The organism is Stenotrophomonas sp. 57, assembly GCF_030291075.1.
In the GTDB taxonomy this organism is placed as follows: Bacteria; Pseudomonadota; Gammaproteobacteria; order Xanthomonadales; family Xanthomonadaceae; genus Stenotrophomonas.
This window is the reverse complement of the sequence record NZ_CP127407.1, coordinates 1,340,013-1,788,842: the sequence shown is the minus strand read 5'-3', so window position 1 is coordinate 1,788,842 and position 448,830 is coordinate 1,340,013. Positions and strand designations below refer to the sequence as shown.

At 66.9% G+C, this 448,830-nt stretch carries 419 protein-coding genes, 17 tRNA genes, 1 other RNA gene, 3 pseudogenes and 1 riboswitch (1 of these 441 cut by a window edge); of the genes and pseudogenes, 202 read left to right on the top strand and 238 right to left on the bottom strand.

Features of this window, described 5'->3' with window-relative positions; all coding sequences use genetic code 11:
- The first annotated feature begins 53 nt into the window (after positions 1 to 53).
- Positions 54 to 851 (top strand): helix-turn-helix transcriptional regulator, encoded by a 798-nt coding sequence (locus QP512_RS08340; RefSeq protein WP_286071684.1) that lies wholly within the window; start codon positions 54 to 56, stop codon positions 849 to 851.
- A 100-nt stretch (positions 852 to 951) separates the two neighbouring features.
- Here the strand turns inward: QP512_RS08340 and dnaJ are convergent, their stop codons facing one another.
- The 4 genes from dnaJ to hrcA all read right to left on the bottom strand — a co-directional run bounded on the left by dnaJ (position 952) and on the right by hrcA (position 5,981).
- Positions 952 to 2,079, bottom strand: a complete 1,128-nt coding sequence (dnaJ, locus tag QP512_RS08335) for a molecular chaperone DnaJ (RefSeq protein ID WP_286071683.1) — start codon at positions 2,077 to 2,079, stop codon at positions 952 to 954.
- 154 nt (positions 2,080 to 2,233) lie between these two features.
- The gene (dnaK, locus tag QP512_RS08330; protein WP_286071682.1) at positions 2,234 to 4,156 is read right to left on the bottom strand and encodes a molecular chaperone DnaK; all 1,923 of its coding nucleotides are present in this window, start codon (positions 4,154 to 4,156) and stop codon (positions 2,234 to 2,236) included.
- A gap of 181 nt (positions 4,157 to 4,337) precedes the next feature.
- A complete protein-coding gene (grpE, locus tag QP512_RS08325) occupies positions 4,338 to 4,853 on the bottom strand; it encodes a nucleotide exchange factor GrpE (protein WP_286071681.1) in 516 nt (171 codons plus the stop codon).
- 63 nt (positions 4,854 to 4,916) lie between these two features.
- Positions 4,917 to 5,981, bottom strand: a complete 1,065-nt coding sequence (gene hrcA, locus QP512_RS08320) for a heat-inducible transcriptional repressor HrcA (protein WP_286071680.1) — start codon at positions 5,979 to 5,981, stop codon at positions 4,917 to 4,919.
- 115 nt (positions 5,982 to 6,096) lie between these two features.
- On the opposite strand from hrcA, the gene recN reads away from it, so the two are divergent.
- Complete coding sequence (gene recN / locus QP512_RS08315; RefSeq protein WP_286071679.1) at positions 6,097 to 7,758, top strand: DNA repair protein RecN; 1,662 nt, start codon at positions 6,097 to 6,099, stop codon at positions 7,756 to 7,758.
- 100 nt (positions 7,759 to 7,858) lie between these two features.
- On the opposite strand, the gene QP512_RS08310 is transcribed toward recN, so the two are convergent.
- Positions 7,859 to 8,776, bottom strand: coding sequence for a LysR family transcriptional regulator (locus QP512_RS08310; RefSeq protein ID WP_286071678.1), 918 nt, complete (start codon positions 8,774 to 8,776; stop codon positions 7,859 to 7,861).
- 97 nt (positions 8,777 to 8,873) lie between these two features.
- On the opposite strand from QP512_RS08310, the gene QP512_RS08305 reads away from it, so the two are divergent.
- Complete coding sequence (locus QP512_RS08305; protein WP_286071677.1) at positions 8,874 to 10,139, top strand: SGNH/GDSL hydrolase family protein; 1,266 nt, start codon at positions 8,874 to 8,876, stop codon at positions 10,137 to 10,139.
- A gap of 74 nt (positions 10,140 to 10,213) precedes the next feature.
- Here the strand turns inward: QP512_RS08305 and fur are convergent, their stop codons facing one another.
- On the bottom strand, positions 10,214 to 10,621 hold the full coding sequence (fur, locus tag QP512_RS08300; RefSeq protein WP_005409235.1) for a ferric iron uptake transcriptional regulator: 408 nt from the start codon (positions 10,619 to 10,621) through the stop codon (positions 10,214 to 10,216).
- Between the two features lie 103 nt (positions 10,622 to 10,724).
- On the opposite strand from fur, the gene bamE reads away from it, so the two are divergent.
- Positions 10,725 to 11,117 carry an outer membrane protein assembly factor BamE gene (gene bamE / locus QP512_RS08295; RefSeq protein WP_014036847.1) on the top strand — a complete coding sequence of 131 codons (393 nt, stop codon included), beginning with the start codon at positions 10,725 to 10,727 and terminating at the stop codon, positions 11,115 to 11,117.
- Positions 11,118 to 11,152: 35 nt separating this feature from the next.
- Here bamE and QP512_RS08290 read toward each other — a convergent pair whose 3' ends face one another.
- Both QP512_RS08290 and QP512_RS08285 read right to left on the bottom strand, forming a co-directional pair.
- Complete coding sequence (locus QP512_RS08290; protein WP_075674726.1) at positions 11,153 to 11,410, bottom strand: RnfH family protein; 258 nt, start codon at positions 11,408 to 11,410, stop codon at positions 11,153 to 11,155.
- A gap of 3 nt (positions 11,411 to 11,413) precedes the next feature.
- Positions 11,414 to 11,839 carry a type II toxin-antitoxin system RatA family toxin gene (locus QP512_RS08285; protein WP_286071676.1) on the bottom strand — a complete coding sequence of 142 codons (426 nt, stop codon included), beginning with the start codon at positions 11,837 to 11,839 and terminating at the stop codon, positions 11,414 to 11,416.
- Positions 11,840 to 11,896: 57 nt separating this feature from the next.
- Between QP512_RS08285 and smpB the strand changes: the two genes are divergently transcribed.
- Positions 11,897 to 12,400 (top strand): SsrA-binding protein SmpB, encoded by a 504-nt coding sequence (smpB, locus tag QP512_RS08280; protein WP_286071675.1) that lies wholly within the window; start codon positions 11,897 to 11,899, stop codon positions 12,398 to 12,400.
- Positions 12,401 to 12,475: 75 nt separating this feature from the next.
- On the opposite strand, the gene QP512_RS08275 is transcribed toward smpB, so the two are convergent.
- Entirely contained in the window at positions 12,476 to 13,048 is a 573-nt protein-coding gene (locus QP512_RS08275; RefSeq protein ID WP_286071674.1) for a hypothetical protein, read from the bottom strand.
- A 218-nt stretch (positions 13,049 to 13,266) separates the two neighbouring features.
- Between QP512_RS08275 and ssrA the strand changes: the two genes are divergently transcribed.
- Positions 13,267 to 13,620: a transfer-messenger RNA gene (ssrA, locus tag QP512_RS08270) on the top strand.
- Positions 13,621 to 14,056: 436 nt separating this feature from the next.
- Positions 14,057 to 14,539, top strand: coding sequence for a hypothetical protein (locus QP512_RS08265; RefSeq protein ID WP_286071673.1), 483 nt, complete (start codon positions 14,057 to 14,059; stop codon positions 14,537 to 14,539).
- 14 nt (positions 14,540 to 14,553) lie between these two features.
- On the opposite strand, the gene QP512_RS08260 is transcribed toward QP512_RS08265, so the two are convergent.
- Complete coding sequence (locus tag QP512_RS08260) at positions 14,554 to 15,015, bottom strand: isoprenylcysteine carboxylmethyltransferase family protein (protein WP_286071671.1); 462 nt, start codon at positions 15,013 to 15,015, stop codon at positions 14,554 to 14,556.
- A 153-nt stretch (positions 15,016 to 15,168) separates the two neighbouring features.
- Between QP512_RS08260 and QP512_RS08255 the strand changes: the two genes are divergently transcribed.
- Entirely contained in the window at positions 15,169 to 17,178 is a 2,010-nt protein-coding gene (locus QP512_RS08255) for an alpha/beta fold hydrolase (RefSeq protein WP_286071670.1), read from the top strand.
- Positions 17,179 to 17,195: 17 nt separating this feature from the next.
- Here the strand turns inward: QP512_RS08255 and QP512_RS08250 are convergent, their stop codons facing one another.
- The gene (locus tag QP512_RS08250; RefSeq protein WP_286071669.1) at positions 17,196 to 18,419 is read right to left on the bottom strand and encodes a cytochrome P450; all 1,224 of its coding nucleotides are present in this window, start codon (positions 18,417 to 18,419) and stop codon (positions 17,196 to 17,198) included.
- A 378-nt stretch (positions 18,420 to 18,797) separates the two neighbouring features.
- Here QP512_RS08250 and hchA point away from each other — a divergent pair, with 378 nt between their 5' ends.
- From hchA to QP512_RS08225, 5 genes are all read left to right on the top strand, one after another.
- Positions 18,798 to 19,670, top strand: a complete 873-nt coding sequence (hchA, locus tag QP512_RS08245; protein WP_286071668.1) for a glyoxalase III HchA — start codon at positions 18,798 to 18,800, stop codon at positions 19,668 to 19,670.
- A 5-nt stretch (positions 19,671 to 19,675) separates the two neighbouring features.
- Positions 19,676 to 20,380, top strand: coding sequence for a PA1136 family autoinducer-binding transcriptional regulator (locus QP512_RS08240; protein WP_286071667.1), 705 nt, complete (start codon positions 19,676 to 19,678; stop codon positions 20,378 to 20,380).
- Between the two features lie 86 nt (positions 20,381 to 20,466).
- Positions 20,467 to 20,697, top strand: coding sequence for a hypothetical protein (locus tag QP512_RS08235; RefSeq protein ID WP_286071666.1), 231 nt, complete (start codon positions 20,467 to 20,469; stop codon positions 20,695 to 20,697).
- Positions 20,698 to 20,723: 26 nt separating this feature from the next.
- Entirely contained in the window at positions 20,724 to 20,969 is a 246-nt protein-coding gene (locus QP512_RS08230; RefSeq protein WP_286071665.1) for a hypothetical protein, read from the top strand.
- 137 nt (positions 20,970 to 21,106) lie between these two features.
- On the top strand, positions 21,107 to 21,961 hold the full coding sequence (locus QP512_RS08225; RefSeq protein WP_286071664.1) for an endonuclease/exonuclease/phosphatase family protein: 855 nt from the start codon (positions 21,107 to 21,109) through the stop codon (positions 21,959 to 21,961).
- A gap of 19 nt (positions 21,962 to 21,980) precedes the next feature.
- Here QP512_RS08225 and QP512_RS08220 read toward each other — a convergent pair whose 3' ends face one another.
- From QP512_RS08220 to QP512_RS08190, 7 genes are all read right to left on the bottom strand, one after another.
- Positions 21,981 to 22,244 carry a hypothetical protein gene (locus QP512_RS08220; RefSeq protein WP_286071663.1) on the bottom strand — a complete coding sequence of 88 codons (264 nt, stop codon included), beginning with the start codon at positions 22,242 to 22,244 and terminating at the stop codon, positions 21,981 to 21,983.
- Positions 22,245 to 22,475: 231 nt separating this feature from the next.
- The gene (locus QP512_RS08215) at positions 22,476 to 23,897 is read right to left on the bottom strand and encodes an efflux transporter outer membrane subunit (protein ID WP_286071662.1); all 1,422 of its coding nucleotides are present in this window, start codon (positions 23,895 to 23,897) and stop codon (positions 22,476 to 22,478) included.
- Positions 23,891 to 24,628 (bottom strand): SDR family oxidoreductase, encoded by a 738-nt coding sequence (locus tag QP512_RS08210; RefSeq protein ID WP_286071661.1) that lies wholly within the window; start codon positions 24,626 to 24,628, stop codon positions 23,891 to 23,893. Before QP512_RS08210 ends, QP512_RS08215 begins: the two co-directional genes overlap by 7 nt.
- A 64-nt stretch (positions 24,629 to 24,692) precedes the next feature.
- The gene (locus QP512_RS08205; protein ID WP_286071660.1) at positions 24,693 to 27,863 is read right to left on the bottom strand and encodes a multidrug efflux RND transporter permease subunit; all 3,171 of its coding nucleotides are present in this window, start codon (positions 27,861 to 27,863) and stop codon (positions 24,693 to 24,695) included.
- Positions 27,864 to 27,990: 127 nt separating this feature from the next.
- Complete coding sequence (locus QP512_RS08200) at positions 27,991 to 29,214, bottom strand: efflux RND transporter periplasmic adaptor subunit (RefSeq protein WP_071305809.1); 1,224 nt, start codon at positions 29,212 to 29,214, stop codon at positions 27,991 to 27,993.
- A gap of 91 nt (positions 29,215 to 29,305) precedes the next feature.
- A complete protein-coding gene (locus QP512_RS08195; RefSeq protein ID WP_286071659.1) occupies positions 29,306 to 30,076 on the bottom strand; it encodes an SDR family NAD(P)-dependent oxidoreductase in 771 nt (256 codons plus the stop codon).
- The gene (locus tag QP512_RS08190) at positions 30,073 to 30,300 is read right to left on the bottom strand and encodes a hypothetical protein (protein ID WP_286071658.1); all 228 of its coding nucleotides are present in this window, start codon (positions 30,298 to 30,300) and stop codon (positions 30,073 to 30,075) included. Before QP512_RS08190 ends, QP512_RS08195 begins: the two co-directional genes overlap by 4 nt.
- 147 nt (positions 30,301 to 30,447) lie before the next feature.
- On the opposite strand from QP512_RS08190, the gene QP512_RS08185 reads away from it, so the two are divergent.
- Positions 30,448 to 31,479: a LysR family transcriptional regulator gene (locus QP512_RS08185; RefSeq protein ID WP_005416157.1), complete on the top strand. Its 1,032-nt coding sequence runs from the start codon at positions 30,448 to 30,450 to the stop codon at positions 31,477 to 31,479.
- Positions 31,480 to 31,506: 27 nt separating this feature from the next.
- Here the strand turns inward: QP512_RS08185 and QP512_RS08180 are convergent, their stop codons facing one another.
- On the bottom strand, positions 31,507 to 32,403 hold the full coding sequence (locus tag QP512_RS08180) for a LysR family transcriptional regulator (protein WP_286071657.1): 897 nt from the start codon (positions 32,401 to 32,403) through the stop codon (positions 31,507 to 31,509).
- A 119-nt stretch (positions 32,404 to 32,522) separates the two neighbouring features.
- Here QP512_RS08180 and QP512_RS08175 point away from each other — a divergent pair, with 119 nt between their 5' ends.
- Positions 32,523 to 33,248 carry an SDR family oxidoreductase gene (locus QP512_RS08175; RefSeq protein WP_286071656.1) on the top strand — a complete coding sequence of 242 codons (726 nt, stop codon included), beginning with the start codon at positions 32,523 to 32,525 and terminating at the stop codon, positions 33,246 to 33,248.
- A gap of 258 nt (positions 33,249 to 33,506) precedes the next feature.
- On the opposite strand, the gene QP512_RS08170 is transcribed toward QP512_RS08175, so the two are convergent.
- Together QP512_RS08170 and QP512_RS08165 are read right to left on the bottom strand one after the other, a co-directional pair.
- On the bottom strand, positions 33,507 to 34,202 hold the full coding sequence (locus QP512_RS08170) for an OmpA family lipoprotein (RefSeq protein ID WP_005416156.1): 696 nt from the start codon (positions 34,200 to 34,202) through the stop codon (positions 33,507 to 33,509).
- A gap of 111 nt (positions 34,203 to 34,313) precedes the next feature.
- Positions 34,314 to 35,759 carry a deoxyribodipyrimidine photo-lyase gene (locus tag QP512_RS08165; protein WP_286072013.1) on the bottom strand — a complete coding sequence of 482 codons (1,446 nt, stop codon included), beginning with the start codon at positions 35,757 to 35,759 and terminating at the stop codon, positions 34,314 to 34,316.
- 110 nt (positions 35,760 to 35,869) lie between these two features.
- Between QP512_RS08165 and QP512_RS08160 the strand changes: the two genes are divergently transcribed.
- Positions 35,870 to 36,454: a hypothetical protein gene (locus QP512_RS08160; RefSeq protein WP_286071655.1), complete on the top strand. Its 585-nt coding sequence runs from the start codon at positions 35,870 to 35,872 to the stop codon at positions 36,452 to 36,454.
- Positions 36,455 to 36,473: 19 nt separating this feature from the next.
- Here QP512_RS08160 and QP512_RS08155 read toward each other — a convergent pair whose 3' ends face one another.
- From QP512_RS08155 to QP512_RS08140, 4 genes are read right to left on the bottom strand one after another with little or no spacing between them, the layout of a single operon-like run.
- The gene (locus QP512_RS08155) at positions 36,474 to 37,088 is read right to left on the bottom strand and encodes an inorganic diphosphatase (protein WP_286071654.1); all 615 of its coding nucleotides are present in this window, start codon (positions 37,086 to 37,088) and stop codon (positions 36,474 to 36,476) included.
- A gap of 10 nt (positions 37,089 to 37,098) precedes the next feature.
- Positions 37,099 to 38,448 carry a metallophosphoesterase family protein gene (locus tag QP512_RS08150; protein ID WP_286072012.1) on the bottom strand — a complete coding sequence of 450 codons (1,350 nt, stop codon included), beginning with the start codon at positions 38,446 to 38,448 and terminating at the stop codon, positions 37,099 to 37,101.
- Between the two features lie 14 nt (positions 38,449 to 38,462).
- Positions 38,463 to 39,557, bottom strand: coding sequence for a phytase (locus QP512_RS08145; protein ID WP_286072011.1), 1,095 nt, complete (start codon positions 39,555 to 39,557; stop codon positions 38,463 to 38,465).
- 20 nt (positions 39,558 to 39,577) lie between these two features.
- On the bottom strand, positions 39,578 to 42,139 hold the full coding sequence (locus tag QP512_RS08140) for a TonB-dependent receptor (protein ID WP_286071653.1): 2,562 nt from the start codon (positions 42,137 to 42,139) through the stop codon (positions 39,578 to 39,580).
- Positions 42,140 to 42,307: 168 nt separating this feature from the next.
- Here QP512_RS08140 and upp point away from each other — a divergent pair, with 168 nt between their 5' ends.
- Positions 42,308 to 42,940, top strand: a complete 633-nt coding sequence (gene upp / locus QP512_RS08135; RefSeq protein WP_005409099.1) for a uracil phosphoribosyltransferase — start codon at positions 42,308 to 42,310, stop codon at positions 42,938 to 42,940.
- A 171-nt stretch (positions 42,941 to 43,111) separates the two neighbouring features.
- On the top strand, positions 43,112 to 43,405 hold the full coding sequence (locus QP512_RS08130; protein ID WP_012479780.1) for a PsiF family protein: 294 nt from the start codon (positions 43,112 to 43,114) through the stop codon (positions 43,403 to 43,405).
- A gap of 120 nt (positions 43,406 to 43,525) precedes the next feature.
- Here QP512_RS08130 and QP512_RS08125 read toward each other — a convergent pair whose 3' ends face one another.
- The 6 genes and pseudogenes from QP512_RS08125 to rsmD form a co-directional block, all read right to left on the bottom strand.
- Positions 43,526 to 44,413 carry an MBL fold metallo-hydrolase gene (locus QP512_RS08125; protein ID WP_286071652.1) on the bottom strand — a complete coding sequence of 296 codons (888 nt, stop codon included), beginning with the start codon at positions 44,411 to 44,413 and terminating at the stop codon, positions 43,526 to 43,528.
- 116 nt (positions 44,414 to 44,529) lie between these two features.
- Positions 44,530 to 46,164, bottom strand: a pseudogene (ggt, locus tag QP512_RS08120) (gamma-glutamyltransferase); the annotation flags it as partial.
- Between the two features lie 92 nt (positions 46,165 to 46,256).
- Positions 46,257 to 46,538: a YfhL family 4Fe-4S dicluster ferredoxin gene (locus QP512_RS08115; RefSeq protein ID WP_010484376.1), complete on the bottom strand. Its 282-nt coding sequence runs from the start codon at positions 46,536 to 46,538 to the stop codon at positions 46,257 to 46,259.
- A gap of 131 nt (positions 46,539 to 46,669) precedes the next feature.
- Positions 46,670 to 47,161 carry a hypothetical protein gene (locus QP512_RS08110; protein WP_286071651.1) on the bottom strand — a complete coding sequence of 164 codons (492 nt, stop codon included), beginning with the start codon at positions 47,159 to 47,161 and terminating at the stop codon, positions 46,670 to 46,672.
- Positions 47,162 to 47,221: 60 nt separating this feature from the next.
- Entirely contained in the window at positions 47,222 to 47,731 is a 510-nt protein-coding gene (gene coaD / locus QP512_RS08105; protein WP_010484372.1) for a pantetheine-phosphate adenylyltransferase, read from the bottom strand.
- A 26-nt stretch (positions 47,732 to 47,757) separates the two neighbouring features.
- Positions 47,758 to 48,423 (bottom strand): 16S rRNA (guanine(966)-N(2))-methyltransferase RsmD, encoded by a 666-nt coding sequence (gene rsmD / locus QP512_RS08100; RefSeq protein ID WP_345783111.1) that lies wholly within the window; start codon positions 48,421 to 48,423, stop codon positions 47,758 to 47,760.
- 504 nt (positions 48,424 to 48,927) lie between these two features.
- On the opposite strand from rsmD, the gene htpG reads away from it, so the two are divergent.
- A complete protein-coding gene (htpG, locus tag QP512_RS08095; RefSeq protein ID WP_286071649.1) occupies positions 48,928 to 50,820 on the top strand; it encodes a molecular chaperone HtpG in 1,893 nt (630 codons plus the stop codon).
- A 168-nt stretch (positions 50,821 to 50,988) separates the two neighbouring features.
- Here htpG and QP512_RS08090 read toward each other — a convergent pair whose 3' ends face one another.
- Positions 50,989 to 51,288, bottom strand: coding sequence for a hypothetical protein (locus tag QP512_RS08090; RefSeq protein ID WP_286071648.1), 300 nt, complete (start codon positions 51,286 to 51,288; stop codon positions 50,989 to 50,991).
- A gap of 129 nt (positions 51,289 to 51,417) precedes the next feature.
- Here QP512_RS08090 and ftsY point away from each other — a divergent pair, with 129 nt between their 5' ends.
- The 3 genes from ftsY (at position 51,418) to QP512_RS08075 (ending at position 54,210) form a co-directional block, all read left to right on the top strand.
- Entirely contained in the window at positions 51,418 to 52,719 is a 1,302-nt protein-coding gene (ftsY, locus tag QP512_RS08085; protein ID WP_286071647.1) for a signal recognition particle-docking protein FtsY, read from the top strand.
- 91 nt (positions 52,720 to 52,810) lie between these two features.
- A complete protein-coding gene (gene mutY, locus QP512_RS08080; protein WP_286071646.1) occupies positions 52,811 to 53,935 on the top strand; it encodes an A/G-specific adenine glycosylase in 1,125 nt (374 codons plus the stop codon).
- Between the two features lie 5 nt (positions 53,936 to 53,940).
- On the top strand, positions 53,941 to 54,210 hold the full coding sequence (locus QP512_RS08075) for an oxidative damage protection protein (protein ID WP_286071645.1): 270 nt from the start codon (positions 53,941 to 53,943) through the stop codon (positions 54,208 to 54,210).
- Between the two features lie 74 nt (positions 54,211 to 54,284).
- Here QP512_RS08075 and QP512_RS08070 read toward each other — a convergent pair whose 3' ends face one another.
- The 10 genes from QP512_RS08070 to QP512_RS08025 all read right to left on the bottom strand — a co-directional run bounded on the left by QP512_RS08070 (position 54,285) and on the right by QP512_RS08025 (position 61,269).
- Positions 54,285 to 54,734, bottom strand: a complete 450-nt coding sequence (locus tag QP512_RS08070) for a DUF6491 family protein (protein ID WP_286071644.1) — start codon at positions 54,732 to 54,734, stop codon at positions 54,285 to 54,287.
- 140 nt (positions 54,735 to 54,874) lie between these two features.
- On the bottom strand, positions 54,875 to 55,588 hold the full coding sequence (lolD, locus tag QP512_RS08065; RefSeq protein WP_014036806.1) for a lipoprotein-releasing ABC transporter ATP-binding protein LolD: 714 nt from the start codon (positions 55,586 to 55,588) through the stop codon (positions 54,875 to 54,877).
- A complete protein-coding gene (locus tag QP512_RS08060; protein ID WP_286071643.1) occupies positions 55,581 to 56,822 on the bottom strand; it encodes a lipoprotein-releasing ABC transporter permease subunit in 1,242 nt (413 codons plus the stop codon). Before QP512_RS08060 ends, lolD begins: the two co-directional genes overlap by 8 nt.
- Positions 56,823 to 56,845: 23 nt before the next feature.
- On the bottom strand, positions 56,846 to 57,295 hold the full coding sequence (locus QP512_RS08055) for a hypothetical protein (protein ID WP_343229512.1): 450 nt from the start codon (positions 57,293 to 57,295) through the stop codon (positions 56,846 to 56,848).
- Positions 57,246 to 57,494: a succinate dehydrogenase assembly factor 2 gene (locus QP512_RS08050; RefSeq protein WP_005409080.1), complete on the bottom strand. Its 249-nt coding sequence runs from the start codon at positions 57,492 to 57,494 to the stop codon at positions 57,246 to 57,248. Before QP512_RS08050 ends, QP512_RS08055 begins: the two co-directional genes overlap by 50 nt.
- A 98-nt stretch (positions 57,495 to 57,592) precedes the next feature.
- Complete coding sequence (locus QP512_RS08045; RefSeq protein ID WP_005409079.1) at positions 57,593 to 58,378, bottom strand: succinate dehydrogenase iron-sulfur subunit; 786 nt, start codon at positions 58,376 to 58,378, stop codon at positions 57,593 to 57,595.
- Positions 58,379 to 58,444: 66 nt separating this feature from the next.
- Positions 58,445 to 60,235 carry a succinate dehydrogenase flavoprotein subunit gene (gene sdhA / locus QP512_RS08040; protein ID WP_286071642.1) on the bottom strand — a complete coding sequence of 597 codons (1,791 nt, stop codon included), beginning with the start codon at positions 60,233 to 60,235 and terminating at the stop codon, positions 58,445 to 58,447.
- A 31-nt stretch (positions 60,236 to 60,266) separates the two neighbouring features.
- A complete protein-coding gene (sdhD, locus tag QP512_RS08035) occupies positions 60,267 to 60,653 on the bottom strand; it encodes a succinate dehydrogenase, hydrophobic membrane anchor protein (protein ID WP_005409077.1) in 387 nt (128 codons plus the stop codon).
- Complete coding sequence (gene sdhC / locus QP512_RS08030; protein ID WP_005409076.1) at positions 60,650 to 61,042, bottom strand: succinate dehydrogenase, cytochrome b556 subunit; 393 nt, start codon at positions 61,040 to 61,042, stop codon at positions 60,650 to 60,652. The genes sdhD and sdhC overlap by 4 nt, the downstream gene beginning before the upstream one ends.
- A 56-nt stretch (positions 61,043 to 61,098) precedes the next feature.
- A complete protein-coding gene (locus QP512_RS08025) occupies positions 61,099 to 61,269 on the bottom strand; it encodes a DUF1674 domain-containing protein (RefSeq protein WP_005409075.1) in 171 nt (56 codons plus the stop codon).
- 39 nt (positions 61,270 to 61,308) lie between these two features.
- Between QP512_RS08025 and QP512_RS08020 the strand changes: the two genes are divergently transcribed.
- Complete coding sequence (locus tag QP512_RS08020; protein ID WP_286071641.1) at positions 61,309 to 62,184, top strand: folate-binding protein; 876 nt, start codon at positions 61,309 to 61,311, stop codon at positions 62,182 to 62,184.
- Between the two features lie 138 nt (positions 62,185 to 62,322).
- Here the strand turns inward: QP512_RS08020 and ugpC are convergent, their stop codons facing one another.
- Entirely contained in the window at positions 62,323 to 63,405 is a 1,083-nt protein-coding gene (gene ugpC, locus QP512_RS08015) for a sn-glycerol-3-phosphate ABC transporter ATP-binding protein UgpC (RefSeq protein ID WP_286071640.1), read from the bottom strand.
- Positions 63,406 to 63,757: 352 nt separating this feature from the next.
- Here ugpC and zwf point away from each other — a divergent pair, with 352 nt between their 5' ends.
- The 5 genes from zwf to eda all read left to right on the top strand — a co-directional run bounded on the left by zwf (position 63,758) and on the right by eda (position 69,756).
- Positions 63,758 to 65,194 carry a glucose-6-phosphate dehydrogenase gene (gene zwf, locus QP512_RS08010; RefSeq protein WP_345783110.1) on the top strand — a complete coding sequence of 479 codons (1,437 nt, stop codon included), beginning with the start codon at positions 63,758 to 63,760 and terminating at the stop codon, positions 65,192 to 65,194.
- Positions 65,191 to 66,198 carry a glucokinase gene (glk, locus tag QP512_RS08005; protein WP_286071638.1) on the top strand — a complete coding sequence of 336 codons (1,008 nt, stop codon included), beginning with the start codon at positions 65,191 to 65,193 and terminating at the stop codon, positions 66,196 to 66,198. The genes zwf and glk overlap by 4 nt, the downstream gene beginning before the upstream one ends.
- Positions 66,195 to 66,917: a 6-phosphogluconolactonase gene (gene pgl / locus QP512_RS08000; protein WP_286071637.1), complete on the top strand. Its 723-nt coding sequence runs from the start codon at positions 66,195 to 66,197 to the stop codon at positions 66,915 to 66,917. Before glk ends, pgl begins: the two co-directional genes overlap by 4 nt.
- Before the next feature lie 57 nt (positions 66,918 to 66,974).
- Positions 66,975 to 68,891 (top strand): phosphogluconate dehydratase, encoded by a 1,917-nt coding sequence (gene edd, locus QP512_RS07995; protein ID WP_286071636.1) that lies wholly within the window; start codon positions 66,975 to 66,977, stop codon positions 68,889 to 68,891.
- Between the two features lie 205 nt (positions 68,892 to 69,096).
- Positions 69,097 to 69,756, top strand: a complete 660-nt coding sequence (gene eda / locus QP512_RS07990) for a bifunctional 4-hydroxy-2-oxoglutarate aldolase/2-dehydro-3-deoxy-phosphogluconate aldolase (protein WP_286071635.1) — start codon at positions 69,097 to 69,099, stop codon at positions 69,754 to 69,756.
- A 257-nt stretch (positions 69,757 to 70,013) separates the two neighbouring features.
- Here the strand turns inward: eda and QP512_RS07985 are convergent, their stop codons facing one another.
- The 3 genes from QP512_RS07985 to ispG all read right to left on the bottom strand — a co-directional run bounded on the left by QP512_RS07985 (position 70,014) and on the right by ispG (position 72,857).
- Positions 70,014 to 70,661, bottom strand: coding sequence for a response regulator (locus QP512_RS07985; RefSeq protein ID WP_054171469.1), 648 nt, complete (start codon positions 70,659 to 70,661; stop codon positions 70,014 to 70,016).
- A 200-nt stretch (positions 70,662 to 70,861) separates the two neighbouring features.
- Complete coding sequence (locus QP512_RS07980; protein ID WP_286071634.1) at positions 70,862 to 71,611, bottom strand: phosphatase PAP2 family protein; 750 nt, start codon at positions 71,609 to 71,611, stop codon at positions 70,862 to 70,864.
- Positions 71,592 to 72,857 (bottom strand): flavodoxin-dependent (E)-4-hydroxy-3-methylbut-2-enyl-diphosphate synthase, encoded by a 1,266-nt coding sequence (gene ispG, locus QP512_RS07975; RefSeq protein ID WP_286071633.1) that lies wholly within the window; start codon positions 72,855 to 72,857, stop codon positions 71,592 to 71,594. Before ispG ends, QP512_RS07980 begins: the two co-directional genes overlap by 20 nt.
- Positions 72,858 to 72,971: 114 nt before the next feature.
- Between ispG and QP512_RS07970 the strand changes: the two genes are divergently transcribed.
- Both QP512_RS07970 and QP512_RS07965 read left to right on the top strand, forming a co-directional pair.
- Positions 72,972 to 74,198 carry an ATP-binding protein gene (locus QP512_RS07970; protein ID WP_286071632.1) on the top strand — a complete coding sequence of 409 codons (1,227 nt, stop codon included), beginning with the start codon at positions 72,972 to 72,974 and terminating at the stop codon, positions 74,196 to 74,198.
- Entirely contained in the window at positions 74,195 to 74,758 is a 564-nt protein-coding gene (locus QP512_RS07965; RefSeq protein ID WP_005409063.1) for a response regulator transcription factor, read from the top strand. Before QP512_RS07970 ends, QP512_RS07965 begins: the two co-directional genes overlap by 4 nt.
- A gap of 21 nt (positions 74,759 to 74,779) precedes the next feature.
- On the opposite strand, the gene QP512_RS07960 is transcribed toward QP512_RS07965, so the two are convergent.
- From QP512_RS07960 to pcnB, 9 genes are all read right to left on the bottom strand, one after another.
- Entirely contained in the window at positions 74,780 to 77,677 is a 2,898-nt protein-coding gene (locus tag QP512_RS07960) for a type 2 lanthipeptide synthetase LanM family protein (RefSeq protein WP_286071631.1), read from the bottom strand.
- Positions 77,678 to 77,757: 80 nt separating this feature from the next.
- Positions 77,758 to 77,964 carry a DUF6229 family protein gene (locus QP512_RS07955; RefSeq protein WP_049483047.1) on the bottom strand — a complete coding sequence of 69 codons (207 nt, stop codon included), beginning with the start codon at positions 77,962 to 77,964 and terminating at the stop codon, positions 77,758 to 77,760.
- 316 nt (positions 77,965 to 78,280) lie between these two features.
- Complete coding sequence (gene pgi / locus QP512_RS07950) at positions 78,281 to 79,795, bottom strand: glucose-6-phosphate isomerase (RefSeq protein WP_286071630.1); 1,515 nt, start codon at positions 79,793 to 79,795, stop codon at positions 78,281 to 78,283.
- Positions 79,792 to 80,172, bottom strand: coding sequence for an aspartate 1-decarboxylase (gene panD / locus QP512_RS07945; protein WP_005409061.1), 381 nt, complete (start codon positions 80,170 to 80,172; stop codon positions 79,792 to 79,794). The genes pgi and panD overlap by 4 nt, the downstream gene beginning before the upstream one ends.
- Positions 80,173 to 80,259: 87 nt before the next feature.
- The gene (locus tag QP512_RS07940; RefSeq protein ID WP_345783109.1) at positions 80,260 to 80,757 is read right to left on the bottom strand and encodes a hypothetical protein; all 498 of its coding nucleotides are present in this window, start codon (positions 80,755 to 80,757) and stop codon (positions 80,260 to 80,262) included.
- A 66-nt stretch (positions 80,758 to 80,823) separates the two neighbouring features.
- Complete coding sequence (gene panC, locus QP512_RS07935; protein ID WP_286071628.1) at positions 80,824 to 81,663, bottom strand: pantoate--beta-alanine ligase; 840 nt, start codon at positions 81,661 to 81,663, stop codon at positions 80,824 to 80,826.
- Positions 81,660 to 82,475 (bottom strand): 3-methyl-2-oxobutanoate hydroxymethyltransferase, encoded by an 816-nt coding sequence (gene panB / locus QP512_RS07930; protein WP_286071627.1) that lies wholly within the window; start codon positions 82,473 to 82,475, stop codon positions 81,660 to 81,662. The genes panC and panB overlap by 4 nt, the downstream gene beginning before the upstream one ends.
- A 34-nt stretch (positions 82,476 to 82,509) precedes the next feature.
- Entirely contained in the window at positions 82,510 to 82,995 is a 486-nt protein-coding gene (folK, locus tag QP512_RS07925; RefSeq protein ID WP_286071626.1) for a 2-amino-4-hydroxy-6-hydroxymethyldihydropteridine diphosphokinase, read from the bottom strand.
- Positions 82,996 to 82,998: 3 nt separating this feature from the next.
- Positions 82,999 to 84,378, bottom strand: coding sequence for a polynucleotide adenylyltransferase PcnB (pcnB, locus tag QP512_RS07920; protein ID WP_286071625.1), 1,380 nt, complete (start codon positions 84,376 to 84,378; stop codon positions 82,999 to 83,001).
- Positions 84,379 to 84,430: 52 nt separating this feature from the next.
- On the opposite strand from pcnB, the gene QP512_RS07915 reads away from it, so the two are divergent.
- A tRNA-Glu gene (locus QP512_RS07915) sits at positions 84,431 to 84,505 on the top strand.
- 365 nt (positions 84,506 to 84,870) lie between these two features.
- Here the strand turns inward: QP512_RS07915 and QP512_RS07910 are convergent.
- A complete protein-coding gene (locus QP512_RS07910) occupies positions 84,871 to 86,295 on the bottom strand; it encodes a sugar porter family MFS transporter (RefSeq protein WP_286071624.1) in 1,425 nt (474 codons plus the stop codon).
- 193 nt (positions 86,296 to 86,488) lie between these two features.
- On the opposite strand from QP512_RS07910, the gene fdxA reads away from it, so the two are divergent.
- Positions 86,489 to 86,812: a ferredoxin FdxA gene (fdxA, locus tag QP512_RS07905; RefSeq protein WP_005409054.1), complete on the top strand. Its 324-nt coding sequence runs from the start codon at positions 86,489 to 86,491 to the stop codon at positions 86,810 to 86,812.
- 149 nt (positions 86,813 to 86,961) lie between these two features.
- Here fdxA and QP512_RS07900 read toward each other — a convergent pair whose 3' ends face one another.
- Both QP512_RS07900 and dapA read right to left on the bottom strand, forming a co-directional pair.
- Positions 86,962 to 87,477: a hypothetical protein gene (locus QP512_RS07900; protein ID WP_286071623.1), complete on the bottom strand. Its 516-nt coding sequence runs from the start codon at positions 87,475 to 87,477 to the stop codon at positions 86,962 to 86,964.
- A gap of 32 nt (positions 87,478 to 87,509) precedes the next feature.
- On the bottom strand, positions 87,510 to 88,403 hold the full coding sequence (gene dapA, locus QP512_RS07895) for a 4-hydroxy-tetrahydrodipicolinate synthase (RefSeq protein ID WP_286071622.1): 894 nt from the start codon (positions 88,401 to 88,403) through the stop codon (positions 87,510 to 87,512).
- Between the two features lie 164 nt (positions 88,404 to 88,567).
- On the opposite strand from dapA, the gene QP512_RS07890 reads away from it, so the two are divergent.
- From QP512_RS07890 to QP512_RS07845, 10 genes are all read left to right on the top strand, one after another.
- On the top strand, positions 88,568 to 89,128 hold the full coding sequence (locus QP512_RS07890; RefSeq protein ID WP_005409051.1) for a glycine cleavage system protein R: 561 nt from the start codon (positions 88,568 to 88,570) through the stop codon (positions 89,126 to 89,128).
- A gap of 91 nt (positions 89,129 to 89,219) precedes the next feature.
- Positions 89,220 to 89,699: a peroxiredoxin gene (locus tag QP512_RS07885; protein ID WP_286071621.1), complete on the top strand. Its 480-nt coding sequence runs from the start codon at positions 89,220 to 89,222 to the stop codon at positions 89,697 to 89,699.
- Between the two features lie 84 nt (positions 89,700 to 89,783).
- The gene (locus QP512_RS07880; protein ID WP_286071620.1) at positions 89,784 to 91,184 is read left to right on the top strand and encodes a PhoH family protein; all 1,401 of its coding nucleotides are present in this window, start codon (positions 89,784 to 89,786) and stop codon (positions 91,182 to 91,184) included.
- Entirely contained in the window at positions 91,181 to 91,687 is a 507-nt protein-coding gene (locus tag QP512_RS07875) for a hypothetical protein (protein WP_286071619.1), read from the top strand. The genes QP512_RS07880 and QP512_RS07875 overlap by 4 nt, the downstream gene beginning before the upstream one ends.
- 12 nt (positions 91,688 to 91,699) lie before the next feature.
- A complete protein-coding gene (locus QP512_RS07870) occupies positions 91,700 to 92,368 on the top strand; it encodes a YoaK family protein (RefSeq protein ID WP_286071618.1) in 669 nt (222 codons plus the stop codon).
- 135 nt (positions 92,369 to 92,503) lie between these two features.
- Positions 92,504 to 93,313 (top strand): bifunctional hydroxymethylpyrimidine kinase/phosphomethylpyrimidine kinase, encoded by an 810-nt coding sequence (gene thiD / locus QP512_RS07865; protein ID WP_286071617.1) that lies wholly within the window; start codon positions 92,504 to 92,506, stop codon positions 93,311 to 93,313.
- Positions 93,310 to 94,236, top strand: a complete 927-nt coding sequence (locus tag QP512_RS07860; RefSeq protein ID WP_286071616.1) for an alpha/beta fold hydrolase — start codon at positions 93,310 to 93,312, stop codon at positions 94,234 to 94,236. Before thiD ends, QP512_RS07860 begins: the two co-directional genes overlap by 4 nt.
- Positions 94,227 to 94,303, top strand: a tRNA-Arg gene (locus QP512_RS07855). The genes QP512_RS07860 and QP512_RS07855 overlap by 10 nt, the downstream gene beginning before the upstream one ends.
- A gap of 58 nt (positions 94,304 to 94,361) precedes the next feature.
- A tRNA-Arg gene (locus QP512_RS07850) sits at positions 94,362 to 94,438 on the top strand.
- 32 nt (positions 94,439 to 94,470) lie between these two features.
- Positions 94,471 to 94,547 (top strand) — tRNA-Arg (locus QP512_RS07845).
- 622 nt (positions 94,548 to 95,169) lie between these two features.
- On the opposite strand, the gene QP512_RS07840 is transcribed toward QP512_RS07845, so the two are convergent.
- On the bottom strand, positions 95,170 to 96,090 hold the full coding sequence (locus QP512_RS07840) for a LysR family transcriptional regulator (RefSeq protein ID WP_286071615.1): 921 nt from the start codon (positions 96,088 to 96,090) through the stop codon (positions 95,170 to 95,172).
- A gap of 141 nt (positions 96,091 to 96,231) precedes the next feature.
- Between QP512_RS07840 and QP512_RS07835 the strand changes: the two genes are divergently transcribed.
- Positions 96,232 to 96,933 carry a pirin family protein gene (locus QP512_RS07835; RefSeq protein WP_286071614.1) on the top strand — a complete coding sequence of 234 codons (702 nt, stop codon included), beginning with the start codon at positions 96,232 to 96,234 and terminating at the stop codon, positions 96,931 to 96,933.
- Positions 96,934 to 97,124: 191 nt separating this feature from the next.
- On the opposite strand, the pseudogene QP512_RS20340 reads toward QP512_RS07835, so the two are convergent.
- Positions 97,125 to 97,247, bottom strand: a pseudogene (locus tag QP512_RS20340) (alpha/beta hydrolase); the annotation flags it as partial.
- A gap of 185 nt (positions 97,248 to 97,432) precedes the next feature.
- On the opposite strand from QP512_RS20340, the gene QP512_RS07825 reads away from it, so the two are divergent.
- On the top strand, positions 97,433 to 98,572 hold the full coding sequence (locus QP512_RS07825; RefSeq protein ID WP_286071612.1) for an MFS transporter: 1,140 nt from the start codon (positions 97,433 to 97,435) through the stop codon (positions 98,570 to 98,572).
- An 81-nt stretch (positions 98,573 to 98,653) separates the two neighbouring features.
- Here the strand turns inward: QP512_RS07825 and QP512_RS07820 are convergent, their stop codons facing one another.
- Complete coding sequence (locus tag QP512_RS07820) at positions 98,654 to 99,772, bottom strand: alpha/beta fold hydrolase (RefSeq protein WP_286071611.1); 1,119 nt, start codon at positions 99,770 to 99,772, stop codon at positions 98,654 to 98,656.
- A 183-nt stretch (positions 99,773 to 99,955) separates the two neighbouring features.
- Here QP512_RS07820 and QP512_RS07815 point away from each other — a divergent pair, with 183 nt between their 5' ends.
- Together QP512_RS07815 and QP512_RS07810 are read left to right on the top strand one after the other, a co-directional pair.
- Positions 99,956 to 101,302 (top strand): cytochrome c, encoded by a 1,347-nt coding sequence (locus tag QP512_RS07815; protein WP_286071610.1) that lies wholly within the window; start codon positions 99,956 to 99,958, stop codon positions 101,300 to 101,302.
- Positions 101,299 to 102,225, top strand: a complete 927-nt coding sequence (locus QP512_RS07810) for a c-type cytochrome (RefSeq protein WP_286071609.1) — start codon at positions 101,299 to 101,301, stop codon at positions 102,223 to 102,225. The genes QP512_RS07815 and QP512_RS07810 overlap by 4 nt, the downstream gene beginning before the upstream one ends.
- A gap of 12 nt (positions 102,226 to 102,237) precedes the next feature.
- Here the strand turns inward: QP512_RS07810 and QP512_RS07805 are convergent, their stop codons facing one another.
- Positions 102,238 to 103,767, bottom strand: a complete 1,530-nt coding sequence (locus tag QP512_RS07805) for an OmpA family protein (RefSeq protein WP_286071608.1) — start codon at positions 103,765 to 103,767, stop codon at positions 102,238 to 102,240.
- A 150-nt stretch (positions 103,768 to 103,917) separates the two neighbouring features.
- Here QP512_RS07805 and QP512_RS07800 point away from each other — a divergent pair, with 150 nt between their 5' ends.
- From QP512_RS07800 to aceE, 3 genes are all read left to right on the top strand, one after another.
- The gene (locus QP512_RS07800; protein WP_286071607.1) at positions 103,918 to 106,296 is read left to right on the top strand and encodes a TonB-dependent receptor; all 2,379 of its coding nucleotides are present in this window, start codon (positions 103,918 to 103,920) and stop codon (positions 106,294 to 106,296) included.
- 8 nt (positions 106,297 to 106,304) lie between these two features.
- Positions 106,305 to 108,413, top strand: a complete 2,109-nt coding sequence (locus QP512_RS07795) for a phospholipase C, phosphocholine-specific (RefSeq protein ID WP_286071606.1) — start codon at positions 106,305 to 106,307, stop codon at positions 108,411 to 108,413.
- A gap of 248 nt (positions 108,414 to 108,661) precedes the next feature.
- Positions 108,662 to 111,334 (top strand): pyruvate dehydrogenase (acetyl-transferring), homodimeric type, encoded by a 2,673-nt coding sequence (gene aceE, locus QP512_RS07790; protein WP_286071605.1) that lies wholly within the window; start codon positions 108,662 to 108,664, stop codon positions 111,332 to 111,334.
- A 48-nt stretch (positions 111,335 to 111,382) separates the two neighbouring features.
- Here the strand turns inward: aceE and QP512_RS07785 are convergent, their stop codons facing one another.
- The gene (locus tag QP512_RS07785) at positions 111,383 to 111,865 is read right to left on the bottom strand and encodes a LuxR family transcriptional regulator (protein WP_286071604.1); all 483 of its coding nucleotides are present in this window, start codon (positions 111,863 to 111,865) and stop codon (positions 111,383 to 111,385) included.
- A gap of 221 nt (positions 111,866 to 112,086) precedes the next feature.
- Here QP512_RS07785 and QP512_RS07780 point away from each other — a divergent pair, with 221 nt between their 5' ends.
- Both QP512_RS07780 and QP512_RS07775 read left to right on the top strand, forming a co-directional pair.
- Positions 112,087 to 114,417, top strand: a complete 2,331-nt coding sequence (locus tag QP512_RS07780; protein WP_286071603.1) for a TonB-dependent receptor — start codon at positions 112,087 to 112,089, stop codon at positions 114,415 to 114,417.
- A gap of 60 nt (positions 114,418 to 114,477) precedes the next feature.
- On the top strand, positions 114,478 to 114,987 hold the full coding sequence (locus tag QP512_RS07775; protein WP_286071602.1) for a DUF4189 domain-containing protein: 510 nt from the start codon (positions 114,478 to 114,480) through the stop codon (positions 114,985 to 114,987).
- An 83-nt stretch (positions 114,988 to 115,070) separates the two neighbouring features.
- Here QP512_RS07775 and QP512_RS07770 read toward each other — a convergent pair.
- From QP512_RS07770 to rlmE, 15 genes are all read right to left on the bottom strand, one after another.
- Positions 115,071 to 115,163: transfer RNA gene (locus QP512_RS07770), tRNA-Ser, on the bottom strand.
- A gap of 78 nt (positions 115,164 to 115,241) precedes the next feature.
- Positions 115,242 to 115,445, bottom strand: coding sequence for a carbon storage regulator CsrA (csrA, locus tag QP512_RS07765; RefSeq protein ID WP_004152909.1), 204 nt, complete (start codon positions 115,443 to 115,445; stop codon positions 115,242 to 115,244).
- A gap of 148 nt (positions 115,446 to 115,593) precedes the next feature.
- Entirely contained in the window at positions 115,594 to 118,242 is a 2,649-nt protein-coding gene (gene alaS, locus QP512_RS07760; RefSeq protein WP_286071601.1) for an alanine--tRNA ligase, read from the bottom strand.
- 109 nt (positions 118,243 to 118,351) lie between these two features.
- Positions 118,352 to 118,843 (bottom strand): recombination regulator RecX, encoded by a 492-nt coding sequence (recX, locus tag QP512_RS07755; protein ID WP_286071600.1) that lies wholly within the window; start codon positions 118,841 to 118,843, stop codon positions 118,352 to 118,354.
- 110 nt (positions 118,844 to 118,953) lie between these two features.
- Entirely contained in the window at positions 118,954 to 119,991 is a 1,038-nt protein-coding gene (gene recA / locus QP512_RS07750) for a recombinase RecA (protein ID WP_049420399.1), read from the bottom strand.
- Between the two features lie 204 nt (positions 119,992 to 120,195).
- Entirely contained in the window at positions 120,196 to 120,831 is a 636-nt protein-coding gene (lexA, locus tag QP512_RS07745) for a transcriptional repressor LexA (protein ID WP_286071599.1), read from the bottom strand.
- Between the two features lie 218 nt (positions 120,832 to 121,049).
- Positions 121,050 to 122,732 carry a 2-polyprenylphenol 6-hydroxylase gene (ubiB, locus tag QP512_RS07740; RefSeq protein ID WP_286072008.1) on the bottom strand — a complete coding sequence of 561 codons (1,683 nt, stop codon included), beginning with the start codon at positions 122,730 to 122,732 and terminating at the stop codon, positions 121,050 to 121,052.
- Positions 122,733 to 122,766: 34 nt separating this feature from the next.
- Complete coding sequence (locus QP512_RS07735; RefSeq protein ID WP_010484249.1) at positions 122,767 to 123,261, bottom strand: nicotinamide-nucleotide amidohydrolase family protein; 495 nt, start codon at positions 123,259 to 123,261, stop codon at positions 122,767 to 122,769.
- A gap of 103 nt (positions 123,262 to 123,364) precedes the next feature.
- A complete protein-coding gene (hflX, locus tag QP512_RS07730; protein ID WP_049439898.1) occupies positions 123,365 to 124,675 on the bottom strand; it encodes a ribosome rescue GTPase HflX in 1,311 nt (436 codons plus the stop codon).
- 14 nt (positions 124,676 to 124,689) lie between these two features.
- Positions 124,690 to 124,965, bottom strand: a complete 276-nt coding sequence (gene hfq, locus QP512_RS07725) for an RNA chaperone Hfq (protein ID WP_004152891.1) — start codon at positions 124,963 to 124,965, stop codon at positions 124,690 to 124,692.
- A gap of 96 nt (positions 124,966 to 125,061) precedes the next feature.
- Complete coding sequence (gene miaA, locus QP512_RS07720) at positions 125,062 to 126,015, bottom strand: tRNA (adenosine(37)-N6)-dimethylallyltransferase MiaA (RefSeq protein ID WP_286071598.1); 954 nt, start codon at positions 126,013 to 126,015, stop codon at positions 125,062 to 125,064.
- Positions 126,015 to 126,911 carry a dihydropteroate synthase gene (gene folP, locus QP512_RS07715; RefSeq protein WP_286071597.1) on the bottom strand — a complete coding sequence of 299 codons (897 nt, stop codon included), beginning with the start codon at positions 126,909 to 126,911 and terminating at the stop codon, positions 126,015 to 126,017. Before folP ends, miaA begins: the two co-directional genes overlap by 1 nt.
- Positions 126,912 to 127,464: 553 nt before the next feature.
- Positions 127,465 to 127,650 (bottom strand): hypothetical protein, encoded by a 186-nt coding sequence (locus tag QP512_RS07710; RefSeq protein ID WP_014036752.1) that lies wholly within the window; start codon positions 127,648 to 127,650, stop codon positions 127,465 to 127,467.
- Between the two features lie 102 nt (positions 127,651 to 127,752).
- Positions 127,753 to 129,687, bottom strand: coding sequence for an ATP-dependent zinc metalloprotease FtsH (gene ftsH / locus QP512_RS07705; protein WP_286071596.1), 1,935 nt, complete (start codon positions 129,685 to 129,687; stop codon positions 127,753 to 127,755).
- Positions 129,688 to 129,756: 69 nt separating this feature from the next.
- Positions 129,757 to 130,389, bottom strand: a complete 633-nt coding sequence (gene rlmE / locus QP512_RS07700) for a 23S rRNA (uridine(2552)-2'-O)-methyltransferase RlmE (protein WP_005409014.1) — start codon at positions 130,387 to 130,389, stop codon at positions 129,757 to 129,759.
- A 65-nt stretch (positions 130,390 to 130,454) separates the two neighbouring features.
- Here rlmE and yhbY point away from each other — a divergent pair, with 65 nt between their 5' ends.
- Positions 130,455 to 130,760 carry a ribosome assembly RNA-binding protein YhbY gene (gene yhbY, locus QP512_RS07695; RefSeq protein ID WP_286071595.1) on the top strand — a complete coding sequence of 102 codons (306 nt, stop codon included), beginning with the start codon at positions 130,455 to 130,457 and terminating at the stop codon, positions 130,758 to 130,760.
- 13 nt (positions 130,761 to 130,773) lie between these two features.
- The gene (locus QP512_RS07690; RefSeq protein ID WP_286071594.1) at positions 130,774 to 131,148 is read left to right on the top strand and encodes an Mth938-like domain-containing protein; all 375 of its coding nucleotides are present in this window, start codon (positions 130,774 to 130,776) and stop codon (positions 131,146 to 131,148) included.
- A gap of 138 nt (positions 131,149 to 131,286) precedes the next feature.
- Here the strand turns inward: QP512_RS07690 and QP512_RS07685 are convergent, their stop codons facing one another.
- The 4 genes from QP512_RS07685 to surE are packed head-to-tail and all read right to left on the bottom strand — an operon-like array spanning position 131,287 to position 134,159.
- Entirely contained in the window at positions 131,287 to 132,075 is a 789-nt protein-coding gene (locus tag QP512_RS07685; protein WP_286071593.1) for a peptidoglycan DD-metalloendopeptidase family protein, read from the bottom strand.
- Positions 132,072 to 132,686: a YqaA family protein gene (locus QP512_RS07680; protein WP_286071592.1), complete on the bottom strand. Its 615-nt coding sequence runs from the start codon at positions 132,684 to 132,686 to the stop codon at positions 132,072 to 132,074. Before QP512_RS07680 ends, QP512_RS07685 begins: the two co-directional genes overlap by 4 nt.
- A gap of 19 nt (positions 132,687 to 132,705) precedes the next feature.
- Positions 132,706 to 133,383 (bottom strand): protein-L-isoaspartate(D-aspartate) O-methyltransferase, encoded by a 678-nt coding sequence (locus QP512_RS07675; RefSeq protein ID WP_049429575.1) that lies wholly within the window; start codon positions 133,381 to 133,383, stop codon positions 132,706 to 132,708.
- The gene (surE, locus tag QP512_RS07670; protein ID WP_286071591.1) at positions 133,380 to 134,159 is read right to left on the bottom strand and encodes a 5'/3'-nucleotidase SurE; all 780 of its coding nucleotides are present in this window, start codon (positions 134,157 to 134,159) and stop codon (positions 133,380 to 133,382) included. The genes QP512_RS07675 and surE overlap by 4 nt, the downstream gene beginning before the upstream one ends.
- 208 nt (positions 134,160 to 134,367) lie before the next feature.
- On the opposite strand from surE, the gene QP512_RS07665 reads away from it, so the two are divergent.
- Positions 134,368 to 134,907, top strand: a complete 540-nt coding sequence (locus QP512_RS07665; RefSeq protein ID WP_286071590.1) for a Smr/MutS family protein — start codon at positions 134,368 to 134,370, stop codon at positions 134,905 to 134,907.
- An 82-nt stretch (positions 134,908 to 134,989) separates the two neighbouring features.
- Here QP512_RS07665 and truD read toward each other — a convergent pair whose 3' ends face one another.
- From truD to QP512_RS07615, 10 genes are all read right to left on the bottom strand, one after another.
- Positions 134,990 to 136,021 carry a tRNA pseudouridine(13) synthase TruD gene (gene truD, locus QP512_RS07660; protein ID WP_286071589.1) on the bottom strand — a complete coding sequence of 344 codons (1,032 nt, stop codon included), beginning with the start codon at positions 136,019 to 136,021 and terminating at the stop codon, positions 134,990 to 134,992.
- Positions 136,018 to 136,515 carry a 2-C-methyl-D-erythritol 2,4-cyclodiphosphate synthase gene (ispF, locus tag QP512_RS07655; protein WP_286071587.1) on the bottom strand — a complete coding sequence of 166 codons (498 nt, stop codon included), beginning with the start codon at positions 136,513 to 136,515 and terminating at the stop codon, positions 136,018 to 136,020. The genes truD and ispF overlap by 4 nt, the downstream gene beginning before the upstream one ends.
- Before the next feature lie 34 nt (positions 136,516 to 136,549).
- Positions 136,550 to 137,248, bottom strand: a complete 699-nt coding sequence (gene ispD, locus QP512_RS07650) for a 2-C-methyl-D-erythritol 4-phosphate cytidylyltransferase (RefSeq protein WP_286071585.1) — start codon at positions 137,246 to 137,248, stop codon at positions 136,550 to 136,552.
- Complete coding sequence (gene ftsB, locus QP512_RS07645; RefSeq protein ID WP_019338191.1) at positions 137,245 to 137,598, bottom strand: cell division protein FtsB; 354 nt, start codon at positions 137,596 to 137,598, stop codon at positions 137,245 to 137,247. Before ftsB ends, ispD begins: the two co-directional genes overlap by 4 nt.
- 4 nt (positions 137,599 to 137,602) lie before the next feature.
- A complete protein-coding gene (gene eno, locus QP512_RS07640) occupies positions 137,603 to 138,895 on the bottom strand; it encodes a phosphopyruvate hydratase (protein WP_286071583.1) in 1,293 nt (430 codons plus the stop codon).
- A 96-nt stretch (positions 138,896 to 138,991) separates the two neighbouring features.
- Positions 138,992 to 139,321 carry a hypothetical protein gene (locus QP512_RS07635; protein WP_286071582.1) on the bottom strand — a complete coding sequence of 110 codons (330 nt, stop codon included), beginning with the start codon at positions 139,319 to 139,321 and terminating at the stop codon, positions 138,992 to 138,994.
- Positions 139,321 to 139,668: a hypothetical protein gene (locus tag QP512_RS07630; protein ID WP_286071581.1), complete on the bottom strand. Its 348-nt coding sequence runs from the start codon at positions 139,666 to 139,668 to the stop codon at positions 139,321 to 139,323. The genes QP512_RS07635 and QP512_RS07630 overlap by 1 nt, the downstream gene beginning before the upstream one ends.
- Positions 139,665 to 140,495 (bottom strand): 3-deoxy-8-phosphooctulonate synthase, encoded by an 831-nt coding sequence (kdsA, locus tag QP512_RS07625; protein ID WP_010485995.1) that lies wholly within the window; start codon positions 140,493 to 140,495, stop codon positions 139,665 to 139,667. Before kdsA ends, QP512_RS07630 begins: the two co-directional genes overlap by 4 nt.
- An 89-nt stretch (positions 140,496 to 140,584) precedes the next feature.
- Positions 140,585 to 142,249 (bottom strand): CTP synthase, encoded by a 1,665-nt coding sequence (locus QP512_RS07620; RefSeq protein WP_005408998.1) that lies wholly within the window; start codon positions 142,247 to 142,249, stop codon positions 140,585 to 140,587.
- Positions 142,250 to 142,649: 400 nt separating this feature from the next.
- A complete protein-coding gene (locus QP512_RS07615; RefSeq protein ID WP_286071580.1) occupies positions 142,650 to 142,883 on the bottom strand; it encodes a hypothetical protein in 234 nt (77 codons plus the stop codon).
- A gap of 172 nt (positions 142,884 to 143,055) precedes the next feature.
- On the opposite strand from QP512_RS07615, the gene parE reads away from it, so the two are divergent.
- The 3 genes from parE (at position 143,056) to QP512_RS07600 (ending at position 147,283) form a co-directional block, all read left to right on the top strand.
- On the top strand, positions 143,056 to 144,945 hold the full coding sequence (gene parE / locus QP512_RS07610; protein WP_286071579.1) for a DNA topoisomerase IV subunit B: 1,890 nt from the start codon (positions 143,056 to 143,058) through the stop codon (positions 144,943 to 144,945).
- A gap of 153 nt (positions 144,946 to 145,098) precedes the next feature.
- Positions 145,099 to 145,677, top strand: coding sequence for a GNAT family protein (locus QP512_RS07605; protein WP_286071578.1), 579 nt, complete (start codon positions 145,099 to 145,101; stop codon positions 145,675 to 145,677).
- Positions 145,678 to 145,786: 109 nt separating this feature from the next.
- Positions 145,787 to 147,283, top strand: coding sequence for a S10 family peptidase (locus tag QP512_RS07600; protein WP_286071577.1), 1,497 nt, complete (start codon positions 145,787 to 145,789; stop codon positions 147,281 to 147,283).
- 372 nt (positions 147,284 to 147,655) lie between these two features.
- Here QP512_RS07600 and QP512_RS07595 read toward each other — a convergent pair whose 3' ends face one another.
- Together QP512_RS07595 and QP512_RS07590 are read right to left on the bottom strand one after the other, a co-directional pair.
- Positions 147,656 to 148,777: an inorganic phosphate transporter gene (locus tag QP512_RS07595; protein WP_006431323.1), complete on the bottom strand. Its 1,122-nt coding sequence runs from the start codon at positions 148,775 to 148,777 to the stop codon at positions 147,656 to 147,658.
- 13 nt (positions 148,778 to 148,790) lie between these two features.
- Positions 148,791 to 149,417, bottom strand: a complete 627-nt coding sequence (locus QP512_RS07590; RefSeq protein ID WP_004152833.1) for a DUF47 family protein — start codon at positions 149,415 to 149,417, stop codon at positions 148,791 to 148,793.
- A gap of 292 nt (positions 149,418 to 149,709) precedes the next feature.
- Here QP512_RS07590 and QP512_RS07585 point away from each other — a divergent pair, with 292 nt between their 5' ends.
- Positions 149,710 to 151,014: a hemolysin family protein gene (locus QP512_RS07585; RefSeq protein ID WP_286071576.1), complete on the top strand. Its 1,305-nt coding sequence runs from the start codon at positions 149,710 to 149,712 to the stop codon at positions 151,012 to 151,014.
- A complete protein-coding gene (locus QP512_RS07580) occupies positions 150,998 to 151,657 on the top strand; it encodes an exopolysaccharide biosynthesis protein (RefSeq protein ID WP_049428963.1) in 660 nt (219 codons plus the stop codon). Before QP512_RS07585 ends, QP512_RS07580 begins: the two co-directional genes overlap by 17 nt.
- Before the next feature lie 92 nt (positions 151,658 to 151,749).
- Here QP512_RS07580 and QP512_RS07575 read toward each other — a convergent pair whose 3' ends face one another.
- From QP512_RS07575 to QP512_RS07560, 4 genes are all read right to left on the bottom strand, one after another.
- On the bottom strand, positions 151,750 to 152,247 hold the full coding sequence (locus tag QP512_RS07575; RefSeq protein ID WP_286071575.1) for a pyridoxamine 5'-phosphate oxidase family protein: 498 nt from the start codon (positions 152,245 to 152,247) through the stop codon (positions 151,750 to 151,752).
- Positions 152,248 to 152,316: 69 nt separating this feature from the next.
- Positions 152,317 to 153,312 (bottom strand): LLM class flavin-dependent oxidoreductase, encoded by a 996-nt coding sequence (locus QP512_RS07570; protein ID WP_106548961.1) that lies wholly within the window; start codon positions 153,310 to 153,312, stop codon positions 152,317 to 152,319.
- A gap of 204 nt (positions 153,313 to 153,516) precedes the next feature.
- Positions 153,517 to 154,284 carry a sulfurtransferase gene (locus QP512_RS07565; protein WP_286071574.1) on the bottom strand — a complete coding sequence of 256 codons (768 nt, stop codon included), beginning with the start codon at positions 154,282 to 154,284 and terminating at the stop codon, positions 153,517 to 153,519.
- Positions 154,285 to 154,532: 248 nt separating this feature from the next.
- A complete protein-coding gene (locus tag QP512_RS07560) occupies positions 154,533 to 154,898 on the bottom strand; it encodes a DUF6164 family protein (RefSeq protein WP_286071573.1) in 366 nt (121 codons plus the stop codon).
- A gap of 70 nt (positions 154,899 to 154,968) precedes the next feature.
- Between QP512_RS07560 and QP512_RS07555 the strand changes: the two genes are divergently transcribed.
- Together QP512_RS07555 and QP512_RS07550 are read left to right on the top strand one after the other, a co-directional pair.
- Complete coding sequence (locus QP512_RS07555) at positions 154,969 to 155,403, top strand: FKBP-type peptidyl-prolyl cis-trans isomerase (protein WP_286071572.1); 435 nt, start codon at positions 154,969 to 154,971, stop codon at positions 155,401 to 155,403.
- Positions 155,390 to 156,637: a TIGR03862 family flavoprotein gene (locus QP512_RS07550; RefSeq protein WP_286071571.1), complete on the top strand. Its 1,248-nt coding sequence runs from the start codon at positions 155,390 to 155,392 to the stop codon at positions 156,635 to 156,637. The genes QP512_RS07555 and QP512_RS07550 overlap by 14 nt, the downstream gene beginning before the upstream one ends.
- Before the next feature lie 98 nt (positions 156,638 to 156,735).
- Here QP512_RS07550 and QP512_RS07545 read toward each other — a convergent pair whose 3' ends face one another.
- The 4 genes from QP512_RS07545 to QP512_RS07530 all read right to left on the bottom strand — a co-directional run bounded on the left by QP512_RS07545 (position 156,736) and on the right by QP512_RS07530 (position 160,839).
- Positions 156,736 to 157,197 (bottom strand): GNAT family N-acetyltransferase, encoded by a 462-nt coding sequence (locus tag QP512_RS07545; protein WP_286071570.1) that lies wholly within the window; start codon positions 157,195 to 157,197, stop codon positions 156,736 to 156,738.
- A gap of 100 nt (positions 157,198 to 157,297) precedes the next feature.
- A complete protein-coding gene (locus tag QP512_RS07540) occupies positions 157,298 to 158,920 on the bottom strand; it encodes an FMN-binding glutamate synthase family protein (RefSeq protein WP_286071569.1) in 1,623 nt (540 codons plus the stop codon).
- Between the two features lie 55 nt (positions 158,921 to 158,975).
- Complete coding sequence (locus QP512_RS07535; protein ID WP_286071568.1) at positions 158,976 to 160,262, bottom strand: nucleotide sugar dehydrogenase; 1,287 nt, start codon at positions 160,260 to 160,262, stop codon at positions 158,976 to 158,978.
- A 142-nt stretch (positions 160,263 to 160,404) separates the two neighbouring features.
- Entirely contained in the window at positions 160,405 to 160,839 is a 435-nt protein-coding gene (locus tag QP512_RS07530; protein WP_286071567.1) for a BLUF domain-containing protein, read from the bottom strand.
- A 131-nt stretch (positions 160,840 to 160,970) separates the two neighbouring features.
- On the opposite strand from QP512_RS07530, the gene QP512_RS07525 reads away from it, so the two are divergent.
- Positions 160,971 to 161,057 (top strand) — tRNA-Leu (locus QP512_RS07525).
- A 23-nt stretch (positions 161,058 to 161,080) separates the two neighbouring features.
- Here QP512_RS07525 and hemN read toward each other — a convergent pair.
- Both hemN and QP512_RS07515 read right to left on the bottom strand, forming a co-directional pair.
- Entirely contained in the window at positions 161,081 to 162,490 is a 1,410-nt protein-coding gene (hemN, locus tag QP512_RS07520; RefSeq protein ID WP_286071566.1) for an oxygen-independent coproporphyrinogen III oxidase, read from the bottom strand.
- A 44-nt stretch (positions 162,491 to 162,534) separates the two neighbouring features.
- On the bottom strand, positions 162,535 to 162,975 hold the full coding sequence (locus QP512_RS07515) for a group III truncated hemoglobin (RefSeq protein ID WP_286071565.1): 441 nt from the start codon (positions 162,973 to 162,975) through the stop codon (positions 162,535 to 162,537).
- A gap of 179 nt (positions 162,976 to 163,154) precedes the next feature.
- On the opposite strand from QP512_RS07515, the gene QP512_RS07510 reads away from it, so the two are divergent.
- On the top strand, positions 163,155 to 163,442 hold the full coding sequence (locus QP512_RS07510; protein WP_286071564.1) for a hypothetical protein: 288 nt from the start codon (positions 163,155 to 163,157) through the stop codon (positions 163,440 to 163,442).
- Positions 163,439 to 164,488 carry a 4Fe-4S dicluster domain-containing protein gene (locus QP512_RS07505; protein WP_286071563.1) on the top strand — a complete coding sequence of 350 codons (1,050 nt, stop codon included), beginning with the start codon at positions 163,439 to 163,441 and terminating at the stop codon, positions 164,486 to 164,488. Before QP512_RS07510 ends, QP512_RS07505 begins: the two co-directional genes overlap by 4 nt.
- 1 nt (position 164,489) lies before the next feature.
- Here QP512_RS07505 and QP512_RS07500 read toward each other — a convergent pair whose 3' ends face one another.
- The gene (locus QP512_RS07500) at positions 164,490 to 164,726 is read right to left on the bottom strand and encodes a hypothetical protein (protein ID WP_008267971.1); all 237 of its coding nucleotides are present in this window, start codon (positions 164,724 to 164,726) and stop codon (positions 164,490 to 164,492) included.
- A gap of 352 nt (positions 164,727 to 165,078) precedes the next feature.
- Positions 165,079 to 165,288 (bottom strand): hypothetical protein, encoded by a 210-nt coding sequence (locus QP512_RS07495; protein ID WP_286071562.1) that lies wholly within the window; start codon positions 165,286 to 165,288, stop codon positions 165,079 to 165,081.
- Positions 165,289 to 165,399: 111 nt separating this feature from the next.
- Between QP512_RS07495 and QP512_RS07490 the strand changes: the two genes are divergently transcribed.
- Both QP512_RS07490 and crcB read left to right on the top strand, forming a co-directional pair.
- Positions 165,400 to 165,801 carry a transcriptional regulator gene (locus QP512_RS07490; RefSeq protein ID WP_106548973.1) on the top strand — a complete coding sequence of 134 codons (402 nt, stop codon included), beginning with the start codon at positions 165,400 to 165,402 and terminating at the stop codon, positions 165,799 to 165,801.
- A 22-nt stretch (positions 165,802 to 165,823) separates the two neighbouring features.
- Positions 165,824 to 165,887, top strand: a riboswitch (Fluoride riboswitch).
- 82 nt (positions 165,888 to 165,969) lie between these two features.
- Positions 165,970 to 166,362 carry a fluoride efflux transporter CrcB gene (crcB, locus tag QP512_RS07485; RefSeq protein WP_286071561.1) on the top strand — a complete coding sequence of 131 codons (393 nt, stop codon included), beginning with the start codon at positions 165,970 to 165,972 and terminating at the stop codon, positions 166,360 to 166,362.
- Between the two features lie 3 nt (positions 166,363 to 166,365).
- Here the strand turns inward: crcB and QP512_RS07480 are convergent, their stop codons facing one another.
- Complete coding sequence (locus tag QP512_RS07480) at positions 166,366 to 167,199, bottom strand: AraC family transcriptional regulator (protein ID WP_286071560.1); 834 nt, start codon at positions 167,197 to 167,199, stop codon at positions 166,366 to 166,368.
- A 133-nt stretch (positions 167,200 to 167,332) separates the two neighbouring features.
- Between QP512_RS07480 and QP512_RS07475 the strand changes: the two genes are divergently transcribed.
- On the top strand, positions 167,333 to 167,827 hold the full coding sequence (locus QP512_RS07475; RefSeq protein ID WP_286071559.1) for a DUF6265 family protein: 495 nt from the start codon (positions 167,333 to 167,335) through the stop codon (positions 167,825 to 167,827).
- Between the two features lie 18 nt (positions 167,828 to 167,845).
- Here QP512_RS07475 and QP512_RS07470 read toward each other — a convergent pair whose 3' ends face one another.
- Positions 167,846 to 168,352 carry an ATP-binding protein gene (locus QP512_RS07470; protein ID WP_286072007.1) on the bottom strand — a complete coding sequence of 169 codons (507 nt, stop codon included), beginning with the start codon at positions 168,350 to 168,352 and terminating at the stop codon, positions 167,846 to 167,848.
- A 261-nt stretch (positions 168,353 to 168,613) separates the two neighbouring features.
- Between QP512_RS07470 and QP512_RS07465 the strand changes: the two genes are divergently transcribed.
- Together QP512_RS07465 and QP512_RS07460 are read left to right on the top strand one after the other, a co-directional pair.
- Positions 168,614 to 169,690, top strand: a complete 1,077-nt coding sequence (locus QP512_RS07465; RefSeq protein WP_286071558.1) for a hypothetical protein — start codon at positions 168,614 to 168,616, stop codon at positions 169,688 to 169,690.
- Positions 169,691 to 169,780: 90 nt separating this feature from the next.
- Positions 169,781 to 169,981, top strand: coding sequence for a hypothetical protein (locus QP512_RS07460; protein WP_286071557.1), 201 nt, complete (start codon positions 169,781 to 169,783; stop codon positions 169,979 to 169,981).
- A 219-nt stretch (positions 169,982 to 170,200) separates the two neighbouring features.
- Here the strand turns inward: QP512_RS07460 and QP512_RS07455 are convergent, their stop codons facing one another.
- Positions 170,201 to 170,470: a hypothetical protein gene (locus tag QP512_RS07455; RefSeq protein ID WP_286071556.1), complete on the bottom strand. Its 270-nt coding sequence runs from the start codon at positions 170,468 to 170,470 to the stop codon at positions 170,201 to 170,203.
- Positions 170,471 to 170,594: 124 nt separating this feature from the next.
- On the bottom strand, positions 170,595 to 171,299 hold the full coding sequence (locus QP512_RS07450) for a winged helix-turn-helix domain-containing protein (RefSeq protein ID WP_286071555.1): 705 nt from the start codon (positions 171,297 to 171,299) through the stop codon (positions 170,595 to 170,597).
- A 176-nt stretch (positions 171,300 to 171,475) separates the two neighbouring features.
- Here QP512_RS07450 and QP512_RS07445 point away from each other — a divergent pair, with 176 nt between their 5' ends.
- Complete coding sequence (locus QP512_RS07445) at positions 171,476 to 172,045, top strand: flavin reductase (RefSeq protein WP_286072005.1); 570 nt, start codon at positions 171,476 to 171,478, stop codon at positions 172,043 to 172,045.
- Between the two features lie 319 nt (positions 172,046 to 172,364).
- Here QP512_RS07445 and QP512_RS07440 read toward each other — a convergent pair.
- The 3 genes from QP512_RS07440 to QP512_RS07430 form a co-directional block, all read right to left on the bottom strand.
- A tRNA-Cys gene (locus QP512_RS07440) sits at positions 172,365 to 172,438 on the bottom strand.
- 66 nt (positions 172,439 to 172,504) lie between these two features.
- A tRNA-Gly gene (locus QP512_RS07435) sits at positions 172,505 to 172,580 on the bottom strand.
- Positions 172,581 to 172,722: 142 nt separating this feature from the next.
- A tRNA-Gly gene (locus tag QP512_RS07430) sits at positions 172,723 to 172,798 on the bottom strand.
- A 130-nt stretch (positions 172,799 to 172,928) separates the two neighbouring features.
- Between QP512_RS07430 and QP512_RS07425 the strand changes: the two genes are divergently transcribed.
- Positions 172,929 to 173,330 (top strand): hypothetical protein, encoded by a 402-nt coding sequence (locus QP512_RS07425; protein ID WP_286071554.1) that lies wholly within the window; start codon positions 172,929 to 172,931, stop codon positions 173,328 to 173,330.
- A complete protein-coding gene (locus tag QP512_RS07420; protein WP_286071553.1) occupies positions 173,323 to 173,772 on the top strand; it encodes a hypothetical protein in 450 nt (149 codons plus the stop codon). Before QP512_RS07425 ends, QP512_RS07420 begins: the two co-directional genes overlap by 8 nt.
- A 4-nt stretch (positions 173,773 to 173,776) precedes the next feature.
- On the opposite strand, the gene QP512_RS07415 is transcribed toward QP512_RS07420, so the two are convergent.
- Genes QP512_RS07415 through QP512_RS07400 form a run of 4 tightly spaced genes read right to left on the bottom strand, consistent with a single transcriptional unit; the run spans position 173,777 to position 178,032 of the window.
- The gene (locus tag QP512_RS07415; RefSeq protein ID WP_286071552.1) at positions 173,777 to 174,697 is read right to left on the bottom strand and encodes an HlyD family efflux transporter periplasmic adaptor subunit; all 921 of its coding nucleotides are present in this window, start codon (positions 174,695 to 174,697) and stop codon (positions 173,777 to 173,779) included.
- Positions 174,694 to 175,422 carry an ABC transporter ATP-binding protein gene (locus tag QP512_RS07410; RefSeq protein WP_142807664.1) on the bottom strand — a complete coding sequence of 243 codons (729 nt, stop codon included), beginning with the start codon at positions 175,420 to 175,422 and terminating at the stop codon, positions 174,694 to 174,696. The genes QP512_RS07415 and QP512_RS07410 overlap by 4 nt, the downstream gene beginning before the upstream one ends.
- Positions 175,423 to 175,432: 10 nt before the next feature.
- On the bottom strand, positions 175,433 to 176,572 hold the full coding sequence (locus tag QP512_RS07405) for an ABC transporter permease (RefSeq protein WP_286071551.1): 1,140 nt from the start codon (positions 176,570 to 176,572) through the stop codon (positions 175,433 to 175,435).
- Complete coding sequence (locus tag QP512_RS07400; RefSeq protein WP_286071550.1) at positions 176,569 to 178,032, bottom strand: efflux transporter outer membrane subunit; 1,464 nt, start codon at positions 178,030 to 178,032, stop codon at positions 176,569 to 176,571. The genes QP512_RS07405 and QP512_RS07400 overlap by 4 nt, the downstream gene beginning before the upstream one ends.
- A gap of 192 nt (positions 178,033 to 178,224) precedes the next feature.
- Between QP512_RS07400 and QP512_RS07395 the strand changes: the two genes are divergently transcribed.
- Entirely contained in the window at positions 178,225 to 178,395 is a 171-nt protein-coding gene (locus QP512_RS07395) for a hypothetical protein (protein WP_286071549.1), read from the top strand.
- 3 nt (positions 178,396 to 178,398) lie between these two features.
- Here the strand turns inward: QP512_RS07395 and QP512_RS07390 are convergent.
- From QP512_RS07390 to QP512_RS07325, 14 genes are all read right to left on the bottom strand, one after another.
- Positions 178,399 to 178,474 (bottom strand) — tRNA-Gly (locus tag QP512_RS07390).
- A 138-nt stretch (positions 178,475 to 178,612) separates the two neighbouring features.
- A tRNA-Gly gene (locus QP512_RS07385) sits at positions 178,613 to 178,688 on the bottom strand.
- Positions 178,689 to 178,814: 126 nt separating this feature from the next.
- The gene (pgsA, locus tag QP512_RS07380) at positions 178,815 to 179,441 is read right to left on the bottom strand and encodes a CDP-diacylglycerol--glycerol-3-phosphate 3-phosphatidyltransferase (protein ID WP_005412825.1); all 627 of its coding nucleotides are present in this window, start codon (positions 179,439 to 179,441) and stop codon (positions 178,815 to 178,817) included.
- An 18-nt stretch (positions 179,442 to 179,459) separates the two neighbouring features.
- Positions 179,460 to 181,304 (bottom strand): excinuclease ABC subunit UvrC, encoded by a 1,845-nt coding sequence (gene uvrC, locus QP512_RS07375; protein WP_286071548.1) that lies wholly within the window; start codon positions 181,302 to 181,304, stop codon positions 179,460 to 179,462.
- Complete coding sequence (locus QP512_RS07370) at positions 181,301 to 182,713, bottom strand: hypothetical protein (RefSeq protein WP_286071547.1); 1,413 nt, start codon at positions 182,711 to 182,713, stop codon at positions 181,301 to 181,303. Before QP512_RS07370 ends, uvrC begins: the two co-directional genes overlap by 4 nt.
- Positions 182,710 to 183,198 (bottom strand): low molecular weight protein-tyrosine-phosphatase, encoded by a 489-nt coding sequence (locus tag QP512_RS07365; RefSeq protein WP_286071546.1) that lies wholly within the window; start codon positions 183,196 to 183,198, stop codon positions 182,710 to 182,712. The genes QP512_RS07370 and QP512_RS07365 overlap by 4 nt, the downstream gene beginning before the upstream one ends.
- Positions 183,195 to 183,968: a 3-deoxy-manno-octulosonate cytidylyltransferase gene (gene kdsB / locus QP512_RS07360; protein WP_286071545.1), complete on the bottom strand. Its 774-nt coding sequence runs from the start codon at positions 183,966 to 183,968 to the stop codon at positions 183,195 to 183,197. Before kdsB ends, QP512_RS07365 begins: the two co-directional genes overlap by 4 nt.
- A gap of 74 nt (positions 183,969 to 184,042) precedes the next feature.
- Positions 184,043 to 185,062: a tetraacyldisaccharide 4'-kinase gene (gene lpxK / locus QP512_RS07355; protein ID WP_286071544.1), complete on the bottom strand. Its 1,020-nt coding sequence runs from the start codon at positions 185,060 to 185,062 to the stop codon at positions 184,043 to 184,045.
- Complete coding sequence (gene msbA, locus QP512_RS07350; protein ID WP_286071543.1) at positions 185,062 to 186,810, bottom strand: lipid A export permease/ATP-binding protein MsbA; 1,749 nt, start codon at positions 186,808 to 186,810, stop codon at positions 185,062 to 185,064. The genes lpxK and msbA overlap by 1 nt, the downstream gene beginning before the upstream one ends.
- The gene (locus QP512_RS07345) at positions 186,807 to 187,229 is read right to left on the bottom strand and encodes a biopolymer transporter ExbD (protein ID WP_286071542.1); all 423 of its coding nucleotides are present in this window, start codon (positions 187,227 to 187,229) and stop codon (positions 186,807 to 186,809) included. The genes msbA and QP512_RS07345 overlap by 4 nt, the downstream gene beginning before the upstream one ends.
- A gap of 3 nt (positions 187,230 to 187,232) precedes the next feature.
- The gene (locus tag QP512_RS07340; protein WP_286071541.1) at positions 187,233 to 187,895 is read right to left on the bottom strand and encodes a MotA/TolQ/ExbB proton channel family protein; all 663 of its coding nucleotides are present in this window, start codon (positions 187,893 to 187,895) and stop codon (positions 187,233 to 187,235) included.
- A 3-nt stretch (positions 187,896 to 187,898) separates the two neighbouring features.
- The gene (locus tag QP512_RS07335; protein WP_286071540.1) at positions 187,899 to 190,298 is read right to left on the bottom strand and encodes a DNA internalization-related competence protein ComEC/Rec2; all 2,400 of its coding nucleotides are present in this window, start codon (positions 190,296 to 190,298) and stop codon (positions 187,899 to 187,901) included.
- A gap of 59 nt (positions 190,299 to 190,357) precedes the next feature.
- The gene (locus QP512_RS07330; RefSeq protein ID WP_286071539.1) at positions 190,358 to 191,701 is read right to left on the bottom strand and encodes a HAMP domain-containing sensor histidine kinase; all 1,344 of its coding nucleotides are present in this window, start codon (positions 191,699 to 191,701) and stop codon (positions 190,358 to 190,360) included.
- Position 191,702: 1 nt separating this feature from the next.
- Positions 191,703 to 192,374, bottom strand: coding sequence for a response regulator transcription factor (locus tag QP512_RS07325; protein ID WP_286071538.1), 672 nt, complete (start codon positions 192,372 to 192,374; stop codon positions 191,703 to 191,705).
- A 146-nt stretch (positions 192,375 to 192,520) separates the two neighbouring features.
- Between QP512_RS07325 and QP512_RS07320 the strand changes: the two genes are divergently transcribed.
- Together QP512_RS07320 and QP512_RS07315 are read left to right on the top strand one after the other, a co-directional pair.
- Positions 192,521 to 193,288: a MipA/OmpV family protein gene (locus QP512_RS07320; RefSeq protein ID WP_286071537.1), complete on the top strand. Its 768-nt coding sequence runs from the start codon at positions 192,521 to 192,523 to the stop codon at positions 193,286 to 193,288.
- Positions 193,289 to 193,317: 29 nt separating this feature from the next.
- Positions 193,318 to 193,602, top strand: coding sequence for a hypothetical protein (locus QP512_RS07315; RefSeq protein ID WP_286071536.1), 285 nt, complete (start codon positions 193,318 to 193,320; stop codon positions 193,600 to 193,602).
- A gap of 51 nt (positions 193,603 to 193,653) precedes the next feature.
- Here the strand turns inward: QP512_RS07315 and QP512_RS07310 are convergent, their stop codons facing one another.
- Entirely contained in the window at positions 193,654 to 193,827 is a 174-nt protein-coding gene (locus QP512_RS07310) for a hypothetical protein (RefSeq protein ID WP_286071535.1), read from the bottom strand.
- A 129-nt stretch (positions 193,828 to 193,956) separates the two neighbouring features.
- Between QP512_RS07310 and QP512_RS07305 the strand changes: the two genes are divergently transcribed.
- The 3 genes from QP512_RS07305 (at position 193,957) to QP512_RS07295 (ending at position 195,396) form a co-directional block, all read left to right on the top strand.
- Positions 193,957 to 194,526: a TlpA disulfide reductase family protein gene (locus QP512_RS07305; protein WP_286071534.1), complete on the top strand. Its 570-nt coding sequence runs from the start codon at positions 193,957 to 193,959 to the stop codon at positions 194,524 to 194,526.
- A gap of 113 nt (positions 194,527 to 194,639) precedes the next feature.
- A complete protein-coding gene (locus QP512_RS07300; RefSeq protein WP_049444507.1) occupies positions 194,640 to 194,828 on the top strand; it encodes a hypothetical protein in 189 nt (62 codons plus the stop codon).
- Positions 194,829 to 195,087: 259 nt separating this feature from the next.
- On the top strand, positions 195,088 to 195,396 hold the full coding sequence (locus QP512_RS07295) for a hypothetical protein (protein ID WP_286071533.1): 309 nt from the start codon (positions 195,088 to 195,090) through the stop codon (positions 195,394 to 195,396).
- Positions 195,397 to 195,492: 96 nt separating this feature from the next.
- Here the strand turns inward: QP512_RS07295 and QP512_RS07290 are convergent.
- From QP512_RS07290 to uvrB, 3 genes are all read right to left on the bottom strand, one after another.
- Positions 195,493 to 195,567 (bottom strand) — tRNA-Val (locus QP512_RS07290).
- Between the two features lie 98 nt (positions 195,568 to 195,665).
- Positions 195,666 to 195,740: transfer RNA gene (locus QP512_RS07285), tRNA-Val, on the bottom strand.
- A 106-nt stretch (positions 195,741 to 195,846) separates the two neighbouring features.
- On the bottom strand, positions 195,847 to 197,871 hold the full coding sequence (uvrB, locus tag QP512_RS07280; RefSeq protein ID WP_286071532.1) for an excinuclease ABC subunit UvrB: 2,025 nt from the start codon (positions 197,869 to 197,871) through the stop codon (positions 195,847 to 195,849).
- Between the two features lie 171 nt (positions 197,872 to 198,042).
- On the opposite strand from uvrB, the gene QP512_RS07275 reads away from it, so the two are divergent.
- Positions 198,043 to 198,537: a GspH/FimT family pseudopilin gene (locus QP512_RS07275; protein ID WP_286071531.1), complete on the top strand. Its 495-nt coding sequence runs from the start codon at positions 198,043 to 198,045 to the stop codon at positions 198,535 to 198,537.
- A gap of 48 nt (positions 198,538 to 198,585) precedes the next feature.
- Here the strand turns inward: QP512_RS07275 and QP512_RS07270 are convergent.
- From QP512_RS07270 to grxD, 11 genes are all read right to left on the bottom strand, one after another.
- Positions 198,586 to 198,662 (bottom strand) — tRNA-Asn (locus QP512_RS07270).
- A 46-nt stretch (positions 198,663 to 198,708) separates the two neighbouring features.
- A complete protein-coding gene (locus tag QP512_RS07265; RefSeq protein ID WP_286071530.1) occupies positions 198,709 to 199,116 on the bottom strand; it encodes a type IV pilin protein in 408 nt (135 codons plus the stop codon).
- 23 nt (positions 199,117 to 199,139) lie between these two features.
- The gene (locus tag QP512_RS07260; protein WP_286071529.1) at positions 199,140 to 202,910 is read right to left on the bottom strand and encodes a PilC/PilY family type IV pilus protein; all 3,771 of its coding nucleotides are present in this window, start codon (positions 202,908 to 202,910) and stop codon (positions 199,140 to 199,142) included.
- Between the two features lie 13 nt (positions 202,911 to 202,923).
- Complete coding sequence (locus tag QP512_RS07255; RefSeq protein ID WP_286071528.1) at positions 202,924 to 203,445, bottom strand: PilX N-terminal domain-containing pilus assembly protein; 522 nt, start codon at positions 203,443 to 203,445, stop codon at positions 202,924 to 202,926.
- A 5-nt stretch (positions 203,446 to 203,450) separates the two neighbouring features.
- On the bottom strand, positions 203,451 to 204,608 hold the full coding sequence (locus QP512_RS07250; protein WP_286071527.1) for a PilW family protein: 1,158 nt from the start codon (positions 204,606 to 204,608) through the stop codon (positions 203,451 to 203,453).
- An 8-nt stretch (positions 204,609 to 204,616) separates the two neighbouring features.
- Positions 204,617 to 205,114, bottom strand: a complete 498-nt coding sequence (pilV, locus tag QP512_RS07245) for a type IV pilus modification protein PilV (protein WP_286071526.1) — start codon at positions 205,112 to 205,114, stop codon at positions 204,617 to 204,619.
- Positions 205,111 to 205,626, bottom strand: coding sequence for a GspH/FimT family pseudopilin (locus QP512_RS07240; RefSeq protein ID WP_286071525.1), 516 nt, complete (start codon positions 205,624 to 205,626; stop codon positions 205,111 to 205,113). The genes pilV and QP512_RS07240 overlap by 4 nt, the downstream gene beginning before the upstream one ends.
- A gap of 172 nt (positions 205,627 to 205,798) precedes the next feature.
- The gene (gene ppnN, locus QP512_RS07235) at positions 205,799 to 207,187 is read right to left on the bottom strand and encodes a nucleotide 5'-monophosphate nucleosidase PpnN (protein ID WP_286071524.1); all 1,389 of its coding nucleotides are present in this window, start codon (positions 207,185 to 207,187) and stop codon (positions 205,799 to 205,801) included.
- A 252-nt stretch (positions 207,188 to 207,439) separates the two neighbouring features.
- Positions 207,440 to 210,661, bottom strand: coding sequence for a carboxypeptidase regulatory-like domain-containing protein (locus QP512_RS07230; protein WP_286071523.1), 3,222 nt, complete (start codon positions 210,659 to 210,661; stop codon positions 207,440 to 207,442).
- A 232-nt stretch (positions 210,662 to 210,893) separates the two neighbouring features.
- Positions 210,894 to 211,670 carry an SDR family NAD(P)-dependent oxidoreductase gene (locus QP512_RS07225; protein ID WP_286071522.1) on the bottom strand — a complete coding sequence of 259 codons (777 nt, stop codon included), beginning with the start codon at positions 211,668 to 211,670 and terminating at the stop codon, positions 210,894 to 210,896.
- Positions 211,667 to 211,987, bottom strand: coding sequence for a Grx4 family monothiol glutaredoxin (grxD, locus tag QP512_RS07220; RefSeq protein WP_005408852.1), 321 nt, complete (start codon positions 211,985 to 211,987; stop codon positions 211,667 to 211,669). The genes QP512_RS07225 and grxD overlap by 4 nt, the downstream gene beginning before the upstream one ends.
- 121 nt (positions 211,988 to 212,108) lie before the next feature.
- Between grxD and QP512_RS07215 the strand changes: the two genes are divergently transcribed.
- Positions 212,109 to 212,687, top strand: a complete 579-nt coding sequence (locus tag QP512_RS07215) for a superoxide dismutase (RefSeq protein ID WP_286071521.1) — start codon at positions 212,109 to 212,111, stop codon at positions 212,685 to 212,687.
- A 75-nt stretch (positions 212,688 to 212,762) separates the two neighbouring features.
- On the opposite strand, the gene QP512_RS07210 is transcribed toward QP512_RS07215, so the two are convergent.
- From QP512_RS07210 to purE, 3 genes are all read right to left on the bottom strand, one after another.
- Positions 212,763 to 213,104, bottom strand: coding sequence for a carboxymuconolactone decarboxylase family protein (locus QP512_RS07210; RefSeq protein WP_008268125.1), 342 nt, complete (start codon positions 213,102 to 213,104; stop codon positions 212,763 to 212,765).
- Between the two features lie 124 nt (positions 213,105 to 213,228).
- On the bottom strand, positions 213,229 to 214,377 hold the full coding sequence (locus QP512_RS07205; protein WP_286071520.1) for a 5-(carboxyamino)imidazole ribonucleotide synthase: 1,149 nt from the start codon (positions 214,375 to 214,377) through the stop codon (positions 213,229 to 213,231).
- The gene (purE, locus tag QP512_RS07200) at positions 214,374 to 214,877 is read right to left on the bottom strand and encodes a 5-(carboxyamino)imidazole ribonucleotide mutase (RefSeq protein ID WP_005412808.1); all 504 of its coding nucleotides are present in this window, start codon (positions 214,875 to 214,877) and stop codon (positions 214,374 to 214,376) included. The genes QP512_RS07205 and purE overlap by 4 nt, the downstream gene beginning before the upstream one ends.
- Before the next feature lie 58 nt (positions 214,878 to 214,935).
- Between purE and QP512_RS07195 the strand changes: the two genes are divergently transcribed.
- The 4 genes from QP512_RS07195 (at position 214,936) to QP512_RS07180 (ending at position 217,653) form a co-directional block, all read left to right on the top strand.
- Positions 214,936 to 215,205 carry a Trm112 family protein gene (locus tag QP512_RS07195; RefSeq protein ID WP_005408847.1) on the top strand — a complete coding sequence of 90 codons (270 nt, stop codon included), beginning with the start codon at positions 214,936 to 214,938 and terminating at the stop codon, positions 215,203 to 215,205.
- Positions 215,202 to 216,053 carry a carboxylating nicotinate-nucleotide diphosphorylase gene (gene nadC, locus QP512_RS07190; protein ID WP_286071519.1) on the top strand — a complete coding sequence of 284 codons (852 nt, stop codon included), beginning with the start codon at positions 215,202 to 215,204 and terminating at the stop codon, positions 216,051 to 216,053. Before QP512_RS07195 ends, nadC begins: the two co-directional genes overlap by 4 nt.
- Positions 216,054 to 216,233: 180 nt before the next feature.
- Complete coding sequence (locus tag QP512_RS07185; RefSeq protein ID WP_286071518.1) at positions 216,234 to 217,235, top strand: DUF2272 domain-containing protein; 1,002 nt, start codon at positions 216,234 to 216,236, stop codon at positions 217,233 to 217,235.
- Positions 217,236 to 217,302: 67 nt separating this feature from the next.
- Positions 217,303 to 217,653 carry a DUF3301 domain-containing protein gene (locus QP512_RS07180; protein ID WP_286071517.1) on the top strand — a complete coding sequence of 117 codons (351 nt, stop codon included), beginning with the start codon at positions 217,303 to 217,305 and terminating at the stop codon, positions 217,651 to 217,653.
- Between the two features lie 102 nt (positions 217,654 to 217,755).
- Here the strand turns inward: QP512_RS07180 and QP512_RS07175 are convergent, their stop codons facing one another.
- From QP512_RS07175 to QP512_RS07145, 7 genes are all read right to left on the bottom strand, one after another.
- Positions 217,756 to 218,208 carry a ClpXP protease specificity-enhancing factor gene (locus tag QP512_RS07175; protein WP_014646584.1) on the bottom strand — a complete coding sequence of 151 codons (453 nt, stop codon included), beginning with the start codon at positions 218,206 to 218,208 and terminating at the stop codon, positions 217,756 to 217,758.
- An 84-nt stretch (positions 218,209 to 218,292) separates the two neighbouring features.
- Positions 218,293 to 218,928, bottom strand: a complete 636-nt coding sequence (locus tag QP512_RS07170; RefSeq protein ID WP_005408842.1) for a glutathione S-transferase N-terminal domain-containing protein — start codon at positions 218,926 to 218,928, stop codon at positions 218,293 to 218,295.
- A gap of 134 nt (positions 218,929 to 219,062) precedes the next feature.
- Complete coding sequence (locus QP512_RS07165) at positions 219,063 to 219,812, bottom strand: cytochrome c1 (RefSeq protein WP_286071516.1); 750 nt, start codon at positions 219,810 to 219,812, stop codon at positions 219,063 to 219,065.
- Positions 219,805 to 221,064, bottom strand: a complete 1,260-nt coding sequence (locus QP512_RS07160) for a cytochrome bc complex cytochrome b subunit (protein ID WP_286071515.1) — start codon at positions 221,062 to 221,064, stop codon at positions 219,805 to 219,807. Before QP512_RS07160 ends, QP512_RS07165 begins: the two co-directional genes overlap by 8 nt.
- Positions 221,064 to 221,684, bottom strand: coding sequence for a ubiquinol-cytochrome c reductase iron-sulfur subunit (gene petA / locus QP512_RS07155; protein WP_004151998.1), 621 nt, complete (start codon positions 221,682 to 221,684; stop codon positions 221,064 to 221,066). Before petA ends, QP512_RS07160 begins: the two co-directional genes overlap by 1 nt.
- Before the next feature lie 191 nt (positions 221,685 to 221,875).
- Positions 221,876 to 222,796: a lytic transglycosylase domain-containing protein gene (locus QP512_RS07150; protein ID WP_286071514.1), complete on the bottom strand. Its 921-nt coding sequence runs from the start codon at positions 222,794 to 222,796 to the stop codon at positions 221,876 to 221,878.
- A 46-nt stretch (positions 222,797 to 222,842) separates the two neighbouring features.
- A complete protein-coding gene (locus QP512_RS07145) occupies positions 222,843 to 223,811 on the bottom strand; it encodes a WYL domain-containing protein (protein WP_286071513.1) in 969 nt (322 codons plus the stop codon).
- Positions 223,812 to 223,891: 80 nt separating this feature from the next.
- On the opposite strand from QP512_RS07145, the gene QP512_RS07140 reads away from it, so the two are divergent.
- Both QP512_RS07140 and miaB read left to right on the top strand, forming a co-directional pair.
- Complete coding sequence (locus QP512_RS07140; RefSeq protein ID WP_286071512.1) at positions 223,892 to 224,512, top strand: glutathione S-transferase family protein; 621 nt, start codon at positions 223,892 to 223,894, stop codon at positions 224,510 to 224,512.
- A gap of 197 nt (positions 224,513 to 224,709) precedes the next feature.
- On the top strand, positions 224,710 to 226,125 hold the full coding sequence (miaB, locus tag QP512_RS07135) for a tRNA (N6-isopentenyl adenosine(37)-C2)-methylthiotransferase MiaB (RefSeq protein WP_286071511.1): 1,416 nt from the start codon (positions 224,710 to 224,712) through the stop codon (positions 226,123 to 226,125).
- Positions 226,126 to 226,213: 88 nt separating this feature from the next.
- On the opposite strand, the gene QP512_RS07130 is transcribed toward miaB, so the two are convergent.
- Genes QP512_RS07130 through QP512_RS07120 form a run of 3 tightly spaced genes read right to left on the bottom strand, consistent with a single transcriptional unit; the run spans position 226,214 to position 229,223 of the window.
- The gene (locus tag QP512_RS07130; RefSeq protein WP_286071510.1) at positions 226,214 to 227,326 is read right to left on the bottom strand and encodes an ABC transporter permease; all 1,113 of its coding nucleotides are present in this window, start codon (positions 227,324 to 227,326) and stop codon (positions 226,214 to 226,216) included.
- Positions 227,323 to 228,246 carry an ABC transporter ATP-binding protein gene (locus tag QP512_RS07125; RefSeq protein WP_286071509.1) on the bottom strand — a complete coding sequence of 308 codons (924 nt, stop codon included), beginning with the start codon at positions 228,244 to 228,246 and terminating at the stop codon, positions 227,323 to 227,325. The genes QP512_RS07130 and QP512_RS07125 overlap by 4 nt, the downstream gene beginning before the upstream one ends.
- A gap of 20 nt (positions 228,247 to 228,266) precedes the next feature.
- Positions 228,267 to 229,223 (bottom strand): HlyD family efflux transporter periplasmic adaptor subunit, encoded by a 957-nt coding sequence (locus QP512_RS07120; RefSeq protein WP_286071508.1) that lies wholly within the window; start codon positions 229,221 to 229,223, stop codon positions 228,267 to 228,269.
- Between the two features lie 441 nt (positions 229,224 to 229,664).
- Between QP512_RS07120 and QP512_RS07115 the strand changes: the two genes are divergently transcribed.
- The 8 genes from QP512_RS07115 to QP512_RS07080 all read left to right on the top strand — a co-directional run bounded on the left by QP512_RS07115 (position 229,665) and on the right by QP512_RS07080 (position 236,287).
- Positions 229,665 to 230,651, top strand: a complete 987-nt coding sequence (locus tag QP512_RS07115) for a PhoH family protein (RefSeq protein WP_286071507.1) — start codon at positions 229,665 to 229,667, stop codon at positions 230,649 to 230,651.
- Positions 230,648 to 231,133: an rRNA maturation RNase YbeY gene (gene ybeY / locus QP512_RS07110; RefSeq protein WP_286071506.1), complete on the top strand. Its 486-nt coding sequence runs from the start codon at positions 230,648 to 230,650 to the stop codon at positions 231,131 to 231,133. Before QP512_RS07115 ends, ybeY begins: the two co-directional genes overlap by 4 nt.
- A 48-nt stretch (positions 231,134 to 231,181) precedes the next feature.
- Positions 231,182 to 231,790 (top strand): hypothetical protein, encoded by a 609-nt coding sequence (locus QP512_RS07105; protein ID WP_286071505.1) that lies wholly within the window; start codon positions 231,182 to 231,184, stop codon positions 231,788 to 231,790.
- A gap of 39 nt (positions 231,791 to 231,829) precedes the next feature.
- Positions 231,830 to 232,480 carry a hypothetical protein gene (locus QP512_RS07100; protein ID WP_286071504.1) on the top strand — a complete coding sequence of 217 codons (651 nt, stop codon included), beginning with the start codon at positions 231,830 to 231,832 and terminating at the stop codon, positions 232,478 to 232,480.
- 27 nt (positions 232,481 to 232,507) lie between these two features.
- Positions 232,508 to 233,065: a hypothetical protein gene (locus QP512_RS07095; protein ID WP_286071503.1), complete on the top strand. Its 558-nt coding sequence runs from the start codon at positions 232,508 to 232,510 to the stop codon at positions 233,063 to 233,065.
- A 64-nt stretch (positions 233,066 to 233,129) separates the two neighbouring features.
- A complete protein-coding gene (locus tag QP512_RS07090) occupies positions 233,130 to 234,011 on the top strand; it encodes a transporter associated domain-containing protein (RefSeq protein ID WP_005408827.1) in 882 nt (293 codons plus the stop codon).
- Positions 234,008 to 235,258: a DUF4105 domain-containing protein gene (locus QP512_RS07085; RefSeq protein WP_286071502.1), complete on the top strand. Its 1,251-nt coding sequence runs from the start codon at positions 234,008 to 234,010 to the stop codon at positions 235,256 to 235,258. Before QP512_RS07090 ends, QP512_RS07085 begins: the two co-directional genes overlap by 4 nt.
- 6 nt (positions 235,259 to 235,264) lie before the next feature.
- Positions 235,265 to 236,287, top strand: a complete 1,023-nt coding sequence (locus tag QP512_RS07080; RefSeq protein WP_286071501.1) for a magnesium and cobalt transport protein CorA — start codon at positions 235,265 to 235,267, stop codon at positions 236,285 to 236,287.
- A gap of 173 nt (positions 236,288 to 236,460) precedes the next feature.
- Here QP512_RS07080 and QP512_RS07075 read toward each other — a convergent pair whose 3' ends face one another.
- The 10 genes from QP512_RS07075 to QP512_RS07030 all read right to left on the bottom strand — a co-directional run bounded on the left by QP512_RS07075 (position 236,461) and on the right by QP512_RS07030 (position 248,732).
- Positions 236,461 to 237,825, bottom strand: a complete 1,365-nt coding sequence (locus QP512_RS07075; protein ID WP_286071500.1) for an NAD-dependent succinate-semialdehyde dehydrogenase — start codon at positions 237,823 to 237,825, stop codon at positions 236,461 to 236,463.
- A 66-nt stretch (positions 237,826 to 237,891) separates the two neighbouring features.
- Complete coding sequence (locus tag QP512_RS07070) at positions 237,892 to 238,734, bottom strand: ABC transporter permease subunit (protein ID WP_286071499.1); 843 nt, start codon at positions 238,732 to 238,734, stop codon at positions 237,892 to 237,894.
- A complete protein-coding gene (locus tag QP512_RS07065) occupies positions 238,731 to 239,663 on the bottom strand; it encodes an ABC transporter permease subunit (RefSeq protein ID WP_010486161.1) in 933 nt (310 codons plus the stop codon). The genes QP512_RS07070 and QP512_RS07065 overlap by 4 nt, the downstream gene beginning before the upstream one ends.
- On the bottom strand, positions 239,660 to 240,796 hold the full coding sequence (potA, locus tag QP512_RS07060; RefSeq protein ID WP_053505166.1) for a polyamine ABC transporter ATP-binding protein: 1,137 nt from the start codon (positions 240,794 to 240,796) through the stop codon (positions 239,660 to 239,662). The genes QP512_RS07065 and potA overlap by 4 nt, the downstream gene beginning before the upstream one ends.
- 169 nt (positions 240,797 to 240,965) lie before the next feature.
- Positions 240,966 to 242,498, bottom strand: coding sequence for an efflux transporter outer membrane subunit (locus QP512_RS07055; RefSeq protein ID WP_286072004.1), 1,533 nt, complete (start codon positions 242,496 to 242,498; stop codon positions 240,966 to 240,968).
- Positions 242,499 to 242,506: 8 nt separating this feature from the next.
- A complete protein-coding gene (locus QP512_RS07050) occupies positions 242,507 to 244,063 on the bottom strand; it encodes a DHA2 family efflux MFS transporter permease subunit (RefSeq protein WP_286071498.1) in 1,557 nt (518 codons plus the stop codon).
- Positions 244,060 to 245,226 carry an HlyD family secretion protein gene (locus tag QP512_RS07045; RefSeq protein WP_286071497.1) on the bottom strand — a complete coding sequence of 389 codons (1,167 nt, stop codon included), beginning with the start codon at positions 245,224 to 245,226 and terminating at the stop codon, positions 244,060 to 244,062. The genes QP512_RS07050 and QP512_RS07045 overlap by 4 nt, the downstream gene beginning before the upstream one ends.
- Before the next feature lie 149 nt (positions 245,227 to 245,375).
- On the bottom strand, positions 245,376 to 246,485 hold the full coding sequence (locus QP512_RS07040) for a polyamine ABC transporter substrate-binding protein (protein ID WP_286071496.1): 1,110 nt from the start codon (positions 246,483 to 246,485) through the stop codon (positions 245,376 to 245,378).
- 91 nt (positions 246,486 to 246,576) lie between these two features.
- On the bottom strand, positions 246,577 to 247,974 hold the full coding sequence (locus QP512_RS07035) for a glutamine synthetase family protein (RefSeq protein ID WP_286071495.1): 1,398 nt from the start codon (positions 247,972 to 247,974) through the stop codon (positions 246,577 to 246,579).
- Complete coding sequence (locus tag QP512_RS07030) at positions 247,971 to 248,732, bottom strand: gamma-glutamyl-gamma-aminobutyrate hydrolase family protein (protein ID WP_286071494.1); 762 nt, start codon at positions 248,730 to 248,732, stop codon at positions 247,971 to 247,973. The genes QP512_RS07035 and QP512_RS07030 overlap by 4 nt, the downstream gene beginning before the upstream one ends.
- 199 nt (positions 248,733 to 248,931) lie before the next feature.
- Between QP512_RS07030 and QP512_RS07025 the strand changes: the two genes are divergently transcribed.
- Both QP512_RS07025 and QP512_RS07020 read left to right on the top strand, forming a co-directional pair.
- Positions 248,932 to 250,170 (top strand): FAD-binding oxidoreductase, encoded by a 1,239-nt coding sequence (locus QP512_RS07025; RefSeq protein WP_286072003.1) that lies wholly within the window; start codon positions 248,932 to 248,934, stop codon positions 250,168 to 250,170.
- 213 nt (positions 250,171 to 250,383) lie between these two features.
- Positions 250,384 to 251,994, top strand: a complete 1,611-nt coding sequence (locus tag QP512_RS07020; RefSeq protein ID WP_286071493.1) for an MASE1 domain-containing protein — start codon at positions 250,384 to 250,386, stop codon at positions 251,992 to 251,994.
- A 111-nt stretch (positions 251,995 to 252,105) separates the two neighbouring features.
- Here QP512_RS07020 and QP512_RS07015 read toward each other — a convergent pair whose 3' ends face one another.
- The gene (locus QP512_RS07015; protein WP_224329155.1) at positions 252,106 to 252,492 is read right to left on the bottom strand and encodes a hypothetical protein; all 387 of its coding nucleotides are present in this window, start codon (positions 252,490 to 252,492) and stop codon (positions 252,106 to 252,108) included.
- A 202-nt stretch (positions 252,493 to 252,694) separates the two neighbouring features.
- On the opposite strand from QP512_RS07015, the gene QP512_RS07010 reads away from it, so the two are divergent.
- Entirely contained in the window at positions 252,695 to 254,038 is a 1,344-nt protein-coding gene (locus QP512_RS07010) for a diguanylate cyclase (RefSeq protein WP_286071492.1), read from the top strand.
- An 85-nt stretch (positions 254,039 to 254,123) separates the two neighbouring features.
- On the top strand, positions 254,124 to 254,585 hold the full coding sequence (locus QP512_RS07005; protein WP_004151683.1) for a bacteriohemerythrin: 462 nt from the start codon (positions 254,124 to 254,126) through the stop codon (positions 254,583 to 254,585).
- Here the strand turns inward: QP512_RS07005 and QP512_RS07000 are convergent.
- Positions 254,566 to 255,858 carry an MFS transporter gene (locus QP512_RS07000; RefSeq protein ID WP_286072002.1) on the bottom strand — a complete coding sequence of 431 codons (1,293 nt, stop codon included), beginning with the start codon at positions 255,856 to 255,858 and terminating at the stop codon, positions 254,566 to 254,568. The two genes, QP512_RS07005 and QP512_RS07000, sit on opposite strands and share 20 nt — an antisense overlap.
- Before the next feature lie 156 nt (positions 255,859 to 256,014).
- Here QP512_RS07000 and QP512_RS06995 point away from each other — a divergent pair, with 156 nt between their 5' ends.
- Complete coding sequence (locus tag QP512_RS06995; RefSeq protein ID WP_286071491.1) at positions 256,015 to 256,656, top strand: hypothetical protein; 642 nt, start codon at positions 256,015 to 256,017, stop codon at positions 256,654 to 256,656.
- A 115-nt stretch (positions 256,657 to 256,771) separates the two neighbouring features.
- On the opposite strand, the gene QP512_RS06990 is transcribed toward QP512_RS06995, so the two are convergent.
- The gene (locus QP512_RS06990; protein WP_286071489.1) at positions 256,772 to 258,268 is read right to left on the bottom strand and encodes an aldehyde dehydrogenase; all 1,497 of its coding nucleotides are present in this window, start codon (positions 258,266 to 258,268) and stop codon (positions 256,772 to 256,774) included.
- 103 nt (positions 258,269 to 258,371) lie between these two features.
- Between QP512_RS06990 and QP512_RS06985 the strand changes: the two genes are divergently transcribed.
- From QP512_RS06985 to QP512_RS06950, 8 genes are all read left to right on the top strand, one after another.
- Positions 258,372 to 259,724 carry an aspartate aminotransferase family protein gene (locus QP512_RS06985; protein WP_286071488.1) on the top strand — a complete coding sequence of 451 codons (1,353 nt, stop codon included), beginning with the start codon at positions 258,372 to 258,374 and terminating at the stop codon, positions 259,722 to 259,724.
- Positions 259,725 to 259,787: 63 nt separating this feature from the next.
- The gene (locus QP512_RS06980) at positions 259,788 to 260,666 is read left to right on the top strand and encodes a plasmid replication/partition related protein (RefSeq protein WP_286071487.1); all 879 of its coding nucleotides are present in this window, start codon (positions 259,788 to 259,790) and stop codon (positions 260,664 to 260,666) included.
- A gap of 123 nt (positions 260,667 to 260,789) precedes the next feature.
- The gene (locus QP512_RS06975) at positions 260,790 to 262,076 is read left to right on the top strand and encodes a DUF445 family protein (RefSeq protein ID WP_286071486.1); all 1,287 of its coding nucleotides are present in this window, start codon (positions 260,790 to 260,792) and stop codon (positions 262,074 to 262,076) included.
- A 285-nt stretch (positions 262,077 to 262,361) separates the two neighbouring features.
- Positions 262,362 to 264,560 carry a TonB-dependent siderophore receptor gene (locus QP512_RS06970; RefSeq protein ID WP_286071485.1) on the top strand — a complete coding sequence of 733 codons (2,199 nt, stop codon included), beginning with the start codon at positions 262,362 to 262,364 and terminating at the stop codon, positions 264,558 to 264,560.
- A 106-nt stretch (positions 264,561 to 264,666) separates the two neighbouring features.
- Positions 264,667 to 264,981 (top strand): DUF3649 domain-containing protein, encoded by a 315-nt coding sequence (locus QP512_RS06965; RefSeq protein ID WP_286071483.1) that lies wholly within the window; start codon positions 264,667 to 264,669, stop codon positions 264,979 to 264,981.
- Entirely contained in the window at positions 264,978 to 266,615 is a 1,638-nt protein-coding gene (locus QP512_RS06960) for a PepSY-associated TM helix domain-containing protein (RefSeq protein WP_286071482.1), read from the top strand. The genes QP512_RS06965 and QP512_RS06960 overlap by 4 nt, the downstream gene beginning before the upstream one ends.
- Positions 266,612 to 266,941 (top strand): DUF3325 domain-containing protein, encoded by a 330-nt coding sequence (locus QP512_RS06955; protein ID WP_286071481.1) that lies wholly within the window; start codon positions 266,612 to 266,614, stop codon positions 266,939 to 266,941. Before QP512_RS06960 ends, QP512_RS06955 begins: the two co-directional genes overlap by 4 nt.
- Positions 266,942 to 266,970: 29 nt before the next feature.
- A complete protein-coding gene (locus QP512_RS06950) occupies positions 266,971 to 267,444 on the top strand; it encodes a hypothetical protein (protein WP_286071480.1) in 474 nt (157 codons plus the stop codon).
- A 120-nt stretch (positions 267,445 to 267,564) separates the two neighbouring features.
- Here the strand turns inward: QP512_RS06950 and rlmKL are convergent, their stop codons facing one another.
- Entirely contained in the window at positions 267,565 to 269,703 is a 2,139-nt protein-coding gene (rlmKL, locus tag QP512_RS06945) for a bifunctional 23S rRNA (guanine(2069)-N(7))-methyltransferase RlmK/23S rRNA (guanine(2445)-N(2))-methyltransferase RlmL (RefSeq protein ID WP_286071478.1), read from the bottom strand.
- A 145-nt stretch (positions 269,704 to 269,848) separates the two neighbouring features.
- Entirely contained in the window at positions 269,849 to 270,376 is a 528-nt protein-coding gene (locus QP512_RS06940; protein WP_286071477.1) for a hypothetical protein, read from the bottom strand.
- 72 nt (positions 270,377 to 270,448) lie between these two features.
- On the opposite strand from QP512_RS06940, the gene QP512_RS06935 reads away from it, so the two are divergent.
- Positions 270,449 to 271,015 (top strand): N-acetylmuramoyl-L-alanine amidase, encoded by a 567-nt coding sequence (locus QP512_RS06935; RefSeq protein ID WP_286071476.1) that lies wholly within the window; start codon positions 270,449 to 270,451, stop codon positions 271,013 to 271,015.
- Between the two features lie 406 nt (positions 271,016 to 271,421).
- On the opposite strand, the gene QP512_RS06930 is transcribed toward QP512_RS06935, so the two are convergent.
- The 3 genes from QP512_RS06930 to QP512_RS06920 form a co-directional block, all read right to left on the bottom strand.
- Entirely contained in the window at positions 271,422 to 272,324 is a 903-nt protein-coding gene (locus QP512_RS06930) for a sulfurtransferase (protein ID WP_286071475.1), read from the bottom strand.
- Positions 272,321 to 273,124, bottom strand: a complete 804-nt coding sequence (locus QP512_RS06925; protein ID WP_286071474.1) for a CoA pyrophosphatase — start codon at positions 273,122 to 273,124, stop codon at positions 272,321 to 272,323. Before QP512_RS06925 ends, QP512_RS06930 begins: the two co-directional genes overlap by 4 nt.
- Positions 273,125 to 273,341: 217 nt before the next feature.
- Positions 273,342 to 274,043: an FKBP-type peptidyl-prolyl cis-trans isomerase N-terminal domain-containing protein gene (locus QP512_RS06920; RefSeq protein ID WP_005408797.1), complete on the bottom strand. Its 702-nt coding sequence runs from the start codon at positions 274,041 to 274,043 to the stop codon at positions 273,342 to 273,344.
- Positions 274,044 to 274,210: 167 nt separating this feature from the next.
- Here QP512_RS06920 and QP512_RS06915 point away from each other — a divergent pair, with 167 nt between their 5' ends.
- The 3 genes from QP512_RS06915 to nth are packed head-to-tail and all read left to right on the top strand — an operon-like array spanning position 274,211 to position 276,043.
- Positions 274,211 to 274,993 carry an enoyl-CoA hydratase-related protein gene (locus tag QP512_RS06915; protein WP_286071473.1) on the top strand — a complete coding sequence of 261 codons (783 nt, stop codon included), beginning with the start codon at positions 274,211 to 274,213 and terminating at the stop codon, positions 274,991 to 274,993.
- Positions 274,994 to 274,997: 4 nt separating this feature from the next.
- A complete protein-coding gene (locus QP512_RS06910; RefSeq protein ID WP_286071472.1) occupies positions 274,998 to 275,351 on the top strand; it encodes a hypothetical protein in 354 nt (117 codons plus the stop codon).
- Entirely contained in the window at positions 275,351 to 276,043 is a 693-nt protein-coding gene (nth, locus tag QP512_RS06905) for an endonuclease III (protein WP_286071471.1), read from the top strand. Before QP512_RS06910 ends, nth begins: the two co-directional genes overlap by 1 nt.
- An 81-nt stretch (positions 276,044 to 276,124) precedes the next feature.
- Here the strand turns inward: nth and QP512_RS06900 are convergent, their stop codons facing one another.
- On the bottom strand, positions 276,125 to 277,357 hold the full coding sequence (locus QP512_RS06900; protein ID WP_014036551.1) for a porin: 1,233 nt from the start codon (positions 277,355 to 277,357) through the stop codon (positions 276,125 to 276,127).
- A gap of 506 nt (positions 277,358 to 277,863) precedes the next feature.
- On the opposite strand from QP512_RS06900, the gene pstS (QP512_RS06895) reads away from it, so the two are divergent.
- The 11 genes from pstS (QP512_RS06895) to rnt all read left to right on the top strand — a co-directional run bounded on the left by pstS (QP512_RS06895) (position 277,864) and on the right by rnt (position 287,473).
- Complete coding sequence (gene pstS / locus QP512_RS06895) at positions 277,864 to 278,880, top strand: phosphate ABC transporter substrate-binding protein PstS (protein ID WP_286071470.1); 1,017 nt, start codon at positions 277,864 to 277,866, stop codon at positions 278,878 to 278,880.
- A 451-nt stretch (positions 278,881 to 279,331) separates the two neighbouring features.
- On the top strand, positions 279,332 to 280,420 hold the full coding sequence (gene pstS / locus QP512_RS06890) for a phosphate ABC transporter substrate-binding protein PstS (protein WP_286071469.1): 1,089 nt from the start codon (positions 279,332 to 279,334) through the stop codon (positions 280,418 to 280,420).
- An 82-nt stretch (positions 280,421 to 280,502) separates the two neighbouring features.
- Positions 280,503 to 281,471, top strand: coding sequence for a phosphate ABC transporter permease subunit PstC (pstC, locus tag QP512_RS06885; protein ID WP_111112559.1), 969 nt, complete (start codon positions 280,503 to 280,505; stop codon positions 281,469 to 281,471).
- Positions 281,471 to 282,334: a phosphate ABC transporter permease PstA gene (gene pstA / locus QP512_RS06880; protein WP_286071468.1), complete on the top strand. Its 864-nt coding sequence runs from the start codon at positions 281,471 to 281,473 to the stop codon at positions 282,332 to 282,334. Before pstC ends, pstA begins: the two co-directional genes overlap by 1 nt.
- A 19-nt stretch (positions 282,335 to 282,353) precedes the next feature.
- Positions 282,354 to 283,184, top strand: coding sequence for a phosphate ABC transporter ATP-binding protein PstB (gene pstB, locus QP512_RS06875; protein ID WP_286071467.1), 831 nt, complete (start codon positions 282,354 to 282,356; stop codon positions 283,182 to 283,184).
- A 65-nt stretch (positions 283,185 to 283,249) separates the two neighbouring features.
- Complete coding sequence (gene phoU, locus QP512_RS06870) at positions 283,250 to 283,957, top strand: phosphate signaling complex protein PhoU (protein ID WP_049444209.1); 708 nt, start codon at positions 283,250 to 283,252, stop codon at positions 283,955 to 283,957.
- 257 nt (positions 283,958 to 284,214) lie between these two features.
- A complete protein-coding gene (locus tag QP512_RS06865; protein WP_286071466.1) occupies positions 284,215 to 284,571 on the top strand; it encodes a hypothetical protein in 357 nt (118 codons plus the stop codon).
- Entirely contained in the window at positions 284,558 to 285,433 is an 876-nt protein-coding gene (locus QP512_RS06860; protein ID WP_286071465.1) for a DUF692 domain-containing protein, read from the top strand. The genes QP512_RS06865 and QP512_RS06860 overlap by 14 nt, the downstream gene beginning before the upstream one ends.
- The gene (locus QP512_RS06855) at positions 285,426 to 286,181 is read left to right on the top strand and encodes a putative DNA-binding domain-containing protein (protein WP_286071464.1); all 756 of its coding nucleotides are present in this window, start codon (positions 285,426 to 285,428) and stop codon (positions 286,179 to 286,181) included. Before QP512_RS06860 ends, QP512_RS06855 begins: the two co-directional genes overlap by 8 nt.
- A 29-nt stretch (positions 286,182 to 286,210) precedes the next feature.
- The gene (locus QP512_RS06850; protein ID WP_286071463.1) at positions 286,211 to 286,732 is read left to right on the top strand and encodes a DoxX family protein; all 522 of its coding nucleotides are present in this window, start codon (positions 286,211 to 286,213) and stop codon (positions 286,730 to 286,732) included.
- 156 nt (positions 286,733 to 286,888) lie between these two features.
- Positions 286,889 to 287,473, top strand: a complete 585-nt coding sequence (rnt, locus tag QP512_RS06845) for a ribonuclease T (RefSeq protein ID WP_005408782.1) — start codon at positions 286,889 to 286,891, stop codon at positions 287,471 to 287,473.
- 335 nt (positions 287,474 to 287,808) lie between these two features.
- Here rnt and QP512_RS06840 read toward each other — a convergent pair whose 3' ends face one another.
- From QP512_RS06840 to QP512_RS06830, 3 genes are all read right to left on the bottom strand, one after another.
- Complete coding sequence (locus QP512_RS06840; protein ID WP_286071462.1) at positions 287,809 to 290,835, bottom strand: ligand-binding sensor domain-containing diguanylate cyclase; 3,027 nt, start codon at positions 290,833 to 290,835, stop codon at positions 287,809 to 287,811.
- A 177-nt stretch (positions 290,836 to 291,012) separates the two neighbouring features.
- On the bottom strand, positions 291,013 to 292,422 hold the full coding sequence (locus QP512_RS06835; protein ID WP_286071461.1) for an ATP-binding protein: 1,410 nt from the start codon (positions 292,420 to 292,422) through the stop codon (positions 291,013 to 291,015).
- 6 nt (positions 292,423 to 292,428) lie between these two features.
- Positions 292,429 to 293,157 carry a response regulator gene (locus QP512_RS06830; RefSeq protein ID WP_005408779.1) on the bottom strand — a complete coding sequence of 243 codons (729 nt, stop codon included), beginning with the start codon at positions 293,155 to 293,157 and terminating at the stop codon, positions 292,429 to 292,431.
- A 204-nt stretch (positions 293,158 to 293,361) separates the two neighbouring features.
- Here QP512_RS06830 and QP512_RS06825 point away from each other — a divergent pair, with 204 nt between their 5' ends.
- Genes QP512_RS06825 through QP512_RS06815 form a run of 3 tightly spaced genes read left to right on the top strand, consistent with a single transcriptional unit; the run spans position 293,362 to position 297,997 of the window.
- Positions 293,362 to 294,606, top strand: a complete 1,245-nt coding sequence (locus QP512_RS06825; RefSeq protein ID WP_286071460.1) for an efflux RND transporter periplasmic adaptor subunit — start codon at positions 293,362 to 293,364, stop codon at positions 294,604 to 294,606.
- On the top strand, positions 294,603 to 296,561 hold the full coding sequence (locus tag QP512_RS06820) for a MacB family efflux pump subunit (RefSeq protein WP_286071459.1): 1,959 nt from the start codon (positions 294,603 to 294,605) through the stop codon (positions 296,559 to 296,561). Before QP512_RS06825 ends, QP512_RS06820 begins: the two co-directional genes overlap by 4 nt.
- Positions 296,558 to 297,997: a TolC family protein gene (locus QP512_RS06815; RefSeq protein WP_286071458.1), complete on the top strand. Its 1,440-nt coding sequence runs from the start codon at positions 296,558 to 296,560 to the stop codon at positions 297,995 to 297,997. Before QP512_RS06820 ends, QP512_RS06815 begins: the two co-directional genes overlap by 4 nt.
- 66 nt (positions 297,998 to 298,063) lie before the next feature.
- Here QP512_RS06815 and rlmB read toward each other — a convergent pair whose 3' ends face one another.
- The 3 genes from rlmB to rnr form a co-directional block, all read right to left on the bottom strand.
- Positions 298,064 to 298,807, bottom strand: a complete 744-nt coding sequence (gene rlmB, locus QP512_RS06810) for a 23S rRNA (guanosine(2251)-2'-O)-methyltransferase RlmB (protein ID WP_005408775.1) — start codon at positions 298,805 to 298,807, stop codon at positions 298,064 to 298,066.
- 155 nt (positions 298,808 to 298,962) lie between these two features.
- The gene (locus tag QP512_RS06805; protein ID WP_286071457.1) at positions 298,963 to 299,445 is read right to left on the bottom strand and encodes a GFA family protein; all 483 of its coding nucleotides are present in this window, start codon (positions 299,443 to 299,445) and stop codon (positions 298,963 to 298,965) included.
- 132 nt (positions 299,446 to 299,577) lie between these two features.
- Positions 299,578 to 302,037, bottom strand: coding sequence for a ribonuclease R (gene rnr / locus QP512_RS06800; RefSeq protein WP_286071456.1), 2,460 nt, complete (start codon positions 302,035 to 302,037; stop codon positions 299,578 to 299,580).
- Positions 302,038 to 302,165: 128 nt separating this feature from the next.
- Between rnr and QP512_RS06795 the strand changes: the two genes are divergently transcribed.
- Positions 302,166 to 302,250 (top strand) — tRNA-Leu (locus QP512_RS06795).
- Positions 302,251 to 302,381: 131 nt separating this feature from the next.
- On the opposite strand, the gene QP512_RS06790 is transcribed toward QP512_RS06795, so the two are convergent.
- Genes QP512_RS06790 through QP512_RS06780 form a run of 3 tightly spaced genes read right to left on the bottom strand, consistent with a single transcriptional unit; the run spans position 302,382 to position 304,509 of the window.
- Positions 302,382 to 303,488 carry an SPFH domain-containing protein gene (locus tag QP512_RS06790; RefSeq protein ID WP_286071455.1) on the bottom strand — a complete coding sequence of 369 codons (1,107 nt, stop codon included), beginning with the start codon at positions 303,486 to 303,488 and terminating at the stop codon, positions 302,382 to 302,384.
- A 4-nt stretch (positions 303,489 to 303,492) separates the two neighbouring features.
- Positions 303,493 to 304,332: a CFI-box-CTERM domain-containing protein gene (locus QP512_RS06785; protein WP_286071454.1), complete on the bottom strand. Its 840-nt coding sequence runs from the start codon at positions 304,330 to 304,332 to the stop codon at positions 303,493 to 303,495.
- Positions 304,333 to 304,509, bottom strand: a complete 177-nt coding sequence (locus QP512_RS06780; protein ID WP_286071453.1) for a hypothetical protein — start codon at positions 304,507 to 304,509, stop codon at positions 304,333 to 304,335. It abuts the gene before it with no gap.
- Positions 304,510 to 304,841: 332 nt separating this feature from the next.
- Here QP512_RS06780 and QP512_RS06775 point away from each other — a divergent pair.
- Positions 304,842 to 304,926 (top strand) — tRNA-Leu (locus QP512_RS06775).
- A 56-nt stretch (positions 304,927 to 304,982) separates the two neighbouring features.
- On the opposite strand, the gene QP512_RS06770 is transcribed toward QP512_RS06775, so the two are convergent.
- Positions 304,983 to 305,729, bottom strand: a complete 747-nt coding sequence (locus QP512_RS06770) for a sulfite exporter TauE/SafE family protein (RefSeq protein ID WP_286071452.1) — start codon at positions 305,727 to 305,729, stop codon at positions 304,983 to 304,985.
- Positions 305,730 to 305,828: 99 nt separating this feature from the next.
- Between QP512_RS06770 and QP512_RS06765 the strand changes: the two genes are divergently transcribed.
- The 3 genes from QP512_RS06765 (at position 305,829) to QP512_RS06755 (ending at position 307,466) form a co-directional block, all read left to right on the top strand.
- Positions 305,829 to 306,728, top strand: a complete 900-nt coding sequence (locus QP512_RS06765) for a LysR family transcriptional regulator (RefSeq protein WP_286071451.1) — start codon at positions 305,829 to 305,831, stop codon at positions 306,726 to 306,728.
- A 50-nt stretch (positions 306,729 to 306,778) separates the two neighbouring features.
- A tRNA-Leu gene (locus QP512_RS06760) sits at positions 306,779 to 306,863 on the top strand.
- A gap of 324 nt (positions 306,864 to 307,187) precedes the next feature.
- Positions 307,188 to 307,466: a hypothetical protein gene (locus QP512_RS06755; protein WP_286071450.1), complete on the top strand. Its 279-nt coding sequence runs from the start codon at positions 307,188 to 307,190 to the stop codon at positions 307,464 to 307,466.
- A gap of 109 nt (positions 307,467 to 307,575) precedes the next feature.
- On the opposite strand, the gene emrB is transcribed toward QP512_RS06755, so the two are convergent.
- From emrB to emrR, 4 genes are read right to left on the bottom strand one after another with little or no spacing between them, the layout of a single operon-like run.
- Entirely contained in the window at positions 307,576 to 309,162 is a 1,587-nt protein-coding gene (emrB, locus tag QP512_RS06750; protein WP_286071449.1) for a multidrug efflux MFS transporter permease subunit EmrB, read from the bottom strand.
- 7 nt (positions 309,163 to 309,169) lie between these two features.
- Positions 309,170 to 310,351, bottom strand: a complete 1,182-nt coding sequence (emrA, locus tag QP512_RS06745; RefSeq protein ID WP_286071448.1) for a multidrug efflux MFS transporter periplasmic adaptor subunit EmrA — start codon at positions 310,349 to 310,351, stop codon at positions 309,170 to 309,172.
- Between the two features lie 11 nt (positions 310,352 to 310,362).
- The gene (emrC, locus tag QP512_RS06740) at positions 310,363 to 311,856 is read right to left on the bottom strand and encodes a multidrug efflux transporter outer membrane subunit EmrC (RefSeq protein ID WP_286071447.1); all 1,494 of its coding nucleotides are present in this window, start codon (positions 311,854 to 311,856) and stop codon (positions 310,363 to 310,365) included.
- Positions 311,853 to 312,296, bottom strand: coding sequence for a multidrug efflux system transcriptional regulator EmrR (emrR, locus tag QP512_RS06735; RefSeq protein ID WP_049429561.1), 444 nt, complete (start codon positions 312,294 to 312,296; stop codon positions 311,853 to 311,855). Before emrR ends, emrC begins: the two co-directional genes overlap by 4 nt.
- 172 nt (positions 312,297 to 312,468) lie before the next feature.
- Here emrR and QP512_RS06730 point away from each other — a divergent pair, with 172 nt between their 5' ends.
- Together QP512_RS06730 and parC are read left to right on the top strand one after the other, a co-directional pair.
- Entirely contained in the window at positions 312,469 to 313,350 is an 882-nt protein-coding gene (locus QP512_RS06730; RefSeq protein ID WP_049399506.1) for a helix-turn-helix transcriptional regulator, read from the top strand.
- Positions 313,351 to 313,410: 60 nt separating this feature from the next.
- Positions 313,411 to 315,654, top strand: a complete 2,244-nt coding sequence (parC, locus tag QP512_RS06725) for a DNA topoisomerase IV subunit A (RefSeq protein ID WP_286071446.1) — start codon at positions 313,411 to 313,413, stop codon at positions 315,652 to 315,654.
- Between the two features lie 331 nt (positions 315,655 to 315,985).
- Here the strand turns inward: parC and bfr are convergent, their stop codons facing one another.
- Positions 315,986 to 316,474 (bottom strand): bacterioferritin, encoded by a 489-nt coding sequence (bfr, locus tag QP512_RS06720; protein ID WP_005415872.1) that lies wholly within the window; start codon positions 316,472 to 316,474, stop codon positions 315,986 to 315,988.
- A gap of 124 nt (positions 316,475 to 316,598) precedes the next feature.
- Between bfr and QP512_RS06715 the strand changes: the two genes are divergently transcribed.
- Both QP512_RS06715 and QP512_RS06710 read left to right on the top strand, forming a co-directional pair.
- The gene (locus QP512_RS06715) at positions 316,599 to 318,938 is read left to right on the top strand and encodes a penicillin acylase family protein (protein WP_286071445.1); all 2,340 of its coding nucleotides are present in this window, start codon (positions 316,599 to 316,601) and stop codon (positions 318,936 to 318,938) included.
- Positions 318,939 to 319,037: 99 nt separating this feature from the next.
- On the top strand, positions 319,038 to 320,129 hold the full coding sequence (locus tag QP512_RS06710) for a hypothetical protein (protein ID WP_286071444.1): 1,092 nt from the start codon (positions 319,038 to 319,040) through the stop codon (positions 320,127 to 320,129).
- A 54-nt stretch (positions 320,130 to 320,183) separates the two neighbouring features.
- On the opposite strand, the gene asnB is transcribed toward QP512_RS06710, so the two are convergent.
- Positions 320,184 to 321,875, bottom strand: a complete 1,692-nt coding sequence (asnB, locus tag QP512_RS06705) for an asparagine synthase B (RefSeq protein WP_286071443.1) — start codon at positions 321,873 to 321,875, stop codon at positions 320,184 to 320,186.
- Between the two features lie 335 nt (positions 321,876 to 322,210).
- Between asnB and QP512_RS06700 the strand changes: the two genes are divergently transcribed.
- Positions 322,211 to 323,089: a sel1 repeat family protein gene (locus QP512_RS06700; RefSeq protein ID WP_286071442.1), complete on the top strand. Its 879-nt coding sequence runs from the start codon at positions 322,211 to 322,213 to the stop codon at positions 323,087 to 323,089.
- Positions 323,090 to 323,223: 134 nt separating this feature from the next.
- On the opposite strand, the gene dapE is transcribed toward QP512_RS06700, so the two are convergent.
- The 6 genes from dapE to map (QP512_RS06670) are packed head-to-tail and all read right to left on the bottom strand — an operon-like array spanning position 323,224 to position 330,096.
- Positions 323,224 to 324,351, bottom strand: coding sequence for a succinyl-diaminopimelate desuccinylase (gene dapE / locus QP512_RS06695; RefSeq protein ID WP_286071441.1), 1,128 nt, complete (start codon positions 324,349 to 324,351; stop codon positions 323,224 to 323,226).
- On the bottom strand, positions 324,348 to 324,719 hold the full coding sequence (locus QP512_RS06690) for an arsenate reductase (protein ID WP_286071440.1): 372 nt from the start codon (positions 324,717 to 324,719) through the stop codon (positions 324,348 to 324,350). Before QP512_RS06690 ends, dapE begins: the two co-directional genes overlap by 4 nt.
- Positions 324,720 to 324,750: 31 nt before the next feature.
- Entirely contained in the window at positions 324,751 to 325,617 is an 867-nt protein-coding gene (locus tag QP512_RS06685) for a hypothetical protein (protein WP_286071439.1), read from the bottom strand.
- Between the two features lie 2 nt (positions 325,618 to 325,619).
- Entirely contained in the window at positions 325,620 to 326,681 is a 1,062-nt protein-coding gene (dapD, locus tag QP512_RS06680; protein WP_286071438.1) for a 2,3,4,5-tetrahydropyridine-2,6-dicarboxylate N-succinyltransferase, read from the bottom strand.
- Positions 326,681 to 329,308 carry a [protein-PII] uridylyltransferase gene (locus tag QP512_RS06675; protein ID WP_286071437.1) on the bottom strand — a complete coding sequence of 876 codons (2,628 nt, stop codon included), beginning with the start codon at positions 329,306 to 329,308 and terminating at the stop codon, positions 326,681 to 326,683. Before QP512_RS06675 ends, dapD begins: the two co-directional genes overlap by 1 nt.
- Before the next feature lie 2 nt (positions 329,309 to 329,310).
- Positions 329,311 to 330,096, bottom strand: coding sequence for a type I methionyl aminopeptidase (map, locus tag QP512_RS06670; RefSeq protein ID WP_005412748.1), 786 nt, complete (start codon positions 330,094 to 330,096; stop codon positions 329,311 to 329,313).
- Positions 330,097 to 330,327: 231 nt separating this feature from the next.
- On the opposite strand from map (QP512_RS06670), the gene QP512_RS06665 reads away from it, so the two are divergent.
- The 23 genes and pseudogenes from QP512_RS06665 to QP512_RS06555 all read left to right on the top strand — a co-directional run bounded on the left by QP512_RS06665 (position 330,328) and on the right by QP512_RS06555 (position 358,589).
- Positions 330,328 to 330,858 carry a spore coat U domain-containing protein gene (locus QP512_RS06665; protein ID WP_286071436.1) on the top strand — a complete coding sequence of 177 codons (531 nt, stop codon included), beginning with the start codon at positions 330,328 to 330,330 and terminating at the stop codon, positions 330,856 to 330,858.
- Positions 330,858 to 331,607: a molecular chaperone gene (locus QP512_RS06660; protein WP_286071435.1), complete on the top strand. Its 750-nt coding sequence runs from the start codon at positions 330,858 to 330,860 to the stop codon at positions 331,605 to 331,607. The genes QP512_RS06665 and QP512_RS06660 overlap by 1 nt, the downstream gene beginning before the upstream one ends.
- 7 nt (positions 331,608 to 331,614) lie before the next feature.
- Positions 331,615 to 333,993 (top strand): fimbria/pilus outer membrane usher protein, encoded by a 2,379-nt coding sequence (locus QP512_RS06655; protein ID WP_286071434.1) that lies wholly within the window; start codon positions 331,615 to 331,617, stop codon positions 333,991 to 333,993.
- The gene (locus QP512_RS06650) at positions 333,990 to 335,024 is read left to right on the top strand and encodes a spore coat U domain-containing protein (RefSeq protein WP_286071433.1); all 1,035 of its coding nucleotides are present in this window, start codon (positions 333,990 to 333,992) and stop codon (positions 335,022 to 335,024) included. The genes QP512_RS06655 and QP512_RS06650 overlap by 4 nt, the downstream gene beginning before the upstream one ends.
- A 418-nt stretch (positions 335,025 to 335,442) precedes the next feature.
- On the top strand, positions 335,443 to 336,141 hold the full coding sequence (locus QP512_RS06645) for a molecular chaperone (RefSeq protein WP_286071432.1): 699 nt from the start codon (positions 335,443 to 335,445) through the stop codon (positions 336,139 to 336,141).
- A gap of 218 nt (positions 336,142 to 336,359) precedes the next feature.
- A complete protein-coding gene (gene rpsB, locus QP512_RS06640; RefSeq protein WP_005408748.1) occupies positions 336,360 to 337,166 on the top strand; it encodes a 30S ribosomal protein S2 in 807 nt (268 codons plus the stop codon).
- A 126-nt stretch (positions 337,167 to 337,292) separates the two neighbouring features.
- Positions 337,293 to 338,168 (top strand): translation elongation factor Ts, encoded by an 876-nt coding sequence (tsf, locus tag QP512_RS06635; protein ID WP_099551341.1) that lies wholly within the window; start codon positions 337,293 to 337,295, stop codon positions 338,166 to 338,168.
- Positions 338,169 to 338,443: 275 nt separating this feature from the next.
- Positions 338,444 to 339,982 (top strand): GGDEF domain-containing protein, encoded by a 1,539-nt coding sequence (locus QP512_RS06630; RefSeq protein WP_286071431.1) that lies wholly within the window; start codon positions 338,444 to 338,446, stop codon positions 339,980 to 339,982.
- A 121-nt stretch (positions 339,983 to 340,103) separates the two neighbouring features.
- On the top strand, positions 340,104 to 340,832 hold the full coding sequence (pyrH, locus tag QP512_RS06625; protein ID WP_010486325.1) for a UMP kinase: 729 nt from the start codon (positions 340,104 to 340,106) through the stop codon (positions 340,830 to 340,832).
- Between the two features lie 96 nt (positions 340,833 to 340,928).
- Positions 340,929 to 341,483 (top strand): ribosome recycling factor, encoded by a 555-nt coding sequence (frr, locus tag QP512_RS06620; RefSeq protein WP_057497699.1) that lies wholly within the window; start codon positions 340,929 to 340,931, stop codon positions 341,481 to 341,483.
- A 5-nt stretch (positions 341,484 to 341,488) separates the two neighbouring features.
- Complete coding sequence (gene uppS, locus QP512_RS06615; RefSeq protein WP_286071430.1) at positions 341,489 to 342,256, top strand: polyprenyl diphosphate synthase; 768 nt, start codon at positions 341,489 to 341,491, stop codon at positions 342,254 to 342,256.
- A complete protein-coding gene (locus QP512_RS06610; protein ID WP_286071429.1) occupies positions 342,253 to 343,089 on the top strand; it encodes a phosphatidate cytidylyltransferase in 837 nt (278 codons plus the stop codon). Before uppS ends, QP512_RS06610 begins: the two co-directional genes overlap by 4 nt.
- A 2-nt stretch (positions 343,090 to 343,091) precedes the next feature.
- Positions 343,092 to 344,282 carry a 1-deoxy-D-xylulose-5-phosphate reductoisomerase gene (locus QP512_RS06605; protein WP_286071428.1) on the top strand — a complete coding sequence of 397 codons (1,191 nt, stop codon included), beginning with the start codon at positions 343,092 to 343,094 and terminating at the stop codon, positions 344,280 to 344,282.
- 56 nt (positions 344,283 to 344,338) lie between these two features.
- The gene (rseP, locus tag QP512_RS06600; RefSeq protein ID WP_286071427.1) at positions 344,339 to 345,697 is read left to right on the top strand and encodes an RIP metalloprotease RseP; all 1,359 of its coding nucleotides are present in this window, start codon (positions 344,339 to 344,341) and stop codon (positions 345,695 to 345,697) included.
- A gap of 74 nt (positions 345,698 to 345,771) precedes the next feature.
- The gene (gene bamA / locus QP512_RS06595; RefSeq protein ID WP_286071426.1) at positions 345,772 to 348,135 is read left to right on the top strand and encodes an outer membrane protein assembly factor BamA; all 2,364 of its coding nucleotides are present in this window, start codon (positions 345,772 to 345,774) and stop codon (positions 348,133 to 348,135) included.
- 419 nt (positions 348,136 to 348,554) lie between these two features.
- On the top strand, positions 348,555 to 349,577 hold the full coding sequence (gene lpxD / locus QP512_RS06590; RefSeq protein WP_286071425.1) for a UDP-3-O-(3-hydroxymyristoyl)glucosamine N-acyltransferase: 1,023 nt from the start codon (positions 348,555 to 348,557) through the stop codon (positions 349,575 to 349,577).
- Positions 349,574 to 350,032 (top strand): 3-hydroxyacyl-ACP dehydratase FabZ, encoded by a 459-nt coding sequence (fabZ, locus tag QP512_RS06585; protein WP_032128326.1) that lies wholly within the window; start codon positions 349,574 to 349,576, stop codon positions 350,030 to 350,032. Before lpxD ends, fabZ begins: the two co-directional genes overlap by 4 nt.
- A 15-nt stretch (positions 350,033 to 350,047) precedes the next feature.
- Positions 350,048 to 350,839 (top strand): acyl-ACP--UDP-N-acetylglucosamine O-acyltransferase, encoded by a 792-nt coding sequence (gene lpxA, locus QP512_RS06580; protein WP_286071424.1) that lies wholly within the window; start codon positions 350,048 to 350,050, stop codon positions 350,837 to 350,839.
- A gap of 92 nt (positions 350,840 to 350,931) precedes the next feature.
- Positions 350,932 to 352,095: pseudogene (gene lpxB, locus QP512_RS06575) on the top strand (lipid-A-disaccharide synthase); the annotation flags it as partial.
- Positions 352,092 to 352,754, top strand: a complete 663-nt coding sequence (locus tag QP512_RS06570; RefSeq protein ID WP_286071423.1) for a ribonuclease HII — start codon at positions 352,092 to 352,094, stop codon at positions 352,752 to 352,754. The pseudogene lpxB and the gene QP512_RS06570, both read left to right, overlap by 4 nt.
- A 238-nt stretch (positions 352,755 to 352,992) precedes the next feature.
- The gene (gene dnaE / locus QP512_RS06565; protein ID WP_286071422.1) at positions 352,993 to 356,583 is read left to right on the top strand and encodes a DNA polymerase III subunit alpha; all 3,591 of its coding nucleotides are present in this window, start codon (positions 352,993 to 352,995) and stop codon (positions 356,581 to 356,583) included.
- Between the two features lie 63 nt (positions 356,584 to 356,646).
- Positions 356,647 to 357,516 carry a hypothetical protein gene (locus QP512_RS06560; RefSeq protein WP_286071421.1) on the top strand — a complete coding sequence of 290 codons (870 nt, stop codon included), beginning with the start codon at positions 356,647 to 356,649 and terminating at the stop codon, positions 357,514 to 357,516.
- A gap of 113 nt (positions 357,517 to 357,629) precedes the next feature.
- Entirely contained in the window at positions 357,630 to 358,589 is a 960-nt protein-coding gene (locus QP512_RS06555) for an acetyl-CoA carboxylase carboxyltransferase subunit alpha (protein WP_286071420.1), read from the top strand.
- Positions 358,590 to 358,902: 313 nt separating this feature from the next.
- On the opposite strand, the gene QP512_RS06550 is transcribed toward QP512_RS06555, so the two are convergent.
- The gene (locus tag QP512_RS06550) at positions 358,903 to 359,358 is read right to left on the bottom strand and encodes a CopD family protein (RefSeq protein ID WP_286072000.1); all 456 of its coding nucleotides are present in this window, start codon (positions 359,356 to 359,358) and stop codon (positions 358,903 to 358,905) included.
- A 148-nt stretch (positions 359,359 to 359,506) separates the two neighbouring features.
- Between QP512_RS06550 and QP512_RS06545 the strand changes: the two genes are divergently transcribed.
- Complete coding sequence (locus QP512_RS06545; protein ID WP_286071419.1) at positions 359,507 to 360,097, top strand: class I SAM-dependent methyltransferase; 591 nt, start codon at positions 359,507 to 359,509, stop codon at positions 360,095 to 360,097.
- Positions 360,098 to 360,190: 93 nt separating this feature from the next.
- Entirely contained in the window at positions 360,191 to 361,498 is a 1,308-nt protein-coding gene (phaZ, locus tag QP512_RS06540; protein WP_286071418.1) for a polyhydroxyalkanoate depolymerase, read from the top strand.
- 80 nt (positions 361,499 to 361,578) lie between these two features.
- On the opposite strand, the gene QP512_RS06535 is transcribed toward phaZ, so the two are convergent.
- Positions 361,579 to 362,568, bottom strand: coding sequence for a sensor domain-containing protein (locus QP512_RS06535; protein ID WP_286071417.1), 990 nt, complete (start codon positions 362,566 to 362,568; stop codon positions 361,579 to 361,581).
- Entirely contained in the window at positions 362,565 to 362,930 is a 366-nt protein-coding gene (locus QP512_RS06530) for a PadR family transcriptional regulator (RefSeq protein WP_021203665.1), read from the bottom strand. The genes QP512_RS06535 and QP512_RS06530 overlap by 4 nt, the downstream gene beginning before the upstream one ends.
- A 136-nt stretch (positions 362,931 to 363,066) precedes the next feature.
- On the opposite strand from QP512_RS06530, the gene QP512_RS06525 reads away from it, so the two are divergent.
- Positions 363,067 to 363,969 carry a peptidylprolyl isomerase gene (locus QP512_RS06525; protein ID WP_286071416.1) on the top strand — a complete coding sequence of 301 codons (903 nt, stop codon included), beginning with the start codon at positions 363,067 to 363,069 and terminating at the stop codon, positions 363,967 to 363,969.
- A 571-nt stretch (positions 363,970 to 364,540) separates the two neighbouring features.
- Here the strand turns inward: QP512_RS06525 and QP512_RS06520 are convergent.
- Positions 364,541 to 365,413, bottom strand: coding sequence for a DMT family transporter (locus QP512_RS06520; protein WP_286071415.1), 873 nt, complete (start codon positions 365,411 to 365,413; stop codon positions 364,541 to 364,543).
- A gap of 115 nt (positions 365,414 to 365,528) precedes the next feature.
- Between QP512_RS06520 and QP512_RS06515 the strand changes: the two genes are divergently transcribed.
- On the top strand, positions 365,529 to 366,473 hold the full coding sequence (locus tag QP512_RS06515; protein WP_286071414.1) for a LysR substrate-binding domain-containing protein: 945 nt from the start codon (positions 365,529 to 365,531) through the stop codon (positions 366,471 to 366,473).
- Between the two features lie 68 nt (positions 366,474 to 366,541).
- A complete protein-coding gene (locus tag QP512_RS06510) occupies positions 366,542 to 366,835 on the top strand; it encodes a hypothetical protein (protein ID WP_005408721.1) in 294 nt (97 codons plus the stop codon).
- Positions 366,836 to 366,914: 79 nt separating this feature from the next.
- On the opposite strand, the gene QP512_RS06505 is transcribed toward QP512_RS06510, so the two are convergent.
- Both QP512_RS06505 and QP512_RS06500 read right to left on the bottom strand, forming a co-directional pair.
- Positions 366,915 to 367,679, bottom strand: coding sequence for a DUF4349 domain-containing protein (locus tag QP512_RS06505; RefSeq protein ID WP_286071413.1), 765 nt, complete (start codon positions 367,677 to 367,679; stop codon positions 366,915 to 366,917).
- A gap of 32 nt (positions 367,680 to 367,711) precedes the next feature.
- Positions 367,712 to 368,068: a GFA family protein gene (locus QP512_RS06500; RefSeq protein ID WP_286071412.1), complete on the bottom strand. Its 357-nt coding sequence runs from the start codon at positions 368,066 to 368,068 to the stop codon at positions 367,712 to 367,714.
- Positions 368,069 to 368,180: 112 nt separating this feature from the next.
- Here QP512_RS06500 and QP512_RS06495 point away from each other — a divergent pair, with 112 nt between their 5' ends.
- Positions 368,181 to 369,989, top strand: coding sequence for a DUF885 domain-containing protein (locus QP512_RS06495; RefSeq protein ID WP_286071411.1), 1,809 nt, complete (start codon positions 368,181 to 368,183; stop codon positions 369,987 to 369,989).
- A gap of 143 nt (positions 369,990 to 370,132) precedes the next feature.
- Positions 370,133 to 371,131, top strand: a complete 999-nt coding sequence (locus tag QP512_RS06490) for a polysaccharide lyase (protein ID WP_286071410.1) — start codon at positions 370,133 to 370,135, stop codon at positions 371,129 to 371,131.
- A gap of 9 nt (positions 371,132 to 371,140) precedes the next feature.
- Here QP512_RS06490 and agp read toward each other — a convergent pair whose 3' ends face one another.
- From agp to QP512_RS06475, 3 genes are all read right to left on the bottom strand, one after another.
- The gene (agp, locus tag QP512_RS06485; RefSeq protein ID WP_286071409.1) at positions 371,141 to 372,355 is read right to left on the bottom strand and encodes a bifunctional glucose-1-phosphatase/inositol phosphatase; all 1,215 of its coding nucleotides are present in this window, start codon (positions 372,353 to 372,355) and stop codon (positions 371,141 to 371,143) included.
- Positions 372,356 to 372,474: 119 nt separating this feature from the next.
- Positions 372,475 to 374,307, bottom strand: coding sequence for a multidrug efflux ABC transporter SmrA (gene smrA / locus QP512_RS06480; protein WP_286071408.1), 1,833 nt, complete (start codon positions 374,305 to 374,307; stop codon positions 372,475 to 372,477).
- 156 nt (positions 374,308 to 374,463) lie between these two features.
- The gene (locus QP512_RS06475; RefSeq protein ID WP_286071407.1) at positions 374,464 to 376,023 is read right to left on the bottom strand and encodes a serine hydrolase; all 1,560 of its coding nucleotides are present in this window, start codon (positions 376,021 to 376,023) and stop codon (positions 374,464 to 374,466) included.
- A gap of 110 nt (positions 376,024 to 376,133) precedes the next feature.
- Here QP512_RS06475 and QP512_RS06470 point away from each other — a divergent pair, with 110 nt between their 5' ends.
- Genes QP512_RS06470 through QP512_RS06460 form a run of 3 tightly spaced genes read left to right on the top strand, consistent with a single transcriptional unit; the run spans position 376,134 to position 378,374 of the window.
- The gene (locus tag QP512_RS06470) at positions 376,134 to 376,577 is read left to right on the top strand and encodes a VOC family protein (RefSeq protein WP_286071406.1); all 444 of its coding nucleotides are present in this window, start codon (positions 376,134 to 376,136) and stop codon (positions 376,575 to 376,577) included.
- On the top strand, positions 376,574 to 377,392 hold the full coding sequence (locus QP512_RS06465) for a DUF72 domain-containing protein (RefSeq protein WP_286071405.1): 819 nt from the start codon (positions 376,574 to 376,576) through the stop codon (positions 377,390 to 377,392). Before QP512_RS06470 ends, QP512_RS06465 begins: the two co-directional genes overlap by 4 nt.
- A gap of 34 nt (positions 377,393 to 377,426) precedes the next feature.
- Entirely contained in the window at positions 377,427 to 378,374 is a 948-nt protein-coding gene (locus tag QP512_RS06460; protein WP_032128349.1) for a DMT family transporter, read from the top strand.
- Between the two features lie 45 nt (positions 378,375 to 378,419).
- On the opposite strand, the gene QP512_RS06455 is transcribed toward QP512_RS06460, so the two are convergent.
- The 6 genes from QP512_RS06455 to QP512_RS06430 form a co-directional block, all read right to left on the bottom strand.
- Positions 378,420 to 379,580, bottom strand: coding sequence for an AAA family ATPase (locus tag QP512_RS06455; RefSeq protein ID WP_286071404.1), 1,161 nt, complete (start codon positions 379,578 to 379,580; stop codon positions 378,420 to 378,422).
- Positions 379,581 to 379,700: 120 nt separating this feature from the next.
- The gene (locus QP512_RS06450; RefSeq protein WP_286071403.1) at positions 379,701 to 380,765 is read right to left on the bottom strand and encodes a sensor domain-containing diguanylate cyclase; all 1,065 of its coding nucleotides are present in this window, start codon (positions 380,763 to 380,765) and stop codon (positions 379,701 to 379,703) included.
- Positions 380,766 to 380,880: 115 nt separating this feature from the next.
- A complete protein-coding gene (locus tag QP512_RS06445; protein ID WP_286071402.1) occupies positions 380,881 to 381,603 on the bottom strand; it encodes a pseudouridine synthase in 723 nt (240 codons plus the stop codon).
- A gap of 34 nt (positions 381,604 to 381,637) precedes the next feature.
- Complete coding sequence (locus QP512_RS06440; RefSeq protein WP_286071401.1) at positions 381,638 to 383,302, bottom strand: diguanylate cyclase; 1,665 nt, start codon at positions 383,300 to 383,302, stop codon at positions 381,638 to 381,640.
- Between the two features lie 110 nt (positions 383,303 to 383,412).
- Entirely contained in the window at positions 383,413 to 385,836 is a 2,424-nt protein-coding gene (locus QP512_RS06435) for an EAL domain-containing protein (RefSeq protein ID WP_286071400.1), read from the bottom strand.
- Positions 385,837 to 386,066: 230 nt separating this feature from the next.
- Entirely contained in the window at positions 386,067 to 388,013 is a 1,947-nt protein-coding gene (locus QP512_RS06430) for a DEAD/DEAH box helicase (RefSeq protein WP_286071399.1), read from the bottom strand.
- A gap of 267 nt (positions 388,014 to 388,280) precedes the next feature.
- On the opposite strand from QP512_RS06430, the gene QP512_RS06425 reads away from it, so the two are divergent.
- On the top strand, positions 388,281 to 388,502 hold the full coding sequence (locus QP512_RS06425; protein WP_012479588.1) for an RNA-binding S4 domain-containing protein: 222 nt from the start codon (positions 388,281 to 388,283) through the stop codon (positions 388,500 to 388,502).
- 13 nt (positions 388,503 to 388,515) lie between these two features.
- Here the strand turns inward: QP512_RS06425 and ubiM are convergent, their stop codons facing one another.
- From ubiM to QP512_RS06405, 4 genes are all read right to left on the bottom strand, one after another.
- Positions 388,516 to 389,694: a 5-demethoxyubiquinol-8 5-hydroxylase UbiM gene (gene ubiM, locus QP512_RS06420; protein WP_286071398.1), complete on the bottom strand. Its 1,179-nt coding sequence runs from the start codon at positions 389,692 to 389,694 to the stop codon at positions 388,516 to 388,518.
- Between the two features lie 80 nt (positions 389,695 to 389,774).
- Positions 389,775 to 390,164, bottom strand: coding sequence for an MAPEG family protein (locus QP512_RS06415; protein ID WP_286071397.1), 390 nt, complete (start codon positions 390,162 to 390,164; stop codon positions 389,775 to 389,777).
- Between the two features lie 11 nt (positions 390,165 to 390,175).
- Entirely contained in the window at positions 390,176 to 390,721 is a 546-nt protein-coding gene (locus tag QP512_RS06410; RefSeq protein WP_286071395.1) for a DUF4019 domain-containing protein, read from the bottom strand.
- Between the two features lie 58 nt (positions 390,722 to 390,779).
- Positions 390,780 to 391,943: a hypothetical protein gene (locus QP512_RS06405; protein WP_286071394.1), complete on the bottom strand. Its 1,164-nt coding sequence runs from the start codon at positions 391,941 to 391,943 to the stop codon at positions 390,780 to 390,782.
- 454 nt (positions 391,944 to 392,397) lie between these two features.
- On the opposite strand from QP512_RS06405, the gene QP512_RS06400 reads away from it, so the two are divergent.
- The 3 genes from QP512_RS06400 (at position 392,398) to QP512_RS06390 (ending at position 395,888) form a co-directional block, all read left to right on the top strand.
- Positions 392,398 to 393,876, top strand: a complete 1,479-nt coding sequence (locus QP512_RS06400) for a DNA-3-methyladenine glycosylase 2 (RefSeq protein WP_286071393.1) — start codon at positions 392,398 to 392,400, stop codon at positions 393,874 to 393,876.
- Positions 393,873 to 394,364 carry a methylated-DNA--[protein]-cysteine S-methyltransferase gene (locus QP512_RS06395; protein ID WP_286071392.1) on the top strand — a complete coding sequence of 164 codons (492 nt, stop codon included), beginning with the start codon at positions 393,873 to 393,875 and terminating at the stop codon, positions 394,362 to 394,364. Before QP512_RS06400 ends, QP512_RS06395 begins: the two co-directional genes overlap by 4 nt.
- A 273-nt stretch (positions 394,365 to 394,637) precedes the next feature.
- Complete coding sequence (locus tag QP512_RS06390; RefSeq protein WP_286071391.1) at positions 394,638 to 395,888, top strand: ectonucleotide pyrophosphatase/phosphodiesterase; 1,251 nt, start codon at positions 394,638 to 394,640, stop codon at positions 395,886 to 395,888.
- A gap of 109 nt (positions 395,889 to 395,997) precedes the next feature.
- On the opposite strand, the gene QP512_RS06385 is transcribed toward QP512_RS06390, so the two are convergent.
- Both QP512_RS06385 and QP512_RS06380 read right to left on the bottom strand, forming a co-directional pair.
- A complete protein-coding gene (locus tag QP512_RS06385; protein ID WP_004150462.1) occupies positions 395,998 to 396,177 on the bottom strand; it encodes a 30S ribosomal protein THX in 180 nt (59 codons plus the stop codon).
- 110 nt (positions 396,178 to 396,287) lie between these two features.
- Positions 396,288 to 396,701, bottom strand: a complete 414-nt coding sequence (locus tag QP512_RS06380) for a MerC domain-containing protein (protein WP_008264835.1) — start codon at positions 396,699 to 396,701, stop codon at positions 396,288 to 396,290.
- A gap of 135 nt (positions 396,702 to 396,836) precedes the next feature.
- Between QP512_RS06380 and QP512_RS06375 the strand changes: the two genes are divergently transcribed.
- From QP512_RS06375 to QP512_RS06360, 4 genes are all read left to right on the top strand, one after another.
- Positions 396,837 to 399,038 carry a TonB-dependent receptor gene (locus tag QP512_RS06375; RefSeq protein ID WP_286071390.1) on the top strand — a complete coding sequence of 734 codons (2,202 nt, stop codon included), beginning with the start codon at positions 396,837 to 396,839 and terminating at the stop codon, positions 399,036 to 399,038.
- Between the two features lie 231 nt (positions 399,039 to 399,269).
- Complete coding sequence (locus tag QP512_RS06370; protein ID WP_286071389.1) at positions 399,270 to 399,836, top strand: TetR/AcrR family transcriptional regulator; 567 nt, start codon at positions 399,270 to 399,272, stop codon at positions 399,834 to 399,836.
- Positions 399,836 to 401,509, top strand: a complete 1,674-nt coding sequence (locus QP512_RS06365) for an MFS transporter (protein ID WP_286071388.1) — start codon at positions 399,836 to 399,838, stop codon at positions 401,507 to 401,509. The genes QP512_RS06370 and QP512_RS06365 overlap by 1 nt, the downstream gene beginning before the upstream one ends.
- Positions 401,510 to 401,519: 10 nt before the next feature.
- Entirely contained in the window at positions 401,520 to 402,671 is a 1,152-nt protein-coding gene (locus QP512_RS06360) for an HlyD family secretion protein (protein ID WP_286071387.1), read from the top strand.
- 171 nt (positions 402,672 to 402,842) lie between these two features.
- Here the strand turns inward: QP512_RS06360 and QP512_RS06355 are convergent, their stop codons facing one another.
- The 7 genes from QP512_RS06355 to creB all read right to left on the bottom strand — a co-directional run bounded on the left by QP512_RS06355 (position 402,843) and on the right by creB (position 410,600).
- A complete protein-coding gene (locus QP512_RS06355; protein WP_004150412.1) occupies positions 402,843 to 403,334 on the bottom strand; it encodes a Fur family transcriptional regulator in 492 nt (163 codons plus the stop codon).
- A 34-nt stretch (positions 403,335 to 403,368) separates the two neighbouring features.
- Positions 403,369 to 404,772: a glutamate--tRNA ligase gene (gene gltX / locus QP512_RS06350; RefSeq protein WP_286071386.1), complete on the bottom strand. Its 1,404-nt coding sequence runs from the start codon at positions 404,770 to 404,772 to the stop codon at positions 403,369 to 403,371.
- Positions 404,773 to 404,865: 93 nt separating this feature from the next.
- Positions 404,866 to 406,464, bottom strand: coding sequence for a M28 family metallopeptidase (locus QP512_RS06345; protein WP_286071384.1), 1,599 nt, complete (start codon positions 406,462 to 406,464; stop codon positions 404,866 to 404,868).
- A 124-nt stretch (positions 406,465 to 406,588) separates the two neighbouring features.
- Positions 406,589 to 406,999 carry a hypothetical protein gene (locus QP512_RS06340; RefSeq protein ID WP_049482784.1) on the bottom strand — a complete coding sequence of 137 codons (411 nt, stop codon included), beginning with the start codon at positions 406,997 to 406,999 and terminating at the stop codon, positions 406,589 to 406,591.
- A gap of 10 nt (positions 407,000 to 407,009) precedes the next feature.
- The gene (creD, locus tag QP512_RS06335) at positions 407,010 to 408,329 is read right to left on the bottom strand and encodes a cell envelope integrity protein CreD (protein WP_286071383.1); all 1,320 of its coding nucleotides are present in this window, start codon (positions 408,327 to 408,329) and stop codon (positions 407,010 to 407,012) included.
- Positions 408,330 to 408,410: 81 nt separating this feature from the next.
- A complete protein-coding gene (gene creC, locus QP512_RS06330) occupies positions 408,411 to 409,871 on the bottom strand; it encodes a two-component system sensor histidine kinase CreC (protein ID WP_286071382.1) in 1,461 nt (486 codons plus the stop codon).
- Positions 409,872 to 409,874: 3 nt separating this feature from the next.
- The gene (creB, locus tag QP512_RS06325) at positions 409,875 to 410,600 is read right to left on the bottom strand and encodes a two-component system response regulator CreB (protein ID WP_286071381.1); all 726 of its coding nucleotides are present in this window, start codon (positions 410,598 to 410,600) and stop codon (positions 409,875 to 409,877) included.
- A 35-nt stretch (positions 410,601 to 410,635) separates the two neighbouring features.
- Here creB and rlmJ point away from each other — a divergent pair, with 35 nt between their 5' ends.
- From rlmJ to QP512_RS06305, 4 genes are all read left to right on the top strand, one after another.
- Entirely contained in the window at positions 410,636 to 411,493 is an 858-nt protein-coding gene (gene rlmJ / locus QP512_RS06320; protein WP_109814381.1) for a 23S rRNA (adenine(2030)-N(6))-methyltransferase RlmJ, read from the top strand.
- 95 nt (positions 411,494 to 411,588) lie between these two features.
- The gene (locus QP512_RS06315; RefSeq protein WP_004150340.1) at positions 411,589 to 412,134 is read left to right on the top strand and encodes a GNAT family N-acetyltransferase; all 546 of its coding nucleotides are present in this window, start codon (positions 411,589 to 411,591) and stop codon (positions 412,132 to 412,134) included.
- Positions 412,135 to 412,260: 126 nt separating this feature from the next.
- On the top strand, positions 412,261 to 415,725 hold the full coding sequence (gene mfd / locus QP512_RS06310; protein ID WP_286071380.1) for a transcription-repair coupling factor: 3,465 nt from the start codon (positions 412,261 to 412,263) through the stop codon (positions 415,723 to 415,725).
- Positions 415,726 to 415,768: 43 nt separating this feature from the next.
- Positions 415,769 to 416,386 (top strand): HD-GYP domain-containing protein, encoded by a 618-nt coding sequence (locus tag QP512_RS06305; protein WP_286071379.1) that lies wholly within the window; start codon positions 415,769 to 415,771, stop codon positions 416,384 to 416,386.
- 254 nt (positions 416,387 to 416,640) lie between these two features.
- Here QP512_RS06305 and QP512_RS06300 read toward each other — a convergent pair whose 3' ends face one another.
- Complete coding sequence (locus QP512_RS06300) at positions 416,641 to 418,734, bottom strand: M13-type metalloendopeptidase (RefSeq protein ID WP_286071378.1); 2,094 nt, start codon at positions 418,732 to 418,734, stop codon at positions 416,641 to 416,643.
- 145 nt (positions 418,735 to 418,879) lie between these two features.
- Positions 418,880 to 419,629, bottom strand: coding sequence for a 2,3-diphosphoglycerate-dependent phosphoglycerate mutase (gene gpmA, locus QP512_RS06295; RefSeq protein WP_005408679.1), 750 nt, complete (start codon positions 419,627 to 419,629; stop codon positions 418,880 to 418,882).
- Positions 419,630 to 419,723: 94 nt separating this feature from the next.
- Between gpmA and nfi the strand changes: the two genes are divergently transcribed.
- On the top strand, positions 419,724 to 420,398 hold the full coding sequence (gene nfi / locus QP512_RS06290; RefSeq protein ID WP_286071377.1) for a deoxyribonuclease V: 675 nt from the start codon (positions 419,724 to 419,726) through the stop codon (positions 420,396 to 420,398).
- A 408-nt stretch (positions 420,399 to 420,806) separates the two neighbouring features.
- On the opposite strand, the gene QP512_RS06285 is transcribed toward nfi, so the two are convergent.
- Both QP512_RS06285 and QP512_RS06280 read right to left on the bottom strand, forming a co-directional pair.
- Positions 420,807 to 421,787: a cation diffusion facilitator family transporter gene (locus QP512_RS06285; RefSeq protein ID WP_286071376.1), complete on the bottom strand. Its 981-nt coding sequence runs from the start codon at positions 421,785 to 421,787 to the stop codon at positions 420,807 to 420,809.
- 176 nt (positions 421,788 to 421,963) lie between these two features.
- On the bottom strand, positions 421,964 to 424,213 hold the full coding sequence (locus QP512_RS06280) for a TonB-dependent siderophore receptor (protein ID WP_286071375.1): 2,250 nt from the start codon (positions 424,211 to 424,213) through the stop codon (positions 421,964 to 421,966).
- 287 nt (positions 424,214 to 424,500) lie between these two features.
- Here QP512_RS06280 and QP512_RS06275 point away from each other — a divergent pair, with 287 nt between their 5' ends.
- Positions 424,501 to 425,916 carry a GGDEF domain-containing protein gene (locus QP512_RS06275; RefSeq protein WP_286071374.1) on the top strand — a complete coding sequence of 472 codons (1,416 nt, stop codon included), beginning with the start codon at positions 424,501 to 424,503 and terminating at the stop codon, positions 425,914 to 425,916.
- Between the two features lie 159 nt (positions 425,917 to 426,075).
- Here QP512_RS06275 and QP512_RS06270 read toward each other — a convergent pair whose 3' ends face one another.
- Positions 426,076 to 427,293: an MFS transporter gene (locus tag QP512_RS06270; RefSeq protein WP_286071373.1), complete on the bottom strand. Its 1,218-nt coding sequence runs from the start codon at positions 427,291 to 427,293 to the stop codon at positions 426,076 to 426,078.
- Positions 427,294 to 427,372: 79 nt separating this feature from the next.
- Here QP512_RS06270 and QP512_RS06265 point away from each other — a divergent pair, with 79 nt between their 5' ends.
- From QP512_RS06265 to map (QP512_RS06195), 15 genes are all read left to right on the top strand, one after another.
- Positions 427,373 to 427,822: a helix-turn-helix domain-containing protein gene (locus QP512_RS06265; protein WP_286071372.1), complete on the top strand. Its 450-nt coding sequence runs from the start codon at positions 427,373 to 427,375 to the stop codon at positions 427,820 to 427,822.
- Positions 427,823 to 427,895: 73 nt separating this feature from the next.
- Positions 427,896 to 429,023 (top strand): metallophosphoesterase, encoded by a 1,128-nt coding sequence (locus QP512_RS06260; protein ID WP_286071371.1) that lies wholly within the window; start codon positions 427,896 to 427,898, stop codon positions 429,021 to 429,023.
- 132 nt (positions 429,024 to 429,155) lie between these two features.
- Positions 429,156 to 429,839, top strand: coding sequence for a response regulator (locus QP512_RS06255; protein ID WP_005408670.1), 684 nt, complete (start codon positions 429,156 to 429,158; stop codon positions 429,837 to 429,839).
- Positions 429,836 to 431,215, top strand: coding sequence for a sensor histidine kinase (locus QP512_RS06250; protein ID WP_286071370.1), 1,380 nt, complete (start codon positions 429,836 to 429,838; stop codon positions 431,213 to 431,215). The genes QP512_RS06255 and QP512_RS06250 overlap by 4 nt, the downstream gene beginning before the upstream one ends.
- A 79-nt stretch (positions 431,216 to 431,294) precedes the next feature.
- The gene (locus QP512_RS06245; protein WP_286071999.1) at positions 431,295 to 432,131 is read left to right on the top strand and encodes an alpha/beta fold hydrolase; all 837 of its coding nucleotides are present in this window, start codon (positions 431,295 to 431,297) and stop codon (positions 432,129 to 432,131) included.
- Position 432,132: 1 nt separating this feature from the next.
- On the top strand, positions 432,133 to 432,492 hold the full coding sequence (locus QP512_RS06240; RefSeq protein WP_014646430.1) for an EamA family transporter: 360 nt from the start codon (positions 432,133 to 432,135) through the stop codon (positions 432,490 to 432,492).
- Positions 432,489 to 432,887, top strand: a complete 399-nt coding sequence (locus QP512_RS06235; protein ID WP_049429588.1) for a DMT family transporter — start codon at positions 432,489 to 432,491, stop codon at positions 432,885 to 432,887. Before QP512_RS06240 ends, QP512_RS06235 begins: the two co-directional genes overlap by 4 nt.
- A gap of 10 nt (positions 432,888 to 432,897) precedes the next feature.
- Positions 432,898 to 434,100, top strand: a complete 1,203-nt coding sequence (locus QP512_RS06230; protein WP_286071369.1) for a DegT/DnrJ/EryC1/StrS family aminotransferase — start codon at positions 432,898 to 432,900, stop codon at positions 434,098 to 434,100.
- A 174-nt stretch (positions 434,101 to 434,274) separates the two neighbouring features.
- Positions 434,275 to 434,991: an MtnX-like HAD-IB family phosphatase gene (locus QP512_RS06225; protein WP_286071368.1), complete on the top strand. Its 717-nt coding sequence runs from the start codon at positions 434,275 to 434,277 to the stop codon at positions 434,989 to 434,991.
- A gap of 65 nt (positions 434,992 to 435,056) precedes the next feature.
- A complete protein-coding gene (locus tag QP512_RS06220; protein WP_286071367.1) occupies positions 435,057 to 436,457 on the top strand; it encodes an aminotransferase class III-fold pyridoxal phosphate-dependent enzyme in 1,401 nt (466 codons plus the stop codon).
- Between the two features lie 29 nt (positions 436,458 to 436,486).
- On the top strand, positions 436,487 to 437,551 hold the full coding sequence (locus tag QP512_RS06215) for a GNAT family N-acetyltransferase (RefSeq protein WP_286071366.1): 1,065 nt from the start codon (positions 436,487 to 436,489) through the stop codon (positions 437,549 to 437,551).
- 3 nt (positions 437,552 to 437,554) lie between these two features.
- A complete protein-coding gene (locus QP512_RS06210) occupies positions 437,555 to 438,439 on the top strand; it encodes a hypothetical protein (RefSeq protein WP_286071365.1) in 885 nt (294 codons plus the stop codon).
- A 172-nt stretch (positions 438,440 to 438,611) separates the two neighbouring features.
- Positions 438,612 to 438,971, top strand: coding sequence for a VOC family protein (locus QP512_RS06205; RefSeq protein WP_286071364.1), 360 nt, complete (start codon positions 438,612 to 438,614; stop codon positions 438,969 to 438,971).
- A 68-nt stretch (positions 438,972 to 439,039) separates the two neighbouring features.
- Positions 439,040 to 439,252 carry a ParD-like family protein gene (locus QP512_RS06200; protein WP_006425741.1) on the top strand — a complete coding sequence of 71 codons (213 nt, stop codon included), beginning with the start codon at positions 439,040 to 439,042 and terminating at the stop codon, positions 439,250 to 439,252.
- Positions 439,253 to 439,259: 7 nt separating this feature from the next.
- Positions 439,260 to 440,042 (top strand): type I methionyl aminopeptidase, encoded by a 783-nt coding sequence (map, locus tag QP512_RS06195; RefSeq protein WP_286071998.1) that lies wholly within the window; start codon positions 439,260 to 439,262, stop codon positions 440,040 to 440,042.
- Here the strand turns inward: map (QP512_RS06195) and QP512_RS06190 are convergent.
- On the bottom strand, positions 440,039 to 440,653 hold the full coding sequence (locus tag QP512_RS06190) for a LysE/ArgO family amino acid transporter (protein ID WP_286071363.1): 615 nt from the start codon (positions 440,651 to 440,653) through the stop codon (positions 440,039 to 440,041). The two genes, map (QP512_RS06195) and QP512_RS06190, sit on opposite strands and share 4 nt — an antisense overlap.
- Positions 440,654 to 440,757: 104 nt before the next feature.
- Here QP512_RS06190 and QP512_RS06185 point away from each other — a divergent pair, with 104 nt between their 5' ends.
- The 5 genes from QP512_RS06185 (at position 440,758) to QP512_RS06165 (ending at position 446,438) form a co-directional block, all read left to right on the top strand.
- Positions 440,758 to 441,651, top strand: a complete 894-nt coding sequence (locus QP512_RS06185) for a LysR family transcriptional regulator ArgP (RefSeq protein ID WP_286071362.1) — start codon at positions 440,758 to 440,760, stop codon at positions 441,649 to 441,651.
- 78 nt (positions 441,652 to 441,729) lie between these two features.
- Positions 441,730 to 443,136: a TolC family protein gene (locus QP512_RS06180; protein ID WP_286071361.1), complete on the top strand. Its 1,407-nt coding sequence runs from the start codon at positions 441,730 to 441,732 to the stop codon at positions 443,134 to 443,136.
- Positions 443,129 to 444,142 carry an efflux RND transporter periplasmic adaptor subunit gene (locus tag QP512_RS06175; RefSeq protein WP_286071360.1) on the top strand — a complete coding sequence of 338 codons (1,014 nt, stop codon included), beginning with the start codon at positions 443,129 to 443,131 and terminating at the stop codon, positions 444,140 to 444,142. The genes QP512_RS06180 and QP512_RS06175 overlap by 8 nt, the downstream gene beginning before the upstream one ends.
- Positions 444,127 to 445,314, top strand: coding sequence for an ABC transporter permease (locus QP512_RS06170; protein ID WP_286071359.1), 1,188 nt, complete (start codon positions 444,127 to 444,129; stop codon positions 445,312 to 445,314). Before QP512_RS06175 ends, QP512_RS06170 begins: the two co-directional genes overlap by 16 nt.
- Positions 445,311 to 446,438, top strand: a complete 1,128-nt coding sequence (locus QP512_RS06165; protein WP_286071358.1) for an ABC transporter permease — start codon at positions 445,311 to 445,313, stop codon at positions 446,436 to 446,438. Before QP512_RS06170 ends, QP512_RS06165 begins: the two co-directional genes overlap by 4 nt.
- Positions 446,439 to 446,483: 45 nt before the next feature.
- Here QP512_RS06165 and QP512_RS06160 read toward each other — a convergent pair whose 3' ends face one another.
- The 4 genes from QP512_RS06160 to QP512_RS06145 all read right to left on the bottom strand — a co-directional run.
- Positions 446,484 to 446,876, bottom strand: a complete 393-nt coding sequence (locus QP512_RS06160) for a hypothetical protein (RefSeq protein WP_286071357.1) — start codon at positions 446,874 to 446,876, stop codon at positions 446,484 to 446,486.
- Positions 446,877 to 446,879: 3 nt separating this feature from the next.
- Positions 446,880 to 447,860: a hypothetical protein gene (locus QP512_RS06155; RefSeq protein WP_286071356.1), complete on the bottom strand. Its 981-nt coding sequence runs from the start codon at positions 447,858 to 447,860 to the stop codon at positions 446,880 to 446,882.
- Positions 447,861 to 448,006: 146 nt separating this feature from the next.
- Entirely contained in the window at positions 448,007 to 448,375 is a 369-nt protein-coding gene (locus QP512_RS06150) for a glycine zipper 2TM domain-containing protein (RefSeq protein WP_049426710.1), read from the bottom strand.
- A gap of 163 nt (positions 448,376 to 448,538) precedes the next feature.
- Positions 448,539 to 448,830 carry the 3' portion of a methyl-accepting chemotaxis protein gene (locus tag QP512_RS06145; RefSeq protein WP_345783107.1) on the bottom strand. It continues 1,931 nt past the right edge of the window, so 292 of the gene's 2,223 nt are visible here — the last part of the coding sequence; its start codon lies beyond the right edge, outside the window — the gene reads right to left on this strand; it ends in the stop codon at positions 448,539 to 448,541.

Genomic DNA, 448,830 nt, shown 5'->3' with positions numbered 1-448,830 from the left:
GCGAGCCACGCATGCTACGGTTGCGCTCTCTTCCCTTCTGCCGCGTTCGGGTCATGGCCTATCGCAAAAAGGACATTGCCGGCGACGTCGACCCGGCCGCACCGTGGCGCGATGTGCCGCTGCACCGCCCGGTCACCCACCGCGTGACCCAATACCCTGCCGGCACCCACATCGCAGGCCACAAGCACCAGCGCCACCAGCTGGTCTACGCCATCTCCGGGCTGATGGTGGTGCGCTCGGAAGTCGGTCGCTGGGTCGTGCCCTCCACCCGCGCGATCTGGATGCCGGCCGGCATGGTGCACGCGGTGGACTGCATTGCCGCCGTGCACATGCGCAGCCTGTACATCGATCCGTCGTTCGCGCCGCAACTGCCGGCCGAGCCCTTCGCGGTGCAGGTTGCACCGCTGCTGCGCGAACTGCTGCAGGCAGCCACCCTGATCAAGGGCAAGCACATCGAGGACAGCCGCGATGGCCGCGTGGTGCGCCTGCTGTTGGACGAACTGCATCGCATGGACGTATTGCCACTGCACCTGCCCGCGCCAAGCGACCCGCGCCTGCTGCGGATCTGCCAACACCTGCAGAAGCATCCGGGTGACGACGCCACGCTGCTCGACTGGGCGCAGGCGCTGGAGGTGGACGTGAAAACCATCCAGCGGCATTTCGCCGGCGAACTGGGCATGACCTTCGGGCAGTGGCGGCAGCAGGCGCGGCTTCTGGCCGCCTTGGAGCGACTGGCGGTCGGCGACAAGGTCATCGATGTGGCGCTGGCGATGGGCTACGACAGCCCGAGCGCGTTCACCAGCATGTTCAAACGGCAGCTGGGGCAGACGCCGGCGGCGTTTTTCCGATGATCCTTTGAACGGCATCCACGCAAGGCGTGAATCCACTGCACCACAAACGACAACGCCGGGCATGGCCCGGCGCTATCGTTCATCGCTTCCGTCGAAAAACTCAGGACGTCATCCGGTCCCAGAAGCCCTTCACGCCGTCGATGAAAGTGGCCGATTTCGGCGAATGCTTGCGCGCTTCCTCGCCGACGAAGGTGGCTTCGAACTGTTCCAGCAGCTTGCGCTGCTCGTTGGTGAGGTTCACCGGCGTCTCCACCACCACGCGGCAGTACAGGTCGCCTTCGCTGCGGCTGCGCACCGAACGCACGCCCTTGCCGCGCAGGCGGAACAGCTTGCCGGTCTGGGTCTCGGCCGGGATGCGGATCTCCGCTTCGCCACCGAGGGTGGCCACGCGCACGGTGTCGCCAAGCGCCGCCTGCGAGATGCGGATCGGCACTTCGCAGTGCAGATCATCGCCATCGCGCTGGAAGATGGCATGCTCGCGCACGCGCACTTCCACGTACAGATCACCCGGCGGCGTACCGGCCGGGCCGGCCTCGCCCTCGCCCTGCAGGCGGATGCGGTCGCCGGTGTCGACGCCGGCCGGCACCTTCACCGACAGCACCTTGTCTTCCTCGACACGGCCGTTGCCGTGGCAGGTCTTGCAGGGCTTGGCGATGATCTGGCCGCGGCCGCCGCAGTTGTGGCAGGCCTGCTGCATGGCGAAGATGCCGCGCTGGATGCGCACCTGGCCGCGGCCATGGCACACATTGCAGGTCTCGACCTTGCCGTCTTCGGAGCCACTGCCATCGCAGTCGCCGCATTCGGCCAGGGTCGGGATCTCGATCCGGCGCTCGACGCCGCGCACGGCCTCTTCCAGGTCCAGCTCCATCACGTAGCCGATGTCGGCACCGCGACGGGCCTGGCGCGGACCACCGCCACCGCCGCCAAAGATGTTGCCGAAGATATCGCCGAAGATATCGTTCATGTCCGGACCGCCCGGACCGCCACCACCGCCCATGCCGTGCTCGAACGCGGCGTGGCCGTGGCTGTCATACATGCGGCGCTTGTTGCCGTCGGACAGCACTTCGTAGGCTTCCTTGCACTCCTTGAAGGAGGCTTCGGCCGCCGCATCACCCGGGTTGCGGTCCGGGTGGAACTTCATCGCGCAGCGACGGTAGGCCTTCTTCAGTTCTTCGTCGCTGGCGGTGCGGGCAACGCCCAGCACTTCGTAGTAGTCGCGCTTGCTCATAAGGTGAATCAGTTTCCGGAAAGTCGGGATTCGTCAAAGCGGAAGAGCGGAACCAGGTCCGCTCTTGCGTCGGGCGCCCCGACACGCCGGGCGGCGGTCAGGACCCTGGTACGACAACGGGACGCTGGCAGGCAGCGCCCCGTGTCGGTCCGGATCAGGACTTCTTGTCGTCCTTGACTTCGGTGAACTCGGCGTCCACCACGTCATCCGCCGCCTTGCCTGCGTTGCCGGCGTCGCCACCCGGGGCACCGCCCTGGTCAGCCGAAGCAGCGGCGAACAGCGCCTGGCCGGCTTCTTCCAGCACCTTCGACTTCGCTTCGATCTGTGCCTTGTCGTCGCCCTTCATCGCGGTTTCCAGGTCGGCCAGTGCCGCCTCGACCTTGCCGATGACATCGCCGCCGACCTTGCTGCCGTGCTCGGTGATGGCGCTGCGGGTGCCGTGGATCAGGGCATCGGCCTGGTTGCGGGCCTGCACCAGTTCCTGGAACTTCTTGTCTTCTTCGCGGTTGGCTTCCGCGTCGGCGACCATGCGTGCGATCTCTTCCTCGGACAGACCCGAACCGGCCTTGATCTCGACCTTCTGTTCCTTGTTGGTCTTCTTGTCCTTGGCCGACACGTGCAGGATGCCGTTGGCGTCGATGTCGAAGGACACTTCCACCTGCGGCAGGCCACGCGGGGCCGGCTCGATGCCGGACAGGTCGAACTTGGCCAGCGACTTGTTGAAGCGGGCCTGTTCGCGCTCACCCTGCAGCACGTGCACGGTCACGGCCGACTGGTTGTCCTCGGCGGTGGAGAACACCTGCGAGGCCTTGGTCGGGATGGTGGTGTTCTTCTCGATGATCTTGGTGAACACGCCACCCATGGTTTCGATACCCAGCGACAGCGGGGTCACGTCCAGCAGCAGCACGTCCTTGACGTCGCCGCCCAGCACGCCGCCCTGGATCGCCGCACCCAGTGCCACGGCTTCGTCCGGGTTGACGTCCTTGCGCGGTTCCTTGCCGAAGAACTCGGTCACCGCCTGCTGCACCTTCGGCATGCGGGTCTGGCCGCCGACCAGGATCACTTCGCTGATGTCGCTCGAACGCAGGCCGGCATCGTTCAGGGCGACGCGGCACGGCTCGATCGACTTCTTGATCAGGTCGTCCACCAGCGCTTCCAGCTTGGCGCGGGTCAGCTTGATGTTCAGGTGCTTCGGACCCGACGCGTCGGCAGTGACGTACGGCAGGTTCACTTCGGTCTGCTGGGCGCTGGACAGCTCGATCTTGGCGCGCTCGGCAGCATCCTTCAGGCGCTGCAGGGCCAGCGGATCCTTGCGCAGGTCGATGCCCTGGTCCTTGTTGAATTCTTCAACCAGGTACTCGATGACGCGGTTGTCGAAGTCTTCGCCACCCAGGAAGGTGTCGCCGTTGGTGGCCAGCACTTCGAACTGCTTCTCACCGTCGACGTTGGCGATCTCGATCACCGAGACGTCGAAGGTGCCGCCGCCCAGGTCGTACACCACGATCTTGCGATCCTTGTTGTCGCCCTTGTCCAGGCCATAGGCCAGCGCGGCCGCGGTCGGCTCGTTGATGATGCGCTTGACGTCCAGGCCGGCGATGCGGCCGGCGTCCTTGGTCGCCTGGCGCTGGCTGTCGTTGAAGTAGGCCGGCACGGTGATGACCGCTTCGGTGACCTTCTCACCGAGGAAGTCCTCGGCGGTCTTCTTCATCTTTTCCAGCACCTTGGCCGAGATTTCCTGCGGGGCCATCTTCTTGCCGTCGCTGGTGGCCACCCAGGCGTCGCCATTGTCATGGGCCAGGATGCTGTACGGGACGTGCGCGATGTCCTTCTGCACTTCGGCGTCGGTGAACTTGCGGCCGATCAGGCGCTTCACCGCGTAGAAGGTGTTCTTCGGGTTGGTCACGGCCTGGCGCTTGGCCGAGGCACCGACCAGGACTTCGCCGTCCTTGGTGTAGGCGACGATCGACGGGGTGGTGCGATCGCCTTCCGAATTCTCGATGACGCGGGCCTTGCCGCCGTCCATGATCGCCACGCACGAGTTGGTGGTGCCGAGGTCGATACCAATGATCTTGCCCATGGGGGAGACTCCTGAGGATGCTTGTTGGGGTCAGTCCGGCCGTTCGGCCGGTGGATGAATACGATGTGGGGGAGGCTCGTGGAACATTCAAGCCATCTCCCGAACGCTGTGTTTCCGGTCGTCCGCCGCGTTCAGCGTCGGGCCGGGTGACGGGTCATTCCCGCCGCCCGGCCCTGCGGGATCAATCGGCGGCCACCACCACCAGCGCCGGCCGCAGCAGGCGCTCGTTGAGCAGGTAGCCCTTCTGGAACACGGTCACCACGCTGCCCGGGGCAGCGCCGGGGGTCGGCACCTGGCTGATGGCCTGGTGGTGTTCCGGGTTGAACGGCTGGCCGATCGGGTCCAGCAGCACCAGGCCGTTGTCGGCGGCGACCTTCAGCAGCTGCTTGTAGGTCAGCTCCAGGCCTTCGCGCAGCGGGTGCGGGTCGTCGCCGGCGGCTTTCAGGCCGGCATCCAGGCTGTCGAACACCGGCAGCAGCTCGCCCAGCAGCTTCTCGTTGGCGAACTTGCGGGCCTGCTCGATGTCACGGGCAACGCGCTTGCGCTGGTTGTCCAGGTCGGCGCGCTCACGCAGCGCATCGGCCTTGACCTGTTCGATTTCGGCGCGCAGGCGCTCGATTTCGTCGCTGGCGCCGGCGGTGGCAGCCGCATCGGCGGCACTCTGCTGGGATTCGATATCTGGCTGTTCGTGGTTCATGTCTGGGTCCCTGGCGGTCACTCTCCGCCTCCAACCACCCTAGTGTGGGCGGGATGCTGCGTTTCAAGCGTCGGATGTTCCCGGCGTGCGTCCGGTCGGTGAAAAGGCCGCGCCGAGCACATCGGCGGTGGCCTGGACCAGCGGGATCATGCGGTCGTAGGCCATCCGCTTGGGGCCGATCACGCCCAGCACGCCCAGCACCTGGCCGTTGGCCGTGTACGGCGCAGTGACCAGCGAGACGCCCTGCAGCGGCATCATCCCGGTTTCCTCGCCGATGAAGATGCGCACGCCCGGCGCCCGGATGGTCCGCTCCAGCAGCTGCAGGATCTCGCGCTTGCTGGAGAACAGCTCGAACAGCTCGCGCAGGCGCTCCAGGTCGGACAGGTCCTGCACCCCCATCAGCCGGGTCTGCCCGGCCACCAGCATGTCGTCGGCCGCCGGCTGCAGGGCCTGCTCGGCCAGCTCGATGCTGTGCGCCAGCAGCTGTTCCAGCTCGGAACGGGCGTCGCGCAGCTCCAGCAGCAGGCGGGTGCGGATCTCGGCCATCGGCAGGCCGGCGAAATGGGCATTGAGGTAGTTGGCCACCTGCTCCAGCTGGCCCGGCGCGAACTCCTGGCGGGTCTCGATGACCCGGTTCTGCACCTCGTTGTCGGCAAACACCAGGATCGCCAGCACGCGGCGCCCGTCCAGCGCCACGAAATCGATCTGGCGGAAGGCGAACTGCTCGCGCCGCGGTGCGCTGACCACGCCGACGAAGTGGCTCATCGCCGACAACAGCTCCGAAGCGCTGCCGAGCAGGGCCTGGGTGCTGCCGCCGCCGGCCAGCTCCTGGCGCAACCGGGCCAACTCGCCCTCGCCCGGCGGCTGCATCTGCAGCAGGCTGTCGACGAACACCCGGTAGCCATGCGCGGTCGGGACGCGCCCGGCCGAGGTGTGCGGCGAGGCCAGCAGGCCCAGGTCCTCCAGGTCGCCGAGGATGTTGCGGATGGTGGCCGGGCTGACCTCCAGCCCGGCCACGCGCGCCAGCGTCTGCGAGCCGACCGGCTCACCGTCCTGGATGTAACGCGCGATCAGCGTGCGCAGCAGATGGCGCGCACGCGGGGCAAGCTGGTCGGGAGAACCGTGCATGGAATCAACCTGTGAGACACGGACACTAGATAATGGCGGCGCATCACCTTGGCAAGTCATTGGACCTCCCTCGCCCGCGTGCTAGCGTTGCGCGGCTGCTGATACCCCCTTACCCATGCTCAGACATCTTTCGATCAAGGATTTCGCCGTCGTCCGCGCCACCGAACTGGAGTTCGGGCCCGGCATGACCGTCGTTTCAGGCGAGACCGGCGCCGGCAAGTCGCTGATGGTCGACGCGCTGGGCTTCCTGTCCGGCCTGCGCGCCGACAGCGGCGTAGTCCGCCATGGCGCCGCCCGTGCCGAGCTTTCCGCCGAGTTCGCGCTGGAGCAGCTGCAGGCCGCGCGCCAGTGGCTGGCCGACAACGAGCTGGACGATGAGGAACAGTGCCAGCTGCGCCGCGTGATCCGCGCCGATGGCGGTTCGCGGGCCTGGATCAATGGCCGCCCGGTGACCCTGGCGCAGCTGGGCGACCTGGCCTCGCTGCTGGTGGAGATCCACGGGCAGCACGAACAGCAGGCCCTGCTGACGCGCCCGTCGCAGCTGGCCCTGCTCGACGCCTATGCACGCAACGAAAACGAACGCCGCCAGGTGCGCCGGGCCGCCGCGGCCTGGCAGGCACTGGTCGATGAATCGCTGGCGCTGTCGCAACAGGGTGACGTCAGTGACCGGATCGGCTTCCTGGAGCACCAGCTGCGCGAGCTGGACCGTGAAGACCTGGAGCCGGAGTCGATCGCCGCGCTCGGCGCCAGCCACCGCCGCCAGGCCCACGCCAGCGCCCTGCTGAGCGCCTGCCAGGCGGCCAGCAACCAGCTCAACGGCGACGACGGCAGCTCCGCACTGGACCTGCTGCAGCAGGTACGCCACGAACTGTCACGCCTGATCGAACACGACCCGCGCCTGGGCGAGGTGGATGGCCTGATCGAGAACGCCTCGATCCAGCTGCACGAAGCCCTGTCGCTGCTCGACCGGGTGCACGACGACCTCGACGCAGACCCGGAGCAGTTCGAAGAGAACGAACGCCGTCTCGGCCGCCTGCACGACCTGGCGCGCAAGCATCGCGTGCCGATGGACGAGCTGGGCGCGCAGCGCGAGCGCATGCATGCCGAAGTGGAACAGCTGCGCGGCGCCGACGAGCGCCTGCAGCGCCTGGCCGGCGAGATCGACAAGGCCGCCGCGTCCTGGCGCGTGCAGGCCGAGGCACTGACCGCCAGCCGCCGCAATGCCGCTGCCGAGCTGTCGGCCACCACCACCGGCATCATCGCCGAGCTCGGCATGGGCGGTGGCCAGTTCCTGATCGAGCTGGAGCCGCAGGAGTCCGGCAAGCCCGATCCGCAGGGCGCCGAGCGCGTGGAATTCCTGGTCGCCGCCAACGCTGGGCAACCGCCGCGCGCCCTGCGCAAGGTCGCCTCGGGCGGTGAACTGTCGCGTATCTCACTGGCCATCGAAGTGGCTGCGCTGGACCTGGATGCGGTGCCGACCATGGTGTTCGACGAAGTTGATTCCGGCATCGGTGGCGCCGTGGCCGACATCGTCGGCCAGAAGCTGCGCGCCCTCGGCGAGAAGCGCCAGGTACTGTGCGTGACCCACCTGCCGCAGGTCGCCTCCAAGGGCCACGCGCACTACCGGGTCAGCAAGGCGCCGGTGGAAGGCATGACCCAGAGCGCCGTGGAGAAGCTGGACAGCAAGGCGCGCGAGGAAGAGCTGGCGCGCATGCTCGGTGGCGTGGAAGTGAGCAAGGAGGCGCGCGCCGCTGCGCGCAAGCTGCTGCAGGTGTAACGCCGACCGGGCCGAGCATGGGCTCGGCTCTACAGGAACATCCCGAACGAAACCGACATGTAGAGCCGAGCCCATGCTCGGCTTCTGTCCGCCGGCGCTCTCACCCCAAGGGCCGCGCCAGGTCCACCGTTTCCACCAGGTAATCCAGGAACGCGCGCACCCGCAGCGGCAGGTAGCCGCCCTGCCCCAGAAACACCGCGTGCACCTCTTCCAGGTCACCGGGATTGGCTTCCTCCAGCACCGGCAGCAGGCGTCCGGCGGCGATGTCGGCCTGCACCTGGAACGCTGCCAGCCGTGCCATGCCCAGCCCACCCAGCACCAGCTGGCGCAGTGCATCGCCGTTGCTGGCACGGGCATTGCCGCTGGGCAGCAGCATCCGTTCGCGACCGTCCTGCAGCAGCGGCCACCCCTGCATCGCCCGCGCATGGCCAATGTCCAGCCGGTTGTGCGACTGCAACGCTTCCACGGTGGCCGGCAGGCCATGCCGCTGCGCATAGGCCGGCGCGGCCACGATCATCATCCGCGTCGCGCCCAGCCGCCGCGCCACCAGGCTGGAGCTTTTGAGCGGGCCAGCCCGCACCGCCACGTCGGTGCGCTGCTCCAGCAGGTCGATCACCTCGTCGTTGAGGGTCAGGTCCACGCCCACCTGCGGGTTGCGCTGCAGGAACGCCGGCAGCAGCGGCAACAGGAAATGCTGGCCGAACGGCACATTGGAGTTGACCCGCAGGCGTCCGCGCGGCTCGGCATGGGCACTGGCGCAGCGCTCGGCCTCGTCCAGATCGGCCAGCACGCGCAGGCCGCGCTCGTAGAACGCGCAGCCCTCCGGAGTCAGCTGCAGCTGGCGGGTGGAACGCTGCAGCAGGCGGGTGCCCAGCCGTTGCTCCAGCCGTGCCACCAGCTTGCTGACCGCCGAGGGGGTCATGTCCAGCGTGCGGGCGGCCGCGGAAAAGCCACCGGTCTCGATCACCCGCACGAACACTTCCAGTTCGCCGGATCGGTTGATGTCGGAGCGCGCCATGGTGATGAATCCAGTTCACAGATGATTATCCGTGCGCAGTCTAGTTCACAGATGAGAGCGGAATCACCATGGCCTTCCCTCCACCCAGGATTGCCCGATGAACCGCTTCAGCCAGCTCGCCGTCCCCGCATTGATCGCCCTGTCCGGCGCCGCCAGCGCCGCCCCCGCCCCGCATTGGGTCGCCAGCTGGCAGGCCAGCCCGCAACCGGTCTGGGGCGCGGATTTCCTGTTCCCGCCCCTGATACCGGCGTCGCTGCACGACCAGACTTTCCGCCAGACCGCGCGCATCAGCCTGGGCGGCACACGCCTGCGCATCCGACTGAGCAATGCTTATGGCACGCAGCCGCTGCGGATCGGTGGCGCCAGCGTCGCTCCGCAGGCCGGTGCGACGCCGCAACAGCTCCGCTTCGATGGCCGGCCAGGGGTGTTGATCGGCCCCGGCCAGGAACGGCTGAGCGATCCGCTGCCGCTGGCTGTGCAGGGTGGTCAGGCGCTTCAGGTCAGCGTCTTTGTGCCGGCGCCGACGCCGCTGCAGACCTTCCACTGGGACGGCCGCCAGACCAGCTGGATCGCCCCCGGCGACCAGCGCCTGGCACGCGACCTGAGCGATGCCACCGCCACCACGGCCCGGTTGTTCCTGACCGGCATCGAGGTCGAGGCGCCGGCCAGCACACGCAGCGTGGTGGTGATCGGCGATTCGATCACCGACGGCGCGACCGCCAGCCTCGACCGGGACCAGCGCTGGACCGACCACTTGGCCGCGCGTCTGGCACCGCGGGGCATCGCCGTGGTCAACGCCGGCATCTCCGGTGGCCGGCTGCTGCGCGACGGCATGGGCGAATCCGCACTGGCCCGCTTCCGGCGCGATGCGCTGGATCAACCTGGCGTGGCGAGCGTGATCGTGCTGATCGGCATCAACGACATCAGCTGGCCCGGCACCGCGTTCGCCCGCGAGCAGCCCCGGCCCACGCTGGCCGAGCTGCAGACGGGCTATCGCGCGCTGGCCGAACAAGCCCACCGCCGGGGCATTCGGATCGTGGGCGCGACCCTGCCGCCGTTTGCCGGGGCCCTCCCCGGCACGCCGCTGGAAGATTACTACCAGCCGGACAAGGACGCCCTGCGCCAGCGGCTCAATGCCTGGCTGCGCTCGGACAACCCGTTCGATGCGGTGATCGACCTGGACACCGCACTGCGCGACCCAGCCGATCCGACGCGGATGGCCACCGCGTATGACTCCGGTGACCACCTTCATCCGGGGGATGCAGGCAACCGGGCGATGGCCGGGGCGGTGGATCTGGACGTGCTGCTTGGAGGTCAGGGGTCGGCTGGGGTCGGATCCCTTTGCGCCAGCAAAGGGCTCTGACCCCAGCACGCGACCCGGCAACGAAAAACCCCGGGCAGGCCCGGGGTCTCGTCGCATCTGGCTGCTGGATCGGCCTACTTGCGCTTCTTGCGCACGTACAGCACCAGCGAGTGCTCTTCCAGCTCGTAGCCGTGGTCGGCTGCGATCTTGCGCTGCAGCTCCTCGATCTCGTGGCTCTCGAACTCGATGATCTTGCCGCTGTCCACGTCGACCATATGGTCGTGGTGGCCGCCACGGTCCAGCTCGTAGACGGCCTGACCGCCCTCGAAATTGTGCTTGAGCACGAGGCCGGCGGCCTCGAACTGGGTCAGCACCCGGTAGACCGTCGCCAGGCCGATCTCATCGCCATGCTCCAGCAGCTGGCGGTAGATGTCTTCGGCGGTCATGTGGTGCTGGGCATTGCGCTGTTCAAGCAGCGCCAGGATCCGCATCCGCGGATGGGTCACCTTCAGGCCGACTTTACGCAGGTCGTGGGTTTCCATAGGTCTCCGTTCATTGGCGATTTAGCGCCAGCTGCCTCGGATTGGGTCGCGGTGGCACGCCGGGAGTGTATCATCGGTTTGATTTCCCCAACCGCCAGTCCCGATGCGCAATCTCCTGTTGGTCGCCGCCGTCGCCCTGTCCACCACCGGGTGCGGCATCATCTACAAGCAACCCATCTATCAGGGCAACCTGATCCGGGAAGATGCCGTGGCCAAGCTGCAGGTCGGGCAGAGCAAGCAGCAGGTCACCGCGCTGCTGGGCACCCCGTCCATTCCCGACCCGTTCCACGCCCAGCGCTGGGACTACACCTCCAGCCAGCGCGTGAACCGCCTGGGCCGTACCGAAGTGAAGAACTTCGTGGTGTTCTTCGAGAATGACGCCGTGACCCGTTGGGAAGGCGACTACTTCCCGGGCAACGACAAGGCCCTGGCCCAGCAGACCGTGCGCCAGTTCGGCCGCAACCTGCCGAAGGACAAGAAGAAGAAGGGCCGCTGAGGCTCCTGCCCGTCCGCAGGGACGGGTTGCCGGGATCAACCGCCGAGCGCGCGACGCCGGCGGTTGTCCTTGGGATCGGCCAGCAGGGGGCGCAGCAGCTCGATGCGGTCCCCGTCCAGCAGCGCCTGCTGTGGACGTGCCAGCACGCCATGCACGGCGGCGGCCGGACAATCGGCACTGCCTTCAAGCGCGGCGGCGGCAATGGCGTCGGCGACGGTCGCACCCTCTTCCAGCTGCAAGCGGCGCGACAGCACCCGCTGCGGCCAGGCCAGCACCACTTCGACCTCGATCATCGATCAGGCCTCGTCGGCGACGCGGACGAAATCATTGACCATGCGATCGGCCAGCCCCTGGAAGCCGATCGCCAGGGCCGGACCGAGCAGGCGCGAGCTGGGTTCGAATTCCAGGGTGAGGGTGACCTTGCAGGCATCCTCGGCCAGCGCATGGAACTCCCAGCGGCCGTGCAGCTGCTTGAACGGGCCGTCGCGCAGCTGCATATCGATGCTGTGCGGGCGCTGCAGGATGTTCTCGGTCTGGAACCAAGTGCTGAACGAACCCAGGCCCAGGTCAAGACGCGCCACCAGCCGGTCCTCGCCCTGCTCCAGGATCTGGGCAGCCGAGCACCAGCGGAAGCGGCGCGGATAGGCCTGGACATCGTTGACCAGATCGAACATGCGAGCGGACGAATGCTCGACCAGGGCGCTGCGGCGGATAGTAGGCATGAATACAGGACGTTTCGGCAATCGACCGGGCGGGCCCGAATCGGAGACAATACGGAAATGAGCAAGAACAGCGGCAAGGATAAAGCAAAGAGCGCGACGGCCAACAAGACCATCGCGTTGAACAAGCGTGCCCGCCACGAGTACCACATCGAAGAGCGCTTCGAGGCCGGCCTGGCCCTGCAGGGTTGGGAGGTGAAGTCGATCCGCGCTGGCCGCGGCAACATCATCGACGCCTACGCCTACGTGAAGCGCGGCGAGATCTTCCTGATCGGCGCGCAGATCACCCCGTTGATCCAGGCTTCCACCCACGTGGTGGCCAACGACCGGCGCGAGCGCAAGCTGCTGCTGCACCGGAGCGAGATCGACAAGCTGGTCGGCAAGGTCGAGCGCGATGGCTACACGATCGTGCCCACCGCGATGTACTGGAGCAAGAACAAGATCAAGCTCGAAGTCGCGCTGGCCAAGGGCAAGCAGACCCACGACAAGCGCGACGCCGCCAAGGACCGCGACTGGGCGATCGAGAAGCAGCGCGTGATGCGTCGCGGCAACCGCGACGCGTAAGGCTGTAGCGCCGAGCCATGCTCGGCTTCGGCAAGAAGGGCAGCCGAGCGCAGGCTCGGCTGTAAAAAAGGCGGGTCAGCCCGCCAGCATGCCCTGCCCGCGCATGCGCGGCGCCAGCGCCGCATGCATCACCGCCAAGTGCATCACCACCGCCAGTTCCGGCGCATGGCGATCATCACCTGCGCGCCACTGCCGGGCCAGTTCGGCGGCATCGGCAGGCAACAGCGCCAGCAGCTGGGCATCATCCAGCAGATCGGCAGCGCCCTGCAGCTGGCGGGCCATCTGCCGCGACTGCCATACGTGGACACCGATACTGAGACTGGCCAGCGACATCAGGACCACGGCCAGGCCATGCTCGAACCACTGCGACAGCACTTCCGGACCCCACAGCAGGGCCGCCAGCACCGCAAGGCCCGGCAGGCGCCAGCCCAGCCAATGGATGCGCCCGCGCTGTGACCAATGCACCACCACCGCGCTGGCGACGAGTGCCGCAGCTGCCGTCGCCGGCAGCTCAGTCAGCCAGGTGGCCGCCAGCAGCAGCGCCAGCACCGCCCAGACCCAGCCTGGCGGCAACGCCCGCCGCTGGTAATCGGCACCGACCGGGCCGATCAGCTGTCGCAGGCTGCGTTGTTGGCTTGCATCGGTCACCCACAGTCTCCGTATCTGTCCTGGCTCGGATGGTCGTCGCCAGTGTGTCGCAAATTCGTGCCAATGACGTTACCAATCCGCTATGACGGCGGCTCTACAACTTGTTGCGGATGCCAAGGTGACTGTTCAGGCGTTTTGCCGTAGCATTACCAGCGTTGGGCAGGCTCTGACCGTGGCAACGCGGGATCGGCCCTGTACCTTGCAGCACTGTAGAAACCGGGGGTGCATTGGTTTCGACGGGGGTTGTGAAGTCGCCTGGCGCATGCCGAGGGGGTAGCTTTCCTCGTAAATCCAGCTGCAAAACTCTAGTTGCCAACGACGACAACTACGCTCTGGCCGCTTAAGGCCTAAGCCTCGAAACCGCTTGTGTCCATGCTCGCGGTGTAGAGTCACTATCATGGAATCGCGCTGGGTGGCTGCCTGTCAGTCCGGCACTAGAACACAACAGGCTGGTTCCCGGATGCGCTTTGCACGCCGTGCTGTTCGGGGACGAAATCCAACGGTGAGCTAAGCATGTAGTGCTGGGGATGGAGTGCCTTCGGACGGCGGTTCAATTCCGCCCACCTCCACCATCTGTATGGCCTGTCGAGGCCGCAAGAAGCCGGATCTCCCGCAACGGAGTTCCGGCTTTTTTGTTTCCCGCCGTCACCCTCCTTCATCAGCGCATGCCGGCAACCCACCCCTACACCTTGTCGCGCTTGAGGTTCCTCGTCCCCTGCCAGGATCATGAGGACCATCCTGGCGTCTGCAACAGGACCCGGATCCATCATCACAGACGCGATGATGGGAAAGACGATGAAAGCGCCGCCCAGCGGCGGGAACAGCGCTTACGCAGGTGGTGTCTGAGCGACGGGGCCAGTTCGGTTCACAGAGTTCATTCCCTTGAGGTGTAAAAAACCTGTGGATGGCTTGGGCAGGAGCGCGGGTACTTGAAACCTGCACCTCCTGCCGCGGAGCATGTGCCAATATCGCCGCACGCGTTGCCTGCTCTCAACAGAAGGACCTGCCATGAAAGCCCCCCTCGCCCTCGCACTGCTCTTCGGCGCATTCGCCGCGACTCCGGCCGCGCACGCCGCCGCACCGGCCATCGCGCCCGCTGGCACCGCCACGCTGGAGGCCCTGCTGGCCTGCAAGGCCGGATCGAACCTCAGCGAGGCCGACGCCATCGATGCACTGCAGGCCGCTGGCCTGGCCAGGAAACCGGGTGGCACCTTCGAGCCGGAGGACACGCCGGTCGCCCTGTTCGGCGGTACCGTCACCAGTGCTGATGTGAACGTGGCCGAGGGCGAGAAGAGCCTCTTCGTCTACTTGAACGGCGTTGACTCCAAGCGACTGGCCAAGGCGTGGTCAGTGACCACGGTCAACGAGCACGCCAACACCGAGGAGCCTTCATACGTGAAGGCCATCGACAAGCGACACACCCTGCACGTGATCGCAGGCGACGACTACGAAGGCTATTCCGCTGCCGTGAAGTGCCAGATCACCCGGTAACGGCACCACCTGCGCTACAGCCAACGCCGCACGCGTTGGCGGAACAACGGATACACCTCGGGGAAGCGGGCCAGCAACGCCCGCTCCTCCGGCATGATCTGCAGCCAGGTGATGTACAGCACGAACAACGGCACAGCCAGCAACGCGATCGCGCTCTGCAGGTACAACATCGCGCCGGCCAGGACCGTCGCCTGGCCCAGATACATCGGATTGCGCGTGTAGCGGTACACGCCGCGCGTGACCAACGCGCTCGATGCCGACGGGCGCAGCGGATTGACCGTGGTACGCGCGCGCTGGAACGCCAGCTTCGGCAGCAGGTTCAACATCACGCCGATGGCCACCACCCCGGTGGCCAGCACTGCCGGCACCGGCAGAGGCAACATCGCACCCGGCCACAGTCGGCTGCCCAGCCAGCCGAGGCCTGCGCACAACAACATCACCAGCGGCGGCGGGATCCGGGTCTCAAGCCACCTCATCGCAGCCCCTGCATCGCTCCATTCACCCCAGTGTCACACGGAACTGCCTGAATCGCTTGCGTGGCAGCGGCTCAGGGGCCCAAACCGACCGCCCGGTATCTTCCGCTTTGACAGGCCGACCGCTAGAGTGGCGCGACCGCGCAGGAGGATCGTATGGCTACCACGGGCTTGGGCTTCATCAGCCGCACGACCCTCATCATCACCGTGCTGCTGACACTGGACGGCTGCGCGACGCTGCGCCAGTTCGGCCCCTCGGTGCAGGTCGCCTCGGTCACGCCCGGCCAGTACATCGCGCTCAAGCGTGGCGACATCCTCACTACCGGCAAGCTCAGCTCGGCCACGATGGAAACGCTGCGCGTGGCCGGCCTCGATGAAGGCGTCTGCGCCAAGCCCGGCCTGCCCTGCATCGAGGCGATGGAAGCCAGCATCCTGGTGCGCGAGGAAGACAAGCGTTCAAGCCTGGCCGAACTGTGGCTGCAGTACGCGATGACCCTGCCCGCGCCAAAGCGCGAGTACTCGGCTTCGGGCCGCGCCAAGACCGCCATCACCGAACTGGATGCCGACTTCCAGCCGCGCCTGGACGCGTGGATGCAGGTGGCACGCCAGGCGTATGCCTATCTGTTCTTCACCGAACGCACGGCCAACCAGCGTGGCTTCGAAGACCGACAGACCCAGGTGCGCGACTACTACAACCTGGCCGTGCAGGAGGCATCGGTGCAGCTGTACAACGCGTATGCGACCGGGCGCGTACGCAATGATGCCAGCCACCTGACGCTGGGTCGCTGGACCTTCGTGCTGGCGCCGCCCACAGACGCATCGCCCCTGGACACACGCACGCCGAGCGAACTGGTTCCCGCCGCCTCGCTGTCGTTCACCGGCACGCTGCGCAGCGTGCATCGCCGCGATGGCTTCGGTGCCGAGCTGGTGGCGGTGATGGACGATCCAGCGACCGCCTCGGCCACCTCGCCCCCTGCCGCGCAGGCCAGCGCTTCGGCCACGCAGAGCTGGAGCGAGATGCCCTCGCCATCGATGACGGTGCTGTTGCGCTTCTCCGGGAAGAACCTGTGGGAAGTGCTGCACGATGACGAGCCGGAACTGGAGATCCACGATCCCTACCAGGTCACGGAAGTGACCCTGCACGGACAGCAAGTGCCGCTGGCCGCGAACTTCACCGCCGGCTATGCATTGTGGCTCGCCCGCTCCAACTTCAGCCACCAGTCGCTGCGCTCGCTGTTCGGCGGCAAGGGCGGCATCGAAACACCGCATCTGTACATGATGCAGCCCTACGATCCGAACCGCCGCGTGCTGCTGATGATCCATGGTCTGGCCAGCAGCCCGGAAGCCTGGGTGAACGTTGCCAACGAACTGATGCGTGACGACGAGATCCGCCAGGATTTCCAGATCTGGCAGTTCTACTACCCCACTAACATGCCCATCGCGATGAGCCACGATGCGATGCGTCGTACGCTGGCCGAAGTGTTAAGGCACTTCGACCCCAGCGGCAAGGCGCAGGCCTCGCATGACATGGTGCTGGTGGGGCACAGCATGGGCGGCGTTATCGCTCGGCTGATGATCTCCTCCTCGGGCGACCACCTGGTCGATACCCTGCTCGCCACTGCGCAGATGACGCCCGCACAGCGCGAACTGCTGCGCACGAAGGGCGCGCCGGTGCTGACCTTCCTGCCGGAACCGGAAGTGTCGCGTGTGGTGTTCATCGCTACGCCACACCGCGGTACCGACGTGGCGGGCACCCGCCTGGGCCGCTGGATCGGACGCCTGGTGCGGTTGCCCCTGACGGTACTGGAAGACGTGGCCACCATCGCCAACGACGGTCAGATCGACCGCAATGACGGCAAGCACGGCTACCAGATGAACAGCATCCAGAACCTCGACAAGGACGATCCGTTCGTCCGCGCCGTGGCCGACCTGCCGATGTCGCCGAAGGTGCACTACCACTCGATCATCGCGCGCGCCAAGGCCGAGGGCCCGCTGGAAAAGACCGACGACGGGCTGGTGCCGTACTGGAGCTCGCACCTGCCGCACGCGGCGTCGGAGAAGGTGATCGTGTCCGGGCACAGCGTGCAGGAAGCTACGCCGGCCATCGTCGAGCTGCGCCGGATCCTGCATGAGGACATGCAGGAACACGGGCGGGCGGGAAAGTAACCGATCTTTCCTGCGGATCAGGCCGTCGGCGCGCGCCGCGAGAAGGTGCCGTGCAGCGCCGCCGGAATGGCGAAGCCCTCCATGCGCACCTCAGGCTGGAAGGCGGCGCTGGGGGTGAAACGGAATTCGCGTGCCAACAGCGCACACAGCAATACCAGCTGCGCATTGCCCACCGCCGATCCCACGCAGGAGCGCGAGGGAAAACCGTAGGGCACATAGATGCCGGCGGTGCGCTTGCGGCGCTCGGGCAGCCAGCGATCGGGATCGAACTGCAGCGGGTCATCCCAGTACTTCGCCGAGCGATGCTGGATGAACGAGCTCAGTTCGAACACTGTGCCTTCGGCGATGGCCTGCCCTTCCACCTGCAGGTCGCAGGCGGCCACGCGACGGTTGTTGAAGGGCGTGGAATACAGTCGCATCACTTCCTTCAGGAAGCGCATGGTGCAGGGAATCCTGGCGATCGGCAGTGCATGGATCTCCGCATCCGAGAGCGGCGCGAATTCCTCCTCGATGCGTTGGCGCCATTGTGGATGCATCTGCAGCGCCAGCAGCAGGCAGGCGGCCATCATGCCAGGCACGCCGGAAATGGCGATCAGCTGCACGGTCACCAGATAGGTGACCTTGTCCAGGCCGATGCGCGCGCGCAGGGTCAGCAGTGACTGCGCGTAGTCCAGCGCCGAACGTCCGCTGCGGACGCGGCGCTTGAGTTCGGCGGCGATCGCCCGCGATTCGCCACGACCGATGAGAAAGTTGCGCAGCAGATGACGCCGATGGATGACCTGCTCGACCTGGGTGCTGTAGCGCAGATGCAGGGCACGCTCGATGGCTGCGGTACCTCGCGCGTCGAGGCCGTCGATCACCAGCGGCACCAGCGGATGCGCCATCACTTTCCACACCGCAGGCGTGGCATCCAGCTCGTGCCCGCACAGTGCGTCCAGGGCCTGCCGCATGCGCGACTGCAGCGCCTCCAGGGTCTGCGCCCCGGTGAGCTCAGCACTGCAGGCGGCGATCAGGCTGCGTACTTCGGTCCAGCGCACGCGCTCGTGCCGGCGGAACAGATCGGCCAGCGACTCGACCACGAACAGGTGCTCGGAATTCTCCTTGTCGACCTTGCCGGCCAGCTCCGGGCAGAACACCCCGATACCGCCCGTTTCCAGTTTCAGCACCGGTCCTTCGCGCTCCACGCGCGCAGCCAGGCGCTCGGCAGCAATGGTGCTGCCTTCATTCGACATCCCTTGCATGCAGTGCGTCTCCGGCAGGAAGGGACTCGAAAGACGAGTCCCTTCGTCTTGCTACCGCTCAATCGCGGGGTTGCCCCGCAGGATCAGAACTCGATCCAGAGCGGCCAGGTATTCCACACACTGCTCTTCTCGTTCGGATGGATATTCAGAGTGACGCGCAATGCTCGGGCGAATCTCTTCATTTTCATTCCTTTGCTTGCTGTGTGGTTATGCCGGGATTATCCCGGCACGGGCTAGATAACACGACATAATCCCGCTGTCCAACCGGCCCGGTGGCGCGACGCAGCATTCCGGCCGGTCGATTGAGGGGAATCCCTCATCGCGCCTGCGCACCCGGCCTCCTATGCTGGGCACACTTTCTCCCCAATGGAGGTCCGCATGAACACGCAGGAACCCAGCCGCCAGCCCAGCCCCGATCCGGCCGAGCGCGACGCGTTCTTCCCGTCGCCCTACTCGCTGTCACAGTTCACCTCGCCCAGGAGCGACCTTTCCGGTGCCGACTACCCGGACGCACGCCGCGATGGCCGCTGGAAGGTGCTGATGATCGCCGCCGACGAGCGCTACCTGCCCACCGCCAACGGCCACCTGTTCTCCACCGGCAACCATCCGGTGGAAACCCTGCTGCCGATGTACCACCTGGACAAGGCCGGCTTCGACATCGACGTAGCCACGCTGTCCGGCAACGCCGCCAAGTTCGAGTGGTGGGCGTTCCCGCATGAGGACAAGGAAATCGGCGGACTGTACGCGCGTTATGAACACCGCTTCCGCCAGCCGCTGCCGCTGGACGAGGTGGTCGCCGGCCTCGCTGCGGATTCGGATTACGCGGCAGTGTTCATTCCCGGTGGCCATGGTGCACTGATCGGCCTGCCGCAGAGCCGCGCCGTGAAATCGGTCCTGCACTGGGCCATGGCCGAACAACGCCACATCATCACCCTTTGCCACGGGCCGGCCGCACTCCTCGCTGCAGGCGTCGACGAGGCCGATGGCGGCGCGCTGTTCCGCGGCTACCGCATCTGCGCCTTCCCCGATGCGATGGACCGGCAGACGCCAGAGATCGGCTACATGCCCGGGCAGCTGCCCTGGTTCTTCGGTGAACGCCTGGCGCAGCAGGGCGTGCAGATCGTCAACGACGGCATCGATGGCAGCGTGCTGCAGGATCGCCTGCTGTTGACCGGCGACAGTCCGCTGGCCGGCAATGCGCTGGGCAAACTGGCCGCACGTACCCTGCTGGATGCACTGGCCGGGCGCTGATACGGATGACAGCACTGGTGCAGGCGCTGCTGGAACTGGAACGCGCCCGCTCGCTGAGCGCGGTGGGTGCGGTCCTGCGCGGCATTGCAGCCCCCCTTGGCTATGACCGCGTGCTGGTGTTCGCCACCGGCACCGGCCTGGAGCGCGGCACGCAACGCGTGTACTGGATCGAGGGTGACTGGCTCGGCGATGGCAGCGACACCGACCTTGCGCGCTACCTGCACGCCTGCCCGGTCAATCGCCACGTCCTGGACAGCGACGCGGCGTTCTTCTGGAGCAAGCGCCAGGGCGCTCGCGGCGAACGCTATCAGGTAGTGAAGCAGCCGCGTGGCGAAGGCCTGCATGGCCTGCAGGTGCCGGTGTTCGGCACCAGCGGCCTGGAAGGCGCGATCAGTTTTGCGGGAACATCCATAGATGCATCGGCCAGCGCGCGGCTGCAGCTGGATGCTGCTGCAACCGCAGCATTCCGGGCTGCACGCCGTTTGGCCGAATCGCCCGTCGCGCTCTCGGGACGTACGCTGAGCACACGCGAGCGCGAGGTGCTTCGCTGGGTGGCCGCCGGACGCCGGCAGGCCGAGATCGCGGCCACGCTTGGGCTGTCGGCGCGCAGCGTGGAGAACCATCTGCGTCGCGCGCGCCAGCGCCTGGGTGTGGCAACCACCGCACAGGCGGTACGCGCTGCCAGCCGACGCGGCGAGATCGAAGACTGATCAGGGCGGGCACTTCCGGCAGCAGGATCCGCGTGTTACACACGCCATGCGCATGTGCGCGATTGCAGAACGCAGGGATGGTGCTCATGAAACTGCAACTGGCCACGATGGCCGCGTTGGTTGTGGCAACTGCAACCCTGGCTCCGGTGGCGGATGCCAATGCCGGAGTACCGGGATCGAGCGTCTCGTGTGTACCCGTGAACGTGGATCGCAACCGCGTCCACCAGCATTGCACGGAGACTTATGTCGACGAACAGGGCAATGTGCACGAAGCCGAGTACTGGATCGACGAGTACGGCAACCCCTATCTGAAGTAAGCCCCCCATCGACAAGGAGCGTGAAGATGAGACTGCATGAAGGTTGGTCGGGAAGTTCGTTTGCCGCCGTGTTGGCCGTGTCGATGCTGGCCCCGGTCGCCACCACCGCGGCGGCCGAAGTCGTCGAGGTCCAGGAAGAGTGCGTGCCCTTCCGCATCGCTGGCAACGTGTTCCACCAGCGCTGCACGTCGTACGTGCTCTACGACGATGGCACCCGCGAAGTGACCGGGCATTACAACCGTGACGAGAACGGGATGATCTACGACCCCTGATCGCCCTGCGCGGTCCGCCGGGCGGGGCGTTGATCCCCCGCCCGGCATCTCCCAGCCGCCCATCCCGGCATACCGCTGCCTTCGCCTTCCATGGCATGCTCCGTGAAACCGTTTTCATGGAATGGAGGGATTCCACGATGTTGTCGCGTCTCCGTCGCCCTGCGCTGTGTGCGCTGCTGGCGCTTGCTCTACCCGCCGTTACCCTGGCCGCTGCACCGGCACCGCTGAAAGTGATGTCGTTCAACGTCCGCACCCCGGCCGATACCGAACCGGGCAAGCGCTGGCCCGATCGCCGCGATGCGATGGTCAAGGTCATCCTCGATGCGCACCCGGCGGTGATCGGCACCCAGGAGCTGGTGAAGGAACAGGCTGACTACCTCTCCGAGCACCTGCCCGGCTATCGCTGGTTCGGCGAAGGGCGCCGCGGTGGCAGCGGTGACGAACACATGGGCGTGTTCTACGACAGCAAGGTGCTGGCGATCGAACAGTCCGGCAACTTCTGGCTGTCCGACACGCCGGACGTACCCGGCAGCATCACCTGGGGCAACCTGTATCCGCGCATGGTCACCTGGGCGTTGTTCCGACGGCTGGACGATGGCCGTCGCTTCTATTTCATGGACACCCACCTGCCCTACCGCGACGAAGACGAGCCGCGCCGGGTAAAGGGTGCCGAACTGATCGGCAGGCATCTGGCGACCCTGCCGGCCGACCTGCCCGTGGTGCTGACCGGTGATTTCAACAGCGAGCCCGGCGGCGACACCTACAAGGCGTTCACCCGTCTGCTGCAGGACACCCGCACCCAGGTGAAGACTCCGCAGGGCCCGCGCCTGACGTTCCACGATTTCACCGGCAAGGCCACCGTGCAGCTGGACTGGGTGCTGGTGCGTGGCTTCCACGCGCGCCGCTTCCTCACCGATGACCGCCGCATCGGCGGCGTGCTGCCATCGGATCACTTCCCGCTGGTGGTCGAGCTGGACTGGCCGAAGCACTGAACCTGTACGGCAGCCGCGGCTAAGGCGGCGGCTGCCGCGACAACAGGCGGTACAGCGCCTGATGCTGGTTGCGCGCCTGGCAGATGCGGGCACCGACCGCCAGAAATACGGAGATGCCGATCAGGCCCAGCCCCAGCATCGGGTCCTGCAGGCGCATGAAGCCCACCGCAGCAGCCATCGTGGCCAGCACCATCAGCACCACGACCGCCACCGACAGCCCGGCACCCTGAGGTCCCGGATCACCGAACAGCATCCACCGGGTATCTCGTTTGCCACCGGTCATGACCTTCCCTCCCAGAAGCCTGCCCCACTAGTTACACCGTGGACACGTGTTACGGCAGAGTCAGAAGCGTCATAACTGTGATAAGGCGCACAGCATGCGCGACGGCGACCCTGACTGCGGTCGCGAACCGTGGCCTGCAGCGTGCCCCCCGTGCGAGCCGGACGCGTGGCAGCCCGGCATCGGCCCTGAAAGAACAAGGGGACGGAAGCCATCGCTTCCGTCCCCTGCCGGTTACTGCACCTGCGCCACGCTCGGTAGCTGCGGCGACTGACCCCAGCCGCCCAGCGCCTTGTACACGCCGACAACACTGACATTGACCTCGGCTTCGGCAGCCGCCAACGCGTCATCGGCCGCCAACTGCGTGCGCTGCGCGTCAAGCAGGGTCAGGAAATCTTCCGAACCCTCGCGATAGCGGATCTGCGCCAGCGATTCGGCACGCCGCGCCGCCTGTGCCTGCTCGACCACAATCGCCAGCCGTGCCTGTTGCTTGGAGTAGCGGGTCAGTGCGTTCTCGGTGTCTTCCAGCGCCAGCAGCACCGCCTGCTCGTACTGCGCGGCCACGCCTTCGGCCTCGGCCTTGCTGGCACGCAGGCGAGCACGCACGGTGCCGAAATCGAATGCCGCCCAGCTCAGCGACGGCGTCAGCGACCACGCCTTGTTGCTGCCGTTGACCAGGCCGCTGGCGTCGCCACCGAGGAAGCCGACGAAGCCGGACAGCGACAGCCGCGGGAACAGATCGGCGGTGGCCACGCCCACGCGTGCCGTGGCAGCGGCCAGGCGACGCTCCGCCACGCGCACGTCGGCACGCTGGCGCAGCAGTTCACGGGTATCGCCCAGTGGCAACGCTTTGGCGAAGGCCGGCACTTCATGCGGTGCCAGCATTGCCGTCAACACTTCCGGGCGCTGGCCCAGCAATACCGCCAGACGGTTGCGCGACTGCGTCTCGGCCACTTCCAGCAGCGGTATGTCGGCCTCGATCGCCTTCAGGCGGGCACGGCTGCTCTGCACATCCAGCTCGCTGCCGGCGCCCAGCTCCCAGCGCGCCTCGGTCAGCTTCTGCGTATCGCGCAGGTTCTCCAGCGTGTGCTGGGCCACGGCGATGCGCTTCTGCGTGCCACGCAGCTCGAAGTAGTTGCGCGCCACTTCGGCGGCGACCAGCACCTGTGCGTCGGCCAGGTTGGCCTGCTCGGCGTCGAGGTCGGCTCGCGCGGCTTCTGCAGCACGGCGCTTGCGGCCGAACAGATCCAGCTCCCAGCCGGCGTCGAAGCCGAGCTGGTAGCTTTCACTGAACACCCGCTGCCCACCCCGCTGCGGATCGGGTTGCTTGCGGCGGTCGTAGCTGCCGCCTGCGGTGATGTGCGGAGCCTGGTCGAAGCGGCTTTCGACGAACACCGCCCGGGCCTGGCTGACGCGGGCCACCGCCACGCGCAGGTCGAGGTTGTCCGACAGGGCACCGTACACCAGTTCTTCGAGCACCGGGTCATCGAACTGCGCCCACCAGCTGGCAACCGGCGAGGTGGTGCTGAACACCGGCTGCTGCGCACCCTGCAGCACCACAGGCTCCTGGACCGGCGCCTTGTAGTTGGGGCCGACGCTGACACAGCCTGCCAGCACCAGGCTGGAGACGGCCATCGCCAACGTGCGGATCACCATGGCAGCACCTCGCCCAAGTAGGTGAAGCTGCCGCTGGCGCCGGATTCACCGATCAGCGCCATTTCCACGCTGGAACGTGCGCCTTCGCTGATTTCGATTTCGCCGTTGCCGCCGTTCATGTCGGTCTTCACGTAACCCGGATGCACGGTGTTGACCTTGATCGGGGTATTGCGCAGTTCGTAGGCCAGGCTCAGGGTCCAGCTGTTCACCGCCGCCTTGGAGGCGTTGTAGGCCGGGATCTTGAAATCGTAGATGGCCGACGCCGGGTCGGCGTGCAGGGTCTGCGAGCCGAGCATGCTCGATACGTTGACGATGCGCCCGGACTTGGCCTGCTTGACCAGCGGCAGGAAGGCCTGGGTGACCGCCACCAGCGCATACACGTTGGTGTCGAAGGTGCGCTTCCAGGTATCGAGTGACTGCTCCGACGGTGCCTGCGCCGGGTTCTCGATCATGATGCCGGCGTTGTTGACCAGGATGTCGAGGCGGCCATGGCGCTGGCGCACCTGCTCGACCGCTTCGGCGATGCTGGCCGCATCGGTCACGTCCAGCTGGATGGCTTCGACCGGCAGGCCTTCAGCCTGCAGCTGCAGTGCCAGCTCCACTGCCGTATCGCGCTTGCGACCGGCCAGCAGCGTGTGCACGCCGGCCTGGGCGAGCTGGCGCACGGTTTCCAGGCCGATGCCACGGGTGGCGCCGGTCACCAGCGCGATCTTGTTCTGATGGGTATTCATGGATGCATGCCTCGTAAGGGAGAAGCCGCCGCCGGCCAATGACCGGCGGCGACGGGGTTCCATGTCAGTGGTGGATGGTCGGTTCGCCGTGCTGCACCAGCTGGCCACCGCCGTTGCGGGTGACGAACTTGCGCAGGGCCACGTAGAACACCGGGGTGAGGAACAGGCCGAACAGGGTCACGCCGAGCATGCCGGCGAACACGGTGATACCGGTCACCGAGCGCACTTCGGCGCCTGCACCGTGCGACAGCACCAGCGGCACGGTGCCGGCGATGAACGCGATGGAGGTCATCACGATCGGGCGCAGGCGCAGGCGGCAGGCTTCCAGCGCGGCTTCAACGATACCCTTGCCGCCCATCTCCAGCTCTCTGGCGAATTCGACGATCAGGATCGCGTTCTTGCACGCCAGGCCCATCAGCACTACCAGGCCGACCTGCACGAACACGTTGTTGTCACCACCGGTCAGCCACACGCCAAACAGCGCGGACAGCAGGGTCATCGGAACGATCAGGATCACCGCCAGCGGCAGCGACCAACTCTCGTACAGCGCGGCCAGCACCAGGAAGGCCAGCATGATCGCCACCGGGAACACGATGAAGGCGGCCTTGCCCTGCGTGGCCTGCTGGTAACTCAGGTCGGTCCATTCGGTGGTCATGCCCACCGGCAGCACCTTGCCGGCGATCTCGGTCAGCTTGTTCATCGCTTCGGCCGAGGACAGCAGGCGCGGGTCGGCTTCACCGGCCAGGTCCGCGGCCGGGTAACCGTTGAAGCGCAGCACCGGGTCCGGGCCGAAGGTCTGCTTGATGGTGACCATCGAACCGATCGGCACCATCTCGCCGCGGTCATTGCGGGTACGCAGCTTGCCGATGTCCTCGACCGTCTCGCGGAACGGACCGTCGGCCTGGGCGATCACCTGCCAGGTGCGGCCGAACTGGTTGAAGTCGTTGACGTAGGCCGAACCCAGGTAGGTCTGCAGCGTGTCGAACAGTTCGGTGAGCTGTACGCCCTGAGCCTTCGCCTTGACACGGTCCACCTCGGCATCGAGCTGCGGCACGTTGGCCTGGTAGCTGGAAATCGGGAAGGCCATGCCCGGGGTCTGCGCAACGGTACCCTGCATCGCCTGCACGGCATTCTGCAATGCGCCGTAGCCCAGGTTGCCGCGGTCCTCGATGAACATCTGGTAGCCGTTGCCGTTGCCCAGGCCGAGGATCGGCGGCGGCATCATCGCGAACGCGAAGCCCTCCTGCAGGCCGGCGATCTTCTGGTTGATCTCGGCATTGATCTGCGCGGCGGTACGGCCATGACGCTCGGCGAACGGCTTGAGCGGAATGAACGCCACACCGGTGTTCGGCGTGTTGGTGAACTGCAGCGCATTCAGGCCCGGGAACGAAATGGTGTGGGCCACGCCGTCGGTTTCCTGGGCGATCTTGGCCACCTTGCGCAGCATTTCATCGGTACGCGCGATCGACGAGCCTTCCGGAAGCTTCACGCCGGCGATCAGGTACAGCTTGTCCTGGGTCGGGATGAAGCCCGGCGGCACCAGCTTGAAGATCACGCCGGTACCGACCAGCAGGATCGCGTAGACCACGAACACCGCGCCGCGACGGCCGAGGATGCGGGCCACGCCACGCTCGTACTTCTCCGAACTGGACTTGAAGAAGCGGTTGAACGGGCGGAACACCCAGCCGAACAGGCGATCGATCAGGCGGCTCGGGCCATCCTTCGGTGCGCCGTGGGCCTTCAGCAGGCGCGCGGCCAGCGCTGGCGACAGGGTCAGCGAGTTGATCGCCGAGATCACCGTGGAGATGGCGATGGTGACCGCGAACTGCTTGTAGAACTGGCCGGTGACACCGGACAGGAACGCCATCGGCACGAACACGGCACACAGCACCAGCGCGATCGCCACGATCGGGCCGGACACCTCACGCATGGCCTGGTGTGCCGCCGCGGTGGGCGACAGGCCTTCTTCGATGTTGCGCTCGACGTTCTCCACCACCACGATCGCGTCGTCGACCACGATGCCGATCGCCAGCACCAGGCCGAACAGGCTCAGCGTGTTGATCGAGAAGCCCAGCAGGTACAGCGCAGCAAAGGTACCCACCACCGACACCGGCACCGCGATCAACGGGATGATCGAGGCACGCCAGGTCTGCAGGAACAGGATCACCACCAGCACCACCAGCGCGATGGCTTCCAGCAGCGTGGAGACCACGGCCTTGATCGAATCGCGCACGAAGATGGTGGTGTCATACACGGCTTCGTACTTGACGTCGGCCGGCATGGTCTTCTGCATCTCGTCCATCGTCGAGATGACATGGTCACGAATCTCCAGCGCGTTCGCACCCGGCGACTGGAAGATACCGATACCGACCGCGTTCTTGCCGTCCAGCTGCGAACGCAGGGTGTAGTCACCCGCACCCAGTTCCAGGCGGGCCACGTCGGACAGGCGCACGATCTCGCCATCGGTGCCGCTCTTGAGCACGATGTCGCCGAATTCCTTCTCGGTCTTCAGCCGGCCCTGGGCATTGATCAGGGTCAGGAACTTGCTGTCCGGCAGCGGTTCGGCGCCGAGCTGGCCGGCCGACACCTGCACGTTCTGCTCGCGCATGGCGCGCACGACGTCGCTGGCGGTCAGCCCGCGCGATGCCACCTTGTCCGGGTCCAGCCAGGCGCGCATGGCGTAGTCGCCGCCACCGAAGATCTGCGCGTCACCCACGCCCGGAATACGCGCCAGCGCGTCCTTGACGTGCAGGCGTGCGTAGTTGCGCAGGTACAGGGTGTCGTACTTGCCTTGCGGCGAGGTCAGGTGCACCACCATCAGGAAGGTCGGCGACTGCTTCTGCGTGGTCACGCCCTGCCGGCGCACGTCTTCGGGCAGGCGCGCCTGCGCCTGCGCCACGCGATTCTGCACCTTCACCGCCGCCGCGTCCGGGTCGGTGCCCGGGCGGAAGGTGACGGTCATCTGCAGCACGCCGTCCGAGCCGGCGACCGACTTCAGGTACATCATGCCTTCAACGCCGTTGATGGCTTCTTCAAGCGGCGTGGCGACGGTCTCGGCAATGACCTTGGGGTTGGCGCCCGGATAGACCGTGCGCACGACCACCGACGGCGGCACCACTTCGGGGTACTCGCTGATCGGCAGGATCGGAATCGTGATCAGGCCTGCGGCGAAGATCACGATCGACAGCACCGCCGCGAAGATCGGCCTGTCGATGAAGAAACGGGAAAAGTCCATGGAGGAATTCCTGGGAAAGGCTGACGGCGGGCAACAGCCACCCTGCCCCTCGCCGGGATGACGAAGGCAGGGAAGGCTGCCGCTGGCGCCGGCAGCTAAGCGGGGACGCGGATCAGGAGACGGCGGATCAGTGCTTCAGGGCAGCAGTGGCATCGCGGCCCGGTGCCGGCGCCGGCTGTGGCTGCATCGCCACCGCCTTGGCCTGCACCGGCATGCCCGGCATGAAGACCTTCTGCACGCCGTCGATGATCACCTTGTCACCGGCGGCCAGGCCGTGCTCGACGATACGCAGGCCGTCGGCGGTGCGGCCGAGCTGGATGTCGCGGCGCTGGGCCTTGCCATCCTTGTCGACCACGTAGACGTACTTGCGGTCCTGGTCGGTCAGCACCGCCTTGTCGTCGATCAGCAGGGCCTGGAACTGGCCGCTGCCGAGCAGCTGCACGCGGGCGAACAGGCCCGGCGTGAACTGGCGGTCGGCGTTGTCCAGCAGTGCGCGGACGCGGATGGTGCCAGTGCTGCGGGCAACCTGGTTGTCGAGGAAGTCGACCTTGCCCGCGTGCGGGTAGCCTTCTTCACCGGACAGGCCGACCTTCACCGGCAGTTCGCTGTCACGCTCGCTCGGGCGCTCACCCTTGCGTGCCATCTGGGCATAGCGCAGGAAGGTGCTTTCGTCGGCATCGAAGTAGACGAACACGGTATCCAGCGAGACCAGCGTGGTCAGCACGCTGGCGCTGTCGCCGGCGGTGACCAGGTTGCCGGCGGTGACCATCGCGCGGCCGGCACGGCCGTCGATCGGTGCACGCACCTTGGTGAACTCCAGGTTGAGGCGGGCCGCATCCAGCGCCGCCTGCGCGGCCTGAACGGCGGCGCCGGACTGGTCGGCGGCGGCACGACGCTGCTCGGCGGTCTCGGTGGAGATCGCCTGCTGCTCGGACAGCCGCTTGGCACGCTCGGACTCGCTGCGGGCCAGCGTGGCCTGGGTACGTGCCCGGGCCAGCTCGGCCGCAGCGCGATCGTACTCGGCCTGGTAGCTGCGCGCGTCGATGGTGAAGAGCACTTCGCCCTTCTTCACTTCCTGGCCTTCGACGTAGTTGACCTTGTCGATGTAGCCGGACACGCGCGGACGCAGTTCAACGCTCTGTACCGCTTCGACGCGGCCGCTGAATTCGTCCCACTGGCTGACCTGCTTGACCAGCACCGGCGCTGCGCTGACCTGCGGCGGAGGTGGTGCACCGGCTTCTTCGGCATGGCCGCCGCTGCAGGCCGCCAGCACGGCCGCGGCGAGGATCGACACGCCGACCATCGCGATGCGATGGCCGAAACGATGTGGGGTGGTATTGGGGGAAGTCATGGCATGCATCCGTACGGAGGGGTGGTACAGCTATATGAGAACGTGTTGCAAAAATCGGCGCCGCATACTGCGACCTCAACCTTGGTCGAGGTCAAGCGACGCCTGCGGTATCGCGCCACAAAGGGGGGACTTCAAGGTGCAGCAGGCCGCGCGGCAATTCGGCATCGCTGCTGTCACACCGGACGATGGCGCGGTTGTCACGGCAACCATCCAGCAGTGAGACCACGCGGCGGCCGACCAGCAGCGAGCTGGGCCACTCGATGCAGGCGTTGGCGGCGTTGGCCGGCGTGCACACCGGGCTGCACACTTCCAGCATCTGCGCGCGCACGCCCAGCGCCTGCGCTTCCTGGTGCACCACCTGCGCATACATGCGCAGTGCAGCGGTGGTGATCGAGGTTTCGCCGTAGCCCGCCCATGGCTTGGCGTTGGCCGGGCTGCCGATCATCACGTAGCGGCGCGCGTGCACGTTGTCCTGCAGCAGCGGCAGCAGGTGACGCACCGCGTGTACGTGCGGCATCAGATCGGCCTGCATCGCGCCCATCAGTTCATCACCGTTGCGATCGGTCACCCGGCCGCGGCGGTACGGGCCGCCCATCGCGGCGATCACCGCCGCCAGCGGTCGAGGGCGCTGCGCGATGCGTTCGGCCAGCGCGCGCGCCGATCCATCGTCGCTGAGCGAACCCAGCACCGTCTCCAGGCCCGGCTCATCGGCAAACTGCTCGTGCAGTGCCGCCAGCCGGCCCGGGTCGCGGCCAACCACAAGCACCGGGCTGCCGGCCTCCAGCAATGCGCCGACCACGCCCTGGCCGACCGCACCGGTGCCACCGAGAACCAGGACTTCGGGCGTCAGTATCCCATTCACGGGACATTTCCTCCCAAATCCGGGATAGTCCCGATTCGACGCAGGCGGTCGCCCTTGTGCGGGGCCAGGCGGACCGCGCCGCCACGCTGCTGACGCATGGGGGCGGTAAACTCACGAAAGTCCTTGTGCACCAAGGAACTCGGACGGGCTTCGACGGTCATCGCCAGGTCCAGGGTGTTCTGGCCGGCGTTCCGGAGTCGGGCAAGAATGTTGCGCAGGCTCATGGGGGACGGGCTCCAACTAACGAATGGCGCCACGATAGACCTCAAACCTTTACTTGATTAGTCCTGATTAAGGGGAATAATCATCCCGCACCCGGTCCAATCGTTCTGTCACGATTGTCCCATCCCCGACGTCCAGGACCCCCGACCATGTCCCACGATCTCAACGAGACGCTGATCTTCGTCAAGGTGGTCGAGCAAGGCAGCTTCATTGCCGCTGCCAAATCGCTCGGCCTGCCCAAGACCACGGTCAGCCGCAAAGTGCAGGAGCTGGAAACGCGCCTGGGCGCGCGACTGCTGCACCGGACCACGCGACGCCTCGGCCTGACCGAAGCCGGTTCGATCTATCACGAGCATTGCCAGCGCATCGCCCGCGAACTGGAAGAAGCCGAGAGCGCGGTGAGCCAGCTGCAGTCCGGCCCGCGCGGCTGGCTGCGCTTCACCGTGCCCTACTCGATCGGCATCACCTGGATCGCCCCGCTGCTGGGCCAGTTCCATGCGCAATATCCAGAGATCCGCCTGGACATGCACATGGGCAATGAGAAGCTGGACCTGATTGCCGGCGAAGCAGATCTCGCGTTGCGCGTCGGTGCCCTGCCCGATTCCAACCTGGTCGCGCGCAAACTCGGCAGCCTGCGCACGCAGGTGTTCGCCAGCCCGGCCTACATCGAACGCTATGGCGAGCCGCTGCATCCGGAAGAGCTGCAGTTCCATCGCATCCTGGCCATGCGCAAGCCGTACCACACCGGCAACTCCCCGCGCTTCACCTGGCAGCTGGGCGAGAACGGCGGCGAACTGCGCGACTTCCCGGTCACCCCGCTGATGACGGCCAACGACATGTCTGCGTTGAATGGCGCGCTGGTGTGTGGCGAAGGCCTGCTGCTGACCGGCGACGTGATGGCCAAGCCGTTCGTCGAGTCGGGCATGGTGCGCCGCGTACTGGCCGGCTGGACCGGCCCGGAAGTGGACTTCAACGCCGTGTTCGCCGGTGGCCGCCTGGTCTCGCCGAAGGTGCGTGCGTTCGTCGACTTCCTGGTCGAGAAGCTCAACTTCGACGCCAACTACATGCTGGCCCAATGCCCGGGCGCGAAGCTGGCACAGCAGCAGAAGGCGCAGGAAGACGCGGCACTGGAAAGCAGCGGCAAGCGCATCCTGGAGAAGGTGGCCGCTTCGGCGGCATGACCGAGGGTATCCACGCATGGCGTGGAGCTACCCCGGCCGCTGTGCAAGCACGTGTTCGACCAGCGCGCGCAGTTTCGGCTCGGATTGGCGACGGCTGGGGTAGTACAGGAAGAAGCCTGCGAACCGCGGGCAGAACGCATCCAGCACGGACACCAGTTCGCCGCGCTGCAGCCAAGGGCGCCAGGTTTCTTCCATGCCGATGGCCAGCCCCGCCCCGGCCAACGCCAACCTGAGCATTACGCCCATGTCGTTGCTGGTGATTTCCGGCTGCACATCGACACTGAACTCCCGGCCGCGCTCCTCGAACTCCCAGCGATAAGGCGCCCTGCCCGGCGCGCTGCGCCAGCCGATGCAGCGATGGGCGGCCAGCTCACGCGGATGGGTCGGCAGCACGTGCGCGTCGCGATAGTCCGGCGAGCACACCACAAGCTGGCGTTGCCGCGCCGACACCGGAACCGCGACCATGTCCTGGGCAATGACCTCGCCCAGACGCACCCCGGCGTCGAAGCCTGCGCCGACGATGTCGAACACGTCGTCGGTCACCGTGATGTCCACCTGCAGCGCCGGATAACGTGCCGCGAACGTGGCCAGCAACGGGCCCGCCAGGAACGCCTCGGCGATGGAGGACACCGCAAGCCGCAATTGCCCGGAGACGGCGGCCTGGCGGCGCACGCTGGCCTCCAGCGCATCGCCCAGCTCCGCCAGCGCAGGGCTGACCGAAACCAGCAGGGACTGCCCGGCGTCAGTGAGGCTGACGCTGCGCGTCGTGCGCTGCACCAGGGCAACACCCAGCGACTGTTCCAGCTTGGCGATGGTCTGGCTGACCGCCGAGCGGGTCACCCCCAGTTGCTGGGCCGCACCCGTGAAGCTGGCGCAATCCGCCACCCGCTGGAAGACCGCCAGGGCATTGAGGTCGATCGGCATTGTTTAGCAACTCTGAACAAGGTGATCAGCAGTAGCCATCTTATCGCGACAAGGTGCGGCGTCTACCGTGGTTGCACCGGGCACGCCCCGGCACTCCCCACTCCTTCAGAGACACTGCCATGAGCCTTTCCCGAACCATCCTGATCACCGGTGCCTCCAGCGGCATCGGCGCCGGCATCGCCCGCGCCCTCGCCCGACCAGGTGCGCGCCTGGTACTCGGTGCCCGCCGAGTGGATCGCCTGCACGCACTTGCCGACGAACTGCGCCAACAAGGTGCCGAGGTGCAGGTCCACGCGCTCGACGTAACCCAGCGGACGCAGGTCGAGGCGTTCGCCGAGGCCGCGCGGCAGCACTTCGGTTCAATCGATGTGATCGTCAACAATGCCGGCGTGATGCCCTTGTCCCGGATGGCGTCGCTGAAAGTGGAGGAATGGGACCGGATGATCGACGTCAACATCCGCGGCGTGCTCTACGGCATTGCCGCCGTGCTGCCCGGGATGATCGCGCAGCGTGGTGGCCAGATCATCAACATCGCCTCGGTTGGCGCACTGAGCGTATCGCCCACTGCAGCGGTGTACTGCGCGACAAAATATGCGGTGCGTGCGATCTCCGAGGGCCTTCGCCAGGAGCACCGCGAGTTGCGGGTGACCTGCATCCATCCTGGCGTGGTCGAGAGCGAGTTGGCGGACAGCATCACCGATCCTGCTGCAGCCGAGCTGATGGTCGGCTACCGCGCCATCGCGCTGCAGCCGGATGCGATTGGACGCGCGGTGCGGTTCGCCATCGAGCAACCGGCCGATGTGGATGTGAATGAGATCGTAGTGCGACCTACCGCGACGGTGTGAGGTGGGGAAAGGACGCGTAGAGTCGAGCCATCGGCGTGCCGGGCAAGCTCGGCACCTACAAAAATGCCGCCTGCAAGGGCGGCATTTTCGGTCCGGCTATGACTGGCTTCCGGTAGATGCCGACCTTGGCCGGCGCCGTTCGCACAAGCCGCGAACGGGAACGCTATCGGCGTGCCGAGCACGCTCGGCACCTGCAAAAATGCCGCCTGCAAGGGCGGCATTTTCGTTCCGGCTACGCCGGAACTGTAACGCTGCGCGTTACTGCTTCAGCGGAATCACGCGGATCTCGACGCGGCGGTTCTTTGCACGGCCGGCGTCGGTGCTGTTGTCGGCAATCGGATACGCCTTGCCGGCGCCCAGGGTTTCGATACGCACGCTCTGCACGCCCTGGCCGATCAGGTACTGGGCGACCGAGTCGGCGCGTTCCTTCGACAGTCGGTTGTTCACAGCGTCGCTGCCGATGCTGTCGGTGTGGCCGACCACTTCGATCATGGTCTGGTTGTACTCACGCAGCGTACCGGCGACGCCATTGAGCGAGCCGTAGAACTGCGGCTTCAGGGTCGCCTTGCCGAAGTCGAAGGTGATGCCGTCCGGCAGGTTCAGCATGATGTTGTCGCCCTGGCGCTGCACATCGATGCCGGTATTGGCAGTGCGCTCACGCAGGGCGCGTTCCTGGCGATCCTGGTACTGGCCGACGGCGGCGCCGCTGAGCGCGCCGATACCTGCGCCGATCAGCGCGTGCTGGCGGCGCTCGGTGGCGCTGTCGCCGGTGAGCAGGCCGGCGGCCACGCCGATGGCGGTACCGATCAGCGCATTGCGGCCGGTGCGGTTCTGCTGCTCGGTCGGGTTGCCGTACTGGTCACTCTGCACATAGGAGCCGCCGGTGGCGCAGGCCGACAGGACGGCCGCACTCATCAGGGCCAGTGCGACGTTGCGGGTGGTGTTGCGGATCATGGGGTTCTCCTTGGTTTCCGGTCGGGCCGACGGCTTGCGGGCGCAAAGAGAATAAACAGGCAAATGCGATGTCGGGATGATGATCCCGCCCGATGACAGGCCCGCGTTCAGCTAACTGACCGGATCGCTCAGGTCGCCCTTTACCCCCGCCCCCGACTGGCGGTAAGCCGCCAGCGCGGCGTCGCGGCCCGCAGCCAGATCCACCAGCGGCGTGCGCGGATAGTCCGGTGCGTGTGCGGCCAGCAGCAGCGGATGCTGCCAGGGCGCAAAGCGTGCCTTCACCGGCAGCGCCGCCAGCTCGGGTACCCAACGGCTGATGTAACGGGCCTGCGGATCGAACTTCTCGGCCTGGGTGACCGGGTTGAAGACGCGGAAGTAGGGTGCGGCATCTGCGCCGGTCCCTGCCACCCACTGCCAGCCCATCGTGTTGTTGGCCAGGTCGGCATCGACCAGGGTGTCCCAGAACCAGCGCGCGCCGTGCAGCCAGTGCGCACGCAGGTGCTTGCACAGGTAGCTGGCAACGATCATCCGCACCCGGTTGTGCATGTAGCCGGTGTGCCACAGCTCGCGCAGACCGGCATCGACGATCGGCACACCGGTGTTCCCGCGCTGCCAGTCGTGCAGCTGCGTGGCACTGGGGTCTGCCCACGGAAAGCGGTCAAAGCGCGGGTTGAGGTTGTCGGTCGGCGTCTTCGGGAAGTGATGCAGCAGGTGGTAGGCAAAGTCGCGCCAGCCCAGTTGGCGCAGGTAGCCATCGATGTCGGCGTCGGTGCCGGCGTTGCGTAAGCCCTCCAGCGCACGGGCGATGCGCCAGGGTGCGATTTCGCCGAAATGCAGGTGCGGCGACAGCCGCGAGGTGCCGACACGGTCCGGGAGGTCACGCTGTTCGCGGTAGCCGCGCAGCGCGCCGTCCTTGAATACCGACAGCGCCTCCAGCGCACCGGTTTCGCCCGGCTGCCAGTGCTCCCAGAAGCCGGTGTCCCAGTCCAGCGTCGGTGCCAGCTGGAGATCATCCAGTACGAGGCTGTCGACCGAATGTGCCGGCAGCGTCTCCGGCGCGGCCTGCAATGCTGGCAAACGCCAATGGCTGAGTACGTTGCGCCAGTACGGGGTGAATACCTTGTACGGCTGTCCCTGCTGGGTGGCGATATCCCAGGGCTCGAACAACAGGCTGCCATTGCAGCTCTGCGCGTCGATGCCCTGCTCACGCAGCGTGCGCTTGATGGTGGCATCGCGTGGCTGGGTCGCAGGCTCGTACTTGCGGTTCCAGTACACGGCTTCGGCGCCGGTCTGCTCGATCAGGGCCTGCAGCGTCGGCAGGCTGTCACCGCTGCGCAGCACCAGCGAGGAACCGCGCGCGCGCAGACCCGCATCCAACGCGGCCAGGGAACGATGGCGCCACGCATCGGAGGCCGCGCCCGGCGCCCACTCGCCTTCTTCGTGCGGCGCATGGATGTAGACCGGCACTACGTCGTGCCCTGCATCCAGCGCGGCCTGCAGGGCCGGATTGTCCTGCAGCCGCAGATCACAGCGGAACCATACCAACGCTACCGACACAGACACCGCCTTTGTTGTTGAAGGCGGACATGATAGCCAGCGGTGGTGAAGGCGCTGCACGCAGACACCCTCTGCTAGGCTGCCGGGCCGCCCCCTCGCTGGACCCTGACATGGATGATCTGCATGCCCCATTCGCCCGCTTCGGCCTGCTACGGGCCCAGCACGAGGGTGACTGGCAGGGTCCTTTCCCGCTGCCGCCTGTACTGGCGCGGTTCTACGCGCAGGTGGGACCGCTGGGTCATGAGATCAATGCGAAGGTGGGCAATGCCGGCATCACCCTTCCGGGCCTCGATGTCTGGATACCGCCGCTGCGGCGTCTGTGGGGTCACCAGGCCGGCTATCGCTGGCATGGCGTCAGCGGCGAGCCGATCGACAACTGGCCATCGAACTGGCTGGTGATTGCCGATCGCGGCGCCGATCCGTTCATCCTCGACCTGGATGACGGCCGTGTGCTGTTCAGCCATCACGGTGCCGGCCTGCTGGATGCCGGCGAGATCGCCGCCGACGTGCCGATTCTGGTGGCCGCGCTGGTGGCCGCCGGCACCGTGTATCTGGATGCGGGTGACGACCTCTACAACGATGACGACGATGGCGGCATCCGCGCCGTGCATGAGGAAGCGGCGTTGCAGGCGGTTGCGCAGGTGCTGGGCAACCGCCTGGACGCTGAGAGCTTCATTCAATCGCTGATGGGGTGAATCCACGCAGGGCCTGGTTCTACTTTTCGAAGCGCTGCATCGCCTCGCTGATCAGCGCCCGCGCCTCGGCAGCGTTGCCCCATCCGTTGAGCTGCACCGGGTTGCGCCCGGCCGGCAGGTCCTTGTAGACCCGGAAGAACGCTTCGATGCGCTGCCGTTCGATCTCCGGCAGATCCTTCAGATCGCGGATGTTGGCGTAGGTCGGATCCACCTTGTCGGTCGGCACGCCGATGATCTTCTCGTCGTGCTCACCGCCGTCGATCATCTTCAGGTAGCCGATTGGCCGGAAGCGCACGATCACGCCCGGATGCAGGGGTTCGCGGGTCAGCACCAGGGCGTCCAGCGGATCGTTGTCGCCCGCCAACGTGCGCGGCATCGAACCGTAGTTGGCCGGATAGGCGACCGGCATCGACTGGAAACGATCCACATGCATCAGGCCGTCTTCCTTGATTTCGTACTTGGTGAAGCTCCCTGCCGGAATCTCCACCGCCAGATTCACTTCCTGCGGTGCCTGCTTCGGCTGCGCCGCCAGGAAGGGATGCAGCACGGAATCGGCAGCGGTCACCGTACTGGCCAGCAACAGCAGGGCAGCGCCGATGGCGGCGAACGGCAGGATGCGGTGGGGCGTGGTCATCGGCATCTCCTCATTCCCAGCAGCGGTCGGTACGACCCTTGGCGGTCTGTGCGCGCGGGCAGTCGCGTGGCGTAATGCGGCCTTCAGTCAGCTCCGTGCGCTGCTTGCCCCCCTTGGCATCGCGACGCAGCTCGAAGGCATCGTAGAGACGACCGGTCACGGTACGCGCCTCATAGCGCAGGTGCTGTGGGTCGATGTGCAGCACCTGGAACAACTGGGTATCCTCGGCCACCGGATCCATCGTCTTTCGTGCCTCGTCAGAGAGACGGTACTGCTTTGGCCCCGCCACGGTCACCACGTACTGTGGCGGCGCGGCCTGCCCTTCGCCACGGCGACCGTAGGTGTGATCGTGGCCCTGCAGCACCAGATCGACGTTGTGGCGGCGCACCACCGGCAGCAGCACGTCGCGCAGCGCAGCGTTCTCGCGTCCTTCGCGCGGCGAATAGAACGGCTGGTGCAGCAGCACGAGGGTCCATGGCTGCGGATTGCCGGTCAGCACCTTGTCCAGCCATTGTGCCTGTGCCTTGGCGGTGCCCAGATCGAGTGCCGACGTGCCATCGACCACCGCCACGCGCACGCCCTGCGCATCGAACCAGTAGCTGGTCTGCTGTGCGGCGCTGGCGCCATTGCCCGGCAGCGCGAACGTGACCGGCCAATGCTTGCCCAGCACGCGGCGCTCCTGCGGCGTGTCCTCGAACTCCTCGAAGTACTCGTGGTTGCCGATCGCAGGCGCCACCAGCGTTTCCTGCGCCAGCCAGCTGGTCGCAGCAAACCACTCGCCCCACTCGCTGTCATCCATGTTGTCGCCGCCGCTGACCAGATCGCCGGCAAACAGGCTCATCCGCGCCTGCGGTGCAGCCTTCAGCGCGGCACGCACTACCCGGCTGACATGGCTGACGTTCTTGTTCTGGGTGTCGCCGAAGTACAGCAGGGTCAGCGGCTGGTCGGCGGCGGCCAGCGTGCGCAGCTGGTTCCAGGCGCTCCAGCTGCCATTGCCCTGCACGCGATAGACGTACTGGGTATCCGGTTGCAGGCCGCCGATGTCGGCGCGGTGGTGGTGCGACAGCCCGTTCTCGGTCTGCAGCGCGCGTGTCGTGGCACGCGCCTGCCGGATGCCTTCGATGGCCGGTGAATCACCGGCGATGGCAATCTCCAGCAGCGGCGCCTGCACGCTGCCATCGGTGCGCCATGCCACGGCGAAACCGTGGCTGGGATCGACTGCAGGCGAAGCCACGATGCGGTCAGGCACCGTGGTTGCCGCGTAATGGCGGCTGCCCGCAGGAACCTGGGTGTTCGGTTCAGCCGCGGCGAACGACAGCGACGGCACGGCCAACAGCAGGCCCAACACCAGCGTGTACATCACGCAAGGCCGGCTCATGCGCCACACTCCAGCGGCAGCGCCAGCTGCTTGGCGATGCTTTCCCAGTCAAACGCCACCACGCCCTGGTCGTCGTGCACCGCGTACAGCGCACCGTGCGGGAAGCGTGCGCTGGGTTGCTGCATCATCCAGATGCCGTCGGTGTTGGCCACGGTATTGCCCTGGAATGCGCCCACCGGCTTCAGGGTATGGCGATCGAACAGGTGGAACACGCTGCGCTGCTTGCCCTGTTCGGTGGTGATCCACCAGCCGTCCTTGCCACAGGTGCGCAGGGTCACGCCTTCGGCCTGTGCCTTGAACACATCACGCCCGAAGGTGGTGCCGGTGAAACGCCCCGCCAGCGTGTAGACCTTGAACTCGCTGGCGTAGCTCTCGTCCTCCTCAGCGATCAGCAGGCGGTCGTTCTCGGGGTCGCCCCAGATCGATTCGACCACGCGCAGGGCACCCGCCTCACTGGTGTCACCAATGCTGGCCACACGTTTCGCTTCGACCTTCGCACCGTCGCGGGTCACCTGGTACTGGCGCACGCGCTTGTCCAGCTCCGCCAGCGGCGGCAGGATGTCACGACCCTGTGCATCCTCGCCGTTGTCCCAGGAGTCGGTGACGTAGACGCTGTAGCCATCGGCACGGCGGTCGACCCACAGCCCGTACGGCTTGCGCAGGTCGTCCGCAGCGAAGGTCGCCAGCGGGGTGAAGTCCGGCAGGCCCAGCACCTGTACGCGGTGATTGTCGCGCTCCACGACCCACAGCAGATCGTCGGTCACCGCGATGCCGTTTGGGCGGTCGAACTGCCCTGGCGCGGTGCCGCTGCTGCCGACGTCGCGCAGGTGCTGGCCGGTGCTGCCGTCGTAGACCACCAGCTTGTCGGTGGCCTTGGCAGTGGCGATCAGCCACAGCTTTCCGTCGGGTGCACGCCAGGCGGCCGGCGAATCAATGTTGTCCGCTGGCGTCATCGGCGAAAGAAACGCCTCGGCGATGGTAACGACCGTGCGACCGGCGGTGGCCTTCGCCGTGGTCGTGGCCGCGGCCGGATCAATGCCGGCGGCCGGCGTGCAGCCCGCCAGCAGGGCAGCCGCCAGCGCCGCGGCCATGACGGTGATGCGACGCCCCGTCACAGTGCCACCTTCAGGCCCAGCGCGTAGGTACGGCCATACTCTTCCATCTGCAGGGTGCGCGAGCGCGTGCCCTGGTACAGCTCAAGCGGCTTGTCCAGCAGGTTCTGTGCTTCCAGGTACATGCTCACGCGCGGGGTGAACTTGTAGTCCAGCGAGAAGTCGAGCTGGGTATTCGGCGCAACGTAGATGTCGAAGGCGCGGCCCTTGCCGATGCTGTCCAGGTACTCGCTGCGGTATACCGCCGCCAGCCGCGTACTCAGACCGTACTTCTCATAGCCGATATGGGCACTGTAGACGTGCTTGGAGGCACGCGGCAGGGTGAAGTCCTCGCCTGAGCGGTCCTTGATGCCGGCATCGAACGTGGTGTCCAGCCAGGTGCCGCTGGCACCGACCAGCAGTCCATCCAGGCCGGAAGGCAGGAAGGCCAGCTGCTGCTGCCAGTTGAACTCGGCACCACGCACGGTGGCCTTGCGGCCGTTGATCGGCTGGGTCACGTCGAAACCGCCATAGGCCGGATCATTGGTGCGCACGGTTTCCACGATGTAGCCGTCGATCGACTTGTGGAACAGGCCCAGCGAGACGATGCCGCTGGTGCCGATGTACTTCTCCACCGACAGGTCGATGTTCTTCGATTCGTACGGGTCCAGTTCCGGATTGCCCAGACGCACTTCCTCGTCACCCCGGCTGTAGCCCACGCGCGGTGAAATGTCACCGAACGAGGGGCGAGATACGGTCTTGTTGGCCGAGGCACGCAGCACCCAATCGTCTGCGGCGTCGTAGCGCAGTTGCAGGCCCGGCAGCACGTTGGTGTAGCTGCTGTTGGCCACGCGCGGGGTGACGGTGAAGCTGCGGCCGTTGGCCGCCGCGTCCACCTGGTTCCCGGTCGCCTTGAACTGGGTGTTCTCCACGCGCACGCCGCCGATGATGCGCAGTGCACCGATGTCCCAGGTGCCCATCGCGTAGCTGGCAAAGATGTCCTCGCTGGCCACGTAGTCTTCTTCCAGCGAGGTCATCGCGTTGCCGCCAATGTCCTGGGGGCGGGCGCTGTACTGGCTGCCATTGGCCGCCCAGAACGCGCGCATCGCCGCCGAGTCCATGCCGTCGCCCAAGGTGCCGTGGCGGTGTTCGGGCGAGGAGGTGCTCCAGCTCGACAGAGCGACCTTGGGGCCGACGCGCAGTTCGTTCTCGTCGACGTTGACGTCGCGGTCGCGCCAGCGGCCCAGCAGGCCGATCTTGATGCTGCCGCTGTCGCCGTCGAAACGCACGTTGACCTGCGCGCTGTGTTCCTTGTCATTCACCTGCTTGGGCGAGAGCACGAAGCGGTCGAAGGCATAGTTGCTGTTGTCCAGCCACTGCGGATTGTCGAAACTGTAGCTGGGCAGGCGGCTGCTCTGGTCAAGCGTGCCATTGAAGGCCTTGCCGTTGAGCTTGAAGCGCGCTTCCATCTCGTCATTCACCCGCTCCTCGGTGCGGGTGTAGCCCACCTTGTAGTCGACCACCGCGTTGGTCAGCGTGTTCTCACCGCCCAGGCTGGCCGCGAAGGTGTTCTCCTTCTTGGTGCGATAGCGCATGCGCTTGTCGATCGAATCCTTAGGCATGCCGTCCAGGCGGTACTGATCGGTACCGGTCTTGACCATCTTGGCGTCGTCGAAGTTGAAGATCACACGCTGGCGGGTTTCGGCATCGTCGAACTGGCTGTACAGCGTGCGCAGGTAGTACCTGCTGTCTTCGTTCGGGCGCCAGTCGAGGTTGAGGTTGGCGCCGATGCGCTTGCGCTCGATCTCATACTTGCGGTGCTGCAGGTTGATCGCGGTGACGTCGCCAGGTGCGGCGTCATCCTCGCCGTCGTACTCCACTTCGGTGTTGTCCGACTCGAACTTGCGCTTCTGATAGTTCACGCCCAGCGCCACGCCGAAGGTGTCGTTGAACACTTCGCTGTAGTTGAAGGCCGCCTTCGGACTGGTCTCGCCGGACAGCTGCTGGTGGCTGCCTTCGATCTTGCCGCGCAGGCTGCGGCCGTCGCGGTCAAAGGCCGAAGCCGATTCCACCAGCACGGCGCCGCCGATGGCATCGCCGGGCATGTCCGGCGTGGGCGACTTGACCACGCGCAGGCGCTCGGTGGAATCGGACGGGATGACGTCCAGCGGGGCGGCGCGACTGGAATCCTCCGGCGTGCCCACGGCGATGCCATCCACGCTTACACTGTTGAGATTGGCATCCAGGCCACGAATGACCACGAAGCGGCCCTCGCCCTGGTCGCGGGTGACGCTGATGCCCGGCAGGCGCTGCAGCGATTCGGCCACGTTCTTGTCCGGGTACTGGCCCAGGGCATCGGAGGACACCGCGTCCTCGATCGCGTCGCTGCTGCGCTTGAGGTCCACCGCACGGATCTGCGATTCGAGCTGGGCGCGCACTTCGATGCGGTCCAGGTCGACCGCATCGGTGGCCACCGCGCCGGTGGCGGCGACCGCCTGCTGCCCGGCGGCCTGCAGCGGTGCCGCAGCCCCCATCGCCAGGGTCAGGCTGATGGCAACGGCCAACGGAGTCTTGATATGCACTGGGAATCCCCATTCCTGTTAAGAATGGGTCTGCACGGTATGTCCGCAAGGTTGCATGGCCGTGACACCGATCTGCACATTTCATGCAGGCCACCTCCGGCGCTGGTTTGGGGTTGGGCGGCCAATCCGGCAAAATGGCGGCCTCTCTCCTTCTTCCCCTTCCCGACCATGAAGATCGTCGAAGTGCGCCACCCGCTGGTGCAGCACAAGATCGGCCTGATGCGCAACGCCGCGCTCAGCACCAAGGATTTCCGCGAACTGGCCAACGAGCTGGGCACCCTGCTGGCCTATGAGGCCACCGCCGACCTGGACACCGAACCGCACACCCTGCCCGGTTGGGCCGGTCCGGTCACCGTGCAGCGCATCGCGGGTGCCAAGATCACCGTGGTGCCGATCCTGCGCGCTGGCCTGGGCATGCTCAGCGGCGTGCTGTCGCTGATCCCGGCCGCCCGGGTCAGCGTGGTCGGCCTGCAGCGCGATGAGGAAACCCTGCAGCCGGTGCCCTACTTCGAGCGCCTGACCGGCCGACTGGAAGAGCGCGATGCGCTGATCCTGGACCCGATGCTTGCCACCGGCGGCACCCTGATCGCCACCATCGACATGCTCAAGCGTGCCGGTGCCCGCCGCATCAAGGGCATCTTCCTGGTGGCCGCGCCGGAAGGCATCGAGGCGGTCAAGGCCGTGCACCCGGACGTGGAGATCTACACCGCGGCCATCGATGCCCAGCTCAACGACAAGGGCTACATCCTGCCGGGCCTGGGCGATGCCGGCGATCGCATCTTCGGTACCCGCGTCGGTTGATCCGGCGAACCGGGGTCAGAGCCCTTTCGTGCCGAAAGGGATCTGACCCCAGGCGCTACCCCAAGCGCTGTACTACAGGCCGGCTGCGGCGGCCGGGGCAGCAATCTTCACGTGGCCTTGCTGCCAGCAGGCCAATGCTCCGCGCACCCGCCACCGCTTGGAGTGTCCCCGATGAAAGCTTCATTCCTGCTGGCCGCTGTCCTGCTGGTCAGCCTGCCCTTGGCCGCCAATGCCACCACGCCGCAGCAGCAGCGCATGGCCGACTGCTCGGCAAAGAACAAGGGCCTGAAGGGTGACGCCTACAAGACCGCGCAGAGTTCCTGCCTCAGTGGCCACGCCGCCGAAGCCAAGCCGGCCAATGCGCAGCAGGAACGCATGCGCAAGTGCAACGCTGACGCGGGTGCCAAGAAGCTGGCCGGTGATGCGCGCAAAACCTTCATGAGCAGCTGCCTGAAGGCCTCGTAGCATCGCTCGTCCAGATCAATCAAATGGGGTCAGAGCCCGTTGCGCAGCAACGGGATCCGACCCCGACAGATCGCAGCCAACCGTCAGAGGCGGGGCTGCAAGCCCTGCCGACGACACCCCTCACCCCAGCGCGCACGCCTTCAGTTCGCCCTGCTCGTGCAGGGTCACGAAACGGCCTTTGTCATCGCGGCCCAGCTGCGCCAGCGCCACCTGCGGGTCGTGGGTGAAGAACAGATGTACGTTGCGCGCCAGCTTGTCTTCGAGGAACTGCCGCTTCTCGTCGATCAGCAGTTCGGCGTTGCGGTCGTAGCCCATGGTGATCGGCACGTGCACCCATGAGCGACCGGGAATCAGGTCCGCACAGAACACCACCCCACCGTGCGCAACCTCGCCGGCGTGCGCGTGGCCGACGATCTCGGCCAGCATCAGCCCCGGCGTATGCCCATCGCTGTAGCTGAAGCGCACGCTGCGGCCCAGGGCTTTGGAACACTCGCCGTCCACCACTTCCAGGCGGCCGCTGGCCTGCAGCAGGCCAGGCAGCTCCGGAATGAAGCTGGCCCGGTCGCGCGGATGCGGCTGCATGGCGCGTTGCCAATGCTGCGCACCCACCACGTAGGTCGCGTTGGGGAACAGCAGCTCCGGCTGACGCCCTTCGCTCCACGCCGCCAACAGGCCACCGGCATGGTCGAAGTGCAGGTGGCTGAGCACCACCACGTCGATATCCTCGTGCTCGAAGCCGGCCTCGCGCAGAGAATCGATCAGCACGTGCTGGCTTTCCTGCACGCCGTAACGCTCGCGCATGCGCGGGTCGAAAAACGCCCCGATACCGGTTTCGAACAGCACCGTCTTGCCTTCCAGCGGACTGGCAAGCAGTGCGCGGCAAGCCAGCTCGATGCGATTGAGCTCGTCCGGTGCCGCCCATTTTTCCCACAACGCGCGCGGCGCGTTCCCGAACATCGCGCCGCCATCAAGGCGCTGCGAGTTTCCACGAATAGACCAGAGTTTCATGCGTGGATTATCGGCGCCGGACCGTTAAATAATCGCTAGAAGGCAAACGGAAAACCCCGCCGTGGCGGGGTCCTGGTGATCTGCCACATAGCCGGCCAACGGCCGGTACTACCGCATCAGCGGGCCGGAACGACCTGGGCGCTGCCCACCGGATTGCGCGGGTCGCTGCCGCCGAACAGCCTATTGGCCTTGCGGTCCCATTCCACCGTCTGCAGGTTGCCCCAGACGTGGCTGGAACCGCGGCCGCCCGCGGCGACATTGCCCGGCAGGTCGATCTTGTGGCCCATCGCCTGCAGCTGCTTCACCGTCGCCGCGTCGAACGCATCGTCCTCGGCTTCGATCAGGTCCGGCAGCCACTGGTGGTGGTAACGCGGCAGCGCGGCAACCTGCTGCGCATCCAGGCCGGCGTCGTAACCGAGGATGCCCAGCAACACCATGGTGATGATGCGGCTGCCACCCGGGGTGCCCAGCACGATCACCTTGTCGCTGTTTTCCATGAAGGTGGGCGTCATCGAGCTGAGCATGCGTTTGCCCGGCTTCGGCGCATTGGCCTCGTAGCCCATCACGCCGAACGCATTGGGCGTGCCCGGCTTCAGCGCGAAGTCGTCCATCTCGTTGTTCAGCAGCACGCCGGTGCCCTTCGGAATAAGCCCCGAGCCGTACAGCAGGTTGACGGTCTGGGTGGCGCCGACGCGGTTGCCATCGCGGTCGATGATCGAGAAGTGCGTGGTCTCGTCGTCTTCCAGCGGCGTCGGGTTGCCCGACAGCAGGTCGCTGGGCGTGGCCTTCTCCGGATGGATGGTAGCGCGCAGGCCCTGCGCGTAGTCCTTGCTGGTCAGCACCTTCTGCGGGATCTGCACGAAGTCCGGATCGCCGAGGAAGAAGGTGCGGTCGCGGTAGGCGCGGCGCATCGATTCCACCACCAGGTGGGTGCGGTGTGCCGGGTCCATCTGCTTGATGTCCCAGCCTTCCAGGATCTGCAGCATGCTGGCCAGCGCGATGCCACCGGACGACGGCGGCGGCGCGGTGGTGATCTTCCAGCCGTTGTAGTTGAAGACGATCGGCTCGCGCTGCTTCACCCGGTAGCCGGCCAGCTCTTCAGCGGTCCACTTGCCGCCCGCCTGCTTCACGCCGGCCAACAGCAGCTTTCCGGTCTGGCCCTTGTAGAAGCCATCGAAGCCACCCATCGCCAGGCGTTCCAGCGTCTGCGCCAGTTCCGGCTGCTTGAACAGGTCACCGGTGGCGATCGGCTTGCCGTTGCGCAGGTAGACCTCACGGGTGCCGGGATAGCGTTCCATCACTTCGCGGCGCGACGCATAGCCCTTGGCCATGCGGTCGTACACCGGGAAGCCTTCGCGCGCGATGCGGATCGCCGGCTGCAGCGATGCAGACAGCGGCAGCTTGCCGTGCTTGGCCGACAGCTCGACCAGCGCTGCGGGCAGGCCCGGAATACCGGCCGACCAGGCCCCGTTTACCGAGCGGTCGCGGTCCAGGTTGCCCTGCTTGTCGAGAAAGGCCTGCGGCGTGGCGGCGGCCGGCGCGGTCTCGCGCGCGTCCAGCATCACGTCCTTGCCGGTGGCCGCGTCATGCAGCAGGAAGAAGCCCCCGCCGCCCAGGCCGGAGCTGATCGGCTCGACCACCGCCAGCGTGGACGACACCGCCACCGCGGCATCGAAGGCATTGCCGCCCTGCGCCAGGATGTCGATGCCGGCCTGGGTGGCCAGCGCATGGCCACTGGCAATGGCCGCGCCATCGGGGCGCTCGGCACGGGCCGGGCTGTCGGCCCAGACCATCGGGCTCAGCAGCAGGCCGAGCAGCAACAGGGGGCGGACGATCAGCGTCTTCATTCGGATGGGGGCTCCGCGTAGAGTTCGGGGTGATCGTGCTGCAACTGGCGCAGCTTGGCCAGCAGCTGGTCTTCCGTTTCCACGATCTCCGGGTCCGGGTCGATGCATTCGACCGGGCAGACGACCACGCACTGCGGTTCGTCGAAATGACCCACGCATTCGGTACAGCGCGCAGGGTCGATCACGTAGATGGTTTCACCCATCGAAATGGCCTGGTTCGGGCAGGCCGGCTCGCAGACGTCACAGTTGACGCAGAGCTCATTGATTTTCAGCGACATGGCGATACTCCTCGCCCGCGCCTTGGGACAAGGACCGCCCCGCGCGGGCGCGCGGAACGGTCAGGTCATCAGCGGCACCCCTGCAGGATGCCGCCCGGGCCACGCCGCAGCGTGGCCGCCACGGCTCGGTCTTACTTGGCTTCGACGAAAATGTACTCGGCGCCGGTCGGCTGCACGGCTGCCTGCACGCGGGCGTTGTCGGCCGACTGGCCGATGAATACGACGCGCACGCCCTTCATCGAATCCGGCGACACGTCCTTGAAGACGGTCTGGATCATGTCAGCCATCTTGCCCGAGGCCGACGAACCGAAGGCCAGCATGTTGCCCGGCTGCACGCCACGGGCCACGGCCTGGGTCGCGCTCTCGGTCTGGCGCTCGTACTTGGCCTGGAAGTCCGGGTCCGATTCCGGCGAGAGGTAGTACAGGAACGGGCTGTTTGTGATGTTGCCCATGTTCTGGATGGCCACTTCCTGCAGGTACTTCTTCCAGCCTGCATCGTCATCCTTGGACGGGGCGACCAGGGCCTGCTTGGCCTCGTCGACCGGAGCGGCCTCTTCCTTCTTGCAGGCGGTGAAGGCCAGGGCCAACGAAGCGATCATCATCGCGCGCATGGTGGTGTTCATGGGTTTCCTCCCGGAATGGTGCGTGGTGTTGTACGTAATGGGGTGCGGGTACAGCAGGGCTTAGGACTGTGCCGCCTTCGCTTCGCGGACCTTGCGCAGGGCTTCGAGCACCGCGGCCGGCACGAAGCCGGACACGTCGCCGCCCAGGCGCGCGATCTCGCGGACCAGCGAGGACGAAATGAAGCTGTGCTGCTCGGCCGGGGTCAGGAACAGGGTCTCGACCTCGGGGATCAGGTGACGGTTCATGCTGGCCATCTGGAACTCGTACTCGAAGTCGGACACCGCGCGCAGGCCGCGCAGCAGCACCCCGCCCTGGACCGAGCGCACGAAATGCGCCAGCAGAGTGTCGAAGCCGATGACCTCGACGTTGCTGTGGTGGCCGAGTGCGCCACGCGCCAGCTGCACGCGCTGTTCCAGCGGCAGCGCCGGGCCCTTGGACGGGCTCTGCGCCACGCCCACCACGACCTTTTCAAACAGCGGCGCGGCCCGGCTGACCAGGTCGATATGACCATTGGTGATCGGGTCGAACGTGCCGGGGTAGACGGCAATGCGGCGGTTGGCCACGGTCATGGGCGGATGCAGATGTTCAGATGAGGTCAAAGTGTAGCAGTGGCACGGCGGTACAGGGCAAAGCGCACCTCGCGGGTACCGCCCTCGCGGTGCAGCAGCCAGTCCGGCGGCAGCGCCGGCGCGTGACCGGCCGGCGACTCCAGGTACAGCCAGGCGTCGGCAGCCAGGTGCCGGGGCAGCTGCGCCAGCACGTCCTGCCACAGGCCATCGGCGAACGGCGGGTCAATGAAGACCAGGTCGGCCTGCTGCGCCGGCGCGCCCTGCAGCCAGCGCAGGGCATCGGCCTGCACCACGGTGATCTGGTCGCTGGCCTGCAGCTTGGCTACGGCAGCGGTCAGATTGCGGCCCAGCTGAGCATCACGCTCGACCAGGGTGGCGTGGGCGGCACCGCGCGACACCGCTTCCAGGCCCAGCGCGCCACTGCCTGCGAACAGGTCCAGCACCCGTGCACCGCCCAGCTTGGGCATCAGCCAGTTGAACAGGGTCTCGCGCACGCGGTCGCTGCTGGGCCGAAGCCCCGGCAGGGTCGGCACAGGCAAGCGGGTATTGCGCCAGCGCCCGCCGATGATGCGGACCTGGCCGTCAGTGCCCCCACGGCCGCTCACCGGCGCCCCCGGCGGGAGGTATTCGAGAATTTCAGCATGAGCGGGATTGTAGTCGTCCGGGCGGCGCCCGGGGACGCGCCAACGCATGCGCGCTGTCGCTCCCACGCTTCGCTGCGCGAAACGCGGGCCCCACTTACCAGCTTCCCCCCCCCCGCCGCTTCGCGGCCGCCCCCTGACTCAGGGGGCTCCGCCCCAGACGCGATCCGATGCTCGACATACAGGCCAGTTTTATTTCGATATCTGACAGATGTGTCGACCAAGGTCGACACCTACCAACCGCCGAGTGAACCCGTCAGAGGCGGGGCGGTGTGGGTTGGCAGGACCGTTGGCGCCATGGATGGCGCCATCGAGCCCCCAGGGACGGGTTCACGGCGTGTCCTGCCAACCCGCACCGCCCCGCCATCCCAAGGAACGCCAGCTGTTGCTGTTGCTTCGGCTGTTGCTGTTGCTTCGGCCGTTGCCGTTGCCCTGGCCTCTGTGGGTGCAGGGCGCCGCCCTGCCAGAACACCCCCCTTGATTTCGGGACAATCATCCCTACCCCTTGGCGAGGCCGCACGCGCTGGCGCGGCATTGCACATGGAGCCTTAATCGATGACCGAGACCACCCAGACCGAAACCCTTGGCTTCCAGACCGAAGTCAAGCAGCTGCTGCAGCTGATGATCCACTCGCTGTACTCCAACAAGGAGATCTTCCTCCGCGAGCTGGTCTCCAACGCTGCCGACGCCGCCGACAAGCTGCGCTTCGAGGCCCTGACCCAGCCGGCCCTGCTGGAAGGCGACAGCGAACTGCGCGTGCGCGTCAGCTTCGATCCCGCCGCCCACACCATCACCATCGAAGACAACGGCATCGGCATGAGCCGCGCCGAAGCCATCGCCCACCTCGGCACGATTGCAAAGTCCGGTACCGGCGACTTCCTGCGCCAGCTGTCCGGCGACCAGAAGAAGGATTCGCAGCTGATCGGCCAGTTCGGCGTCGGCTTCTACAGCGCCTTCATCGTTGCCGACGAAGTGGAAGTGACCTCGCGCCGCGCCGGCCTGGCTGCCGGCGAAGGCGTGCGCTGGACCTCGCGCGGCGAAGGCGATTTCGAGGTAGCCACCGTCGACAAGGCCGAGCGCGGCACCCGCATCGTGCTGCACCTGAAGGAAGGCGAGCATGACTTCGCCGATGGCTGGCGCCTGCGCAGCATCCTGAAGAAGTACTCGGACCACATCGGCCTGCCGATCCAGATGCCGAAGGAAGGCGGCGAAGAAGGCGCTGCTGTCGAATGGGAAACCGTCAACCGCGCCAGCGCGCTCTGGACCCGCCCGCGCACCGAGATCAGTGACGCCGAGTACACCGAGTTCTACAAGCACGTCGCGCACGACCACAGCGACCCGCTGGCGTGGAGCCACAACAAGGTCGAAGGCAAGCTGGAGTACACCTCGCTGCTGTACGTGCCCGGCCGCGCGCCGTTCGACCTGTACCACCGCGACGCGCCCAAGGGCCTCAAGCTTTACGTGCAGCGCGTGTTCGTAATGGACCAGGCCGAGCAGTTCCTGCCGCTGTACCTGCGCTTCATCAAGGGCGTGGTTGATTCCAACGACCTGTCGCTGAACGTCTCGCGCGAGATCCTGCAGTCCGGTCCGGTCATCGACTCGATGAAGGCCGCGCTGACCAAGCGCTCGCTGGACATGCTGGAGAAGCTGGCCACCGACAAGCCCGAGCAGTACGCCACGTTCTGGAAGGAATTCGGCCAGGTGCTGAAGGAAGGCCCGGCCGAGGACTACAACAACCGCGAGAAGGTGGCCGGCCTGCTGCGCTTCGCCTCCACCCGTGGCGACGCCGATGCGCAGACCGTGTCGCTGGCCGACTACATCGGCCGCATGGCCGAAGGCCAGGACAAGATCTATTACCTGACCGGCGAGAGCTACAGCCAGGTGCGCAACAGCCCGCACCTGGAAGTGTTCCGCAAGAAGGGCGTGGAAGTGCTACTGCTGACCGACCGCATCGACGAGTGGCTGATGGGCTACCTGACCGATTTCGACGGCAAGGGCTTCGTTGACATCGCCCGTGGCGACCTCGACCTGGGCGCGCTGGAGACCGAAGCGGACAAGCAGGAACAGGAAGCCGCCGCCAAGGACAAGCAGGCCCTGGTGGAGCGCCTGAAGACGGTGCTGGGCGATGACGTGGCCGAGGTGCGCGTGTCGCACCGCCTGACCGATTCGCCGGCGGTGCTGGCCATTGGCGAACAGGACCTGGGCCTGCAGATGCGGCAGATCCTAGAGGCCAGCGGGCAGAAGGTGCCCGACAGCAAGCCGGTGCTGGAGATCAACCCGGGCCACCCGCTGATCGCCAAGCTGGATGCCGAAGGCGATGGCGCACGTTTCGACGATCTGGGCCGGGTGCTGTTCGACCAGGCCGCGCTGGCCGCCGGTGACAGCCTGAAGGACCCGGGCGCCTACGTGGCGCGCCTGAACAAACTGCTGCTGGAGCTGTCGGCCTGATCGAGGCGGTGGTCGCCGGGCATGGCCCGGCGGTGCCTTGGTAGAGGCCCACCTTGGTTGGCGCCCCAAAAGCGTGCCAACCAAGGTTGGCACCTACCAGGGCAGGTCAAGCATGCCAGCCAGGGTTGGCACCCACCAGGGGCGGCGGTTGGCGCCTGCCGAGGGGGCTCAGGCTTCGCGATCCAGCAGCGAGCCCAGCATCTGGTCCTGGCGGCGGATCACCGTGGCATTGGCGGCGAAGGCCACCACTTCGGCTTTCGCTGCCAGCAGATCTCCCAGCGGTGCACTGACATCGGCGCCGGCAGGGGTCACCGAGGCCTGCACTCCGCCCTGCTCCACCGCACTACGCTGCAGCTGCAGGCGCTGGGCATCCGGGGTCGCCAGATTGGCCACGTTGTGCGCGGCCAGCTGCACGCCCTGCTGGGCTGCACGCATGCCACTGCGTGCCGTTCCCATCACGTTGTTCATGGCGGTCTCCGGGCCGCACTGCGCAGCCCTCCGGACCGGTTAACGGCCGATGGGCCGCGACCTTGAGTCCACATCGGCCCGACAGGCCCGAGTGGTAGCATATCCCTCTGATTTCAGCGCCTTTTGCCAATGCTCAGTTTTTTCCGCCGCAAGAAGCCCCAGGATGCCCCCGCAGCGGAGGCACCCAAGACCCAGCACTACTCGGCTGAAGAGCTGGCGGCGGCGTTTCCGTCGGCCGCGCCGGTCGAGGACAAGCAGCCGGCTCCTGTAGCCGTACCGGCCGAGCCTGCACCGGTCGAGCCGTCCCCCGCAGCCGTCGTTCCGGTCGCTGTCGCGCCCACACCGGTGATTCCGGCTCCAGCCGCACCGGTTCCGGCAGCTCCGGCGCCGATCGACGTTGCTCCCATCGCGCCTGCGGCCATCGAACCCGCACCGGTACCTGAGTCCGCCCCGGCCCCGGTCGCCGACGACCTGCCCGCCGCCGCGTCGGTCGACGCCGTGCCCGCTCCGGCCGGCAAGCCCGGCTGGCGCGAGCGCCTGCGCAACAGTGTCATCGCCCGCAGCTTCGGCGGCCTGTTCTCGCGCAACCCCAAGCTCGACGACGACCTGCTGGACGAGCTGGAAACCGCACTGATCACCGCTGACGTCGGCGTCGGCGCCACCACCGACCTGGTCGAAGGCCTGCGCAGGCGCATGAAGTCGCGCGAGTTCGCCGATGCCAATGCGCTGCTGGCCGCGCTGCGCGCCGAGCTGATCGCGATCCTGCAGCCGGTGGCCAAGCCGCTGGTGATCGACCGCAATGCCAAGCCCTTCGTGGTGCTCACCGTCGGCGTCAACGGCGTCGGCAAGACGACCACCATCGGCAAGCTGGCCAAGCGCTTCAAGGATGATGGCCACAGCCTGATGCTGGCCGCCGGCGATACCTTCCGTGCCGCGGCCGTGGCCCAGCTGCAGGCCTGGGGCGAGCGCAATGGCGTGGCCGTGGTCGCCCAGGGTCAGAACGCCGATGCCGCTTCGGTGGCGTTCGACGCGCTGCAGGCCGGCAAGGCCCGCGGTACCTCCGTGCTGATTGCCGATACCGCCGGCCGCCTGCACACCCAGTCCGGCCTGATGAACGAACTGGGCAAGATCCGCCGCGTGCTCGGCAAGATCGACCCCACCGCGCCGCATGAAGTGCTGATGGTGATCGACGGCACCACCGGCCAGAACGCGCTGTCGCAGCTGCGCCAGTTCAATGCTGCGGTGAACGTGACCGGCCTGGTGGTGACCAAGCTGGACGGCACTGCCAAGGGCGGCGTGGTGTTCGCGCTGGCCCGCGAGTTCGGCATTCCGATCCGCTTTGCCGGCATCGGCGAGCGCCCGGAAGACCTGCGCGTGTTCGATCCGGAAGCCTTCGTCGACGCCCTGCTGCCTGAAGCGCTGGGTGCCTGATATACCGTGCAGCCACCGCACTCTGGTGCAGCCACCCCTGGGGTGGCGCTACGAGGGTGAACCCACGGCTGGCTGCCTCTCTGGAACGCCGATGCCCCGCCAGCCGCACGCCAGCGCCGACACTGCCCAGCACGACGGCTTCGTCGCCCGCCTGCTGCACTGGTTCGACGACCACGGCCGCCACGACCTCCCCTGGCAGCACCCGCGCAGCCCCTACCGGGTCTGGCTGTCGGAGATCATGCTGCAGCAGACCCAGGTGGCCACGGTCATGCCGTATTTCCAGCGGTTCCTGCAGCACTTCCCGACCCTGCCCGACCTTGCCGCTGCCAGCAACGACGCGGTGATGGCGCAGTGGGCCGGGCTTGGCTACTACGCTCGCGCCCGCAACCTGCACGCGGCAGCCAAGCGCTGCGTCGAACTGCACGAGGGCGACCTGCCGCGTGATTTCGAGGCGCTGCACGCCCTGCCCGGCATCGGCCGCAGCACCGCCGGTGCGATCCTCAGCCAAGCCTGGAACGACCCGCTCGCGATCCTCGATGGCAACGTCAAGCGCGTGCTGAGCCGTTACCACGGCATCGACGGCTTCCCCGGCCTGCCGGCCATCGAGAAGCAGTTGTGGGCCATCGCCGAGGCGCACGTGGCACAGGTTCCGGCCGGACGCATGGCCGATTACACCCAGGCGCAGATGGACCTGGGCGCCACCGTCTGCAGTCGGGCCAAGCCGGCATGCGTGATCTGCCCGCTGCAGGACGACTGCGTGGCACGCCGCGAAGGCCGCACCGCTGAGTTGCCGACGCCCAAGCCCAGCAAGACCCTGCCCGAACGCGAAGCGGTCGCCCTGCTGCTGCGCGACGCCCAGCAGCGCGTGCTGCTGCAGAAGCGGCCGGATACCGGCATCTGGGCGCAGCTGTGGACGCTGCCGCAGGCCGAGACGGGAAGCGACCTGCAGGACTGGTTCGACACACATGTGGACGGCTCGCTGGAAGATGCCGACGAACTGCCGGTGCTGCAGCACACCTTCAGCCACTACAAGCTGCATCTGCAGGTACTGTCGCGGCAGGTACACGGCCTGCGCGTGGAAGAACCCACGCTGCGCTGGGTGGCTGCCGACGAACTGCCCGCGCTGGGCCTTCCGGCGCCGATCCGCAAGCTGCTCGACGGCGCCACGATCAAGACCCCGAAACGAACCTCCAAGAAATCCCGCAACCACGAGTGAGTGCCATGCCCCGAACCGTCTTCTGCCAGTACGAACAACGCGATGCCGAGGGCCTGGACTTCGTGCCCTACCCCGGTGAGCTGGGCCAGCGCATCTTCAACAACATCGGCAAGCAGGCCTGGGCCGCGTGGCTGGCCCACCAGACCATGCTGATCAACGAGAACCGGCTGTCACCGCGCACGCCGGAGCACCGCGCGTCTCTTGAAGGCGAACTGGTCAAGTTCCTGTTCGAGAAGGACGCGGAGAAGCCCGCAGGCTTCGTTCCGGAAGCCTGACCCACAGGTCGTGCCGGCCGCTGGCCGGCAACCTGGCATCCGTGCGATGCCGGCCAGCGGCCGGCACTACCGCCCTATTTCGCGTTTTCCTCGCGCTCCTGCACCTGCGCCTGGCGCAGCTCCTGTTCGGAAGCACGCAGCGCCTTGACGTCCAGCTTGCGGATGCTGTTGATGAAGCACGGCATGCGCGGGCCGCCGGCAGGGTCACGCACCAGCACCTTGTCGAAGCGCGCCGAGACACGGTTCATCTGGCTGGTCAGGCCGATGGCGGTGGCATACGGCAGATCCTGGCAGGGGCCGTTCAATTCCAGCAGGTAGGCTTCGCTGGGTCGCGTCCAGACCGCCAGCGCGCTGGCACCCAGCTCGGTCCAGCCATTGAGGCTGCCGAAGAACTGCATGTCATTCTGTGGTGCACCGGCGTGGGCCCGGTACAGGTCCAGCTTTTCGGCGCTGCTGAGCCGGCCGGTGGTGGCGCAGGCGGCCAGGGCCATACAGAGGCCGGCCAGCAGAAGCGGGGTCTTCATGGCGATCTCCTTGGGGAACTGTCGCCATCATGCGCCCGACCGGGCAACGCTGGCGCGAAGGCCGGCGGCCCCATTCAGCCGCTGGTCGGCGGCTTCCATGGCCGATCAGGGTCGGCTTCCACCCAAGCTGGCCCAGCGACTCAGACGTCGGCGTGGGCCAGCGCGTGCAGGCGCCCTTCGCGCAGCTCCAGCACCCGGTCCAGGCGACGCGCCAGGCTGCGGTCGTGGGTGACCAGCACCAGGCTGGTATGGCGCGCGCGGTTGAGCTCCAGCATCAGCTCGAACACAGTACCGGCGGTGCGGTCATCCAGGTTGCCGGTCGGCTCGTCACCCAGCACGCAGGCCGGGTGGTTGACCAGTGCGCGCGCGACGGCGGCGCGCTGGCGCTCGCCACCGGACAGTTCACCCGGCTTGTGGTCCAGGCGATGGCCCAGGCCGACCGCTTCCAGCAGCGTGGTGGCGCGGCTGCTCGCCTCGGCCACCGCGGTGCCGGCCAGCAGCACCGGCATCATCACGTTTTCCAGCGCGGTGAACTCCGGCAGCAGGTGATGGAACTGGTAGACGAAGCCCAATGCCTGGTTGCGCAGCAGGCCACGCGCGGTGTCCGACAGCGCCGACATGCGCTGGCCGGTCACGTAGACCTCGCCGGCGGTCGGAATGTCCAGGCCGCCCAGCAGATGCAGCAGCGTGCTCTTGCCGGCGCCGGAGGCACCGATGATCGCCACCGTCTCGCCGGCGGTCACGGTCAGGTCCAGGCCATCGAACACCGGGGTCTGCATGCGCCCTTCGGCGTAGGTCTTGCCCAGTGCTTCGGCGCGGATCACTTCATCGCCGCGGTTGAAGACCTTATTCATAACGCAGGGCCTCCGCCGGCTGGGTGCGTGCTGCCCGCCAGGCGGGATACAGGGTGGCCAGGAAGCTCATCAGCAGTGCGACCACGGTGATCGCCACCACGTCGCCGGTCTGCATGTCGGTCGGCAGGCCGGTGATGTAGTACACATCCTCCGGCATCAGCTTGACGTTCAACACGCTCTCGATGGCGCCGAGGATGCGCTCCAGGTTGAGGGTCAGGGTGATGCCACCGATCAGGCCGGCCAGCGTTCCGAAGATGCCGATCAGCGAGCCCTGCACCATGAACACCTGCATCACGCCGCCCGGCGTGAGGCCGAGGGTGCGCAGGATGGCGATGTCGGCCTGCTTGTCGGTCACCAGCATCACCTGCGAGGAGACCAGGTTGAAGGCGCCCATGGCGATGATCAGCGACAGCAGGATGCCCATCACCACCTTCTCCATGCGCAGCGAGTGGTAGAGATTGGCGTTCTGCTGGGTCCAGTCGCTCACGCGGTAGGCACCGCCGAGGTTCTGCGCCAGATCCACGCCCACTTCCAGCGAGCGGTCCATGTCGTGCAGTTTCAGGCGCACGCCGGTGGCACCGTCGCTGCGCAGTACGCGCTCCAGGTCCTGCATGTTGGCGAAGCCGACGCCTCGGTCGACCTCGTTGTAGCCGGCCTCGAAGATGCCACTGACGGTGAAGCGTTTCATCCGCGGCACCGCGCCGGCAGGCGTGCCCTGCACTTCTGCAAAGGTCACCAGCACCTGGTCGCCAACGTCCACGCCCAGCCAGATCGCCAGCTCCTTGCCCAGCAGCACGTTGAAGCTGCCCGGCTTGAGGCTGTCATAGCTGCCCTTGGTGATCTTCTTGTCGATCACCGACACCTTCGGTTCAAGCGCCGGGTCGATGCCCTGGATGATCGCGCCCTGCACGCGCGGGCCGCTGATCATCGACTGGATCTCGATGTACGGCGCGGCACCGGCCACGCGCGGATCCTTGTTGGCCACCTCGACCACCCGCATCCAGTCCGGCATCGGCTCGCCGTCGCGGCTGATGGTGGTGTGCGCGGTCATCTGCAGCAGGCGGCTGCGGATTTCCTTCTGGAAACCGCTCATCACCGCCAGGGTGGTGATCAGCACCGTGACGCCGAGCGCGATGCCCAGGATCGATGCCATCGAGATGAAGGAGATGAAGCCGTTGCGGCGTTTGGCGCGCAGGTAGCGCAGGCCGATGGCCACGGGGATGGGTTTGAACATGCAGGCACGCCGGTCAATTCAGCTTATGGTGCCATCGACCGGGGCTGACGGGAAACGCTGCGTGCGGCGACGGCCAGTCGCAGTTCACGTCGCTGCCCGGAATCGAGCACATCCGGCCAGAACAGCAGGCGCCGGCGGCGCCGATCCTCACGCCAGAGCAACAGCAGCCAGGGGCCGCGCACCACCAGCTGCGGTGTGTCGATGTCCTGCCCCGCCACCTGCAGCGGCGCGGGGGCGGGCGGCAGCAGCACCCCCTGGCGCGGCCTGCGAAGCCGCCACAGCCCTTCGGCAAGGCCAACCGCCCAGGCCAGCAGCACGGCGGGAATCATCAGCCGCGGCGGCAGGTCCGAAGCGTGCAGCAGCCAGGGCGCAGCCAACAGCACCACCAGTTGGGCGACGGCCTGCAGGCGCGACGGGCGCCACTCAAGGCTTGAGGGCGAGGATCTTCTGCATGAGGGGGATCGCGTGCGCATGCGGGCAGGCCTCGTAGCCCATGAACCAGCGCCACAACTTATCGTCCTCGCAGTCGAGCAGGAACAGGAAAACCTCGCGCTCTTCGGTCGGCGCAGTGCTCCATTCGTGGTCGAGGTAGCGCCCGAACAGCTGATCCAGCTCACGCATGCCGCGGCGGCACCGCCAGCGCAGCTTCTTCAGCAGAACGTCTTCTTCCATTGTGCTTCTCCAGATACAGCAAAGCCACGCATGGCGTGGCTCTACTGATGTGGTGCGGCCACGCGTGGCGTGGCTCTACCGGGTACAGCCAGAGCCGATCAGGCGCGGCGTTCCATCATCAGCTTCTTGATCTCGGCGATCGCCAGCGCCGGATTCAGGCCCTTCGGGCAGGTCCGGGCGCAGTTCATGATGGTGTGGCAGCGGTACAGCTTGAACGGATCTTCCAGATCGTCCAGGCGCGCACCGGTGTCCTCATCGCGCGAGTCGATGATCCAGCGGTAGGCCTGCAGCAGGATCGCCGGGCCCAGGTAACGTTCGCCGTTCCACCAGTAGCTCGGGCAGCTGGTCGAGCAGCAGGCGCACAGGATGCACTCGTACAGGCCGTCCAGCTTCTTGCGGTCTTCCGGCGACTGCAGGCGCTCGCGGTCCGGCGGTGCCGGGGTCTGGGTGCGGATCCACGGCTTGATCGACGCGTACTGCGCGTAGAAGTGGGTCAGGTCCGGAACCAGATCCTTGACCACGTTCATGTGCGGCAGCGGATAGATCGGCACTTCCTTCTTGCCGCAGTCCGAGATGGCCCGGGTGCAGGCCAGGGTGTTGGTGCCGTCGATGTTCATCGCGCACGAACCACAGATACCTTCGCGGCAGGAGCGGCGGAAGGTGAGGGTCGGGTCGATCTCGTTCTTGATCTTGATCAGGGCGTCCAGGACCATCGGGCCGCAGGCGTCCAGATCGACTTCATAGGTATCGGTGCGCGGGTTGCTGTCGTCGTCCGGACTCCAGCGGTAGATCTTGAAGGTGCGCACGTTCTTCCCGCCGTTCTTGACGGGGAAGTGCTTGCCCTTCGTGATCTTGGAATTCTTGGGGAGTGAAAACTCGGCCATGGCTGCTCTCGTTGGCTCAGGCGGCCCGCGCCCTTGGGCGCGGATTGCATGGTAGGCGGGGTCGGATCAGTACACGCGCGGCTTCGGCGGCACCACGGACACGTCGTCGGTCAACGTGTACATGTGCACCGGACGGTAGTCGAAGCTGCACTTGCCCTTCTCGTCGACGCTGACCAGGGTGTGCTTCTGCCAGTTGACGTCGTCGCGGTCCGGATAGTCCTCGTGCGCATGCGCGCCGCGGCTTTCCTTGCGCTGTTCGGCCGAGTTGATCGTCGCCACCGCGTTGAGCAGCAGGTTGTTCAGCTCGTAGGTCTCGATCAGGTCCGAGTTCCAGACCAGCGAACGGTCGGAGACCTTCACGTCCTGGAACGAGTCGAAGATCTTGTCCATCTTCTCGCAGCCTTCCTTCAGCGTCTGGCTGGTACGGAAGACGGCGGCGTCGGCCTGCATGGTGCGCTGCATGCGATCGCGGATGACCGAGGTCGGGGTATCGCCGTTGGCGTGGCGCAGCTTGTCCAGCAAGCCCAGCGCCTTGTCGCAGGCATCGGCCGGCAGCGGCTTGTGCGATGCGCCCGGCTTGATGGTCTCGGCGCAGCGGTTGGCCACCGCACGACCGAACACCACCAGGTCCAGCAGCGAGTTCGAGCCCAGGCGGTTGGCGCCGTGCACGGACACACAGGCCGCTTCGCCGATGGCGTACAGGCCCGGCACCACGGCATTGTCGTTGTCGCCGACCTTCTGCACCACTTCGCCGTGGTAGTTGGTCGGGATGCCGCCCATGTTGTAGTGCACGGTCGGGATGACCGGGATCGGCTGCTTGTGCACGTCGACGCCGGCGAAGATGCGGGCGCTCTCGGCGATGCCCGGCAGCTTCTCGTCGATCACGCCCGGGCCGAGGTGGGTCAGGTCGAGCAGGATGTGATCCTTGTGCTCGCCGACGCCGCGGCCTTCGCGGATCTCGATGGTCATCGAACGGCTGACCACGTCGCGCGAGGCCAGGTCCTTGTAATGCGGTGCGTAGCGCTCCATGAAGCGCTCGCCGCTGCTGTTGCGCAGGATGCCACCTTCACCGCGGACACCCTCGGTGATCAGGCAACCGGCGCCGTAGATGCCGGTCGGGTGGAACTGCACGAACTCCATGTCCTGCATGGCGATGCCGGCGCGCATGGCCAGGCCGCCACCGTCGCCGGTGCAGGTGTGCGCCGAGGTGGCGCTGAAGTAGGCACGGCCGTAGCCGCCGGTGGCCAGCACCACACCCTGGGCGCGGAACAGGTGCAGCGTGCCGTCGGACATGTCCAGGGCCAGCACGCCGCGGCAGGCGCCTTCGTCGTCGAAGATCAGGTCGAGCGCGAAGTACTCGATCATGAAGCGCGCGTCGTGCTTCAGCGACTGCTGGTACAGGGTGTGCAGCATCGCGTGGCCGGTACGGTCGGCCGCCGCGCAGGTACGCTGCGCCGCCGGGCCTTCGCCGTACTTGGTGGTCATGCCACCGAACGGGCGCTGGTAGATCTTGCCTTCGGCGGTGCGCGAGAACGGCACGCCGTAGTGTTCGAGTTCGATGATGGCGGGGATGGCCTCACGGCACATGTACTCGATCGCGTCCTGGTCACCCAGCCAGTCCGACCCCTTGATGGTGTCGAAGAAGTGGTAGCGCCAGTCGTCCTCGCCCATGTTGCCGAGTGCGGCCGAGATACCGCCCTGGGCGGCAACGGTGTGCGAACGAGTCGGGAAGACCTTGGTCAGGCACACGGTCTGCAGGCCCTTGGCGGCCAGGCCGAACGTGGCGCGCAGGCCGGCGCCGCCGGCGCCGACCACGACCATGTCGTACTTGTGTTCGGTGATCTTGTAAGCGGACATCTAATCTGGATTCCTGTGTTGGTGCCTGGGCTCAGGCAACGCCGAGGGCGATGCGGCCCACCGCAAACACACTGACGATCATGCCGAGCACGGCGACGAACTTCACCGCGGTCTGCAGCACCAGGGCCAGCAGCGATTCGTGGATGTAGTCTTCCAGCACGACCTGCATACCGAGCTGCGCGTGCCAGAACATGGCGATCAGCAGGCCGATCAGAGGCACTGCGTTCCACGGCTTGGCCACGGCGGCGGCGGCGGTCGCGTAGTCCGAGCCCAGCAGGCCCAGCACGAAGACCAGGAACCAGATGCCCAGCACCACCAGCGCGGCGGCGGTCAGGCGCTGGTGCACGAAGTGCTCGGTGCCGGTCTTGGCCGAGCCAAGGCCGCGCACGTTCTTCAGCGGGGTACGGAACTTGCTCACGCGGCACCTCCGAACATCACATAGGCCCACACCAGCAGGGTGATCACCAGGCTGCCGGTGACCGACAGCCAGCTGCTGCGGATGAAGGCGGGGATGCTGAAGCCGATGGCGAAGTCCTGCACCACGTGGCGGATGCCATTGCACAGGTGATAGGCGAACGACCATGTCCACGCGAACAGGAACACGCGGCCATACCAGGCCCCGGCATGGCCGGTGAAGCAGTTCCAGGACTCGGGCCCCATCATCAGGGCCAGCAGGCCGGCAGCGATGATGAGGGCACCAACAGACAGAAAGACGCCAGTGGCTCGATGCAGGATCGAGGTGGCCATCTGAATCTGCCAGCGATACACCTGAAGGTGCGGGGAAAGTGGGCGTTGTCTGGTCGCCATTCGCTGGGCTCGTTGTCTCGGCTGGGCGGCACACGGCCGCGTTGGCTCAATGCTGATCAGAAATCGATGCAGCGTCCGTTTTTCTCCCAATCGCCATACCGCACCGGATCAAGTCCGCCGCGGCCGCCGAATTCCTCTGCTTTTTCCTGTTCCACGGGCACGGGTGCCGCGGGGACCAGCGGGGCTTCAGATTCGTCGTCGGGAGTGGGGGTTGTTTGGCCTATCATGTTCGGTCTCGCAACGCACAAATTTTAGACCTCGTTCACGTGCCTGACAACCTGCCCCCTGCTTTCGTCGGATATCCGCGCCTGCCCGGCCACCAGCTGCTGAGCCTGCAGGGTGTGGATGCGGCCGTTTTCGCCCACGCCCAGTTCAGCAGCGACGTCACTGCCCTGCCCCTGCTGCACTGGCAGTGGAGCGCCTGGCTGAGCGCCAAAGGCCGCACCCTGGCGGTGTTCCAGCTGCTTCGGCTGGCCGACGACCACGTGATGCTGGTGCTGGCCGACGGTGATGCCGATGCGATTGCGTCGCAACTGCAGCGCTTCGTGTTCCGCCGCAAGGTGAAGGTGCAGGTACGCAGCGACCTGGCCGTGGCCGGAGCGTTCACTGCGCCGGAGGCTGCCAGCAGCGCCGCGATCGCGCAGGCCGCAGGTGATGGGTGGGAACTGGACCTGGGCAGCGATGCCCTGCCGCGCACCCTGCGCATTGGCGCCGCCGATGCCTTTGCCGCCGGCAGCGAAACCGATGAGGCCGCTTTCGCCCTGGCCTGGCGCCAGGCCGACCTGCGCTACGGGCTGCCACGGCTTGATGAAAGCCAGCGCGAAGTGTGGACCCCGCAGCAGCTGGGCCTGGACCGCCTGAACGGCTACAGCGTGAAGAAGGGCTGCTACCCGGGCCAGGAAATCGTTGCCCGTACCCACTTCCTCGGCAAGGCAAAGCGCGCGGTGCAGCTGCTGCATACCGCCGCACCGGCGCAGGCCGGCGAGGGCGTGCAGCAGGACGGCGCCGCGCCGGGCACGATTGCCAGCGTGGCTGGTGAGCTGGCGCTGGCGGTGCTGCCACTGGAGGCCGGCGACGCCGAGCTGCAGGTGGGCGGCGCAGCGGCGCAGCGTATGCCGCTGCTGGATGGGTTGGCGCGCTGAGGTTCACGCCGGGCACGGCCCGGCGCTACCACTTCATCCGCGCATGGCGTGGATCTACTGAACCCACCTTCTGCAGAGCCGAGCCCATGCTCGGCTTCTCCATGAAATACAGTCGAGCGTGGGCCCGGCTCTACAGCATCAGAGGCGTTCGCCGGTTTCGGCGTTGAAGAAGTGCAGGCCCTGCGGGTGGATCGCCACGCGGATGTCCTCGCCCACGGCCGGCAGCGACTGCGGCGCCACGCGCATGGTCAGTGCGTGCTGGCCACTGCTGAGGTTGACGAAGATTTCATTGCCTACCGGTTCGATGCCTTCGATGCGTGCGGTGAACGCATGCGCACCCTCGGCGCCGGCCGGCTGCAGGTGTTCCGGACGCACGCCCACCGCGATCGGCTTCTGCAGCCACGCCGGATTGATCGTGGCCTGGCCCAGCGGTGCACGCCAGTCGCCGTCGACCACGGTCACGCCGCTGGCGTCGCCCTGCAGCGTGCCACGCAGCACGTTCATCGCCGGGCTGCCGAGGAAACCGGCCACGAACAGGTTGGCCGGGCGGTCATACAGCGCCATCGGCGTATCGATCTGCTGGATGATGCCGTCCTTCAGCACCACGATGCGCTGGCCCAGGGTCATCGCTTCGACCTGGTCGTGCGTCACGTAGATCATGGTGGTGCCCAGCTTGCGGTGCAGCTGCGCGATCTCGGTGCGCACGCTGTGGCGCAGCTTGGCATCGAGATTGGACAGCGGCTCGTCGAGCAGGAACACCGCCGGCTCGCGCACCAGCGCACGGCCCAGTGCCACGCGCTGGCGCTGGCCACCGGACATCGCCTTGGGCAGCTTGTCCATCATCTCGGTCAGGCCCAGCGTCTGCGCCGCTTCGGCGATGCGCTTGTCGATGGTCGCCTTGTCATGGCCGCGCAGCTTCAGGCCGAAGGCCAGGTTCTCGGCTACGGTCATGTGCGGGTACAGCGCGTAGCTCTGGAAGACCATGGCGATGTCGCGGTCCTTCGGCGCCACGTCATTGACCACGCGGTCGCCGATGCTCAGCGTGCCGCCGCTGATCTCTTCCAGTCCGGCCACCATCCGCAGCAAGGTCGACTTGCCACAGCCGGACGGACCGACCAGCACCATCAGCTCGCCATCGGCAACCTCGAAGGTGGCGTCCTTCACCGCGACCTGGCCGTTGTCATAGACCTTGCGCACACCCTGCAACTGCACTTTTGCCATATCACCTATCCGGTCCGCCCGAAGCCGGGCTGTCTTTTGGGACTGCCTCGGCCCTCCCGATGGCAGTGATGATTGCGCGCTTGCCGCATGACGGCGAGCACTGCAATCGAATACAGTTGCCCATTCTGCCATGTAAACGTTTTCACGTGGCACTATCCGATGATCGGTGCGCACCGATCTGCGTCGGCGGTGGAACGAAGCTTCCGCCGAGGCAGTGGTTTCGAATGGAACGGTCTTCCGCAGCCCGGTAGAACGGCCCTGACGAACCCCGGACAGGCAGTTGCGCGGATGTCCCACGAACCCAGCCATGAAGCGATTGACAACGATGTCACCCGGATCTGAAACTCGAGCGATGCACGACACCCTCTTCCTGTTCGGTGCCACAGGTGATCTGGCCCAGCGCTACCTGTTCCCTTCGCTGCTTCGCCTGCTTGGCGACGGCCTGCTGCCGGAGGACTTCCGCATCCGCGCACTGGCCCTGTCCGGGCATGACACCGAAGCCTTCCATGACATCCTGCGCCCGCGCCTGCAGCAGGCCATGCCGATGGCCTCGCAGGACGACATCAACGGCCTGCTGCGCCGCATCGACTACCGTTCGGTCGACCTGCGCGACGTCGATTCGGTCGCCGCCGCGGTCTCCGACCTGGTGGACCGCAAATGCGTCAGCTACCTGGCCATTCCGCCAGGCCTGTACATCTCCACCTGCGAGGGCCTGGCCAAGGGCGGCGCCCTCGCCGCGCCGGCGCGCCTGATGCTGGAGAAGCCGATCGGCAGCGACAGCGAGAGCGCCGAGGAGATCATCAGCACCATTGGCCAGTGGATCGACGAGGACCGCGTGTTCCGCCTCGACCACTATCTGGGCAAGGCGGCGGTGCAGAACCTGATCGCACTGCGCTTCGGCAACACGCTGCTGGAAGCGGTGTGGAACCGCAACTACATTGAATCGGTGCACATCCTGGTCGCTGAAAGCGAAGGCGTGGATGGCCGCGACGCCTACTACGCCCGTTCCGGCGCGCTGCGCGACATGGTGCAGAGCCATATCCTGCAGCTGCTGTGCATGGTGGCGATGGAGCCGCCGGCCTCGCTGGAAGCCGATCGCATCCGCGACGAGAAGGTCAAGGTACTGCGTGCGCTGCGCCCGCTCGATGCCAGGCACGCCGCGCGTGACAGCATCCGTGGCCGCTACACCGCCGGGACCATCAACGGCCAGCCGGCGCAGGCCTACCAGCCACCGGAAGGCAGCGACGTGGAAACCTTCGCCGGCGTCACCGCGCATATCGACAACTGGCGCTGGAGCGGCGTGCCGTTCCATCTGGTCACCGGCAAGCGTTTGCCCGAACGCACCACCCGCGTGGTGGTCACGCTGAAGCCGGTCACCCACTGGCTGTTCGAGCGCCCGCAGCGCGCGCAGGCCGCACCGAACCGCCTGGTGTTCCAGCTGCAGCCGCAGGAGAACATCGAACTGGGCCTGATGAGCAGCCTGGCCGGCCCGGAATGGGGCGCGCTGGAACTGCATCCGCTGGAACTGGAGCTGTCGGTGCCGACCGGCCTGCACCGTCGCATCGCCTACGAACGCCTGTTCCTGGACGCCTTCAACGGCAACCACACGCTGTTCGTGCGCGACGACGAAGTGCGTGCCGCATGGGCCTGGATCGACAGCGTGGCCGATGCCTGGAAGGCGGCCAAGCTGCCGCTCGAACCCTACCCCGCGGGCCAATGGGGCCCGAGCAACGCAACGGAGTTCCTGCCGCAGGGCGTGGATGCACCCGACAGCGGAGCGTCGGCATGAGTGCCGTCTCGCAGCCGGTGCTGGTCGCCGACATCGGTGGCACCAACGCCCGCTTTGCCTTGGCCGACACCTCGCTGGACGCGCCATTGCTGAAGGAGAGCATCCGCGAGTACGCAGTGGCGGAGTTCCCGTCGCTGGGGGATGCCGCGCGCCACCACCTGGAACAGATCGGTGCTGCGGCCAGCCGTGGCGTGTTCGCCGTCGCCGGCCGTGTCGACGGTGACGAGGCCCGCATCACCAACCATCCTTGGGTGATCTCGCGCAGCCGTACCGCAGCGATGCTGGGTTTCAACGAACTGCACCTGATCAACGACTTCGCCGCGCAGGCGATGGCGATCTCGCTGCTGCAACCCGATGACGTAGTCCAGGTTGGCGGTGCCGCCTGGGTGCCGGGCAAGCCGGGTCAGCCGCGCAACTACGCGGTGATCGGGCCGGGCACCGGCCTGGGTGTCGGTGGCCTGATCCTGCGCCACGGCCGCTGCTATCCGCTGGAAACCGAAGGCGGCCATGTAAGCTTCCCGCCGGGAACACCGGAAGAGATCCGCATCCTGGAGATCCTGTCGGAGCAGTTCGGGCGCGTCTCCAACGAGCGGCTGATCTGCGGCCCTGGCCTGGTCAACATCCATCGCGCGGTGTGCGAGATGGCCGGCATCGACCCGGGCCAGCTGCAACCGGTGGACGTGACCGCCCGCGCCCTGCATGGCGATCCGCAGGCAATGCGCACCGTCGATGTGTTCTGCGCCGTGTTCGGCGCCATTGCCGGCGACTTGGTATTGACCCAGGGCGCCTGGGACGGCGTGTTCCTGACCGGCGGACTGACCCCGAAGATGCTCGATTCACTGCAGCACTCCGGGTTCCGCCAGCGCTTCGAGCACAAGGGGCGGTTCTCTTCGATCATGGCGCGGGTGCCGTCGCTGGCCGTGATGCATCCCCATGCCGGACTGCTGGGCGCCGCTGCCTATGCCGCCGACGCCGAACGTGACGCACCAGGAGTTGCCGCATGAGCCCCACCTTCCACGACGACCGCATCGACTTCATCCAACATGGCGATGCCGATGGCTGGATCGAGGCGGTGGCCGCCGAGATGGCGCAGACCCTCAACCACGACATCAATGAAGTGGGCCGTGCGCGTATCCTGCTGTCCGGCGGCACCACGCCGGCCCCGGTGTACCAGGCCCTGGCCGAACTGGACGTGCACTGGGACCGCGTGGAGGTGAGCCTGGCCGACGAGCGCTGGCTGTCGCCGCAGGATCGCGACAGCAACGCCTGGCTGGTCCGTGAAAACCTGCTCAAGCGCGCCGAAGGCGCCCATTTCGATCCGCTGGTGCGGATCGGCAAGCCGCTGCCCGAATGCGTCTACACCGCCAACCTGCAGGCCCAGCACAGCCAGCCGCCGAGCCTGGTGGCGCTGGGCATGGGCAACGACGGCCACACCGCCTCGCTGTTCCCGGGCGCGAAGGACCTGGCCCGTGCACTGGAAAGTGCCCTGCCCTACGCAGCGCTGGATGCCACCGGCTGCCCGGGCGCGAACCAGTGGCCGCTGCGCATCACGCTGACCCCGCATGGCCTGCGCCAATGCCGCCAGCGCCTGCTGCTGCTGCGCGGCAAGCAGAAGCTGCAGGTGCTTCGCCATGCGCTGGACAGCAATGACGCCCAGCAGTACCCGATCCTCAATGCGATCAACCTGGACGGCGCGCGCCTGCGCGTCCACTGGGCTGATTGATGTCGGCGGCGGCGCACGCCGCCGCTTGCCTCTCGCCACCACGAACGCCGGTAGCCAATGAGCCTCCATCCGCAACTGCAAGCCATCACTGAGCGCGTCATCCGCCGCAGCGCCGCCTCGCGCGCTGCCTACCTGGCTGCGATCGACGCCTCCCTGCGCGAGGGCCCGTTCCGCAGCCGCCTGAGCTGCGGCAACCTCGCCCACGGATTCGCCGCCTGCGGCGGCACCGACAAGAGCCGCCTGCGCGGTGGCGTGACGCCGAACCTGGGCATCATCACCGCGTACAACGACATGCTGTCGGCGCACCAGCCGTTCGAGACCTATCCCGAGCAGATCCGCGAAATCGCCCGCGAGCTGGGCGCCACCGCACAGGTGGCCGGCGGCGTGCCGGCGATGTGCGACGGCGTCACCCAGGGCCGAGGCGGCATGGAACTGTCGCTGTTCTCGCGCGATGTGATCGCACAGGCGACCGCCATCGGGCTCAGCCACGACATGTTCGACACCACCGTCTACCTCGGCGTGTGCGACAAGATCGTGCCGGGCCTGCTGATCGGTGCACTGGCCTTCGGCCACCTGCCGGCGGTGTTCGTGCCGGCCGGCCCGATGACCCCGGGCATTCCGAACAAGCAGAAGGCCGAAGTGCGCGAGCGCTACGCCGCCGGCGAAGCCACCCGCGAAGAGCTTCTGGAAGCCGAGTCTGCGTCGTACCACGGCGCGGGCACCTGCACCTTCTACGGCACCGCCAATTCCAACCAGGTGCTGCTGGAAGCGATGGGCGTGCAGCTGCCGGGGGCGTCGTTCGTCAACCCGGGCACGCCGCTGCGTGACGCACTGACCCGCGAAGCCACCGAACGTGCACTGGACATCACCGCGCTGGGCGATGACTTCCGTCCGCTGGGCCGGATCATCGACGAGCGCGCGATCATCAACGCGGTCATCGCGCTGATGGCCACCGGTGGGTCGACCAATCACACCATCCATTGGATCGCCGTGGCCCGCGCCGCAGGCATCGTGCTGACCTGGGACGACTTCGACGAGCTGTCGCAGCTGATCCCGCTGCTGGCCCGCGTCTATCCGAACGGCGACGCCGACGTGAACCGCTTCGCTGCGGCCGGCGGCCCGGCCTTCGTGTTCGGCGAGCTGATCAAGGCGGGCCTGATGCACGGCGACCTGGTCAGCGTCGCGCGTGGCGGCATGGCCGACTATGCGCGCGAGCCGCAGCTGCGCGACGGCCGGCTGGTCTATCTGCCGGGCCTGGAACGCAGCGCCGATGACGAAGTGGTGCGTGGCGTCGACAATCCGTTCGAGCACCAGGGTGGCCTGCGCCTGCTGCGCGGCAATCTGGGCAAGTCGCTGATCAAGCTGTCGGCGGTGAAACCGCAGTACCGCACGATCGAGGCCCCGGCGGTGGTGGTGGATGCACCGCAGGTGTTGAACAAGCTGCACGCCGGTGGCCTCCTGCCGCAGGATTTCGTGGCGGTGGTGCGCTACCAGGGCCCGCGTGCCAACGGCATGCCGGAACTGCATTCGCTGGCACCGTTGCTGGGCCTGCTGCAGAACCAGGGCCGGCGCGTGGCGCTGGTCACCGACGGCCGCCTGTCCGGTGCCTCGGGCAAGATTCCGGCGGCGATCCATGTGACGCCGGAAGCGGCGCGCGGTGGCCCGCTGGCCAAGGTCCGCGAGGGCGACATGATCCGCCTCGATGGCGAGGCTGGCACGCTGGAAGTGCTGGTGGATGCGGCGGAATGGGCCGCACGCTCGCTGGCACCGAACACCGCGCCGGCCGCGCATGACCTGGGCCGCAATCTGTTTGCGACCAACCGTCGCGTGGTGGGTCCGGCGGACCAGGGGGCGATTTCGATTTCGTGCGGGCCGGCGGCGGCCGATGGTGGGCCGTGGGAGTACGACGCGGAGTACGAGCTGGGGCATGATGCCGCGGCGGCGGCGGCGCCGCATGAGGCGAAGGACGCCTGAAGCGAAAAGCCGCGGCAGGCTTCCCGGCCTGGGCAGTAGAGCGCCCTGGCCGGGACACGCCGTAAACCCATCCATGGGGGCTCGATCGCGGCATCCATGCCGCTCACGGTCCCGGCCAGGGCGCTCTACTGCCCTTGGACAATTCCCGGCGCGTCATCTGCGCTGCGGCCACTGAATCAAGAAGAGCAAAGGCAAGGGCAAAAGCATGGGTATCGAACAACATCAGGTGAAGGCGGCGGAGCTGTTGCATGCGGCCGGCATCCTGCCGGTGGTGACGGTTCATACGCTGGACCAGGCGCGGGCGGTCAGTGCGGCGCTGCTGGAAGGCGGCTTGCCGGCCATCGAGCTGACGCTGCGTACGCCGGTGGCGATGGACGCGCTGGCAATGCTCAAGCGCGAGCTGCCGGATGTGGTGGTGGGTGCGGGCACGGTGCTGACCGTGGAGCAGATGCAGCAGTCCATCGATGCAGGTGCGGATTTCCTGGTGACGCCGGGTACGCCGCCGGCCCTGGCTGATGCGCTGGCCGCTGCGCCGCTGCCGGTGGTGCCGGGTGCGGCCACGCCAACCGAGCTGCTGTCGCTCTACGCGCGCGGCTTCCGTGTGTGCAAGCTGTTCCCGGCCACGGCCGTGGGCGGGCTGGCAATGATCAAGGGCCTTGCTGGCCCGGTGGCTGACCTGAAGCTGTGCCCGACCGGTGGCATCACCGAGAACACCGCCGCCGAATACCTCGAACAGAAGAACGTGGTCTGCATTGGTGGTTCGTGGATGGTGCCGGGCAACTGGATCGCCGACGGCGAATGGGACAAGGTGCGCGCCAGCGCCGCCGACGCCGCGAAGATCATCCAGCGCGTTCGCGGCCACTGAGCCCAACGCAGCTGTAGAGCCGAGCCCACGCTCGGCTCCACGCCAGCGGAATGGAAAGCAGCCGAGCATGGGCTCGGCTCTAGAGGACCAGCATCCAGAGCGGGCAAAGCGCGCGACCCGCTCCCGCTCTTCCTTCTTCATTCCGCGGTGGACGCGCACGGAACCTGTCCGTGGCCCTGCGGAGGGATGGCGCGACCGAGCCTCCAGAATCCAACCGCACCACCACCGCGAGGGGCTCAGCCGTTGGCCGAAACCCGTTACAGCGGCCGTGCCGGATCCACCAGCCCGTACTGGCTGGCCATCCGCGCCAACGCGATGTTGTCGTGGATCCCCATCTTCTCGAACAACCGCGCCTTGTGCGTATTGACCGTCTTCGCACTCAGGCTCAGGCGCCGCGCGATGTCTTCCTGGCGCAGGCCCTGGGTCAGCAGCAGCGCCACCTCAAGCTCGCGCGGCGACAGGTTGTCGAACGGCGAACCGTTGCCTTCCACCGTCGACAGCGCCAGGTTCTGCGCGATGCTGGTGCCCAGGTACCGACGGCCACCTGCCACATCACGCACCGCACGCAGCAGTTCCTGCGCATCGCAGCCCTTGCCGATGTAGCCGGCCGCGCCGGCTTCGAGCAGGCGCTTGGGCAGTGGGCCGTCTTCCAGCACCGACACGATCACCACGCGGGTGTTGCGGTGGCTGCGGACGATGCGCTCGGTCACTTCCATGCCGCTCACGCCCGGCAGATGCAGGTCGCACAGCACCACGTCCGGCAGCAGCTGGCGGACCTCGCGCAGCGCGTCCTCGCCGGTTTCGGCTTCGCCCACCACCTCGATGTCGGTTTCCCCCGACAGAATCATCTTCATACCGGTGCGGACCAGCGCGTGGTCATCCACCAGGTAGACTCGAATCGTCATCCACGTACCTCTTCGAATGCGGCCATTGCAGGTCAAGCTAGGCAGGGTGCCGATACCCTGCAAGCGCGTCCGGAATGCGGCGCTGGCGATCTGCCTTGCGCATCACATAACCGCGCGTTGTGCTTGCCCCCTGTCTTGCAGAACCTGCTGCAACGAAACAACTGATCTATCACGTAGACGTCCCTCAAGGGCCGTCCACGTCAAACCCCCTGTGTTGGTGCTTCGCTGGCCTTCGCTGGCGGCGGGCCGTGACGTCGCCAAGGATGCCGGCGACTGAACATGACCAGATAGCACCCTACCACCCAAACCAGCGCGGCACACCATCCGGCCAGGATGTCGGAGGGGTAATGCACCCCCAGATAGACCCGCGACACGCTGACCAGCAGGCTGAACGCGGGTGCCAGCATCAGGACCGGCCAGCGCCAGCGGGTGTTCCAGGCCAGCAGCACCAGGGTCACCGCCAGGGTCATCGAACCCATTGCATGCCCGCTGGGAAAGCTGAACGTCGATTCCGGCGCGATCGATTCCCACAGGCTGGGGCGCTGGCGCTGGAAGAACTGCTTGCTGCCCATGTTCAGCAGCGCCGACCCCACAAAACTGACCGCCACGAAGGTCGCCTCGCGCCAACGCCGGTAGCCCAGCAGCGCGCCGATGATCAGCACGTCGGCCGGGATCAGGAACCACTCGTAGCCCAGTTTCGAGATGAGCACGAAGAAGCGGTCCAGCCAGGGCGAATGCAGGCCATGCATCTGCCACAGCAGGGGGGCATCGAAATGGAACGATTCAAACTCGTGCACTTCGTCCGCCAGGGCGACGAAGCCCGCCAGCGGCAGCAGTACGCCACCGAACAACAGGACCAGGCGCCAGGCGTTGCGCGCCATCCAGTGGCGGAAACCGGAGGCGGACTCCGGTGCAGCGAGGATCGCAGGCTTATCCGGCGCTTCGAACATATTTGTGTTCGACGTAATGGTCGATCAGGGCGACGAACTCCTGGGCGATGTTGTCGCCACGCAGGGTCACCTTCTTCTCGCCATCGACAAACACGGGGGCCGCCGGCGTTTCACCGGTGCCCGGCAGCGAGATGCCGATGTTGGCATGCCGCGACTCACCCGGTCCGTTGACGATGCAGCCCATCACCGCCAGGGTCATGTTCTCTGCACCCGGGTGGTGGATCTTCCACAGCGGCATTTTCTCGCGCACGTGGTTCTGCACCACCTTGGCCAGCTCCTGGAAGAACTCGGAGGTGGTGCGGCCGCAGCCCGGGCAGGCCGTGACCAGCGGCGTGAAGGCACGCTGGCCGGTGGTCTGCAGCAGTTCCTGGGCGACGATCACTTCCTGCGTGCGCGACTGGCCCGGTTCCGGGGTCAGCGAGATGCGGATGGTGTCACCGATGCCTTCCTGCAACAGCACGCTCAGCGCCGCCGACGATGCCACGATGCCCTTGCTGCCGATACCGGCCTCGGTCAGGCCCAGGTGCAGGGCGAAGTCAGAGCGCTGGGCCAGGTCGCGGTACACCGCGATCAGCTCCTGCACGCCACTGACCTTGGCCGACAGCACGATGCGATCGCGCGGCAGGCCCAGCTCCACTGCCTGCTCGGCCGAATCCAGCGCCGAACGGATCAATGCTTCGCGCAGCACGCGGCCTGCATCCCAGGGCTGTTCGCGCAGGTTGTTCTCGTCCATCAGCTTCGCCGCCAGGGCCTGGTCCAGCGAGCCCCAGTTGGCGCCGATGCGCACCGGCTTGTTGTAGCGGATCGCGAACTCGATCAGCTGCGCGAACTGCAGGTCCTTCTTCTTGCCGAAGCCGACGTTGCCCGGGTTGATGCGGTACTTGGCCAGTGCTTCGGCACACGCCGGTTCGGCGGTCAGCAGCTGGTGGCCGTTGTAGTGGAAGTCACCGATCAGCGGCACGTCGATGCCCATCATCGCCAGCTTGTCGACGATGCGCGGGATCGCCGCAGCGGCTTCAACGGTGTTGACGGTCAACCGCACCATTTCCGAACCGGCACGCCACAGCTCGGCCACTTGCTTCACGCTGGAGGCCACGTCAGAGGTGTCAGTGTTGGTCATCGACTGCACCACCACCGGTTTGCCACCGCCAACGGTGACCCCGCCGATCTGGACGGCATGGGTCTGGCGGCGCGGCCAGGCAGTGGCATCGGAGGGGGGGGTCGGGCGGGTGACGGCGTCGTGCATGAGCGCATTCTACCGCCCGGCCCCGCATTCGGGGTGACTCGCATTCAGCCGGCGGCACGGCTGCGGCCTATTGTCGCAGGCACGCCTGCGCGTGAACGCATACGATGAGCGTGCATGACCGGTCCCGACGCCCCGTTTCTCCGTACCCTGTGCAGCCTGCGCTGGCTTGCCGTAGGCGGCCAGGCCGCCACCATCCTGGTTGCCACCTGGGTGCTGGGCCTGCCGTTGCCGCAGCTGCCGCTATGGGCCGGCGTGGCGGTGCTGACCCTGTTCAATGTCTATACCCAGCTGCGCCCGGAAGCAGCTGACACCGCACCGCTGACCGCGTTCGGCCACATCCTGGTGGACGTGATCATCCTGACCTGGATGGTCGGCTGGAGCGGCGGCATGGCCAACCCCTTCAGTTCGCTGTTCCTGATCCTGATCGCACTGGCCGCGTTCGCCCTGCCCCTGCGCTGGGCGCTGGCGGTCGCGCTGGCCTGCCTGCTCGGCTACGCCGCCAGCGGTATCTTCGGCCAGCCCCTGCCGGACGGCTACTTCCGCGCGCAGGATCTCAACCGCTGGGGCGTGGTTGCCAATTTCCTGATTTCCGCTGCGGTGGTGCTGGCATTCTCCACCCGCCTGGCACTGGCCCTGCGGAAGCGCGAACTGGAACTGTCGGCGCTGCGCGAGCGCTTCGCCCGCAACGAAGGCATCGTCGCCCTGGCGACCCATGCCGCGTCGGTGGCGCACGAACTGAATACACCGCTGGCCACCATGACCCTGCTCGCCGACGACGTGGCCGAGCGCAGTGAAGAGCCGGAAGTGCGCGAGGACATGGAAACCCTGCGCGAGCTGCTGGTGCAGTGCCGCGAGCGTGTGCTGGCGCTGGCCGCACCGGCCTCGGCGGACGGCCCGGGCCGGGCGGTATCCACGGCCCAGCAGGTGCTGGAACAGTGGCGACTGGTGCGTCCGACCATCGATCTGCACCGCAACGAGGATGCACCGCTGCGGCTGCCGCTGGATCCCGGCGTGGGCCATCTGCTGATGGTCCTGCTCAACAATGCCGCCGATGCCGGCGAACAGGCGGGCCGGCCGCGCGTGGACCTGGACCTGCGCATCGAAGGCAACGATCTGATCGGCGAGGTGCGCGACTACGGCCACGGCTTCAACGCGCGCGCCGCGGTGCTGCCGGGCAAGCTGTTCGGCAGCAGCAAGAGTGAAGGCATGGGGGTCGGCCTGGCCCTGTCCCATGCCACCATCGAACGCCTCGACGGCGAGATGTGGATGCGCCCGGCCCAGGGGGCCGGCAGCCGCGTCGGCTTCCGCCTGCCGCTGGCCCTACGCGAGGAAACCCCATGAGCGCCTCAACCCTCGGCCTGCTGGTCGACGACGACGAACTGTACCTGCGCACGCTGCAGCGCAGCCTGGCCCGCAAGGGGCTGGAAACGCAGACCGCGCAGGATGCCGCCAGCGCACTGGCGTTGGCCCGCCAGCATCCGCCCGCCTTCGCGTTGATCGACCTGAAGCTGGGCAGCGACTCCGGCCTGGCGCTGATCCAGCCGTTGCGCGCCCTGCGCGCGGACATGCGGATCCTGCTGGTCACCGGCTACGCCAGCATCGCCACGGCGGTCGAAGCGATCAAGCTCGGGGCCGATGACTATCTGCCGAAGCCGGCCACGGTGCCGATGATCCTGCGCGCCCTCGGTGAGGAAGATGACGGCCCGGCCGACGATGGCGAAATGGAAGTGCCGGACGCGATGACGCCGATCAGCCGCCTGCAGTGGGAGCACATCCAGCAGGCGATGCATGAGACCGGCGGCAACGTATCGGCGGCCGCGCGCCTGCTCGGCATGCACCGCCGCTCGCTGCAGCGCAAGCTGGCCAAGCGGCCCAGCCCGGAACGCGATCCGAGCCGGTGATCGCTGCCGGTCCCTGCCGGCTCAGGCCTCCGCCAGTGCCGGCCGGTCCTGCGTCGCGCTGGGACGCGACCCCATCGCATTGGCCCGCGCCGCCATGGTCTCCTGCAGCAGCGGCGAGGGCAGCACGCAGGCTGGGTGCATGCGCAGGAAGCCGTAGACCGCGCCTGCCAGCCCGATCATCAGCCCCGGCGTAAACGCCGCACGGGTCAGGCCACCGACCATGCCCTGGTGCTCTTCGATCGACGAGATGATTTCGATGGCCGCCTCATCTTCGGGATACGGGCAGCCGAGCGGATCCAGCGCGGCCGCCAGCACCAGCAGTTCCCGGCTGGAAACATCGCCATGGCACAGGGTGTGGCTGAACCCCCATTTGCCACGCGTATCGGCAACCGCGCGGCGCATGTCGCGCAACTGCGCCGGATCGCCGGTACGGGCGTACAGATCCGCAGCGGCCAGACCGATGCCGACACTGCCATGACACCAGGTCGGGAAGTTCTTCTGGCCGTCCTGGAGATGGATGTCGCGCCAGTGCCCGGTATGCGGTTCGAACAGCGCTGCCTGGAACGCAAACGCACCTTCGGCAAGCTGCCGCCAGTCAGCACGCTCCGCCGCGCTGCCGGCCTCCGAGCGCGCCAGCCGCGCCAATGCCCACCCCATGCCCATCGCGCCATGGCCAAAGCCACCGATCGGCTCCCGGAACTGCGGCGTCGGCCATCGGGCGCCCTCGGCATCGACGATCGCCGCGTCCTGCATGCGGCGCCCCGCTGCAGCCGCCAATGCCAGCCACCGCGTATTGCCGGTGGCCTCGGCGAGCGCCAGCAACGGCAGGATCATGCCCGACACGCCATCAATCAGTTCGAATTTCACCGGCCCCTGGAAGCCGCGGTGTTCCGCCGCGTCCGCGCAGTGCTCGGCCAACGCCAGCAAGGCTGGCCGCTGCAGCAGATCGTGCAGTGCCAGCAGTGTCCAGATCTGGGAACCCGTACCGACGAACCCGCCATCAATCTCGGCGGGATGCCGTTCGCACATGGTCTGGAACACCGCGATGGCGCCCTCGATGGCCGGATCCAGCCCCGCCACGGCGTCGGCGCGCCCCTGCTCCACTTCGCGACGGTAGGCAGCCAGCGCGAAAGCGATGCCTCCCAGCCCGAAGTACAGGTCAGGCTGCACGGGCTGAACCGTCCACCCGGTACGCGTCACCTCGGGCGTGATCCAGGTCATCGAACCGTCTTCACCATGCACGGCAAGCCGCAGAAGATTCTCCACCGCACGTGCCGCCAGCGTACGTCGGCGCTGATCAAGATCGTCCGCGCGCGGTTGCCGCGCCGCGTAGCTGTAGCCCGACCGGGCCTCGGCGCGGGCCAGCGCATGCTGGTTCAGATCGGTGGCCACCAGCGTACTGCGGATGGTCACGTCTTCCAGATCGATGCGCATCGCGCGCCAGTTGTCGGCGATGGCGCGGATACGGGCCGCATCCAGCTGCGAGGTGAAAATCGGAATATCGCCGTGGCGCAGGTCATCCACTTCGCCGCGGACGGTGTCCAGGTCCGATGGCGCAGCCGGCGACACCGCCGCATTGCGCACCAGCAGATCAATCGCGCGTTCCACCGCCTGGGCTTCCTTGTGCAGTGACGCCGGATGCCAGAGCATCCGGCCGAGCTCGGCGTAGGCCATGGTCGGCCGCCGCACATCCCGCACCTGGCAGCCTTCGAAACCGGCCAGCAACGGCATCAGTTCGCCCCTGGCATCCAGCGCACGCAGGCGCCCGCTGGCATCGACGAAACCCTCGCTGATGTGGTCCCAGTACAACGAAACATCCGGCTGCGGGCTCGGATGGTTCTGTGCGATGGCGACCTCTGCCTCGACCAGGCCCAGCCGCGCCGGCGCCGTCCCGTCTTCGATGATCACCGGCACCTGCACGCGCGGTTGCTCGCCCGGCAGTGCGCCGGCGGCGGACAGGTCCACGCCTTCCATGCCGAGGCCGGTGGTGCGGAACGGCACGATACCGGTGCGCAGCACCGAATTGCGCATCAGCTTGACGGCCGTGTCGTAGGCATCGCCCAGACCGGAGGGTTCGACGTCGATGACCTGCGAGAACACGCTTTCGGCGTCGACCACCACCGGCACCGGCCCGACCGCGATCAGGTTCTCCAGGTGGATGTCGGTCCCGCCCACCAGGCGCAGGATGGCCAGCCAGTGGCCGAGACCGCGGTAATAGGCCCGCAGCTCCTCGTCACCGGAACAATAGCGGTGCGCGGCAAATGCGGCCCAGCCGTGGCTGCCACGATCCACCACGCGCGGCACGCGTACCCGGCCAGGGCCCTCGCCGAAGACGGCGGCAAGCAGGCCATCAAGCGTGGCATCGATGCGCAGCGAGCGCGGCTTGTACATCAGCGCACCGCCGTCGAACTGCAACCGCGCCACGGTCCGTCCGCCACCGTGCAGGTCACCGCGCCCCAGCGACACGGCACGCAGCGATCCTGCCGGACTGCCGAGCAGGTCCGTCAGCAGCGCACGATCACGGCCGATGCGCGCGGCCAGCTCCACCACGGCCGCGCATTGTCCTTCGAGCATGCGCGACAGCCGCGGCAGCAGCACCGGGTAGCGTCGCTGCAGATGCTCATGGAAGCCCTCGCCGGTGGCGAGGGCCACGAATTCGTCCAGCGCACCGGCGCCCTCAAGCGGGCCGATGTCACCACCGCGCGCGGCCGCATGCAGTTCCAGCAACAGCACGCGGTTGAGCTTGAGCTGGGCATGTTCACGAAGCGCCGCATCGCCCTGCTCATGCAGGAGCGCGCGCTCGTCCGGCCGCAGATCGATGGCGGGGTCATGCAGGCCAGCCGCCAACGCGGCGCGCGCCTCGGCGAGGAAATGTTCGGTGATGCGCGCAAACGCGGCCGCAGCCGGAGAAGCGGTCATTACGCCCCCTGCAAAGTGTCCAGAGTCTGTTCCAGTCGCCGGCACGCAGCGCAAGCCGCTGCGTGCCGGCTCGGGCTACATCAACAGCACAGGCAGTGATTGACCACCGACATCGTGGTGGTGCATTCGGTACCGCCACCCGTGATCAGGGTGTCGGAGGCCGACGTGAGCGCGGACTCGGTGGCCCCAGCGCCATAGATGAACAGCGAACCCGCAGGGTTGGCGCATCCATCCACATCGTCCGCGCCGTTGAGCCAGCCGGACACAACATCGTCATTCAGATCCATTCGCAATCTCCTGTCATTCACAACATGAGGCGTTGAGAACGTGGATCGATTCCACGTTCCTTCGGATACGGCCAGTCCCTGGCATCAACATCATGCTGCGAGCGATACTGGATGACAGGTACAGCCGCCCGTGCACACTGCATTGGCACGCAATGCACAGTCAAGCTGCGCTGCGGCAGGCACGCGGAAGCGCTGCATGCGCAGCGCGGAAACGGGACGGAATGCGTGGCCGCGCAGCCCTTCATGCGCGACCGGATCGAAGGCAACCGGAGACACAGCGGATGGCCGGCTGGCGCCGGCCCATCCGCACCCCGTATCAGCCCTTCAGCTGCGCAAGAATCTCGCGGGTCATCGGATCGGCAACCGCCACATCCTCGCCCTGCAGCGCCGGCAGCAGGCCACTGGCCAGCTGCTTGCCCAGTTCAACGCCGAACTGGTCGAAGGCGTTGATGTTCCAGATCACCGACTGCACGTACACGGCGTGCTCGTACATGGCGATCAGCGCACCCAGCGCCTGCGGGGTCAGCGCGTCGAGCAGGATCAGCGTGCTCGGGCGGCCGCCCGGATAATCGCGGTGCGGGTCGTCGCTGCTCTGGCCGTTGGCCAGCGCCTCGGTCTGTGCCAGCAGGTTGGCCAGCAGCGCCTGATGATTGATCGTGTAGGGATCATCGTTGTGCACGCAGCCGATGAAATCGGCCGGCACGATGCTGGTGCCCTGGTGCAGCGCCTGGAAGAAACTGTGCTGCACGTCGGTGCCCGCCCCGCCCCACCACACCGGCACGGTGTCGGTGGTGACCGGCTGCCCATCACGCTGCACGCGCTTGCCCAGGCTTTCCATCACCAGCTGCTGCAGGTAGGCCGGCAGCAACGCCAGGCGCTGGTCGTAGGTCATCACCGCGTGCGTGGCATGGCCCAGCACGTTGCGGTTCCAGATGTCGGTCAGGCCGTGCAGCACCGGCAGGTTGCGCTCCAACGGCGCATCCAGTGCATGCGCGTCCATCTGCGCGGCACCTTCCAGCAGTTGTTCGAAACGCTCGAAACCGATGGCCAGTGCGATCGGGAAACCGACGGCCGACCACAGCGAGTAACGGCCACCGACCCAATCCCACATCGGCAGCACGCGATCGGCGGCGATGGCGAAGGCCTTGGCCGCACGCTCAGGGTTGGCGCTGACCGCGTACAGGCGCTCGCTGCCACCCAGCCAGTCGTGCAGGATCTGCCCGTTGAGCAGGGTTTCCTGGGTACCGAAGGTCTTGGAAATGAGGATGCCGGCGGTCCTGGCCGGATCCAGCGTGGCCAGCGTGCGCTGCATGGCGGCGCCGTCCACGTTCGACACGAAATGCACGCGCAGGCGCGCGCCGCTGACCGGGCGCAGCGCATCGGCGACCAGGCGTGGACCGAGATCGGAACCGCCGATGCCGACGCTGACCACGTCAGTGACGCCGCTGTCTTCCAGCGCGCGCACCAGCACACCCATGCGCTGGCGGATTTCGCGGGCGGTGGCATAGGCCTCGGCGGCAACCGGCGCATCAACCACGTCGCCACGCAGCGCGGTGTGCAGTGCGGCGCGACCTTCGGTCAGGTTGACCTGCTCACCACGGAACAGGCGGCTGATGGCGCCGCCGACATCACGATCAGCGGCCAATGCCAGCAGGGCCTGCAACGCCGCGGCATCGTATTTCTGCCGGGCGAAGTTGACGTACAACGGACCGACCCGCAGCGCCAGATCCTGCACGCGGCCAGGTTCGGCGGCGAGGAGGCTGGGGATGCTCGCGCCCTTCAGGCGCTGGGCGTGGGAATGCAGCGAGTCGAATCCGTTGTTCGTTGTCATGCGGCCTGGGTCGGGATCGTGTCGTTGGTGTGGGTGATCTGGTTCTTGCCATCAACGTACACCAGCTTCGGCTTGAAGCTGTCAGCTTCCTGCTCGGTCATGCTGGCAAACGCGGCGATGATGATGATGTCACCGACCTGCACATGGCGTGCAGCGCCACCGTTGAGCGACACCACACCGCTGCCGGCTTCGGCGCGGATGGCATAGGTCGAGAAGCGCGCACCGTTGGTCACGTCCCAGATGTGCACCTGTTCGAACTCGCGGATGCCCGTGGCTGCCAGCAGGTTGTCATCGATGGCGATCGAGCCTTCGTAGTTCAGCTCGGAATGGGTGACGGTGGCGCGGTGGATCTTGGTCTTGAGCAGGGACAGGTGCATGGGGGCGCTGCAACGGCAAAGGAAAGAGCGGATTCTAGCACCCGCTCGGCCCTCGTCAGGGGTCTGCGTCAGGACGCTGAAGGCCGTTCAGGCGCCCTCGCCCGGCGGCATTGCCTGAGCGCGGCCGGAGGCCCCCTCCAGCGAGAGGCGGAACACCGTATGGAAGGCCAGCCCGGCAACCACGCCGAAGCCGCCCGCCGCCAGCACCAACAAGGCGTAGCCGATCACATCGAAGGTATCGACATAGCGCAGGCGTTGCAGCCAGGGGCCCTGGTCTTCCCCCGGCCAAGCACAGGTCGCCATCGCCACCGCGCCCAGCCCGAATCCCACCAGCAGGAAACCGATCCGGCGCAGGCGCTGCTGAGATTGCTGAATCAAGGCCATGGGCAGCAGCACGGCAATCGCGTTGCAGGCCGCCAGTACGAACATCACTCCACCACCGGTCAGCGCAGGCATCGGCGTACGCCTGAATTCAAGCGCGAACAACAGGCCGCCAAACAGCTGGGCCGGCAGCATGCCTGCCGCCAGTACTGCCAGGATCGAGGCCTGGGCGAGGCGGCCCGCATCAGTGTCTGGTGCTTTCATTTCCAGTCTCCCGTCCGTGGGATGGTGAGAGGCGCCCCGTGGGGGCGCCCCGGAGCCAGGTGCGGCTCAGAACTCCAGGTTGTCGATCAGACGCGTCGTGCCCAGTCGCGCGGCGATCAGCGCCACGCGGCCGCCGCCGTCGAAGGTCGGCTCGGCCAGTTCCGGGGTGCGCAGCACCGCGTAGTCGACCTGGAAGCCAGCGGCCTGCAGTGCGGCCGTGGCATCGGCCTCGATCTGCGCCCGCGCCTGCCCGGCCACGTAGCCTTCGCGCATGCCCAGCAGGGTGCGGTGGATGGTGGTGGCCAGCGGGCGCTGGCTGGCGTCCAGGTACTGGTTGCGCGAGCTCTTGGCCAGGCCGTCCTCGTCACGCACGATCTCGGCACCGACGATCTGGACCGGGAACGACAGCTCGGCCACCATCTGCTTGATCACGGCCAGCTGCTGGTAGTCCTTGCGACCGAACACGGCCACGTCCGGCTGCACCTGCAGGAACAGGCGCGCGACCACCGTGCACACGCCGTCGAAGTGGCCCGGGCGGCTGGCGCCTTCAAGCACTTCACTGACACCCGGGGCGTGCATCTGCGTGGTCTTGTCCACGCCCAGCGGGTACATCGCATCGACGCTGGGCAGCCACACCGCGTCGCAGCCGACCTGCTCCAGCCCGGCCACGTCGGCCTCGGGCGTGCGCGGGTAGCGGCTGAAGTCTTCATTCGGCCCGAACTGGGTCGGGTTGACGAAGATGCTGGCCACGACCTTGTCGGCGTATTGCCGCGCCAGGGTAACCAGCGAATGGTGGCCACCGTGCAGGTTGCCCATGGTCGGCACCAGCGCCACGCGCAGGCCCTCGCGCTTCCACTGGGCGATCTGCCCGCGCAGCGCGCCGAGTTCATTGAAGGTCTGGATCATTGGGCGTAGGCGTGCTGTTCATCAGGGAAGCTGCCGTCGCGCACGGCGTCGGCAAAGGCGCGGGTGGCTCCGGCCACCGAGCCGCCTTCGGCAAGGAAATCCTTGACGAACTTGGGGCGGCGATGGCCACTGTCGAGGCCGAGGAAATCGTGCAGCACCAGCACCTGTCCATCGCACTGCGGGCCGGCACCGATGCCGATGGTCGGCACATCCACCGCCGCGGTCACTTCCGCAGCGACCGGGGTCGGCACGCATTCGAGCACCATGATGCTGGCGCCGGCGGCCGCCACGGCCCTGGCATCCTCCACCAGCTGGCGTGCGGCATCGCCACGGCCCTGGATCTTGAAGCCGCCCAGGCGCAGCACCGACTGCGGGGTCAGGCCCAGGTGCGAGCAGACCGGGATCTCACGCTCCACCAGGTAGCGGATGATGTCGACCTTGAAGCCCGCGCCTTCGATCTTGACCATCTCGGCACCGGCCTGCAGCAGCTGCAGCGAGGCATCCAGTGCGCGCTCCGGCGTAGCGTCGGCGCCGAACGGCAGGTCGGCCACCAGCAGCGCACGCTGCAGCACGCGGGACACCGCACGGGTGTGGTAGACCATGTCGGCCACGGTCACCGGCAGGGTCGAATCATGGCCCTGCACGACCATGCCCAGCGAATCGCCGATCAGGATCAGGTCGACGCCATTGGCATCGAACGTGCGGGCGAAGCCAGCGTCGTAGGCGGTCAACATGACCAGCTTCTGGCCATTGCGCTTGGCCTCGGCCAGGGCAGGTACGGTCCAGGGCTTGCTGTCTGCGTGGGTGCTCATGTGCTGATAACCGGGGGAGATAACACGGGCATTATCACCCGATCGGCGCGATCCCGCAGGCATCCACCCGCATCACTGCATCCCGCACGCGGCCATGGCCGGGAATGGCCAGATCCGGCGCGATTTCGGCCAGGGGCACCAACACGAAGGCACGTTCGTGCATGTAGGGATGCGGTACCTGCAGGCCAGGCTGGTCAAGTACCTGCGCGCCATACAGCAACAGGTCCAGGTCCAGCGCGCGCGGGCCCCAGTGCACCGCCGCATCGCGCACGCGGCCGAAACGCTGCTCCAGCGCCAGCATCGCCTGCAGCAGTTCATCGGCCGCCAGTGACGTTTCGACCGCGGCCACCGCATTGACGAACGGTGGTTGGTCTTCATTGCCCCAGGCCGGCGTTGCGTACAGGTGCGAGGCCTGCAGCATACGGGTCCCGGGCAGGCCGTCCAGCGCGGTGATCGCCGCGCCGACAGTCATGGCCGCGTCGCCGAGGTTGGCGCCGAGCCCGATCCACGCAGGCGTCATGGCTTATTCGCCAGCTGCACCGGCCGAGGCACCCGGACGGCGGCGACGACGGCGACGCTTGCGCGGTGCACCGTTCTCATCATCGCCCTCTTCGCTGTGCATCGCATCCAGCGACGATTCCAGCTCGCGGCCGGACTGGGCCTGTGCCTCACGCCAGAATTCCACATCGGCAGCGTGCTCGGACGAGGCCACCTGGCGCAAACTGAGGAAGTCGAACGCGGCGCGGAAGCGCGGGTGGGTCAGCGTACGGAACACGCGCTTGCGCTGGCGCGAGCCGAAGCGCGACTGCAGCAGCCAGATCTCCTGCATCGGCAGCGAGAAGCGGCGCGGCAATGCGATGGTGCTCAGCTGCTGCACGGTCACGCGGTCGGCAGCACGACGCTGCGCTTCCTCCGGTGCAACGCCCTGTTTGAGCAGGGTCGCCTGCGCGCGGCAGAACGCCGGCCACAGCAGCAGCGCGAACAGGAACGCCGGCGAGACCGGCTCGTCGTTGGCCACACGTGCATCGGTGTTGGCCAGGCCCTCGACCAGCATGCGGCGCAGCGCGCCGGTGCGGTTGGACTTCAGCGCCTTGCCGCTTTCCGGGAACAGCACGTCGAACAGGCCGTAACGCTCCAGGCCTTCGAAACTGGCGACGCCATGCCCGGACAGGAACAGCTTCAGCACTTCCTCGAACAGGCGCGCCGGCGCGGCTTCGTTGAGCAGGCCGGCCAGGTGCGGAATCGGTGCGGCCGTGCCCTCTTCGATCTGGAAGCCGAGCTTGGCAGCCAGGCGCACCGCACGCAGCATGCGCACCGGGTCTTCCTGGTAGCGCTGTACCGGGTCGCCGATGAGTTTCATCAGGCGCGCCTGCACGTCTTCGAAGCCGCCGGTGTAGTCACGCACCGAGAAGTCCTCGATGGCGTAGTACAGGGCGTTGCAGGTGAAGTCGCGGCGGACGGCGTCGTCTTCGATGGTGCCGTACACGTTGTCGCGCACGAGCATGCCGTTTTCCATCTCGCGGTCGCCGCTGCCGTCATCGCTGTTGGCGCGGAAGGTGGCGACTTCGATGATCTCGCGGCCGAACACAACGTGGGCGAGGCGGAAGCGGCGGCCGATCAGGCGGCAGTTGCGGAACAGCTGCTTGACCTGTTCGGGCGTGGCGTCGGTGGCCACGTCGAAATCCTTGGGTTGGCCATTGACCAGCAGATCGCGCACCGCGCCGCCGACAAGGTAGGCGCCGAAGCCGGCATCGCGCAGGCGATAAAGCACGCGCAGGGCGTTCGGGCTGATGTCCTTGCGGGAGATCGTGTGCTGGTCGCGCGGGATGACGCGCAGGCTGAACGGTGATGTAGCAGAGGAAATGATGTTGGCGCTTCCGGTTGAAGTTTCGGGATTGCCCAATGGCATCGAGGTGCATATACTAGCGCTCCTGCCTCGGCAGCGACACAGTTACGCTCCCTTCGTCTAGTGGTTAGGACGTGGCCCTCTCAAGGCTAAAACAGGGGTTCGAGTCCCCTAGGGAGCGCCAGTCGCCGCAGCAGGAACCGAAAAAGCCCGCCTTGTGCGGGCTTTTCTGTTTTCCGGGATTGCGGTGATTGCGGTCGGGTTGGTCGCTTTGGCGCCTCCCTGCAATCGGCTCGAGCCGGCGGGGTCACCCAGGGCAGGACACGCCGTGAACCCATCCATGGGGGCTCGATGGCGCCATCCTTGGCGCCAACGGTCCTGCCCTGGGTGACCCCACCGACTCTGGACGGTTTCCCGCCAGCTGCGGCAACAACCGACCAGCGCTTCGCCGCATCCGCACGCACCATGAAACTGTCAGGAGGGGGCAGACCGCCCTCTCAGGCTCTGGACAAGCAGGCGCCAACGGAACGCAACCGAAGCCAATCGCCGTCAGCCTTCCATCTGCTCCAGCTCCTTGCCCTTGGTCTCGCGCACGTAGCGGACCACGAAGAAGACCGAGAGGATGGCCGCCACCGTATAGATGCCGTAGGCGCCGGCCAGGCCGATGCCGGCCAGCAGCATCGGGAAGGTCACGGTGATCGCGAAGTTCGAGGTCCATTGCGCCGCGCCAGCCACCGCCAGCGCCGGGCCGCGGATCTGGTTGGGGAACATCTCGCCCAGCATCACCCACATCACCGGGCCCCAGGACATGTTGAAGAACACGACGTAGACATTGGCCGCGACCAGCGCCAGCCGGCCCATGCCGTCGGACAGCTGCAGGCGACCGTCGGCCAGGCTGCCGCTGGCGAACGCGACCACCATCAGCACCAGCGCCACCGACATGCCGACCGAGCCGATCCAGAGCAGCGGCTTGCGCCCGATGCGGTCGATCAGCAACACCGTCAGCAGGCACGCACCGATGCTCAGCGCACCCGACAGCACATTGATCAGCAGCGCATCGCTTTCTGAGAAGCCCACCGCCTGCCACAGCACCGCACCGTAGTAGAACACCACGTTGATGCCGACCAGCTGCTGGAACATCGCCAGCCCGATGCCGACCCAGAGGATCGGGCGCAGCTTGCCGCTGGCCTTGTCGCGCAGATCGGCGAAGCGCGGCTTGTGCTGGTCCTGGGCCAGACTGGCCTCGATCTCTGCCAGCTTGGTCGCGGCCGTGCCCTCGCCATACAGGCGCGACAGCACCGCCCGCGCCTGCTCCGGGCATCCCTTCACGACCAGGAAGCGCGGGCTTTCGGGGATCACCAGCAACAGCAGCAGGAACAGCCCCGAGGGCAGCGCCTGCATCCAGAACATCCAGCGCCAGGCCTCCTGGCCCAGCCACAACGGCTCGGTCGAGGCTCCGGCAGCTCGGGCCAGCAGGTAGTTGCTGAGGAACGCCGCGAACAGGCCGCAGATGATCGCCATCTGCTGCACCGTGGCCAAGCGCCCGCGGTAGCGCGCCGAGGCCACTTCCGCGATGTAGGCCGGCGACATCACGCTGGCCGCCCCCACCGCGAAGCCACCGAGCACGCGTGCAGCGATGAACAGCCAGGAGGCGTGGGCCGCACCCGCACCCAGCGCCGAGACCAGGAACATCAGTGCCGACACGATCAGCACGCCACGACGGCCCAGGCGGTCACCCAGCCAGCCGGCCAGGAAAGCGCCGATCGCGCACCCCAGCAGCATCGAAGCGACTTCGAAACCGAGCGCCGCCTCGCTGGAGTTGAAGGCCTGGCGCAGGCCGTCAACTGTGCCATTGATGACACCACTGTCGAAGCCGAACAGGAATCCACCGAGGGTGGCCACGCAGCTGATCAGGACGATGAATGCAGTGTTCTCACCGCCGTGGGGCGCGATGCTGGGCTGGGCCGGGGACATGGACGATCCTGCTGGGAAGGGAGTCCGGCCACGCGGGGTGACCGATCGCCCCGCAGCGTCGCACAGGCCCTGCCCTGCCGCCAATGACCGCCACGGCCGCGCCTGCCAGACGCCCGATTTCCGCCCTGCGCCGACACCGGGGGCCAACCTGTTCTAGAATTGGCGGGTTCAGGAATCGATCCACCCCCAGCCCATGCCCTTTGTCGTCACCGAAAACTGCATCAAGTGCAAACACACCGATTGCGTGGAAGTGTGCCCCGTGGATTGCTTCCACGAAGGCCCGAACTTCCTGGTGATCGACCCGGATGAGTGCATCGACTGCACCCTCTGCGAGCCGGAGTGCCCGGTCAATGCGATCTTCCCGGAGGACGATGTCCCGGCCGGCCAGGAAGGCTTCGTCGCGCTCAATGCCGAACTGGCAAAAGAGTGGCCGGTGCTGACCGTGCGCAAGGATCCGCCCGCCGACGCCGGCGAATGGGACGGCAAGCCGGACAAGCTGAAGCTGCTGGAGCGCTGAGGCGCCAGCGGCGGCAAAAGGAAAGGGCGCCGTCGGCGCCCTTTTCCATTTCCGGCAGGTGCCAACCTCGGTTGGCACAAAAGCGCCGACCAGGGTCGGCCTCTACCAGAGCGGGTGCGGACCAAGGCCCGCCCCCATCCGGCCGGTCCTTACTGGGCCAGCTTCGCCTTCAGCGCGGCGATCAGCTTCACCGGTGCTTCAGCGGTGGCCGGCAGGCCACGCGGGTCGACCGCGGAGATGTAGGCGCCGGCATCGACGGCGACCACGCGCACCAGGAAGTTGCTGCCTTCGTAGGCCACGTCATACGAGCCCAGCAGCTGCGCGCGGCTGGCGATCGTCAGGCCTTCCACGCCTTCCAGCGCGGTGCCGACCTTGGCGAAGGCCTCATCCTTGCCACCGGCAATGGTGAAACCGGTGTTGCCAACGGCCGGGGCCGCAGCCACCGGGGCTGCCGGCTTGGTCGCCGAGGCAAGGGTCGGCACCTTGTTGTCACCGGTGGTGGCCGGCAGGTTCAGGTCCGGCGGTACTTCCAGCGGGCGCATTTCCGGGGCCAGGGCGTAGTCGCCCTTGACGCCACGCTTGAAGCAACCGGTGGTACCGGCCGCAACAGCTGCAGCCAGCAGGGCGTAGGACAGCACGCGGACAGTGGAAACGGATTGACGCATGTGAATCTCCTGGGTCAGACCAAGACGAAAGGTCAGTGGCTGGAAAGGGCTTCGAGGGCGGCGATGTCGCCGGCAAGATGGTCGGCGGCCGCATGGTGCGGCGCCGACAGCGGCAGCAGCGGCAGGCGCAGGTCGTGCCCGATGCCGACGCGGCGCAGCAGCGCCTTGACCGGAATCGGGTTCGGCTCGACACCGCAGAAACCATGGAACGGCTGCAGGCGCGCATCCCAGGACCCGGTGGCTTCGTGGTCGTGGGCGGCGGCCAGTTCGCACATCCGGCGGTAGGCGCCGGGAAGTACGTTGGAGCCGACCGAGATCAAGCCATCGACGCCGGCCTGGATCGACCGTGCCGCCGTGCCGTCGTCGCCGCTCAGCACGGCGAACTGCGGGCTGCGCAGGGCCAGCAGGGCCTGCACCCGGCCGGTGTCGCCCACCGCCTCCTTGATGCCGACGATGTTGGGATGGCTGGCCAGTTCGGCGACGGTCTCCGGCTGCATGTCGCAACCGGTACGGCCGGGCACGTTGTACAGCACGACCGGCAACCCACCCTGGTCGGCCACCGCGCGGTAGTGCGCGATCAGGCCAGCCTGGGTCGGCCGGACGTATGGCGGGGTGACCACCAGCGCGTGGCTGGCACCGAGTGCAGCGGCGCGGCGGGTCTGTTCGATGGTCTTGGCGGTGCCCGACAGGCCGGTGCCGGCGATGACCGGGATACGGCCGCCGATGCGCTCGACCGCGCTGGCCAGCAGCAGGTCGTACTCGGCATCGGTGAGCATTGCCGCTTCGCCGGTCGAGCCGGCAACGACAACGCCATGGACGCGACCTTCCAGTTGCAGGTGCAGCAGGCGCTGCCAACCGTCGGGATCGAGGGCACCGTCGGCCCGGAACGGGGTCGCCAGCGCGGTGATGAGGCCGGAAAGGGACAAGGACGTGCTGCTCTTGGCTGGGAAGGGAAAACGCCCGCCACGAAAGGCCGGGGGCGACCTGAATGTTACTTGCGGCGCGAAAGCACGGGCAAGTATGCTGGACACTGGTGGATCCCCGCCTCTGGCGGGCATTCAGACTAACGCATGCATTACCCGGAATCGCCTTGACCGACACCACCCCGCGCCCCGCGCCGAGCGAAAACCACCTCCTGATCAACGCCTATACGACGCATCCGGAGTCCCCCCTGCTGTCCGTCACCCGCCGCATCGCCGACAGCGGCTGCAATCTGGTGGACGCACGCCTGGCCACGGTCGGCCGCGATGTCTCGGTCACCGCCCTGGCCACCGGCTCGTGGGACTCGGTGGCCAAGCTGGAAGCGATGCTGACCCGGCTCGAGCGCGAGGAAGGCCTGAAGCTGGTCTGGTACCGCACCGCCGCCAAGCAGGCACAGTCCAACCTGCTGCCGTACATCGTCGAGGTGATCGCCGCCGACAAGCCGGGCATCCTGTTCCAGCTCGCCGATTTCTTCGACCGCCAGGGCATCACCATCGAGAACCTGCAGAGCACGCGCTACCGCGCCATGCAGACCGGTGCCGAAATGTTCAGCGCGCAGGTCACCATCGGCGTGCCGGCCAACATGCACATCGCCGCGCTGCGCGACGATTTCCTCGAGTTCTGCGACCACCTGAACTTGGACGCGATCATGGACCCGATGAAATTCTGATCGGACGTGCGGATTTTCGCGCGCCTCTCACGGGCGCGTGGCGTTTCATGCAATTGTCGTAGAAACAACCCAGGCTCGACAGAAGGACCTCATGAACAACGGCGATACCCTGGACAGCACCACCCTCTCCCTGCCGCTGGCACTGTCCGGTGGCGACCAGGCCACCCTCGGCGACTATGCCGGCCAGTGGCTGGTGTTGTACTTCTACCCCAAGGACAGCACCCCGGGCTGCACCACCGAAGGCATCGACTTCAATGCGCTGCTGCCGAAGTTCAAGAAGGCCGGTGCGGTCGTGCTCGGGGTATCGCGCGATTCGGTGAAGTCGCACGACAACTTCTGCGCCAAGCAGGGCTTCAGCTTCCCGCTGGTCAGTGATGGCGACGAAGCGCTGTGCAACGCCTTCGACGTGATCAAGATGAAGAACATGTACGGCAAGCAGGTACGTGGCATCGAACGCAGCACCTTCCTGATTTCCCCCGACAGCCGCATCGTGCAGTCCTGGCGCAAGGTCAAGGTTGCCGGCCATGCCGATGCCGTTCTCGCCGAACTGAAGGCCTCCCAGTCCAAGTGAGTCCCACTGCCTACTGTGTCTGCCATCACCCTGCCCCGCAGCAGGCCATGGTGGTTTTTCCCTGTCCGTAACCAGGAATCGACGATGACCCGAGGCAAGCGCATCTACGTGCTGGATACCAACGTGCTGATGCACGATCCCACCGCGCTGTTCAAATTCGAGGAGCACGACGTCTACCTGCCGATGCAGGTGATCGAGGAGCTGGACAACGGCAAGAAGGGCACCTCCGAAGCGAGCCGCAACGCCCGCCAGGTGAGCCGTTTCCTCAACGAGCTGGTGCAGGAATCGGGCCTGGACAACCTGGCCGACGGCATTCCGCTGCAGCGCCCCAACGGCCTGCAGCTGCGCGGCAAGCAGAGCGCCGGCAAGCTGCGCTTCCAGACCAGCCATTTCGACGCCGGCAAGAGTTTCGGCAAGGTCATTCCGGACAACGCCATCCTCGGCGCGATCCTGGCGCTCAAGGAAGAAACCCCGGACCTGCCGGTGGTGTTCGTTTCCAAGGACATCAACCTGCGCATCAAGGCGGCCATTGCCGGCATCGTGTCCGAGGACTACGAGAACGATCGCGCGCTGGATGATTTCAGCCTGCTGTACACCGGCGCCACCGAGCTGCCCGAAAACTTCTGGAAGCGCCATGGCGAAGACCTGCGCAGCTGGAGCGACAAGGGCCGCACCCATTACGAAATCCAGGCGCAGGATGGCGAGGAGTGGTATCCGAACCAGTACGTGTACCTGCCGGGCGAAGACGAGGTCGAGCTGCGCGTCAGCCGCGTGGTGGGCGATGGCAAGGTGGTGCTGTCGCTGGTCGATGATTTCCGCCACGGCAGCCATGCCGTGTGGGGCATCAGCGCGCGCAACCGCGAGCAGAACTTCGCGCTCAATGCGCTGATGGACCCGGAGATCGATTTCGTCACTCTGCTGGGCACCGCCGGTACCGGCAAGACCCTGCTGGCGCTGGCCGCCGGTCTTGCGCAGACCATGGACCAGCAGCGCTATCGCGAGATCATCATGACCCGTGCCACGGTGAGCGTGGGCGAGGACATCGGCTTCCTGCCCGGCACCGAAGAAGAAAAGATGACGCCGTGGATGGGCGCGCTGACCGACAACCTGGAAGTGCTCACGCACAACCAGGAAGGCGGCACCTGGGGCCGCCAGGCCACCAACGACCTGCTGGCCAGCCGCATCAAGATCCGCTCGATGAACTTCATGCGCGGCCGTACCTTCCTGTCACGTTATCTGATCCTGGACGAGGCACAGAACCTCACGCCCAAGCAGATGAAGACCCTGATCACCCGTGCCGGTCCCGGCACCAAGATCGTCTGCCTGGGCAACGTCGAACAGATCGACACCCCGTACCTGACCGAAACCACCTCGGGCCTGACCTACGCGGTGGATCGCTTCAAGAACTGGCCGCACAGCGCGCACATCACCCTGCGCCGGGGTGAGCGTTCGCGTCTGGCCGATTACGCTTCGGAGGTGTTGTGAACCGTTGCACCCGTCTGTTGCTGCCCACGGTGGCGATCGCCCTCGCCACCGCACTCGGCGCCTGCACCACCACGCGCGGCCCGGCCAGCGTACCCACTGCCGAACGCACCGGCCAATCGTGGGTGGTCACCCGCCCGGTCATCGCCGCGCAGGTGCTGGACACCTGCTCGCGGCCCAGCCCCGGCCGCGAGGCCGGTCGGGTCAGCGGTTACTGGGCGCCCAGCCGGCAGCAGGTCGATCAGCTGGAAGCGCGGCTGTCATCGCTTGAGGCACAGGTGCCGAAGGTGCTGGGCTTCGACCGCCAGTACGTCGGCATCGAAAGTGCCGGCAAGCGGCTGATCTACATCAACGCCTTCCATCTGCCCGACGACAGCGGCATCAATCCGGCACGGGAAGCGATCCGCGTCTGCGATGGCGGCGCGCAGTTCTGGGGCGCCGTGTTCGATCCGGCCAGCAACACTTTCAGCGAGCTGCAGTTCAACGGCGGCTTCGGCGGGCCCTGAGGGGCCCCGCCGATGGGAATACGCCTGCCCACCTGGGTCTGGATCGGCGCGGTCGCGCTGTCGTGCGTGGCCGGCATGGTGAATGTCGTCGGCTTCCTCGGTTTCGAACACCAGGCGGTCAGCCACATGACCGGCAGCACCAGCCAGCTGGGCATGGCGCTGGCCCAGGGGGACTGGCGAGCCGTGGGGCACCTGTGGGGACTGCTGATCGCCTTTTCGCTGGGTGCGATGCTCAGCGGCCTGCTGATCCAGGACAGCGCCCTGCAACTGGGCCGGCGCTATGGCGTGGCACTGGCGCTGGAGTCGGCGCTGCTGCTGATCGCCATTCCGCTCTTTGAACAACACCAGATCTGGGGCGCACTGGCCGCCGCCATGGCCTGCGGCCTGCAGAACGCGATGGCGACCACCTTCAGTGGCGCGGTGGTGCGCACCACCCACCTCAGCGGCATGTTCACCGACCTAGGCATCGGCCTCGGCCACCTGCTGCGCGGGCTGCCGCTGCAGGTGCGGCGCCTGACCCTCAGCGGACTGATCATCAGCGGCTTCCTCGCCGGAGGCGTCATCGGTGCCTGGCTGTTCGTGCGCTGGCAATACGACGCCCTGCTCGCCCCTGCGCTGCTGACCGGACTGACCGGACTGGGTTATGTCCTGTACCAGCAGTGGGCGCGTTGGCGGCATTGAGAGTCGCGCTGCGGGCGCCTGGGGGTCAGATCCCTTTTCCTGCGGAAATGGGATCTGACGCCGCCTGACGGATCAAAGGCATCCACGCATGGCGTGGATCTACCCTCCCCTGCGGGACCACGGCACAATCGCGTGATGAGCCCGACCACCCCCGTTTCCGCCCTCACCATCGCCGGCTCCGACTCCGGCGGCGGCGCCGGCATCCAGGCCGACCTGAAGGCCTTCGCCGCGCATCGCGTGCACGGTCTTTCGGCGATCGCCGCGCTGACCGCACAGAACACCCGCGGCGTGACCGCCGTGCATGTGCCACCGATCGACTTCCTGCGTGCACAGCTGGACGCCTGCTTCGACGACTTCGACATCCACGCGGTGAAGCTCGGCATGCTGGCCAACGCCGACGTGATCAACGCCGTCGCCGACATACTGGAGAAGCATCTTCCGCCCCACGTGGTGCTGGACCCGGTGATGGTCGCCACCAGCGGCGCACGCCTGCTCGAAGACAGCGCATTGCAGGCCATGCGTGAGCGCCTGATCCCGCTGGCCACGCTGATCACCCCCAACACACCGGAAGCAGAACTGCTGGTCAGCCGGAAGATCAACAACGGCGATGACGCCGAACAGGCCGCCTCCGCCCTGCTCGACCTCGGCGCAGGCGCGGTGCTGCTGAAAGGCGGCCACCTGCTGGAAGGCAATCGCGTGATCGACCGTTACTTCGACGGTGTCAGCAGCGAAGAATTCATCCATGCCCGCCTGCCGCTGGACGCGCACGGCACCGGCTGCACGCTGGCCTCGGCCATTGCTGCGCAGCTGTGCAATGGCCTGAGCCTGGCCAATGCCTGCGAAGCCGGCATCGACTACGTGGCACGCGGGCTGCAGCAAGGCTATGCGCCGGGGCGCAGCGAGGTACGGGTGCTCGAGCACTTCGGCGCGGCGCCGCACGCATGAGCCTGACGCCGCGCATCCTCGCCGTGCAGTGCAACGACGGCCATCGCTACGAAGTGATCGCCTGCGTACCTGCACAGCCCATCGCACGCCTGCTGTGGCTGCCGGCACTGGGCGTAGCCGCGCGCCACTACCTGCCGCTGGCGCAGGCGCTGGCGGCGAAGGGCGTGGCGGTCTACCTGCATGAGTGGCGCGGCAACGGCAGCAGTTCGCTGCGGCCGTCGCGGACGCAGGACTGGGGCTATCGGGAGGTGCTGGAACAGGATCTGCCGGGCAGCCAGGCCGTTCTGGCTGCAGCGGATGACCAGGCTGGCGCCCTGCCCTGGATCATCGGCGGCCATAGCCTTGGCGGGCAGCTGGCCTGCGTGCACGCAGGCCGCAATCCGCAGCACTTCAACCGGCTGTGGCTGGCCGCCAGCGGCTCACCGTTCTGGCGTGGTTTTCCGCCTCCACGCGGCTGGCTGCTGCCACTGGTCTACCGCTTCCTGCCGTGGATCGCGCAGCGCCAGGGCGTCCTGCATGGCCGTCGCCTTGGCTTCGGCGGCACGGAGGCGCGTGGCCTGATCGCCGACTGGGCGCGTGTGGGCCTGAACAACCATTACGCCGCAGTCGGCATGGACGAAGACCTCGACGCACAGATGGCGCGCGTGCACGGCAGCGCGCAGGCGGTGCTGATGGAACATGACTGGCTGGCACCGACCGGATCGATGCGCGCGCTGCTGGCGAAACTGCCGAATGTGGTCGCGCAGCTGCGCGTGCTGTCGGCGCAGGAACTGGGTGCGCGCGCCGATCACTTCGCCTGGCTGAAGGCCCCGGACGCCGTGGCTGACAGCTTTTTCATTCAGTTGGATGAAAATTTTCACAAAACTGTTGACGGTGCGCGCCGACATCCGCATAATTCCGCTCCTGTCGCAGGGCGCCCGTAGCTCAGTTGGATAGAGTACCTGGCTACGAACCAGGCGGTCGGGAGTTCGAATCTCTCCGGGCGCACCACTCGACAGGTTTCCAGCATCCGCCGCTGGAAATAAGGTAAAATTTGATTGTGTACCGCGCGCCCGTAGCTCAGTTGGATAGAGTACCTGGCTACGAACCAGGCGGTCGGGAGTTCGAATCTCTCCGGGCGCACCATACACAGTCAGCACAACAAGTTTATGTAATTGGCGCCCGTAGCTCAGTTGGATAGAGTACCTGGCTACGAACCAGGCGGTCGGGAGTTCGAATCTCTCCGGGCGCACCATTACACCGAAACAGCAGGCCTCGGCCTGCTGTTTTTTTATGTGCGTTTTTCGGCAGGGCTGCGCCCTGCACCTGCAGAGGCTTCAAGCCAAGGCAACGGCAACAGCAAACGCAAACGCTGGCATTCCGTGGGTTGGCGGGGCGGTGCCGGAGTGCGGGGACGCCGCAAGTACGTCCCTGTAGGCTTGGCAGCCGCATCCATGCGGCTGACACCCCGCACTCCGACACCGCCCCACCTCTGACAGATTTCCGCGATCTGATGGATCCACCCCATGCGTGGATGAATCTCCATCGAGTTCGAGTTCGAATATTTCGACAATTGATCGAAGAGCATCCACGCATGGCGTGGATCTACTGTGTCGACCAAGGTCGACACTCACCGATCGCACCAGCACCGACAGATCGCCTGAAACGGTCGAAGGCGGGGCGGGTCCGGTTGCGGGAGTGTCCGCGGCATGGACGCCGCGGCCAAGCCCCCATGGACGGGTTTACGGCGTCTCCCGCAACCGGATCCACCCCGCCATCCCTCAGCAAACCAGCTTCTGCTGTTGCTGTTGCTGTTGCTGTTGCTGTTGCTGTTGCTCTGGATCGTAGCGGGTGCAGGGCGCAGCCCTGCCGTACACCTACCCCCTGGCCATCGCCTGCCACCACTGCGAAAGCAGCTCCGGCCTGCGCAGGCGCTCTCGCCACCAGCGCAACGCGGCGCCGTCCTCGCCGGTGCGCCAGGCCAGCCAGAAGGTCTCTTCAGGCTTGTGTTCCTCCACCTCGCGGATCACCAGCTGGCCGCGTGCCACCGCAGCGCGCGCGCACGGTTCGGGCAGGAAGCCGAAGCCCACACCTTCGCATTGCAGCTTCAGCTTGCTGGCCATGTCCGGCACCGTCAGCATCTCCTGCCCCATCAACAGGCCGACCGTGCGTGGCAACAGCCGCCGCGCCGAATCGGAGACCGCGATCGCGCAGTGCTCGGCCAGCTGCTCGCGCCCAAGCACGCCTGGTACTGCAGCCAATGGATGATCGGGCGCGACCGCGAATACGAACTCCACCGTCCCCAGCGGCTCAACCACGTAACCGCCACCACTGGGCCCCTCGCCCGGCGCGCCGACCAGCAGGTCGGCACGGCGATCCAGCAGGGCCTCCCAGGTACCGGACAGGGCCTCGCCGATCAATCGCAGCCGGGTCGGTGCCTCGGCCTCACGGAACGCGGCGATGTCCGGGCCCAGCAGCCAGGTCGGGAACACCGAGTCCACCGCCAGGGTCAGCTCGGTCTCCCAGCCCGACGCCACCCGGCGTACCCGCAGCTCCAGCTCGCGGGCCGCGCGCAGCAGATGCCGCCCCTCGTCCAGCAACGCGCGCCCAGCCTCGGTGGGCTCGGCGCGCGGGCCAATCCGGTCGAACAACTGCACGCCCAGATCCTCCTCCAGCTTGGCCACGGTGTAGGAGATGGTCGAGGGCACCTTGTGCAGGGCCTTGCCGGCGCCGGCGAACGAGCCGCGGCGGTCGATGGCGTCCAGGATCTGCAGGGCATCGAGGCTGAGCTTGAGCATTCGAATTTTTCGATGATGGCTGTCAAAACTATCCGTTTTTCAAACCCGGTGCGCAAGCGGATACTTCTCTCCAACGGGGAAACACAGCGGCCACTGGCCCGCCCCCGCCCCATCGAAAACATCGAACAAGGAGATTCCATCATGCTGCAGATCCGCAAGAGCGCTACCCGTGGCCTGGCCGAGCATGGCTGGCTGTCCTCGCGCCATACCTTCTCCTTCGCCAACTACTACGACCCGCGTTACGTCAGCTTCGGGCCGCTGCGGGTGATCAACGAAGACAAGGTGATCGGCGGCCAGGGCTTCGGCACCCACGGCCACAGCAACATGGAGATCATTTCCTACGTGCTGGGCGGTGCGCTGGAACACAAGGACTCGATGGGCACCGGCTCGGTACTGCGCTACGGCGACGTGCAGCGCATGAGCGCCGGCAGCGGCGTCACCCACAGCGAGTTCAACCACTCGGCCGACGAGACCGTGCACTTCCTGCAGATCTGGATCTTCCCGGACACCGAGAACATCGCGCCGTCCTACGAGGAGACCCACTTCACGCCGGACAGCAAGCGCGGCCAGCTGCGCCTGATCGCTTCGCCGGACGGTGCCGACGGTTCGCTGCGCATCCACCAGGATGCCCGCATCTTCGCCACCATCCTTGATGGCGGCCAGAAGCTGCACCATGCCCTCGGCAACGGCCGTGGCGCTTACGTGCAGGTGGCGCGTGGCCAGCTGCAGGTCAACGGCATCACTCTGGAAGCCGGTGACGCACTGCAGGTCAGTGACGAAGCGCAGCTGACCCTGGAAAACGGCAACGACGCCGAAGTGCTGGTGTTCGACCTGCCGCTGTGACGACAACGCCCGCGATGCCATCCAGCATCGCGGGCGTCCTTGTAGAGCCGAGACCATGCTCGGCTGGCTGTCAAACCGCAGCCGAGCGAGGGCTCGGCTCTACAGGCCCCGCGTCAGAACCTGTAATTCAAGCTCAACCGAGCAGTACGCGGCTCGCCCCAGGTGCAGGTACTGTACAGCTGAAGATCGTGCGGCAGTTCCACCGCCTGCACGCGGTCACGGCCACTGCCATGCAGTTGCAGGATTACCTTGGCCCAGCGTGCGGCCCCGCCCCGGAATCCATGGACGAGGAGGATGGTCGATGTCGTGCTCATGCGCAGATCTCCGGGAGCGACCAGGCGGAATGCCAACCGCCGCCACTGTCAGCGTGTGGCGTCAACCCCTGGAGACGCGATCGGGACACTGCAATCGTATGCGCCGTCCGATGTCATCCATGGCACTTGCCGATCCGGGCTGCAAACGTTTTCATGGCCGCATTCCCTGGAGATCTCCACCGCGCATGACGCCCTCATCCCCACGTGCCCAGCAGCACGCCACCCGCGCCGCCTTCTTCATCCCCGGATTCGCTACCGCCGCCTGGGCGCCGATGGTGCCCTACGCCAAAGCCCAGGCCGGGCTGTCCGATGCCAGCCTCGGCGCGGTGCTGCTGTGCCTCGGCCTCGGCTCGCTGCTGGCGATGCCGCTGGCAGGCGCGCTGACCGGGCGGTTGGGCTGCCGCCGGGTGATGGTGATCACCTGCGCGATGATCCTGTGCGCCCTGCCCCTGCTGGTACTGGCGCCAACACCACTGGCACTGGGCGCGGCGCTGTTCGTGTTCGGCGCTGGCGTGGGCGCACTGGACTGCGCGGTGAACATGCAGGCGGTGGCGGTCGAGCGCGATGCAGGGCGGCCGATGATGTCGGGCTTCCATGCCTTCTACAGCATCGGCGGCTTCGTCGGCGCCGGCTGCATGACCGGCCTGCTGGTGCTTGGAACGCCGTTGTGGATGGCCGCGCTGGTCTCTGTGGCAGCACTGCTGCTGGTTACGGTCCTGTCGGCGCCGCACTGGCGCCCACAACGGATCCTGCATGAAGGACCGTTGCTGGCACTGCCGCACGGCGTAGTGTTGTTCATCGGCGTGCTGGCCTTCGTGGTGTTTCTTGCCGAGGGCTCGATGCTGGACTGGAGCGCGGTGTTCCTGGCCGAAGTGCGGCAGGTGCCGCGTGACCAGGCCGGGGCTGGCTTTGCGGTGTTCACCCTGGCAATGACCGCGATGCGGTTGTTCGGCGATGGCATCGTCGAGCGACTTGGCCGCACCCGCACGATCGTGATCGGCGGCATCACTGCAGCGGCCGGCTTCAGCCTCGCCACGCTGGTGCCATCGTTCCCGGTGGTACTGGCCGGCTACGTGCTGGTCGGGCTGGGCTGCGCCAACATCGTGCCGGCGCTGTTCTCGATGGCCGGCCAGCAGCGGGTGATGCCGGAGAGCATCGCCATCACCGCGGTCACCACGCTGGGCTACGCCGGCATCCTCGCTGGCCCGGCAGCCATCGGTGCGCTGGCGCACGCCACCAGCCTCGGCTTCGCCTTCCTGTGCGTGGCCGCCCTGCTGCTCGGCGTAGCCGCCTCCGCCCGCGCACTGGCACAACGCCTGCCCTGACACAAAAAGGAGGCAGAGGGGATCAGGCCGTTTCCCGCACACCTGCGGACAGAAACGACTTGATCCCTCCGCCCCGCTTTCTCAGGTGTGGGTGAGCCACTCGGCCTGGGCTGGCAGCTGCGGGGCCGGGCAGGCGCTCTGCGGGTGGTGCTCGTCGCGCGCCATCCAGTCGTCGACCACGCCGGCCAGCAGGTCCAGCCGCAGCGGCAGGGTGATGTGGTCCTCGCCGCGCATCTCGATGTAGTGCGCGCGCGGGTTGGCCAGGGCCAACTCCCGGCCCTGGCTGACCGGAATGTGCTGGTCGCCCTGCCCGTGCAGCAGCAGTACGCAGGCGCGGGTATCGGCCAGCGCGCGGGCCACGTCCACCCGGTCCAGATCGACGTCGATGCGGCGGCTGGCGGCGGCGATCACCTGGTTGATGTCCTGGCCGCCGTAGCGCCAGCGCGCGTAGGAGGCCACCGCCTGCGCCTTCAGGCCTTCCGGCTGCAGGCCCATCAGGTGCGGAATCATCGTGCGGATGGCCACGCCGGCGTTGGCGAACGATTCCATCGCCACCACGCCTTCCACCTGGTCCCCCAGCTTGTCGGCGGTGAACACGGCCGTGGCCGCCCCGTACGACACCCCGAACAGATACAGCGGGCCGGTCACTTCGCCGCGCGCACGCAGCTCGTTGATCACATCGACCACATCGTCCGATTCATAGGTGCCATAGCCGGAAGGCCCCGCACCGGACTGGCCATGATTGCGCAGGTCCAGCGTGAACACGCGGTAGCCGGATTCGGCCAGCTGCAGCGACCAGGGCAACATCGAATCACCGTTCATCATCCAGCCGTGCAGCAGCACCACGGTGCCGCGCGGCACCTGCGCATGGAACGGCTGCGGTACCGCCAGGCTCAGCCCGGTGTCCAGCGGCAGGCCGTTCTCGTGGCGCTGCGGCAGGTAGCGGTAACGCGCACCGTAGTCGCCGGGGTCGAACACGCGCCAGAAGATCGGCACGCCATCGCGCCCCGGCGCGAAGCCATGGCGGTTGGGCAGTGCGGCGATGGCCGCGGCGATGCGCGGACGATCGAGCAGGGTCGACACGCCACCCGGCGCGATCAGCCGATCGGCGAGCGAGGTGGACGAGGCATTGATCGAGGAGGAGCATGCAGCCAGCCACAGGCCGGCGCACGCCAGCAACAACAGCAGCAGGCGCTTCATGGGCAATCAGGGAAAAGGTGCGACAGCGTGGCAGGTTAGCGATGCGGTAGCGGGCCATCTATCGCGCGCGGATGACGGCTTGATGACAGCGCAGGAACGATTCAGCTTGGTGCACAGGCTGTATCCGTACGGTCATTGATCCGGATCAATGAACGCGCGCGCGGGAGTGCCCACAGTGCCGCCATGCGCACCTCGCTCAAGCTCGCCCTTGCCCTGGCCGCCACCGTGGCCGCCGCTTACGGCATCGCCCGCACCACGCCCTACTGGTTTGCGCCGCGGCAGACGGGCCAGGTCGATATCAACGACCCGACGCTGATCGCGCAGGGCCAGTACCTGTCGCGCGCCGCCGATTGCGCGGCCTGCCATACCGCACCGGGCGGCAAGCCGTTCGCCGGTGGCCTCGGCATGCAGACGCCGATGGGCACGATCTACTCGACCAACATCACGCCCGATCCGCAGACCGGCATCGGTGCCTATGACTACGCCGACTTCGAGCGTGCAGTGCGCCGCGGCATCCGCCACGATGGCCAGCCGTTGTATCCGGCCATGCCGTACGCCTCGTATGTGATCGCCAGCGATGCGGAGATCAAGGCGCTTTACGCCTATTTCATGGGCTCGGTACAGCCGGTGAAGCAGGACAACGCCGACAGCACCATCCCGTGGCCGGCCAACATGCGCTGGCCACTGGCCTGGTGGCAGCTCCTGTTCGCACGCCCGCGCAGCTTCAACCCGGATCCGAAGCTGGATGCCGGTCAGCAGCGCGGCGCCGAACTGGTGGAAGGCCTGGCCCATTGTGGTGCCTGCCATACCCCCCGCGGCCTGGCTTTCCAGGAAAAGGCGATGGCTGACGATGGCAGCCGCCAGTTCCTGTCCGGCTCGGTGCTGGAAGGCTGGTATGCGAAGAACCTGCGCAATGAATCGACCGGGTTGGCCAGCTGGAACGAAGGCGAGATCGTCGACTTCCTGCGCACTGGCCGCACCGATCGTTCGGCGGCCTTCGGCGGCATGGCCGACGTGGTCGAGCACAGCACGCAGTACCTGTCCGACGCTGACCTGCTGGCGATGGCACGCTACCTGAAGCAGCTGCCCGCCCGCGATGGACGAAGCGCGCAGTGGTCGCCCGGCACCGATACGACCACCGCCGCACTGCGCAGCGGCGATTACCGGGTGGCCGGATCGCTGGCCTATGCCGAGCACTGCCAGGCCTGCCATCGCGCCGACGGCCGCGGCATGCCGCGCGTCTATCCGGCCCTGGCCGGCAACTCGATCGTGTTCGCCGATGATCCCAGCTCGCTGGTCCAGGTGACCCTGATCGGCGGCCGCACGCCGCATACGCCGCATGACCGCATGGCCTTCACCATGCCCGGCTTCGAGCAGCTGCCGAACGCGAAGCTGGCACAGATCCTGACTTTCATCCGCAGCAGCTGGGGCAACCAGGCCAGCGCGGTGAGCGAGGTCGACGTGGCGCGGATGCGCCGGGTGGTACGCGACAAGCCGGTGCACTACGTTCCGCAGGAGGCCACACGATGAAGCGCTCGCGCAGACGTTCCCGCCTGCTGATCGGCAGCGCGATCACCATGGCGCTGCTGGCCGGTGCTGGCACCCTTGCCTATCGCCACCTGTACCCGGACCTGGATGCCGCCGTGGCCAGCACGATGGATATCCTCGATGCGCACGGCAAGGTGGTCGGCCACTACCACGCGCCCAGTGCCGAAGAGATCGCCGGGCTGGGCAATGCCGAGTCGGTGATGCTGGGTCGCCGCCTGCTCAACGAAACCGCGAGGCTGCTGCCGGACAATGTCGGCAACGATCTGAACTGCAATTCGTGCCACATGGCCGAAGGCAAGCGACCGTTCGGCAACCACTATTTCAACACCGGCGGTGGTGCCTATCCGCGTTACATGCCCCGCCCGGGCAAGGTGATCGGACTGGCCGAGCGCATCAATGGCTGCCTGCAGCGTTCGATGAACGGCAAGCCTCTGCCGAAGGACGCACCGCAGATGCGCGCGATGCTCGACTACATGGCGTGGTTGAGCAGCCCCGTGCCAGACGGTGCAAAGGTCGCCGCCCCCAGCGAAGGGCCGATCGACAGCACGCTGACACCGGACCCGATCCGCGGCCAGGCGCTGTACGCCGTGCAGTGCGCAGCGTGTCACGGCGACAACGGCGAAGGCCGGCGCGACGCCAGCGGTGACATCGCCTTCCCGCCGCTGTGGGGCGACCACAGCTTCAACATCGGTGCGGGCATGGCGCGCCTCTACAAGGCCGCCGGCTTCATCAAGCACAACATGCCACCGGCAGTGACCCGCGAGCCCCCGCTCGGGCAACAGTTGCTGCCCGACCAGGATGCCGTGGACATCGCCAGCTACTTCATCAACCAGCCGCGACCGGACTTCGCCAACAAGACCAAGGACTGGCCGCGCGACCCGAAGCCCAAGGACGCGCGCTACTGAGCACGCCGCGGGTCAGCGCTTGACCAGCTCGACCCGGCGGTTGCGCGCCTTGCCGTCCTCGCTGCCGTTGTCGGCCACCGGTTTGTCGGCGCCGAAGCCGGCTGCCCGCAGGCGGTCAGGCGCGAAGCCCTGGGCGGTGAGCGCGGCCACCACCGACGTCGCACGGTCCTGCGACAGGGTGCGGTTGTGTGCTGCGGCACCGCTGTTGTCGGTGTGGCCTTCAATCGAGAGCTTCAACGAAGGATCGCCACGCAGAAGGTCCAGCACCTTCGCCAGCTGCGGTTCGGAGGTTGGCAGGATCTGTGCCTTGTCAGTGGCAAAGTTGACCTGGATCGCCACCCGGCCATCACTGTCGAGCTTCTTCTTCAGCGCATCGGCCGGCAGCAGCGCCGCTGTCTGCGCGAATCCCTTGCGCTCGGCCACCACCCAGCCGGCACTGAGGTATTCCAGCCGCGCGTGCACCCACAACTGGCGGCCATCGGCCAGGTCCACGCGGTAGACCACGCTGTCGTAGTTGTTCCAGTTGTAGCTGGCGGATTCGCTGTAGGCCGACTGCACCTGCTTCGAAACGCCCTCGGCGGCCTCGAGCGGAATACGGCCCTCGAACACCTTGGTGCCCTTTGCCTGCTCCATCATCGCTTCGAGGTTGCGGCGTACTTCATGCATCGAGTACTCACGCTCGCCCTTGTCGAAGTCGGCAGCGAAGATGCGGCCCTCGACCTGCTCGAAATGATCGCCGGTCCAGAACGGGAAGGCATCGAAGTCACGCTGCTTGGCCTTGTTGCGGTCGCGATAGCCGGCGGGCAGGGACAGGTGCGGGAAGGTCTCCAGCCACTGTGCGGTGGCCTTGAATGGCACTTCATCCACCACCACCAGGCCGGCGCCGTTGCTGTCGACTTCCAGCTGCACCCAGACGTTGCGGTTGGCCTGGCGCAGTACGTAGACCGTGGTCGGTGCATCCTGTTCACCGTTCACCGCATCGATGAATCCGCCACCGATCTCGCCTTCCAGCTGCGGGCCGTAGTAGATGTCGCGCCGCAGCGTGCCTTCGAACACCTTGCGGCCACCGGCGGCGGTGATCACGCCATCGAAATTGCGCTGCACTTCCAGTGCGGAGAACGTTTTGTCGGGAGCGCCCTGGGAGTCTGCAACGATGCGTGCCGACCAGCTCGGCCCCTCCACCCAGTGCACGCCGTCGCCCATGCGGAACGGGAAGCGTGCCCAGGCGCGTGGGTGCGGGGCGTTCTGTGGCGCGTAGCCCTGCGGCAGGCTGAAGAACGGCAGCTCGCCCAGCACGGCGTCACTCAGTGGCACGCTGGCGATATCGAACGGCACCTGCGGTACTGGTTTGCCATCGCGATCGGTCAGGCCCGCGCCCTCGGCAGGTGCCGGAGATCCCGCTGACGTGACGGCCGGCGCTGCGGTCTCGCCCGCCGTCGGTGGTGCCACCGGTGCCACCTGTTCGTCTGGCGGCGTGCGGTTGCACCCCGCCAACAGCACCAGGGCTGCGCCCCCCAACCAGATCTTCGATCGCATCTGCATCGCCACCACCTCAGGTCCATTGAAACGCCGAGCATACCCGAAGGCCGTGACCGGCCCCACAGTGCCATCGTAGTTGCGCGGCCACGTCATGCCGATGTCATTGGCGCTGCCGACACTCGGGGGCTTCCCTCCCTTGCAGGTCCGGTTTCGATGCGAACGATTGCGCGCTTTCCCCGTATTTCGCTGCTTGCCCTGCTGATCGCCCCCGCACTGGACGCCCTGGCCGAAGCACCGCAGGGCGAGGCGGCCGAAGCGCGCAGCAGTGATGCCCGTACCCTGGACCAGGTGCAGGTGATCGGCCAGGCCACCAGCTACGCCAAGACCTCGGTACGCGCGGAGACGCTGAACCGGCAGACAGTGATGAGCAGCGTCAACGACGCGCTCAACGAAGTACCCGGCGTGGTGGTCAGTGAAGCCGATGCGACAGGTTCTTCGGTATGGGGCACGCAGATCAGCATGCGCGGCTTCGTCACCAACCGCGATACGCAGCAGATTGGTACCACCATCGACGGCCTGCCGAACGGTGGTTCGGGCTACGGCGGCGGCTCGCTGGCCAACCGCTACATCGACACCCTCGACCTGGAGACGGTGGAGGTCAGCCAGGGCACCGCCGATATCTCCTCGCGCTCGAACGAGGCGCTGGGCGGCACGCTCAACTTCCTCACCAGCGATCCGCTGCAGGACAGCCGCCTGCGCTTCGTGGTCGGCGCCGGTGACAACGATGCGCGCAAGTACTACGTGCGCTACGACACCGGCCTGCTCGGCGGCCACACCCGTGCCTGGGTCAGCGCCTCCTCGTCGAAGGTGCACGACTGGATCGACGGCACCGGTCACGCCAGCAACGACCACATCGCCGGCAAGTTCATCACCGAACTGGATCGCTGGACGCTGACCGGCTACCTGTCCTACAACGACGCCGACGAGCCCGAATACACCAGCGTTTCGCCGACGGGCTTCGCCACCAACCCGAAGCGCGACAACCTGGTGGGCACCCTGACCGGCATCCCGTACCTGGACCAGAACTACCGCTCCGGTTCGCGTGCGCTGCGCGAGAACACCTTCGGGTACCTGCGCGCGGCGTTCGATGGCGGCAATGGATTCAAGGCCTCGATGGCCGCCTACGGGCACCGCATGCAGGGCCGTGGCGACTGGCTGCCACCGTACCTGGCACAGGTCAGCGATGACGGTGCGGGCCGCCCCGAGTCGGAGTACATCGGAGGAAAGACCGTGTACGGCGGCAGCAACCGTGGCCAGATCTTCTTCGTCAATCCCGACGGCAGCGCCGCACAGCGCCTGGCCAGCTGCACGCCGCGGCCGGGCTTCACCGCCGAGTACGATCCGAACTGCTACGCCGGCAATGTACTTGGCGCGCAGTCGTATCGCCATACCCACTACGACAACGACCGCGTGGGCGTGACCGCTGACGTCGAGTGGCGGCAGACCTTCGGCGCGCTCGACAACACCATCCGTGGCGGCCTGTGGGTGGAGAAACTGGACCGTTCGGCGCGCCGCGACTGGCATCGCCTGCTCGCTGTCGGCCAGAGCATCGACTTCGACCACCAGCCGTACTGGGTGCAGTTCGAGGACAAGTACAAGGTCGACGAGCAGATGTACTACGTCGAGGACGTGGCCCGCTTCGGTCCGTTCAGCGCGCGCCTGGGCGTGAAGCAGTTCTTCGTCGACCAGTTGCGCCGCCGCGTGATCGGTGCCAGCGAGCACGTGACCTCCGACTCCAGGTCCGATCCGCTGCTGTCCACCGGCGTCACCTGGGCGCCGGGCGTGGAAGGCATGGAGCTGTTCGCCGGCTTCTCGCAGAACTTCGCCGCGATTCCGTCCGGCGTGCTTGGTGAAACCGACCCGCAGCGCTTCCGCAACGTCGAGCCCGAAACCGCCGACAACATCGAAGTGGGCATGCGCATCAGCCGCTGGCCGCTGACCGCCTCGGTCACGCTGTACAACATCAAGTTCGACAACCGCATCGTCTACCTGCCGGCGGGCTTCGTCAGCGGTATCGATTACCTGGGCGAGACCGACGGTGTCTACGAGAACTTCGGTGGCGTGGAAAGCAACGGCCTGGAAGCGGCGTTCGGTTATGGCTGGGACAATGGCTGGCGGATCAACGCGGCCTACACCTACAACCGCTCCAAGTACCTGGGCAGCGGCACTGCCGCACGTGATGCCCAGCTGGGCATCGTCGACGGCGCCAAGGTGATCGGCCAGCCGGAGAACACCCTGGTGCTGTCGGCCGACTGGCAGGGCGCCAACTGGAACTTCGGCCTCTCCGGCCGCTACCTGGGCACGCGCTACCTCGATGCCGCCAACGTCAACAGGCTGCCGTCGGCCACGGTGTTCAACGCCAACATCGGCTTCGACCTGCAGGGCCTGTCGCCACGGCTGAAGGGCTTGGGTGCCAACCTGGTGGTGAGCAACCTCACCGATAAGCGGTATCTTGCAGGGGTGGACGGCCGCGACAACGCCTTCATCGGCGCTCCGCGCACCGTCGGCATCTCCTTCCGCGTGGACCTGTGAGTGAGCCCGTGACCGATATCGGCCGACGCCGGTTGTTGCAGGCCGGCGTTGCCGCCGGCCTTTCTCCGCTGCTGCCCAGCATCGCCCGAGCCGCAGCGATCGCCCCTGCCGCGCAGACGCGCAGCCTGGAAGACCTGCAGCACATCGTGGTGTTCATGCAGGAGAACCGTTCGTTCGACCACTACTTCGGCACGCTGCCGGGGGTACGTGGCTTCGGTGATCGGTTCGTCGCCCCGGCCGCCGCGCTGCAAGCAGGTGGCCGCACCCGCAGCCTGTGGCTGCAGCCCGATGCCAGCGGCGAGCGAGCGATCGCGCCGTTCCCGCTGGATACCGCCGCGCACTTCGGCTACATGCGCGTGGAAGGTACGCCGCATACCTGGCCCGATGCGCAGCGCGCCTGGGACCATGGCCGCATGGGGCAATGGCCGAAGGCCAAGCAGAACCACTCGATGGGCTACTTCCAGCGCAGCGACCTGCCGTTCCAGTTCGCGCTGGCCGATGCCTTCACGATCTGCGATGCGTACCACTGCGCCATGCAGGCCGGCACCAACCCGAACCGGGTGTTCCTGTGGACCGGCCACAACGATGCACAGGCCCGTGCCGGTGGCCCGGTAATCGCCAACTCGCATGACAACTTCCCCGAACACGGCGGGCATCCGGCGTCGTACCGCTGGACCAGCTATGTCGAGCGCCTGCAAAACGCCGGCGTGTCCTGGCAGATCTACCAGGACATGGCCGACAACTTCACCGACAACCCGCTGGCCGGCTTCGAGGCGTTCCGTCGTGCCTACAGCGCGGCACCCGGACATGATCCGCAGCTGCGCGAACGCGCTGTCAGCACCCGTGGCCTGCCACAGCTGCGCCAAGACGTACTCGACGGGCGCCTGCCTCAGGTCAGCTTCATCATCGCCGATGCCGCCGGCAGCGAACATCCCGGCCCGTCCAGCCCGGCCCAGGGCGCGGCCTATACCGCGCGCGTGCTGGATGCGCTGACCGCCGATCCGGAAGTGTGGAGCCGCACCGCCCTGCTGCTGATGTTCGACGAGAACGACGGATTCTTCGACCACATGCCGCCACCGGCCCCTCCCTCAGCGGTGAACGGTGGATGGGCAGGTGCCTCGTCGGTCAGTACCGAGGGCGAGTATCACCGTCATCCCGCACCGGGCGACGAGAAGTACGATGCCGCCGAACTGCGCGGGCGCCCGTATGGTCTCGGTCCGCGTGTGCCGCTGTACGTGATTTCGCCGTGGAGCCGCGGCGGCTGGGTCGATTCGCAGGTGTACGACCACACCTCGGTCATGCGCCTGATCGAACGTCGCTTCGGCGTGGCCGCACCGGACATCTCGCCGTGGCGCCGTGCGGTCTGCGGGGATCTGAGCAACGCGTTCGACTTCGCCCAGCGTGATACCCGGCCGTTCGTGCGCGGCCTGCCGGACGTGAGCGCGGTGGCCGCGCGTGCCGCCGCCCTGCCGGGACGCACCGTGCCCGCGTTGCCCGAGGGACTGAAGCCGGCGAAACAGGAAAGCGGTGTACGCCCGGCGCGTGCCCTGCCCTACCGGCCGCAGGCATCGATCGCTGCGGTCGACGCTGCGGGCGTGGATCTGACGTTGTCCTGCGAAGGCGCAGCGGCTGTGCTGCATGTCTACGACCGGCTGCGGCTGGATGCGGTGCCACGCCGCTACACGCTGCTGCCCGGTAGGCCGCTGCGCGAGCGCTGGCCGCTGGATGCCCAGGGCCGCTATGACCTGTGGTTGCTCGGCCCGAACGGCTTCCACCGCCACTTCAAGGGCAGTGCCAAGGCATCCGCGGTCCAGGCCACGGTCGAGCGTGCGGATGGCCAGCTGCGGCTGCGCCTGCGCAACCTGGGTGACAGCGCGCAGCAGGTGCGCGTGCAGGCGGGGGCCTATGCCGGGCACATGCCCGAGCAGACGCTGGCGCTGCCGGCGCACGCGGAGACCTCGATCGCCTGGGATGCGCCCCCTACCGCAGGCTGGTACGACCTGCAGCTCAGCGCGGGTGAAAGCGTGCTGCGCCTGGCCGGACGCGCCGAGGATGGCCGCCCCGGCACCAGCGACCCGGCAATGGGAAGCGAGCCATTGCGCTTCGATCACGATTAGGCAATCACGCCCTTATGGAGCCGAGCACGGCTCGGCTCTACACAAGCGAAGCAACACTGGATTGGCGCAGACCCAAGCCGCGCCCGTCTACCCGCGATCCGGACACGCGCCTACGCTTGTCTCCTCGGTGGCCGCCACGGGCGCCCTTCGCGTCACGGCCCTGCCGTTGCGACCCCGCTCCAGTGCTGTGCGCCCTGCCGGTGTTGTCGCCCAGGCAGACGTCCGACCGGCGCCCTCTGGAGACCGTCATGAACCAAGCCCTGATCCCCTTCGATACCGATCCGCTGGAAACGCGGGAGTGGCGTGAATCGCTGGAGGCGGTGATGCAGGCCGGCGGCCGGCCGCGCGCGCACTACCTGATCGACCAGCTGAGCGATCTGGACGCCCAGCAGCACGGCGACCTGCATACCCGTGCTTGGACCGCCTACGTCAACACCATCCCGCCCGAGCGCCAGCCGGCCTACCCCGGTGACCTGGCCATCGAGCGCCGCCTGAACGCGATGATCCGCTGGAACGCGATGGTGATGGTGCTGCGCGCCGGCAAGCACTCCAACGTCGGTGGCCACATCGCCACCTACCAGTCCGCGGCGGTGCTGTACGACGTGGGCTTCGATCACTTCTTCCGTGGCCGCACCGATACCTTCGACGGCGACATGATCTACATCCAGGGCCACTCCGCACCGGGCATCTATGGCCGCGCGTACGTCGAAGGCCGCATCGATCCGGCACGGATGGACAACTTCCGCCGTGAAGCCGGTCGCGAAGGCCTGTCCTCGTATCCACACCCACGCCTGATGCCGGAGTTCTGGCAGTTCCCCACCGTGTCGATGGGACTGGGCCCGCTGACCGCCGCCTACCAGGCGCGCTACATGCGCTACCTGGAATACCGCGGTCTGAAAGAACACCAGGGCCGCAAGGTCTGGGCCTTCCTCGGTGACGGCGAGATGGACCAGCCCGAATCGCTGGCGGCGATCTCGCTGGCCGGCCGCGAGCGGCTGGACAACATCGTGTTCGTGGTCAACTGCAACCTGCAGCGCCTGGATGGTCCGGTACGCGGCAACGCCAAGGTCATCCAGGAACTGGAAGGCACCTTCCACGCAGCCGGCTGGAACGTGATCAAACTGATCTGGGGTAGCGGCTGGGACGACCTGCTGGCCCGCGACCACAGCGGCCTGCTGCGCCAGCGCATGATGGAATGCGTGGACGGCGACTACCAGACCTTCAAGTCGCAGAGCGGCGCCTATGTGCGCGAGCATTTCTTCGGCCGCCACCCTGAGCTGCTGGAACTGGTCGCGCACATGAGCGACGACGATATCTGGGCGCTGGCGCGTGGCGGCCATGATCCGCAGAAGGTCTTCGCTGCCTACCAGCAAGCGGTGAACACCAGCGGCCGGCCGACGGTGATCCTGGCCAAGACGGTCAAGGGTTTCGGCATGGGCGAAGCCGGCGAAGGCCAGAACATCAACCACCAGCTGAAGAAGATGAGCGCCGATGCGGTGCGTGCCTTCCGCGATCGTTTCAACCTGCCGGTCAGCGACGAGCAGCTGGAGGACATGCCGTATCTGCGTCCGGAGCCGGGCAGCCCCGAGGCGACCTACTTCGCCGAGCGCCGCCGCATCCAGGGCGGCCAGCTGCCGGCGCGGCTGGCGAAGGTCGATCCGCTGCCGCTGCCGCCGCTGTCGATCTTCAACACCCAGCTGCAGGGCAGTGGAGATCGCGGCCAGTCCACCACCATGGGCTTCGTGCGCATCCTCACCCGCCTGCTGAAGGACCCGGACCTGGGCAGGCTGGTGATTCCGATCGTGCCCGATGAATCGCGCACCTTCGGCATGGAAGGCCTGTTCCGCCAGATCGGCATCCACTCCTACCTGGGCCAGTTGTACACACCGCAGGATGCCGGCCAGCTGAGCTACTACAAGGAGGCCAAGGACGGCCAGATCCTGCAGGAAGGCATCAACGAATCCGGAGCGATCTGTTCGTGGATCGCCGCCGGCACCGCCTACAGCAATCACGGCCTGGCCACGATTCCGTTCTATATCTTCTATTCGATGTTCGGCCTGCAGCGCGTTGGCGACCTCGCTTGGGCCGCCGCCGATGCACGTACGCGCGGCTTTCTGCTCGGTGCCACGTCGGGCCGCACCACGCTGATGGGCGAAGGCCTGCAGCACGATGACGGCCACAGCCACGTGCTGTCGTCGGTGATTCCCAGCTGCGTGTCCTACGACCCGACCTACAACTACGAGCTGGCGGTGATCATCCACGACGGCCTGCGCCGCATGTATGTCGAGCAGGAAGACATCTACTACTACATCACCGTGCTCAACGAGAACTATCCGCAGCCGGCACTGCCCGAAGGTGCCGAGGCCGGCATCCTGAAGGGCCTGTACCTTCTGCATCCGGCACCGGCCGACAACGCCTCGCAGCCGCGCGTGCAGTTGATGGGCAGCGGCGCAATCCTGCGCGAAGTGGAAGCGGCGGCTGCGCTGCTGCAGCAGGACTTCGGTGTCGCCAGCGATGTCTGGAGCGCGACCAGCCTGACCGAACTGCGTCGCGACGGCCTCGCCGTCGAGCGCTGGAACCTGCTGCACCTGGCCGAGAAACCGCGCGTACCCTACGTGCAGCAGTGCCTGCTGGGCCACGAAGGCCCGGTGGTGGTGGCCACCGACTACATGAAGATCGTCGGCGACCAGATCCGTCCCTTCATCAACGACCGCCGCTTCACCGCATTGGGCACCGATGGCTTCGGCCGTTCCGACACGCGTGAATCACTGCGCACGTTCTTCGAAGTGGATCGTCACTTCATCGTACTGGCCGCCCTGAAGTCGCTGGCCGATGAAGGCCGCATCGAGCGCTCGCGGATGCAGCACGCCATCGACAGGTACGGCATCGACTCCGGCAAGCGCGATCCGGCCGCGGCGTAAGGCGGCTGCATTCGCCACGCCCGCGGTACGGGCGTGGTGTATGCATCGCTAGGGCACCCGCTTGAACAGATTGGTCTGCAGGATCGGCGTACCGTCGTGGCCGTAGAACGCCTTGGTCTCGGTCATCGTCGTGCGGTCGGCGGCCACGGTATAGATGCGGGTGGACGCGGGCGTGCCATGGTCCACCAGCTGCATCACCAGGGTGTTCGGCGCCGGCAGTTTCAGGTTGGCCTTGTCCGCGCCGTAGGTGCCGGACAAAGGCCCCGGCGTGCCGTCGAGGGACAGCGTGCCATCGGACTTCATGGTCATGCCGTCGTGCAGGACGATGTCGACGTGCGAACTCCAGCGTCCACTCCCGGCATCCTTGAATTCCAGCACCACTTGTTTCGGGCGCTGCGCCTCGGGCAGCGCCGAGGTGGCAAGGTCCAGCGACCAGCGTCCCAGCAGCGGTGAGGGCGAAGCCTCCACGGCCAGCGCCGGAACGGCGGCCAGCGAAAGCGCAGACAACAACACAGCGGACAGCAGCTTCATACGTTGCTCCGTTCCCGTGAAGAAGATGCTGCGTGAAGCGCTGTGGGGCGCAGCATCCGGATCCTGCACAGCATCGGCGCCCCGCACAAGGCAGGGCGCTGAACGGCCGGCAACCTCATTCGCGCCTCCCGTGTGTTCGGCCTCACGACTAGAACCAAAACGCTCTTGTTGCCCATAATAGTTACGTTATAACATTTCACGCTATTTTCACGGAGCGTGTCATGCGTCGCCATCTGCTTGCTGCAGCCATCCTGCTTGCCGTCCACACCGCCCATGCGGCGGACGAGCGCACCCTTCCCACCCTCCAGGTCGAGGCCTCCCAGCCCTCGCGCATCGACAGCCGGGTCACCGTCGACAACCCGCATGCGCAGAACCGCACCCTGGGCAACCTGCTGGAGCACGTCTCCGGCGTGCAGAGCAGCGCCTTCGGCCCGAATGCCGGCGCGCCGGTCATCCGCAGCCTCAGTGGCAACCGCGTGCAGATCCTGCAGGATGGCCAGTCCATCCTTGGCATGAACGCGATCAGCGGCGACATCAACATCCCCTTCGATCCACTGTTCGTGCGCAGCGTCACTGTCAACAAGTCCTCCGACACCGTGCGCTACGGCGGCAACGCGATCGGCGGCAGCGTGGAGATCGATTCCGGCCTGATCTCGCGCAGCATGGAAGACAAGGACCAGTCGATGGAACTGGTCCTGCGCAAGGGCGTCAATGCTGCAGACGCGCAGGGCTTCCGCATGAACTTCAACAACCAGCGCAACGTCTCGACCAACCTGCAGGTCTCTCGGCAGCGCATCTCGCACTACGACATCCCCGGCAACAGCAAGGCCAGTGTCTGCAACTCCCGCCTATTTCCGCCGGCCGGTGGCGTGAACTCTGCGCTGGCCGACAGCTGCCAGAAGGAAGCGCGCGTGCAGCAGATCTACAACAAGGCCTCGCAGCCGTACATCGACCAGTTCATGACCGAGAACCCGGACTGGGCCGATGGTGACTTCTCGTTCTACACCAACAGCCCGACCTCGGTCTGGCAGCGCCGTACCTACATCAACCCGGTCAATCCGGCCTATGTCGCCGGCACGCCGTCATACGTACAAAAACAGATCAACAATGATGTGACGCCCGACTACCATCACCGGCTGGGCAACAGCTACGCGCGCAACTCGCAGGTAGCCATCGGCTCCACGTTGTTCTTCGACCGCGGCTACGTTGGTTTCAGTATCGATGCCAAGGACAGCGAATACGGTGTGCCGGGCTTCTCGATGCAGAACCTGTCGTTCGGTTCCAACTATGCCGACGGGCTGCCGGTGGGTGTGGTAATCAGGCAGCAGCGCTACGCGCTGGAAGCGCTGCTGCGCGATCCGCTGCCGGGGCTGGAGCGTGCCGAACTGCGTGTTTCGAAGCTCGACAATACCTCCGGCGAGCGGCTGGGCACTTCCAGGGCCAACGACTACGATTTCGAGAGTACCCAGGCCGAACTGCTGCTCAGCCACCAGCGGCTCGGACCGCTCAGCGGCCTGCTCGGTTTCAGCCACCAGTCGCGTGACGTGACCGGCAGTGGCTCGCTGCGCTATCTGCCTGATGTGGATTCCCGCAGCAACGCCGTGTTCCTGAAGGAAACGCTGGACGTCGGCTGGGCCACCTTCGACGCCGGCGTGCGCCACGAGCGTGTCGATCACGAACTGAAACCGAGCCGCTTCACGACCGCGCGCAATGCTGCCAACACGAAACTGCAGGATCGTTCCTACCGGCTCAACAGCTACAGCGTGGGTTCGTATGTCGAGCTCGGTCCGTTGTTCGCGGCCAAGGTGCGCTACTCGTCCTCGCAGCGCGCACCGGAGATCAATGAGTTGTATGCGAGCAACGCGCACTACTCGGTGATGACCCAGGAAGAAGGCAACCAGAATCTTGAGCCGGAACGCGCGAAGAACCTCGAGCTGACCGGCCTGTTCCACGTAGGCGGTTTCGAACTGTCGGCCACCGCCTACCGGATGAAGTACGAGAACTATCTCTACCTCGGCTATTCCGGCGTGCAGACGGCCAACCGCCTGCCACTGAAGTACTGGAAACAGACCGACACCACGGTGAAGGGGTTCGAGATCGACGCATCGCAGGCTTTGGACCTCGGCCGCTATGGCACGTTGAACGTGTCCGCCTTCGCCGACCTGGTGAAGAACAAGGCCGATCGTCCCGATGCACTGCGCGCGCACAACGATGGTGAGTACCTGCCGAACATGCCGACCAACCGTTACGGCGCCACCGTGCAGTGGCAACGCGAAGGCTGGAAGGCGCAGCTGTCCAGCACCTACTACGACACGCAGAAGTACCTCGGCCGCAACGTCAGCGAAGAGATTCCGCTCGACGCGTTCAACCTGGTCGACCTGCAGGTCAGCCGTGAACTCCCGGTGCGCAACAGCTACATCGCCGGCATGGAAGTGTTCGTCAACGGCAGCAACCTGCTCAATGAGGAAGCGCGCCCGCACAACTCGCCGCTGAAGTACATCGCGCCGTTGCCTGGGCGTGGGTTCCAGGTGGGGGTGACGGTGAAGCTCTGACGGTCAACCAATGGCGCCGCCCGCGGTTCAATGAACTGCGGGCTCGGCGCAGTAGCGGCGATGTTGCGCTTCAAACCCGGTCTGATCCACCATCAGCAGAAAATAGAGATGGAAAGGAACTGGATGCGTCCCCTTCTACTTGGCGTGTTGCTGTGCCTGTCGTCCGGCGCAAACGCGGCCTCCGCGATCGTTTACGACGACGATGGCCGCTACGGCTACGCGATGAACCACGGCACGCTGTCGGCTGCGATGCAGCGCGCACTGCAGCACTGCGCCGTTCGGTCCCGCAACTGCGCACAGACGTCCACGACCACCGCGGTGGGATATTCGGCGATCGCTGTCGGCACCGTCGCCATGGGCTTCGCACTTGGGGAAAAGACGGCGGACGCCGCACAACGCAAGGCGGAAAGGATGTGCAGGCAGCGCGCCAATGACTGCACGCTGGCCATTCTCTGGCGCGAAACGCCGGGCGACATCGCGCTGTCCGCTCATCCTGGTCATCGGGTGCCGGAGCCCAGGCTCTACTCCTTGCCCGAAGTCGGGAAGGCCACGCCCAGCAGCATCGACTAGGTCCTCGCGGCGCGGCGGTTTTTACTGCGTTGAACAAAGAAAAACGCCTGCAGATCGAGGATCTGCAGGCGCTTCTTTGTATCTGGCGGAGTGAGAGGGATTCGAACCCTCGATAGAGCTTTTGACCCTATACTCCCTTAGCAGGGGAGCCCCTTCGGCCACTCGGGCATCACTCCGGGGTTTTCTCCGCGTCTGGTGCGTTGCACCTCAGCGGGGCGTGAATCATAACGTTAATCGAGTGCGAAGGTAAAGCGTTATTCGGCAGAATTTTCGCTACCGGTGCCACCGGCTTCGTCACCGCGCTGGATGCGCTGATAGATCTCTTCGCGATGCACAGCGACGTCCTTCGGCGCGGTGATGCCGATACGCACCTGGTTGCCCTTGACGCCAAGCACGGTGACGCTCACCGAGTCACCGATCATCAGGGTTTCGCCGACGCGGCGAGTCAGGATCAACATTTTTGCAAGTCTCCATGGAACCGTGTGGAAGGGTATCCCCCACCGGCTTGACGCTCCGTCAAGAAGCGCTACCACGACAAAGGGAAAAGATTTCGCAATGGTACCGTCAGCCGTCCCGCTCCTACAAGGAGGGGGACGGCCAGGTTCATCACAGGCGGGGGCTGACCCATTCGACGACTGCAGCCAGCGCAGTGGCAAGGGCGGGCCCGTCCTCGCCACCACCCTGGGCGAGGTCCGGGCGTCCGCCGCCCTTGCCCCCGATCTGACTGGCGATATGGGACAACAGTTCCCCGGCCTTGACCTTGCCCATTGCGCTGCCGTTCACACCCGCGACCAGGGCGGCCTTGCCGTCCTGGGCGCCGGCCAGCACGATCACCGCATCGCCCAGCTGCTGCTTGAGGCGGTCCATGCCGTCACGCAGGGCCTTGGCGTCGAAGCCCTCCAGACGGGCCGCCAGCACCTTCACGCCGGCAACCTCGACGGCCTGGCCGGACAGGTCGGCCGTGGCACCTGCGGCGACCTTGGCCTTCACGGCTTCCAGTTCGCGCTCCAGCTGCTTCTGGCGCTGGCCAAGGGCACGGATCTTCTCGACCACATCGGCTGCACTGCCGCCGAGCAGGTCGGCGGCCTCGGCCAGCCGGGCCTCTTCGGCGTCCACGTAGTCCAGGGCGCCCTGGCCGGTGACGGCCTCGATGCGGCGCACGCCGGCGGAGACACCGCCCTCGGAGGTGATCTTGAACAGGCCGATGTCGCCAGTACGGTTGACGTGGGTGCCACCGCACAGCTCGGTGGAGTAGTCCCCCATCTTCAGTACGCGCACGTTTTCGCCGTACTTCTCGCCGAACAGCGCCATCGCACCGAAGTCCAGCGCTTCCTGCATGCCCATGTTGTGCACTTCGGCGGCGTTGTTGGCGCGCACCTGCTGGTTGACCTTGCGCTCGATCACGGCCAGCTCTTCCGCGCTGATCGGCTGGAAGTGCGAGAAGTCGAAACGCAGGCGATCCGGGGCGACCAGCGAGCCCTTCTGCTGCACGTGGGTGCCCAGCACTTCGCGCAGAGCGGCATGCAGCAGGTGGGTGGCCGAGTGGTTGAGGATGGTGGCGCCACGGCGCTCGCCATCGACCTGGCCGGACAGGACGTCGCCAACCTTCAGGCCACCTTCGGACAGGGTGCCGACGTGGCCATGGAACTGGCCGGCGAACTTCTGGGTATCGTCCACCGCCAGGCGCACGCCGTTGCCGGACAGCACGCCGGTGTCGCCGACCTGGCCACCGGATTCGGCGTAGAACGGGGTCTGGTCGGTGATCACGATGACCGCATCACCGGCATCGGCCGACCGCACCGGACGACCGTCCTTCAGCACGGCCAGCACGGTCAGGCCATCGGCCTGCAGGCGGTCATAGCCGAGGAAGCGGGTTGGGCTGAGGGTCGCCACCAGCTCTGCCGGCAGGGTCACACCGCCGCCGAACTTGCCGGCCGCACGTGCGGTTTCGCGCTGCTGTTCCATCGCAGCATCGAAGCCGACGATGTCGACGGTCAGGTCACGCTCGCGGGCGATGTCCTGGGTCAGGTCGAGCGGGAAGCCATAGGTGTCGTACAGGCGGAAGGCGTCAACGCCCGGGATCACGCCATTGCTGACCTTGCCCGCGACGTCTTCGAAGATCTTCATGCCAGCATCGAGGGTTTCAGCAAAACGCTCTTCCTCGGCCTGCAGTGCGCGGGTGACGGTGTCCACCGCCGCCGGCAGTTCCGGATAGGCCTCGCCCATCTGCTCGACCAGGGTCGGCACAAGCTTGCTGAAGAACGGCTGGCGCACGCCCAGCATCCAGCCGTGGCGCAGGGCGCGGCGGATGATACGGCGCAGCACGTAACCACGGCCTTCGTTGGACGGCAGCACGCCATCGACGATCAGGAACGAGCAGGCACGGATGTGATCGGCGATCACGCGCAGCGACTTGTTCTCCAGGTCGGCGGTGCCGGTCAGCTCCGAGGCCTTGCGGATCAGCGCCTGGAACAGGTCGATCTCGTAGTTGGTATGCACGTGCTGCAGGATCGCTGCCAGGCGCTCCAGGCCCATGCCGGTATCCACGCACGGGGCCGGCAGCGGCACCAGGGTGCCGTCGGGCTGGCGGTCGAACTGCATGAACACCAGGTTCCAGATCTCGATGAAGCGGTCACCGTCTTCATCCGGAGAACCCGGGGGGCCACCGGCGATATGGTCGCCGTGGTCGTAGAAGATCTCGGTGCACGGGCCACAGGGGCCGGTGTCAGCCATCTGCCAGAAGTTGTCCGAGGCGAACGGTGCACCCTTGTTGTCGCCGATGCGCACGATGCGCGCTTCCGGAATGCCGACCATGTCGCGCCACAGTTCGTAGGCTTCGTCGTCGGTCTGGTACACGGTGACCAGCAGGCGCTCGGCCGGCAGCTTCCAGACCTGGGTCAGCAGCTCCCAGGCCCAGGCGATCGCGTCCTTCTTGAAGTAGTCGCCAAACGACCAGTTGCCCAGCATTTCGAAGAAGGTGTGATGGCGCGCGGTGTAGCCGACCTGGTCGAGGTCGTTGTGCTTGCCGCCGGCGCGCAGGCAGCGCTGGACGTCGGCCGCACGCACATAGCTGCGCTTCTCCGCGCCAAGGAACACGTCCTTGAACTGCACCATGCCGGAGTTGGTGAACAGCAGGGTCGGATCATTGCCCGGCACCAGCGGCGCCGACGGCACGATGGTGTGGCCTTTGCCCTTGAAGAATTCAAGGAAGTCGCTGCGGATCTGGGAGGTCGTGAATTTGGCGGATGCGTTCATTGGGGGCTGGCAGTCTGCGGGCCGGCGGACCCGGACCACCGGCCGCGTTGGCCAGGGTCGCGAGGGACCGCCGAAAACCTAAAGGGTATCAGGCCCGGCGCCGCCAGTCTCAGTCATCCGGGTCGTAGCGGGTCGCGCGACGGATACTGTCGCCGTCGAAGCCGCGCCGGGCCAGCAGATCGGCCGCCTTGCGCCGCTGCGTCAGATCCTGCGGGCCGGCCTCGCCGAAGCGCCGGCGGACCAGATCACGGGCGTTTTCCTGCCAGTCGCCTTCGTAGCTGTCCATCGCCGCGGCAATGGCGGCACTGTCCAGGCCGTGGGTGCCGAGTTCGGCACGGACATGGATCGGCCCATAGCCGGTGTTGGCGCGCATCCGCACCAGGTTCTCGGCGAAACGGGTGTCGTCCTGCCAGCCGGCCTCGGTCAGCTTGGCGACGGCGGCCTGCGCGGCCTCGTCTTCGATGCCACGGGCGGTCAGCTTGCGGGTCAGTTCCTTGCGCGAGTGCTCGCGGCGGACCAGCAGGCCCAGCGCCCGTTGCACGGGGGTCTGCTCACGCGGCCGGCGCTTGCGGCCGGTCGGAATGTCTTCGGCATTGGACATGGGTACTCCAAGGATGGCGCCATCCGTGGCGCCCAGCCCATCCCTGGGCAATTCGAACCTGCGGGACAGGACGACGTCACTGACGGCGCCGCCCTGCCCCACAGCAAGCCTTACTCGTCGTCGCCTTCGTCGTCGCCTTCCTCGCGGGCCGCTTCGGCCGGCTGGAACTTCTCGCGCAGCTCGGCTTCGAGCTTGGCGGCGACGGTGGGGTTGTCGCGCAGATAGCCTCGGGCGTTGTCCTTGCCCTGGCCGATGCGTTCTTCACCGTAGCTGTACCAGGCACCGGCCTTCTCGACCAGCTTGGCATCCACGCCCATGTCGATCAGTTCGCCTTCGCGGCTGATGCCTTCGCCATACAGGATCTCGGTGATGACCTGCTTGAACGGCGGTGCCAGCTTGTTCTTGACGACCTTGATCTTGGTCTGGTTGCCGATGATCTCGTCGCCCTTCTTGATCGCACCGATGCGGCGGATATCCAGGCGGACCGAGGCGTAGAACTTCAGCGCGTTGCCACCGGTGGTGGTTTCCGGGCTCTGGCCCGGCATCATCACACCGATCTTCATGCGCAGCTGGTTGATGAAGATCACCAGCGTGTTGGAGCGCTTGATGTTGCCGGTCAGCTTGCGCAGCGCCTGGCTCATCAGGCGGGCCTGCAGGCCCGGCAGCTGATCGCCCATCTCGCCTTCGATTTCAGCCTTCGGGGTCAGCGCGGCAACCGAGTCGATCACCAGGATGTCGACCGAACCCGAACGGACCAGCATGTCGGCGATTTCCAGCGCCTGCTCACCGGTATCCGGCTGCGACAGCAGCAGGTCGTCCACGTTCACGCCCAGCTTGGCGGCGTAGATCGGGTCCAGCGCGTGCTCGGCGTCGATGAAGGCCGCGGTGCCGCCCATCTTCTGGCATTCGGCGATGGCCTGCAGGGTCAGCGTGGTCTTGCCCGAGGATTCCGGGCCGTAGATCTCGACGACACGGCCCTTCGGCAGACCGCCAATGCCCAGTGCGATGTCGAGCATCAGCGAACCGGTCGGGATGGCTTCGACGGGCTCGACCACACGGTCGCCCATGCGCATCACCGAGCCCTTGCCGAACTGCTTCTCGATCTGGCCCAGAGCTGCAGCGAGGGCGCGCTTCTTGTTCTCGTCCATCGGTTGGGTCCTTGCAGAGGTCGTGTCGTTGGAGGTGCTGTCTTTGGGGGTCTTCTTTGCCATGGGCTCACTTTAAGTCGGACGTATCGCACAGGCTGAGATTCTGCCCGGCGCTTTGAAAAGAATTATCGGACATCCGTACCAACCTCAGTGGAACCAGAGAATCGCCACAAAAGACCGCGGGGTAATGCGTTATGGAACGGGTCACCGGTTGGGTCGCAACAGGCCGCAATAGAGGCCTTCGATCGAGAAGTCCTGGTCCGGCAGCACCTCGATCGGCTTGTAGTCGGGGTTGCGCGGCAGCAGGCGGATACGATCCTTGGCGATCTTCAGCAGCTTGACGGTGATCTCGTCATCGATACGGGCCACCACGATCTGCCCGGAATGGGCGTCGCGGGTGCGGTGCACGCCGATCAGGTCACCGTCGAAGATGCCCTCGTCGATCATCGAGTCGCCCAGCACCTTCAGCAGGTAGTCCGGCGCTGGCGAGAAGAAGACCCGGTCCAACACCACGAAATCGTCCGAGCCGATATCGGCGCCGATCGGCAGGCCGGCCGCAACGCGGCCGAGCACTGGCAGGCGCAGAACGCTGTCGGGCAGACTTGGCTCGGCCAGCTTCTCGACCGGCGGTGCCTGCACCAGGCGGATGCCGCGCGCCTGGCCTGGGATGCGACGGATCGCACCGGCCTGTTCCAGGGCCTCCAGGTGGTACTGGGCCGCGCGCACGCCCTTGAAGCCGAACGCGCGTGCGATTTCCGTCTGCGACGGCGGCGCGCCTTCGCTCTCGATACGCTCGGCGATCAACTGCAGGATCGCCTGCTGGGTGTCGGTCAGGTCCATGGTTAGTAGTATTACTACTAACGCCTCGGACTGCAAGTGCCGGGGGCGACAGGGCGTGCGGACCTGTGGAGCCGGGGCATGCCCGGCAAGCGTCCCCCGGCCAGCCGGCCGGTCGGCGAAGGCGAAGGCAAAAGCAAAGGCAGCCGACTAACCGTCGGCTCTACAGGAATCGCTGCGCGATTCCGCGGTTCCCTTTGGGAACCGCTGCGGCAAGCACACTAGGTGTGCTTGCCGCTTCTCCATATCGAAAACAGGATCCACACGCCGCAGACGCCGGCGCCGATGAAGCCGCAGACCCCCAGCGCCAGCAGCCAGCGGCTGGAAACACCGCCGACGCTGTGCATCACGATCGAGGAGCCGATGATCAGCGCGGCGGTGACGATGCCCATCACCAGCCGGTTCGCTGCGCGGTTCACCTGTTCGCCGAAGCCCTGCAGCGCGCTGGTTTCCACCTTCAGCTGCAGACGACCGCGACGCGCCGCCTGCACCAGCTTGCGCAGGTCGCGCGGCAGCTCACCGGCGAAGTCGACCAGGCCCAGCAGGCTGCGTCGGCCACGCTTGAGCAGCGCCTTGGGCGCATAGCGCTGCAGCACTACCCGCTCCAGGAACGGGCGCGCGGCGCTGGCCATGTCGAAATCCGGGTCCAGCTGGCGCCCCATGCCCTCCAGGGTCAGGAACGCCTTGATCATCAGCGCCAGGTCGGCCGGCAGGGTCAGGCTGTAACTGCGCAGCAGCTGGGTGATGTCACCCAGCATCAGGCCGATGCGCAGGTCCTTCAGCGGCACGCCGCGGTACTGATCGACGAACTGGCTGATGTCGTGCTGCAGCCGGTTCTCGTCCACTTCCACGCCACCGGCCCAGTCCAGCAGTACGTCGGCTACGCCCTGCGGGTCCTGCTCGACCAGACCGTGCAGCAGCTGCGCGACCTGGAAGCGGCGCACTTCCGACAAGGCGCCGACCATGCCGAAATCGATCACGCCGATGCGGCCATCGCGCAGGTAGATGATGTTGCCGGGGTGCGGGTCGGCATGGAAGCTGCCGTCCTCGAGCACCATCTTCAACACGATATTGGCGCCGCGTCGGGCCAGCTCGCGGCGGTCCAACCCGGCCGCGTCGACACCGGCCAGGTCACGCCCAGGAATGCCGTCAACGAAGTCCTGCACGTTCAGGCTCTCGCAGGTCCACTGCCAGTGCACGCTGGGAATCAGGATGTCATCGCGGCCATTGAAGTTGCGCGCAATGCGCTCGGCATTGCGGCACTCGGCGGCGAAATCCAGTTCGCGGCGCAGCGACACGGTGAACTGCTGCACGACTTCGCCCGGGCGATAGCGACGCAGGTCCGGTAGGCGCGCTTCGACGATTTCGGCCAGTCGGGCCAGCAGCCGCAGGTCGGCCTCGACCACGTCGCGGATACCCGGGCGCCGCACCTTCAGTACCACCTCGCGGCCGTCATGCAGGCGCGCGCGGTGGGCCTGCGCCAGCGAGGCGGCCGCCATGGGCGTTTCATCGAGGAAGGCAAAGACCTCGGCTGGCGACGCGCCAAGATCGGCCTCCAGCTGCTCGCGGATATCGGCGTACGGCAGCGCGGGGACCGCGTTCTGCAGCTCGGACAGTTCGGCGATCCATTCCGGTGGCAGCAGGTCGACGCGCGTTGCCAGCACCTGGCCAAGCTTGACGAAAGTGGGACCGAGATCCTGCATCGCACTGCGCACGCGCACCGGCGCCGTCATCCGCAGCAGTTCCTGGCGGTCCTCGTTCCAGTGCAGCAGGCGCCCTGCCCGCTCCAGCGTGGTGGCCAGGCCGATGCGCCGCACCACGTCGCCGAAGCCATAGCGGATCAGGACGACGGCGATTTCCTGCAGTCGGCCCAGGTCACGGACCGTGCCCAGCGTTTCCCACATCATGCGTGCTCCGGACGATTACCGGAGCAGCATGTCACAGCTGGGCGTCGATGCCGCGCAATGCCGCCGCCACGGTTTGCCGGCGGATGGCTTCGCGGTCGCCATCGAACTGGAACAGCTCGGCGCGGGCATAGCCGCCACGGCGCTTCCAGCCGATCCAGACACTGCCCACCGGCTTGTCCGGGCTGCCGCCGCCGGGACCAGCGATACCGGTCACCGCCACCGCGATGCCGGCACCAGAATTGACCAGCGCGCCGGAGACCATTTCCAGCACGGTTTCGCGGCTGACCGCACCGAACTGCTCCAGGGTCTGCGCACGCACGCCGAGCAGGCGCTGCTTGGCTTCGTAGCTGTAGACCACCATGCCGCAGTCGAAGAACGCCGAGGAACCGGCAATGTCGGTCATGCACTTGGCGATCCAGCCACCACTGCAGCTTTCAGCGGTCACCAGCTGCAGCGAGGCCTGCTGCAGGCGCTGCCCGAGCGCGGCGGACTGGGCATTGAGTTCAGCGTCGGTGGGGATGGACATCGGCATGACGGTGGGGTGAAGAACCTGCACGTTGTACCGCAGATGACAGCCTGATGTCGCGCGCCGCCGCGATGGCAGTCGCCGGGCATGGCCCGGCGCTGCCTCACCACTCCGGCAGCTTCTCCGGCAGCAGCGCCCGGATCGGTGCGCCGTCGGCACTGGCGGCCAGCTTTTCGGCTTCGGCGATCGGCAGGTCGACCTGCAGCAGCCAGCCGTCCTCGTCGGCCTGCTCACTGCGGATCACTTCCAGCTGGTGCAGGCGCGCGCGCAGGCGGCCCGCATCCGGCGGCAGGCGCAGTTCGCCGGTGACGTGCTGCAGGCCCAGGCGCTTGCCCAGCACCGCCTGCAGCAGGTCCAGGCCCTGCCCGTCGCGCGCGGAAATCCACACCCGCTCGCGGCGCGACTCGTCCGGGATACCGTCCTGGCCGTCATGGCGGACGTCGGCGCCTTCAATGCGGTCGATCTTGTTGAACACCAGCAACTGCGGCAGATCACCGGCACCGACCGCGGTCAGTACCTCGTCCACCTGGGCGATGCGCTCTTCGCGGTGCGGATCAGCGGCGTCAACCACGTGCAGCAGGAAATCGGCCTCGCGTGCCTCCGACAGCGTCGAGCGGAAGGCGGCAACCAGGTCATGCGGCAGGTCACGGACGAAACCGACGGTGTCCGCCAGCACCACGTTGCCACCGGGCACCGCGATGCGGCGCACGGTCGGGTCCAGCGTGGCGAACAGCTGATCGGCGGCGTAGGCCTCGGCGCCGGTCATGGCATTGAACAGGGTCGACTTGCCGGCGTTGGTATAGCCCACCAGGGCCACGCGCGGCAGCTCGCTGCGCACGCGCGCACGACGCATCTGGGTGCGCTGCACTTCGACCTTTTCCAGGCGCTTCTGCAGCTGCTCGACCCGCTTCTGCAGCAGGCGACGGTCGGTTTCCAGCTGGGTTTCACCCGGCCCGCGCAGGCCGATCGAACCGCCACGCTGGCGCTCCAGGTGGGTCCAGCCGCGTACCAGCCGCGTCGCCAGGTGACGCAGCTGCGCCAGTTCGACCTGCAGCTTGCCTTCGTGGCTGTGCGCACGCTGGGCGAAGATGTCCAGGATCAGGCCGGTACGGTCGATCACCCGGCGCTCCAGGAACCGTTCCAGGTTGCGCTCCTGGCCCGGGCTCAACGCATGGTTGACCAGGATCAGGTCGGCGCCACTGGCATCGGCCGCCGCCTTGATCTCGTCCAGCTTGCCGCTGCCGATCAGGGTCGACGGATTCGGACGGTCCAGGCGGGCAGTGATCGTCGCGGCGATGCTGGCCCCAGCCGAGCGGGCCAGATCACCGAATTCTTCCAGCACATCGTCTTCCAGCTTGCCGAAATGGGGCTGGATCAACAGGGCGTGTTCGCCCTTTTTCGAGCGGTCAAACATTCACCGCTCCGGTCTTACTCGTCTGCTTCATCACCTGCCTGACCACCTTCACCCGACTGCACATAACCACCGCCCGGACCGACCTTCACGTTGCGTGCCGGAACGACCGTGGAAATGGCGTGCTTGTAGACCATCTGACTGACCGTGTTGCGCAGCAGGACCACGAACTGGTCGAACGACTCGATCGTGCCCTGCAGCTTGATGCCGTTGACCAGGTACACCGAAACCGGCACGCGTTCGCGCCGCAGTGCGTTCAAGAAAGGATCCTGCAGCGATTGCCCCTTGGACATTGCACACTCCTGATTATTGTTCTTATTGGGTTGCCGACGGTTGCCACGGCCCCCGAGCCGCCCGCCGACCGATGATGTTACACGGCTGGCGGGGGTTCAGCGTGCGACGAAGGTCGACACCGCGCCGGCCAGGCGCTCCCCATCCACATGGGGGTCGAACCAGCGCGCATCAAGCTCGCCACGCAGCCAGGTCAGCTGGCGCTTGGCCAGCTGGCGGGTGGCGAAGATCGCCTTGTCACGGAAACGGGCGGCATCGCCCTCGCCGTCTAGGTATTCCCAGGCTTGGCGGTAGCCGACCGCGCGCACCGCCGGCAGGTCCAGCGGCGCCGCCACGGCGGCCATTTCCGGCATTGCACGCAGCGCCCGCACCTCGTCCAGGAAGCCCTGCGCCAGCATGGCGTCGAAGCGGGCCTCGATGCGCTGGTGCAGGACGGCGCGGTCACGCGGGGCCAGGATCAGTTTCAGGGTGCGTACCGGCAAGGACGCCACGCTCGGCCGACGCTGCCATTCGGTGATGGGGGTACCGGTCAGGCGGTAGACCTCCAGCGCCCGCTGGATGCGTTGCGGGTCGGTGGCATGGATGCGCGCGGCCGCGGCCGGATCGACCTCGGCCAGCTCCGCGTGCAGCGCTGCCCAGCCACGCTCGGCAGCTTCGGCGCTGAGCGCCTCGCGCATCACCGGGTCAGCCTCCGGCATCGGTGACAGGCCCTGCAACAGGGCCCGGAAGTACAGCCCCGTACCACCTGCCAGGATCGGCGTTTTGCCACGCGCCACGATGTCGGCCACGACCCGGCTGGCATCGGCCGCGAACTCGGCTGCCGAATAGGTCTGCCACGGATCGCGCAGGTCCAGCAGATGGTGCGGTGCCTGCGCACGCTCGGCGGCGTCGGGCTTGGCCGAACCGATATCCAGATAGCGGTAGACCAGCGCCGAATCGACGCTGACGATCTCGCCGTCCAGTTGCCGCGCCAGGGCGATCGCCGTGGCGGTCTTGCCACTGGCAGTCGGGCCCATCACGGCGATCGCCAGCGGCCGCCGGTCGACGCCCATCAGTCTTCGTCCGGCCAGCGGATCGACGGCGTGGTATCGGCACGCGGCGTCGGCACGGCGTCGACGGCCTGCCAGATCTTCAGCGCATCAACGGTCGCCGCCACGTCATGCACGCGCACGATTCGCGCACCGCGCTGGACCGCGATCAGGTGTGCGGCCACCGAGGCAGCCACGCGCTCGGAGGGCGTGTCGCGGCCGGTCAGTTCGCCGAGGCTGCGCTTGCGCGACAAGCCGGCCAACATCGGCACGCCCAGTTCCAGGAAGCGCTCGGAGCGTGCCAGCAGGGTCATGTTGTGGGCGGTGGTCTTGCCGAAACCGAAGCCGAGATCGAACAGCAGGTTCTTCTTGGCGATACCGGCCATTTCCGCAGCGAACAGCCGTTGCACCAGGAAACCGTGCACTTCGGCGACCACGTCGTCGTAGTGCGGATCGGCCTGCATATGGCCCGGCTCACCCTGCATGTGCATCAGCACCACCGGCACGCCCGCGTCCGCAGCGGCTTCCAGTGCACCGTCCTGGCGAAGGCCGAAAATGTCGTTGATCATGCCGGCGCCGGCGGCCACTGCTGCGCGCATCACCTCCGGCTTGAAGGTGTCGATGCTGATCGGCACCTGGCTGCGGGCAGCCAGCTGCTCGATCACCGGGATCACGCGACGCAGCTCTTCCTCGACCGGTACCGGCGCAGCGCCCGGGCGGGTCGATTCGCCGCCGATGTCGAGCAGGTCGGCGCCTTCCTCCACCAGCTTCAGGCCGTGCGCTACGGCGGCTTCGGTTGTGTCGTGCGCGCCGCCGTCGGAGAACGAGTCCGGCGTGACGTTGACGATGCCCATGACCCGGGCACGGTCCAGGCGCAGGATGCGGCCGGCGCAATCGAGCTGGGGCGAGGTATCGAACATGGGCAATCCTGCAGGGACAACGGCGGGTAGTTTAGTTCGGCAGGGCGGCGCCCTGCACCCGCAGAGGCTTCAGGCCAAGGCAACGGCAACGTCAGAAGCGGGCATTCCGTGCGATGGCGGGGTGGATCCGATTGCGGGGGGCGCCGTAAATACGTCCATGTAGGCTCGGTCGCCGCATCCATGCGGCTCACGCCCCCGCAACCGGACCCACCCCGCCTTCGACAGATTTCCGCGATCTGCAGTAGATCCACGCCATGCGTGGATGAATCTCCATCGGAATCGAATATTTCGAATTGGAGTCGAAATGCATCCACGCATGGCGTGGATCCACCGTGTCGACCAAGGTCGACACCTACCAACAGCAGCAGGAATCTGTCAGAGGTGGGGCGGTGTCGGATGGCGGGGTGTCAGCCGCATGGATGCGGCTGCCAAGCCCCCATGGATGGGTTTACGGCGTCCCCGCCATCCGACACCGCCCCGCCAAACCACGGAATACCACTGTTGCTGTTGCTCTGGCTCGTAGCAGGTGCAGGGCGCAGCCCTGCCGACACCCTCAACGGCGGCGGCGCTTGCGGTCCACGTACAGGGTCTTGGCGATGCTCAACACGATGCCGACCGCAATACCCACCACGCAGCCCAGCAGCAGGTTGTCGGCGCCCAGGCCTACGCCCACGCCCACCACCGTGGCGATGATCATTTCGACGGTGTGGGAAATCGGTTCGGGCTTCGGGGCGGACATGCAGACTCCAGCGTCAGATCGGTACATCAGAAGGGGCCGGTGGCCCGGAAACGACAAGGCCGGGTTGCCCCGGCCTCGTCTGGTGTCACGTGCAGCAGGCCGTCAGTGCGATTCGGCCGGGCCTGCGATCGGCGGCAGCGGACGGGCGTCGCCGCCCTTGTCGTTGCCGCCGTCCTTGTTCGACTTGCTCCAGCCGGCCGGCGGCGGCGGATCGCGGCCTTCCATGATGGCGTCGATCTGCGGCGCGTCGATGGTCTCGTACTGCAGCAGCAGCTGCGACATCGCGTGCAGCTTGTCGATGTTGGCCGTCATCAGCTCGGTGGTGCGTGCGTAGGCCTCGTCGAGGATGTTGCGCACTTCCTCGTCGATGCGGCGCGCGGTGTCGTTGGACACGCTCTTGTGCTGGGTGACCGAGCGACCCAGGAACACCTCGTCATCCTCTTCGCCATAGGCGATCGGGCCGAGCTGGTCGGACAGGCCCCACTTGGTGACCATGTTGCGGGCCATCTTGGTGGCGCGTTCGATGTCGTTGGAGGCACCGGTGGTGACCTTGTCAGCACCGAAGATCAGCTCCTCTGCGACACGGCCGCCGTACAGCGAGCACAGCTGCGACTTGATCGCCACGCGGTTCATCGAGTACTTGTCGCCTTCCGGCAGGTACATGGTCACGCCCAGCGCACGACCGCGCGGAATGATGGTGACCTTGTAGACCGGGTCATGCTCGGGCACCAGGCGACCGACGATGGCGTGGCCAGCCTCGTGGTAGGCGGTGAGGGTCTTCTCCTCCTCGCTCATGGCCATCGAGCGGCGCTCGGCACCCATCAGGATCTTGTCGCGGGCACGGTCGAAGTGGTCCATTCGGACTTCCTTCTCGTTGCCACGCGCGGCGAACAGGGCGGCCTCGTTGCAGAGGTTGGCCAGGTCGGCACCCGAGAAACCAGGGGTACCACGCGCGATCACCATCGGCTCGACGTCGTCGGCCAGCGGCAGCTTGCGCATGTGGACCTTCAGGATGTGCTCGCGGCCCTTCACGTCCGGCAGGCCGACCACGACCTGGCGGTCGAAACGGCCCGGACGCAGCAGCGCCGGGTCCAGCACGTCCGGACGGTTGGTCGCGGCGATCACGATCACACCTTCGCCACCCTCGAAGCCATCCATTTCGACCAGCAGCTGGTTCAGCGTCTGCTCGCGCTCATCATGACCGCCGCCCAGGCCGGCGCCACGGTGGCGACCGACGGCATCGATTTCGTCGATGAAGATGATGCACGGCGCGTGCTTCTTGGCCTGCTCGAACATGTCGCGCACGCGGCTGGCGCCGACGCCGACGAACATTTCCACGAAGTCCGAACCGGAGATCGAGAAGAACGGCACCTTGGCTTCGCCGGCGATGGCCTTGGCCAGCAGCGTCTTGCCGGTACCCGGCGGGCCCACCATCAGCACGCCGCGCGGAATCTTGCCGCCCAGCTTGGTGAACTTGGACGGGTCGCGCAGGAAGTCGACCAGTTCGCCCACTTCTTCCTTGGCCTCGTCGCAGCCGGCGACGTCGGCAAAGGTGACCTTGATCTGGTCTTCGCCCTGCAGCTTGGCCCGCGACTTGCCGAAGGACATCGCGCCCTTGGCACCGCCGCCACCGCCCTGCATCTGGCGCATGATGAACAACCAGAAGCCGATGATCAGGATGACCGGCAGGAAATTCATCAGGATCGCACCGAGGGAAATGCCGCTGGACGGCTCCTCCTGCACGATTTCCACGTTCTTGGTACGCAGTACGTTGATCAGGTCACGATCGAACGGCGCGGTGATGGTGGACGACTGCCCACCGCGGGTGGTGTAGGTCAGCTGGCTGGTGCCGCCGCGCATGTCGCCGCCGAAGGCGACCTTCTGCACGTTGCCGCTGTCCACCTGGTCCAGGAACTGCGAATACGACGCGCCCTGCGCCCCGGCCCCGGAGGACTTGGGCGAGAAGCTCTGGAAGACCACCATCAGCACGACGGCGACGACCACCCATAGCAGGAGGTTCTTGGTCAAGTCGTTCATCCTCATTGGCTCCGGTGTTCCTCTCAGTGCTGGCGTTGCGTTGGGGTCGAACTTGCGTACGTTGCGAGCTTACTTCATGTGGGCGCGTTTTCCCTGACCCAAGGCATACACCTCGGGCGAGCGCTTGCGCGAGGCTTCCGGCTTGCGGATGGAGACCTTGTCGTACCGGCGGCGCATGTCGCGCACGTAGTCGTCAAAGCCTTCGCCCTGGAACAGCTTGATTAGGAACGCCCCACCGGTCTTCAGGTGGTTGTCGGCAAAATCCAGGGCCAGCTCCGCCAGGTGCATCATCCGCGGCTGGTCGACCGCGCCCACACCACTCTTATTGGGGGCCATGTCGGACAGCACAAGGTCTACCGGCTGATCCCCGAGCATGGCTTCAAACTGCGATAGGACGGCTTCTTCCCTGAAGTCACCGTGAAGGAACTCCACGCCAGCCAGCGGCGGCATGTCCAGGATGTCCAGGGCGAGCACGCGGCCGGTGTCACCTATCTGTCTCCGAACCTGCTGAGACCAGCCGCCCGGTGCCGCGCCGAGGTCGACCACCACCATGTGTGGCTTCAGCAACCGGTCACGTTCGAGCAGCTCTTCGAGCTTGTAGGCCGCGCGCGAGCGCATGCCTTCGGCCTGCGCCTTCTTCACGAAGGGGTCGGAGAAGTGTTCCTTGAGCCAGCGCTGGCTGCTTTTGCTGCGGGTAGCCATTGAAAATAGGGGCTGATGGGGTCCTCATGATACCCTGATCCCCCCATTCAACCGTGTTTTCCTGCATGCCCACCGCCCTGACCGCCTCCCAGACCCGTTTCCTGCGCGGCCAAGCCCACGACCTGAAGGCCCTGCTGCAGACCGGCGGCAAGGGCGTGACTCCGGCCTTCATCGCTGAGCTGAACGAAGTGCTGGAGCGCCACGAGCTGGTGAAGGTGAAGGTCGCCGCCGAGGACCGCGAAGCGCGGGATGTGATGATCGGCGAGATCGTCGAAGCCACCGAGAGTGCTCTGGTGCAGCGCATCGGCCACGTCGCCGTGCTGTACCGTCCGAGCAAGGAACAGCGCCAGATCGTGCTGCCGCGCGGCTGATCGCTCGACTGCCATGCAGCTGAACCACGAACCGCCGGATTACGCCTACAGCCTGCGCGCCGCCGATGGCCGCTCAGCCCGGGTCAACGAGCTGGTGCTGGCCAGCAGCTTCTTCCTGACCCCGGACCAGCTGGTCGAGCACTGGCCGGTGAAGCAGGCCGCCGAACTGCAGCTGGCCGACCTGGAGCCGATCCTGGCGCTGAACCCGGCACTGATCGTACTCGGCACCGGCGACCGCCAGGTGTTCCCGCCGGCGGTGGTGATGGCGGCCTGCCTGTCGCGCGGCATCGGCCTGGAAGTGATGAACAATCCGGCCGCCGCGCGCACCTTCAACATCCTTGCCGGCGAAGGCCGCAAGGTCGCCGCCGCCTTCATTCTCGAAGGCTGACGTGGTGCCGCCGGACATGGCCCGGCGCTACCCTGGATCACACTTGACTCTGTAGCGCCCGAGCCCATGCTCGGGCGGCGCCGCATCGCGGCGAGAAAAGCCGCCGGGCACGGCCCGGCGCTACCCGTCTCTGCCTGGTCAGCGCGCCGGCAGATACTGCTGCGGGTCGACCGGCTTGCCGTTGTAGCGAATCTCGAAGTGGACCATGTCGCGGTTCGCACCGGTACGGCCCATCTCGGCGATCTGCTCGCCGGCCTTCACGCTCTGGCCTTCGTTCACCAGGCGCTTGCGGTTGTGGCCATAGGCCGACAGCCACTGGTCACTGTGCTTGATGATGATCAGCTCGCCGTAGCCGACCAGGCCGGCACCGGAGTACACCACCACGCCATTGGCGGTGGCCTTCACCGGCTGGCCGCTGGTGCCGGCGATATCCACGCCCTGCTTGGTTGCGTCACCGGCCACGTAGCGGCCGACGATGGCGCCATCAGCCGGCCAGCGCCAGGCGATGTTGCTCTTCACCGGTCCCACCGGGGTGGTGGTCGGCGCGGTGCTGCCCGTGCTGCCACCTCCTGAACGCGGCGGGGTCACCACCGTGGTCGGCGCGCGGCCACCGCTGGCACCGGCCGGATACAGGCGGATCACCTGGCCCGGATGAATGGTCGACGGGTTGTCCAGGCGGTTCCAGGCGATCAGGTCGGCCGGAGTGATGTCGTGGATGCGGGCCAGCGCATAGATGGTATCGCCCTTGCGCACCACTACGCTCTGCCCGGGCTTGGGCACCGAGGTCTTCGGCGTGGTCACGCCGCCGCCGGCGCTGCCGCTGCCGCCCGGGCGGACCACGGTGGCGGTGCCGCAGGCGGCCAGGGTGGAAACCAGCAACACCAGCGCGCCGATGCGCACTCCCTTGCTCAGACGATCAGGACTCATGCGAACTTCGACCTCCATACAAGCCAGGCGACCAGCACCACCACCAACGCAGTGGCGATCCAGCCCAGCGGTTCAATCCAGCGGCGCAGCGCCGCTTCGGCACGCGCACCACCGATACGAATGACCGCGGCCAGCACGTACACGCGCTTGCCACGACCGATCAGCATGCTCAACAGATACTGCGGCATCGGTACGCCGACGATACCCGATGCCCACGTGAAGACCTTCATCGGGATGGGCATGAAACCGCCCAGTACCAGGAAGGTGAACACCGCCCACGGCGACTCGGCCATCTTCGCCTGCACGGTGGTGATGCCCTGCTCGATCGCCGGCAGCATGCCCAGCGCTTCGAACAGCGGCTTGATCGCTTCGAAGGCGAAGTGGCCCAGCGCGTAGCCGACCACCGCCCCGACCATCGAGCCGGCCAGGCTGAGGGTGGCGAACCACCAGCCGCGCTTGGGCTGGGCCACGCACATCGGCGCCAGCATCACCTCCGGCATCACCGGGAAGATGATCGCTTCAAAGAAGCTCAGCACTGTCAGGTAGGTCGGCGCGCGTTCGTGCGCCGCCCACTTCATCGCCCGCTCGTACAGCGGCCCGAAAATCTTCATGCAAACCCTGCTCCGTGGATTAGTCGAGCATGCCGGACAGCAGCGGCACGAACGTGACCGGCGCCAGCACGCGTTGTTCGATGCTGCCATCAGCCTTGCGGTCCAACTGCACCAGCGACTGTCCGCCCGGACCGCCAACCGGCGCGACCAGGCGGCCGCCCTCGGCCAGCTGCCCGACCAGCTCATCGACCAGCGCCGGTGCAGCTGCAGTGACCACGATGGCATCGAACGGGCCATGTTCGGCCCAGCCGGCACGGCCGTCGTCATGCTTGGTGCGGATGTTCATGCCCAGTGCGCGGAAGCGCTTGCGTGCCTGCCGCAGCAGGTCGCCGATGCGCTCGACGGTGTAGATCTCCAGGCCCAGCGCGCCGAGCACGGCGGCCTGGTAGCCGGAGCCGGTTCCGACTTCCAGCACCTTCTTCGGTGATACCTGCAGCACGGCTTCGGTCATGCGCGCCACCACCCACGGCTGGGAGATGGTCTGGCCGTGGCCGATCGGCAGGGCCGTGTCTTCGTAGGCACGCGAGGCCAGCGCCTCATCGATGAACAGATGACGCGGCACCACCCGGATCGCATTCAAGGTCGACTCGTCGACAATGCCGGCTTCGCGCAGGCGATCGACCAGGCGGTCACGCACGCGCTGCGAGGTCATGCCGATACCGACGGCTTCCGGCTGCAGGCGCAAGCGTGGGCTCATGCCGGCTGGTCCAGCGCGGCGCTGAGGCCGCCGACCCAGCTGGCCACCTTCTCCAGGGCCTGGTAGCGGGTCAGGTCGACCTGGATCGGGGTGATCGAGATGCGGCCGGTGCGTACCGCGTGGAAATCGGTGCCGGGGCCGGAGTCCTGCTCACGACCGGCCGGGCCGATCCAGTAGACCTCGTTGCCGCGCGGGTCCTTCTGCGCGATGCAGCCTTCGGCGCGATGGCGGTTGCCCAAGCGCGTGACCTCGAAGCCCTTGACCTCGTTCCACGGCAGGTCCGGCACGTTGACGTTGAGGATGGTGTCGGCGGGCAGCGGATCGGCCTTGAGCCGGGCAACGATCTCGACCGCGGCGCGCGCAGCGGTCTCGAAATGCTTCGGGTCGTGATTGCGGCTGACCAGTGAAACAGCGACGGCCGGCAGGCCGAGGAAACGGCCTTCCATCGCCGCCGAGACTGTGCCGGAATAGATCACGTCATCGCCGAGGTTGGCGGCATTGTTGATGCCGGACACGACAATATCGGGCTCGAATTCAAGCAGGCCGGTCAGCGCCAGGTGCACGCAGTCGGTGGGCGTACCGGCCACCGAGACGGTGTAATGGTCGATGCGCTTGAGGCGGATCGGCAGGTCCAGGGTCAGTGAGTTGCTGGCGCCGGAGCGATCGCGGTCGGGTGCGACCACCGTGACTTCGTGCCCAGCCTCGCGCAGTACCGAGGCCAGCATCCGGATGCCTGCGGCGTCGACACCGTCGTCGTTACTCACCAGGATTCGCATCTTCGATTTAACCGCTTGATTTTCCAAGAATTCGATTCCGTCACCGTGCAGTGTGGGCGGGACCGTCGTGCTCCCTTCCGAAGCCGTCGACCCTGCAAGGGCATCATCTATTGTGCCGCATGCGAGCCGCCGGTCCTACCCTGCCGGCGGTCACGACCGACATCGAACCGTCATAGGCAGACCTGCGCCGGCGGTTTACCCTGTGCGCATGTCGCACCCAGAAGACGAAGATCCCGCCGCATTGTTCCGTGCGGCCATCGGCGAAGTGACGCCGCTGCGCAAGGATGCCGAGCCGGCCCCTGCCGCGCCCCGGCCGAAACCGCGCGCGCGCATGGCCGAACGCGACGAGGCCGAAGCCGCCGGCGAGTTCGCCCGGCTGCTGCGCGACAGCACGCCGCTGGAAGCCGGCGACGTGGCCAGCTATCGCCGCGACAACCTGCCACCGCGCCTGTTCCAGCGCCTGAAGCGTGGCCAGTATTCGGTGCAGGACGAACTGGACCTGCATGGTGCCACCGCCGCGCAGGCGGAGACGCTGCTGCGCCAGTTTCTGCTGGAAGCGCATGCACATGAGTACGGCTGCGTGCGCATCATCCACGGCAAGGGATTGCAGTCCGACGCTGGCGCGCCTGTACTGAAGAACCTGGTCGACCGCCTGCTGCGGCTGCGCAACGACGTACTGGCGTTCCATTCGGCGCCGACCGGGCAAGGCGGTACTGGCGCGGTGCTGGTGTTGCTGGCGCGGCGGTAAAGAAGGGGACGCTCTGTCTCCAGGTAGAGTCGACTGTCAGTCGACTGCTCTTCCAGCGGCACGCGAAAACCGCGCGCCCTGCTCAGGCCTGCGAGGCGTCTTCGACAGGGCCGAGCTCGTGCAGCACGGCGGTGGCGTAGCAGCCGGGCGGCAACGCAAACGACAGTTCCAGCACGTCGTCGGCCAGCCACTGATGCTGCAGCAACGCCGGGCGCAGGCGCAACGCGCGGCGCTCCTGTTTCAGGCGCGCATCTTCCAGGCCGGCCCGCAGTGCCTTCGACTCGTCGTCGTCCAGCGCGGCCAGCTCCAGCTCACGTGCAGCGTCGGCGCTGCGCAGCTCGCCTTCGCCCCACAGCGGCGCGCTGGGATGGATGTCGAAACGCGCCAGGCGCTCGGCCAGCACATCGGTGTACGGCTCGGGGCCGAACACGCTGCGGCTGCCATCGAGCATCCACACTTCCCCCTCCAGCGGCTGATCCCAGTTGCCCTGCTCCACGCGCGCGGCCAGCACGCGATTGAACAGCGCCGAGCGGGCGGCTGACAGCAGCAGCGAGCGCTGATCCTTGCGCATGCGGCGGCCACCGAACATCGCCAGTGCGGCCGGCACGTTGCCGCCGTCGCGGCCAAAGCGTTGCTCGCCGAACCAGTTCGGCAGACCGCGCGCGGCAATCTGCTGCAGGCGCTCGCTGATCGCGGCGGCATCGCCCTGCACTTCACGCAGCACCAGCCTGAAGCGGTTGCCGGCCAGTGCGCCACGCTGCAGCTTGCGGTTGTGCCAGGTCGCTTCGAGCACTTCCATCTCGTCACTGGCGAGCTCGGCCAGGTCCGGCGCGACGCGCTTGGGCAGGTGCACGCTGAAACGCTGGGTGGTGACCGCGTGACGATCCTTCATGCCGGCGTAGCTGACCGCCATTTCCGGCAGGCCGGCCCACTTGGCCAGCAGCTTTGCCACATGCACGGTGTTGGCACCGCGCTTGCGGATATGCAGCAACAGGTGCTCGCCTTCACCGGTGGCCTCGAAGGCCGGCAGTTCATCCACCTGGAAATCGTCCGGCGTGGTGCGGATGCGCGCCGTCAACAACGGTGCACCGAACGCGAGCGGCAACGGGATCATGCCGCCACCAGCAACACGACCGCCTGTGCGGCAATGCCTTCACCACGGCCGGTGAAGCCCAGCTTTTCCGAGGTGGTGGCCTTGACGCTGACCGCATCCAGCGGCAACTGCAGCAGTCCGCCGATGCGCTCACGCATGGCCAGCGCATGCGGGCCGACCTTGGGCCGCTCGCAGATCACGGTGATGTCGGTGTTGCTGACACGCCAGCCGCGCTCGCGCAGCAGGCTGTCGCAATGGCGCACGAAATCGCTGCTGTCGGCGCCCTTCCAGCGGTCGTCACTGGGCGGGAAATGCTGGCCGATGTCACCCAGCGCCAGCGCACCGAGCATCGCATCGCACAAGGCGTGCAGGATCACGTCGCCATCGCTGTGCGCAAGCACGCCACAACTGTGTGGAACGTTCACGCCGCCAAGCATGATGTGATCGCCTTCGCCGAAGGCATGGACGTCGTAGCCCTGGCCGATGCGGACGGGCGGGAACGGTGCGGTGCTCATGGATGCAACCCTTGCAGCAGGGCCGCGCGGGCATTCAGCTGGCGCGGCGGGAAAGTACGAATTCGAACCGGTCCAGATCGGCCGGGGTGGTGACCTTGAAGTTGTCCTCGCTGCCTTCCACCAGCAGCGGGCGCTGGCCCTGGCGCTCCATGGCCATGGCCTCGTCGGTGACTTCGACACCGGCGGCAGCGGCGTCGGACAGCGCGCGACTGAGCTGGTGACGGCGGAACAACTGGGGGGTCAATGCGCGCCACAGGCGCTCGCGCGGTTCGGTGCCATCGATGCCACCGTCGTCACCCGCACGCTTGAGCGTGTCGCGCACCGGGGCAGCCAGGATTGCGCCGACCGGGTCGGCACGGCCGACCTCAAGCAGGCGGCCGAGATCGGCCGGAGAAAGGTTCGGCCGCGCGGCATCGTGGACCAGTACGAACTCATCAGCACGCACCGTCTCCGGCAGCGCCTGCAGGCCAGCCAGCACCGAAGCGGCACGGGTCGCGCCACCGATGCAGGTCAGCACCGGCTTGCCCGCCCACTTGTTCCAGCCGGGCCAGTCGGCGTCGTCCTGGCCGATCACCACCATCGCCCCGGCCACGGCCGGGTGCGCCAGCAGGGCGTCCAGGGTATGGGCAAGCAGGATCTGCCCACCTGCCTGCAGGTACTGCTTGGGCAACGGCGCGCCGAAGCGGGTGCCACGCCCAGCAGCCGGAACCACGACCCAGATGGCCGCACTCATGGCACGTCCGCCGGGTGCTCGCCGACCTGCGCGCTGACGCTCGCCGCAGGCTGCGCCGGATGCACCGGCGCATCCTCGACCACGCGGTAGAACTTTTCGCCAGGCTTGATCATGCCGAGCTCGCTGCGCGCGCGTTCCTCGATGGCGGACTGGCCTTCCTTGAGGTCCTTCACTTCGGCAGCCAGCGCATCATTGCGCTGCTGCAGGCCCTCATTGTCCCGCTCCTGGTTGGCGACCTGGGCTTCGAGCATCATCACTTCACCCGAATTGCCCGGACCGAACCAGAAGCGGTACTGCAGCCAGCCCAGCAGCAGGGCCAGCACCAGCAGCATCCAGCGCCAGTCGCGCATCGGCTCAGCGCTTCAGCGAAACGAACGCGTCACGACCGGCGTAACGCGCGCCGGCGCCGAGGGCTTCCTCGATGCGCAGCAGCTGGTTGTACTTGGCCACGCGATCGCTGCGGCACAGCGAGCCGGTCTTGATCTGGGTGGCGGTGGTGGCCACGGCGATGTCGGCGATGGTGGTGTCTTCGGTTTCGCCCGAGCGGTGCGAGACCACGGCGGCATAGCCGGCGCGATCGGCCATGGCGATCGCTTCCAGGGTTTCGCTCAGGGTGCCGATCTGGTTGACCTTGATCAGGATCGCGTTGGCGGTGCCCGAGTCGATGCCTTCCTGGAAGATCTTCGGGTTGGTCACGAACAGGTCGTCGCCGACCAGCTGCACCTTCTTGCCGATGCGGTCGGTCAGCAGCTTCCAGCCGGCCCAGTCGTTCTCGGCCAGGCCATCTTCAATGGTGATGATCGGGTACTGCGCGGCCCAGTCGGCGAGGAAGTCGACGAACTGCTCGGAGGTCAGGCGCTTGTTCTCGCCGACCAGGTTGTACTTGCCGTTCTCGAAGAACTCGCTGGAAGCCACGTCCAGGCCCAGCAGCACGTCTTCACCGGCGGTGTAGCCGGCCTTGCCGATCGCTTCGAGGATGGTGTCCAGCGCTTCGACGTTGCTGCGGAAGTCCGGCGCGAAGCCGCCTTCGTCGCCGACCGCCGTGCTCAGGCCGTGGCCCTTCAGCACCGACTTCAGCGACTGGAAGATTTCGGTACCGGCGCGCAGCGCTTCGGAGAACGAGGTGAAGCCGACCGGCAGCACCATGAACTCCTGGAAGTCGACGTTGTTGTCGGCATGCGCACCGCCGTTGATGATGTTCATCATCGGCACCGGCAGCGACGGGGTCACGCCGGTCTTGGCGGCCAGGTACTGCCACAGTGCCTGCTTGCCCGATGCGGCGGCGGCATGCGCGGCGGCCATCGAAACACCCAGCAGTGCGTTGGCGCCCAGGCGGCCCTTGTTCTCGGTGCCGTCGAGGTCGATCAGGCGACGGTCGAGGCCGGCCTGGTCGGTGGCCTCGAAGCCCTTCAGCGCGGCGGCAATCGTGGTGTTGACGTTGTCGACGGCCTTGCGCACGCCCTTGCCCAGGTAACGGGTCTTGTCGCCGTCACGCAGCTCGACCGCTTCCTTGGTGCCGGTCGAGGCGCCGGAGGGAACCGCGGCACGACCGAACGAACCGTCCTCCAGGATGACTTCGGCTTCCAGCGTGGGGTTGCCACGGCTGTCGAGGATTTCACGGGCGTGGATGCTGCGGATCGTACTCATGGTCGGGCCGGTTACCTGTCTGGAGAGGGGGCGACAAAACGAATGCCGCGTGATTATCCCCGGCTGCCCGCCACTTGCCAAATGGCGCGGGCGCCGTCAGGCCAGAGTGGCCCCGATCACCATCAGGATCAACGACATCATCACCACCAGCAGGCCACCGGCAATGGCGGCCACTACGCCGCCGCGGCGGCAACGCCAGGCCATCACCATCGCCACCAGGCTGCCAAGGAAGGACAGCACGAGCACGGCCAGTGCAGCCAGGATCCAGTACTGCATGGCCTGCATGCCATGGCTGCCATCCCCGGGCGAACCGAAACTGGCGGCGAAGGCGAATACAGCTGCCACCAGGCCGGCCCAGGCAAGAACAGCCAGCGCCAGCGCGATCAGGCCCCAGGGCCGATCACGGGTTGCCAGGGTCGCATTCATCAGAACAGCCCGTAGAACAGGGCACCAAGCCACAGCGACAGCAGGATGATCGCCAACCCGGCGGCCACCTTGCCACGGTTCAGGCGCCAAGCCAGTGCGGCGGCAACGACGCATCCCACGGCGCCGACCAGCTCTGCAACCAGCAGCGCAATGAAGTACGCGCGCAGATTGAGCGCGCTGCCGCCATCACCCGGTGGGCGCACGGACGCTGCGCCGATCAGCACCAGCCCGAACATACCCACGGTGAACAGCGCGGCCAGGGCCAGTGCGATCAAGCCCCACGGCCACTGCTTCCAGTGCCGGCGGCGGCGCTGGTTTTCCAGCGCCAGCCACGGGTCACGACTCACGCGAAGCGCGAGAAGCCGTGCTTCTTGGTCACCGCATCGAGTTCCATCAGGGTCTCGAGCAGCGCTTCCATCTGGTCCAGCGGCCATGCATTGGGGCCATCGGACAGCGCCTTGGACGGGTCTGGATGGGTCTCGGCGAACAGGCCGGAGATGCCCACCGCCACGGCGGCACGGGCCAGAACCGGCACGTGCTCACGCTGGCCACCGGAACTGGTGCCCTGCCCACCCGGCAGCTGCACCGAATGGGTGGCGTCGAACACCACCGGGCAACCGGTCTCGCGCATCACCGCCAGCGAACGCATGTCGCTGACCAGGTTGTTGTAGCCGAAGCTGGCACCGCGCTCGCAGACCATGATCTGCTCGTTGCCGGTGGCCTTGGCCTTCTCCACGACCGGCTTCATGTCCCACGGCGCCAGGAACTGGCCCTTCTTGATGTTGACGGGCTTGCCGGCCGAGCACACCTTGCGGATGAAGTCGGTCTGGCGGACGAGGAACGCCGGGGTCTGCAGCACGTCCACCACCGAGGCCACTTCGTCCATCGGGGTGTATTCGTGAACGTCGGTCAGCACCGGCACGCCGATCTGCTTCTTGACCTCGGCCAGGACCTTCAGGCCCTCTTCCATGCCCGGGCCGCGGAAGGCGGTGCCCGAGGTGCGGTTGGCCTTGTCGAAGCTGGACTTGAAGATGAAGTTCACACCGAGCTTGTCGGTGATCTCCTTCAGCTTGCCGGCGGTATCAAGCTGCAGCTGCATCGACTCGATCACGCAGGGGCCGGCGATCAGGAACAGGGGCTGGTCCAGCCCGACCTCGAATCCACACAGTTTCATGGCGTTTCCTTGTTGTCCGCAGCACCGGACGGGCCGGTGCGCTGGGGGTTGAAGCATGCAGGATGGGGGCCGAAGCCCCCATTCACAAGTCAGGCGCGCGCTTCGGAAAGCAGCTTGCCGCCGGCCTTGCGCTCGCGCGCGGCACGGATGAAACCGATGAACAGCGGGTGGCCGTCACGCGGCGTGGACAGGAATTCCGGGTGCGCCTGGCAGGCCAGGAACCACGGGTGCGCGTCGCGCGGCAGTTCGACCACTTCCACCAGGGTGTCGTCCATCGACTTGCCGGCGATCACCAGGCCAGCATCTTCCAGCTGGGTGCGGTAACGGTTGTTGAACTCGTAACGGTGGCGATGGCGCTCGGCGACGACGTCCTTGCCGTACAGTTCGCGGGCCAGCGTGCCCGGCTTCAGGCGTTGTTCCTGCAGGCCCAGGCGCATGGTGCCGCCGAGGTCGCTCTTGTCGTCGCGCTTCTCGACATCGCCGGTAGCGGTGCGCCATTCGGTGATCAGGCCGATCACCGGGTTCGGCGACTGGCGGTCGTTCTCGGTGCTGTTGGCACCTTCCAGGCCCACCACGTTGCGCGCGTAGTCGACAACGGCCGCCTGCATGCCGTAGCAGATACCGAAGTACGGCACCTGCTGCTCGCGGGCGAACTTCGAGGTCAGCACCTTGCCTTCGAAACCACGGTCACCGAAGCCACCCGGCACCAGGATGCCGTCGACATCCGCCAGTGCAGCCATGTCGGTGCCTTCCAGGTCCTGTGCTTCCAGCCACTTCAGGTTGACCTTGGTGCGCTGGCGCAGGCCGCCATGCTTCAGCGCTTCGCCGACCGACTTGTAGGCGTCCTGGTGATCGACGTACTTGCCGACCACGGCGATGGTCACTTCGTCCAGCGGGTGCAGGGTCGCATCGACCGCGTCTTCCCACATCGACAGATCAACCGGGCCCGCCTTGTCGGCCAGCTTCAGCTGATTGACCACGATCTCGTCCAGACCCTGTGCATGCAGGCCCGACGGGATGCGGTACAGCACGTCCACGTCCGGCACGCTGATCACCGCGCGTTCGGACACGTTGGTGAACTGGGCGATCTTGCGGCGCTCCGAATCCGGCACCGCCTGTTCCGAACGGCAAAGCAGCACGTCCGGCTGGATGCCGATCGAGCGCAGTTCCTTCACCGAGTGCTGGGTCGGCTTGGTCTTCAGCTCGCCGGCGGCGCCGATGTACGGCACCAGGGTGAGGTGCATGAACAGCGCCTTCTCCGGGCCGCGCTCGGTGCGCACCTGGCGGATCGCTTCCAGGAACGGCAGCGACTCGATGTCGCCGACGGTACCGCCGATCTCGACCAGGGCCACGTCGTAGCCTTCGGTGGCTTCATCGATGCAGCGGCGGATCTCGTCGGTGATGTGCGGAATGACCTGCACAGTCGCGCCCAGGTAATCGCCGCGGCGCTCCTTGCGGATCACGTTCTCGTAGATGCGGCCGGTGGTGACCGAGTTCTTGCGGCTCAGGCGGGTGCGCACGAAGCGCTCGTAGTGGCCCAGGTCGAGGTCGGTCTCGGCGCCGTCGTCGGTGACGTAGACCTCACCGTGCTGGAACGGGCTCATGGTGCCCGGGTCGACGTTGATGTACGGGTCGAGCTTCATCATCGTGACCTTCAGGCCACGGGCTTCGAGAATGGCGGCCAGTGACGCAGCGGCAATGCCTTTGCCGAGCGAGGACACCACGCCGCCGGTTACGAAAATCAAGGGAGTCATGGCTGCAAGCATCCTGTCTGGAAATGGAAAACGGCAACACCACGCGCACCCGGAGGGCGGGCATGGAGCTTGAAGGGGGTTTTCCGGTTCGCTGGGGCAGCGAGGGAGGTGCTGGGCCGTGCGGCGGCAGGCGCCGGACGGGGACCACCCTGCGAGGTCGGGGCGGCCGTGCCGGTCAAATCGACCGTCACCTGCGACCCGCATTGCTGGCGACCACGCATGGTCGTGCCAGCCCATTCGCAAAGGGTGGACACGCACTTGCTCCCGGAAAGCCATAGTTTACAGATTGATGGCCGCCAACCCAAGAGGCAGTTGCGGCCATCCCCCAAAAGAAACGCCCCGCTGGGCGGGGCGTCGGGGGGCGAATCCCTTGCGGCAAGGGCTTCAGAGCGCGGAAGCGTTACTTCTTCTTCCTCGCCTCTTCTTCCTCTTCCTGCTGCGGGGCCGGCTGGCCCTGCGCCTTCATTTCGGCATTGGCCTGGGCGCGGCGCTTGGCCTTGGCATCGGCTTCAGCCTGTGCCTTATCGGCCTGGTCACCCTGCTGCGGGGCCGGCTGGCCGGCGTTCTGCGCCACCACCATCGGCACTGCAACGGCGGCGGCGGCCAGGATCGCAATGGTCAGCAACTTCTTCATGAGGTCTTCCTCGCGGTATGGCTTGGATGTTTCGACCCAACGGGGGTCGCCGGCGTTCAGACTCCAGCGACTGCCATTTTACCCCCTCCCCGCCGCCGAGGCTGAACCGCAGGCGTGCAAATTCGCCGCACAGACCGCACACTTGCGCGTCGCTCCGCGCTTTAGAAGATAGATGAACGCCCGCTATAACGCCGCCGATATTGAAGTCCTGTCCGGCCTTGACCCGGTCAAGCGCCGTCCCGGCATGTATACCGACACCGCGCGCCCGAACCACCTGGCGCAGGAAGTGATCGACAACTCGGTGGACGAGGCCCTCGCCGGCCACGCCCGCTCGATCGAGATCACCCTGTACAAGGACGGCAGCGTGGAAGTCAGCGATGACGGCCGCGGCATGCCGGTGGACATCCATCCGGAAGAGAAGATCCCCGGTGTCGAGCTGATCCTCACCCGCCTGCATGCGGGCGGCAAGTTCAGCAACAACAACTACACCTTCTCCGGCGGCCTGCACGGCGTCGGCGTCAGCGTGGTCAACGCGCTGTCGACCCTGGTGGAAGTGCACATCAAGCGCGAAGGTGCCGAACACCGCATCACCTTCCGCAACGGCGACCGCGCTACCCCGCTGGAAGTGGTCGGCAGCGTCGGCAAGAAGAACACCGGTACCCGCGTGCGCTTCTGGCCGGATCCGAAGTACTTCGATACGCCGAAGTTCGCGGTGCGCGCGCTCAAGCACCTGCTTCGCGCCAAGGCCGTGCTGTGCCCGGGCCTGACCGTCAAGCTGACCGACGAGGCCACCGGTGAAGTCGACACCTGGTACTACGAAGACGGCCTGCGCGATTACCTGAAGCTGGAGCTGGGCGAGCGCGAATCGCTGCCGGCCGACCTGTTCGTCGGCAACCTGAAGAAGGACACCGAGGTGGTGGACTGGGCCGTGGCCTGGCTGCCGGAAGGCGAGCTGGTGCAGGAAAGCTACGTCAACCTGATTCCCACCGCCCAGCACGGCACCCATGTCAACGGCCTGCGTACCGGCCTGACCGAGGCGCTGCGCGAGTTCTGCGACTTCCGCAACCTACTGCCGCGTGGCGTCAAGCTGGCCCCGGAAGACGTGTGGGACCGCGTGTCGTTCGTGCTGTCACTGAAGATGACCGACCCGCAGTTCAGCGGCCAGACCAAGGAACGCCTGTCCTCGCGCCAGGCCGCCGGTTTCGTTGAAGGCGCCGCCCACGATGCGTTCAGCCTGCTGCTGAACCAGAACGTGGAGCTGGGGGAGAAGATCGCGCAGATCGCCATCGAGCGCGCCAGTGCGCGCCTGAAGTCCGAGAAGCTGGTCGTCCGCAAGAAAGTCACCCAGGGCCCGGCGCTGCCCGGCAAGCTGGCCGACTGCATCAGCCAGGACCTGTCGCGCACCGAGCTGTTCCTGGTGGAAGGTGATTCGGCAGGCGGCAGCGCCAAGCAGGCCCGCGACAAGGACTTCCAGGCCATCATGCCGCTGCGCGGCAAGATCCTGAACACCTGGGAAGTTTCGTCCAACAGCGTGCTGGCCTCGGAAGAAGTGCACAACCTGGCCATCGCCATCGGCTGCGACCCGGGCAAGGATGACATCAGCGGCCTGCGCTACGGCAAGGTCATCATCCTGGCCGACGCGGACTCCGACGGCCTGCACATCGCAACGCTGCTGACCGCACTGTTCCTGAAGCACTTCCCGGCGCTGGTCGATGCCGGCCACGTGTTCGTGGCGATGCCGCCGCTGTTCCGCATCGACGTGGGCAAGCAGGTGTTCTACGCCCTGGACGAAGAAGAAAAGCGCTCGATGCTGGACAAGATCGAACGCGAGAAGATCAAGGGCGCCATCAATGTGACCCGCTTCAAGGGCCTGGGCGAGATGAATCCGCCGCAGCTGCGCGAGTCGACCATCCACCCCGATACGCGCCGCCTGGTGCAGCTGACCGTGGACGATCGCGAACAGACAAGTTCGCTGATGGACATGCTGCTGGCCAAGAAGCGCGCCTCCGACCGCAAGGGCTGGCTGGAGTCGAAGGGCGACCTGGCCTCGCTGGAAGTCTAACTCCCGCAACCCTCCTGTAGAGCCGAGCCCACGCTCGGCTGCATTCCGCGTCGTGCCGGGCAGCCGAGCATCGGCTCGGCTCTACAGAGATCCCGCCGCCATCGGCAAACCCTGCGGCGCCATAATGCGCGTCCACCCGTGTGGACCATCGTATTGGCCAGCCACTCGTTGCTGTTCCCCGCCCTGCCGCTGCACAGCGCGCGTTTGGTGCTGAGCCCGATCCGCCGTGACGACGCGGCCGCGCTGTTCACGCTGCAATCCAACCCGGATGTAATGCGCTGGTGGAACCACCCGGTCTGGACACGTCCGGCCGAGGCCCGCGAACAGATCGACGACGATCTTGCCGCGCACGCCATCGGTACCCAGCTGAAGCTGGCCGTGCGCGAATCATTGGACGGTCCGCTGCTGGGCATCTGCGTGGTGTTTGCCATCGATCGTGACGCCGCGCGGGCAGAGATCGGCTATCTGCTTGCACCCGACCGCCAGGGCCAGGGCTACATGCACGAGGCCCTGCAGCAGATGCTGGCCTATCTGTTCCGAACCCTGCACCTGCACCGCATCGAGGCCGAGATCGACCCGCGCAATGTGCCGTCGGCGCGCGTGCTTGACCGCCTCGGCTTCCGCCGCGAGGGGGTGCTGCGCCAGCGCTGGCGCATCCAGGGCGAACTTTCGGACTCGGCCGTCTACGGCCTGCTGGCTGACGACGCGGCGACAACCGCCCTGCCCGCTTGACCCAATCTGGCCGCAAGCCGTTGCGGCTCGTGGCCATGCCTTTGGACACATACGGCCCGGGCATCACCGGCCTAGCATCGGAACCCCCTTCCGCTGCCGATACGGTGTCATGAAGTCCCTGCTGCACACTGCCGCGCTCTGCGTCGGCCTGCTCATCGCCCCTGCCACGGTACTGGGCGCGCCCGCCGCCGACGCCAAGCCCGACCCGAAGGACGACAAGACCGAAGCTCCCACGCTGCCCGCCGATGCGTCGGTCCGCCAGACCATGCGCCTGGCCGGCCGCACGCTCGACTACACCGCCACCGTCGGCACCCTGCCGGTGCGCGACGACAAGGGCAAGGTGATCGCCGATGTGGTGTTCACTGCCTACACGATGGCGGGCAAGGATCGGCCGGTGACGTTCGCGCTCAATGGCGGCCCCGGTGCCTCGTCGGTCTACCTCAACATGGGCGCGATCGGGCCCAAGGTGGTCACCTTCGGTTCGGAAGGCGACAGCGCCTCGGCCCCCGCCACGCTGCACGACAACCCGGGCACCTGGCTGGACTTCACCGACCTGGTGTTCATCGATCCGGTCGGCACCGGCTTCAGCCGCGCGCGCATCGGCGACGATGAAGCGAAGAAGCAGCTGTACAACCCCGGCGCCGATATCGAATACCTGTCGCGCTCGATCTACGACTGGCTGCTGCGCAACCAGCGCATGGCCTCGCGCAAGTACCTGACCGGCGAGAGCTACGGCGGTTATCGCGGCCCGCGCATCACCCACTTCCTGCAGACCCGGCTGGGCGTGGCGATGAACGGCCTGGTGCTGGTCTCGCCTTACCTGAGCCCGACCCTGGAAGACAACGCCGACGTCTCGCCGATGGCGTGGATGCAGACGCTGCCGTCGATCGCCGCAGCGCACCTGGAGCGCCAGGGCAAGCTGACCGACGCGGCGATGCGCGAGGTGGTCGAGTACACCCGCGGCGACTACGCCACCGCGTTGATGAAGGGCCGCAGCGATCCGCAGGCGACCGAAGCGATGCTGCGCCGGGTGACCGAGCTGACCGGGCTGGACCCGCAGTTCGTGCGTCGCGCTGGCGGCCGCCTGGAAACCCAGGCCTACCTGCGTGAGGTGTTCCGCGACAAGGGCACGCTGGGCAGCCGCTACGATTCCAACGTGACCGCCTTCGATCCGTTTCCGAACGATCCGGAGCAGCGCGCCAACGATCCACTGCTGGACAGCATCATCGCGCCGACCACCACCGCGATGGTCGACTTCGTGACGCGTGTGGTCGGCTGGAAGGTGGATGCGCGCTACCAGGCGCTGAACTACGACGTGAACCGGCTGTGGGACCGCAATGGCGATCTGCGCCAGGGCGCGGTGACCCAGCTGCGCCAGGCGGTGGCGATCGACCCGCATCTGCAGGTGCTGATCGTGCACGGCTGGAATGACCTGTCGTGCCCGTTCATGGGTTCGATCCTGACGGTGGACCAGATGCCGGCGATGGGCAGCAACCCGGACCGGGTGCAGGTGCGCAGTTATCCGGGTGGGCACATGTTCTACAGCCGGGCGGACAGCCAGGCGGCGTTCCGCAAGGATGTGCAGGCGCTGTTCCAGCGCAATTGAGGGGTTCGGCCGGGCCTGCGGCCCGGCACCCGCTGACGGCAACGGCAACGGCGACTGCAAAAGCTGGCTTCCTGAGGGCTGGCGAGGTGGGGTGGGGTGGGGTTGCAGGACACGCCGTAAACCCATCCTTGGGGGCTCGATGGCGCCATCCATGGCGCCAACGGTCCTGCAACCCCACCCCACCCCGCCGCTGACAGGTTCCTGCTGCTGTTGGTGGGTGCCGACCGTTGGTCGGCACGGGATCGGATCCCTGCTTCTGCTCTGGTAGGTGTCGACCTTGGTCGACACGATGTGTGCGGAAAAAATTCTTTGCCCATGAAAAAGCCCGCCGGATATCGGCGGGCTTTTTCGTTTGCAACCTTGGCGTGGCAATCAGGTCCAGCCGAACAGCTCGAACAGCTTGAGGATCAGGTACGCACAGCCGCCGGCCGCCGGGATGGTCAGGATCCAGGCCCAGACGATGCGCTCGATCACGCCGAACTTCAGCGAGCGCGGGTTCTTGGCGAAGCCCACGCCCATGATCGCGGTGGAGATGCTGTGCGTGGTCGAGACCGGCATGCCGAAGTGGGCGGCCAGGGTCAGGATGGTGGCCGAGCTGGTTTCCGCGGCGAAGCCGTGGATCGGGTGCAGCTTGACCATCTTGTGGCCCAGCGTCTTGATGATCTTCCAGCCGCCCGAAGCGGTACCGGCGGCCATCACCACCGCACAGGTCAGCACGATCCACATCGCGATGCCGTCACCGGCGTGCGCGTCCGGGTGCATGAAGGCCAGCCAGGACGGCAGGTCGTTCAGTGCGCCGGTGGCTTCGGCACCGATCAGGGTCATGGCGATGATGCCCATGGTCTTCTGCGCGTCGTTGTGGCCGTGGGCGAAGCCCATGTAGGCCGCCGAGGCGATCTGCGCCTTTCCGAAGAAGGCGTTGACGATGCGCGGACGGGCCAGGCGGCCGATGGCGCCACCGATCTTGGCCAGGCCGGCGATCAGGCCCCACAGCAGCACCATCACCACGATGCCCAGCAGGAAGCCGGCGATCGGCGAGGTGATCATCGGCACGAACACCTTCCACAGCAGGCCCTTGTTCTGCGCCCAGCTGCCCAAGCGCTCGGACCAGATCAGCGCGTCCCAGTTGTTGTGGGCCGCGGCCAGGCCGGCGCCGCAGAGGCCGCCGATCAGCGCGTGCGAGGACGAGGACGGCAGCCCCTTCCACCACGTGATCAGGTTCCAGATGATGCCGCCGAGCAGCGCGCACAGGATGACCTGCGGGGTGACATCGACGACGTTGGTGTTGAGCAGGCCGGAGGCGATCGTCAATGCGACGGCCGTACCGGTCAGCGCACCGATCAGGTTCATGAAGGCGGCCAGCATCACCGCCCAGCCGGGCGAGAGCACCTTGGTCGCCACCACGGTGGCAATGGAGTTGGCGGTGTCGTGGAAGCCGTTGATGAACTCGAAGACGAGCGCGGCCAGGATCACCACCAGGACAAGGGTCAACATGCGGCGGCGTCCGTCAGCTGTTCTTCAACACGATCTGGTACGCCACCACGCCGGCCTCGCGGCAACGGTCGATGGCCTTCTCCAGGATCTCGAAGAATTCCTTCAGCAGGAACATCTGCAGGTTGTCCAGGCGGCCGGAGTAGATGTCGCGGTACAGCTCGAGCATCAGGCGGTCGGCCTCGTTCTCCAGCGAACGCAGCTTCTCGTTCAGCGCGGTCATCCGGTCCAGGTTCATGTGACGCAGGTCGGCCACCATCTCCACCACCACGCCGGCAGCCTGTTCCAGCATCGCCGCGCGCGGCGCGAAGTCGATGTGTTCCAGGTGAGTCGTGGCCAGCGAATAGCGATCGGCAAACTTCTCGATCTGCTTCGGAATCTTGTACAGGGCCGAACCCAGCGCTTCGATGTCTTCGCGCTCGATCGGGGTCATGAAGCTGTCCACCAGCGCCTGGCTGATCTTGTCCGAGGCCGCGCGCTCGCGCAGGCGGGCCAGCTTGAAGGCGTCCAGCGCGGGCTGGCGGTCGGCCTCGCGCAGCATGGAATGCAGCGCCTTGGCGGCGTCGGAGGCCGCGACGGCGGCCTCATCAAGCAGGGTGTAGAACTGTTTGCCGGAACCGAAAATGGTCTGCAGAGAGAACATTGAGAAACCTGTCAGCCGTCGCGGGAAGGACGGCACCAGACGGAATTATGACGGCTAGATGACCATCTCGGGTATCCCTGCCCCCTTTCCGGGCTTCGAGACCCTCAACCTGAACAGGCAGTTGCCACCCGTACACGCCCCTTTGCTAAGATGCCAGCGCGCCTTCGGGCGCACCCTATGGACGACGACCCTTATCCCCCTGCGCCGCGCCGGACCCCGTTCCTGAGCGCCTGCCGCCATCGCAAGCACCCGCCCTCCCTGCCACCAACCGGGGACGATGCCCGTGTTTGAAATGATCCTGATTGTCTTCGCGCTTGTTCTGTTGAACGGCTTCTTCGCCATGTCCGAGATGTCGGTCATGACCTCGCGCAAGAGCCGCCTGAAGCAGATGGCCGCCACCTCCAAGCGCGCTGCCAAGGCGCTGGAGCTGTCGGAGAAGCCGGAGAGCTTCCTGTCCACCGTGCAGATCGGCATCACTGTGATTGGCGTGCTGACCGGCTACCTCGGTGGTGAGGCGCTGGGCGAAGCCTTCGCCGGCTGGATCCAGGGCCTGATGCCGGGCTTCGCCTACGCCGGCAACATCGGCACCGCGCTGGCGGTCAGCCTGATCACCTTCATCACGCTGATCTTCGGCGAACTGGTGCCCAAGCGGCTGGCACTGACCCGTTCGGAGGCCATTGCCGGCCTGGTGGCGATGCCGATGAGCTGGCTGGCCAAGCTGGCCCTGCCCTTCGTCTGGCTGCTGTCCAAGACGACCCAGCTGGTCCTGCGCCTGTTCGGCCTGGGCAAGGATGAAGTCGCCTCGGTGACCGAAGAAGAGATCCGCATGCTGGTGGCCGAGAGCCACGAGGCCGGCGTGATCGACGCCCACGAGCGCGACATGATGAACCGCGTGATGCGCCTGGGCGACCGCACCGCCGACAGCCTGATGACCCCGCGCAACCGCATTGCCTGGCTCGACACCCAGGCCGGGCTGGAGCGCAACCTGGAAATCATGGCCGAGCACGAGTTCTCGCGGTACCCGGTGTACCGCGACAACGACATGGACGTGGTCGGCGTGCTGGAACTGAAGTCGCTGGCCACGCGCATGGCGCGCGGTGACAACGCGCTGTTCCAGACCCTGCGCGAGCCCCTGTACGTCTCCGAATCGACCCATGCGATGAAGCTGCTGGAGATCTTCCGCGAGGAACAGCAGTCGATGGCACTGGTGGTGGACGAGTACGGCGAGATCCAGGGCCTGGTGACCATCAGCGACCTGATGGGCGCGGTGGTCGGCCGCCTGCAGGCGGTGGAGAACGCCGACGAGGATGCGCTGGTGGTGACCCGCGAGGACGGCTCGCTGCTGGTGGACGGCTCGCTGCCGATCGAAGACGTGCGTGAACTGATCGGCAGCAACGAGCTGCCCGATGCCGAGGATGGCGACTACTACACGCTGGCCGGCATGTGCATCCACTACTTCGGCCGCATTCCGCACGCGGGCGAGTACTTCGACTGGGCCGGCTGGCGCTTCGAGGTGGTCGACCTGGATGGTGCGCGGGTGGATAAGCTGCTGCTGCGCACGCTGTCCGACGAGCAGGCCGATGAGCTCACCGCCTGAGGCCGGCCAGGGTCCGGGCATCGAGCGCCCGGCCTACCGCAACGAGGGCATCCGCACCCTCCTGGAGATGTTCGCCTCCGGTGATCCGGCCGAACACATGCCGCTTGGCCAGATCCTGTGCAACCTGCAGCAGAGCGCGTTCGGCGTATTCCTGTTCGTAGCGATCCTGCCCTCGTTCATTCCGATTCCGGGCATGGGCGGCGCGGTCAGCGGCCCACTGGTGGTCCTGATCGGCCTGCAGATGCTGTGCTGCCTGCGCCGCCCCTGGTTGCCCGGTTTCATTGCGCGGCGCGGGCCGAAGCGCGGCACCATGCACCGCTTCCTCGACCGTATCGATCGCCCGCTGCGGCGTCTGGACAAGATGCTGAAGCCGCGCCTGCCCCAGCTGCTGACACCGCTGCCGGCGCACGCCTTCACCGGCCTGCTGCTGGTGCTGCTGGGCATCCTGCTGTCGCTGCCGATTCCCTTCACCAACTTCCTGTTCGGCTTCCAGTTGCTGCTGTTCTCGCTGGCGCTGCTGGAACGCGATGGCGCGCTGATGCTGTTCAACTGGATCGCGGCGCTGGCGGCGATCGCCTTCTTCGGCTTCAGTTCGGGGCAGCTGGTGGGTTATACCGTCGATCTGTTCCAGCGCTGGTTCTGAACCAGGAACCGGTAGAGCCGGCCGCTGGCCGGCTGCCACGTTTCCAGGTTTGCCGGCCAGCGGCCGGCACTACCAATACCGGACATCGGCCCTCACCGCAGATCGATGAAACCGTTGTCGGCCAACGCCGCCGGCTCGTCCTGCACCGCCGACAGCACGAAGGTCAGCGCCTTGCCCAGCAGCGTGCCCGGACCATCCCAGTATTCAGCACTGTCGGCGCGCACATGGATCAGGCGCAGGTTGGGGTCATCCTTGCCACCGGGGAAGAACAGCTTCATCGCCGGTGACCACAGCTCCTCGATCTTCGCGCGGTCGTCGACGATGCGCGCACGCCCCGCCACCGACACATAGGTGTTCTTCGACGGTGAGGCGTAGGCCACGTTCACCCGCGGATCGAGCGCGATCTCGGCCACCTTCGGGCTGTCGGCGGTGATCACGAACCACAGGTCACCATCGAAGTTGACCTGCTGGGTGGCCAACGGCCGGCTGTAGAGTCGTCCGTCAACGCCGGTGGTGGTGAACATCGCCACCTCCACGTCCTTGATCAGTTCGGCCAGCTGGGCAATGTGTTCGGCGCGGGTCTCGGCCATGGTGGGGACTCCAGAAGTGGGAGCCCCCATCAGACGCTGATCGGCTGCAACGGGCCGTGACGCGATTGTTCAGCCCGCGTGGCGGGCATGCCAGGCGTGCATCGCCAGTTCGAACGAACGCAGGCGCGCGCGGTGGTCGTACAGGTTGGCGGTGAGCATCAGTTCGTCGGGCTTGTGCCGCTCGACGAAGGCGGCGATGCCCTCGGCCACCTGCTGCGGATCACCCAGCACGGTGCAGGCCAATGCCCGCTCCACGCCCAGCTTTTCATGCGGTTCCCAGAAGGACTCGATGTCGTCGATCGGTGCCGGAATCTTGCCCGGCCGGCCACGACGCAGATTGACGAAACTCTGCTGCTGGCTGGTGAACAGGCGGCGCGACTCGGCTTCGCTGTCGCTGGCGACAACGTTCAGCGCCAGCATCGCGTGCGGCTGCTTCAGCGTGGCCGAAGGGCGGAACTCGCGGCGGTACACCGCCAGCGCCTCGTCCATCACGTCGGGCGCGAAGTGCGAGGCGAACGCGTACGGCAGGCCCATCGAGGCGGCCATGCGCGCACCGAACAGGCTGGAACCGAGGATCCAGGTCGGCACCCGCAGGCCGCCACCCGGGACCGCCTGTACGGCCTGGCCGGGTTGCACCGGCTCGAAGTAATGCAGCAGTTCGCGCACGTCCTGCGGGAACTGGTCGGCGCTGTCGAAGTAGCGGCGCAGTGCACGCGCGGTCGGCTGATCGGTCCCGGGTGCGCGGCCCAGGCCGAGGTCGATGCGGTCCGGATACAGCGACGCCAGCGTGCCGAACTGCTCGGCCACCTGCAGCGGGGCATGGTTGGGCAGCATGATGCCGCCGGCACCGACGCGGATGCGCTTTGTGCCCCCGGCCACATGGCCGATCAGCACAGCGGTGGCCGCGCTGGCGATGCCAGGCATGTTGTGGTGTTCGGCCAACCAGTAGCGGCGGTAGCCCAGCGCATCGGCGTGCTGGGCCAGTTCCAGCATGTTGGCGAAAGCGGCTGTGGTGTCACTGCCCTCGCAGACCGGGGCCAGGTCAAGGATCGACAACGGGATCATCAGGCGGTTTTCCGTCACAGGATTCCCCTTCTGATGGGGACGGCAGGGTGCAACGGCCAGTGTCGGTGGCGGGATGCTGATTCCCGTGGGGCGGGTTCAGCGCCCACCGGAACGTGTAGCGCAGAGCCCGTGCTCGGCTGCCTTTCGTCGACCAACAGCCGCCGAGCATGGGCTCGGCTCTACAGGAGCGCGGTCAGAGCGCGGTTAGAACGCGCTCGGACGCGGCTCCGGCAGCGGCTGGTCGACCATGGGCTTCAGCTTGGCATCCAGCGCCACGCGCTCGTCGAACACGAAGCAACGCCCCTCGTAGCCTTCGCCGCCCACCTCCTCGAAGTAACCGAGGATGCCACCGTCCAGCTGCAGCACATTGTCCATGCCGTCATTGACCATCCACAGCGCCGCCTTCTCGCAACGGATGCCGCCGGTGCAGAAACTGACCACGGTGCTGTCCTTCAGCGCTTCGCGGTGCGGCGCCAATGCCTCGGGCAGGTCGGTGAACTTGTGGATGGGCAGCACCAGCGCGTCCTTGAAGGTGCCGTACTCCACCTCCTGCAGGTTGCGCGTGTCGAGCATCACCACCGGCTTGCCGGCGTCGTCATGCCCCTGGCGCAGCCACCGCTGCACCGTGGCCGGATCAACCGCAGGCGCACGCGGATAGTCCAGCGGCTGGCCGTCATCGCGGCGGAAGCTGATGATCTCGTCCTTCACCTTGGCCTTCAGCCGCGCGAACGGCTGGTGCTTGCTGAGGCTGGTCTTGACCCGCAGATCGACAAAGCGCGCATCTTCGCGCAGCGCCGCATAGAAGCCCTCGATATCTCCTGGCGCGCCGGCCAGGAACAGGTTCAGGCCCTCGCCCGCCACCAGGATCGTGCCACGCAGCTCAGCCGCCTCGGCGCGCGCCAGCAGCTGGTCGCACAGGGCCTGGGGGGCGTCGATGACGGCGAAATGGTAGGCAGCGGTGTTGGCGATCATTGCGCCATTTTAGCGCCTCCCGCCCGCACTGACAGTTTCCGGGGGCAGAGCCCTCTGCGCGGCAGAGGGATCCGACCCCGGCAGATACCCGGAATCTGTCAGAGGCGCGGCGGTGTGGGCAGGCGGGGCCGTTGGCGCCATGGATGGCGCCATCGAGCCTGTCCACACCGCCACGCCATCCCACGGAAACCAGCTTTTGACGTGGCAGTTGCGTCTGCGGGTGCCGGATGCAACCCGGCCGCCGCCCTTTAACCGCGCAGCAGCATGAACGGCAGCAGCACCAGCGCCGCCGCGCCGGCCATCGCCAGCAGCACCAGCACCACGTACAGCGGACGCTGCCGGAACAGGCTGCCGAAGGTCTCGGCGGTTCCGTCGCGCACTGCCTGCTCACGCTCAGCGCGGATGCGAGGACCCCGCTCGGCCTGGTACTCGGCCATCAGGGCCTTCGCACGCGGATGATCGGCGTCCTCGCGCAGCCACAGGCCACCGTTGGAAATGCCCCACGGGCTGGGTTCGGTGCGATACCAGGCGATGCCGTGTCGGTCGAGCAGCGTGCAGACATCGGCATATTCGTCGTCGCCGACATTGCGCAGATTGAGCAGGAGTTTTGCCATGCCCCCATGATACCCGGCGCCGATGCGCTACCCTTGCCGCCCTTGCCCCGCGCCCTTCCGGAGACGCCCGATGCGCCGCCTGCTGCTTCCCCTGCTGCTGTCCCTCGCCGCCGCTGGCTGCTCGACTGAACCGTCCGGCCCGCCGCCCGGCGGCACCCTGACTGCCTTCGAGCGCATCGATACCGTGCCCGGCACCGGGGCCGAAGCCGTCTCCGGCAGCAAAGTGACCGTGCACTACACCGGCTGGATCTACGACAACCGCACCGAAACCAAGCACGGCAAGACCTTCGACAGCTCGGTCAGCCGTGGCGAACCGTTCACCTTCGCGCTGGGCGCCGGCCAGGTCATCCGCGGCTGGGATGAGGGCGTGGCCGGCATGAAGGTCGGCGGCAAGCGCACCCTGATGATCCCGCCGGACTACGGCTACGGCGACCGCCGCGTCGGCCCCATTCCGGCCGGTTCGTCGCTGGTGTTCGACGTCGAGCTGCTCGATGTCAAACCGTAATACCGCACTGCCCAAGCGGGTCGCCGTCATCGGCGGCGGCCCGGCCGGCCTGTTCGCCGCCGAGCGCCTGCGCGCCGCTGGGCTGGAGGTCGACCTGTACGAGGCCAAGGGGTCGCCCGGCCGCAAGTTCCTGATCGCCGGCAAGGGCGGGCTCAACCTCACCCATTCCGATCCGCGGCCGTTGTTCGACAGCCGCTACCGCGAGCAGGCTGCCGTGGTCGGTCGCTGGCTGGATGGCTTTGACGCGCAGGCACTTCGTGACTGGGCCGCCGGCTTCGGCGTCGAGACCTACGTGGGCAGCTCTGGCCGGGTGTTTCCGGTCGACCGCAAGGCGGCGCCGCTGCTGCGCGGCTGGGTGCGCCGATTGAAGGAACAGGGCGTGCGCCTGCATGCCAACCATCGCTGGACCGGTTGGAGCAACGACGGCGCCCTGCGCTTTGGCACCGAAGCGGGCGAAATCGATGTCCACGCCGATGCCACCGTGCTGGCGATGGGCGGCGGCAGCTGGCCGCAGCTGGGCAGCGATGGCGCCTGGGTTGCGCTACTGCAGGCGCGCGGCGTGGACATCGCGCCGCTGCGGTCAGCCAACTGCGGCTTCGACGTGGACTGGACCCCGTTCTTCGCCCAGCGCAATGCTGGCGCGCCATTGAAGCCGGTGGTCGCGCACTGGATCGACCTGGCTGGACAACCACAATCGCTGCAGGGCGAGTGCGTGGCCAGCGAATACGGCATTGAGGGCAGCCTGATCTACGCATTGGCCGCCGACCTGCGCGAAACCATCAACCGCGACGGCCACGCCACGCTGTGGTTGGACCTGGTGCCAGGTCGCGACGAAGCGCGCTTGCTGGCCGACCTGTCGCGCCCGCGCAAGGGCCGCAGCTTCGGTGAGCACCTTCGCCGCCAGGCCGGCCTGGATGCGGTGAAGGCCGCACTGGTGTTCGAGCGCCTGGGCAAGGAGGCCGGCAATGATCTGCCGGCCGTAGTTGCCTCCCTCAAGCGCCTGCCGCTGCGCCTGCTGCGTCCAAGGCCGATGGCCGAGGTGATCAGCACCGCCGGTGGCGTGCGCCTGGAGGCGCTGGATGATGCCCTGATGCTGCGGGCAGTACCCGGCGTGTTCTGCGCCGGCGAGATGCTGGACTGGGAGGCGCCGACCGGCGGCTACCTGCTGACCGGGTGCTATGCCAGCGGCCTGCGTGCTGCGGAAGGCGTGATCGGGTGGCTGGCGGAGCGGTGACGCCTGCCTTGTAGCGTCGAGCCATGCTCGACGGCTTCATCGATTGAATCAAAAACAGCCGAGCGTGGGCTCGGCTCTACAACAGCCGTCGAGCTGCATCACCACGGCCGGCGCATGCTCACCGAGGCCAGCGCCACGCCGCTGGGATGTGGGTAGGCCCTCGCGCTTACGCTGATGAACCCCTGCCGCTGATAGAACGGCACGGCATTGAGCGAGGCCGACAGCACCACCTCACGCTCACGATCAGCCATCGCCAACAGGCGCTGCATCAGCGCCTGCCCAATCCCCTGGCCGCCACGGTCGGGATCAACAAACAACGCGTCGACTTCATTGGCGTCGGCATCAAACACGCCGAAGCCAAGCAGGGCACCCTCCCCATCCTCGGCCACCACGCAACCGCCCTGCCCCAGCAAGTGCGCGTACTGCGACGGTGGCGGCGAGGCCGACCATGGCGCGATGACCTCGGGTGGGTAATGACTGCTGCAGGTCTCACGCACGCACCGTGTGCGCAGGGCCCACAGCGTGGCCACATCGGCAATCGTGCCGCGCCTGAACTGCATGGCATCTCCTTGTACAGCCGAGCGCATGCTCGGCTGTTCTTCGTTCCACTATCGCGATGAGAGAAGCAGCCGAGCATGGGCTCGGCTCTACAGCAACACGTTATCGCGACTTGCTGGCGCGCAGCGCCTGGATCTTCGGCGGCGGCTGGAAGGAATCGCTGCGCGCATCGGCCCAGAACGCATGGAACACTGCGTGGTCCGGCACCTTGTGCAGCAGTTCGCCCGGTTCCAGGTAACGGTACAGCGAGGCCAGCGAACGGATCTCGACGGGCGAAACACGACGCAGGATGTGCTCCGGGCCCAGCTCCGCCGGGTCGTTCAGGCCCGCGGCGCACAGTAGCTCCTTGAGTGCGTGCAGGGTGTGCTCGTGGTAGCTGTACACGCGGGTGGCCTTGTCCGGTGCATCCAGGTGCTTCCAGCGCGCCGGGTTCTGGGTGGCGATGCCGGTCGGGCACTTGTCGGTGTGGCAGCTCAGCGACTGGATGCAGCCCAGCGCGAACATGAAGCCACGACCGGCATTGCACCAGTCGGCCCCCAGCGCAATGGTCCGCGCGATGTCGAAGGCACTGGTGATCTTGCCGGCCGCACCGATGCGGATGCGCTCGCGCAGGTCCAGGCCCACCAGGGTGTTATGCACCAGCAGCAGCGCTTCGTGCATCGGCACACCCACATGGTCGACGAATTCCGCCGGTGCTGCGCCGGTGCCGCCTTCGGCGCCGTCCACCACGATGAAGTCCGGCAGCAGGCCGGTTTCCTGCATTGCCTTGGCGATGCCGAACCACTCCCACGGGTGGCCGATGGCCAGCTTGAAACCAACCGGCTTGCCACCGGACAGCTCGCGCAGGCGGGCCACGAACTGCAGCAGTTCAACCGGCGTCGAGAACGCCGAGTGACGCGACGGCGACACGCAGTCCACCCCCATCGGCACGCCACGCGTCACCGAAATCTCTGCGGTCACCTTCGGCGCCGGCAGCACGCCGCCGTGCCCCGGCTTGGCGCCCTGCGACAGCTTGATCTCGATCATCTTGACCTGGTCGTGGGTCGCGTTGGCAACGAAGCGTTCCTCGCTGAAGGCGCCCTTTTCATCACGGCAACCGAAGTAGCCCGAGCCGATTTCCCACACCAGATCACCGCCCATCTCCCGGTGGTAGGGCGAGATCGAACCCTCGCCGGTGTCGTGATAGAAGCCGCCCTGACGCGCGCCTTCGTTCAGCGCGCGGATGGCATTGGCCGACAGTGAACCGAAGCTCATCGCCGAGATGTTGAACACGCTGGCCGAATAGGGCTTGGCACAGTTCGGGCCGATCAACACGCGGAAGTCATGCTTGGCGATGGCGGTCGGTGCCAGTGAATGGTTGATCCACTCGTAATCCACCGCGTAGGTGCTGCGCAGGGTGCCGAACGGCACCGTGTCCATCTCGTTCTTGGAACGCTGGTAGATCAGCGCGCGCTGCTGGCGCGAGAACGGCACATCCTCCAGGTCGCTCTGCACGAAATACTGGCGGATCTCAGGGCCGATCGACTCCAGGCCATAGCGGAAGTGCGCCATCACCGGATAGTTGCGGCGCAGCGTGCTGCGCTTCTGCAGCAGATCCCAGGTCCCCAGCGCCACCATCGCGGCAGTCAGGCCGACGCCCCAATACCAGGCCGGCCATATCGTGGCCAGCCACAGGCATATCGGGAACATCAGGATGGCGAGCAGGTAGACGACATACCGGTGCATGGCTTTCCTCGGTTGCAACTGTCCCCGAGTCTACCGCGCTGCCCGCCATGCGGGCTTACAGGCGACCGTCAACCACGTTGCGCGGCCAGGCCGATTTCACGTCGTAGACCAGTCCACCGGGGGCCAGCAGGGCACGGATGGCCGCTTCATCCATGGCCTTGAAGCGGGCATGGGCCACCGCCAGCACCACGGCGTCATAGCCGCCGGGAACCGGTTCGGCCAGCCAATGCACGCCCGCATCGGCCAATGCCGCCGGGCCGACCCATGGGTCACTGACCGCGACCTGTGCACCGGCATCACCCAGGCGCTGCGCCAGCTCCAGCGCTCGGCTGTTGCGCAGGTCCGGGCAGTCTTCCTTGAAGGTCACGCCGAGCACCAGCACCCGTGACTGCGCAGGCAGGCGGCCACGCTCGGCCAGCATCGCCAGCACGCGTGCGGCCACGTGTTCGCCGACGCGGTTGTTGACCTGCCGCGCGGTGTGGATCAGGTCCGGGTGGTAGCCCACGCTCTCGGATTTGTGCAGCAGGTAGTACGGGTCCACGCCGATGCAATGGCCACCGACCAGCCCGGGCCGGAACGGCAGGAAATTCCATTTGCTTCCGGCCGCATCCAGCACGTCCTGGGTATCGATGCCGAGCCGGTCGAAGATCAGTGCCAGTTCGTTGACCAGCGCGATGTTGACGTCGCGCTGGATGTTCTCGACCACTTTGGCCGCTTCGGCCACGCGCATCGACGGTGCCGGGAAGGTCCCGGCGTCGATGATGCGCTCGTACAGGCCGTCGATCACGGCTGCAACCTCCGGCGTCGAACCCGAGGTGATCTTGCGGATGTCGGCCAGGCGCCGCTGACGGTCACCGGGGCTGACCCGTTCCGGACTGTAGCCGCAGTAGAAATCCTCGTTGAAGCGCAGTCCCGAGCCCTGCTCCAGCAGCGGCACGCAGACTTCTTCGGTGGTTCCCGGGTATACCGTGGACTCGTAGATCACCAGATCGCCCGCACGCAGGTGGCTGGCGATCAGCCGGCTGGCCGAGCGCAATGGCTCCAGGTCGGGCTGCTCGTAGGCATCGATCGGGGTCGGCACGGTAACGATGTAGACATTGCAGGCGTCGAGCAGCCCCGGATCGCTGCCGTAGTGCAGATGCGGCGCACTGGCCAGCTCGTCGGCCTCCACTTCCAGCGTATGGTCCTGGCCCTCGCGCAGTTCGGCAATGCGCCCGGCATCGATATCAAAGCCCAGCGTCGGCCAGTGCCTGCCGAACGCCACGGCCAACGGCAGGCCGACGTAACCCAGGCCGATCACTGCGAAACGCGGAGTTACCGCCGCCGCAACGGGCGCGCTCATCGGCGCATCCCGTGCATCGGATGAAGGCGCATGCGCGCTGCAATGGCTTCGGCCCACCCACTCATTCGCTGTACCACTCCGGGAAACCCGCACCAGAAAGGCTACAGCCTAACGGCCCCGGCGCCCCAGCGCCAAGGCAGGCTCAGGACCCCAGCGCGACCGCAGCCGGTTCCAGTTCGCCGTCGGCACCTGTCCAGGCCTGCAGCAGGCGTTCGAAGCCACCACTGCCGAGCAGGAATCCCGTCCATGCCGCGTCGACAATCTGCACCAGCAGGTCCGCTTCGATCCGCCGCGTCCCCATCGACCAGCGTGGGAACGCCCGCTGTGCCACCGGTGCACGGCACAACACCTTCAGCTGGACATGGCTGCGCGCATTGAGGATGCGCTGGAACACCGAATCGATCCCGTCCTCGGGACCTTCGAGGTACTGCAGGAAACGGCTGCCATCGAACATCAACACGCCGGTGACACCGGCCACACGATTGAACGCCGTGGCATCGGCCAGCAGGCGATCAAGATCGGTTGTCTGCAGATCGGCGCGGGCCTCACTGGCATAGGCAATCGCGTGCAGCGACATCAGGTGGCTCCCCCCCTGGGAACGATGGCTGGGACTATGACATGAATGGGGTCGACAGTTAAGCAAGTCACCGCCGCGACGCGATCCGGTCGCCGCGCTGCAGGTGGGCTACAATCGGCGCCGCGCTGCAGGCCCGGATGGCGAAACTGGTAGACGCATCGGACTTAAAATCCGCCGACCGCAAGGTCATGCCGGTTCGATTCCGGCTCCGGGCACCACGCGCGAAGTGCGCACACACTCCTCAGATCGCACGCGAGTAGCGCGGCTGCTCATGCGCGGCGCGCAGGTACGGATCAAAGCACATCGCCAGCAACCGCAGCAGCGGACGCCCCGGCTCGCTGGCGCGCACCACGCCTTCGCGATACTCGGCCAGACCATCCTCCTGCAGCCGCTGCACCGAGCGCAGGTCGTCGGCGAAGTAGCGCTCGAAATCGACCCCATGGCGCTGCCCCAGCACCGCACCATCCACCTCGCCCTGGCACATCAGCTGCTGGATCAGCTCCGCGCGCAGCTGGTCGTCGGCACTCAGCGCGACACCGCGCCAGACCGGCAACTGTCCCTGGTCCACCGCGTCCTCCCACGACGGCAGGTCACGTGGATTCTGGCTGTAGGTGGCACCGATATGGCTGATCGCACTCACGCCCAGACCCAGCAGGTCGGTATCGGCGTGGGTGGTATAGCCCATGAAGTTGCGATGCAGCTGGCCGGCACGCTGGGCCCGTGACAGATCCTCTTCCGGCAACGCGAAGTGATCCATACCGATGTACTGGTAGCCAGCCGCAGAGAGCTTCTCCACCGCCAGGCCCAGCAGCGCCAGCTTGTCTTCCGGCGAGGGCAGCCGGTTTTCGTCGATCTGTTTCTGTGCACGGAACAGATGCGGCAGGTGCGCATAGCCATACACCGCCAGGCGATCCGGGCGCAGCGCCAGCACCTGTTCCAGGGTGCGGCTGAAACCCTCCAGGCTCTGCCCGGGCAGGCCGTAGATCAGGTCGACGTTGACCGAGCGCATGCCGCTGTCGCGGCAGGCGCGCAGAATGTCCAGCGTCTGCTGCACGCCCTGCACGCGGTTGATCGATTCCTGCACGTGCGGATCGAAATCCTGCACGCCCAGGCTGGCTCGGTTGAAGCCCAGCCTCGCCAGCATTCCGACGTCGTGGGTATCGATGAAGCGCGGATCGAGTTCGATCGAGAAATCACGTTGCGGCGAATCACTGAAATCGAATCGGCGGCGCAGCCCTTCCACCAGCGTGGTCATTGCTTCGGCATCGAGGAAGTTCGGCGTACCACCGCCCAGGTGCAGCTGGATGACCTCGCGGCCGTCCTCGAACTGTGGCGCCAGCAGGTCGGCCTCGGCCAGTACGCGCGACACATAACTGTGGCCACGACCACGATCACGGGTGATCACCCGGTTGCAGCCGCAGTAGAAGCACGGGCTGGAACAGAACGGCACGTGCACATACAGCGACAGCGCGCGCGCCTGCCGGTTGCTGTCGGCGATCGCCTGGCGCAGCGCCGGTGCATCGAAGCCATCGTGGAAGTGCGGCGCGGTCGGATACGAGGTGTAGCGTGGCCCCGGCCGGTCGTGCCGGCGCAGAAGGTCGGGGTCGAAGGTCCAGGCCAGGCCACCGGCGGCGGGAGAGAACGTGTCCATGCCACCAGCATCGCGCCGGACGGCCGCTACCGCCTTGACCCAGATCAATCCTTGGCGGCGATCCCCAGCACAGGCAGCCCGACCTGCGGCCAGCGCAGCATCTGGTAGCGCTTCCAGAAGGTGTCGCCGATGCGCGCGGCCACGTCGTTGGCCAGTTCCTGCATCGCCGGGTTGTCGCATTCGGCCGTGGTGATCCGGAACAGCACCAGCCAGCGGTCGAACAGGTCCTTGTCCAGCTCGATGGCCATGTGCTTGGACATCGGCGAGCCCTTGAAGCGGCGGGTACCGCGCAGCATCGCCGACCAGAAGTCGACCAGCTGTGCCAGGTGCTCCGGCCAGTCGTGGACGTGCGCCTCGAACACCGGCCCCAAGCGTTCCTCTTCGCGCACGCGGGCGTAGAAGTCGTGGACCAGGCGGGTCACTTCCTGCTCGGTGCACAGCTCGGGCGAGGCGACAGGAAGGACGGGCGGCGGTGTTGCGTTCATCGGGGTACCCAAAGCGTGCCGGCAGTGTGCCGCAGCGGAGCAGCACCGCCGTTGATCCAGATCAATGTCAGCGCAGTCGGCTGCACCTAGGCTGCCATGCTTGCAGGAAGCATGCCCTGCGGATGCGGCGCCAACCTGGGCGAAGTATACGCGCCGCCCACTTTTCGATCCGGGACAGCATGAACAGACCGACTCCCAGCCGCCGCCAGCGGCTGATCCAGCACTGGGGCGCCATCCTCTGGCCCAGCTTCATCGCCGCGGGCATGGCCAGCGTGGTGTTCTTCGCCTTCGTCGATCCGCTGCGGCTGCAGGCCATCAGCTTCCCGGACACGCCGATCAGCCGCGAGCTGGGCTATACCGCGGGCTTTTTCATGTTCTGGGCGGTGACGGCGTTGTCCAGCGCAGTCACCTGGTACCTGCAACGGCCGTTGCCCAGCGACGACGACGACGAGCTGCCGCTGGGATGAACGCCTCCTGTGCTGCTGCGTCCCGTCCCTGGCACTGGCGCGGCCCGCTCAGCGCCGCCCTGCTGGTGCTGTTCCATGCGCTGCCGTGGCTGCGCTGGGACGGCCGCCAGGCCCTGCTGCTGGACATCAGCGCGCGACGCTTCGATCTGTTCGGCTGGACGCTCTGGCCCAGTGACGTGGGCATGCTGATCGGCCTGCTGGCAGTGCTGGCAGTAAGTCTTGCCCTGCTCACCCACCTCGCGGGGCGCGTGTGGTGTGGCCATGCCTGCCCGCAGACGCTGTGGCGGCGGGCCTTCGACTGGATCGCGCAGGGCATGGCCCGCGTGTTGCCGGCCCAGGCCGCGCGACCGGCCACGCAACTGGCCTGGGCGCTGCTCTCACTGTGGACCGGTATCACCTTCGTCGGCCTGTTCAGCCCCATCGCGGAACTGGTCACGGCCTTGCCGCGCGCAGGCTGGAGCGGTTGGGAAACCTTCTGGGTTCTGTTCTATGCCGCCGCCACCTGGGGCAATGCCGGTTTCCTGCGCGAACAGGTCTGCCGTTCGCTGTGCCCGTTCGCGCGCATGCAGCCGCTGCTGACCGATCCCCATACGCCACGCATGCTGTACGACGCCCGCCGTGGTGAGCCGCGCGGACGGCGCCCCTCCGGGCTGGGTGGGGTCCTCGGGCGTGGTCGGGGCCTGCTCGACCCGACCACCGCGCAGGACTACGTGTTCCGCGCCGCGCACCCGCTGCTGGCCGGACCGATGCCGACCTTCAGCGCCGATCGCCTCGGTGATTGCATGGACTGCGCCGCCTGCGTGAGCGTCTGCCCGATGCAGCTGGACATCCGCCAGGGGCCACAGGCCGATTGCCTGGCCTGCGGCGCCTGCCTGGAAGCCTGCGCACAGCAACAGCACCAGGCCGGCTTCGGCCCGGGGCTGGTGCGTTACTGCAGTCCGCAGGCGATGGCCGGGCAACCGAGGCGCTGGTGGCGACCCCGGACCCTGTCCCTGCTGTCGTTGCTGCTGGCGCTGCTTGCCTGCGGCGCCTGGCGCCTGCTCTGAATCAGCGCGGCCCGTCGGCGTGCGGCGGGACAAGCTGTGCACGCCGGACAATGCCCAGCTGCTCGATGATCAGTGCCATTTCGTTGGTGACTTCGGTACGCTCGGTCCCCTGCGGAACCAGGCGGTCCAGCACCTGCTGGTAGGTATCCCAGAACGCCGGACCGCATCCGTGTTTGTGATAACTGGCTTCCAGTTCGCGGCGTACCCGTTCAGCCAAGCCATGCATGCCGTATTCCATACGACCTCCGTTGGACTTGTTCTGCATCGTTGACGGTCTACCGACTCACTTGCGAGCTACTGAAAGACTCCCGGGCTTCACGTCCGGTTGATTCAAATTAGTCACAGATTTCACGAAAGGTCAATTACATGCAGCGACTTTCGTGATCGAAATTATTAATCATTCACGAAACTACATACGGGCCCCGGGGGCTCCCGGATGGGCCGAACCCGACAGCCGCTGGGGAACCCTGCCGCCCCGGCCGGTAGGCATCAACGATCGGCACCGCCAGATCGATCAGTTTTCGCTATTTTGCTAAGCATACTTAGCCGATTGCGCTTAGCGTGCTATATGCGACAAAAGGCGGCGCAATTCAGATGGAATCGGCTTCGGCGGCGTCGGTCGCCGGGAACAGGCTGGGATAGCGCTGATGCAGCATGTACTGGCGAAGGGCCGGAATCGGGAAGTCCTTCGGCCATTGCGACACTGCGGATCGGCTGATGCCGAAGAAGCGCGCCAGTTCGGCATCGGTCTGGAATCCCAGCCGGGTACGCACCTGTCGCTTGTTCCAGAATTCGGTCATGGTCGTTCCTTCTGCTAACCAGACTTATTCTTGCGACAAGGACTCTTCGCATTCCACGCGTTAAGCTGGCTTGCATAGATGAATACTCTCGGCCAACGACTCGCCGCCGCCATGAAGAAAGCCGGGCACCCCCGCCCCGCCGATCTGGCCCGCGCCGCCAAATCCACCACGGCAACCATCAGCAACTGGCTCAACGACCACGTCAGTGCGTCCCATGTGAAGGCCGAGCAGCTGTTCCGCATTGCCGATGCGGCCAAGCTGGACGCGCGCGAACTGCTGTATGGGGTGAACGGGCGCGCGGTCGGTGAACCTGGCAATGCCTACATTCCCAGCCAGGCCCACCTGGATGTCTGGCAGGACGCCTACGAACTGGTCAGCCACCTGGTGGCCGAGAACGGCCTGGAAATCGACCACCGTCGCCATGCAGCCCTGGACCTGCTGGCGTTCGAGCTGCTGATGGACGGCTTCAGCCGCAGCAAGGTCGCCCGCGTGCTGACCACCTCGATGACGTGAATGCACATGCGCTGGTAGCATGGCCCGCGATGGGGATGGGGCTCCCCCGATAACCGCCTGAGAAGGCTGATGGCTCCTGCCAAGACGAAGCTGGCGTTCGTCGATGGCAGGCCCTGCCTGCCCTCGGCGTTCGCCATCGAACCTGCGAACCCGCACTCGAGGCACGCAATGCACACACTGAACAACTATCTCCTGGTCTTCATCGGCGGCGGCCTCGGCGCCTGCCTGCGCCATGCCTGCAACCTGATCGGCGCGCGGGTGGCCATCGGCAGCCCCTGGCCGTGGTCGACCTTCCTGATCAACATCAGCGGTGCGCTGCTGATGGGCGTGGTGGTCGAAGCCTTCGCCCTGCGCAACGGCGCTTCGCCCCAGCTGCGCCTGCTGCTGGCCACTGGCATCCTGGGCGGCTATACCACCTTCTCCACCTATGCACTGGAAATCGGCCTGCTGCTGCAGCGCGGCCAGCATGGGCTGGCCGCGCTGTATGCCGGCGGCTCGGTGGCACTGGGCCTGGCCGGCCTGTTCGGAGGCATGAAGCTGACCCGGCTGGTCCTGGGCTGACGCTCAGGCCGCGCCAGCGCGCGCCTGTCCGCGCCATTCGCGTGGCGACTGTCCGGTGTGCGCCTTGAATGCCCGCGACAGGGCCGCTTCGCTGCCGTAACCCACCTCATCGGCGATCCGCTTCAGCGGCCGCCCCTGGCGCAGGGCCTGCTGCGCCAGCCCTACCCGCCAGCCCTGAAGGTACTGCCCGGGCGTGGTACCCATCGCCTCGCGGAAGCTGGCCGCGAACACGCTGCGCGACATGCCGGCCACATCGGCCAGGCCTTCCAGCGTCCACGCCTGCGCCGGAGCTTCATGCATCGCCACCAGCGCCAGTCGCAGCCGCGGATGACCCAACCCTGCAAACAGGCCGCCCCGCATCTCGCCGCCTTCCATCAACTGGCGCAACACCTGGATCATCACCACCTCGAAAAGGCGGTTGACCATCGCCGCGCGCCCGCAGCGCTGCTCGAAGGCCTCCTCGAACAGCAGCTCCAGCGCCGCATGTCCCCCATGCAGGTCGGCCAGCGGCAGGCAGATGAAATCAGGCAGTGCGGCACTGATCGGATTGAGCCGTCCCCCTTCGAAATGCAGGTTGGCGCAGGCCATGTCGGCGCCCCGCTGCGGATCGCTGCTGAAACGGTGCGGCATCGGGCGCGGGTACAGCAGCAGGCTGGGCACCTCGACCTGCACGACCTGCTGGCCGTGGCTGACCTGCAGCGGGCCACGCCTTACCAGATGCAGCTGCCCGGCTTCGTCTTCCCCCTCCAGGGTGTTGATGCCGCACAAGGCACCGGCATGGAACACCGAAGCGGTGACCGCGAAACGTTCGAGCAGGATCGCGAGGCGATCGACCATGGCGGACTCCGGATCACACAGAAAGGGTTAAACACGACCTATCGTATCGGAATCTTCCTGACACTGAAGGGCACTGGCCCGATGCCCCCGCCGCCGCTATACAGACCGCAGATCCCCGCGCATGGAGGCCCCGATGTCGATCCGCACCGCACTGGCGCTGCTGCTGATGTTGCTCGTAACGGCCCACGCAGAAGCCGCCCCACCGTCGAAGATCGAACACCTGGCGTGGCTGGCCGGCTGCTGGCAGCTTGATGGGCAGCCATCCGGTGCCGGCGAACAGTGGTCCACGCTGGCCGGCGGCACGCTTTTCGGCAGCAGCCGCAGCCTGCGCGACGGGCGCACCGTCGGCTTCGAGTTCATGCAGTTGCGCCAGCACGATGATGGGCGCCTGGTGCTGACCGCCCTGCCCTCCGGCCGGAACCCCACCGAGTTCAACGCCACCCGCATCGATGACACCGAGGCCGTGTTCGAGAATCCGGCCAACGACTTCCCGCAGCGCATCCGCTACCGGCGCCTTGACGAACAGCGCGCGCACGCGCGCATCGAGGTGGCGCAGGACAACCCGACACAGGCGATCGACTTTCCGATGCACCGGGTCGCCTGCGGCGGCTCGACGTCGACACGCTGATCCGCTTCTGGCCCCTCCCTACGCCGTATGGCGGATCACCACGAAACCCTCTTCCCTGGCTGGTGGCACGAAGTGGCGGGTGATCTGCTCGAATTCCCCGTCGCTGGCCTGGAACGGATGCTCGCCGCGTGCATTGCGCGCACGCAACCGTGCCTTGCAGACCTCATCGGCGATATCGAGGAAGTGCAGCTGATGCGCGGCGCCGGCCGGCTCGAACAGATCGCGCGCCCAGGCCCGTGTCGCCGGCGTGTTGAAGGGGAAATCGAGCACCACGGAAACGCCTGCCTGCAACAATCCACGCAGATGATCCGTCAGCACGGCGCGCAACGTGGCTGCGCGCTGCAGGTAATCGGCAATGGAATGGATTTCGCCCGGATACAGCGCTGACAGCCATGCGTCTTCGCTGATCAGCACGTGGCGCGGCCTCGCCGCCAGTTGCTGCGACAGCGTCGACTTTCCTGCGCCGATCTTGCCGCATAGCAGATGCAGGGTCGGAGTGTGGTCGGTGGATGAAAGGTGCTGCATCTGCGATCTCCTCGGTGGATTCCAGTTCCCGGGAGAGCGCTGCATGCAACTCGCCTTCCCGGGCGGGTTGCAGGGCCGTGACGACCGCGCGCTACCCCGCCTTCCCGTGGGGAATGCGGATAATCGACGCGGTGACGTGCGGGGCCATGCCGCCAGCGTAGAACGCCGCCTGTTCGGCCCGCAATCCCCTGCGGCAGTGCAGCGCGCGCAACGTTTCGCTGGCATCTATGCTCGGCGCCATTCCCGCATGGAACAACCACGATGCGCCCCTTGCTTCGATGTGCCCTCGCCGTTGGCCTGCTGCTCCCTTCGATGGCATTGCTGGCAGCACCACCCGCGGCACCGCGCACGCTCAGCGGCGAACTGCAGGGCGCGCCGTGGCGGTTGGATGTACCGGCAGACTGGAACGGCGATCTGGTGATGCTGGCCCACGGCTATGAGCCCGTGGGCGTGCCGCGCATCACACCGATGGCTGCCAATGACAGCACGGCAGCGCTGCTGGGTGCCGGCTACGCCGTCGCGCAGAGCGCGTATTCCAGCCAGGGCTGGGCGGTGGCGGATGCAGTCAGCGACATGGAACGCCTGCGCCAACACGCGTTGCTGCAACTCAAGCATGTGCGACACACCTGGATGCTGGGCTTCTCGATGGGCGGTGCCGTGACCATCGGCAGCCTCGAGCGCTTCCCGCAGCACTATACCGGTGGCGTGTCGCTGTGCGGTGCCAATCTCAGTGGCGAGCAGATCGCGGCCGACCTGCTGACCACGCTGGTCGCGTTCGATTACTTCTTCCCCAAGGCGGAGGGGCTGCCGGCCACCGGATTGGCATCACGCGAAGCCGCCGTGCTGCCGCAGGGTGAGCTGTACCAGGGCATTGCCAGCGCGCTGCAGCGCGACCCGGCGCACGCGGCGCTGCTTGCACAGCGGCTGCAGGTCTCCGGTGACCAACTGGCCGGAACGATCAGCCTGCACGCGCTGGTGCTGCACGAGCTGGCCACACGTAGCGGCGGCATGCCGGTCGGCAACACCGGCGTGGTCTACAGCGGCTTCGGCGATGACGCCGCATTCAATGCCGGGGTGCAGCGCATCGATGCCGTGCCTGCCGCGCAGGCCAAGGTGCGCGCGACGCTGGCGCTGACCGGTGCACTGAAGCGACCGCTGGTGATCCAGTTCAACCACAACGACCCGACCATCGTGCCGCGCATGCAGGCGGTGTATCCGCAGTTGGCCGCACACGCCGGTGCGCGGCCGCTGCCACAGGTGCTGCCGGCCGTGGGCGAAGGGCATTGTGGCTTTTCGGAAGCACAGGTGGTCGACGCCTTGAAGGCGGTACGGCCCTGAGTCCAACGCGTTCCGCAGCGCATCAGGACCGTCCAGGAAGTGCTGCTATCGTGGCGCGGCCCATTGACGGGCACACGAAGGACTGACGTGATGATCAAGATGACCTTGAAGACCGTGATGCTCCTTGGCATGGCCGTGACCGGCCTGGCCTTCGCCGCAGACTCCTGCGAGTTCTGCACCCTGAAGTACGAGCAGTGCCTGCGTACATCACATGGACCGCTGGGCAAGACCTCGCAGCAGTGCGAAGCGGAATATCGCCTGTGCCGCGAAACGGACTGCCCGTCGCCCTGACCGGCACCTGGCCGGCTCCTGCGGGAGCCGGCTCAGCCCGCCAGTTCGGCACGACTGAAGGTGGATGGCTGGGCTTCGACACGTCAGTCTCGTTCGGCCGCCAGGGGCTTGGCCTGCCCCGCACGGTGCTGCACTATGCGCGCGACCGCGCGACCGCGCGACCGGGTTGGCACGCTTGGCCAGGCCTCGACCGTGCGCAGGAAGCCGCAACAGGCGGGATCAGCCGCCCAGCGTGCCCATCGTGAAGGTGTAGCCCGAGTTCATCAGGAATTCGCGCATGCGCATTTCCGCGCGCCGCGGTGAGGCCAGGTTGGCCGGCGCATACAGCGCGTAGACCACGCCTGCGCCTTCGATGGCCTCACGCCGCACACCACAGTGCCGGGTTTCCGAAGCGACCACCCATCCGTCCTTCAAACGGTCCGGTCCGATCGATTGGCCGTTCATCAGCCGGAACGTCAGCCAGCGTACTTCCGCCGAGGATTTGCTCATTGCCCGCGTACCGGCCCGGTACCGCGGTCATTCATGTCGTTGCTCGCCATTGCAGCTCCCTGAGGCTTGGAACCTGACCATAGCGCCTTGCCATGTCGTGGGTGACTGAGACTGAGCGGGCGCCTCAGGTCGCCAGGTTGAACAGCCGCCACAACGCCTCCCGCCCCGGCGGGGTCAGGCGCAGTTCGCGGCGGCCTTCGACGCGGCGCAGCCAGTCATTGCCCACGAAACTGTCCAGCATCGCCTCACCGACCAGGCCTGCCAGGTGCGGGCGACGTTCGGTGCAATCCAGGCAGCCACGGCAGTAGCGCGCCGGCTTGGCCACCACCGGCTGCCGCAGAAGCTCGCGCAGCGGCTGGCCCAGCCCGCCGAGGAATACCGCGCCTTCGGCGCTGATCCGCCAATGCCCTTCGCAGGGCAGCACATGCCCCCTCTGCAGCAGGCGATCGGTGATGGCTACCGCGTGCACACCGGCCAGGTGCCGATAACAGGAACGTGCCTGGCGCAGCGCAGGCATGCTGCGTGACGCTGCGGCGGTACACGAGGGCGTGCGGTCGGCCACGCGCAGGATGCCTTCGAGCATCTCTGCCACCTCGCTTGATGCCAACCGGTGATAGCGATGCCGCCCCTGCGCGACGGCCACCAGCAGATCGCCTTCGACCAGCCTGCGCAGGTGCAGGCTCGCCGTCTGCGGGGTCACACCGGCCACGTGCGCCAGCTCCGTTGCGGTGTAGGCACGCCCGTCCATCAACTGCAGCAGCATGGCCGCGCGTGCCTGGTCACCGACCAGGGCACCGACACTGACAAGGGAACCGGAGGTGTGGCCCATGCAGGGATTGTGGCACGCACACCTGTGCAGATACTTCGATGCAGACCGAAGCTTCGATGCCCGCAACCGCGCCACAGTGGCCCCTCGCCACCGTGAGAACTACCGTGAACACCGCCTCGACCCAGCGCCGCCGCATCACCCCCTCGGTCCTGTACCCGGGCACCCCGGTACTGCTGATGACCACGCTGAACGACGATGGCAGCAGCAACATCAGTCCGCTGTCTTCGTTCTGGGCGCTGGGCAACCGGGTGGTGCTTGGACTTGGGGTGCAGGGCCAGGGCTATCGCAACCTGCAGCTGCGCAACGAGTGCGTGCTGAATTTCCCTTCATCCGGGCAGGCCGCACAGGTCGAGGCGATCGCACGGGCAACCGGCTGTGACCCGGTGCCGCCCGCCAGGCAGGCGATGGGCTACGTGCACGTCCGCGACAAGTTCGCACTGGCCGGCTTCAGCCCCGTCGCATCCACCCACGTGGCGCCAATGGCGATTGCCGAGTGCCCGTTGCAGGTGGAGGTCAGCGTGATGGCGATGCACCCGCCCGGCGAGGACGACGGCCAGGGCTTCGTGATCGTCGAAGGTCGCGTCCGCTGCGTGCATGCGCATGAGGCCATCACCATCGCGGGCACCCAGCACATCGACGTTGCGCACTGGAAGCCGCTGATCTATCTGTTCCGCCACTACCTGGGCGTGAGCGCGCCGGTCGGGCGCAATTTCCGCGCGGAGACGCCCGTGCGCCTTCCGGCCTGACGGCAACGACTCATGGCGTGCCCGCGGGCACGTGCGGATGCCGCAGTCACGGGTTGCGCCGGCCAGGTTGGTGCTCGACGCGGCCATCTGCCGGTTCAACCCGGCGATCTGCGGATCGATGCTTCCCTTGCCGTTTCCGTGGAGGAACGACTGGAGCGCAACTTCATGGGTTCAGCGCCGGCAGCACAAGCATCAAGGCGGTTCGGCGGCGACTGCACGTCATGTGCGTCATGGCGCGACAAGCCATTCCCGCCAGCAACCGTGGCGAAGCCAGCCACGCCAAACAAAAAAGCCCTGACCGGAGTCAGGGCTTTTCAATTGGAGGCCTCAAGCGGAATCGAACCGCTGTAAACGGATTTGCAATCCGGTGCATAGCCACTCTGCCATGAGGCCAACGTACTGCGCGTCAGGAACGTAGCCCTGACAAGACAAAACCCCAAGATGGGGCCTGTCGGAACATGGAGCGGGAAACGAGACTCGAACTCGCGACCTCAACCTTGGCAAGGTTGCGCTCTACCAACTGAGCTATTCCCGCTTAAGCCGACATGCTACCCGAAATCGGGAAAACACACCAGCGATTTCACTTTTCTGACTGCGCGTAAAGGCTTGTGGCCCAGCGTGCCCCGCCTTGCCGCAGCGGGAGAAAAACAAGGCCCCTATCGGGGCCCTGTAGAATCTGGAGCGGGAAACGAGACTCGAACTCGCGACCTCAACCTTGGCAAGGTTGCGCTCTACCAACTGAGCTATTCCCGCAGATTCCGTTCGACCTGCGTCGAAGGAGCGCCATTGTGTCCAAATTCCTTCACGCCGTCAACAGTCTTCACATCATGCGGTCACGGGCGTCCGCGCTGGGGTACGCTGCCCCGCCCGACCCCGTTCGCCCATGCTCCTTCGCGGCACGCCCCTGTTGATCGCCCTGCTGCTGCACCTGCTGGTGGCGTTGCTGTATTGGGTACTGATTCCGCTGGGGATGGATGGGTATCGTGACCATTTCGGCTTTACGTCACATCGTGACATCAGCCTGGGCGTCGCCCAGTTCCATATGTTCTGGATGTTCATTGGCGCCCAGCCGCTGATCGCAGTGCTGCGGCCACTGTTCGCCAAGCTGCTCGTGCTGGCCATTCCCTTGGCATTCGCAACCTGGACGCTGATGCACAACCATCCGCTGCGCCTGCTGTACTTCACGGTCGGGCCGGGGTTGCTGGCACTGGCTGCAATCATCGGCAGCCGGCGGCTCTCTTCGCGCAGCCGTCCGCGATCCCTCACGGATACCGAAGATGCCTAGACGCCATGTCCGTATGTTCTGGCTGCTGGTCGCGCTGACCTGGCTGGCGTTGATCGCAGCACTGGTCAACGCCGGCTTCACTCCGGACTACTGGCTGCTGCACCGCTTGGAAGGTGCAGAGATCCCGTACCCGACCAGCACCGTCATCGTGTTCGCGCTGCTGGGAACGGTCGAGCTGGTGGTGGCCGCCTTGATCGTGCGGCCCTGGAGACTGAAACGGCTATGGCTGCGACTGCTGATCGCCTTCGCCCTGCTGCTGGCGTGGTCGGTGCCGTGGATGCTGTCGGCGATGCACCAGCCACCGGTGCAAGGCATGCATCTGCTGTGGTTGCTGTTGCTGGATGTGGGCCTGCTGCTGGCGCTGTGCCTGGTGTCGGCGGTGAGCGCGTGGCGGGCGCTCTGGCGGCGCGGGTCACCACAGACTCCCCCGCCGCAGCGCTAGAGGCTTACTTCCGGAACTCCACCCGCACGTGCTGGCCGAAGCGCGCCTTGGCTTGCCCGTCGAACTCCAACACGCACTCCACCACCTTGGCCATGCCACGTCCTGCGTCTTCAGGCAGGCGTGCCTGCGCAAACACCGGACTGATGCGCACCACGCGTGCAGGCGGCAGCGTGCCCATGTTCTCCGCACCATCACTGTCCGGCACCACGGTGGCGTGCATGCCCACCTGCACGGCATCGGCATAGGCGGCGCTGAGTTCGGCACGCACCTGCAGCGGGCGCGCCGGCAACAGCGAGATCGCCGGCTTGCCGGCCTGCACGAAAGCACCGACGCCCGGCACCTGGCCGACCACCGTGCCCGCTTCCGGCGCGCTCAACGACATCTGCTGCAGTTTCAGCTTCGCGTGCTCCAGCTTGTGCTGCGCCATATCGACCTGCGCACCGGCCACGTCGACATCGGCACGCACACCGGCCAGCTGCTGCTTGGCCGCATCGGCCTGCTGGTTCGAGGACACGCCTTCGCTGGCGCCCGTGGACAGGCGGGTGGCGTTGCGCTCCAGTTCGCGCAGCTGCGCCTGGGTGCCCTTCAGGCGGTCATTGGCCAGGGCCAGATCGGCGGTGGCCATTGCCACCTCCTGCTGCAGCAGGGCGCCATCCAGCGACAGCAGCAGCTGCCCCTGCTTCACCGTGGCGCCCTCCTTCACCGGCGCGGCGGTGATCGAGCCATCCACCGGCGGCGCCAGTGCAATCAGGCCACCCTCGACATCGATGATGCCGCGCGCCACGGCAACCTTGCCGGCGGCAGCAGTGCCCGCCTTGCCTGAAGGTGCCGATGCGGGGGTGGGCGCTTCCCTGGAACAGGCACCGAGCAGCAATGCCGCCGACAGGGCCAGGCTGAGGGGAAGCAGGTGCGACGTCTTGGTCATGGGGCGGACTCTACAGTTTCGTTCTGGCGCCGGTCATCACGGACCATGCCGTCTTCCATGGCGATCACCCGATCGGCATGCCGGATCAGGCGCGGATCGTGGCTCACACACAGCACGGTGGCGCCATGCGCGCGTGCGTAGCGATGCAGGATGTCGATCACGCGCTGGCCGTTCTCGGCATCCAGCGCGCTGGTGGGTTCATCGGCGAAGATCAGCGTCGGCGACTTGGCAAACGCACGGGCAACCGCCACGCGCTGCTTCTCACCACCGGACAGCTGCGCCGGGCGCATGTGGCTGCGATGGCTGAGGCCGACCTCCTCCAGCGCCTTGCGGGCCAGGGGCTCACTTTCACGATTGCGCATGCCGCGGTAACCCAGTGGCAGCTGCACCTGCTCCAGTGCGGTCAGTGCCGGGAACAGGTTGAAGCCCTGGAACACGAAACCGACATGGTGCAGGCGGAAGCGCTCCACCTCGCTGCGACTCATGTGGCCCACATCCTGGCCGAGCGCATGCACGCGCCCACCATCGGGTGCGGACAGGCCGGACAGCAGCGACAGCAGCGTGCTCTTGCCGCAACCGGAAGGGCCGGATACCAGGGTCAGCTCGCCGGGATAGATGTCCAGCGACAGGCCACGCAGCACCGGCACCTGCACATCGCCGGACATGAAGCCCTTTTCCAGTGCGTCGGCCTGCAGGGTCGGGGCGACGGCGCGTGTAGAAGTCATCGGCCGGTCCTCAACGCAGCAGCAACGATGGATCGGAGCGGACGACACTACGTACCGCCATGATGCTCGACAGCATGGCCATCACTGCAACCAGCGCCACGCAGCCAAGGATCACCATCGGCGTCAGCTGTACCGGCACGCGCTGGGACTGCGCGATCAACAGCACAACGGTGCTGAACGCTGCGGCCAGCAGCATGCCCATGCCACCGATCAGCAGGGCCTGCTCGAACACCACCCGCGCCAGCGCATAGCGACCCGCACCGAGTGCATTGAGCGTAGCGTACTCGCGCACCGATCCGGCTACCACCGACGCGAACGACTGGTTGGTGATCACCGCGCCAACGAAGCAGACGATGACGGCCATGAACAACACGGCGATACCTGCGCCGGTATCGAACAGCCAGTACTGCTGCGAGCGGCTGGCAAATTTCGGTGCGGTCCAGAACTCGACCAGTGTGGCCTGGCCCATCGACGCCGCAAGGCGGTCACGCACGCCATCGGCCAGCTCCGGTGAGCGCAGGCCCGCCACGAAATAGGTGCTGCCCTCGTGCGGATCGGTACCGGCGATGGCGCGCGCGGTATCCAGCGAGGCCAGCACGTTGACGCCACCCAGGCCACGCAGTCCCGGCTGCGCGGCAACCACACGCACGGCCTTGCCGTTGATCCAGGCGCGGTTGTTCTGCAGGTCCACGCCCAGCGTATCCAGGTCGGCGCTGTCGACGATCACGGCACCCGGTTCGCGCAGCTGTGCACGCACACCGGCCGGCAGGATGCGCGCGAACATCATCGCGTCGTCGCGGGTGGAAATGCCGGACAGGTACACCGACACATTGCCGGTGCCCTGCGCGCTGGAACGCCACTCGCCATCCACCCACTCGTAGGGTTCGACGCGGGTGACATCCGGATCCATGCGCAGGTGGCTTTCAACATCCGCGCTGATCGCATGCCCATAGTTGACGCTCTGGGTGCCGGGGAACCCGGCCCAGATATCGGCCGTGGATGCCTTCACGTAGATCGCGGCGGTGCCGAAGATGCCCAGCACCAGCGCCGCCTGCACGATCAGCAGCACGCCGGCAAAACACATCGCCAGCACCACCGGCAGGAACCGACGCCACTCATAGGCCAGGGTCTTGCGGGCCAGCGCGATCATTTCGACGCGTCCTCGGTCCGGGCCGGCAACGGTGCGCCGCCAAGCGCGCGGTACAGCGACGCAAACGCCAGCACGCGTGCGCCTTGCGCACCGATCAGATCAGCCTGCGAGGCCAGCGCGGCACGCTGCGCGTCCAGCCCATCGAATTCGCTGGACAGGCCCAGCTGCACCTGCCGCGCCTGGCGCGTGACCTGCTGCCCAGCAGCATCATTGGCCGCACGCAGCGACTGGATGCTGCTGTCCAGGCGCGCCAGGCTACCCAGCGCGCCTTCCACTTCACTCACACCCTCCAGCACCGCCTTGCGGTAGCCGAGCAGCGCGGCATCGAGCTGCTTTTCATCCGCATGGAAGCGCGCGCGGCGCTGGCCCCAATCCCACAGCGGGATGTCGACGTACGGGCCGATCGACGGGCTGGAATCGGAATTGGAGCGCGCGTTCTGGGTGAGGTTGTACGCGTACAGGATGGAGCCGCCGAGGCTGATCCGCGGGTACATCGCCGCGCGCGCCGAGCCCTTGCTGGCCGCGGCCTGCATCACCTCCGATTCGGCCAGCAGGATCTGCGGGCGATGGCGCAGCAGATCCGCGGGAACCTGCTGCAGCGAGAACGTGCCCAGCTTCGGCGGCGTGCGGTACGCGCGCCAGGCCGGGTCCGGGCCATCGCGGCCCAGCAGCAGGGCCAGCGCACGGGCCGCATTGTCGGCGTTTTCCCGAGCCTGCGCGATGGCAGCGCGGGTCGCGGCCTGGCGCGCGCGCAGGCGGTCAAGTTCGCCCGGCTCATCCAGGCGCAGGCGCTGGCGGACCAGGACCAGGTGTTCACCGCGGTCATCCACCGTCTGCTGGCGGGCCAGCAGGTCCTGCTGGGCCTGTGCCACGGTCAGGTCCAGATAGCTGCGCACCACGTCGGCAATCACCGCCACCTGTGCGGCGTTGCGTAGCGCCTCGGCGTTGTCGGCCGAGGCCTGCGCGCTCAGCTGCGCGCTCTCGGCGGCGCCGAACAGCCCCAGATCCCAGATCGCTTCAATGCCCGCATGGAAATAGGTATCGACGGCGGCGGCGTCCTGCACCTGCTTGGCGCTGGCCGAGATCTCCGGCAGGAAGCGCGAGTCGGAGGTACCAGCGACGATGCGTACGGCCTGCAGGCGAAGGGTTGCCTGCTGCAGATCGAGGTTGCCTGCAATGGCCTGGTCGACCAGGCCGTCCAGCGCCGGGTCGGCCAGCACCTTCCACCACTGCTTCGCGTCGACGGCCCCCCCCTGCCCCTGCGGCACCTGGGTCCAGGCGCTGGGGGTACGGTCAGGAAGGTCCGGGACCGGCACCGACATGCAACCGACCAGCGCCAGGCTGGCGAGCAACGCGCCCGGGCGCAGCACCGCTTGCAGGGAGAGTCCGCGCCCGGCCCCGGGCACCGCGACTGAAGGAATACGCCTGACCACCAGCCCGCCAACGTGTAGAAGGAGCATGAAGGCTACCGTGCGATTGTGGAGCGAACATGGAGAAATGGTCCGAAAACGGTCACAACACGCGTGCGGTTCAGGCAACGATGGCGTTGGCCTTTCGCCAGCCTTTCACGACGTGCGACACACGCAACGCTGGACGGACTTCACGGCGATTGACGGCTGCAGCGACTCTCTCCCCAACCCACGTGCCTGCGGATGTCCCCACAACCGCCGCACGTCGCCATTCTGATTGCGACATCTGAAACCGGTATGACGGACTACTCCTATCACGACGGCCATGAAGAGGCCGCGGCGCGCCACGGGCGCCTGTCGCAGCCGGGCGCGTATCAAACGAAAAACGCCCCCTTGCGGGAGCGTTTTTCTTGAATCTGGAGCGGGAAACGAGACTCGAACTCGCGACCTCAACCTTGGCAAGGTTGCGCTCTACCAACTGAGCTATTCCCGCTTGGGAGGCGGCATTCTACCGGATTCACATCGGAGGTCAAGCATGGATCGCGAAGATCCGATGCCATCGATGAACCGCCACTTCATCACCGATGAGAGAATGAAAAACGCTCTCTTGCGAGAGCGTTCTTCTTGAATCTGGAGCGGGAAACGAGACTCGAACTCGCGACCTCAACCTTGGCAAGGTTGCGCTCTACCAACTGAGCTATTCCCGCTTGGGAGGCGAAATTCTACCTGTTCTGGGAATGGCGTCAAGCGCTTTTTTCAGGGTGTGCAAGGCACATTGCACCGTGCATCCACGCCATGCGTGGATAGCGCATCGATGGGGTCAGAGCCCAGGCTCAGTTGCCCAGCTTCTTCTGCCGCGCACGCTCGCGCGCCGCGCGCTCGTCGTCGCGCAGGCTCGGCCAGGCGGCGTGCAGGTACTGCAGGCCCGACCAAAGGGTCAGCACCGCGGCAATGGCCAGGGTCCAGTCGCCGATATGGAACACCGGCCAGCCCATCCAGATGTCTTCCACCGGCACGTTCGGGGCCACCGAGTACAGCAGGCACAGCAGCGCGACCATCTGCGCGGTGGTCTTGATCTTGCCGATCATTGCCACTCGCACCTTGGCGCGCTGGCCCAGCTCGGCCATCCATTCGCGCAGCGCCGACACCGCGATCTCGCGACCGACAATGACGGCCGCCCAGAACGCCATCCACGGCGTCGGGTGGCCCTGCACGATCAGGAACAGCGCCACTGCCACCATCAGCTTGTCCGCGACCGGGTCGAGGAAGGCACCGAAGGCCGACTCCAGCTGGTAGCGGCGGGCGATCCAGCCATCGAGCCAGTCGGTGATCGCGGCCAGGCCGAAGATCGCCGCCGAAGCGAAGTTGGTCCAGGTGTAGGGCAGGTAGAACACCAGCACCAGCACCGGGATCATCACGATCCGCAACAACGTCAGCCAGGTGGGCAGGGTCAACTTCATGCTTGCGTGTTTCTCTCTCTACTCGGCCGCATCAGGCGTGGCCAACCCGTGCAGGTTAGCGTAGATGCGTGCCGCAAGGGCGTCATTGATGCCTTCCACCTTGGCGATTTCCGCTTCGCCGGCCGCTTTCAGGCCGACCAGGCCGCCGAAATGCTTGAGCAGGCTGGCGCGGCGGCGGGGGCCGATGCCGGGGATGTCCTCCAGCTTGCTGGTCATCCGCGCCTTCTGGCGACGGCCGCGGTGGCCGGTGATGGCGAAGCGGTGTGCCTCGTCGCGCACCTGCTGGATGAACTGCAGCGCCGGATTGGCTGCGCCCGGGCGCAGCTCACGACCATCGGGCATCACCAGCGCTTCGTGGCCGGCACGGCGTTCCACGCCCTTGGCCACGCCCACCAGCAGCACGCCTTCCACGCCCAGGTCGGTCAGTGCGGCGTGGGCCTGCGCCAACTGGCCAGCTCCACCGTCGATCAGCAGCACATCCGGCAGCACGCCCTGCTCTTCCACCGCACGACGGAAGCGACGGTCGATGGCCTGGCGCATGGCGGCATAGTCATCGCCCGGCTCGATGCCACTGATGTTGAAGCGGCGGTACTGCGCGCGCACCGGCCCGGCGGCGTCGAACACCACGCACGAGGCCACGGTCGCCTCGCCCAGGGTGTGGCTGATGTCGAAGCATTCCACGCGCTTGACCGGCTCGGCCAGGCCCAGCATGTCACGCAGCGCATCGCTGCGCGCGTGCTGAGCATTACGGCTGTTGAGTTCGGTGGCCAGGGTCAGCTGCGCGTTGCGGCTGGCCAGTTCCACGTAGCCGGCACGCTCGCCGCGTACGTTCCACTTCAGCTGTACCTTGCGTTCGGCCGAGGCGGACAGCGCGGCGACCAGCAGGTCGGCATCGGGAATCTCGCGGTCCAGCAGGATCTCGCGCGGCGGCTCGAATTCGATGTAGTACTGCGAGACGAACGCCGCCAGCACTTCTTCCGGGCTTTCCTCGCCATTGGTGCGCGGGAAGAACGGACGGGTGCCGAGGTTGCGGCCATCACGGAAGGCCAGCAGCAGCACGCACGCCTGCGAGCCCTGCATGGCCACCGACAGCACGTCCAGATCGGCGGCGCGGCCGTCCACGTATTGGCGGGTCTGCATGCTGCGCAGCGAGGAAATCAGATCGCGCAGGCGCGCGGCCTGTTCGAACTCCAGCGCCTCGCTGGCGACCTGCATCTGCTCGCCCAGCTCGCGGGTCAGCTCGTCACTCTTGCCTTCCAGGAACAGCGCGGCGCGGCGCACCGATTCAGCGTACTCCGCAGGCGCCACCAGCTCCACGCAGGGCGCGCTGCAGCGGCCGATCTGGTATTGCAGGCACGGCCGCGAGCGGTTGCGGAACACGCTGTCCTCGCAGCTGCGCAGCTTGAACAGCTTGTGCATCAGGTTCAGCGTTTCGCGCACCGCAGTGACGCCGGGATACGGCCCGAAATAGCGCCCGGGAATGGCGCGCGGGCCGCGATGCAGGGCGATGCGAGGCCAGTCCTCGCGGGTCAGCAGCACATGCGGGTAGGTCTTGTCGTCGCGCAGCGAGACGTTGTAGCGCGGCGACAACGACTTGATCAGCTGGTTTTCCAGCAGCAGCGCCTCGGCCTCCGAGCGCGTCACGGTCACGTCCATGCGCGTGATCTGCGAGATCATCGACATGATCCGCGCATTCTTCGGGCTGCCGTTGAAGTAGCTGCCGACACGGTTGCGCAGCGCACGCGCCTTGCCCACGTACAGCAGGGTATCGTCGGCGGCGTACATGCGGTACACGCCGGGGGCGGTGCTGAGCTGGGCCGCGAAGGCCTTGCCGTCGAAGGCCGGGGCGGGAACGTCGGTCATTCGCTGATCGGTACTTCGCTGAGCACGCCGCTTTCAGGATCGAAACGCAGCACGGCGTGGGCGTCGGTCTCGGCGATCCACACCGCGCCTGCGCCCACCGTCACGCCGGCCGGGCCATGCAGGCGACGCGGCAGCGGCTGCGTGGTCAGTTCGCCGCCGCCCAGGCGCAACGTGCGCAGGCGGCCATTGCCGGTGTCGGCGATCCACAGCAGCGGCGCGTCCGGACTGAGGGCAATGGCCTGCGGGAACTGCAGGCTGGCCTGCGCACGCGGGCCATCGTCATTGCCGAAACGCCAGGGCCCCTGCCCGACCAGGGTCTGTACCAGATCACCACGCAGTTGCAGCGCGCGGATCGAGGACCCGAGCGCGTCGGCCACGTACAGCACCTGTTGCACCACCGCCAGCGCGGTCGGCTGGGCAAACGCCGCCAGGTGGCCGCTGCCGTCGCGTTCGTCGATGCTGCCGCTGCCCGCGCGCCATTGCAGGCTGCGCTGGCCCAGGTGATAGCTCCAGATGCGGTTGTCAGCGGCCATGGCGATGTGCAGCTGGTTGTCGGCAATGGCCAGGCCGACCGGATGGTCCAGCGAGACCTGCCGCGCCTGCGCAACGGGTCCCTCCACCGGCGCGCCAGGGCGGCCATTGCCGCACAGCGTGTCGACGATGCCGGTGAGCAGGTTGATGCGGCGCACGGCATGGTTGCCGGTATCGGCCACGTACAGCGCGTCGCGCTCCAGCACGAGCGCCTGCGGGCGGTGGAACGCCGCTTCGGCCAGGTTGCCGTCCATGAAATCGGCCGTCCCCAACCCGAACTGGCGCAGGATGCGGCCACCATGGCTGCATTCGAGGATGCGGTGATGGCCACTGTCGGCGATGTACAGGCGTTCGGTGCTGACCGCCAGGCCCAGCGGAAAACGCAGGGCCTGGCGCGGTTCCGGGTGCAGCTCGGTACCGCCGCGCGGCGGTGCCGACGGGGCGCCCTCGCACAGCGCGTTCAAGGCGCGCTCCAGTTCACCCGCAGCGCCTTGCCCGACCAGGCGCTGCTGTTCGCGCCCCTGCGCATCCAGCAGGACCATGGTCGGCCAGGCAGTGATGCCGAAGCGGCGCCAGCCATCCCAGTCGGCATCCAGCAGCACAGGCATCGACAGGCCCTGGCGGCGCAGCAGTTTCAGTGCGGCGCCGGCGTCACGCTCGAAGTCGAAGCGCGGCACCTGCAGCACCAAGGGCTGCAGCTTGCCGGGGTGGCGCGACAGCCATTGGCCGAATTCGGCCAGGCGCTGCGCGCTCCAGGCGGAGGCGGCGTTGACGAACAACAGCGCCACCGGCCGACCGCGCAGTTCGGTCAGGGTGCAGGGGGCGGCATTGAGCCAGGTGGCGAACTCGGGCAGGTCCGGGACGGGCTGGACGTTCATGACCCGATTATGCCGGAGTCGACGTCATGCAACAGTCGTGCCACGGCACGTTCTGCAGCATCGTCGACCAGCGTCCAGACCTGCTCGAAGTGATCGCTGCCGCCGGTGTAGGGATCCGGGATAGCCACTGGTCCCCGCCCGCCGGACCACGGCAGGTACAGTGCCAGGCGTTCGCGTTGGGCAGGCGTCGCCAAGCGACCGGCATCGCGCAGGTTGGCTTGGTCGGCGCACAGCACCCAGTCGAACCGGTCGAAATCAGCGGACTGCAGCTGGCGCGCACGCAGGCCGCCGATGTCCACGCCATGCCCGGCAGCGCAGGCGATCGCACGCCGGTCCGGCGGCTCGCCGACATGCCAGTCGCCGGTGCCGGCCGAATCCACCTGCACCCGCCCCGCCAGCGGCGAAGCCTCCAGGCGTGCGCGCAGCGCACCTTCGGCCATCGGCGAGCGGCAGATGTTGCCGAGGCAGACGACCAGCAGCTTCATCGCGCGGCCATCGCCTGCAGCAGCGTTTCGGCACGCTCCAGGTCCTCGGGCGTGTCGATACCCGGCGGGAACGGCTCCGGCGAGATCGCCACGCTGATCGGGTAACCCGCCTCCAGCACACGCAGCTGCTCCAGCGATTCAACCTGCTCCAGCTGGCCTGGGGGCATCGCCGCGAACTGCTGCAGGAAACCGGCGCGGTAGCCGTAGATGCCGATATGGCGCAGCCAGGCATGCCCTTCCGGCAGCGTGTCGCGGCTGCGCGCGAAGCCATCGCGGTGCCATGCGATCGGTGCACGGCTGAAGTACATCGCCTCGTTGCGTGCGTTGCGTACCAGCTTCACTACGTTCGGGTCGAACAGGGTGTGCGCGTCCTCGACGGTCGTGGCCAAGGTTGACATCGGCGCACTGCCGTCGACCAGCGCCTCGGCCACCGCGCGGATGCCCGCGGCCGGCGCAAACGGCTCATCGCCCTGCAGGTTGACCACCACGGTGTCGTCGGCCCAGCCGGCGATGCGCGCGCACTCGGCAAGGCGGTCAGTGCCGGACGCGTGCGAGGTCGCCGTCATCGCCACCTTCACCTCGGCCATGCCGGCCAACGTGTCGGCAATGCGCTGGTCGTCGGTGGCCACCCACACCTCGCGGGCACCGGCCTGCAGCGCGCGACGCGCCACGTGCAGCACCAGCGGCTCGCCGCCCAGCGGGCGCAGCGGCTTGCCCGGCAGCCGCGAGGCGGCATAGCGGGCCGGGATGGCGACGACGAATTCGGTCATGGGGCGGTACTCGGCAGGCTCGTTGCAACAGGAATGCGGCCGGCGGCAGGTGAATGCAAGCGCCACCGCGCGACTCAGTTCGGTCTCAGCTTGTCCAGGCGATCGGTCAGCGCCACCCAGAACGCGGCGGGCAGCTCGGCGCGCAACGGAACGGCGTAGTGCCAGTCGTTGCCGAACGAACGGCATTTCACCGCATCCTTTTCGGTCATCAGCACCGGCAGCTGGCTGCCGAAGGACAGATCCTGGGGCTGGTAGGCCTGGTGGTCAGCGAAGGCATGCGGCACCACGCCGATGCCACGCTGGCGCAGCATGTCGAAGAAGCGCTGCGGGTGTGCGATGCCGGCCACCGCATGCACCCGCTGGCCCTTGAAGTACGACAGCGGGCGCGCACGGCCACCGGCCAGCGGCTGCGCACTGTCGATATGCAGGGCCATCGGCCACTGGCCGAATCCACAGGCCTGGGCCGCGGTCTCCTCGTCGGCCTGGCCCAGATTAACCACGCGGAAATCGCATTCGCTGGCGCGGCTGACGGGTTCGCGCAGCGGGCCTGCCGGAATCATGCGGCCGTTGCCGTAGCGACGCTGCGCATCGACCACTTCGATCTCGATGTCGCGCGCCAGCCGGTAGTGCTGCAGGCCGTCGTCGCAGACGATCACATCGCAGCCCGCCTCGATCAGCGCCTTGCCGGCGGCCACGCGGTCAGCGTCCACGCGCACCGGCACGCCGGTCTTCCAGGCGATCAGCACCGGCTCGTCACCGCCCTTGGCGGTCGGCGTGTCGGCCTGTACCCACAAGGGCTTGTCGGCGTCCTCGCGGCCATAGCCGCGGCTGGCCACGCCCGGCTTCCAGCCGGCCGCGCGCAGGCGCTCGACCAGAGCGATGGTCAGCGGTGTCTTGCCGGTGCCGCCGGCAGTGATGTTGCCGACCACGATGACCGGCACTGGCAGCGTGTGGCGCTTGCGCCAGCCTCGCCCATAGGCGCGCCGGCGCAGCGCGGTGACACCGGCGTACAGCGGCGCCAGCAGGCGCATTGCCCACGGAACCGGGCTGCCGTCGTACCAGTACGGCGGGGTCTGGGTACCCTTGCCAGCCATCAGTCCTGCCTTTCGCGGAACTGCATGCTGTGCAGATGCTGGTACAGGCCGCCCATGGCAAGCAGTTCCTTGTGGGTGCCGCGTTCGACGATGCGGCCGTGGTCCATCACCAGCACCTGGTCGGCGTGTTCGATGGTGGACAGGCGGTGCGCGATGACCAGCGTGGTGCGATCGGGCATCAAGCGCTGCAGCGCATCCTGTACCAGCCGCTCGGATTCGTTGTCCAGCGCGGCGGTGGCTTCGTCCAGGATCAGGATCGGCGCATCACGCAGGATCGCGCGCGCAATCGCCAGGCGCTGGCGCTGGCCGCCGGACAGCAGCGCGCCGTTTTCGCCGACCGGCGTCTGCAGCTGCTGCGGCATGCGTGCGATGAACTCCCAGGCGTTGGCGGCTTCGGCCGCGGCACGGATCTGTTCATCACTTGCCTCCATGCCATAGGCGATGTTCGCGGCGATGGTGTCGTCGAACAGCATCACCTTCTGCCCGACGATTGCCACCTGCCGGCGCAGGTCGGCCAACGGATAGTCATCCAGCGCCACGCCATCAAGGGTGATGACACCGCCACTGGGCTCGTAGAAACGCGGCACCAGCCGGATCAGGCTGGTCTTGCCGCTGCCGGAGCGGCCAACGATGGCGGTCACCGTGCCCGGTCTGGCAACGAAACTGATGTCGTCCAGAGCGATGCCGCTGTCCTCGCGGTAGCGCAGCATGACGTGGTCGAACGCCAGTTCGCCCCGCACGCGCTGCACTGTCGTGCGGCCTTCGTCGCGCTCCACCGGCATGTCGAGGATGCCGAACAGGCGCTCGGCGGCAGCGACGCCGCGCGAGATCGAGGTCTGCACGCTGGTCAGGCGCCGCAGCGAGGGAATGATGGCCATCATCGAGGTCATCAGGCCCATGAACTGACCAGCATTGAGGCGCCCGGCCAGCGCTTCGCGGGTCGACACCCAGACGATCACCGCCAGCGCCAGTGCGGCCAGGAACTGCACCACGCTGGAGGCGGCGGCGCGGGTGACCTCGACCTTCATGTTCAGCGCCAGCATGCGGTTGGCCAGCCGCGAGTAGCGCGAGATTTCATGCTGCTGGGTGCCGTGCACCTTCACTTCCTGCTGCGCGGCCAACGACTGCTCGGCCGTCTGCGCCATCGTGCCCATGCCATCCTGGATGCCACGGCTGATCCGGCGGTAGCGCTTGCCCACGTAGGACACGATGCCACCGATCAGCGGCACCACCAGCAGCATCGCCAGAGTGACCTTGACACTCATCTGCAGCATCACCGCCAGCATCGCGATGATGGTCAGGGTATCGGCCACCACGGTCTTGAGCGCATCGGCGCTGGCCTGGGTGACCTGTTCGGTATCGAAGTTCAGGCGGCTGACCATCACCGGCGTCGCTTCGGTATCGAAGTGCGACGACGGCAGGTGCAGGTACTTCTGCAGCACCTGTTCGCGCAGGTCGCGCACGACGCTGCGGCCGGTCTTGGCCAGCGTGTAGTCGCTCACCCATGTGGCGACGCTGCGCATCAGGAACAGGCCGAGGATGGTCAGCGGCAGCACCACGGCCGCGCGCGGCTGCGGGTCGACGAAACCTTCGTTGACCAGCGGCTCCATCAGCTTGGTGAAGTGATAGCCCGCCAGCGCTTCGACCACCATGGCGATGACCGCACCCACCATGAACACCCAGTAGGTGCGGGTGTAGCCCAGCAGACGTTTGTAGATCGGCCACACCGGCGCGTGATGGGAACTCATGGACGCACCTCTGGCGCAGTTGCAATGGCGATACGGCGGAAACCGAGCTGACCGAGCGCATCCTGCGCGGTCACCACGGCCTGGTAGGGAGTGCGTGCGTCGGCGCGCAGCAGCACGGGCTGGCTGCGGTCACTGCCGGCGACGGCGGCGATGGTCTGCTTGACCGACTCGACGTCGCTGCGGAGCACTTCCTGGTCATTGATGAAGTAGCGCCCCTCGGCGTTGATCAGCACGCTGAGCGAACGCGGTGGCTCGTTGGTCTGCTGCTGGCTGGCGGTCGGCAGCTGCACCTGCAGCGTCGAACGCGCGTCGAAGGTGGTGGTGACCACGAAGAAGATGATCAGCACCAGGATGACGTCGATCAGCGGCACCAGGTCGATATGCGGCTCATCCTGGGATCGGTCGTTGCCGATACGCATCGATCAGGCCTTCGCCGCGGCGGCGCCGGCCTGGCGCGCGGCCGGGGCCGTGTTCATCACCCCGGGGCGGCCGTCGAGCGTATCCAGCAGGGCGCCGGCTTCCTGTTCCATTTCCACCACATAACCGTGAATGCGGCCCTTGAAGTAGCGATGGAACATCAGCGCCGGGATCGCCACGATCATGCCGGTGGCGGTGCAGACCAGCGCCTTGCCGATGCCACCGGCCAGCTGGTTCACGTCGCCCACGCCGTGGTCGAGGATGCCCAGGAACATCTGGATCATGCCGATGACCGTGCCCAGCAGGCCCAGCAGCGGGCCGGCCGAGGCAATGGTGCCCAGTGCGTTCAGGAAACGCTCCATGCGGTGCACCAGGTGGCGGCCGGTGTCTTCAATGCGCTCGCGGATCTGGTCGCGCGGGCGGTTGCGGGCTTCCAGTGCGGCAGCCAGCAGCGCACCCAGCGGCGAGTTCGCCCGCAGGGTCTGCAGGTGGGCCGGGTCGAGCTTGCCGCGCGCGGCCCAGTTGCGCACTTCCTGGCCGAGGCCGGGCGGCAGCACCTCGTTGCGTCGCAGGGACCAGAAACGCTCCAGGATGATCGCCAAAGCCAGTACGCCCAACAGCAGCAGCGGCACCATCGGCCAGCCACCGGCCTTGACCAGTTCCCACACGTTTCAACCCTCCGGCCCAACGGCCGCTTGTTCGATCGGCGATAGGATAGCAGCCGACCGCCCCCGCCCAGCGGCATCCCACCACCGGGATGCATGGATGCGCTGTTCACGCAGCTGCAGGCCTTGTGCACCAAGCCATACGCGGATCGCCCCGGCGTCGGCCGTGGCCAGCACTTCGGCCCCTTGCGCCTGCCAGCGCTGGACCACCTCCGGGCGCGGGTGGCCGAAGCGGTTCCCGTGCCCGGCCGAGACCACCGCCAGCCGCGGTGCCACCGCCGCCACCCAGGGCGCGCTGGAGCTGCCGCCACTGCCATGGTGCGGCACCAGCACCACATCGGCCTTCAGCGCCTGTGGATGCGTCTGCAGCAGCGTCCGCTCGGCCGGGCCGCCGATATCGCCGGGCAACAGCACGACACCGTGGCGGCTGGCAATGCGCAACACGCAGCTATCCTCGTTTTCGGCCTGCCGGCTGCCCGGCGCCGGGTGCAGTACCTGGAAATCGACCCCGTCCCATTGCCAGCGCATGCCCTGCTGGCAGGGTGCGGCCCCGGCGATGGCGCTGCCGGGCGGGGCCAGCAGCTGCAGGTCCGGCAGTTGACGGCGCAGGCCGTGCAGGCTGCCGGTGTGATCCAGGTGGTCATGGCTGAGCATCGCCTGCTGCGGTGGCCCCTGGCCGAGCGCACGCAACGCCGGAATCAGGATCCGCTCGTTGCCGTCGCCACCGGTCGGCGGCCCAACGTCGTACCACAGCGCGTGCCGGGCCGTGCGCACCAGCACCGCCGCACCCTGGCCGACATCGTGCACCAGCAGCTCCAGCTCGCCCTCGGCGGGGGCATGCCGGGCCGGCCACAGCAGTGGCAGGCACAGCAGCAGGCCCGCGAGACCGCCGCCGGCGCCACGCGGCAGCAGCCACCAGAACACCCCCAGCACGGCCACCGGTACCGCCCAGCGCGGCGCCTCGGCCAGCCACCACATGGCCTGCGGATGCAGCGCCAACGGCTGCAGGGCCTTCCAGCTGAGCTCGAACAGCCAGGCCGCGGTGCGCCACGCCCAACGCCCCGCGCCGTCATGCAGCATGTGCAGGCCGGTGCCGAGCAGCGACAGCGGTACCACCAGCATCGTCCACCAGGGGATGATCGGCAGATTGACCAGCGGCCCCAGCCGCGCGGTTCCGCCGAACAGGGCGATGCACAGCGGCAACAGGCCGAGACTGGCGACACCCTGCGCGGCAAGGAAACCACGCACCCCGCCGCCGACGCCCTCCGGGCCTGTCCTCGGCAGGCACCAGAGCAGCCACAGCACACCGCCAAAGCTCAGCCAGAATCCGGCCGAGAGCACAGACAGCGGTGCCGGCAACAGCATCACCATCGCGGCCAACGCCAGCCCCTGACCTGCGCCGACCGGGCGCCGCCCGGCCCTGGCCAGTGCGACCAGCCCGATCATCAGCGCCGCACGCACCGTTGGCAGTGCACCTCCGGCGGCCACGGCATAGGCGGCCGCGGCCAGCGCCGCTCCCCACGCGGCCGCCTGCGGTCGTGGCCAGCAACGCCCCAGCAGTGGGCACAACCACCACAACGCACGACACAGCAGCACGCCGAAGCCCGCGACCACGCCCACGTGGAAACCGGAGATGGCGACCAGATGGGTCAGGCCCAATGCGCGCAGATGTTCCCAGTCGGTATCGGACAAGCCACGGGTGTCACCCAGCGCCAGCGCCTGCACGAACCGTGCGGCAGGATGTGCCACCTGCACGGCGATCGCGGCACTGCTGCGCTCCCGCCAGGCCTGCAGGCCCTCCGCGGGCAGCCGTTCGCGCGCAGTTGCCGGATCCCGCACCGTGCCGTTGCCGGAGATGGCGCGCAGCACGGCGTGGCGCTCGCCATCGAAGCCGCCCGGGTTGATCCGTGATCGCGGTGCGCGCACGCGCAACGACAGTTCCCAGTGCGCCCCCGCGCGAACCGCATGGCGTCCCGCGCCGGGGCCATGCTGCGGTGGGCCGCGCCAGGGGTCGTTCCAGGTGACCTGCAGGCGCTTGCCGCGCAGCGCTGGCAACGCGTCGGCTTCTTCCACGTGCAGGACGAAACGCGTGTAGCCGGGCCCACGCTGCGGAAGATCGGCGACCTGCCCCCGCACCTGCACATCCTGCGGCGGCGCGCCGGGCGCAAGCTGGCCGTGCAGGGCCCAATGCCCGTGCAGTGTGGCCCATGCCAGGCCGAGCAGGCTTGCGGCCCACGCGCGGCCGCGCCAGCGCAGCAGCCAGCCGCTGGCGCCGGCGACCGCCATCGGCACGCTCAGCCACAACGGCAGCAACATCGGCATCTGCACGCAGGCCAGCGCCCCGAGCACCAGGCCGGCGGCGCAGCCAAAACCGAACAGGGCCGGGGCGGAGCGATCGGGAACCATTCCCCCAGCCTGCCGCTGGAGGTGGCAGGCTGACTATCGGGCCTTTCCCCGTGTGCCTGTCAGCGCCGTACGGTACCGCGGTGGAAATTGACTCTGAAGCTGGCGCCGCCGCCGGCCGCTTCACCGACGCTGACCGAACCACCGTGGTGCTGCACGATTTCCTTTACCAGGTGCAGGCCCAGGCCGCTGCCACTACCGGCGGCGCGCAGACGATGGAACGGTTCGAAGATCGCCTCACGGTCGCCGACCGGAATACCCGCGCCCTGATCGCTGACCTCCAGCAGGCCGCGTGCATCCAGGCGCACGCAGATGATGCCGCGCCCGCCACCATGGACGATGGCGTTGTGCACCAGGTTGGCGATCACCCGCCCCAGCGCGAGGCTGTCGCCATGGATCCACACGGGCGACTCCGGCGCATCCACCTCGAAGCCATAACCGGCGCCGACCACCAGCGGCGCCAGATCGGCGGCCGCCTCGCGCACCAGCAACGCCAGGTCCAGCCGCTGCAGCGCGCCGACATTGCGGTCGAGCCGCTGCAGGTCGAGCAGGTGCTCGGCCACGTTGCCGAGGCGGGCGACATCGGTCAACAACTGCGATTTCAGTTCACCCTGCGGCAGCTGCGACAGGCGCGCCTGCACCACCGCGATCGGTACGCGCAGCTCATGCGCGGCATCGGCGAGAAACTTGTCGCGCGCTGCATAGCCCTGCTGCACCTTGTCGATCGCATCGTTGAACGCTTCCACCAGCGGCGCGACCTCGGTCGACACCAGTTGTGCATCCAGGCGCGCGCCCGGCTGGCCGATATCCAGCTCCTTGGCCTGCTGCGCGGAGCGTCGCACGCCGCGCATCGCGCGATGGATCACCGTCGGCATCACCAGCAGCGTGACTACGATCAGCGGCAGGAAGAACCACGGGCCGATCAGGCGCAGCACCATCAGCGCGCCATCCAGCAACCCGCCCTTTGGAGCACCGCCAACCATCACCGTGATGCGACGGCCCTCTTCGTTGCGGATCATCACCCGCGCCACATCCAGGTACGGCGGCACCAGCGAACCGAGCTCGGTCGCGCCCAGCGTCGGCAACCGCGCCAGCAGCGGCGCATGGATCGCGGGAATCGTGCCGCGCTCCAGCCAGCCCCCCTTGTCGTCGACCGCCGCGAACCAGAGGTTGCCGCCTGCGCTGGCATCGAGCTTTTCCCAGCGCGCCTGGTCCAGCACCAGCCGGCCACCTTCGCTGTGCACCGCCTTGGCCACTGCCTCGGCCATGAACATGTCCATGCCCCAGGTGTCCTTGTCACCCCAGGTCAGGATCAGCGCGACCACCGCGAACAGCACGGTGAAGGCCTGTGCAAGGAACAGGCGCCAGGCCAGGCCCAGCGTTATGGAGCGGATCGGACGTGCCATCTCAGGCCTCCGCCAGCAGGTAGCCGACGCCGCGGATCACATGGATCTCCACGCCAGCCCCGGCCTGTTGCAGCGCCTTGCGCAGCTTGGAGATATGCGCGTCCAGTGCATTGGACTGGATCTCGTCATCGAAGCCGTACACGGCCGCCTCCAGCGCGCTGCGGGTGACGGTGCGTCCCTGCCGCATCGCCAGCGCCTGCAGCACCAGTACCTGCCGGCGCGGCAGCGCCAACGGCTGGCCGTCAACCTGTGCCTGCAGCGATTCGAAATCGAACTCCAGCCGGCCCAGATGCAGGCGTGGCGTCACCATCGCCGAGGGCCGCCGCGACACCGCGCGGATGCGCGCCATCAGTTCCTCGATCGCCACCGGCTTGACCAGATAGTCATCGGCGCCCACGTCCAGCCCCTCGACCTTGTCCGACAGCGTGCCCTTGGCGGTCAGCATGATCACCGCCAGGTTCGGCCGCAACGCGCGCGCAGTGGCCACGAAGCCAGCACCATCGCCATCAGGCAACTGCCGGTCCAGCAACATCAGCTGGTGCACCGGTTCGCGCAGCGCGATGGCCGCTTCGGCCAGGCTGCCGACCACATCGGCGACCACACCCTGCCGCTCCAGTCCCGACTGCAGTGCACGGGACAGATCAGGATCGTCTTCGACCAGGAGGATGCGCATCGGGGGCTCGGCTACCGGAAACGGTGCCGATCATAGTGCCTCGCGCCCGGTTTTTCCGCTTCGGACTGCCGGATGCGCAGGCGCAATGTTCTGACAATGTTGCCCCGCCATCATGCGCAGCCATCCCCCCGCGTAGTCGCTGATCGATGCCGTCACTGTCCCCGACCCTGCTGTGTCCGCTGCTGTTCTCCGCCGCCCTCGGCCTGCCGATGATCGCGCAGGCGGCCTACCGCAGCCCGGGCGTACAGGCTGGCATCAGCGCTGGCGCAACTTCGGGCGCGTACGCGCACTACGACGTCAAGCCGCTGGTGGTTCCGTCCATCGCCTGGCAGGGCCAGCGCTTCTTCGCAAGCCCAGGCTCGCTGGGCATGTACCTGTACAGGGGCCAGGGCCTGCGTCTTTCGGCGGCGCTCACGCCCTACACGCTGCGCTTCAAGACCGACGATGTGAACGATCCGCAGCTGCGCCGCCTGCATAGCCGGCAGATGTCGGCCATGGCCGGCATCAACGGCGAATACGGCGCCGACTGGGGCATCGTCGAAGCCGATGTGATGCGCGAGATCACCGGCCACGGCGGCGGCATCGAATCACGCCTGCACTACAGCTATCCGATCCAGGCAGGCCGCTTCACCTGGGTCCCCAAGGTCGGCGTCGTGCACTCCAGCGCACGCCTGCTGGATTACTACTACGGCATCAGCGATGAGGAAGCGCTGCGCTCCGGGCTGGCGGCCTACCGTCCGGGCAGCACGACATCGCCGAGCCTGCAGATCGCCGTCAGCACGCCACTTGGCACGAAGTGGCGCGCGACCGGCGTGGTCGCCAACCAGTGGTTCGGCGATGCAGTGAAGGACAGCCCGATGGCACGACGCGGCACACAATCGTCGGCCTTCGTTTCCCTGATGCGCTCGTTCTGAGCGAGCGCCCGCTACGGACAAGGACCCCCATGGCCTCCGTCTCCCCCACCGCCGAAGCACACGCGATCCTGCGTGCTCCCGACCTGGAAAGCGCCGAGCGCGCCTACCTGGGCCTGATGCCTGACCTGGAACACGTGAATGCACTGGCGCGTCGCGCCGTGGGACTCTCGCGCGTTGCCGACGCGGCACGTGGCTACGCCCTGTCGATGACGCTGGTCGGGTTGCGCCTGCAGGAGCTGGAAATGGGCGAAGCCTCAGCAAAGGAACATCGCCAGGCCACGCTGCGCAGCCTGCGCCAGGCTTTCAACGCCTGAGCGCAGTCGGCAACGCTGCCCGTGGCCGAGGCTGCCGGGCAGCGCAATGGCTCAGCGGAGCGTGGTCCAGGCCAGAACAGCGGACAACAGGGCGACCCAGATCACCGCCTTGAACGTACCTTCCAGCATGTTGCCGCCAAACAGCAGTTCAAAGAACGGATTGGGCCTGGAAACCGGCACATGATCGCTCATCGGTGAAAGATCCTGGTGATGGGTGGAGGGCATGCACGCATGCCTGCGCGCGCACCACTCTAGTACAGGTGCGCCGTCGGCGGATGTGCCGGGAACATCCGTTTAACACCCTGCGCGCCAGTTCGGGTATGTTCGAGCCAACGCTGCGTTCAAGGATGATCGATGCTCAAGCGCGTCCTGTTCCCCGTCGTCGCCCTGATGCTGTCCGCCCTCATCGTCGCGCTGGGATGGCAGAACCGCCAGCTCCGGCAGATCAACGAGCAGATGGCCGTCCAGCTGCAGAACATGCGACTGGACGCACACGGACTGGGCCTCGGCAGCCGCCCGGATGCACTGGCGCTGCGCACAACGCAGCACACCCACGTCGATATCGGCGGCGCGCGCGACGCACCTCAGATCCTCTACTTCTTTTCCACCACCTGCCGCTACTGCCTGGCCTCGATGCCGCAGCTGCAACAGATCGCCGCGACGCGCGGCCGTAGTGAACTGATCGGTGTGGGACTGCCCCCTTACGACCAACTGGCCGACTACGCGGGAAAGCATGCATTGCAGTTCCCCATCGCCATCGACACCGAAGCCGATGCGTCCAAGCGCTACCGCGCCACGGTCACGCCGATGTTGATGGTGCTGGCCACCGATGGCAGCGTGGCCTACAAGCATGTCGGCCAGCTGGATGAACAGGTGGTGCGCGACACCATCAACTCCCTGACGCCGGCCCCCGCACGGCCCTGATACAGCGCGCGCCCCGTCGGCACGCACGCCATCGTTTACCGCATCCGCGCCACAACCGGCACTCCGGTGCCTTCGGCAACTGCAACACCACAACGCCAACCAAGGAGATACACATGATCGGAAAGAAAGTGCTTTCGTCCGTCGCCGGTATCGTCGTTGTCGCGGCCATGGCCTTTGGTGCCAGCCAAGCCTTCGCCGTCGCCCCCAAGACCGGGTACGCACCCGGTTGCGAGCCACATCCGAGCTGCCCGTTCGGCAACTCGGGCAAGCCTGGCCAAGTGCTGTGCTGTGATCCGCTGTAATCGAAGCCGCAGCACAGGCCGGCTCCGCTGACCTGATGCAGGCGCCGCAGGGCTGATCCAGCTCGACGGCGATGATCGGCCCATCCCGCACATGGGCACCGCGCCGGGCCGCCTCCAGAGGCGGCCCGGTCGTTTCCGGCCCACGGATTCATCCTTTCCGGAGCGCGTTGACGCACGTTTTACCGGCTTTCGTCGCATACCGGTTTCACTGCGCAGGGGGCGGTGCCACGCTGGACTCCCTTCTTCGGAGCACCGTGCCATGCCGATGCTTGCCCTGCTGCTGTTGTGCGCTGGTCTGTTCGGCCGCAATGCCGAGGCCGGGGATGCGTCCCTGCGCAGTCAGATCCTGCAGGCCGACGCCAGCCAACCCGGCGCCCCCTCAGCACAGCACCCGGTCACGGAGCCGACCGCCCTGCAGCTGTACCGGCTGCGCCAGGACCGCATATTGCGCGTGGGCCAGCAGCATCAGGCCGGCTCGGCGCGCTTCGCGCAGGTCTGGGAACGCGTGGATGGCCAGTGGCGGCTGCAGCGCATGATCAGCATCGACGAGTGGATCGCCCAGCGCTGACCCTCGCCCGCCGGCCACCGCCAGAAACGAAAAAAGCCGGCCAAGGGCCGGCTTCCATCGTGATCCACCGCTGCACCGGCAATGCCGGGAGCCAGGTGGTGGGCGGTACAGGGTTCGAACCTGTGACCCCTACCATGTCAAGGTAGTGCTCTACCGCTGAGCTAACCGCCCATCGTGTTCTTGCCGCCCGAAGGCGGGCCTTGCTACGTAAAAACCCGGCGCCAGGGCCGGGCTTTGCATTTCACGACAGCCTCCTTCCGGAGACTTCGTGGTGGGCGGTACAGGGTTCGAACCTGTGACCCCTACCATGTCAAGGTAGTGCTCTACCGCTGAGCTAACCGCCCGTTTTGCTTCTGCATTTCCGCGATTGCGTCGGTGCAGGCCGCGTATATTACGGATGCCGGCCGTGAAGCGCAACACTTTTGTGAAGATGAGGCTGCACCGCCGCGTTCAGCCGAGGCTGGCTTCCTTCAGCTGCCGGATCTGGTCGCGAACGCGTGCGGCATCCTCGAATTCCAGGTCCTTGGCGTGCTGGTACATCTGCTGTTCCAGCGCCTTGAGACGGGCCGCCAGCTGGGCCGGATTGAGTGAACGGTAGTCGGCGCCCTCTTCCGCCACGCCCGCCCGGCTCTTGCCCTTGCCCTTCTTGGCTTCCTTCTCGGCGGCGTCCGAACGCGCCCCTTCCAGCACGTCGACGATCGGGCGCGCGACCGAGCGCGGCACGATGCCGTGCTGCTCGTTGTATTCGACCTGCTTGGCACGACGACGATCGGTCTCATCGATCGCCGCCTGCATCGAGCGCGTCACCTTGTCGGCATACAGGATCGCCTTGCCGCGCACATTGCGCGCGGCACGGCCGATGGTCTGGATCAGCGAACCGGTGGAGCGCAGGAAACCTTCCTTGTCGGCGTCGAGAATCGCCACCAGCGACACCTCGGGCATGTCCAGGCCTTCGCGCAGCAGATTGATGCCCACCAGCACATCGAACTTGCCCAGGCGAAGATCGCGGATGATCTCCACGCGCTCGACCGTATCCACGTCCGAGTGCAGGTAACGCACGCGGATGCCGTGTTCAGTGAGGTACTCGGTGAGGTTCTCGGCCATGCGCTTGGTCAGCGTGGTGACCAGCACACGGTCGCCAGCCTTGATGCGCGCGTTGGCTTCGCTCATCAGGTCATCAACCTGGGTACCGACCGGACGGATCTCCACCACCGGATCGATCAGGCCGGTCGGGCGCACCACCAGCTCGGTGATCTCGTCGCCCGCCTCGCGGTACTCATACGGGCCCGGCGTAGCGGACACGTAGATGCTGCGCGGGCAGCGCTCTTCCCATTCCTCGAAGCGCAGCGGCCGGTTGTCCAGCGCCGACGGCAGCCGGAAGCCGAACTCGACCAGGGTTTCCTTGCGCGAGCGGTCGCCCTTGAACATGGCGCCGATCTGCGGAATGGTCACGTGCGATTCGTCGATCACCAGCAGCGCATCGGCCGGCAGGTAGTCGAACAGGGTCGGCGGCGGCTCGCCTGCATTCTTGCCGGTCAGGTGCCGCGAATAGTTCTCGATGCCGTTGCAGAAGCCGACCTCGGCCATCATCTCGATGTCGAACTGGGTACGTTGCGCCAGGCGCTGCGCTTCCACCAGCTTGTTCTGCGCGTAGAGCTGCTCCAGCCGCTCCTTCAACTCGACCTTGATCGTTTCGATCGCCGCCAGCACGCGTTCGCGCGTGGTCGCGTAGTGGGTCTTGGGGTACACGGTGAAACGCTGCATGTTGCGCAGCGTCTCGCCGGTGAGCGGATCGAACAGGGTGATCTTCTCGACCTCGCCGTCGAACAGCTCCAGGCGCAGCGCCTCACTGTCCGACTCGGCCGGAAACACATCGATCACCTCGCCGCGCACACGGAACGTACCGCGCTGCAGTTCGTACTCGTTGCGCGTGTACTGCAGCTGGGTCAGGTGGTTGATCAGGTCGCGCTGGTCGATGCGCTCGCCCTTGGACAGGATCAGGCGCAGTGACAGGTAGTCCTCGGGCGCACCCAGGCCGTAGATGGCCGACACCGTCGCCACCACGATCGCATCCGGGCGCGACAGCAGGGTCTTGGTCGCGGCCAGGCGCATCTGCTCGATGTGTTCGTTGATCGAACTGTCCTTCTCGATGAAGGTGTCCGACGACGGCACGTAGGCTTCCGGCTGGTAGTAGTCGTAGTAGCTGACGAAGTACTCCACCGCGTTGTGCGGGAAGAATGCCTTGAACTCGCCATACAGCTGCGCCGCCAGCGTCTTGTTCGGCGCCATGATCAGCGTCGGCTTCTGCACGTTCTGGATGACGTTGGCGATGGTGTAGGTCTTGCCCGAGCCGGTGACGCCCAGCAGGGTCTGCTTGGCGATGCCCGCTTCGAAGTTGCTGGTCAGCTTCGCGATGGCATCAGGCTGGTCGCCCGCCGGTGAATACGGCGAGACGAGTTCGAAACGGTCGCTCATGGTGTTGCCAGTTCCCGGGGCCAGTGAGTATACGGGGCAAGGGGTGACGGCCGGCTGAGGAGTTTCCGGACGGGTGGGCGCGGCGGCGCCTGATGGCGGCACTGTCCCTGGGCAGGGACGCTTGAGCCCATGCATTTCCTCCCTACTCCCTCGCGTTCAGCCCTACGCGGCATGCATCTGGTCGAACTGCTGGTGGTGATGATCGTCGTTGCCGTACTGCTGGGCGCCAGCTGGCCCACGCTGCAGACGCTGCTGCTGCGGCAGCGTGCCGACGCCCTTCAGCTGACCCTGCATGCCAGCCTTTCCGGCGCGCGCAGCGAGGCCCTGAAACGCCGCGAGCTCATCGGCATGTGTGCCAGCAACGATGGGTGGGGCTGCGCCAGCGACTGGAGCCAGGGCTGGATCATCTATCGAAGCGGCGACCGCCGGAAGCCGCCGCCCTCGCCCGACGCTGTTCTGGTATATCAACGCGGGCACGCCGACGTCCGGATCGCCGCAGAAGCCAGCAGCGGGCGCCCGCAACTGTTCTTCCACGCGGACGGACGCAGCCCCGGCTCCAACCTGACCTTGCGCATCTGTGCAGGCAACCGTCTGCATGGCCGGCTGGTGGTCAACAACGGCGGACGCACGCGCAGTGAGCGCGTTGATCGCGACCTGCCGTGCTGATGCCAGGCAAAAACAAAAGCCGCGATTTCTCGCGGCTTTTGCAGTATCTGGCGCCCGAAGTTGGACTCGAACCAACGACCCCCTGATTAACAGTCAAGTGCTCTAACCGGCTGAGCTATTCGGGCGGGGAGGCGCATTGTACTGAGCGTTTACGTGAAGATCAACATCTTTTTACCAGCAATCGGACAGCGTGCCCTCTGCGGTCTTGCGATTGGCCTGATCAAGGCTCAGCTTGCCGCAACTATCCTTTGCCTGGGCGCCCTGCGGGCTGGCGGCGATGGTGAAGGTTGCGCCATCCCCCTTGAACTCCAGATTGTAGCGGACAGTCCCCCCCTCGCGTGGCGAGACCTTGCTCGGGAGCGTGAAGCCCGAGTAGGAATTGTTGCTTGAATGATAGCGCTCGGCACGCTGCGCGTACTCAGCAAGATCCGCCTTCGCAACCGCGCGGTGTGACCGGCGCACGTACTCCTGATATGACGGAATGACGACCGCGGCCAGGATGCCGATGACGATTACCACCACCATCAACTCAATCAGTGTGAAACCGCCCAACCGACGAGGCGAGGTCATGGTCGACATGGAAGGAGTTCCTCGCATCGTAATCATTGGAGTTGGCGCCAGGACTGGCGACCACAGGGATACGGAAGATAGAGCGACTGGCTCCCTGCGGCACCAACCACCATCCAGCACGAACTGCCGCCGGGCGGCCCCTCTTTACCACTCCCCAGTCGTGGCATGACCGACAACGACACATCACGGATCGGCGCAGTGCCTTCGCTCTTCAGTGCGATACCCGCCGTTCCCTGCGCCGGCTTGCTGCCCTTCGGCGAACCGGTCCGCACGTTCTCCAGCGCTGGCACACCCGTGAGCGAGGAAACGCCGAACAACCAGTTGGAGCCACTTGTCGAGCAACCAACACTTTCCACATTGGGTACATAGGTCGGCATGAACATGATGCCACTCACCAGCAGCGGGTTTCCGACGAACCGCTCACCATTGCCGTTGGGCAGATTGATCATCCAACCGCGGGAACCGACGGGCGAACTGCCTGCCACGATACTGCGCGCCTCCGCGCCTACCGCCGGGGTATCCGCTGTGTACTGCACCAGATTGCCTGCCGTCAACGTCGTTGCCGCGCGCTTGCCAGAGGTGTCGTTCACCGCGTACAGCGCCTGTTGGCTCTTGTCATCCTTGTCCGAGTAGAACGAGAAGCTTCCCGTGCCGAAGTAGAGCATCACGCCGCCGGAAGGTCCTGTCGCAGCCGTCATGCCACCAGTAATCGGCTGTCGGTAGCTACGACCATCGGTATCCTGCGCAACCCTGGTGGTAAACACGGGTACAGACACCGCGGCGTTCGTGCCGTCCGTCAGGTCGAACTTCCAAATGGCACCACGCTGATCGGCCGCGTACACGGTATCAGCCAGGCCATCACGCCCCCTGACATCCTGCTTGTCGCCCTGCCAACGGTCCACCACCACCACGTTGCCAAGGCCGTTGTCGCCACTGATTGCACTTGCCGAGCTACCCTCGGCGGCCTGGATCGTACGCACTCGGCCACTTGCCATGTCCACCACAAACAGGACCGCCTTGCGATTGAGGCTGTTGTAGCCATTGCCGAAGATGGCCTTCCACGCGATACCGTTGCCCTCCCTCACCGGCACGATTACCGGCTTGCCAAGGACAAAGCCAATGTTGTTTCGCACGTCTTCGGACAGCGACGGATTGATGTCGTTGATTTCCCACAGCACTTGGGCGGTTCCGAAGCTATCCGGTGTACTGACATCCAGCGCGAACACCGAGCGACCGCCTGCACCGGCAGTACCCACCAGACCGGTCTGCCAGCTACTGCCATTCAACATGTCCGAAACAGTGATCGGTCCGTCCACGTAGTAACGATGCCGGAACGTCTGATCCTTGCTGTCTGACTTGTAGGGGAACAACAGGTTGGCCATGTGACCGAGCGCGGTTGCCGGGATGTAGGCGAAGCTCTCGCGACCACCCGAACTGTCCATCTCGCCGGATGCGCCCATTCCGCCGTCGAAGGCGTGGAGCATGCCGTCGTTGGCACCGACGTAGACCATGTAGCGACGCCCCTTCGCCTTGGTTTCAAGATACTTGGCGTAGCTGACCGCGTAGTCACCACCGAGCTGGCGGTAGCCATAGTCGTCCACGGGCGAACTCACCACGGGAGCGGATGTGACAATGTCGCCCAGCGGTGTCGTGCGGTCACGGTACTTGCCACCGTTACGCTTTTCGGTCAACACGTCGGCCTTGAGGTAGCGAATGGCGGAACTCAGATCGGCGTCAATTGCCTTCAGCTTTGCATCTGAACACACCAGCATCGTGGCGTACTTGCCATCGGGCTTGTTGCACAGGTCGGCCAGACTGATATTGGCCTCACCGAAGTCGACGACCGCGCCTGCCTTGTTGGCAACGATGCGGCGACCCGTCGAGGACAGCTTCGCAGACGCCTCCCAGGCCTCACTGAACACCGCCACCTGGTCGCTGTTGACCTTCACCGTCGAGGCCTTCAGCGTGCTCGACCAGTCCGTCGCGCCATTGCGGATGTCATAGCTGGGCGTCACCGACAAGGAACCCGCACCGATACGCGCACCGGTCATGCCAAGCGTTCCCGATGGCGACTTGCCACTGGTGATCGACTCCAGTACGCGACGCATGGCGACCGTTACATCATTGGGCGTCTGTGCATTGATGAACTCGCCGCGGCTATTCAACGCAGCGTGCCAGATCTCGTCGACAACCGTGCCATCGTCAACCTTCGACGGATCCGGATTGCTGTTCCAGTTCGGCGGATTGTTAAACGGATCGGCCGTTGCAGCGGCATTGACGCCATAGATGCGCCCCTGCGCGCCGAGCGTGACGCCGTAGAAGTTCATGTGCAGATCGGTCTGGCAATCGAGTCGCTTCCATTCCGCGGTACTCTTGTCCAGCGTCGCGCACTTCTCATCCACCGGCACCTGCCCCTTGGCGAAGCCCGTGTCCGAACGCAGCGGTGTTTTGCTGCCCGCATAGTAGGCAGCCGTGACGTCGGCCATCGTGTTGCTATAGGCGTCCGCGAAGGGAATGGTTGGAAGATGGGTCGAGTTGACCCCGTCAGCATTGTTGAACGAGCCATTGGGCGTATTGCCCGAATTGGTGTAACCATCGGTAAACAACATGCCACCATTGCGCTGGCAAGCGCGGATCACCGGTGCGCCGTCGTCGGTGCGACGGAACTGTTCGGCCAGATACTCCACGGCACGACGGTTGGGCGTGCCGCTGATCGGATTCAACGCATAGATCTGCGTATACAGATCGGCACGATTGGTGACCAGGTCGTGCATTTTCACGTTCTTCAGGTCGTTGATCGTGAAGTAGCCCACGCGCATGTTGTCGACGCCATACAGAGCCTCCACCGACGCACCAACGATGGCCAGCGTGCGGTTGCGGTGGTACTGGAACCAGTTGGCGAAGTTCTGGATCGCCAAGCCATAGGCGCCGACAATGCTGTAGTTCTCGCTCTTGATCTGGTAGCGGCGGAGATTACAGTTGGGCCCGCAGGCACCGGTGATCACCGGACGACTAGTGTCATCACTCTTGTAACCATAGGGCGCAGGCGCATTCTCTGGCAGATAGAACGTTGCAGGGTAGTACTCCACACCGTACTTGACCGAGGACGTAATGTTGCGCGCCGCCGTCTGCCAGCTGCCATTGCGGTAATAACGGTTGTCGGTGCCCTTCAGATCCGGGATCCGCATGCCGTTGACGAACTGGAACCCTTCACCTGAGCGCGAGCGGACGCTCGTCACGTCATACGAAATCTTGTTCCCAGGGAAGCCAGAGCGAGGATCAACAAATGCAGCGGTCGGCTTGGCGTCGTCCCAGCGTGTTCCGTCCGCCTTGATCCAGGGACGGTAGGTAACCGCTGGATTGAAGTAGCTCGCGTTGTAGACGTGTGAGCGGGCAAACCCGAAGATGTCCAACGGCGGAATCGCCTGGCCCGCACTATAGTTGGAATTGAAGTCACTATGCGGATAAAGGTAGAGGTAGCAATCCGCGTATGCATTATTGTTCCTGTCATAGCAGTTCGACCCGATGTCGCTGAATCGCCCGGCTGCGCTGAAGAAGCTCCCAGTCGAGCTGTTCCAGATCATGCGACCATCGCCGCCCGGGAACATGCGCTCGAACATCATCGAATTGGAGTCATCCACCGCCATGATGAAGGCCGGTGGCGTCTGCACCTGCACATTCATCGGTTCCTGCGCAAGAACACCCTGCGCCTGTGCGGCCATGAGCGTATGCACAAGGTAGCCGCCGGCGGCAAGAACGGCGAACCCAACGCCCGCCAGAATTCTACGATTTCGCGTGTTCATGGGCTCCCCACCCTCACAGCTTGAATACGGTATCGATCGCCGAGCGCGAGGTCGCGTCTGAGGTCGTATCGCTGGCGTAAGTCGTTATCTGGTAGACCGGCGTAGCGGTTTCCAGCGGTTTGCCCATGTCCAATGCACCCTCCCCCTGGATGCACCCCTGGATCTGCCGGACCTTTATCGCCGGCTTGCTACCCAACGTGGTTTTGGCGACCCAATCGGACGGATCGAAGCCGTCGTCGCAGCGCTGATCGATGTCTGCGGAACTCAACACCGGGCTGTCGCCCGCAGACTGCCGGTTGGCGATTCTTTCCACCGCATTCTCGGCACCTCGGGCCGCCCCCTCGGCATTCTGGAAAGCAAGGCTGCCGGCACGGTAGCCCGAGGCCATGCGCTCCTGCATGCCAGCGACCTGCATGCCGATCACCCCGAGCAGGGCCAGCAATATCAGCAGGATCAGCGCGACATAGAGTACGGCACCGCGCTGGCGGGCAGGGCGGGAAAAGGAACTGCGCAGGGATCGAGTGGATGCACGCATGGTCGTCAGTTCCCGAACAGGCGGTTGCGGAGCGCAACGGAGACTTCATAGACGCCGCGATGGCGCTGGTCATAGGGAGCGCCCGGAGCAATGGTCACCCCAAGCACCCCCAGATATGTATCGGCAGTACCCGGCGCTTCGGCCGAAGCACGTTGCGGGCTCCTGGCCAGCAGACCCACCTGCACCATGCCAACGCGACGCCACGCTGCCGTTGCCGTTGCATCCCTCGCTGTACTGACACTGCTGGCCACAAACTGATCGACAATGCGCCCGGTCGGCGGCGTCGCCAGAGCGATGTCCGTCGTTGCGTCCAGACCATACAGCAACTGCATGTTCTCGATGCCCTCGACCAGTTCCTCACCTGCCGCATAGCCACCGGCGCCATTCGCGCGCGCCCTGTAAAGTGCCGGTTCGTTGTTGACGTTGGCTGCGATGTAGTACACCAGACCATCGGCCCGGTAAAGCATGGTCATCGCGTTGTTCACCGAATAGCTGGTCAGGTCAACCTTGTCGACCTTCACGGTGGTCTCGGTCGAGGAGCCGGTGAACACGTCGGCACGTGTGCAATCAGCCAATGCGAACACGGTTGGGGTCCCTGCAGCATTGGCCTTCAGGCGCGCCATGCCCTCCTTGGATACGCTCAACGTGGTCGTCGCTCCATCCACGCTGGCCCCGGTCACGACAGCGCCCTCGGCGCTGAGCAGACGCAGCACCAGGATGTCGCTGCCGGGCAGCGGCTTTGGTGTCAGGTCGGCGATGCTCTTGGGTACGGAGCCTGCCCCGCTCCACGCTCTCCCGAGAGTCAAGGTATCGGTCGGCGCCGTCCCTGCCGCCTCATAGCCCTGGATCGGCACCGAGAAGTCCAGCGGATCACCGCTACCCGAGGCGATACCCAGGTTGTAGCGCACATCACCGGTATTCTTGATCAGATGCGCCTGATCGTTCACGCAACCAAAATGCCCCGCCATGCGTAGATCACGCTGCAGGAAGTCCAAGGCAAATCGCGCGTTCTCCTGGGTCCTGGCGGCACCTTCGGAAAGTCGCGAAGCAGCGCGCGATGCAATGAAGATCTGGGTGATGCCCAGCATCAGCACCAAACCGATGACCATGGCGATCATCAGTTCAATCAGCGACAGACCGCGGGCGCGCAAGGACGGACTCATGGAAGCGTTCACAGGAAGGTGGTCAGGCCAAAGGTGGTGAGGCTGTCGGGATTCTCAGGATCCCACCGCTGGTCTCCCCATGTGATCGCGACACTGACCTGACCGGTGCTCTGTGTGAAAGTCACCTGCGCACTGGCCTTCTCGCCAAGGGTCTTGACGACTTCACACTGCCAACGGGCAACATTGGTTTTCGGCGTCACCGCTGCTCCGGTCGGCCAGGCACAGGCGCCGCGGGCTGTGACCGACCCGGCCGCGAACGAAGCGCCCGAATAGGCACCGCCAGCCAAGGTATCGGTGCGCTGCGCACGCATCATTTCAATCAGATCGTTGGCCAGGTTGGTGGCCTGCGTACGGTAATTCGCGCTCTGTACGAAGCGGACATTGGTGGTCTGGAGCAACGCAAAGCCCAGCAGGCCGAACGCCAGGATCAGTACCGCGACCATCACTTCGATCAGACTGAAACCGCCCTGCGAAGAACGCGGGCGGGCAAGATTGCGACGGCTCATGTGCAGGTCCCCTTGGTCACCCGGACCTGGCCGGACTGGTTGACGATCAGCGTACTTTTGCCTTCGCCGGTCTTGCAGGCATCCGGTGACAGCACCAGCGACTGGTCTGCAGCGGCCTTGCGGCGGCCGCGACCGTCGAACGCAATGACCGCTCCCGTCGGCCCCACCACGCTCAGCTGCGGGTTGCCCTGTGAAAACCGAAGCACGGGGTCGCTGCCCCCCAACTGGCCATCACCATCAAGATCCGACCATGCCAGCACTCCCTTGGACCAGCTGCCATCGCAAGCGGTGCCGTCAGCGCTTCCACAAACGCCGCCACCACGGTTGTTCCGGATACCTTCGCTTCGCGCCAGATTGGTCAGAGCCATCAGCTCATTGCTGGTGGTCGCTACGCGGTTCGAACGCATCATGCTGCGGAAGCTGGGATAAGCGATCGACGCCAGGATCACGAAGACGGTCAACGTGACCATCAACTCGATCAATGTAAAGCCTCTTTCCCGGCGCAAAGACATTGGACGCTCCCCAGCGTGTTGACGGCCACGATGGGCCATCGTCCTGCCACCGGCAAGCGGCGGCAGGATGAACGGTCAATCCGGGGCGACAGGCGTCAAAGGGTTGACAGCCCCTGCCCTGTCGGCCGCCCGTGGCGGGGTCGGAGCCCGATCGGATCCGCCCCCGGGCCAGTCAGGCCAGCACCTGGTAGCAGGGCTGGTATTCGCCGGAGATCTTCATCCGGCGCTGCTCGACGAAGGCGCGCAGCAGCGCGTCCAGGGCCTGCATCATGTCCGGGTCGCCATGGATCTGGAACGGCCCGAACTCCTCGATGCGGCGCATGCCGTCTTCCTTCACGTTGCCGGCCACGATGCCCGAAAACGCCCGGCGCAGGTCGGCCGCCAGCGCATGCGGTGCACGCCCGTGGTGCAGGTCCAGCGCGGCCATCGCCTCATGGGTCGGCACGAACGGCTGCTGGTACTCCCACGGAATCTCGATCGACCAGTTGAAGAAGAACGAGTCCTTCTGCGCCAGGCGGTGCTCGCGCACACGCTTGATGCCGTTAGCCATCTTCTTCGCCACCGCCACCGGGTCGCCGATGATGATCTCGTAGCGCTCGGCGGCGGCATCACCCAGGGTCAGGCGGATGAAGCGGTCGATCTGCTCGAAATACGGCGCGGCCACGGTCGGGCCGGTCAGGATCAGCGGGAATGGCAGGTCCTTGTTCTCTTCGCGCAGCAGGATACCGAGCAGGTACAGGATCTCCTCGGCGGTGCCGACGCCACCGGCGAACACGATGATGCCGTGGCCGATGCGGACGAAGGCCTCCAGGCGCTTCTCGATGTCCGGCATGATCACCAGGTGGTTGACGATCGGGTTCGGCGACTCGGCGGCGATGATGCCCGGCTCGGTCAGGCCGATGTAGCGCGTCACGGTACGGCGCTGCTTGGCATGGGCGATGGTGGCCCCCTTCATCGGGCCCTTCATCGCGCCCGGGCCGCAGCCGGTGCAGATGTCCAGGCCGCGCAGGCCCAGTTCATAGCCCACCTGCTTGGTGTACAGGTATTCGTCGCGCGAGATCGAGTGGCCGCCCCAGCACACCACCAGGTTCGGATCGCCCGGGTTGAGGATGCGCGCGTTGCGCAGCAGGCCGAACACCGCGTTGGTGATGCCTTCGGACGATTCCAGTTCGGCCGCGTAGGCCGGGCCCATCTCGATGGCCATGTAGGCCAGGTCACGCACCACCGCGAACAGCAGTTCGGCGACACCGCGGATGATCTCGCCATCGACGAAGGCCATCGCCGGTGCGTTGACCAGGTCGATGCGCACGCCGCGATCCTGCTGCGCCACCTGGATGTCGAAATCGGGATACAGATCGCGCGCGGCGCGCGGATCGTCAGAGGCGCTGCCGCTGGTCAGCACGGCCAGCGCGCAGCGGCGCAGCAGTTCGTGCATGCCGCCGGCAGACGCATCGCGCAGGCGGGCCACTTCGGCCCGCGACAGCACATCCAGCCCACCGCGCGGGTAGATACGCGCATCCTGCACCGGGAGTGCGCGGGCTGATTTTTCGTTCGTGGTCATGTCCAATTTTTCGCTTCCTTCAAGGTTTCCGACTGTACTGCCGCCCCCTTAAAAAGCAAAACGGCCGGGAAGCCCGACCGTTGGATGTGTGCTTCCCGCGTTCGCCTTTCCGGGACCGCATCGGCGGCGTTGGCACCGCGCACATTTCTGGATGCTACGCCGATGCCAGATGGCCCGCAAGGACTTTCGCCTGAACGGAAAACGGCCGGGTTTCCCCGGCCGTTTTCACTTACTGCTTCAGGCTCTGACGGATCAGAACTTGTACTTCAGCGTCAGCTGCATCGACCAACGCGACACGGCGGTGTTGCCCTTGTCGTTGTTGTTTTCCTGCACCTGCGCGTTGTCGGTCGAACCGGTGAACGAGTACACGTACTTGCCGGTGGCCGGATCGATACCGGCGTAGTTGGCCACGCGACGGGTCGAGTAGAAGCCGTAGTCGTCGATCAGGCCCCACTTCTTGTTCAGCAGGTTGCCGACATTCATGATGTCCAGGGCGACTTCACCCTTGTGACCCTTCATGAAGCCCGGGAATTCCTGGCTGACGCGGACGTCGAAGCTGTTGACCCACGAAGCGCGGTGCGAGTTCGCCGGGACCACGCTGCCACGGTAGGCATCCAGTTCCGGGTTCTGCGCCAGCCAGTCGAAGAACGCCTTCTCCATCGCGGCGCCGCCGGTGAACTTCACGTCGCCCGGGCCCTTCGGCACGTAGAACAGGTCGTTGGTGGTGGCACCGTCGCCGTTGGCATCGTTGTAGAAGATGTAGCTGTACGGACGGCCCGAACGACCTTCGTAGAACAGGCCAACGCGGGTGGCGTTGTCACCGAAGAAGTTGTGCTTCCACTCCAGGGTGCCGGTGATGCGGTCCTTCATCGCGTAGCGCGAGTTGTAGGCCACGTTCTCGTTGGCATTGAAGATCAGCGTGTTGTTCCAGTTCGAGGTGTTCTGCGAGCTGGACAGCGGGCTGACTTCGGTCGACTTGGTGTAGGTGTAACCCAGCGACCAGCCCCAGTTCTCGGTCAGCGGCTTGGCCAGCGAGAAGGTAGCCTGGGTACCGCGGCCCTTGTCGGTGTTGCGCAGGACCAGCACGTCGCCGATGTCGGACGGACGGTTGGCACGATCAACCGCGCCCTTCGTACCGGTCGACATACCGTAGTCGACACCCTTGTCGATACGGGTATTGGCCTGGTTCTGGCCCGCCGCGTTCCAGTAGATCGCACGGCCGTCCTGACCGGTGGCGGTCGGAGCCGAGACGTCCAGACGGTCGAAGTAGATGCCGTCCTTGACCTTGGTGAACAGCACTTCGGCCGACGCCACGATGCCGTACCACGGCAGCTCATGGTCGAACGCCAGGTTGGCCTTCCACACCGACGGCAGGCGGGTGCCCGGCGCGATGATGTCGACGTTCTGACGGGCCGAAGCCGGGCCACCGGCCGGGATGTACGGGTTCTTGCCATCCGGGGTGAAGGCACCGGCCGGGATGCTGCGCTCGTCGTACTCGATGTAGTTCAGGCCGGTGTTCTGGTAGGCACCTGCCAGCCACACGTTCGGGGCAGCGCCGCCGAACAGGCCGACGCCACCGCGCAGCTGGGTCGGGCGATCGGTGTCGAAGGTGTAGTTGAAGCCGACACGCGGCTGCACCAGGTTCTTGTCGACCAGCTTGGTGTTGTTGAAGCCGTACAGCTGCTCGATGCGCGGGTTGTACAGACGCTGCGTGCTGAAGTCAGGCATGTCGATGCGCACGCCGAACATCAGGTTCAGGTTGTAGTTGATCGCCCAGGTGTCCTGGATGAACACACCGGTGTTCTTCAGGGTGAAGTCCGCCGGGATGTCGCTGCGGCTGCCATTGGCGCGCGGTGCGCGCAGCTGGTAGCGCGAGGCCTTGCCCGCCAGGAAGTCGTTGACGCTGTTGAACTCGTACACGCCGTTGAGGTTGCGGCCGTAGAAGTTCATCAGGTCGTTCTTCGAGTAATCGAAGCCGAACTTGACGGTGTGGTCACCGATGTACCAGGTACCGGCACCGAAGGCGCTCAGTTCCTTCGACTCGACGATGTTGACGTGGGTGTTCTGCTCGGTACCGACGTACAGCGAGTCATTGCCCGACTTGATGCGGATCTGCGGCATGTCGACCAGCGGAACGCGGTTGGCCGAGTAATCCTTGTGCGAGACCTTGAACTCGGTCGAGAAGTTCTCGGACCAGTCACTGAACAGTTCACCCATCCAGGTTTCGTATTCGGTCGGCTGCTGGTACCAGAAGTTGCTCAGCGAGATGGCGCTGCTGCTGACCTGCGGGAAGCGAACGACGTTCTGCTCCATCTTGTTGTAGCGCAGGGCCGCACGGTGGTTCTCGTTGATGTTCCAGTCCAGCTTGACCGCGTACTCTTCGATCTCGGTCTTGCTGTTCGGCGCCGACAGGCTGCCCGGGTCATAGCCCAGCTTGCCCAGGAAGTTCTGGACGTCGGTGATCTGCTGCTGGGTGATGGTGCCACGGCCGATCGGCGTGTCGCTCAGGGCGACGCCGGCAGCTGCACGCTCGTACTTTTCATAGTTGGTGAAGAAGAACAGCTTGTCCTTGACGATCGGGCCGCCGAAGGTCATGCCGTAGGTCTTCTCGTCCTTGAAACCGTTGAAGTCCTGCTTGTCGCCTTCCAGGCGCGAACGGACCATGTCCTTGTCGCGGTAGGAACCATAGACGGTGCCATGGAATTCATTGGTACCCGACTTGGTCACGGCGTTGATCACCGCGCCGGTACCACCGGAGATGGTGGTGTCGTAGTTGGCCAGGTCGATGTTGATTTCCTGGATGGCGTCCATCGACACCGGCTGACGCTCGGTCGGCAGGTTGTTGGAGCCCAGGCCGAACGGATCGGAAGCGCTGATGCCGTCGATGCGGATGGCGTTGTAACGGGTGTTCTGGCCACCGGCCGAGATCGCGCCGTCAGCCTTGCTGACCTGCGAGATGCGCGGGTCCAGACGGATGTAATCCTGGATGTTGCGGCTGGCCGACGGCAGCGCATCCATCGTTTCGCGGGTCACGTTGGTGCCGGTGCCCATCTTGTTGGCGCTGAACAGGTCCAGGCCGCCAGCGGTGGCGACGACGTTCACGGCGTCCAGGTTGGTGGCAGCCAGGTCGCCGCCCAGGTTGGCGTTGACGGTGTTGACCTGGTTCAGGTTCAGGTAGACACCTTCTTCGGTCTTGGTGCCTTCACCCGGCTTGGTGACGGTGATGGTGTAAGGACCACCCACGCGCAGGCCGCGCGCGTTGTAGCGACCGGCCGCATCAGTGGTGGCACGCGAAACGGTGCCCGACTCGGTGTGCGTGATGGTGACTTCAGCGCCGGCGACAGGCTGGCCTGCAGCGGAGGTCACCTGACCGCCGACACCGGCGGAGGTGCTGCTCTGGGCGAAGGCGGGAGCGGCAGCAAGTGCAGCCACGAGACCAAGGGTGAGCTTGGACATCCGGAGTGGGTGGGTCATTTTTCGGTAGCCTCGATGCGAGTTGGCGATGGCGGAAAAAAAGCGCATCCAATCAGCCCTGCGGGTGGCTGGTCGGAGAGTTATCTGGGGTTCCCTACCGCGTGGCTGAAGGCAGCCATAACGGTTAACACTAGATTAACACGCTACGCCATCAATGTGACGGTTGTGCGACAAACGGCACCGGATCGCAACGCAATCGTGACGAGACCTTCACTCCGCCTTTCCCCAGGATTCACTCGCCGGGGAGCGCCTCACTGACATCGAGGATACGGCCCCGCCACGCGCCGCCGGCGCTGGACAGCAGGGCTACGGCCGCAGCGGCGGCCGCCTCCGGCCCTTGCGCGGCCGGGTCCTGGTCAACTGAATAGGCCCGCGCGCGGAGTGCCGTGCGCAGGGGGCCGGGGTACAGGCCACTGACCCGCACCGGGCTGCGGCCGAGTTCGTCATGCAGACTACTGATCAGGCCTCGCAGGCCATGCTGGGCCGCACCATAACCGCCCCAGTAGGCCTGCCCGACCCGCTCGGGGGCATCGACGGCAAACACCAGGGCGGCATCCTCGCGCTGCCGCAGCAGCGGCAGGCAGGCCTGGGCCAGCCATGCCGGGGCGGTGAGGGTGACATGCACGGCACGGGCGAAACTGGCCGGGTCGGCCAGTTCGAACGGGGTCAGGCCAGGAAAATGCGCGGCACAGACCAGCAGGCCGTCCAGTCGCCCCAGCTCGCGCTGAAGGGCCTGGGCCAGCTCGGCATAGTCGTCAGGACTGGCCCCTTCCAGGTCCAGCGGGTACAGCAGCGGCTCCGGCCCCACCGCCTGGACCTGGGCATAGACGCGATCCAGGCGGCGCGGCTTGCGCCCCAGCAGGACCACCGTGGCGCCGGCCGCTGCTGCGGCAACGGCCGCCGCGCTGCCCAGCCCACCGCCGGCGCCGGCAACCAGCACCACGCGATCCTGCAACGGAAGGCCATCGAGCGCCCCGTCGGTCGGTGACGTCGATGGCCAGGCACTCATCCCTGGGTCGCCTCTTCGACGATGCGCTTGAGCTCGCCGGCCTCGAACAGTTCAAGCACGATGTCGCAGCCGCCGATCAACTCGCCGTTGATGAACAACTGCGGGAATGTCGGCAGATTGGAGAAGCGCGGCAGGTTGGCGCGGATCTCGGGTTCTTCCAGCACGTTGACGGTGCGCAGGGTGACAGCGCCGGCCGCCATCAAGGCCTGTACGGCGCGGCTGGAAAAGCCGCACATCGGGTATTGCGGGGTGCCCTTCATGAACAGCACGAGCGGGTAACGATCGACCTCGGCCTGGATTTGCTGCATTACCGCCACAACCTCACTCCTTGCTTCGCCGGACAAACCGACCGCGGTGGTCGGCTAGACTGCCCACGGTAGCCGCCATTGTAAGCCGATGGAACCGGCTGCCGCCGCCCCTCTGGCCACGAACCTGTCCATGCCCGTCGAATTGCCTGCCCTGCCCTACCTTTCCGGCTCCCTGCAGCCACACCTGTCCGCACAGACCCTGGAACTGCACCACGGCCGACATCATCGTGCCTATGTGGATGCGGTCAATGCCGGCATCCTTGGCACCGAGTGGGAGGAAGCGTCGCTGGAGGAGATCGTCCGCCAGACCCAGGGAAAGCTGTTCGATGCGGCCGCCCAGGCGTGGAACCACGGCTTCTACTGGCAGTGCCTGCGCCCGCGTGGTGGCGGCGAACCGCAGGGCCGTCTGAGCGAGCTGGTGAAGCGCCAGTTCGGTGATGCGCAGCGCCTGCGCGAGGAATTCAACCGCACCGCGCTGGGCCTATTCGGCTCCGGCTGGGTGTGGCTGGTACAGCATCCGGGTGGGCAGCTGGGCATCCAGGCCACCCGCAATGCCGGCACGCCGCTGACCGGTGAAAGCACGCCATTGCTGTGCTGCGATGTCTGGGAGCATGCCTACTACACCGACTACCAGAATGACCGCGCGCGTTATCTGGATGCGTTCTGGCAGCTGGTCAACTGGGACTTTGCCGAAAGCCAGCTGCGCTGACCCCCTGTAGAGCCGAGCCCATGCTCGGCTGGCCGGACAGCAGCCGAGCATGGGCTCGGCTCTACAGATGAAGCTTCACGCGCTCTCGTGCGCAGCCACGGCATCCATCACCCGCGCCGAGTACACCAGCGCCGCACCGGCATTGAGCGACACCGCCACGCCCAGTGCTTCGGCGATTTCCTCGCGGCTGGCGCCATGCTTCAGCGCTGCGTCGACGTGCACGGTGATGCAGCCGTCGCAGCGGGTGGTCACCGCTACCGCCAGCGCGATCAGCTCGCGCGTCTTCGCATCGAGGTGGTTGGTCTGGGCACCGGCATTGGACAGGGTGGCATAACCCTTGACCGTGTCCGGCGAGAGCTTGCCGATCTCGCCGATGCGGCCCTTCAGTTCCTTGCGGTAGGCATTCCAGTCGAGCATGGTCGTGACTCCTGTGAAAGGAGCTCCACGCTACCATCGGGAATGTCGCGCCGATGCCTGCACCCACGCGCCACACCGTTGCAGCCACACAGGGTCGTGCCGGCCGCTGGCCGGCACCCCTTGTTCAGCGGTTGCGCAGCGCGTGCACCGCCGGCGCCACCTGGGCCTGACGGTCCAGCTCCAGCCCGACCTGGTCCAGCGCATCGGCCAGCGCTGCAGCATCATCGTCGCGCAACGTGGCGTGGCCGACCTTGCGGCCTTCGCGCGGCTCCTTGCCGTAGTCGTGCCAATGGCCGCTGGCCTGGGCCAGCACCGGCGACGGGTCCGGCATTGCACCCAGCCAGTTCAGCATGCAGGCATGGCCGAGCATGCGGGTGCTGCCCAGCGGCAGGCCCAGCACGGCACGCAGGTGGTTCTCGAACTGCGAGGTCTCGCTGCCTTCGATGGTCCAGTGGCCGGAGTTGTGCACGCGCGGCGCCATCTCGTTGGCCAGCAGTTCGCCGTCACGGCAGAACAGCTCCAGCGCGAATACGCCCACATACTCCAGGTGCTCGGCAACGCGGCGGGCATAGCCGATCGCGGCCTGCTGCTCGGCATCGGACAGCACGGCCGGGGCCACGCTGGCCGACAGCACGCCGTCGACATGCCAATTGCCGGTGACCGGCCAGGCCTGGAAGCTGCCATCGCGGCCACGCACGGCGACGACGCTGACCTCGCGCTGGAAGGCGACAAAACCTTCCAGGATCAGGCCGGTACGTTCGACCTGCGCACCCAGCGCATCCCACGCGGCATCGATGTCGGCCTCGCTGCGCAACCGGAACTGGCCCTTGCCGTCATAACCGAGGCGGCGGGTCTTGAGGATGCACGGCAGGCCGAACTCGGCCGCCTTCGCAGCCAGCTCATCGCGGCTGCGGATGTCGGCGAACGCCGGCAGCGGGATACCCAACTGCTGGAACAGGGTTTTTTCGCTCAACCGGTCCTGAGCCACCGCCAGCGCCGCTGGCGGCGGGTAGACCGGCACGCGATCGGCCAGGAACTGCGCGCTGTCGGCCGGCACGTTCTCGAAATCGAAGGTGACCACATCGACCTTGGCAGCGAAGTCCGCCAGCGCCTGGCGATCATCGAAGGCGCCGACGGTGAGCGGCGCCAGCGGGCCGCTGCAGGCGTCGGTCGCCGGGTCATACAAGGCGAAGCGCAGCCCCAGCGGCGCACCGGCCAGGACCATCATGCGGGCGAGCTGGCCGCCGCCCAGGATGCCGACGGTCATGCTCATTGGCGCGGATCGTCGTGGGCCATCACGTCTTCGGTCTGGCGTGCACGGAAGGCGTCGAGCGCCTGCCCGATCGCCGGCTGGTCGCTGGCCAGCATCGCGGCGGCGAACAGCGCCGCGTTGGATGCGCCGGCATTGCCGATGGCGAAAGTAGCGACCGGGATGCCGGCCGGCATCTGCACGATCGACAGCAGCGAGTCCATGCCGTTGAGGGCCTTGGACTGCACTGGCACGCCCAGCACCGGAACCGCGGTCTTGGCGGCGATCATGCCCGGCAGGTGGGCGGCACCGCCGGCACCGGCGATGATCGCGCGCAGGCCACGCGGGCCCGCCTGCTCGGCGTAACTGAACAACACATCCGGCGTCCGATGCGCGGACACCACCTTCACTTCGAACGGAACACCCAGGGCTTCAAGCTTCTGGGCGGCGTGCTGCATGGTTTCCCAGTCGGAACGGGAACCCATGACGATGCCGACAAGCGGCGCGATCGGGTTGGGGGTCATTGGCCGTCACCTGCCTTAAAGACGTATTCTAGCCGTCTTCCACGCAAGACGAAGAACCATGGATCGCAAGCTGCTCGACCTGCTGGTGTCGCCGGACACCCGCCAGCCCCTGTCCCTGCTGGATGGCAAGGGCCTGGAAGCCCTCAACAAGGCCATTTCCGCCGGCGCGGTGAACAAGGCCGATGGCAACCCGCTGGCGCAGCCGCTGCGCGAAGCGCTGGTCACCCGCGACCGCAAACAGGTGTTCCGCGTTGACGACGGCATCCCGGTGCTGCTGGCCGAGGAAGCCATCCCGACCGCCCAGATCGCCGACTTCCCGGCCGCATGAGCGCGCTGCCGACGCCGGATGCGGCCGTTGTCGCCGCCGATGTCGCGCGTGCGCTGGCCGAGGACCTGGGCAGCGGCGACGTCACCGCCGCCCTGCTGCCCGACCAGGCCGACAGCGCTTACCTGCTGTGCAAGCAGGACGGAGTGATCGCCGGTCGCCCCTGGTTCGACGCCACCCACCGCGCGCTCGACCCGGAGGTGCGCATCGAATGGCGTGTCTCCGAAGGTGACGCGGTCACTGCCGGCACCGTGCTGGCGCTGCTGCACGGGCGCAGCCGCAGCCTGGTCAGTGCCGAGCGCACCTCGCTGAACTTCCTGCAGACGCTGTCCGGCACCGCCACCACCACGGCCCGCTACGTGGCCGCCGTGGCCGGTACCGGCACGCGCATCCTCGACACCCGCAAGACCGTGCCCGGCCTGCGCCTGGCGCAGAAGTACGCGGTGCGATGCGGCGGCGGCGAGAACCACCGCTTCGGCCTGTACGACACGGTGATGCTGAAGGAAAACCACATCCGTGCCGCCGGTTCGCTGGCCGCGGCGGTGGCTGCGGCGCGCCGGCAATGGCCGGCATTGCCGCTGGTGGTCGAGGTCGAGGATCTGGCGCAGCTGCGGCAGGCACTGGAAGCTGGCTGCGAACGCATCCTGCTGGATGACTTCAGCCCGGATCTGCGCCGCGAGGCGGTGCGCATCACGGCCGGCCGCATCCCGCTGGAAGTCTCCGGCAGCGTCGGACTGGGTGGCCTGCGTTCGATCGCCGAAGACGGCGTGGACTGCATTTCCATCGGCGGCCTGACCAAGCACGTGCAGGCCATCGACCTGTCGCTGAAGCTGGGCCCGCCGCCGGGTTGAGGCCTGCAGGACCTGTAGAGCCGAGCCTACGCTCGGCTGCTTGTCGATTTGCGGCGCGCCCTGCACGCGCTTCGCGCGATGAGCCGAGCATGGGCTCGGCTCTACACGACCCGGGACGCCTTCACGGCTCGGCGACGGCCGCCTCTGCGACGCTGCGGCCATCCCCCACAGGAGCCGCGCATGCGCCGGATGCTCTTGCCTGCCTGCCTGCTGCTGGCCGCGGCGCCGCTGTCCGCGGCGGCCGCCGAAGCCTGCGATGTGCCGCCGCGCTTCGGCCTCAGCCCCTTGGCCGTGGCCATCCGCAACACCGCCTGCAACGAGCACCGGCTGTGGTTCCGGCCCTTCATCGATCGTGATGGCCGCGCCGCCAGCCTCAGCGTCACCGAGGCCGAAAGCGATCACCTGGCCGACAACGGCCTGATCGCCTGGCGGCGCGTGGCCGGCTACTGGCGCGACAGCGGCACGCTCAATGCGATGGGCAGCATCGCCGGTGCCAGCAGCTGCCTGGCCCCGTTGGGCACGCGCTACACCGACAGCGACTGCCGGGCGTTCCTGATCGACAACCCGTGGTCGGCCGCCTTCATTTCCTGGGTGATGGTGCGCGCCGGTGTTCCGGGCTTCAACACCTCGCCCCGCCACATCGACTACATCCGCGCGGCGTACCAGGGCGGCCCATCGGGCGTGCCCCATCGGCTGGTCGACCCGGCCACCGCCAAGCCCGCGCCGGGCGACCTGCTGTGCTTCCTGCGTGACCGCAGCACCACGCTCAGCTACAGCGGGCTGGTGCAGGCGCTGGGCAATGGCTCGGTGGGCCATTGGAAATCGCATTGCGAAGTGGTGGTGGCGGCCAACCTCGGCGGCGACCAGACCCTGTACCTGGTGGGCGGCAACGTAATGAACACGGTGGCGATGCGGTTGCTGCAGCTGGATCGTACCGGGCTGATCAAGCTGCCTCCGGCGCGCGAACGCAACAGCACCGGCATCGACCCCAGCTGCACCCCCGGGCGCGAGGAAGAATGCAGTTTCAACCGCCAGGACTGGGCTGCGCTGCTGCAGCTGACCGCCACGTCACCGCTGGTGATGCCCTCGCCCACTGCCGCGCCGATGCAGCCTACCTCGCCGACGCAACCGACCCAGGTCCCGGCACCGCAGGTGTCGGGCGAACCACAATCGACACGGTGATGCCGGCGCTTGATCCAGCGCGCGTTCGCCGCCATCTTTGCAGGATCGATCCCTGACGGCTGATGCCATGCCCACCCTGCTGCTGTTGCTGATTGCCGGCGGAATCATCTATTTCTTCTGGAACGCTGCGCGTTCGGCCGCCGAACGTGCGGTCGAGCTGGGCCGCAATGCCTGCCGCGCAGCCGATGTGCAATGGCTGGACCAGGCGGTTCACGCCACCGGCCTGCGCCTGTCGCGCGGCGAGGACGGACGGCTCGGCTTCGAACGCACCTTCAAGTTCGAGTATTCCTACGATGGCCTCGATCGCCACGTGGGCCGCATGGTGCTGCGCGGTGACCAGTTGATTTCGTTTACCGGCCCCGGCGCAGCGCGGATCAGCCAGATCCGGCCGGATGTGGGCGATGCCGAGGATGTGTAAGGACTGAAGGTGTGCCGACCAACGTCGGCACCCACACAATCCCTGCCCCACCGGTGAATCCTGCAAAGAAAAACGCCGCCCATCGGGGCGGCGTTGGAAACATTACTTGACCACGCGCAGATTCGGGCGGCCCTTCGGTGGCGGACTGGCCGGCGGCGTATCGTCCGGCGGCGTACCGTCCTCGTGCAGCAGCTCGTCACTGGTCGGAGCGGTCTCGCTGCCCGGAATGTCATCCGGCAGCGCCATGCCCTGCCCGGTCTCGCGGGCGTAGACGGCCAGCACGGCGCTGATCGGTACCTGCACCGGGTAGCTGGTGCCGGAGAAGCGCGCCGAGAAGCTCACCATCTCGTTGTCGATCATCAGCCGCACGACGGCACGTTCGGCGATGTTGAGCACGACCCGGCCATCCTTGACCGCCGAAGGCGGGACCTGCACGCCGGGAACGCCGGCGTCGACCAGGATATGCGGGGTCAGCTGGTTGTCGTTGATCCATTCCACCAGCGCCCGCAGCAGGTACGGGCGGTGGCTGGTCATGTGGAAGAAGTCTTCGGTCATCCGTGAAGTGTACGCGCCCGGCGCCCTGCCGGGGCGGATCGCCTGCACGCCGGTCGGCGTACAGACGGGTTACGCATGGCCGGATCAGACCGGCAGATCGCGCAGCTTCTTTTCCTGGTCGGTCAGGCTGCGGACGAAACCGGGGTGGCGGAAAATACGGTTGCCGTAGTCTTCGATCGCCTTGCCATCCTTCGGCAGCGGCACATCCAGCGACTGCAGGCGCCAGATGATCGGCGCCATCGCGCAGTCGGCCAGGCTCATTTCCGGGTTGAGGAAGAACTTGCTGGCCTTGAACAGCGGCAGCGAGGCGGTCAGCAGCTCCTTCAGGCGCTTGCGCCCGGCCTCGGCCTGGGTCTTGTTGCCCAGCTGGATGGCCTGCACCTGCGGCACCCAGTCGTGCTCGATGCGCAGCATCGCCAAGCGGATGCGTGCGCGGGAGAGCGGATCAACCGGCATCAGTGGCGGATGCGGATAACGCTCATCCAGGTACTCGCTGACCACCGAGGCGGCGTACAGCACCAGCTCGCGCTCGACCAGGGTCGGCACCGAATGGTATGGATTGAGGTCGATCAGGTCTTCAGGCGGGTTCTGCGGATCGACCGGAACGAAGTCGAACGTGACCCCCTTGGCCGCCAGCACCAGGCGTACACGGTGGCACAGCACATCGTCGTTCGAAGAAAACAGCGTCAGTGTATTGCGCATGCGTACGCTCGCCGCCATCAAAGGCTCTCCCACGACAGGAGACCGCCTGCCGCATCGGCGCCGCCGGCACCGTGCCAGCGATCGACTCCTCCCCGAGTGTGCAACCGACCATCACAAAAGCCAATAGGCCCGTGCGATGGCCGGCGGCAGAATCAGTGAACGTCCTTCCAGTATTCCTTCTTCAGCAGGTACAGCAGGAACGTCAGCAGGGCCAGGAACAGGATCACCCACACGCCCAGCTGCTGGCGCTTGAGCGCGGCCGGTTCACCGGCGTATTCGAGGAAGTTGGTGATGTCCCGCACGGCCTGATCGTACTGGCCGGCATCGACCGACCCGGGCGTTTCGATTTTCAGGCCGGTCACCGGCGGGTCCATGCCGGGCGCTTCCGCCTTGCCGTGCACCGCATGCTGCAGGCCCTGCATCTCCCACAGCGGGTTGGGCATGGACGCGTTGGCGAACAGCGCGTTGTTCCAGCCCAGCGGGCGGCTGCTGTCCAGATAGAACGACTTGAGATAAGTGTAGACCCAGTCACTGCCCCGCACACGCGAGATCAGGCTGAGATCGGGTGGCATCTTGCCGAACCACTTCTCCGCGTTCTCCTTCGGCATCGCCACCGGGATCGGGTCGCCGATCGCCGAGCCGGTGAAGTTGAGGTTGTTCATCACCTCTTCTTCGGTCAGGCCCAGGTCCTGCGCCATCCGCGAGTAGCGCAGGTACTTCAGCGCGTGGCAGCCGGAGCAGTAGTTCATGTACAGCTGCGCGCCGCGCTGCAGCGAGGCACGGTCACCCAGGTCGTTGCCGGCCTGCAGCAGCGTGGCGCCACCTTCGGCGGCGGAGGCCAGGAAACTGCCCAGCATCAGGGCGGCCGTCATGGCCAGCCGGACCATCCAGCGATCAGTCATGGGTGGTCACCCTCTCCGGTACCGGCTTGGTCTTGTCCAACCGTGTCCATAGCGGCATGGTGATGAAGAACGCGAAGTACAGGAAGGTCAGCACCCGCCCGATGTAGGTCTCGTGCACGTCGGTGCCCGGACCGGAGCCGATTACGCCCAGCCACACGAAGCACACCGCCAGCACGCCCAGCATCACCTTCGAGATCCAGCCGCGGTAGCGCACCGACTTCACCTTCGCCTTGTCCAGCCATGGCACCAGGAACAGGATCGCGATGGCCGAGAACATCACCAGCACGCCACCCAGCTTGTTCGGCACCACCCGCAACATCGCGTAGTACGGCGTGTAGTACCAGACCGGCTTGATGTGTTCCGGGGTCACCAGGCGGTTGGCCTCGGTGAAGTTGTCGTGCTCCAGGAACAGGCCGCCGAAACCGGGGGCGAAGAAGATGATGAAGGCAGCGATGATCAGCAGGAAGCCGGCGCCGACGCCATCCTTGAGCGTGTAGTACGGGTGGAACGGAATGCCGTCGGCCGGTGCGCTCGGCGACCAGCGGTTGCCCTTCGGCCCCTTCTTGATCTCCACGCCATCGGGGTTGTTCGAACCCACTTCGTGCAGCGCGCCCAGGTGCAGTACCACCAGCAGCAACAGCACCAGCGGCAATGCGATGACATGCAGTGCGAAGAAGCGGTTGAGCGTGGCATCACTGGGCAGGTAGTCGCCCATGATCCATTCGGTCAGGCCATTGCCGATCACCGGTATCGCGCCGAACAGCGAGATGATCACCTTGGCGCCCCAGAACGACATCTGGCCCCACGGCAGCACGTAACCCATGAAGGCTTCGGCCATCAGCACCAGGTAGATCAGCATGCCCAGGATCCACACCAGCTCGCGCGGCTTCTGGTAACTGCCGTACAGCAGACCGCGGAACATGTGCAGGTAGACCACGATGAAGAACAGCGAGGCCCCGGTGGAGTGCATGTAGCGGATCAGCCAGCCCCACTCCACGTCCCGCATGATGTATTCGATGGAACCGAACGCCTCGGCGGCGTTGGTCTTGTAGTGCATCGTCAGGAAGATGCCGGTGACGATCTGGTTGACCAGCACCAGCAGCGCCAGCGAACCGAAGTAGTACCAGATGTTGAAGTTCTTCGGCGCGTAGTACTCGCTGACGTGCTTGCGGTAGACCGGCATCAGGCCGGGCGCGCGGGCGTTGACCCAGTCGGCCACGCCGCTGGCGGTACGGCTGAGGATATTGGCCATCAGGCAGCCCCCTGCGGATCGACACCGATGATGATGGTGTTGTCGTCCTGGTAATGGTGCGCGGGCACCTTCAGGTTGATCGGCGCCGGCACGTCCTTGAAGACGCGGCCGGACATGTCGAAGCGCGACTTGTGGCAGGGGCAGAAGTAGCCGCCCTTCCACTGCGGGTCGTAGGGTTCAGGCCGGATCTCGGCGACCATTTCCGGCGAGCAGCCCAGGTGCGTGCACAGGCCGACCAGCACGGAGATGTCCGGCTTGATCGAGCGCAGTTCGGGGTTCTGCTTGAGCACGTAGTCCGGCTGCTGGTCCTTCTCGCCGGACTCGGGGTCCTTGAGACGGCCATCCAGCCCGTGCAACGCGTCGAGGATCGCCTTGGACCGTTTGACGATCCAGATCGGCTGGCCACGCCATTCCACGATCAGGCGTTGGCCTTCCTGCAGGGCGCTGATGTCGGCCACCACCGGTGCGCCGGCAAGCTTGGCGCGGGCACTGGGGTTCCAGGATTTGATGAAAGGAACTGCGGTGAATCCGACGCCGACGGCGCCCACCACGGCTGTGGTGGCAGAAAGAAAACGCCGACGTCCGGTGTTGACTGGATCGTGTACCCCATCGTTGGCCATCCGGCACTCCGATATTGATTAGGTAGCTTTAAGGCTGCCAGCGGATCCGGTGGGGGCCAGAGCCGCATTGAATCATGGGCGAGTGTAGCGGAACCGTCGCGCGCCACACAACGCATTGCAACAACATTGAATTACGGGGTTGCCGGCCAGCGGCCGGCACTACCAAATGCGTGCCGGCCAACGGTCGGCACCTACTGCTTGGTCAAAGCGGTGCGGTAACGCTCGGCCAGCTGGCCGACCCGGCGCACGTAGTACTGCGTCTCGCTGTAGGGCGGCACACCGCCGTGGCGGTCAACCGCGCCCTCGCCGGCGTTGTAGCCCGCCGCGGCCAGGGTCAGGTCGCCATTGAAGCGCTTCAGCAACCACGCAAGATACTGCACGCCACCGCGGATGTTCTGCCCGGCGTCATAGGAATCGCTTACCCCGAACCGCGCGGCGGTCGGCGGCATCAGCTGCATCAGGCCCTGTGCGCCGGCGCGGCTGAGCGCGGTCGGGTTGTAGGCCGACTCGGCATGGATGATGGCGCGCACCACCGCCTCTTCCACGCCGAACTCGCGCGCAGCCGAAGTGATCTCGGCCTGGAAGGCCGAGGTGTTCAGGCGCACCGTGCCGAAGTCCACGCGCGGATTCACGCCGCACGCATAGCAGCGCTCCATGAAGCTGTAGCGGATGGTCCGCACCGGGCCGAGGTTGGCCACCTGGGTCGGGCGCGCGCTGGTGTAATGCCGCACGCCATCCTTCATGAAGGAATAGACCTGGCCACTGACCATGCGCCCGGCACGCGATGGCGTCGGTGCCGCGGCGGGTGCTGACCCCGCCGGCGCCGGTGCCACCTGGGGAGGCGCAGCGGTACTGGCCGCCACGGCGACCGGATTGCGTTCGATGCTGGCCACAGTGGTCGGCGCGGGCTTCGGTGCGGACACCACCGGACGCGGCGCCGGACGGGTATCACGGGCATAGCTGATGGTGCTGCAGCGCGCGCCGGCCACCCGCTTGCTCACATAACTGGTGACGCCGTCGGCGCCCTGGCACTTGTACAGGGTTCCAGCGCTGGCCGGCGCAGCGGTCAGCGCAGCGATGATGATCGCCGTTGTCCCCAGTATCCCCTTCATGGCGGCGAGTGTCCCAGCTTCGCCGGGGCTTGCCAAGCGATGAGGCTCAGCCTGTGACCGGCGGCACAGACAGCAGCTGGCCGAGGCCGGCCAGGCGCTGTGCCAGTTCGTCGCGCAGGCCCGGCGGGGTGGTCCAAAGCGCCACCGGTATGCGGTCCAGGCTGAGGATCTGCGCCAGCATCATGCCGCGGCTCTCGGCCCCCATGCGCAGCAGGCAGTGGTCGGGGCCATCCGCTTCCAGTACCCCACACCACGGCGGGATGCGGCCTTCCAGCTCGGAATGGCTGCCGGCCAGGCGGAGGATGGCCTGCAGCGCGAACGGCGCCTGGCTGACCGCCTGCCGCACCATCACGTCCGGGGGCGCCGGCGTACGCCGATGCAGGCCCGGTCCGGTGCATTCGCGCACAGCGCCCATGCGGTCCACGCGCAGGGTGCGCCAGTCCTGGCGTCCCAGGTCCCAGGCCAGCAGGTACCAGCGCCGGCCATAGTTGACCAGGTGCTGGGCCTCGACCTCGCGCTGGGTGACCGCATCCTGCGCGCTGCGGTACTCGAAGGCCAGCCGCGACGCCTGCCGGCAGTACTGCGCCAGCCGCCCCAGCAGGCGCGCGTCGGTAGCGGGCAGATCCGACAGGGTGGCGGTGGCGGCATGCACTTCGCCGGCCTGTTGGCGACGGCGGGTCGGCACCAGCGGGTCCAGCTTGGACAGCAGGCCACGTGCGGTGTCATCGATACCGGCGACGGTGGCCGAGGCCGCGCGCAGGGCGATGGCCAGAGTGGTCGCTTCTTCTTCGTCCAGCAGCATCGGCAGGACCGGCGCCCCAGCCCCCAACTGGTAGCCGCCCCCTACCCCGGCCGAGGCCTGGATGGGGTAACCCAGCTCGCGCAGGCGCTCGATGTCGCGGCGGATGCTGCGCCTGTCCACGCTCATCCGCTCGGCCAGCTCAGCGCCGGACCACTGGCGGCGGGCCTGCAGCAGGGCGATCAGGCGCAGCAGTCGATGGGCGGTGTGGCGCATGAAGGATCGAGGACAGAAGTCGTCCGCAATAGTGCCCCAGGATGACCTCCAGTTCACCACCCACCGCAAGGAGCAATGCCATGACCTCACGCCAGATCACCCTGTACCACGCCGCCCGTTCCCGCTCGAGCGGCGCAGTGGCGCTGCTGGAAGCGCTGGGTGCCGACTACCACATGCAGGTGCTGGACCTGAAGGCCGGCGCCAACCTGGCCCCGGCCTACCTGGCCATCAACCCCATGGGCAAGGTGCCGGCCATCGTCCACAACGGCGCACTGGTGACCGAACAGGTGGCGATCTACCTGTACCTTGCCGACCTTTACCCGGAAGCCGGGCTGGCCCCGCCGATCGGCGACGCCCTGCGCGGCCCCTACCTGCGCTGGATGGCCTTCTACGGCGCGTGTTTCGAGCCGGCGATGATCGACAAGGCGATGCACCGCGAGCCGCCGCCGCGCCTGATGTCGCCCTACAACGACGCCGAGACCGTGCTGCAGGTGATCGAGGCCCAGCTGGCGCAGGGCCCCTACCTGCTCGGCGAGACCATGAGCGCCGCCGACGTTCTATGGGGCAATGCGCTGGCCTGGACCACCGCCTTTGGCCTCGTGCAGCCGGCGCCGGCAACGGCCGACTACATCGCCCGGATGAGCGCGATGACCGCCTTCGACCGGTCGCGGCAGATCGATGCGGAGCTGGCGGCAGCGTAAGGGCGCCGGCCGGGCTTCCTTTGTAGCGCCGAGCCTAGGCTCGGCTGGTTTCAGCAGAGCCAGGCCATGTCTGGCTGTCCCATGGGAAGCGGGAAGAGCAGCCGAGCGTGGGCTCGGCTCTACAGGAGCGCGCGGCGGCCGCGCCGGGATGCGGGTAGAATTGCCCGCTTTCCCGCCACCCGAATGGATTAAGCGCCATGACCGGGACGCCAGACGTCTTTCCGCCCGCACCAGGCGGTACCCCGCTCGTTGCCCTGCCCGCTGGTCCGCGCAAGCCCGACCAGGTCAAGGGCAAGCTGTACATCAAGACCCACGGTTGCCAGATGAACGAGTACGACTCGGCCAAGATGGCCGACGTGCTCGCCGCCAGCGATGGCCTGGAACTGACCGACAGCCCGGACGACGCTGACGTCATCCTGGTCAACACCTGCTCCATCCGCGAGAAGGCGCAGGAGAAGGTGTTCAGCCAGCTGGGCGTGTGGAAGGGCCTGAAGAACAAGGGCCGCGAGGTCATCATCGGCGTCGGCGGCTGCGTCGCCTCGCAGGAAGGCGAAGCGATCATCAAGCGCGCGCCGTTCGTCGACCTGGTGTTCGGACCGCAGACCCTGCACCGCCTGCCGGAACTGATCCGCGCGCGGCGCGAACAGAAGCGCCCGCAGGTGGACATCAGCTTCCCCGAAATCGAGAAGTTCGACCGCCTGCCGGAGCCACGTGCCGATGGCGCCTCGGCGTTCGTGTCGATCATGGAAGGCTGCTCCAAGTACTGCTCGTTCTGCGTGGTGCCTTATACCCGCGGCACCGAAGTCAGCCGCCCGTTCGAGGACGTGGTGGTGGAAGTGGCGCAGCTGGCCGCGCAGGGCGTGCGCGAGATCAACCTGCTGGGCCAGAACGTCAACGCCTATCGCGGCCCGTATGGCGACGGTGAATTCGCCGACCTCGGCCTGCTGATCCGCACCATCGCCGAGATCGACGGCGTGGGCCGCATCCGCTTTACCACCTCGCACCCGCTGGAGTTCAGCGATTCGCTGATCGACGCGTTCCGCGACGTGCCAAAGCTGGCCAACTTCCTGCACCTGCCGGTACAGGCGGGCAGTGATCGCGTGCTGTCGGCGATGAAGCGCGGCTACACCGCGCTGGAGTTCAAGTCGAAGATCCGCAAGCTGCGCGCGGTGCGCCCGGACATCTCGATCAGCTCGGACTTCATCGTCGGCTTCCCCGGCGAGACCGATGCCGATTTCGAGAAGACCATGAAGCTGATCGAGGACATCGGCTTCGACCACAGCTTCTCCTTCATCTACTCGCGCCGCCCGGGCACGCCGGCGGCCGACCTGGAAGACACGATCAGCGATGCGGAAAAGCACGCGCGGCTGTCGCGCCTGCAGGAACGCATCAATGCGCACGCGGCCAGCATCTCCGAAAAGATGGTTGGCACGGTGCAGACCGTGCTGGTGGAAGGTCCGTCGCGCAAGAACCCGAACGAGTTGACCGGCAAGACCGAGAACATGCGCTCGGTGAACTTCCCGGCGCCGGCGCGGCTGATCGGCCAGTTCGTGGATGTGGTGATCACCGAAGCGCTGACCAATTCGCTGCGCGCGCGGGTGGTGGCGGAGTAAATCTCCGGGTCGCATCCCCGCAGGGGCTCCGACCAGCCGGCCCGATCAATGGGATCGGAACCCCTCTGCGGGGACCCGACCCCTGCCTTCAATCCAATCGCTTGCGGAAACGCAGGATCGCCAGCGTCATCATCACCACGATGAAGGCCAGCAGTGCCAGCGCATCCGGCCACAGCTCCCACAGCGAGGCGCCACGCAGCATGATGCCGCGCACCAGGCGCAGGAAATGGGTCAGCGGCAGCACTTCGGCCAGCCACTGCACCGGCCGCGGCATGCCGGCGAACGGGAACATGAAACCCGACAGCAGGATCGACGGCAGGAACAGGAACAGCGTCATCTGCATCGCCTGGAACTGCGAACGCGCGCGCGTGGAGATCAGCAGGCCCAGCGCGAGGTTGGCCAGCACCAGCAGCACCGCGGCCAGGTAGATGTCCAGCAGGCTGCCGCGGATCGGCACCTGGAACAGCCAGGTGCCCAGCACCAGCACCAGCGTGGTCTGCAGCAGGCCGATCGCTGCATAGGGCAGCACCTTGCCGACCATCAGTTCGCTGCGCGATACCGGCGTGGCGATCAGCAGTTCCATGTTGCCGCGCTCGCGTTCGCGCACCACCGCCACCGCCGTGAACATCACCAGGGTCATGGTCAGGATCACCCCGATCAGGCCGGGGACGATGTTCACCGCCGAGCGCCGTTGCGGGTTGTAGAAACTGGTCACGCTGACCTGGCCACCGGCAATGCTGCCTTCGCGCAGCGGCCGCGTATTGCTGGTCGGGCGCGTATCCAGTGGCACCTGAGCCAGCTGGATCGCCGCACTCTGCACCACGGTGTCGCTGCCATCGACCAGCACCTGTACCGCTTCGCGTCCATCGAAGCAGCGACGCTCGAAGTCGGCCGGCACCACGATGCCGACGCTGATCTCGCCGCGGCGCAGCGCCTGCATCAGCTGGTCCGGCGTGTAGGCCTCGCTGCGTGGCGTGATCACGCCGGTGGCGACCATGTCCTGCACCAGCGCGCGTGAGGCGGCGCTGTTGGCCTGGTCGGCGATACCCGCATCGAGGTGGCGCAGGTTGAGGTTGATCGCATACCCGAACAGCAGCAGCTGCATCACCGGAATGCCAACGATCATCGCCAGCGTGATGCGGTCGCGGCGCAGCTGCCGCAGTTCCTTGAGCATGATCGCCCACAGCCGGCGCAGGTTCATGCCGCCGGCTCCCGGCCACGGCCGCGGGTAGCGGCAACAAACACGTCTTCCAGGTTCGGCGCCACCGCCTCGATATGCGCCTGCGGATCAGCATCGGCCAATGCGCGCTGCAACGTCGCGGTATCGGCCGCGCCTTCATTGCACAGCACGCGCAGCTGCGTGCCGATCTGCGCCACGCTCAGCACGCCGGGCAGTTCGGCCAGCGCGCGGCTGGCCTGGCGCGGCTGCGAGGAGGTGACCTGCAGCGTGCGCCCTTGCAGCCGTGCACACAGTTCGGCCGGCGTGCCATCGGCCACCAGCGCGCCGCGATCAAGGATGGCAAGGCGGTGGCAGCGCTCGGCCTCGTCCATGTAGTGGGTCGAGACCAGCACGGTGGTGCCCGCATCGGCCAGTTCGAACAGGGCCTCCCAGAAATCGCGGCGCGATTCCGGATCGACTGCGCTGGTCGGTTCGTCCAGGAACAGCAGCTCCGGGGCGTGCACGACGGCACCGGCCAACGCCAGGCGTTGCTTCTGCCCACCGCTGAGCGTGCCCGCCAGCTGCGGCTGCCGATCCTGCAGCCGGTACTGCTGCAGCAGTGCATCGACGCGCTGCCGCGCCTGTGAGCGCGGCAGGTCCTGGATGGCGGCGAGGAATTCGAGGTTCTCGCGTACCGACAGGTCTTCGTACAACGAGAAGCGCTGGGTCATGTAGCCGATACGCCGGCGCAGCGCTTCGGCCTGTTCGGGCACGGCCAGGCCGAGCACCTCGATCTGCCCCGCGCTCGGCTCCAGCAGGCCGCACAGCATGCGGATGGTGGTCGACTTGCCCGAGCCGTTCGGCCCCAGGAACCCGTAAACCTGTCCACGTGGCACGGTCAGGTCGACATTGTCGACGGCCAGCAGATCGCCGAAGCGGCGGGTCAGGCCCTGCGCAAGCACCGCAATGTCGTTGCCGATGTTCAGAAGCTCACCTGCACCGGCATCCCCGCCGGGAGTTTCTGCATGTCGGCGGTCGTATACACTTCGATCTCGGCGAGGTAGCTCAGCCGCGCAACGTCGTCACCGGTCAATGCGTAGTAAGGGGTGAACGACGGCTCGCTGCGGATCGAGCGCACATGGCCCTTCAACGCGGCCCCGCCGTCCTCCAGCTGCACCTGCGCGGCCTGGCCAACCTTCACCTTCAAGCGCAGGGGTTGGGGCAGGTAGACGCGCGCATAGGGACGCTCGCCGACCAGCATCACCGCCAGCGGCGCCCCGATCGGCGCCTGGTCACCCTGCCGGTAGGGCAAGGCATCAACCACGCCATCGCGGGGCGCGCGCAGCTGCAGCTTCTGCAGGTTGACGCCCTGCACCACCTGCTGCGCCTGCGCAGCGTCCGCTGCGGCCTGCCCCTGCGCGATGTCCTGCGCTCGGCTGCCGTGCACCAGCTCCAGCCAGGCCTGCTCAGCGGCACGCACGCTGGCTTCGGCATTGCCTGCGGCCGCGCGTGCGCGGTCCAGCTCGGCGGCGGCGATCAGGCGCTGGCGTGCCAGCGGTTGAACCCGGCGGTAGTACGCGCTGGCTTCGGCGGCCTGCGCACGCAAGGCGGCCAGCTGCGCCTGGGCCTGCGCGATCTGCTCCTGCCTCGGGCCGATCTTCAGTTCTTCCAGCTGTGCCTGCGCGCGCACCGTGTCGGCCTGCGCTGCGGCAAACTGCGCGTCGCCACGGGCCGGGTCGAGCTGCATCAGCACGGTACCGGCCTTGACCTGTTGGCCCTCTCGCACATCCACCGTAGCGATCACCTCGGCCGCCGGTGCTGGCACCGTAATGCGGTCCCACTCCAGCGTCCCCAGGGCGGTTGGCGTTGCCTGGCCACATCCCGCCAGCAGGCCGATGCCCGCCAGTCCAATTCCACGCACCCCGTTGCCGATGCCCATGCCATCCCCTCCTGCGACGGCGCGACGGTGCCATGCGCCCCGTGCACCCACAATGATTGCAATCTGCAATGGCGTTTTTTTCACCACCTACCGCGGAGCCTTTTGCTGCAAGGCCCCGCGCCACCTATCCACAGCTTGATTCAGCATCATTCCACAGCCGGTGTGGAGAACCGACAGGACATGGCCGTGTTGGGTGCCCGGCAGCGGAAGATGCGCTGCCGCCACGCGGGCCGACCGGCCGTGACGTTTTTTTCACCACCACCTCATGGGCCTTGTGGCACAAGCACTGCGAAGGCCTATCCACAGGTTTTCGCGCACCCCGTCCACATCGGGTGTGGAAAACCGCGTATCGGCCCGCTGCTGGCCGCGCGCCCCGTGCGCGCGCTACCCTTGTCTCCCCTGAATACACTGCGGTGGAAGGCGTCAGCCCCACCCGAAGCAATGAAAAGCATCGAGCATCGAGACTTCACCCTGTCGCCGGAAGACAACGAACGGCTGGCCAACCTGTGTGGCCCGTTCGATGGCCACCTGCGCCAGATCGAACTGAAACTCGGCGTGGAAATCGCCAACCGTGGTTTCGTGTTCCGCATCAGCGGGCCGAAGGAAGCCATCATCGAGGCGCAGAAACTGGTCGAGGCACTGTACGCCGAGACCACCGAGACCACCTTCGACAGCCACGCCATCCACCTGCGCCTGGCGCAGGCCAATGTCGAGCAGATCGCCGAGCGCTCCTACGAAGCACAGGAAGTGGCGATCAAGGTCAAGCGCGGCACGGTGCGTGGGCGTGGTGCCAACCAGGCCCGCTACCTGCACCAGATCGCCACCCACGACATCAACTTCGGCATCGGTCCGGCCGGCACCGGCAAGACCTTCCTGGCCGTGGCCAGCGCGGTCGAAGCACTGAACGAATCGCGGGTGCAGCGCCTGATCCTGGTTCGCCCGGCGGTGGAAGCCGGCGAGAAGCTGGGCTTCCTGCCCGGCGACCTGAGCCAGAAGGTCGACCCCTACCTGCGGCCGCTGTACGACGCCCTGTACGAGATGATGGGCGTGGAGAAAGTGGTCAAGCTGCTGGAAAAGAACGTCATCGAGATCGCGCCGCTGGCGTACATGCGCGGGCGCACCCTCAACGATGCATTCGTGATCCTGGACGAAGCGCAGAACACCACCATCGAACAGATGAAGATGTTCCTGACCCGCCTGGGCTACGGCTCCACCGCGGTGGTCACCGGCGACCTGACCCAGACCGACCTGCCCAAGCACGTGAAGTCGGGCCTGCGCGATGCCATCGACGTGCTGCGCGAGGTCGAGGGCGTCAGCTTCACCTTCTTTGAATCCCGTGACGTGGTCCGCCACCCGCTGGTGGCGCGCATCGTCAGCGCCTACGACCGCCGCGACCTGCATCAGATCCAACCTGGAGCGACTCCATGACCCGTGGTACCGTGCGACTGGACGTCGCCGTCAGCTATGCCCTGCCCCGTACCGGGCTGCCGGCGGCAGTGAGTTTCCGCAAGTGGGTGGCTGCCGCACTGAAGGGCCGCATCCGCGAGGCCGACCTCGCCATCCGCGTGGTCGATGCCAAGGAAGGGCAGTCACTGAACCGGCATTACCGCGGCAAGGACTACGCGACCAACGTGCTCAGCTTCCCGGCCGATGTGCCAGAAGGCCTGCCCAAGGGCGTCAAGTTCCCGCTGCTGGGTGACTTGGTGATCTGTGCACCGGTGGTGGCACGGGAGGCCGACGAGCAGGGCAAGGCGCTCAACGCCCACTACGCGCACCTGACCGTGCACGGCGTGCTGCACCTGCTCGGCTGGGACCACGAAGATGACAAGGAAGCCGAGGCGATGGAGCAGCTGGAACGTGAGATCCTGGCCGAGCTCGGCATCGGCGACCCCTACGCCGGAGAGCGCTGACACCGGGCTCTGTTCCGAGCCCACGCACTCACGGAAGAGGAGCGCGGCATGTCCCTGCCCACACTTGTGCTTGCCGCGCTACTGCAGTCCGGGGCTGGCCTGATGCCCGATCCTGGCCGTCCCTCACCGTTCCCCACCAGTGACAGCGAGGCCGACATCGCCGCAAAGATCGCCGAACTACGGGCGTTCTTTGGCAGCAACGAGCGCGACACCCGCAATATCGTCGCCACCGCCCAGCAACGGGCGCTGATCGACCGCCTGGAAGCCCGGCACGCGGTCCGCCTGGCCGGCCTCTGGGTGGACAATGCGACGGGCTGGAACGTCGTCGTGCGATTGACAGGTGCCGCACCCGAGGCCGATGAGACACATCCGGGGGCAGATGGCCCGCAACACGTGCACTACATCACCGGTGCCACGATGACGGAAGCGGAGATGAAGCGCCGCCTGCACGCACAGCGGGACTGGCTCCTGGCCCAGTTGCCCGACCTGTTCGGCTATAGCCTGGACGTCAAGGCCGGAGAGCTGGAGGTTGAAGTGCGGGATACCCCAACCAACCGCGCGACGGCGGCGACCGTGCGCGACCACCTGCAGGCACTGCTGGGCTACCCGGTGAGGCTGCGCTGGCATCCGGCGACATCGCAACGGCGATCCCCCTGACCAACGTGGAGTGCGGGCGCCGGTCCGCGCGCTGCGCTATTGTTCAACACCGGCCAGGACTCGGAAGGAAAAAGGATGAACCCAGGGTACGGCTTCATGACGACCATGATAGCTGCCGGCCTTTTCGCCATTCTGCTGGTGCTGGGCGGCCATGCCGTGCGCCGTGTCAGTGCACGCGACCCCAGCGGGCAGCACTGGCTGCTGCGCACGCTGGCACTGCTGTCACCGGCGTGCGTCATTGCCAGCCTGGCGGTCGGCGTGATCGGGCCTCAGCTGCTGCCACAGCGGCACGGAATAAGCACCACGATGGGCCTGGTGACGAGCGCGCTGCTGCTGATGCTGATTGGCGCGCTCACCGCGCCGGTGGCCTGGCGCGTGGCGGTCCAGCAGCGCCTGCGGCGCTCGGCGGCGACCTTGCCGTTCTTCCATGCGTCAACCGCCTCACTCTGGCTGTTGTACGCGCTCTGCGCGATGTACATGCCACTGGCAAAGGCCGCCGAACCGGCTCTGATGCCCTGGTTCGAACAATCGGGCGTGCTGCAGTTGGCGGCTCGCGGATTGGTCACGGTTCTCCACGCCTCGATGCAGGCGGTGCTGCTCACCCTGCCGGTGATGGGGCTACGCGCCCTGCTGACCCGCGGCCGCCGCCGCAGCAGCAAGGCTGAGAACCCGCCCCCGTCACCGTTATGATGTCCGGCCCGCCTGCGGAACCTGCCCGTGTCCCTGCGTTGCTGCCTGTCCCTGCTGTGTGCCCTTGCAGTTCCATCCGCCTTCGCGTCCCGCCTGGACCTGCCGGCGCTGATCGAATGCCGCCAGGGCGTGGCCGACCAGGCCGCGCTGGCGCCGCTGCTGGCCGACCCGCTGAAGGCCGTGGCGCAGGGCCTGCAGCCGCTGCCGCAGGGCAACCAGTTCATGAGCGAGTACCGCCTGGCACAGCCGATCAGCGTGTTTGGCGCGACCACCGAGCGGGTGGCAGTGGCCGGCGCCAGCATCATGGCGGTACTTGACCAGGCCGATCCACGGCCACTGGCCAAGCGGCTGGCGCTGGAGACCGGCTACGACCAGGACGGCAAGTTCATGGCCGGCCGCGAGGTGGTCAGCCGCGACGTGACCGACGCGAAGACCGGCGAGGCCCAGATCGAGTCGATCATCCTCAGCGTCTCCACCGTGGCTTCCCATCCCGGCAAGACCCTGGCCGGCTGTACCTACAGCCTGGACCTGCCCGAGGAGCAGGCAACCCCGGTTGCCCCGGCCCCGCCCACCGGCAGTCACTGACAGGCCGCCACATCCTGCTAGACTTGGGCCAACGCCCGGCCTGCCGGGTGCCTTTTTTCCAGAGATGTCAGAAGACGACAGTAGTAGCTCCCCTGCGGAGCACAGCGAAAAGAAGCGCGGCTGGCTTGAACGCCTGACCTCCGCCTTCTCCGGCGAACCCCATACCCGCGACGAGCTGGTCGCTGTCCTGCACACCGCGCAGGAAGAGGGTCTGATCGCCGCCGATACCCTGAAGATGATGGAAGGCGCCATTTCGGTGGCCGAGCTGACCGTGGGCGACGTGATGATCTCGCGCTCGCAGATGGTCTCGCTGCCGGTCGAAGCGCCCTTCCTCGAACTGATGAAGCAGGTGGTCGAATCCGGCCATTCGCGCTTCCCCGTGCACGGCGAGAACAAGGACGACATCCTTGGCATCCTGCTGGCCAAGGACCTGCTGCGCGGCGTGGTGGCCGACAACGGCCCGGCCAACGTGCGCGAGTTGCTGCGCCCGGCGGTGCTGATCCCGGAGGCGAAGAAGCTCAACGTGCTGCTGAAGGAATTCCGCCTGTCGCGCAACCACATGGCCATCGTGGTGGACGAGTACGGCGGTGTCGCCGGCCTGGTTACCATCGAGGACGTGCTGGAACAGATCGTCGGCGAGATCGATGACGAGCATGACGAGGCCGAGGATCCGTCGGCGCAGATCGCGATCCAGTCCGACGGCCAGTACGTGGTCGACGCGCTGACGCCGATCGGCGACTTCAACGAACGCTTTGGTGCCACCTTCTCCGACGAGGACTACGACACCATCGGTGGCCTGGTCACCGAGGCTGTGGGCCACCTGCCGGAAGTCGGTGACGAACTGGCACTGGACCGCTTCATGTTCCGCGTGGCCCGCGCCGATGCGCGCCGGGTGCAGGCCTTCCACGTGACCGTGCTGCCGCCGGACGCGCAGGACGACGCTTGAAGCGCGGTGGCCTGATCCTGACGCTGTGGCTGGCACTGTGCGTGCTGGCCATGCCCCTCCCGCTGGCCGCGTTCGCGCAGCCCGTGGCGGCCACACCTGCTGCCCCCGGCACCAGCGCCGAGGCCCCTGCCCCGCGCATCGGCGTGGTGACCATGCAGCCGGGCACGGTGTTCTTCGAACGCTTCGGCCATGACGCCATCGTCGTGGTCGATCCGCTCAGCGGCGAAGCGACCTCGTACAACTTCGGCTACTTCGATCCGTCCGAAGACGATTTCATCAGCCGCTTCGCACGCGGCGACATGATGTACTACCTGGTAGCGCTGCCGCTGCAGCAGGACCTGTCGTACTACGACGAGACCGGCCGCGGTGCCAGCGTGCAGTGGCTGGACCTGCGTCCGGACCAGGCCCGCGCACTGGCCGCCGACCTGGCCGAACGGGCCAAGCCGGAAAACGCGCGCTACCACTACGACTACTACACCGCCAATTGCGCCACGATGGTGCGCGACACCGTGGACAAGGCACTGGGTGGCGGCCTGCAGTCACAGCTGGCCGGCCGTTCGCGCGGCAACACCTACCGCAGCGAATCGGTGCGACTGGCCTCGCCGGCACCGTGGATGTGGCTGGGCTTCGACGTCGGCCTGGGGCCGTTCGCCGACCAGCCGCTGTCACGCTGGCAGGAAGCCTTCGTGCCGATGCGCCTGGCCGACGCGCTGCGCCAGGCACGCAACAGCGACGGTCGGCCCCTGGTGCAGTCCGAGCAGGAACTGCTGCCGCACCGCATCGCCCCGGAGCCGAAGGAGTTCGCGCGTCGCTGGTGGCCGTGGCTGGTGTGCGGCCTGGTGGTCGCCGCCGGCGTGCTGGCGCTGCGCCACCGTCCGCGCCTGCTGGCCGGGCTGGCGCTGCCGTTCTGGCTGCTGTGTGCCCTGTTCGGCGGCGTGCTGGTGTTCCTGTGGGGCTTCAGCATCCACTACGCAGCGTGGGCCAACCGTAACCTGCTGCTGCTTTCGCCGCTGGCCGTGCTGCTGCTGCCGGGTGCGATCGCCCTGCTGCGCCGGCGCGTGCCGGGGCGCATGTTCAGGGTGGTGCTGTGGCTGCTGGCGGTGCAGGCCGTGGCCGCGCTGGTACTGCACTGGCTGAGCCTGCAGGCGCAGTACAACGTGCAGTGGATCGTGCTGCTGCTGCCGGTACACGTCGCCCTGGCGTGGGTGCTGGGGCGTCGTCCTCACTTGTCCGAAACACGGCCCTGACGCACGATGGCGGGCATGTCATTGCCCGCCTCCGCTTCCGCCCCGGCTTCGGCCAACCCTACCTGCGTCATCAACTGCGTCCACTACGATGACAAGGGCAAACGCCACGACATCAGCCTGGACGCCATCAGCGATGTCATTGCCAGCGGCAACGGCTTCGTGTGGGTCGGCCTGTACGACCCCAACGAAGACGTGCTGCTGAAACTGCAGGAAGAATTCTGCCTGCACGACCTGGCCATCGAGGATGCGCGCAATGCGCACCAGCGGCCCAAGGTCGAGACCTACGGCAATTCGCTGTTCGTGGTGGTGACCACCGCGCAGATGGTCGACGAGCGCATCCAGTACGGCGAAACCCACGCCTTCCTCGGCCCGCGCTTCCTGGTGACGGTGCGCCACGGCGCCTCGCTGTCCTACGCCCCGGTACGCGCGCGGGTCGAGCGCGAGCCCCAGCTGCTGAAGATGGGCCCGTCGTACTGCCTGTATGCGGTGACCGACTTCGTGGTCGACAACTACCTGCCCATCGTGCACCGCTTCCGCGACACCCTGGACCTGCTGGAAAAGGACATCTTCGCCGACACCTACAAGCGCAGCACCGTGGTGCGGCTGTACGAGCTCAAGCGCGAACTGAACAAGATGCGCATGGCAGTCGCGCCGCTGCAGGATGTGCTGGCCCAGATCCGGCGCTATCAGGGCGAGCTGATTCCCGACGAAGTGAAGCTGTACGTGCGCGACGTGCATGACCATGCGGTGCGCATCAGCGACGTGATCGACACCCTGCGCGAGATGCTGGGCACTGCGCTGAGCGTAAACCTGTCGCTGGTGACACTGGCACAGGGCGAGACGGTAAAGCGGCTGGGTGCCTGGGCCGCGCTGCTGGCCGCGCCGACGCTGATCACCAGCTGGTATGGCATGAACTTCAGCCACATGCCGGAGCTGAGCCAACCGTGGTCGTACCCGCTGATGATCGTTGGCGTGGGCGGCGTGTGCGTGGGCCTGTACCGGTTGTTCAAGCGTTCGGGCTGGCTGTAGCGCGTACGCAACCCTCTTCTTGTAGAGCCGAGCCCATGCTCGGCTGGCTGTTTGGCGCATTCCGTAGAGTCGAGCTTTTTCGACTGATGCCGGCGAGAGCAGCCGAGCATGGGCTCGGCTCTACAAGAGCGACGAGCAGTCGGGCATGGCTCGACTCTACAGAAGGAGGGGAATCAGGCCACGTAGACGGTCTTGATGTTCATGAACTCATGGATGCCGTGGTCGGCAAGCTCGCGGCCGAAGCCAGACTCCTTGCTGCCACCAAATGGCAGCCGCGCGTCGCTCTTGACGATGGCGTTGACGAATGCTGCACCGCATTCCATGCGCTGCGCAAAGGATTCGCCGCGCACCGGGTCGCGCGTCCACACGCTGCCGCCCAGGCCGAAGCGGGTGTCGTTGGCCACGCGCAGCGCGTCGGCTTCGTCCTTGACCCGGATCACCGCCGCCACCGGCCCGAACAGTTCCTCATCGTAGGCCGGCATGCCCGGCCCCACCTGGTCGAGCACCGTGGCCGGATAGCCCGCGTGGGTTCCGGCAATTGGCTCCCCGCCCACCAGGACCCGTGCGCCCTTGGCCACGCTGGCCTGCACCTGCTTGTGCAGCTCGTCGCGCAGGTCGGCACGGGCCATCGGTGCCAGCGTGGTGGCACCGTCGTTGGGATCACCGTACTGGCGCTGGCCGGCGGCGTCGACGAAGCGCTGGGTGAATGCATCGGCCACCGCCTCGACCACGATGAAGCGCTTGGCCGCGATGCAGGTCTGCCCGCCGTTGTCGAAGCGCGACTTCACGGCCGCGGCGACGGTCTTGTCCAGGTCGGCATCCTCGAGCACCACGAACGCGTCGCTGCCGCCCAGTTCCATCACCGACTTCTTCAACTGACTGCCGGCGTTGGAAGCGATGGAGCGCCCTGCCCGCTCGCTGCCGGTGAGGGTAACGGCCTTTACCCGCGCATCACGCAGCACCTCGGCGGCCTGGTCGTTGTCGATGTGCAGCACGTCGAACACACCCGCCGGCAGGCCGCCGTCACGGCACACCGCCAGGATCAGGTCGGCGCACTGCGGCACATTGCTGGCGTGCTTGAGCAGGGCGACATTGCCGGCCATGAACGCCGGTGCCAGGAAACGGAACACCTGCCAGACCGGGAAATTCCAAGGCATCACTGCGAACACACAGCCGATCGGCTCGTAGCGCACATAGCTGCGCTGGGCTTCGGTGTCGATCAACTGCGGCTTGAGGTAGTCGGCAGCATGGTCGGCGTAGTACTCGCAGGCGGCGGCGCACTTGTCCACTTCGGCCAGCGCCTCGGCCTTGAGCTTGCCCATCTCATGGGTCATCGCCTGCTGCAGGTCGTCGCGCCGTGCGCGCAGCTGCGCGGCGATCTGGCGCAGGATGGCGCCGCGGTCCTGCAGAGAGCGATCGGCCCAGCCTGGAAACGCATCGGCGGCGGCCTGCAGGCGCTGCTCGATGTCGGCAGCGCCCATCAGTTCATGGCGGTAGGTCACCTGGCCGGTGGCCGGGTCGACGATCTCGACAGTCATGGGGGATCTCCTTCTGGAAGACCCCCATTGTGCGCCGCCGGCCGTGAGCCGGATGTGGCTGCGGCGTCAGCCGTTGTCCTGCCGCGCCAGCTGCAGATCGCGCTGGCGTCGCTTCTCGGCGCGGGCATTGATGTACCAGCCGATCACCGCGGCGATCGAGACTGCCGACACCAGCAGCGTGGCCAACGCGTTGATCTTGGGGCTGATCCCCATGCGCACCGACGCGAACACCTTCATCGGCAGCGTGGTCGAGCCCGGCGTGGCGACGAAGCTGGCCACCACCACGTCATCCAGCGACAGGGTGAAGGCCAGCAGCCAGCCCGCCACCAGCGCCGGCGCGATGATCGGCAGGGTGATGCGGCCGAACACGGTCAGCCGGCTGGCCCCCAGATCCATCGCCGCTTCTTCCAGCGACAGGTCCATTTCCTGCAGGCGCGAAGACACCACCACGGTGACGAAGCACAGGGTGAACGTGACGTGCGCGATCCAGATGGTGGTCAGGCCGCGTGCCGGGAAGCCGGGAATGGCGCCCATCGAGGCCAGCAGGGCCATCAGCGAGAAGCCGAGGATCACATCGGGCATCACCAGCGGCGCGGTGACCAGCGCACCGAACACCTGCTTGCCGCGGAAGCGGCGGAAGCGGGTCATCACCATCGCTGCCAGCGTGCCGAGCACGGTGGCGGTACAGGCGGTCCAGAACGCCACCACCAGGCTGGTCCACATCGCCTCCATCAACGCGCGGTCGGCGAACAGGTCGCTGTAGGCGCGGGTGGAGAACCCGGCCCAGACCATCGCCAGCCGCGAGCTGTTGAACGAGTAGAACATCAACAGCAGGATCGGCAGGTACAGGAAGGCGAAGCCGAGCAGCAGCACGCCCAGACCCAGGCCCTTGGCGGTACGCGGGCTCATGCCTGCTTCCCTTCCAGCAGGCGCTGCTGGGAACGGTTGAACAGCAGGATCGGCACCAGCAGCAACAGGATCATTGCCACCGCCATCGCCGAGGCGCCCGGCCAGTTGCGGTTGTTGAAGAACTCGTTCCACAGCTGGCGTCCGACCATCAGCGTCTCCGAGCCGCCCAGCATTTCCGGGATCACGAATTCACCGATCGCCGGAATCATCACCAGCATGCAGCCAGCGATGATGCCCGCCTTCGACAACGGCAGGGTGATGCGCAGGAACGCCTGCCACGGCTTGGCACCCAGGTCGTAGGCCGCTTCCAGCAGCCGGTGGTCATGCTTGACCAGGTTGGCGTACAGCGGCAGCACCATGAACGGCAGGTAGCAGTAGACGATGCCGATGTAGGCGGCGGTCGGCGTATCGATCAGCTGCAGCTTGGGCAGGCCGAGGCTGGTCATCAGCGACTGCAGGCCGGTGAACTGCAGGAACTGGTCGAGCAGGCCGTTGCGGTCCAGGATCGCCTTCCACGCATACACGCGGATCAGGAACGAGGTCCACGACGGCAGCACCACCAGCATCATCGCCACGTTGCGCGCGGCCGGTGACAGGCGGGCGATGGCGTAGGCCATCGGGTAGCCGATCAGCAGGGTCAGGAAGGTGGAGATCGCCGCGATCCTGATCGAGCTCAGGAACGCCTGCGCATAGATCGAATCGCGGAACAGCGCCAGGTAGTTTTCCAGGTTCAGCTTCAGCGAGAAGCCGCCATCCACGTACTGCAGCAGCCAGGTGTACGGCGGCGAGCCGACCCGGCTGAGCGAGAAGCTGATCATCAGCACGATCAGGAACGGCACTGCGAAGAACAGCAGCAGCCACAGGTACGGAATGCCGATCACCGTGGCACGCAGCCCCGGCAGCCAGCGCTTCAGGCCGGCCGTGCTCATGAGGTCAGCACCACGCCGTCGTTGTCGCGCCAGTGCACCCACACGCTGTCGCCCCAGGTCAGGCCATCACTGGCCCAGCGCTGCGAGTTGGCGAAGTTGGCCAGCACCTTGGCACCGCTGGGCAGCCGCACGTGGTAGACCGAGTGGCTGCCGAAATAGGCGATGTCCTCGATCACGCCCTGAGCCTTGTTGGTGTGCCCTTCCGGCTCGTCCTTGCCGATCATCACCTTCTCCGGGCGCAGCGCGAACGCCACTGGCTGCCCTTCGTAGCAGGTGATGCCATGGGCGATGTAGATCGGCGCCGGGAACAGCGGCGAGCGGACGGTGACGTACTCGGGCAGGTCCTCGTCGATCACCCCGTCGAACAGGTTGACCGAACCGATGAACTCGGCGACGAAGCGGTTGGCCGGCTGCTCGTAGACCTCGTCGGGCTTGCCGACCTGCTGGATCCAGCCGGCATCCATCACCGCGATGCGGGTGGCCATGGTCATCGCTTCTTCCTGGTCGTGGGTAACCATCACGCAGGTCACGCCCGACGATTCGATGATGCTGACCAGCTCCAGCTGCATCTGCGAGCGCAGCTTCTTGTCAAGCGCGCCCATAGGCTCGTCCAGCAGCAGCAGCTTCGGCCCCTTGGCCAGCGACCGCGCCAGCGCCACGCGCTGCTGCTGGCCGCCGGAGAGCTGGTGCGGCTTGCGCTTGCCCAGGTGGCCCATCTGCACCAGGTCCAGCATCTCGCCGACGCGCTTGCTGATCGCGTCCTTGCCGAGGCCATCCTGCTTCAGGCCGAAGGCGATGTTCTGCTCGACCGTCATGTGCGGGAACAGGGCGTAGGACTGGAACATCATGTTGACCGGCCGCTGGTACGGCGGCAGCGCGTCCAGGCGCTGGCCATCGAGGGTGATGCTGCCCTTGGTGGGCGTCTCGAAGCCGCCGAGGCAGCGCAGCAGGGTCGATTTGCCGCTGCCGGAGCCACCGAGCAGGGCAAAGATCTCGCCCTTGCGCACGTCCAGGTTGACGTCGTCGACGGCGACGAAACCGTCGAATTCCTTGCGCAAATCACGAATGGAGAGATAGCCGGGCGCACCGGTCGTGTCGACGACGGCGGCTACCGGCTGGGCTTCAACGGGCATGGGGGCTCCGGGAGCGGGCGGTGGACAGCGGCGGCCATTCTACCGGCCGGGGGGCGATGACGGTATGACAGGCTGTGGCGGGCGGCTGGCCGCTGCGCTCGCCGGGCATGGCCCGGCGCTACGGCGTGGCATCGTTCTGGTAGCGCCGGGCCATGCCCGGCGGAACGTATCAACGCGCGGCCACCGGCGGGGCGTCCTGCCAGCCAAGACCCAGGCTCTTCTGCAGCGCCACGTAGCGCACCAGCAGCTGCAGGCGGGCCTGGGCGGCGGCATCCTGGGCCTGCAGGCGCTGGCGCTGCACGTCCAGCAGGTCGATCTGCGAGGTGGCCCCGGCCTGCCGGCGCTGCTGCATCAGGGCCAGCGAGCGGTCTGCCGAGGCCTCGGCGCGGACGCTGGCCTGCAGCTGCTGGCGAGCCGCTCCGAAGCGCGCCAGCGCGGTGTTGGCATCCTGCAGCGCCGCCAGCACCGTGCCCTCGTAAGCCGCCAGCCGGGCCTCATTGCCGGCTCGCGCCTGGGCCACGCGTGCCTTGTTCACGCCGAAGTCGAACAACGACCAGCGCAGGAACGGGGCCACGATGGTAGCGGCCGAGTCCCGCCCCAGGTCGGACACCGATGTGGCGCCCGCCCCGAGGCTGCCCAGCAGGGTCACCTGCGGAAAGTAGGCCGAGATCGCCTGGCCGATCTGCGCCGAGGAGGCCGCCAGCTCGCGCTCCGCCTTGCGCACGTCCGGCCGGCGCTGGATCAACGCGCCCGCGTCATCCACCGGCACGCTGGCCGGCAACACCGGCAACGGCTGGTCCGCCGCCAACCGCGCATCCAGCGCCCCCGGCTCGCGGCCAACCATCAGGGCCAGCACGTCGCGGGCCTCATCGGCCTGTGCCTGCAGCGGCGGCAGCGCAGCCTGCTGCTGTTGCAGCTGGGCCTGCGCGCGCTCGACCTGCAGGTCGGAATCGGCGCCGCGCTGGCGGCGCTGACGGGTCAGCTGCAGGCTTTCATCGGCGGCGCGAAGGTTGTTTTCGGCCAGCGCGATACGCTCGCGGCTGCTGCGGTAGCCCAGGTAGGCCTGTGTCAGCTCCGCGGCCAGCTGCACCTGCGCATCGGCCAGGGCGGCTGCGTTGGCCTCGGCTTCGGCGGCTGCCTGCTCGGCGGCGCGACGCCGCCGACCGAACAGGTCTAGTTCCCAGCTGGCGTCGAAGCCGGCCACGTAGAGTTCGGTGTCCAGATCGATGTCGGCGAACTGCTGGCGCAGCTGCGCCGCCTCCTGCGGTCGGCCGTTGGCCTCGGCCACGCCGGCGATGTTCTCGCCCAGGCCACGCACGCTGTTCTCGATCGAATCCGGCGCCTTGATGTTGGCGTAGCCTGCCGCAGCGCCCACGCTGGGCAGCTGCTCGGCGCGGCGCTGGCGCTGCAGCGCGCGCGAGGCCAACAGCTTGGCCTGGGCGGCGCGCAGGTTGGGGCTGTTGCGCAGCGCCTCGTCCACCAGCTGGTCCAGCAGTGGATCGTTGAGCGCGCGCCACCACTGGCTGGGCGGGGTCGCGGGCTGCACGCCGGCCTGCGCCGCGCGCGGCAACCGCGCCTGCGCGGTCGCGCCGGTGGCCACGTCCGGTTTCACGTAATCCGGCCCCAACATGCAACCGGCCAACAGCAGCGGCAGCGCGGCCGGGCACAGCCGGCGCAGGCGAAGGGACACGGGCAGGGTCATCGAAGTCATCAGTGCATCGCCAATGGAACGCCCTTGGGCAGGGGCTTGAGCAGGAACACCAGCGGCAGGGTCGCCACCACGATCAGGCCGAAGATCCAGAACAGGTCGTTGTAGGCCATCACCATCGCCTGCATCTGCACCGTCTGCGCCAGCACCGCCATTGCCTGCGTCGCGTCACCCAGCTGCTGGCCGTAGGCATGCAGCGCGTCCTGGGCAATGGTCGAGTTGGCGGTGACACTGCTGCCGATCGCATCGATGTGCAGGGTGGCGCGGCGTTCCTGGAAGGTGGAGATGATGGCCAGCCCGATCGAGCCGCCGAGGTTGCGCGCAGCGTTGAACAGGCCCGAAGCATCGCTGGCGTACTCGCGCGGTACCGAAGTGATGGCGGCCTGGTTCAGCGCCATCATCGCCAGCGCCAGCCCGCAGCCCTGCAGCAGCTGGCCGATGACGAAGTGCGGGCCGATGCTGTCCGGGGTCAGCCCCAGGTTGACGAAGCAGGCCGCAGCGAAGCACAACATGCCACCGAACACCATGATGCGCACGTCGACCGTTTCCAGCATCTTCGGCATCAACGGCATCAGCAGGATGGTCGGCAGGCCGGCCAGCAGCAGCACATAGCCGGCCTGCTCGGTGTTGTAGCCGGCGATGACCGCCAGGAACTGCGGAATCATGTACATGACCCCGAACAGGATCATGCCCACCGCCATGACCATCACGAACACTGCGCCGAAACTACGCTGGAACAGAATGTTGAGGCGGATGACCGGCGCCTTGCTGGTGAACTGCGAGAGCGCCAGCAGCGCGAAGCCGAGCACCGAGACGATGCTGAGTACCACGATCATGGTGGATTCGAACCAGCGCTCGCGCTGGCCGTCCTCCAGCACCACGGTCAGCGCGGAAAGGCCCGCGGTCATGCCGACAATGCCCAGCCAGTCCGCACGCAGCAGCCCGCCCCAATCAGACGTTTCATGCGGCAGGCCAAGCAGCAGCAGGGCCACCAGCCCGGCGCAGATCGGCACGTTGATGAAGAACGCGTAGTGCCAGCTGACGTTCTCGGTCAACCAGCCCCCCAGCAAGGGCCCGATCACCGGGCCCAGGATCACGGTCATGCCGAACAACGCCGTACCCAGGGGCTGCTGCGTCGGCGGCAGCCGCGTGCCGACGATGGTCAGCGCGGTCGGGATCAGCGCACCACCGGCAAAACCCTGCCCGACCCGTCCAGCGATCATCATCGGGAGCGAGTCGGCCAGCCCGCACATCACCGAGAACGCGGTGAACAGCGTGGCGCAGATCAGCAGGAAGGTGCGCAGGCCCAGCGTGCGCACGAACCAGCCGGTCAGCGGAATCATTACGATTTCCGAGACAAGGAAGGCGGTGGATATCCAGGTGCCCTCGGTGCCACTGGCGCCAACCTCGCCCTGGATGGTGGGAAGGGCCGCATTGACGATGGAGATGTCCAGCGTGGCCATGAACGAGCCGATGGTGCCGGCCGCCACGGCCAGCCAGGCACTCGCATCAGCCTTGCCTTCGGTGGTGGGCGCAGCGGAAGCGGCGGGGGTGCTCATCGCGCCGGCGCACCCGTGGCTTCGGCCTCGTCATGCGTGCGCTCGCGTGCATCCTTGGCGCTGCGGGTATCGACGGTCACCTCCACCGACATGCCCGGCACCAGCACCTTGCGTGCTTCTTCACCGGCGTCCACCCGGATGCGGACCGGCACGCGCTGCACCACCTTGGTGAAGTTGCCCGTGGCGTTCTGCGGCGGCAGCAGCGCGAACTGCGAGCCGGTACCCGGCGAAATGCTCTCCACCGTGCCGCGCAGCGTCGTGCCAGGCAACGCATCGACCTTGATCTCGGCCGGCTGCCCGGCGCGCATCAGGCCCACCTGGGTTTCCTTGAAGTTGGCACTGAGGTACAGCGATTCGACCGGCACGATGGTCATGGTTCGGGTGCCGGCAGCAACGAACTGGCCAACCTGCACGGTCTTGTTGCCGACACGGCCATCGATGCGCGCGCGTAGCTCGGTGTCCTCGAACGCCACCCGCGCCTGCGCGGCGTCGGCCTGCGCCTGCTTCAGCCCGGCCTGGGCCTGCTCAAGCTGGGCCTGGCTGGCCTCGATCTGGCTCTGTGCGCCCTGGATCTGCGCTCTGGCCGCATCGTACTGGGCCTGGGCGCGCTCGACGTCGTGGCGCAGGCTTTCAACATGTTCATGGGTGTCGGCACCACTGGCCGCCAGCGGGATGAATCGCGCCAGCTCGGCCTTGCCGAAGCGCAGCGAGGCGGTGGCAGCGGTGAGCTGGGTACGCGCCTGCAGCAGGCTGGACTGCTGGCCCTGCACCCCAGCCGCAGCGGCGGCGATGTCGGCTTCACGCACGGCGATCACCGCCTCGGCCTGGTCCAGCGTCGCACGGTAGGTACGCGGGTCGATACGCAGCAGCGGTTCGCCGGCCTTGACCCACTGGTTGTCCTCCACCAGCACTTCGGTCACGTAGCCATTGATGCGCGGAGCCACCGCTACCGCGTCGGCCTGCAGGTAGGCGTTGTTGGTGTCCTGCAGGTAGCGGCCGACCAGCAGGTGGTAGATCAGCCAGGCAACCAGGGCGATGACCACGACGGCGCCGATGATGGCCAGGGTCCAGCGGACCTTGGGATTCTTCAGCGGCGAAGGCTTGTCCTCAGTGGAGGGCGTTTCATCAGGGGCGGCGTCTGCGCGCTGGGGCTGTTCGGTCATTGTCTCGAGGCGTCGGTCGGTGCCATACGGGACGGTAGGGGAAGTCGCGCGGACATGAGGTGAAAAAAAAACGGAGGCCGCTGGCCTCCGTTTCCTGCGTGCCGATGTCTGCCGGCCGCGGCCGGGCATGACCCGGCGCTGCCGTCACATCACCTGCCGGTCTTCACCTCGGTCCACAGCCGGGTGTAGAGCTTGTCGGTCTCCGGCGTGTTGATCGAGTAGGTGAACATCTTCTCGGCCACATCGGCCGGCGGGTAGATGGTCGGGTCGGTACGGATCGCCTCGTCCACCAGCGGGGTGGCGGTCGGGATCGGGTTGGCGTAGTGGATGAAGTTGGTGTTGGCCGCGGCGACCTTCGGTTCCAGCAGGTAGTTGATGAACGTGTAGGCCGCTTCCGGGTGCTTGGCATCCTTCGGGATCGCCAGCATGTCGAACCACTGCGGGGCGCCTTCCTTCGGGATCGAATAGGCCACGTGCACGCCGTTGCTGGCTTCCTCGGCGCGGTCGCGGGCCTGGATGATGTCACCCGACCAGCCCACCACCAGGCAGGTGCCGCCGTTGGCCAGCGAACCCACGTACTGCGAGGAGTGGAAGTTCTGCACGTACGGGCGGATCGACTTCAGCAGGTCGGCCGCCTTCTGCAGCTCGGCCGGGTCGCCGCTGTGCGGGTCCAGGCCCAGATAATGCAGCGCGATCGGGATCATGTCCGCCGGCGTGTCCAGGATGGTCACGCCGCAGTCCTTCATCTTGCTGATGTTCTCCGGCTTGAACACCAGGTCCCAGCTGTTGGCGATGTCGGTGCTGCCGCCGAAACGCTGCTTCAGCATCTCCACGTTGTAGCCGATGCCGGTGGTGCCGATCATGTACGGCACGCCGTACTGGTTGCCCGGGTCCTGGGTGGCGATGCGCTTCATCACCGCCGGATCGAGGTTGGCCAGGTTCGGGATCTTGCTCTTGTCCAGCGGCAGGAACACGCCGGCCTGGATCTGGCGCCCGAAGAAGTTCAGGGTCGGCACCACCACGTCGTAGCCGCTGTTGCCGGCCAGCAGCTTGGTCTCGACCATCTCGTCGCTGTCGAACACATCGTAGGTCACCTTGATGCCGCTCTCCTTCTCGAAGGTCGGGATGGTGTCCTCGGCGATGTAATCGCTGTAGTTGTAGACGTTCAGGACCTGGCTGTCCTGCGCGCCGCCTTTGCCACCGCCACAGGCGGCAAGCATGGCGGAGGCCAGGCCGAGCGTGAGGATACGCAGCTTCATCGGGTGCTCCAGAATGCGGGAAGGGGGGCCGGCGGGGCCGGCAACGGGTGCCAGCCTACCCCCCGGCGGCGGATTTTTCTATTCCAGATGCTCAGACGTTCAGCAGCAGGAACTCGCGCTCCCACGAGCTGATGACACGGAAAAAGGTCTCGTATTCCTTGCGTTTGACCGAGATGTAGGCCCGGCAGAAGCGCTCGCCCAGCAGGGCCTGCAGCTCGCTGCACTGCTCCAGCCCGTCCAGCGCCTCGCCCAGCGAGCGCGGCAGGTTGTAGCCCAGTTCCTTGGCGCTGCCGGTCACCGGCGCGTCCGGTGCCAGCCGCTCACGGATGCCGAGCAGGCCGCAGGCCAGGGTCGCGGCCATCGCCAGGTAGGGGTTGGCGTCGGAGCCGGCGAAACGGCTCTCAACGCGCATGTTCTCGGGTGTGTCCAGCGGCACGCGCAGGCCGCAGGTGCGGTTGTCGAAGCCCCAGTGCACATTGCTCGGCGAGACCTCGCCGAACACCAGCCGGCGGTAGGAATTCACGTTCGGCGCGAAGAACGCCATCGCCTGCGGCGCGTACTTCTGCAGGCCGCCCAGGTAATGGCCGAACACCGGGCTGAACTCGCCTTCGACTTCGGTATCACCGGCAAACACGTTGGTGCCGTCGCTCACCCGCACCAGGCTCTGGTGGATGTGCATGGCACTGCCCGGCTCGTTCTCCATCGGCTTGGCCAGGAAGGTGGCGTACACCCCGTGGCGCATTGCCGCCTCGCGCATGGTGCGCTTGAACAGGAAGACCTGGTCGGCCAGGTCCATCGCATCGGCATGGGTGAAATTGACTTCCAGCTGCGCCGCGCCGGATTCGTGGATCAGCGTGTCCACGTCCAGCTTCATCGCATCGGCGTAGTCGTACATCAGGTCGAGGATCGGGTCGAACTCGTTGACCGCATCGATCGAGTACGACTGCCGCGCCGTTTCCGGGCGCCCCGAGCGACCAGCCGGCGGCAGCAGCGGGAAGTCCGGGTCGGTGTTCTTCTGCACCAGGAAGAACTCCAGCTCCGGCGCCACCACCGGGCGCAGGCCCAGTTCGGCATATCCGGCCAGCACGCGGCGCAGCACGTTGCGTGGCGCCAGCTCGTGCGGCTCGCCATGCTTGGTGTAGCAGTCGTGGATCACCTGCGCGGTGGCATCGGCCGCCCACGGCACCATGCGCACCGTATCCGGGTCCGGGCGCAGCATCATGTCCGAGTCCGACGGCGAGGTCAGCTCGTAGTAGTCGTCAGGGAACTCGCCGGTGACGGTGGTGGCGAAGATGCCTTCGGGCAGGCGCGTACCGTAATCGTGCGAGAACTTGTCGGCAGGAATGATCTTGCCGCGCGCGTTGCCGGTGATGTCCGGCACCAGGCATTCGACCTCGGTGATGCGCCGCTCCTTCAACCAGCGCAGCAAGCTGCTTTCCTGCGGTGCGGGGGGCGTGGCCGTCTTGCGCGGACGCGTTCGGGAACTCATCGGGAATCCAGTCGGTTCTGTTGGTGCTCTCGGCAAGCTTGGCCGAACGCACGGAAAATAGCGTGATAGAACGGCGCCTGCATGACACGCCACTCCGGGTGCCACTGTACGCCGAGCACGAAACGATGATGCGCGCTGCGGGCCGCTTCGACCAGTCCGTCATCGGCCCGGGCCTCGACCTGCAGACCGTCGGCCAGTCGCGCAATACCCTGCCCGTGCACCGAATTGACCTGCGCGCGGTCACCGCCCTGCCACTGCGCCAACCAGCCATCGACGGCCAGGGTGACCGCGTGGGCCGGCCCATACTGCATCTCTACCGGCGCATGCGGGTCTTCCCGGTGGTCGGTCAGACCCGGCACCGCCTGTACCTGCGGATGCAGCGTGCCACCCAGCGCGACATTCAATTCCTGGAAACCACGGCAGATCGCCAGCACCGGCAGATCCAGCGCCAATGCCTCATGCAGCAGCGCAAACGCGTTGGCGTCACGGGCCGGGTCATGCGGGTTGCCCCGCCAGCTGCGGCCACCTTCGTAGTGCTGCGGCTCGATGTTGCTGACCGCACCGGTCAACAGCAGGCCATCAAGCCCCTGCAGCCAGTCGCCAGCCGGCAAAGGAGGCTGCAGGCTCGGCAGTACCACCGGGGTCACTTCGGCGGCCTCGGCCAGCGCGCGCACGTACTTCTCGCCGGCCACCGCGAAGCGGTGATGGCCGAGCACGGTACTGTCGGTGGGCAGGCCCACCCAGGGCAGGCGACGCATGGAAAACTCCTTGGCGTGCCGACACGTTACCCGCCTGTCCGCAACGGCGGCAAGTCGTGGCCGTCACGCCACGGCCGACACGCATCGGCGAAACTAGGCGCGTGAACGCTGATCGTCCTGCCCCGCCCTGCCCCGTTGCCCTGCGCCCGCGAGGCCCGCAGTGAGTGCCGCCTTTCCGCCCAGCTGGTATGCCGCCAGCCTGCCCGAGCCGCCTGCCCTGCCCGCGCTGCGGGGCGACGTGCAGGCCGACGTGGCCGTGCTCGGCGCCGGCTATACCGGCCTGACCGCCGCACTTGAACTGGCTACGCGTGGCCAGCGCGTGGTGGTGCTGGAGGCGCAGCGGATCGGTTGGGGCGCGTCCGGCCGCAATGGTGGCCAGGCGCTGGTCGGCTATGGCTGCGAGGTGGACGAACTGGAGCGTCAGCTCGGTCGTGATGATGCGCGCCACCTGTTCGACTGGTCACGCGACGCGGTGCAGGCGATGCGCGCACGCATCGATCGCCACGGCATTGACTGTCATTGGGTGGAAGGCCACGCCAGCGTCGCCATCCGCGAACGCCATGAGCGCGACCTTCAGGCCAACTGCGAGCATCTGCAACGCCACTACCACTACCCCATGCAGTGGTGGGACCATGATGCCCTGCGCGCACAGCTGGACAGCCCACGCTACCGCGCCGCGATGTTCGATCCGCTCAGCGCGCATCTGCAGCCCCTGGCCTATGCCCGCGGACTGGCCGATGCGGCGCGCGCGGCCGGCGCGGTGATCCATGAGAACTCCGCAGTGACCCGCGTGCAGCGCGGACCGCAGCCCACCCTGCATACCGCGCAGGGAAGCGTGCGCGCTGCGCATCTGGTGGTGGCCGGCAACGCCTGGTTGCAGGGCCTGCTGCCCGAGCTGGAACGGCGGATCATGCCGGTCGGCACCTATATCGGCGCCAGCGCTCCGCTGGGTGCCGAGCGCGCCCGTGCCCTGATCGGCAACAACATGGCCGTGGCCGACACCGCCTGGGCACTGGATTACTTCCGTCTCAGCCACGACCATCGCCTGCTGTTTGGTGGCCGTGCCAGCTATTCAGCACTGCCCCCACCCGGCCTGCGCGGGGTGATGCAGCGGCGCATGCACCAGGTGTTCCCGCAGCTGGCCGACGTGCCACTGGAGCAGGTCTGGGGCGGTTATGTGGACATTACCCGCAACCGCGCCCCGCATTGGGGCCGGCTGGACGGCAACCTGTACTTCGCGCAGGGGTTCTCCGGCCACGGGGTGGCCGCCGCCGGGCTGGCCGGCGAGGTGATCGCCGCCGCCATTGCAGGCCAGAGTGAGCGCCTGGACGTGTTCCAGCGCCTGCGGCATGCCCCCTTCCCTGGCGGCCGGCTGCTGCGCAGGCCGCTGCTGGTGGCGGCGATGTCGTGGTACAAGCTGCGGGATGCGTTGTGGTGAAACAGTGAGCTGACACGGAGAGATTCCGAAGAACTGGCAATTCCTGGACCTCCACAGCAAGTGAAGAGCACTCATCCAGAAGGGCGTGACGGAATTCTCATTTGATCGACAGATCGCATCGGCAATTGCATTATCTATTTCATGCCGATACCGTCCCTCAGAACCGGGTCCCGCGGCGAATGGATGCTGACAGGGAACGTACTAGAGGGAGATGTGCGATTGAACTGGTGGAATGAAGGCCTGCAGTTGAAGTTGCGTATCCGCCCGGCGGGGCTGGTCCTTGCGCTGTTGTACGCCATCGCATGCTGGGCGTCTCGCCAGTTGTCGCTCGACCAGTTCTACCTGCCCGCCGGCGTCCGCGTGGCTGCGGTGCTGTTGTTCCCGCCTCGATGGTGGCCGTACCTGCTGCTGGGCGAATACGCCTACTTTGCGCAGATGCGTGTGCCAATGATCGAGAGGTATGGACTGGCCTGGATAGTGCTTGGTTCGGCACTGCTGATGCCTGCAGTGATGCTGATCGTGCATCTGCACCGGAAAATGATGGTGACCACGAAGAATGCATGGCTGATTTCAGTCGCGGCGGCTTCGGCACTGGTGGTCACGGCGCTCAATCTGATGTTGGCACACCTTCTGTGGCCGACACCACCGGAGATGCCGGTACTTGCGAGCATCGCGCGCCTGGTCGTTGGCGACTTCATCGGCATACTGACCCTTGCACCGCTTGCGTTGCTGTGGACACGCCGGACCGGCAACGCCCGTTGGACATCAGGTTTCGCCCCGCCTGCACTCGCTGCCCTGACGCTGATGGCCATAATTGGCCTGTATGCCGCACAGCTGCCCTTGGACGAAGCCAACGCCAAGACATCGATGCAGCTGCTGATGGCGCTGCCGGTCGTCGTGCTCACCTGTCTGTATGGCTGGCGAGGTGCGGCGATCGGAGTACCGTCGCTCAACTTGATCATTGGCCTGACCACCCCAAGCCCCTACACGGGTGCGTTCGATCCAGCTGCGTTCGCGACCCAGCAGATCATGGCGGTCACCGGCGCTGCACTGCTGGTGCTAGGGTCGCGCATCACCCACTACTACCACCGTTCGCGATTGGGCGAAGTGGGTGAAAGAGATGCGCTCAAGCACGCGCGCAATTCACTGGTGGCAAGCGAGCTTGATCTCCGTGAGCGCGCGCGACACCTGAGGAAGCTGGGGGACGGCATCGACACCTCGCTCAGCGAGGTGGTGAATTGGCTCAATGCGCATGGCCATCCCACGATAGCGAACAGTCTCCTGCATATGGCTTCGGTCCATTCGCGACAGTTCCGCGAACAAACCAGCATGGTCTATCCCGCAGCACTGGAACATCTTGGGCTCTACGTCGCCCTCCAGGCCGGCGGCGTACGCGAAACCTGGGACCTGAGCCATCGCGTGATGCGCCCTCGATTGCTCGGCGATCCCTGTCAGCTCAGTGTCGGCCTGCAGCTGGCCGCCTATCGCGCCCTCACCGATGCCGTTTCGCTGTTGATCAACAGTGAATCCGGTCAGATCAGCATCCGCGTGCGTTGCGGCAGGAGAGGAGGACGCCGCGGCATCCTGATGACGGTCGCACTGCTGGATTCATACCGCAGCCTGTCACCGTCAACCGTCACCGCCACGGTCGAGCGCTTGGCTGGCCGCACGATTGCCTATGGCGGAACAGTGCAGTGCCATCGGAATCGGATACGGATGGCGATGGTGGAGACGGGTGACTCCGCCGCCATCGGCATTGCATCGTTCAACGCTATGGATCACGTGACCACCTCCGGGCAGGGAAACTCGCAGACCCAGATCTGATGGCCGGTGTCCGCCAAAGGGCCGGCCCTACAATAATCGCCCTCTGCCGCGTTCATCGCGGCAAGCGCAGCGGCGCAGGATATCCCGACACCGCTGCGCAACTCTACGTCTTTACGGTGTTTCAACCGACCAGATGACCTCGCCGCCACTACGATAACGCACCAGCGAAAAATCGCTACCGCTGTAGATCTGCGAGCGGCTGGCGCCTGCCGGTATCTGGATCTTCTGCTGGGGCAGCGAAACCTTGGTCGCATTGTTGCCTGCCGGCAGCACCCAGTAGGTCCCCCCTGCGTTGCCGATAATCAGCTGCACGTTTCCGAGGAGGTCGTTCACCTGCAAATAGGTAATGCCATCACGCTGGAATCCATACAGCTGCCAGCTGGGGTCCTGGCTGAGATTGACCGCAGCCGGACTGGCCTGCCCCAACCCAGCCGTAGCCAATGGCTTTCCATGAAAATCCGAGGGACCGCCCGCGATTGCCGGGGCAGCGGCAAGCATCAGAAATCCAGTAGCCGCACCAAAACATGAAAATCGCACAGTGACCTCCAGGTCGAAGTTGAAATCGAGAACCTCCAGCTGATACTAACCGCTTCCCATCTGAGCAATGGGCCAAACGACGAACACGGACGTTTTCGTCCTAAAGTTACACCCGAAACCGCCGCTATCCGTGCCGAGCCCCTCCCTCGTGAGCCACCGCATCATGCCCATGCTGCCGCAGGCCGCCGTCGATGGCGACCTGGCCGATCCGCTGCCGCAGCGGATCCTGCTGGTCGAAAACTCCCGTGCCTTCACCGGCATGCTGCGTGAGGCGATCGAGCAGCGCCTGGAACTGCCGGTGGTGATTGCCTCCACCCTGGCCGAGGCCGACCGCCTGCTGAGCCAAGGCGGCGGCTGGTTCCTGGTACTGACCGGGCTGGTGCTGGCCGATGGCGACCGCGATGCGGTGGTCGAGTTCTTCCTCAAGCGCGACCTGCCGACCGTGGTGGTCAGCGGCGTGTATGACGAAGACCTGCGCAAGCGCGTGCTCCAGCAGCAGATCATCGATTACGTGCTGAAGAACACCCCCGGCAGCATCGATTACCTGGTGTGGCTGGTGCAGCGGCTGGAACGCAACCGCCGCATCGCCGCGCTGGTGGTGGACGACTCGCCGTCCGCGCGCGGCTATGCCGCCGCCCTGCTGCGCATGTACGGCCATGAGGTACACGAAGCGGCCGATGGCAACGAAGGCCTGGCCGCGATCGAGGCGCACCCGGCGATCCGCCTGGCAGTGGTCGACCAGGAAATGCCTGGCATGCAGGGCGTGGAATTCACCCGTCGCCTGCGCACCCTGCGCTCGCGCGACAAGGTGGCGGTAATCGGCATCTCCGGGAATACCGATGCCTCGCTCATCCCGCGCTTCCTGAAGAACGGCGCCAATGACTTCCTGCGAAAACCCTTTTCGCGCGAAGAATTCTTCTGCCGTGTCTCGCAGAACGTGGACCAGCTGGAACTGATCGGCACCCTGCAGGATCTGGCCACCCGCGATTTCCTCACCGGCCTGCCCAACCGGCGCTTCTTCCTGGAGCAGAGCCAGCGCCAGCTGCCGCAACTGCAGCTGCACGGCCAGTGCGTGGCGGTGGCGATGATCGACATCGATCACTTCAAGCACATCAACGACACCTACGGCCACGAGGCCGGCGACGATGCGCTGCGCGCGGTGGCCGGTGCGGTGGCCGCCCATGCGCGCGGCCAGGACCTGATCGCGCGCTTCGGCGGCGAGGAATTCTGCCTGCTGGTGCCGGACATGGAGCAGGACGAGGCACTGCTGTACTTCGAGGGGCTGCGCCAGCGCATCGCTGCGCTGGAAGTGGACATCGGCACCGCCACCCTGCGCATGACGGTCAGCATCGGCCTGTGCTGCCTGCGCCCGCAGCGCGATGCACTGCACCGGTTGATCTCCGAGGCCGACCGCCAGCTGTACCTGGCCAAGGCCGGTGGCCGCAACCGGGTCAGCTGCACCACGGTGGCCAGCCCGCTGCGCCCACGCGAGCCCGCGCTGTCCTGACCCGCACGCTTTGATCCAGATCAACGCCGCCCGCGCAGGGCGGCTCTACAGTCGGCCCCGACATACGCATGAAGGGGAGCCGGGGATGGCACTACTGGTCTGGCAGGACGATCTGAACATCGGCATTGATGTGATCGACCAACAACACCGCCGCATCATCGAGATGCTCAACCACCTGCACGTGGCCCAGGCCAGCATGCAGCGTGCAGCGGTGGGCGAAGTGATCGACGAGGTGGTGGACTACACCATGTCGCACTTCGCGTTCGAGGAAGAGCTGATGGAAGAAGCGGGCTACCCGTTCTGTGCCGCGCACAAGCGCGTGCATGAGGTCTTCATCAAGCGCGTCTCGGAATACCGCATGCGCTTCCAGGCCGGCGAGGACATCAGCGACGAGCTGCGCACCATGCTCTCGCGCTGGCTGTTCAATCACATCCGCGGTGACGACCAGGCGTACGCCGAGCAGGTCAAGGCGCACCTGAACCAGTTCGCCCGCGAGCACCAGGGCGGCGGTTGGCTCGGCCGCACGCTCAAGCGCTTCTTTGGCTGAACCGCAGCGCGCGGCGGTGCAGTGCCACCAGCGCGCACAGCGTCGCCACCGCCGTCAGGCACAGGTAGTAGCCGACCGCGACCAGGCCGAAGCGCTCGGCCAGCCAGGTGGCCAGGTACGGGGCCGGCGCTGCACCGAGGATGCCGGCCAGGTTGAAGGACAGCGACGCACCGGTGTAGCGCACCTCCACCGGGTAGATCTCGGCCAGGAAGGTACCGCAGGGGCCGTAGGTCAGGCCCATCAGGAACAGCCCCAGGCACAGGAAGGCGGTGACCAGCCACGGGCTGTGCGGCTGGAACAGCGGTGCGAAAAGCACGCCGAAGCCGACGATCAGTACGCTGGCGACGATCATCGTGCGCCGCGTGCCCCAACGGTCGCCATAGCGCGCCGACAGCGGAATACCCAGTGCGAAGAACAGCATGCCGGCCATCTGCATCAGCAGGAACTGCTCGCGGCTGTAGCCCAGTACCGCAGTGCCATGGCCCAGGCTGAACACCGTCATCAGGTAGAACAGCACGAAGGTGGCGAACGCCCCGAGCGTGCCCAGCAGCATCGGCACCGGGTAATCGCGCAGCACCGTCCACATCGGCAACCGCACCGGTGCTTTGCGCTCCAGCGCCTGCTTGAAATCGGGGGTCTCGTGGATGTTCAGGCGCACCCACAGGCCAAGGCCGACCAGCAGCGCGCTGGCCACGAACGGAATGCGCCAGCCCCACTGCAGGAAGTCACCCTGGCTCAGGCAACGGCCCAGCACCAGGAAGATGCCGGCCGACAACAGGAAGCCCAGTGGCGCGCCCAGCTGCGGGAACATGCCGTACCAGGCGCGCTTGCCCGGCGGCGCGTTCTCGGTGGCCAGCAGCACCGCCCCACCCCATTCACCGCCCAGCCCCAGGCCCTGGCCGAAACGGCACAGCGCCAACAGCGCCGGCGCCCACAGCCCGATCTGCGCATGGGTGGGCAGCAGGCCGATCAGCACCGTGGACAGGCCCATGGTCAACAGCGCGGCCACCAGGGTGGCCTTGCGGCCGATGCGGTCGCCGAAATGACCGAATACCGCCGAGCCGACCGGGCGCGCGATGAACGCCACCGCGAACGTTGCCAGTGACTGCAGCAGCGCCGCCTGCTCGCTGCTGTCCGGGAAGAACAGGTGCGGGAACACCAGCACGGCAGCGGTGGCATAGATGTAGAAATCGAAGAATTCGATGGTGGTGCCGATCAGGCTGGCCAGCAGGACACGGCGGGGAGAATTCGCAGGTGGCGCGGCAGCGGTGATCGTCGACATCGGCAATACAGGTTGCGGTGGATCGACCGATTCTGCCACGGCCCGGTGGCCACACGCAGCGATGGTTTCAGCCGACACCGATGCCAACGAAAATTTTCTGGACACCCGCTAGGCTGCGCCACCGGTCCCTGCATGGATGCCTTGCCGATGGCTGCAGTTGCGTTGTCGTGGTCCGATTCCCCGAAGCTGCCGCCGATGACGGCGTGGCTGGTGGTACTACTGGTGCACGGCCTGATGGCGGTGTGGTTGTGGGGCACGGCCCGGATCGTGCTGCGCGGCGACGATGGCGCACGGATCTCGCTGCGCTGGCTGCCACCGGAGCTGCCGGCGCCGGCGCCCTCACCTCCGGCGTTGTCGTCCACACCGGTGACGCGCCCGGCTCCGGCGGTGAAGCCCCGCCCGGCCCCGGTTGCGTCGGCAGAAGCCGCAGTGCGTGCGGCGGAGGCGCCGACGGCTTCGGCACCGCTGATCCTGGGGCTGCCTGCGGGCAGTATCGACGGTGGCGATGGCATCAGCGCCGCAGGTGTTGCCCCGCGCCTGATCGGTCGCCGCGAGGTACATCCCGCGTTCGCACCGCGTCGCAACTACTTCCGCATCCGCCGGCAGATGACCCCGGAGCAGATCGTGCACGGTGTGGCGCAGCTGCTGGGGCTGTGGCCGCCGGGGTACATCGTCGACCCGTGCGAACTGGGGAGGCAGGACATGGACTATTTCCAGAATGCCGTTGAGAAGGACGACCGGGACCTGCTGCGCGCGGCGGTGCTGCAGGTGAGCGCGCGTTGCCGGTAGGTCGATGGGTGTCTGCCTTCTGTAGAGCCGAGCCATGCTCGGCTGCTCTTTGCGAAAAGCAGCCGAGCATGGCTCGGCTCTACAAGGAGCGAATGGCCGTCCGGCGGGCGCGTTGTTACAACTGGATCCAGGTGGCCTTGAGCTCGCTGTACTTGTCAAACGCGTGCAGCGATTTGTCGCGCCCGTTGCCGGACTGCTTGTAGCCACCGAACGGGGCGGTCATGTCACCACCATCCCAGCCATTCACCCACACGCTGCCAGCGCGCAGTTGCCGCGCAACACGGTGGGCCCGGGCCAGGTCGCGCGTCCATAGACCTGCCGCCAGCCCATAGCGGCTGTCATTGGCCACGCAAACCGCCTCGGCTTCATCCTCGAAACCAAGCACCGCCAGCACCGGCCCGAATACTTCCTCGCGCGCCAATGCCTGGTCCGGATGCACTTGGTCGAACACCGTGGGCTGCACATAGCAACCGCCCGCCGCCACCTCGGCCCGATGGCCACCCAGCAGCAGACGAGCGCCCTCGCCTTCGGCACGCGCGATATCGGCCAGCACCTTGTCCACGTGCGCGGCGTCGACCAGCGCACCCATTGGTGCATCGGCGTCCAGTGGATGCCGGGGCTGCATGTGCTGGCCGTAGGCAATCACCTGGTGCACGAAGTCCTCGCGGATCGAGCGCTGTACCAGCAGCCGTGAACCGGCGGTGCACACTTCGCCTTGGTTGAAGAAGATGCCCTGGGCCACGCTCTTGGCTGCTGCGTCCAGGTCCGGTGCGTCGGCGAACACCACGTGCGGGCTCTTGCCGCCGCATTCCAGCCAGACCCGCTTGAGGTTGGACCGCCCCGCATACTCCAGCAGCTTTGCGCCGGTGGCGGTGGAACCGGTGAAGGCCAGCACGTCCACGTCCATGTGCAGTGCCAAAGGCTCGCCCACGCGCGCGCCATGGCCGGGCAGCACGTTCAGCACCCCCTCCGGCAGGCCCGCCTCGGCGGCCAGCGCCGCCAGCCGCAATGCACTCAGGGGCGAACGCTCGGACGGCTTGAGCACCACCGAATTGCCCATCGCCAGTGCCGGGGCGATCTTCCAGCAGGCCATCAGCAGCGGGAAATTCCACGGCACGATCGCCACCACCACGCCTGCGGCCTCGCGCGTGACCAGGCCCAGCTCATGCGGTCCGGTAGGTGCGATTTCGCCATACAGCTTGTCCACTGCCTCGGCAGTCCAGGTCAGGCAGCGCACCACGCCGGGCAGGTCGATACGGCGTGCATCGCGCACCGGCTTGCCCATGTCCAGGGTTTCCAGCAGGGCAAGCTCGTCGGCGTGTTTTTCCACCAGCCCTGCCAGGGCCAACAACACGCGCTTGCGATGGGCCGGGCTCGCCTGCGACCAGTGGCCCGCATCGAAGGCACGCCGCGCCGCCAGCACTGCGCGCTCCACGTCCTGTGCGTCGCAGTCGGCAACCGTCGCCAGCACGCGGCCATCAATCGGACTGATGCAGTCGAAGCGCGCACCGTGGGCAGCATCGACGTAGCGGCCATCGATGAATGCCTGGGTCGGCATCGACAGCTGCTGGGACAGCGCCTGCCAGTGGCTGCGGTCGGGAAAGTCGGCCATGCGCGGCTCCTCGGAACAGTTTCCCCGGTTATACCGGCGTGGCCGCGACTCCGCCGTGACGCGGCTGCGCTACATTCCCCCTATCGGACCCGATGGAGCTGGCATGAAGCGTCCCGCGAGCGACCTGCACGATCTGGCGACCCGGCGCCCCGAGTCACTTGAGGCGTACTGGATGCCATTCACCGCCAACCGCCAGTACAAGGCAGCGCCGCGTGTGCTGGTGCGTGCCGAGGGCATGCACTACGAAGATGTCGACGGCCGCCAGATCCTCGATGGCACGGCCGGCCTCTGGTGCTGCAACGCCGGCCACGCGCGGCCGCGTATCGTCGAGGCCATCGTCGAGCAGGCGCGCACGCTCGACTACTCGCCAGCCTTTCAGATGGGCTCGCCGCCGGCATTCGCGCTGGCGCAGCGGCTGGCCGCGCTGGCACCGACGCCGCTGAACCATGTGTTCTTCACCAGTTCCGGCTCCGAGGCGGTGGATACCGCGATGAAGATCGTGCTGGCCTACCACCGCCAGCGCGGCGAGGGCCAGCGCACGCGCTTCATCAGCCGCGAGAAGGCCTACCACGGCGTGGGTTTCGGTGGCATGGCGCTGGGCGGGCTGCCCAACAACCGCCGGGCGTTCGGCCTGCAGCTGGGCGGCGTGGACTACCTGCGCCACACCCTGGACCTGCAGCGCAACGCGTTCAGCAAAGGCCTGCCGCGCCAGGGCGCTGAACTGGCCGACGACCTGGAGCGGCTGATCGCGCTGCACGATGCCTCGACCATCGCGGCGGTGTTCGTCGAGCCCATCGCCGGGTCCGCCGGGGTGATCCTGCCGGCGCCGGGCTACCTGCAGCGCCTGCGCGAACTCTGCGACCACCACGGCATCCTGCTGGTGTTCGACGAGGTCATCACCGGCTTCGGCCGGGTCGGCATGCCGTTCGCCGCCCAGCGCTTCGGGGTCACTCCGGACCTGCTGACCTTCGCCAAGGCGGTCAGCAATGGCGCGGTACCGCTGGGTGGCGTGCTGGCCAGCGACGCCGTGCATGCAACCCTGATGCAGGCACCGCCACAGGCCATCGAGCTGTTCCATGGCTATACCTACTCGGGGCATCCGCTGGCCTGTGCAGCGGCGCTGGCCACGCTGGAGGTCTATGCCGAGGAGCGCCTGTTCGAACGGGCCATCGAACTGGGTGAGTACTGGCAGGAACGGCTGCATGCGCTGCAGGGCCTGCCCAACGTGATCGACATCCGCAACTTCGGGCTGGTCGGTGCGGTCGAGCTGGCGCCGCGCCGCGATACTCCCGGCAGCCGTGGCTATGATGTGTTCCGGCGCTGCTTCCAGGACGGCCGGCTGCTGGTGCGCTGTACCGGTGACATCATCGCGCTGTCGCCGCCGCTGATCGTGGACAAGGCGCAGATCGACCAGATCACCGGCACGCTGGGCGAGATGATCCGGGCCACCGCCTGAGCCCGGGCCGGCGCTGGCGAGCGGGTACAATGGGCGGTTCCGCTCCCGCTCGCTGCCGTGCCCATGGATATCGTCGTCAAAGAAGAACTCAAGGCCTACATCGACCCGCTGACCGCGGACGAACATGACGCGCTGGAACGCAGCATCCTGGCCGAAGGTTGCCGCGATGCACTGGTGCTGTGGGGTAACGTGCTGGTCGATGGTCACAACCGCTTCGGCATCTGCCAGAAGCACGGCCTGCCGTTCAACACCGTGCAGAACACCCGCTTCCAGAGCATGGAAGACGTACACCTGTGGATGATCGAACAGCACCTGGGCCGCCGCAGCGTGTCCGACTTCCAGCGCGGCGTGCTGGCGCTGCGCAAGCGCGACATCCTGGCCGCCCGCAAGCAGGTCGAGCAGGCGCAGCTGCAGCGCGAGAGCGACGGCACCGCCGAAGCCGTCGAGGACGCCGGTGAGGACAGCCCGCCGTGGGAACCGGCACCGAAGATCAGCCGCGCCGAGCTGGCCCGCGAAGCCAAGCTGAGCACCAGCCAGGTCGGCATGATCGAGCGCATCCACGCCCAGGCTGCGGCCGAGGTGGTGGAAGCGGTGAAGGCCGGCATGATCTCGATCAGCGCCGCTGCGGCCGTGGCCGACCTGCCGGAAGAAGAGCAGCGCGCCGCCGCCGCCGGTGGCAAGGACGAGCTGAAGCAGGCTGCCAAGCGCGTGCGCGAGTCCAAGCGCAAGCCGCGCGCGCCGAAGCCGGAGCCGGCCGAGATGGACTTCGCGGAAGCGGACGAGGACGAGATCGCCAGCCGCGATGCCGAAGTGCTGTCGGCGCTGGAACAGCTGGGTGAGGATGCACCGGCCCTGCGCCGTCGCGTGGTTGCCCTGACCCGCGAGAACGACACCCTGCGCGCGCAGCTGGCCGCGCTGCGTAAACAGCTCGAAGCACTGTAACGGTCGCGTCACGCCGCTGTAGAGCCGAGCCCGTGCTCGGCTGCCCTGCGCGCGTCAAACAGCTGCCGAGCATGGGCTCGGCTCTACAGGCAGGCGTCACCAGGCTGCGGTTAGACTCGTGCAATGACGCCTGCCAACGATCCGCGCCGCGCCCAGCTGCGGCGCCTGAAAGCCCTCGCGCTGGGCCTGCTGCTGTTGATGCTGGCCGGTTTCGCGGTCAGCCACTGGCAGGGCGAGCGCGGCGTATGGGCCTGGGTCTCCGCCTTCTGCGAAGCCGCGGCCGTGGGCGCGCTGGCCGACTGGTTCGCCGTGGTCGCGCTGTTCCGGCGGCCCATGGGCCTGCCGATTCCGCACACCGCCATCATCCCGCGCAGCAAGGAACGCATCGGCGACAGCCTGGCGCTGTTCGTGCGCGACCAGTTCCTGGAGCCGGGTGTGCTGCTGGCCAAGCTGCAGGTATTCGATCCGGCCAGCCGCCTGGGCAGCTGGCTGGCCGACCCGGCACGCTCGCGCATGCTGGCCGACATGGCCCGCGGCTGGGCGCTGCAGGCACTGGACTTCTTCGACGAAACTGCCGTGCGCCGGCAGCTGCACGGCTTCGTGGTGGAGCAGCTGCGGCAGTGGAATGCCGCCGCCACCGCCGGCGATCTGCTGGCGTTGCTGACCGCCGATGGCCGCCACCAGCGCGTGCTGGACGAGGGCCTGCAACGGCTGGGGCGCTGGCTGGAACAGCCGGAAGTGAAGGAGCGCGCCTCGCAGCTGATCGTGCGCTACATCCAGCGCGAATGGCCGACGCTGTCGAGCACGGTGAACTGGGTCAAGCCGATCGACGAGATCGGCGACAGCCTGGCCGAACGCCTGGCCCGCGCGGTGCTGGAAGAGCTGCAGCAGGTACTGGCCGAGCCGCAGCATCCACTGCGCCAGGACTACGAGACCTGGCTGCAGAGCTACGTGCAGCGCCTGCGCGAGGATCCGGCGCTGGCCGGGCGCATCGAGCAGCTCAAGCAGGAAATGATCGATCATCCGGCCCTTCAGGAGTACGTGCAGGGGCTGTGGGCGCGCATCCATGCCAGCCTGCGCGCAGACCTGCAACGCGAGGACTCGGCGCTGGTCGGCCACCTGCAGCGCAGCCTGGGCTCGCTCGGTGCCAGCCTGCAGGCCGACCCCGCCCTGCGCGAGGCACTGAACCAGCACCTGATGGAAGGTGCGCAGCGCCTGACCGGGCGCCTGCGCGAGGGCGTGACCACGCATATCGCGCAGACCGTGAAGGGCTGGGACGAGCGCCACCTGGTCGAGCAGCTGGAACTGAGCGTGGGCCGTGACCTGCAGTTCATCCGCTTCAACGGCACCCTGGTCGGCGGCCTGATCGGCCTGCTGCTGCACGCGGCAACCGTCCTTTTCCGCTTCTGAATCCCCGTGTGGATCAGCGTCTGCACGGGAGCGGGCGCCGTCACGCTTGATTAACGAAATGCGAATGCCTATCATTTGCCAATCGGTTGTACGCTTAGCCAAGCGGGGCATGGAAGCTCGCACCCACCCGCCCCTTCGCCCGTGTACATCCCCCCGACTACCGGGTCGCCCGCTCTGCGCGGGTGGCGCACCGTCGATGGGACTCGCTGGGCGACGTGCGCGGAAAGCGCGGCTGCTGCGTCTGCGCATTCCATCGCCTGTTTCGTCCTGCATGGAATCGCACCGATGGCAATGCCGCTGAACCTCCCTCGTCCCACTCTGCTGGCCCTGGCCGTGACCGCACTGATGATCGCTCCGCTGGCACACGCCGACGGCACCGCCGAATCTTCCGCGCGCACGCTGGATACCGTGAAGGTGACCGCCGACGGCGAGATTCCCAACAGCTACACGGTGAAGAACGCGCGCAGTGCGACCAGGCTGGACCTGTCGCTGCGCGAGACGCCGCAGTCGGTGACGGTGATCACCCGCCAGCGCCTGGACGACATGAGCCTGTTCTCGCTGTCGGACGTGATGGGCCAGGTGACCGGCGTCAGCGTGTCGGTCACCGACAGCGAGCGCATCAACTATGTCTCGCGCGGCTACACCATCGACAATTTCCAGATCGACGGCATGCTCAATACGTTCGGTGGCTCGGTCAAGACCAACACCGACAACGTAATCTACGAGCGCATCGAAGTGGTCCGCGGCGCCACCGGCCTGACCACCGGCGCCGGCGATCCGTCCGGCACCATCAGCATGATCCGCAAGCGCCCAACCGACTCGTTCCAGATGGGCGCCAACCTCACGGTGGGACGCTGGGACAACCGCCGCCTGGAAGCGGATCTCGGTGGTCCGGTTGCCTGGGACGGACGCATCCGTGCGCGCGTGGTCGCGGCCAAGCAGCAGAGCGATTCATTCCGTGATGTCTATTCGCTCGACAAGGATGTGTTCTACGGCATCGTGCAGGCCGACCTGAGCGACAGCACGCTGTTCGAGGTGGGCTACGAATACCAGTCGCCCCGTACCAGCGGCGTGACCTGGGGCGTGGTGCCGTACTGGGGCGCCGATGGCGCGCCAGCCAACCTGCCTCGCTCGACCAACCTGTCGGCCTCGTGGAGCGCCTGGCCGATCATGGAGAAGACCCGCTTCGCGCGGCTGGAGCAGCAGCTCGGCAACGGCTGGTCGGTGAAGGGTAACCTCAGCCACGCGGTGCGCGATACCGATGGCAGCGTCTGGTACGGCGCTGCCGGCAATCCGCGTGCCGATGGAACAGGCGTCACGGCCTACATCGCGCACTTCAACGAACACAGCACGATGGATGTGTTCGACGTCAACGTCGGTGGCCCGTTCCAGCTGCTCGGTCGCGAGCATGAACTGGTGTTCGGCCTGGGCCAGTCGGTGCGCAAGGGCGAGTCGGAAGACACGGACTCCGACTACGACGATGCCTATGCCGTGGTGCCGGACTGGCGGCACTGGACCGGCAATGTGCCGGTGCTGCCGGTGACACGCCTGGGCAGGCTGTCTTCGCAGAATGAACTGCGCCAGCGCGCAGCCTACGTTGCCGCGCGCCTGCGCCTGGCCGATCCGCTGCTGGCGGTGGTCGGCGCGCGCTACGGCAGCTGGGAAACCCGCAGCTGGGCCTATGGCTACGATGCCAATGGCAACCGCAACCGCATCACCCGCACCGGCTACCGGCCGGACGACATGCTCACCCCGTATGCCGGCCTGGTCTACGACTTCAATTCGATCTTCAGCGGCTATGTCAGCTACACCGACATCTTCAAGCCGCAGAACTATCGCGACCGCAATGGCAACTACCTGGAGCCCGTGGTCGGCAACATGTACGAAGCAGGTGTCAAGGCCGAATTCTTCGGCGGCCTGCTCAATGCCTCGGCCGCCGTATTCGAGGGCAAGCAGGACAACGTCGCCGAGATCGATGATTCGGTGCCGGTGAACTCGCTGCCCGACGGCAGCCAAGCCTACCGCTCCACCGGCAAGGGCAACAAGGTCAAGGGCTGGGAGATCGAAACCCAAGGCAGCATCGGCGAGCAGTGGAACATCTCGGCTGGTTTCGCCCACACCGTCATCCGCAACAAGGACGGCGTGCTGCAGCGGACTACCGCCCCGCAGGACACCTTCCGGCTCAACGCCAGCTGGCGCCCCGGCGGTATCGACGGCCGCTTCTGGCTGGGTGGTGGCGTGACCTGGCAGAGCCGCATCTGGAACAACAGCACCAAGCCCGATCGCAGCAAGGCCAGGATCACCCAGGACGCGTTCTACCTCGTCAACCTCGCTGGCGGCTACCGCTTCAACGAGAACTTCAGCGCCCAGCTGAACATCAACAACCTGCTGGACAAGAAGTATTTCAACAACGTCGGTTTCTACAACGGCGTGTACTGGGGCGAACCACGCAATGTCACCGTGACGCTGCGCTGGAAGCTCTGACCCTGATGGATGGCGCCGGTTCTGCGACCGGCGCCCGGCCACGGATGGCCAACCCCGGTGCGCTTCGGCGCGCCGGCCTTCTTCCTTTGAACCCTGCAGGAATGCCGTGGACCGCTCGCCCGCAACCGCCAGCCCCCGCACCTTCTTCTCCAACCCGCGCTGGGGCGTGCTGTCACGTTCGTTGGCCGCGATCTTCGGCGGCTATGCGCTGGCCTCTGTGACCAGCGTGTTCTGCGCGGTGGCGTTGCCGGGCGCGCGCGGCCAGACCGTGCTGACCGGCATGCTGCTGGCGATCCTGGTCGCCGCCTGCGCCGCACTGTGGGCATTCGCCACCCGCAGCGCGCTGCGCGCCTGGGTCGGCATCCTCGCCCCCGCCCTGCTGATGGCCGGCGTCGCGCGCCTGATGGGAGCCTGGGCATGAAGAACGGATTCCGCCAGTCGATGGCCTGGCTGCACACCTGGACCGGCCTGCTGGTCGGCTGGTTGCTGCTGCTGATCTTCATGGCCGGCACCGCCAGCTACTACCGCGAGGAAATCAGCCGCTGGATGCGCCCGGAGCTGCCGGCCAACAACGTCAGCATCGACGTGGCCGCGCAGCGCGCGGTGGACTACCTGCAGGCCAACGCCGGGCAGGCCGAGAACTGGTTCGTCACGCTGCCGCAGCCGCGCAACCCGGCCATGCAGATGTTCTGGCGGCTGCCGCCGGAACTGGCCAACCCCAGTCGTGGCCGCCGCGGTGGCTTCGGCGATGCCACGCTGGACCCCAACACCGGCCAGGCGTTGAAGGCGCGCGAGACCCGTGGCGGCGACTTCTTCTACCGCCTGCACTTCGACCTGCACTACATTCCGGTGCTGTGGGCGCGCTACCTGGTCGGCTTCTGCGCGATGTTCATGCTGGTGGCGATCATCACCGGCGTCATCACCCACAAGAAGATCTTCAAGGACTTCTTCACCTTCCGCAAGGACAAAGGCCTGCGTTCCTGGCTGGATTTCCACAACGTCAGCGCAGTGATGGCCCTGCCGTACCACGCGATGATCACCTACACCGGCATTGTGACGTTGATGATCATGTACCTGCCGTGGGGCGTGAAGGTGGCCTACCCGCAGGACGAGGACAAGTTCTTCTTCGAGGCCTTCGGCGGCATGCCGGAAGTGACCGCGCCGGCCGAAGGCCGCGCTGCGCCGCTGCCGATCGCACAGCTGCTGGACAGCGCACGCGCGCATTGGCACGGCGTGGAAGTGGCTGGTTTCACCGTGTCCAACCCGGGCGCAGCCAATGCGGTGATCGACATCCGCCAGCGCGATGGCAAGCGCCTGTCCACCGACACCCCGGCCGTGCGCTACGACATGATCAGCGGCGCGTTGCTGGAAGAAACACCGCCATCCGGTGGTGCCACCGCCACCCGTGGCGTGCTGTACGGCCTGCACCTGGCGCGCTTCGCCGACTGGGGCCTGCGCGCACTGTTCTTCCTGTCCGGTCTGGTGGGCTGCCTGATGGTGGCCAGCGGCGTGGTGCTGTGGGCGGTGAAGGAACGACCGAAGCATGCCAAGAGCGGGCGCACCGGCTTCGGCCTGCGCCTGGTCGATGCGCTGAACATCGGCACCGTGGCTGGCCTGCCGATCGCCTTCGCGGCGTACTTCTGGGGCAACCGCCTGCTGCCGCTGGACATCGCCGAGCGTTCCAGCGCCGAGGCCAACGTGTTCTTCTACGCCTGGGGTGCGGCGTTGCTGGCCGCCTTCATCTGGCCCAAGCGGATGATGTGGGCGTGGCAGCTGTACCTGGGCGCGGCCGCGTTCGCGCTGATCCCGGCGGTCAACGCACTGACCACCCATGCCCACCTCGGCATCACCCTGCGCAACGGTGACTGGGTGCTGGCCGGCGTCGACCTGTCGATGCTTGCATTCGGCGCGATGCTGGCGCTGTGTGGCTGGCGCATGCAGCGCTGGACGCCGCCGCTGAGTGCGGCCGAGAAGAAGAAGCGTGCGGCGGCTGCGGCTGCACCGAAGGCATTAGTAAACGCTGCGGAAGCGGCCGAAGCGGAGGCCAGCGCATGATGTTGCTGGCACTGACGCTGTCGTTCTCCGCGTTCACCGCGCTGTCGCTGGCGATGGAGAAACACCAGCACGACCTGCATGGCAAGGCCGCTGCCACACCGGCGCAACGCACGCGGTGGCGGGTGCTGGGCTGGGTGCTGCTGACGGTCGCGTTCGCACTGTGCGTGGTGGACCACGGCTGGGCAATGGGCCCGGTGCTGTGGCTGGGGGCGATGACCCTGGGTGGCATGGCGCTGTCGTTCGGGTTGTACCCGTATCGACCAACGTGGATTGCGCCGCTGGCGATCGCGCTGCCGGTGGTCGGGCTGGTGGTGGGGTTGCTGTAGCCGCAGGACGGGGTCTGCGTCATCCACGCATGGCGTGGATCTACAATGGCTGCATGGATAGCATGATGCAACGGACGGCTGGAATCGGCTTCTTTTCCCGGTTGGGTGAAACACTGCCCGCAACGGCCGGCGTCGTCGCCGTTCGGTCGCTGGCCGAAGCACTGCGGACCATCGATACCGGTGGTTTCGAATGGATGCCCACAACACTGGGCGATTCGGATCCGTTTCACGGCGCCCTGCCCCGCACCCCCGAACTGGCCGTCGCCCGACGCGAACTCAACCGGAGTTTGATGCGCGCGCTTTCGGCACTGGATCTGCCGGCACTGCGCTGCGGTGCGCATGACCTGCACCTAGTGGCGCGCGATGGAGCGATGTTCGCCTTCCGGCAACGCCTCCTGGAAACGCACCTCGGCCTGCCGGCGCACTGGGAACCCGTGCTTGCGCTGTACGAACGGGGGCATTGGCCGCTGGCCCACGCGCCGGGGCGCTTGCTGGTTCTGTAGAGCCGTCCATGCAGGGCATGGATCTACCCGGCCCACGCTCGCCGGGCATGGCCCGGCGCTACCGTTCTGCGCGCACGTGGGTAGTGCCGGCCGCTGGCCGGCATCCCCTTTCGGCTGGAATTACCCCAACCGCTTCAGTTCCCACGCGCGGTGGATGCGCGCGTTGCGCTCGAAGTCCGGGCCGATGGTGCGCGCGGTGATCTCGCGGCACTGGGCAAACTCGGCGATGGCGTTCTCTTCCAGCTTGAAGCGGCGGAAGTTGTTGGAGAAGTACAGCACGCCGCCGGGCGCCAGCCGCGCCACCGCTGCGCGCAGCAGCTTCAGCTGCTCGCGCTGCACGTCGAAGTCGTCGGCACGGGCGGAGTTGGAGAAGGTCGGCGGATCGCAGAAGATCACGTCGTACTGCCCACGGTCGCCTTCCAGCCAGGCCATCGCATCGGCCTGCACCAGCAGGTGCTGGTTGCCGCCCTGCCCGTTCAACGCCAGGTTGTCGTAGCACCACTGCAGGTAGGTCGCCGACAGGTCGACGCTGGTGGTGCTGGCGGCACCGGCCACGGCGGCCTGCACGCTGGCCACGCCGGTGTAGCAGAACAGGTTGAGGAAGCGCTTGCCACGCACCTGCTCGGCCATCATCCGGCGCAGCGGGCGGTGGTCCAGGAACAGGCCGGTATCGAGGTAATCGAACAGGTTCACCTGCAGCAGCGCGTTGTTCTCGCGCACCACGATGAACTCGTCACGCTGCTCGAAACGGCCGTACTTGCTGCCGCCCTTGCCGCGCTCGCGCGACTTCATCGAGACCTGCTCCGGCGGCACGCCGAACACTTCACGCGCGGCCGCCAGCAGTTCGTTGCGGCGGCGGCGCACGTCGTTCTCCGGAATCGCCGCCGGTGCGGCGTATTCCTGCACATGCAGGAAGGTGCGGCGCTTGCCACCGTCTTCCTCGTAGACGTCGATGGCCGCCGCGTACTCCGGCAGGTCGGCATCGTAGGCGCGGAAGCAGGTGATGTCCTCGCGGGCGCGCCAGCTCTTGAACTTCTTCAGGTTCTTGCGCAGGCGGTTGGCCACCATCTGCGCACCTTCGCTCAGCTCGCGCGGCTGTGCCGGGTCGCGGCCCGGTACGGCAATCGGGTCGCAGACGATCAGCGCGCATTCCAGCGCACCGTTGAACATCTGGTACTTCTTGCCCGCGCGCAGGCCGGTGGCGAAGGCCAGTTCGTCGTTGCCGCACAGCAGGCTGGCACGCCACTGCGGCACGGCCTTCTGCAGGGCATTGCCCAGTGCGCGGTACAGCGCCGGATCGGCGGCCAGGCGCTCGTCGTACGGCGGGTTGCAGACCACCGCGCCGATCTCCTGTTCGGGCGCAGCCAGGTCAGCCACGTCGGCACGGGTGAAGCGGATCGCGTGGGCGACGCCCGCCACTTCCGCATTCTCGCGTGCCGCCTGGATCGCGGTCGGGTCGATGTCGCTGCCGTGGATGACCGGCTTCAGCGCAGCCAGGCCAGCAGCTTCGCGGTCACGCGCTTCACTCTGGATCGCCTTCCAGGCGGCCTTGTCGAAGCCCAGCCAGCGGCTTGGCGGCAGGCTGCCATGGCGCATCAGGCCGGGAGCCACGTCGGCGGCCATCAGCGCGCCTTCGATCAGCAGCGTGCCGCTGCCGCACATCGGGTCCAGCAGGCCCCCCCCGGCGGCGTGCAGGCGCGGCCACTGCGCGCGCAGCAGCAGCGCGGCGGCCAGGTTCTCCTTCAGCGGTGCCTCATGGGCGGCGCCACGCCAGCCACGGCGATGCAGCGGGCCACCGCCGAGGTCGATCGACAGCGAGGCACGGCCCTTGCGCAGCGACAGGTTGACGCGCACGTCCGGCAGGTCGGTGTTGACCGACGGGCGCTCCAGGCCTTCATCGCGCATGCGGTCGACGATGGCGTCCTTGATCCGCTGCGCGGCGAAACGCGCATGGGTGATCTTGTCGCCGGACACGTGCGCGTCCACCGCCAGGGTCATTTCCGGCTTGATGTGCTCGTGCCACGGCAGCGCACGCACGCCGTCGTACAGCGCCTGTTCGTCCGGGCACTCGAATTCGTCGATCGGCCACAGCACACGGCTGGCCAGGCGCGACCACATCACGATCCGCAGCGCCTGCTCCAGTTCGCCCTCGGCGTTGACGCCGGCAATGGTGGCAGTGGCCTTGCCAAGGCCCAGGGCCGACAGTTCGTCGGCAAGCAGGTATTCCAGGCCCTTGGCGCAGGAGACGAAGAATTTCACGGGATCGGTTCGCAGGTGGTCGGGCGCGGCACAGGGGCCGGGCCGGTCGGAAAGGAGGGCCGTAGGGACGGCCAGCAGGCACGCGCCGGGGGCGCCGGGGCTGCCATTGTAGTCAATGCGGGCGGGCGCGCCGTGCGCCCGGGCTTCACAGTTGCCGCAGCAGGCGCTCGAAGGCCTGCGCGGCGGCCTCCACATGGTGTTCCAGGCGGTGGCCGTCATCGACCAGCAGCAGCTGCGCGGCGCGCGCCTGCGCCCAGGCGATCACCCCGGCGGCCGGGACCAAGTCGTCATGCCAGGCCTGCACCACCGTGGTCGGCACCGCAGCGGCATCCAGCGCCGGCATCGGGCCCATGGTGGTCGGCGGCACCATCAGGAACAGGCCGGCCACCGGCACCTGCAGCGAGGCGATGGCGGAGATGTAGGCGCCCAGGCTCGACCCGGCCAGCACCACCGGGCCCTGCTGGGCGGCGATGGCGGCACGCTCGACCAGACGGCGCAGGCGGTTAGGCACGTCGCCCACCCGGCTGATCTCGCTCATGGCGTCCAGGTCGGTGTAGTCGGGGCGCTCGTGGGTCCAGCCCAGGCGCTCGGCAACCTCGGCCAGCGCGGTGACCTTGGTCGCTTCCGGGCCACTCTCGAAGCCGTGGGACAGGATGCAGTGGCCGCGGCTCACGCGCCGGCTCCGTGCGCGCGGTTCGACAAGGAAAGGGAAGGCAGGTTCATGACGCAATGCTAGCATCGCCTGATGCCCAACCCGCTCCTGCCCGGCCTGCAGCTGCAGCCCCTGCCCTACCAAGACCGTCTGCCACTGCGCGACCCGGCCACGCTGGAGATGGTGGTGATCCACTGCACCGAGCTGCCCGACCTGGCCATGGCGCGCGAGTACGGCGAGCGTGTGCTGTACGACAGTGGTGCCGGCAACAGCGGGCATTTCTACATCGACCGCGATGGCCTCGTGGTGCAGTACGTGGCACCCGAGCGCGTCGCGCATCACGTGCGCGGCATGAACGCGCATACGCTGGGGATCGAGCTGGTCAATACCGGGCGCTATCCGGCCTGGTTCGACAGTCGCCACCAGGCGATGGACGAGGCGTACACCGAGGCGCAGCTGCAGGCACTTGAGCAGCTGCTGCTGGCGCTGGTGGCGCGCTATCCGTCGCTGCGGCGCATTGCCGGGCATGACCAGCTGGACCTGGAGCAGGTGCCGGCCAGTGATGATCCGGCGCTGACGGTGGCACGCAAGCGTGACCCGGGGCCGTTGTTCCCGTGGGCGCGGGTGCTGGCGAAGGTGCCATTGCAGGGGTTGGAGTAAGCGGCAGGGCTGCGCCCTGCACCCGCAGAAGCAACGTCAACGTCAAGAGCTGGGGCCTTACGTGGGATGGCGGGGTGGGTCCGGTTGCGGGGGACGCCGTAAACCCATCCCTGGGGACTTGGCTGCGGCACCCATGCCGCGGACACCCCCGCAACCGGACCCACCCCGCCTTCGACAGATCTCCGCCGCTGTTGGCAGGTGTCGACCTTGGTCGACACCGTTCATCCACGCTATGCGTGGATGAACGTCAAATCGATCGGTACGGGCTTTTGTAGAGTCGAGCCGCGCCCCATGACCTGCGGGCGCCGATGATTTGAACGCATCGCCATGCGCGTGGAGCCGGCCGCTCGGCTCTGGAGAGGCTCCGCGCTCGACTGCTCTTTGCGTGGATACCGAGACGATAGGGTCAGGCGCCGGTGGCGACCGGGCGGCTGCTGTCGCTGACCCAGCCGCTCCAGGAGTCGGCATAGATGCGCGCGCCGCTCAGGCCTGCGCTTTCCATCGCCAGCAGCAGGTGGCAGGCAGTCACGCCGGAGCCACACATCAGCACCACCTGCTCTGGATCGCGGTTGCCGATCACGCCCTGCAGTTCGGCGCGCAGCTCCTGTGCGTCGCGCAGTCGGCCATCGAGCACGTTCAACGCGAACGGCCGGTTGACCGCGCCCGGCACGTGGCCGGCCACCGGGTCCAGCGGTTCCACCTCGCCGCGGAAACGCTCGCCGGCGCGCGCGTCCACCAGCCAGCCCGGGGCATGCTTCAGCCGCGCGGTGATTTCATCGGCATTGGCGATCTGCGTGGTGTCGAAACGGCCCGGATAGGCGGACAGCGCCGGCACCGTTTCCTGGCCGGTCGCCAGCGGATGGCCGGCCGCCTGCCAGGCGGCAATGCCGCCGTCGAGCACGGCGACCTTGCTGTGCCCGATCAGGCGCAACAGCCACCACAGCCGCGAGGCGGCCATGCTGCCGTCGCTGCCGTCGTAGACCACCACCTGGGTATCAGGACCGATGCCCCACTGCCCCAGCGTTGCGGAAAAGGCGTCGCTGTCCGGCAGTGGGTGGCGACCATGGCCGACGCGCGACAGATCGGACAGGTCACGATTCAGATCGGCATACACCGCACCCGGGATATGACCTGCCAGATACTGGCTGCTTCCCGCCTGCGGGTCGGCCAGCGAGGAGCGCGCATCCACAACGCGCACCGCGGTGCTGGCGGTGGCGCGCGCGTCCACCACCCGGATGCCCTCGCCCAACGCGGCGGCCAGGGTGGCGACATCGACCAGGGTGGTCCATGGCGGATCGATCGGGTTCATTGCACTTGCTCCAGGCGGCGACGCAGGTTGTAGAGAATGGCCGCGGTCGCTCCCCAGATGCGCTGGCCGGGCCAGCCGTATTCGAGGACGTGGCGGATGCGGCCGCGATGGTTGATTTCGACCTGGCGCAGGTTGTCGGCGGCCATGAGGTAGTCCAGCGGCACCTCGAACACCTCGGCCACTTCGCTGGGCTGCGGTACCGGCACGAAGTCCGGATCAACCACCGCCACCACCGGGGTGACCCGGTAGCCGGTGATCGTCACGAAGGGATCGAGATACCCCAGCGCCTGCACCTGGCCAGGCGCCAGTGCGATTTCTTCCTGGCTCTCGCGCAGGGCAGCCGCCAGCGCGTCGCGGTCATCGGGTTCCGTGCGGCCACCAGGGAAGCCAACCTGGCCACCATGGGTGCGCAGCGTCTCGGTGCGACGGGTGAGGATCACCTGCGCGCCATTGGCGCGTGGCACGATGCCGGCCAGCACCGCCGCTTCCACCGGTGGTCCCGGTGGCAGCAGGTCGATCAGCTCACTGCGGTTCCAGCCATCGCCGGCCGGTGGAACGGCCAACGGATGCAGCGCGCGCATCAGGCGCTCGTGGTCGGCCAGCGAGCCGCGCAGTGACTGCTGAAGCTGCGCGCGCAGCGGTTGCACGCGATGCAGGATGCCACTGCGTTCGTCGTTGCTCATCGACGACCACCGTGCGATTTCATCGATATGCCGCCCGCAGCCGGTGCACTGCCGGTGCGGATCCAGCGTGCACACTCCGATGCAGGGACTTGCGACAACACGCGCCGTTTCTTCCATTGTTTGCACCCAGCAACAGTAGCGCGATTGGGCGTGATTTGCGCGGGTGGCCGAGACGGACGGTAGAGTCGACTGTCAGTCGACTCGCGCGCGAAGCGCGGGCGTTTCCCCGATGTGCCCCAAGAGCAGTCGACTGACAGTCGACTCCAACGTCAGGGACTGCGCAAACAAAAACGCGCCGGTGGGATCACCGGCGCGTTTCGTCTACGGCTTCGATTTACTTGACGCTGACCAGCTTGATCTCGAACTGCACAGCCACGTTCGGCGGGAACGGGGTGCGCGGGTCGGCACCGTAGGCCTGGTCCGGCGGCAGGGTGACTTCCCACTTCGAGCCTGCCGGCATCTGCAGCAGGGTCTCGCGCATGGCCTTCATTTCGACTTCGCTGACCTTGATCGACGGGATCTGCTGGGCCGGGCGGGCTTCGGTCGGGCGCTGGCCGTACGGGAACGGACCGGCCACTTCCAGCTGCACGGTGCTGGCCTGGGTCGGCTTGGCACCCTTGCCGGCTTCGATCACGCGGTACTGGACGCCGCTCGGCAGCGACTGCACGCCGGCCTTGGCCTTGTTCGCCGCGATGAACTGATCGCTCTTGGTCTTGTTTTCGGCAGCAGCCTTTTCGTACTCGGCCTTGGCAGCCTGGGCACGGCCCTGCTCGCGCTTCTGGAACGCTTCAACGGCCGGCTTCAGCTGCTCGGCGGTGATCGCCGGCTGCTTCTTGGCGTAGGCGTCCTGCAGGCCCTTCACCACCGAGTTGATGTCCAGCTGCTCACCACGACCGGTCAGCTCCGCCAGGTTGTTGCCGTAGTCGTAACCGAAGTAGTAGCTCAGCTTGCCCTTTTCGGACGAAACGTCCTGGGCGAAGGCATTGCCCGTCAGGGCCAGGGCCGCGACGGCGACCGCGATAGAACGCAACTTCATCAAACAGTTCTCCAGGGGTGGTAACTCAGGGACGTTCTGCGCCGCCCTGAGGCGACGGGTTAGGATAACGGGCGCAACGTGTAACCGCTACTCACGATGCAGGCTATGACCCGTCTGCGTTTGCAGAGTTCAATATCACTTTTTTTTAACGTTCCAGGAGTCTCCCCGTGGCCGATGCCCTGATCGCTGTCGCCGACGACGGCGCCATCCGCACCGTGACCGTCCAGCGCCCGGACAAGCTCAACGCCCTCAATGCCGCGACCCTGCAGGCCCTGGCCGAGGCCTTCAGCGCCGCCGCCGCAGACCCTGAGGTGCGCGTGGTAGTGCTGACCGGTGCCGGTCCGAAGGCCTTCGTGGCCGGCGCCGACATCGCGGAGATGAACACACTCAGCGCGGTTCAGGGACGTGATTTCTCGCTGCTGGGCCAGGCCCTGATGCGCCAGATCGAACGCATGCCCATGCCGGTCATCGCCCGCGTGAACGGTTTTGCCTTGGGCGGCGGGCTGGAGCTGGCCATGGCCTGCCACCTGCGCATCGCCGCCGATACCGCCAAGGTCGGCCAACCGGAGATCAACCTCGGCCTGATTCCCGGCTTTGGTGGCAGCCAGCGCCTGCTGCGCCTGTGCGGCCGCGCCGCCACCCTGGAGCTGTGCCTGCTGGGCGCACCGATCAACGCGGCGCGTGCCCTGGAACTGGGCATCGTCAACGAGGTGGTGCCGGCCGACGCGCTGGACAATCGCGTGAATGACATCGCCCGCCAGCTGGCACGATCGGCGCCGCTGGCCCTGCGCGGCCTGCTCGATGCGGTGCACGTGGGCGGCGAATGCAGCCTGGAGGCCGGGCTGGAATACGAAAGCGCGCAGTTCGGCCTGCTGTTCGCCACCGAGGACATGCGCGAGGGCACCAGCGCCTTCCTGCAGCGCCGCGCGCCGGCCTTCCAGAACCGCTGACGCCATGGCATCCCGACCCAACCCCGCGCAGCTGTTCGCCCGGGTCCAGGCAGACGATCTTGACGGCGCCCTGCAGGCCGGCCTGATGGACTATGCCGTCCGCGCCGGCGACGCGCAGCTGCTGCCCGGCCACCCGGAACTTCCGCAGCGGTTGCAGCAGGCCCAGCAGCAGCTTCAGACCGCCTGGGCGGCCCGCGAACGCTACCGCGCCCGTGCGGTGCGGCTGGCCCGCCGGGAAGCCGAACGCGACGCACGGCGCACGCCGGCCCCGGCGCCGGACGTGAAACCTGCCCTGCCCGCCGCGGCGGCCGCCATCCTCGCCCGGGCCAAGGCCCGCGCCAGCGGCAAGGAGCAGTAATGGCCACCACGAAGAAGACTGCGCGCGCCCCGGCGCGGCGTGGCGGCACGATGCCGCGCGCCGACGTGGTGGAGATGTTCACCCGCCTGCGCGAACTCAATCCGCACCCGAAGACCGAACTGGAATACAGCTCGCCGTTCGAGCTGCTGGTGGCGGTGGCGTTGTCGGCGCAGGCCACCGATGTCGGCGTCAACAAGGCCACGCGCCGCCTGTTCCCGGTGGCCAATACGCCGGCGAAGATCCTCGCGCTTGGCGAGGATGGGCTGAAGCAGTACATCGCCACCATCGGCCTGTTCAACGCCAAGGCCAAGAACGTGATCGCCACCTGCGCGGTCCTGCTGGAAAAACATGGCGGTGAAGTGCCACGCGATCGCGACGCACTGGAAGCGTTGCCGGGCGTCGGCCGCAAGACCGCCAACGTGGTGCTCAACACCGCGTTTGGTGAGCCGGTGATGGCGGTCGACACGCATATCTTCCGCGTCTCCAACCGTACCGGGCTGGCCCCCGGAAAGAACGTGCGCGAAGTGGAAGACAAGCTGGTGAAGGTGATTCCCGCCGAGTTCCTGCTCGACGCGCATCACTGGCTGATCCTGCACGGGCGTTATGTGTGCAAGGCGCGCAAGCCGGATTGCCCGGGCTGCGTCATCGCCGATCTGTGCCGGTTCAAGGAAAAGACCACGGCCGAGACGTGACGCAGTCTCTGTTGTGAACAGACGAAGACGGCGGGCACAAGGCCCGCCGTCTGTATCTCAGGACAAGCGTGCTTCAGGAGATCAGAACGACAGGTCGCCCCAGACGCCGAATTCCTTGGTCTTGTCGTTCTTCTTGTCGCCGGCGTTGGCCAGGTGGGTGTACTTGTACACGGTCGACAGCTTGAGGTTCTTCATGACCGGGAATTCGACGCCGACGTTCCAGTACTTGTCGCTCAGGGTCGGGTCCAGGGTCTTGCTGACGTCGGTGTCATCGTAACGACCGAACACGTTGATGCCACCGTCGGTCACGCGCACGCTGCCCCACACCGACCAGCCGCTGGTCTTGTCGGTGGCAACGGTCAGCACGTTGTTGAGGTTCTTGGCCTGGAAGTACTCGCCACCGACGCGGAAGTTGCTGTCGGCGTAGGCCACCATCGCGTTGGCGCGGGTATAGGTGTTCTCGGCGCTCTGGATGTCGGTTTCCTTGCCCAGCTTGCCGCTGTAGCCGCCGACGGCCACCACGAAGTTCTCGTTCGGGGTGTAGGCGACGCGGCCTTCCACGTCCATGCCCTTGCTGCGGGTCGGGTTCTTGTAGCCGGCGCCGGACACGACCGACACGGCGTAGTTGAAGTTGTTGCCCAAGTTGCCGAAGCCATGCAGGCCCCAGTCGGACGAGTTGCCGTACTTCAGGCGATCGGTCAGGGTGTTCTCGACATAGCGCATGCCGTAGAACTTCTCGACGTATGGGATCCACGGCATGTCGGCGGCACCGACGCGCAGGTTGAAGGCCGGGTCGAAGCTGCCCTGCACGTAGGCCTTCTTGACGAACAGTTCGGTGTTGCCGATGGCCGAGCTGTACTGGAAGTCGGTGGTCAGGTTCGCCGACCAGATGTCGTTGAACTTGTGGTCGACGGTCAGGTAGAAGCGCTTCACGTCCAGACCGGTGCCGCTGGCAGCGGTGTCCTTGCCGTTGCTGGTCTTGTCGATGTTGGTCAGGTCGAAGAACATGCGACCGCCGATCTTGTTGTCATTGACCAGCTTGGCCAGCTTGTCGACGCTGGTCTGGGTCTTCTGTGCACCTTCCAGCGCCTGCGCCTGGGTGATGTTCACTTCGGACTGCGCGTCGGACTGCGCCTGCAGTGCCTGCGAATCGTTCTGCAACTGCTGGACCTGAGCCTGCAGCGCGGCGATCTGTGCCTGCAGCTGCTGCAGCTGTGCCTGGGATACGCCCGAGCTGGCGGGGGCTGCGAAGGCGTCGGCGGAAACCAGACCGAGGCTTGCAACGACCGCGGCGGCGAGCAAATGGGAACGCATTTTGGATCTCTCCAGAGGGTTGGAATGGCTTGGGCAGAACGCCACGCCGGCAGGCCGGTCAAGCGTTTTGCGAACGTTCCGTTAAAACCATGACAGTCGAATGACAAACTGCGCACCAGACACAGGTTTCTTCGTGCGGTCATGCGGACGACGCATTTGCGCCGGCAGCTGTGTCAAGGCCTTGCGGCACATGGCGTGATGTATCCGCTTCAAGGTGCAGCGCGGCGCCGTGCGGCCACGTGCCGGCGATGACATCGCTGCCGGATGCGCATTACCCGTATGCACGCGCATCGGCGCTGAGGCTTCGACCACGACATAGCGAGGGTGGCGGTGCGCTTGCCTGCGCACGTGGAGCGCGCGCGAAACCTTCACGGGCTCCGCCGCAACGGCTGCGGGCAACGCTGTAACGGTTGCGTCATACAACGGTCCCTGCGCTGTCATCGAACCGTTATGGAATGTGCGCCGGGCGGGTAACCCCGCATCCCAATCAACCCAGGAGCCACCCCGTGATCCACGCCTTCAAGTCGCGCGTTGCCGTTGCCGTCTTCGCAGCGTCGTCCGTGTTCGCCGCCAACGCCGCTGAAATCACCGGCGCGGGCGCCTCGTTCATCTACCCGGTGATGTCGAAGTGGTCGGTCGACTACAACGCCGCCACCAGCAACAAGGTCAACTACCAGTCGATCGGCTCCGGCGGTGGTATCGCCCAGATCAAGGCCAAGACTGTTGATTTCGGCTCCTCCGACGCCCCGCTGAAGCCGGAAGAACTGGCCGCTTCGGGCCTGGCCCAGTTCCCGTCGGTGATCGGCGGCGTGGTGCCGGTGGTCAACGTGGCCGGCATCGCCCCGGGCGCGCTGAAGCTGGACGGCACCGTGCTGGCCAACATCTTCCTGGGCAAGATCAAGACCTGGAACGACCCGGCCATCGCCGCGCTGAACCCGGGCGTGACCCTGCCGAGCGCCAAGATCACCGTCGTGCACCGTTCGGACGGTTCGGGCACCACCTTCAACTTCGTCAACTACCTGTCCAAGGTCAGCCCGGAGTGGAAGAGCTCGGTCGGTGAAGGCACCTCCGTCCAGTGGCCGGCCGGCATCGGCGGCAAGGGCAACGAAGGCGTTGCCGCTTACGTGAAGCAGATCAAGGGCGGCATCGGCTACGTCGAACTGTCCTACGCGCTGCAGAACAAGCTGTCGTACACCGCGATGAAGAATGCCGCCGGCAAGTTCGTGCAGCCGAGCGACGCTTCGTTCGCCGCGGCCGCCGCCAGCGCCGACTGGGCCAGCGCCAAGGACTTCTACCTGGTGATGACCAACGCCCCGGGCGCCGAGTCCTGGCCGATCACCGCCACCAACTTCATCCTGGTGCACAAGAAGCCGAAGAACGCCGCCAACGGCAAGGCCACCCAGGAGTTCTTCCGCTGGGTCTACAAGAGCGGCGACGCCCAGGCCCGCCAGCTGGACTACGTGCCGCTGCCGGACAGCCTGGTCCGCCAGATCGAGACCTACTGGTCGCAGAACCTGAAGTAAGCGTTCCCCCGCAGGAACGGGGTCGGCGGGTCCTCTCTCCCCCGCCGATCCCACCCGGGCGCGAGATCCTCGAGATCTCGCGCTCTTTTTTTTGAGGCTGGTCGTGAAGAGCGTTTTGCGCCTTCGCAGTTCCATGGGGAGTCGGTGGGGTCATGGAAGGCAGGAGCAAAGGCAGGAGCGCTTGTAGAGCCGAGCCCACGCTCTGCTGCTTTTGGCTTGGCCTCGCGCGCGCTGCCGGGCGTTGGCTCGGTTCCAGCTTGCACCTGTCGTCACATCGGTGCGCAGATCCGGCGTCTCCGGGGCCCTGCCAGGGCCCGGCCAACCCCGTGAAACCCTTGTCAGAACGTGATCCAGGACACCTCTGTCATGGTCGTAATACGGCTGTAACAAAAACATCATTTCATAGCCGCATCCGCCGACCACGTCGGCTCTTCCCCGCTATGGAGTGACCATGAAACTGCACTCGGCCGGCCTTGCCGCCCTTTCCCTGGCCATCGCCCTGGGCCTGTCGGCCTGCGGTGGCGACAAGCAGGCCGCGCAGCAGCCGGCTGCCGACGGTGCCGCCGCTCCGGCCGCCGCCGGTGCCAAGGTGACCGCCGAAGTGTCCGGCGCCGGCGCGTCCTTCATCTTCCCACTGGTCTCCAAGTGGTCGGCTGACTACAACACCAGCACCGGCGCCAAGATCAACTACCAGTCGATCGGCTCCGGCGGCGGCATCGCCCAGATCAAGGCCGGCACCGTCGATTTCGGTTCGTCCGACAAGCCGCTGAGCAGCGAAGAGCTGGCCCAGGCCGGCCTGGCGCAGTTCCCGTCCGCCATCGGCGGCGTGGTGCCGGTGGTCAACATCGAAGGCCTGGACGCCGGCAAGCTGCGCCTCAGCGGCGCCCTGCTGGCCGACATCTTCCTGGGCAAGGTCAAGACCTGGAACGACCCGGCCATCGTCGCCGCCAACCCGGGCGTGAAGCTGCCGGACGGCAAGATCACCCTGGTCCACCGTTCGGACGGTTCGGGCACCACCTTCAACTTCTCCAACTACCTGTCCAAGGTCAGCCCGGAGTGGAAGAGCAAGGTCGGCGAAGGCACTTCGGTGCAGTGGCCGGACGGCGTCGGTGGCAAGGGCAATGAAGGCGTCGCTTCGTACGTGAAGCAGATCAAGGGTTCGATCGGCTACGTCGAACTGGCTTACGCGCTGCAGAACGGCATGCCGTATACCGCCATGCAGAACGCAGCCGGCAACTGGGTCGAGCCCAGTGCGGAAACCTTCGCCGCTGCAGCCGCCAGCGCCGACTGGGCCAGCGCCAAGGATTTCAACCTGGTCATCACCAACGCCCCGGGCGAGCAGGCGTGGCCGATCACCGCCACCAACTTCATGCTGATGCAGAAGCAGCCAAAGGACGCCAAGCGCAACCAGGACACCCTGGCCTTCTTCAAGTGGGCCTTCGAGAACGGCCAGGCCCAGGCCAACGAGCTGCACTACGTGCCGCTGCCGGCCGAACTGGTCAAGCAGATCGAGGCCTACTGGGCGACCGACCTGAAGTGATGGACACGACGGTGCCCGCCCCGCGCGGGCACCGCTTCTTCCACGCCGTGCCGCCCCGCCCCTTCCTGGCCCTGCCGTCCCCATGAATGCCATCGCCCAGCCTGTAGCCGCCCCGTCCACGCGTGATGCGCGTGATGCCCGCAACGACAAACTGTTCCGATGGGTGCTGGTCGGCACCGTCATCTTCGTCCTGATCGCCCTGGCCTGCGCCGCGCTGTCGATGCTGTGGGGCGGCCGCCATGCCCTGCAGATGCAGGGCCTGAGCTTCTTCTTCTCCGCCGACTGGAATCCGGTCGAAAACAAGTTCGGTGCCCTCGCCCCGATCTACGGCACCCTGGTTACCGCGCTGATCGCGATGGTCATCGCCGTGCCGGTCAGCTTCGGCATCGCCTTCTTCCTCACCGAAGTCGCGCCGCGCTGGCTGCGCGGCCCGGTCGGTACCGCCATCGAACTGCTGGCCGGCATCCCCTCGATCATCTACGGCATGTGGGGCCTGTTCGTGCTGGTGCCGGTGATGACCGAGTACGTCACCCCGTTCCTCAACGAAACCCTGGGCGAATGGCCGGTCATCGGCCCGATGTTCCAGGGCCCGCCGCTGGGCATCGGCATGCTCACCGCCGGTTTCGTGCTGGCCATCATGGTCATTCCGTTCATCTCCTCGGTGATGCGCGAAGTGTTCCTGACCGTGCCGACCCGCCTGAAGGAATCGGCCTATGCGCTGGGTTCCACCAAGTGGGAAGTGAGCTGGGACATCGTGCTGCCCTACACCCGCTCGGCGGTGATCGGCGGAATCTTCCTCGGCCTCGGCCGCGCCTTGGGCGAGACGATGGCGGTGGCCTTCGTGATCGGCAACAGCGTGCGCCTGTCGCCGTCGCTGCTGGAACCGGGCACCACCATCGCCGCGCTGATCGCCAACGATTTCGGCGAAGCCACTGAAACCTACCGCTCGGCCCTGCTGCTGCTCGGCTTCGTCCTGTTCATCGTCACCTTCGTGGTGCTGGCCATCGCCCGCCTGATGCTGATGCGCCTGTCCCGCAAGGAGGGCAACTGATGTCCACTACCGCTGATTCGCTGTACCTGCGCCGTCGCATCGGCAACGTCGTTGCGATCACCGCCTCCTGTGCCACTGCCCTGTTCGGCCTGTTCTTCCTGGGCTGGATCCTGTTCACCCTGGCCTCGAAGGGCCTGGCCGGCATCAACGGGGATCTGTTCACCAAGATGACGCCGCCGCCGATGCAGGAAGGCGGCCTGGCCAACGCCTTCTTCGGCAGCGCTGTGATGTGCGCGCTGGCGATCGGCATCGGCACTCCGCTGGGCGTGCTGGCCGGCACCTGGCTGGCCGAGTACGGCAACGCCCGCAAGGCCGGCACCGTGGTCCGCTTCGTCAACGACATCCTGCTGTCGGCGCCGTCCATCGTGCTGGGCCTGTTCGTCTACACCCTGTACGTGATGCAGACCGGCGGCAACTTCTCGGCGTTCGCCGGTGCGCTGTCGCTGGCCTTCATCGTGCTGCCAGTGGTGGTGCGCACCACCGACGAGATGCTGCGCCTGGTGCCCTCGCAGATGCGCGAAGCGGCCCTGTCGCTGGGCATCCCGCAGTGGAAGGTGATCGTGCAGGTGCTGTACCGCAGTGCCTCGGCCGGCATCATCACCGGCATCCTGCTGGCGCTGGCCCGCATCTCCGGCGAGACCGCCCCGCTGCTGTTCACCGCTTTCGGCAACCAGTACTGGAACAACAACATCTTCCAGCCGATGGCCTCGGTGCCGGTGGTGATGAACCAGTTCGCCGGCAGCCCGTATGAATCCTGGCAGGTGCTGGCCTGGGCCGGTGCCCTGGTGCTGACTGTCTTCGTGTTGCTGGTCAGCCTTGCCGCCCGCGGCATCCTGCTGCGCAACCGTATCTCCCATGACTGACCTTTCCGTGGATAACGCCATGAGTGACCTTTCCAACGCCGTGCCGATGCAGCGCATCGCCGTGCCGTCCTCGCACGAGAGCCTGCACACGCCGTCGCCGGTGAAGCTGGCTGCGCGTGGACTGGACTTCTACTACGACAAGTTCCACGCCCTGAAGGGCATCAACCTGGAGATCCCGGAAAAGCGCGTGACCGCGCTGATCGGTCCCTCCGGCTGCGGCAAGTCGACCCTGCTGCGCATCTTCAACCGCATCTATGCGCTGTACCCGAAGCTGGAAGCGCGCGGTGAAGTGCTGCTGGACGGCGAGAACATCCTGTCGCCGAAGTACCCGATGAACCGCCTGCGCAGCAAGGTCGGCATGGTGTTCCAGAAGCCGGTGCCGTTCCCGATGACCATCTTCGAGAACGTGGCCTACGGCATCCGCCACCACGAGAAGCTGAGCAAGGCCGACATGGCCGACCGCGTCGAGCAGGCGCTGCGCCAGGGCGCGCTGTGGGATGAAGTGAAGGACAAGCTGGGGCAGAGCGCACTGGGCTTGTCCGGTGGCCAGCAGCAGCGCCTGTGCATCGCCCGCGCCGTGGCCCTGCGCCCGTCGGTGCTGCTGCTGGACGAGCCGACCTCGGCGCTGGACCCGATCTCGACCAGCCGCATCGAGCAGCTGGTGGAAGAGCTGAAGCACGAGTACACCATCGTCATCGTCACCCACAACATGCAGCAGGCCGCGCGCGTGTCCGACTACACCGCCTTCATGTACCTGGGCGACCTGATCGAGCACGACCGCACCGAAGTGATCTTCTCGCAGCCGTCGCAGCGGCAGACCGAGGACTACATCACCGGTCGCTTCGGCTGATCGACGCGGTTCCTTCGCCCTATGTCCCAGCCAGGCATGGCCTGGCTCTACCCGGATTGCACACCATGAATCTTCCCAACGACCACATCGTCAAGAGCTACGACGAAGAGCAGCAGCGCCTGGTGGCCGAAATCGTGCGCATGGGCGAGATGGCCGTCGCCCAGCTCGAAGCGGCGATGGACGTGATCGAGAAGCGCGACGAGAACGCTGCCCATCGCATCATCGCCAACGATGAAGCCATCGACGCGCTGGAACAGCAGATCAGCCACGACGTGATGCGTCTGGCGCTGCGTGGGCCGATGGCGCGTGACCTGCGCGAGATCCTTGCCGGCCTGCGCATCCCCGCCGACATCGAGCGCATCGGCGACTACGCCGCCAACGTGGCCAAGCGTTCGATCGCACTGGGCAAGGTGCCGCCGCTGCCGCAGATCCAGGGCCTGCGTGCGCTCGGCCGCCTGGCCGCACAGCAGGTGCGCCGCGCCATCGCCGCCTACCGCGACAACGACGCCGATGCCGCGCTGGAACTGCGCGAGGACGACGCCCGCCTGGACGCGCAGTACACCGCGCTGTTCCGCGAGCTGCTGACCTACATGATGGAAGACCCGCGCAACATCACCCCGTGCACCCACCTGCTGTTCATGGCCAAGAACCTGGAGCGCGTGGGCGACCACGCCACCAACATCGCCGAGAACGTGTGGTTCCTGGTGCACGGCGAGCAGCCGCTGCCGCCGCGTGAGAAGCGCGACGAGACCTCCAGCACCGGGCAGATCTGACGCTGCACCGCAACAACGGAGTCGGGTCCAAGGTGGCCGCTGTCCTGGTGACAGCGGCCTTCTTTTTTGCGGTATTCCCCCGCATTGTGGGCGCAGGGCTTGCCCGGTGCGGACCTTCCGGATGCTTCTGTAACAAACCTCACGAAAATTTGAGTTCTTGGCGAGGATTCGTTGAGTAGGATCGCTGCACCATCGTTTCCACCGGCACCCCTGCCGGCCACCCGGGCACCCGCCCACACCACCCAGGAGCACGACCGATGAGCAGTTCCAACAAGACCCTGTCCCTGCTGACTGCTACCGCCCTGGCCGCCGGCCTGGGCATGACCGCCAGTGCTTCGGCCCTGAGCATGAGCGACCTCGCCCAGGGCTATCTGGTGGCCGGACAGGCAGCCAAGGCGAGCACCGACGCCAAGGCCGCCGATACCAGGATGGCTGCGGACGCCACCAAGCACGCCGAAGGGAAGTGTGGCGCCGATGGCAAGACCGCCGAAGGCAAGTGCGGTGCCGACAAGGGCAAGGCGGCCGGCGCAGCGGCCGGTGCCAAGGCCAAGACCGGCGACAAGAAGGCCGCCGAAGGCAAGTGCGGCGAAGGCAAGTGCGGTGCCAAGCACTGACGTCCACGCCAGCGTCGTCAACCTGCGGTCGCCGCTTCGCGCGGCGGCCGCCGGATTGGGGCTGCGCAGGGCGCTGCTGCAGGATCTGCGTGATGCACCGGCAGGCGATTTCGATTTCCTCGAATGCGCACCGGAGAACTGGATCCATGTCGGCGGACCCGCCGGTGACGCACTGGCCGAGCTGGCACAGCGCCATCCGCTGAACTGCCACGGCCTGTCCCTGTCGCTGGGCGGGAGTGCGCCGCTGGATACCCGCCTGCTGGAGCAGGTCGGCCAGTTCCTGGAAAGGCATCGCGTACCGCTGTACAGCGAACACCTGAGCTACTGCAGCGACGACGGTCACCTGTACGACCTGCTGCCGATTCCGTTCACCGATGAAGCAGTGCGCCACACCGCCGCACGCATCCGTCAGGTGCAGGAGCTGCTGGGCCGCCGCGTCGCGGTGGAGAACGTGTCCTACTACCTGGCGCCGGTGCCGGCGATGGACGAGCTGGCCTTCACCAACGCCGTGCTTGCCGAAGCCGACTGCGACCTGCTGCTGGACGTCAACAACGTCTACGTCAATGCCTGCAACCATGGTTACGACGCGGACGCGTTCATCGCCGGCCTGCCCGCGGAGCGCATCGTCTGCCTGCACGTGGCCGGGCACCTGGATGAAGCGCCGGACCTGAAGATCGATACCCATGGAAGCGCGGTGATCGACCCGGTCTGGGACCTGCTGGCGCGTACCTACGCGCGCATCGGTCCACGCCCCACCCTGCTCGAACGCGATTTCAATTTCCCGCCCTACGCCGAACTGCGCGGCGAACTGCAGACCATCCGTCGCCTGCAGGCCGTGCACGCGGAAGCTGCATATGGCTGATGCCCCCGCCACGCTGCGTGCGCAGCAGCACGCGTTCACCGCTCACCTGCGCGATCCGCAGGGCGTACCACCACCGGCCGGTCTGGAGCCACGCCGGGTGGCGGTGTACCAACGGCTGCTGTTCGACAACCTGCTCGGCCTGTTGAGCAACGGCTTCCCGGTCTGCGTGCGCCTGCTCGGCGAACCGGCCTGGAGCACACTGGTCCGCCGCTACTTCGCCACGCACCGCTGCCAGACACCGTTGTTCACCGAACTGGCTGTTGAATTCGTGCAGTGGCTGCAGACCCAGCCGCAGCTGCCACACCCGGCGCTGGCCGAGCTGGCCCACTACGAGTGGGTGGAAACCGCGCTGTACCAGCTGGACGCCGAACCTCTGCCGGCGCCGGGGGACATCGACCCGTTGCGGGCACCGCTGCAACGTTCGCCATTGGCCTGGCCACTGCTCTACCAATGGCCCGTGCACCGCCTCGGCGCCGAGGACGCCCCCGACACGATGCCACCCGAGCCAACCGGCCTGCTGGTGCGCCGCGAGGCCGACGGCGAGGTGCGATTTGCCGCGCTCAGCCCGCTGGCGGTGTACCTGCTGTCCCGCATCGGCGAACAGCCTGGCCTGGATGGACGCACCCATCTGCAGCAGTTGGCCGCCGCGCATGGTCTGGCCGAGGACACGCTGGCCGAACCCGGTGCCGCGTTGCTGCAGCAGTTCCTGCGGGCCGGCGTGATCGGCCGTTCGACCACACCTGCCTGACACTCCCTTCCCCCCCCGGAGATGCACCGATGAAGCTTCCGACCCTGGCCACCGCGCATGGCCAGCTGGACCGTCTCGCCCCGTGGTTGGCCCCGCTCGGCCTGCGCCTGCTGCTGGCCTGGGAATACTTCGAATCCGGCCGCGAGAAGCTGCACGGCCAGAACTGGTTCGCCGACCTGCAGGACGCCTTCCCGTTCCCCTTCAACCAGATACCGGCGGCACTGAACTGGCAGCTGGCGACCTGGTTCGAACTGGTTGGCGCGGCCTGCCTGCTGTTGGGCCTCTGCACGCGTTTCGCCGCCACCAGCCTGCTGGTGCTGACCGTGGTGGCCACCTATGCGGTGCATTGGCCGATGGAGTGGAACTCGCTGGGCGACCTTGCCATGGGCTACGCGATCAGCGACAAGGGCTTCGGCAACTTCAAGCTGCCCGTGCTGTTCATGGCGATGCTGCTGCCGCTGATCTTCACCGGCGCCGGCAAGCTGAGTCTGGACGCGTGGTTAGCGCGGTACTCTCGCTCGGCCACACCTGCGCGGCCAGCGGTTCGGTAGATGCCGCCCCTGGTCGACACGCTCCTGCGCAGGGAACCCGTGCACCACAGGCTGGCCGGGCGCTCAGGGTCGCTCTGCTAGAATTCACGCATGAATGACCCGACTCCCGCATCTGCCGCTGCTCCCGATTCCGCAGTTCCCCAGGCGCAGCGCGCGATGTCACAACGCTTCCGCGGCTTCCTGCCGGTGGTGGTGGACGTGGAAACCGGCGGCTTCGACAGCCAGCGCAATGCACTGCTGGAGATCGCTGCGGTGCCGATCGAGATGGACGAGAACGGCCTGCTCTACCCCGGCCAGACCGCCAGTGCACACGTGGTACCGGCCGAAGGCCTGGAGATCGACCCGAAATCGCTGGAAGTGACCGGCATCATCCTCGACCACCCGTTCCGGCTGGCCAAGGAAGAGAAGGCCGCGCTGGACCACATCTTCACCCCGGTACGCGCGGCGATGAAGAAGTACGGCTGCCAGCGCGCGATCCTGGTCGGCCACAACGCCCATTTCGACCTCGGCTTCGTCAACGCCGCGGTGGCCCGGACCGGCCACAAGCGCAATCCGTTCCATCCGTTCAGCGTGTTCGACACGGTGACCCTGGCCGGTATCGCCTATGGACAGACCGTGCTGGCGCGCGCCGCCACCGCCGCCGGACTGGGCTGGGATGCCAACGAAGCGCACAGCGCGGTGTATGACACCGAACAGACCGCGCGATTGTTCTGCACCATCGCCAACGCCTGGCCGCGGTAAAGCGGCCAACGGCGGAGCCCCTCGTGGCGTGAAGCGAATCATCGGTTGGGCCGGGCAAGGTGGGTTCGCAGGGGACGCCGTGAACCCTTCCCTGGGGGCTTAGCCGCGCCATCCATGGCGCGGATACCCCTGCGAACCCACCCTGCCCGGCCTTCGACAGGTTGCGGGGCGCCACGGGAAGATCAGAAAAGCGGGAGCAACAGCGGGTCCCTGTGCTCGATGGGTGCTGTCGCCGACCTCGGTGGTGAGTCGGTGCTGTGGTAGCTGCCGACCGTTGGTCGGCACCGCCGGGTGGTATGGCAACAGCCGTAGATCCACGCCATGCGTGGATGAATTCAACCGATGCTCGTGCGATCCCGGCCGTCGCTCTTGGCGCGGTACAGCGCGCGGTCTGCACGCTGGTACAGCAACGCCGGGGTACGGTCATCCGCATCCAGTTCCACCAGGCCGGCACTGAAGGTCACACGCAGGCCCGGCACCTCCGCCCAGTCGGGGTGATCATGGAACAGGCCACGCAGGCGCGCGCACAGCTGGGCGGCTTCTTCCAGACGGGTGTCGTTGAGCAGCAGCGCGAACTCCTCGCCGCCGGTACGCGCGGGCAGGTCCGAGTCGCGGCAGGCCGCGGCGATCAGCCGCGCCACCTGCACCAGCACGGCGTCGCCGATGCTGTGGCTGTGACGGTCGTTGACGGCCTTGAAGTGGTCGATGTCCAGAACCACCAGGCACAGCGGGTGGCCGCTGCGCTGTGAACGGGCGAAGTCACGCGCCAGCGTTTCGTCGAATCCACGGCGATTGGCCAGCCCGGTCAGCGCATCCTCGCGCGCCTGCCGTTCAAAGGCCTCGGCCTGCCGTGCAAGGCGCTCGGCCAGCTCGGTCTTTTCCTGGTTCAGCGCCTGCAGGTGCACGGTCTTGGCCTGCAGATCGAAGGTTGCCTCGTCCACGCGCCGTGCCAGGCGCAGGTTGCTGGCCTTCAGCTGCTGCAGCAGCAGGCGGTACAGCACCACCAGTCCGGCCAGCAGCAACAGCCCGCCCAGCACCTGCACGCTGCGGCGCTGCCACCAGAACGGCTCCACCGTGAAGCTCCACACGGCTTCCTGCTGGCCCCAGGCCCCGCCTGGATGCGCCGCCGATACGTGCAGGGTGTAGTCACCCGGCGGCAGGCCGACGAACTCGACACTGCGCTGCGGGCCACGCTCGACCCAGCCGGTGTCCAGGCCGTCCAGCCGCGTGCGATAGCGGATCCGGTCCGACATCAGGTAACTCAGGCCCACATAGCTCACCGCCAGACGTCGCCCGCCGGGAATGTAGTTGCGCTCCGGGCCCTCCCAATGCACGGGTGCGCCATCCACCTGCACGCTCTCGATCGCTGCAGGCGGTGACGGACGCTCGCGGAAACGCTGCAGCCGCTGCGGGTCGACCGTGCTCAGGCCACCGGCGGTGACCACCCAGAACGTGCCGTCCTGCCGCAGGATCGCCGATGGCCCGGAGCTGCCGTTGGCCTGTGCGTTGGCCATGCCGTCGATCTCGTTGTAGCGCTCCACCGTCACCCGCGGCGCACGGCCATCGGCCACGGCATTGAGGGTGGCCATGTCGGTGCGCAGCACGCCGCGGTTGCTGCTGATCCACACATTGCCCAGACGGTCCGGCACCAGCTGGAACACCGCATCCACCGGCATTCCCTGTTCCAGGCCGACGCGCGCCAGCCTTCCGTCGCGCCAACGGTACAGGCCCCGGTCGCTGCTGACCCACATCGCATCGCCCAGCTGATGGAAGCCGAAAACACTGCGGCCCCCGCCCATCGGTGCCAGGTCGATCGACTGCACGTGGTCGCCACGCAGCACGCGGATGCCCTCGATGGTGCCGATCCACAGGTTGCCCTGGTGGTCATGCTCGAGTGCGGTGATGAGGCCACCGGGCATGCCCGGCACATTCGACACCTGCACCCGGTCGCCGTCGATGCTCACCACGCCCTTCTGCGTACCGGCCCAGACGCGACCCTGCGGGTCGACGCTGATCGCGCGGATGTTGCCGCCCGGCATGCCATCGGCGGCCGCGTAGTTGTGGCGGAGGCTGCCATCGCGGCCCAGCCGGTAAACGCCATCACCGAAGGTGCCGACCCACAGGTCACCGTCCGGCCCCTGCGCCAGACTCAGCACCGAGGGCGCCTTGCCACCGCGGTTGTGCAGCGGAACAGCGCGGAAGCGCCCATCGGGCGTCTGCAGATCGAGGCCACTGGCACTGCCGACCCACAACTGGCGGTCGCGGTCCTCCAGCACCGTGCGTACATAATCGCCGCTGAGGCCATCGCGCTCGGTGTAGCTGCTGAACAGCGTCTCGCGAAGGCGGTACAGGCCGCCGTTGGCCCCCACCCAGATGCTGCCTTCAGCATCCTCGCGCAGGCTGACCACACGCCCGCCCGGCAGGTTCAGGCCGGCGGGCAACCGCTCCAGTCCATGCGCCGAGATCCGCAGCAGGCCCTGGTTCTCGGTGCCCAGCCACAGGTCGCCGTGCCGGTCCTGCAGCATCGAGGTCATGTGCAGCTGTCCCGGCAGCCGGTGCACCAGCACCAGCTGATCGTCCTCCACGCGGTACAGGCGCTCGCCAGCAACGATCCACAGCGCGCCATCCGGTGCCCGGTACGGCCATGACAGCCCAGTGCCGGCACCCAGGCCCCACGCCGCAGGGGCACGCTTGAGCACGCCATCGTTGTCGCGCAGCACCAGCCCATCAAGCGTGCCAACCCACACCCGGTCCTGCGCATCGACCACCAGCCTGGTGAAGCTCATCGCCATCGGCAGGTCGGCGGCCGGTGCCTGGTAGACGATGCCCTTGTCCGGCGTCAGATAGCCGATGCCCTTGCCTTCGTACAGCAGCCACAGGCGCCCCTGGCTGTCCACCTGCATGGACTGGATCAGCACCTGCGGCGTGTTGGCCTGATGCTCCCAGACCCGCCACTGGCCGTCGTTGCCGCGATGGCTGACATTGCCGCGCGAATCACTGATCCACAGGCCACCCTGCCGATCCACCAGCAGTGCGCCGATGCCGTTGTCGCGCAGGCCCGGTCGGGTGCTGCGGTCGAACACGGTGAAATCCAGGCCGTTGTAGCGCACCAGGCCTTCCCAGGTAGCAAACCACAGGTGCCCCTCGGGGGTCTGCGCGATATCGCGCAGCGAGTTGTGCGGCAGGCCATTGCGCGAGGTCCATACGTCGATGGCGTAGTCGCGCAGCGGCGGCGCGCCCTCCTGCGCGCCCGCCGGCAGCGCCAGGAGCAGCAACAGCCACAGCAGGCCGCGCTGCAGCACCTGCCGGGCTTTCGAAACGGGGCGCTCCACCCAGCACCCGTTGTCCCCTGGCCTGCCCATCAGCCCGGCGGCAGTGGCCGGCGGTGGCTGCAGGGCATGGCAGCGGACGGGAACAGCCGGGCGACGCGGAACAGCGTGCCGGCAGGAACGGGCTGACTCATCGGGGAGAAACTGGGGAGGTGGGCAGATGATAGGCCAAACCCCCGCCCCGGCGTCACCGCGGCGGAACCGGCGTAGTCAGCCGCCCCGGCCCGGCGCCCCCACCAGCGCACTGGCCGGCCACTGCACCACCGCCTCCAGGCCGCCCTCGGACCGGTTGCGCAGCCACAGGCGCGCGCCATCCTTCTCGGCCAGTGCACGGGCGATGGTCAGGCCCAGACCGGCGCCGCCGGTTTCCCGCGAACGCGAGGTTTCCACCCGTACGAACGGGTCGAACACGGCTTCCAGCTGATCCTCCGCCAGGCCCGGGCCATCGTCGGACACCATCGCGGTGATCGTGCCGCCGCTGCGCTCCACCCGCACGCGCACGCGGTGGGCATACATCATGGCGTTGTCCACCAGGTTGGAGAACAGCCGGTGCATGGCCAGCGGGCGCAGCATCAGCACCGCACCGGTTCCGCCCTCGAAGACCACGTCGGCGCCCCCCTCGGCGGCGTCTTCCACGATGCTTTCCAGCAGCGAATCCAGATCCAGCGCGGCACGCTGTTCGGCGCTCTCGGCACTGCGGGCCAGCTCAAGGCCTTCGCGCACCAGCGCCTGCATCGCGGCGAGGTCGCCGATCAGGCGTTCGCGCAGCACCTCGTCGCTGACGTTCTCCAGGCGCAGGCGCAGGCGGGTCAGCGGGGTCTGCAGGTCATGGGTAATCGCCGCCAGCATCTGCGTGCGTTCGGCCAGATGCCGCTGCAGGCGGTGCTGCATGGCGTTGAAGGCCTCGGCGGCGCGCTGCACCTCGCGCGGCCCGCGCAACGGCAGGGGATCACGCTGCAGGTCGTCGCCCAGGTCTTCAGCGGCCGCCGCCAGTTCCTGCAGCGGCGCACTGGCCATGCGCGCAACGATGTAGGCCAGCACCGCGATCGCCAGCACCAGCAGGGTCAGGAACCACGGGTCCACGGCCAGGATGCCGTTATGCGCCACGGCCGGGGAATCCAGCGCAAGTTTCAGCAGCGTCCCGTCGTTGAGGGTCACGTCCACCGCACGGCACTTGGGCGGGATGAAGGCGGGGTCGCGTTCGCGCGGCGGCCGGCGGTGGCCTGGCGGTGGCGGTGGCAACAGGTCCTGCAGCTTGGGAATGCACGAGCGGAACGAGGCAAAGTGCACATGCGCCCGCGACACCGGGCCCGGGCGGTCTTCCAGCACCTCCATCAGCGCGGTGTCGGCACGCCCCAGCCGCGCACCGGGCTGCAGTGCGCGCACGCTGGGCCCACCGATCTCGAGCAGGCGCTCGCGCAGTTCGGGGTTGTCATCGAGCAGGTTGACGTAGCCCTGCAGGCGGTCGGCAATGCGGTTCAGGTTCTGCCGCTCGAACTCCTGCTGGCGCTTGGAGGTGGCCAGCATGGTCGCGCCGATCGCGGCCACGCTCATGCCCAGCAACAGGATCACGAACAACCGCCCGACCATCGAGGACAGGAAATGGCGCAGGCGCGTCATTGCGGCTTATTCCAGGTTCACCGACGAGGCCAGCACGTAGCCCTCGTTGCGCACGGTCTTGATCAGGCCGTCCGGACCCCCATCGTCGCCCAGCTTGTTGCGCAGGCGGCTGACCTGCAGGTCGATCGCGCGGTCCTGTGCCTCGTAGTTGCGGCCACTGCTGAGCGCCACCAGCTGCTCGCGCGAGAGCACCTTGTTGGCATGCGCGATGAATACCCGCAGCAGGCGGAACTCGGCGCCGGACAGCACCACCACGCGGTCGTCCGGGTCCACCAGATGGCGATGCTCCAGATCGAACACCCAGCGCGAGAAGCGCGCGCGGCGCACCGCCAGCGGTTCCAGGTTGGCCGGCAGCGCCTCGGTCCGGCGCAGCACGTTGCGGATGCGCGCCAGCAGCTCACGCGGTTCGAAGGGCTTGGCCAGGTAGTCGTCGGCGCCCATCTCCAGGCCCAGCACGCGGTCGATCGGCTCGGCACGTGCGGTCAGCATGATCACCGGCGTGTTCGAGCGCGCGCGCAGGTCGCGGCACAGGGTCAGGCCATCCTCGCGCGGCAGGTTGAGGTCGAGCACGATCAGGTCCACATGCTCGCGGTCCAGCAGCTGGCGCATGGCGGTGCCATCGGCAGCCGTGCTCACCTGGTAGCCGGCACGGCCAAGCTGTTCGGCCAGCAGGGTGCGGATGTCGTTGTCGTCGTCGACGATCAGCAGTCGATGCATCGTGTTTTCAGTCTCCATGGCGCGATCATCCCGTGTCGGCAGCTGAACCGCATCCGGGGCAATGCGTACCAGTGTATCCAGCCGGGGGCGGGATACCTGTGGTTACGCGTATTCACCGACAGTGTTACATAGAGACATACCCCGAGGATTGAGCCCTCCATCGCCCCGTCTTCACAATGCCCACCAACGCCGCCACCGCGGCCCCGAGAGTGAAGCCACGACGTGACGTTCCGCCTGCTGCCTGCGACCCGCCGGGGTCGCCTGATACTGATCGCCCTGCTTGCCCTGATCGTTGCCGTGGCCGCCTGGTGGCTGCTGCGCAAGCCCGCCGCCCCGGCCGTGGCGACCACCCCGGTCAGCCGCGGCGACATCGAACAGACCGTGGATGCCACCGGCGTGATCGACGCCTACAAGCTGGTCAGCGTGGGTGCGCAGGCCTCGGGCCAGATCAAGTCGCTGAAGGTGCAGCTGGGCGACACGGTGAAGGAGGGCGACCTGATCGCCGAGATCGACGCCACCACCCAGCAGAACCAGGTGCTCAACGCACAGGCCTCGCTGGACCAGGTCACCGCCCAGCGCGCCGTGCAGCAGGCCACCCTGCGCCAGGCCGAACTGGAATTCGCGCGCCAGCAGCAGATGCTGGCCGCCGAAGCCACCTCGCGCCAGGAATATGATGCCGCCGAGGCCCAGCTGAAGACCGCCCGCGCCCAGCTGCAGTCCTACGAGGCACAGATCAAGGGCCGCGAAACCGAGCTGGGCACGGCGCGCGCCAACCTGGCCTACACCCGCATCACCGCGCCGATGGATGGCACCGTGGTGGCCGTGGTGGCCGAGGAAGGCCGCACCGTGAACGCCAACCAGACCGCGCCCACCATCGTAATGCTGGCGCGGCTGGACGTGGTCACCGTCAATGCCGAGATCTCCGAGGCCGACGTGGTCAAGATCAAGGCCGGCATGCCGGTGTACTTCACCACGCTGGGCGACCCGGACCGCAAATACCACGCCACCCTGCGCCAGATCAATCCGGCGCCGGCCTCGATCGCCAGCGAGACCTCCTCCAGTTCCAGCAGCTCGTCCAGCTCCAGTTCCAGCAGCGCGGTCTACTACAACGCGTTGTTCGACGTGGAAAACCCGGACGGCACGCTGCGCATCGACATGACCGCCCAGGTCTCGGTGCTGCTGAAGCAGGCCAAGAACGTGCTGATGGTGCCGGCGGTGGCGCTGGGGCCGAAGCGCCGTGGCGATGAGCGCATGGTGCGGGTGCTGGACGACAAGGGCCAGCCGCAGCCGCGCAAGGTCACCGTCGGCATCAACAACGGCGCCTCGGCCGAAATCCTGTCCGGGCTGAAGGAAGGCGAGCGCGTGGTGGTCGGCGAAGCCGGTGCCGCCGGTGCCAGCGCCGGCGGCGGCAACCGTGGCGGCATGCAGATGCGGGTCGGCGGCCCGGGCATGGGTCCGCGCCGATGAGCACGACGGCGCCGCTGCTGCGCCTGCGCGACCTGCGACGTGAATTCCCGGCCGGCGATGATGTCATCGCCGTACTGCGCGACGTCAACGTGGACATCCACGCCGGTGAGATGGTGGCCATCGTTGGCCAGTCCGGCTCGGGCAAGTCGACGCTGATGAACATCCTCGGCTGCCTCGATCGTCCTACCCGTGGCAGCTACCAGGTGGCCGGCCGCGAAACCGGCAGGATGGAGCCGGATGAACTGGCCGAACTGCGCCGTGAACATTTCGGCTTCATCTTCCAGCGCTACCACCTGCTGGGTGACCTGGACGCACGTGGCAACGTGGAAGTACCTGCGGTGTATGCCGGCAGCCCCGGCCCGGTGCGCAACGCGCGCGCCGAGCAGCTGCTGCAGCGGCTGGGCCTGGGCGATCGCATGCACCACAAGCCGGGCCAGTTGTCCGGCGGCCAGCAGCAGCGCGTCTCGATCGCGCGTGCGCTGATGAACGGCGGCGAGGTGATCCTGGCCGACGAGCCCACCGGTGCGCTCGACACGAAATCCGGCGAGGAAGTGATGGCCATCCTCGGCGAGCTGCATGCCGAAGGCCACACCATCATCATCGTCACCCACGACATGAGCGTGGCCCAGCACGCGCAGCGCATCATCGAGATCCGCGATGGCGAGATCATCGCCGACCGCGCCAACCCGGAGGCACCGACCTACCGTGCGCAGCGCGAAGCCAGCACAGGCGTTGCCCACGGCAACAGCTGGCGGGCGGCCCGGGATCGTTTCACCGAAGCCTTCCGCATGGCCCTGCTGGCCATGAACGCGCATCGGCTGCGCACCTTCCTGACCATGCTCGGCATCATCATCGGCATTGCCTCGGTGGTCTCGGTGGTGGCGCTGGGCAACGGCTCGCAGCAGCAGATCCTGCAGAACATCAGTGCGCTGGGCACCAACACCATCGACGTCTATCCCGGCCGCGGCTTCGGCGACATGCGCTCGGCCCGCGTGCAGACCCTCAAGGCCAGCGATGCCGATGCCCTGGCCAAGCAGAGCTACGTGGACAGCGCCACCCCCAGCGTGTCGACCTCGGTCACCGCACGCTACCGCAACCAGTCGTCCACCGCGCAGGTCAGCGGCGTCGGCGAACAGTTCTTCCGGGTCAAGGGCGTGACCCTGCTCAGCGGCAGCTTCTTCGATGCCGATGCGGTAAAGGGCCTGGGCCAGGTGGCGGTGATCGACGAGAACACCCAGACCCAGTTCTTCCCCGATGTCGATCCGGTCGGCCAGGTGATCCTGCTCGGCAACGTGCCGGCGCGCGTGGTCGGCGTGGCCAAGCGCCAGAGCTTCGGCTTCGGTGGCAGCACCAGCCTCAGCGTGTGGGTGCCCTACACCACGGTGATGTCGCGCATGCTGGGCCAGGGCCACGTGTCCAGCATCACCGTGCGCGTGGACGACAACACGCCGATGGATGCCGCGCAGGAAGCGATCACCCGCCTGCTGACGATGCGCCACGGCACCGAGGATTTCTTCCTCAGCAACAGCGCCGAGATCCGACAGACCATCGAACAGACCACGCGCACGATGACGCTGCTGATCGGCGCCATCGCCGCCATCGCGCTGCTGGTCGGCGGCATCGGCGTGATGAACATCATGCTGGTGTCGGTGACCGAGCGTACCCGCGAGATCGGGGTACGCATGGCCGTCGGTGCGCGGCAGAGTGACATCCGCCAGCAGTTCCTGATCGAAGCGGTGCTGGTGTGCCTGCTCGGTGGTCTGCTCGGCATCGGCCTGGCGCTGCTGCTGGGCTCGATGATCGGCCGCTTCGCCAGTGACTTCCAGGTGCTGTTCTCCACCGCCTCGATTGTTGCCGCGTTCGCCTGCTCCACCCTGATCGGCGTGGCGTTCGGCTTCCTGCCCGCGCGCAATGCCGCGCAGCTCGACCCGGTCGAGGCCCTGGCCCGCGAATGAAGATGATGACCCGACTGCCCTTCCCTGCTCCCTCGCGCCTGCTGCTGGCCGGTGCCTTGCTGCTCGCGCTGTCCGGCTGTGCCTCGGTCGGCCGCTATCCAGTGCAGGACCCCGACGTAGCGGCCACCTACGGGCGCGGCGACGCCACGCTCAATGCACCGGCCGACGACCCGCGCAGCAGCCTGGATACCCCCGGTCGCGACATTCGCCAGGACAGCTGGTGGACCGGTTTCGGTGATGAACGACTGGACCGCCTGGTGGCGCAGGCACTGGCCGCCAACAGTGACCTCGCTGCCGCCGGCCTGGCCGTGCAGCGCTCGCGCCTTCAGGCCGGCCTGGCCAGCAACGCGCTGTGGCCGCAGCCGTCTTCGTCCGGCGTGAGCGGCAGTGCCAGCCGTGCCACCGACCAGGCCGACGATTGGCGCCGCAGTTACTCCACCGGCGTCTCGCTGGGCTGGGAGGTGGATCTGTGGGGGCGCCTGCGCACCCAGCGTGACATCGCCCGCTGGGAAGCCGAGGCCAGCGAGGAGGACCGGCAGAACACCGCCCTGCTGGTGATCAGCGACACCATCACCCAGTACTGGACGCTGGCTTACCTCAACCAGTCCATCGCCACCGGCCAGGCCAACCTGGAGCGCCTGGAGCGCACCCGCGAACTGGTGCAGGCGCGCTTCGACGCGGGTGCGGTATCGCGCCTGGAAGTGCGCCAGGCGCTGCAGAACCTGCAGTCGCAACGGTCAGCACAGAGCGCGCTGGAACAGCAGCGGGTGGAAACGCGCAATGCGCTGACCGTGCTGCTGGACGGCACGCCGTGGCCACAGCAGGACGAGCCGCAGGACCTGCTGGGCGCACGCAGCCCTGACATCGCGGAGGGCCTGCCGACCGACCTGCTCGGCCGCCGTCCCGACCTGCGCGCGGCCGAACTGCGCCTGCGCAACAGCCTGAAGACCATCAAGGTGACCGCTACCCAGTACTACCCGGCGCTGAGCCTGACCGGCAGCCTCGGCTCCAGTGCGACTTCGCTGGGTGATGTGCTGCGCAACCCGGTGGCCACGCTGGGCGCGGGCCTGTCGCTGCCGTTCCTCAACCTGCAGCGCGCGCAGCTGGATACCGATATCGCCGGCACGGCCTATCAGATCGCCGCCACCAGCTTCCGCAAGACGCTGTACACCGCGCTGTCGGAGGTGGACAACGCGCTGTCGGCACGCGAGCAGCTGGCGCGCCAGGTGGCCGCTTCGCAGGCCTCGTACGACGAAGCGGTGGAAGTGGAGCGCGCGCAGGAAGTGCGCTACCGCGTGGGCGCCACCGATCTGCGTACCTGGCTGGAAGCGCAGCAGACCCGGCGCGACGCCGAGCTGTCGCTGGCACGCGTGCGGCAGAGCCAGCTGAACAACGACGTGACCCTGTTCAAGGCGTTGGGCGGCAGCGCGGGGTAGCGCGCCAAACAACGGGGTCAGATCCCTTTTCCTCTGGAAAAGGGATCTGACCCCGATCGGTGCCGATCAACCGCGCTGGCGCACGGCTTCGAACAGGCTGACACCGGCAGCGACGGAGACGTTCAGGCTCTCGATCTCGCCCGGCATCGGAATCTTGACCAGACCATCGCAGTTTTCACGGGTCAGGCGACGCAGGCCGTCGGCTTCGCCGCCCAGCACCAGCGCGATGTTGCCCTTCAGATCCAGCTGGTACAGCGAAGCCGTGGCTTCACCGGCCAGTCCGTAGATCCACACACCCTGCTTCTGCAGGTCCTTCAGGCAGCGCGACAGGTTGGTCACCGCCACCACCGGGATCAGATCGGCGGCACCGGCCGAGGTCTTGCGCACGGTGGCATTGACCGTGGCCGACTTGTCCTTGGGGATGATCACTGCAGTCGCACCGGCGGCAGCGGCCGAACGCAGGCAGGCACCGAGGTTGTGCGGGTCCTGCACCTCGTCCAGCACCAGCAGCAGGGCCTTGCCCTCAGCGGCGGTGACCAGGCCTTCCAGCTCGTTCTCGCTGTAGGTACGGGCGGCGGCGTAACGGGCGGCCACGCCCTGGTGCCGCACCGAACCGCCCACGCCATCCAGCGCCTGGCTGTTCACCTTGCGCACGTCGATGCCCTTGCGGCGGGCGTTCTCCTCGATCTCGGTCAGGCGCGGGTTCTTCGCCCCGGCCTCGACCAGCACTTCGCGGACGTTCTCGGCGTCGTTCTCGATGGAGGAGGCGACGGCGTTGACGCCGACGATCCACTGGCTGTTCTTGCTCATGCGGGCGAGGACCGGAAAGGGGGTGGCTATGGTAGAGCATCGGCGGGCCGGGCGCTGCGGCGGGCCCGCCTGTAGAGCCGAGCCTGCACCCGGTGGCCTTGGGTTCAGGCTTCGGCGACCCGCCAGCCGAGCGTGGGCTCGGCTCTACAGGTGCGTTACCGGCTGCGCGGCGGCCAGTGTGGGGTGTCGTGGTCGGGGTGCTGGTGGGACACGATCGTGGCCAGGAAGTCCAGGGCCGCGGCATCGTCCTCGGTACGACGGGCCGGCAGATCGGCCAGCGTATCGACGAACGGCAGCTTGCGCTCAATCGCGTACTGGATCGTCGGCGGCAAGCGCTCGGGTTCGTCAAAGGCGCCAGCCGCCACTGCCACGCCGTCCGGTGCCTCGTAGGTCAGCGGTGTGCCGCAGTCGGCACAGAAGCCGCGCCGCACCACGTTGGAGGACTGGAAACAGCGCGGCTGGCCGCGGGTCCAGCTGAACTGCACGCCGCGCACCGACACCAGTGGCGCGTAGTAGGCACCAAAGGCCTTCTGGCACATCCGGCAATGGCAGATCGAGCTGTCGGTCAGCTCACCGCGCACCTGGAAGCGGATGGCGCCGCACTGGCAGCCGCCGCGGTACTCGGGTTGGCCCTGCATTGCTGCTTTCCTCCGGAAGATCGTGTCGACCAAGCTCGACACCTATCTGATGAGCGGTGCCGATACGGTGGGTGCCAACCCTGGTTGGCACCCACCGTGGATTTTCAGCCGAGCATGGCTCGGCTCTACCCATCAATACTTCTTCTTCGTCCGCTTGGCCGGCTTGCCACGTTCGGGCAGTGGCGGCAGGCCATCGCCTTCGTCCTCGCCCTTGTGCTCGACCAGGCGGAAGTCGATCTTGCGCTCTTCCATGCTGGCCTTCAGCACCAGGATCCGCACGCGGTCGCCCAGCCGGTAGCTGCTGCCACGGCGTTCGCCGGTCAGGGTCTTGCGGGTGGCATCGAACTTGTAATAGTCCTGCGGCAACTGGGTCACGTGCACCAGGCCCTGTACCTTCGACTCATCCAGTTCCACGAACAGGCCGAAGCTGGTCACGCCACTGATCACACCGTCGAACTGGCCGCCCACGTGCTTTTCCATCCACGCGGCGCGGTAGCGCTCGTCGACCTCGCGCTCGGCCTCGTCGGCACGGCGCTCGCGTTCGGAACACTGCAGCGCCAGCGCCGCCATTTCACGTGCGTTGTAGGTGAACTTGTCCAGCGGCTTGCCGGACAGTGCGTGCTTGATCGCACGGTGCACCAGCAGGTCGGGATAGCGACGGATCGGCGAGGTGAAGTGCGCGTACGCCTCCAGCGCCAGGCCGAAGTGGCCGTGATTCTCCGGGCTGTAGATGGCCAGGCTCTGGCTGCGCAGCAGCACCGATTCCAGCAGCGTGGCATCGGGACGGTCGCGGATCTTCTTCAGCAGCTTGGTGTAGTCACCCGGGCGCACCTTCGACCACGGCGGCAGGCTCAGCTTGAACTCCTTGAGGAATTCCAGCAGGTCGGCGTACTTGGTTTCCGGCGGCTTCTCGTGGATGCGATACGGGGCCGGCACGTGGCGCGACAGCAGGTATTTCGCCGCCTCGACGTTGGCCGCGATCATGCACTCCTCGATCAGCTTGTGCGCATCGTTGCGCACCAGCATGCCGGCCTGGGTGACTTCACCGCGGTTGTCCAGCACGAAGCGCACTTCGCTGCTTTCGAACTCGATGGCACCCCGCTTGGCACGTGCCTTGGACAGCACCTTGTACAGCTGGTGCAGGCGCTGCACCTGCGGCAGCAGGTCACCCATCCAGGCCTTGGTATCGGCATCGTCCTCGCCCACCGCCTTCCACACCTGGGTGTAGGTCAGGCGCGCGTGCGAGTTCATCACCGCTTCGTAGAAGCGGGAATGCGTGACCAGGCCGTCGCGGTCGATCTGCATGTCGCAGACGAAGCACATGCGGTCGACCTTGGGCATCAGCGAGCAGATGCCGTTGGACAGCGTCTCCGGCAGCATCGGCACCACGAAACCCGGGAAGTACACCGACGTGGCGCGCTTCTGCGCTTCCTCGTCCAGCGGCGTGCCGGGGCGAACGTAGTTGGAGACATCGGCAATCGCCACCACCAGGCGGAAGCCATCGGCATTCGGTTCGCAGTACACCGCGTCGTCGAAGTCCTTGGCATCCTCACCATCGATGGTCACCAGCGGCGTGCTGCGCAGATCCACGCGGTCGCCGATCATCGCCGGCTCGACCACCATCGGCACCGAGGCGGCTTCGTCCAGCACCTCCTGCGGGAACTCGAACGGCAGCTCGTGGCCGTGGATGGCGGTTTCCACCACCAGCGATGCGGTCAGCTTGTCGCCGAGCACGGCGATGATGCGGCCGATCGGCGGGCGGCGGCTGTCCGGCGCCTGGGTCAGTTCGCAGACCACCAGCTGGCCATCACGCGCACCCCCGGTCTGGTCCGGCGGTACCTGCACGTTGCGCTGCACGCGCTTGTCGTCAGGCACCACGTAGTTGATCCCCATCTCGACGCTGAAGCGGCCGATCAGGCGGGTCATGCCGCGTTCGAGCACGCGCGCAATGCTGCCTTCCCGACGGCCACGGTGGTCGATGCCGGTCACGCGGGCCAGCACCTTGTCACCGTGCATGACCTTGCGCATTTCATACGGGGGCAGGAACAGGTCGTCGCCCCCCTCGACCGGGCGCAGGAAGCCGAACCCTTCCGGGTTGGCGATCACCACGCCGGTGACCAGGTTCAGGGTCTGGATCGGGGCGAAGCCGCCACGGCGGTTCTGCACCAGCTGGCCATCACGGACCATGGCGCCGAGCCGGCGCGACAGCGCTTCGGCACGATCCGGTGCGGTCAGGCCCAGGCGTGCGCCCAGTTCCTCGGCCGTCTGCGGCCCTTCGCAGCGCTCCAGCAGGGCCAGGATGGCCTCGCGGCTTGCGATGGGCTGCTCGTATTTCTCCGCTTCGCGCGCGGCGTAGGGATCGTCGATCACCTTGCCGGTCGGCGGCAGCTTGCGGCCCGGGGCCGGGCCTGGCGCGTCGGTATTGCGGACCTTGCGGCCACGCGGTGGTGCGCCGTCTTCATTCAATTCGGGGAACCAGCCCGGCAACGGCTTGCCCGGTTTGGTGGTGCGGGCCGTGCCCGCCTTGGCGCCCTTCTTCGGAGCTTGGCCGCGGAAGGTGCTCCCGCCCTTGCTTGGTTTTTTGGTAGTCATCGCCCTACATGGTAGCCGTTGACGGCGTGCAGAACGGGTCAGTGGCCGTCTTGAAGGCCTTGCGTGAAAAATATTCAGGAAGTCGTTGACAGCCTGCGGATTCATCTTCACAATTGCGCCTCTGGAACGCCCAGGTGGCGGAATTGGTAGACGCACTAGTTTCAGGTACTAGCGGGTAAAACCGTGGAGGTTCGAGTCCTCTCCTGGGCACCACGTTTCAAGGCTTCGGCCGCACAGAACCCCGCCTTGGCGGGGTTTTTGCGTTGTGCCTCCCCCACGCCAACAATGGCGACATGGAAGCGGGACGCCGCCTTCGGCGTCCCGTCGAATAACCGGCACAAGGGCTAGGGCAGCGGCGGCGGGCCACCCGGAATCGGCGGCATGCCCCCTTCCGCAAGCTGCGGGATCTCCCGCACCGCCTTCCAGGCGGGCAATCCCTCATGCCAGACCAGTGTCTCCACAGTGATGCGACGCTCACGCAGAAGGCGCCACACCTGTTCAAGGGCGTGAGGCCCCGACGCATTGCCGTCCACAGCCAGGAAGTACTGTGTGGTGACGGGAAGCGAGGGAGGCTGTGCCGGCAGCCGCGGGGTCAGCACATCCAGCTGAGTTGCCATGCCCTGCCCCAACCCCAGACCTGCACCGAGCCCCAGCCCGGCCTGCACCGCCGGATTGCCTTCGTTGGCCGCTGCGGTTTTCAACACGTCGATCGACCGGTCGTACTGGTAGATATCGCGCCCCAGCATGTTCAGCTCAGCCGTCTTTTCCTTCAGTTCCTTCAACCGGCGGAAGCTCGGATCGTCTTCCGGTACGTTGACCGAGTGGAAGTAGAAATTGACGAGGCTGACACCGAATTGACCCATCTCTTCATCGATGGCCGCACTGCATTGCGCAGCAATCTCCTCGAGGTGCAGCGCCGCTTCGACGACGGAGATGCGCAGCGTCGTCAGCGCGCGCGCCAGGTGCACGTTGACCGCCTGCAGCACCACCCCGGTGAAGTACTCGACCACCTGCCCGGCCGAAAAGCCGGTCCCCGCCCCCACCAGCGACTCCAGGAACCGCCGCGCGTCGGTGATCCGGAAACCGTACTGGCCATAGGCGCGCACCGGCACGACCACGCCGTATCGGGGATCCTCCAGCTGGATCGGGCGGCGGGTCCCCCACAGGTTGTCCAGCTTCGAGACGAGATTGACGAACCAGACTTCGGCCTGGAACGGACTGTCCATTCCGAACGGCACGCTGGTGAGCGTGGTCAGGAAAGGCAGGTTGTGCGTATCGAGCGTAATCGTTCCTTCGCACACCTCCTCGCGGATGGTGCCGCGGTAGACGAAGAACGCGACCTGGCCGGGCTTCACCACCAGCTGCGAACCCCACCTCAGGCGGGTGGAGGGAAACTTCCAGACGAAGTCCTGCGCAGTGTTCTCGAACGCAACGACATCAATGAGCGCCATGCAGTCAGGCCTCGATCGTGTTGGCAGACAGGCGACGTCGCGCCCACGCAGCCAGCGGTGCAACCAGCAGCACCCGCGTAGCGCCACGGGCCAGCACACTGCCCTCGATCAGGCGAGCCACCGGCGGCGAGCAGCGATAGTAGAGCCTGACAAAGCGGCGGCCCGCCGCTGTCCTGCGCAGCACGCGGTCCCGATACCGCCGCAGCACCCGCACGCTGCCATCCTCGTATGAGCCCATGGCCGCCGTGGCAATGAAACACCCCGTCTTCGCCGGCGGCGGCAGGCCACCGGCCACCGCTTCGGGCCAGGCACTGGCATCGTAGACGTTGTTGTAGAACTGCCTGCAGTACTTCTGGAATCCCTGGCACCAGTCCAGCGGCGGATCCGAATGGACGGTCGCGCCCTGGATGCGCACTTTCAGGACCTGAGCAGCACAGATCGTCTTCAGAAGCGCTTCGGAGATGATGTAACGCCCATTCTCGAAGCAGAACATCTGACCACCGATGTGCTCGACCTGGGTGTCCTGCTCGGTGAACTCGACCCGCTGATTGACCTGATCGCAGTTGAAGAAGATCACACCATCGCGCGCATGGAACCAATCATCGGCACGGATCACCACGCAATCGAGCACAAGGACATCGAGCTCAGCCGTCTTGACACGCCGCAGTGTAAACCGGGCATTGAACGCGCTCAGATTTTCCGAGCTGATGGCGACCTCGTCCAGGTAATCGTGGATGTAGAGGTCGCCCTCTCCCCACATGAACTGCTGGACATGCGTGATTTCAGTCTTTTCGGTGAACTCGTCGAAGGTTTTCTCGACGAAGGAATCTGCTGCATCCGACACTTACACTCCCCCTGTTTGCTGCAAAAGTGCACCGAGCCTCCGCTCGACGTTTTCAATCTTCCGGGCAATGCTTGGATGACCGGTTTCAACCTGCTGCTCGACAAGAAACGCGAGCTCGCGACGCAAGGAGGCCTCCAGGGCACGCGGATCCGCTTCGCCGGCGATCCCGGCATCCATCGCGGGCCGGACCGCCGCCGCCTCTTCCGGCAGGCTTCCACAGTAGGCACACACCCGCATTGCAGCCCGCAGGGGCGCACCGCACGACCGACACTCCACCATTCACTCCTTGCTGCTGCATGCCAGGATCTCGTTTCCAGCCCGACCACGGCAGGCATGCTCCCTGCGCCGCATCGGTCAGCGCTGCATCATCGGGCCAAAACGTGCGGCAATCCAGACGGCAAACGGGTGGGACGCATGGGCCCTGGCTGGCCTTGTGAGCCCCCTCGCAGGCATACCGGGCGCAGGTGTTGACACCTCCGTAACAACACCCCATAATCTCGCTCCTCGACGCCCAGGTGGCGGAATTGGTAGACGCACTAGTTTCAGGTACTAGCGGGTAAAACCGTGGAGGTTCGAGTCCTCTCCTGGGCACCACGTCGAGAATGAGAAAAACCCGCGAAAGCGGGTTTTTTCATGCCCGGAATCCGGCATCAGAACAGCGGCCGCAACACCAGTTCCAGCCCAAGCAGCAGCAGGAACCCGAGGAAACAGGCGCGGAACACCCGTGCGCTGATGCGCTGCCGGATCACTTGGCCCAGCCACATGCCCAGCAGCGCCGGCACCACCGCCAGCGCACTCAGGCCCAGCTGCTGGATGCCGAATGCACCGTGCATCACCAGTCCGGTGGTCAGCGAAATCGTTGACACGGTGAACGCCAGCCCCAGCGCCTGCACCAGTTCCTCGCGCTGCAGCCCCAGCGACTGCAGGTACGGCACCGCCGGCATCACGAACACACCCGTCGCACCAGTGACCACGCCCGACAGCGCACCGACCAGCGGCCCCAGCCAACGCTCGCGCCGTTGCGGTACACGGAATACAGGCGCCAGCAGCGCATAGGCTGCATAGACCACCAGGGCCACGCCCAGGGCAACGCGGGACCCGGTGCGGTCGATCCGCACCAGCAGCGCTGCCGAAGCCAGGGTCACCACCACCACTGCCAGCATCATCGGCCACAGCCGCCGCACGATGCCGCCCAGCGACGGACCGGACACCAATTGCCACGCGTTGGTGACGAAGGTGGGAATGAACAGCATCGACGCCGCTGCCACCGGCGACAGCGTGCCACCGAGCAGGCCCATCGCCACCGTGGGCAAGCCCATGCCGGTCACGCCCTTGACCACGCCGGCCAGCACGAACACCGCCACCAGCAGCATGTAGAAATACGTTGTCTCATTCATGCCTTCATTGGATCGGGCAGATCATCGGCGCACAATGCGGTCTTCCCGCCCCTGCCTTCGGCTGATCCGAAGGCGCCGGCGTTGCGATGAGGGCACCCCATGCGGATGGATATCGCCGACCTGCGTCTGTTCCTGGCCATCGCCGAGGCCGGCAGCATCACCGCCGGCGCAGCACAGGCCAACCTGGCCCTGGGTTCGGCCAGCGAACGCCTGCGCATGATCGAAGCCGACGCAGGCACCGGGTTGTTGAACCGGCATCCGCGCGGCGTCAGCCTGACCGAAGCCGGCGCCGCCCTTGCCCACCATGCACGCCTGATCCTGCAGCAACAGGCACAACTGCGCGGTGAGCTGCAGGCGTTCGCACACGGCGCACGCGGCACCCTGCATCTGTATGCCAATACCGCAGCACTGACCAACTACCTGCCCTCGCGGCTCGCGCCGTGGCTGGCCGAACGCCCGCGCCTGCACGTGGAACTGCTGGAACGCACCAGCCCGGACGTCGTGCGAGCGATCAATGCCGGCCAGGCCGAGGCCGGCATCATCAGCGACGCGGTCGATGCCACCGGCCTGCAGCAGCATGTGGTCGCGGAAGACCCGTTGGTGATGCTGCTGCCCGCAGACCACCGCTTCGCATCGCGGCGCAGCGTGTCCTTCACCGAGGTTGCCAGCGAGACCTTCGTCGCCCTTGCCGACGGCAATGCACTGCAGACCTACATCGAAGGCCAGGCGCGCGACATCGGTCGCCGACTGGACGTGCGCATCCGCATGAAGACCTTCGAAGGCGTGTGCATCATGGTCGGACACGGCATCGGCGTCGGCATCGTGCCGCGTACCCTCGCCCGCCAGCATCGGCGCAGCACGCGTACCGTCGCCGTGCCGCTTGCCGATGCGTGGGCACAACGCCGTTTGTGCGCGTGCTTCGCCCAGTGGGCGCAGCTGTCGCCGGCGATGCGCAGCCTGCTGCTGCACCTGGGCGTGGAGCCGCAGAGAAAAGTGTGAAATGTTGTTGACACCCCCGCTGTCGTTCCTCATAATTCATCTCCTGAGTCGCCCAGGTGGCGGAATTGGTAGACGCACTAGTTTCAGGTACTAGCGGGTAAAACCGTGGAGGTTCGAGTCCTCTCCTGGGCACCACGACTCAAAGTGATCAAACCCGCGAAAGCGGGTTTTTTCGTTTCCGGGGTTTGGCGAGCGTGGCATCGCATCTACCGCTCGAACTGTCGCATCTCGCCCCCCCCCCAGGCGTCACTCGCTGGTGCATACCTCCTCCCGGCGCGCCGTCACCAAACCCTGAACGGCCTCCTTTTGGGTCGCATTTCACGTTACCCGCTCAGTTCGTACTTTTCCTAGTCGGAGATCTACCCGATTCCATTTCGGTGGAAGGCAGATTTACGGGAGCCGGTTGCAGGTCTATCGCCACGACCTGACCAGCGTCCCTTTCCCCAAAAGGATGTCCCCATGCAGCGCACCATCATCTGCCCTCACTGCCACACCGGCTCGAATGACGGCGTACGCGTATGCGTGGGATGCCAGGCCGAGGTCCACTACGGCGCATCGAAGGAGGCCGTAATGTTCGTCTTCGTCGCCGCCATCATCTGCGGCGCCCTGGTCGGCAGCCGATTGCAGGCCACTGCCGGCTGGCTCACGTGTGGCGCCGTACTTGTGGCGGGAATGTGGGCCATTTCCCTATTGTTCCGTGATCGAGTCGTGTTCAAGCGCGTCTATCACACGCGCTGAACCTGCCGCTGCACTCCCCCAACGCCAGGGCCCGTGGGACCCGCGTTGCACAAACAAGGACCCCGCCTTGCGACGGGGTCAAAATACTGCACGTGTTTCCAGGGAGTTTTCAGTGCCCTCCGCCGGCGGCCGCACCTGCGCCTGCGCCGAACGGCGGTTTGGCCAGCCACAGGAACGTGATGATCGCCAGGAAGATCCAGCCCAGCAGGAAGAAGATGTCGTTGAAGCCCATCTGCGAAGCCTGGTGGTTGATCATGTTGTTCAGCACCGCGGCACCGTTCTGCAGGTTGCCCTGCCCCATCGCGGTCACCTGGTCCTGCATGCCCGGCTGATAGGCCGAGATGTGCTCGGTCAGATCCGCATGATGCACCTGGGTACGACGCGCCCACAGCCACGTGGTCAGCGATGCCGCGAAGCTGCCGCCCAGCGTACGCAGGAAGGTGGCCAGGCCGGAACCCGCCGCGATCTCGCGCCCATCCAGGTCCGACAGCAGGATCTGCAGCACGGGCATGAAGAACAGCGCCACGCCGATGCCCATGATCAGCTGTACGCCGGCCACGTGCATGTAGTCCACCTGCAGGTTGAAGTTCGAGCGCAGGAAGCTGGTCATCGACAGCACGATGAAGGCGATCGTGGCCAGCATGCGCATGTCGAAGCGCGATGCATACTTGCCGACGAAGGGGGTCATGATCACTGGCAGGATACCGATCGGCGCCGTCGCCAGGCCCGCCCAGATCGCGGTGTAGCCCATGTCACGCTGCAGCCACTGCGGGATCAGCAGCGCCACGCTGAAGAACGCCGCATAGGCCACCACCATCGCCAGCGTGCCTGCGCGGAAGTTTCGATGCCGGAACAGCTTGAGGTCGACGATCGGATCCTTGTCGGTCAGCTCCCAGATCAGGAAGACCGTCAGCGTCACCACTGCCACGCAGGCCAGCACCACGATCTTCATCGACGAGAACCAGTCCTCGTCGTTGCCCAGATCCAGCACCAGCTGCAGCGCGCCGACACCGATCACCAGAGTGACCAGGCCGACATAGTCCATCTTCGGCTTCTCGATCTGCTCCGGGCGCCCCTTCAGCTGGTTGCCCACCACCAGCGCGGCGAAGATGCCCAGTGGCACGTTGATCAGGAAGATCCATTCCCAGCTGTAGTTGTCGGTGATCCAGCCACCGAGGATCGGGCCGCAGATCGGCGCCACCACGGTGATCATCGCCAGCAGCGCCAGCGCCTGCCCGCGTTTCTCGCGGGGATAGATCGACACCAGCAACGACTGCGTGATCGGGTACATCGGGCCGGCCACGAAGCCCTGCAGTGCACGCGACAGCACCAACATGCCCATGCTCTGGGCCAGGCCGCACAGCAGCGAGGTGATGACGAAGGCCAGCGTGGCCCATACGAACAGCTTGCGTTCGCCGAAGCGGCGGCTGAGCCAGCCGGTCAGCGGCAGCGCGATGGCCGTGCTGACCGCGAACGAGGTGATGACCCACGTCGCCTGCTGCGAACTGGCGCCGAGATTACCGGCGATGGTCGGCAGCGAGACGTTGGCGATGGTGGTGTCGAGCACCTGCATGAACGACGCCATCGCCAGGCCCACGGTGCACAGGGCGACGCTGGGCGGCAGGAATCCGGAGGCCGCTCCCGGCGCCGCCGGTGCGCCCGGAGCGCCGGGCGCGGCTGGAGCTTGTGCGGACATGGCGACCTCAGCCCGCCTTCGCCTGCTGCTGCGGCAGGTTGCCCTGGATGATCGTGTGGATCACCTCGTCGGCATCATGCAGCTGCTTGGCATACACGTCGGTGTCGAACACGGTGCCCTTGGCGGCAGCGGTCGGCAGCACTTCACCCTTCTGGTCACGCAGGCTCACTTCGGCCTTCATCGACAGGCCGATGCGTAGCGGGTGTTCGGCCAGCTGCTTGGCATCGATGGCGATGCGCACCGGCACGCGCTGCACGATCTTGATCCAGTTGCCGCTGGCGTTCTGCGCCGGCAGCAGCGAGAACGCCGAACCGGTGCCCAGGCCCAGGCTCTGGATGCGGCCCTTGTACTTCACGTCACCGGCATACAGGTCCGACTTCAGCTCCACTTCCTGGCCCAGGCGCATGTGGCGCAGCTGGGTTTCCTTGAAGTTGGCCTCGACCCACATCTGCTCGGTCGGCACCACCGCCATCAGGGCGTTGCCCGGCTGCACGCGCTGGCCCACCTGCACCGAACGACGGGCGACATAACCGGTGACCGGCGCGACGATGCCGGCGCGGGCGTTGTTGAGGAAGGCCTGGCGCAGCTGCGCGGCCGCCGCCTGCACGTCCGGCTGGGTGGCGATCACGGTGTCGTCGACCAGCGCGCGGTTGCGCTCGACGGTCTCGCGCGAACCGGCCACGGCCGCTTCGGCGGCGGCCAGCTCATCGCGGGCGTGGGCCAGTTCTTCGTTGGAGATGGCGCCGGTGGCGGCCAGGCCCTTGCGGCGGGCGAAGTCGTCGCGCACGCGCTTCAGGGTCACCTGGCGCGCGTTCAAGTCGGCCTGTGCAGCTTCCACGCTGCGGTACAGACCGCGGGTCTGGCGCACCGTCTTGGCCAGGTTGGCTTCGGCCTGCTGCAGTGCCACCGACGTGTCGGAAGGGTCCAGCTGCACCAGCAGCTGGCCGCGCTCCACGCGCATGCCGTCATCGGCGTTGATGGCGACCACGGTACCGGCCACCAGCGGGGTGATCTGCACCTGGTTGCCCTGCACGTAGGCATCGTCGGTTTCTTCGAACCAACGGCCGAACATGAAGTACCACAGCGCCAGTGCGGCAAGCAGCAGCACGACGATCACGAACAGGCCGCGCAGCAGGTTGCCGCGGCGGTTGGAGGCGGCCGGGGCCGCGGTGTCTTGGGTCTGGCTCATGGCAGGGGTCTTCAGGAATGCGAGGAATCGGAATGGGAGGCGATCGGTGCGCGGTCGGCGTCAGCGGGCTGGAAACCACCCCCCAGCGCCTTGCTCAGGCGCACCGAGGACTGCACCTGCTGCGACTGCAGGCCGGCCAGCTGCTGCTGCGACTGCAACAGCGTGGACTGCGCAGTCAGCACGTCCAGGTAGCTGCCGATGCCGGCGCGGTAGCGCTGCTGGGCCAGGTCGAAGGCCGAGCGTGCGGTGTCCACGGCCTGCTGCTGCGAATGCGCCTGCTGCGCCAGCGAGCGCACCGCGTTGACCTGGTCGGCCACGTCGCGCAGCGCGTCCAGCACGGCCTGGTTGTAGTTGGCCACCGCCAGGTCGTACTGCGCATCGGTGTTGGCCAGGTTGGCACGCAGCTTGCCGCCTTCGAAGATCGGCAGGCTCAGCGCCGGGCCGATGTAGGCGAAGGTGGAGCTGCTCTTCAGCAGGTCGCCCACGTTCGGGGCGACCACGCCGGCGAGCGCGGTCAGGTTGAAGCTCGGGTAGAACTTGGTCCTGGCCACCTTGATCTGCTTGTCGGCCGCTTCCACGCGCCAGCGCGCGGCGACGATGTCGGGGCGACGGCCCAGCAATTCGCTGGGCAGCACGCCCGGCAGCTGCAATGCCACCGGGTTCAGCGGCTGCGGGCGCTGGATCGACAGGCCACGGTCCGGGCCCTTGCCGACCAGTGCCGCCAGCGCGGTGCGGGCGGCGTCGATGCGCTGCTGCGCGGCCTGCACCTGCTGCTGTGCGGCCGGCACGCGGGCTTCGGCCTGGCGCACCTGCAGGTCGCTGTCGATACCGGCGCTGCGGCGCTGGCGGGTCAGCTCCAGCGACTTCTGCGAACGGGTCAGCTCTTCCTCGGCCACGTCATTGAGCTGCCACGCATAGGCCAGCTCGGCATAGGCCTGGGTGATGCCGGTGGACAGGTTCAGGCGGGCGGCCTGGGCTTCGACGGTGGCGGCGTGGGCACCGTCCACGGCGGCTTCCCAGGCGGCGCGCTTGCCGCCCCACAGGTCCACGCCATAGCTGAAGTCGAAGGCGACCTGACTGCTGCCGCCGTAGCGGCCACCCAATTCGCTGCCGACCATCGACTCGGGCAGGCGCAGGCCGGTGTAGCCGCCGGACACCGACAGGCTGGGCAGCTCGTCGGCGCGCGCGGTACCGACCTGGGCCTGGGCCTGGCGCAGACGCGCGTCGGCGGCGTCCAGGCTCGGATGACCGGCCAGGCCCTCGGCAACCAGCGCGTCCAGCTGCGCATCGCCCAGCGCCTTCCACCAGTCCTGCGCCGGGAAGCCGGTGGCGCTCAGGTCGGTGTCGGCCAGGGTGCGTTCGCTGTGCAGGCTGTCCACGTCAAGCACGTGGCCCTGCGGGGTGAGGCCGCGGCTGCTGGCGCAGGCGGCCAAAGCCAGGGCCAGCGCTGACACCAGCAGCGCGCGCCCGGACCGGCGGAGAGTGGGATGCGGGATCGGGTTCATGGGGTCGTCAGTGAATCGCGGATTCGGGTAAGGAGGGACAGCAGCAGCGTGCGCTCGTCGGTGGAAAGATCGCGCAAGGCGTAATCCATCACCGCGTCGCCGCGCAGCTTCAGCCGCGCCCACAACGCGCGGCCTTCATCGGTCAGCACGATCTGCAACGCGCGGCGGTCCTGCGCATGCGGTTCGCGGCGGACGCAGCCCAGCGCCTCCAGCTTGTCCAGCAGGCGGGTGACCGCGCTGGGCACCTGGTCGATGGCCTGGGCCAGCTCGTTGGCGGTGCACGGGGCCATGTGCGAAAGCACCTTCAGCCCGATGTAGTGGGTGAAGCCGATGCCCAGATCTTCTTCGGCCATGGACGCGTCGAGTTGCCGGACCAGGCCGTCGCGCACCTGGCGCAGCAGCAGGCCGAAGCTGGGGGGGGTGGTTGCAGGACAGATCATGGGGGAGCATTCTCTTCCAAAAAAAATATTTCTCAATGGAAATATTCGATCTGGCATCGAATGCTGTGTTGCAGCAGTGGGCTGGATCAGTGAAGGCGCACACCTTAATGGCCCGCTCAGCTGGCCCGGTAGTACAATTAAGCCAATGGATGACACATTTCAGCCAGCGGACATGATGAACAAGGCAGAAATCCCCCCTCCCAAACGCTTGCTCAGGGACGACGCACTGGACTGGTTCGAGCGCAACGATGGCCCGCCGGTGGTCGCTTTCCGCTTCGACAGCCCGCTGGGGCTGGTCCGGGAAGTGGACTGGCACCACCACCAGCGCGCGCAGCTGATCTGTGTCGAACGCGGCCTGCTGACCACCCGCACCTCGCACGGGACGTGGTCTCTGGCGCCGGGCTCGGCCGGCTGGATGCCGCCACTGGAGCCGCATACCGTCACCCTCGACGGCCCGCTGCGTGGCTGGGGCATGGCGCTGGCCGCGCCGGCCTGCGCCACCCTGCCGGCCGATCCCTGCGTGCTGGGCCTGTCCAAGCTGGCGCAGGCGCTGGCTGACCGCATCTGCGAATGGCCGCTGGGCTACGACACCACGCCCGAACGCCAGCACATCATCGAGGTGCTGCTGGACGAGATCCGTACCGCGCCACGCCAGCGCATGCACCTGCCGATGCCGCACGATCGGCGCCTGCTGAAGATCGCCTCGCAGCTGCTGGCCGACCCGTCCGACGAACGCAGCCTGGCCGAATGGGCGCACTGGGCAGGCCTGTCGCCGCGCAGCCTGACCCGCCACTTCCGCGATGAGACCACGCTCAGCTTCGCCCAGTGGCGGCAACAGGCCCGGCTCTCCGAAGCCCTGCGCCAGCTGACCGACGGCCGCAGCGTGGCCGACATCGCCCACGCACTGGGCTTCAGCAGCGCCAGCGCCTTCGTCACCGTGTTCCGCCGCCACTTCGGGCTGCCGCCCGGGCGCTACCTGGCGCGGGCCGGGCATGGCCTGGAAACCGGGCTGGACCCTGCGCGCGGCTTGGCATCCCCCGCCGCATCCGGATAATCACAGGATTGCGAGCGGCGACCGCCGTCGCCGCCTCCCGACAACAGGTAACAACGCCGCATGACCGAACTTGCCCGCCCCGTGTTCCACGGATTCGAACAACTGCCGCTGCGCGAGTACGCCGAACGCGCCTACCTCGACTACTCGATGTACGTGGTCCTGGACCGCGCCCTGCCGTTCATCGGCGACGGCCTGAAGCCAGTGCAGCGCCGCATCATCTATTCGATGAGCGAGCTGGGCCTGAATGCCGCGTCCAAGCCGAAGAAGTCCGCGCGCACCGTCGGTGACGTCATCGGTAAGTACCACCCGCACGGCGACAGCGCGTGCTACGAAGCGCTGGTGCTGATGGCCCAGCCGTTCTCGTACCGCTACCCGCTGATCGAGGGCCAGGGCAACTTCGGCTCCAGCGACGACCCGAAGTCGTTCGCGGCGATGCGTTACACCGAATCCAAGCTGACGCCGATCGCCGAAGTGCTGCTGGGCGAGCTGGGCCAGGGCACCACCGACTGGGCGCCGAACTTCGACGGCACCCTGCAGGAACCGACCTGGATGCCGGCGCGGCTGCCGCACCTGCTGCTGAACGGCACCACCGGCATCGCCGTCGGCATGGCCACCGACGTACCGCCGCACAATCTCAACGAGATCGTCAGCGCGCTGCTGCACCTGCTGGACAACCCCGATGCGACCGTGCGCGACCTGTGCGAACACGTGCAGGGACCGGACTACCCGTCCAGCGCCGAGATCATCACCGCCGCCAACGATCTGCGGAACATGTACGAGACCGGCAACGGCAGCGTGCGTGCACGTGCGACCTTCACCAAGGAAGCCAACAACATCGTGGTGACGGCGCTGCCGTTCCAGGTGTCGCCGTCGAAGGTGATCGAGCAGATCGCCGCGCAGATGCGCGCCAAGAAGCTGCCGTGGCTGGAGGACATCCGTGATGAGTCCGACCACGCCAACCCGGTGCGCGTGGTGCTGGTGCCGCGTTCCAACCGCGTCGACGCCGAGCAGCTGATGGGCCACCTGTTCGCCACCACGGACCTGGAGCGCAGCTACCGCGTCAACCTCAACGTGATCGGGCTGGACGGCCGTCCGCAGGTGAAGAACCTGAAGATGCTGCTCAGCGAATGGCTGACCTTCCGCAGCAACACCGTCACCCGCCGCCTGCAGCACCGCCTGCAGAAGGTCGAGCGCCGCCTGCATCTGTTGGAAGGCCTGCTGGTCGCCTTCCTCAACCTGGACGAGGTGATCCACATCATCCGTACCGAGGACGAACCGAAGGCGGCGCTGATCGCGCGCTTCGGCCTGTCCGAGGAACAGGCCGAGTACATCCTGGAAACCAAGCTGAAGCAGCTGGCCCGCCTGGAGGAGATGAAGATCCGCGGCGAGCAGGACGAGCTGGCCAAGGAGCGCGAGAAGATCCTCGGCATCCTCGACAGCAAGGCCAAGCTTAAGAAGCTGATCCGCGACGAACTGACCGCCGACGCCAAGAAGTTCGGCGACGCCCGTCGCTCGCCGCTGGTGCAGCGCCAGGCGGCGCAGGCCATCGACGAGACCGAGCTGGTGCCGAGCGAGCCGATGACCGTGGTGCTGTCGGAGAAGGGCTGGATCCGTGCCGCCAAGGGCCACGACGTCGATGCATCGGCCCTGTCCTACCGCGAAGGCGACGGACTGCAGGGCGCGGTGCGCGCGCGCAGCACCCAGCAGGTCGCGTTCCTCGACAGCGAGGGCCGCGCCTACTCGACGCCGGTGCACACCCTGCCCTCCGCGCGTGGCAATGGCGAACCGCTGACCGGCCGCTTCTCGCCGGCGCCGGGCACCAGCTTCGTGACCCTGGCCAGCGCCGAGCCGGACACCCGCTTCGTGCTGGCCTCCAGCCATGGTTACGGCTTCGTCACCCGCTTCGAGAACCTGATCGGCCGCAACAAGGCCGGCAAGGCGATGCTGAACCTGTCGGCCGGTTCGTCGGTGCTGACCCCGTCGGCAGTGGCCAACGTCGCCACCGACCGCATCGTGGCGGTGACCAGTTCGGGCAACCTGCTGGCGATCGCCGCCAACGACCTGCCGGAACTGGACAAGGGCAAGGGCAACAAGATCATCGAGATCCCGAAGGCCAAGCTCGCCACCGAACGCGTGGTCGCCATCGTCGCGATCAGCCCGGGGCAGACCCTGCAGGTACGCAGCGGTCAGCGCACGATGGGCCTGAAGTTCAACGAGCTCGACGCCTACCTCGGCGCCCGCGCCACCCGCGGCCACCTGCTGCCGCGCGGCTGGCAGAAGGTGGAAGGGTTGTCGGTGGAATGATGGGTAACGGGGTCGGATCCCTTTCCACGGGGAAGGGCTCTGACCCATCCGACATGGCGAGGGGTCAGATCCGTTTTCGTTGAAAAAGGATCTGACCCCGGACAAGAAAAAGCCGGGGATTCCCCGGCTTTTTCGTTTGTCGGCTGGCGGGCTGTGGAGCGGCTGGCTGGCGAAGGCTGGCTGGCGGTGCTCCGGTGCTGGCGGGCGACAGAACTTTTGTAGAGTCGAGCCATGCTCGACTCGGGTCCAACAGCAGCCGAGCATGGCTCGGCTCTACATGAAACGAGGCAGCCGACCAGCGGTCGGCTCTACCGAAAAGAGCGGTGCCGGCTCAGTGCGCCGGGGCGCCGCTGCCGTCGATCTTGCTCAGCTGGTACAGCTCCAGGCCGATGCGCTTGATCAGGCCCAGCTGCTGTTCCAGCCACCAGGCGTGGTCTTCCTCGGTGTCCTTCAGCTGCGCCAGCAGGATGTCGCGGCTCACGTAGTCGCCCTTCTCCTCGCACAGCTTCATGCCAGCAGCGAGATTGTTCCGAACGGCGTATTCAGTATCGAGATCCTTCTGCAGCATCTCCTCCACGGTCTTGCCGGGCTCGGTGGCATGCGGGCGCATGTCCGGGTCGCCGCCCAGGAACAGGATCCGGCGCAGCAGCGCATCGGCGTGCTGGGTCTCCTCTTCCATCTCGTGGTTCAGGCGTTCGTACAGCGCGAACAGGCCTTGGTCCTCGTAACGGCGGGAATGGATGAAGTACTGGTCGCGGGCAGCAAGCTCGCCGCGCAGCAGTTCCTTCAGGCAGGCGATGACGTCCGGGTTGCCTTTCATGGGGGGGCTCCTGTGAATCAATGTGACATAGGGTGCCGCATTTCAAATTACGGTGATCTAATCGGAATCAGTCGCAGTTGCGCCTGCGGCTACAATCGACCCACGAGTTCGGAAAGGACGTGCGATGCGACGTACATGGCGTTGGGTGCTGGGCGTGTTGATCGCCATCGTGCTGGTCACCGTCCTCGTGCTGTGGCTGCTGCTGCGCGGCAGCCTGGCCGACCTGGACGGCGAGCATCCGCTGCCGGGGCTGGCCAGGCCGGTCACGATCGAGCGCGATGCGCTGGGGGTGGTCACCATCACCGCCGGCAGCCAGGCCGACGCGATGCGTGCGTTGGGCCACGTGCACGCGCAGGAGCGTTATTTCGAGATGGACCTGATGCGCCGCAGCGCTGCAGGCGAGCTGTCGGCGCTGTTCGGCCCGAAGGCCATCGACGCCGACAAGCGCATGCGCGTACACCGGCTGCGCGCACGTACCGAGGCGAACCTGCAGACCGCACTGGGTGACAACGGCGAGGCCGTGCGTGCCTACGTGGACGGGGTCAACGAAGGCCTGGCCGATCTGTCCGTGCGGCCGTGGGCGTACCTGTTGCTGCGGCAATCGCCGCAGCCCTGGCAGGCCAGCGACAGCGTGCTGGCCGGGCTGGCCATGTATGCCGACCTGCAGGATCCGGGCAACCAGACCGAGCTTGCACTGAGCCGCATCCGCGCGGTGGTGCCGCCGGCGCTGTACGCGCTGATCGCCCACGACGGCACTGAATGGGATGCACCGCTGTTCGGCGAACCAACGGGCAACGCCACCCTGCCCGATGCCAGCCAGCTTGACCTGCGCACATTGAAGGGAAAACCCGGCACCGCGCAGGAAGAGGCGGAGGCCGTCGGCAGCAACAACTTCGCGGTGGCCGGGGCACTTACCGCCGATGGCCGCGCGATCGTCGCCGACGACATGCACCTGGGCCTGCGCGCACCAGGCCTGTGGTTCCGCGTGCGCCTGCGCTACCCCGACCCGCAGGCTGCCGGCGGCCAGGTCGATGTCACCGGTTTCTCGCTGCCCGGCCTGCCGGCGGTGATCGTGGGCAGCAACGGGCACGTGGCCTGGGGCTTCACCAACAGCTACATCGACACGGCGGACTACCGGACTGAACCGGCCAACGCCGCGGCGACCGTACATGAAGAACGCATCACCGTAGCCGGCCAGGTCGACGTGGTGTTCCCGGTGCGCGAAACCGCCTGGGGGCCGATCCTGCACACCCATGCCGATGGCAGCGGAGATGCGCTGCGCTGGGTCGCCCACCTGCCCGGAGCCGTGCGGCTGGACTTCGGTGACCTGGCCCGCGCCGGCGATCTGGACGCTGCCCTGCACTTCGCCGACCGCGCCGGCATCCCCGCGCAGAACCTGGTGGTCGGCGACCGCAGCGGACGCATCGCCTGGCGCCTGATCGGTGCCCGCCCGGACCGCGGCCCCGGCTGTGCACCGGCCGGCTTCACGGCCGCCAGCAACCAGGACTGCGCACCGTGGCCGATCCGCAGCGATGCCGCCCCGGCATTGATCGACCCACCCAACCATCGCCTGTGGACCGCCAACGGCCGCGTCCTCGACGGCGAGGCACTGGCCACTGTCGGCAACGGTGGTTATGACCTCGGCGCACGCGCGCGCCAGATCCGCGATCTGTTGGCGACCCAGGAGCGCTTCGACGAGCACGACCTGCTGGCGATCCAGCTCGATGATCGCGCTGTGTTCCTGCAGCGCTGGTGGGCGCTGCTGCACGACGTCATCGAAGGCAGTGACGACCCGGCGCTGAAGCGGCTGAAGGCGGTCAGCCATCAATGGGGCGGGCGCGCCTCAGCCAGTTCGGTGAGCTACCGGGTGGTGCGCGGGTTCCGCACCCACGTGATGGAGACGCTGTCCGAGGCCCTGCTGGCCCCGGCCAATGCGCAGCTGGGTGAGGACTATCTCGAACCGCGCCTGGCGCAGCTGGAAGGCGTGGTCTGGCCGATGCTGCAGCAGCGCCCGGCCCACCTGCTGCCACCGGCATTCAACAGCTGGGATGCCTTGCTGATCGACGCAGCACGGCGTACGGAAGCCGAACTCTCCAGGCAGGGTCCACTGGCCAAGCGCAGCTGGGGCGAGCGCAACACTGCGGCGATCTGCCATCCCATCGCCCGTGCGTTGCCCGGCATCGCCCAGCGCTGGCTGTGCATGCCGGCCGACCGCCTGCCCGGCGACCGCGACATGCCACGCGTGCAGACGCCGAACTTCGGTGCCTCTGAACGCATGGTGGTTTCACCGGGCCACGAGGCCGACGGCATCGTGCACATGCCCGGCGGCCAGAGCGGTCATCCCCTCTCGCCGTACTGGGGCGCCGGCCACGAGGACTGGGTACATGGGCGCCCGACGCCATTCCTGCCGGGCAAGGCACAGCACGTGATGACGCTGGTCCCTGCACCACAGGCGCCAGACTGAGGGAACCAGGCAGCCTGCCGGAAGTTCGCAATTGTTCCTAGAGACACGCTGAAGATTACGTCCTAGAGTTCAGGACTTCTCGATCATCCGAGCAGATCCATGTTGCAGACATCTCTGGAAGCTGCTGTACGCGACAGCATTCAAAGCCAATGTGCAAAGCTGCTGCAGCTTCGGCAGCTGTACAGGTCCGCGTGCACTTCTGTCTACGACACACGGGCACGCGAACAGCAGCCCAAGTCAAAGCTGATCGCCCCTGCAGTCAATGATCCTGCCGAGCCAGAGGCCGCTGTCCATCGCCAAGCGGCCTTGGCAGACGCGATCCTCGGCGCAATGTCGTCGCTCATCGACTACTACGCGATGCTCTGTGCCATCCGCATCGGCGTTCCGGAAAGCAGGATAACCAGCGTGCATCATGACTGGATCCAACACCCCAGGCTCCAGTTGAATGGGAAAAATGCAGGCAAGGCCGATTTGCTACCTGCTTTGGAGGAGTTTTCGGCTGCGTACAACCAAAGATGGAAGGAAGACCAGCAGGATCGTCCCGATTTTTGGCTGGAACTCTATTCGGCATCCATCGAAGATCGACTGAAGACACTTGGCGTAGCGCTTGACCCTGAGCGCGAGGAGGACCTGCCTGGGAGCCCGCTCAAGCAGCTGCGCACCTATTTCTATTACGTCCAGCCACTCATCAGCAACGCGATCAATGGAGAAGGACTGCGATTCAAGCTGTATTCGGAAATCAACAACGTCATCAAACACAACATCAACCGCCCGCCGAGGTCAACATCGGAGACGTTTGATGCGGAGACGCGCTGGTACACGTACATCGAAATTCCACAGAGCAGCCGTCCCTTCCTCAAGGAGGGCGTGCTTCATAGGTTGCTTTCCATGGACTTCGATCAGCTCGGAGTCTGGCTTTCCGAACGCGAGCACTCGCGCCCACGTGCGTGTCCGATAGCACGGCAGCTTGGCATCGACGACAGAATCAGTCTTGACGCCGAGAACGGCATTACCAGCCCCGATCAGGCAACGCTGTATTTCTTCATTGACACCGTGCTCGTCGGAAAGCGTCGTGATGGCATTCTGATCGAGGCAGGCAAGACGCTCAGCAGTACTGCGGCGATGTTGTGCGACACCGTGTTGAACGGCTCAGCGATGGAATGCCAGCCGGCGCATTGCTGCGCCAGCTGACCCAGAATCCCACACCGTGCTGCAATGGTGTGGGGTACTTGATGACGCCGCCTGTCAGGCCAACGCCTGCTCATGCACGCCGGCAATCGCACGGCCGGACGGATCGGCCGCAGCGGCGAAACTGGCATCCCACGCGATCGCCGCGGGCGACGAGCAGGCGATCGACTTTCCGCCCGGCACCGTCTCGGCGGCCGCGCGGCTCGGGAAGAACTGCTCGAACAGGTGGCGATAGTAGTACGCCTCCTTGGTCTGCGGCGGGTTGTGCGGGAAGCGCTTGTCGGCGGCCGCCAGCACGCGGTCGCTCACCTGTGCTTCGGCATGCGCCTTCAGCCCGTCGATCCAACCGTAGCCGACGCCATCGCTGAACTGCTCCTTCTGCCGCCACAGGATGCTGTCGGGCAGATAGCCATCGAACGCCTCGCGCAGCACCGCCTTCTCGATGCGACGGCCACCGAACCCGGCACCGACCATCTTGTGCGCAGCATCGAAGCGCATCGCCACGTCGAGGAATTCACGATCGAGGAACGGCACGCGCGGCTCCACGCCCCAGGCCATCATCGACTTGTTGGCACGCAGGCAATCGTAGTTGTGCAGGGCGTCGAGCTTGCGCACCAGCTCGTCGTGGAATTCGCGCGCGTCCGGCGCCTTGTGGAAGTACAGGTAGCCGCCGAAGATCTCGTCGCTGCCCTCGCCGGACAGCACCATTTTCACGCCCATCGCCTTGATCCGCCGCGCCAGCAGGAACATCGGCGTCGACGCGCGGATGGTGGTGACGTCGTAGGTTTCGATGTGGCGGATCACTTCCGGCAGCGCATCCAGGCCTTCCTCGAAGGTGTACTCGAAGCCGTGATGGACGGTGCCCAGTGCCTCGGCGGCGACCGCAGCGGCGGCCAGGTCGGGCGAGCCCTTCAGCCCGATCGCGAACGAGTGCAGGCGCGGCCACCAGGCTTCGGTCTGGCCCCCGTCTTCGATACGGCCACGCGCATAGCGTGCAGCCACCGCAGCCACCAGCGATGAATCGAGGCCACCGGACAGCAGCACGCCGTACGGCACGTCGCTCATCAGCTGGCGCTCCACCGCGTGCTCGAAAGCCTGGCGCAGTTCGGCCAGGTCGGCCTGGCGGCCCTGCACGTCGGCGTAGTCGCGCCACGGCTGCTGGTAGTAGCGCACCAGCTCGCCGCTGGCACTGTCGAAATAGTGGCCCGGCGGGAACTGCGCGACATCGGCACAGGTATCCGCCAGCGCCTTCATCTCCGACGCCACGCGCAGGCGTCCCTGCGCATCATGGCCCCAGTACAGCGGGACCACGCCCACGGGATCGCGCGCCACCAGCACGCGGCCACTGGCACGGTCCCACAGCGCGAACGCGAAGATGCCGTTGAGCTGCTCCAGCCACTGCGCCGGCGATCCCCCCTGGCGATACAGCGCGTTGATCACTTCGCAGTCCGAGCCGGTCTGGAAGTCGTAGGCGGTGGTCAGCGCGGCCTTCAACGCCTGGTGGTTGTAGATCTCGCCGTTCACCGCCAGCGCCAGCTGGCCATCGGCCGACAGCAGCGGTTGCGAACCGCCGGCCGGATCGACGATGGCCAGCCGCTCGTGGACCAGCAAGGCGCCTTCGTCGAGGTACACGCCGCTCCAATCAGGGCCACGGTGGCGCTGGCGCTGCGACAGTTCCAGCGCGTGACGGCGCAGGGCGGGAAGATCGTCACCGGCCTGCAGGCCGAAGATTCCGAAGATCGAACACATGGTGGAGCTCCTGTTGGGGGATTTCACTGAGGAAGGGGTGTTCGACCGGCCATCCAGGCCCGGGCGGGGCTGCGCCCGGGCACAAAAAAACCCGCATCGGCTGATGCGGGTTTTCTGGTGTCCGGGCGTGTGTTGCTGTCTATCTACCCAGGGCGCAGTCCCGCATCGGCCGCGCGCGATTATTCGCACGCAGATTATTGCGGTTGTTGTTGACGGCGGTGGCCAGGCGGATCGACATGGCATCGACCCTACCCCGGTTTCCGGTGCGGCGCAACAGTTGCGTCGGCAACCACAGGTGGAGCGCATAATGGCCAGCCCTGAAATGTGTAACTGGAATGCAACACCGCACTGGATGCACCGCCACACCGGCCGCCCTGCTCTGCCTCGGCCTCGCCGCCTGCCAGACCCTGCCTCCACCCTCCACGCTGCCGCAGTCCGAGCAGCAGGCTCTGGAACAGCGCGGCAGCGATGGCAGCTTCAAGGGGGCCTTTGATACCGCAGAAACCTTCGAGCGCTTCAACGATCCACGCGCGGTCACGTACTACGAGCGCGCCGCTGCGGTCACGCCCTGGACCTTCCACAACACCAAGGCGGAAGAGGCGCTGGGTCGGATCTGGACCTCCGGCACGCTGCGGCACGCCGACAGCCCCCATATCGACCCTGCACCGGTGCTGCGTGCTTCGTGGCGACGCGGCGAGCGCGCCTACCTGGCCGCGGCAAACCACGGCAATCCCTACGCCTTCCATGAACTGGCCACTGCCTATCGCCAGCACGGCGACGCACAGCAGGCACTGCGCTGGGACCTGCGCGCGATGATCTACCAGCGCTATCCCAGCCGTTCCTCGCGACTGCCGGATGCGCTAGCCGCCCAGGGCGATGCCGTGCATCCGCTGGTTGCGCATATCCAGCGCCGAGCAGCGCGTGGCGATGCCGAGGCCCAGGTGGACCTGGGCGCGTTGCTGGAACGCGGCGTGGGCCTGCCGCGCGATCCGGCGCATGCGCTGCAGCTGTACCAGTGCGCCGGTGAAAAGGGCAATGTGTTCGGCCAGTACTTCGCCGGGCTGCTGCTGGGCCGCAGTGCGCCGGGCGTGGAGAAGGACACCGAGGCGGCGGCACGCTGGTTCGCCCGAGCCGAGGCGCAACGCTTCTACATGGCGGCGCCGAGCTATTGGCAGAAGGCGGTCGAGCCGCCGTTCTTCCTTTTCTCGGAATAGGGCCGGGCTGCCGTTCTGTAGAGCCGAGCCATGCTCGGCTGCTTCTGCCGGTAGACATCAGCCGAGCATGGCTCGGCTCTACAGGAGGGCGTGCCGACCAACGGTCGGCACCCACCATTCTCACCCCACCGTCCTCACACCAGCAGCCGTTCCACCAGCCGCTGGTACAGCCCGGGCAGTGCTTCCAGTTCATCCACGCGCACGTTCTCGTCCACCTGGTGGATGCTGGCGTTGACCGGGCCTACTTCGATGCACTGCGCGCCCAACGGTGCGATGAAGCGCGCATCGGAGGTACCGCCGCCGGTGCTCTCTTCCGGCGCACGGCCGACGTGCTCGGCCAGCACTGCCCGCGCGGCGGCGCGCAGGGTGCCTTCCGGCGTGTAGAACGGTTCGCCGCTGCGATGCCACTTCAGCGTGTGCTGCAGGCCGTGGCTGTCCAGTAGTGCAGTGATCTCCGCTTCCAGCTTCGGCGCGTCCCAGTGCGGGTTGTAGCGGATGTTGAAATCCACTTCCAGCTCGCCCGGGATCACGTTGTTGGCACCGGTGCCGGCATGGATGTTGGAGATCTGCAGGCTGGTCGGCGGGAAGCTCTCGTAGCCGTCGTCCCAGCGTCGCGCACTCAGTTCGGCCAGTGCCGGCGCCGCCTGGTGGATCGGGTTGCGCGCCTTTTCCGGGTACGCCACATGACCCTGTACGCCCTGCACGCGCAGCTTGGCGGACAGGCTCCCGCGGCGGCCCACGCGCAGCAGGTCGCCCAGCGTCGCGGTCGACGACGGCTCACCGGTGATGCACCAGTCGATGCGCTGTCCGCGTGCGGCGAACAGGCGTGCAACGTGGCGCACGCCATCGATGGCGTCGCCTTCCTCGTCGCTGGTCAGCAGCACCGCCAGCGTGCCGGCGTGATCGGGATGGGCGGCAACGAACTGCTCTGCGGCAACCACGAACGCGGCCACGCTGCCCTTCATGTCGGCAGTGCCGCGGCCATACAGCACGCCGTCTCGGATCGTCGGCGTGAACGGATCGCTGGTCCAGGCCTCGCGCGGGCCGGTGGGCACCACATCGGTGTGGCCCAGCAGCACCAGCACCGGCGCCCCGCTGCCGTGGGTCGCCCACAGGTTGTCGACCTCGCCCAGGCGCAGGTGATCGCAGTGGAACCCGGCCTGCTTCAGGCGTGCGGCCAGCAGCGCCTGGCAGCCGGCATCATCGGGCGTCACCGAGGGCCGTGCGATCAGCTCGCAGGTCAGGTCGAGAACGGCACTCATGCGCCGCCCACGCCGAAGCGTGCCTTGAAGCCGTTGTCACTGAAGCCCTGGCTGACCGTGCCATCGGCGGTGACCACCAGCGGGCGCTTGATCAGCTGCGGGTACTCGCGCAGCAGCAGCTTCCATTCGGCATCGGACTCGGCCGCCTTGCGGCTGTCCGGCAGCTGCCGCCAGGTGGTGGAGGACTTGTTGACCATCGCCGCCAGCCCGCCCAGCTGCGCGGCCCATTCCAGCAGCGTTTCCGGGCTGGGCGTGTTGTCGCGGTAGTCGACGAAGCTGTACGGCACGCCGAAGCGGTCCAGCCACTTGGTCGCCTTCTTGCAGGTATCGCAGTTCTTCAAACCGTAGACAGTGGTGCTCATGGCCATCTGTGATGCTGGAAAACAGGCGGCCAGAATCTCACAACAGACGCTCGGACACGACCCGGAACGGCACCCTCGGCAAGCGGAAGGCCAGGCCCGATTCAAGCGCCACGCCCATCGCCTGCAGGCGCGGGCAGTGCAGTTCGCCCGACAGGCGCAGCGGCTGCAAGGTGTCGACGGCCACCGGCAGGGCAATGCGGGTACTGGCCCAGCGGTGGTCGCAGGTGCGGGCGATGGCCTCGTCCTGGCAGGTCAGGAAGCGCAGCAGGGCAGCCTGGTCACCGAAGGCAGCCGACCACCCGGCCGCGCTCCCCCCTGCGGCAGCCTGCCAGTGCAGATGCAACGCCGGCGCACTGCCCTGCCCGCTCTCGATCAATGTGTGGCCCGCGCCATCAGCGTCAAGGACATGCTCGAAGCGGGCGGACAGATGGGGCTGCATAGCATCACTGAAGGCACGCGCGCCGGCCACGAAGGCCAGCTGGTCCATCACGTTGCGATCGAACAGCACCCTCGGCGTGCCTTGCGGATCATCATCACGGCGCAGGTACCAGCGCCAGTTGCTCTGCTGCGGCGACGGCATCAGCGCGCGCAGCGGCCCGGCCAGCGCGGGCCCGAAATGGCCGTGGCGATAGCTGAGGATGGTGTAAGGCGTGCGCCCGGCATGCACCACGTAGTGATGGCCCGGCGGTGGTGGCGGTGCGTGACGTACATCGACCCACCAGCTCGCATAGACCACGTCGCGTACATCGCTGACCAGCGCCGGCATCGGCCAGCGCTGCGACAGCGCGCGACGCAGCCGGCTCCAGCGGGATGCATGCAGCAGGCGCGGCAGCATCCGCCCGAATGCGTTGTCGGACGGATGCCGGTAGATCGCGGACTGCGCCAGGTCCTCCGGCGCTGTCACTTTCAGTCGGCCAGGCCGCGCAGCAGGTCGTTGACGCTGGTCTTGCTGCGGGTCTTGGCATCGACCTGCTTGACGATCACCGCGCAATACAGCGAGTGGGTACCGTCCTTGCTCGGCAGCGAGCCGGACACCACCACGCTGTACGGCGGGATGTAGCCGTAGCTGATCTCGCCGGTGGCGCGGTTGTAGATGCGGGTGCTCTGGCTGAGGAACACGCCCATGCCGATCACGCTGTGGTGGCCGACCACCACGCCTTCCACCACTTCCGAACGCGCGCCGATGAAGCAGTGGTCTTCAATGATGGTCGGGCTGGCCTGCAGCGGTTCCAGCACGCCACCGATGCCGGCGCCGCCGGACAGGTGGCAGTGCTGGCCGATCTGCGCGCAGGAACCGACGGTGGCCCAGGTATCGACCATGGTGCCTTCGCCGACATAGGCGCCGATATTGGTGAAGCTCGGCATCAGCACCACGTCCTTGCCGAAGTACGTACCGCGGCGGGCAATCGCGCCCGGCACCACGCGCACGCCACCACGGCGGAACTTCGCTTCGTCATAACCGGCAAAACGCGATTCGACCTTGTCCCAGAACGGCGCCGGGCGCGCATCGACCACCGCCATGTCATTGACGCGGAAGTACAGCAGCACCGCCTTCTTCAGCCACTCGTTGACCTTCCAGCCACCGTGGCCGTCCGGTTCGGCAACGCGGAACTCGCCGCTTTCCAGGCCATCGATCACACGGTTGACCAGCGGCTTGGTCGAGCCTTCCAGTTCGTGCAGGGTCAGCGTGGCGCGGCGCTCGAAAGCACTTTCGATGCCGAACTTAAGTTCTTCCACGCCCGGCGCGGCCGGCTTGCGCAGCGACTTGCGGGCGATGGTTTCGGCGCGTGCGGCGTCTGCACTCTTGGCCGGGGCCTTCTTCGGCGCCGCCCCCTTCTTCGCCGGGGCCTTCACCGCTGCGGCTTTCTTCGGCGCAGCCGCCTTCTTCGCGGCCGGCACGGCGGCAGTTTTCTTGGCCGCTGCGCTCTTGGCGGTGGCAGCAGTCTTCTTCACGGGCTTGGTGGCCATCAGGCGGGGTCTCCGGCGTTTCGATCAGGGTCCAGGCAGGCCAGCATCGCGTCATGCAGCTGCTGCCGGGCAGGTTCAGTCAGGGGGAGGTCGTGTTCGTCACTGATCACGAAGGTGTCTTCGGCGCGTTCGCCGAACGTGGCAATGCGCGCATCATGCACGCGCAGGCCCTGGTTGCGCAGGACGAACGCCACGTCGGCCAGCAGGCCGGGGCGGTCGGGTGCGACCAGGGCAAATCGGGTTGCGCCCGGTTCATCGCGGAACTCGATGCGGGGGGCGAAACGGAAATGGCGCAGCTGGCGTGGCACCACCCGACGCGACGGGCGCAGGCGCGACAGGTCACCGCTGAGTGCCTCGCGCAGCGCGGCCTCCAGGTTGGCGCTGCTGCCATCGGCGAAGCTGTCGGCCGGGTTCACTTCGAAGGTATCGAAAATGGTGTCGGCCGGACCATCCAGCACGCGCGCGCGATGAATGCCGTAGCCCTTGCGGTCCAGGGTCATCACGATGGCGGCGAACAGGCCGTCGCGGTCCGGCGAATGCACGAACACCTCCAGTGCCGGATCGTCGACACTGATGCGGCGCACCTTCACCAGCGCCTGGCCCTGCTTCACCGGCACCAGCGCAGCGGCCTGCCAGGCCAGCTGTTCCGGGCGCAGGCGGATGAAGCCTTCATCGGGCATCACGGCGAACTGGCGGTCGATGGTGGCATCGTCGTACCCCTGCTCGCGCACCAGCGCACGCACGCTGTCACGCGCCTCGGCCACGCGCTCGGCGGCCGGCACCGGGTGCTCAAGGCCTTCACGCAGCGCGCGCCGGGTCGCGAAATACAGGTCGGCCAGCAGGCGGTCCTTCCACGCGTTCCACAGCTTCGGGCTGGTGCCGGCGATGTCGGCGCAGGTCAGCAGGTACAGGTAGTCCAGGCGGTCGCGACTGCCGACCAGGGTGGCGAAGCGATGGATCACCACCGGGTCCGCAATGTCCTGCTTCTGCGCGGTCACCGACATGCGCAGGTGCTGTTCGACCAGCCACGCCACCAGTTCGGTGTCGGACGTACTCAGCGCATGCGCCTGGCAGAACGCGCGCGCGTCCACCGCGCCCAGTTCGGAATGGTCACCGCCGCGGCCCTTGGCAATGTCATGGAACAGGCCCGCCAGCAGCAGCAGCTCGGGCTTGCGCAGGCGCGGCCACACTTCATGCGCGATCGAGAAGCGCTCATCGGCACGGCTGCTGGCGAACAGGCCGATATTGCGCAGGACCATCAGCGTGTGCTGGTCGACGGTATAGACATGGAACAGGTCGAACTGCATGCGCCCGCTGACCTGGGCGAATGCCGGAATCCACTGGCCGAGCACGCCCAGCCGCGCCATGCGCGAAAGCGTATCGACCGGGCGCTGACCACGCAGCAAGGCCAGGAATTGCTCGCGTGCGTCGGCGTCGGCCTGGTCGTAGGCCGGCAGCAGCGGCAGCGATTCGGCCAGCGCGCGCGCGGTCAGCGAATGCAGCCCGCGTACCTGCGGATTGTTGGCCCAGCTGGAGAACAGCGCGAACACCTGGCCGATATCACCGCGCGGCCAGTCGGCATCATTGGCCGCCAGATAGCCGCGTCGCAGGGAAAAACCCACGGTCAGCGGTTCCGGCTGCGCCTCGCCATCGAACTGTTCCTCGAAGCGCTGCAGCAGGCGGTCACTGATCCGACGCACCACCAGCGCGGCGCGGTAGAAGCCCTGCATCATCTTCTCGACACCGAGATTCTCGGCATCGTCTTCGAAGCCCAGGCGCGCGGCCAGGGTCTTCTGGTAATCGAAGCGCAACCGTTCTTCGGGGCGTCGCGCCACCAGGTGCAGGCCGAAGCGCAGCCGCGCCAGCACTGCACGTTCGCGCTTCAACGCGGCGGCTTCGTCGGCACCGAGATGGCCCAGCCCGACCAGCGCTTCCAGGTCGCGTACACCGAACGCGCGCAGCGCCATCCAGCCCAGCGTATTGAGATCGCGCAGGCCACCGGGGCCATCCTTCAGATCCGGTTCCAGGTTGTCGGCGGTGTCGCCGAAACGCTGGTGGCGGTTGTGCAGCTCTTCCAGCTTGGCAAGGAAAAAGGTGCGTGCCGGCCACAGCTCACGGTCGTCGATGGCCTCGCGCAGCGCACGGCGGGCAGCGTCATCGGACAGGATCGGGCGCGCTTCGATCAGCGCGGTCAGCACGGTCTGGTCGGCGGCGGCCTCGCGGCACTGCGCAGCACTGCGCACCGCATGGCTGACCGCAAGCCCGCAGTCCCACAGCAGCGCGAAGAGGCGCGCCAATGCCGCTTCGTGCGCCAACTGTGCCGGCGGGTCGCCGAACACCAGCAGGTCGATGTCCGAGCGCGGGAACAGTTCACCGCGCCCATAGCCGCCCACCGCAAACAGCGACAGGCCGCTGTCGGCCGGCAGGCAGCGCTGCCAGGCCAGGCGGATCAGATGGTCGGCGGCACGCGCGCGCAGCGCCAGCAGGCGCTCGATGTTGTCGCCCTGGTCGAAGCGACGGTACAGGCGCGCGTCGGCCTGCTGCAGCGCCTGGCGCGCGGCAGCAGCCCAGTCCGGGTCGTTGAGCGACGCGGCCGGCGTGTCCAGCAGCGAACTCGCCGGCAACATCCTCAGGAGACCTGCGACTCGCCCGGCGACAGCGTCAGCACGTCGACGCCGGTCTCGGTGACCGCGATCATGTGCTCCCACTGCGCCGACAGCTTGCGGTCCTTGGTCACCACGGTCCAGCCATCCGGCAGCACCTTGTTGTACCGGGTGCCCTCGTTGATCATCGGCTCGATGGTGAAGGTCATGCCCGGCTGCAGCACCAGGCCCTGGCCCGGGCGGCCGTAATGCACCACCTGCGGCTCGTCGTGGTAGACCTTGCCGATGCCGTGGCCGCAGTACTCGCGCACCACGCTGAAACGCTCGCCTTCGGCGTAGCTCTGGATGGCATGGCCGATGTCGCCCAGGGTGGCGCCCGGACGCACCGCACGGATGCCGCGCCACATGGCTTCGTACGTGGTTTCCACCAGGCGGCGGGCCATCACCGACGGCGTGCCGACGAAGTACATGCGGCTGGTGTCGCCGTGCCAGCCGTCCTTGATGACGGTGACGTCGATATTGATGATGTCGCCATCCTTGAGCACCTTCCCTTCGCTGGGGATGCCGTGGCAGATGACGTTGTTGACCGAAGTACACACGGTCTTGGGGAAGCCGCGGTAGCCGACGTTGGCCGGAATCGCGCCCTGCACGTTCACGATGTGGTCGTGGCAGATGCGGTCCAGCTCCTCGGTGGTGACACCGGGCTTGACGTGGGGGGTGACGATGTCGAGCACTTCGCTGGCCAGGCGGCCGGCGATGCGCATCATCTCGATTTCCTGCGGGGTTTTCAGATTCACGCTCATGGCGCCCATTATCGCCGATCCGGCTGCAATCTGAACGAACGCCACCCAACTGGCGATCCGGGGCATGCACGGTTCCGGCAAGGAACGCCAAAGCGTGACGACCTCCCCCCTTTCGCCTGCCTATTTATCACGGATTACAGACACTTAGCCGCACAAGCTGGCGCCGACCGTCGTCAAAAGCGGCCCCGAACGTGCCGCCTTCGCGTTGTTCAACAGACCTTCGGGTCAGGGAGGTTGTCCATGCGATCCACGCTCCGCTCACCGCTCGCCTGGTCCTTGGCCGGGCTGTTGCTGGCCGGCCCCGCGCTGGCCGCCGACACCACCACCTTCAACGTCACTCTGGTGGTCACCAAGGCCTGCACGATCACCGCAGCGGCCGCCACCAACGTCGACTTCGGCACGGCGGCCTCGACCACCGCGACCCCCACCCTGGGCCAGGGCACGGTGACCGCCCAGTGCTCGGCGCTGACCCCGTACACCATTTCACTGAACGCGGGCGCCAACGCCAGCACCGCCAACGACGTCACCACCCGCCGCATGAAGAACACCAATGCCGCGGTGACCGCCAACAACTACGTCGGCTACCAGCTCTACCAGGACGCCGCACACACCCTGGTCTGGGGGGCCACCTCAGGCACCAACACCCAGGCTGGTATCGGCACAGGCCTGGCCGTGCCCTACATCGTCTACGGCCAGATCCTGAACCTGAGCACCAACAACCCGGCCACCGGTAACTACCTGGATACGGTCACCGCCACGATCACGTATTGATGGAGCACGCCCGCATGGCCGGACCCCGCCCGTGGCGCGCCACCGGCGTGGCGCTGCTCGCCCTCTGCCTGCTGGCCGCCGCCGCTGCCGGTGCCACCAGCCTCCAGGTCGCCCCCACCAGCCTCCAGCTGGAGGCCCGCCAGCGCGCCGGCGAACTGTGGCTGACCAACAGTGGTACGTCGCCGGTCCGCCTGCAGGTGCGGGTGTTCCGCTGGGTGCAGCAGGAGGGCCAGGAGCAGCTGCTGCCCACCGATGAACTGCTGGCCACCCCGCCGATGCAGGAACTGGCCGCCGGCCAGCAACAACTGGTACGCGTGATGCGACCGAACCATGAACCGCCTGCCACACAGCAGTACTACCGGCTGATCGTCGACGAAGTGCCGGATCTGGCGACCCGTGCCAACGGCATGCAGTTCGTGCTGCGCTATTCGATTCCGGTGTTCGTGCAACCCTTGGGCGGCAAGCTGGCGCCGCGCCTGCACGCCAGCCTGGTCCGGCTGGAGGATGGCCGCAACGGCGTGGAGGTGGCCAACACCGGCAACAGCTACGCGCAGATTGCCGATCTCGCCCTGGGCAGCGCCCAGCGTCCACGCATCGTGCACCCCGGCCTGCTGGGATATGTACTGCCCGGGCAGGTGATGCGCTGGCCGATCGAGCGCACGGCCATCGACCGCGACAACGACCAGATCACGGCCAAGCTCAATGGCGAGTCGGAACAGACGCCGCTGTCGCCACCACCGGCTCGCTGAGGCGTTGATGGGCGCGCTGTGGGCTGCCCTGGCTCCTGCGGCGACCGAGGCCGCCGAGGTGTCCGGCATGGCCGCTGCCGGGGCTGCAGATGTCTCCGGGGTGTCGGCCGATGCGATCCTGCCCCCCCCCACGCCCCTGACCGCCAGCCAGACGCTGTACCTGGACGTCTCGCTCAACAGCACGCCGCGCGGCCTGCTGCCGTTCACCGAAAACCGTGGCCGGCTGCAGGCCAGTCCGGACGTGCTGCGCCAGCTCGGCTTCAGCGCCCGCGGCGAAGCGCCGGTGTATCTGGACCAGATCAGCGGGGCCGTTGTGCGCTACGACGCGCATATGCAGACCCTGGCGCTGGACGTGCCGCTGGACCAGCTGACTCTGCCGACCACCGTGCTGAGCCAACCGCAGACCCGCGCGCCGGCTGGCAGCGCCTCGCCCGGCCTGCTGCTCAACTACGATGTGTATGGCAGCCAGGTGGACACGCTCGGCAACCTCAGCTTCAGCTCGGAACTGCGCCTGTTCGGGATCGGCAACGGCACCGTCGAGAACACCGCGATCAGCCGCCGCTACCAGCAACCGGGTGACCGCCGCTGGCGTGGCGAGAGCGTGCGCCTGAACACCCGCTGGAGCCTGGATTTCCCCGACCGGGCGATGACCTTGGACGTGGGCGACTTCTACAGCGGTTTCGTCGACTGGACCCGGCCCGTGCGAATGGGTGGCCTGCAGATCGGCCGCAACTACGGCCTGCAGCCTTACCGCGTATTGACCCCTACGCCCAGCTTCCTCGGCCAGGCGGTGGTGCCGTCCACCGTTGAGCTGTACGTCGATGGCCTGCGCCAGTACAGCGGCCAAGTGCCGGTCGGCCCGTTCCAGCTGGCGGCACAACCCGGCATCAGCGGCACCGGCAGTGCACAGGTGGTGGTGACCGATGCGTTCGGGCGCATGCAGACGCTGGATTTCAGTTTCTATGGCACCCAGCAGCTGCTGGCCAAGGGCCTGTCGGACTGGTCGGTCGGCATTGGCCGCCTGCGTGAGGATTTCGGCCAGCGCTCGTTCGCCTACGACGATCGCACCGTGGCCAGTGCCAGCTGGCGCGGCGGCGTCAGCGACACCTTTACCGGTGAAGCGCATGCCGAAGGCGGTGGGGGCCTGGCCCAGGCCGGCATCGGCGGCTGGTGGCTGCTCGGTGGTGCGGGCGTGTTCAATGCCGCCTATGCACACAGCGACCATCACGGCCTGCAGGGCGGGCAATGGGCACTGGGCTACAGCTGGAACAACCGCCGACTCAACTTCAACCTGCGCAGCGTGCGCAGCCATGGCGATTACCGCGACCTGGGCGCACTGCAGGGCAACCTGCCTCCGAGCATCAGCGAACAGGCCACGGTCGGCGCCGATCTGCTGCGGCTGGGCACGCTCAGTGCCAGCTACCTGCGCCTGCGCTATCCCGATGGCGAGGACAACCGCTACGCCAGCCTGTTCTGGTCGCGCACCTGGAGCCAGCGCTGGTCGGCCTATCTGTCGGTGAACCAGAACCTGGACAAGAGCGATGATCGCAGCATCTACCTGTCGGTCACCGCCAGCCTGGGAAACAACCGCCAGGCCAGCCTGTCCAGCCAACGCAATGGCGACAGCCAGAGCTGGGTGGCTGATGTGACCCAGCCGGTGCCCGGCGACGGCAGCGCCGGTGGTGTCGGTTGGCGCGCGCAGGTCCGCCATGGCGAGGATGGCAATGGCGGCCTGGCCGAAGTCGGCGTCCTCAGTGACGTCGGTCGCTACTCCTTCGGCGCCTCGCGCCAGGGCGGCCTGAACTATGCCTACGCCAGTGCCAGTGGCAGCCTGGTGTGGATGGGCGGGCATGCCTTCGCCACCCGCGAGGTCTCCGACGCATTCGCGGTGATCAGCACCAATGGCGTCGGCGGCGTGCCGGTACGGCTGGAGAACCGGCTGATCGGCGTGACCGACGACCGCGGCCTGCTCCTGGTCAGCCCGCTGCTGTCCTGGCAGCGCAACCGGGTCTCGATCGACACCCTGGACCTGCCCGAGGACATGCGCGCCGACCGCATCGAAGACTGGGTGACCCCACGCCAGCGCGCCGGCACGCGGGTGACCTTCGAACTGCGCTCGCGGCCCTCGCTGAGCCTGACCCTGCAGGGCATGGACGGGCAACCGCTGGAGGTCGGCAGCGAGGTGCAGCTGCCGGACGGTCGCCAGGTGCTGGTGGGCTATGACGGCCTGCTGTACCTGGAAGACGTCGCCGCCGGCAGCGTCCTGTACATCACCACCAGCCGCGGCCAGTGCCGGGTGAAAGTGCCGGACCTGCCCAAGGTGGTGGCCGCCGGTGCACGACCGAAACCGGCAACACTGCAGTGTATTCCGGAGGTGGCGCCATGAAGGTGCTGCTGCTTGGGTTGCTGTTGATCGCCTGCCTGCTGGCGGCGGCACCAGCACGTGCCGTCGCGGTGTGCACCGCCGTTGCCGACCCGACGCTGCCGTTTGGCAACGTCAACAGCAGTGCCCCCGGTGCAAGCACCGGCACGCTCAACATCACGGTGAGCTGCACCACGGCCGCGCTGAGCGTGCTGGCCACTACCGGCGTTCGGGTCTGCGTGGGCATCGGCGCCGGCAGCGGCGGCGGCAGCAGCTCCACCTGGCGGACGATGAAGACCAGCACCAGCGACAGCATGAACTTCCAGCTTTACAACACCTCCAACTTCAGCCAGGTGACGGGGTTGAGCCCGCGCGGCTTGCCGCCGGCGCAGGAGTTGACCTTGACCTACAACGTGCCCCTGACCGGCGGCAGCGGCACGCAGGCCACCCAGCTGTTCGCGCAGATTCCGGCCAACCAGGTGCTGGCCTCCGGCGCTTACAGCAGCACCTTCAGTGGCGCGAACGTGGTGCTGACCTGGGCCTGGAACGAAGTACTGCTCGGCACCGCTACCGTGCCGGCCACCTGCGACGGCGGCGGCACCGGCACCAACAGCGCCAGTGCCGCCTTCAGCTTCACTGCTACCGCCAACGTATTGCCGCAGTGCGGCAGCTATGTCACCACCCCCATGAACTTCGGCAACGTCACCGGCGGCATCCCCACCAACATCGACCAGACCGCGACGTTGACCCTGACCTGCCTGAAGAACACCGCCTACCAGGTCAGCCTCAACAACGGCCAGAACAACCCCACCGCCACCAGCACGCGGCGCATGGCCACCACCATCGGCGGCAGCACCTATTACCTCACCTACGAGCTGTACCGCGATTCCACGCGTACCCAGCGCTGGGGCAACACGCTGACCGTGGATACCGCCAGCGGTACCGGCACCGGCAGCGCGCAGCAGCTGACGATCTACGGACGCGTGCCGCCGGTTACCGGCCAACCGCCGGCCGGTACCTACAACGACGTGGTGCAGGTGACGATCACTTACTGACCTGCGTGCCGACCAACGGCCGGCACGCACCACGGCAGGGGCGGTAGATCCACGCCATGCGTGGACGCGCGCTTCACGCCTGCGCCGGGGCCAGTCGACTGACAGTCGACGCTACAGTTCCTGCCGTTCCAGCCGATACCGCGCAGCGAGTCCTGACGCAGGGTGGTTGGCTGGTGGTTCGCGCACTTCTTATCGGGGCGATGCTGGTCGCCAGCACGCCCGCATGGGCTGAACCCAGTCCCACACCGCTGCAGATCCGGCTGACCGTAGTGGAAGCATGCAGCGATGCCCCCGGCAGCACCCACTGCCCCGCCCCCCACCAGCGCAGCGACGCACCGCAACTGCCTCCACAGGTCCGCGAACTCGCGCCTCCCGCCGACGACGAAGACCCGACGTCCACAGTGACCGTCATCTACTGATGCGGTCACTTCCAACCCTGCTGGCGATGCTGCTGGCGTTCCCTGCCGCAGCACTGGACCTGTTGCCGACCACACTGCAACTGCCCGCCGAAGGTGGCCAGGGCGAATTGTGGCTCTACAACCCCGGTCCCGGCCGCTGGCAGGGTCGGGTGCAGATCCTGGCGTGGGAACAGCGGATCGACGCCGAAGTGCTGCGCCCCACCGACCAGGTCCTCGCCAGCCCCACCCAGCTCGACATCCCGCCCGGTATCCGCCAGCGGATCTGGCTGCTACCCGGCCGGCCCGGACCCGTCTCCGGCGAACAGGCCTATCGGATCGTGCTGGAGCCCCGCCAGGCTGGCCTGCCACGCTACTCGCTGCCGCTGTTCCGCGGCCAGGCCGCGCCGCAGGCACAGCCGCGCGTACAGGCTCGGATCGACGCCGACGCGTCGCAGCCCTACCTGCGATTGAGCAATGCCGGGCCGCTGCACGCCCGCCTGCACGACCTGGTGTTCGTTGCCGGCGATGGCCAGCGCACCCTGCTGCTCCCGGGCCTGGCCGGTTATCTGCTGGCCGGCCGCGAGCGCCGCTGGGTGCTGCCGGCCCCGCCGGACAGCTACCATGGCGGGCGTTTCCACGCCCATCTGCAGGATGGCCGCGAGGTCGACCTGACCACGCCGGACCCCGCCATTGCAGCCAGTGCGCCGAGCCGGCTATAATCGACCGGATTCCTGCGCAAGCGTGCGCGGGAACCCGTCCACACCGGACGTCACCGGTGAATCCACACCTGCTGCCCCCATCCGTGCCGGGGTGCTCCGCAAGGAGTTCGGCCACGGAGGCAACAGGGAAGCCCAACCCCGGAACCGATCGCGCTTCCAAGCGCCCGCACACCCAATCCCGCGGGCGGAATCGCTGGTTCCATATCAGGAGTATTGCAATGCCCCAGGTCACCATGCGTCAGATGCTGGAAGCCGGCGTCCACTTCGGCCACCAGACCCGCTACTGGAACCCCAAGATGGCTCCGTACATCTTCGGCGCCCGCGGCAAGATCCACATCATCAACCTGGAAAAGACCGTCCCGCTGTTCAACGACGCGATGAACTTCATCTCGTCGGTGGCCCAGAAGCGCGGCACCGTCCTGTTCCTGGGCACCAAGCGCAGCGCCCGCGAAACCATCAAGGAAGAAGCCGAGCGTTGCGGCATGCCGTTCATGAACCAGCGTTGGCTGGGCGGCACCCTGACCAACTTCCGTACCGTCAAGCAGTCGGTTGCCCGCCTGAAGGAACTGGAAGCCGGTGAAACCGACGGCACCTTCGAGAAGCTGGTCAAGCACGAAGTGCTGGGCCTGCGTCGCGAGCGCGACAAGCTGGAAGCCTCGCTGGGCGGCATCAAGGACATGAACCGCCTGCCGGACGCCATCTTCGTGATCGACATCGGCCACGAAGACATCGCGATCAAGGAAGCCAAGAAGCTGGGCATCCCGGTCATCGCCGTGGTCGACACCAACTACAACCCGGAACTGGTTGATTACGCAATCCCGGGCAACGACGACGCCATCCGCGCTGTGCAGCTGTACGCCCGCGCCGCTGCCGACGCCGTGCTGGAAGGCAAGGCTGCTGCTCCGCACGCCGCTTCGGTGCGCGAAGAAGAGTTCGCTGAAGCCGCTGCCGAAGGCGAAGAGAAGCCGGCCCGCCGCGCTCCGGCCAAGAAGGCTGCCAAGAAGGGCGACGACGCCCAGGCCTGATCCAGGCCCCGGGGTGGACGCCCGGCGTCCACCCTCCCTGCACGCAGCCCTTGGCGCGTGCCAGGACTGTGTCACACGGGCCGGCCACCATGCCGGCCCTACCCCTTTCTTTCGTGAGGTAATCCCGTGGAAATCACTGCTTCCCTGGTCAAGGAACTGCGCGAGCGCACCGGCGCCGGCATGATGGAATGCAAGAAGGCGCTCACCGAAGCCAACGGCGACATCGACGCTGCTGCCGAAGCCATGCGCAAGTCCGGCGCCGCCAAGGCCGACAAGAAGGCTGACCGCGTGGCCGCCGAAGGCCGTCTGGGCCTGGCCCAGGACGGCGGCAAGGCCGTGCTGGTCGAAGTCAACTCGGAAACCGACTTCGTCGCCAACGACGACAACTTCAAGTCCTTCGTCAACGCCGTCGCCGCTGCCGCCCTGGCCTCGGGCGCCAGCGACGTCGAAGCCGTGAAGGCTGCCAAGCTGGCCGATGGCCGCACCGTTGAAGAAGCCCGCGCCACCGCCGTGCAGACCCTGGGTGAGAACATCCAGATCCGTCGCATGGTGAAGGTTGACGGCAACAACACCATCGGCGCTTACGTCCACACCAACGGCAAGGTTGGCGTGCTGGTCGACCTGGTCGGCGGCGACGTCGAGCTGGCCCGCGGCCTGGCGATGCACGTGGCTGCTCTGAAGCCGCCGCACAACAAGGCTGCGGACGTCCCGGCCGAGTTCGTCGAGAAGGAAAAGGAAATCGAGCTGGCCAAGATGTCCGAAAAGGACAAGGCCAAGCCGGCCGAGATCCTGGAAAAGATCATCAGCGGCAAGATCAACAAGATCGTCAGCGACGTGACCCTGTACGGCCAGACCTACGTACTGGGCGACACCACCGTCGAGCAGGTGGTCAAGGCCGCTGGCGCCGACGTGGCTGGCTTCCAGCTGCTGATCGTCGGCGAAGGCATCGAGAAGGTGGTGGAAGACTACGCCGCCGAAGTTGCCAAGGCGATGCAGGTCTGATTACAGCCTTCCGGCTGTGAAACGACAAGAAGGAGCCGCGGGAAACCGCGGCTCTTTTTTTGTGCCCGGTGGAATGGGAGGTCCGTGCTCCAGCTTTAGGCGCCCCCGCCTTCTGTGGGTGCGCACCGCTGGTGCGCACACCTGCACCTTTGCGTTGCGCGCGAATCAAGCCGATACTCGGCACAGGGAATCAACAGTCATTTAGCAGGAACGAAAATCGCGGACTGTGATGCATTCCTAGGTATTCTTGACCCAATGGAATTGAACGACCCGACATGCCTCCCGAGCTGACAGCTGCCCTGGCGCTCTGCCGCAACCTGCCTTCGCCACCCGGTATTGCCCTGCGCATCATCGAACTGGCACAGGACCCGGAAGCGGACATCGCCACCGCCGCCGACATCATCGCCATCGACATGGCGCTGAGTGCTCGCATGCTGCGCATCGCCAATTCGCCGCTGTACGCCAGCCGTCGCCGGATCGAAAACCTCGGCCAGGCACTGACCATGCTGGGCCTGAATGCCACCATCAGCCTGGCCCTTGGCTTCACCGTCACCGACGGCCTGACCGGCAACAGCGGCGCTGGCCATGACCTGCGCCAACGCGCCTGGAAGCGCAGCATTCTCAGCGCCCTGGCCGCCAGCCAGCTGGGCCAGGCCCGCGGCCTGCGCCGGCTGGAAGAACTGATGCTGGCCGGCCTGCTGCAGGATCTGGGCGTGCTGTGCCTGGCCCAGGCCGAATCGGAGCGCTACCTGCCGCTGTTGCGCGAAGCGCGCGACAACATCGACCTGGTCGCGCGCGAGCGCGACGAACTGGGCTGCAGCCACGCCGAGGTGGGCGCATGGGTGGCCGAGCAGTGGGGCCTGCCGCGCTACCTGGTGGAAAGCATCAGCCACAGCGAGGATGACGACGCTGCCGAATCGCCCTTCCAGGCTTGCGTGCAGCTGTCCGGCGCAGTGGCCGACATCTGGCTGGACGACGACGCCGATGCTGCCCGCGAGCGCGCCCTGCAGCAGGTGCATGACCGACTGGAGCTCGACAGCGCCCGTTTCGACCAGGTCCTGGCCCGCATCAGCGAGGCGCTGCCGGATATCGCCAGCCTGTTCGAGGCCGGCCTGAACTCGCCGTTGCGCGTGCGCGAGCTGATCGACCACGCGCAGGAGCTGGCGACCCTGCGCAACCTGCGCGAGCTGCAGGATGCCGACCAGGCGCGTCGCCGCGCCGACGAATTCGAAGCCCGGGCCAAGCGCCTGGCCGACCAGGCCCATCGTGATGCCCTCACCGGCGTACTCAACCGCCGCCAGCTGGAGGCCGTGCTGGAACAGGAATTCCTGCGCGCCGGCCGCCAGGGCTGGCCGCTGTCGGTGGCGTTCATCGACCTGGACGATTTCAAGAAGATCAATGACGCCCACGGCCACCTGACCGGCGACGAGGTGCTGCGCGCCTTCGCCGGCAAGCTGCAGGGCCAGCTGCGAAACAGCGACACAGTGGCCCGCTTCGGCGGCGAGGAGTTCGTCGCGCTGCTGCCCAACACCAGCGAAACGGTGGCGCTGGACGTGATCCGCCGGGTACTGGCCAACATCGTCGCCACGCCGATGGCCGAACTGGAAGGCGGCCCGCTGTTCGTCACCTTCTCCGCCGGCGTGGCCACCCAGGGCGGCTACGAACGCTTCGCCGACGTGCAGGACCTGCTGCGCGCCGCAGACGACGTGCTGTACCGCTCCAAGAACCTGGGCCGCAACCGGGTGATCGCGCGCTCCCCGGGCGCCCTCGGCCACGACGAGCTGTCAGCGACCGCCGGCGCCGAGCTGGGCTGAACGGGAAGCCCCGGCTGACCGGGGCGCACGCCAGGATTTTGCGCCGCAGTGCACAAAACACTATGGCCCGACGCCGCATGCGCGTAGAATCGCCCGCGATTTCCACGCACCCGAGGTCCCCATGTCCAAGCTCGCCTATCGCCGCATCCTTCTGAAACTGTCCGGGGAGGCGCTGATGGGAGATGAGGACTACGGCATCGACCCGAAGATCATCAACCGCCTGGCCCGCGAGGTCATCGAAGCCCAGCAGGCAGGCGCCGAAGTGGCGCTGGTGATCGGCGGCGGCAACATCTTCCGCGGCGCCGGCCTGGCCGCTGGCGGCATGGACCGGGTCACCGGCGACCAGATGGGCATGCTGGCCACCGTCATCAATGCCCTGGCCATGCAGGACGCCCTGGAAAAGCTGGGCGCCAAGGCCCGGGTGATGAGCGCGATCAAGATCAACGACGTGTGCGAGGACTACATCCGCCGCCGCGCCATCCGCCACCTGGAAAAGGGCCGCCTGGTGATCTTCGCCGCCGGCGTCGGCAGCCCGTTCTTCACCACCGACTCCGGCGCCGCTCTGCGCGCGATCGAGATCGGCGCCGACCTGCTGCTGAAGGCGACCAAGGTGGATGGCGTGTACGACAAGGACCCGAACAAGCACAGCGACGCGGTCCGTTTCGACAGCCTGAGCTACGACGAAGTGATCCGCCGCGGCCTGGAGGTGATGGATACCGCCGCCTTCGCACTGGCCCGCGACAGCGACCTGCCGATGCGCGTGTTCGACATGGGCCAGCCGGGCGAGCTGCTGAAGATCCTCAGCGGCGAGAACATCGGCACCCTCGTCCAGGGCCGCGATCCGGCCTGAGCCTGAGCGCAAGGCGACAACCGGGCCGATTCAGGCCCGGCAGCGTCCCGTATTCGCCTATAATCGCCCGATTCCAGATACATCCAGGACCGGGCGATGCTCAACGACATCAAGAACAACGCGCAGACGCGCATGGCCAAGAGCATCGACGCTCTGAAGCACACCCTCACCTCCATCCGGACCGGGCGTGCCACGCCGGCCCTGCTGGACCGCGTGACGGTCAATGCCTATGGCAACGCCAGCACCCCGCTGAACCAGGTTGCGTCGATCTCCAACGCCGATGCGCACTCGCTGCTGGTCACGCCGTTCGACAAGGGCATGATCAAGGAGATCGAAAAGGGTCTCTACAACGCCGAGTTCACCCCGAACACGCTGGGTACCGCGATCCGCATCAACATGCCGCCGCCGACCGAAGAGCGCCGCAAGGAACTGGTCAAGCAGGTGCAGAAGGAAGGCGAAGGCGCCAAGATCGCGATCCGCAACATCCGTCAGGACGCGAACAAGGAAATCGCCAAGCTGGTCAAGGACAAGGCGATCAGCGAAGACGAGAAGAAGCGCGGCGAAGACGACATCCAGAAGCTGACCGACGCCAACATCAAGGACGTCGACAAGGTCGTTGCCGACAAGGAAAAAGAACTGCTGTCGGTCTGAAGTCGATGCCTTCAGTCCCGCCTCCGTTGCCGGCCGCCCTGCCCCGCCACGTTGCCATCATCATGGATGGCAACGGTCGCTGGGCACAGCAGCGCCGTCGCCCGCGCGTGATCGGCCATCGTGCCGGCGCGCGCGCGGTCAACCGTACCATCGAGCGCTGCCTTGAACTGGGCATTCCGGCGCTGACCCTGTTCGCGTTTTCCAGCGAGAACTGGGGCCGGCCGCAGGAAGAAGTCGATGCCCTGATGAAGCTGTTCCTCGGCGCGCTCGACCGCGAAGTGGACGAACTTCATCGGCGCGGCGTGCGCGTGCGCTTCATCGGCGAACGCGAGCGCTTCGGTGCCGGCCTGGTCAGCCGCATGCAGCTGGCCGAACAACGCACCGCCGACAATTCCGCACTGACCCTGTCGATTGCCGCCAGTTACGGTGGCCGCCAGGATATCGCCCGCGCCGCACGTGCCCTGGCCGCGGAAGTCGCCGCCGGCCGCCTGCTGCCCGAACAGATCGACGAATCGCTGCTGGGCAGCCAGGTCGCCCTGGCCGACCTGCCGCCGCCGGACCTGTTCATCCGTACCGGTGGCGACACCCGTATCAGCAACTTCCTGCTGTGGCAGCTGGCCTACACCGAGCTGTGGTTCACCGAGGCCCTGTGGCCGGACTTCGACGCCGACCTGCTGCAGCAGGCGCTTGACGCCTATGGCAGCCGCGAACGTCGTTTCGGCCTGACCAGCGCCCAGATCGCCGCACTGGCCACCGAGACCTCCAGCCCATGACCAAGACCCGAGTCCTCGCCGCGCTGATCATGGCGCCGGTCGCCATCGCTGCGATCCTGCTGCTGCCGACGCAATGGCTGGCCGCCGCCGCCGCCGCCGTGCTGCTGATCGGCCTGTGGGAATGGCTGAAGCTGTCCGGCATCGAAGACACCCTCGCGCGCACCGTGCTGCTGGTGCTGAACCTGCTGCTGATGGTGCTGCTGGTGTGGGCCGATGGCAGCACGCTGGTGCTGTTCCAGATCACCACGTTGGCCGGTGTCGCCTGGTGGCTGGCCGCACTTGTCTGGCTGCGCTTCTTCAACTTCGGCGCGCAGCCGACGGCGCCCTCGCGCATCGTGAAGATGCTGGCCGGCACCCTGGCCATCGTTCCGGCCTGGGCAGCGCTGGTGCTGATCCACGCCGGCGGTGACCCGCCGGGCAAGCAGGGCCACCTGTGGCTGCTGGCCGCGCTGGCACTGGTGTGGGCAGCCGATTCGGGCGCCTACTTCGCCGGCCGTCGCTTCGGCAGGCACAAGCTGGCGCCGCGCATCAGCCCCAACAAGACCTGGGAAGGCCTGTTCAGTGGCCTGCTGGCCGGTGTCGCCGTGGCCGTCGGCCTGGGCTGGCTGGCGGGCATCGACGTCGCGCAGCTGCCGGGCCTGCTGATCACCTCGGTGGTGGCGGTGTTCGCCTCGGTGCTGGGTGATCTGTTCGAAAGCCTGATCAAGCGTCACGCCGGTGCCAAGGACTCGGGCAACCTGATTCCGGGCCATGGTGGCGTGCTCGACCGTGTCGACGGCGTCCTCGCCGCCGTGCCGGTGTTCGCGCTGGGCAAGGAAATCTTCGGGTTCTGACCATGAATGCTGTCGCAGACCTGCGCCGGGTCGCCGTATTCGGCGCCACCGGCTCAATCGGTGCCTCCACGCTGGACGTGATCGCCCGCCACCCGCAGCGCTACCAGGCCACGGTGCTGGCCGCCGGCCGCCAGGTGCAGGCGCTGCTGGCGCTATGCCGCCTGCACACGCCCGCGCACGCGGTGATCGCCGATGAATCGCTGTATGCCGAGCTGCGCGATGGCCTGCGCGACGCCGGGCTTGCCACGCAGGCCCATGCCGGTCATGCCGCGCTGGACCAGCTGGCCGCCAGCGATGCCTGCGACACCGTGGTCGCGGCCATCGTCGGCGCCGCAGGGCTGTCCTCGACCCTGGCCGCCGCCGCCGCAGGCAAGCGGATCCTCCTGGCCAACAAGGAATCGCTGGTGCTGGCCGGCGAGCTGCTGACCCGTACCGCCGAACGCGCAGGCGCCGAAATCATCCCGATCGACAGCGAGCACAGCGCGATCTTCCAGTGCCTGCGCTCGCGCGACGCAAGCATCGACGGCGCCGGCGTGCGCCGGATCCTGTTGACCGCCTCCGGTGGCCCCTTCCGTGGCCGCAGCCGTGCCGAGCTGGCCCAGGTTACCCCGGCCCAGGCCGTAGCCCACCCGAAGTGGTCCATGGGCCCGAAGATCTCGGTCGATTCGGCGACGTTGATGAACAAGGGCCTGGAAGTGATCGAGGCCCACCACCTGTTCGGCATCCCCGGTGAGCGCATCGAGGTACTGGTGCACCCGCAGAGCCTGGTGCATTCGCTGGTCGAGTTCGTCGACGGCTCGACCCTGGCGCAGATGGGCCTGCCGGACATGCGCACCACCCTGGCGGTCGGACTGGGCTGGCCGCAACGGATCGAATCGGGCGTGGCCGGGCTGGACCTGCTGGCGCAGGGCCGGCTGGATTTCGAAGCCCCCGACACCGACGCTTTCCCCTGCCTGGCCTTGGCCTGGCAGGCCATGCAGGCCGGCGGTACTGCCCCGGCGGTGCTGAACGCCGCCAACGAAGAGGCGGTTTCAGCGTTTCTTCAGGGCCGGATCGGTTTCCTGACCATCCCGGAGCTCGTAGCTAACGCTCTTTCAACACTGCCGACGCAAGCAGCCGATACACTGGAGGTCCTGTTGTCCGCCGACCAGCGGGCACGCCAGCTGACCCTGAACGCCATCGACGCCGCCTGAACGACCGCCTCGCACACGCATGACGACGCCGCCCCTGCCCGCCAATGTGAGCCTGCATGACTGACTTCATCGGATCGGTCTGGTGGATGATCGTCAGCCTCGGGCTGCTGGTCACGTTCCACGAGTTCGGGCATTACTGGGTCGGGCGCCTGTGCGGGGTCAAGATTCTGCGCTTCTCGGTCGGCTTCGGCCGCCCCCTGTGGTCGCGCCGCGACAGGCACGGCACCGAGTTCGCCATCGCCGCGATTCCACTGGGCGGCTACGTGAAGTTCCTCGACGAGCGCGAGGTTGAAGTCCACCCGCACGAGCGCGGCCAGGCCTTCAACCACAAGACCGTCTGGCAGCGCATCGCCATCGTGGCCGCCGGGCCGATCGCCAACCTGCTGCTGTGCATCCTGCTGCTGTGGGCGATGTTCGTGATCGGCAAGCAGGACTACTCGCCGACCATCGGCCGGGTCGATGGCATCGCCGCCCGCGCCGGCCTGGTCAGTGGCGACCGCGTGCTGCGCGTGGATGACCGCCAGGTGGTCACGCTGGGTGAGGCAAGCATGGCGCTGACCGCGGCCGCGATGGATCGCCGCGACGTGAAGCTGGAAGTGCTCGACCCCGCAGACCAGGTGCACGTGCGCACCCTGCCGCTGTCGCAGCTGCCCAGCGGTTTCGATGAACGACGGGTGCCGATCCTGGCGGGCCTGTACTGGCAGTCGTGGCTGCAACCAGCGCTGGTCGACTCGTTGACCGCCGATTCAGTGGTGGCCGGGCAGCTGCAGCCAGGCGACCTGATCGTAGCGATCGACGGCCAGCGCATCGACAGCGTCGACCAGGTGATCGGCGAGATCCAGGCCCTGGGCCGTGCCGGCGGCCCCGGCATGATCGAGGTACTGCGTGGCGGTGAACGCCTCGCACTGGAAGTCACCCCGCGGCAGGGCAAGGATGGCAGGGGCAACCCGGTCTGGCAGATCGGCGTCGGCTTCCCCACCACCTACAGCCCTGCCTACGACACCCTGCTGCGCTACGGGCCGCTGGACGCGGTGACCGTCGCCGTGCGCGAAACCGGCCGCCTGGCCGCCGATTCGCTGGGCATGATGGGCCGCATCGTCACCGGCAAAGCCTCGCTGCAGAACGTTTCCGGGCCGGTCACCATCGCCCGCGTGGCCAATGTTTCGGCCAAACGCGGCCTCGACTGGTTCCTGCAGTTCCTGGCCCTGCTGTCGCTCAGCCTGTGCATCATCAACCTGTTGCCGATCCCGATCTTGGACGGCGGCCACCTGCTGTATTACCTTATCGAGTTGGTCAAGGGCAGCCCGCTGAGCGAGCGTGCCATCGCCGCCGGCCAATACATCGGCCTGGCGCTGCTGGCCGGGCTGATGGGGTTGGCGTTCTACAACGACATCCTCGGCCTGGTCCCGCGATGAACTTTTCCACGTTGTTGCCGTCTACAGCGTCGGCATCCCGCACCAATGAAATCGACCTTCCTACCGGACGTGACATGACGCGACTCCCCAATCGCCGCCTGCTGGCCCTCGCCCTCGCCGCCGTCACCGGCGCTCCCGCCCTGGCCCAGGCAGCCGAGCCCTTCACTGTCAGCGACATCCGCGTCGACGGCCTGCAGCGCATCAGCTCGGGCACGGTGTTCACCTACCTGCCGGTGGAACGTGGCGAGACCATCACCGACAACAAGGTCGGCGAGACCATCCGCGCCCTGTACAAGACCGGCTTCTTCGAAGACGTACAGCTGGACCGCCAGGGCAGCATCCTGGTGGTGACGGTCAAGGAACGCCCGGCGATCAACAAGCTGACCGTGACCGGCAACAAGGACATCAAGTCCGAGCAGCTGCTCAAGGGCCTGTCCGACATCGGCCTGACCGAGGGTGGCACCTTCGACCGCCTGAGCCTGGACCGCGTGACCCAGGAACTGCGCCGCCAGTACAACGACCGCGGCAAGTACACCGTCGAGATCACCCCGACCGTGAGCCCGCTGGACCGCAACCGCGTGGACATCGCGATCGCGATCAAGGAAGGCAAGGCAGCCAAGATCCGCCACGTCAACCTGGTCGGCACCGAGAAGTTCGAGAGCAAGGACATCCTGGAGACCTGGGAATCCAAGGAGCACAACTGGGCGTCGTGGTACCGCCGTGACGACCAGTACTCCAAGGAAAAGCTGTCCGGCGACCTGGAAAAGCTCAACTCCTGGTACCTGGACCGCGGCTACGTCGACTTCAGCATCGATTCCACCCAGGTTTCGATCAGCCCCGACAAGCGCGACATGTTCCTCACCGCCGGCGTGACCGAAGGTGCGCAGTACAAGATCTCCGAGATCAAGGTCAGCGGTGACACCATCCTCCCGCAGGAGGACGTCGAGCGCATGGTGATCCAGAAGCCGGGCGACACGTTCTCGCGTGCGCTGCTGGAATTCAGCTCGGACACCATCACCAACTCGCTGTCCAACATCGGCTACGCGTTCGCCAAGGTGAACCCGATCCCGACCACCAACCGCCCCGACCAGACCGTGGCGATCAACATGCAGGTCGTTCCGGGCCCGCGCGTGTCGGTGCGCCGCATCCTGTTCCGCGGCAATACCCGCACCTCCGACGAAGTGATGCGTCGCGAAATGCGCCAGTTCGAGAACAGCTGGTACTCGCAGGCCGCGATCGACCGTTCCAAGATCCGCCTGCAGCGCCTGGGCTACTTCGAGTCGGTGGACGTCGAAACCCCGGCCGTCAGCGGCAGCAACGACCAGGTCGACGTCGTCTACAACGTCAAGGAAACCACCTCCGGCAGCTTCGTGTTCGGCCTGGGCTACTCGCAGTCCTACGGCATGACCACGTCGGTGCAGCTGTCGCAGAACAACTTCCTCGGCGGCGGCAACCGCGTGTCGGTGGAAGCCTCGCGCAGCAGCTACCTGCAGCGCTATGGCTTCAGCTACACCAACCCGTACTTCACCGATGACGGCGTGTCGCTGGGCTACAACCTGTCCTGGCGCGAGCTGGACTACTCCGACTTCAACACCGCGCAGTACAACAGCACCAATGGTTCGGCGCAGGTGGTGTTCGGCGTGCCGATCACCGAGACCGACACCGTCTCGCTGATGTTCGGCATCGACAGCAACCAGATCACCACCTACCAGGGCTCCACCCCGCAGTCGATCATCGACTACATCAACGTGCTGGGCAGCAAGACCTTCCACGCATGGCGCACGGAGCTGGGCTGGGCACGCGACTCGCGCAACGACTATTTCATGCCGACCCGCGGTACCTACCAGCGTGTTGGCCTGGAGACCACCCTGCCGGGCTCGACCATCGAGTACTACAAGCTGAATTACCAGATCAGCAAGTACTGGCCGATCATGCCGTCGCTGGTCATCAATACCCGCGCCGAAATCGGCTACGGCGACAGCTACGGCAAGGACAAGACCGCGATGGTGCCGGACAAGGACGGCAACCTGCGCTCTGTCACTGCATCGGGCCTGCCGTTCTACGAGAACTTCTATGCAGGTGGTACCAACTCGGTGCGCGGCTTCGAGGACAACACCCTCGGCCCGCGCGAAGTCACCGCCGGTTATCCGGAAGGCCAGCCGCTGGGTGGTTCGCTGAAGACCGTCGGTTCGGTCGAAGCCTACTTCCCGCGCCTGTTCGACAGCCCGTCGGCACGCGTGTCGGCCTTCGTCGACTTCGGTAACGTCTATACCGGCGTGGACAACTTCAAGGCCAACGAGCTGCGCGTCTCCACGGGTGTGGCCTTGCTGTGGCGCGCCCCCGTCGGCCCGATCTCGATCAGCTACGCGTTCCCGCTGAAGAAGGAAGACGGCGACAAGATCGAACGCCTGCAATTCACGTTCGGTGGGCAGTTCTGACGAACCGCGTGGCGGTTCGCCAGAACTGCACGCGCATCCCTCCTATCCCCCGCGCCGCTGGCGCGCCCCCCTTAACAAAGGGGGGCTCTCCACCAGACGGGATGCGAAGCGCCGGGCTCTGCCCGGCGTTTTCGTTTGGCCCGGATGCCGGAAACGCCCGCTCTGCTTTTGATCTTTTCTGTTTTTCCGTGGCTGGCACTCGCGCCACGCCGTCGGAGGTCGGACGGGGCGGGGCTGCGGGGGTGTGAGCCGCATGGATGCGGCGACCAAGGCTACATGGACGTACTTGCGCCGCCCCCCGCAGCCCCGCCCCGTCCGACCCAGCCCATGACACTGGCTCTGCCGGCCGCGAGTGGCCCTGCCGTTGGCTGCATGCCCCCCCGCATGACCGAAATGGCGTCTCACGTTAAACTCCCGCCGTGAATACTCCCACCTACACCGCCCAGCAACTCGCCGAGCAGTTCGGCCTGCAGGTCCATGGCGACCCCGCCACCGCCATCCATGGCGTGGCCACCCTCGCCCATGCCGGTCCTGGCCAGCTGACCTTCCTCGCCAACCCGCGCTACCGCGCCCAGCTGGCCGACAGCCAGGCCTCGCTGGTGGTCCTGCGTGCCGACGACGCCGAAGCCGCCCCCGGCGCCGCGCTCGTTGCCAAGGACCCGTACACCACGTTCGCCAAGATCGCCGCGCTGTTCGACATCGCACCGACGCGCCCGCCGGGCATCCACCCCAGCGCCGTCATCGATCCCAGCGCCCGGGTCGCGGCCAGCGCCCATATCGGTCCCTTCGTCTCCATCGGCGCGCGCAGCGTGGTCGGCGAGAACTGCATCATCGGCGCCGGCAGCGTGATCGGCGAGGACTGCAACCTGGACAACGGCTGCGAGCTGATCGCCCGGGTCACCCTGGTTACCCGGGTCACGCTCGGCAAGCGCGTGCGCGTCCACCCCGGTGCCGTACTCGGTGCCGATGGCTTCGGCCTGGCAATGGACGCCGGCAAGTGGATCAAGGTGCCGCAGCTCGGCGGCGTGCGCATCGGCGACGACTGCGAGATCGGCGCCAACACCTGCGTCGACCGTGGTGCCCTGGAAGACACCGTGCTGGACGAAGACGTGCGCCTGGACAACCTGGTGCAGATCGCGCACAACGTGCAGATCGGCGCGCACTCGGCCATCGCCGGCTGCACCGGCATTGCCGGCAGCGCCAAAATCGGCCGCTACTGCCTGCTCGGCGGCCATGTCGGCGTGGTCGGCCACCTCGAGATCTGCGACAAGGTCGTGATCACCGGCAAGTCCGTGGTCCGCAATTCCATCCATGAGCCGGGCGAGTACTCGTCCGGCACCCCGTTGACCGACAACCGCACGTGGCGCAAGAACGCCGCGCGCTTCAAGCAGCTGGACGCATTGGCACGCCGCGTCCTGGCTGCTGGCAAGGAGAAAGAATGAACGACACGCTGCAGCTTCCGATCGACGTCTGCCAGATCCAGGAACTGCTTCCGCACCGTTACCCGTTCCTGCTGGTGGACCGGGTGCTTGAACTCGACATCGATGCCAAGCGCATCCTGGCGCAGAAGAACGTCAGCATCAATGAGCCGTTCTTCCAGGGCCACTTCCCGGGCCGTCCGATCATGCCCGGCGTGCTGATCATCGAAGCGCTGGCGCAGGCCGGTGGCGTGATGACCCAGCTGACGCTCGGCCGCGACTCGCAGTCCAAGCTGTTCTACATGGTCAAGGTGGAAAACGCCCGCTTCAACAAGCAGGTCGTCCCCGGCGACGTGCTGATGCTGGATGTGCAGATGAAGCGCCTGATCCGCAACATGGGCTGGTACTACGGCGAAGCCAAGGTCAACGGTGAAGTCGTTGCCTCGGCCGAAGTCATGTGTGCCGGCGCCAAGGGCTGATCCACGGAGACAGCAATGACTGACAACGCACCACGGATCCACCCGACCGCCGTCATCGACCCGGCCGCGCGCCTGGCCGACGACGTCCAGGTGGGCGCGTTCACCCTGATTGGTGCCGATGTGGAAATCGGTGCCGGCACAGTGGTCGGCCCGCACTGCAGCATCCACGGCCCGACGAAGATCGGCCGCGACAACCGCTTCGTGGGTCACGCCGCGATCGGTGGCGACCCGCAGGACAAGAAGTTTGCCGGCGAGCGTACCGAACTGGTGATCGGCGACCGCAACGTGTTCCGCGAGTTCGTCACCCTGAACCGCGGCACCGGCGGCGGCGGCGGCATCACCACCATCGGCAACGACAACTGGATGCTGGCCTACACGCACGTGGCGCATGACTGCCATGTCGGCAACTTCTGCGTGTTCTCCAACAACACCACGCTGGCCGGCCACGTGACCGTGGGCGACTACGTGATCATCAGCGGCTTCGCCGGCGCCCACCAGTTCTGCCGCATCGGCGCGCATGCCTTCCTCGGCATGGGCGCGCTGACCAATGGCGACGTACCGCCGTTCACCATGGTCGGCACCGATTCGCTGGGCCGCCCGCGCGGCATCAACAGCGAAGGCCTGAAGCGCCGCGGCTTCGATGCCGAGCGCATCTCCGCCATCAAGCGTGCCTACCGCACTCTGTATGTGGCGGGCCTGCCGCTAGCAGAAGCCAAGGTGCAGCTGACCGAACAGGCGCGTGACAGTGATGACGTGAAGGCGATGCTGGACTTCATCGAGCACGCCGAGAGGCCCTTGCTGCGATGAGCAGCGCGACCGGCCAGGCGCCGGCCGGCGCCGCCGTGATTCCGCTGGCCTCGATGGCCGGCAGCGTCCCCGCGCAGCGGGTGCTCAGCGAGCGCCCGTTGCGGATCGCCCTTGTTGCGGGTGAAGCCTCTGGCGATCTGCTCGGTGCGGGCCTGGTACGCGAACTGAAAGCACGCTTCCCGAATGCCGAATTTGCCGGCATCGGCGGCGATGCCATGCGCAGCGCCGGCTGCCAGACCTGGCACGATGCCAGCGAACTGGCGGTGATGGGCCTGACCGAGGTGCTGCGCCATCTTCCGCGCCTGCTGAAACTGCGCTCGGCCTTCCGCCAGCGTGCGTTGGAGTGGCGGCCGGACGTGTTCATCGGCATCGACGCGCCCGACTTCAACCTGGGCATCGAGCGCTGGCTGAAGCAGCGCGGCGTGCGCACCGTGCATTACGTCAGCCCCTCGGTCTGGGCCTGGCGCGAGAAGCGCGCGGAGAAGATCGGCAGCAGCGCCGACCTGGTGCTGTGCCTGTTCCCGATGGAACCGCCGATCTATGCCAAGCACGGCATCGACGCGCGCTTCGTCGGCCACCCGATGGCCGATGACATTCCGCTGCAGGGCAACCGCGAGGAAGCCCGCGCCGCGCTCGGCCTGCCGACCTCGGCCAAGGTGCTGGCGGTGCTGCCGGGCAGTCGCCTGGGCGAGATCTCGCGCCTGGGAGAACCGTTCTTCGAAGCCGCCTGGCAGGTCTCCGAACGCATCCCGGGCCTTCATGTGGTGGTGCCTGCGGCCAACCCGGCCTGCAAGCGCCTGATCGAAGAGCAGCTGTCACGCTCGGCGTTGCCGGTGGCGTTCTCGCACGTGCTCGACGGCGAGGCACGCAACGCGATGATCGCCGCCGATGTGGTGGTACTGGCCTCCGGTACCGCGACCCTTGAGGCGATGCTGGTGAAGCGGCCGATGGTGGTCGGCTACCGCGTCAACGAGCTGACCTACCGCCTGGTCAAGGCGCTGGGCCTGATCAAGGTGGACCGCTTCGCCCTGCCCAACATCCTGGCCGGCCAGGACCTGGCGCCGGAGCTGATGCAGCACGACTGCACACCGGACAAGCTGGCCGCGGCCGTCCAGCAATGGTTCGACCACCCACAGCGGGTGACCGACCTGCAGGACACCTACGCGCGCCTGCACGAGCGCCTGCGCCGCAACGCCTCCGCACGCGCCGCCGACGCCGTGGGCGAGCTGCTGATGCGCGGCCAGGCACAGGCATGAGCCGGCGCCATGCCGCAGCGGCCAGCCTGGCGTTGTTCGACGGCGCCGCGGTGGTCGAGCCGGAGCGCCTGGTCGCCGGCGTCGACGAGGCCGGCCGCGGTCCGCTCGCCGGACCGGTGGCGGTGGCAGCAGTGGTGTTCGATCCATCCCGGCCGCGCATCAACGGCCTGGACGATTCCAAGCAACTCACCGCGGCCCGCCGCGAGCAGCTGCATGACCGCATCGTCGAACGCGCTCTGGCCTGGCACGTCGTGCTGGTGGACGCCGACACCATCGACCGCCTGAACATCTACCAGGCCACCCTGCAGGGCATGCGCGATGTTGTTGCAGCGGTGGCCCATGTGGCCGGCTTCGCGCGCATCGACGGCAACGTGGTGCCCAAGGGCCTGGTGGTGCCGGCGCAGGCGCTGGTCGGCGGCGACGGCATCGACCGCGCGATCATGGCCGCTTCGATCCTGGCCAAGGTCTCGCGCGATCGCTATATGCAGGACGTGCACGCCCGCCACCCGCAGTATGGGTTCGAGCAGCACAAGGGCTATGGCACCCCGGCTCACCTGGCCGCGCTGCGCGAGCACGGCCCATGCCCGGAGCATCGCCGCAGCTTCGCCCCGGTGCGTGAGTGCCTGGAAGTGCCGCCGGTTGTGGCGGCCATCGCCTGAGCCTGCTGGAGGTGTAGAGCCGAGCCCATGCTCGGCTGTCCGCAGCAGCCGGGCATGGGCCCGACTCTACAGAAAGCAGCCTCCAGCACGCCTGAACTCGGCCGTCTTCCCGGGCATGTCAAGAGCTTGTCGCCTCCCCCTGCCCTCGCTACCCTGACCGGGCACTCCAGCGCTTCCCGACCCCGGCGACGATTTCCCCGTCAGCACCCGGGGCCCGCGCGCTCCAACCTGGTCCGGCATGTCCAACTCCCGCTTCGTACATCTCCACGTCCACACCGAGTTCTCGCTGGCGGACTCCACCATCCGTGTGCCGGCCAAGCCGGACCAGGCGGACCCGAAGAAGGCCAAGCAGGCCAACCTGCTGTCGCGCTCGGTGGAACTCGGCCTGCCCGCATTGGCGGTGACCGACCTCAACAACCTGTTCGCCCTGGTCAAGTTCTACAAGGCGGCCGAAGGCGTGGGCATCAAGCCGATCGCCGGCGCCGACGTGCTGATCGCCGAGGAAGGCCAGGACCCGTGGCGGATGACCCTGCTGTGCCGCGACCGCGAGGGCTACCTGAGCCTGTCGCGGCTGCTGACCCGCGCCTGGATGGAAGGCCATCGCCCGGAAGGCGGTGTGGCCATCCATCCGGACTGGCTGAAGGCCGGCAACGCCAACCTGTTCGCGCTGGCCGGCCGGCAGAGCCTGGCCGGGCGCCTGGCGCTGGACGGCAAGCATGAGCTGGCCGAGCAGCAGCTGGCCGACTGGCAACGCGTGTTCGGCGACGGCCTGCACCTGGAACTGACCCGTACCGGCCGCGAGGGCGAGGAAACCTTCAACCAGTTCGCGCTGATGGCGGCCGGCCAGCGTGGCCTGCCGGTGGTGGCCAGCAATGATGTGCGCTTCCTGTCGCCCACCGATTTCAGCGCGCACGAAGCGCGCGTGTGCATTTCCACCGGCCGCGTGCTGGACGATCCCAAGCGCCCGCGCGAGTACAGCGACCAGCAGTACCTGAAGTCGGCCGAGGAGATGTGCGCGCTGTTCGCCGACATCCCCGATGCGATCGACAACACGCTGGCGCTGGCCGAGCGCTGCAACATCGAGATGCGGCTGGGCACCTACTTCCTGCCCAACTACCCGGTGCCCGACGACGAGACCCTGGACACCTGGATCCAGAAGATGTCGCGCGACGGCCTGGAAGAGCGCCTGGAGAAGAATCCGCTGGCGCCGGGCAAGACCCGCGAAGAGTATTTCGAGCGCCTGGAGTTCGAGCTCAACACCATCATCAAGATGGGCTTCCCGGGCTACTTCCTGATCGTGGCCGACTTCATCCAGTGGGGCAAGAATCAGGGCATCCCGATCGGCCCGGGCCGTGGTTCCGGTGCCGGTTCGCTGGTGGCGTGGGCGCTGAAGATCACCGATCTGGACCCGTTGCCGTACAACCTGCTGTTCGAGCGCTTCCTGAACCCGGAACGCGTGTCGATGCCCGACTTCGACATCGACTTCTGCATGGACCGCCGCGACGAGGTGATCGACTACGTCGCACGCAAGTACGGGCGCGAGCGCGTCAGCCAGATCATCACCTACGGCACCATGGCCGCCAAGGCGGTGGTGCGCGACTCCGGTCGCGTGCTCGGCTTCCCGTACGGCCTGGTCGATGGTGTTTCCAAACTGATCCCGAACATCCTGGGCATCCACCTGAAGGATGCACTGGGCAAGGGCAAGGAAGGCCCCAGCTCGGAAATGGCCTCGCCGGAACTGATCCAGCGCTACGAGACCGAGGACGATGTCCGCGACCTGATCGACCTGGCGCTGCAGCTGGAAGACCTGACCCGCAACGCCGGCAAGCATGCCGGTGGCGTGGTGATCGGGCCCGAGCCGCTGAGCGAGTTCTGCCCGCTGTACGCCGAGCACGACGAGAACGGGCTGGGCAAGAACCCGGTCACCCAGTTCGACAAGAACGACGTGGAAGAAGTGGGCCTGGTGAAGTTCGACTTCCTCGGCCTGCGTACGCTGACCATCATCGACTGGGCGGTGAAGGCGATCAACAAGCGCCATGAGCGCGCCGGCATTCCGCCGGTGGACATCGCCGCGATCCCGCTGGACGACACGCCCACCTACAAGGACATCTTCGCCAACGGCAATACCGGCGCGGTGTTCCAGTTCGAATCTTCGGGCATGCGCCGCCTGCTGAAGGATGCGCGCCCCGACCGCTTCGAGGACCTGATCGCGCTGGTGTCGCTGTACCGCCCCGGCCCGATGGACCTGATTCCTTCCTTCAACGCGCGCAAGCACGGCCAGGAAGAAATCATCTATCCCGATCCGCGCACCGAAGCGATCCTGAAGGACACCTACGGCATCATGGTGTACCAGGAGCAGGTGATGCAGATGGCGCAGATCGTCGGCGGCTACTCGCTGGGCGGCGCCGACCTGCTGCGCCGTGCGATGGGCAAGAAGGTGCCGGCCGAAATGGCCAAGCACCGCGAGATCTTCCGCGAAGGCGCGGCCAAGGACGGCGTCGACGAAGCCAAGGCCGATGCGATCTTCGACCTGATGGAGAAGTTCGCCGGCTACGGCTTCAACAAGTCGCACGCCGCCGCCTATGCGCTGGTCAGCTACCAGACCGCGTGGCTGAAGCGCCATTACCCGGCCGAGTTCATGGCGGCCACGCTGTCGTCCGACCTGGACAACACCGACAAGGTGGTCGGCTTCCTCGACGAGGTGCGCAACCTTGGCCTGACCGTACTGCCGCCCAAGGTGAACCAGTCGGCCTTCATGTTCGAAGCGGTCACCCCGGACACCATCCAGTACGGCCTCGGTGCGATCAAGGGCGTCGGCCAGGGTGCCTGCGAGGCGGTGGTCGAGGAGCGGCTGAAGGGCGGCCCGTTCAAGGACCTGCTCGACTTCTGCACCCGCGTCGGCTCGGCCAAGCTCAACCGGCGCACGCTGGAAGCGATGATCAACTGTGGTGCGCTGGACGAGCTCGGCCGCAACCGTGCCTCGCTGATGCTGCAGCTGCCGGAAGTGATCAAGGCCACCGACCAGATGGCCCGCGAACGCGCTTCGGGACAGAACTCGCTGTTCGGTGGCCCGGACCCGAGCGCGACCACGATCCAGCTGGACCTGCCCGAAGCCGAGGAGTGGCCACTGTTGCAGCGCCTGAACGGCGAGCGCGACACGCTGGGCTTCTATCTCAGCGGCCACCCGTTCGATCCCTGGCGCGACGACGTGCGCGACCTGGTCGGCAACGACCTGGGCGCGGTGGAGAAGATCTGGAGCGCCAACAGCGGTGGCGGTGGCGGCGGCGAAAAGCGCTGGCGCCCGGAAGTGCAGACCGTGCTGGCCGGCCAGGTGGTCGGTGTGCGCCGCAAGGGCGAGAGCCAGATCTTCATCCAGCTGGAAGATGGGCGCGGCCGCGTCGAGTGCAGCGCGTTCTCCGACGCGATGGCCGAGTTCGGGCACCTCATGACCAAGGACCGCATCCTGGTGGTCAAGGGCGGCCTGCGCGAGGACGAGTTCAACGGCGGCTACGCACTGCGCATCCGCCAGTGCTGGGACTTCGACGAAGTCTGCGCCAACTACGCCACCCGGCTGTCGCTGCGCTTGGACCTGCGCCAGCAGCGCCCGGTATGGGAGCGCGTCAATGCCCTGCTCGACCGCCATCGCCCCGGGCGCACCCCCCTGCGCCTGGACCTGCTGCTGAAGGGCCCGCAGGGCGGCGTGGCCGGCATGCTCGATGTCTCCGGGCAGAGCGCGGTGCGCATCGACTCCAAACTGATGGAGGCGCTGCGCGCCGACCCGGCCGTGCGCACGCTGAAAGTCCGCTACAGCCCACCGTGGGCCAGCTGAGGCTGGCTCGCGCGTTTTCCTGAACCCCTGTTTCCCCGTTCCAAGTATCAAGGACGATTGCCGATGAAGACCCTGCTGTTCCCGTTTGCCGCCGCTCTGGCCCTGGCCGCCTGCTCGCCGTCGAAGATCGAGTTCCAGATCGACAACCCGACCGACACGCCGCTGGCGCTGAGCATCGATGGCAAGGACCTGCCGGTGGCCGCACAGGGTTCGCGCCCGATCTCGCTCGCCGTCGGTGAGCACCGCCTGCACACCGACAAACTGGGCGACGTGCGCTTCATCGTCTACGTCGATGGCCGCGGCGGACTGATCAACCCGACCCTGAGCGAGTACGTGGTCGCCCGCGAGATCTACGTCACCGACGAGACCAAGCTGAAGAACTTCGGCACCGGCAAGGCCGGCATCGAGCTGGGCGGCGTCGACTTCGAAGGTCCGTTCGAGAAGCACCACGAACTGTTCATCGACAAGACCTGGACCTACGGCGTGCGCGAGCCCTTCCCGAAGGAAAAGGTGGTGGCCCACGTCGACGCCAGCGGCGGCCAGATCGTGGCCAAGGTGTTCACCGCGCCGGACTTCATCGCCTACGTCGAAGAAGGCATGGGCGAACCCGGCGCGTTCAAGCGCGAGCAGCCGGCCGGCTACGTGGCCCCGGCCTACCGCCTGGAACCCGCCCCGGCCAGCCTGCCGGCGCTGGTACCGGCCTTCGAGGCCCATGCGGCGCCGCTGCGCGAAGTCTATGCGCGCTGGCTGAAGGCCACCACCGCCGATGAACAGAAGGCCCTGCGCAAGCAGGACTTCGCCGCGCAGATGGCCTTCACCTCGGCCACCGCCCCCCTGGGCAGCGGGCTGGGCCGTGAGGCCAACGAGGCCTACAACGACTTCGTCTCCCAGCGCAGCCAGCTGATGGGCCGCAGCGCCCTGGTGGTGCCCTGAGCTGACTGGCGCCCTTTGCCCGGCTGCGCTACCGTCGCCTTCCAGACGAGGGCGTACGGGTGGTTTGCACGCATTCGGCTAGAATTCCCCTCTTCTTTACACGACGGCTTCCGATGAATCCGAACTACCTCGACTTCGAGCAACCCATCGCCGACCTGGAAGCCAAGATCCAGGAGCTGCGCAACGCCAGTGCCGGGCCGGCGGTAAATGTCGAGGCGGAAGTGCACGCGCTGCAGGACAAGCTGCGCATGCGCACCGCGCAGATCTTCCGCAACCTGACCTCGTGGCAGGTGCTGCAGCTGGCCCGCCACCCGTCGCGTCCGTATACCGCCGACTACATCCGCGTCATGTTCGATGAGTTCCAGGAGCTGGCCGGTGACCGCGCCTTCGCCGACGACAAGGCCATCGTGGGCGGTCTGGCCCGCATCAATGGCCGTTCCGTGATGGTGATCGGCCACCAGAAGGGCCGCGACACCAAGGAAAAGATCAAGCGCAACTTCGGCATGCCCAAGCCGGAGGGCTACCGCAAGGCCCTGCGCCTGATGAAGATGGCCGAGCGTTTCGGCCTGCCGGTGCTGACCCTGATCGACACCGCCGGCGCCTGGCCGGGTATCGATGCCGAATCGCGCGGCCAGTCCGAAGCGATCGCGCGCAACCTGATCGAGATGGCCGAACTGAAGGTGCCGATCATCTGCACCGTGATCGGTGAAGGCGGCTCCGGCGGCGCGCTGGCGCTGGGCGTGGGCGACCGCACCGTGATGCTGGAATATGCGGTGTACTCGACCATCACCCCGGAAGGCTGCGCCTCGATCCTGTGGAAGGACGCCGGCAAGGCCAAGGACGCCGCCGAACAGCTGGGCCTGACCGCCCCGCGCCTGAAGAGCCTGGGCCTGGTCGACAAGGTCGTGCGCGAGCCGACCGGTGGCGCCCACCGCAACCCGACGCAGATGGCCAAGCGCCTGAAGGCCGTGCTGCTGAACGAGCTGGATGCGCTGGAAAAGCTGTCCACCGAACAGCTGCTGGAACAGCGCTACACCCGCCTGCGCAGCTACGGCACGTACGAAGCCGCCTGATTCATCGGCTCATTACTTTCTTGCTCGTGCAAGAAAGTAACCAAAGAACACGCCGCCGAACGCGAGCCGGTGCCACGCACCGGTTCCCTGCACTTCTCGGTGAATCAGGGGACGGCGCCGAACTCGCTGCGCTCAGACATCGGCGCCTCTTCGCCCCTGTTTCACCTGCGATGCTCGGCTCGCTCATGGCGGACCTGAACATCAAAAGCCACAGCTGCACCCAGTAGATCCACGCCATGCGTGGATGCTTCTGCTTTGGCGAAGAATCAAGCGAACCCGTAGAGCCAAGCATAGCTCTACGGATAACGGACTGTCAGAACGGCTTGGCCAGCACCAGCCAGACGATCGGGATGAACGCCAGCAGCGGGATCTCGTTGATCCAGCGCAGCGCGCGCGACGACGGCAACCCCCTGCCCTTGGCCACGCCCTTCAGCAGGCGCCCGATCCAGATGAAGTACGCCAGCAGCAGCACCACCAGCCCCAGCTTGGCATGCAGCCAGCCGGCGCCGCCCGGCGCGACCATGGTCGGGAAATCCGGGATGACCCTGTAGCCCAGCCACAGCACCAGGCCCAGCAGGAAGGCCAGGCCGAACATCGAATGACCGAAGCGGTACAGGCGCAGGCCCATCAGCTGCAGGCGCTCGGTCACTGCCGGTTGCCCCGCCGTCTCGGCCAGGTTCACCAGGATGCGCGGCAGGTAGAACACCGTAGCCATCCACGCCACCACGAACACGATGTGGAAGGTCTTCACCCAGTAGTAGCTCTGCATGCGCTTGCTCCGGCGGCTGGCGTAGATGGGCGGCCATTCTCGCATGCCATGGCCGATCCTCTCCGCGCGACGCCGCCGCGACGGATCGACGCATGGCGCGCCGCGACGCCGTACGATAGGCGCCGTTTCCCGACCGCACGACGCCTGCATGGACAAGACCTACGACGCCGCTTACTTCCAACGCTGGTACCGCCGTGCCGACATCGGCGGCAGCGCCCGCCTGGCGCGCAAGGTCGCCTTGGCCGTAGCCAGTGCCGAGTACTACCTGGAGCGGCCGATCCGCAGCGTGCTGGACATCGGCTGCGGCGAAGGCGCCTGGCGTGCGCCGTTGCTGAAGCTGCGTCCGAAGGTCGAATACCTGGGCTTCGACAGCAGCGAGTACGCTGTGCGCCGCTACGGTCGAACCCGCAACCTGCACCTGGCCGCCTTCGGTGATTTCGCCTGGCTGCGGCCCTGCGCCCCGGTCGACCTGCTGGTGTGCTCGGACGTGATGCATTACGTGCCCAACCGCGAGCTGCGCGCCGGCCTGGCCGGCGTGGCCGAGCTGACCGGTGGCGTGGCCTTCCTGGAGACCTTCGCCGCCGAGGATGAATTCGACGGCGACCACGAGGGCTTCCAGGCCCGTCCGGCGCGCTGGTACCGGCGCGAGCTGGGCCGCCACGGCCTGCAGCCGGTCGGCTCGCACCTGTGGCTGGGCCCGGAACTGGCCGGCGAAGCGGCGGCGCTGGAACGGATGTGAATCCGGATTCATTTTTTTTGCCCCGCTTAACCTGCGGGACACCTGGATGGGATATGCTGCGCGGCAACATATGACCATACATATTCGGTCGGCATGCTCTATCAACTGCACGAACTGACCCGCAACCTGCTCGCCCCCTGGGTGCACCAGGCCCAGGCCAACGCCCGCTTCTTCACCAACCAGGGCCACTGGTGGTCGCAGATGCCCGGCGCTGATCGCCTGGCGGCCGTCAATGAACTGTTCCATCGCATCGGCAAGGATTACGAGAAGCCCGAATGGGGCATCAACGAAATCGAGGTCGACGGCGAGCGCGTGCCGATCGTGGTGCATGAGGAAGTGAGCAAGCCGTTCTGCAAGCTGCTGCGCTTCAAGCGCCACAGCAATGAAGCCGACCAGCTGCACACGATGCTCAACCAGCCGTTCGTGCTGGTGGTGGCGCCGTTGTCCGGCCACCACGCCACGCTGCTGCGCGATACCGTGCGCACGCTGCTGCGCGACCACCGCGTGTACGTGACCGACTGGGTCGACGCGCGCATGGTGCCGGCCAGCGAGGGCGAATTCGGCCTGGACGACTATATTGCCTACATCCAGGAATTCATCCGCCACCTCGGCGTTGAGCGCCTGCACGTGGTGAGCGTGTGCCAGCCGACCGTACCGGTGCTGGCCGCAGTTTCTCTGATGGCCAGCCGTGGCGAACCGACGCCGCGCACGCTGGTGATGATGGGTGGCCCGATCGACGCGCGCTGCAGCCCCACCGCAGTGAACAACCTGGCCACGCAGAACCCGCTGTCGTGGTTCGAGAACAACGTCATCCACACGGTGCCGGCCAGTTACCCCGGCGCCGGTCGCCGCGTCTACCCGGGCTTCCTGCAGCACGCCGGCTTCCTGTCGATGAACCCCAGCCGCCACTTCAGCTCGCACTGGGATTTCTACACCGACCTGGTCAAGGGCGACCTGGAAGACGCCGATGCGCACCGTCGCTTCTACGACGAGTACAACGCAGTGCTGGACATGCCGGCCAAGTACTACCTGGACACCATCCGCGTGGTGTTCCAGGACTTCCTGCTGCCGCGTGGCGAGTGGGTCGTCAATGGCGAGAAGGTCGATCCGTCGGCGATCCGTGACACCGCCCTGCTGAGCATCGAAGGCGAGCTGGACGACATCGCCGGCCTCGGCCAGACCGAAGCTGCGCAGGCGCTGTGCACCGGCATCAGCGCTGACCGTCGCGAGCATTTCATCGTCGAAGGTGCCGGCCATTACGGCATCTTCAGCGGCCGCCGCTGGCGCGAGGTGGTGTACCCGAAGGTGCGCGACTTCTTCGCCGCCCATGCCGAAGCACCGGCGGCGAAGGCGACGAAGAAGAAGAGCAACGTCACCCCGTTGCGGCGCAAGGCGGGGTAGTCCCCCGCTCTGCCCAGAAGCCCGGGGTCGGATCCGCGATCAGAGCCCTGTTCTGCGAACAGGGATCCGACCCCTGCCGCTTACAGCCGCACCAGCAGGTTCTTGGCGATCAACCCATGCAGCTTGCCGATGCCGCGCGCCAGGTGCATCGTCAACAGCAACAGCAGCACGCCCACCGCAGCGACCGCGATCGCCACCAGCGGCGATGCCGCCATCGGCAGTACATTCACGCCATCGACGTACACGCCCGGAATCTCGCCACTGAAGATCGCCGCCACCGGCGCCCAGATCAGTCCCAGCGACAGCGACAGCAACGTCACCGCGATGGTGAAGTAGATGACGCCCAGCGGCAGCATCAACACGAAGTACAGCAGCGTCAGCCAGGTGCGGCCGTCGGTGAACATGTCGCCGATGCGCTGCAGCCAGGTGCGGCTGCGGTCGGTGTAACGCGGACGGCGCGGCATGCGCTCGCCCAGCAGCGCTTCCACCAGCCGCCCTTCCAGCAGCGCCAGCCCGCGCACCGAGCCGAAGAACAGCACGGTCAGCGGAATACCGATGATCAGGATCAGCAGGCCCAGCGACAATGACAGGCCGGTTACCACCCAGGTGAAGAAGAAGATGCCGGTGGCCAGCGACAGCAGCATGTAGAACAGCGCACCGTAGGTGTGCGGATCGGTCACCACGCCGAAGAAGCGCGCCAGCAACGAACGCTGCACCGGCGCCGGCGGCGGTGAGGCCGGCTCGACGCCACTGGCTTCCGCCGCCGCACGCAGCACCGGCGCGGTATCCGCACGCGGCGTACGCAGCGCGCGGTTCACCGTCACTTCGGTCTCGCGGTAGATCTCGGCCACTTCGTCCGGCGCACCGTAGCTGCCGGCCACATCAGCGATCACCCCGGCTTCGCTGCGGCCGGGCTGCGCGGCCAGCTCCGAGCGCAGGTACTCCTCGGCGTCGTACAGCGCGTCCTGCACCATCGCCGGGTCGGCGCCTTCCAGCGCCGCGCGCAGCTGCGCCAGGTACTGCGGGATGGTGGTGGGCAGGGCGCGGCCTGCCAGGCTCGGGTCGTTCATTGTGGTACCCCCTCCAACACGGAATCGACGGAATCGCGGGTGGCCTGCCAGGCCTGGCGCCACTGCGCCAGCACTTCGCGGCCACGCTCATTGATGCGGTAGTAGCGGCGCGGCGGACCGCTGCTGGACGGCTCCACGTGGCTTTCCAGCAGGCCGGCGCCCTCCAGGTTGCGCAGCACCGGGTACAGCGCGCTCTGCTTGCCGCTCAGCACGCCCTCGCCCACCCGCTCCAGCTCCTTGGCAATGAGGTAGCCGTACAGCGGCTCCCCGGCCCGGGCCAGCACCGCCAGCAGGGCCAGCGACACCGTTCCGGCGCTCAGCTCCTTCTGGAACTTCTTCAGGTGGACATCGTCTTCGACCATGACCTGCCCTCCACTACGTTGAAGTCCACAGTAGTGCGAAGTTCGGTATAGCGAATGTGTCGTTAGTCATCGTGCCGGTTGGCGAGACCAGGCCGCTCGCGCAGAATCGAAGCCTCGTTCATGTTCCGGGGATCCCATGCCGCACCGTCGTCGCCTTGCCCTGACCGCCCTCGCACTGGCCTGCCTGCTGCCTTCGCTGGCCAGCGCCGCCACCCCGTACCGCAGCCCGCAGCAGATCCTCGACGCCTCGGCCGCCAGCGACTGGCGCACCCCGGACCCGGCCAACCTGCTCTACATGGATCTGCCCGCCGGGCGGGTGATCATCGAGCTGGCGCCGCAGTTCGCCCCGCGGCACGTGGCCAACATCCAGACCTTCGCGCATGAGCACTTCTGGGACGGCACCAGCATCTACCGCTCGCAGGACAACTTCGTGGTGCAGTTCGGCGATGCCGACGCCGATGACGCGGCCAAGGCCAAGCCGTTCGGCAGTGCGGCGCGCAAGCTGCCGGCCGAGTTCGAACGTGCCAGCGCCGGCCTGAAGGTGAGCGTGCTGCCGGATCGCGACGGCTGGGCGGCACAGACCGGTTTCGTCGACGGCTTCCCGGTCGGCCAGGACCCGCAGGCCGGCAAGGCCTGGCTGACGCACTGCTACGGCATGCTCGGCGCCGGCCGCAGCAACGAGGAAGACAGCAGCATCGGTGCCGAACTGTACGTAGTGACCGGCCAGTCGCCGCGCCAGCTGGACCGCAACATCACCCTGGTCGGTCGCGTGCTGAAGGGCATGGAGCTGCTCAGCGCGATCCCGCGCGGCCCGGCACCGATGGGCTTCTACACCGACCCGACGCTGCGCACGCCGATCGTGTCGATCCGCCGCGTCAGCGATGTGCCGGTGGCCGAGCGCACACCGATCCAGGTGCTGCGCACCGATTCGAAGACGTTCGCCGAGACGGTGGAGGCGCGACGCAACCGCATGGATGATTTCTACAAGCGCCCGGCGGGGCATATCGATCTCTGCAATATTCCGGTGCCGGTGCGCTGATGGTTTCCTGCGCGTGGCACGTGCTGAAGGCGCTTCATTGTTCATGGGCGTCACTTTTCTTTTCGCGCGAAAAGAAAAGTAACCAAAAGAAACGCGCCGCCAGGTCGCGAGCCGCCGTGCTTCGCACGTCGGTCCCCTCCGCTTCTCGGTGAATCAGGGGACGGTGCCGAACTCGCTGCGCTCAGACATCGGCACCTCTTCGCCCCTGATTCCCCTGCGATGCTCGGCTCGCTCAAGGCGGATCCAAGATCAAGAGCCACAGCTGCACGACGATGTTTGGTAGTGCCGGGCCGGGCCCGGCGAGCGAAGCGACCGCTTCTGCCCTTGATCTTGGATCCGCCTTGAGCGAGCCGAGCACCGCAGGTCCGACGAGGGCGAAGAGGCGCGGGTGTTTGAGCGCAGCGAGTTCCCGTGCCGTCCCTCGACGGGCCGAGCAGCGCGGGGTACCGGTGCGCAGCACCGGCTCGCGGTCGGCGGAACGTTTCTTTTGGTTACTTTTCTTTGCGTACAAAGAAAAGTAACGCCCATGAACAGTGACGCACCTTCAGCACGCGCCACGTGCAAAAACGCCTCAGCCCTTCTGACTCACCGCCACGCTACCCAGAATCAACGCACCGGCAATCAGCATCTGCACCGTCACCGCCTCGCCCAGGAACATCCACGCAAACGCGGCGCCGAACAGCGGAATCAGGTAGGTCACCGTCGAGGCGCGTGACGGGCCGATGCGACCGATAAGGCGGTAGAACATCAAGAAGGCCAGGCCGGTGCAGGCCACGCCCAGCGCGATCGCCGCGCCCCAGGCCTTGAGCGGAATCGCTGCCTGCGGCCAGTGGCTCACCGCCATCGGCAGCATCCACAGCGAGGCACACGACAGCGTGGCTGCCGCCGCCGCCGCTGACGGCAGACCGGTCATGTGGCGCTTCACCAGGTTCACGCCCAGCCCGTACAGCAACGACGCCGCAGCGCCGGCGATCACCGCGGTACCGATGCTCAGGCCGGAAACCTTGGCGGTGGCCAGCACCACCACGCCGGCGAAACCAACCAGCAAGGCGCCGGCGCGGCGCATGCCGATCTTCTCGCCGAAGAACAGGAAGGCGATCAGCGCGGCGAACAGCACGGTCATCGCATTGCAGATCGCGCCGATCGCCGCCGGCGCCTGCTCCGCCGCATAGGCAAACAGCACGAACGGCAGCGCCGAATTGATCAGCCCGATCGGCGCCAGCCACAGCCAGCGCCGCGGCGGGAACTGCGCGCGGGCGCGCCACAGGAACGGCAGCAGGACCAGCGCGCCCAGCACCAACCGGACCTCCACCAGCGCGAACGGACCGAACGAGGGCACCGCCACCCGCATGAACAGGAACGAGCAGCCCCAGATGGCGCCCAGCAGGGTCAATTCCAGCGGCGTGCGCCAGTCGCGCTCGGCCGCCTGTGGGACCGCATTCATGCTTTGCCTCCGTCCATCGTCTCTTCCTCGCCAAGGCGGACAGGATCGGGCGCAGACGCCTGCCGCACAAGCGCGTAGTATCGCTGCCAGCCACAAATATGGTTTGAGGCTCGACATGCAGCTACGCCCTTCCCTGCTCCCCGCACTGGCCGTGTTCGCGGTCGCCGCGCGCCACCAGAACTTCGCCCAGGCCGCGCAGGAACTGCACCTGACCGCCAGCGCGGTCAGCCACCATGTGCGGCGCCTGGAAGAGGTACTGGAGACCCGGCTGTTCCTGCGCCATGCCCGCGGCGTGCGCCTGACCGCCGAGGGCCGGCAGTTGGCCGACGCCGCCAGCGCCGCCTTCACAGATGTCGCGGCGGTCGCCCATCACCTGCAGCCGGATGCCGACAGCGTCCCGCTGCGGATCACCACGCTGCGTTCGCTATCCTACTGCTGGCTGCTGCCGCGACTGCCCCGCTTCACCCAGGCCCATCCGCACATCCGCATCGAGCTGCACACCGGCAGCGGCCTGGATCGCTATGACGACAACGGGCCGGAGGTCGGCATCCGCTACGGCCAGGGCCAGTGGCCGGGCCTGCGTGCACAGCACCTGATGGACGACTACCTGTTCCCGGTGGCCTCGCCGGCATTGCCCGGGGTCGAAACACTGGTCGATCCGGCGCGCATCGCCGGGTTGCCGCTGCTGACCGATCTGTCACCACAGGGCTGGCGAGACTGGTTCCGCCACGCCGGCGTGCGCCCACCGTCGCCGCTGCCACCGATGCACACCTTTGCCGACAGCACCGATGCGATGCGCGCGGCGGTGTACGGCATGGGCGCGGTGCTGGCGCGCACCCACATCGCCCAGCCCTACCTGCAGCGCTACGAAGTGGTGCGATTGCCCGGCCCCGCGCTGAAGGCGCGCTACGCCTATCACGTGGTGCATGCCGAAGGACAACCGCCAAGCCCCGCAGCACGCCTGTTCATCGACTGGCTGCTGGAGCAGGCGCAGGACGAGCGCACGCCCATCCCCGCGCTGCCGGACAGCTTGCTGGGACGCTCGGCCACGCGCGGCTGACTGCGCCCTCACCCGCTCTTTGCTTCACGCTGGCTAGGCTGCAGGCAACCCCACAACGTACCTACGCCATGGCCATGCTGCGACTGCGCATCACCGGAACCGAAGACGACGCCCGCGCCATCAGCGACCTGCTGCTCGGCCTGGAGGGCATCGAGCATGTCGAGGAAACCGACGACCTGATGCCGCACATGGACGACGACGATTCCAGTTCGGCCGGACTGTCCGATGACATCGGCCCCGGCATCCACGAACTGGAAGTGGAAGTCGGCAACGAAAGCACCGCGCAGAAAGTGCGCGATGCGGTGCAGGAACTCGCACTGGAGCTGGATGTGTTCGTCGAGTACGAGACCGACGAGGGGTGAGGCTTCGCCGGCCGTGGCCCGGCGCTACCTTCCACCTGCCCCGTAACGCCGGTCCACGACCGGCCGGCGCATCGTTCGATCACGCCTTGCGACGTCGACGACGCCACCACGCCCGCACCCCCCATCCTGCGATCAACGCCAGTACCGCGACCGGCAGCAATGCGGCCGCCGCGCGGATCAGGAACGCGATGCTGGTGCTGAGGATGCTGCCCGATTCGCTCAGTGCTTCACCGATCTCACTGCGACTGCGCTGCCCGGAGGTGGTGCCGAAGTGCAGCGTCACCAGCTGGGTATCGATGCGCCGGCGCTGCTGCGCCGAATCCTTGTTGGCCTGCTCGACACCGGCTTCGATCTCAGAAAGGCGCGTGGTGATCGCCATCAGGTCTTCAATTTTCAGGTCCTTGCGGTCCTGGTAGGACAGCAGCCGCGCGTGTTCCTTCTCCAGCCGCGCCTTGGTCAATGCGGTGTCGGCCACCTGCTGTGCGAGGTCTTCGGCGCGCGTGCTGCGCGATTGCAGCTTGCCGCCTTCACCCGCCATGGTGATCAACGGCTCGGTGCCCTTCGGTGCAATGCGGACCTTGACCTCGCCGCTGGGCTGCTCGCCACTGCGCTGATCAACCTGCAGCACCGCACAATCGCCGAACTTCGCGCTTTGGCAGGCCTGCGCCACCTGCTGGATGCGTGGTGCGATCTGCGCAGCGTCCAGCTGTATCTGCACGTCATGCTCGTAGGCCAGGAACGCACCTTCCGGCGAAGCGACCGCGGCTTCGGCACCGCCTCCGGCATCGGCCGCGACGTCGCCATGCTGTCCGCATGCTGCCAGCGCCAGCAGCAGCACCGGCATCGCGGCCCTGCGCGTCCACGCGCACACCGGCCTCACAGTGCGGCTCCGTCGTAGGAGGTCACCGAAAGACCGGCCAGATCCACCTGCGGTACGCAGCGCACGTTCACCGCCACCATCGGCGTGCCCGTGCGCGGGTCCACCGCTTCGCTGTAGGGGGCAATGCCGCACTCACGGCAATGGTGATGGTCGATGTGGGCCTTGTTGAAATGGTAGGTGGCCACATCCGCCGGATCGGTGATCAGCTGGAACGCCTCGCGCGGGGCAAACCACAGCAGGCTGCCTCGGCGCCGGCACATCGAGCAGTTGCAGTCGATGACATCGCTGATCGGCGCCTGCGCCTGTACGGTGAATGCGATCCTGCCGCAATGGCAGCTTCCCTGGTAGTCCATGTCCTGCGCTCCGTTGGAGGGTCCGTGTCTGCACCCATGGTAATCCTATGGCACGGGGACAAAGCAGCCCCGGGGCCCTATGCTCGGGGTTTGACCCCGTACAGGAACGCCGATGCGCCCGCATCTTCTTGCCCTCGCCCTGGTCGCCGCCCTCGCCGGTTGCCAGCCAGCCGACGCCCCGACCAACGCCTCCACCCCGGCCTCCAGCCAGCAGGCCGGTGACGCGGCGGTCGATGCCGCCTTCGCCGATCTGTCCAAGCGCGCCCTGGATACCTGGATGCAGCTGTCGCCGGTCAGCGCCACCCAGATCGGCGACCACCGCTACGACAGCGAACTGGACGACCTGAGCGCCGCCGGCCAGCAGAAGACCGTGGCCGCCTACAAGGCGCTGCTGGGCGAGCTGGACAAGATCGAGGTGGCCAAGCTGGGCCGCGAGAACCAGGTGGACGCGGCAATCCTGCGCAACCAGCTGCAGTCGGAAATCTGGAACGCCGAAGTGCTGCAGTCCGGCAAGTGGGACCCGCAGCTGTACAACGGCATCGCCGGCAGCGCGATCTACGGCCTGATGGCGCGCGAATTCGCACCGCTGCCGGAGCGCCTGAAGTCGGCCACCGCGCGCATGGAAAAGCTGCCGGCGATCTTCGCCCAGGCCCGTGAGAACCTGGACCCGGCACGCGTGCCGAAGATCCATGCCGAGACGGTGGCCAAGCAGAACAAGGGCATCCTCAGCATCGTCGATACCTTCATCACCCCGCACATCGGCGAACTGCCGCAGGCCGACCAGCAGCGCCTGCAGGCCGCCATCGACGGCCTGAAGAAGGCGGTGGACGAGCAGCAGACCTGGCTGGACAAGACCCTGGTGCCGAACGCCAAGGGCGACTTCCGCATCGGCGCGGAAAAGTACGACCAGAAGTTGAAGTTCGCGCTGAGCTCCTCGCTGTCGCGCCAGGAGATCGGTGAGCGTGCACGTGCCGAGCTCAAGCGCGTGCGCGAGGACATGTACGGCATCGCGCAGACCGTGCTGAAGGACAAGCCGGGCGCGCCGGAGATGCCGGCCCAGCCGACCGACGAGCAGCAGCAGAAGGCGATCGAGGCCGCACTGGAACTGGCCTACGCCGACAAGCCGGCACGCGACAAGGTAGTCGACGATGCCAAGGCCGCGCTGGAGCAGTCCACCGCCTTCGTCCGCGAGCACGACCTGGTGACCCTGCCCGACGCACCGGTGGACATCATCCTGATGCCGGAATTCCAGCGTGGCGTGGCTGTGGCTTACTGCGATTCGCCGGGCCCGCTGGACAAGAACCTGAAGACCTTCTACGCCGTGTCGCCAATTCCGGACGACTGGAACGAGAAGCAGGTCGACTCGTTCCTGCGTGAATACAACTCGCGCATGATCCACCTGCTCAGCATCCACGAAGGCACCCCGGGCCACTACCTGGAAGGCTGGCATTCGGCCAAGTTCCCCTCCACCCTGCGTGCGGTGCTGCGTTCGGGCCTGTTTGCCGAAGGCTGGGCGGTCTACACCGAGCGCATGATGCAGGAGCAGGGTTACCTCAACAACGACCCACTGTTCCACCTGGTGCAGCTGAAGTTCTACCTGCGCACGATCTCCAACGCGATCCTCGACCAGGGCGTGCACGTGGACAACTGGGATCGCGAAAAGGCGATGCACCTGATGACCCACGACGCGTTCCAGCAGGAAAGCGAAGCAGCCGGCAAGTGGGTGCGCGCACAGCTGACGTCGGCGCAGCTGCCGACCTACTTCGTCGGTGCGCAGGAACACTTCGACACCCGCAAGGCGGTACAGGAGAAGCTGGGCGACAAGTTCAACCTGAAGGCCTACCACGACCAGGTACTGTCCTACGGCGCACCTCCGGTGCGCTTCGCACGCCAGCTGATGCTGGACCAACCGATCGAATGATTGGTTGGGTGTGAGATGGAAACGGAACGGCCCGGGGAGACCCGGGCCGTTTCTACATGCGGTGGTGGGAGGTGCGACTGCATCACGCACTCGCAACATGCCCGGGCGCATCGTTCGCCGGGTTCCCCCTTCAACCGGCGTCCATGTCTCTCCCCCTGTTCCGTCTTGCATTGCTACCCGCGCTGCTGGCCAGTGCCTGTGCCTTTGCTGCCTGCCCTCCGCCACCCGCTGGCCAGCCGGACATCCGTGCCCTGGGCTACTACACCGACAAGGCCGGGTCGGTGATCGACCCGACACTGCGCCAGCAGAACCACGATGCCACCGCGCCACTGGACCGCTATGCCGCCGACGTGGCACGCATGAGCGACGACTACCTGCGGGACGGTGATCGTGCCGCTGCGCAGTGCACGTTGGCTTGGCTCAGCGCCTGGGCGAAGGACGGCGCGATGCTCGGGCAGATGATCCGGGTCAACAACGACCAGTCGTTCTACATGCGGCAATGGATGCTCGATGCAGTGGCCATGGCCTACCTGAAGGTGCATGACCAGGCCGACCCGCAGCAGCGCGCGCGCATCGATCCGTGGCTGCAGCAGCTGGCGCGCGCCAATCTGAGCTACTGGGACACCCCGAAGCGGCGGCGCAACAACCACTACTACTGGGGCGGCTTGGGCGTGCTGGCCACCGGCCTGGCCACCGATGACCAGACCCTGTGGCAGGCCGGCCACGCGGCCTTCCAGAAGGGCATCGATGACATCCAGGACGATGGCAGCCTGCCGCTGGAAATGGCGCGCGGGCAACGCGCCCTGCACTACCACGATTACGCATTGGCGCCGCTGGTGATGATGGCTGAGCTGGCGCGGCTGCGCGGACAGGACTGGTATGCCAGCCGGGATCACGCCATCGACCGCCTGGCACGCCGGGTGATCGAAGGCAGCAACGACCCCGCGTGGTTCAACGAACGCACCGGTGTCACACAGCTGCCACTGAAGGCCAGCGGCTGGGTCGAGTTCTATCGGCTGCGCTCGCCCGATGGCGGCCTGTTCGAAGCTGCACACGCACACGGGCCGTTCCACTCGCCACGGCTGGGCGGCGACCTGACCCTGATGGCCACGCACGGCATCGTGCGAACGCCCCTGCGCTAGCGGCGCACCTCAGCGGGCCGCCGGGTGCAGCAGGCGCTGGAATTGCGCGACGGTGCAGCCCCGCGCGGCGCAGCCCGGCAGCCGCAACGCGACGCGGCCCGGCGGCTGCGCCTCGGTGAGCGGCTGTGCGTTACGCAGCTGTGCGGTGGTCGGGTAGACATAGGCGAGGCGAATCCGTTCCACGCCGCTGTGGCGGTCACGCCAGCGCTCGAACTGCAGCAGGCCGCCGATCGGCGTCTTCTCGTACTGCCCCGGCAGGCTGTAGTCGCTGATTGCCAACGCCGCCAGCAACGAACCGATATTGGAATCGTGACCGACCAGCAGGCTCACCTTCGGCGACGCCTGATCGTTCAACAGCACATCCACGCGTGCCAGCAGCGGTCCGGCCACATCCCGCGCGACCTCGGGCGTTCCGAACAGGATGTCCTGGTAGCGGTTGCGGATCTGCGCCAGCGCCTTCCATTGCGCCTCGTTGTTCAAGCGGCCCCAGCCTTCGCGCGGAATGCCACTTCCCTGGTAGTGCTCCATCAGCAGCGCATCGACCAGTCCGCTGGCCAGCGCCAGTGAACCCGAAGCGCGAGGCTCGTTGCCCGGTTCCGCACTGAACGTGGTGTCGGACAGAACCAGATGGCAGTCGCTGCGGCCGGTACACGCCGCCGACTGCGGGTATCGGGTGATCTGCTCCAGCACGGACGTTGCTGGCGCCAGATCCGATGCGGCCAGCGCTTGCTGCATTGCCAACAGCGCGCGCTTGCGGAAGGCCGTGTCTCCGTTATGGATCACCGGATTGAACAAGGGATCCATCGTGCCCAGCGCCATGCGCTGCTCGATCGCAACATGGCAACCCGGGAAGGCACCGGCAACGAAGAACTCTGCGGTGGCCTGGGTACGCTGCAGGCTGTTGGCGTGCGCGTGGAAGTCGCCCGGCTGCGGGCAGCCTGTTGCCGGTAGCAGCTGCGCCTGCCGCAGCCACTGGCCCATGTAGCGGCCCACGTAGAGCTCCAGCACACCGCCCTTGGTGGTCAGCTCGCCTGCACCCACGTCCCAGCGCGGCCACGTCTCGGGCGTCGCATTGGCGAGCGCGCCCGATGCCACCACCGGCGCGCGCAGGTTGTGGCGGCTGAGCAGGACGACCTGCTGCAGCTGTTCATCTGCGGCCGTCGCGGTTGCAGTGCTCATGCCCAGCGCGAGCACCAGCAGCAGAGAACGTAGGGGGCAGATCATTCAGGTCTCCAGAAGCACGCAGGGGTCAGAGCCCTTTCCTTAGGAAAGGGATCCGACCCCAAGGGATACAGGACCGGGGTCGGATCCCTCTCGCAGCGAGGGCGCTGACCCCACAGCGATCATTGGTCGGCCGCGACAAAACCACCGGTCTGCCGCGCCCACAAGCGCGCGTACAGGCCACCAGCCGCAATCAGTTCCGCATGGGTGCCGGTCTCGACGATGCGGCCCTGATCCATCACCACCAGCCGGTCCATGCGCGCGATGGTCGACAGCCGGTGCGCGATGGCGATCACCGTCTTGCCGCCCATCAGTTCGTCCAGGCTGTCCTGGATGGCCGCTTCCACTTCCGAATCCAGCGCCGAGGTCGCTTCGTCCAGCACCAGGATTGGTGCGTCCTTCAGCAGTACGCGGGCAATGGCGATGCGCTGGCGCTGCCCACCGGACAGCTTCACGCCACGCTCGCCGACATGCGCGTCGTAGCCGCGCCGGCCCTGCCCGTCCACCAGTGTGTCGATGAAGCTGGCCGCACGCGCCTTGGCCACGGCCGCGTGCAGTTGCTCGTCGCTGGCATCCGGGCGGCCGTACAGCAGGTTGTCGCGGATCGAGCGATGCAGCAGCGAGGTGTCCTGGGTGACCACGCCGATCTGCTGGCGCAGGCTTTCCTGCGTAACGTAGGCAATGTCCTGGTCGTCGATCAGGATGCGGCCGCTTTCCAGGTCGTACAGGCGCAGCAGCACGTTCACCAGGGTCGACTTGCCCGCACCGGAAGGACCGACCAGGCCGATCTTCTCGCCCGGCTTGACCAGCAGATCCAGGCCGGCGATCACGCCGCCCTTCTTGCCGTAGTGGAAATGGATGTCCTGGAAGTGCACGCTGCCGCGGGTCACCCGCAGCGGCACCGCATCGTCGCGGTCCTGCACGGTCAGCGGCTGGGCGATGGTCGTGATGCCATCCTGCACCGTGCCGATGTCCTCGAAGATGCCGTTGATGGTCCACATGATCCAGCCGGACATGTTGTGGATGCGGATCACCAGGCCAGTGGCCAGGGTGATCGCGCCCACGGTGATGTGCCCGCCATTCCACAGCCACAGCGCCAGCCCGCAGGTACCGGCGATCAGGAAGCCGTTGACGATGGCGATGGTCAGGTCCATGCCGGTGGTGATGCGGGTCTGCGCGCGGTGCTTGACCGCCAGCTCCTGGATCGACTCGGCCACGTAGGCCTGCTCGCGGCCACCGTGGGCGAACAGCTTCAACGTCGGGATGTTGGTGTAGCCATCGACGATGCGGCCCATGGCCTTGGAACGTGCCTCCGAGGCGATCCATGCCCGCTGCTTCGCGCGCGGCACGAAGTAGGCCAGGATCACCGCGTAGGCCAGCAGCCACAGGATCAGCGGCACCATCAGGCGCCAGTCGGCCTGCGCGAACAGGTACAGCGCGGTGCCGGTGTAGACGACGATGTACCAGAGCGAATCGACCATCTGCACGGCTGATTCGCGCAGCGAGGTACCGGTCTGCATCACCCGGTTGGCGACGCTGCCGGCGAAATCGTTCTGGAAGAAACTCAGGCTCTGCCGCACCACGTAGTTGTGCATCAGCCAGCGCGAGCGGTTGCTCAGGCCGGGCACGATGGCCTGGTTGACCAGCAGGTTATGCAGGCCGACCAGGATCGGCCGCGCGATGACCGTGATGAACAGCATCCAGCCCAGTTCATTGGCGTGGCGCTTGAAGAAGTCGGCGCCCGGCTGCTCGGCGACCATGTCGACGATGCGGCCCAGGTAATCGAACATTGCCACTTCCACCAGCGCCAGCAGCAGCCCGGCGATGAGCGTGGCCAGCAGCACCGACCATACCGGGCGCAGGTAGTGCAGGTAGAACGGCAGCACCCTGCGTGGTGGCATGCGCCCGTCCACGGGCGGGAACACCGGAATCAGGGATTCAAACCAACGGAACATTGCATTCCCTCGCCAACATTAGCCGGCGGAGTATCCCACGCCGCATGTGTACGCCGGCCGACGATGCCGCGGCGCCGGTAATGCCGGCCGCTGGCCGGCAATCCCATGATCGCCGCAAACATCGCGAGGATGCCGGCCAGCGGCCGGCACTACCCCTTACGTTGCCGGAGTGAACAGCAGGTCCTGGAAATCGAAACTGAAATCGGTCAGGTCGGAGATCGGCTGCATGCGCACCTCGCGCACCTTGCCGTCCGGGTCCAGGCTGAAGTTCACGAACGCATCGGCGTTGAGCGAACGATCATCCCAGCGCACGATGAAGGTGTCGTGCTGCCAGTGCTCCAGGCGCCCACTCAGCTGCGCGGTCTTCGCAAAGCGCAGGCGCAGGCCTTTGCCCTCGCTGCTGACCTGCATGTCGCCATACCAGCGGTCGCGGAACGTGCCGGTGTAACCGGCCAGCGCCAGCGACGGCGTGCTGCGCTTGTCACGCGCGGCCTGGTGCTTGGCCCAGGCTTCATCGGCCTTGTCCTGGCCCTTGGCCACGGCCTTGGCATAGGCATCCACCCAGTCGTGCTTCTCGCCGCCCAGGTAGGCATCGAGAACGCTCAGGGTGATCGCGTTGAACGCCGCGCCCACTTCCTGGTTGGTCAGCACCACCACGCCCAGCTTCTCGCCCGGCACCAGGGTCAGCCTCGAGACCATGCCCGGCCAGCCACCGGTGTGCCAGACCAGCTTCTGCCCACGGTAATCGCTCAGGCTCCAGCCTTCGCCATAGCCGGCGAAATTGGCTCGCGCCGGTGCCAGTTCCGGCACGCTTGGCGCCGGGATCGACTGCGGCGTGATCATCCGCCACATTTGCTGCTGGCTCTTTTCGCTGAACAGCGGCGTGCCATCGGCCAGTTTGCCTTCGGCCAGCTGCACCTTCATCCAGCGCGCCATGTCATGCGCGCTGGAATAGATGCCACCGGCGCCGGCGTTGTTCGACCAGGTCAGCGGCGCAACGGTGCGCAGGTCCTTGAAATCGTACTTGGCGTGGCCGACCGCGGCCTTGTCGCCGGGCTTCAGGTGATCGGCGTTGTAGCGCGTGCCGGCCATGCCCACCTTGTCGAAGATGCGGGTCTGCAGGAACTGCTGGTAGCTCATGCCAGAGACATGCTCGATCACCTGCTGGGCGACCGCGTACAGGATGTTGTCGTACGCATAGCTTTCACGGAAACCGCCCTTCAGCGGCACTCTGCCCAACCGCTCCACCACTTCGGCATTGCTGTAGGAGGTGGTCGGCCAGAACAGCAGGTCGCCGGCGCCCAAGCTCAGCCCGCTGCGGTGCGAGAGCAGGTCACGGATCGTCATCTGCCCGGTCACGAAGGGGTCGGACATGCGGAACGACGGCAGGTGGTCGATCACCTTGTCGTCCATCTTCAGCTTGCCGTCCTCGGCCAGCAGGTTCAGCGAGGTGGCGGTGAAGGCCTTGGTGTTGGACGCGATGGCGAACAGGGTGTCGGCCTGCACCGGGTCCGGCCGGCCCTGTTCACGCACGCCCCAGCCACGCTCCAGCACCACCTGGCCGTCCTTGACCACGGCCACGGCGATGCCGGGCACGTCGAACTGTGCGCGCACGCGCTCGACGGTCGCATCCAGGTCCTGCAGCTGCGCCGGCGTCGCCGCGCTCGCCATGGTCGTGCATGCCAGCAGCACGGCTCCTCCAATCCAGGTTTTCATCCAGCACGATCTCCGAACGGGGGTAGCGGCCGTGTGCAGGCCGTCACCGGGGTTTCGCGTGATGGTAACGGTCGGCGGCGCAGCCTGCCCTGTGCCATAGGAGGGGTGTCATGGGCGGGAACGGCCAACCCAGCAATGGATCCACCATCATTCCGTGCCTGCGCTACCGCGATGCGTTGGCGGCCATCGACTGGCTGCAGCGCGCGTTCGGCTTCCATGCCCAGGCCGTGTACGCCGACGGCGATACGGTGTTCCATGCGCAGCTGACCTTCGGCAACGGCATGATCATGCTCGGCTCGGCCAACAAGGAAAGCGCCTGGAGCCAGCATGCCGCGACGCCGGAAGAGGTCGGCGGGCGCCAGACCCAGAGCGCTTGCGTGATCGTGACCGACGCCGACGCGCACTACGCCCGGGCCAGGGCCGCAGGCGCCCGCATCGTCATCGACATCGCCCGCCAGGACTATGGTGGCCGTGGTTACGCCTGCGCCGACCCGGAAGGTTACCTGTGGTGGTTCGGCAGCTACGATCCGTGGCGCGCGGACCACGGCCAGTGACCGCCGCAGCGATCCGCTGCGGCATCGGCGGCTGGGTGTTTCCCGAATGGCGCGGCGGCGCTTTCTACCCCATGGGCCTGCCGCAGCGTGAAGAACTGGCCCATGCCAGCCGTGCCCTGCGCTGCATCGAGATCAACGGCACCTTCTACCGCACGCCAACCGCAGCGCAGTGTGCGCAGTGGGCCGCGCAGACGCCGGACGGCTTCCGGTTTTCGATGAAGGCGCCCCGCTATCTGGTGCAGCGCCGTGACCTGTCCAGCACCGTGGAGGCTGCGGCCCCCTTCCTGCAGGCTGCCCTCGCGCTCGGCGATCGGCTGGGCCCGCTGCTGTGGCAGTTCGATCCACGCCATCCGGCCGATGCGCCCATGCTGGCGGCGCTGATGGCGCAGCTGCCAAAGCAGCTGGAGGGTGTGCCGCTGCAACACGCTCTGGAAGTCCGCAACGCCGAGGCGCATGGGCCGGCACTGGTGGCCGCTGCACGCGCGCATGGCGTGGCGCTGGTGATCGAAGACAGCGACGAGGCCCCCCTGCACGGCGATGTCAGCGCCCGCTTCGTCTACGCAAGGATCAAGCGCAGCCAGGCCCGCTTGAGGGAGGGCCTGCCGGCGCCCGTGCAGCAACGCTGGGCGGAACGGGCCCGGCGCTGGTCGCGCGGCGAGCCGGTGGATGACCTGCCGTGCCTGGCCGGGCCGCCTCCGGAAATCCCGCGCGAGGTCTACCTGCTGTGTATCGGCGCGGGCAAGGTCCGCAACCCAGCGGCGGCGATGGCGCTGCAGCGGCTCAGCGACGACGCCGGTAATTCCACACGCGGGTAGCGCTGCGACGTTCGCCTTGCCTCACAATAGGCGGATGAGCACACCCGACACCCGCAAAGCGCTGTGGCAGATCCACTTCTGTGTCCTGCTGTGGGGCGTCACCGCCATCCTCGGCAAGCTGATCACCCTGCCCGCGCTGCCGCTGGTGTGGTGGCGCATGCTGCTGGTGACGGCGATGCTGGCGCTGCTGCCACGGGTGTGGCGCGGGCTGCGCACCCTGCCCCTAAGGCTGGTGGCCGGCTACGCCGGCATCGGCGCGCTGGTCGCCCTGCACTGGCTGACGTTCTACGGCGCGGTGAAGCTGGCCAATGCCTCGGTGGCCGCCACCTGCATCGCGCTGGCGCCGGTGTTCACGTCGATCATCGAGCCGTGGGTGGCCAAGCGGCCGTTCCAGCTGCGTGAACTGGCCTTCGGCCTGGCGGTGCTGCCGGGTGTTGCGCTGGTGGTCGGCGGCGTGCCCGATGGCATGCGCCTGGGTGTGTTGATCGGCGCGATCTCGGCGCTGCTGGTGGCAGTGTTCGGCTCGCTCAACAAGCGCATGGTCAGCCACGCCGATCCGCTCACGGTCACCGCACTGGAGCTGGGGGCCGGCACCCTCACCCTGACCCTGCTGGCACCGCTGATGCCCTACCTGCTGCCAGCGCTGGCAAGCCCGCTGTGGGTGGTTCCCGACCTGCACGACGGCATCCTGCTGCTGGTACTGGCCGGGTTCTGCACGCTGCTGCCGTTCGCCCTGGCCCTGGTCGCGCTGCGCCACCTGAGCGCCTACACCGTGCAGCTGGTGACCAACCTGGAACCGGTCTATGCGGTGGTGCTGGCGGTGGTGCTGCTGCGCGAGCAGCACGAGGTCACCCCGTGGTTCTACCTGGGCGTGGCGATCATCGTCGGTGCAGTGTTCCTGCATCCGCTGCTGAACCGCCGCAAGCCGGTGCAGCATCCGGAGATCCTTGGCACGGCCGAGGCGCGCAACATCGCCGATTGAGTGCCTCCACGCATGGCGTGGATCTACCGGGCATGGATTGCCGGTTCAGCGTTGCGGCCAATGCCACGCCGGGGCGTCCAGCAGCCCCTGCCCGCTCAACAACGTGCGGCCCTGCTGCTTGTGCAGATGCAGCGAGTGGCAGCCCGGTGCCTGCTCCAATGCGGCGATCAGACGGCTGGCGTGCGACACCACCCAGACCTGGCTGCGTGCACTGGCGGCGATGATCAGCCGCGCCAGCGCCGGCAGCAGGTCCGGATGCAGGCTGGTCTCCGGCTCGTTGAGCACCAGCAGCGGCGGCGGGCGCGGGCTGTGCAGCGCGGCAGCCAGCAGCAGGAAACGCAGGGTGCCATCGGACAGCTCGGTCATCGACAAGGGCCGCAGCAGCCCGGGCTGGTGGAAGCGCAGCGCCAATCGGCCATCCCGTTCCTCGAAGCCTACCGAGGCGCCCGGGAACGCATCGTCCACGCTGCGCGCCAACGCAACTGGATCCCCGATCTCGAGGATGGTCACCCAGGCCGCGGCCAGATCGCGGCCGTCGTGATGCAGCACCGGCGTGCGCGTGGCCATCGCCGGCTGCCGCGCCGGCGCGTCGGCATCGCTGCGGAAATGATCATAGAAGCGCCAGCGACGAATGTACTCACGCAGGGCGATGGTCTCCGGCATGCGCTGCGGATCACCGACCTGGGTGAACAGGCTGTCGAACAGTGACAACCGATCATCGACCCGATCCCAGCCGCCCGCGTGGCGCTGCCGCACCGTCGCGCCGCGGCGATCGACCAGCAGGCTGGCACTGCGCAGGAACGGTCCGGCCCAGATCGCCTCGGCCTTGATCTGCGGATCCAGGGCAAACGCCGAGCGGCTGGGCGGCGGATAGCCCAGGTCGATCGCATAACCGAATGCGTCGGTGGCAAAGCCGAGCTTGAGGCCCACCGCTTCCTGGCGTGGGCCCCCCTGCAGGGGCATGTCGCCCGCAGTGACGCGGCGGTCGATCTTTTCCGGGCCCGCCCACAACGCCGACCCAAGCCCACCTTCGCGGGCCAGCAGCGCCGCCACCCCGCCCTGTGCGGTTTCCGCCAACAGGCGCAGCGCGCGGTACAGGCTGGACTTGCCACTGCCGTTGTCGCCGGTGACCACATTCAACGGCTGCAGCGGCAGCACCAGCCCATGCAGCGAGCGGTAGTGGGCAATGGCCAGGGTCTGCAGCATGGTCGTGTCCGGGGAGCAGGAACGCCATAGTCGCCGGGCGCAATCGCACAGGCCGCGACACGGCGCTATCCAATCGGGAACAGCCTCCGCGCATGGCGTGGATCTACCGGGCGGCTCGCTTCAGTCCGCCCGTTCCACCCGGTTGCGTCCATTGCCCTTGGCCTGGTACAGCGCCTTGTCGGCACGTGCCAGGGTCTGGTCCACGCTCTCGCCAGTGCGGTGCTGGGCGACACCGACGCTGATCGTCACCGGGAACCCCAGCGGAAGGTCGGCCACCGCCATGCGCAGGAACTCGCATTGCAGTTCAGCGGTGCGCAGGTCGGTACCCGGCATCACCGCCACGAATTCCTCGCCGCCATAGCGCGCGGCCATGCCGCGACCGGCGAAATGCGAGCGCAGCAGCGCCCCCAGTTCGGCCAGCACCCGGTCGCCGGTAGCGTGCCCCTGGAAATCGTTGATGTGCTTGAAATGATCGATGTCCAGCAGTGCCACGCAGGCCACGCTGGGCGGATCCCCGGCCACCGCCTCTTCCAGCGCGGCCGCCATCGCGCGGCGGTTGGGCAGGCCGGTCAATGCATCGGTGCGGCTCTGTGCGGCCAGATCCGCATTCTGTGCCAGCAGCACGTCATGGTAGTCAGACAGCAGGCGCTCGTAGTCGTCGCGTTCCAGCATGTGCGTCTGGATGTCGAGGGCGAAGCGGCGAAGCTCCATCACCAGCATCACCTGACGTGACAGCGCGGCCAGCGCTTCGGCCTTGTCGCTGGCCAGGTGCTGCGGATGCGCGTCGAACACGCACAGCGTGCCCAGTGGCAGGCCATCGGAGCTGATCAGCGGCGCCCCGGCGTAGAAGCGGATGTGCGGGTCACCGGTCACCACCGGATTGTCGTGGAAGCGGATGTCCTGCAGCGCATCCTCGACCACCATGATTTCCTGCGGCTGCAGGATGGCGTGGCCGCACATCGATTCGCTGCGCAGGTTCTCCGCCGCATCGATGCCCTGGATCGACTTGAACCATTGCCGTTCGACGTCGATCAGGGTCACCGCCGCCATCGACGTGCCACAGACCGCCTTGGCGATGACCACCAGGTCGTCAAAGGATTTTTCGCGCTCCGAATCCAGGATGCGGTAGCGGTACAGCGCCTCAAGCCGGAGGGCTTCGTTGGCAGGCTTGTCGGGCTTGATCATGCAGCGTCACGTTCCGGCAGGTCGCCGCGAAGTCTAGCGGATGTGGAGCCGAGCCCGTTGCCGGCTGCACCCGGCAAATGACAGCCGGGCATCGGCTCGGCCCCACGGGCGTCGTTTACCAGTCCAGCTGCTTCGGCAGCAGGCCCTGCAGCTCCTGCTCGGTCAGGTTGCGCCACTGGCCCGGCTTCAACGCGCCGATCTTGATGTTGTCGATGCGCACGCGGCGCAGCTGGGTCACGCGATAGCCGAACTCAGCGGCCATCAGGCGGACCTGCCGGTTCAGGCCCTGCTGCAGGGTGATGCGGAAACCGAACTTGGCGATCCGCGAGGTCTTGCACGGCAGGGTCATCTGGTCGTGGATGCGCACGCCGCGGGCCATGCCGCGCAGGAACTCATCGGTGACCGGCTTGTTCACCGCCACCAGGTACTCCTTCTGGTGGCCGTTCTCGGCGCGCAGGATCTGGTTGACGATGTCGCCGTTGCTGGTCATCAGGATCAGGCCTTCGGACTCCTTGTCCAGGCGACCAACCGGGAAAATGCGCTGTTCGTGGCCGACGAAGTCGACGATGTTGCCCTTGACCGATGTCTCGGTGGTGCAGGTGACGCCAACCGGCTTGTTCAGCGCGATGTAGACGTGGCGGCGGGTGCCGGGCTTGCGGGCGACGCGGGCGCGCAGCGGCTGGCCGTCGACCAGCACCTGGTCTTCTGCGCCCACCACCGCACCGGTGCCGGCCGGGTGGCCGTTGACGGTGACGCGGCGGGCGGCGATCAGGCGATCGGCCTCGCGGCGGGAGCAGAAGCCGGTGTCGGCGATGTGTTTGTTGAGTCGGGTGGTCATCGCCCTATTATCCGGCATCGCTGCCCGCTGCGCCTCATGCCGGGCCGGGTGGATCGAGCTCTTCACCGTCGAACACCCGGTTGCGGCCTGCGCGCTTGGCCACGTACATGGCATGGTCGGCCCGCCGCAGCAGTGCCGCCAGGTCATCCTCGCCCGGCCGCCACTGTGCCAGGCCGATGCTGGCAGTGACCTCCAGCCCCGCCACCTGCAGCGCCAGGCCAGCCTCGGTGATGCGCTGGCGAAGGCGGTCCAGCCGCGCCGATGCCGCCTCACGCGGCATGCCCGGCATCAGCAGCAGGAACTCTTCGCCGCCCATCCGCACCACTTCGTCCTGGCTGCGCACCGCCGTGCGCAGGGCGCGCGCGACGGCCACCAGCACCTGGTCGCCGACCGCGTGGCCATGGCGGTCGTTGATGTCCTTGAACAGGTCGATGTCGAGGAAGCCGATCACCAGCGGCCCTCCCTCGCGGTTGACACGCTCCAGATGCCGCGCCAGCTGCTGCAGGCCGGCGCGACGGTTGGGCAGGCCGGTCAGGCCATCGGTCTCGGCCAGCTGGCGCAACTCGTCACGCTGCTGGCGCAGGCGGCCCAGCCGCTGGTTCAGGGCGTAGGCCGCCATCATCAACAACCAGGTCACCGCCAGCTGCAGCGCCTCCACCCGATACTCCAACAGCCACTCCGCACCGCAGGCATCGGCGATGATCAGTACCAGCATGGGTGCCAGCGCAGCCAGACCCGCCTGCGCCCAACGGTCACCGCGCCAGCGTGCCCACAGGCCGACCAGCAGCGCCAGGCCACACCCGGACAGATAGGACACCTGCAGGCCCTGTGCGACCCAGGCCAGATGCTCCCAGCGCAGCCACGGGACCAGCGCGGCCAGCACGATCAGGGTCCACAGCACCAGCAGCTGGGCCACGCGCGATCGAGGCAGCACGCGGTCGCCTCCGTTCAGCCGCCACAGCGCTGGCAGCACCAGCGCCTGCGAGGCTGCGGTCAACGACAGCAGCCACCTCGCCCCATGCTCCCCCACCGGCAGCCAGGGTTCCGGGTAACCGCTGAGACCGCCGAGGATGGCCTGCCACAGCACCAGCACGGTGGTGCCGGCGATGTAGACCAGGAAGCTGCGGTCGCGCGTGGTCAGGAACGCCATCAGCGCCGACAGCGCCAGCGCGATGGCCACCGCGATGCAGGCGGCGCGCACCAGCAGCCGGGCCGTGTCGTTCTGCTGTACCGGGCTGGGCGCGCCCAGCCGCAGGGTCGGCACCCAGCGCGCTTTCAGCGGCGTCTGCCAGGACACCCGGAACGGCTCGTGACTGCCCGCCGGCGGCACGGCCACCAGGCCGATGCCCGCGCGGAAGCGCGAATCGCGGGTGCGGGCGTCGTGCATGTCGCCGCAGATCTCGCGGTCGCCGTGCTGGACGCGCACTTCACCGGCAAAGACGTTGAACACATCCAGTGCCTGCGGTTCACCCGACCAGCCGTTCGGCGGCGCGGGCACCTCGGCCTGTTGGCGGGCGCCGGACAGCATCTGCGGCGTGCACGCACGGTGCGGGGTCGGCGCGTCGGTCGCGCTGCCGACCAGAAGATAATCGCGGCCCGACACGGCCTCTGCAGCCTCAAGCGGCCACGGCAACGCCAACCACACCATCAGGACGGCCAGCACCGCTCCCGTTCCGAACCGCCTCTGCCTGCCGCCCACGCCACGTCCTGTTCCTGCTTACGTCCGCGCCCACTGCGCGTCGCCCCTTGGCGCGCATTATCGCAGCCGGGCACGCCGCACATGTGTAGACCAAAGTCGGCGCCGGCCGTTCAGCCAACGCCGGCGGGTCCCTTTACCGCCACCAGCCTGGACGGCCTCAGATCGGTCAGGGTCATCCGTTCCAGCGGCTGCGGGCGCTCGATCGCATAACCCTGCAGGCCCTGCACGCCGAGCCGGGTGAGCGCACCGGCGACCTCCGGGGTCTCCACCCATTCGGCGACCACCTCCATCTGCAGCTCGCGCCCCAGCTCGCTGATCGCACGCACGGTGGCGTGGCTGACCGGATCGGTGTCCATGTCGCGGACGAAGGCGCCGTCGATCTTCAGGATGTCGGCCGGCAACTGGCGCAGATAGCCAAACGAAGAGAGGCCGGACCCGAAATCGTCCAGCGCCATGCGGCAACCGCGTGCCTTGACTGCGTCGATGAAAGCGCGTGCTTGGCTGAGGTTGCTGATCGCGGCGGTTTCGGTGATCTCGAAGCACAGCTTGGATGCCAGCGCGCGGTTGCGTTCCAGCAGGTCACAGACGAAGGCGAGGAAGCCCGGCTCGGCGATCGACTGGGCCGATACATTGACGTTGCACAGGCCCAGCTGGCGCACGTGCGCCGGGCAGACCTGGAGATGGCGGAACAGCAGGCCGAGCACGTGGCGATCCAACGCCACCGCCATGCCGTAGCGTTCCACCGCCGGCATGAACTGGCCGGGCAGATGCAGACTGCCATCGATGCCGCGCATGCGCACCAGCACCTCGTAATGCAGGTAGTTGGGGTCACCCACGCGGGCGATGCGCTGCGCGTACAGCAGCATGCGGTTCTCGGCCATTGCCAGGCTGACACCCTGCAGGCGCTCGGCCTCCTGGCGCCGCTCCTCCAGCGCCATGCGGTTCTCGTTGAAGCAGTGCACGCGGTTGCGCCCGGCCTGTTTGGCGGCATAGCAGGCACTGTCGGCGGCACTCATCAGCCAGTTCACGTCCGGGGCATCGGTGCTGACTTCGACCACGCCGATGCTGCAGCTCAGCTGCGGGCTGCCCTCGCTGATCGGGAACGTGGCCTGCCCCAGGTTGCGGATCACACGCTGCAGCACGCGCTTGGCTTCGTCCTGGCCGGCATGTGCGAGGAACACCGCGAACTCGTCGGCGCCGAGCCGTCCAACCCAGTCTCCGTCACGCACCGCTGCAACCAGGTATTCGGCGAAGCTGCGCAGCATCTGGTCACCGGCAGCATGCCCGAAGCTGTCGTTGACCAGCTTGAAATGGTCCAGGTTGATGTAGCTCAACGCATGCGTGCCACCCTCGCTTCGCACCTGCAGCAGCGCACGTTCCAGCAGGCGTTCGATTTCGCGGCGGTTGATCAGGCCGGTCAACGGATCGTGACTCGCGTGGTGCTCGATCTCGCGTGCCAGCGCATGGGTCTGGCTCACGTCTTCGATGATCGCGAATACCGACAGGCCACCGCCCGTGGTGCGCACGCCGGTCCCGCTCCAGCGCCCCCACACCAGGCTGCCGTCGCGGCGGCAGAATCGCAGTTCGCTCGGCCGCAGCTGACGGTCCCAGTCGATGCGGCCAACGCCGTCGATGACCAGCTCACCCTCCATCAACAGATCGCCCAGTGACATCTGCAGCAGCACTTCACGCCGGTAATCGAGGATGTCGGCCATCGCCTGGTTGGCTTCGATCACCTTGCCTTCGGTGTCGAGCTTGAGCATGCCCACGTTGGCCTGGTAGAAGGCCGCACGGAAGCGGCTCTCGTGTTCAGTCAGGTCCTTGCCTACGCGGCGGGCAAGGGCCACCGCCATCAGGCTGATCGCCAGCACCGACAGTCCTCCCACCACCAGCGTCGCGATACGGACCATGGTGGCCATGCGCAGCAGTGCCTGCGAAAACGCCTGGGCCTGCAGCTGCAGGCGACGATCGAGATCACGCAGCTGCTGGAGGTAGCGGTCACGTGTAACGACGGGCAACACACCCTGGCCATGCCGCAGCTGCAACTCGTCAACGAGGCGCTGCACGGCCATCAGGTCGCCGTCGGTCTGCCGCCACAGTGCGGTCGCTTCATGGAACGCACCGATGTCGCGTGCATACCGGAACGAGAACACCAGCCGCGGAATGTCAGCGCGCGCGTTGCCGCCCTGCAGGAAACCCTGCCTGGCTTTCACTTCGTCCGGCTCGGCCTGTTCCAGGGCCAGTCGCGCCTGCAGATCGCCCAACGGCACCTGCAGGGCCTGGCGTGCGTCGTCCAGATCCTGCGCATCACCGCGCGCCAGGTAGCGGCTGAGCGCGGCGGTCGCATCCTGCTGGCCGCGCGACCAGTAGCCCTGGCCGGCGATCCAGGCGGTGGAAGCAGCCTGCAGTTCCTGGATCAAGGCAGACAGTGCGACCAGTCCGATCGCCATGCCCGTCAACAACGCAAATCGCAGTCCCAGGCCACGGGTCATCGGCACCCGCCGGCTCTCTTGGTCCGTGCCACTCCTACCCATCCCGGATCCCCCCGAATGTGCTGCGGTGACAACCTCCTTTGGAACCGGGTCAGCCTAGGACCGGCAATGTGTTGGCCATGCGAAAAAAGGGACGGACGGGACCATGTCGTGAACGGCTGGCCGGGGGGGGCTTATGCCGAAAACGACTTGATCCCCTCCGTCCCTTTTTGCCGGCCCGGAACGGACAACGCCAACCCGAAGGCTGGCGTTGTCAGGGCTACCGGTGCGGCTTAGTAGCTGCGCGGGCCGCGCGGCTTGAAGCCGTCACGGCGCGGCGGGCGGCTGTCGCGGTCACCGCCGCGGTCACCACCGTGGCCACCCGGACCACCCGGACCGCCACGACGCGGGCCACCCGGGCCGCCCGGACCGCGCTTGTCGAAGCGCGGCTTGAACGGACGCGGGGCCGGGTTGGTGTCTTCACCCGGGGCCAGCGCACGCATCTGCAGCTGCTGGCCGGACACCCACACCTTCTGCAGGTGCGACAGCACGTCCGGCGGCATCTGTGCCGGCAGGTCCAGCAGCGAGAAGTCGTCGTGGATGTCGATGCGGCCGATGAAACGGCTTTCCAGGCCAGCTTCGTTGGCGATGGCACCGACGATGTTGGCCGGCTTCACGCCATGCTGGTGGCCCACCGAAATGCGGTAGGTCTCCATGCCCTGCTCGGGTGCACCACGCGGCGGAACCTCGCGGCGCGGACGCTGCTCGGAACCACCTTCGGCATCGTCACGACGCGGGCCACGCTCGAAACGCGGACCACGCTCGTTGCGGTCGAAGCGATCACCGCGCTCCGGGCGGTCGCCACGATCGAAACGCTCGCGCGGCGCGCGCTCTTCACGTGGGGCACGCACCGGCGGCTGCAGCAGGAACGGGGTATCGCCCTGCAGCATCTTCGCCAGCGCGGCGGCCACTTCGATGGCCGGCACGTTCTGCTCGTTCTCGAAGCGCTCCAGCAGCTGGCGGTAGAAGTCCAGACCACCGGCATCGAGGGTTTCGGTGATGCGCGAGGTGAACTTGTTGATGCGGGTGTCGTTGACCGCCTCCACGCTCGGCAGCTGCATTTCTTCGATCGGCTGGCGGGTGGCGCGCTCGATCTGGCGCAGCATGCCCTTCTCGCGCGGGGTGGCGAACAGGATCGCCTCACCGCTGCGGCCGGCACGGCCGGTACGGCCGATGCGGTGCACGTAGCTTTCGGTGTCGTACGGGATGTCGTAGTTCAGCACGTGGCTGATGCGCTCCACGTCCAGGCCGCGGGCGGCCACGTCGGTGGCGACCAGGATGTCCAGCTTGCCTTCCTTCAGCATGGCGATGGTGCGCTCACGCTGGGCCTGCTGCATGTCACCGTTGATGGCGGCAGCGGCCAGGCCACGGGCCTGCAGCTTGCTGGCCAGCTCTTCGGTGCCGGCCTTGGTGCGCGCGAAGATGATCATCGCATCGAACGGCTCCACTTCCAGGATGCGGGTCAGCGCGTCCAGCTTGTGCATGCCGCTCACCCACCAGTAGCGCTGGCGGATGTTGGCCGAGGTGGTGGTCTTGGCCGCGATGGTCACTTCCACCGGGTCCTGCAGGTAGGTCTGCGCGATGCGGCGGATCTGCGGCGGCATGGTGGCCGAGAACAGGGCCACCTGGCGCTGCTCCGGCAGCTTCTTCAGCACGGCTTCGACGTCGTCGATGAAGCCCATGCGCAGCATTTCATCGGCCTCGTCCAGCACCAGGGTCTTCAGCTCGGACAGGTCCAGGGTGCTGCGGTCCAGATGGTCGATCACGCGGCCGGGGGTACCGACCACGATGTGCACGCCACGACGCAGGGCCGACAGCTGCTGGCCGTACGGCTGGCCGCCGTACACCGGCAGCACGCGGAAGCCCGGGATCTTCGACGAATACGACTGGAACGCCTCGGCAACCTGGATGGCCAGTTCGCGCGTCGGCGCCAGGATCAGGGCCTGTGGCTTGATCTGCTGCAGGTCGATGTTGGACAGTACCGGCAGTGCGAACGCAGCGGTCTTGCCGGTACCGGTCTGGGCCTGGCCCAGCACGTCGCGGCCTTCCAGCATCGCCGGGATGGTGGCGGCCTGGATCGGCGACGGGGTTTCGTAGCCGATGGCGGTGACCGCCTGCATCACGGGCTCGGACAGGCCGAGCTGCGCGAACTGCAGCGGCGCTTGGGAATCTTGGGACATGGGGAACTCCGAAGGCACTGCCGTCTTCCTGGCAGTGCGATAAAAAAGGGGATGGTCCGCGCTTTGGGCGCCCTTCTTATCGCGTGCCCTGGCGCTGCTCGGTCGGAGGAGATTTCACTCGCTCAGAGCGGAATCATACCGCATTGATCCTGAACAAGGCGTACAGCTTGTCGTGCGCGTGCTGTCATGCCCCGTGCTGGCGCACAATACGCGCCCTCTTCCCCGGCCCGGCCGCTGGCCCGCGCCCCTTCCCAGGAAATCCGTTCCATGCAGATTCTCGAATTCGACCTCGACGGTGACTACGTCGAACTCAAGCAGCTGCTGAAGCTGGCCGACCTGGTCACCAGCGGCGGCGAGGCCAAGATGGTCATCAGTGACGGCCAGGTGCGGGTCGATGGCGAAGTCGAACTGCGCAAGGCCTGCAAGATCCGCGCAGGCCAGGTGGTGGAATTCGCCGACAGCCAGATCCGGGTGCTGGCCGCCGGCTGATGCCTGAATCCGTTCAGGCCACGCGCTGGGTCAGGTGCGAGGCGATCAACTGCCTGAACGGTGCCACGCCCTGTGCCAGGCGCAGGCCAGCCGCCCGCAGCAGGCGCGCCGGACGGCGATCGTCGGTGTACAGGCTGGCGATCGCGTTGGTGGCCTCATACAGGGGCCGCGACGCCAACCGGTGACCGCGCTGGTAGCTGGCCAGCATGCCCGCGGCCGCAATATCGGCACCGCGTCGCTGCTGCGCGACGATGCCCTGCGCCAGTCGCTGCGCGCTGGCCAAGCCCAGGTTGAAGCCGTGCGCGGTGACCGGGTGCATGCCCACAGCAGCATCCCCGATCAGCGCCGAACGCTCGCCGACGAAACGGTGCGCGTATACCCCCACCAGCGGGTACGCCTGCGCCGTGGCCACCGGCTGCATCCGGCCGAGGCGGTGCTCGAAGCAGGCACTGACCGCCTCACCAAAGGCCACCTCGTCCATTGCCAGCAGCTCCTCGATCTGCCGCGGCGGCAGCGTGATCACCGCCGAAGCCTGGCCCTCGTTGAGCGGCAAGAGCGCCATGGTGCGGCCGTAGCCGAACCACTCCCACGCGGTGTGGTGATGATCGCGCTCGACCTGCATGCGGCAGACCAGCATCGACTTGCCGAAGTCGCGCATCTGCGCCCCGATGCCGAGCATGCGCCGCGTGGCGGAGAAGCGGCTGTCGGCGGCCACCAGCAGGCGCGCATGCAGTTGGCTGCCGTCATCGAGCTTGACCACGTGGCCCTGCGCATCGGCCTGCACGCCCAGCACCTTGCGTCCGTCGAACAGTTCCAGGCCGTCCTGGCCCTGCACCGCATCCCACGCGGCGCGGCGGATCAGATGGTTGGGTACCAGCCAGCCCAGCGGCTGGCCATCAACCTGGCTGCTGGCGAAGGTCAGCGCGAACGGCGAGCCACCATTCAGCACCCTGGCATCGCGCAGTTCGGCAACTTCGGCGTGCGGCAGGCGTTGCCACAGGCCCAGCTGCTCCAGGCTCTGCCGCGAGGCATGCGTCAGCGCAATTTCGCGCCCGTCGAAGGCGGCCTCGACCAGGGCCTGGCGCGGCTGGACGTCAACCAGCCCGACCTGCAGGCCGCTGCCAGCCAGCGCGCGCGCGAAGCACAGGCCCGCGGGCCCTGCGCCGACCACCACCACGTCCATCCTGCGCATGCGCGCCTCCTGCCGTTGATTCAGTCCGCGCCAGCATAGCGCCACGCAGCTGAGCGGCCTTGATCTGGATCAGCGCCGGGTTACAGCAGTGCGAACACCAGCGCCAGGACCGACAGCAGCGACACCAGCCACACCAGGCTGCGCACGTAGGGCACGCCTGCGGCGTACAGCGGCAGATAGATCACGCGCGCCCAGACGTAGGCCTGCGCCGCCAGTGCCGTGGTGTCGTTGCCGCGACCGGCCACGACCACTGCGATGGCGGCGGCGGCGAAGAACGGGAACGTCTCCAGGAAATTGGCCTGCGCCCGCTGCAGGCGACCGGCCAGTGGGCTGAGCGGCTTTGCATCGCCATCCCGTGCCGAGGCATTCCACTTCATCCCGCGCTCGCGGGTGACCACGGTAGAGGTGGCGAAGATGTAGACGAAGCCCAGCAGCACCGACCAGGCCAGCATTGTCAGTTCAGTTGCCATGGTTCATCTCCTCAGGGTGCCGACGCGCGCAGGCTGTAGCCGGCCAGGCGCCACACCTGGTCCTCGTCGAAACGGAACGAGACCAGCTCGCGCACCGGCTGCGCGCTGTTGGCGAACCGGGTCGGGAAGCTGACGTTGATGTACAGCCCTTCCGGCACGGCGGCACCGGCGCTGTACTTGACCCGGGTGATGGTCGGCTGGCCACGCCCGGCCAGCGCTCCCAGGCGCGCGCGTTCGTTGGTCAATTGGCTGACGAAGGCGGCCTTCGGCACCGCACGGCGCGCGACGGCAGAGGCGCCATCCCACAATTCGCCAGCGCGGTTGGCATCGACCAGCTGCGCGGCCTTCATCGCCGCCGCACCCATTTCCGCATCCTGTTTCTGTACTTGCGCCTGCTGCGCGGCGGTCAACGCCGGAGCGCCGGCGGTGGCCGGTTTCGCAGCCGCTGGCGATGCCGGTGCAGGCCGCGCAGGTGCCGGTGCAGACGTGCTCGGCGCAGGGGCCTGCGCCAACGCGGTGAAGGGCATCAGGGACAGCAGCAGGAGCAAGCGCTTCATGGACACCGCCGGTTCTCGGGAAAGAACCGCAGTCTACGCCAGCGTGGTGACCGCGCCGTCAGCGCGCGCGGGCACTGCCCTCCACCACGGCGGCATCGGCCTGCGCGGCGGGCTTGGCGACGTCTGCGGGCGCCTGCTCGGCCACCGGCGGCGGCTCCGACGGTGCCGGTGGCAGGGTCGCCACGTCGATCTCCGACAGCGGGCTTTCTTCCGGGCACACCGCATCCGGGAAACCGAAGCGCTGCTTCAACGCCTGGCCGCAGCTGTTGATCGACTCCATGTCGGCGCCTTCGCGCTTGCACTGCTGGTCGAACGCGATCAGGAACGCGTCCTTGCGCTGCACGAAATCGTCGCCGCAGGCACGCATCTGCTTGATCCGCTCCAGATCGTCCTGCACCGCATTGGTGCCATCCAGGCCGTACTGGCGCAGTTCGTCCGGGGTCAGCAGGCGCAGGCTGCGGTTGGGCACGGTCATCATCAGGTCGGCCACGCCCACCGCCACGCCGTTGCGCTGCAGGTAGTCCTTCACGTTGTCGTAGACCTCGTGCAGCTCGCGGTTGAGTTCCGCGCGCGAGGTGGCCTTGGAACTGATGCGCATCATGCGATGGATGCCGACCTTGCCCGACAGCAGGCGATTGTCACCGGCGGCCAGCACGAATACGCAGGCGCTGTGGCAGATCGAGCCTTCGCGCACCCAGATGGTCCAGCCGGATTCACCGATGCTGTCACCGGCGACGATCGCCGATTCCACCTGGCCGCCGCTGGAATCCAGATCGAGGATGCGCTTGTGGATCTTCTGCTGGTCGGCGACCACCGCCAACCGCCACATCATCTCGGCGAAGCCCGGATTGATCTTGCCGGCGTAACGCACGCGCATCAGGCCGCGCTCGGCGCACGGCGCCAGTGCCTGGGTGATCTGCTCGCGCTGCAGGCCTTCCAGCTCGACACCGTCGCCGGCCTCGCCCGCATATTCCGTGCTGCAGCTGACCCAGGCACGGCCATTCTCCAACTGCGCCTGCGGCCACGGCCGATCCGCCTGGCTGCGCGGCGGTGCCGGCGGTGGCGGCGCATCGGCCGCATTGATCGACACCATGTTCTCGCCATCGCTGGCCGGCGCCCGCGCCGCCTTGTCGGCGGCGGTCACGTTGCCCGGATTCTCCAGCTGACTGCAGCCCGCCAGGGCCAGGCACAACAGGGGCAACCAGCGCAGTTTGGCGGACATCGGGCAACCGGATTTCAAGGGAACAAGGGCCACAGTCTACCCGTCCAGCGCGCGCATTCAGCGCGTGGCACTGAACCTCTTCTGACCCTCTGGCTCCATCCTTTTCATTACAGCGTCTTCCAACACTCCATCCACGCATGGCGTGGATCTACCGTGTCGACCAAGGTCGCCACCTACCAGAGCGGGATGCCGTTCCGGCAGGCCGCGGGAAACTGTCGAAGGAGGGGTGGGTCCGGTGGCAGGGGCGTGAGCGCCATGGATGGCGCGACCGAGCTTACAGGGACGTACTTGCAGCGTCCCCTGCCACCGGGCCCACCCCGCCCTCCCGCAGGAAGCCTGCTGTTGCTGTTGCTGTGGCCTCTGCGGGTGCAGGGCGCAGCCCTGCCCAACCCCCTCCAGCATCCATGTCCGAATGTGGCGAGTATCGCCGCCCCCGCAGGCCTAGACTGGCGCCATGGACACCGCACTCGCCCTCGACACCGCCGCCTGCGACCGCGCCCGCCTGGCCCGCGACGCGCGCTTCGACGGCGTGTTCTTCACCGCCGTGCGCAGCACCGGCATCTACTGCCGCCCGGTGTGCCCGGCACCACCGCCGAAGCCGCGCAACATCACCTACTACCCGACCGCAGCCGCGGCCGCCGCTGCCGGTTACCGCCCCTGCCTGCGCTGCCGGCCGGAACTGGCGCCACAGGCCCAGCAGGCCCTCGCCGGGCAGACCGTACAGCGCGCCCTGGCCATCATCCACGGCGGCTTCCTGCAGGAGCAGCCGGTCGCGGACCTGGCGCAGAAGATCGGACTCAGCGCGCGCCAGTTGCAGCGCCTGTTCGTCGAACATCTCGGCGCCACACCCGGGCAGATCCATGCCACCCACCGCCTGCTGCTGGCCAAGCAGCTGCTGACTGAAACCACGCTGCCGGTGACCGACGTTGCGCTGGCCGCCGGCTACAACAGCCTGCGCCGCTTCAACACCGCCTTCCTGCAGGGCTGCGGCATGGCGCCGACCGCGCTGCGCCGCCAGCACCAGCCGTTGGCTGCCGATGACGGCGGCCTGGTACTGCGCCTGGTGTATCGCCCGCCGCTGGACTTCCCGCGCATGCTGGCCTTCCTGCGCAAACGCAGCCTGCCCGGCATTGAACTGATCGGCGAAGACAGCTACCAGCGGGTGCTGGGCACACCCGAGCGCCCCACCCTGCTGCGGGTGACCGCCGACACCAAGCGCCCGGAACTGCGTCTGCAGCTGGGTGCGGTGGATCCGCGCCTGATCCCCGACATCGTGCGCCGCGTGCGTCGCGTATTCGATCTGGATGCCGACCTGCAGCAGGTACATGCCGCGCTGGGCGAAGAACCGCTGCTGGCGCGAGGCATCGCCGAACGCCCCGGGCTGCGCGTTCCCGGTGGCTGGGATGGCTTCGAGGTCGGCGTACGCGCCGTGCTCGGCCAGCAGGTCAGCGTCGCCGCGGCCACGACCTTTGCGCGGCGCCTGGTGGATGCGTACGGGGCGCATCTGCCTGGCATGCCGTGCGAGTTTGATCGCCAGTTCCCGGCGCCGGAGGTGCTGGCCGAAGCGCCGCTGGAATCGATCGGCCTGCCGCGTACCCGCGCCGCCACCGTGCGTGCGCTGGCTGCTGCCTGCGCCAGCGGCCAGCTCGACTTCGGGCCCGGCCAGGCGCTGGAGGAGTTCGTGGCCCGCTGCGTGGCACTGCCCGGCATCGGCCCGTGGACCGCGCAGTACATCGCCTTGCGCGGACTTGGCCAGCCCGATGCTTTCCCCGCCGGCGACCTGGTGCTGCAGCAGGTCCTCGGCCACGCCCAGGGCCAGCGCCTGAGCGAGCGTGCGGCCGAAGCGCGCTCGCAACCGTGGCGCCCGTGGCGCGCCTACGCCGTGCTGCACCTGTGGCACCTGTCCGGCACCTTCGTTGGAGAACCGACATGACCCTGTTGTACGACCGTTTCGACAGCCCGATCGGCGTGCTGACCATCGCCGGTGACGAGCGTGGCCTGTCGCATGTGCTGTTCCCGGAAAACCGCCATCCGGCACGCGGCCGCGACGACTGGCATTACGCGCCGGATGCTTTGCCGGAAGCGCGCGACCAGCTTCTGCAGTTCCTGCACGGCGAGCGCCACCAGTTCGACCTGCAGCTTGCGCCACGTGGCACCCCGTTCCGGCTGCGCGTGTGGCAGGCGCTGGCGCTGATCCCGTTCGGCCAGACCTGGAGCTACCTGCAACTGGCGCAGCACCTGGGCCAACCCAGCGCGACCCGCGCGGTGGGTGCAGCCAACGGCCGCAATCCACTGCCGATCATCCTGCCCTGCCATCGCGTGATCGGCAGCAACGGCGCGCTGACCGGTTTCGGCGGCGGGCTGGAAACCAAGGCTGCACTGCTGCGGCTGGAACAGCGCCAGGCGCCGCTGTTCGCCTGAGAGTTGCTGGCCGGGCTGCGCCCGGCACCCGCAGAGGCAACCGCAACGGCTGAAGCAACAGCAGCATTCCGAGGCATGGCGAGGTGGGTCCGGTCGACACGGTAGATCCACGCCATGCGTGGATGGAAGCGTCTGTAATCTGTCTGGAGAAGAGCCCCTTGTTGTTGAGGGGGGCGCGCCGACAGGCGCGGGGATAAGGAGAAATGCGTGGACAGGGCACGCGATAGCGGGCCCTGTCTCGGCTTGGTCATTGCACCGGCTTATCATGCGTGGATGACTTCCGTACGCCTGACCTGCGCGCTGGCGCTGCTGCTGCCATTGGCCGCCTGCACCACCGCGCCCGCCCCTTCCGCCTCTGTTCCCACCCCTGTTGCAGCGGCTGCGCCGCCCAAGCTGCTGCTGATCTCCATCGATGGCCTGCGTGCCGACGCGCTGGACCGCGGCCTGACCCCGAACCTGCAGCGACTGATCGACGGCGGCGTGCGTGCACACTGGATGACCCCGTCCTATCCGTCACTGACTTTCCCCAACCATTACACCCTGGTCACCGGCCTGCGCCCGGACCACCACGGCATCGTCAACAACAGCATGGACGATGCGACGCTGGGCCGTTTCGAACTGAGCAACCGCGACGCGGTCACCACCAGTGGCTGGTGGGGCGGCGAGCCGATCTGGGTCGGCGCCGAGAACGTTGGCGTGCGCACCGCCACCACCTCGTGGCCGGGCAGCGAGTCGGAAATCCGCGGCATGCGCCCGAGCCAGTGGCGCGTCTATGACGGCCAGGAGCCGCTGGAGCAGCGCGCCGGCATCGTGCTCGACTGGCTGGCACAGACCGACGCCGATGCGCCACGTCTGACCACGCTGTACATGGAACACGTGGACAAGGCCGGCCATCACTACGGCCCGGATTCGAAGCAGTACACCGACGCCATCGTGCGTGCCGACCAGATCATCGGGCAGGTGCTCGATGGGCTGCAGCAGCGCGGCCTGGCATCGACCACCAATGTGATCGTGGTATCCGACCACGGCATGGCCAGCGTGGCCGATGGCCATGTGATCGCCACCGAATCGATGGTGGCCCCAGCCATCGCGCGCAATGTCAGCCAGGGCCAGTCGGTCGGGTTCGCCCCGCTGCCCGGCCGCGAAGCGGATGCCGAGCGCGCGCTGCTTGGCCGCCATGCGCATTACGAATGCTGGAAGAAGGAAAACCTGCCGCCGCGCTGGCATTACGGCACGCATCCGCGGGTTCCGGCCATCGTCTGCGCCATGGATGAAGGCTGGGATGCGCTGCACCGCGAAAAGATCGCTATGCGCGCCAAGCAGGATCGCGGCTCGCACGGTTACGACAACGCGTTGCCCTCCATGCGTGCGGTGTTCGTGGCCGGTGGCCCGTCGTTCCGCCAGGGTGTGGTGATCGATGGCTTCGACAACGTGGATGTCTACCCGCTGTTGGCCCACCTGCTGCAGGTGCCTGCCGCGCCGAATGATGGCAATCCGGAAACGCTGAAGCAGACCCTGCGTTGATCGAATGTCTCCGCCGGGCATGGCCCGGCGAACGCGGCGGCCCGGACGACACGCATAAAAAAACGCGGCGCCAGGCGCCGCGTTTTCTTTGGACTCATCACCGGCCTGATCAGGCCTTGGCGACGGCCTTCTTCGCCACAGCCTTCTTCGCCGGAGCCTTGGCCACGGTCTTCTTGGCAACCGGGGCGGCGGCGCCTACGGCGACCTTGCTCGCGGTGTGCGAACGGGCGTTGCCGTAGCTGGCGTTGTAGCGCTTGCCCTTGGCGGTCTTGCGGTCACCCTTACCCATGTCTTCAACTCCTCAAGTGTGAAATCTGGTTATCCCGTACTGACACGGGTTCGGCGGGGCCGCCTTGCTGGGCGCCCCCGCGCACGATCGGAAAGCGTATCACGGAGCGCCTAGTGCGCGCAGCTGGCGTCGTGGACGTGGCCGTGGTTGAGGCGCAGGTTGACCAGATGGGCGACGCCCACCAGCAGGCCGCCAATGGTCATCACCACCGCATGCGGCACCGCGTTGTGGTGCAGCGGGTCGTACAGCACCCCGGCCCACAGCGCCACCAGGCCCGGAATGAGAAAACCAAGTGCACGCAGGGCGCCGTGGCGACGGTAGCCCCAGACCAGGCTGAACAGGCCAAGCAGGGTCACGAACACCACCAGGGCCTGCTCCACGCCGTCGCTCAGCCAGAACGACAGGCCCAGCGAAGGGGCTGCGGCCAGCAGTACGGGAATCACCGCGCAGTGCACCGCGCACAGCATCGAACCAGTGGCACCGAAACGGTCGAGCAGGTGGCGCAGGCGTGAGGACAGGGACATGACTTCCAGCAGGGTCGGCGAATCGTTATGGAATAATATAACATCCGCTCCCGACCCGCACGGTTTCCCTCCCCCTGTCTCGCCGACGGGATTCGTGCGCCCCGTGATTGATACATTGTAACAAAGGACCCACCCATGCCTGCCCCAATCCCGCGGTTCAAGCCGCATTCCCTGGCCCTGGCCCTCGCCGCCCTGCTGCCCTCCGTGGCCTTTGCCGCCGGCGATGACGACTCCCATCGTGACCGCCACCTGACCGAGCTGTCGTCGGTGCGGGTCACCGCCTCGCCGTTGCAGGGCAACGCGGAGTCGCTGGCACGACCGGTGGAAGTGCTGGCCGGCGAACGCCTGGACGAGCAGAAGGCCGGCACCCTCGGCGACACCGTGGCCAAGCTGCCGGGCGTGCAGAGCACCTACTTCGGTCCCGGCGTCGGCCGCCCGATCATCCGCGGGCAGGAAGGTCCGCGCGTGCAGGTGCTGTCCAACGGCGTCGGCAACATGGACGCCTCCACCGTCAGCGCCGACCACGCCACCAGCATCGAGCCGTTCCTGGCCGACCAGATCGAAGTGCTGAAGGGCCCGGCAACCCTGCTGTTCGGCAGCGGTGCGATCGGCGGCGCGGTCAACGTGGTCGATGGCCGCATCGCCAGCGAGCTGCCGGACCGTCCGCTCAGCGGCCGCGCCGAGATCCGCGGCAATACCGTCAACAAGGAACGCAGCGGCATGTTCCGCCTCGACGGCGTCAACGGCGACTGGGTGATCCACGTCGATGGCTTGGTGCGCAATGGCGATGACTACAGGATTCCCGGCTATGCCGTGATCGATGCGCTGGAAGACCACCACGACCACGATCATGACCACGGCGATGCGGACGCGGACGAACCGCGTCGTGGACGCCTGGACAACAGCTCCATCCGCACCCGCGCCGGTGGCCTGGGCGCCACCTGGCTGGGCGAAGGCGGTTACTTCGGCCTCGCCGCCAGCACCTACCGCACCAACTACGGCATTCCCAACGGCGCGCACGTGCATGCCGATGGTGACGGCCACGACCATGATCATGACCACGATCATGGCGACGGGGAGGAAGGTGACGAACATGACGTTCGCATCGACATGGTGCAGAACCGCTTCGACCTGAAGGCGGGCATCTACAACCCGGTGTCGTTCCTGAAGAACATCAACCTGCGTGCCGGCTTCACCGATTACGAGCACACCGAACTGGAAGGCGGCGTGCCGTCCACCCGCTTCACCAACCAAGGCATCGAAGGGCGCCTGGAAGCAGTGCAGAACGAGATCGCCGGCTGGAATGGCGCGTTCGGCCTGCAGTTCGGCAACAGCCGCTTCGGCGCCAAGGGAGAAGAGGCATTCGTGCCCAACACCGGGACCGACACCCTGGGCGTGTTCGTGCTGCAGGAAAAGCAGTTCGGCCCGTTCAAGCTGGAACTGGGCGGCCGTCATGACCAGGTCAAGCTGGACCCGAGCGGCGACTACCGCCGCCGTACGTTCGACGCCACCAACCTGTCCGCTGCCGGCATCTGGAAGCTCAACGATGCCGTCGACCTGCGCTTCGGCGTGGACAGCTCCGAGCGTGCGCCGACCAATGAAGAGCTGTACGCCGCCGGTGCACACATCGCTACGCGCTCACTGGAGATCGGCGACGCCAATCTGAAGACCGAGCGTGGCCAGCGCGTCGAGCTGGGCATCCACACCCACAGCGAGCGCCTGGACTTCTCTGCGTCGATCTACCAGACGAAGTTCAAGGACTTCATCTACCTGGCCGACACCGGCATCACCGAAGGCCTGCCGGTGCGCACGTGGACCCAGCAGGACGCGGTGTTCAAGGGCGCCGAAGCCGAAGCGCTGGTACACCTGTTCGAAGGCAACGCCGGTGACTGGGATCTGCGCCTGTTCGGTGACTACGTGAAAGCCAAGCTGGATGGCAGCGGCAGCCGCAATCTCGACATCGCCGTGCCGCACGGCGACCACAACCACAACTACACGGTGGAACTGGCCAACACCGGCTACCTGCCGCGCATCGCCCCGGCCCGCGTCGGCGCCGACCTGCGCTGGTCGAAGGACGGTTGGCGCGCCTCGCTGGGCGCCGTGCGCTACAGCCGCCAGAAGGATGTGGCGCAGAACGAGGAGCCGAGCAACGGCTACACCCTGGTCGACGCGCACCTGGCCTACCGCTGGGACCGCAACGCGACCAACAGCTACGAAGTGTTCCTGGATGGCAGCAACCTGACCAACCGCGAAGTGCGCCCGCACACCTCGCTGCTGCGCGACTATGCGCCGCTGCCGGGCCGTGGCGTCGCATTCGGCATCCGCGCGTACTTCTGATCGCGTATGGCGGGGGTCGGATTCCTTTCCGCAGGAAAGATCCGCGCCCGGAGCATCGGCATCCACCCATCGCGTGGATCTACTGCATCTCCCACGGGGGCCTTCGGGCCCCCGTTTCGTTGGGGCCGGCACCATCACGCATCCGTCACAAAGATGTGCGTACGACAACAACCGGACAATCCCGTCACTCACTGTCTCGCCATCCGGACACTAATGTCCGAAAATGAAGCCATGACCGCCCAACGTGCCGATGCCGCTGCCCGCCGTGCCCTCATCCTCGACGCCGCCGATCATGTATTTGGCCAACACGGCGTCACTGCCCCGCTGGACCTGGTGGTTGAACGCGCCCAGGTGGGCCGCGCCACCCTTTACCGCAACTTCCCCGACCGCACCGCGCTGATCCAGGCGCTGCTGCAGCGCACGGTCGACCGCATCCGGCGCCAGGTCGAACAGCTCGGCGATCGCGACGATGCGCTGTTCGAGGTGTTCGAGGGCATGGCCCAGCGCATCATCGATTCGCCGGCACTGGCCGATTACTGGCGCGCGGTGGATTCGGACGTGCCGGCCATGCGCACCGCACGCGAAACCGTGCGCGACCTGCTGGAAGGTCCGATCGCACGCGCCAAGGCCGCCGGGCTGTGCCGCGCCGATCTGGAGAAGACGGATATTTCACTGATCTCGGGCATGCTGGGTGCGGCCCTGCGCGGCAAGACCCGCGACGAGCGCGCCCAGTTGGCCGGGCGTGCCCTGCAGCTGCTGCGTGGGGGTCTTCAGGGAGCAACCAGCGAGGCCCGTTGATGGTCCAGCCTTACCTGAAGCCGGTTCCGGATTGGGAGGAGCATGAGAAGCCGACCATGCCCGGCTCGGCGTCGATGCCCTGGCACCCGCCGTACCGGCGTGCAGCCTATGCGCTGGTATCGTTGCTGGTAGCGATCACCGGCGGCCTCGGCAATGCGCTGGTCACCGCCAACCTGCCGTTCCTCCAAGGCCAGCTGGCGCTGACCCCGACCCAGGGCAGCTGGCTGGTAGCGGCCTATGCGATGGTGAATGTCACCGCCAACCTGTTGGCCTTCAAGTTCCGCCAGCAGTACGGCATCCGCCTGTTCGCCGAAATCGGGCTGGGCCTGTATGCGGCGCTGGCGGTGCTTCACCTGTTCGTCGGCAGCTTCGAGACCACGATGCTGACCCGCGCCGCCAGCGGCTTCGCCGGCGCGGCCTGTTCGACACTGGGCACGCTGTACATGCTGCAGGCGCTGCCGCGTCGCTTCACCGGCAACCTGCTGGTGGTCGGTGTCGGCCTTTCGCAGCTGGCGGTGCCGATCGCCTGGATCGTGTCCCCGGGACTGGTTGATACCGGCCAGTGGCACCAGCTGTATTCGTTCGAGGCCGGCCTGGCGTTGTGCGCATTCGCCGCCGTCGTGGTGCTGAAGCTGCCGCCCGGCATCCAGGTGAAGGCCTTCGAGCCGCTGGATTTCCTTACCTTCGCGTTGCTCGCGCCGGCCGTCGCCCTGCTGGTGATCGTGCTGGCGCAGGGCTACACGCGCTGGTGGCTCAACACCCCGTGGCTGGGCTGGGCGCTGATCGCCTCGATCGTGCTGTCCACCACCGCCTTGATCATCGAGCACTACCGGCGCAATCCACTGCTGCAGATCCGCTGGCTGTCGACGCTGCCGGTGCTGCATTTCATCGTCGGCGCCTTCCTGATCCGCTTCCTGACCACCGAGCAGTCCTACGGTGTGGTCAACCTGATGCGCACGCTGGGCATGGGGCCGGACCAGATGCGTCCGCTGTTCGTGGTGATCCTGGCCGGGGTGATCACCGGCATCGCCGGCACCGCGCTGACCTTCGGCCCGAAGCGGCTGATTCCGCAATTGCTGATGGCGATCCTGCTGCTGGGTGCAGCGGCGTTCTTCGACCAGCACCGCACCAGCCAGGACCGCCCGCAGGACTTCTTCGTCAGCCAGTTCCTGGCGTCGGTCGGTGCCGGCATGTTCATGGGGCCGCTGATCATGCTCGGCATCTCCGCCGCGCTGAAACAGGGCGTGGACCACATGATCACCTTCCTGGTGACCCTGTCGATCACCCAGACCCTCGGCGGGCTGGCCGGCTCTGCGGTGCTGGGCACCTTCCAGCTGCATCGCGAACAGCTGTATTCCAGCGCGCTGACCAGCCAGCTCGATCCGGCCGATCCGGTGGTGGCGCAGCGCCTGCGCGTCCAACAGCAACTGTATGCCGCACAGATCACCGACCCGGTGCTGCGCAGCGCACAAGGCACCGCGCAGCTGGCGCAGACCACGCGCCGCGAAGCCAACCTACGCGGCTTCAACGACGTGTTCACCCTGAGCGGCTGGCTGGCGATCGGCTTCCTCTGCTGGTTGCTGCTGTTGTCGCTGCGCACCGCCGTGCTCAAGCAATGGCGCAAGCGCCATCCCACCTCCCCTGCCGTGGCCGCGCCGGCCGCGCCCCGCTGAGTCCAACCCCATGCCTCCCGTTCCGCCCCGCACCGACGACGACAACGTCACCCCACCGCCACCGACGGACGCCGCTCCCGCGCCCACGCCTGTCGAACCCGCCGTGGCGCCGAAGTACCTCAAGCCCAGCGCGCGCAGCGTGGTGGTGATGGTGGTGGTGGCACTGCTGGGCATCGCGCTGATCCTGCGCGCATGGCATCTGTGGCCGTTCACCAGCACGGTGATGGTGACCGACAACGCGTATGTACGCGGGCAGATCACGGTGATGGCGCCGCAGGTGAACGGCTATGTGACCGAGGTGCTGGTGAAGGACTTCCAGCACGTGAAGGCAGGCGAGCCGCTGCTGCGCATCGATGACCGCATCTACGCACAGCGTGTCGCGCAGGCGCAGGCAACACTGGACAGCGCGCGTGCGGCGCTGGCCAACTCCGACCAGTCGCAGGCCCAGAACCGCGCACAGATCGCCTCCGCGCATGCCACGTTGTCGGCTGGCCAGGCCGAACTGCAGCGTTCGCGCAATGAATTGAAACGCTACGAGGAACTGGCTGCGCAGCAGCTGGTGTCAGTCAACGATCGCGACAAGTTCCGCACCGCCCAGGCCTCGGCGCAGGCCAGCGTGCAGCAGTCGCAGGCGCAGATCCGCATTGCCGAGGAAACCCTGGTCTCGACCCAGGTGGCGCGCAAGAGCCTGGAGGCGCAGGTGGAAAGCGCACAGGCGCAGCTGGAACTGGCGCGCATCGATCTGGCCAATACCGTGATCCACGCGCCGCGCGACGGCCAGATCAGTGAAGCCAGCGTGCGCGTGGGCCAGTACGTCGCGGCCGGTTCGCAGCTGCTGTTCCTGGTGCCTGACACGCTGTGGGTGGTGGCCAACTACAAGGAAGGCCAGACCTGGGGAATGGCCATCGGCCAGCCGGCCACGTTCTCGGTGGACGCGTTCCAGGGCCAGGTGCTGCGTGGCCGCGTGCAGGAGATCGCCCCGGCCACCGGGTCGGAATTCAGCGTGCTGCGCCCTGACAATGCCAGCGGCAACTTCACCAAGGTGGTGCAGCGGCTGCCGGTGCGGATTTCGATCAACGAAGGCCAGAAGCTGGCGGCAGAGTTGCGGCCCGGCATGTCGGTGATCGTGCGGGTGGATACCGCAAGCAAACCGATGGACTAGCCTGCGACCAGGTGGATCCGGTTGGGTGGACTCGGTTGGGTAGAGTCGACTGTTAGTCGACTGCTCTTCCGTGAACCCCCATGAACACCCCGCGCTGCGCGCGATAGTCGACTAACAGTCGACTCTACCGAGTCGGCTCTACTCAGTCGACTCCCGCCTGCCCCCTCGCGCTCAGCCCGCGCAGCGCGCGCAGAGCCCGTGCACTTCCAGGGTCTGTGCCTGCGGCTGGAAGCCCAACTCCTTGGCACGCTTTTCCAGCTGGGTGACGATCTCGCGGTCTTCCAGTTCCACTGCACTGTGGCAGCTGTTGCAGATCAGGAACGGTACCGAATGCGCGGCGCTGCTGGGGTGATGGCAGGCCACGAAGGCGTTCACCGACTCCAGCTTGTGCACGAAGCCATTGGCCATCAGGAAGTCCAGCGCGCGGTACACGGTGGGCGGGGCATCAGCGCCAACGCCCTTGCCGTTGCGTACCCACTCCAGCAGCTCGTAGGCCTTGACCGGCTTGCCGGCCTCGGCGATCAGCTTCAATACATTGGCGCGGATCGGAGTCAGGCGCAGTCCGCGTTCGCGCGAGACGCGCTCGACCACCGCCACGAAATCCGATGCGTCATGGACGTGGTGGTGCGGGGCCGTACAGGCAGTGGCGGTCTTGGCGGGCATGCGTGTTCTCCGGTTCGGGCCTGGCAAGGATGCCTCAGGTCGTTGCTACCTTGGTGATGGCCACATCGATGCGTTTCAAGGCCTGCTCGCGGCCGGCCAGGTACACGGTATGGGAAATGTCAGGGCTGACCTGGGTGCCGGTGATGGCCACGCGCAGCGGCTGGGCGACCTTGCCCATGCCGATCTCCAGCGCGGCGGCGGCATCGTGCAGGGCCACGCCGACCGACTCAGCGGTCCATTCCGGCAGGGCCGCCAGCAGTTCGCGGGCCTTGCCCAGCGCCACCTCGGCACCGGCCTTGAGGTGCTTGGCCACGGCGGCCTCGTCGTACTCGGTCAGCGGCTGGTACCAGACCACGGCCTTCTCGGCCATTTCCTTCAGGGTCTGCACGCGCTCGCGCAGGGCGATCACCACGTCCTCCGGCGCCGGGCCGGCGGCCACGTCCAGGCCCAGCTTTTCCAGCTGGTAGACCAGGTGCGGCACGATGCTGGCAGGCTCTTCGGTCTTCAGGAAGTGCTGGTTGACCCAGCCCAGTTTGGCCATGTCCAGGCGCGAAGCCTTGGAATTGCAGTGGGTCACGTCGAACAGCTCGATCAGTTCCTGGCGGCTGAACAGCTCCTGGTCACCGTGCGACCAGCCCAGCCGGGCCAGGTAGCTCAGCAGCGCATCGGGCAGGTAACCGGCGTCCTTGTACTGCATCACGTCGGCCGCGCCGGTGCGCTTGGACAGCTTGGCGCCCTGCTCGTCCAGGATCATCGGCATGTGGCCGAACTTCGGCACCGGGGCGCCGATGCCTTCGTACAGGTTGATCTGGCGCGGGGTGTTGTTGATGTGGTCGTCGCCGCGGATGACCTCGGTGATGCCCATGTCCCAGTCGTCCACCACCACCGCGAAGTTGTAGGTGGGGTAGCCGTCCGGTCGGAAGATGACCATGTCATCCAGCTCGCTGTTGGCGATCTCGATGCGGCCCTTGATCAGGTCGTCGAACACCACCGTGCCCTCCAGCGGGTTCTTGAAGCGGATGACGCGGTTCGGGTCGTCCTTGCGCGGCAGGCCCAGGTCACGCGCGGCGCCGTTGTAGCGCGGCTTTTCCTGCTTGGCCATGGCGGCCTCGCGCATCGCGTCCAGCTCTTCGCGGGTCTCGTAGGCGTAGTACGCCTTGCCGTCGGCCACCAGCTGCTCGGCCACTTCCAGGTAACGGGCCACGCGGTCGGTCTGATAGATCGGGCCGACGTCGTAGTCCAGGCCCAGCCAGTCCATCGCCTCCAGGATCGCGTCGATCGCGCCCTGGGTGCTGCGTTCACGATCGGTGTCCTCGATGCGCAGCACGAATTCGCCGCCGCGGTGGCGGGCCTCCAGCCAGCAGTACAGCGCGGTGCGGGCACCGCCGATGTGCAGGTAACCGGTGGGGCTGGGGGCGAAGCGGGTGCGGCAGATCATGGAGGGCTCGGGGAACGGGAATCCCTCGATTTTACCACCAGCCCCGGAAAGGCAAGGAGGGGCGGACGCATCCCGCCCCTCCCGCCAGGTTTTTCAGGGCTGCGGTTCAGCCTTGCGCGGGAACGACTGCTCGCGCATCGCCGCGTTGTAGGCGAACGAGGCGACGATGGCCGCGGCCTGCTTCAGGTCTTCCGGTTCGGCGTGGTCCCAGGTATCCAGGTGGCTGTGGTGGACGTTGGTGAAGTAGTCCAGCCGGTCCTGGATGAACTGAAAGCCCGGCAGGCCGATGCGGTCGAAGCTGATGTGGTCGGTGCTGCCCGTGTTACGGGTAGCCACGGTGGTGGCGCCCACGTCATGGAACGGTGCCAGCCAGGCTTCGAAGATCGGCATCGCGGCCAGGTTTTCCTGCGCGTAGATGCCCCGGAAGCGGCCCGAGCCGTTGTCCATGTTGAAGTAGACCTGGAACTTGCTGTAATCGCGGGTCTTCTGCAATGCACCGGTCGGCTCGCGCAGCGAGGCCGGCAGCGCCTTCTGCGCCGGGTCGGTCGGTTCCGGGAACTGGCCGAAGTGCTTGGCCACATAGGCCTGCGAGCCGATCAGGCCCTGCTCCTCGCCGCTCCACAGCGCCACGCGGATGGTGCGCCTGGGCTTGGCGCCGGTGGCCTTGAGGATGCGCATCGCCTCCATCATCACCGCCACGCCGGCGGCATTGTCGGCCGCACCGGTACCGCTGTGCCACGAATCCAGGTGCGCGCCGATCATCACCACTTCGTCGGGCCTGCTGCTGCCGCGGATCTCGGCCAGCGTGTTGTAGCCAGGCTGGTTGGCCTCGTCGGTGAAACGCGCGGCCACGTCCACGCGCAGGCGCACGGTCTGCTTGGCGTCCAGCGCGCGTACCAGCGGATTGAAGTGTTCGCTGATCATCGCCAGCTCGGGGATGCCCACTGACTCGCCGGCCTTTCGCGAGCCACCACCGGCAACCCGGATGATGCCGTTGTCCCAGCTGCTGATGCTGATCGAGGCCAGCGCGCCCTCTTCGACGAAGAACGCGTTGACCTTGGCCGCAAGCGCCTGCCGCTCCTGGTACTCCTTGACCCGCTTGGCGCGCTCGGCGGTGGCGTCCTTGTCCTTGGGCAGGGTGAATTCCTGCAGGCCTTCCAGCGAGGTGGCGTCGTGGCGGTGCGAATCCGCCTCGGTGCCGCGCTTGTACTCGCGCGCCTCGCCCAGCAGCAGGATCTTGCCGCGCAGCTTGCCACGGTACTTCTCGAGGTCTTCGGGCTTCTTGATCTGGACCTGGACCAGCTCGCCTTCAACCGGGCCCTGGGTGCCCGGCGTCCAGGCCTTGGGCAGTGCATGCAGCGGCTGCACGCGATCACCCAGCATCTCCACGCTGGCCGAGGTGAACTCCCAGCCGCGCCCGAAATCGTCGAAGGCTTCGTCGTGGACGTTGTCCAGCTTCCATTCGTTGAACTTGCCGCGGGTCCACGCATTGGCGCGGCCCATCGCCGGCGAATTGGTCAGGCGCGGCCCGATGCGTTCGGTGAGATAGCTGAAGGTGTCCATCACCTGCGAACGGTGGAAGGCCTCCTGGCGGATGCGGCTGACCATGTCCAGGTCCACCGGTTCGCGCTGCTGCGCCATTGCATTGCCACCCATCGCCAGCGCTACGGCCAGCACGCCCCACTTCGGCACTTCGCACCCCTGCCCTTCGGCTCGATCATCAACCCGTCGAGTCTAGCCAGCAGGGGCGCGCCGATACCGTCCCATCGGTCATGGACAGCAGTAGATCCACGCCCTGCGTGGATGAACAACCCGATCACCCACTCCACCCCAACCACAACTGCGCCCGCTCAGGCAGCAACAACAACCAATGCCGCCGATCGATGCTGCTGCAGCCATACACCGACGCGTGTGCCGGCCAGTCATCCGGCAGGCCGCCGATGCCGATCTCGGCCAGCGCCTCCGCCCCGGCCTTCCATGGCCGGTAGCGCGGCACCCGGCCGGCCACCGCGCCGCGTCCCTGCCGCGCGTCCTGCAGCCAGCGCAGTCCCTGCCCCTGCAATCCCTCGCAGGTCACCGCAGCCAGCTGGAAGCGGACCAGGCCGGGGGCGATCCGTGCCCCCGGCAGGGCCGCCAGCACGCCATGTGCCTGCAGCAGTGCGTCCACTTCCAGCAGGGCCGGAATGCCCTGCCGTGCCCGTTGCCGCAATCCCTGGCGCCAGCCCATGACGTACTCCTTACTTCAGTTCCGCGCCAAGCGCGTACCAGTCGACCCGGCGAGTCACCCACATCGCCAGCGCCAGGATCACGAACAGCAGCAGCGAGCCCATCAGCAGCGCGTTGTTCTCCGACACCAGCAGGCCATACAGCGCGCCGTACAGCACGGTCAGCAGCGCAGCGAAGCCGAGGCCGCGCTTCCAGTGGCCCAGCACGTTGGCCAGGTACACTGCCTGCAGGCCGATGCAGGCCACCGCCGATACCAGGTAGGCCTTCCAGAACGCGATGTGTTCGGACAGGCTGATCAGCAACAGGAAGAAGATCGCCAGCGCCAGGCCCACCATCAGGTACTGCAGCGGATGGATGCGCAGCGACTTGATCAGTTCGAACAGGATGAAGCCGACGAAGGTGAGCAGCACGAACAGCACGCCGTACTTCGAGGCGCGATCGGCCTGGGTATAAGCGTCGACCGGATCGACCAGTGATACCGTCACTGCCTGCGAATCGACCGAACCGTCATTGCGCAGCTGTCGCTGTGCGTCGGAGGCCAGCGAGGACACGGCCCAGCGGGCATCGAAACCCTGTGCATCAACGCGTCGCTCATTGGGCAGGAACGCCCCGCTGAACGACGGGTGCGGCCAGCTCGAACGCAGCGCGATACGCGTGTCATCGCCCACCGGCACCACCGACAACATGCGGCTGCCGTCCAGGCGCAGTTCCAGCTCCACGGTGCTGGCGGCCAGCGTGCCGCCGTGGTCTTCGGCGAAACCGGCCACCGGTGCATGCAGGCCGCGGCCGACTTCGCTGGCAGCGCCCACGCCGGGCAGCAGCCGCAGCTGCTTGCCGTCCACGCGCAGATTCGGCGTACCGACCAGGCCACGCACATCGGAAATCCCCACGGCTACATACGGCTGGCCGTAGCTGCGGCCGGCCTTCACCGGATAGTCGTCTTCGGCGAACGTCGCCTTCATCTGGCCGTTCCAGCTGTACACCGGCACCTTGAACAGCCCGACCTCACGCTGGCTCGGCAGCATCTCACCGCCCACCTCCAGCGACGCCGGCATCTGCAACCAGTGCCCCTCGGTGACCTGCACCTCGGTCTTCTTGATGCCCTGCGGATCGACCAGTTCAACCTGCTTGCGCTCCACCCACGGCACCACCCGCACCGGCCCGACCAGCTGCTGCGCACCGGCGCGGCTGTCGGCCACCCGCGAGAAGGCCTCATCGCGGTACGCACTGCGTTCGTTGATGACCCCGCGGATCATCGTCAGCGGGATCAGCAGCAGCAGGATCAGCCCGCCGACAATGGCGAACCGCAGCAGCATCTTCAGGGATTTCATGGTCCATCCTCGTTGGAGAGGGCTGCAGGATGGACCGCTGCAGTGAGCAGGGTTTGTGGCGAATTTGAAGCGAGTGTGAAGTCAGCGGCGGGGGCGCTGGCCTGGTGCACCCAGCGGCAACCACAGGCTGGCGACGGTACCGCCGCCGTCGCGCGCATCGACGCTGGCGCGACCATCATGCAGGCGCGCAACCTCCTGCACGAACGGCAGGCCCAGGCCGGAACTGCGCCGTCCGCTGCCGGGGCGGGCCAGCGAATAGAAGCGTTCAAACACCCGTTCGCGTGCATAGTCGGGAATGCCGGCACCGCGGTCGGCGACCTGCAGGTGCACGCCCTGACCATCCACCTCGGCCTGCAACGCGATCTCCGCGCCGGCCGCAGAGAACGCAATCGCGTTGTCGATCAGGTTGTGCAGCGCCTGCCGCAGCAGGTAACCGTCGCCCTGCACCTGCAGGTCGGGCACGCTGCCGATGCGGACCTGCACGCCCGCCGCCTGCGCGCGCACCTGCGCGGCAGCGGCCGCGTCGGCCAGCAGCACTGGCAATGCAATCGGGTCGCGGGTCTGCAGCCAACCGTGCTGCTCCACTTCAGCCAGCGCCAGCAGTTTGTCGATGGTCTCGGTCAGCCGCTGCTGCTGGTCGACGATGCTGCGCGCGAAATGCATCCGATCGGCCTCGGGCAGCGGCTCCTGCAGCAGTTCGGCGGCACCGCGGATCGCCGCCAATGGACTCTTCATCTCGTGCGTCAGCGACTGCACGTACTGCTCGACATAGGCTTTGCCTTCCAGCTTGCGGCGCATGGTTTCCAGCGCCTGGCCCAGTTCACCGATCTCGTCGCGTCGCCGCCGTGGCGGCGGCACCGGCTCACCGGCGGTGACCGCGCGCGCATAGCGGCTGAGCTGGCCCAGGCCGGTGGTCAGCCACATCGTCACCAGCACACCGACCAGCGCCGACAAGCCGATCAGCCAGGCACCACGTTCGATGATGGCGCGCTGGCTGGCGGCGATGAACGGATCGATGCTGCGGTTGGGTTGGGCCAGGCTGAGCACGCCGATGAGCGTGCGTCCATCGGCCGGGTCGTACACCGGCGCCGCTACGTGCATCACCGTATCGCCGTCCACCCCCGGTGTTTCCGGACTGGAGCGGGCGCCGTACTCACCGCGCAGCGTGCGGTACACATCATTCCAGCGCGAATTGTCGCGCCCCAGGTCCCGGCCCAGCGAGTCGTAGATGACGATGCCCTGGGCATCGGTGATGGTCACCCGGTAATCCAGGGAGCGCTTCGGGAAGCGCCAGACCATCGCCTTCAGGTCGCGCTGGCGTGCCTTGGCCAGGTTGCGGGTGAAGCTGCCGCTGCGGATGGTGCCGTCCTTGACGTCGGCGGCCGCCATCTCGGCCAGCACGTTCGCCGCATCGACCAGGGTCGACTCCATTGCCTGGCGCACGCCCGGCTTCACCTCGTTGACGAACACGCGCATCACGAAGAAGGCGGCGATGCCGGTGATCAGGAAGAAGCCCAGGAACAGCTTCAATACCAGGCGCATCGGCTAGGTCTCCAGCGCGTAGCCAAGGCCACGGTGGGTGCGGATCGGGTCATCGCTGGCACCGGCCGCGCGCAGCTTGGCGCGCAGCGTCTTTACATGCGTATCAACGGTGCGGTCGGCGCTGTCGGCGCTGCTGTCCCAGCCACGGTCCATCAGCTGGGCACGGCTGAGGATGGCGCCCGGGCGCTGCAGCAGCGCTTCCAGCAGCGCGTACTCGTAGCGGGTGAGATCCAGCGTCTGGCCGCGGAAGCGGATGCGCCGCCCCTCACGGTCGATGGCGAACGCACCGTGTTCCTGCCAGCCGGTGTCAGCGCCGGGTACTGTCACCACCGGTGACGCACGGCGCAGGCGCGCACGCACCCGCGCCACCAGTTCGCGCGGCGAGAACGGCTTGGTCATGTAGTCGTCGGCGCCCAGCTCCAGGCCGAGCACGCGATCCACTTCGTCGTTGCGGGCGGTCAGGAAAATCACCGGCAGCTGCGCCGCCGGCCCGGGCTGCGCGCGCAGTCGCCTGCAGACCTCGAAGCCGCCCAGGTCGGGCAGGCCCACGTCCAGCACCACCACGTCGATATCGCCGGCCTGCAGCCGTTGCAGGGCCTCGCCGCCCAGCAGGCAGTGGCTGGCGGCATAGCCCTCGCTGCGCAGCGCATAGAGCACGGTTTCGGCGATGGCGGCTTCGTCCTCGACCACCAGGACATGGGCAACAGGAGCTGTCATGGCGCGCAGCATAGCCGCTGCGGCCGCCGCCCCGTACACTGCCGCCCATGAACTATCGCCACGCCTTCCATGCCGGCAACCACGCCGACGTGCTCAAACACATCGTGCAGCTGGCCCTGATCGACAGCTTCAAGCGCAAGGACAGCCCGTTCTTCGTGCTCGACACCCACGGCGGTGCCGGCCGCTACCTGCTGGCCAGCGAAGAGAGTCGCAAGACCCTGGAGGCCGAATCCGGGATCATGCGGCTGATGGCCCAACCCAAGCTGCCGGAGGTGGTCGAGCGCTATCTGAAGGCGGTACAGGCCGACAACCCGGTGGGCGCGCTGACCAATTATCCGGGCTCGCCGCTGCTGAGCGCGCAGGCCATGCGCCCCCAGGACCGCATGGCGGTCTGCGAGCTGCAGGAAGCCGAAACGGCCACGCTGAAGGCCCTGTTCGCCCATGACAGCCGCGTCGACGTTCGGGCGGGCGATGGCTATGCCCTGCTGCGTTCGCTGCTGCCGCCGAAGTTCAACGGCAGCAAGATCGGCCGCGGCCTGGTGCTGATCGACCCGCCCTACGAAGCCCAGGATGCCGAGTACCAGGCGGTGCTGGCCGCCCTGGCCGAGACCCTGGCACGCTGGCCGCAGGCCACCTGTGCGGTCTGGTTCCCGATCAAGCAGCGCCGCACCATCCTGCATTTCCTGCGCAAGGCCACTGCCCTGCCGGTGAAATCGGCGATGACGATCGAGTTCCTGGTGCGCCCGGACGACTCGCCGCTGCGCCTCAACGGCAGTGGCATGCTGCTGCTCAACCCGCCCTGGCAGTTCGACCGGGTGGTCGGCCCGGCCCTGCCGGCGCTGCGCCAGCACCTGGGCGAGCCCGGTGCCAGCACCCGCCTGGATTGGCTCAAAGCCCCCGAATAACGGCCTTCACGAGGCTGTACCGCCGTGAGCCTTCCGTTCACGGAATGCAGCCCCGGTGATGCCACAATCGATGGACCACCAAGGAATCACCCGGTATGGCCACTCGCAACCGCATGCCGCCCTGGCATGAGATCTTCAAGGCTCCCAGCGGCCACGAGCTGCTGATCCGCCCCATCCGCCCGGAAGATGGCGCACCGCTGCAAGCGGCGTTCAGCCTGTTCGGGCCGGAAGAAATCCGTGATCGTTTCCTGCAGGCGGTGACCGAGCTGTCGCCGGAAACCACCCAGCGCCTGACCCACCCCAATCCCAAGACCGAGATCACTCTGGTCGCTGCCGAATCCCTGCCGGCTGGCGAAGCGGTGGTCGGCGCGGTCGCCCGGGCCTCGATCATCCCCGGTACCCGTGAAGCCGAGTACGCGATCCTGATCAGCCGCTTCCTCATTGGCCAAGGCCTGGGCCGGCAGCTGATGCGCAAGCTGGTGAAGTGGGGCCGCGGCAAGTACCTGGACCGCCTGTACGGCGACGTTGCCGCCGAGAACGAGCCGATGAAGCAGCTGGCCGCCTCGCTGGGCTTCAAGCCGGTGCCGCACCCGACCGGTGCCGAAGGCCTGGTGCGGATGGTGCTGGAGCTGGACAACTGACGGTAGCGCCGGCCCCTGGCCGGCCACGTTGATTCAACCGCTGCGCTCGCCGGGCATGGCCCCGCGCCACCCCGCTCACGTCACGATCATGGGCCCGGCGGGGGCTTCTGCTAAAATCCAGGGTCCATGTCGCGTACCTCATACCCCGCCCCGCCGCTGCCGCGTGCCGGCCAGCTCCGCGCCTGGTGGCGCGCCCCCGCCTCGCCGACCGCCCTGGCCTGGTACCTGGCCCAGGCCGCGCGTGCGCACGACGCTCCGCTGCTGGTGATCGCGCGTGACAACCACGGCGCCAACCAGCTCGAAGCCGACCTGCACACCCTGCTCGGCGGCGACCCGGCCCTGCCGGTGGTCGCCTTCCCGGACTGGGAAACCCTGCCCTACGACCGCTTCAGCCCGCATCCGGACATCATCTCGCAGCGTTTGTCCGCCCTGCACCGCCTGCCCACGCTGAAGCGCGGTCTGGTGATCGTGCCGGTGCAGACCCTGCTGCAGCAGCTGGCCCCGCGCAGCTACGTGATCGGTGGCAGCTTCGACCTGAAGGTCGGCCAGCGCCTGGATCTGGAAGCGGAGAAGCGCCGCCTGGAAAGCGCCGGTTACCGCAACGTGCCGCAGGTGATGGACCCCGGTGATTTCGCCGTGCGCGGCGGCCTGCTCGATGTGTTCCCGATGGGCGCCGACGAGCCACTGCGGGTGGAACTGCTGGACGAGGACATCGATTCGATCCGTGCGTTCGACCCGGAAAGCCAGCGTTCGCTGGACAAGGTCGAGGCGGTGCACATGCTGCCCGGCCGCGAAGTGCCGATGGACGAGGCCAGCATCGCCCGCGTGCTGGCCACGCTGCGCGAGCGCTTCGATGTCGATACCCGGCGCAGCGCGCTGTACCAGGACCTGAAGTCCGGGCTGGCCCCGGCCGGCGTCGAGTACTACCTGCCGCTGTTCTTCGAACGCACCGCAACCCTGTTCGACTACCTGCCCGACGGCAGCCTGCCGGTGGTCTGCGCCGGCGCCGGCGAAGCCGCCGAGGCGTTCTGGGCACAGACCGGCGAGCGCTACGAACAGCGCCGCCACGACGTCGAACGGCCGCTGCTGCCGCCGTCGGCGCTGTACCTGTCGCCGGAGCTGCTGCGCGAGCGCCTGAACGACGCCCCACGCATCGAGGTGTGGGCTGCTGACCACGCACGCATCGCCGACGCCCACCCGCTGGGCGACCAGCCGTTGCCGCCGTTGCCGGTGGCCGCGCGCGACGCACCGGCCGGCGATGCACTGAAATCCTTCCTCGGCCACTACCCGGGCCGCGTGCTGATCGCCGCCGATTCGCCCGGCCGCCGCGAAGCCCTGCTGGAAGTGCTGCAGGCCGCCGAGCTGAAACCGCCGGTGGTGGCCGACCTGCCCGCGTTCCTCGCCGACGATGCGCGCTTTGCGATCGCGGTGGCGCCGCTGGAGGATGGCTTCGCGCTGGACGATCCGCGCATTGCGGTGCTGACCGAACGCCAGCTGTTCCCGGAGCGCGCCGGCAGCACCCGTCGCACCCGCCGTGCCGGCCGTGAGCCGGAAGCGATCATCCGCGACCTCGGCGAACTGACCGAGGGCGCACCGATCGTGCATGAGGACCATGGCGTCGGCCGCTACCGGGGCCTGATCGCGATGGACGTCGGCGGCATGCCCGGCGAATTCCTCGAAATCGAATATGCCAAGGGTGACCGGCTGTACGTGCCTGTCGCCCAGCTGCACCTGATCAGCCGCTACTCGGGCGCCTCGGCGGAAACCGCGCCGCTGCATTCGCTGGGTGGCGAGCAGTGGAGCAAGGCCAAGCGCAAGGCCGCCGAGAAGGTACGCGACGTCGCTGCCGAGCTGCTGGAGATCCAGGCCCGTCGCCAGGCGCGTGCCGGCCTGGCGCTGCAGGTGGACCGCGCGATGTACGAACCGTTCGCTGCCGGATTCCCGTTCGAGGAAACGCCCGACCAGCTGGCCGCGATCGACGCCACCCTGCGCGACCTGGCCAGCAGCCAGCCGATGGACCGCGTGGTCTGCGGCGACGTCGGCTTCGGCAAGACCGAAGTGGCCGTGCGCGCCGCCTTTGCTGCGGCCAGTGCCGGCAAACAGGTGGCCGTGCTGGTGCCGACCACGTTGCTGGCCGAACAGCATTACCGCAACTTCCGCGACCGCTTCGCCGATTACCCGCTGAAGGTCGAGGTGCTGTCGCGCTTCAAGACCACCAAGGAAATCAAGGCCGAACTGGAGAAGGTTGCCGCCGGCACCATCGACGTCATCGTCGGTACCCACCGCCTGCTGCAGCCGGACGTGAAGTTCAAGGACCTGGGCATGGTCATCGTCGACGAGGAACAGCGTTTCGGCGTGCGCCAGAAGGAAGCACTGAAGGCGCTGCGCGCCAACGTGCACCTGCTGACGCTGACTGCCACGCCGATCCCGCGCACGCTCAACATGGCCATGGCCGGCCTGCGCGACCTGTCGATCATTGCCACGCCGCCGCCGAACCGGCTGGCGGTGCAGACCTTCATCACCCAGTGGGACAACGCACTGCTGCGCGAAGCCTTCCAGCGCGAGCTGGCGCGCGGTGGCCAGCTGTACTTCCTGCACAACGACGTGGAGAGCATCGGCCGTATGCAGCGCGATCTGTTCGAGCTGGTGCCGGAAGCACGCATCGGCATCGCCCACGGGCAGATGCCGGAGCGCGAGCTGGAAAAGGTGATGCTGGACTTCCAGAAGCAGCGCTTCAACGTGCTGCTGTCGACCACGATCATCGAGTCGGGCATCGACATCCCCAACGCCAACACCATCATCATCAACCGCGCTGACCGCTTCGGCCTGGCCCAGCTGCACCAGCTGCGTGGCCGCGTGGGCCGTTCGCACCACCGTGCCTACGCGTACCTGATCACCCCTGACCGCCGCGCGATCACCCCCGACGCCGAGAAGCGCCTGGAAGCAATCGCCTCGATGGACGAACTGGGCGCTGGCTTCACCCTCGCCACCCACGATCTGGAGATCCGCGGTGCCGGTGAACTGCTCGGCGAGGACCAGAGCGGGCAGATGGCCGAGGTCGGCTTCAGCCTGTATACCGAGCTGCTGGAACGCGCGGTGCGCAGCATCAAGCAGGGCAAGCTGCCCGACCTGGATGCCGGCGAGGAGGTGCGCGGTGCCGAGGTGGAACTGCATGTGCCGGCACTGATCCCGGAAGACTACCTGCCGGACGTGCACACCCGCCTGACCCTGTACAAGCGCATTTCCAGCGCGCGCGACAGCGATGCGCTGCGCGAGCTGCAGGTGGAGATGATCGACCGCTTCGGCCTCCTGCCGGATGCCGCCAAGCACCTGTTCGCCATCGCCGAGCTGAAGCTAAAGGCCAACACGCTGGGCATCCGCAAGCTGGACCTGGGCGAGAACGGTGGCCGCATCGTGTTCGAGTCCAAGCCGAACATCGACCCGATGGCGGTGATCCAGCTGATCCAGAAGCAACCCAATCTCTACGCCATGGAAGGGCCCGACAAGCTGCGCATCAAGCATCCGCTGCCGTTGCCGGAAGACCGCTTCAACGCGGCCCGCGCCCTTCTGACCACCCTCGCCCCGGGTTGATCGCCCCCGAATACCCCGCACCGGCCCCACCCGGTGCGGGCCGATGACCATGTTTCCTGACGCCGTACCCGCCCCCGACCTGCTGCACGCGCAGGCCTGCCTGATCGATGCCCTTTCGATGTCGCTGCAGATGCGCGATGCCTACACCCGCCACCACTGTGACCGCGTCGGCCTGCTCGCGCAGCGTCTGGCCACCTATTGCGATCTCGACGACGATGCCTGTTCGCAGATCGGCCTGGCCGCGCGTTTCCACGACATCGGCAAGATCGGCATTCCCGACGAGGTGCTGCTGACGCCGCGCCGGCACACCGATGAAGAGCGCACGATCATGCGAGAGCATCCGGTGCGCGGTGAGCACATCTTCCTCGCCACCGGTCGCAGCGATGCCGTACCGGTCGCGCAGCTGATCCGCGCCCATCATGAAGCGTACGATGGCAGTGGCTATCCCGATGGGCTGCGTGGTGACGCGATTCCGTTGGGTTCGCGCATCTTGACCGTCGTCGATGCCTATGACGCGATGACCAGCGTACGTCCCTACCGCGCCGCAATGGAACACGATACTGCGATGCGCATCATCGAAGATCAGTCGGGTGGACTGATCGACCCATACGTGCTGCAGCGCTTTCATAGCATGCTGGCGCGGGAACCGGCACTGGCGTGAGTTTTTCCTGGACGTGAGGTGACGCGTCGGCTGATGTGCCGACCGACTTGCTGGCGGACACGGCGGCTGAGGCGCCGACCGACTTGCCGGTAGAGTCGACTGTTAGTCGACTGCTCTTCCGTCATCTCTCAAAATCCCGCGCTACGCGCGATAGTCGACTAACAGTCGACTCTACCGACCTGGCGCCATCGTGCCGGCAAGCAGAAGACCCGGCGTTCGCCGGGCCTTCTGCATCACGCATCACGTGCGATCGATTACCAGATCACCACGCGCTTGTCGTCGGCACGCACCATCGCGTCGCCGGCCTTGCACTGGAATGCAGCGGCGTAGGACGGCATGTTCGACGGCGCGCCGTTGGCACGGAAGTTGGCCGGGGCGTGCGGGTCGGTGTTCAGGCGCACGCGCAGCTCACCATCGGTGAAATTGCGGCGCCACACGGTGGCCCAGTTCATGAAGAAGCGCTGGTCCTGGGTATGGCCATCGACTTCGACATTCGCCTTCGGGTCTTCCTTCAGCGCCATCTGCAGCGCATCGTAGGCCACAGTCAGCCCGCCCAGGTCACCGATGTTCTCGCCCAGGGTCAGCTTGCCCTTCACGAACACGCCCGGCACCGACTCGTAGCCGTCGAACTGTGCGACCAGCTGGTCGGTACGCTCGGTGAAGGCCTTGCGGTCGGCGTCGGTCCACCAGTTGTCGAAGTTGCCGTTGGCGGCGAACTGGCTGCCCGAGTCGTCGTAGCCGTGCATCATCTCGTGGCCGATCACCGCGCCGATGCCGCCGTAGTTCAGCGCCGGGTCGGCCTTGGCGTCGAAGAACGGTGCCTGCAGGATCGCCGCAGGGAACACGATCTCGTTCTTGGTGGCGTTGTAGTACGCGTTGACGGTCTGCGGGGTCATGCCCCACTCGGTCTTGTCCACCGGCTTGCCGATCTTGTCCAGCATGTAGCGGTAGTTGAACGCACGCGCCGCCTGCATGTTGCCCAGGTAGCTGTCACCGTTGGTCTGCAGGCCCGCCCAGTCACGCCACTTGTCCGGGTAACCGATCTTCGGGGTGAAGCTGGCCCACTTTTCCAGTGCCTTCTTCTTGGTTTCTTCGCCCATCCACGGCAGCTGCTCCAGACGCACCTTCAGCGCCTGCGACAGGTTTTCCACCAGGTGCTGCATGGCCACCTTGGATTCGGCCGGGAACACGGCGTCGACGTACAGCTGGCCCAGGGCTTCACCCATGCCGCCGTTGACCGACTCCAGCACGCGCTTCCAGCGCGGCTGCATTTCCTTCTGGCCACGCAGGGTGGTGCCGTAGAAATCGAAGTTGGCCTTCTCGAACTGGCTGCTCAGGTACGGCGAGGCATCGTCGATGGTGTGGAAGCGCAGGTACGCCTGCCAAGTGCTGGCCGGCACATCGGCGAGCATCTTGTCCATTTCACCGAAGAAGCCCGGCTGCGCCAGCGAGAACTTCTGCGCGGCCGGCACCTTCAGGGTGTCGAACAGCGCAGTCCAGCTGAAGTTCGGGGTCAGCTTGTCGGCGTCTGCGGCGCTGAGCGGGTTGTAGCGCTTGGCCGGGTCACGCATTTCGATGCGCGACATCGAGGCCTTGGCCAGGCGGGTTTCAAAGGCCATCACAGCCTTGGCCTGCTCGGCGGCCTGTGCAGCGTCCACGCCGGACAGGGTCAGCACCTGGGCGATGTAGGCCACGTAGGCATCGCGGATCTTGGCCTGCGCGTCGTCGAAGTAGTAGCCCTTCTCCGGCAGGCCCAGGCCGCCCTGGCCGACGTAGGCGATGACGTTGGCCGAATCCTTGTAATCAGCATTGGCGAACAGCGAGAACAGCACGCCCTTGCCCTCGGCCTGGCTGTCGCGCAGGTACTGGGTGATGGCGGCGGTATCGTTCAGCGCGGTGATCTTGTCCAGCTGCGGCTGCAGCGGCGCCAGGCCGGCGGCTTCGATCTTGGCTTCGTCGTTGCCGGTCTTCCAGATGTCACCGATCTTGGCTTCCACCGAGCCGGTCTTGGCCTGGCTGGCCGCGGCCTGCTGCACCAGCGCGTGCTGCACTTCCAGCGAGCGCTCGCGCAGGATTTCGAAGCTGCCCCAGGTGGTCTGATCGCCCGGCACCGGGTTGGCCTTCAGCCACTTGCTGTTGACGAAGCCATTGAGGTCGGTACAGGCCGAAATGGCGGGATCGAGGTCGGCGCTGTTGAGCGAAATCAGCGGGGTCTTGATCTGCGACAGGTCGAAGGCCGGCTTGGCGTCGGCACTGGCCGCCGGGGCGGTTTCGTTCTTGCCACAGGCCGCCAGTGAGGCAGCGATGGCGATGGTCAGGCCCAGCGGGACCAGGTTGCGGACGTTCATGAGGCTCTCCAGCAGGTAATTTCACAGGGTAGCCGGGGGAGCGACGCTGGGGACCGGCCAAAGGTCACAGGGACCTGCCCTGTAGCGTCTAGCCATGCTCAACTCTACAAAAAGCGAAGGCCGGCATGCGCCGGCCTTCTGCTTCTTACTTCGCCTTGCCCTGGTTGGCCACGGCTTCGGCGGCCTTGCGCGCCGCTTCCGGGTCGCCCAGGTAGCGGAACGACTGCACCGTCAGGTCGTCGTTCAGTTCGAACAGCAGCGGGATGCCGGTCGGGATGTTCAGCTCGAGGATTTCCTCGCGCGAGACATTGTTGAGGTACTTGTACAGCGCGCGCAGCGAGTTGCCGTGGGCGGTGACCAGCACGGTCTTGCCGTCCTTCAACTGCGGCGCGATCGCGTCGTGCCAGTACGGCAGCACGCGATCCAGAGTGGTGGCCAGCGATTCGGTACCCGGCAGCGCGTTGCGGTCCAGGCCGGCGTAGCGGCGGTCATGGATCGGGTGGCCCGGATCTTCCAGCTCCATCGGCGGCGGCGGGATGTCGTACGAACGGCGCCACACCTTGACCTGCTCCTCGCCGTGCTTGGCGGCGGTCTCGGCCTTGTCCAGGCCCTGCAGGCCGCCGTAGTGGCGCTCATTGAGGCGCCAGGACTTGTTCACCGGCAGCCAGTCCTGCTCCAGCTCGGCCAGCGCACCCTGCAGGGTGTGGATGGCGCGCTTCAGTACGGAGGTATGGGCGACGTCGAACTGCAGGCCTTCCTCGCGCATCAGGCGACCGGCGGCGGCCGCTTCCCGGCGCCCCTGCTCGGTCAGGTCGACATCGACCCAGCCGGTGAAGCGGTTGTCCAGGTTCCACTGGCTCTGGCCATGGCGCAACAGTACGAGTTTACGGGTCACTGCAGGGTCTCCAACGCGAGGAAAGGCAGGCCGCCATTGTAGCCCCGGCTGCCGCTCACCGGGCCGTGGCGCCGCGCATGCGATGCTGCAGCCAATGAATACGGTGATCGACCCCGGGCGCTGGGAAGGCAGCGTCGCCGCTGCCCGCGCGCAGCAGACCCAGCTTGCCAGCCGCGTGGAGCGCCAGGACCGCCTGCCCAAAGACGTGCGCTGGCTGGCCGGCCTGGATGTGGGCTTCGAGGACAACGGTGCCACCACCCGCGCCGCAGCGGTCATGCTGGATGCGAAGACATTGCAGCCCCTGGCGCAGGAAATAGCGCGCGTTCCCACGGTGATGCCGTACATCCCCGGCCTGCTCAGCTTCCGCGAGCTGCCAGCGTTGTTGGCCGCGCTGGCACTGCTGCCACGCACACCGGATCTGGTGTTCGTCGACGGCCACGGCATCAGCCATCCGCGCCGGCTGGGCGTGGCCGCGCATCTGGGTGTTGTCACCAACCTGCCGAGCATCGGTGTAGCCAAGTCGAAGCTGGTGGGCCAGTTCATCGAGCCGGGCGCCGAAGTGGGCGCGCATACGCCACTGCTGGACGGCGATGAGCAGCTGGGCTGGGTGCTGCGCAGCAAGGTGCGCTGCAAGCCGCTGTTCGTGGCCGGTGGCCATCGGGTCAGTGCCGATTCCGCGCTGGATTGGGTTCAGCGCACGCTGCGTGGCTATCGGCTGCCGGAGCCGACCCGGCTGGCGGATCGGCTGGCTTCACGTCGGGACGAATGACCGCTGCCGGCCTGGACGGATGCAGCCTGAGGGGTCGCGTCGGGACGATTGGGTAGCGTCGACTGTCAGTTGACTCACGCGCGCAGCACGGGCTTTGTCCCGACTTCGCGGAAGAGCAGTCGACTAACAGTCGACTCTACCCAGGCGGATTCGCCCGTCCGGTTTCGTAGCAGACTCTGCATGGCCGCCTCCTGCCGGAACCGACCCAGTTGGCCTCGCGACAGGGTAGAGTCGACTGTCAGTCGACTCTCGCGCGCAGCGCGGGCCTTGTCGCGACTTCGCGGAAGAGCAGTCGACTAACAGTCGACTCTACCCAGGCGGATTCGCCCGTCCGGTTTCGTCCAAGCGGTTTCACCCGATCGGTTTCGCCCGTCAGCCTTCGCTCGAACCACGGGCCGCACTTCCCATTCAACGATGCACGTGACCGCGATGGCCCTGCGCATCCTCGCCGTGGTCGTGACCCTCATGGCCTTCGTGCTCACCGCCCTTGACCGGCGCCGGCTCACCGCAGGCTTCGCCGCAGTGGTCGGCCTCGATCTGCAACGTCACATGCTCGATGCCGAAATCATCATGCAGGCGACCACCCAGTTCACGGCGCAGCGCATCGGCGTCGGTGCCGTCGCGCATCACGATGTGCGCGGTCAGCGCAGGGGTGCTGGACGCCAGCGCCCACACATGCAGGTCATGCACATCGAGTACCGCGTCGTGCCCCGACAGGCTGTCGCGCACCTTGGCCACGTCCATGCCCTTGGGCACGCCTTCCAGCAGCACGTTGATCGCTTCGCGCATCAGTACCCAGGTACGCGGCAGCACCCACAGGCCGATCAGCACCGCCAGGATCGGGTCGATCGGCTTCCAGCCGGTGAACTGGATCAGCACCGCACCGGCGATCACCGCCACCGAGCCCAGCATGTCCGCCCACACTTCCAGGTAGGCGCCCTTCACGTTGAGGCTCTCGCCGCTGCCGGCCTGCAGCAGGCGCATCGAGATCAGGTTGATGACCAAGCCGGCCGAGGCGATCACCAGCATGCCGGTGGAGGCGATCTCCTGCGGCTTGCTGAAGCGCCCGACGGCTTCCCACTGGATGTAGCCGGCAACCACAAACAGCATCGCGCCGTTGATCATCGCGCCCAGCGCTTCCAGGCGCGCATAGCCATAGGTGCGGCGCGCATCCGGCGGGCGCCGGCTCAGCCGTACCGCGACCAGCGCGATCATCAGCGCCAGTGCATCGGTGGCCATGTGCGCCGCGTCGGACAGCAGCGCCAGGCTGTTGGTCCAGAACGCGCCCACCACCTCGACAACGAGGAAGGTGGAGGTCAGGCCGAGCGCCCACCACAAGGGTTTCTCATGGCGGATCTCGGATGGCAGGTGATCGTGGTCGTGGCCCATGGCAACAGCTCCTTTGCGATGGAGGCAGGCTACGCTGGCGCTCGTGGGGAAACTATCACGGTGTTTATAACATTGCAGAATCCACGACCCACCGATGACGCCGGGCATGGCCCGGCGCTACCGGGGTAGCGCCAGGCCATGCCTGGCGAGCGCAGCGGAACGATGCCGGCCTGGGGTCAGAACCCGAAGCGCAGGCTGGCCCAGTACGCGCGGCCCGGCTCGTTGTAGGTCGCCGCACCAGCATCACTGCTGTTGGCCTCGCGGAACAGGCGCTTGTCGGCCAGGTTGTTCACACCGAAGCCGAAGCTGACCGTGTCGGTCACCTTGTAGCGCGCGCTCACGCCCCAGATGTTGTAGGCGCCGCGATCCTGCAGCGCCACCGACGGATCGCACGTGCCGGTGCAGCGCGGGTCGTTGTTGATGTTGGTGGTAGCCGGTTCCTGCTTGCCGTAGAACGTACCGGTCAGCAGCAGCGACAGCTTGTCGGTGGCCTGCCAGTCCAGCATGGTGTTGATGGTGTACTTCGGGATCACCGACAGCGGCTGGCGCGTGGTCTTGTTCTCGTTCTCGACCATGTAGGTGAAGTTGTTGCTCCACTTCAGGCGGCTGCCCTGCTCGCCCAGCAGCGGGATCACCAGGTTGCCTTCCAGCCCCTGCACGATCGCCTTCGGCGCGTTCTCCCAGCGGAAGATGCGGCCGCGGCCATCGGCAGTCAGGCCGATCTGGTCGTAGCCGGCCTGGATCTTGTCCTTGTAGTCGTTGTGGAAGTAGGTCAGCGACGCCTGCCAGCCACTCTGCGGCGCCCACTCGATGCCCAGTTCCTTGTTCAGGCTGGTTTCCGCCTTCAGGTCCGCATTGCCGCGCATGTAGCAGCCGGCACCCAGGCTCGGCAGTGCATTCGGGCAACCGTTGCCGCGGGTGTAGTACAGATAATCCGGATTCGACTGGTACAGGTTCGGTGCCTTGAACGCACGCGCGATACCGCCCTTCACCACCCAGTCGCTGTTGATGCGGAACTGCGCGTTGAGGCTGGGGCTGGTGTTGTTGCCGAACTGGCTGTGATGGTCGAAGCGCAGGCCCGGGGTCACGATCCAGCGCTCGCCAATGTAGATGTTGTCTTCCACGAACACCGCGGTGGTCTGCGCATCGGCCTTGCCCCGCGCGCGATCCGCCGACAGGCCCGGGAAGCCGCCCCCGCTGCTGCTGGACTGGCTCATCGAGTACGGATCGGTCAGGCGGCTGTCGAGGTATTCAAAGCCCAGCGTCCAGATGTTCTCGGCACCGCCCAGCGTGGTCGGGAAGCTGACTTCACCGTCCAGCTGGTAATTGCGCAGGCGCGAGGTTGACCAGTCGGTGCCGTTGAAGCTGCCCTCCGGGCCACCTGCCAGGCCTTCATTGATGCGCGAGTTGTTCACCGCTTCCACCGCAGCCGTCACCCGCGAGGTCACGTCGCCCCAGCGGCCACGATGGGTGATCGCGCCGGTGTTGCGGTACATGCGGTTGGTCTCCGCCTCACCTTCGGCCAGCGCCGCGAGGTCGACGCCGGTGGAGGTGCCGGTGGTGCTGACCGCGCGGTCGCCGGCGTAGATGTTGCCCTGGCGGCTGGTGCCCGCCTCGAACTCGACCACCTGGTTGGCGGTCACGTCCCAGCGCAGCAGCGCGTTGACGTCGCGGTTCTTGACGCCCTCGCGGCCGGCCGGCGGCACCGCGCTCGGGTTGGTGGCGTACTGGCGGTTGAGGTCCAGCGAATCGGCGTCGGTCTTGTTGAGGTTGCCGTACAGGCGGAACGACAGGGTGTCGGTCATCGGGCCACTCAACTGCAGGCCGACGCGCTCGCTGCCGCCTTCGGCACTGTGCTCGGGCACCAGGCCGTACAGATCGACTGCACCGGTCAGGTCACCGGTCGGGCGCTTGGTGATGATGTTCACCACGCCGCCCGAGGCACCGGAGCCGTAGCGTGCTGCCGCCGGACCGCGCAGCACTTCGATGCGCTCGATCATCTCCGCCGGCACCCAGTTGGTGTCACCGCGCGTGTTGCGCTCGCCGCTGCGGCCCATGCGCACGGCGTCACGTGCGCCGATGCGTTTGCCATCGACCAGGATCAGGGTGTTTTCCGGCCCCATGCCACGCAGATCGATCTGGCGGTTGTTGCCGTACTGGCCGGAAGCGCTGTTGCCGGTCAGGTTGACGCCCGGCATGGTGCGCAGCAGCTCGGCGATGTCGTTGGCCGGCGGGCGCTTGGCGATATCCTCGGCGGTGATGGTCGAGGTACCCAGCGCCTGGCGCGCGATCTGCGAGGCGGTGACGTGCACCGTGTCGATATCGGTGGCGTCGGTCTCGGCCCGGGCGGCCAGGGCGCTGCCCGCCAGCAGGGCGGCAACGGCGAGCGCCAGCGGGCGCGGCGAAAGGACAACGGCAGGAGACATGATCTGGACCTTCTGGCAGGGCAACGGGGCCTCTGGCAAAGGGCTTGAGGCAACGACGAGGGGGAGGCGGACCGTCGCTGCAGGGCGCCTGCGGCCCGATCCGTGCGTGCATTCTCCCATCAATGCGAGTGATTCTCAAATGCGTTCACTCATTGCCGCAGCGGCGCACGTGTGCTTCGCGCACCGTGCAACCCTGCACCGCGCGTAAACTGCCCGGCTACCCCGCCATCAACCGCACGCCACCGCGGCCGATACCCGTGGTTTGCCGTACGCAGTCAGAGATCGACGTGGAAACACCCCAACTGGATGAAGCCAGCCAGCCGCTGGCCGAGGCGTGGCAGCACTGCCTGCAGCAGGCCGGCCCTGCCGCCACCGCCCAGCTGCGCGCGGCCGCCGCGGACGCACCACCGGCGCTGGCCCAGCGCTTCTATGAAGTCCTGCTGCAGGATGGCCGCGCACGCCGCTTCCTGTCCCACGAGCAGGTCAAGCAACGCCTGCAACCGGCCATGCAGCGCTGGCTGGTGCAGCTGCTGACTACCGACGCCGCCGGCATCGCCGCCACCGTCGCCTCACAGCGGGTGATCGGCGACGTGCATGCGCGGGTTGGCATCCCGGTCGATCTGGTGACCCGTGGCGCGCGCGTGCTCAAGCACGAGCTGTTCGTCCGCCTGCGCGACGATGCACCGGACAGCGCCACTGCCTTCGCCGCCATCGACTGCCTCAGTGCGATCATGGACATCGCCATGGAAGGCATGACCCTGGCCTACACGCACGCACGCGAACGCTCCAGCCGTGCCGATGCGGCGTACCGGCTGTTCTCGCTGGTGCAGAACGTCAGCACCGAACGCGAGCGCCAGCGCGCGTTGCTGCTGGACTGGGAAAACGCCCTGCTCTACGCGCTGGCCGGCCATGTGCAGGGCAGCGACAGCGCCAGCCTGGCCACCTCCGAGTTCGGCCTGTGGTTCACCCACAAGGGCATCCCCAGCTTCGGCGAAAGCAGCGAAACGCAGCAGGTGGGCCAGTTGATGGCCCGCATTGACGGGCACCTGCTGCGCGCGAGCGGCGATGCTCCGGCGCAACGACTGGCGGTGCTGCCGGCCATCCGCGAGGACCTGGCCGCGATCCGTACCTTGATGACGCTGCTGTTCGAACGCATCGGCGAACTCGACGCCGGCAGCGATGCCCTGACCAACCTGCTCAACCGGCGCTTCCTGCCCACCGTGCTGCGCCGGGAAATCGAGCTGGCCACGCGCAACCGCACGCCGTTCTCGCTGCTGCTGCTCGATCTGGACCATTTCAAGGCGATCAACGACGGCTACGGCCACGATGCCGGCGATCGCGCGTTGCAGCACGTGGCCGGCCTGCTGGGGCAGCTGACACGCGGCAGTGATTACCTGTTCCGCTATGGCGGTGAGGAGTTCGTGGTGGTGCTGGTCGCGGCCAGTGAATCCCAGGCGGGAGTGATTGCCGAAAGCCTGCGCCGGCAGATCGCGCAGTCGCCGGTGGCGCTGGCCAACGGGCAGGTATTGGCCTTGACTGCCAGCATCGGTGTGGCCGGTCACGATGGTCATCCGGATTACGAGCGGTTGATGGCGCGTGCCGATGCCGCGATGTACGAGGCCAAGCGCAGCGGCCGCAACCGCGTGGTGGTGGCCAGCGACGCGTTGCAGGACGCTCCGGGGCGGCGGGCATTGCAGCGGTGAACCGACGGAAATGCAAATTCCCGATGGTGGTGGATTCGACGGTTGGTCGACTACCGCGCAGAGCGGGGTTTTTTGCGGGCTGGCGGAAAAACAGTCGACTAACAGTCGACTCTACCAACAGTCGACTCTACCGACAGCCGACGCTACCAACAGTCGACTCTACCGACAGTCGACTCTGCCGCTTCGCACCGCGGCCGATGCAGTGAACGCCGCCACTCGCCACGCCCCCCACCACAGCACTGCCAACAGCGCGATGCCGGCCCCCAGCATGCAGACCGCCGACCAGCCATGGCGCGCCTGCATCCAGGGCCCGGCCGCCGCGCCTGCACCGCTGCCCACGGCATAGAACAGCATGTACAGCGCCACCAGGCGACCATGCTGTTCGCCCGGCGCGCGCAGCAGCAGGGCCTGGTTCGCTACATGCAGCGCCTGCCCACCAAGATCCAGCACCACCACGCCCAGCAGCAATAGCGCCAGCGACTGCGGCAGGCCCAGCAGCGGCCACCACGCGGCAAACATCAGCAGCAGCGCGCCGAGACTGACGCGATGTGCAAATCCACGGTCCATCCAATGCCCGACCCGCGCCGCAAGCAGTGCACCCACCACGCCCGCCAGACCCAGTGCACCGATGGCCGCGGTCGACCAGTGCAATGGCGGTGACGACAAAGGCAGCGGTGCCGCCGCCCAGAACACATTGAGGCCGGCAAACAACAGCAGTGCCAGCGGTCCACGCTCGCGCAGCGTGCGATCAGTACGCAACATGCCCCACATCGAGCCCAGCAGATCGCGCCAGCGCGGCGGAAGCGCTGGCACCGGCAGCGCGGGCAGGCGCCGCCACAGCAGCAGCGCCAGCACCGCTGTCACGCTGGCAGACAGCAGATAGACGGCGCGCCAGCCCAGCGCGGAGGCCACCCCACCCGATACAACGCGTGCCAGCAGCAGGCCGATGAACACCCCGCCCTGCACGGCGCCGACCACGCGCCCGCGCTGCTCGACCGGCGCCAACGTCGCGGTGTACGCAATCAGGCCCTGGGTGAGTGCAGTGCCAAGCAAGCCGGCCAGCAGCATGCCCGACAGCAGCCAGCCGGCAGTGCGCGCAGCCGCCAGCCACAGCACCGCCGCCACCAGCGCCAGCAGCTGCAACCGCAGCAGGCGGCGACGATCACCGCGGTCGGCCAATGGCAGCAATCCCAGCAAGGCCAGCACGCTGCCGGCCTGGGTCGCCGCCACCACCGCGCCCGCCGCAGCCCGATCCAGTGCGAAGGCCTGCGCCAGCTGATCCAGCAGTGGCTGTGCGTAATAGACGTTGGCAACACTGGCACCGGCGGCAACCGCGAGCAGCACCTGCAGGGAACGGGGAACGGGGATGGCGCCCATGAATGTGGTTTCATTTTGCAACTTGGTGCAGGTTAGTGACATTGGTTTTAAACTGCAACCACATTCAGCGGAACCTGCCATGTACGACAACAGCCCCTGCCCTGTCGCCCGCAGCGCCGACCTGCTCGGTGATCGCTGGGCCTTGCTGGTGATCCGCGACGCGTTCGACGGCGTCACCCGTTTCGGGGACTTCCAGCGCAGCCTCGGCGCAGCGCGCAACATCCTCAGCGATCGCCTGCGCAGGCTGGTCGAGGCCGGCATCCTGCAGCTGCAACCGGCCTCCGACGGCTCGGCCTACCAGGAATACGTGCTCACCGCCGCCGGACTGGAACTGTTTCCGCTGCTGGTCGCGCTGCGCCAGTGGGGCGAGCGCCATTGCTTCGAGGCCGGTGAGCCCCATTCACAACTGATCGAATCGGGTACGCGGCGGCCCGTGCCCTACATGCAGCCGCACGGCCGAAACGGCGAGCCGCTGCAGGCCATCCACACCCACGTGCGCAAGCTCAAGGATGCTGGCGGCGGGGCCTGACCCGCCCATTCGCGCACACCCGTGAACGCCAGCGCCCGGTAGCATCGGATCTTTCCGCTGCCGGAGGCCGCCGATGTCGCGCTGTCACCCTTCCCTGCTGACCGCCCTGCTGCTGCCACTGTTGGCCTGCGCGGCCGGAACCACACAGGCCCGCGAGGTCGCTGCACCGGCTGACCACGTACAGGCCGATGGCCCCTATGTGTTCCGCAACGGCGAGCAGTTGCAGGCGAAGTGGATCTGTGCGGACAAGGTCGAGTCGCGCACCCTGCCCATCAGCACGGCGGGGACCGACATCGCAGCACGCTGCGGCTATGAGCACACTGTGCACGTGGCCGCACCCAATGCCGCCGCGGTCTCCGTACTGCCGGCGGTCCCTCGCATCGTCGCGCTGTCCGACATCCACGGCCAGTACGGGCTGCTGGTGCGCCTGCTGCGCGCCAACAAGGTGATCGACGCACAGGACCGCTGGGCGCTGGGCAAGGACACCCTGGTCATCGCCGGCGATGTGTTCGACCGCGGCCCACAGGTGACCGAAGCGTTCTGGCTGCTGTACGGCCTGCAGCAGCAGGCGGCGGCCGTCGGTGGCGCGGTGCACTTCGTGCTCGGCAACCACGAAACCATGGTGCTGTACGACGACCTGCGCTATGTCAACCCGAAGTACCTGCGCAGCGCCCAGCTGCTCGGCCGCAGCTACCCGCAGCTGTACGGTCCCGATTCGGTGATCGGCCAGTGGCTGCGTACCCGCCCGGTACTGCTGAAGATCGGTGACACCCTGTTCCTGCACGGCGGCATCTCGCCCGAAGCCGTCGAGCTGGCGCTGGACCCTGCACGCACCAACGCGGCCTACCAGGCGTCGCTGGGCCTGCCCAAGGCCGAAGTGAAGGCCGACCCGGCCACCGCACCGCTGTATGACGGCAAAACCAGCCCGATCTGGTACCGCGGCTACTTCGATGGCCGCCTCGACACCGCCGGGGTGCAGAGCGTGCTCGACCGCCTGCAGCTCACGCGCATCGTGGTCGGCCACACCTCGATGCCGCACGTCAGCAGCCTCCATGGCGACCGCGTGATCGCCATCGACAGCAGCATCAAGAACGGCGAGAACGGCGAACTGCTGTTCATCGAGCATGGCACGCTCAGCCGTGGCCTGCTGGACGGTTCGCGGGTACCGCTGGCGCAGGGCGAGCCCGGCCTGCAGGACTGAATGGAGGGACAGCGCGACCGCACCCGGCAACGCCGCCGCGCTCCACCTTCACCCGGTTTGCGGCTACCCTCGGCAGCCGAGAGGCCCACCGCGTCCATCCGGTGGGCCTGACCGTGACAGGAGACCCCGCGCATGCGCGTTCTGATTGCTGAAGACGACCCGGACATTGCCTCCGGCCTGTGCGCCTCGCTGCGCCGGCAGGGACACGTGGTCGACCACGTCGACAATGGCGCGCACGCCGACGCCGCGCTGGGCTCGACCCAGTACGCACTGCTGGTGCTGGACCTGGGCCTGCCGCAGCTGGATGGCCGCGACGTGCTGCAGCGCCTGCGCCAGCGCGGTGATGGCCTGGCCGTGCTGGTGGTGACCGCCCGCGACGGCCTGGCCGAACGCGTGCGCGTGCTCGACCTGGGGGCCGACGACTACCTGGTCAAGCCGTTCGCACTGGACGAATTCGAAGCGCGCGTGCGCGCCCAGCTGCGCCGGGTTACCAGCAATGGCAACCCGGACCTGCGCATCGGCCGCCTGCGCATCGACCTGGCCGGGCATCGGGTGTGGATCGACGACCAGTCGCTGGAACTGACCGCGCGCGAGTTCGGCCTGCTGTCGGCGCTGGCGGTACGCGCCGAGCGCATCGTGTCGCGCGCGCAACTGGTGGAAGCACTGTGCGACTGGGGCCAGGACCTGACCGACAACGGCCTGGACATCGCCCTCCACCGCCTGCGCCGCAAGCTGCAGCCCGGCGGGATGGGCATCCGCACCGTGCGCGGGCTGGGCTACATGCTGGAAGACGCGCAGGACGACAGCACCCCGTGATCAGTGGACCGCCCAGCCTGCGCCGGCGCCTGCTCGCCTTCCTGGCGCTGCCGATGCTGGGCCTGCTCATCTTCAACACGATCCTGGCCTACTACGTTGCGTTGGACTATTCCAACCGCATCCACGACCGCAACCTGGTCGACGACACGCACTCGTTCGCGCAGATGCTCAGCACCATGCCGGTGACCAGCGACCTGTCTCCGCAAGCGCGCTTCCTCATTGAGTACGACCCCGACGGCCATCGTTATTTCAACGTCGACAGCAGCCGCAAGGGCACCCTCAGCGGCAATGCCGACTTCAGCCCCTACGCGCCCTCGCAGGACTGCACCGGCGTTCACCCTGCGCTGTACGACGGAACCCTCAACGGCCAGCAGGTCCGCATGGCCACGGTCTGCACCCAGGCGATGAACGATCCGCAGGACCAGCTGGCGGTGACCGTGGCCGAGAGCATGGCCGACCGCCGCCAGCGTGCGCGTGAGATCCTGATGATCATCATCCCGCTGATGACCATGCTGGCGCTGGGCACCGCCGCGCTGGTCTGGTTCGGCGTGACCTACGGCCTGCGCATCCTGACCCCGCTGAGGACCCGCCTGGCGCAGCGCCGCGGCGAACTGGCGCCGATCTCCGATGCCGACGTGCCGGAGGAGATCCAGCCGCTGATCAGCACCATCGACGATCTGTTCGCGCGCCAGGCGGAAATGATCACCCTGCAGAACCGCTTCATCGCCGATGCGGCGCACCAGCTGCGTTCGCCATTGGCGGGCATGGCCCTGCACGTGGACCAGGCGCTGGCGCACGGCGACCCGGACACGGTGCGCGAAGCGCTGCAGCATATCCGCCGGCTCAACCAGCGCACCGCGCGGGTCAGCACCCAGCTGCTGGCGCTGAGCCGGGCACAGACCGTGCCGGAAACGGTCGAGGCATTGGATCTGGGCGTTCTGGTACCGCAGTGGGTCGGCATGCGGGTACCGGAAGCGATCCGTGATGGCATCGATCTGGGCTACCGCGGCAGCCCCGATCCGCTGCGTGTACTCGGCAACGGCGCCATGCTGCAGGAGGCGCTGGACAACCTGATCGACAACGCCCTTCGTTATGCCGGCCCCAATGCGACTGTCACGGTGGGCGTGCATGCGCTGGACGACAATGATGTCGAACTGTATGTGGAAGACAACGGTCCCGGCGTGCCCGACGACGTGATGCCACGACTGGGCGAGCGCTTCTTCCGGGCGCCGGGCACCGCTGCCAGCGGCACCGGCCTCGGCCTGGCCATCGCGCATGAGGCAGTGGAGCACTTCGGCGGTCGCCTGAGCTTCCTCAACCGCCCCGGCGGTGGGCTGAAGGTCGCCATCACGCTGCCGCTGCTGAAGGGCCCCTGACCCGGCCCGGGGCGCTGAAAGGCTGGTGAAAATCGCGCTTGCGATCCTGCCATTCCCACTGCCGTCCCGGAGCCGCCAGGTGATCGAATCGCACGACTTCTTCCTCCCCGGTGGCCCGCAGGGCGTGCTGCTGGTCCATGGCCTGACCGGCACCCCGGCGGAAATGCGCATGCTGGGCAAGGGGTTGAACAACGCGGGTTTCACCGTGCACGGTGTGCAGCTGCCCGGCCACTGCGGCACCGTGGATGACCTGCTGGCGACCACCTGGGAACAGTGGTACCAGGGCGTGGAAGATGCGGCGGCCAGCCTGCGCGGCAAGGTCGACCAGCTGTTCGTGGGCGGCCTGTCGATGGGCGCGGTGCTGTCGCTGGCGTTGGCCGCACGACGCCCGGAATGGGTGTCCGGCGTCGGCGTGTATGGCGCCACGTTCCGCTACGACGGCTGGAACATCCCGGCCGTGGCCCGCCTGTCGTTCCTGCTGCCATGGTTCAAGCGCTTCAACATCGGCCGCGACCGCATGTTCATGGAAGAACCGCCGTACGGCCTGCGTGACGAGCGCCTGCGTGCGCAGGTCAGCGCCGCCATGCTCTCCGGCGACAGCGCCGCCGCTGGCCTGCCGGGCAACCCCTGGCACGCACTGGCCGAAATGCGTGCGCTGAGCCACTGGACCCGCCGCCACCTGCACCAGGTCACCGCGCCCTGCCTTGTGATGCACGCCCGCGAGGACGACGTGGCCAGCATCGGCAATGCCGAACTGGTGATGTCGCGGGTCAGCGGCCCGAAGGAACTGGTGGTGCTGGAAGACAGCTACCACATGATCACCATCGACCGCGAACGCCGCGACGTGATCCGCCGCAGCGCACGCTTCTTCACCGAGATCGGCGAACGCAACGGCGTGCTCAAGGCGGTGGCCTGAAATGGGGGCGCTCGCCACGCTGCTGTGGCTGGCCAATGTCGTGCTCGATACCGGTGGCCAGCTTGCTTTCAAGGCCGCGGCCAGCGACCCGCAGGACGGCGAAGGGCTGCAGCGCTGGAAACACATGCTCAGCCGGCCGTGGCTGTGGATCGGCATCGCCTGCTACGTGCTTGAGTTCGTCGCCTGGATCGCGTTCCTGTCGCTGGTGCCGCTGTCCAAGGGCGTGCTGCTGGGCTCGATCAACATCGTCGCGCTGATGATCGCCGGCCGCATTCTGTTCCGCGAAAAACTCACGCCGTTGCGGGTGACCGGCATGCTGCTGGTCACCGCAGGCGTGGCGGTGGTTGGGGCCGGCTCATGAGGCGCCTGTATGTGATCGGCTTCCCGCTGCTGATGGCCTTCGACACATTGGCGCAGCTGTGCTTCAAGTACGCCGGTGATGCCGCGTTGCCGGTCGAGGCCAACACCGCATGGCTGCTGCGCGTACTGTCGCAGCCGTGGGTGTACGGCGCCATCCTCGGCTACGTCGGTGCATTCTTCACCTGGATGAGCCTGCTGCGGCATGCGCCGATCGGCCCCGCGTTCGCGGCCTCGCACCTGGAAGTGATCAGCGTGCTGCTGCTGTCGGCCTGGCTGTTGAACGAACCGCTGACCCTGCATCACCTGGTCGGCGCGGTCCTGATCGTGGCCGGCATCGTCTGCCTGGGGCGCGCCGAAGCGGACGATCCGCACAGTCCTGCCGAAAGTACTGCATGAGCGCGTTGCGATGAACCTGTTCGCGCGCGAGCTGCCGCCCACCGCCGGCCTGCCGATGCAGGCCAGCGACTTCCTTCCCGGCGGTGGCGACCTGCGCGCGATCCTGGCCAGCCAGCTCGGCACGCCGCCGCTGCAGTTGACCTGTTCCGGCACGCACGCGCTGCTGATCGCCCTGCGCACCCTGCGCAAGCGCGCACCCAAGCGCGACACCGTGATCCTGCCGGCCTACACCTGCCCGCTGGTGCCAATCGCGGTCCACAGCCTGGGCTTGCGCGTGCAGTTGTGCGATACCCGCCCCGGCCACTTCGACTTCGATCCCGGTCAGCTCAGCCGCCTGGCCGATGCACGCACGCTGGCGATCCTGCCCACCCATCTGGGCGGTCGCATCGCCGATGTCGAGCGGGCCTGCGAGGTTGCACGCGGCGCCGGTGCCTGGGTGATCGAGGATGCCGCGCAGGCGCTCGGCGCACGGGTCGGCAACACCAGTGTCGGCCTGCGCGGCGATATCGGTTTCTTCAGTCTGGCCGCCGGCAAGGGCCTGAGCCTGCACGAAGGCGGCCTGCTGATCAGCCGCGATGACGAGCTGCGTGCCGCGCTGGCCGCACATGCCGCCGAACAGGTGCCCTTCAGCCTGCGCTGGGAACTGCTGCGCAGTGTGCAACTGCTCGGCCTGGCCGCCTGTTATCGGCCATCGCTCCTATCGCTGGTGTACGGAAATCCGCTGCGCGGCGCGTTGCAGCGTGGCGACCTGGAAGAAGCGGTCGGTGACATCTTCCCGCTGGAGATTCCGCAGCACCGGGTCAGCCAGTGGCGGCAGAACATCGGTGCCCATGCCGCGCGGCGGTTGCCTGCCTTCCTGCAGGCAGGTCGCCTGCGTGCATTGCAGCTGCGCGTGCAGCTGGCACAGCTGCCGGCGGTCGAGGTGGTCGACGGAATGCCGGGTACCGGCGGCACCTGGCCGATGCTGATGCTGCTGCTGCCCAGCCAGGAAGCCCGCGATGCCGTGCTGAAAGACCTTTGGCCACGCGGTCTCGGCGCCAGCCGCATGTTCATCCATGCCCTGCCCGACTACGCCTACCTTCGCGGCATCGTGCCGGCCGCCGAAGTGTCCAACGCGCGCGACTTCGCCGCACGCATGCTGACCCTTGGCAACAGCGCCTGGCAAACCCGTGAAGAGACGGCCGAAATACTGCAGGCCCTGGCCCGCGCCTGACCCGCACGCGCAGGCGTGGCCTGCCCTCCGCGCATTCAACCATGCACCTTCCTGAATGCTTTCCCAGCCCGTCAGAAGAGCCTTTCAACAGGAAAGGAACGAGAAAGGCGGCCTGCCTACATTGAGCCTGCCCCGGCATCGGGCCGGGCATTTCTTTCATCGACGGACCTGCCCATGCACTGGAGCATCCTGTGTGACTTCGACGGCACCATCAGCCTCGAAGATGTCATCGACTCGCTGCTGGAGAAGTACGGCCAGCCGGGCTGGCAGGCGCTGGAAGACCAGTGGAAGGCCGGAAAGATCGGCTCGCGCGAATGCATGCAGGGCCAGGTGCGGCTGCTGAAGCTGGACCCGGCCACGCTCGATGCGCACCTGGACCAGGTGCAGATCGATCCGGGCTTCGCCGCCTTTGTCAGCCGTGCCGAACAGCTGGGCGTGCCGCTGCGCATCGTCAGTGACGGCCTGGACTATGCGATCCACCGCATCCTCGCCAACCATGGCCTGTCGCGACTGCCGGTGGTGGCCAACCACCTGCGCTGGTGCGGGGACCACTGGGAACTGGAATCGCCCTACCAGGCCGAAGGCTGCCGCAGTGGCACCTGCAAATGCACCTGCGCCGCGCAGGCGCGCGCCAATGAAGCACCGCGCGTGCTGATGATCGGCGACGGCAGCTCGGATTTCTGCGTGTCCGAAGACGCCGACTTCGTGTTCGCCAAGCGCCGCCTGATCACCCATTGCACGAATGCCGGCATCGAGCATGCCGCCATCGATACCTTCCACGATGCAGTCGCGCTGTTGCCGCGCCTGCTCGATGGCAGCCTGCTGCAGCCACGTCGCATCGACGCCAGCCCGCAGCCCGCCGCACTGCCCCTGCTGCTGGCCACCGCCTGAGCACTCCCTTCCAGCCGCGCTCCCCCGTTGCTCCCTTTCGAACGTCCTTCACGGAACCGAACTGCATGAACATTTTTGACAAGAACGCCGACGCCGCTGCCTCCGACGCGCAGCTGCTGGCCGACGAAGTCCGCTACAGCTCCTTCGGCGACACCGTCCACTACGTCGACCCGCCCAAGATTTTCCAGCGCGGCGAAGGCAGCTACATGTTCGACGGTGCGGGCGTGCCCTACCTCGACCTGCAGATGTGGTACTCGGCCTGCAACTTCGGCTACAGCAACAAGCGCCTGAACGATGCACTGAAGGACCAGATCGACACCCTGCCGCAGGTTGCCAGCCAGTACCTGCACCCGACCCGCGTGCAGCTGGCCAAGACCATTGCCGTGGACATGCACGAGAAGTTCGGCCTCGATGGCCGCGTGCACTTCAACGTCGGCGGCGCGCAGGCCATCGAGGATTCGCTGAAGATCGTGCGCAACGCGCGCGGCGGCAAGAGCCTGATGTTCGCCTTTGAAGGTGGCTACCACGGCCGTACCCTCGGTGCCTCGTCGATCACCTCCAGCTACCGCTACCGCCGCCGCTACGGCCACTTCGGCGAGCGTGCGATGTTCATCCCGTTCCCGTATCCCTTCCGTCGCCCGAAGGGCATGACCCCGGACGAGTATTCCGACCACTGCGTGTGGCAGTTCGAGCGCCTGTTCGAAAGCGAGTACAACGGCGTGTGGGATCCCAAGGTCGGCCAGGCCGAGTACGCCGCGTTCTACGTCGAGCCGATCCAGGGCACCGGCGGCTACGTCATTCCGCCGCGCAACTTCTTCACCGGCCTCAAGCGCGTGCTGGACAAGTACGGCATCCTGATGGTCGTCGATGAAATCCAGATGGGCTTCTGGCGCACCGGCAAGCTGTGGTCGATCGAGCACTTCGGTGTCACCCCGGACGTCCTGGTGTTCGGCAAGGCGCTGACCAACGGCCTGAACCCGCTGTCGGGCCTGTGGGCACGCGAAGAGCTGATCAACCCGACCGTGTTCCCGCCGGGCTCCACCCATTCCACCTTCAACTCCAACCCGCTGGGCACCCGCCTGGGCCTGGAAGTGCTGAAGCTGGGCAAGGAAATGGACTACGAGCGCACCGTGCCGGAAAAGGGCGCGTACTTCCTCGACGGCCTGCGTGGCCTGCAGAAGCGCCACCCGGAAATCGGCGACGTCGACGGCCTCGGCCTGGCCCTGCGCGCCGAGATCTGCCAGGCCGACGGCTACACCCCGAACAAGGAACTGCTGGACCGCATGGTCGACATCGGCCTGGCTGGTGACCTGCTGCACGACGGCAAGCGCATGGGCCTCGTGCTCGACGTGGGTGGCTGGTACAAGAACGTGATCACCTTCGCGCCGTCGCTGGACATCAGCTACGAAGAGATCGACCTGGCGATCACCCTGCTCGACCAGGCGCTGACCAAGGCCAAGGGCTGAGGTTGGATGCGCTGCCGGTTCCCGTGCCGATGGAAATGACGTCACGTGCCTCCAGCACCGCGCTGGAACCGGCCGCGCTGCTGGAGGGCTTCCTGGCCCACCCGCCGCTCGGATTCGAGGCAGGCCGGCTTCCCAGCGGCCTGCCGACCTTCCGTGCGCCGCTGGACCTGACCACCACGATGGACGACGAACTGCGCGGCAGGCTGCTCGGCCTGCCGCTGTCGCGCCTGTGGCGGCCATGGATCACCTGGAAGACCCGCTTCGTCGGTGCCACCAGCACCGAGTACACCCCGCTGCCGGCACACGTCGCGCCGGAGGCGCTGGCCGAGGACGTGACGCGTCACGCGATCGGCGATACCCGGCTGCTGGTGGTCAAGGACCTGGCCATCGATTCACCGCTGCTGGATGATGCAGCCAATGCACACAGCGGTGCCTTCCTACAGGCGCTGCTGGCACGCGGCTTCGTCGAACTGGAAGGCATGCCGCTGGCCTGGGTGGCGATCGATTTCGATTCGCTCGACGGCTATCTCGGCCGCCTGTCGTCCTCGCGCCGCAAGAACATCCGGCGCAAGCTGCGTTCGCGCGATGAGCTGCAGATCGACTGCATCGCCACCGGTGATCCGGCCCTGGCCGACCCGCAGCTGCAGGCCGAACTGCATGCGCTGTACCTGGGCGTGTATGCGCAGAGCGCGGTGCATTTCGACCAGCTCGACCTGCCCTACTTCCAGCACCTGCTGGCCGACAGCCTGGGCCAGGGACGCATGTTCCTGTACCGCCACCAGGGCCGGCTGATCGGCTGGAACCTGTGCTACGTGCATGCCGGCAAGCTCGTGGACAAGTACATCGGCCTGGCCTACCCGCAGTCGCGCGAGCACAACCTGTACGCCGTCAGCTGGATGCACAACCTCGAGTACGCCTTGCAGCACGGCCTGAGCCACTATGTGGCCGGCTGGACCGACTCGCGCATCAAGGCCGAGCTGGGCGCCCGCTTCACCTCCACCCGGCATGCGATCCACGCACGTTCCCCGCTGCTGCGTGCCGCCCTGCGCCGGCTGGCCCCCTACCTGCAGGGCGAACCTGATGGAGGCGGCTGAGCGATGCTTGTGCGTTCCCCACTGATCCTCGACCTGGACGGTGGCGTGCTGCCACTGCCGCAGGCACAGACCCTGGCGCTGCCGCAGTGGCACGATCCACTGCGCTTCGCCTGCAGCAACGCCACCCTGGATCGCTTCGGCGTTGAAGTACTGGCATCGCTGCCTGCGCAACCCGGCACGGTGATGCTCGGCAGTGGTGACTTCCATCACCTCAGCCTGCCGCTGCTGCGCCGCATGCGCGCACAGGCGCCGTTCCAGCTGGTGGTACTGGACAACCATCCGGACAACATGCGTTTTCCGTTCGGCATGCACTGCGGCTCATGGGTGAATGCCGCCAGCAAGCTGCCGCAGATCTCGCACATCCATGTGCTCGGCATCACCTCCAGCGACATCGGCCTCGGCCATGCCTGGGAGAACCACTGGCGCCCGTTGCTGGGTGGCCGCCTGACGTACTGGTGCATGGACGTGGATGTCGGCTGGGGCCATCGCCTCGGCATGGGCCACGCGTTCCGCCGCTTCGAGCACCCTGAAGCGCTGGTGGCTGCGTTCGCTGCCGAACAGGCCAAGTCGCCACAACCCACCTACCTGTCCATCGACAAGGACGTGTTTGCCGAAGACGTGGCGCGCAGCAACTGGGATCAGGGCCGCTTCCAGCTGGAGGACGCACTGGTGGTGATCGAGGCGCTGCGCGCCGGCGGCCTGGTTGGCAGTGACATCACCGGCGAAGTGTCGCTGGCCAACTACCGCAGCCGCTTCAAGCGCTGGCTGTCGTCGCTGGATGGCCAGCCGGACATCAGCGCCGACGATCTTCCTGCCTGGCAGGCCCGGCACCAGCAGGTGAACCGCGAACTGCTGGCCGCGATGGCTTCGGTCCCGATGGCCTGCTGACCGCTGGCCGGCAATGCCAACCAAGGTTGGCAACTACCAGAGCCGGGTAGAGCCGAGCCCACGCTCGGCTGGCGCCTTCTGTAGAGTCGAGCCATGCTCGACTGAGGGGACCGCGAACAGCAGCCGAGCATGGCTCGGCTCTACACTGGGTTCCCACCCCGGAGCCCTCGCCATGCCCCAGACCGTCATCCCGCAACTGCGCATGCGCCACGCCGACACCACCCTGCCGTTCTACGTGCAGGGGCTGGGTTTCGTGGTCGACTGGGAACACCGCTTCGAACCCGGCTTCCCGCTGTTCGCCCAGCTCACCCGTGATGGCCAGACGATCTTCCTCACCGAGCACAGCGGCGACTGTGAAGTCGGCGGCGCGGTGTACTTCATCGTCGAGGATGTCGACGCCCTGCACCGTGCCTTCAGCGCCGCAAACGTGCCGATCGAACAGCCGCCGCATGACACCGAGTGGGGCAGCCGCGAGATGCTGCTGCGCGACCCTGACGGCAACCGACTGCGCTTCGCCACCCACGTGGACTGAACGGCACCGGCTTGAGATGGATATACGAACCATATACGCTTCGTATATCCACTCCTCGAGAACCGCCCATGGGCATCGTCAACATCGATGACACCCTGCACGACCAGCTGCGCCGTGCCTGCACTGTCTCCAGTCGCTCGATCAACGCCCAGGCCAACTTCTGGATCCGGGTCGGCATGTTGTGCGAGATGAACCCCACGCTGAGCTTCCAGGACATCGTCGCCAGCGAACTGCGCGCGGCCGGGGTACAGCCGCAGGCGCTGGCGCCCGGGCGGGCCTGACATGGCGATGATCAAGCAGCCGCACGAGATCGCGCTGATGGCCGAATCCGGGCGCCTGCTGGCACAGGTATTCGCTGCGCTCGACCAGCTGCCGCTTCAGGGCCGCAGCACGATGCAGATCAACGACTTCGTCGAGCGAATGATCGTCGACGAGCTGCAGGCGCGGCCGGCCAGCAAGGGCCAGTACGGCTTCCCGTACGTGCTCAACACCTCGATCGACAACGTCATCTGCCACGGGGTGCCCAGCACCACCGACGTGCTGCGCAACGGCCAGATCGTCAACCTCGACATCACCCTGGAAAAGAACGGCTACATCGCTGATTCCAGCACCACCTACCTGGTGGGCGAGGTCGACTACACCGCGCGCCGGCTGGTGCAGACCGCCTACCAGGCGATGTGGAAAGGCATCGCCACAGTGCGCCCCGGCGCGCGCCTGGGCGACATCGGCCACGCCATCGCCCGCCACGCGCGCATCCACGGCTACAGCGTGGTGAAGGAATACTGCGGGCACGGCATCGGCCAGGAGATGCACGAGGAACCGCAGATCCTGCACTACGGCCACCCCAATACCGGCATGGTGCTGGAGGAAGGCATGGTGTTCACCATCGAGCCGATGCTCAACCAGGGCAAGCCGGCCATCCGCCAGCAGCCGGACGAATGGCCGGTCTACACCCGCGACGGCAAGCTGTCGGCGCAGTTCGAACACACCGTCGCGGTCACCCGCAACGGCGTGCGCGTGCTGACTCTGCGTCCGGGGGAAACGCCGTTGTGCGCGGTGGAAACGGCCTAGAGCGGGCGCAACAGCAGCAGGGTGGCGAGGCAGAACATGAAGATCGCCACGCCAGCGTCCATCACCCGCCACGCAGCCGGCCTGCGGAACACCGGCTGCAGCAGCCGCGCGCCATAGCCCAGCGCACAGAACCAGATCACGCTGGCTGCGCAGGCGCCGGCAGCAAACGCCCAGCGCAGATCGCACGGATAGCGCGTGGACAGGCTGCCCAGCAGCACCACGGTATCCAGGTAGACGTGCGGATTGAGCAGGGTGAACGCCAAGCAGGTCAGCAGCACCTGCCGTCGATTGCCACCCTCCACCTCGCCCGCTGCCAGCGCACTGCCACCGCGCCACGCGCGCAGCCCTGCCTGCAGGCCATACCAGAGCAGGAACGCTGCAGCACCGAAGCGCAGCACCTGCAGCAGCAACGGCCACTGCAGCACCAGCGCGCCCATGCCGCCCACGCCCGCCAGGATCAGCGCGATGTCGGCGCCGGCGCAGGCGGCCACCACCGTTCCCACGTGACGTTGCTGCAGGCCCTGGCGCAGCACGAAGGCATTCTGTGCGCCGATGGCGATGATCAGGCCGGCGCCCGCGAACAGGCCGGCGACGGTAGCGGCGATCCACATCAGGACAAGCCAGTCAGCCAAGGGACGCGCAGGGTGCGGTCAACGGACGATTAAGACAATCTGGTTTTTCTTTATCCTGTGCAGAAAAACTGAAGAGGCCCCGCATGGACCTGGTACATCCACAACTGGCCGCGTTCGCTGCCGTGCTGGAGGAAGGCAGCTTCGAGGCCGCCGCACGCCGCCTGTCGATCAGCCCGTCGGCGCTGTCGCAGCGGATCAAGGCACTGGAGGACCGGCTCGGGCAGGTGCTGCTGGTACGCCAGGCGCCGTGCCGCCCTACCGCCGCCGGTGAGGCGCTGCTGCGTCGGGTACGGCCGATGCAGGCGCTCGAAGTCGAGGCATTGGCCGAGCTGCTGCCCGAACGTGGCCGTGACGCCGTGCGTACGCCGATCCCGCTGGCGGTCAATGATGATTCGCTCGATACGTGGTTCGTGCCGGCCATCGCCGACCTGCACCAGCGCCATGGCTACCTGTTCGACCTGCGCATGGATGACCAGGACCACACCCTGCAGCTGCTGCGCGATGGCAGCGTGCTGGGTGCGGTCACCGCCGAAAGCCAACCGGTGAAGGGCTGCAACGTGCATCCGCTGGGTGCCATGCGCTACCACGCCATCGCCTCACCGGGCTTCGCCCGCCAGTACTTCAGCGACGGCATGCAGGCCACGGCACTGGCACGCGCGCCGATGCTGGTGTTCAACCGCAAAGATGAACTGCAGTGGCGCTTCGTACGACGCCTGACCCGCGCACGCCTGCAGCCGTCGCTACACTACCTGCCCTCTTCCACCGGTTTCGTCGAAGCCGCCGCGTGCGGACTCGGCTGGGGCATGGCCCCGGAAACGCTGGCCGCACCTGCGGTGCGCGCCGGCCGCGTAGTGGTACTGGAACCCCGTCGCTGGCTCGATGTGCCGCTGTACTGGCAGCATGCCGCGGTGCGCTCAAGTACGCTGCAGCACATCACCCAGGCGCTGCGCACTGCGGCCAGCGGCACCCTTCGTTGAGGACAATCCGATGACCGCAGACCCGGGCTTCACGCCGCGCGCACTACCGTTTGCGCACTTCTTTACCACTGGGACGGCATGGGCGTGATCGGCCGACGTACAAGGATGCACCGCGCGAAGCCCGCGCTGGCGTTGGCGCTGGCGACCTGCCTGCCATTCGCTGCGTCCGCGCAGAACAACACCGACGTACCTGCATTGGACTGGGAACAGGCGCGGCAGCGCCTGGAGCAGGTCTCCGATGCACTGGCGGCCGCTGACGCAGCGGTACGCAACAAGCAGGACCTGCAGGACGCCACCCGCCTTCTGCGCCTGCCGGAGATCACCGGCGAAGTGCGCCGCCTGCAGTTCCAGAAGACCCTCACCCTGCCACTGGGCTCGCTGGCCCCCGTGGCTGAAGCCTTCGGCATCGATTCGCCGCTGTCGTTCACCGAGCGCGACTGGAGAACGCGCCCGGTGGTGACGGCTGTGCTACCCCTGTACACGGGCGGCGTGATTCCGGCCGCACAACGTGCCGCCAGTGCCGCCCACGAACAGGCCAGTGCCGAACGCGAAGCACAGCGCCAATCGCTGACCGTGCAACTGGCCCAGGCCTACTTTGGCCAGCGCCTGGCCGAGCAGGCAGTGGACGTACGCCGCGACGTGCGCGATGGCCTCAACCAACATCTGTCCGATGCGGAAAAGCTGGAACGCGAGGGCTTCGCCACCCGTGCCCAGCGCCTGCAGGCCACCGTGGCCCGTGACAAGGCCGAGCGCGAGTACCAGAAGACGGTGAACGACTTGGCCACGCTGAAGGCCGCGCTGTCCACGCTGCTGCGCAGTGGCGGCGAGGTGCAGCCGGTGTCGCCGCTGTTCGTGCAGCGCGTGCCACTGGAACCGGTGGCCAGCTTCGAGCGCACCGCGCAGGCGCGCCAGCCACAGATCGCACGCCTGCGGGCGATGGTGGCACAGGCCGAACAGGGCGTGCGCGTGCAGCAGGCCAAACTGAAACCGCAGATCTTCGCCTTCGGCCAGTACGACTTCCGCCGCCGCGACGAAATGCTGACCGACCCGGACTGGGCATTCGGCATCGGCCTGAAGTACACCTTCCTGTCGCCGAACTCGCGGCCGGCGCAGATCAGCGCTGCGCGCGCGCAGCAGGAGCAGGCCGAAGCCGGCCTGCGCGAGGCCGAGAACCAGGTCGCGCTGGGCGTGCGCAAGGCCTGGAACGAACTGGAAATCGCCCGGCAGCAGTTCGTACTGCTCGACAGCAGCATCGCCCAGGCACAGGAAAACCTGCGCCTGCAGGAGCTGGCGTTCCGCGAAGGCCAGGCGACGTCACTGGATGTGATCGACGCGCGGCTCGGCCTGGGTGGCGCCCGTGTCGAGCGCGCGCAGGCCGCCTACCAATACGATATTGCGCTGGCGCAGTTGCTGGAGGTCAGTGGACAGATGGACCGTTTTGAAGAATACCGGCGCCGTGCGGACGAGGTGATCGACCATGAGTGATGTGCTGCACGACGAAGCGAAAACGCCCCCGGGCAAACGCCGCCTGGGTCCGATCCTGGTAGTGGTGCTGCTGGTCGTGGTGGTGCTGGGCCTATGGCTAGCCTGGCGCAGCCCCGCCGACCAGATCCAGGGCATGGCCGATGCAGACACGATCAACGTGGCCGCCAAGATCACCGCGCGCGTGGCCGAACTGAAGGTGCGCGAGGGGGACCGCGTGCAGCCCGGGCAGGTGCTGTTCCTGCTCGACAGCCCCGAAGTGGCCGCCAAGGAACAGCAGGCCCATGGCGCACTGGCGGCCGCGCAGGCGGTGGCCGACAAGGCCGACGAGGGCGCGCGCAGCGAGGACATCCGCGCCGCCGAAGCGAACTGGAAGCGCGCCGAAGCCGGTGCGACGCTGGCCGAGGCCACCTACCGGCGCGTGCAGAACCTGTTCAACGAAGGGGTGATGACCCGGCAGAAGCGCGATGAAGCGCATGCCCAGGCCACCAGCTCGCGCGAACTGGCGCGTGCCGCCCGCGCGCAGTACGACATGGCATTGGCAGGCGCCCGCGAGCAGGACAAGCGCGCCGCTCAGGGCCAGGTGCAGCAGGCACAGGGCGCCGTGGCCGAGGTCAACGCCGCGCGTGCCGAAGTGGAAGGGCGCGCGCCGGTAGCGGGCGAGATCAACAAGCGCATGGCTGACCCGGGTGAACTGGTGCCGGCCGGCTACCCGGTGTTCACCCTGGTCGACATCGATCGCATGTGGGTGGCGATGAACCTGCGCGAATCGCAGATGCAGGGCCTGAAGGTCGGCAGCAAGCTGAAGGGCAGCGTGCCAGCCCTCGGCCTGGACGGCGAATTCGAGGTCTATTTCATCAACCCGGCCGGCGACTACGCGACCTGGCGTACCACCCGCCAGTCGTCCGGCTACGACGTCCGCAGCTTCGAGGTGCGGGTGCGCCCGGTACGCCGCATCGAGGGCTTCCGCCCCGGCATGAGCGTGCTGTTCGCATGGCCCCAGCACTGAGCCCGGATACTGGCGGTTTCGGCGCCTCGTGGCGGCGCGAACTGCAGGCGCTGCGCGGCAACCGCGCCGACCTGATGCTGGTGACCCTGCTGCCGCTGCTGATGCTGGCGGTGATGGCGTGGATGTTCACCCCGTCGGTGATGCGCGATATCCCCATTGCTGTGGTCGACCTGGACCACAGCAGTGACAGCCGCCTGCTGCTGCGCATGCTCGATGCCAGCCCCGGCGTGCGCATCGCCAGCCAGCCTGCGGACATGGAAGAGGCACGTTCGCAGCTGCGCCGCCTGGATGTATTCGCCATCGTGCTGGTGCCGCGCGACGTCACCCGCCAGGCGCTGCGCGGCCGCCAGGGCACGGTGTTCGCCTATTACAACGCCACCTACATGACCACCGGCCAGTCCGCCGCGCGGGACATCGGCGATGCAGTCTCGGCCTGGAATGCACGCCTGCTGCGCGAGCGCATCGGCCTGCAGGTCGGCCCGGGCAAGCTGCGTGCAGCCCCGATCGCAGTGCAGTCGGACATCCTCTACAACCCGGCGCGCAGCTACGAATTGTTCCTGCTGCCGCTGATCTTCCCGGCGGTGCTGTCACTGGTGCTGGCACTGGCCGTGGCCGGCAGCCTCGGCCGCGAAATCCGCGACGGCACCCTGCCCGCCTCGCTGGGCCGCACACCGTGGACTGCCATTGCCGGCAAGATTGCGCCGTACATCCTGCTGTTCTCGCTGTATGGCGCGCTCGGGCTGGGCTACCTCGCCTGGCTGCGCGGTGATGGCGTGGCCGGCAGCGTACTTCTGCTGCTGCTCGCGCAGCCTTTGTTCTACCTGGCCACCGCCGCCTACGCGCTGTTCTTCGTTGGCGTCACCCGCGACATGGGCACCGCACTGTCCGCGGTGGGCCTCAGCATCGGCACCGCACTGGCGTTCTCCAGCGCCACATTCCCGGTGCTGGACGGGCCGTTGTTCACCCGTGTCTGGCACCAGCTGCTGCCGCTCAGCGCCTATATCAAGCTGCAGACCCAGCAGCAGTTCATCGGCTCGCCGCTGCTGGTCTCGCTGTGGCCACTGGCCACGCTGCTGCTGATGGCAGTGGTGGCTGGCGGCATCGGCGGCCTGCGCCTGATCGCCTTCGCGCGTACCCCAGAAGCCGCACAGCCGGCGGGGGGCGACGCATGAGCGCACTGTGGCGCAGCCTCCGGCAGACCCTGATGGCGGTCCTGTGCGACCGCTACGCGATCGTGGTGATGGTCGGCGCGGTGATCCTGTACTCGTTCTTCTACCCCGCCGCGTACCGCCACCAGGTAGCCGGCAACCTGCCGGTGCTGGTGGTGGACGAAGACCACAGCGCCACCAGCCGCGAACTGCTGCGCAAGCTCGATGCACTGCGGGTCGCACGCGTGGTCGGGCAACCAGCGGATACCGACAGCGCGCGCCAGCAGCTGGAAGCCGGCCATGCCGAGGGCATCGTGCTGATTCCGGCCAACCTGGAGCGCGACATCCTGCGCGGGCACCCGGCCAAGCTGGTACTGCTCGGCAACGGCGCCTACCTGGGCCGCGCCAGCTGGGTGCTGGGCAGCGTGGCCGACGCGCTGGGCGCGTTCGGACGTGACGCGGTGGTCGGCCAGGCCGCCTTCATGGGCGCGCCGCAGGCGCCGCCCGTCACCCTGGTGCAGCGCCCGCTGTACAACACCCAGGAAGGCTATGGCAGCGCCATCGTGCCCGGCGTGGCCGAGCTGATCGTTCACCAGACCCTGTTGATGGGCATCGGCGTGCTGCTCGGTGGCCGCCGGCTCGCGCTGGGCCGGCGCCTGCGCTTTGACCCGCCAACGCTGGCGGGCATGGCATTGGGCTTCAGCCTGATCGGCCTGTTCGGCCTGTTCTACTACGCCGGTTTCACCGCGTGGGTGCAGGACTATCCGCGCGGCGGCAATCCGCTGGGGCAACTGCTGGGTGGCACCTTGTTCATCGCCGCCACGGTGGCGTTCGGCCTGTTCGTCGGCAGCTTCTTCCGCACCCGCGAACGCGCCTTCCAATACATCATCGCTACCTCGATCCCGCTGTTCTTCCTGGCCAACCTGTCGTGGCCGGCGGTGATGACGCCGCAACCGCTGGTCTGGCTGGCGCAGCTGCTGCCGACCACCTCGGGCATCAACCTGATGGTGCGCCTGAACCAGATGGACGCCCGCCTGGCTGAAGTCGGCCACGAACTGATCACCCTCACCGTCCTGCTGCTGCTCTACGGCAGCCTCGCCGCCTGGCGCCTCCTCGAAAGAAAGGGGACGGACGGGATTAAGTCGTAAACGGCAAGGTCGGGGGATTGCGACTCAATCCCCTCCGCGCCCTTTTCAGGGGTCGGGCGCGTACCAGAACGGGATGCGGTACTCGCGGCGTCGCTCCGGGCCGCGTTCGCCCCCTTCGGCATTCCAGACCAGGCTCAGGTCATGGCGACCGGGTGCCAGCGTCGCCATGGGCAGATAGCCCACCAGTCCACGCATGTCGAGATCGCGGCGCTCCATCGGCATGAAGTCGTGCAGGTCAACCGGCGTGCCATCCAGCTGCACCTGCCACAACCGGGACAGGCACTCCACCGCTGCGCTGGCAGCCTTTGCGCCAGTCGCTTCATTGCGTGCGGCGGGCAAGGCGGTGCAGTGCTGGCGCGCCAGCGGGTTGTCGCGCTGGGGGCGGTGTGGAATGAACACACGCAGGCGTGAACCACTGATAGTGTCCGACGGGATCATCGGCTACGGCAGCAGCTGATCGTGCGCCGAACGCATCGATTCGTAATGCGCGCTCAACATGCCGTGTTCGACGGCCTCGTCGGTCATCACCTGGTAGCGGTTGAACAGCGAGAACTTCACTGAACCCAGCACCTGCACCCCGCCCAGCACCATGGCCACCATCACCGCCAGCAGATAGACCGCCATGAACGAACGCGAGCGCAGGTTGCTCTGCAGGGTCAACTGCATGGTCTGCATCAGGCGCAGCAGGGGAATCCGTTGCAGGCCTGCCAGGAAGCGCTGCAGCCACCGCTGCAGGCCGTCATAGGGCCGGTCGCGCCGCTGCCGGCGCACAATGACACGCTCCAGCAGTGCAGGAACCAGTGCGAGTACAAGCAGGCTGGCCAGCACGGTACCGACCACGATCATGGCCACACGATCGGAACCGCCGGCAAGCGCACTGATCGCCATCGCCGCGCACAACGTCAGCACGGCCACCACCAGAGTACCGGCCAGCGTCTGTACCGCCAGCAGCGTGGTGGAGAAGAGCATGGTGGCCAAACGATCAGCGCGTTCGATGCTGCCGTCCAGGCCACCGTCGCGCGCCTTGAGGAAAGCGCGCGATACCGGGCCCATCTGCGGCAGCCGTTCCCAGTCGATGCCCTTGGGAAAGTGCGATTTCAGCCCGATCAGGCCTATCCAGTACCCGCGCACGGTCAGATGCGCGATCAGCGCTACCGCCAGCACGTAACACATGCCCACGCTGATGCTGAAACCAAACCACAGCACCTGGAAGTACATGCCTTCCGTGTGCAGGCTGCTGCGCGCCCACGCATCGAACAGGTAGCCAGGCACCGCCAACAGGGCGAACGCCAGCAGGCCGGAAATGAACAGTTCCAACTCATCGGTACGCTCGCGCAGCCGACCGAAGCGCGTGCTCGCCTCGGGTCCGGGCTCGCGGTCGGCAACCGGAACGTGCGACTCTGCGACGGGCAATTCGTTCACAGGGCATTCATCCTTGGAGGTCGGCGCAGTATAGGCGCGACACACCGGCCGGCGATACGGGGCCCCACAACGAGGAACGCCGGCACGAGGCCGGCGTTCCGAGATACTGCGTTGCGGAAGGCGGACTACGCAGTTGGCACCATCGGTCAGCGGTAAACGCGCTCGCAGCGGCGCTCGACCACGCGGTCGCCGTTCTTCTGCTGGCTGTTGCCCTGGATCTGGCGGCCGGCAGCGCCGCCCGCTACGGCACCGGCCACGGTGGCCAGCTTCTTGCCGTTGCCACCGCCCACCTGGTTGCCCAGCAGGCCACCAATGACGGCGCCAGTGGCGGTACCGGCGATGCGGTTGGGATCGCGCGAATTACGCTGTACTTCCACGTTCTTGCAGACCACGCGGCTGCCGTCATTGAACTTGCGTCCTTCGTCGCGCGGCCCGTAGGTCTGCGCACCGGCAACAGAGGTTGCCGCCAGCAGGGTGCCCAGCACAAGCAGTCGGGTCGAGGTCTTCATGGCCATCTCCTGAGGTCCGGTATGGCGCCAGTGTCCTCCCGCGGTTGGCAACCGGAAGTGAAATACGCGTGCCGGGCGCCTCAATGGCCATCGCGCGTTCAGGAAAAATCGCGCCCATCGCGACCAGCCATCGCGATGGGCGCCGTCTCCCTGCCGGCAGGCTCACCTGTTAGAACTCTTCCCACCCACCTGCATTGGCGGCCAGCGTCGGCTCGATGCGCGGTGACAGCACCGCCGGACGCCTCACCGGGGTGACCGACGCTGCGACTGCCGCAAGCGCCCGCGGAACCGACGCGGCCGCCGCGGCCGCGCCGGTGCGGAACACCGACACCGCTTCGGTCAACAGGTTGGCCTGCTCTTCCATGGAACGGGCCGCGGCACTCGCCTCTTCCACCAGTGCGGCGTTCTGCTGGGTGGTCTCGTCCATCTGCACGACCGCCTGGTTGACCTGCTCGATGCCG

What these genes read in the sequence shown, in the direction of transcription:
- QP512_RS08340 (WP_286071684.1), top strand. Translation starts at nt 54, where the DNA reads ATGGCCTATCGCAAAAAGGACATTGCCGGCGACGTCGACCCGGCCGCA.
- dnaJ (WP_286071683.1), bottom strand. Translation starts at nt 2,079, where the DNA reads ATGAGCAAGCGCGACTACTACGAAGTGCTGGGCGTTGCCCGCACCGCC.
- dnaK (WP_286071682.1), bottom strand. Translation starts at nt 4,156, where the DNA reads ATGGGCAAGATCATTGGTATCGACCTCGGCACCACCAACTCGTGCGTG.
- grpE (WP_286071681.1), bottom strand. Translation starts at nt 4,853, where the DNA reads ATGAACCACGAACAGCCAGATATCGAATCCCAGCAGAGTGCCGCCGAT.
- hrcA (WP_286071680.1), bottom strand. Translation starts at nt 5,981, where the DNA reads ATGCACGGTTCTCCCGACCAGCTTGCCCCGCGTGCGCGCCATCTGCTG.
- recN (WP_286071679.1), top strand. Translation starts at nt 6,097, where the DNA reads ATGCTCAGACATCTTTCGATCAAGGATTTCGCCGTCGTCCGCGCCACC.
- QP512_RS08310 (WP_286071678.1), bottom strand. Translation starts at nt 8,776, where the DNA reads ATGGCGCGCTCCGACATCAACCGATCCGGCGAACTGGAAGTGTTCGTG.
- QP512_RS08305 (WP_286071677.1), top strand. Translation starts at nt 8,874, where the DNA reads ATGAACCGCTTCAGCCAGCTCGCCGTCCCCGCATTGATCGCCCTGTCC.
- fur (WP_005409235.1), bottom strand. Translation starts at nt 10,621, where the DNA reads ATGGAAACCCACGACCTGCGTAAAGTCGGCCTGAAGGTGACCCATCCG.
- bamE (WP_014036847.1), top strand. Translation starts at nt 10,725, where the DNA reads ATGCGCAATCTCCTGTTGGTCGCCGCCGTCGCCCTGTCCACCACCGGG.
- QP512_RS08290 (WP_075674726.1), bottom strand. Translation starts at nt 11,410, where the DNA reads ATGATCGAGGTCGAAGTGGTGCTGGCCTGGCCGCAGCGGGTGCTGTCG.
- QP512_RS08285 (WP_286071676.1), bottom strand. Translation starts at nt 11,839, where the DNA reads ATGCCTACTATCCGCCGCAGCGCCCTGGTCGAGCATTCGTCCGCTCGC.
- smpB (WP_286071675.1), top strand. Translation starts at nt 11,897, where the DNA reads ATGAGCAAGAACAGCGGCAAGGATAAAGCAAAGAGCGCGACGGCCAAC.
- QP512_RS08265 (WP_286071673.1), top strand. Translation starts at nt 14,057, where the DNA reads ATGAAAGCCCCCCTCGCCCTCGCACTGCTCTTCGGCGCATTCGCCGCG.
- QP512_RS08260 (WP_286071671.1), bottom strand. Translation starts at nt 15,015, where the DNA reads ATGAGGTGGCTTGAGACCCGGATCCCGCCGCCGCTGGTGATGTTGTTG.
- QP512_RS08255 (WP_286071670.1), top strand. Translation starts at nt 15,169, where the DNA reads ATGGCTACCACGGGCTTGGGCTTCATCAGCCGCACGACCCTCATCATC.
- QP512_RS08250 (WP_286071669.1), bottom strand. Translation starts at nt 18,419, where the DNA reads ATGCAAGGGATGTCGAATGAAGGCAGCACCATTGCTGCCGAGCGCCTG.
- hchA (WP_286071668.1), top strand. Translation starts at nt 18,798, where the DNA reads ATGAACACGCAGGAACCCAGCCGCCAGCCCAGCCCCGATCCGGCCGAG.
- QP512_RS08240 (WP_286071667.1), top strand. Translation starts at nt 19,676, where the DNA reads ATGACAGCACTGGTGCAGGCGCTGCTGGAACTGGAACGCGCCCGCTCG.
- QP512_RS08235 (WP_286071666.1), top strand. Translation starts at nt 20,467, where the DNA reads ATGAAACTGCAACTGGCCACGATGGCCGCGTTGGTTGTGGCAACTGCA.
- QP512_RS08230 (WP_286071665.1), top strand. Translation starts at nt 20,724, where the DNA reads ATGAGACTGCATGAAGGTTGGTCGGGAAGTTCGTTTGCCGCCGTGTTG.
- QP512_RS08225 (WP_286071664.1), top strand. Translation starts at nt 21,107, where the DNA reads ATGTTGTCGCGTCTCCGTCGCCCTGCGCTGTGTGCGCTGCTGGCGCTT.
- QP512_RS08220 (WP_286071663.1), bottom strand. Translation starts at nt 22,244, where the DNA reads ATGACCGGTGGCAAACGAGATACCCGGTGGATGCTGTTCGGTGATCCG.
- QP512_RS08215 (WP_286071662.1), bottom strand. Translation starts at nt 23,897, where the DNA reads ATGGTGATCCGCACGTTGGCGATGGCCGTCTCCAGCCTGGTGCTGGCA.
- QP512_RS08210 (WP_286071661.1), bottom strand. Translation starts at nt 24,628, where the DNA reads ATGAATACCCATCAGAACAAGATCGCGCTGGTGACCGGCGCCACCCGT.
- QP512_RS08205 (WP_286071660.1), bottom strand. Translation starts at nt 27,863, where the DNA reads ATGGACTTTTCCCGTTTCTTCATCGACAGGCCGATCTTCGCGGCGGTG.
- QP512_RS08200 (WP_071305809.1), bottom strand. Translation starts at nt 29,214, where the DNA reads ATGACTTCCCCCAATACCACCCCACATCGTTTCGGCCATCGCATCGCG.
- QP512_RS08190 (WP_286071658.1), bottom strand. Translation starts at nt 30,300, where the DNA reads ATGAGCCTGCGCAACATTCTTGCCCGACTCCGGAACGCCGGCCAGAAC.
- QP512_RS08185 (WP_005416157.1), top strand. Translation starts at nt 30,448, where the DNA reads ATGTCCCACGATCTCAACGAGACGCTGATCTTCGTCAAGGTGGTCGAG.
- QP512_RS08180 (WP_286071657.1), bottom strand. Translation starts at nt 32,403, where the DNA reads ATGCCGATCGACCTCAATGCCCTGGCGGTCTTCCAGCGGGTGGCGGAT.
- QP512_RS08175 (WP_286071656.1), top strand. Translation starts at nt 32,523, where the DNA reads ATGAGCCTTTCCCGAACCATCCTGATCACCGGTGCCTCCAGCGGCATC.
- QP512_RS08170 (WP_005416156.1), bottom strand. Translation starts at nt 34,202, where the DNA reads ATGATCCGCAACACCACCCGCAACGTCGCACTGGCCCTGATGAGTGCG.
- QP512_RS08160 (WP_286071655.1), top strand. Translation starts at nt 35,870, where the DNA reads ATGGATGATCTGCATGCCCCATTCGCCCGCTTCGGCCTGCTACGGGCC.
- QP512_RS08155 (WP_286071654.1), bottom strand. Translation starts at nt 37,088, where the DNA reads ATGACCACGCCCCACCGCATCCTGCCGTTCGCCGCCATCGGCGCTGCC.
- QP512_RS08150 (WP_286072012.1), bottom strand. Translation starts at nt 38,448, where the DNA reads ATGTACACGCTGGTGTTGGGCCTGCTGTTGGCCGTGCCGTCGCTGTCG.
- QP512_RS08145 (WP_286072011.1), bottom strand. Translation starts at nt 39,557, where the DNA reads ATGGCCGCGGCGCTGGCGGCTGCCCTGCTGGCGGGCTGCACGCCGGCC.
- upp (WP_005409099.1), top strand. Translation starts at nt 42,308, where the DNA reads ATGAAGATCGTCGAAGTGCGCCACCCGCTGGTGCAGCACAAGATCGGC.
- QP512_RS08130 (WP_012479780.1), top strand. Translation starts at nt 43,112, where the DNA reads ATGAAAGCTTCATTCCTGCTGGCCGCTGTCCTGCTGGTCAGCCTGCCC.
- QP512_RS08125 (WP_286071652.1), bottom strand. Translation starts at nt 44,413, where the DNA reads ATGAAACTCTGGTCTATTCGTGGAAACTCGCAGCGCCTTGATGGCGGC.
- QP512_RS08115 (WP_010484376.1), bottom strand. Translation starts at nt 46,538, where the DNA reads ATGTCGCTGAAAATCAATGAGCTCTGCGTCAACTGTGACGTCTGCGAG.
- QP512_RS08110 (WP_286071651.1), bottom strand. Translation starts at nt 47,161, where the DNA reads ATGAACACCACCATGCGCGCGATGATGATCGCTTCGTTGGCCCTGGCC.
- coaD (WP_010484372.1), bottom strand. Translation starts at nt 47,731, where the DNA reads ATGACCGTGGCCAACCGCCGCATTGCCGTCTACCCCGGCACGTTCGAC.
- rsmD (WP_345783111.1), bottom strand. Translation starts at nt 48,423, where the DNA reads ATGCGTTGGCGCGTCCCCGGGCGCCGCCCGGACGACTACAATCCCGCT.
- htpG (WP_286071649.1), top strand. Translation starts at nt 48,928, where the DNA reads ATGACCGAGACCACCCAGACCGAAACCCTTGGCTTCCAGACCGAAGTC.
- QP512_RS08090 (WP_286071648.1), bottom strand. Translation starts at nt 51,288, where the DNA reads ATGAACAACGTGATGGGAACGGCACGCAGTGGCATGCGTGCAGCCCAG.
- ftsY (WP_286071647.1), top strand. Translation starts at nt 51,418, where the DNA reads ATGCTCAGTTTTTTCCGCCGCAAGAAGCCCCAGGATGCCCCCGCAGCG.
- mutY (WP_286071646.1), top strand. Translation starts at nt 52,811, where the DNA reads ATGCCCCGCCAGCCGCACGCCAGCGCCGACACTGCCCAGCACGACGGC.
- QP512_RS08075 (WP_286071645.1), top strand. Translation starts at nt 53,941, where the DNA reads ATGCCCCGAACCGTCTTCTGCCAGTACGAACAACGCGATGCCGAGGGC.
- QP512_RS08070 (WP_286071644.1), bottom strand. Translation starts at nt 54,734, where the DNA reads ATGAAGACCCCGCTTCTGCTGGCCGGCCTCTGTATGGCCCTGGCCGCC.
- lolD (WP_014036806.1), bottom strand. Translation starts at nt 55,588, where the DNA reads ATGAATAAGGTCTTCAACCGCGGCGATGAAGTGATCCGCGCCGAAGCA.
- QP512_RS08060 (WP_286071643.1), bottom strand. Translation starts at nt 56,822, where the DNA reads ATGTTCAAACCCATCCCCGTGGCCATCGGCCTGCGCTACCTGCGCGCC.
- QP512_RS08055 (WP_343229512.1), bottom strand. Translation starts at nt 57,295, where the DNA reads ATGCGCACGCGATCCCCCTCATGCAGAAGATCCTCGCCCTCAAGCCTT.
- QP512_RS08050 (WP_005409080.1), bottom strand. Translation starts at nt 57,494, where the DNA reads ATGGAAGAAGACGTTCTGCTGAAGAAGCTGCGCTGGCGGTGCCGCCGC.
- QP512_RS08045 (WP_005409079.1), bottom strand. Translation starts at nt 58,378, where the DNA reads ATGGCCGAGTTTTCACTCCCCAAGAATTCCAAGATCACGAAGGGCAAG.
- sdhA (WP_286071642.1), bottom strand. Translation starts at nt 60,235, where the DNA reads ATGTCCGCTTACAAGATCACCGAACACAAGTACGACATGGTCGTGGTC.
- sdhC (WP_005409076.1), bottom strand. Translation starts at nt 61,042, where the DNA reads ATGGCGACCAGACAACGCCCACTTTCCCCGCACCTTCAGGTGTATCGC.
- QP512_RS08025 (WP_005409075.1), bottom strand. Translation starts at nt 61,269, where the DNA reads ATGATAGGCCAAACAACCCCCACTCCCGACGACGAATCTGAAGCCCCG.
- ugpC (WP_286071640.1), bottom strand. Translation starts at nt 63,405, where the DNA reads ATGGCAAAAGTGCAGTTGCAGGGTGTGCGCAAGGTCTATGACAACGGC.
- zwf (WP_345783110.1), top strand. Translation starts at nt 63,758, where the DNA reads ATGCACGACACCCTCTTCCTGTTCGGTGCCACAGGTGATCTGGCCCAG.
- glk (WP_286071638.1), top strand. Translation starts at nt 65,191, where the DNA reads ATGAGTGCCGTCTCGCAGCCGGTGCTGGTCGCCGACATCGGTGGCACC.
- pgl (WP_286071637.1), top strand. Translation starts at nt 66,195, where the DNA reads ATGAGCCCCACCTTCCACGACGACCGCATCGACTTCATCCAACATGGC.
- edd (WP_286071636.1), top strand. Translation starts at nt 66,975, where the DNA reads ATGAGCCTCCATCCGCAACTGCAAGCCATCACTGAGCGCGTCATCCGC.
- eda (WP_286071635.1), top strand. Translation starts at nt 69,097, where the DNA reads ATGGGTATCGAACAACATCAGGTGAAGGCGGCGGAGCTGTTGCATGCG.
- QP512_RS07985 (WP_054171469.1), bottom strand. Translation starts at nt 70,661, where the DNA reads ATGACGATTCGAGTCTACCTGGTGGATGACCACGCGCTGGTCCGCACC.
- QP512_RS07980 (WP_286071634.1), bottom strand. Translation starts at nt 71,611, where the DNA reads ATGTTCGAAGCGCCGGATAAGCCTGCGATCCTCGCTGCACCGGAGTCC.
- ispG (WP_286071633.1), bottom strand. Translation starts at nt 72,857, where the DNA reads ATGCACGACGCCGTCACCCGCCCGACCCCCCCCTCCGATGCCACTGCC.
- QP512_RS07970 (WP_286071632.1), top strand. Translation starts at nt 72,972, where the DNA reads ATGACCGGTCCCGACGCCCCGTTTCTCCGTACCCTGTGCAGCCTGCGC.
- QP512_RS07965 (WP_005409063.1), top strand. Translation starts at nt 74,195, where the DNA reads ATGAGCGCCTCAACCCTCGGCCTGCTGGTCGACGACGACGAACTGTAC.
- QP512_RS07960 (WP_286071631.1), bottom strand. Translation starts at nt 77,677, where the DNA reads ATGACCGCTTCTCCGGCTGCGGCCGCGTTTGCGCGCATCACCGAACAT.
- QP512_RS07955 (WP_049483047.1), bottom strand. Translation starts at nt 77,964, where the DNA reads ATGGATCTGAATGACGATGTTGTGTCCGGCTGGCTCAACGGCGCGGAC.
- pgi (WP_286071630.1), bottom strand. Translation starts at nt 79,795, where the DNA reads ATGACAACGAACAACGGATTCGACTCGCTGCATTCCCACGCCCAGCGC.
- panD (WP_005409061.1), bottom strand. Translation starts at nt 80,172, where the DNA reads ATGCACCTGTCCCTGCTCAAGACCAAGATCCACCGCGCCACCGTCACC.
- QP512_RS07940 (WP_345783109.1), bottom strand. Translation starts at nt 80,757, where the DNA reads ATGAAAGCACCAGACACTGATGCGGGCCGCCTCGCCCAGGCCTCGATC.
- panC (WP_286071628.1), bottom strand. Translation starts at nt 81,663, where the DNA reads ATGATCCAGACCTTCAATGAACTCGGCGCGCTGCGCGGGCAGATCGCC.
- panB (WP_286071627.1), bottom strand. Translation starts at nt 82,475, where the DNA reads ATGAGCACCCACGCAGACAGCAAGCCCTGGACCGTACCTGCCCTGGCC.
- folK (WP_286071626.1), bottom strand. Translation starts at nt 82,995, where the DNA reads ATGACGCCTGCGTGGATCGGGCTCGGCGCCAACCTCGGCGACGCGGCC.
- QP512_RS07910 (WP_286071624.1), bottom strand. Translation starts at nt 86,295, where the DNA reads ATGTCCCCGGCCCAGCCCAGCATCGCGCCCCACGGCGGTGAGAACACT.
- fdxA (WP_005409054.1), top strand. Translation starts at nt 86,489, where the DNA reads ATGCCCTTTGTCGTCACCGAAAACTGCATCAAGTGCAAACACACCGAT.
- QP512_RS07900 (WP_286071623.1), bottom strand. Translation starts at nt 87,477, where the DNA reads ATGCGTCAATCCGTTTCCACTGTCCGCGTGCTGTCCTACGCCCTGCTG.
- QP512_RS07885 (WP_286071621.1), top strand. Translation starts at nt 89,220, where the DNA reads ATGAACAACGGCGATACCCTGGACAGCACCACCCTCTCCCTGCCGCTG.
- QP512_RS07880 (WP_286071620.1), top strand. Translation starts at nt 89,784, where the DNA reads ATGACCCGAGGCAAGCGCATCTACGTGCTGGATACCAACGTGCTGATG.
- QP512_RS07870 (WP_286071618.1), top strand. Translation starts at nt 91,700, where the DNA reads ATGGGAATACGCCTGCCCACCTGGGTCTGGATCGGCGCGGTCGCGCTG.
- thiD (WP_286071617.1), top strand. Translation starts at nt 92,504, where the DNA reads ATGAGCCCGACCACCCCCGTTTCCGCCCTCACCATCGCCGGCTCCGAC.
- QP512_RS07860 (WP_286071616.1), top strand. Translation starts at nt 93,310, where the DNA reads ATGAGCCTGACGCCGCGCATCCTCGCCGTGCAGTGCAACGACGGCCAT.
- QP512_RS07840 (WP_286071615.1), bottom strand. Translation starts at nt 96,090, where the DNA reads ATGCTCAAGCTCAGCCTCGATGCCCTGCAGATCCTGGACGCCATCGAC.
- QP512_RS07835 (WP_286071614.1), top strand. Translation starts at nt 96,232, where the DNA reads ATGCTGCAGATCCGCAAGAGCGCTACCCGTGGCCTGGCCGAGCATGGC.
- QP512_RS07825 (WP_286071612.1), top strand. Translation starts at nt 97,433, where the DNA reads ATGACGCCCTCATCCCCACGTGCCCAGCAGCACGCCACCCGCGCCGCC.
- QP512_RS07820 (WP_286071611.1), bottom strand. Translation starts at nt 99,772, where the DNA reads ATGAAGCGCCTGCTGCTGTTGTTGCTGGCGTGCGCCGGCCTGTGGCTG.
- QP512_RS07815 (WP_286071610.1), top strand. Translation starts at nt 99,956, where the DNA reads ATGCGCACCTCGCTCAAGCTCGCCCTTGCCCTGGCCGCCACCGTGGCC.
- QP512_RS07810 (WP_286071609.1), top strand. Translation starts at nt 101,299, where the DNA reads ATGAAGCGCTCGCGCAGACGTTCCCGCCTGCTGATCGGCAGCGCGATC.
- QP512_RS07805 (WP_286071608.1), bottom strand. Translation starts at nt 103,767, where the DNA reads ATGCAGATGCGATCGAAGATCTGGTTGGGGGGCGCAGCCCTGGTGCTG.
- QP512_RS07800 (WP_286071607.1), top strand. Translation starts at nt 103,918, where the DNA reads ATGCGAACGATTGCGCGCTTTCCCCGTATTTCGCTGCTTGCCCTGCTG.
- aceE (WP_286071605.1), top strand. Translation starts at nt 108,662, where the DNA reads ATGAACCAAGCCCTGATCCCCTTCGATACCGATCCGCTGGAAACGCGG.
- QP512_RS07785 (WP_286071604.1), bottom strand. Translation starts at nt 111,865, where the DNA reads ATGAAGCTGCTGTCCGCTGTGTTGTTGTCTGCGCTTTCGCTGGCCGCC.
- QP512_RS07780 (WP_286071603.1), top strand. Translation starts at nt 112,087, where the DNA reads ATGCGTCGCCATCTGCTTGCTGCAGCCATCCTGCTTGCCGTCCACACC.
- QP512_RS07775 (WP_286071602.1), top strand. Translation starts at nt 114,478, where the DNA reads ATGTTGCGCTTCAAACCCGGTCTGATCCACCATCAGCAGAAAATAGAG.
- csrA (WP_004152909.1), bottom strand. Translation starts at nt 115,445, where the DNA reads ATGTTGATCCTGACTCGCCGCGTCGGCGAAACCCTGATGATCGGTGAC.
- alaS (WP_286071601.1), bottom strand. Translation starts at nt 118,242, where the DNA reads ATGAACGCATCCGCCAAATTCACGACCTCCCAGATCCGCAGCGACTTC.
- recX (WP_286071600.1), bottom strand. Translation starts at nt 118,843, where the DNA reads ATGTCCAATGCCGAAGACATTCCGACCGGCCGCAAGCGCCGGCCGCGT.
- recA (WP_049420399.1), bottom strand. Translation starts at nt 119,991, where the DNA reads ATGGACGAGAACAAGAAGCGCGCCCTCGCTGCAGCTCTGGGCCAGATC.
- lexA (WP_286071599.1), bottom strand. Translation starts at nt 120,831, where the DNA reads ATGGACCTGACCGACACCCAGCAGGCGATCCTGCAGTTGATCGCCGAG.
- ubiB (WP_286072008.1), bottom strand. Translation starts at nt 122,732, where the DNA reads ATGTGGGAAACGCTGGGCACGGTCCGTGACCTGGGCCGACTGCAGGAA.
- QP512_RS07735 (WP_010484249.1), bottom strand. Translation starts at nt 123,261, where the DNA reads ATGTCCATCCCCACCGACGCTGAACTCAATGCCCAGTCCGCCGCGCTC.
- hflX (WP_049439898.1), bottom strand. Translation starts at nt 124,675, where the DNA reads ATGTTTGACCGCTCGAAAAAGGGCGAACACGCCCTGTTGATCCAGCCC.
- hfq (WP_004152891.1), bottom strand. Translation starts at nt 124,965, where the DNA reads ATGTCCAAGGGGCAATCGCTGCAGGATCCTTTCTTGAACGCACTGCGG.
- miaA (WP_286071598.1), bottom strand. Translation starts at nt 126,015, where the DNA reads ATGGGCGTCGACCGGCGGCCGCTGGCGATCGCCGTGATGGGCCCGACT.
- folP (WP_286071597.1), bottom strand. Translation starts at nt 126,911, where the DNA reads ATGTTCGATACCTCGCCCCAGCTCGATTGCGCCGGCCGCATCCTGCGC.
- QP512_RS07710 (WP_014036752.1), bottom strand. Translation starts at nt 127,650, where the DNA reads ATGTCCGCCCCGAAGCCCGAACCGATTTCCCACACCGTCGAAATGATC.
- ftsH (WP_286071596.1), bottom strand. Translation starts at nt 129,687, where the DNA reads ATGAACGACTTGACCAAGAACCTCCTGCTATGGGTGGTCGTCGCCGTC.
- rlmE (WP_005409014.1), bottom strand. Translation starts at nt 130,389, where the DNA reads ATGGCTACCCGCAGCAAAAGCAGCCAGCGCTGGCTCAAGGAACACTTC.
- yhbY (WP_286071595.1), top strand. Translation starts at nt 130,455, where the DNA reads ATGCCCACCGCCCTGACCGCCTCCCAGACCCGTTTCCTGCGCGGCCAA.
- QP512_RS07690 (WP_286071594.1), top strand. Translation starts at nt 130,774, where the DNA reads ATGCAGCTGAACCACGAACCGCCGGATTACGCCTACAGCCTGCGCGCC.
- QP512_RS07685 (WP_286071593.1), bottom strand. Translation starts at nt 132,075, where the DNA reads ATGAGTCCTGATCGTCTGAGCAAGGGAGTGCGCATCGGCGCGCTGGTG.
- QP512_RS07680 (WP_286071592.1), bottom strand. Translation starts at nt 132,686, where the DNA reads ATGAAGATTTTCGGGCCGCTGTACGAGCGGGCGATGAAGTGGGCGGCG.
- QP512_RS07675 (WP_049429575.1), bottom strand. Translation starts at nt 133,383, where the DNA reads ATGAGCCCACGCTTGCGCCTGCAGCCGGAAGCCGTCGGTATCGGCATG.
- surE (WP_286071591.1), bottom strand. Translation starts at nt 134,159, where the DNA reads ATGCGAATCCTGGTGAGTAACGACGACGGTGTCGACGCCGCAGGCATC.
- QP512_RS07665 (WP_286071590.1), top strand. Translation starts at nt 134,368, where the DNA reads ATGTCGCACCCAGAAGACGAAGATCCCGCCGCATTGTTCCGTGCGGCC.
- truD (WP_286071589.1), bottom strand. Translation starts at nt 136,021, where the DNA reads ATGATCCCGTTGCCGCTCGCGTTCGGTGCACCGTTGTTGACGGCGCGC.
- ispF (WP_286071587.1), bottom strand. Translation starts at nt 136,515, where the DNA reads ATGAGCACCGCACCGTTCCCGCCCGTCCGCATCGGCCAGGGCTACGAC.
- ispD (WP_286071585.1), bottom strand. Translation starts at nt 137,248, where the DNA reads ATGAGTGCGGCCATCTGGGTCGTGGTTCCGGCTGCTGGGCGTGGCACC.
- ftsB (WP_019338191.1), bottom strand. Translation starts at nt 137,598, where the DNA reads ATGCGCGACTGGCGCTGGATGCTGCTGGTGCTGGCCCTGCTGCTGGGC.
- eno (WP_286071583.1), bottom strand. Translation starts at nt 138,895, where the DNA reads ATGAGTACGATCCGCAGCATCCACGCCCGTGAAATCCTCGACAGCCGT.
- QP512_RS07635 (WP_286071582.1), bottom strand. Translation starts at nt 139,321, where the DNA reads ATGAATGCGACCCTGGCAACCCGTGATCGGCCCTGGGGCCTGATCGCG.
- kdsA (WP_010485995.1), bottom strand. Translation starts at nt 140,495, where the DNA reads ATGAAACTGTGTGGATTCGAGGTCGGGCTGGACCAGCCCCTGTTCCTG.
- QP512_RS07620 (WP_005408998.1), bottom strand. Translation starts at nt 142,249, where the DNA reads ATGACTCCCTTGATTTTCGTAACCGGCGGCGTGGTGTCCTCGCTCGGC.
- QP512_RS07615 (WP_286071580.1), bottom strand. Translation starts at nt 142,883, where the DNA reads ATGAAGAAGTTGCTGACCATTGCGATCCTGGCCGCCGCCGCCGTTGCA.
- parE (WP_286071579.1), top strand. Translation starts at nt 143,056, where the DNA reads ATGAACGCCCGCTATAACGCCGCCGATATTGAAGTCCTGTCCGGCCTT.
- QP512_RS07600 (WP_286071577.1), top strand. Translation starts at nt 145,787, where the DNA reads ATGAAGTCCCTGCTGCACACTGCCGCGCTCTGCGTCGGCCTGCTCATC.
- QP512_RS07595 (WP_006431323.1), bottom strand. Translation starts at nt 148,777, where the DNA reads ATGTTGACCCTTGTCCTGGTGGTGATCCTGGCCGCGCTCGTCTTCGAG.
- QP512_RS07590 (WP_004152833.1), bottom strand. Translation starts at nt 149,417, where the DNA reads ATGTTCTCTCTGCAGACCATTTTCGGTTCCGGCAAACAGTTCTACACC.
- QP512_RS07585 (WP_286071576.1), top strand. Translation starts at nt 149,710, where the DNA reads ATGATCCTGATTGTCTTCGCGCTTGTTCTGTTGAACGGCTTCTTCGCC.
- QP512_RS07580 (WP_049428963.1), top strand. Translation starts at nt 150,998, where the DNA reads ATGAGCTCACCGCCTGAGGCCGGCCAGGGTCCGGGCATCGAGCGCCCG.
- QP512_RS07575 (WP_286071575.1), bottom strand. Translation starts at nt 152,247, where the DNA reads ATGGCCGAGACCCGCGCCGAACACATTGCCCAGCTGGCCGAACTGATC.
- QP512_RS07570 (WP_106548961.1), bottom strand. Translation starts at nt 153,312, where the DNA reads ATGATCCCGTTGTCGATCCTTGACCTGGCCCCGGTCTGCGAGGGCAGT.
- QP512_RS07565 (WP_286071574.1), bottom strand. Translation starts at nt 154,284, where the DNA reads ATGATCGCCAACACCGCTGCCTACCATTTCGCCGTCATCGACGCCCCC.
- QP512_RS07560 (WP_286071573.1), bottom strand. Translation starts at nt 154,898, where the DNA reads ATGGCAAAACTCCTGCTCAATCTGCGCAATGTCGGCGACGACGAATAT.
- QP512_RS07555 (WP_286071572.1), top strand. Translation starts at nt 154,969, where the DNA reads ATGCGCCGCCTGCTGCTTCCCCTGCTGCTGTCCCTCGCCGCCGCTGGC.
- QP512_RS07550 (WP_286071571.1), top strand. Translation starts at nt 155,390, where the DNA reads ATGTCAAACCGTAATACCGCACTGCCCAAGCGGGTCGCCGTCATCGGC.
- QP512_RS07545 (WP_286071570.1), bottom strand. Translation starts at nt 157,197, where the DNA reads ATGCAGTTCAGGCGCGGCACGATTGCCGATGTGGCCACGCTGTGGGCC.
- QP512_RS07540 (WP_286071569.1), bottom strand. Translation starts at nt 158,920, where the DNA reads ATGCACCGGTATGTCGTCTACCTGCTCGCCATCCTGATGTTCCCGATA.
- QP512_RS07535 (WP_286071568.1), bottom strand. Translation starts at nt 160,262, where the DNA reads ATGAGCGCGCCCGTTGCGGCGGCGGTAACTCCGCGTTTCGCAGTGATC.
- QP512_RS07530 (WP_286071567.1), bottom strand. Translation starts at nt 160,839, where the DNA reads ATGTCGCTGCACGCGATTGCCTATGCCAGTGAGGCCCGCGCCGATCTG.
- hemN (WP_286071566.1), bottom strand. Translation starts at nt 162,490, where the DNA reads ATGGACACGTTCTCTCCCGCCGCCGGTGGCCTGGCCTGGACCTTCGAC.
- QP512_RS07515 (WP_286071565.1), bottom strand. Translation starts at nt 162,975, where the DNA reads ATGAACGCAACACCGCCGCCCGTCCTTCCTGTCGCCTCGCCCGAGCTG.
- QP512_RS07510 (WP_286071564.1), top strand. Translation starts at nt 163,155, where the DNA reads ATGAACAGACCGACTCCCAGCCGCCGCCAGCGGCTGATCCAGCACTGG.
- QP512_RS07505 (WP_286071563.1), top strand. Translation starts at nt 163,439, where the DNA reads ATGAACGCCTCCTGTGCTGCTGCGTCCCGTCCCTGGCACTGGCGCGGC.
- QP512_RS07500 (WP_008267971.1), bottom strand. Translation starts at nt 164,726, where the DNA reads ATGGAATACGGCATGCATGGCTTGGCTGAACGGGTACGCCGCGAACTG.
- QP512_RS07495 (WP_286071562.1), bottom strand. Translation starts at nt 165,288, where the DNA reads ATGACCGAATTCTGGAACAAGCGACAGGTGCGTACCCGGCTGGGATTC.
- QP512_RS07490 (WP_106548973.1), top strand. Translation starts at nt 165,400, where the DNA reads ATGAAGAAAGCCGGGCACCCCCGCCCCGCCGATCTGGCCCGCGCCGCC.
- crcB (WP_286071561.1), top strand. Translation starts at nt 165,970, where the DNA reads ATGCACACACTGAACAACTATCTCCTGGTCTTCATCGGCGGCGGCCTC.
- QP512_RS07480 (WP_286071560.1), bottom strand. Translation starts at nt 167,199, where the DNA reads ATGGTCGATCGCCTCGCGATCCTGCTCGAACGTTTCGCGGTCACCGCT.
- QP512_RS07475 (WP_286071559.1), top strand. Translation starts at nt 167,333, where the DNA reads ATGTCGATCCGCACCGCACTGGCGCTGCTGCTGATGTTGCTCGTAACG.
- QP512_RS07470 (WP_286072007.1), bottom strand. Translation starts at nt 168,352, where the DNA reads ATGCAGCACCTTTCATCCACCGACCACACTCCGACCCTGCATCTGCTA.
- QP512_RS07465 (WP_286071558.1), top strand. Translation starts at nt 168,614, where the DNA reads ATGCGCCCCTTGCTTCGATGTGCCCTCGCCGTTGGCCTGCTGCTCCCT.
- QP512_RS07460 (WP_286071557.1), top strand. Translation starts at nt 169,781, where the DNA reads ATGATCAAGATGACCTTGAAGACCGTGATGCTCCTTGGCATGGCCGTG.
- QP512_RS07455 (WP_286071556.1), bottom strand. Translation starts at nt 170,470, where the DNA reads ATGAGCAAATCCTCGGCGGAAGTACGCTGGCTGACGTTCCGGCTGATG.
- QP512_RS07450 (WP_286071555.1), bottom strand. Translation starts at nt 171,299, where the DNA reads ATGGGCCACACCTCCGGTTCCCTTGTCAGTGTCGGTGCCCTGGTCGGT.
- QP512_RS07445 (WP_286072005.1), top strand. Translation starts at nt 171,476, where the DNA reads ATGACCACGCTGAACGACGATGGCAGCAGCAACATCAGTCCGCTGTCT.
- QP512_RS07425 (WP_286071554.1), top strand. Translation starts at nt 172,929, where the DNA reads ATGCTCCTTCGCGGCACGCCCCTGTTGATCGCCCTGCTGCTGCACCTG.
- QP512_RS07420 (WP_286071553.1), top strand. Translation starts at nt 173,323, where the DNA reads ATGCCTAGACGCCATGTCCGTATGTTCTGGCTGCTGGTCGCGCTGACC.
- QP512_RS07415 (WP_286071552.1), bottom strand. Translation starts at nt 174,697, where the DNA reads ATGACCAAGACGTCGCACCTGCTTCCCCTCAGCCTGGCCCTGTCGGCG.
- QP512_RS07410 (WP_142807664.1), bottom strand. Translation starts at nt 175,422, where the DNA reads ATGACTTCTACACGCGCCGTCGCCCCGACCCTGCAGGCCGACGCACTG.
- QP512_RS07405 (WP_286071551.1), bottom strand. Translation starts at nt 176,572, where the DNA reads ATGATCGCGCTGGCCCGCAAGACCCTGGCCTATGAGTGGCGTCGGTTC.
- QP512_RS07400 (WP_286071550.1), bottom strand. Translation starts at nt 178,032, where the DNA reads ATGCTCCTTCTACACGTTGGCGGGCTGGTGGTCAGGCGTATTCCTTCA.
- QP512_RS07395 (WP_286071549.1), top strand. Translation starts at nt 178,225, where the DNA reads ATGTCCCCACAACCGCCGCACGTCGCCATTCTGATTGCGACATCTGAA.
- pgsA (WP_005412825.1), bottom strand. Translation starts at nt 179,441, where the DNA reads ATGAAGTTGACCCTGCCCACCTGGCTGACGTTGTTGCGGATCGTGATG.
- uvrC (WP_286071548.1), bottom strand. Translation starts at nt 181,304, where the DNA reads ATGACCGACGTTCCCGCCCCGGCCTTCGACGGCAAGGCCTTCGCGGCC.
- QP512_RS07370 (WP_286071547.1), bottom strand. Translation starts at nt 182,713, where the DNA reads ATGAACGTCCAGCCCGTCCCGGACCTGCCCGAGTTCGCCACCTGGCTC.
- QP512_RS07365 (WP_286071546.1), bottom strand. Translation starts at nt 183,198, where the DNA reads ATGAAGCTGCTGGTCGTCTGCCTCGGCAACATCTGCCGCTCGCCGATG.
- kdsB (WP_286071545.1), bottom strand. Translation starts at nt 183,968, where the DNA reads ATGACCGAATTCGTCGTCGCCATCCCGGCCCGCTATGCCGCCTCGCGG.
- lpxK (WP_286071544.1), bottom strand. Translation starts at nt 185,062, where the DNA reads ATGGCTGGCAAGGGTACCCAGACCCCGCCGTACTGGTACGACGGCAGC.
- msbA (WP_286071543.1), bottom strand. Translation starts at nt 186,810, where the DNA reads ATGAGTTCCCATCACGCGCCGGTGTGGCCGATCTACAAACGTCTGCTG.
- QP512_RS07345 (WP_286071542.1), bottom strand. Translation starts at nt 187,229, where the DNA reads ATGCGTATCGGCAACGACCGATCCCAGGATGAGCCGCATATCGACCTG.
- QP512_RS07335 (WP_286071540.1), bottom strand. Translation starts at nt 190,298, where the DNA reads ATGGTTCCCGATCGCTCCGCCCCGGCCCTGTTCGGTTTTGGCTGCGCC.
- QP512_RS07330 (WP_286071539.1), bottom strand. Translation starts at nt 191,701, where the DNA reads ATGGCACGTCCGATCCGCTCCATAACGCTGGGCCTGGCCTGGCGCCTG.
- QP512_RS07325 (WP_286071538.1), bottom strand. Translation starts at nt 192,374, where the DNA reads ATGCGCATCCTCCTGGTCGAAGACGATCCTGATCTGTCCCGTGCACTG.
- QP512_RS07320 (WP_286071537.1), top strand. Translation starts at nt 192,521, where the DNA reads ATGCCGTCACTGTCCCCGACCCTGCTGTGTCCGCTGCTGTTCTCCGCC.
- QP512_RS07315 (WP_286071536.1), top strand. Translation starts at nt 193,318, where the DNA reads ATGGCCTCCGTCTCCCCCACCGCCGAAGCACACGCGATCCTGCGTGCT.
- QP512_RS07310 (WP_286071535.1), bottom strand. Translation starts at nt 193,827, where the DNA reads ATGCCCTCCACCCATCACCAGGATCTTTCACCGATGAGCGATCATGTG.
- QP512_RS07305 (WP_286071534.1), top strand. Translation starts at nt 193,957, where the DNA reads ATGCTCAAGCGCGTCCTGTTCCCCGTCGTCGCCCTGATGCTGTCCGCC.
- QP512_RS07300 (WP_049444507.1), top strand. Translation starts at nt 194,640, where the DNA reads ATGATCGGAAAGAAAGTGCTTTCGTCCGTCGCCGGTATCGTCGTTGTC.
- QP512_RS07295 (WP_286071533.1), top strand. Translation starts at nt 195,088, where the DNA reads ATGCCGATGCTTGCCCTGCTGCTGTTGTGCGCTGGTCTGTTCGGCCGC.
- uvrB (WP_286071532.1), bottom strand. Translation starts at nt 197,871, where the DNA reads ATGAGCGACCGTTTCGAACTCGTCTCGCCGTATTCACCGGCGGGCGAC.
- QP512_RS07275 (WP_286071531.1), top strand. Translation starts at nt 198,043, where the DNA reads ATGCATCTGGTCGAACTGCTGGTGGTGATGATCGTCGTTGCCGTACTG.
- QP512_RS07265 (WP_286071530.1), bottom strand. Translation starts at nt 199,116, where the DNA reads ATGTCGACCATGACCTCGCCTCGTCGGTTGGGCGGTTTCACACTGATT.
- QP512_RS07260 (WP_286071529.1), bottom strand. Translation starts at nt 202,910, where the DNA reads ATGAACACGCGAAATCGTAGAATTCTGGCGGGCGTTGGGTTCGCCGTT.
- QP512_RS07255 (WP_286071528.1), bottom strand. Translation starts at nt 203,445, where the DNA reads ATGCGTGCATCCACTCGATCCCTGCGCAGTTCCTTTTCCCGCCCTGCC.
- QP512_RS07250 (WP_286071527.1), bottom strand. Translation starts at nt 204,608, where the DNA reads ATGAGTCCGTCCTTGCGCGCCCGCGGTCTGTCGCTGATTGAACTGATG.
- pilV (WP_286071526.1), bottom strand. Translation starts at nt 205,114, where the DNA reads ATGAGCCGTCGCAATCTTGCCCGCCCGCGTTCTTCGCAGGGCGGTTTC.
- QP512_RS07240 (WP_286071525.1), bottom strand. Translation starts at nt 205,626, where the DNA reads ATGTCTTTGCGCCGGGAAAGAGGCTTTACATTGATCGAGTTGATGGTC.
- ppnN (WP_286071524.1), bottom strand. Translation starts at nt 207,187, where the DNA reads ATGACCACGAACGAAAAATCAGCCCGCGCACTCCCGGTGCAGGATGCG.
- QP512_RS07230 (WP_286071523.1), bottom strand. Translation starts at nt 210,661, where the DNA reads ATGACCCACCCACTCCGGATGTCCAAGCTCACCCTTGGTCTCGTGGCT.
- QP512_RS07225 (WP_286071522.1), bottom strand. Translation starts at nt 211,670, where the DNA reads ATGAGTGCCTGGCCATCGACGTCACCGACCGACGGGGCGCTCGATGGC.
- QP512_RS07215 (WP_286071521.1), top strand. Translation starts at nt 212,109, where the DNA reads ATGCCCGTCGAATTGCCTGCCCTGCCCTACCTTTCCGGCTCCCTGCAG.
- QP512_RS07210 (WP_008268125.1), bottom strand. Translation starts at nt 213,104, where the DNA reads ATGCTCGACTGGAATGCCTACCGCAAGGAACTGAAGGGCCGCATCGGC.
- QP512_RS07205 (WP_286071520.1), bottom strand. Translation starts at nt 214,377, where the DNA reads ATGAGCATGACCGTCGGCATCCTGGGCGGCGGCCAGCTCGCCCGCATG.
- purE (WP_005412808.1), bottom strand. Translation starts at nt 214,877, where the DNA reads ATGACCCCCAACCCGATCGCGCCGCTTGTCGGCATCGTCATGGGTTCC.
- QP512_RS07195 (WP_005408847.1), top strand. Translation starts at nt 214,936, where the DNA reads ATGGATCGCAAGCTGCTCGACCTGCTGGTGTCGCCGGACACCCGCCAG.
- nadC (WP_286071519.1), top strand. Translation starts at nt 215,202, where the DNA reads ATGAGCGCGCTGCCGACGCCGGATGCGGCCGTTGTCGCCGCCGATGTC.
- QP512_RS07185 (WP_286071518.1), top strand. Translation starts at nt 216,234, where the DNA reads ATGCGCCGGATGCTCTTGCCTGCCTGCCTGCTGCTGGCCGCGGCGCCG.
- QP512_RS07180 (WP_286071517.1), top strand. Translation starts at nt 217,303, where the DNA reads ATGCCCACCCTGCTGCTGTTGCTGATTGCCGGCGGAATCATCTATTTC.
- QP512_RS07175 (WP_014646584.1), bottom strand. Translation starts at nt 218,208, where the DNA reads ATGACCGAAGACTTCTTCCACATGACCAGCCACCGCCCGTACCTGCTG.
- QP512_RS07170 (WP_005408842.1), bottom strand. Translation starts at nt 218,928, where the DNA reads ATGGCGGCGAGCGTACGCATGCGCAATACACTGACGCTGTTTTCTTCG.
- QP512_RS07165 (WP_286071516.1), bottom strand. Translation starts at nt 219,812, where the DNA reads ATGACTGATCGCTGGATGGTCCGGCTGGCCATGACGGCCGCCCTGATG.
- QP512_RS07160 (WP_286071515.1), bottom strand. Translation starts at nt 221,064, where the DNA reads ATGGCCAATATCCTCAGCCGTACCGCCAGCGGCGTGGCCGACTGGGTC.
- petA (WP_004151998.1), bottom strand. Translation starts at nt 221,684, where the DNA reads ATGGCCAACGATGGGGTACACGATCCAGTCAACACCGGACGTCGGCGT.
- QP512_RS07150 (WP_286071514.1), bottom strand. Translation starts at nt 222,796, where the DNA reads ATGAAGGGGATACTGGGGACAACGGCGATCATCATCGCTGCGCTGACC.
- QP512_RS07145 (WP_286071513.1), bottom strand. Translation starts at nt 223,811, where the DNA reads ATGCGCCACACCGCCCATCGACTGCTGCGCCTGATCGCCCTGCTGCAG.
- QP512_RS07140 (WP_286071512.1), top strand. Translation starts at nt 223,892, where the DNA reads ATGACCTCACGCCAGATCACCCTGTACCACGCCGCCCGTTCCCGCTCG.
- miaB (WP_286071511.1), top strand. Translation starts at nt 224,710, where the DNA reads ATGACCGGGACGCCAGACGTCTTTCCGCCCGCACCAGGCGGTACCCCG.
- QP512_RS07130 (WP_286071510.1), bottom strand. Translation starts at nt 227,326, where the DNA reads ATGAACCTGCGCCGGCTGTGGGCGATCATGCTCAAGGAACTGCGGCAG.
- QP512_RS07120 (WP_286071508.1), bottom strand. Translation starts at nt 229,223, where the DNA reads ATGGGCATCGGCAACGGGGTGCGTGGAATTGGACTGGCGGGCATCGGC.
- QP512_RS07115 (WP_286071507.1), top strand. Translation starts at nt 229,665, where the DNA reads ATGAAAAGCATCGAGCATCGAGACTTCACCCTGTCGCCGGAAGACAAC.
- ybeY (WP_286071506.1), top strand. Translation starts at nt 230,648, where the DNA reads ATGACCCGTGGTACCGTGCGACTGGACGTCGCCGTCAGCTATGCCCTG.
- QP512_RS07105 (WP_286071505.1), top strand. Translation starts at nt 231,182, where the DNA reads ATGTCCCTGCCCACACTTGTGCTTGCCGCGCTACTGCAGTCCGGGGCT.
- QP512_RS07090 (WP_005408827.1), top strand. Translation starts at nt 233,130, where the DNA reads ATGTCAGAAGACGACAGTAGTAGCTCCCCTGCGGAGCACAGCGAAAAG.
- QP512_RS07080 (WP_286071501.1), top strand. Translation starts at nt 235,265, where the DNA reads ATGGCGGGCATGTCATTGCCCGCCTCCGCTTCCGCCCCGGCTTCGGCC.
- QP512_RS07075 (WP_286071500.1), bottom strand. Translation starts at nt 237,825, where the DNA reads ATGACTGTCGAGATCGTCGACCCGGCCACCGGCCAGGTGACCTACCGC.
- QP512_RS07070 (WP_286071499.1), bottom strand. Translation starts at nt 238,734, where the DNA reads ATGAGCCCGCGTACCGCCAAGGGCCTGGGTCTGGGCGTGCTGCTGCTC.
- QP512_RS07065 (WP_010486161.1), bottom strand. Translation starts at nt 239,663, where the DNA reads ATGAGCACGGCCGGCCTGAAGCGCTGGCTGCCGGGGCTGCGTGCCACG.
- potA (WP_053505166.1), bottom strand. Translation starts at nt 240,796, where the DNA reads ATGCCCGTTGAAGCCCAGCCGGTAGCCGCCGTCGTCGACACGACCGGT.
- QP512_RS07055 (WP_286072004.1), bottom strand. Translation starts at nt 242,498, where the DNA reads ATGACCCTGCCCGTGTCCCTTCGCCTGCGCCGGCTGTGCCCGGCCGCG.
- QP512_RS07050 (WP_286071498.1), bottom strand. Translation starts at nt 244,063, where the DNA reads ATGAGCACCCCCGCCGCTTCCGCTGCGCCCACCACCGAAGGCAAGGCT.
- QP512_RS07045 (WP_286071497.1), bottom strand. Translation starts at nt 245,226, where the DNA reads ATGACCGAACAGCCCCAGCGCGCAGACGCCGCCCCTGATGAAACGCCC.
- QP512_RS07040 (WP_286071496.1), bottom strand. Translation starts at nt 246,485, where the DNA reads ATGAAGCTGCGTATCCTCACGCTCGGCCTGGCCTCCGCCATGCTTGCC.
- QP512_RS07035 (WP_286071495.1), bottom strand. Translation starts at nt 247,974, where the DNA reads ATGAGTTCCCGAACGCGTCCGCGCAAGACGGCCACGCCCCCCGCACCG.
- QP512_RS07030 (WP_286071494.1), bottom strand. Translation starts at nt 248,732, where the DNA reads ATGCGTCGCCTGCCCTGGGTGGGCCTGCCCACCGACAGTACCGTGCTC.
- QP512_RS07015 (WP_224329155.1), bottom strand. Translation starts at nt 252,492, where the DNA reads ATGCTTGCCGCTGCCCCGGCAATCGCGGGCGGTCCCTCGGATTTTCAT.
- QP512_RS07010 (WP_286071492.1), top strand. Translation starts at nt 252,695, where the DNA reads ATGCCCATGCTGCCGCAGGCCGCCGTCGATGGCGACCTGGCCGATCCG.
- QP512_RS07005 (WP_004151683.1), top strand. Translation starts at nt 254,124, where the DNA reads ATGGCACTACTGGTCTGGCAGGACGATCTGAACATCGGCATTGATGTG.
- QP512_RS06995 (WP_286071491.1), top strand. Translation starts at nt 256,015, where the DNA reads ATGGCTGCAGTTGCGTTGTCGTGGTCCGATTCCCCGAAGCTGCCGCCG.
- QP512_RS06990 (WP_286071489.1), bottom strand. Translation starts at nt 258,268, where the DNA reads ATGGCCGACTTTCCCGACCGCAGCCACTGGCAGGCGCTGTCCCAGCAG.
- QP512_RS06985 (WP_286071488.1), top strand. Translation starts at nt 258,372, where the DNA reads ATGAAGCGTCCCGCGAGCGACCTGCACGATCTGGCGACCCGGCGCCCC.
- QP512_RS06980 (WP_286071487.1), top strand. Translation starts at nt 259,788, where the DNA reads ATGGATATCGTCGTCAAAGAAGAACTCAAGGCCTACATCGACCCGCTG.
- QP512_RS06975 (WP_286071486.1), top strand. Translation starts at nt 260,790, where the DNA reads ATGACGCCTGCCAACGATCCGCGCCGCGCCCAGCTGCGGCGCCTGAAA.
- QP512_RS06970 (WP_286071485.1), top strand. Translation starts at nt 262,362, where the DNA reads ATGGCAATGCCGCTGAACCTCCCTCGTCCCACTCTGCTGGCCCTGGCC.
- QP512_RS06960 (WP_286071482.1), top strand. Translation starts at nt 264,978, where the DNA reads ATGAAGAACGGATTCCGCCAGTCGATGGCCTGGCTGCACACCTGGACC.
- QP512_RS06955 (WP_286071481.1), top strand. Translation starts at nt 266,612, where the DNA reads ATGATGTTGCTGGCACTGACGCTGTCGTTCTCCGCGTTCACCGCGCTG.
- QP512_RS06950 (WP_286071480.1), top strand. Translation starts at nt 266,971, where the DNA reads ATGGCGTGGATCTACAATGGCTGCATGGATAGCATGATGCAACGGACG.
- QP512_RS06935 (WP_286071476.1), top strand. Translation starts at nt 270,449, where the DNA reads ATGCCCAACCCGCTCCTGCCCGGCCTGCAGCTGCAGCCCCTGCCCTAC.
- QP512_RS06930 (WP_286071475.1), bottom strand. Translation starts at nt 272,324, where the DNA reads ATGAACCCGATCGATCCGCCATGGACCACCCTGGTCGATGTCGCCACC.
- QP512_RS06925 (WP_286071474.1), bottom strand. Translation starts at nt 273,124, where the DNA reads ATGGAAGAAACGGCGCGTGTTGTCGCAAGTCCCTGCATCGGAGTGTGC.
- QP512_RS06920 (WP_005408797.1), bottom strand. Translation starts at nt 274,043, where the DNA reads ATGAAGTTGCGTTCTATCGCGGTCGCCGTCGCGGCCCTGGCCCTGACG.
- QP512_RS06910 (WP_286071472.1), top strand. Translation starts at nt 274,998, where the DNA reads ATGGCATCCCGACCCAACCCCGCGCAGCTGTTCGCCCGGGTCCAGGCA.
- nth (WP_286071471.1), top strand. Translation starts at nt 275,351, where the DNA reads ATGGCCACCACGAAGAAGACTGCGCGCGCCCCGGCGCGGCGTGGCGGC.
- QP512_RS06900 (WP_014036551.1), bottom strand. Translation starts at nt 277,357, where the DNA reads ATGCGTTCCCATTTGCTCGCCGCCGCGGTCGTTGCAAGCCTCGGTCTG.
- pstS (WP_286071469.1), top strand. Translation starts at nt 279,332, where the DNA reads ATGAAACTGCACTCGGCCGGCCTTGCCGCCCTTTCCCTGGCCATCGCC.
- pstC (WP_111112559.1), top strand. Translation starts at nt 280,503, where the DNA reads ATGAATGCCATCGCCCAGCCTGTAGCCGCCCCGTCCACGCGTGATGCG.
- pstA (WP_286071468.1), top strand. Translation starts at nt 281,471, where the DNA reads ATGTCCACTACCGCTGATTCGCTGTACCTGCGCCGTCGCATCGGCAAC.
- pstB (WP_286071467.1), top strand. Translation starts at nt 282,354, where the DNA reads ATGAGTGACCTTTCCAACGCCGTGCCGATGCAGCGCATCGCCGTGCCG.
- phoU (WP_049444209.1), top strand. Translation starts at nt 283,250, where the DNA reads ATGAATCTTCCCAACGACCACATCGTCAAGAGCTACGACGAAGAGCAG.
- QP512_RS06865 (WP_286071466.1), top strand. Translation starts at nt 284,215, where the DNA reads ATGAGCAGTTCCAACAAGACCCTGTCCCTGCTGACTGCTACCGCCCTG.
- QP512_RS06855 (WP_286071464.1), top strand. Translation starts at nt 285,426, where the DNA reads ATGGCTGATGCCCCCGCCACGCTGCGTGCGCAGCAGCACGCGTTCACC.
- QP512_RS06850 (WP_286071463.1), top strand. Translation starts at nt 286,211, where the DNA reads ATGAAGCTTCCGACCCTGGCCACCGCGCATGGCCAGCTGGACCGTCTC.
- rnt (WP_005408782.1), top strand. Translation starts at nt 286,889, where the DNA reads ATGTCACAACGCTTCCGCGGCTTCCTGCCGGTGGTGGTGGACGTGGAA.
- QP512_RS06840 (WP_286071462.1), bottom strand. Translation starts at nt 290,835, where the DNA reads ATGGGCAGGCCAGGGGACAACGGGTGCTGGGTGGAGCGCCCCGTTTCG.
- QP512_RS06835 (WP_286071461.1), bottom strand. Translation starts at nt 292,422, where the DNA reads ATGACGCGCCTGCGCCATTTCCTGTCCTCGATGGTCGGGCGGTTGTTC.
- QP512_RS06830 (WP_005408779.1), bottom strand. Translation starts at nt 293,157, where the DNA reads ATGGAGACTGAAAACACGATGCATCGACTGCTGATCGTCGACGACGAC.
- QP512_RS06820 (WP_286071459.1), top strand. Translation starts at nt 294,603, where the DNA reads ATGAGCACGACGGCGCCGCTGCTGCGCCTGCGCGACCTGCGACGTGAA.
- QP512_RS06815 (WP_286071458.1), top strand. Translation starts at nt 296,558, where the DNA reads ATGAAGATGATGACCCGACTGCCCTTCCCTGCTCCCTCGCGCCTGCTG.
- rlmB (WP_005408775.1), bottom strand. Translation starts at nt 298,807, where the DNA reads ATGAGCAAGAACAGCCAGTGGATCGTCGGCGTCAACGCCGTCGCCTCC.
- QP512_RS06805 (WP_286071457.1), bottom strand. Translation starts at nt 299,445, where the DNA reads ATGCAGGGCCAACCCGAGTACCGCGGCGGCTGCCAGTGCGGCGCCATC.
- rnr (WP_286071456.1), bottom strand. Translation starts at nt 302,037, where the DNA reads ATGACTACCAAAAAACCAAGCAAGGGCGGGAGCACCTTCCGCGGCCAA.
- QP512_RS06790 (WP_286071455.1), bottom strand. Translation starts at nt 303,488, where the DNA reads ATGGCGCTCATTGATGTCGTTGCGTTCGAGAACACTGCGCAGGACTTC.
- QP512_RS06780 (WP_286071453.1), bottom strand. Translation starts at nt 304,509, where the DNA reads ATGGATGCCGGGATCGCCGGCGAAGCGGATCCGCGTGCCCTGGAGGCC.
- QP512_RS06770 (WP_286071452.1), bottom strand. Translation starts at nt 305,729, where the DNA reads ATGAATGAGACAACGTATTTCTACATGCTGCTGGTGGCGGTGTTCGTG.
- QP512_RS06765 (WP_286071451.1), top strand. Translation starts at nt 305,829, where the DNA reads ATGCGGATGGATATCGCCGACCTGCGTCTGTTCCTGGCCATCGCCGAG.
- QP512_RS06755 (WP_286071450.1), top strand. Translation starts at nt 307,188, where the DNA reads ATGCAGCGCACCATCATCTGCCCTCACTGCCACACCGGCTCGAATGAC.
- emrB (WP_286071449.1), bottom strand. Translation starts at nt 309,162, where the DNA reads ATGTCCGCACAAGCTCCAGCCGCGCCCGGCGCTCCGGGCGCACCGGCG.
- emrA (WP_286071448.1), bottom strand. Translation starts at nt 310,351, where the DNA reads ATGAGCCAGACCCAAGACACCGCGGCCCCGGCCGCCTCCAACCGCCGC.
- emrC (WP_286071447.1), bottom strand. Translation starts at nt 311,856, where the DNA reads ATGAACCCGATCCCGCATCCCACTCTCCGCCGGTCCGGGCGCGCGCTG.
- emrR (WP_049429561.1), bottom strand. Translation starts at nt 312,296, where the DNA reads ATGATCTGTCCTGCAACCACCCCCCCCAGCTTCGGCCTGCTGCTGCGC.
- QP512_RS06730 (WP_049399506.1), top strand. Translation starts at nt 312,469, where the DNA reads ATGATGAACAAGGCAGAAATCCCCCCTCCCAAACGCTTGCTCAGGGAC.
- parC (WP_286071446.1), top strand. Translation starts at nt 313,411, where the DNA reads ATGACCGAACTTGCCCGCCCCGTGTTCCACGGATTCGAACAACTGCCG.
- bfr (WP_005415872.1), bottom strand. Translation starts at nt 316,474, where the DNA reads ATGAAAGGCAACCCGGACGTCATCGCCTGCCTGAAGGAACTGCTGCGC.
- QP512_RS06715 (WP_286071445.1), top strand. Translation starts at nt 316,599, where the DNA reads ATGCGACGTACATGGCGTTGGGTGCTGGGCGTGTTGATCGCCATCGTG.
- QP512_RS06710 (WP_286071444.1), top strand. Translation starts at nt 319,038, where the DNA reads ATGTTGCAGACATCTCTGGAAGCTGCTGTACGCGACAGCATTCAAAGC.
- asnB (WP_286071443.1), bottom strand. Translation starts at nt 321,875, where the DNA reads ATGTGTTCGATCTTCGGAATCTTCGGCCTGCAGGCCGGTGACGATCTT.
- QP512_RS06700 (WP_286071442.1), top strand. Translation starts at nt 322,211, where the DNA reads ATGCAACACCGCACTGGATGCACCGCCACACCGGCCGCCCTGCTCTGC.
- dapE (WP_286071441.1), bottom strand. Translation starts at nt 324,351, where the DNA reads ATGAGTGCCGTTCTCGACCTGACCTGCGAGCTGATCGCACGGCCCTCG.
- QP512_RS06690 (WP_286071440.1), bottom strand. Translation starts at nt 324,719, where the DNA reads ATGGCCATGAGCACCACTGTCTACGGTTTGAAGAACTGCGATACCTGC.
- dapD (WP_286071438.1), bottom strand. Translation starts at nt 326,681, where the DNA reads ATGGCCACCAAGCCCGTGAAGAAGACTGCTGCCACCGCCAAGAGCGCA.
- QP512_RS06675 (WP_286071437.1), bottom strand. Translation starts at nt 329,308, where the DNA reads ATGTTGCCGGCGAGTTCGCTGCTGGACACGCCGGCCGCGTCGCTCAAC.
- map (WP_005412748.1), bottom strand. Translation starts at nt 330,096, where the DNA reads ATGGGCGCCATGAGCGTGAATCTGAAAACCCCGCAGGAAATCGAGATG.
- QP512_RS06665 (WP_286071436.1), top strand. Translation starts at nt 330,328, where the DNA reads ATGCGATCCACGCTCCGCTCACCGCTCGCCTGGTCCTTGGCCGGGCTG.
- QP512_RS06660 (WP_286071435.1), top strand. Translation starts at nt 330,858, where the DNA reads ATGGAGCACGCCCGCATGGCCGGACCCCGCCCGTGGCGCGCCACCGGC.
- QP512_RS06655 (WP_286071434.1), top strand. Translation starts at nt 331,615, where the DNA reads ATGGGCGCGCTGTGGGCTGCCCTGGCTCCTGCGGCGACCGAGGCCGCC.
- QP512_RS06650 (WP_286071433.1), top strand. Translation starts at nt 333,990, where the DNA reads ATGAAGGTGCTGCTGCTTGGGTTGCTGTTGATCGCCTGCCTGCTGGCG.
- QP512_RS06645 (WP_286071432.1), top strand. Translation starts at nt 335,443, where the DNA reads ATGCGGTCACTTCCAACCCTGCTGGCGATGCTGCTGGCGTTCCCTGCC.
- rpsB (WP_005408748.1), top strand. Translation starts at nt 336,360, where the DNA reads ATGCCCCAGGTCACCATGCGTCAGATGCTGGAAGCCGGCGTCCACTTC.
- QP512_RS06630 (WP_286071431.1), top strand. Translation starts at nt 338,444, where the DNA reads ATGCCTCCCGAGCTGACAGCTGCCCTGGCGCTCTGCCGCAACCTGCCT.
- pyrH (WP_010486325.1), top strand. Translation starts at nt 340,104, where the DNA reads ATGTCCAAGCTCGCCTATCGCCGCATCCTTCTGAAACTGTCCGGGGAG.
- frr (WP_057497699.1), top strand. Translation starts at nt 340,929, where the DNA reads ATGCTCAACGACATCAAGAACAACGCGCAGACGCGCATGGCCAAGAGC.
- uppS (WP_286071430.1), top strand. Translation starts at nt 341,489, where the DNA reads ATGCCTTCAGTCCCGCCTCCGTTGCCGGCCGCCCTGCCCCGCCACGTT.
- QP512_RS06610 (WP_286071429.1), top strand. Translation starts at nt 342,253, where the DNA reads ATGACCAAGACCCGAGTCCTCGCCGCGCTGATCATGGCGCCGGTCGCC.
- QP512_RS06605 (WP_286071428.1), top strand. Translation starts at nt 343,092, where the DNA reads ATGAATGCTGTCGCAGACCTGCGCCGGGTCGCCGTATTCGGCGCCACC.
- rseP (WP_286071427.1), top strand. Translation starts at nt 344,339, where the DNA reads ATGACTGACTTCATCGGATCGGTCTGGTGGATGATCGTCAGCCTCGGG.
- bamA (WP_286071426.1), top strand. Translation starts at nt 345,772, where the DNA reads ATGACGCGACTCCCCAATCGCCGCCTGCTGGCCCTCGCCCTCGCCGCC.
- fabZ (WP_032128326.1), top strand. Translation starts at nt 349,574, where the DNA reads ATGAACGACACGCTGCAGCTTCCGATCGACGTCTGCCAGATCCAGGAA.
- lpxA (WP_286071424.1), top strand. Translation starts at nt 350,048, where the DNA reads ATGACTGACAACGCACCACGGATCCACCCGACCGCCGTCATCGACCCG.
- QP512_RS06570 (WP_286071423.1), top strand. Translation starts at nt 352,092, where the DNA reads ATGAGCCGGCGCCATGCCGCAGCGGCCAGCCTGGCGTTGTTCGACGGC.
- dnaE (WP_286071422.1), top strand. Translation starts at nt 352,993, where the DNA reads ATGTCCAACTCCCGCTTCGTACATCTCCACGTCCACACCGAGTTCTCG.
- QP512_RS06560 (WP_286071421.1), top strand. Translation starts at nt 356,647, where the DNA reads ATGAAGACCCTGCTGTTCCCGTTTGCCGCCGCTCTGGCCCTGGCCGCC.
- QP512_RS06555 (WP_286071420.1), top strand. Translation starts at nt 357,630, where the DNA reads ATGAATCCGAACTACCTCGACTTCGAGCAACCCATCGCCGACCTGGAA.
- QP512_RS06550 (WP_286072000.1), bottom strand. Translation starts at nt 359,358, where the DNA reads ATGCAGAGCTACTACTGGGTGAAGACCTTCCACATCGTGTTCGTGGTG.
- QP512_RS06545 (WP_286071419.1), top strand. Translation starts at nt 359,507, where the DNA reads ATGGACAAGACCTACGACGCCGCTTACTTCCAACGCTGGTACCGCCGT.
- phaZ (WP_286071418.1), top strand. Translation starts at nt 360,191, where the DNA reads ATGCTCTATCAACTGCACGAACTGACCCGCAACCTGCTCGCCCCCTGG.
- QP512_RS06535 (WP_286071417.1), bottom strand. Translation starts at nt 362,568, where the DNA reads ATGAACGACCCGAGCCTGGCAGGCCGCGCCCTGCCCACCACCATCCCG.
- QP512_RS06530 (WP_021203665.1), bottom strand. Translation starts at nt 362,930, where the DNA reads ATGGTCGAAGACGATGTCCACCTGAAGAAGTTCCAGAAGGAGCTGAGC.
- QP512_RS06525 (WP_286071416.1), top strand. Translation starts at nt 363,067, where the DNA reads ATGCCGCACCGTCGTCGCCTTGCCCTGACCGCCCTCGCACTGGCCTGC.
- QP512_RS06520 (WP_286071415.1), bottom strand. Translation starts at nt 365,413, where the DNA reads ATGAATGCGGTCCCACAGGCGGCCGAGCGCGACTGGCGCACGCCGCTG.
- QP512_RS06515 (WP_286071414.1), top strand. Translation starts at nt 365,529, where the DNA reads ATGCAGCTACGCCCTTCCCTGCTCCCCGCACTGGCCGTGTTCGCGGTC.
- QP512_RS06510 (WP_005408721.1), top strand. Translation starts at nt 366,542, where the DNA reads ATGGCCATGCTGCGACTGCGCATCACCGGAACCGAAGACGACGCCCGC.
- QP512_RS06505 (WP_286071413.1), bottom strand. Translation starts at nt 367,679, where the DNA reads ATGCCGGTGCTGCTGCTGGCGCTGGCAGCATGCGGACAGCATGGCGAC.
- QP512_RS06500 (WP_286071412.1), bottom strand. Translation starts at nt 368,068, where the DNA reads ATGGACTACCAGGGAAGCTGCCATTGCGGCAGGATCGCATTCACCGTA.
- QP512_RS06495 (WP_286071411.1), top strand. Translation starts at nt 368,181, where the DNA reads ATGCGCCCGCATCTTCTTGCCCTCGCCCTGGTCGCCGCCCTCGCCGGT.
- QP512_RS06490 (WP_286071410.1), top strand. Translation starts at nt 370,133, where the DNA reads ATGTCTCTCCCCCTGTTCCGTCTTGCATTGCTACCCGCGCTGCTGGCC.
- agp (WP_286071409.1), bottom strand. Translation starts at nt 372,355, where the DNA reads ATGATCTGCCCCCTACGTTCTCTGCTGCTGGTGCTCGCGCTGGGCATG.
- smrA (WP_286071408.1), bottom strand. Translation starts at nt 374,307, where the DNA reads ATGTTCCGTTGGTTTGAATCCCTGATTCCGGTGTTCCCGCCCGTGGAC.
- QP512_RS06475 (WP_286071407.1), bottom strand. Translation starts at nt 376,023, where the DNA reads ATGAAAACCTGGATTGGAGGAGCCGTGCTGCTGGCATGCACGACCATG.
- QP512_RS06470 (WP_286071406.1), top strand. Translation starts at nt 376,134, where the DNA reads ATGGGCGGGAACGGCCAACCCAGCAATGGATCCACCATCATTCCGTGC.
- QP512_RS06460 (WP_032128349.1), top strand. Translation starts at nt 377,427, where the DNA reads ATGAGCACACCCGACACCCGCAAAGCGCTGTGGCAGATCCACTTCTGT.
- QP512_RS06455 (WP_286071404.1), bottom strand. Translation starts at nt 379,580, where the DNA reads ATGCTGCAGACCCTGGCCATTGCCCACTACCGCTCGCTGCATGGGCTG.
- QP512_RS06450 (WP_286071403.1), bottom strand. Translation starts at nt 380,765, where the DNA reads ATGATCAAGCCCGACAAGCCTGCCAACGAAGCCCTCCGGCTTGAGGCG.
- QP512_RS06445 (WP_286071402.1), bottom strand. Translation starts at nt 381,603, where the DNA reads ATGACCACCCGACTCAACAAACACATCGCCGACACCGGCTTCTGCTCC.
- QP512_RS06435 (WP_286071400.1), bottom strand. Translation starts at nt 385,836, where the DNA reads ATGGGTAGGAGTGGCACGGACCAAGAGAGCCGGCGGGTGCCGATGACC.
- QP512_RS06430 (WP_286071399.1), bottom strand. Translation starts at nt 388,013, where the DNA reads ATGTCCCAAGATTCCCAAGCGCCGCTGCAGTTCGCGCAGCTCGGCCTG.
- QP512_RS06425 (WP_012479588.1), top strand. Translation starts at nt 388,281, where the DNA reads ATGCAGATTCTCGAATTCGACCTCGACGGTGACTACGTCGAACTCAAG.
- ubiM (WP_286071398.1), bottom strand. Translation starts at nt 389,694, where the DNA reads ATGCGCAGGATGGACGTGGTGGTGGTCGGCGCAGGGCCCGCGGGCCTG.
- QP512_RS06415 (WP_286071397.1), bottom strand. Translation starts at nt 390,164, where the DNA reads ATGGCAACTGAACTGACAATGCTGGCCTGGTCGGTGCTGCTGGGCTTC.
- QP512_RS06410 (WP_286071395.1), bottom strand. Translation starts at nt 390,721, where the DNA reads ATGAAGCGCTTGCTCCTGCTGCTGTCCCTGATGCCCTTCACCGCGTTG.
- QP512_RS06405 (WP_286071394.1), bottom strand. Translation starts at nt 391,943, where the DNA reads ATGTCCGCCAAACTGCGCTGGTTGCCCCTGTTGTGCCTGGCCCTGGCG.
- QP512_RS06400 (WP_286071393.1), top strand. Translation starts at nt 392,398, where the DNA reads ATGGACACCGCACTCGCCCTCGACACCGCCGCCTGCGACCGCGCCCGC.
- QP512_RS06395 (WP_286071392.1), top strand. Translation starts at nt 393,873, where the DNA reads ATGACCCTGTTGTACGACCGTTTCGACAGCCCGATCGGCGTGCTGACC.
- QP512_RS06390 (WP_286071391.1), top strand. Translation starts at nt 394,638, where the DNA reads ATGACTTCCGTACGCCTGACCTGCGCGCTGGCGCTGCTGCTGCCATTG.
- QP512_RS06385 (WP_004150462.1), bottom strand. Translation starts at nt 396,177, where the DNA reads ATGGGTAAGGGTGACCGCAAGACCGCCAAGGGCAAGCGCTACAACGCC.
- QP512_RS06380 (WP_008264835.1), bottom strand. Translation starts at nt 396,701, where the DNA reads ATGTCCCTGTCCTCACGCCTGCGCCACCTGCTCGACCGTTTCGGTGCC.
- QP512_RS06375 (WP_286071390.1), top strand. Translation starts at nt 396,837, where the DNA reads ATGCCTGCCCCAATCCCGCGGTTCAAGCCGCATTCCCTGGCCCTGGCC.
- QP512_RS06370 (WP_286071389.1), top strand. Translation starts at nt 399,270, where the DNA reads ATGACCGCCCAACGTGCCGATGCCGCTGCCCGCCGTGCCCTCATCCTC.
- QP512_RS06365 (WP_286071388.1), top strand. Translation starts at nt 399,836, where the DNA reads ATGGTCCAGCCTTACCTGAAGCCGGTTCCGGATTGGGAGGAGCATGAG.
- QP512_RS06360 (WP_286071387.1), top strand. Translation starts at nt 401,520, where the DNA reads ATGCCTCCCGTTCCGCCCCGCACCGACGACGACAACGTCACCCCACCG.
- QP512_RS06355 (WP_004150412.1), bottom strand. Translation starts at nt 403,334, where the DNA reads ATGCCCGCCAAGACCGCCACTGCCTGTACGGCCCCGCACCACCACGTC.
- gltX (WP_286071386.1), bottom strand. Translation starts at nt 404,772, where the DNA reads ATGATCTGCCGCACCCGCTTCGCCCCCAGCCCCACCGGTTACCTGCAC.
- QP512_RS06340 (WP_049482784.1), bottom strand. Translation starts at nt 406,999, where the DNA reads ATGGGCTGGCGCCAGGGATTGCGGCAACGGGCACGGCAGGGCATTCCG.
- creD (WP_286071383.1), bottom strand. Translation starts at nt 408,329, where the DNA reads ATGAAATCCCTGAAGATGCTGCTGCGGTTCGCCATTGTCGGCGGGCTG.
- creC (WP_286071382.1), bottom strand. Translation starts at nt 409,871, where the DNA reads ATGCGCCTGGTATTGAAGCTGTTCCTGGGCTTCTTCCTGATCACCGGC.
- creB (WP_286071381.1), bottom strand. Translation starts at nt 410,600, where the DNA reads ATGCTGCGCGCCATGACAGCTCCTGTTGCCCATGTCCTGGTGGTCGAG.
- rlmJ (WP_109814381.1), top strand. Translation starts at nt 410,636, where the DNA reads ATGAACTATCGCCACGCCTTCCATGCCGGCAACCACGCCGACGTGCTC.
- QP512_RS06315 (WP_004150340.1), top strand. Translation starts at nt 411,589, where the DNA reads ATGGCCACTCGCAACCGCATGCCGCCCTGGCATGAGATCTTCAAGGCT.
- mfd (WP_286071380.1), top strand. Translation starts at nt 412,261, where the DNA reads ATGTCGCGTACCTCATACCCCGCCCCGCCGCTGCCGCGTGCCGGCCAG.
- QP512_RS06305 (WP_286071379.1), top strand. Translation starts at nt 415,769, where the DNA reads ATGACCATGTTTCCTGACGCCGTACCCGCCCCCGACCTGCTGCACGCG.
- QP512_RS06300 (WP_286071378.1), bottom strand. Translation starts at nt 418,734, where the DNA reads ATGAACGTCCGCAACCTGGTCCCGCTGGGCCTGACCATCGCCATCGCT.
- nfi (WP_286071377.1), top strand. Translation starts at nt 419,724, where the DNA reads ATGAATACGGTGATCGACCCCGGGCGCTGGGAAGGCAGCGTCGCCGCT.
- QP512_RS06285 (WP_286071376.1), bottom strand. Translation starts at nt 421,787, where the DNA reads ATGGGCCACGACCACGATCACCTGCCATCCGAGATCCGCCATGAGAAA.
- QP512_RS06280 (WP_286071375.1), bottom strand. Translation starts at nt 424,213, where the DNA reads ATGTCTCCTGCCGTTGTCCTTTCGCCGCGCCCGCTGGCGCTCGCCGTT.
- QP512_RS06270 (WP_286071373.1), bottom strand. Translation starts at nt 427,293, where the DNA reads ATGGGCGCCATCCCCGTTCCCCGTTCCCTGCAGGTGCTGCTCGCGGTT.
- QP512_RS06265 (WP_286071372.1), top strand. Translation starts at nt 427,373, where the DNA reads ATGTACGACAACAGCCCCTGCCCTGTCGCCCGCAGCGCCGACCTGCTC.
- QP512_RS06260 (WP_286071371.1), top strand. Translation starts at nt 427,896, where the DNA reads ATGTCGCGCTGTCACCCTTCCCTGCTGACCGCCCTGCTGCTGCCACTG.
- QP512_RS06255 (WP_005408670.1), top strand. Translation starts at nt 429,156, where the DNA reads ATGCGCGTTCTGATTGCTGAAGACGACCCGGACATTGCCTCCGGCCTG.
- QP512_RS06240 (WP_014646430.1), top strand. Translation starts at nt 432,133, where the DNA reads ATGGGGGCGCTCGCCACGCTGCTGTGGCTGGCCAATGTCGTGCTCGAT.
- QP512_RS06235 (WP_049429588.1), top strand. Translation starts at nt 432,489, where the DNA reads ATGAGGCGCCTGTATGTGATCGGCTTCCCGCTGCTGATGGCCTTCGAC.
- QP512_RS06230 (WP_286071369.1), top strand. Translation starts at nt 432,898, where the DNA reads ATGAACCTGTTCGCGCGCGAGCTGCCGCCCACCGCCGGCCTGCCGATG.
- QP512_RS06225 (WP_286071368.1), top strand. Translation starts at nt 434,275, where the DNA reads ATGCACTGGAGCATCCTGTGTGACTTCGACGGCACCATCAGCCTCGAA.
- QP512_RS06220 (WP_286071367.1), top strand. Translation starts at nt 435,057, where the DNA reads ATGAACATTTTTGACAAGAACGCCGACGCCGCTGCCTCCGACGCGCAG.
- QP512_RS06215 (WP_286071366.1), top strand. Translation starts at nt 436,487, where the DNA reads ATGGAAATGACGTCACGTGCCTCCAGCACCGCGCTGGAACCGGCCGCG.
- QP512_RS06210 (WP_286071365.1), top strand. Translation starts at nt 437,555, where the DNA reads ATGCTTGTGCGTTCCCCACTGATCCTCGACCTGGACGGTGGCGTGCTG.
- QP512_RS06205 (WP_286071364.1), top strand. Translation starts at nt 438,612, where the DNA reads ATGCCCCAGACCGTCATCCCGCAACTGCGCATGCGCCACGCCGACACC.
- QP512_RS06200 (WP_006425741.1), top strand. Translation starts at nt 439,040, where the DNA reads ATGGGCATCGTCAACATCGATGACACCCTGCACGACCAGCTGCGCCGT.
- map (WP_286071998.1), top strand. Translation starts at nt 439,260, where the DNA reads ATGATCAAGCAGCCGCACGAGATCGCGCTGATGGCCGAATCCGGGCGC.
- QP512_RS06190 (WP_286071363.1), bottom strand. Translation starts at nt 440,653, where the DNA reads ATGTGGATCGCCGCTACCGTCGCCGGCCTGTTCGCGGGCGCCGGCCTG.
- QP512_RS06185 (WP_286071362.1), top strand. Translation starts at nt 440,758, where the DNA reads ATGGACCTGGTACATCCACAACTGGCCGCGTTCGCTGCCGTGCTGGAG.
- QP512_RS06180 (WP_286071361.1), top strand. Translation starts at nt 441,730, where the DNA reads ATGGGCGTGATCGGCCGACGTACAAGGATGCACCGCGCGAAGCCCGCG.
- QP512_RS06175 (WP_286071360.1), top strand. Translation starts at nt 443,129, where the DNA reads ATGAGTGATGTGCTGCACGACGAAGCGAAAACGCCCCCGGGCAAACGC.
- QP512_RS06170 (WP_286071359.1), top strand. Translation starts at nt 444,127, where the DNA reads ATGGCCCCAGCACTGAGCCCGGATACTGGCGGTTTCGGCGCCTCGTGG.
- QP512_RS06165 (WP_286071358.1), top strand. Translation starts at nt 445,311, where the DNA reads ATGAGCGCACTGTGGCGCAGCCTCCGGCAGACCCTGATGGCGGTCCTG.
- QP512_RS06160 (WP_286071357.1), bottom strand. Translation starts at nt 446,876, where the DNA reads ATGATCCCGTCGGACACTATCAGTGGTTCACGCCTGCGTGTGTTCATT.
- QP512_RS06150 (WP_049426710.1), bottom strand. Translation starts at nt 448,375, where the DNA reads ATGGCCATGAAGACCTCGACCCGACTGCTTGTGCTGGGCACCCTGCTG.